The organism is Halapricum salinum (assembly GCF_004799665.1).
GTDB lineage: Archaea > Halobacteriota > Halobacteria > Halobacteriales > Haloarculaceae > Halapricum > Halapricum salinum.
On record NZ_CP031310.1, the window covers coordinates 113553 to 567348 of the forward strand.

Consider the following 453796-nt stretch of genomic DNA (forward strand, 5'->3'; position numbering starts at 1 on the left):
GATGCACCGCCTGCGCCGCTGGCAGGAACGTATCCGAACCAAGGACGCGGGCGAGCGCAACCTCCAGTTCGCCCTCAGCGAGATCGATCGCATGGCCTCCGCACTGGGCGTCCCCCGCTCGGTCCGGGAGGTCGCGTCGGTCATCTACCGTCGCGCTCTGGACGACGACCTCATCCGTGGCCGCTCAATCGAAGGTGTCGCCACCGCCGCGCTCTACGCCGCCTGCCGACAGGAAGACATCCCCCGCAGTCTCGAAGAAGTCTCTGACGTCTCCCGCGTCGAACAGAAAGAGATCGGCCGTACGTACCGCTACATCTCCCAGGAACTCGGCCTCAAGATGGAGCCGGTCGACCCCAAGAAGTACGTCCCTCGCTTTTGCTCGTCGCTGGAACTCTCCGAAGAGGTGCAAACGAAGGCCAACGAGATTATCGACGTGACCGCCGAACAGGGCCTGCTCTCGGGCAAATCGCCGACGGGCTACGCTGCCGCCGCCATCTACGCCGCCTCGCTGCTCTGTAACGAGAAGAAGACCCAGCGGGAAGTCGCCGACGTGGCGCAGGTGACCGAGGTGACGATCCGGAATCGGTATCAGGAGCAGATCGAAGCGATGGGGATCTGACTGCGGCGACCGCAGGCCGCCCACCAGTACCGACTGCAACCCTCGCCTCACAGTTCTCGTTTTCATTCGTTGAAAATGGGACGGTACAGCTATTGCTCTGACTGCGACTACGTCGTGTATGAGACTATTCGAGCGGTACACCGACATTCTCTGGTGGACGATGGACCGGGTCGGTGTGACGGAGTCGGTCGAACGGAAGGTGCTCGCTGCGGTCGTGATCCAGTTCGGCATCTCCGTTCTGCTGGCGACAGTTCCGCTGTTCGTCGATGGGATAGCACAGCTTCTGGTTGCGGTAGGCCTGTTGACTGTCGCTCTGGTCGCGTTCGTCAACACGGTCATCATCACCCGCAGGGACATGATCGGACCGATCGAGACCCTCGAACGTCACGCCCGCGCTATCGCCGGGGGCGACTTCTCGACCGACGTTCAGCGAATCGATCAGGCCGACGAACTCGGCCAGCTGACCGACGAATTCGCCGACATGCAGGCGTATCTGGCTCTGGTCGCCAGACAGGCCGACGCCCTCGCCCGGAAGGACTTCGACGCGACCGTCCTCGACGAGGAGGTCCCAGGTGAGTTCGGTGACTCCCTCCGGACCATGAACGAGAGCCTCACCGAGTACACTCGTGAACTCCAGACGATGACCGAACGCCTGGAGCGTCGTTCGGAACGGCTGGACGAACTCGTCGCGGCTTTCGGAAACGCGGCCGAGCGTGCCCGAGCAGGCGATCTGACGGCGACGATCGAGGACGAGACCGTCGAACTCGACGACGACTCGTATCGAGCAGTCGCCGAGAACTACAACGCGCTGGTCACGACGCTCGCGGAGACGATCGCCGACGTCGCCGACTTCGCTGCAGATGTCGACGCTGCGAGTGACGACGTCGACGCGAGTATGCGCGAGGTCGCAGACGCGAGCGAAGAAGTGGCGACCTCGGTACAGGCGATCAGCGACGGCGCGGCCGACCAGACCCAGCAGCTCCGGACCGTCTCCGAAGCGATGAACGATCTCTCGGCGACGGTCGAAGAGATCGCCGCCGCTGCCGACGAGGTAGCCGAAACCGCCAGCACGGCGGCAGAACGCGGCCGATCGGGTCAGACAGCTGCGACCGGCGCGATCGACGAACTCCACGCGCTGGAGTCCCGGATCGACGAGACCGCACGGGCAGTCGACTCGCTCGTCGACCAGATCGGCGAGATCGACGAGATCGTCACGTTCATCGACGACATCGCCGCCGAGACGAACATGCTCGCACTGAACGCCTCGATCGAAGCCGCTCGGGCCGGCGAAGCCGGCGAGGGATTCGCCGTCGTCGCCGAGGAGATCAAGAGTCTGGCCGAGGAGACTGCCGACGCGGCGGGGGACGTCTCCGACCGTATCGAGACGGTTCAGGACGCTTCCGAATCGGCTGCCGGGGACGTCGAAGCGATGACCGCACAGGTCGACGAGACGGTCGTCTCAGTCGAGGGGGCGCTCGGCGATCTGAAAGAGATCGTAACGCTCGTCGAGGACTTCGATAGCGGCGTCCGCGAGATCAGCACCGCGACCGACGACCAGGCGGCGACCGCGACCGAAGTGGTCGACCTCGTCGACGACGTGGCGACGATCAGCGAGCGGACCGCCGGCGAGGCCGAGGACGTCGCCGCGGCCGCCGAAGAGCAGACGGCCGCGATCAGCACCGTCACCGACTCCGTCGAGCAACTGTCGGCTGACGCGACGGACCTGCACGACCGGCTCGATTCGTTCGTGCTCGATTCGGAGTCGCCCGCCGGAACGAGCTCGCTGTCGGCACCGGCGAGTACAGACGACTGACGCGGTTGGGGCGGCTACAGCTCTTTGCTCACGTACGGGCCGTCTTGCTCGTAACCCAACTTCTCGCGATAATATTCGCGCGCGCCGATCCCGCTGATGACACTGAGCTTCTCGAACCCGGCGTCGCGGGCGCGTCGTTCGGCCTCCCCGAGTAACTTCTTGCCGTACCCCTTGTGCTGCCAGTCGGGGACGTCACCCGTGGCTCCACGGTCGCCGACACCGACGGTGTTGCCGTAGACGTGCAGTTCCCGGACGAGTGCGGCGTCGTCCAGTTCTCCCCGCACAGGATCGTTCGGAAATCGGAGCCGGCAGAACCCTACCAGCAGGTCCTTCTGGCGGTCCTCGTAACTGATGAAGTGTTCCGTGCCGCCGCCGGCCTCGTAGGTGAGCGTGTCGAGCGTGATCTCCTCGGGATCCTCGTCGTTCATCCCCACTTCGCGACAGCGGATACAGTCACAGGTCCAGCCGTGTTCGGCCATCCGCTGGCGCGCGAGTTGCCGGAGATTGGACTTCTGGACGCCGGCCTCGATGAAGTCTGCCGGAATGTCGCGCTGGACGCGCTGGAGACGGGTGTACGGCGGGATCATGTCCTTGATCTCGGCGACCAGTTCGGCGGCCTCCTCGCTCGAAAGGGGGTCGTAGTCGTCGCGGTGCCACATGTCGTAGGTCGCCGTCCCCTCGACGATCAGCGTCGGATAGATCTTGAGGTAGTCCGGCCGCCAGTCGCTGTGCTCGAAGATGCGACGGAAGTCCTCGAGACACATCTCTGTCGACATGCCGGGCTGGCCGGGCATCATGTGATAGCCGACCTTGAACCCGGCGTCGCGGAGGCGGCGCGTCGCGTCGATGCTGGCCTGGATGCCGTGACCGCGGTGCATCTCGCGGTTGATCCGCTCGTAGGTGGTCTGGACGCCAACCTCGACTTTCGTGCCCCCCAGTCGTAACATCCGGTCGATCTGCTCGGGGTCACACCAGTCGGGCTTGGTCTCGAATGTCGTCCCGATATTTCTGATACTGTTGGTCTCGTTCTCGGCGATGACGTCCTCCAGATACGAAAATTCGTATTCCTCGGGATCCTGGGCGAACGAGACGCCTTCGGCTGGCTCCGGGTCGGCGTCGGGGTCGAAGTCGTTCATCGCTTCGAGCGCGCGCTTGACGAACCACTCCTGGTAGTCGTGGCTGCGGGCGGTCATCGTCCCGCCCATCAGGATCAACTCCACTTTGTCGACGGTGTGGCCGATCTCACGGAGCTGGTTCAATCGGAGCGTGACCTGTCCGTAGGGGTCGTAGTCGTTCTGCTTGCCCCGGGCTGCAGCGGGCTCGTTGCCGGTGTAGCTCTGGGCGCTCGAGAACTCCGAATCAGGGCCGCCCGGACAGTAGAGACACTTCCCGTGGGGGCAGCGCTCGGGCGAGGTCATGATCGCCACGGGCGCGACGCCCGAGGCCGTCCGGACGGGCTTGCGACGCAGCACCGATTCCAGTTCCTCCCGGCGGCCCTCTGGGGCGCGGTCGAGCAACTCGGAGTTCTTTGGAACCTTCGGTGCGGCGTGTTTCGAGCAGACCTCGCGTTTGGCCTGCTCGACATCGTCGCGCTCGATCTCGCCGTCGAGAATTCGCTCGATCAGCTCCTCGCAGACGCGTTCGAAGGTCTCGTCGGTCCCGGCAGTGTCAGTACTCATAGCCGCGTAACTGTCTCCTAGTGGTCGAGTAAGGCGAATAAGGGTGTCGCTCCGCGCTTAGACGTGGTCGGCGACGGTCTCGACGACCGAATCGAGCACTTCGGTCCGGCGGCCCGCGAGGAAGGTCAGCTGCTGGGAACGGGTGCTCCCTGCTTCGACGCCCGCGTCGGGGAGAGCCTCGGCGACGGCGTCGGCGACGGCGCGCACGTCCAGTTCGTGCTCACTGCGGAGGTGGAGTTCGTCCTCGGCGACACCGACGATGGCGTCGACGTCCGCACGCTGGCGGCGGAGCAGTTCGTCCAGCAGCAGCGTCGTCGGCGGGAAGTCGAAGCGGTGCGTGAACGCGTCCGTGTCGAGGACGGCGACGTCGGCGCCGTCGACCGTCTGGACGTCGAAGTTGGCTTCCGCGGTCTCGACGGCGATGTCGAGTTTCGTGCGGAACTGCTCGCTGACGTGAGCGGCGAGTCCGCGGGCGTCCTCGTCGTCGACGTCGCTCGCCCGGCCCTCGAACAGGAGGTCGGCGATCAGCTGGCGCTTGTCCTCGTAGGACTGGTAGTACGCCTCCAGCGCGACCGCGTCGCGAATGTCAGCGATCGTCTCGGCGTCGTAGCCCGCCTCGCTGGCTGCCTCGGCGTAGGCCTCGGGAGCGTCTTCCCAGAAGCTCACGGCGGGTAGATGGCGAATGTCCTCACGGACACCCTCGTCGACGTGGACCGCGACGTTCGCGGCGACCGTCGCCGCCGTCGGGCCGTCGAGCTGGCCGTCGACCGTCGTCAGCGCCGCGGGATCGGTGTTCGGGCTGACGACCGTCTCGACTTCCTCGGCGATCTCGGGTTCGGCGACTGTGTCGACGACCACGCGGTCTGCGTCATAGACGTTCAGGAATTCCAGCCCGTCGAGGGACTCGCGGGTCCCGCCGACGGCGGCGAAGACGTACAGGGGGAGCTGCTCGTCGTGGCGCTCGCGGTTGCCGAGCATCGTCGTGACGTCCTTGGTCGCGTCGTCCATCTCGTAGACGTCGCCCTCCAGCGGTCGGCGATCGAAGTAGTGATACTCGGCGTCGGATCGCGAATGCTGCTCACGAATGAGCGGCAGGGTCGCCCGCTCGATGGCCGCGCCGGCGACGTAGCCGTCGGCGGTCGCGCTGTGGCGGACGATCACCGGGCGATCCTCGAAGACGGCGCGTCGGATCGCACCCGCAGCGTCACGGAACGCCTCGGAGAGATCTGCCAGCGTCTCGTCGTCCGCCAGCAGATCGACCGCGTCGGGGCGAGCCTTCTCGGTGAGCGAGGCTTCCATCCGCTCGACGGTCTCCTCGCGCTCGTCACCTTCGAGTTCGACCAGTTCCTCGGTCTCGACTTGCAGTTCGCCACGGCGACGCCGGACCTCGCCGGTCAGTCGCACGACGTCGTCCTCGCCGATGTCGGGATAGGCGCGGACGCCGGCCTCTTCGAAGGCCGCACAGTCGACGGTCCCGGTGCCGTCGGCGAGTTCGAACACAGTCGGGCCGCTGGTCTGGCGCGCCGTCTCGATGACGCCTTCCAGGTCGACGACCTCACCGACGTGATCGTCGAGACTGTCGACCGTCACGAGTTCCGCCTCGACCTCCTCGGCGGGCTTCTGGACGGCCGTAGCACCGGCTCCACCTGACTCACTGACGGTCTCGGCCTGCGAGTCGGCCTGTCGGGACCGAACCGCACCGGCTTCCGGTTGGTCCGCTTCCGGCTCGGCGTCGGCCTGTGTCTGGTCGTCCCAGTCGTCGCTCTGTTGTGCCTCGTCCTGGGCCTCGGTCTCCTGCTGGTCGTCCCGATCGTCGGTCTCCTGTCGATCGTCTCGCTGCTCCTGTTCGGCTGACTGGTCGTCCGATTCCTCGTCCTCGACGTCTTCGGGCAGTTTCGGCCCGTCGAACTCGGGGTCGTCGATCAGTTTCCCGCGGAACTCGCGGTCGGACTGGCGGATCGACCAGCCGAGATCGATGTTGCCGTTGTCTCTGACGTTTTTCACCTGGACGTAGACCGTCTCGCCCGGCTCCCAGTCGAGGTTGTCGAGCCGTCGGTCGAGCTCGCTCTCGTGGAGCAGGCCGGTGACGCTGTCACCGATGTCGACGAAGACGCCGAACTCGGCGAAGCCGTCGACCGAACCCTTGTAGTATCGGCCGGGCGTGAGCTGGCCGGGACGTGTGCCCCGGAACTCGAACGCTACGTCTTCCTGGTGAATGTCGCAGATCTTGCCATCGACAGAGGTACCGCAAATGATGCACGAACCCATTGGTCTGTCCAAATACATCCGGATTAAAACGGTTGTCGAATCGGCCGCGCCCACCTCAGTCACTCGAAGACTGGGCTATCGTCGCGGAGTCGGTCGATTTCCTCGGTCAGCGTCGCGATTTGCTCGGGAAACATCGCTATCTCGATCTCGTTGCCCTCGTCGTCGGCCACGGAAAGTTTCACGCGCTTGTCGCCGTACTCGCGAACCCCCACGGATTCGGTGTCGTAGAGTTTGACCGTCGCCGATCGGGTCGACGGACCGACGTGCTTGATCGCGCCGTCTTGCAGCTCGAACATGAAGTCGTCGAGGTCGATCGTCAGCATGCCAGATCCGGCGGTGGCCAGCGGCTTAAATTGAGAGGACTCCGACGACGTCGCCGACGTTCTGGACGGTCCAGTCGACGAGCCGGCGGGCCGCCCCGAACCCGCGGAAGCCGTAGCCGAAGCCGATCGCCGCGGGGATGGCGATGGCAGGAACGACCCGTCGATACGGCGCGTCGTGGACCACGGCGATTCCGACAGCGAGCAGTATCGTCCCGTAAGCCGCGCAGGCGACACGGACCGCGGGGATCGGCAGGCCGGCGAACACACAGGGTGCCGTCGCGTAGGCCATCACCTGAACCGTCTCGCTGATCCCCGCCCGGTCTGGAACCAAGGCCATGAGCAGGACCGTCTGGAGCGCCACCAGCAAGTGTAGTGCCAGCGGCGCGATGAGAATCGCCGTCACCGCCAGCCACAACAGCGCCCCGGCCGGCCCGCCGCCGATCCACTCGATGGACGACGGGACGAGAGCGTAGCGACTCCCCTCTGCGATCACCACCACGGCGATCAGGAAGAACAACCCTGGGGCCTGATCCGCGGGCGCGACGGCCGCCCGGAAGAACCGTCGCGGCGCGATCAGGACCTCGACCCACGCACGAGCGACCGCCCGCGGCCCCCTGTCACGCCCGCCCTCGGGGTTCTCGATCCACTGTGTCACGGTCCCGTCTCGGGGCCGGGGTGATTTGTCCGTTTGGAAATCCGACGCGTCCAGCCCGGTGGGACAGAACACGAGTCCGGACTCTACGGACGGTACATTGAGGCGGGCCGGGATCCAGGCCGGGATATGAACCGACGTGCGTTACTCGGGTCCGCCGCTGTGGTGGTCGGTGGCGGACTCGCGGGCTGTGGTGGGACCGGATTTTCGGGGACAGTCGGGACCAACGAGACGCCGTTCTCAGTCGAGCACAGCCACGACTACGACGCCACGCCCTCGGGGACGCGCTACGTGATCTCGGTCACGGCGACGAACGACGGCAACGACCCAGTTCCGGAGGATAATCGCCGCCCCAAATTCGCGTGTGTCTTTCGGGACGAATCGGGTGATACGATCCACGAGACGTCCCGGGAACTCCTCGAATCGATCCCTCCCGGCGGATCGGTCGATCTGGAGTTTATCCTCGCGGTCGATGTCGACCAGGCGAAACGGTACGTCCTCTCGGTGGGGTGGGCACCGGACCAGGAATCAGGCGAGTAGTCAGCGCCTTCGACGCCGACGATCGAATTCTCGTGGCCCGAGGCCACTCGGTCAATCGTCGACACCTTCGACGCCAACTATCGAATTCTCGTGGCACGAGGCCACTCGGTCAATCGTCGGCGCCGACGTTCTCCAGGCTCTCCATGCACGCCGGATCGGGTTCGATATTCGCGTACCTGACGGCCTCCTCGCCGAGTGTCGCGACGCGCTCGTCGATGTCGCTATCGGTAATCTCGCCCTCCGCGACGACCGTCCGCGCACGCGGCAACGCCGCCTGGTGGGGGATCACCCAGCAGTCCAGCGCGCGACAGACCGACCGAAGGTGCTCCAGGGCCGTGATCGGGAAGGATCCGCCGGCGACTCCGAGCAGACCGACAGTCTTCTTCTCGAACTCGTCGAACCCACAGTAATCGAGGGCGTTCTTCAGCGCCGAGGAGTACGAGCCGTGATAGACGGGCGTCCCCAGGAGGATCGAGTCGGCCTCGTCGATTCGCTGCTGGAGTTGCGCTGCGTCGCCGACCTCGCGTGCGTCCGCATCGAACACTGGAAGGTCGAGGTTTCGAAGGTCGATCAGATCCGTACTCGCACCCGCCTCAGACGCGGCTTCGAGCGCACGCTCCAGTGCGACGCGTGTGTAGCTGGCGTCTCTGAGACTGCCGGCGACGGCGACGACGTGTGGTGCTGTCATGGCCCGGAATTCGACCGCGCTGATAAAATAGCCGTGGTGTTTCGGCTCTTCTCACGATAGCCCGGTTATCGCCTGAGTCGGGCGACGGTGTTCCCACCGTCGTCGACGAGTTCGACCAGCCCGTCGTCTTCGAGATCTTCGAGAAGCCCCAGCAGCCACTCGCGACTCCCTTCGCCGTCGCTGTCGGGGACGTAATCGACACGCACGCGTGGCCCGAGATCGTCGATTTCGAGTTCCGCGGCGTCTTTGAGGATCGAAATTACGCGTCCGCGCATCTGCCGGCGGCTCCCCTCGAATTCGGGCTGGGTAGGGACGTCCGGCGCGGTGAAGTCGCCCGTCTCGTAGGCGTGACACCACTGTCGCCAGGGACAGCCCGCCGCGTCACACGACGGTGTCTTCTCGCAGGCGACCCCGCCGAGTTCCATGATCGCGTTGTTCCACACCCGCGATTCCCCCTCGGGCATGAGGTCGCGGGCGACGCGCTCGAACGCCGAATCATCGTCAGGGACGTCGAACGCGCGGTAGAGCACGCGCTTGACGTTCGTGTCGACGACGGCGTCGCCGTTGTCGAACGCGAAGGAGGCGACGGCATTGGCGGTGTAGGGACCGACGCCCATCAGCTCCTGCAGCCCCTCGGGATCACGCGGGAACTCGCCGTCGTACTCCTCGACGACTTGCCGCGCGGCCTCGTGGAGGTACTTCGCGCGGTTGTTGTACCCGAGGCTGTGATCGGTCCAGAAGCCCACGACGTCCGCCCGATCGGCCGCCGCCAGATCCTCGGGTGTGGGCCAGGTATCCAGAAAGTCCTCCCAGGCCGAGACGACCCGATCGAGTTGGGTCTGCTGGCTCATCACCTCCGAGACGAGGATCTCGTAGGCGTCGTCGGTCCGCCGCCACGGGAAGTCGCGATGATCGTCCTCGTACCACTCGATCAGCGCCTGCTGAACCGCTCCGGAGTCTGCGGGGAGATACTCGGCCGACTCGCTCATCACCCGGAGGTTCGGCCCCGCGACCTTGAGTGTGCCGGACCCCGAAGGCCCCACGCGGAGGCGCAGGCCCCTAGTCGTCCTGTCTGGCGTGCTCCCAGGTGAACGCCGATTCCTCGAAGATGCGTTCTTCACTGGCGAACACGTCCGAGAAGACGAACCGTGCACCCATCCCGGAAGTACCGTCGACCCACAGCGACCAGCCGTGGGCTTCCGCGATGGTCTTGACGATAGACAGCCCCAGTCCGGTGCCGCTCTCGCTGGTCGTGTGGCCGTACTCGAAGATGTTGTCCATCTCCTCGTCGGGGATACCTGGCCCGTCGTCTTCGACGTAAAAGCCGTCCTCTGTCAGACCGACTGTCACTGTGACCTCCGGGCCGACGTGATCGATCGCGTTCCGAAAGAGGTTCTCGAACGCCCGCAGCAGGCGATTGCGCTCGCCCTCGATGACGATGCTGTCTTCGACACGGAGGGTCGCGTCCTTGTTGTCGATGTTGTTCCAGGCCTCCTCGGCGACCGACCCGAGGTCGAACCGTTCGGTCTCCTCGACGGATTCGCCCTTGCGGGTCAGCGTCAGGACGTCGTCGATGATCGAGTCGATACGGTCGTGCGCGCCGTCGATCTTCTCGACGTGTTCCCGGAGGTCGTCCTGTGTCTCGTCCAGTTTCGTCCGCAGGAGTTCGACGTGACCGCGCGCGACCGCGAGTGGATTTCGGAGGTCGTGGCTCAGCGTCGAGGCGAACTGATCGAGCCGGCGGTTCTGGCGTTCCATCTCCTGACGGGAACTCTCGGCTTCGTGTCTGGCTTGCTGGGCCTGCCGGACCTGGGAGGCGAGGGCGTCGCGCATACTGTCGAACGCCCGGTAGAGGCGGCCGATCTCGTCCTCCCGAGACGTCGAGAGGTCGACGTCGAGCGATCCGGACTCGATCTCGTTGGTCCGCTGGCGGAGGCGTGCCAGCGGAACGACCGTCGAGCGGCCGAGGACGAGTCCGACGACACACAGCGAGATCAATGCGGCGAGCACGAGGACGATCACGTTCCGGCCGACCGTCCCGCTGACGGCGTACAGCGTGCCCGTATCCGCAGTCGAGACCGCGACCCAGTCGGTCCCGTCGATCGCGGCGTAGGTTCGAACTTCGTTCCTTGATTCGACCGTGGCCATTCCATTCCTGGAGATGGCCCGCGAGAAGGCCCGGGCCGAGGAGAGCGTTGCGGCTCGGCTGTCGCCGATCCCGACGACACCCTCCCCCTGCTCGTTGAGGAGATACGTCTGGACGTCGCCGCCGACCGAGCTAGTGCCGGCGTGTTCGCCGAGGCGACTCACGACGACGAGTCGGCGGTCCGAAGAGACGCGACTCACGAACGCGACTGCCGGCTCTCCGTCGACGGTGTAGGAGTGGTCCGAGACTGCCACGCCGTCCGCAGTCGCGAAGTCGGAGCCCATCGGCCCGTCCCACGGCTGGTCGACCTCGGTCAGTGACTCGCCGGTGTACGACGAGTCCGTACTGGCGAGGACGGTCTCGCTCGCTACGTCGACGTAGTGGAGACTGTGGATCGTCTCCGAACCGTTCGCTCTCGCGCCCTGAAGGTACTCCCCAAGCACGGCGCTGTCACCCCCGTCCGGGAGGCGGACCGTGATCAGTCTGGTCTGTGAGCGCATTCCCTCGACCCACTCGCCGACCGACTGGGCGCGGAGGTCGGCCGTCGTCTCGAGTTTTGTCGTCGCGTCGTCCTGAATGGTCCCCTGGATCTGGACGTACGTCACCACGCCGATCACGCCGATCAGGACGACGACCAGCGACAGCGCGACCAGGAATTTCAGTGCCAGTCGCTGGCGGACGAATCGCGGAGTCAATCGTTCGTACACCCGGTGGCGGATCGAGTCGGACGGTTCCCCACCCCCAGCGTTTTGACTCCCCGTGGCGGACGAGCGGCTCGAATCTGTATCACGGCCGGGTGTCATAGTTTGGCGGGAACGTGTCGCTCCCGGACCCCTTCGATACGTGCATAGTCGGCCAACATCTCATAAAAGGATTGGGATACGCTCACGTGGGGCAGCGACCTGTCGAAAGGCGTTTTGGTCGGCGACGGCTATCGCAGCTATGAGCCTCGACGACCTAGACGCCGACGTGACTGGCGTCGCTGGTGACCTGGGCGACAGTCTCGCGGTCGACCTCGATCGAGAGACACGGACAGAACTCGCGATGCTGGTCGCCGCGATGGATCCGGACGACCCCGACGAACTGATCCGCCGGGCCGTCCACGCCTTCTTCCAGCAGCAAGTCGATACTGGGCGGCTGGACTTCCAGCTTCGGGCGGCCTACGACGTGACCTACGACGAGTATCTCTCCGGAATGACCTTCGACGAGATGACCGGCGGGATGGGGGGACTAGGTGGGGCTGGCGGCGGACCACAGGGTGATCCTGACGACCGTCGTTATCAGTTTTAAGCCGACGGCCACTCGACCCTACGGAGAGACGATTTCGACGCCGGTGATCTCGAAGCGAGCACCGCCATCACGACTCTCGGTCACGCTGATGTCCCAACCGTGAGCGAGGGCGACTTCCTTGACGATACTCAGCCCGAAGCCAGTGCCGTCTTCGGCGGTAGAATACCCGGCGTCGAACACGTCGTCCCGTTCGTCCACGGGGATCCCGGGACCGTCGTCGGAGACGTAAAAACCGTGGCCACCCCTATCGGAACCGCGAGTGGTCGTCGGCAGCGGTTCGATCAGCCCGACCGTCACAGTTGCGTCCGGGCCCGCATGGTCCGCAGCGTTCGCCAACAGGTTCTCGAACAACTGCCGGAGCCTGTTCGGATCGGCTTCGATTCGGAACGTCTCGACGGTTTCGACGGCCACAGTCGATCGATCGATGCTTTCGCTAGCGGCCCGGACGATCTCGTCGACCTCGACCGGCTCGGTCGCTCCGATCCCCAGCCCCTGTTTGGCCAGCGTCAGGACGTTTTCGATCAGTGTCTCGATCTGCTGGTGGGCCTGGCGTATCCGCTCGAACGCTTCTGGGTCGCCTGTTCGTTCTGCCTCGTCCAGAAGGCCACTGGCGAGCTGCAGCGGCGTTCGGATGTCGTGAGAGACGACGTGTGCAAACTCCTCGAAGCGCTCTTTCTGCTGTTCGAGTTTTCTCTCTCTCCGCTTCAGATCCGTGATATCGTGCATCGTCCCCAAGACACGGACGGTGTCCCCGTCTTCGACCTCGGGCTGGCCTCTCGTCCGCACCCAACGCAAATCGTCGTCAGCGGTTCGGAAACGCAGTTCCAGGTCGTACGATTCGCCGGACTCGATGGCTTGCTGAAAGGCCTCTCTGATGGTCTGTCTATCGTCGGGGTGGTAGTGTTCGATCGATCGTTCAGGCGTCATCACTTCGTCCGGGTCGAGGCCGTGGATACGACGGACGCCGTCTGTGATGAATGCTCGATCCGTCTCTACGCCGTACTCCCAGGCACCGATGTCGGCAATCCGTTGGGCCTTCTCGAAGATATTCGCCCGTTGTTTGTGTCGTTGACTGGCCCGGTGCTCTGAGAGCACCGTCTCGATGCGGGCCGCCAATCGTTCGACGGTCTCAGGATCGGCACTCCCAGGGCCACTGTCGCCGTCTCCGGTGAAGATTGCGCCACTGGCAACACCCTCGCCAGTATCGACCGTAGAGAGGACGAACGGCAAGTCTTCGGCCGCTTCCGAGACCGCACTGAGCAACCCCACACCAGTGCGGCCGTCCAACTCGCCCGGCGAGACGAGACAATCGAATGCTTCGTTCGTGAGGCGGTCGACGCCAGCAGTGACGCTACCTGCAACCTCGACAGTAAAGCGGCTGTCGGCGTCTTCGAGTTCTCGCGCTCTCCGATCCGCAGACTCGTGCCCGTCGAGATACAGTATGCGAATCGAGTCGCGCTCCCGCTTCATTGACACACCTGAAATAAAAACCCCGATCAAATAACATTCCGCCCCTCGTTATCAAATCTGTAATCCAGACGACTGGACGTGTCCCGTCCAAACGGCTAAGGCATCGGCGGGAGAGGTCGACATATGGTGCCTGCATCACGCGAGCAGTTCGACCATCCGGCCTGGCGAGCGCTCGCGGGTACGATCGTCGGCTACGCCGTCGTCCTCACGATCATCCTGCTCGGGCTGTTCGTCGTCCCGTACCTGTTGTACGGCGCATTCTGATCAATCGAGCACTTCGCCGATCCGCTGGGGTTCGCCCGAAAGACTCGGGCTCTCCTCGACGATCTTGAGTACTTCGTGATCGGTCACGTCGGGATAGGGCTTCTCAATTGCGTCTTCGATGAGCGACTTCTCCAGGCGGAACTCGTGACCCTCGTAGATCACGTCCACGCCCTGTTCGTCGAACGAGAGAACCGTCATATGCCGACTACTCGGTGTATCCTCAAAACGAACTCGGTCTGGAATGACAGCCCTTCGAAACGCGTCAGACGTACGGCTGACGAGTGGCAGACGCGGGCTATGGCTTTAATACGGTTCACGGAGGTAACACGAACGTGCTGTTCCGCTCGGACCCGCTGGACGAACTGACAATTCCAGACGGCACGACCGTCGAGGAACACGATCTCGTGACCGACGGGGACGTGCTGGTCGGCGGCCAGTCCACCGTCGAGTTCGGGGTCCGCGGGCGGAACGTGATCGCCGGCGAGCGCGTCCGCTTCGGCGGCCACATCGAGGCCGAGGGCGACTGCCGGCTGGACATGTGGTGTGACGTCGCCGACAACGTGCTCGTGGGTGAAGACGCCTACCTCGGCGAGCGCGTCCACGTCGGCGGCCAGTTGAAGGTCGCGGGCGACATCGACATCGGCGACGACGTCGATATCGAGGAAGGGTTCGAGGCAAACGGCTGGATCGTCATTCGGAATCCGATGCCGACGATCGTCTTCCTGTTCGTCTACCTCGGCCAGCTCCTTCGGATCGGCGAGGAAGAAGCCGCCGAGAACGCCCTCTCGACGTTGCTCGACGAAGACAGCGAGGACGAGCCTGTCGTCATCCCGCGCGGGGCGACCGTCAGCGACGACGCCTGGCGCGTCTCCACGCCGGCCCGGATGGGCGACGACTGCCGAATCCACGGCAACATCCGCGCCGAGGACGTGACCGTCGGCCGCGACAACGTGATCTTCGGCAGTCTCCGGGCAAAGGGCGACATCGTCGTCGGCCGCGGGAGCGACGTCAAAGGCAATGTCACGACCCGAAACGGCGACGTCGAGATCGGCCCCGGTGTCAAGATCTGGGGCGACGTCCGCGCCGAGAACGTCCGGCTCCACGAGAACGCGACCGTCGACGGGACGATCCGCGCCAGCGGCGAGATCCAACTCCACACCGACGACGTGCTCGACGACCCCGACGAGGACGCCGAGGCGATGGCCGAGATGGCCGCCGAGATGGAAGGCGAGAGCGCTGAGAGCGAGGGTTCCGAACACGACGAGGCTGGCGAGGCGAACGAGGACGAGACAACCGACACAGAGCCACCCGAGAGCGACGCCGTCGAGAAGGGCGACTCCGAAGAGCCAGACGAGAGCGACGAGCAGAGGGAGCGACCTGTGACGGCCGTCGAAGACGACGGCGAGCAGCCCGACCCGGCGTCCTGACAGACACCTGAGCGTGTGATCGAAAACGGCTTTGACCCCGATACCGCACAGTGACACATGCTCTCGATCGCACTTGCCGGCAAGCCAAACGCCGGTAAGTCCACCTTCTATCAGGCGGCGACGATGGCCGAGGTCGACGTGGGCAACTATCCCTTTACGACGATCGACGCCAATCGGGGGGTCACGCACGTCCGCACGGAGTGTCCGTGTCTCGACCGCGAGGAACGCTGTGGTGACGAACACTGCCACGACGGGAAACGGTACGTCCCCGTCGAACTGCTGGACGTCGCCGGACTCGTCCCCGGTGCCCACGAAGGCAAAGGGCTGGGTAATCAGTTTCTGGACGAACTGTCGAACGCCGACGTCGTCCTGCACGTCGTCGACGCGGCGGGCGCGACCAACGCGGAGGGCGAACCCGTCGAGATCGGCGAGCACGACCCCGTCGATGACCTGGACTTCATCGAGCGGGAGATGGACCTCTGGCTGGCGAGCATCGTCGAGCGCAACTGGGAGTCTGTCGAACGCGCGTCCCGCTCACCCGATTTCGACCTCGACGAGACGCTCGTCGACCTCCTGAGTGGCGTCGGCGCGAGCGAACTCGACGTCTCTCGCGCGCTTCGCGAGATCGACTATCCCGACGATCCGATTCAGTGGACCGACGAGGATCGCGAGGCGCTGGCGCGGGACATCCGTGAGCGAACCAAACCGATCGTCGTGGTGGCCAACAAGGCCGACATCGCGCCCGAAGAGAACCTCCGGCGGCTTCGCGAGGCCGCAGACACCGTGATCCCGGCCACCGCCGACGGCGAACTCGCCCTCCGGAAGGCCGCCGAGGCGGGCGTCATCGAGTACGATCCCGGCGACGCGGACTTCGAGATCGTCGGCGACCTCAGCGACCAGCAACAACAGGGGTTAGAGAAGATCCGCGACGTGATGGCCGAGTGGGGCGGCACCGGGATCCAGGACGCACTCGACTACGCGGTCTACGACCTGCTGGAGCACATCACCGTCTATCCCGTCCAGAACGAGACCCACTGGACCGACGGCCAGGGCAACGTCCTCCCAGACGCGTTTCTCCTCCCCGAGAGTTCGACGCCGACTGATCTGGCCTACGCCGTCCACTCCGACATCGGCGACGGCTATCTTCACGCCGTCGACGCCCGCAAGGAGATGCGGATCAGCGACGAGACCGAGTTAGAAGAGGGTGACGTGATCAAGATCGTCTCGACGGCGAACTGAGGGCAGAACGCGGTGCGCGCGGGTCACGTAGGCTCACGCGTACGCGTCGAACTCTTTTCCGAAAACGAGGAAGTAGCCCGTCCCGACGAGCCCGACGACGGCGGCGAGCGTGAACGCGGCTTCCGGGCTGACGAAGTCCCAGAGATACCCACCGAGGGCCGCACTCGGAATCACGACTGTGTTTCGCAAGAGGTAGTACGTCCCCGTGACGCGGCCGCCGGCGCCCTGTTCGGCCGGCCCGACGATCAGCGCCTTGTGCGAGGGCAAGCCCGCGAATCGGAGCCCCGAGAACGCGAAGATGACCACCATCGCCCACTGGAGCGGCACGACTGACGAGAGTGCGTCCGGGCCAGCGATGAGGACGACAGGGAAGATTCCGTAGACGGCGAACCCGAGCGCGACCACGGGCTTGAGGCCGACGCGCTCGGCGATTCGGGCTGCCGGGACCATCGTGAGCAGGGCGACCAGCATCTCGACGCCGAGCAGGTAGCCGAAGAAGGCCGCCGGCGAGAGCGAGACATCGTAGCCGAAACCGGCGAGTGATCCCGAGGCGTCGAAGCCGACCGCATAGAACTGGGTGACGACCAGGACGAAAAAGACGTAGACCATCCCGTTGGCGAACCGGACCAGCGTATCGGCGACGAGCAGCGGCCGCAACTCGGTCGGCATCTCCCGGAGGTCACGACGGATCTGGTCGATCCCATCGAAGGAGTCCCCGAACGAATCCTCGCTGGCGTCGTAGAGGACGTGCTGGACGACCGTTCCGAGCAGCCCCACCGCCAAGCCGACCGCGAGCACATACTGAAAACTCACCGTGAAATCGGAGTGCAAACCGATGAGGACAGCCGCCAGGACGGGACCGACAAGAAAGGCGATCCGACGGAAGGTCTCGGTACTTGCGAATCCCGAGGCGAGGCGAGACGGATCGGTGGCCTGTTTGACGACCGCGAACGTCGCGCCGAGGCCGAACGATTTCCACGCCTGGGCGAACACCAACCCGACGAATATCCAGAGCCACGGTTCGACGACGACGCCGCCGAGAGTGATCGTGCCGATGTTCGGCGCGACGAGCCAGATCGCGAACCCGAGCGTCGAGACGAGACCGAACACCGTCAGCGCGTATCGCGAGCCCAGTCGATCCGAGATCGCGCCGCCGGGGTAAGGGTAAAGCGCCGAGATGACGTTCCCGACGGTGCCGAACAGGCCGATCACGAATCCCGACGCCCCGAGCGCAGTCATGTACTCCGGGAGGTAACGGCCGGTCATCTGGAAGCCAAGACTGAACGCGAACATCGCTAGCGAGAGAACGAGTACGTCCCGTTCGAGCGCGAAGAACTGCCGAAACTGGTCGCGGACTGTCGGGGACTCGCTATCGGCACCCATCGGGCGGGGGTTCGGAGAGACGAGCCAAAGAGGTTGCCGTCTCTCCCGAACTTCTCGCAGCGTGTCCTCCCCTCTCACACCATAGACGCTTCGAAAGCGCTTTTAGGTACGGCAAGTTCAATACAGGATACAGCCTGCGCGGGGTTGATGATGCTCCTAGCCTCTAGGATTACAGTGGCGCCGGACTCGGCGTCGCCGGGGACCGGCTCCGAAACGGCGGGGGAGCGCGAGCCCACGTGCAGGAGGAGACCAATACCATGCCAGTATACGTCGATTTCGACGTCCCTGCCGATCTCGAAGACGACGCCCTCGAGGCGCTCGAGGTCGCGCGGGACACAGGATCCGTCAAGAAAGGTACCAACGAGACGACCAAAGCCGTCGAGCGCGGCTCCGCCCAGCTGATCTTCATCGCCGAGGACGTCCAGCCCGAGGAGATCGTCATGCACCTCCCCGAGCTGGCCGACGAGAAGGACGTTCCGTTCGTCTTCGTCGCCCAGCAGGACGACCTCGGTGAGGCAGCGGGCCTCGAAGTCGGCAGCGCTGCTGCCGCCATCGTCGATTCGGGCGACGCCAGCGACGACGTCGAGGACATCGCCGACAAGCTCGAGGAGCTTCGGTGAGGTGACCGCTGATGAGTGCTGAGGAATCCGAAGACAGCGGATCCACCGCCGCCGAGGTCATCGAGGTCGTCGGCCGGACGGGGATGCACGGCGAGGCCATGCAGGTCAAGTGCCGCATCCGCGAAGGCGGGAACCAGGGCCGCATCATCACGCGGAACGTCCTGGGCCCGGTCCGGGAAGGTGACGTGCTCCAGCTCCGCGAGACCGCCCGCGAAGCCGACGCAATCGGAGGCCAGTAAGATGCCACAGACACGCGAGTGTGACTACTGCGGAAGCGACATCGAAGCCGGCACGGGCACGATGCTCGTCCGAACCAACGGCTCGACGATCCACTACTGCTCGGCCAAGTGCGAGAAGAACGCCGAGCTGGGTCGTGAAGCCCGCGACCTCAACTGGACCGACGCCGGCCGCGAGAGCGACCGCCAGGAGACGGCCGCCGCCGAGCGCGAGGCCGAAGAAGCAGCCGCCGAAGCGGACGACGAAGAAGCCGAAGACGACTCCGAGGCCGCACCCGATCTCGAAGCTGCCGAATCCGAGGCTGCGGACGCCGACGACGAGGACGAACCCGTCGACGGCGACACGGAGGCCGACTCCGAGGCTGCCGACGAGGACGCAGCGGACGAGGCCGAATCCAGCGAGGACGCAGACGAAGACACCGAGGCCGAAGAGGCCGAGGCCTGAGCGACACCCCTACTTTCATCCATGAGTCACCACGACGAGCGCACGTTCGTAATGGCGAAACCGGACGCCGTCCAGCGCGGGCTGATCGGCGAAATTATCCAGCGGCTCGAAGAGCGCGGCCTGAAGCTGGTCGGCGCGAAGTTCATGCAGATCGACGAGGAACTCGCCCACGAGCACTACGGCGAGCACGAGGGCAAGCCCTTCTTCGAGGGCCTGGTCGAGTTCATCACTTCCGGCCCCGTGATGGCGATGGTCTGGGAAGGCGCAGACGCCACCCGCCAGGTCCGCCAGATGATGGGCGAGACCGACCCGGCCGACGCCCAGCCCGGCACCATCCGCGGTGACCTCGGACTGGATCTGGGCCACAACGTGATCCACGGGTCCGACCACGAGGACGAGGGCGCAAACGAGCGCGAGATCGACCTGTTCTTCGACGACGAGGAACTCGTCGACTACGAGCGCGCCGACGCCGTCTGGGTCTACGAAGACGAATAACCACTTTTTCCGCCTCGGGTTTCCTCGCGAGCGCCACGACGCTCGCTGCGGGAACCCTGCGGCGGAAAAACTTGGGGAAAAAGGCCGGAATCGCCTTATTGGGCGATTCCGGGGAAACGGCGACGGAGTCGCCGTATGCTAGTGATTCGGCCTGCCCTTCCCCGAGTCGGTTCGGCCGCGGCGATCGCCGCGGCACTCACTCCCGGCCACAGCGGTGCGGTCAGGAAGCCAGCGCGCGGGTTTCATCCCGCGTGCCGGGGAGGAAAGAGGGATAGTCGCGCGCACTCCGCGCGCGACTACAGAAAGCGCTGGCGTTGCCTCTATACCCCGTCGGCAATCGCCGACGGTGGTCGTCCGGGCCTGGTGGACATGAAAAGGGCGAGCAGCCGACGCCAGTCGGCTGCGAGGGCTTTCAGGGCTATCAGAGGACGCGCTTGCCGAGCGCGCTCGCGGCCATCTCGACGGCCAGTTCCGCGGTGCGGTTGTGCTCGTCCAGAATAGGATTGACCTCGACGAGTTCCATGCTGGTCAGCGGGACCTCCGGGGCGGCGACCCGTTCCATCGCGGCGTGAGCCTCGCGATAGGAGACGCCGCCGCGGACGGGTGTACCGACGCCGGGGGCCTCGGAGGGATCGAGCCAGTCCAGGTCGAGACTGACGTGGAGGTGGTCGACGCCGTCGGTCGCGACCGCGATGGCGGATTCGACGACGTCGGTGATCCCGCGGTGGTCGATGTCAGTCATGGTGAACGTGGTCACGTCGCTGTCGACGATGGCGGGCCGTTCGGTGGGATCGACGTCACGCAGACCGACGAGGACGACGTTCTCTTCGGGGACAGTCGGTGCGGTCGCCCACTCGCTGGCGGCGAACGGGCCCGTGCCGAGGATCGCGGCCAGTGGCATCCCGTGAACGTTGCCGCTCGGGGAAGTCTCGGGCGTGTTGAAGTCGCCGTGGGCGTCGAACCAGATCAGCCCCGTCTCGCGGGTTCGAGCGACACCGCCGACGGTCCCGATCGCGATGGAGTGGTCGCCGCCGAGCACCAGCGGGAACGATCCCCGTCCCAGAACGTCGCCGACGCGTGTCGCCAGGCGCGTGCAGACGTCGCGTGTCTCCCCGAGGTACTTCGCCCGACCGCCGGCCGGTTCCTCGGCGTCGGGGTCACGTTCTTCGGGACGGGGGACCCGCAGGTCGCCGCCGTCGACACAGTCGAATCCGAGGCTCTCGAGTTCGTCGGCCAATCCGGCATAGCGGATCGCCGAGGGGCCCATGTCGACACCGCGGCGGTCGGCTCCGAGGTCCATCGGCACGCCGAGGACGGTGATCGGTCGGTCCATATGCGGCGTTGCACGGGTCGGGATAAATAGGCTGTCACGATCGGCGGTGGTCGAGACGCCAACAGTTAATGGGATCGGCCGTGAGTTGCAACACGATTCATGTCGGGGGGCGACGACCGAACGCTACTGCTCGTCGCGGACACTGACGAGCGCGCACGTCGACTCGGAACGACGCTCGAAGATGCGCGAACATCATTCACCGTCGAGCGGTATGGAGACACCGTCGAAGCCAGCGATCGACTGGCCTGGCCCGACATCGACTGTCTGATCGTCGTACTCGACGGCGACTCCGCGGCGTTCGTCGAGAACGTCCGGGAGTCCCATCCCGTTCTGCCGATCGTCTACTACGGGTCCGACGAACCAGAGATGAGCGAGAGGTGGACCGCCGTTACGGGATCCGGCACGAAGGATATCGCTGCGCTGGCCGAGCACGTCGAGGGACGGCTGATCGAACGCGACCGCCGCCGCGACGCTTTCGACTTCGACGAGAGCGATAGCGCGATTCAGTATCCCAACGTCACCGAACAGCGCCTGGACGATCTCCTCGACGGCAGTGTCGATCGCAACCAACTCCGGGAACTCTACCACAAGAGCCAGTTGTTCGACGAGATTCTCGACGCGCTGCCGGCACACCTCTACGTCAAAGACCGCAACGGTCGCCACCGGTACATCAGTACGGCGTACTTCGGCGATGAGATGGACGAATTTCTCGACAAAGCCGACACGGAGATCGGACTCGTCGCGTCGGATCACGCATGGCGCGCGTTCGAGGAGGACATGTGGGTCATCGACGAGGACGAAGCCATCGTCGACAAAGAGGAGTACCTGGCACGACTGGACCAGTGGAACCTCACCTCCAAAGTCCCCTGGCACGACGCGGACGGTGACATCGTCGGCTTAATCGGCGTGACCCGGGACATCACCCGCTGGAAACGACGTGAACAGGAACTCCGGCGACAGAACGAACGTCTGGAGGCGTTTTCGGAGTTAGTGAGTCACGACCTCCGCAATCCCCTGCAGGTCGCTCGATCTGCACTCACGCTCGCCCAGGAAGTCTGTGACTGCGACCATCTCGACCGCGTCGAGAACGCACACGCCCGGATGGACGAGATGATCGACGACGTGCTCACGCTCGCAAAATACGGCCAGACGGTCGCCGAAGCCGAGACGGTATCGCTGTCGAAGGTCGTCACCCAGGCCTGGGGGACCGTCGGTGACGAGCGGGGAACGCTCGACGTCGACGACGACCTGGGGACGATCACCTGCGATCCAAACCAGCTCCAGCGACTCCTGGAGAACCTCTTTCGAAACGCACTCGAACACGCGAGCGACGACGGGCCCGTAACGATTCGAGTCGAGCCGATCAGTCGCCCCTGGCCCCAACATCCAGAGGAAGATCCCAGACGTGGCTTCGCAGTCACGGACGACGGTCCGGGGATCCCGGAGGAAGAACGCGACCGTGTCCTCGACGCGGGATACACGAGAGCTGCAGATGGGACCGGCTTCGGGCTCGCGATCGTCAACGAGATCGTCGACGCTCACGGCTGGACGCTCGACGTCGGAGAGAGTGCCGACGGTGGCGCTCGCTTCGATATTCTCGACGTGGGCCGGAGTGACGTCGGCGAGGACGGACAGATCGTTACGGCTGGAGCGATCGATCCGGACGACGTAGATTAGTACTGTGCACAGACGCGTTCGATCCCCGCCTCGAAGTCGATCTCGGGTTCCCAGCCGGTCGCCTCGGTGAGCTTCGAGGCGTCGGCACAGGTGTCGTGGACGTACACCGACTCGGGGATGGGGTTCTCGACGTACTCTGGGGCGACGTCTGTCCCGAGTTCGTCGTTGAGCATCTCGACGACCGTATTGAAGGAGTAGCGCTCGCCAGTACCGACGTTGTAGATACCGTCGAGTTCGTGTTCGGCCGCCAGGACCGTCCCGCGGACGATGTCGTCGACGTGGGTGAAGTCACGGGTCTGCGCGCCGTCGCCGTACAGTTTCGGCGAGTCGCCGTTGGCGATGTCGTCGGCGAACTGCGCGATCACGTTGGCGTAGTTGCCCTTGTGCTCCTCTGCACCGCCGTATCCCTGATAGACCGAGAAGTACCGCAGGCCGGCCACCGACATGTCGTAGTGGTTCGAGAAGTACTCCGCGTAGCGCTCGCGTGCGAGCTTCGAGGCCTCGTAGCCGGTGTTGACCGCGACGGGCATGTCCTCGGGAGAGGGTTCGGTCCGGCTGCCGTAGATCGACGAGGTCGTGGCGTAGACGACCGTGTCACAGCCGTCCTCGCGGGCCTGTTCGACGGTGTTGACGAACCCCTCGACGTTGACCCGTGCGCCCTGCTGGGGGTCGTCCTCGTGCATGGCGTAGGATGAGAGCGCCGCGAGGTGAAAGACGACGTCCACGTCGGTCGGCAGGTCCGTCCCGACGACCGTCTGTTCTCGAAAGTCGACCTCGTCGACGAGATTCTCGGGCGTGCCGAGATAGCAGTTGTCGACGACGATCACGTCGTTGTCCGCCGCGAGGTGGTTCGCGAGGTTCGACCCGATGAATCCCGCGCCACCCGTGACGAGTACGCGCTTGCCGTGCATATCAGCACTCCCACGGCCGATCCGGTTAGTCATTTCGTCTTCGGCCGCCGACTCACATTCCCCACGAAGGAAGGCTCTTCCTGTCAATTTAATATCTTGCCACCGGGAGCTTTATGGAACATTATCACGAAAAACCACTAATGTCATCGATCGAACTGACGCCGAGTCAGCAAAACATCCTGCAGGAATTGGTCAATCTCTACCGCGAGAGCGAGAGTGCAGTCAAAGGCGAAGATATCGCCGATAAAGTCGACCGCAATCCGGGGACGATTCGCAACCAGATGCAGAGTCTGAAGGCGCTCCAGCTCGTCGAGGGCGTACCGGGACCGAAAGGTGGGTACAAGCCGACCGCCAACGCCTACGACGCCCTCCAGATCCAGGAGATGGAGCACGCCGCCGAGGTACCACTGTTTCACAACGGCGAGCGCGTCGAAGAGGCCAACGTCGAGGAGATCGACCTCACGAGCGTCCATCACCCCGAAAACTGCCGTGCGGAGATCAAACTCCAGGGCTCGATCTCGGGATTCAAAGAGGGCGATACGATCACTGTCGGGCCGACGCCGCTGTCGAAACTCCAGATTGTCGGCACGCTCAGCGGCAAAGACGACACTGCCAACAGCCTCATTCTGACCATCGACGACATGGTCGCGCCTGCCGAAGAGCCCGAACACTAGCGGTTCGACTCTTCTTCTCGCCGTCACGCCTGCGCATACAGTCCTCGATTTCGCGATCGGTCGGCAGACCTATCAGCAATATTTAGCACTATTTATTATTCAGTACGGCAATTATTCACACATGTTGGCGACGTACGTCTGGCAGTTCGTTCTCGCGGTCGCGGCAGTCAGCGCCCTCAGACACGTCGAAAACAGATTCAGCGGTCGCCCCGAGAGCCAGTCACTCCCGGGAGACGGACGCACCGAGTCCGACTAGGACGTCGAAGAAATCCGGGAACGAGACGTCGACGTGTTCGATCCCCTCGACGGTAGTCGCTCCCTCGGCGACCAGCCCCGCAACGGATAGTGACATGACGATCCGGTGGTCTGCACGGCCATCGACAGTCGCCCCCGAGAGCGTGCTCTCGCCACCGTGAATCGTGAGCGTGTCGTGTTCTTCCTCGACGCTCGCACCCATGGCAGTGAGTTCCTCGGCCATCGCGCTGACCCGATCGGTCTCCTTGTAGCGGACGTGTTCGGCGTCGGTGATCGTCGTCGTCCCGTCGGCGACCGCCCCGAGGACGGTGATCGTCGGCAACAGGTCAGGCGTGTCGGCCACGCTAACCTCGATCCCCGTGAGGCCCGATCTGGAGACGTGAATCTCGCCGGCGTCGCGATCCCACGTGAGGTCCGCGCCCATCTCTTGCAGGACGTCGACGATAGCCGAGTCGCCCTGCGCGCTGGGGTACGCGCCCGTGACGGTCAGTCCATCAGGTGCGGCCAGCGCACCCATCGCCAGCAGGTAGGAGATCGACGAGAAGTCTCCGGGGACGGTGTACTCGCCGCCCTCGGGATCGTAGGACTGGCCGCCCGCGACCGAAAAGCCCGACTCCGTCGTGTGGGCGTCGACGCCGAACGCCTCCAGTACCTCGATCGTGATGTCCACATAGGGCGCGGATTTGAGTTCGGTTTCGAGATCGATCTCGATCCCGTCGTCGGTGATTGCGCCTGCCATCAGTAGTGCGGTGATGTACTGCGAGGAGACGTCGCCGGGGATCGAGACGCTGCCGCCGTCGATTGGGCCACCGACGACCAGCGGGGCCTGGCCGTTGGCGCGGGTGCTCTCGGCACGGCCGTCGAGCTGCGAAAGTGCGTCCAGCAGTGGCCCCTGTGGTCGGGAGCGAAGGGAGTTGTCGCCAGTGAGAACGGTGAGTCCGTCACCGAGGCCAGCGGTCGCAGTGACGAGTCGCATCGTCGTCCCGCTGTTGGCACAGTCGATGACGTCCTCGGGGATGTCGGGTCGTCCGTCGAATCCCTCGACGTCGAGAGAGTCCTCGTGTCGCTCGACCGCGCCGCCGTAGGCCGCGACGGCGCGCATCGTCGCTTTCGTGTCGGCGCTCACGAGCGGGTCGGTGACGGTCGCACCGTCCGCGTAGCCGGCGGCGAGGATCGCACGATGCGTGTAGCTCTTCGACGGCGGAGCCTGGACCGACCCGCCGACCGTCGACTGAGAGACGTCTGCGTCCATGTGCGATCCCTCGGGGGCCGGGGTCAAACCACTTGCTACCTCGTCGTTCGGCATCCAGTTTGAAAATCAGCAGTGCGAAATCGGAGCCTTACAGTTCGCCCAGTTTCCGGAGGAGCTGGCCCTGGTACTCCTCGTCGCTCTCGACGCCTTTCCGTTCGAGGACGTTCCGCTGGAGCTTATCGAGTGCGACGTTGAACGCCGTCTCCGCGCCGTAGCCTTCGCCGGACCCGGCCATCTGGCCCTTGTTGGTGCGCAGGCGGATCTGACACTGGATCAGGGGCGTCCCGCGAAGCTTCTCTTTGTGCTCGTGGAAGCGGACGTGGGCGTGCTGGACCTGCATCTCACGGTACTTGTCGGCGACCTCCTCGATGTCGATCCGGATGTCCTGCCGGGAGATCGTATCCAGCAGGTTGATGTTCGTGATCTGGACGTCCATGTGCTCCTCTTCCGTGAAGGTAAGCGCACGCAAGACGTCCGTCTTGGTGATGATTCCGGCGACCAGCGAGTCGTCTTCGGAGGGCGTGACGACCAGCCCGGCGTAGTCGTGTTCGAGCATCGTCCGGACGGCGTCTTCGACGGAGGCCGAGAACGTGGTGGTCTCGACCGGGCTGTTCATGATGTCGTAGATCGGCAGATCGAGGATCCGGTCGATGTCACCCGCGCGTTCGCCGCGAGTGGACTTGTCCATGTCCCGGACGACCACGTCGACGATGTCGTGACGAGTGACCATCCCCGAGAGATGCCCGTCCTCGTCGATCACGGGGAGACGGGAGATGCCGTTCTCCCGGAGTTTGTTGATCGCCTGGCCCACCTGGGCATCCTGGGCGATCGAGATGACGTCCTCGGTGTAGATTTGCTCCACAGTGAGGGCGTCGAGGTTGTCCAGCACTGCTTCGAGGATGTCGTCGTCGGTGATGACACCCCAGAGGTCGCCGGCCTCGAAGACGGGCGCCACCTTGATTCCACTCTCGACGAGGACGCGGGCGGTCTCACGGACGTCCGCGGTTCGTTCGATCCTGGGCGCGTTCTGAGCCATTCCGCCGACCTTGGTCTTGTCTTCGACGTGCGACTGTACCAGCTGTTTCTGGGTGACGACCCCAGTGTACTCGCCGTCTTCGGTGACGATGATCCCCTTCGGATTCTCCCGCTCGAAGATCGATCGAACTTTCCCGAGACGTTCGTCGACGTCGACTTCGACGTACTCGCTGGTAGCAATATCGGCAATATCCATCGTATCACCGAAAGTTCGTCGCCTGGGATAATCAAACTTCGTCCTATTTCCCGTTCGTTCGTGGGAGAACCCACCACCGTTTATTGTGCCATCGGCCTAACTGCGGTCGTGCTCCCCGACATCACCGTCTTCGGCCAGTACACGTACCTCGTCACGGAACTGCTCTGGGGGACGGTCGCGCTCGCGCTGATCGCCTACGCAGGCGTCTACCGCGAGGCCGCCCGGACGATCCTCGTGCTCTACCCCTTCGCGCTCGTCTGGGACTGGTACACCCTCGAAGTCGGCGTCTTCGAGATTCCTCTCCGAACGGGCGTCGAGCTGCTCGGGGTTCCGATCGAGGAACACATCTTCATGATCGTCGTCCCCGCGATGGTCGTCGGGACCTACGAAACGCTCGCGATTCTGTTGGACGAGTAAGTCGACTCAGTTGGAAGAAGTCTCGAGAACTACGTTCCACGGGGGAGACGTCCATCCTATAGAGTCTGACAACTGACCCGAACTTACATGTCACTGGACCGTGCGCCTTCCGACAAGCTGGCTCTCGGGGCCAGCGGTGAAACTCATGGCAAACCAACCACCGAACCAACCACAAGGATCGTCCCAACAGACACAGGGACAAGGCCAGCAACAGCCGCCACAGCAACCCCCACAACAACCACCCCAACAGCAACCGCCACAACAGCAGCCACCGCAGGGGCCGCCCGGCGGAGGGCCGAGAGGTGGACGCCGACCGTCACGCGGTGGCGGGAGCGACGCGTTGGTAAACGCCGGGAAAGTGGCCGTCGCTATCGCGGTCGTCGGCGTCGCGATCGGACTGGTACCGCTGTTGTTCGGCTTCGTCGGTGACACCCACGCACTCTACGGGAGCGAGGAGGCGATCGACCGGTACGACAATCGATTCGAGGACGTCCCGTCTGAGCAGCGCGATCAGGCCGAGCAACGAGAGGCTGCACAGCAACAGCAGAGCCTCGTACGGTTCGTCGTAGGAGGGGCGGGCGCCACATTCTCGTCGTCGTACTGGCCGGGCTATCTGCAACTACTCGCAATCGTAGTGTCTGGACTCGTGGGCGCTCTCGTCGCCGTCCGCGTCTCCGGTGAGACGAGTGAGGTGCTCCTCACAGCTGGCGGCGGTGCCCTGGTCGGTGCGTTCCTGTTCGTCTTCCTGTCGGCGTTCCTGGCGATACAGGGCTGGGAGACCGTCCCGGAAGCAGCCAGGCAAAGCGAAACGGTGAGCGAGGCGTCGCTACGGTACGGCGCACTCCTGATCAACTCGATCGTGATCGGCGTCCTCGGCGCGGTCGCGAGTGTCGGGAGTGCCTTCTTCACCCACCAGCTCGGCGAGTAACTCACTCGCCCTGGAAATCCGGCTCGCCCTTCTCGAAAAAGGCCGTCACGCCGCGCGTGAAGTCATCGGTCTCGACCGCGCGGGCCATCGCCTCCTCTTCTGCCGAGAGCTGCTCGGGCAAGCTGTTGTGAAAACTCTGCAGCAACAGTCGTCGCGTGTCGGCGAACGCGGCGGTTGGCCCCGAAGCGAGTCTGTGAGCCATCTCGTCGAGTCGCGTCTCCAGGTCGTCGGCAGGGACGACCTCACTGGCGAGGCCGAGGTCGACGGCTTCCTCGGGACCGATCGGCTCGTCGAGCAGGACGATCTCCATTGCCTTCCGGAGGCCGACCAGCCGCGGGAGTATCCACGTGGTCCCGCCGTCGGCCGCGAGACCGAGTCGTTGATAGGCGAATTCGAGGCGGGCGTCCTCGGAGACGAGGACGATGTCCCCGTGGATCGCGATCCCGAAGCCGGCCCCGGCGGCGACGGCGTTGACACCAGTGACGATCGGCACGCCGGCCGCGTGGAGTTCGCGGATCGCCTCGTGGAGAACGCCCGCAACGCGGCGGAGTTGTGTCGGGTCGTCGCCCTGGAACGTTCGGACGTCCGCGCCGGCACAGAAGCCGTTCTCCGATCCGGTGAGCGCGATCGCGCGGACGGGCCACTCGTCGTTACAGCGGATCGCCACCTCCAGTAACTCCTCGACCATCTTCGGCGTGAACGCGTTGAACGGGGCGTCGGTGTCCATCTGGACGTGACAGACCGCGTCCGTAACGGTCACATCGAGTTCCTCGTACTCGGGTGTCGGCATGGCACAGACATCGACAGGAGCGGTGAAAGACGTTTGGCCTATCGTGACAATTGAAACGATTCCACACCGATCGCGCTGTTGTCGTGCGATCGTGTGTGCAGTGATTTTTAATGGCTACTATCGCCCTCGTGGATCGATTCACCCTCGAACAGTCGGCGGGCGATCGAGAACGTCTGTTCGCGCTCGCGCCGGGTCGGGAAGTGCGCGGCCATGTAGCGTGCGGTCGCCAGCAACGGGAGTCGCTGTTCTTCCCGTGCGTCGGCCCGCTCGGCGCGCTCGATGGCGACTTCCAGACTCTGGAGCGTGTGAAAGCCCGCGTCTTCCCGGAGCAGTCCCTCGCCGAGCGTCTGGATCAGCGCGTCGACGTCCCCGCCCGAAGCGAAGTGGTCGGCGACGAGCGACCCGGCCTCGTTCACGCGACCCTGTTGGTCGAACGTCTCCAGGAGCGCCTCACGGACGGCTTCGGGGTCGCTGTCTGGACCACCATCGGGAATCGGTGCGGCTGGCTGGTTCAGGAAACGATCGAGATAGACCGACACCGCGCCGTCGAACGCGGGTCGGTAGGCCTCGACGGCGTCGGTCCGCAGCGCGAACTTTTGGGCTGCGTTGGCGTACGTGTAGGTGTGGTGGACGGTGTTCCAGTCGCCGAACTCGTTGCTGGTCGCGAACTGTGCGACTCGCCGGGTCGCGGCGTCGGCAACCGCGTCGGTGAGTTGGGGAGCGGTCGCGCCCGCTTTGATCGCGTCAGTCAACGCGTCGACGATCGCGTGCGGGTCGTCCCCGAGGAGGACGTCGACAAAGTCGTCCGGCCGCGTCCACTCGGTGCCCTCGCCAGCCGCGACGAGGCCGTCCAGTCGCTCGTGGGCGTCGAAGACCAGCTGAGCGACGTCGATCGGCTGTCTCCAGGAGGAGGTCTCCTCGGCGCGTGAGCCATCGGTGAGTTGCGGGACGACCGACGCGAGGACGTCGGGCGCTTCCGACCAGCCGACGTGTTCCAGCGTCTCGAAGGCCTTGTTCCAGAAATCCAGGGTATGGCTCGAATTCATGTAGAGGTGGTCGGTCGCGGCGGCGACGACGATCTCGGCGACCGCTTCGGGAGGGAGCGTCGCAGCGGCCGTCCGGAGACAGCGCTCGGCACCATCTTCGTCCCGGACCTCGCAGGTCTCGCGGAACCACGACTTGAGGCGGTCTTTCGAGAGGTCCTGGTTGCCGAGCGCGTACTGATCGAACCGCGGCGGTTCACCGGAACAGTTGTCGGCGACTTCGCCGATTCCGACGTACATCGCGCGCTGGCGGTCGACGCGGTCGAGGTGGTCGTAGAGGTTCGCCATCGCGCCCAGCGTCGTGAGCCCGCGGCCCCACCCCGCGTCGCGGTAGGTCGTCCCGAACGAGACGGCCGTGTCGAGCGGCGTCTGGAATCCCTCACCGAGGTCGTCGAGGTGGATGACAGCCTTGGCGGTCACCAGCGAGAGGTTCTCCTGCATGCCGTCGACCAGTCGGTTGCGCCAGTGTGTCTCCGGGGGGACGTCGGGTTCGGGATCGGGGTCGACGTACACCTGGCCGTCCTCGATGGCAGTCGGAAAGGTCTGGACGTCGTCGGCCCAGATGTCGAAGGTGTCCCCGCAGGCCAGTTCGAACCGCGCGTGGTGCCAGTGACACGTGAGAATGCCGTCTTCGACTGTGCCCTCCGTGAGTGGAAAGCCCATGTGCGGACAGCGGTTGTCGACGGCGTAGACCTCGTCCCCGTGGTGAAACAGCGCAACGTGGCGATTCTGGGGGCTGGCGAGCAGTCGGCCCTCCTCGCGGAGGTCGGCCAGATCGGCGACTGGGACGTAGCTATCGTCGACGGACATGTATGTGGAGTGGTGCCACGCCACTAAATGCGTTCCCTGAAGCGCGTTTTTGTGATTCGACTGACAACCGAAAACAGATGGATTTATCAACCAGCTTCGAAAACGAACGCGACGAGTACGAATGGGAATGGATCGACGTGACGCGCTCCGCGTCGTGGGTGGAGTATCGATTGCAGGACTGGCCGGGTGTTCGATGCTCGGCGGCGGTTCGGACGACGGGTCCAGTGGTGGGGCGTTGTTCAGCGAGTCCTTCGAGGCCAACGGGGTGCCCGGGACAATGAACGACGACAGTCAGCAGAACGCGAGCGTCTCGATCACCTCCGACCTCGCCAGCGACGGTTCGCAGTCGCTCGGGATGGCGTCGACACCTGGAACGAGTACCAGCGCAAAAGTCACGACCACGGAGTCGTTCGCTGGGGCGGGGAAGCACGCTGTCGACCTCTACAAGGTCGCCGACGACGTCGACGAGGGCGGCTGTCGACTCCGCCTGCTCGACGCGAACACCGACGCCGAAGTCAGCCTGTTCGACATCGACTACTACGGCGGCGTCAGTTTCGAGGAGAAAGACGAGAACGGCGATCGGATCGCTCAGTCGTCGTTCGGCGCTCGACTGTCGAACGAGGAGTGGCACGAACTCTCGATCACCGTCAGTGAAGAGGGCCTCACCTTCGCAGTCGACGAGCAGAAAACGAGCTATCAACCGAGCCTGTCGTGGGCCGACCGCGATGTCGTCGTCCAGCTCAACGCCAACGTCTGGGGTGGCGCGTGGGGGTCGAAACTCGACGTCCGCTTCGACAATCTGCGCATCTCCGACCTGTAGTGCCAGCGGCGCGGTTCGAAGTCGGACCCGGGCTTTTCAAGTGTCTCAATCGAGTACCGCCCAATAACCAATGAGCGAGGACTTCTACGACATTCTGGGGGTCTCCCGTGACGCCGACGCCGACGAGATCCAGGAGGCCTACCGGGAGAAGGCCAGAGAGTATCACCCAGACGTCAGTGACGATCCGAACGCCGAGGAGAAATTCAAGAAAGCAAAGAAGGCAAAGGAGGTCCTGACGGACGAGGAGAAACGCCAGGCCTACGACCAGATGGGGCACGAGCGCTTCGAGCAGGCCGAGAAACACGGCGGCTTCGACGGCCAGGGCGGCGCTGGCGGTCGCGGCGGTATGGGCGGCGACCCCTTCGGCGGTGGCGGCGGGTTCAACATGCAAGACATCTTCGACCAGTTCTTCGGCGGGGGCGGCCGCGGCGGCCGCGACGGTAATCGCCCACAACAGGGTCAGGACCTGAAAACCCGTCTGGAGGTCGATCTCGAAGACGCCTACGAGGGCGTCGAGAAGCAGCTGACCATCAGGCGGCCCGAACGCTGTGGGGACTGCGACGGCAGCGGTCACCCGCCGGGCTCGGACAGCCAGACGTGCCCGGAGTGTGACGGGCGCGGGCAGGTCACACAGGTCCAGCAAACCCCCATGGGGCGCGTCCAGCAGACGACGACCTGCCGCCGCTGTGGCGGTGAGGGGACCCTCTACGAGGAGACGTGTTCGACCTGCCGCGGCGAGGGAATCGTCCGTAACGAGGCGACGCTGACCGTGGAAGTACCTGCGGGGATCCGAGACGGACAGACCCTCCGAATGGACGGCGAGGGCGCGCCTGGTGAGAACGGCGGTCCCAACGGCGACCTGCTGGTGGATATCGCGATCCGCGAGCACGACACCTTCGAGCGCGAGGGCGACGATCTTCGCCTGCGTGAGGCGGTCTCGTTCCCCCAGGCGGTCTTCGGCGACACGATCGAAGTGGAGACGCTGGACGGCGACGTCGAGTTCGAGGTCCCGGCCGGAACCCAGAGCGGCGAGACCTTCCGGCTGGAGGGCAAGGGCATGCCCCGACTCCGTCGGCGCGGCCACGGCGACCTCTTCGTGACGGTCCAGATCTACACGCCCGATAGCCTCAACAGCGAACAGCGCGAGGCGCTGGAGGCGTTCGCGGAGGCCGGCGGCGAGGAGATCGACGTCGAACAGGGCTTCTTCGAGAAGCTGAAGAACAGTTTCTGAGAGTAATCACTATGAGTTCGGGCTAGGTGGCTCGCGCTCTCGCGACGAACTGCCGGGCGACGTTCTGCTGGTCGGCTTCATCAGCCCCGACAGTCAGATCCACGGAGACAGTGACCGGCGCGCTGTGGCGCTGGATCGTCACCGAGACGGTGTAGTTGCTGTCGTCGAGAGTGACCGGGAACGAGCGGTTGTAGTTCCCGTTCGTGACGTTCAGCGTCGTCGCGTTGACGGGACCCGACGTGTTAGTGACCGACACCGCCATCCTGTTGGTCTGGGGGAGGCTGAAGTTCTCGGCGTCGTTGGTCAGGTTGAGGCGTAACTCGCCTGCCGACTCGTCGTACGTCGGCCCGTAGCTGACGTTCAACGAGACGTTTCGCTTGACGAACGGCTTCTCCTCCGAGTAGTGCTTGCCGTTGGCCTCGATCGTAACGTTGGCGGTGTAGGTTCCGTTGTCTTCGTCGAAGGCGATCGAGCGGTTGTAGGCTCCATCGGTGACGTTCACCACCGTGGAGTCACCGGTGGGGAAGTCGTCCTCTAACCACTCGACCACCATCGTCGTCTCCTCGGGGAGGTCGAACCCGGCGGCTGCGTTCGTCATGTTGAACGCCACTTCACCGCTCGTCGCGTTGTACTCGGGACCCTCGCTGAATTTCAGCGAGACATTTCGATAGACGAACGACTGTTCCACCGAATAGCCTTGGCCGTCGCCATCGATCACCACAGACAGGTTATACGTCCCTTTTTCGAGGTCGACCTCGTCGATCGAGGCGGTGTAATTGCCATCGGTGACCGGGATGTCCTCAGACACTTTCTGACTGTCATCGTCGCTGACTAGGACATTCATCGTCGTCTCCTCGGGGAGATCGAACCCGTCGGCAGCGTTCGTCATGTTGAACGTCACCTGCTTGGCCGTCGCGTTGTAGTCGGGCCCATCGGCGAACGCCAGGTCGGTCTTCCGGTTGACGAACGAGCCGTTGACGGTGTATGTCTGGTCGCCGTGGATGAGCGTTACCATGAGGTCGTAGTGGCCATCGGTGATCTCGGGATCAATCCGTTTCGGGTACTTCCCGTTCGTGACGTCGGAGGAATCGCGGAACACCTCCACCCCGGATTCGTTCAGGACCGAGACGTTCATCGTGGCTTCTTCAGGTAGCGGCTTCCTGTTGTGCATCTCGTTTGTCAGACCGAACGTCACCTTGCCGGTCGTCTCGTTGTGCGAAGGTTCGTCGCTAAACCCGAGGTAGACGTCCGAGACGTTGAACGGGACTGTCGTCTCGTTCTCGGCGTCGAACGTCGGATCTTCGACCAGCACTTCGAGACCGTATTGACCGGCTTCGAGAATACCGGGATCGAGTTGCTGTGATTCACCCTCGATCGCGCCGAACGAATAGGTCCGGCTAACTCTCACCGAATCTCCCTCCATAACATCCACCGTGACGTTCGCGTCGGCCGGAACCGACCCGCCGATCGACTGGAGAGTGAAACTGACGTTTCTGGTCGGCGGGTCATACGTCGGTGGCGACGGGGATTCGACCGAGAGCGGTCTGGTAGTCACGGCGAACGTCTCGTTGATCGACTCTTCTGTCGCAGACGCCAACGTCACGTCGAGCGTGTAGTTCCCCGGATCGAGGCCGTCCCCGATGGTGACGTTCATCGCCGATCCGATACGGCTCGAATCGTGATTCGTCAGTGGGACGTCAGTGATATTCGACGTCAGCGTCGCGTTCTCTGGGATCGTACTCTCGTTTCCCAGAGTGAACGTCACCTGCCGCGTCGCCGGGTCGTAGGACGGCGCCTGTCGGAACTGAAGCCCGACCGAGAGGGCCGCTTCGGGGACATTGAAGGACTTGGTTATCGTTCGACTCTCCCCGTCGTGTGTGAGGGCGACCCGCAGCGTGTGCTCCCCCGCTTCTGAGATCGTGTCGGGGAAGGACTCCGTCACGTTACCCCCGATCGAGACATCTGACCGCACATCTACCGAACTCCCAGACGGTGTGGTCCGCGTGACGTTCATGCTCGTGTTTCCGGCGAGCGAAGCGTCCACGTTTCGAAGATCGAAGGTGATGTCGTTGTTGTCGGAGTCGTAGCCAGCGTTTTCGATGGTCACCTGATCGAGCGACGAGGGTGTGGGCGTGGACGTGGACTGGTTTCCGGGAGTCACCGCCGTCTCAGTCGACAGCGTTCGGTTGTCGTAGGAGACGTTCACGCTGAGTCTGTACGTGGAGTTGGCGTCGAGCGTCGCGTTGTCGAACGTGAGTGTGTAGCTACCGTCTGTGACGGTCCACTCATTGCTCCAGTGTCTGGTCTGGTTGGAAAGTCTCGCCCCGACGATTGCTCGCTGGGGTAGCGAATCGTTCGCCGAAAGACTGAAGCTGAGTCGATTGTTCTGATACAACGAATTATCGACCTGAAGCTCGACTTCAGGGGCCGAAGCGTCGTCACCGCCGTCGTCACCACCGCCCATGAGTGGCAACCCATCGACGATCGGCATCCCGGCCAGCGCAGAGCCGTACAGGGCGAGCACTGTGAGCGCCAGTATGCCGAATACGCCGGCGATACCGTACACCTTCGTTCCGTGTCGGTCCAGCAACCCGGGATCCGACGCGACTGCCCCCGCGGGCTGGCGACGTTGCCGCCGGCGCTCCCGGAGGTTCTGGACTGCTTGCTCGGTCTCTCCGAGCAGCGTGACGCCGTTGTACGGCCCCTCCTCGATCACGATGGTGAAGTCCGAGAGCCGCGAACTGTCGGCGTTCTCGGCGATCACGACCGACCCGGCGTCGGCGGTCACTTCGAGTAACACGCCGAATGCGAGCCGATACGATCCAACGCCGACCTTCAGCGGTTGGGGCGCTTGCACGCCCGTCGTGGTCGCTTCGTCTTTGATCCCGAGCGTGCTCTCAGATGAGCCCCCAAGGGAACTCGACTGACTGTCCCGGAGGAGAGTCTTCAGGTCGTCGAGGTCGCGGGTGTTCGTCGGCGTTCGGCCCTGTTCGTTCTCGACCAGCAACTGAAAGATCGTCGTGTCGTCGGTCGAAGTCACCAGCTCCATCCCGTATTTCCCTTCGACCAGGTCGACCAGGTCGGCGTGGAACCCGCGTCCGATATCCCGGATCGAGTTCGCCCGGTAGACGGCGTAATACTGTTCCGAGCGGCTGGCTTCCGATTCTCGCGCCCGGAAGAAGACCGTGGCCTCGACCTCCGTGCCGCGGTCCTGGATCGCCAGTCGGACGCCGTCGAAGAAGAAGTCCTTGATGCGCTGATCGGGCGAGTCCGTCTCGCTGTCGAGGGGCTGACCCTGGGAGCCGTAGATTCTGATGTCCGACATCGTCACCCTCTCCCGAACTTGTTGAGGAGTTCGGTGAACCCGACTGTCGTGACCGAACCCGTCTCGTCGCGCATCGGGACCCGGTTCCCGTTCTCGTCGATCGTCGTCTGATAGTAGACCGGATGGACCTCTGCGCCGGCCGTCTCGGTGATGAGACTGTTGACGTTCTCGCTCTCTCTGAGTCTGTTGTTGACGTACTGCTTGAAGTCCTCGAAGTATCGGTGGGGTTCGAGGCCGCGCTCGGTCCGGAAGTCCTCGGCGAGGTAGTCCGCCTTCGTCGCGACGATCATGACGTCCTTGTTCTTGGCCGACTGGAGGATCGAGAAGTACGACGAGATCTCCATCTGCTCGTTGTTGACGAACCGTTCGATGTCGATCACCAGCAGGAGCGTGTCGGCCCCGCGGACGCCCTCGGCGAGTCGTCGAAGGGTCATGTCCATGTCCTCCTCGGCGATCATCCCCGTGAGCGCGTCCGGGAGTCGCTGGAGGTACTCACCGGCGTAGTCGATCCCGGACAGTTTGACGTTCTTGGGGAAGACCGAGCCGTGGACGTACTGGAAGCGCAGGTCCTTGACCTCGCCGCGACCGGTCGCTTCGACGATCCACTTCGTCTCCTGTCTGTCCAGCGCCTCGACCATCGACATCAGATCCTGACTCGGGTTCAGCGGCGTGTTACTCTTGACCGAATCGGTCCGGTCGAGCGCTTCGAGGTACGCGCCGATCAGGAAGAGACTCTTGCCCGAGGCACGCGGCCCGAGGATGAAAAAGTCCGTCTCGGCGTCGTACTTGACGAACTGTTTCATGGTCACGACGAACAGCACCGTCGCGGCCGCGTGCAGCTCGATGTTCGAGGCGTTGATCTCGGTCGCCGAGAGACTGACCGACTGCATCGCGACCGAGTTGTCGGCAACGTCGATGAGAGCCGGATAGTTGATGTGCAGTTCCAGAAAGCCGACCACACAGAACGAGGCAACCATGTAGAAGATGAGCTTCGAGGCCCGCCTGAACTCCAGTGCCTGGGCGGTCTGCATCCGGAACAGTTTGCGTCCGCCACCGACGACCACGCCGGAGACGAGACCGAAGAGTAACCAGCCGGCACTGCCGACCAGGTCGACGTTCGGCAGGAACAGGTCCATCGTCTGGAGGCCGACGAGCCCCAGCAGGAGGCCGAACCAGAGGAGAAACGCTTGCCATCGTTTCTTCGGGTCGATCGTCATCAACGCCAACAACCCGAGGAAGAACCCGAAGATCGTGACGCTACTGGCCTCCAGTGAGACGCCGTACATGATCAACACGTCGAAGAGCGATCGAACGATGTTCGACGCCTCCCACGCCGAACCGAGCATCTGTGCGATCGGCCACGCCAGCGCCAGGATGACGGCGAAGTAGCCGATCAGCTTGAGCTTCTCCAGATTTTCCTGGAGATACGTGATCACGTTCGACATTGGTCAGTCGTCGTCTGCCGCTGCGGTCTGTTTGTGCTCAACGCGTTCGTAGTAGCCCGAGAGGAGGTCGTCGACGATCTCGTCCTCGTCTCGGAGATAGAACTCGACGTCGTCGTCGTACTCCATGTTGAGGTGGCCGGTCCGGCGCACGTAGTAGCCGTCTTCGAGACCGTAGCTGTGATGGACGAGGATGTCGTCGCCGAGCTCCGAGAGTCGGTTCTCGTACCCGTTGTGGTAGCCGTCGGCCTGGACGAACTTCCGGAGGTTGTCGAGGAACACCCCGTTGATGAAGACGCCGAGCCCGATGTCCCACGGCCCCCCGACCTCGGAGGCCCAGCTCGTGTAGGGATTTTTCGACCGTTTCCCGCTGCCACCGAGATCGAACGCGCCGTTGAACATGTTCTCGAAGTCGATCGACTCCGAATCCATCTGTGAGATTGCCGGACTCATCACCGACAGCCGGATGCGGAGGTTGTCGTAGCGTTTGCGGTCTTTCGAGAGTTGCCTGCGTCGCAAGCCCGTGTACTCCTGATTGCGAGCGTTTCGCGACAGTTCTTCGAGGTTCTCCCGGACGCGCTGGTGCTCTTCGCGGCTGCTGAAGAAGTCACTCTGTGCGATGTTGTCGTTGCCGGTCGCTCTGAACACGTCGTCCGGCCGGATGTTCTTGATGTAGACGTAGTCCTCTTCTTCGGTCGCGACCCGCTGTCGGGAGTCGTCGTCGTACTCGCTCCAGTTCGTACGGAACGACGAACTGTGCTCGGACCAGCTGTCACGGCGGTTGTTCAGATCTTCGAACAGTTCGATGGTCGGCTGATAGAGGTCGAGCTGCTCCTGGACGTCGTCCAGTTCGCTCTCGATCTCGCGAACGCGTTCCTCGACGTCTCCCATCTCGACGACGTCGTCTTCGATCGCTTTCTTCGCGATGCGCTCGACTTCGTCGACGTCGACCGGATCGGCACTGAGCGCCGATTCCAGCGACCGGACGCGTTCGCCGTCCAGTCCGTCGAGCTGGTCCCGCAGGCTGTCGATCATCTGCTGGACCAGTTGCTGTCGGTTCTGGTGAGCCGTCTCGATGATCGTCTGGGGGTCGAACTGGACCGACGCGCTGAACTGCCCGCCGGGCGGCCCGATCGCGAAGATGCCGTTGTCGCTCAGCTTGTTCTTTTGCATCTGGTAGTCCTTGTTGGCCTCCTGGCGATCCTGCTCGGTCGAACTCTCCCACGGCGTGAGCTTTTCGAGCGTCCCCTCCGGTTGCATCAAATTCATGAACGCGATCCGGGCGTTCTTGAGCTGGGTGAGCGACGCCTCGATGGCTTGCCTGTCGCGCTGGAAGTTGTAGTTCGTCCCCTCGAAAGCGCTCTGGACACGATCGAGCGACTGCGTGACCCCTGCCCGGTTGACCTGTTCGACCTCCCCGGGCGATGCCGCGTTCGTGACGGCGTTGAGAAAGCGGTTGAGCTGACCGGACAGTTCCGAGAGTGCGTCCTCGATCGCGCTCTCGTCGTGTTGCTGGAGCGCCTGGAGGTCGTCGTTGGTCGCGCGCTGCCACTCCGTCAGCCGTTGCTGGACTTCCTCGGATTGCTCGTCCCGGAGTGCTTCCAGTTCGGCGTTGGCGTCCTCGAGGTCGGACTGGAGGCGACTCCGTTTTTCGTCTTTGTCCTCGACTTCTGCTTCGAGTCGCTGCAGTTTGACGCCCGGCGCTGAGTTGGTGTTCCCCGACCGGATCAGGTACTCGATGGCGTTTCGAATCCGGCTGTCGTCGATTATCTTTCGCCGTTCGAGGATCTCTTTTCGCTGGCCGAGAGCCCGCAGATCCTGTTCGAGAATCTCCGCGAGGTGCTCGTCGATGTTGTCGACGAAGCTGCCCGCGTCCTGATTGGTCGCGTCGACAGCGCGCAGCGACGCCGCGATGTACTCGATCTGTTCGACGACGTCGTCACTTTCGGCCTTGGCGTCCTCGATGATCCCTCTGAAGATCGACAGCGATTGGTAATCCAATTCGTTGAAGAGATCGAATTCGAGCAGCGACTCGACGTTCTCCAGTCGCTCGGAGAGGTCGGCGACGTCGAGGTCACGAAGGCCGGATTCGACGTTCTGATCGTCGTAGTGTCTCGCGAGGAATCTGTCGATCTGAGCGTAGATCTCCTCTTCCAGTCGGAGCGCCTGCTCCTTGTCGTCGAGAATCTCGCGAATCGCTTCCCTCGCGTCGTTGATAGCCTCGACGTTGTACCGTAGTACCTGTGGAATCCCGATAGTGAACGGCGCGTAACTCGGTGTGTCGGCGAACGGGTCTTCGAGACCTTCGGTGTTGTAGTAGGCAGCGAGCAGGTAGATCGCCGCCTCGTCGAACTCGTTGAGGTACTTGTCCGTCTGGATGCGGTTGCCGGTCTTCCCGTCGAAGTCAGTCGGATCGATGGGCAGCAGGACCACGTCCTTGAAGATCTCCTCGCGCTGGAGGTGGAGATACTCCAGTTCGGTCAGCGCGGCGAAGGCGTTGGCGTTCTCCTTGGGGCCTTCCGTGTGGTTCGGAAGGACGCCGAACAGCGTGATCTCGGCGGTACGGTGTTGCTGCTGGAGGTGCCTGGCCAGATCGACGAGGATGCCCGATCCGGTCCCACCACCGAGTCCACAGAGCACCGCGACCTTCCCCTTGGTCGGGAGATCGATGTACGTCGAGATGCTGTCGTCCTCGGCGTAGGCCTTGTAGTAGATCGCCTTCCCGAGCCCGCGCTTGCGGACGACGCCCTTGGCGAAATCCAGGTTCTCGTTGATGTGGGGCTCTTCGATCCACCACTTGTCCTCGTCCATACCGTTGCCCGCAGCGATACGGGGTACGGCGTCGTCCCCCAGTAGGTCGATTGTCCCGCTCAGCTGGATGCTCTCGGTGATCAGCTTGTACTCGAGTTCCAGATTCCCCGTCCGTCCCTGATCCGGATCTCTGAGTTCGTTCTCTAGTTCGGTCACCCGTTCACGGATATCCCTGATTCGCTGTCGATCCGTGTTCTGCTCTCCTTCCGCCGTGTCGATGATGGTCACGCTCACCGACTGTGGACTCGGCCGTGGCTCCAGAATATCCCGCAACACCCAATCCGACTCCAGCAGCGTGAACGCGAGCTCTTTTCCTGCGCCGCCGATCGAAAAGATCTGTGAGGGGAAGTTCATTTATTGACAGTCGGACTGACTGACCGGCCATACTTATTAATTTTGTATAGTTTTCACATCTGATATTCACACTCGTTTTTATATGACGGTTAATATTTTGTGCCCCTTAGGCAATTCATGATCTCAGATGAACGTAAAATGAGAATACTATATCGACCTGAAAATTTCGGTATAGGGCGTGCGGTGGGTAGCTGTCGCAGATCGTGCAGGATAAGTCCGTTTCACTGTGTGGGCCTGCAGAATCGGAATCCGAGTAGACACCTTTTAAGGGGACCGCAAGCGTCGAGACGACGTGATGGAACGTCGCACGGTGCTCCGGTCGGCTGGGGTGGCGGCCTGTCTGGTCGCCGGATGTGCTGGGTCGCCAGCGACCCGGCTAGCACACCACGTGAGCGTCCGAAACTGGACAGAGTCGAGTCGGGCGCTCGGGGTCATCGTCGAGGGCGAGTCGGAGACACTGTTCAATCACCGGTACGACCTCGAATCCGGGACCCACAGGGGCGGCTACGGGTTCTACGGCGAAGCGAACACGATCGCGGTGATCGTCGACGGATATGCCGTCCAGGAGTTCGAGTTCGACGACGCCAGTTGTACCGGGCGGGACCTCGTCGGCCTGGTCTTGACGCTCACCGAGTCCGGCACGGTCGACCTCGCGTACGAATGTGCAATCGCGGAAGATCCGACACCGACAAACGGCAACGCATCGCGACCGTGAGGAGCAAGGCCACAGCGCGCGGTCGGTGATCGTCACGCGCCGCGCGTCCACCAGACCGTCACGTCCTTTGGCTGTGGCCACCGAGCAGGCGTATGGACCACGCGGCCGCACTTCGCGCCGAGGCCCAGCTGTGCGACGAGCGCCGTGTCCTCGTCCTCTCCGGCGAACCTGCGGCGACCCGTGAGCGAGTCGGTGACGCCCTCCACGCGACCTCGATCTCCGGGGAATCGACCACGCTGATCGGTCCCGAGCCGATTCTCGACTGTGAGCGTCTCGATCCGGCCCACGCGAGCGACCTCCTCGGACAGACGCGCGAAGCGGTCGTCTACGACGCCCACGAGTCACTCCGCCCGAACGCACTGGGACAGGTCGTCGGTGCGGTCGACGGCGGCGGGCTGTTCGTGCTTCTCGCGCCACCGCTGAATCGCTGGCCGGACCGACGCGACGCGTTCGACGAGACGCTCGCGGTCCCACCGTTCACTCGCGAGGACGTGACCGGCCACTTTCGAACGCGGCTAGTCGAGACGCTGCGCGCCCATCGAGGCGTTTCGATCGTCGACGCCGAGACGGGGGCAGTCGAGTCCTCGGGACTGACCGACCCGCCGCCGCGTCGCCCCAGACCCGAGCCGACGGCGCCAGACGATCACGTCTTCCCAGCCGCCGCATACGCGGCCTGTCTGACCCAGAACCAGGTCGATACCCTCCACGCGCTCGAAGCGCTCGCCGACCCCGGCGGGAGGGTCGTCGTCGAGGCCGACCGGGGTCGGGGGAAGTCCAGTGCCGCCGGGCTGGCCGCGGGGAGTCTCGCTGCGGCCGGGGCGGACGTCCTCGTGACCGCGCCGCAGTACCGACGAGCCAGCGAAGTGTTCGCTCGTGGGCGCGAACTTCTCGCAGAACTCGACGCGCTCGCTGGCGACGACACGGACCGCGGCACGCTCGCCGACGATCCGGACGCGTCCCGGCCGATCGAATCTGACGAGGGACGCGTCAGATTCGCACCGCCAGCCGAAGCCGCGGCGTTGCCGGACGATCCGGACGTCGTACTCGTCGACGAGGCGGCGGCACTCCCGGTCAGACTGCTCGAGCGCTTTCTGGACGCACCGAGCGTCGCGTTCACGACGACCATCCACGGCTACGAGGGCGCAGGGCGGGGCTTTTCGGTTCGCTTCCGGGACCGACTCGCCGACGCCGAGCGCGAGATTCGGGAGGTGACGATGACCGAGCCGATCCGCTACGCGGCCGGCGATCCCGTCGAGGTGTGGGCGACGCGAGCGCTGTTGCTCGACGCGCGGCCGCCCGTCGACCCGCTCGTCGCAGACGCCCGGCCCGGGAGTAGCTCGTATGAGCGTCTCGGGGCCGACCGGCTGCTGACAGACGAACAGCTGCTCAGAGAGGCGTTCGGCCTGCTGGTACTGGCACACTACCGGACCGAGCCGGACGATCTGGCGCGCCTGCTGGACGCACCGAACGTCTCTGTTCACGCACTGCTGGCAGACGGACACGTCGTGTCGGTCGCGTTGCTGGCACGCGAGGGCGGGCTGTCAGCCGAGCGCCGAGCGGAGATGTACGCGGGGTGTCGGATCCGGGGGAACATGCTTCCGGACGTTCTCACCACGCAGCTTCGCGACGAGGACGCAGCGATCCCGGTCGGCTGGCGAGTCATGCGGATCGCGACCCACCACGCCGCCCGCGGACGGGGACTGGGCTCACACCTGCTCGATCGGATCGCCGCCGACGCCGAGGACGAGTACGACTACCTGGGTGTCGGCTACGGCGCGACCCCCGAATTGCTCGATTTCTGGGCTTCGAACGGCTTTTCGACCGTGCACCTGTCGACGACGCGCAACGAGCGCAGCGGCGAACACTCGGCAATCATGCTGCGGCCCCTCTCCGGTCTCGGGGAATCGCTTCAGGAGCGACACACCGACTGGTTCCTCGGCCGGGTTTCGGGAATGCTCTCGGACTCGCTCGCGAACCTCGATCCCGACGTGGTGCGCGCGGCGCTGGCGTCGGTCGAGGGGACGCCCGGGCTGGACCTGTCGGCATGGGAGTGGCGGCTGCTCGCAGGATCGCCGTTCGGGGCCGGGATGTTCGACACCGCGCCCGACCCCTTCCGAGCGCTCGCACTGGCGGCACTGACTGATCCCGAGGGTCCCGACCTGGACGACCGTGAGGCCCGATTGCTCGTTCGGAAGGTGTTCCAGACCCACGCCTGGGAGCGAGTCACCGACGACCTCGACTTCGTCTCACGTCGAGAGTGTATGCGTACGCTCGGGACCGTGACCGAGCGGCTGGTCGAGGCGTATGGAACCGAAAACGCTCACGCGGAACTGGAGCGATTCCGATGAGCGTGCGCGCGACGGTTCCGACTGTCGTCGACCCGCCGTCAGTCCTGACGATCGTTCACCCGCTGTCAGTCCTCGATTCAGTGCTGGCCGAGCCGCTCGTGCTGGTAGCGTTCGCGTTGCTGGCGCTGGGCGTCGTCTTCAGTGTCGTCCCAGTGCTTCCCGGACCCCCGTTGTCGGTCGTGGGCTCCCTCACCTACTGGTGGGCCACTGGCGAGCCGGGGTTGTTCGTGCTCGTGGCGCTGCTGACGGTTGGGGTGGTCGCCGTCCTCGTGGACTGGCTCGGCGGGGCCGTCGCCGCCAGGGCCAGCGGCGTTTCGACGGGTGTGAGCCTGCTCGCAGCACTGGTCGGACTCGCTGGCACGGTCGTTCTGGGCCCGGTCGGCCTGCTCGCCGGGGTCGCGGGAACGGTGTTTCTCGCGAGGTATCGGACCGAACGGGATGCGAGCGCGAGTCTGCGGGCGGCAGCCTACGCGACGGTCGGTGTCCTCGCTTCGGCCGTCGTCCAGACCCTGTTGACGGCGTCGATGCTACTCGTCGTGGTTCTGACGCACTTCTGGTGGTGAGCGACGCTCACGCCTTCCGAACCCTGACAAAATTTTTTTGCTGGTATCGGGTCGTTCTTGGTCTATGTTCGTTCGACTATCGCCAGTCCGCCCTCGCGCCGGGATCCAGCATCGCGCTGACTGGGCCAGGCAGGCGGGAGGAGACCGACCGTGAGTGACTACGTGCTGTCGCCCTCTTCTCGACGCCGTACCTGTTCGAGAACGTGCACTCGCTGATCGCTCAACCCGGGCGGCAGTTCGGCGTGGACGTGTTCGAACAGCGTCTCGGGATCGGGGTCCGGCGTCGACTCGGCAGTCTCGACCGCGTCAGCGAGTTCGTCTTCGACCTCGGCTGCGATGGTCGCTGCGAGCGCGTCGTCCAGCACTCCCTGCTCGCGAAGGTAGTCCTCGTAGCGTTCGATCGGATCGGCCGTGCGCCACTCGGGAAACTCGGCCTCGCTGTCTCGATATCGCGAAGGGTCGTCGCTCGTCGTGTGAGCGCCCTGGCGATAGGTGAGACTCTCGACCAGCACGGGGTCGCCGTCGCGGGCGCCTGAGAGGGCGTCGGTCATCGTCTCGGCGACGGCCAGTGGGTCGTTGCCGTCGACCCGGACACCGTCGAAGCCGTAGGCGTCGGCTTTCGCCGCGATGGTCTCGCTCGCGGTCTGGCGTTCTCGGGGCATCGAGATGGCCCAGCCGTTGTTCTCACAGAAGAAGACGACCGGCGCGTCGGAGACGCCGGCGAAGTTCAGCCCCTCGTGGAAGTCGCCCTCCGACGTTGCGCCGTCGCCGAAGTAGCAGACGACGGCGTGGTCCGCTCCACGATAATCGGCGGCCATGCCGATCCCGGCGGCGTGGGGAATCTGGGAAGCGATCGAGATGGCCTGTGGGAAGACCGGTCTGTCGTGCCCAGAGTGGTACTCGCCCATCCCGCGGCGAAAGAGCAGGATGTCGCTGGCTGGCACACCCAGCGTCAGTTGCATGGCGTTTGAGCGGTAGGTCGGGACCAGCCAGTCGTCCTCGGCCATGGCGTGGGCCGCCCCGACCTGAGAGGCTTCCTGGCCTTTGAACGGCGGATAACTGCTCATCCAGCCGCGGCGCTGGAGCGCAAGCGCGCGCTCGTCGAACCGCCGCGCCCGGACCATCCCGCGGTAGATCTCGATGGCTTCCTCGACTGTGAGTTCCGTCTCCGCGAGGTCGCGCTCGCCGATCACCCGGTGCATAGTCGTGTCTCGGCCGCGAGCATGAAAAACGTCACCGGCACTGTCGGTCGCGAGCGGCACAGCCCGCTCGGCAGGCGTCTCACTCGAATTGGAGATGATCTTCGTAGCACGCCCGACAGACGTAGTGGTCGATCACGCCCGCGTCGCTTTTGGTGTGAACGAGGACGTGGACCGTGTTCGCGAACGGGACCTGCTCCTCACAGATTCCGCACGTCTCCATACGTGATAGTTCGACAACCAGTGACAAAGTAGTTCGCGTCAGTCGGCGGCCGACCCCGAGTCGATCACAGCGGCTTTGGGCGGCCCACCCCAAATCGAATACAATGAGTACCGAGGTCACCCGACGGAAAGCCTGGCTGATGGCCGCGCGGCCACAGACGCTGCCGGCGGGCGCGTCGCCGGTCATCGTGGGCGTCGGACTGGCCGTCCACGCCGGCGTCGCCGCACCGCTCCCGGCGCTCGCGGCACTGATCGGCGCGCTGTTGCTCCAGGTCGGGACCAACTTCGCCAACGACTACTACGACGCCGTCAAGGGCGCTGACACCGACGAACGCGAGGGATTTACCCGTGTCACGGCTGGCGGGCTGATCGAACCCGCGCGAGTCAAGCGAGCGATGCTCGTCACCTACGGCCTCGCGGTCGTCGTCGGACTCTACCTCGTCGCGATCGGCGGCCTACCGATCCTCGTGGTCGGGCTCTCTTCGATCGTCGCCGGGATCCTCTACACGGGCGGGCCATACCCCTACGGCTATCGCGGGCTTGGCGATCTGTTCGTGTTCGTCTACTTCGGTGTCGTCGCCGTGACAGGGACCTACTACGTGCAGGCGGTCGCGACGATGGACGTCGGGCTCTTGCCGGTCGGGATTCCAGCGGGCAGCGTCCCGGTCGACGCTGTCGTGGCGAGTCTGCCCGCGGCCGGACTCTCGACGTGCATCCTCGTCGTGAACAACATCCGGGACATCGAAACCGACCGGACCGCCGGCAAGCGGACGCTCGCGGTGGTGCTGGGGTACACTGGCGCGCGGATCGAGTTCCTCCTGCTGGCGGGCATGGCCTACGTCGTGCCCGTCGCATTCGCGCTCGACCCCGACTACGGGCTGGCCGCACTGGCCCCGCTGCTGACGCTCCCGCTGGCCGCGATGGTCGCGAAGACGGTGCTCACGGAGCGTGATGGCGAGGCGCTCAATCCCGCCCTCGAACGCACCGGACAGACGATGTTCACGCACGCGCTGCTGTTCGCAGCGGGGCTGACACTATGAGGATCGACTCCTTCTCGCTGCGGCTGTCCGACCCGCTCGCGACGTCTGCGGGGACGATCGAGGCCCGTGACGGATTCACCGTCAGCTATCGCCACCGCGGCCACTCGGGCGTCGGCGAAGCGACGCCGCTGGCCGGCTGGACGGAGTCGCTGGAGGAGTGTCGCGGGGCACTCGACCGCGCGGCCGCGGCGGCCGACGAAGACGCCAGCGCAGAATCCGGGACCGGCCACGGCGCGGCACTGCTGGAACTCGACGCCGCCGAGACGCCCGCGGCCCGTCACGGCTTCGCGAGCGCGCTTCTCGACGCCGACGCTCGGGCAGACGGGGTCCCCCTCTACGAGTGGTTCGCGCCCGACGCCGACACCGTGCGGTCTGTGCCGGTCAACGCGACACTCGGGGACGCGCCCGTCGACGAGACGGTCGCAGCCGCCGAGGACGCCGTCGAATCTGGCTTCGGCTGTCTGAAGATCAAGGTCGGGGCGCGCCCGGTCGAAGAGGATATCGAGCGGGTCCGGGGGGTCCGGGAGTCGGTCGGTGAGGGCGTCGAGCTCAGGGTCGACGCCAACGCCGCCTACGATCGGGAGACGGCCCGCGCGGCCATCGACGGCTTCGCGAACGCGGCCGTCGCATACGTCGAACAGCCACTTCCGGCCGAGGACCTCGAGGGGCACCGCGACCTCCGGGGGAACGGAGTCGGGATTGCGCTCGACGAGAGTCTCACTGACTGCATCGCCCAGGAGATCATCGACGCCGACGCGGCGGACGTGCTCGTGCTCAAGCCGATGGTCGTCGGCGGCCCGGGCAACGCCCACACCCTCGCGATGCGAGCGCGGGATCACGGAATCGAACCAGTCGTCTCGACGACCATCGACGGCGTCCTCGCCCGGACTACTGCGGTCCACGTCGCAGCCGCGATCGACGACATTCGGCCCTGCGGGCTGGCGACCGCCGACCGACTGGCCGAGGACCTCGGCCCCGACCCGTGCGCTGTCGAGGATGGCCGAATCGCCGTCCCACAGGAACCCGGCCTCGGGGCGGAGGTGGCCGATGTCTGAGGGAGGGAGCCGATGACCGACCGCTGGCCACGCTACGACGTGCTCACCCACCGTGCGCGAACCACCCCCGAGCGCACCGCGCTGATCGACGCCGACTCGGGCGAGCGCTGGCGCTATCGTGCCCTCGACGGCGCCGTGGATTCGCTCGCGGCGAGTCTGGACGACCTCGGCGTCTCGTTGGGCACGCGAGTCGGCATCCTGCTCTCGACCGGGCCGACGTACGTCCGGTTGCTGCACGCGATCTGGCGACTCGGTGGGGTGGCCGTCCCGCTGAACGTCCAGAAAACCGACGCGCAACTGGCCGCACAGGCCCAGCGCGCAGCTGTGGACCTGCTGGTCTGTAGCGGTGAGACGGCGGCAAGCGCGACCGAACTCGGCGTCGATCCGGCCGTCTCGATCGACGACGCTGCCGATGTCGAAACCGCGACCGGCGTCGCCCCGCTCCCGGACGCCGCTGCCGAAACCCTCGTCCCGATCGCTCGTGATGTCGATAGTCTCGCACTGCTCCTGTTCACTTCGGGGACGACCGGCCAGCCAAAGGGTGTGCGACTGACCCGTGAGAACCTGCTCGCGAGCGCCGAGGCGTCGGCCTACAGACTGGGCGTCAAGCCGGGCGATCGCTGGCTGTGCTGTCTCCCGATGTATCACATGGGCGGGCTGGCTCCGGCCGTCCGCACGGCGCTCTACGGCACGACGCTGGTCGTCCAGCGAGAGTTCGACGCCAGCGAGACGGCTGCCGTGATCGACGAATACGAGATCTCGGGCGTCTCCCTCGTCCCGACGATGGTGAAACGAATGCTCGATGCTGGCTGGACGCCCCCGAAGAATCTCGACACGGTGCTGCTCGGTGGCGCGCCGGCCAGCGAGTCGCTGCTCGAACGCGCGCTCGACCGCGAGGTTCCCGTCTATGCGACCTACGGCACGACCGAGACGGCCTCTCAGATCGCGACCGCGAGCCCGCAGCAGACCGCCGACTGTCCCGGCACGGTCGGCCAGCCACTCGTCACCACCACGATCAGAATTCTCGACGGCGACGAGCCGGCCGACGTGGGTGAGACGGGTGAGATTGTCGTCTCCGGACCGACGGTGACGCCGGGCTACCTCGACGAGGATCGGACGACCGAGGCGGTCGACGACTACGGATTCCACACCGGCGACGTGGGCTATCGCGACGCGGACGGCCGGCTGTGGATCGTCGGCCGACTCGACGACCGGATCGTCTCCGGTGGCGAGAACGTCGATCCCGAAGTGGTCGCCGGGGCGATCCGCGAGCACCCAGCAGTCGACGAGGTCGCCGTCGTCGGCCTCCCGGACGAGGAGTGGGGCGAGCGCGTCGCGGCGCTGGTCGTCGGCGCAGTGGATACGGACGAAATCCGCGAGCACTGCCGCGAGCGACTGGCGGAGTTCGAGGTTCCCAAGACGGTAGTCGTCACCGACCGGATTCCGAGAACACCCTCGGGGACGGTCGACCGCGAGGCCGTCCGGGAGCGACTTCGCGGTGCGGACTGACGGAGGGAAGCGGCCAACACATAAGGCCCGTCTCTCCCACTCTCGGGCATGGACTGGATCTCCGAAACCTTCAGGAGTGACGTGGGCTGGTCACACCTCGAATCGCTGGTCGACGTCGGCAGCCGAATGGCCGGCAGCGACGGCGAGCGGCGTGGCCTCGAACTGACACGTGACGCGCTCGAGTCGGCGGGCGCTCGCGAGGCTCGAATCGAAGAGTTCGACATCCAGGGGTGGGCGCGCGGGACGAGCCAGATCGTCGCCGGCGACACGATCCGGGACTGTATCGCGCTCCCGCGGAGCCCCAGTGGGACTGCCCGAGGCCGATTCGTCGATGTCGGCCACGGACTCCCCGAGGATTTCGAGGACGCCGATCTGGAGGGATCGGTCGTCATGGCCGACAGCACCGTCCCAGGATGGTACGACCGCTCTCTCCACCGCCGGGAGAAGTACTACCACGCCGTCGAGCGCGGAGCGGCGGCGTTCGTCTTCCGCAATCACGTCGAGGGGTGTCTCCCACCGACGGGCAGCGTCGGCCGCGACGACGCACCGATCGGCGAGATTCCTGCCGTCGGCGTCAGCAAGGAAGTGGGGAGTCGACTCGCCCGGCGGTTCGACGGCGAGGAGGTCACCGTCGAAGTCGAGGCCGACGTCCACGACGCGACCAGCGGAATCGTCCGGGCCAGCGTCGGTCCGGAGACCGACGAGCGCTTGCTGCTGACGAGTCACGTCGACGCCCACGACATCAGCGAGGGCGCGATGGACAACGGGGCCGGCACCGCGACAGTCGTCGAGATCGTGAACGCGCTCACCGCCCGCGAGGCCGAGCTCGACACGCGGGTCGCGATCGCCTGTTTCGGCGCCGAAGAGGTCGGCCTGAAAGGCTCCGAACACCTCGCGGAGACGACCGACCGGGAGTCGATCCGCGCGGTCGTCAACCTCGATGGAGTCTGTCGCTCCCGAACGCTGTCGGTGACGACTCACCACGTCGACGCGCTCGCGGCGGCGACCAGGCGGGTGCGCGACCGGTTCGACCATCCGATATCCATCGATCCGACGATGGTCCCCCACAGCGACCACTGGCCGTTCGTCGCCCGCGGCGTGCCGGGGCTGATGGTCGCCAGCGAGAGCGGTGCCGACCGCGGGTGGGGCCACACCGCCGCGGACACGCTGGAGAAACTCGAAAAGCGTGACCTCCGCGAGAGCGCCATCCTCCTGACCGAACTCGTCGTCGAACTCGCCGATTCTGACGAGTCGATCCCGCATATCGATGGTGAGGACGTCGCGGAGTATCTTCGTGCGGAGGGTTACGCCGAGGGGATGCGCCGGACCGGCGACTGGCCGTTCTAGGTCGACGGCGTCGGTGCGGAGGGTTTTTGCCTGCCCTCACCGACCCCCGAAGTATGAGTAACGGGCGGACGGACGGCCGGAAGATCTGGGTCGTCGGCGACGACGCACTCACACTGCCGTCCGGCGTCGAGCGCGCCGCCGGGATCGACGAGGCCGACGTCGCTGTCGCCGTCGGTGAGTCGGCACTCCTGAATCTCGCCCGTGAAGGGTGTTCGACACCGATCTTGCCCGTCGATGCAGGTGCTGGTGTTCGCGCAATCGACGCTGCCGCCGTCGGGTCGGCTCTCGACAGCGTCCGCGCAGGAGAGGCAACCCAGACCGATATTCCGATCCTCGCGGTCGACGTCGATGGCGAGCGCCGCGGCAGAGCGCTCATGGACGTGATGCTCGTCACGACCGAGGCCGCCCACATCTCGGAATTCGCGGTCGAGACACCCAGAGAAGAGGTGGCCGAGTTCCGCGCCGACGGCGTCGTCGTCGCGACCGCAGCGGGGACGAGCGGCTACGCCAGTCGCCTCGGTGCGCCGGTGTTCGCACCGGAGGTCGAGGCCGCCGCAGTCGTCCCAGTGGCCGCGTTCGCGACGTCACTGGACCACTGGGCCGTCCCGTTGTACGATGGCGATTCACTGGCCCGGATACAGGTGACCCGGGAAGAAGCAGGCGTCTCGCTGCTACTGGACGACCAGATCGATGGGACCATCCCGCCGTTCACGGACGTGACGGTCACCGTCGACGGGTCGCTATCGATTCTCGGCGTCCCGGAGAGTCCGTCCTGTTTCCAGTGCGAGGATCGACCGCCGCGCGGCGACGACGAGGCGTGAGGACGGTAGCTAATTTGGAGAAAACTACCACAGGCACGCACCCGGCGCGCCCTTGTGCGCGCCGGGACGGGCGAGAGACGAGCGCTCGAACGAAGTGAGAGCGTGAGTCGGTTGGAGAGCGAGCGGCGCGAGGGAACGAAGCGCCGCTGTTCGGACGAGCGGGGAGGTACGACCCGCGAGGAGGGTGTGGCGCTGTGCTACGGTGCGGTCCTGCTGCGCTGATCCGCCTAGCGCGAGCAGTGCAAGTCGTTCGCACCATCCCACTCGTGCTTTTTCGGCCCCTTCCCAACCATCCCACTCGTGCTTCTCCTGGTCTTTCCTGACCACCCAACACTCACACCCACCTCTCGAAAGCACGGAAACCGGAAGTGGAAACATCTTAATGGACCTGGCTCACAGATAGCGATATGGCAGGTCCAGCGTACCAACTCCCCGGGCCACTCGGGATCCTCGACTCGGTCATCGGCGCGACAGCGGTGATCGAGTACATCCTGCTCGGGTTGTTGCTCCTGAACATCGTCACGCGGATCGTCGCACACCGCCGCCACCTCGCGGAAGCCGACGAGGGCGTCGAATCGCTGTCGAGACACCCACTGCACGTCGCCTCGAACGTTCTGCTGTTGCTGGCGTCGTTCTACTACACGACGCTGCACCAGCACGCCGGCATCGTCGCGACCTCGCTCGTCGTCGGGATCTTCATCACCGACTTCTTCGAGTTCGAAGCTCGCAACGTCGAACTCCGTCGTGAGGTCCCACTCGACCGCCCCAAAGGCGCGATCGCCGCCTCGCTACTGGCGTTCCTCTACATCGGCTATCTCAGCGCTTTCCAGTACGTCGCCCCGATCTGGAACGCGGTCGTATAGCACCACTTTTTCCTGCACGGGGTTTCCTCGGTCGCCTCCGGCGACCTGCGGGAACAGCGTGGCGGCTTCGCCGCCACGTCATACGGTTGCGGGCCGCTGGCCCGCAACCCGCGCAAAAACGTGGGGAAAAACACGCTTCACGCTCGACGCTCCGCGTCTCGCGTGAAGTGAAACGGCGCTCGCTTCACTCGCGCCGTATGCTACACTGGCCCGCAACGAGAGAGACAAACTACGGTACACCCTGGGTTCCAAAGGTGAGATAGGTGATCCACCCAGCCAGGAGCGCAATGAAGGTCACGAACACACCAAACAACAAAGGAATATATCTGAGACCGGCGAGTGGACCGCCGCCCGCGTCGGCCGTGAGTTTGTACCACGCCGAGTCGTAGCGAACGAACGCGTAGCCCGGCCCGCCAACGTCAGTGGGACTCTCGTCCTGAAACTCGGCGGGACTGGTTCGGGTCGTATATGCCCCGGCGCTCTCCAACGTCGAGAGAAACACCCTCTGTGCGTCGGGAGACAACTCGTCGAACTCGTAAGGACCACCCATCTCTGTTCCGGGGATCGACGTCGTCAGTCGCTCGGGTGTGTCAGGCGGCGTTTCCTGATCGGCAGACGACCGCTCCGACGGCGGTTGTTCGGCCTGAGCGGTGTATTCGACTCCGTTGAGCTCACGGTCAGCCAGTTCGTACCCGACAACGGTCCCGAATCCTGCGGTCAGCCCGAGGCCCAACAGGATGATGGCGGGGACATGAGATGTAGTCAATTCCTGCTCTCGGAATCGCCGGATGATAAACACGGCCAGCCCACCGAGCCAGATCAGCCCGACGATCGTGATGAGAGACAAACCAAAGAGGATCATCAATTCGTACCAGCAACACCTACTCCTGTAGAAAAATATTTTGTGGAGATATCGCCTGCACTGAAAGCGCTTGACATCCGAGTGTAGAAGAGGATTCCTCCGCGGGTCGCATCCGTTCCCCGCTCCGGTACGAGGTTCTTCGCTTCGCTCAGAACCTCGCTACTCCACGTAGGTGTACTTCCGCTCGCCCATCCGCCCCCAGCCGTCGAAGACGAACTCGCCTTCCGGCGTCGTGCAGGCGTCGATATCTGTGGATTCGTCGTGGTTGTGCACGTCGTGGATCTGCTGCGACCACTTTTTCCTTCGTCGGGTTTCCTCGCGAGCCTTCGGCTCGCTGCGGGAACCTCTCCTCGGAAAAACATGGGGAAAAACGACCTGCTGGCTCCCGATAGTCGCCAGCAGTGAAACGCCTCGCAACGCTCGGCGTACGCCAGCTACTCCACGTACGTGTACTTCCGCTCGCCCATTCGGCCCCAGCCGTCGAAGACGAACTCGCCTTCCGGCGTCGTGTAGGCGTCGATATCTGTGGATTCGTCGTGGTTGTGCACGTCGTGGATCTGTTCGTACTGCTCCCAGGAGATGTCGTAGCGCTCGACCAGCTGGTCGTCGATGTTCAGCGCCGCGATCTCATCTTCCCAGCCGGGCTGGACGGTCTCGGCGTGGATCTCCGCCTGAGCACCCGACCCGTACGAACACACGAGGAGCTGCTCGTTATCGAGGTCGATCCCGTTCTCCCGAGCGTGTTTCAGCCCGCCGATCCGGGCGACGTGGACCGAGCCGGTGTACCAGTTGCCCACCTGCGCGGAGACCTCGAGAGTCGGCTCGATCGTCCGCGAGTACCACTCACTGTAAAGGTCGGTTTCGGTCAGCTTGTCCGTGTACTCCTTCAGGGCGTCACGATACGCCTCCTCGTCGTCGAACGCCTCGGGGCGGGGCTGGCGGCCGATCTCCTCGGCCAGTTCCTCCTCGACGTCGGTGTCGCGAGCGACGTGGCGATACCCCAGGGCGGCGGCCTTCCGAACCATCCCCGGGAACGGCGTGTGGAACGGGACGAGTGCGAAGTCGTCCGGGTGGGTCGGCGTCTGCATCTCGAAGTCCTCCAACGCTTCGCGCATCCGCATGAGATAGACCTGCATCGAGCGCTTGCCGTCGACGCTCGGGAACTGCTGATTGGGTTTGAGGAAATCCGTCTCGTCGGCGCTGCCGAAGCCCTGCTCCGGCTCGATCACGGTCAGGTCGGGATCTTCGTCGATGAGCATGGCGACTGCACCCGCGCCCTGCGTGGCCTCGCCGGGGTCGCCACGCTCGTAGAGTGCGGTGTCGGTCGCGATCACCAGCGCCGCGCGGCCGCGATTCTTGCCCGCGGCGATCCAGTTGACGGCGTCGTCGATGCTCTGGGTGCCCGCGATACAGGCGAACTTCCGCTCGCCCTTGTTCGCGTGGTGGAAGTCGCCGTCGTAGACCTGCTCCAGACAGCCGGCGACGTACGTCGAGACCGGCTTGGAGTGGTCGAACGCGCTCTCGGTGGCCACGTCGATCCGGCCGATGTCCTCCGGCGCGAGGCCCTTGCGGTCCATCAGGCGCTTGGCCGCGTTGGCGGCCATCGTCACGATGTCCTCGTAGGCGTCCGGGAACGAGGAAGCGTGCAGTCCGAGCCCCTTCGTGTACTTGGCGGGGTCGTCGTCTTTCTCGTCGGCGAACGTCTCCGCGAGATCGAGCTTGAGTTTGCCGCTCCGGAACTCGGCTGCGTCGATGCCTACGTCTGTCATGTTCACCTCATTCTCCGCGGAACTGGGTTAAGTGTTTGTCGACTACTGTTACGACGATCGTCGAAATTCAGTGGGGTTTTTGTCCGACGGGCGTCCCACACCAGTATGGCACAGCGAGTGATTCACGTCGGCTGCGGCGGCTGGGGCGCGATGTGGGTCGGTGAGTTCCTCCCGGCGAACGTCGAAGACGACACGATCGAGGTCGTCGCGGCCGTCGATCAGGACCCCGAGGCGCTCGAAAACGCGAACCGCGATCTCGATCTTCCCGACGAGCGCTGTTACACCGACGCCGAGACAGCCTTCGAGAGCCACGACGCCGAGTTCGCGACGCTCGTCGTCCCGCCTGAGGTGCGCAAACCGCTGGTCGAGGCCGCGCTGGCGCACGATCTCGATCTCCTGACGGAGAAACCGATCGCGCCGACGCTCGCCGAGGCTGTCGAGATTGCGGACATTGTCGAGCAAGCGGGTGCGAGGATGGCGGTCACGATGAGCCACCGCTTCGACCGGGACAAGACGACGCTGCGGCGACGCATCCAGCGTGGTGAGTACGGCCCGCTGGACTACCTCGTCTTCCGGTTCACCCAGCGCTATCGCCAGCGCGACGAGTGGGTCGCGGGCCGACCGTACGAGATGGACCACCCACTCCTGGTCGAGGGCGGCGTCCACCATCTCGATCTGCTGGCATCGCTGGCGGGCGCGAAGTGCGAACGCCTCTACGCGCGCACCTGGAATCCCGAATGGAGTGACTTTTCGGGCGATTCCCAGGCGCTCGTGACGATGGAGTTCGAAAACGGCGTTCACGCGACCTACGAAGGCGCGACGACGAACGCCGTCTCGATGAACGGCTGGAACAACGAGTACGTCCGCGCGGAGTGCCGTGACGCCACGTTGGAACTCGACGCCCGGGAGTTGACGGCCTATCCCTACGATCCCGACGCCGAACCACGGCATACCGCCTCCGGGCCGCCCGAGGGCGAGACGATTCCACTGGACGACCGCGAGAAGTGGATGAATTCGTGGTTGATCGAGCAATTTTGCCAGTGGCGAGCGGGTGGCGAACCGATGCCGACGCGGGTCTCGGAGAACCTGCAATCCGTCGCGTTGATCGAGGCCGCGATGCGCTCGAGCGAGCGCGACGAACCCGTGGCGGTTCAGGAGTTACTCGAACACGTCCGGCGGGAGTGAGGACAGTAGATTTATCGGGACGTGTCCAATTGGGTTTCGTGTGCCTTCCGAACACCCCCCACATATCGACCGCCGCGACTTTCTCGGCGGGCTGTCGCTGACGGCAGCAGCCGCGTTCTCGCTGACTGTTCCGGCCCAGGTCGCAGCGCGCGTGACCGACGGCCAGGACGACCCCGTCCAGACTATCTCCTCACCGGACGGATCGATCGAGGTCACGGTCGACGTCGGCGACGGTTCGCTCACCTACAGCGTCACCCACGACGGGACGACCGTCGTCGGCGACTCGGCGCTCGGGTTCGCGTTCCAGAACCAGCCGGCGTTCGGCGACGGCCTGGCCGTCACCGGGAGCGAACGCGCGACGACTGACCAGACCTGGACGCCGGTCTGGGACCAGTACGACGAGATTCGAAATCACCACGAGGAACTGCGGATCGGTCTCGAAGAGTCGAGCGATCCGGGTCGGTCGCTGACCCTCGCGGTCAGGGCCTTCGACGACGGCGCCGCCTTCCGGTACGTCTTCCCCGAAGACAGTGGGTTCGGCGACTTCGTCATCACGGGCGAACGGACGCAGTTCGCCTTCGAGGGCGACCACACGAGCTGGTGGATCCAGAACGACTACAACAGCTACGAGTACTCCTATCGAGAGACGCCGCTGAGCGAACTCGGCTCGGGAACGTCCTACGAGGGCGCGCACACGCCGCTGACGATGCGGACCGAAAACGACCGCTACGTCAGCGTCCACGAGGCCGACCTGCTGGACTACGCGGCGATGGGACTCGAACCGACCGAGACGGCGACCACTCTTGAGTCGGATCTCGCGCCGCTGCCCGACGGGACGAAAGTGACCGCCAGCGCCCCCCACCGCACGCCCTGGCGGACGATTCAGATCGCCGACCGACCGGGCGCGCTGATCGAGTCGAATCTGATCGTCAACTGTAACGAGCCGCTCGATCCCGAGCACTTCCCGCAGGGGACCGACTGGATCGAACCGGCGAAGTTCATCGGTATCTGGTGGCTGATGATCACCGGGCGCGCGAGCTGGCAGTACCGGGGGCCGACCCAGGGCAACCACGCCGCCCAGACCGAACGGATGAAACAGTACATGGACTTCGCCAGCGAGCACGGGATCCGATCGGTGCTGGTCGAGGGCTGGAACCAGGGGTGGGACTCCTACCCCGGCAGCGGCGACACGATGGACTTCGACCAGTCCTACGAGGACTTCGACCTGGAGGGAGTCACGGACTACGGTCAGTCGCTGGATCCGCCGGTCGAGATGACCGCCCACAACGAGACGTCGGGCAACATCTCGCGATACGAGTCGCAACTGGCCGAAGACCCCAACCACTTCGCCGACTACGACGACCTGGGAATCCACTCGATCAAGACCGGCTACGTCGCCGACAACGGGGTCCGAATCGACGGCGAGATTCACAGCCACCACTGCCAGCCCCTGGTCAACCACCACCACCTCGTCTACCGCGAGGCCGCGAAAAACCGACAGATGCTCGAAGTTCACGAGCCGGTCAAGCCGACTGGCGAGCGCCGGCGCTTCCCGAACGTCATGACCAAAGAGGGCGTTCTCGGCCAGGAGTACGACTCCTTCGGGACGAACAGCCCGAGCCACCACGTGACCTTCCCGTTTACCCGGATGCTCGCCGGACCCGTCGAGTACACGCCCGGCATATTCGACATGGACTCGGGCTCGGGCGGCATCGAGACGACGCGAGCCAAACAGCTCGCGATGTACCCGACGTACCTCAGCGGCCTGCACATGGTCGCGGACCTCCCGAGTTCGTACCTCGCCGACCAGCCCGCGACGCTGTCGGTCGGCGGCGTCAGCCAGGCCGAGTTCGCTGAACTCGGTCCCTTCAGTGCCGAGGCCGCCTGGGGTCACGCACAGGGCGAACGCTACGTCCCCGTCGATCGCTCTAGCGGCTCGACCGGCTCGCGACTCACCTGGACGGTCGAGGACGTGCCCGAAGCCGGCGAGTACGACGTTCACGTCCGGTACGCCAACGGGACCGGCAGCGAGGGGACGCTCTCGGTCGTCGCGGGCGACAGCGAGACCCAGGTGACGTTCCCCAAGACCGACCACTGGGACGTCTGGAACAGCGTCTCGACGACGATGGCGCTCGATGCGGGAGACAACACCGTCGGGCTGAAACTCGCTGCCGGCGATTCGGGACGGATCAACGTCGACGCGATCGCAATCAGTCAGCCGGGCGAGTCGATGCCCGAACCGGAGACGGCCCCGATACGGGGCCCGACCGTCGAGGAGTTCCAGTTCGTCGAAGACGTACCGGCGGCGGGCTGGGACGACACACGCGTCCTCGATTCGGTAATCGGGGAGTACACCGTCACTGCCCGCCGGAAGGACGAGGAGTGGTTCGTCGGCGTCATGACCGGCGACGACGCCCGCGTGCTCGACGTCCCCCTGGAGTTCCTCGACGACGCCCAGTACGTCGCTGAACTCTACGGCGACGGCCCCGACGCGGCCTTCGACACGAACCTCGACGACGTCAGCGTCGAGGCGGCCCTCGTCGACAGGCAAACGACGCTGCTGGCCTCGCTGGTCGGCAGCGGTGGCATGGCCGTCAGACTCCGGCCGGCAGACGCGGACGACCAGGAGACGCTGTCGAGTTACGAGCGACCGACCCAGAACGTGAGCGCGTCGATCGACAGCGAGACGCTCACTAGCCAGCCGTTCGCGACGGTGACCGTCGCAAACGAGGGGACACACGTCGGCGGAACGGAGATCGAACTCCTCGTCGATGGGGAGGTCGTCGAAGCGCTGAACGCACGGGCTGGGCCCGACGAGTCCCGGACGATCTCGCTCGGCCATCGATTCACCGAAGGCGGAACCTACGAGGTCGAGATTCGGACGGGAGAGACGACGATCGCCACCGAGTCCGTGACCGCGATCCGACCCCAGTCGGTCGCCGCGTTCCTCGACGGCTTCGGCGACGACGGCGGCCCCGGCGAGTTCACCTATCCCAGCGGGTCGGCCTACAGGAGCGGAGCGTTCGACCTGCAGTCGTTCGTCGTCACGTCCACGCCCGACCGGGCACGGTTCGCATTCGAGGTCGCGACCCTCTACGACGCCCGCGAGGCATCTCGTGGCTTCTCGCCACACATGTTCGTGCTGTGGGTCCACGACCCGAGTGCCGACGGCGGGCGGACCAGCGCTCGCGACGACCTCGGCGCGAACGTCGACTTCCAGCGGTCGTGGCACTACCGGGTCGCCGTCAGCGGCTCGACGGCGAGCGTGATCCGGGCGGACGGTTCGACGCTCGTCGAAACTGCCGAGATCGATACGCTCGTCGATATAGAGGGGAACACGGTGACCGTCGCTGTCCCGCGATCGGCCTTCGATGGCGAGGTGTCGACGTTCTCGGTCGCAGCGGGCGTCCACGCTGGGGCCGACGGCACGCTCATGGCGGTCGCCGCCGAGGCCAGCGAGTCGGCGTTCGGCGGGGCCGACCCGGTGGAGAACGCACCTCGTCTCAGCGACATCGTCACTCCCTCCGATGTCGAGCAATCCGAGGCACTGAGTTACGGTTCCGACGACCGCGCGTCGCTGCCGTTCGTCCCGCTCGGCGAGGGGGCCGACGACGGCGGTGAGACGACACCGTCCGGGTCGGGCGACGGGCCCGGATTCGGCGTCGTCTCGGGCGCGCTCGGGACGGCCGGCGGACTCGCCTACGGGATCCGGTCGCTGACGAACCAGGATGGCGGACCCGAGGACAGGTCAGACCACTAGGCCCCGGGAAGATCTGACTGTCGCACATCGCGAATCGGGATCGAATTTTGATTCACGGCTTTTGCTGTCGAATCTGTCGGGAAAACCGTGACCTTTTTAAAATCCAACTGTGTGGGCTGTAACCATGAAACGGCGACAGTACCTTGGTAGTATGGCTGGACTCAGTGCGGCTTCGGCACTCGGAATCCAGTCAGTGACGGCAGATTCGTCCTCGACAACGGCCAATCACGTCGGGACGATCCACGACGCGACAGGCGACGACGTCGGTCCGGGTACGTACACCTATCCGAACAACCTCTCGAAGGGTCAGCTCGACGTCGAGCAACTCGACATCGAGGACACCGAAGACAGCTGGGAGTTCACGGCTCACATGGGTCTGGTGAACAACCAGTTCGACAACGAGGCTGGATTCAGCACCCAGGTCATCCAGCTGTACTTCCAGGATCCGAACGCGCCCGAGGACGCCCCCTCCTCGTCGACACCGCGGCCGGGCGTCGTCTCGTCGTTCCAGGAAGGCTATCACTACCGCGCACACATCATGTCCGGCGGCTCGGTTCTGGAGACCCCCAACCAGGACCCGACCGCCGAGGAATACTCGCCGCTTGCGGAGCTGTCGGCGTCGGGAAGCGCCGAGAACGACACGATCAGCTTCTCCATTCCCAAAGAGCACTTCGACTCGGACCTGCGCGAGATGAAGGGCGCGATCATGACGTTCAGCCAGGACGGCTTCGGGACAGCCGGCATCCGTCAGGGATTCGCCCAGGAAGCGGCTGACTGGAGCTTCGGTGGTGCGAAGGCCGACTCGACGGATACCGCCCCCCGAATCCTCGATCTGGTCGGTCCGGACACGGTCGTCAACCAGTCGGGCGCGCTGGAGTACAGCGCCGACGAGGCGGCGAGCATCCCGTTGTACGAGTACGACGATCTGATCGACGGTGGGACGATCGCCGACCCCGAGGGTGACGACACTGGCCCCGGAACGTACACCTACCCGAACAACCTCTCGAAGGGGCAACTCGACGTCACCGGCGTCGACATCAACACGACGGCCGACGCCTGGGAGTTCACGGCTCACATGGGCCTAGTGAACAACCAGTTCGACAACGAGGCTGGATTCAGCGCCCAGGTCATCCAGCTCTACCTGCAGGATCCGAACGCGCCTGACGACGCGCCGACCTCGGCGACGCCGCGGCCGGGCGTGGTCTCGACGCTGCAGGAAGGCTATCACTACCGCGTGCACATCATGGCCGGCGGCTCCGTCCTGGAAACCCCCGATCAGGACCCGACCGCCGACGAGTACTCGCCCGTTGCGGAACTGTCGGCGTCCGGCGATACCGAGAACGACACGATCAGCTTCACGCTGCCAAAAGAACACATCGCGTCGGACTCGCTCAGCGAGCTGAAAGGCGTCATGATGACGTTCAGCCAGGACGGCTTCGGGACAGCCGGCATTCGCCAGGGCTTCGCCCAGGAAGCGGCCGACTGGAGCTTCGGCGGAGCAAAGGCCGACTCCACCGAGACCGCACCGCGGATCCTCGACCTCGTCGGTCCCGAGGACATCGTCGCACAGTCCGAGTCGCTGTCCTACAGCGCCGACGAGCCAGCGAGCATCCCGCTGTTCCCGATCACGTCGCTCGTGACCGGCGAGCAGTCGGTCTCGCTGACGGCGCTCGCGCCCCCGGCCGGTGAAGTGTGGGCCGGCCTGGAAGGTCAACTCGACGCGTCGAACTCCTCAGACCCGGACGGACAGACGTTGAGTTTCAGCTGGACACAGACCGGTGGTCCGGACGCGCCACTCTCGGATGCTGACACGGCCCAGCCGACGTTCACCGCACCGGAAGTCGACGAGCGGACGACGCTCACCTTCGAGGTCACAGTCACAGATCCGGACGGCAACAGCGCGACGGCGACGACGACGGCGACGGCCGTCCCCCAGTCCGAAAACGACGCGCCGGTCGCCGAAGTGGTGAACGGCAATCGCACAGTCTCACCCGGCGACATCGTCCTGCTGGACGGCACGCCGTCGAGCGACCCCAACGGCGGCACGCTGACGTTCCAGTGGGAACAGACCGGTGGCAGCCCGTCGGTCGAACTCTCCAACGCTGAGACGTCCGGTGCAGGGTTCACTGCGCCCGACGTCGACAGCGAAACGGAGCTGACGTTCACGCTCACCGTCAGCGACGGCCAGGGCAAGAGCGCCTCCACCGAGGTCACGATTACGGTCAGTGGCAGCGGCGGTGGCACGACCGATAGCGGCGACGGCGACGGCGACGGCGACACCGGTTCCGGGTTCGGCCCCGGCTTCGGTGCCATCGGGAGCCTCGTCGGCATCGCAGGCGGTGCGGCCTACGCCGGCAAGCGCCGACTGACCGGCGAGAGCGACGACGAGTAACGCACTCCGACCCCGTCCGACTTCGACGACGATTTTTTGTGGCGACTCGATAGCGAGCCCCAGCCGTGTGTACCGTCGCCCAGTGTCAACCCGCACCGTTTTTAACGGCTGGCGTGTAAGTGGTTCATAACCGAGCAGACGGCCGCCCGGCGTTCGGCGGCCGAGGGATGCGTCGACTTCGACGGTACGCGACGATCCGGTTCGACGGCGACGGCCGCGGTGGCCCGCCTATCCGAACCACGCCGGTCACCAGCGCCCGCGAACATCCGGAAGTCCGGACTGTTGGCGTCGCTGGAACCGGCACAGTCCCCCGGTCGCCGAGCCGCGTCGGCTGTTCTCGGAGGTAAACTATGGAAATCGAAATCGCTACGATCGGCGGCTACGAGGAAGTCGGCCGCCAGATGACCGCAGTTCGCGCCGGTGACGACGTCGTCGTCTTCGACATGGGGCTGAACCTCTCGAAGGTTCTCATCCACGACAACGTCGAGACCGAGCGCATGCACAGCCTCGACCTGATCGACATGGGCGCTATCCCGGACGACCGCGTGATGAGCGACCTCGAAGGTGACGTGAAGGCCATCGTGCCGACCCACGGCCACCTCGACCACATCGGTGCCATCTCGAAACTGGCCCACCGCTACGACGCGCCGGTCGTCGGCACACCATTCACGATCGAGCTGGTCAAACAGCAGATCAAGGGCGAGGAGAAGTTCGGCGTCCAGAACGACCTCGTGAAGATGAGCGCGGGCGAGACGATGGCCATCGGCGACGAGAACGAACTCGAGTTCGTCAACGTCACCCACTCCATCATCGACGCGATCAACCCGGTCTTGCACACGCCCGAAGGCGCGATCGTCTACGGCCTGGACAAGCGCATGGACCACACGCCCGTCCTTGGCGACCCGATCGACATGGACCGCTTCCGCGAGATCGGTCGCGAGGGCGTGCTGTGTTACATCGAGGACTGTACCAACGCCGGCAAGAAGGGCCGCACGCCCTCCGAGTCGGTCGCGCGACGCCACCTCAAGGACGTCATGTACAGTCTGGAGGACTACGACGGCGGTATCGTCGCCACGACCTTCTCCAGCCACATTGCCCGCGTGAAATCGCTGGTCGAGTTCGCCGACGACATCGGCCGCCAGCCCGTGCTGCTGGGCCGCTCGATGGAGAAGTATTCGGGCACCGCAGAGCGCCTGGACTTCGTGGACTTCCCGGACGACCTGGGGATGTACGGCCACCGCAAGTCCGTCGACCGCACGTTCAAGCGGATCATGAACGAGGGCAAGGAGAACTTCCTGCCGATCGTCACGGGCCACCAGGGCGAGCCGCGCGCGATGCTCACCAGGATGGGGCGCGGCGAGACGCCCTACGAGCTAGACGACGGCGACAAGGTCATCTTCTCGGCACGGGTCATCCCGGAGCCGACCAACGAGGGTCAGCGCTACCAGAGCGAGAAGCTGCTGGGCATGCAGGGTGCTCGTATTTACGACGACATCCACGTCTCGGGCCACCTCAACCGCGAGGGCCACTACGAGATGCTCGACGCCCTCCAGCCGGAGAACGTCATCCCGGCCCACCAGGATATGAAAGGCTTCGCCCCGTACGTCGACCTGGCCGAGAGCATGGGGTACTCGATGGGTGACGATCTGCACGTCACTCGCAACGGCAACCTGATTCAGCTGGTCGAGTGAGACCATGACCGAAGGTGCCGACGTCGACGCCGTGACGCGCGCGATCGCCGAGCGCCGTCAGCTCGTCAACGAAGCGATTCCCCAGCAGTTACCGATCAAACGGCCCGAGCGTCTCTACGAGGCCTCGCGATACCTGCTGGACGCTGGCGGGAAGCGACTGCGCCCGACGGTGTTGCTGTTGACTTCGGAAGCGCTGATGGACGTGCCGCCGCTGGAGGAGGACTACCGCGAATTCCCCGCCCCCAACGGGACGATCGACATGATGGTCGCCGCCGTCAGCGTCGAGATCATCCAGTCGTTCACGTTGATCCACGACGACATCATGGACGACGATGACATGCGTCGCGGCGTCCCGGCCGTCCACAACGAGTTCGATCTCTCGACGGCGATTCTCGCGGGCGACACCCTCTACGCGAAGGCCTTCGAGAACATGCTCGAAACGGGCGCGACCGCCGAGCGCTCCGTTCGGGCGCTCTCGGAACTGTCGACCACCTGTACGAAGATCTGTGAGGGCCAGAGTTTCGACATCGACTTCGAGACGCGCGAGGAGGTCACGACCGACGAGTATCTGGAGATGGTCGAACTCAAGACCGCAGTCCTGTACGCGGCAGCGGCCTCAATTCCAGCGATCTTGCTGGGGAAAGACGACGCGGTCGACGCGCTCTATCAGTACGGCCTGAACGTCGGCCGAGCCTTCCAGATCCAGGACGACCTGCTCGATCTGACGACGCCCTCGGAGAAACTGGGCAAGCAGCGCGGGTCGGATCTGGTCGAGAACAAGCAGACGATCATCACACTCCACGCGCGCCAGCAGGGCGTCGACGTCGACAGTCTCGTCCCCGAAGACGACGTCGAGGCCGTCGAGGAGGAGACGATCGAGCAGGCAGTCGCGACCCTCGAAGAAGCCGGGAGCATCGACTTCGCTCGCGACCTCGCCCACGACCTGATCGAAGAGGGCAAAGAGCACCTCCAGGTCCTCCCGGACAACGGGGCTCGTGATCGACTGGCCGACATCGCGGACTTCCTGGTCGAACGCGAGTACTGAGCTGCCGGCCGAAAGCGCCTCTAGCGGGTTTCTCGGAGGGTGGTGGGTTTCTCACTCCCTCGATACGACCCGAAGGTCTAGTCCGCCGGCCGGCCGGAGCGTGATCGCTGGGGAGAGATCGAGCGCCGTCTCCGGGACTGTCTCGAAGCGGGCCGACTGGAGCAAGCGAGCGAGGACGAGTCGTGCTTCGAGCAGGGCAAACCGATCGCCGACACAGCGACGCGGGCCGCCACCGAACGGGAAATACGCGAAGGGGCGACGGTCGTCCCGGCCGGTGCGCGCCCAGCGTTCAGGATCGAACGCCAGCGGATTGTCGTAGAACCTGGGATCGCGGTGGATCACCCACTGTGACATCGTGACCGTCGTACCCTCGGGAACGCGATAGCCACCGATCTCGTCGTCTGTGGTCGGCTCTCTGACGATTCCGGGGACCGGCGGGTACAGCCGCATGCTCTCGCGGACGACCCGCTCCAGATACGGCAGGTCGGCGAGATCTGTGACCGTAGGGGGCTGGCCCGCGAGGACGTCTTCGAGTTCGGCCTGGACGCGTCGCTCGACCTCGGGGTGGGTGGCGAGCAGGTAGCTCGTGAACGTCAGCGACTGGGCGGTGGTCTCGTGGCCGGCCAGCAGTAGTGTCAGGACCTGGTCGCGGATCGTCTCGGCGTCCATCTCGGTCCTGAGAAGCATCGAGACGACGTCGCCGGCGTCCTCACCGTCCCGGCGTTCGGCGATGATATCCGCGACGACCCGATCGAGGGTCTCGCGGGCGCTGCGGTACTGTCTGTTGTCGCTGATGGGAAGCCACTCGGGGATGTCGACGGGGCGGCCGGTCTGCCGACGGAAGTGCTCCATGACGGTTCCGAGCGCGTCACCGACGTCGGTTTCGGCGTCGCGGATGTCGACCCCGAACAGCGCGTCGGCGACGATCTCCAGGGTGAGCGCCATCATGTCTTCGTGGACGTTCCGTACTTCGGGGGTGTCCCAGCGGTCGAGCAGGCGGTCGCTGAAATCGACCATCGTCTCGCCGTAACCGGCGATCCGATCGGGGTGGAAGGCTGGCTCGATCTGGTGGCGCTGCTCGCGCCAGGTCTCGCCCTCGGCTTTCAGGAGTCCCGTCCCGAGCAGCTCCAGTCGATTCTGGAAGAACTCGCCTTTGACGTACTGTTCGTTGTTTTCGACGAGGACGTGCCGCACGTGATCCGGATGGAAGAGCGCGTAGAAGTCCTGGCCGCGTGCGAAATCGATCTTCACGACGTCGCCGTACTCCCTCGCGGACTCGGTCATGAACGAGAGTCGGTTGCTCGCGAGTTGGCGGGTGTTGCCGATCAACGGGAGACCCGACGGCCCCGGGGGGACCTGCTCGGACACTGGAGGGTCGTCGTTCATAGTGCTGGATCGATGGCTCACTCCTTGAACGTTGGCCCCCCGATTGGAGGGCGCTGCTCGATCACTACTTCACCCGGCAGGGGTCGTTCGAACGGGGAGCGTCTGCTCTCGAAGCGCCGCGTTTCTCGACGGCGAGACTCCCGTCGAGCGTGGTGGGATCGACGCCGGTGTCCAGGTCGATCTCGCCGCTGGTCGCCAAGCTGGCTGGAGCGCACGAGGTCCGTCTTCGCGCTCTTCCGGGACGGTGGCCCGCAGTGGCCGTCAGCTACAACACGTTCGCGACCGTCCTCGGAGCACGATGACTGTCCGTAGGGTCGCCCGCGTCCGAGCGGCCCTGAGCGACTGGCTCCCGACCAGGCGGAGCGACTGGCGACTCATGGGCCGGACGATCCGGCTCGTGCTCTCGCGTGTGAGTTATGCGCTCTTCGCAGTCGTGGCCGCTACAGTCGCGCTGATGGTGTTCTCGCTCACGCAGAATTTCTGGTTTCTCGTGGACGTGCTGGGATTCGAGTTTCTCTCTCTGGAAGACAAGCTCTACATCGTCCTCGATCAGTACCCGCTCGTGGGGACGCAGTTCGATCTGTTCCAGAGTCTCCTGTTGTACACCGTAGCGATCCTGACGGGCGCGAACCTGACGCTGGCGGTGTATCACGTCCGCGAGCACGGCCTGAATCTGAAGACTGGCGGCGCGGGGACGCTCGGAACGATCTTCGCGATTCTCGGGGTCGGGTGTGCGGCCTGTGGCTCGGCGGTGCTCGTCGGCCTGCTGTCGCTCTTTGGAGCCTCCTCGACGCTGTTGTTGTTGCCCATGGAGGGCCTGGAGTTGCTGGTGGTCGCGCTGGTGTTGCTCGTGCTCTCGATCTACTGGCTCGCCGAGGGGATGCGCGGCGACCAGATTCACGGCTGCCCCGTCTAGCAATTCGTGGGTGTGTTGTCGCTCTTTGCTCGGCAGAACTCACTGCCACAGGATTCGACGACCCAAGAACGCTCGCATCACGCTCGCTAGGAAACGACAGAACCGCTGTGGTCAACAACTCAGGAAAGCCCTCACCACGTCTTCGCGCGGCCGGCGGCCGCGCGAATGGTCCGAGAGAGCTTCCTCTCTCGCTACTCGCGGTCGCTGAGCAAGATATCTTCGCTCACTTCGTTCGCTCAGATAGAGCTTGCTCAGGCGACTCACTTTCAGCGCGACCGCGGGTTCGCCCTTTCAGTCCTCCAGGGCCGCGACCGCAACCGCAGTATCGTAGCCCCACTCCTCCCCGGCCGCGCGCAGTCCTGCGCGCGGCACGCTTCCTGACCGCTCCGCGGTGGCCGGGAGCGAGTGCCACGACAATAGTCGTGGTCGAAGCGACCCGGGGAAGGGCAGGCCTGCTGTGCGGTACCTGGTGGATCGAAAGGGCGAGTCGAGGGCGTTCCCTGCCTGTTGTTTGCGGTGCAGCCACTATTTCCTGGCCAGCGAGTCGATGGCAGTCCTGCGTCGAGCGCAGCACCAATATCAGAATCACAATCGCCTAGCCCCCAGAGCCAAGAGCGTCCCGCCAGAAGTCACGAGTAATGCCAACGCCGTCAGACACGTTCATCGAGAACAGAGACCGCATTCAGCCCAACCAGACCAACAACTACGACACGGCTCACGGGGGGATCGTGATGAAGTTCATGGACGAGGTCGGCGCGATGTCGGCGATGCGCTTCTCGGGCGAGCAGTGCGTCACCGCGGCCGTCGACGCGCTGGATTTCAAGCGGCCGATCCCCCGCGGTGACATCGCAGTCGTCACAGCCTGGGTGTTCGACGAGGGCGAGACGAGCGTCAAAGTGCGGCTGACGGCCGAACGCGAGAACCCACTGACCGGCGAGTGCGAGCGCACCAGCGAGTCGGTGTTCACTTTCGTCGCGATCGACGAGGACGGCCGCCCGGTCACGGTTCCCGATCTCGAAATCGAGAGCGAGCGAGACGAACAACTCCGCGACCGCGGACTGGACGCTCAGAACTAATTCAGCCGCCAGGACATGTCACGCCGGGGGCGTCGTAGGTCGTCTCGGTGGCCGTGCTGGTGTCTTCGATCACGACGGTATCGCCGAGGAGGACACTGTTGTCGTAGGACGCTTGCACGTCGACGAGTTTGAGCGTGCTCTGGTCACAGCCCGGTGAGAACACGAGATAGATGTCGTTGGTCGGCTCGCTCCCGCCGGCGGTGGGGACGACCTGATCCCCCTGGATCTCGTAGGCATCCGCGCCAGCGTCCGGCGGGGCCTCGGCGTCGTAGTCGGCGTTGTCCGCGAGGACGATCACCCACGTCGGGCCATCGAGCCCTTCCAGCGAGCGGTCGTAGCGCTGGACGTAGTGCCAGCCGTTCGTCACCGAGATCGGGCCCTCGCCGTCGGCCGTGCCCTCGCCCTGCGGGTCGATGTACAGCGAGAACTCGTAGCTCGGGTCGAACAGCGACACTTCGCGGTCTTCGACGATCACCGAGGCGAACGGGACGCTCGCCCCCGGCAGCGAGCAGGCCGTGGCCGTCTCGACCTCGTGGCTGGCGATCAGATACGACCGGCCGCTCTGCTCACGCGAGCGGATCGTGAGTTCGTTGCCGGGGAACAGACATCGGAGCCGGCGCTGTTCGGACAGTCCATCGCCGCGCCAGGAGTAGACGCGCTGGCCATCGACCAGCAGATCGAATCGGGTGTCGTCTTCCATGTACGTCGGTGTCACCGCGAGCACACCGCTGGCGCTCCGGTCGAACTGGAACGATGCCTCCGGACGCGGTGTCGGCTCCTCGTCGGGGAGGAAGGTCAACGCGCCGACAGTGAGAACCGTCGCGATCACGACGACCACGGCCACCATGAGGATCGTTCCGATGACTGGCGTCGCTGCGTTGTCGTCCATCCCGTCGAGGGGACCAACCCACATACAGCCGGATGTTAGGGGTACGACAGTATATAGCCCCGGAAGCGGTTTCAGCGTCAGAACGAACCGCTCGCTGTCCGCCGCGGCCTCACGCGAGCGCCGTGAGTCGTGATACCGTGATCCTCAGATCACTTATCCGTCTTCGACTCTTCCATAGCTGCATGAGCAACGATTCACAGCGGAAGAATCTTCGGATGCCGTCGAGTGACGAAGTGTTTGCAGTCGTGACACAACACAACGGCGGCAACCACGTGCGACTCCAGTGCCAGGACGGGGAGACCCGGATGGGCCGGATCCCGGGCCGGATGAAGTACCGCACCTGGATCAACGAGGGCGACGTCGTGCTCGCCGAACCGTGGGACTGGCAGGACGAGAAGGCCAACGTCGAGTGGCGCTACTCCGAGCAGGACGCCGAGCAGCTCCGCCGCGAAGGCCACATCGAATAATCGACCCCTCTTTTTGGCGAGCAGTCTTTTGCTGCCCACCCCTGATCAGTCGTGGCCGAAGACCGCGACCGGCTGGTAGGGGGCTTCGAGGTACTCGACGTCCGAGGACGAGAGGTCGACCTCCAGGGCCTCGACGGCCGCTTCGAGGTGTTCGATACTGGAGGTGCCCACGATCGGCGCGTCGACGTTGTCGTTCTGGAAGTGCCAGGCCAGCGCGATCTGGGCCATCGTCACACCCTTCTCGTCGGCGAGTTCCCCGACGCGGGTGTTGATCTCCTCGCTGGCAGGTCCCTCGTGATAGGGCGTCCCGAGATCGGTCTCGTGCTCGCCGCGGGCCGTCTCGGTGAACTGCTCGTGGGGCCGCGTGAGATAGCCGGCTCCCAGCGGCGACCACGGCAGCACGCCGATGTCTTCCCGGTTGCAGATCGGGTACATCTCCCGTTCCTCTTCGCGGTAGGCCAGGTGATAGAGGTTCTGCATCGTCTCGAAGCGCGCCATCCCGGGACGCTCGCCGAGATGGAGTGCGCGCTGGAACTGGTGGGCCCACATCGAGGAGGCCCCGACGTGGCGAACCTTGCCACGGCGGACCACGTCGTCGAGCGCCCGCAGCGTCGTCTCGATGGGCGTGTCGTCGTCCCAGCGGTGGATCTGGTAGAGGTCGACGGTGTCCATCCCCAGCCGGTCCAGGGAGTTATCCAGCTCCTGTTCGATCGTCTTCCGGGAGAGGCCGGTAGCGTTGGGATGGTCGCTCGCAGCCTCGAACCGGACCTTGGTCGCGACCACCTGTTCGTCCCGGTCGTAGTCGGCGAGGACGTCACCGAGGATCGCCTCGCTCTCGCCGGCCGAATAGGCGTTTGCGGTGTCGAAGAAGTTGATCCCGAGGTCGATCGCGCGCTCGACGAGTTCGCGACCCTCATCGGCGTCGAGCATCCAGTCGTCCTGGCTGCCGAAGCTCATACAGCCCAGGCAGATTTTCGAGACCTTCATCCCGGTCGAACCGAGTGTCGTGTACTCCATGATGGTCTCTCACTCTCACGGCTCGGGGATACGTCTGGCGGCTGCCCCGCCCACGACACTCACAGGCGATACGCCAGCTTCTCTCCGGTTTCCAGCCCGTTTCGTAGCGCCGCGTGAACCCGGCCTTCGCCGGGGATCCAGTCGCCCACACAGTACAGACCGAACTCCTCGGCGGCCGACTCGACCGGCCCCTTCTGCACAGCACCGTCAGGGATGGCGTAGCGCCAGCCCTGGTGGTCGGTCCAGTCGGGCTCTCGCAGCCGGTCGTCGTCCAGCAACTCGGCCGTCAGATCGATCAGTTCCGCGACGTTGTCCTCGGCGTCGCGTTCGTAGTACTCCTCGGACCAGTCCTGGCCGGCCTGCACTATCAGGAGAGACTCGCCGTCGGGGACGTGGCCGGGCTTGCACTCCTCGCGAGAGAGCCAGCCGATCTCGTGGTCCTTGTCGGTGTTTATGACTGCGTAGTAGGGCCGATCCAGTTCGAACGGATAGTGCAGAACGGCGGTCCAGACACTCCGGTAGGGGACCGCGTCGACGGCCGCCACCAGATCCTCCCGCAGGTCGGCGTCCCACTCGGCGTCCCGGAGCAACTGTGCGGTCTGCGGTGCCGGCGGATTCAACAGGAGCACGTCGAAGGGACCCCAGGTCTCGCCGTCGGTGTCTGTCAGTCGCCACTGCTCGCCCTCCCGGTGGACCGTCTCGACGCGCGTCCGCCGGTGGACGGTCGCGTCGGTCTCGCCCAGCAGCCGTTTGGCTATTTGCGTGAGGCCCGCCTCGTAACTCCACTTGTGGTCGTCACTGTCTCGGCCCTCGTGGATCTCGCCGTCGGCCTCGTAGGCGTAGATCGGTCCCGCAGTGTCGACGAGTCCGTCGCTATCGAGGGTTTCGGTCAGCAACTCGGTGACTCGTGGATCGTCGTCCTTGACGTAGTTCGCGCCGTAGTCGTAGGTCACGGGCCCGCGTCGGCGCGTGGCCGCGCGGCCGCACAGCCCGCCCGACTTCTCGAGCACCGTCACCTCGGCGTCACCGACTGTCTGCTCGATCACGAACGTCGCGGCCGCCGCGGCCGCACCCGCACCGACGACTCCGATCGATGGCATACTCGACTTTCGACCTTCGCCTACAAAATCGCCCGCTTTCGTCACCCCCGTAGTCGCCCACCTCGAGACCGCCGGTAGGGTTATCGGGACCGGAGCCATCAGTATCAGATATGCACGCTAGCAATTCACAATCCAGGAGGGGACGATGCCACCGACAGTCCTGATGCTCGGCTGGGGCTACCCACCGAACGTGACCGGCGGGCTCGACACGGCTATCTACGAATTGATCGAGGCGTTCAAACTGCGAGACGACTTCGAGATCGAACTCGTCCTGCCCGCGGAGTTCGCCCCCGAGGACGAGCCGAACATCTACGGCGTCGAGACCGACGACGGTGACTTCATCACGCGGGTCAACGCGATGGTCGACACCTTCCGCGAGCGCGCTGGCGACGCCGACATCGTCCACACGAACGACTGGTTCGGGTACAAACCCGGCTCGGAAGCCAAAGAGGCCCACGACGTCCCGTGGGTGACGTGTTTCCACTCGCTGTCCGCCGAGCGCAACCGCGACCCGCCACCGGTCGAACTCGAAGCCGAGCGCAACATCGTCGAGGAGGCCGACCACCTGCTGACGGTCAGCGAGATTACGCGCGATCGAATCCGCGAGCAGTTCGGCGGCGACCCCCAGGTCATCTACAACGGCTTCCCGACGCTGGAGCCGACCGGGCGCGACCTGAAGGTCGAACTCGGGATCGACGACACCATGGTGTTGTTCGTCGGCCGCCACACCCACCAGAAGGGGATCGACCACTTGCTCGCGGCCATCGAGCGGCTGAGCCGGGAGGACCTGACGCTCGTCGTCGGTGGCTCGGGCCATCTCACCGATCAGCTCGAACGCTTCGCCGAGTTACTCGATATCGAGGAACAGGTCCGATTCGTCGGCTACGTCCCCGAGGAGGAACTGGCCGACTACTACGCCAGCGCCGATCTGTTCGTCTCGCCCGCGGTCGCCGAACCGTTCGGGCTGGCCGTCGTCGAAGCACTCTCAGTCGATACGCGGGTCGTCACGACCGAGTGCGGTGCCGCCGAGATCCTGCCCGACAACTGCCTGGTAGCGGTCGACCCCGCGTCGCGATCTATCGCCCGTGGAATCAACCGGGCGCTGGCGATGGACGACCCCATTGAGTACGAGATGCGCGGCTGGGATCAGGTCGCTGCCGAACACGCCGCCTTCTACAGCGAGATCCTCGACTAGCGAAGCAGGCGGACGTCGGTCGCTGGCTCGTGGTGGACGATCCGGCTGCCCGACAGCCGACCCGACCGCCCCATCCCGAGACCGCCCGAGCGATCGTACGGCGTCTCTGTCCGCCCGGACGTACTGTCGACTTCCTCGTCGTCGCTGTCCTGACCCGACAGCCCTGGTTGGTACGGACCGTTGGAGAGGTCGCTTTTGTCCTGACCGACGACGTCCTCCGGAGGGAGATAGATCCGCTCGCCACTCCGTGACTGGACGATTACCGCGACGTTGCGCTCGCCGGTGATCGTCAGGATCGTCCGGCCGTTCCTGATCCGTGCCTCGAATCCGGCCTCGGTTTCGGTCGACATACCACACACTGGGGCGAGCAGCCTCTTAACGGTACGTGCGAAAAATCGGATGCAGTTGGGATACCGCGTCGCCGGTGTTACAGCGCGTCGACGACGTTCAGGTAGCCACTCCCGTAGTAGGCCTTCTCGTAGCCTGACGGGACGTCGGCGGCCCGTTTCAGCGCCGACTCGACCTGGTTGGCGTTGTATCTCGGGTTTGCGCTCTTGACGAGTGCGGCCGCGCCGGCGACGTTGGGCGCTGCCATCGAAGTCCCGGCCTTCCAGCCGTAGCCGGGGACCTGCGTGTCCGGTTCGCCGTCGCCGTCGGTATCGACGTAGTCGAAGACGGCGTTGAACACGAGGTCGTTGAACCACGGGACGCCCGTTCCGATCGCGTCGGTATCGGCGTCACCACCGGGCGCACCCAGCGTGATCGCGTTGGTTCCGTAGTTGGTGTAGAACGCTGGACTCTCCGGTGGCGCTGCCAGATCGGAGAGTTCGCCGTCACCGTCCGCGTCCCAGCCGTAGCCGATCGGACCGGTGGCCGCGACCGACAGCGCCTGTGCGCCCTCGTTCGGGAGGCTGATTACGTTGCCGTCGTGCTGGAGGTCGGCGCTATCGTTTCCGGCCGCGATGACCAGCAACGTCCCCTCCTTGTTCGCGTAGGTCATCGTGCTGTTGAGCACCTTGCCGTAGAACTGCCCGAACTGGCCGTCGTTTCTGGGCACCGGATAGGCGCCCAGCGAGAGGTTGGCCACGTCGGCCCCGACGTTCGCGCTGTAGACGACCGCCGCGAGGATGTCGGCAAACGAGGCTCCGCCTTCAGCAGAGAACACCCGACAGTCCACGAGGTCGGTCTTCGGTGCGGTCCCGTTGACGCCGATTCCTCCGCCGTTGTCAGCGGCGATGATTCCCGCGACGTGCGTCCCGTGATCGTCTCCCCCGACGGGGTTGTGGTCGCCGCCGTCGCCGGTGAAGTTCCGCGAGAGGTCGAGGTTCAGCGGTCCCGCGAGGTCGGGATGGCTCTCCAGCACGCCCGAATCGATGACGGAGACTCGTGTCCCTTCGCCTTCAGTTACTTCGTGGGCTTGGGGGACGTCCAGGTCGGCCTTGTCCCACTGCAGGAAGTCGCCGGGCTGCCCCTCGTAGTCTGCCGCGTCGAGCGTCGGCGTCTCGGTGTTCACCTCGGGCTCGTTCAACTGAATCTCGAGGTCGGGCGCGAATCTCTTGACCGCTTTCGACTTTCGGACTGCCCTCTCGGACCCCTCGACGACGGTGAACCTGACACCGGGCATCTCGTGGACCACGTCGAGTCCGCGCGGCGTCCGCTTGCCACGCGTCTGGACGATGAATCGATCGGAGCGTGTCGCGGCTGTCACTGTCGTTCCCGCTGCGATTCCACCCAGTACCCCACCGCTGAGGGTGAGGAATTGTCGCCGTGAATACCCCGGCATAGTATGTCATGCGTACCCATGGGTAATAAAATCCACCCACGCCAGCGTAAAGACAATATCCCATACATAGGATTAGACATACCTCTGTATGAATAACATTTGACGTCGTTTCTGGCTCGAAACCATCAAGCGGCCGTCGGCCCAATCACCGATAATGGAACTGGAAGGGACGATTCTCCGCGGCCGCGAGTTCGAGCCAGTCGAGGGGCGCGTCGTCGTCGAGGACGGCCGGATCGACGCGATAGAAGAAACCGAAACAGACAGCGACGCCATCGTCGTGCCGGCGTTCGTCAACGCCCACACGCACATCGGCGACTCCATCGCCAAGGAGGCCGGGGCAGGCCTCAGCCTGGACGAACTGGTCGCCCCGCCCGACGGGCTGAAACACAGACTGTTGCGCCAGGCGTCTCGCGAGGAGAAAGTCCAGGCGATGCGCCGATCTCTCCGGTTCATGGAACAGAGCGGGACGGGCGCGTTCGTCGAGTTCCGCGAGGGCGGCGTCGAGGGCGTCGAGTTACTCGAAGACGCCCTGGAGGGGCTGGCCATCGAGGGCGTCACGCTCGGTCGGGAGACGACCGACGCCATGGAAGCCAGTGACGGCTTCGGGGCCAGCGGCGCGCGCGACGGCGACTTCGAGAGTGAGCGCAACGCGACCCGCAGTGCCGGCAAGCTGTTCGGGATCCACACTGGCGAGCGCGACAGCGCCGACATCAACCCCGCGATGGATCTCAGTCCCGACTTCCTCGTGCACATGGTCCACCCCGAACCGCTCCACCTCGAACGCCTGGACGACGAGGCCACGCCAGTGGTGGTCTGCCCGCGCTCGAACCTCGTGACCGGCGTGGGCGTCCCGCCGATTCGGGAACTCCTGAATCGGACGACCGTCGCGCTCGGAACCGACAACGTCTTTCTCAACAGTCCCTCGATGTTCCGCGAGATGGAGTTCGCCAACAAACTCGCCGACGTCAGCGCTCGCGAAGTGCTGGGGATGGCGACCTGGGCCGGCGCGGATATCGCCGGTCTGGACTGTGGCGTCCTCGAAGAGGGCAAGCGGGCACGACTGCTCGCGCTCGACGGCGACACCGACAACCTCGCGGGCGCACAGGACGTCGTCCGGGCTGTCGTCCGACGTGCTGGCGTCGACGACGTGCGCGAGGTCGTGCTTCCGGAGTGAGATCGGCCGTCGCCACAGGCCGCACCTATTTGTGAATCCTCCGAGAACGGCTGGCAATGGCGACGGTGACGACCGGCATGCTGCTGGTGTTCGGATTGATCGGGGTAGCGCTGGTGCTGTTCGTCACCGAGTGGCTGCCCCCGGACATCACGGCGATCGGCGTCCTGGTTTCGCTGGTCGTCTTCGAACCCTATACGAGCGTCCCGCCAGCGGACGCCATCGCCGGGTTCGCCAGTTCGGCGACGGTCACGATCATCGCGATGTATATCCTCAGCGCGGGGATTCAGGAGACCGGAATCGTCGACCGACTCGGCGTCCATCTCGCTCGACTCACGAAAGGCAGCGAGCGCAAGCTACTGGGAGCCACAGTCGGAACGACCGGCGTCGCAGCGGGGATCATCAACAACACGCCTGTCGTGGCCGTGTTCATTCCGATGATCACCGGTATCGCCGATCGGACGCACGTCTCGCCGTCGAAACTCCTGTTGCCGCTTTCGTACGCGGCGATGCTCGGCGGCACGCTGACGCTGATCGGAACCTCGACGAACATTCTCGCCAGCGACCTCGCTGCAGAACTGGCCGCACAGAGCCCCCAGCAGTACCCCAGTCTGCACGCCTTTTCGATGTTCGAGTTCACGCCCGTCGGGGTCGTCGTCCTGCTGGTCGGCTCCGCGTATCTGCTGACGATCGGGCGCAGACTGACACCCGCCCGGATCGAGCCGACCGCCGACCTCACCGCGGAGTTCGACCTGGACGACCATCTCTCGCGAGTCAGCGTCCGCGAGGAATCGCCGCTGATCGGACACGTCATCGACGAGGCCGACGAGATGATCGAGACCGAACTCGACATCGAGTTCGACCTCCTGCAGGTCGAACGCGACGCCGAGACGTACTTCGCCGACAGCGATCACCGACTCGAAGCCGGGGACGTGCTCGTCGCCCGCTCGACGCTCCAGGACCTCAACCGCGTCACCGAGGCGTTCGACCTCCGCCAGCGCCCCCGTGATTCGGTCGAGGCCGTCGACCTCGCTGGGGCGGACGAACCGGGGACGCTGGTCGAGGCGATCACCCTGCCGGAGTCACGACTGGTCGGGCGCACCGTCGCGGAAGCGAAACTCGAAGAGCGATTCGATACCACTGTGCTCGCGATCAGACGCGGCGAGACGCTCCTGCAGTCGGACCTGGGAGACGTGGCGATCCAGGCCGGCGACACCCTGCTGTTGCGGTCGACTCCCGAGGCGATCGAGTATCTCGACGAGAGCGGCGCTGTCGTCGTCACCCAGCGGGCCAGGTCGGATCGCCCACATCCCGACACCCCTCCGGAGAACGTCGCACCGCTCAGCGCGAAGACGCCACTCGCCCTCGGGATCATGGCCGCCGTGATCGGGGCGGCAGCGCTCGATCTCTTGCCGATCGTGATCGCCGCGCTAGGTGGCGTCTTCGCGATGGTCGCCACTGGTTGTCTTCGGGCCAACGAAGCCTACGACGCCGTCAGCTGGAACGTCATCTTCCTGCTGGCGGGCGTCCTCCCGCTCGGCGTCGCGATGCAGCGAACGGGCGGGGCCGAACTGATCGCCGATCTGCTGGTTCAGAGTGCGGCCGTCCTCCCCGTGTTCGGCGTGCTCGTCCTCTTCTACGTGCTGACGGGCCTGCTCGCGAACGTCATCACGCCCGTCGCCAGCGTCGTGTTGCTGGTGCCCATCGCCGCCGAGACCGCCAGTTCGATCGGCGCGACGGCGTTCACGTTCGTCATGGTCGTGATGTTCGCGGCCAGTTCGGCGTTCATGACTCCCATCGGCTACCAGACGAATCTCATGGTCTACGGCCCCGGTGGGTACAGATTCACCGACTACGTCCGGGTCGGCGCGCCGTTGCAGGCGCTGCTGTCGGTCGTCGCGACGGCGACGATCGTCCTCTACTTCGGTGTGTGACGGTCGCGATGGCAAGCTGTCCGGCCCCCATCGCCACTGGATTTATCCGGGAGTGGTGAGTTGCTCCCGTCGATGACTGACGGATCGGACGAGAGCGTCCCGATCGGGATCGACGACATCGAGGACGCCCTCGAACGGCTGTTTCGTGACGGCCGGACGAACGCCATCGTCGCGTGGGTCATGGTGGGCGTGCTGGCGCTGGTCTTCGGCGAGAGCGTCTTCGAGATCGACTACCAGTGGATCGCGCTCGTGGCCGTCGTCGGCGTCGTCGTACTCATCCCGCCGGCGGCCTACCGCGACTGGCGCGTGATGTTGCCCTGGGAACTGCTGGTGATCGCGCTCTTTCCGATCCTCGTCCGTGGACTGTTCGGCGGCACAGTCGGGACGTTCGCGACCTACTTCGCGCTCGCGGGCCTGGCGCTGCTCGTCATCGTCGAGTTGCACATGTTCACGTCGCTCAGCGTCACTCACTGGTTCGCGGTCGTGCTGGTCGTCCTGACGACGCTGGCCGCCGTCGCAGCCTGGACAGTGTTTCGCTGGAACGCGGATCGCTACCTCGGGACCGCGTTTCTGAGTGACAACGAGTCGCTCATGATCGAGTGGCTGTGGGTGACGCTCGCGGGCTTCTCCGCGGGGATCCTCTTCGACGGCTACTTCAGACGGCGCGATCGTCGGCTCTGGCGTGCGATCAGGCGGGTGATCCGGCGATGAGGCTGTTACCGCGGCCCACTCCGACGAACCAGCAGCGGCTCACGCGACTGATGCAACTGTCGCTGGTGGCGATGGTCGCCTACGGACTCGTGGCCGACCAGCCCAAGGCGATCACCAACGGGGTCATCGCGCTGTTCGTGACCTTCCTACCGGCGGTGCTCGAACGCAACTACGAACTGCCGATCGACCCCTGGCTCGGCCTCTGGATCACGGCCGCAGTGTTCCTCCACACTCTCGGTTCGTCGGGGCTGTACACCCAGATCGGCTGGTGGGATCACGTCACTCACGCCGTCTCAGCCTCGCTGGTCGCGGGCGTCGGCTACACGGCCGCTCGGGCGATCGACCTTCACGACGACCGGATCGCGATTCCGACCCGGTTCGCGTTCGTCTACATCTTCGTCATCGTGCTGGCCTTTGGGGTGATCTGGGAGCTGTTCGAGTTCGCGCTGGACGTCATCGCCGACGCCACCGGCGCGACGATGCCGCTGGCCCAGCGCGGGCTGGACGATACGGTTCGGGACCTGATGTTCAACTCGCTGGGCGCGCTGCTGGTCGCGCTGTTCGGACAGGCCCACCTCACCGGCTTCGCCGACGTCGTCAGAGAACAGTTGCTCGAAGGTGAGTGAGCGTCGGACAACGTGCCGTCGAATCCGTCTCGGCAGTCTCAGGAATCGATCTCGACTTCGACGGGACTCTCGGTCTCCTCGAATCCGTCGTCACCCGCACCGAACAGTCGCCGGACGATCACCGTCACAGCGACCGAGACAAACAGGCTCGCGAAGACGAGCTTCGCGACGCTGGGGCCGTCGGACTGGGTGTCGGCCACTGTGTCCTCGCTTTCCTCGACGGTCTCGTTGGTTCCGAAACGGGCGTCGTCCAGGTGGATCTCGAACAGCGTGATCTTGCGGACCATACCGTATATACACTCGTCTCGGTGAAGACAGTTCCGTCGTCCGCACGCCTGCGGGCTTCGGTGCAGAACGTGCAGGTGGCCCATCGTGCTCGACGTGCAGCAGTGTACACGGATAGAAATCCACTTACAAGAGGGAGCGCAACACCGTTTTCAATGAGTGAACTGGAGGGAGCCTCGTGCGCGTCGTGATCGTCGGGGCTGGCGAAGTCGGTTCGAACGTCGCCGCCAGCCTGGCCGACAGCCACGAGGTCGTGGTGATCGACCTCGACAGCGACCGCGTCGAGGCACTGACCTACTCACTGGACGTGCTCCCGGTCGAAGGCGACGGCTCCGCGCTGGCGACCCTGCAGGAAGCAGGCGTCGAGGACGCCGACATGGTGATCGCCTGCACGGACGACGACGAGACGAACATCGTCACCTGTGGGACGGTCCAGACGATCTCGGACGCGTTCACGATCGCGCGCGTCCGGACGACAAAGTTCCTCGACACCTGGGAGCAGTCCGAAGGTGCACTCGGCGTCGACCTCATGGTCGGCACGAACCTGCTGGCCGCCCAGAGTATCGTCCGCGTGATCGGCCTGCCGGCCGCCGAAGACGTCGACCGCTTCGCCGACGGCCTCGTCCAGATGGCCGAGTTCCCGATCGACGACGAGAGTCCCGTCACTGGCAAATCGGTCGCCGAAGCGGACACCTTCGACTCACTGACGTTCGCTGCCATCATCCGCGACGACGAGGTCGTCATCCCCGACGGGGAGACCTGCCTCCTCGACGGAGACGATCTCGTCGTGATCGGCTCGCCCGAGAGCGTCAGCGGCTTCGCGACGACGATCGCACCGGGAGTCGACGGCGTCTCGGACGTCATGGTCTTCGGCGGCAGCGACATCGGCTACGAGACCGCACAGCTGTTGGGCCAGAAGGGGCTGCACTCCCGTATCGTCGAACCCGATCCCGAACACGCCCGATTCCTTGCCGAGAAGCTCCCGGACGTGACGGTCCTGCAGAACGATCCGACCGACAGGGAGTTCCTCCAGCGCGAGCACATCGCCGACGTCGACGTCGCGATCGCGAGCCTAGACAGCGACGAACAGAACCTCCTGACGGCGTTGCTCGCCAAGCGACTCGGAGCGGACCGCGCCATCGCAATCGTCGAAGACGGTGACTACGCCGACCTGTTCGAGGCCGTCGGTGTCGACGTGGCGGTCAATCCCCGAGAAGCGATCGCCGAGGAGATCACCAGATTCACCCGCGAAAAGCACGCCGAGAACGTCGCGCTGATCGAGGACGACCGCGCCGAGGTGCTGGAAGTCGAGGTCGATGCAGAGAGCGTCCTCGTGGGCCGACCGATCCGAGAATCGATCACCGACCTCCCCGACGGCGTCGTGATCGGTGCGATCACGCGCGACGGAGCGTTCGTCGTCCCGCGGGGGGATACCATCATCCGTGAAGACGATCACATCGTGGTCTTCGCGAGCACGGCGATCGTCGAAGAAGCCATGCAACTGATCTAACATGGCCGGACTCGCTCTCGATATCGATCCGCGCTTGCGCGTGAACTGGCGAGCGTCGCTCAGTCTCGTCGGCACCGTGATAAAGTACCTGAGCGTGCCGCTGTTACTGCCGCTGTTGACTGGCGTGTACTACGGTGAGGGTATCGTTCCGTTCGTCGCCACCATCGCAGCGGTTCTGGTCGTCGGCTTCGGGCTGGAACGGCTCGATCCCGACCCAGACCTGGGTGCGCGAGAAGGACTCCTGATGGTCGCGCTCACGTGGCTGGCGGTCGGCATGGCCGGAACGCTCCCGTATCTGATCGCGGGGACGGGGACCGTCGCCTCGCCGGTCAACGCGCTGTTCGAGTCGATGTCCGGGTTTACGACGACCGGCGCGACCGTTCTCGCGGACATCGGAACCGAGCACCACGACCACTCGATCCTGCTGTGGCGACAGCTCACCCAGTGGCTCGGCGGCATGGGGATCGTCGTCCTCGCGGTGGCGATCCTGCCCGAGCTTTCGGTCGGTGGCGCACAACTGATGGACGCCGAGGCCCCGGGACCGGGAATAGAGAAACTCACGCCGCGGATCAGGACCACGGCACGAGTCCTGTGGCTAGCGTACCTCGGGTTCACGGTACTGGAGTTTGTGTTGCTGTACGGCCTCTATCACGCCGGTTTCGCCGACAATATGCACTTCTACAACGCGATCAGCCACGCGCTCACGACACTGCCGACCGGCGGATTCTCGCCGGAAGCGCGCTCGATCGAGGCGTTCTCCGCGGCCGCACAGTGGGTCATCATTCCGTTCATGGTCGTCGCGGGGACGAACTTTGCGCTGTTCTGGAAGGCGCTGCGCGGCGACTGGACGGTGTTCGGCCGTGATTCGGAGTTCCGATTCTACGCCGGTGTCCTCGCCGTGTTGACGGCACTCGTCGCCGGATTGCTGTACTCGGGGCAGGGGATCGCACAGACGCCGGGTATCGCGCCGATCGTCGGTGAAGTCGAAGATTCGGTCCGGCAAGCGCTGTTCCAGGTCGTCGCGATCGTCACCACCACCGGCTACGCGAGCATGGATTTCAACACCTGGAGTGTCCCCGCGAAATACGCCCTGTTGTTCGCGATGTTCATCGGCGGGTCGGCAGGGTCGACCGGTGGGGGGATCAAGATCATCCGCTGGCTCGTGATCATCAAGTCGATCAAGCGGGAGTTGTTCTCGACAGTCCACCCGGAAGCTGTCAAACCAGTTCGCCTGGGCGGACGTGCACTGGACGAGGATGCGCTTCGGGGGATCCACGCGTTCACGCTACTGTACATCTTCCTGTTCTTCTTCGGGACACTTCTGGTGTTGACGACGTCCTGGCTGGGCGGCTACGAGATCGCACTGCTCGACGGACTCAGTGCGACGGCGTCCTCGATCGGGAACGTCGGGCCCGGATTCGGCGCGGTCGGCCCGATGGGGAACTATCTCGACTTCCCGGTGATCCCGAAACTGTTGCTGATCTTTCTGATGTGGGTCGGCCGGCTGGAGATCCTGCCGGTGTTCGTCTTGTTGACGAGCGCGTATTGGAGATCGTAGCGGCATTTCAGCCGCGTACGTACTGGCGGTCCTGACCGAGCAGGGCGAGGGGGACCTCGGGAGGCCTCCCGGCGGTCCCGGCATGAGCTGTCGTAGTTCACTGGGAACACTCCAAGAGACTATTTACGACCGGCCGTAAGGGGCGGCTATGACAACCGGCGTAGTGCTGTTGAACTTCGGTGAACCGTCGACGGCCGATCGGGACGTCGTCGAGGACTACCTCCAGCGAATCTTCTACTCGAACATGGACATCGAGGAGGACCCCGACCTGACGCCGGGGGCGGCCCAAAAACGCGCGAAGAAACTGGCCGAACGGCGCGCACCGGGGCTGATCGAGGAGTACGAAGAGATCGGCGGGGGCTCCCCCCTCAACGAGCAGGCCGCGGCCCAGGCCGACGCGCTTGAGGCCGAACTTCGAAATCGCGGCTACGACGTCCGAACGTATTCAGGAATGCTCTACACCGAACCGTTCACGCACGAGGCCGCCGAGGCCGCCGTCGCGGACGGCGTCGACGAAGTCCTGGGCCTGCCGATCTATCCCCTGTGTGGCCCCTCGACGACGAACCTCTCGCTCGATAAACTCGCGGATGGACTCGACGAGGCTGGCTTCGACGGCGACCTCCACGAGGTCAGCGGCTGGCATCGCCATCCCACCTACAACCGCCTGCGCGCCGACAACATCCGGACGTACGCCGACGCCGAGGGTGTCGATTTGCACGACGAGGACACTGAGCTGTTCTTCTCCGCGCACGGGACCCCGAAATACTACCTGAACGAGGGGAGTCGGTACGACCGCTACGTCGAGGAGTGGTGTGCCGGCGTGGCGGGCATGCTCGGGCTCGACAGCTACACGCTCGGCTTCCAGAACCACGACAACCGCAGCGAGGTCGCCTGGACCGAACCCGACGTCGAGGAGGCCATCGAGGACGTCGACGCCGAGCGGGTCGTCGTCGAGCCCGTCTCGTTCATGCACGAACAGAGCGAGACGCTCTCGGAACTCGACATCGAACTCCGCGAAGAGGCCGAAGCGGAGGGGCTGGACTTCTACCGCGTCCCCATCCCCCACGACGACGACCGCTTCCCGTCGGTGCTTGCCGACCTCTCCGAACCAGTCCTCGCGGACTTCGATCCGGAATACTTCCAGTTCCGTCAGTGCCAGTGTCGGGACAAGCCGGGGACGATGTGTCTGAACGCGCCGGCTCCGGACTGGGACTGACTCGAAAATAGCGTCTCCGAGGTCGCACTCTCGTGAACTGACAACTGCAGCCTGCGGCCCCTCACTCTCGAATTCTTTACGATCGACACATTTCAATTCTTTTTGAAACCGTCAGCTATATCTCGGCCAGCGTTTTAGATATATTTGAAATGGTGGTCGCACAGTGACTCCGGTCGACGTTCTCGTACCGGTCGTTCGAGCAGGTATCGACGAGACGCTGTCGTACCTGACGCTGCACGTCATCACGTGTCTGGTGCCGGCGTTTTTCATCGCGGGCGGGATCTCCGCGGTGTTGTCCGACCGTTTCGTCGCCAAATACCTCAGCGCCGACGCACCGAAACTCCAGGCGTACTCGCTGGCCTCGGTGTCGGGAGTCGCACTGGCGGTCTGTAGCTGCACTATCCTGCCGATGTTCGCGGGTCTGTACAAGAAGGGCGCGGGAATCGGTCCCGCGACGGCCTTTCTGTTCTCGGGCCCGGCGATCAACGTCCTGGCGATCGTCTTCACCGCCCGCGTGCTCGGACTCCCGCTCGGGGGCGCACGGGCGTTCTTCGCGGTGGCGATGGCCGCCGGGATCGGCCTGACGATGGCACTCGTGTTCGGCAGCAGCGACGACAGCGAGTCTCCCGAGGGCCAGACTGTAGCTACTGATGGAGGGCAGGTCGTCGCCGAGCGCGACCGTCCTCTCTGGGTGACTGGCGGCTTCTTCGGCAGTCAGGTCGCAATCTTGCTGATCGCCGCGACCGGCCTGCTCACTTGGGCGGTCAAGGCGCCGCTGCTCGCACCGTGGTTCGCGCTGCTGGGCTACCTGCTCTACACGCAGTTCGACCGCGACGTGATCGAGGAGTGGCTCCAGGAGACGTGGTTCTTCACGAAGACTATCTTCCCGCTGCTCGTCGTCGGGACGTTCGTCATCGGGATCATCGGCGCGATCGCCGCGCTCGCCCAGGGGATGGGACCGCTGGAGACAGTCACGACCGACGCCGGCGAAACGTTCGCCGCCCACCAGGTCGCGCCCGGGCTGTTGACCCAGGGGATCTTCGGTGAGACGACGGTGCTGTCGGCCGGCCTGGCGTCAGTCATCGGCGCGGTGCTGTACATGCCGACGCTGCTGGAAGTGCCCATCATCGGCTCGCTGTTCGGCTACACCAACGGCCTGATGGCCGACGGGCCCGCGCTGGCGCTGCTGCTGGCCGGCCCGTCGCTGTCGCTGCCGAACATGCTCGTCATCTGGAAGACGATCGGCGCCAAGCGGACGGCCCTCTACGTCGGTCTCGTGGCGGTCTCCGCGACCGTCGCGGGCCTGATCTGGGGCCTGCTAGTGCTGTGAGGAAGCAACTCGAAACTACCAACAACTACCACAAATCATGAAAATCGAAGTTATCGGTCCTGGCTGTGCCAGGTGCAAAACGACGGAGAAGCGCGTCCAGAAAGCACTCGAAACCCTCGGGGACAGCGTCGACGCAGAGGTCGAGAAAATCGAAAAGCAGATGGAGATCATCGACCGCGGTGTGATGCACACGCCCGCGGTGGCTGTCGACGGCGATATCGTGACCGAAGGTGACATTCCCGACGTCGAATCCCTCGTCGAACAGTTCGAGACGGCGTAGCTCCAGATTCACGTTTTTCGATCGGTCGGATGCACACACTGATTTGTGTGTACACCCAATCTATACCCACCAACGTATGTCGTCACAATCGAACGACTACCGGGTTTCGCCCGACACGATGACCGATCTCGAGCGGATGGTCTCGACCTGTGAGGTGGAGACTGCCCACAGTATCTTTCAAGCGCTCGCCGACGACCGGCGGATCCTCATCATGCGCTTGCTCGGTGAATCAGAGCTCTGTGTCTGTGATCTCGTCGCGTTGTTCGACATCGAGTACTCGAAACTGTCCTATCATCTCAAGAAGCTCAAAGAGGCCGGCCTCGTGACGGCTGATCGAGACGGGAACTACGTGACCTACAGCCCCACCGAGCGCGGCGAGGACGTGATCGAAATCGTCCGTAGCATCTGCTGACCTGCGAGCGGACTGGAGCGCCCAGCTGCCGTCTCTTCGATTCGCACGAGTTGCTATCGATCTACAAGTGGTCGATCACGGCCGCGGTGAACTCCTCGGTACTGGCGTCGCCGCCCAGATCTGCGGTATGGGGCCCCTCCGCGAGCACTGTCTCGACGGCTTCCGTGACCCGCGTCGCTTCCCCGTCGTAGTCGAGATGGTCGAGCAGCATGGCCGCCGAGAGGATCATCGCGCTCGGGTTGGCGACGCCCTGACCGGCGATGTCCGGCGCGGAGCCGTGGACCGGCTCGAACAGCGCGTTGTCGTCGCCGACGTTCGCGCTCGGCAGCAGTCCGAGGCCGCCGACCAGCCCCGCAGCGAGGTCCGAGAGCACGTCGCCCGCGAGATTGGGACAGATGATCACGTCGTAGTCCTCAGGGTTCATCACGAGCTTCATCGCCAGCGCGTCCATCAGTTCGGTCTCGTAGTCGACGCCGCGTTCCTGGGCGACCTGCTCGGCCGTCTCGAGGAAGAGGCCGTCGGTCTTGCGCATGACGTTGGCCTTGTGGGCGATCGTGACGTTCTCGTAACCGTGCTCTTCGGCGTAGTCGAACCCGTACTCGGCGATCTTCCGGGAGGCGTCTCGCGTGACGACGCGGGTCAGCGTCGCGACGCCGTCGGCGATCTCTTCTTCGATGCCCGAGTAGACGCCCTGGGTGTTCTCGCGGATGAACACGATGTCTGTCTCGGGTTTGACGGCTTCGAGGCCGGGATAGGCCTTCGCGGGGCGGACGTTGGCGTAGGAGCCGACGATCTCACGGAGCGGGAGGATGACGTCGGCGGCCGTCTCGCCGGCCGCGCCGAACAGCGTGGCGTCGGACTCTCGGGCGAGGTCGGCCGTCTCCTCGGGGAGGGGTGTGCCGGCCTCTTCGAGCACGTAGTCGCCGGCCTCGCCCTCGACGAACTCGAAGCCGAGGTCGAGTTCCTTCAGGACGTCGACCGCTGCAGGCGTCACTTCCTGTCCGATCCCGTCGCCGGGGATGACCGCAATCTGCGCTGTCATGCCTGACCGTCTCGCGGGCGTCGAAAAGAGGGTGTCGATATGATGGATCGAACGAGAAGAGTGCGAACTACAACGTCTGTTTGATCTTCTGGACGTAGCTATTGTCTGACCAGCTACGGTGAGGTTCGATCGTTTCGATCAGCTTGCGTGCCTCTGTAGTGGTCAGTGGGCCCTCGCTGGCGTATTCACGGAGCAGTCGTGGGGTTGGAACGACTGTTACGTCGTCGACGACTGCATGGATACGAGCCAGGCTGTTAAACTCGTCAGTCAGAAGGCCATCGCTATCGAGTGCGTTCGCGAGTACGATCGCCGCTGTTTCTCCTTCGTCGAGCCCGTACGCCGGCAACGAATCTGGCGTGTCATCGAGCGTCAGCGGTTCACTCACTGCGAAATGTTTGCTTGCCGCGAGAACGTTCGTCGCTGCCGCTGCGTGAATATCGTCGTAGCCAGCCATCTCTTGAAGTTCATTTTTGACCTGAATCGGGACGGTCACCTCACAATCCGTCAGTAAGAACTGCAGGGGATCTGGATTGCTGGTGGTGTCGTACGTCGCGTCCGCTTTCGGAATCGCGAGACTCACCAGTGCGCACGTGTCCGCGACGACTGTCTCCATCGATCAGTCCTCGGGCTCGACGGTCGCTGTCTCTTCGTCGTAGATATCCACGTCTTCGTCTGGCTCCCCGATCCCCAGCGGTTCGTCTTCGAGATCCTGCTTGAGCAATGCGAACGTCCGTGCTTGCTCTGTCCCGACCAACGCTTCTACGAGATCGAGGTCGATCCGATCGTCGTAGTACGCCTCCGCTATCCGCTGGCGGAAGCGTTCGCTATCGGTTTCCTCTTCGATATACTTCTGTAGAGCCTCGATGATGACGTCAGTCCGATCCTTGCCTTCGATGTCCGCCAGCGCGTCAGCCTGCTCGACCAACTCCTCGGGCGAGAGGAAGTGGACGCGCTTGCGCTCGGAATCTGCAGCCATATGTGCATGCTATGTGCGTTGGGAAGGTAAATGTGTGCATAGCGTGTGTGTATCTCCCCTCAGAAGTTCCACTCAGCCAACTAATCCAGCACTTTCCAACTTATCTATTGAGTATGCCAAGCCCTGTGACGTTCAGATACCGATTGTAGTCGAGGGTTTCAGACGGACCCTCGTGGGGTTGAAGCGAGCGAGAGGTCGCGTTTGACGCTGGCTCCGTCGGTCTCAGACGGATCTTCCTGAGACAACGACCGTGGACTAAGCCCCTGCAGACCCACCGGAGCCGCAGGTCGTCTCTGTCGACTGATTGTCCACGAGAATCGCAGTCTGGAGGCTACAGCGGTAGCCGGGCCCGTCCCGTGGAATCGTGATCCCGACGTCAGTGTCGGGGATCTCGAACTCCAACTGGGGTTTGATGACGAAGTCGGTCTGCTCGTCGTTTCGGACGTGACTGACGAACCACTCGTCGATGTTCTCGTTGTCCATCGAGACGGTGTAATTGACCGTCTCGGTCTCGCCCGGCGCCAGCGTGGCGTCTCGGGGGACGTTCTGCGGCGTCAGCGCGTCACCGCTGGCTGTGAACAGCGGGACGCCGTTGCCGGTCGCGTTGAGCCGGAAGCCGTCCGGGACGAGCGGGACCGGCACGTCGCCGGGATTGTGGATCTCGAAGGTCAGGGTCATGTTCGAGGTGGGTTCGGTGACCTCACCCCACTCGGCGCTGGCGTCGCGGATCTCGTAGCCCGCCGAGACCAGCCCGGCGTCGGCAGTGTAGGCCCCTTCCATGTCCGAGACGGCCGCGTCGAACGAATCGACGACAGGGCGCTGGTCTTCGAGAAGCGTCTGCTCGAACGCGGGGAAGGAGATGGTCTTGCTGAGGACGGCGCTCACGTCGGCGCTGCCGGTCGCGCGCATCTCGATCGTCTCGTCGTTCCGGACGAACGCGACCCACCAGGAGTCGAGTTTGTCGTTGTCCAGTGCCGATCTGAGCTGGATCGTACTCTTTCCTTTCGGGATCGAAATGGCGTCGCGGCTTCCCGTGACCAGCTCGACGTCGTTCATCGCGACCTGATACTCCGCAGAGAAGCCGCTGGAGAGGGTAACGCCGATCGGATTCGGATTGTCGACGTTCAATGTCGTGACGATTCCGGTGCTGTTCTCCGTCGTGTTCCCCCAGTCACCGGGGTCGTCGACAGTGACGCTGGGGAGACCGATGATCCCGGTGAGATACGCGATCACGAGGATGGCGATCAAGCCGACGATCAGGCCGACTGCGCCGACAGCGAGTCGTTTAATAGAGAGATCCATGGTACCCGGTTTTTCGGACACCAATAAAGGCCTGATGGCTAAGCATGCGCATTGTCAGCACACATGGCCCTTTCGAGCGAAAACCCGCGGCTAGAGAATGTGAAGAAACGAGAATGTGTGTGCTCGCGTCCGCAGTCAGAGCCTACTCTTCGAGTCGGGTGACGTTGGTCGCGCGCGGGCCCTTGGGGGCCTGTTCGATGTCGAATTCGAGTTCCTGTCCTTCCTCAAGGTCCGGGCCGCCAACGTCTTCCATGTGGAAGAAAACGTCCTCGTCCGCGTCCTCAGTCTCGATAAAGCCGTAACCGCCGGTGTCGTTGAAAAAATCAACCTTACCTTTCGCCATTGCATCTACAGAATGACGGCGAGGACGCTTAAACGTTGCGTGTAGGTTCGTCTCCAACAGAGAACACCTAAACGTCACGCCAGCGAATCTCGCCCAGAACCATGGCAGGCACATCGCAGGACGGCCACGTCGCATACGTCAGTATGGAGTATGGGTTGGAAAACGGGATGAACACCTACAACGGGGGACTGGGGATCCTCGCGGGCGACGTCGTCCGCGGATTCGCCGATTTGGACGTCGACGCCGTCGGCGTCACCCTGCTCAACGAGTACGGCCTCGGCGAGCAACAGCTCGACGAGGACGGAACCCAGCACGTCGAGCCCGCTCCCTGGCCGGTCGAAGAGTACTGTGAACCCCTCGACGCGACCGTCTCGATGACGATTGGCGGGCACGACGTGACCATCGGCGCCTGGCGCTACGACGTCGAGTCCGAGCACGGCGGCACAGTTCCAGTCATCATGCTCGACACCGACCGAGAGGACAACGACAACTGGATCCGGGAGCTGACCCAGCGTGTCTACGCCCCCGGGAAGGACGAGGGCTTCAAACTCGCAGTGTACCTCGTCTTGGGTATCGGTGGCGTCCGAATGCTCGACGAACTGGGCTACGACGTCTCGACGTACCACATGAACGAGGGCCATGCCAGCTTCCTCACGCTCGAACTCCTCCGACGGAACGATCTCGACGCCGAGGCCGTCCGCGAGCAGTGTGTCTTCACGACTCACACGCCCGTGGCGGCCGCCCACGACGAGTATCACTACGACCTGCTGGCTGATCTGATGGGCGACCTCGTCCCCATCGAGACGGTCAAAGAGCACAGCCCACAGGGGATGGTCCACACCACGCGGCTCGCGCTGAACCTCTCGCGGTACGTCAACGGCGTCGCCAAGCGCCACCAGGAGGTCAGCCAGGAGATGTTCCCCGAACACGCCGAACACATCGACGCGATCACCAACGGCGCACACGTCCCGACCTGGGTCGGTGACGACATCGCTGATCTGCTCGACGAGAACATCCGTGACTGGCGGGTCTACCCGACCAAACTGCAGCACGCGACGCTCATCGAGGACGAACCGCTGTGGGAGGCCCACCAGGCACAGAAGCGCGACCTGATCGAGTACGTCCGCGAGCGCACGGGCGTCGAACTCGATGAAGACGTCCTGACGCTCGGGTTCGCTCGTCGGGCGGTCCCCTACAAGCGCGCACCGCTGCTCTTTCAGGACAAAGAGCGCCTGCGTGAGGTCGTCGCCCGCGCCGGTGACGTCCAGATCGTCTACGCCGGCAAGGCCTTCCCCGGCGACGAACAGGGCAAAGACATCATCCGGGAGATCTACAGCCACGCCGAGGATCTGGCCGGCGAGATCACGATCACCTACCTCGAAGACTACGACATGGAGATGGGGCTGAAGCTCACCTCCGGCGTCGACGTCTGGCTCAACAACCCCCGACGGCCCCGCGAGGCCTCGGGAACGTCGGGGATGAAAGCCGCGTTCAACGGCGTCCCGCAGTTCTCGACCATCGACGGCTGGTGGGTCGAAGGCCACATCGAGGGCGAGACCGGCTGGTCGATCGGCCCCGAGCCACACAGCCCGCGTGAACAGCGGATGAACGACGCCCAGGAGGACCTCGTGGACGCCACCGCGCTGTACGACACGCTCGAACAGGAGGTCCTGCCGACGTACTACGACGACCGCGAGGAATGGATCGGCATCATGCGCAACGCCATCGCGTTCAACGGCTCGCGATACCACGCGCGCCGGATGATGGAAGAGTACCTCGCCACGGCCTACGCACCCGAGAACTGACCGCGCGCCGCGATGTCGTGACCGCGGATCGACTGGAGACCCTTTTTTGTTGGGCACAAGTCGTTTATCAACGGCCCGTCGAACAGAGAGTATGAACCAGGAGGCCGTCTACGAGACCGGGCCGCTGCTCGTAGCCGTCGTCGGTCTGGGGCTGTTCGCGGTCGCCGCGAGCCACCACCTGACCGAGGTCGGGCGGGTCGAGCAGGTTCGCGGGCCGCTGGTCGCGTTCGCACTCGACGGTCTCCCAGCGCTGGCGCTCGTGGGGGGTGGGCTGCACCTCCGAAATCAGGCGTTCGACCCGGTGAATCGATGGCGCGTGCTGCTGGCGTCAGTCGCGGGCGGGGCGATCGTCACGGGTGTCATCGGACTCGGAATACTGGTCCGTGCCCAGGAGGGGCGGCCGATCTCCGAGCCGACGTTCCAGTTGCTCATCGGTGCGACTGCGGGCTCGATTGCCGGGTTCGTCGCCGGCTACTTCTACGCCGCCTCGCTGGAACGAACCACCAGAGCGACCAAGGCGATGAGCACGCTCTCGTTCACCAACAGCGTCCTCAGACACGACATCAAAAACGACATGACTGTCATTCGGGGCCGGGCGCGAGTCATTACCGACGCACAGCCGGACGACGAGATCGTCGCGGAGTCGGCACAGACGATCGACACCCAGGTCGGGGAGGTGCTGGACGTCATCGACACCACGAGTGCGATCGCGGAGACGCTATCGGACGATCCGGAGTACGAGCCCGTCGACATCGCCGAGATGGCACGGACAGTCGCCCGGAGCAAGGGGGAAGCGTTCGCCGCGACGATCACCGTCGACGCACCCGACCGGGCCGAGGTTCGCGCCAACGACGCCGTTCGAACGGTCCTCTCGAACCTCGTCGAAAACAGCGTCGAACACAACGACGCGTCCGACCCGTGCGCTCACGTCGAGGTCACGATCCATCCGGGTCACGTCTGCGTGCGCGTCCTCGACAACGGCCCCGGTGTTCCCGACGAGATGAAACCCAGATTGTTCGATCCCCGCCCCGATGACACGGGGGGCGGCGGCCTGCACGTCGTCGCCACGCTCGTGGAGAACTTCGGTGGGGAGATTCGCGTCGAGGACAACGAGCCTCGTGGCTCGGTGTTCGTCGTCGAGTTGCCCCGCGTTTGAGCGGACACGAACGCGTTTGTAAGCGGACTGGGCCGTTGGCGAACAGATGTCGGTCACGGTCGAATCGTATCGCGACGGCGCGAGCCCCAACGTCGCTATCGTCTCCGAACCGTTCGGCGGCCGCGAGGCGCTCGTCGAGGACGTCACCGACGCCAGGAGTGCACGTTCGAGTCATAGTGATTCCTGTAGCGATTTACCGCTACAGGAATCACTATCAGCCCTCGAATTCGCGGTGGACCGCCAGCCCCTCGGATTCGAGCACGTCGCCGACCACGGGAATCTGGACTCCGAAACTGTCGAAGATAGCTTCGCAGGGCAGGCCCGTCTCGCCACCGACGGTGGCCTCGACGGCCGCTCCCGAGACGCTGTAGACGACTCCACCCAGGTCGGCGTAGACGATCCCGCTCGCGCACATCGGACACGGCTCGGTGCTGGTGTACATCACTGTCCGGGCACGCTCGGCCGCAGTCATCTCGCGTGCGGCCTCTCGCGCGAGCGTCAACTCCGGGTGGAGCGCGAGGTCGTCGTCGGTGTGTTCACGATTCTGGGCCTCGGCCACGATTTCGCCGTCTCGGACCAGGATCGTGCCGTAGGGTCCGTCACCACGTGCGCCAGCCTCGCGGGCCAGTTCGATGGCACGCTCGACAAACGGTTCGTGATCGAAAGTAGCGAGATCCATATCGGTTCGTGGGTCCCACAGCCCAAATATCTCGTGACAGGAGAACTTAAGATAGTGGCGCCATCGAGCACACGTATGGACACACTCGACGATTGCTCGTTGCCTCAGCGGGTCGTCCTGCTGGGGCTTGCGACACTGGAACAGGACGACGAATCGCCGGCTCAGGTCAACGTGATCACACGCCGGGCCCAGACCGAATCCGAATCCGTCGACGACATCGGACGGCTGACCGAAGCGGAGGTCGATCGTGCGCTGAACGTTCTGGAAGCCGAAAGTATCGTCACTGTGCCCTCGATAGACGACAGTTCGCCGGTCGGGAAGGGCCGCCCCGCCTACGAACTCGACACCGACGTCGACGTGTTACTGGACGAACTGGACGACGACGACCGACTCACAGCCGCAGTCGACCAGGCGCGCCGATCCTGAGCGGTGGCCTGGGCGAATAGTGAGTGTCTGCGAGAGTCTCAAGAGGCCAGAAGCGCAAGGGAGAGTATGCCGCCGGAACACGTGCTGGTCCCGCTGGACGGGTCGCCGCTGGCCGAGGACGCACTCGAAGAAGCGCTCACGGCCTTCGAGTCGCGGATCACAGTTCTGAACGTCATCACGCCGCTCGACAGTCACATGAGCGAGGGCGGCGTCGTCGAACCGGGCGAAGACCGGCTGGAAAGTGCACGCGAGCGAGCGGAGCGCCTGGCCGACCACGCCACCGATCAGGCAGCAGCGATGGATCGAACGGTCGAGACGGTCGTGGAGACGGGCGATCCGGCGGAGACGATTCTCGATTACGTCGACGCTCACGACGTCGACCATGTCGTGATGGGGAGTCACGGCCAGGATCGCCGCGCCGTCGTCCGCCGCCTACTGGGAACGGTCGCGACGAAAGTCGTCGGCGAGGCGCCGGTGACAGTGACAGTCGTGCGGTAGCGACGACACCCCCGACGGAGGGGGCGCAGGTCCTCAACGCTGGAGTGCAGCCCCGCAGTTGTTACAGTAGTTCGCCAGGCGGTCGTTGGTCGCGCCACACTGTGGACAGCCGACGTTCTGCTCCCACGACTCGGTTTGATTTCTGTTCCCCTGTGGCTGATCGGTGTTCCAGCTACCGCCCGTCTGTCCGCCACCGCCAGCAGTCCCACGACTTCCGGCCTGGCCGTGCGCTCCGCCCCCAGCCTGGCCACGGGTTCCGCCGCCAGCCTGTCCGTACGTCCCGCCACGCGCTCCGCCCGAGTCAGCCAGGATGAAATACAGCAAGATCCCGACCAACCCACCGACTAGGACGACCGCAGCCCAGAGGCCGGCGTCACGGCCGCGATTCTTCGCGTGGACGTAGACAAGATACGCGGGGGCGAGCCAGAATAGCAGGGCGAAGATCAGGAACGTGGCGAAGACACTCATACAGCCTCGGCTTCACGACACCCCGGTAACAAATTTGTGGTCGAGATCAGCGTTCATCTCACGCCCAGTACCGTCGAGAACGCGGCGTAGACGCTGTATCCAATGAGAACCGAGGTGGCGAGCGTCAGCAGCCAGAACGTTACCGTGATACCGATCTTCCGTCTGGAGACGCCGGCCGACCCCGCCGCGAGTCCGCCGCCGATCACCCCCGAGATGATGATGTTGTTGAACGAGATGGGGATCCCCAGCGCGATGGCCGCCTGCGCGATGATGAACCCGGGAACGAGCGCGGCGATGGATCGGCGGACGCCGAGTTGTGCGTACTCCCGAGAGGTCGCCTGCAGGAGCCTGGGCGCGCCCATCCACGCGCCGGCGAGGATCCCGAGCGCCCCGATCGACAGCAACAACAGAACGTCGAGCTGGAGCTCCTCGACGAAGAGGTTCTGCAGCGGTCCCGTGGCGAGCCCGACCTGACTCCCACCACTGGAGAAGGCGACGATCGCGCCCAGCACCACGAGGAACGTCCGAATCCCTTTGTCGACGGAGGCCTGAGTCCGCCGACGGATCGCGACGAACCCCCCGAGCGCGAAGGCGAGGGTTACGACGATGCGGACGAGGTCGATCCCCACGACTGCAGGGAGATCGACGAGCATCGAGACGAACCCTGCCGCGGAGTTCTGCGCGACTCCTGGGGGTGCGGGAATGATACCCAACTGGATGTTGGCGACGATTCCGGCGACGACGGCCGCGAGCACCGGCACGCCGACGGTCTCGGGGATGTCGTCCCGCCGGAGGAGTGTCGCCGTCCCGTAGGCCAGACCACCGGAGACCGGCGGGACGAGGATCCAGAACGTCCCGAGGCGGCGGTAGGTGTCCATCGCGGGATCGCCACCGAGCGAGAGGCCAACCCCGACCATCGCGCCGGTCGTCGCAAAGGCCGCCGGGACGGGATAGCCCGAGTAGACCCCGAAGCCCATGAACGCCGCGGCGGTGAGCAGTCCAGCCGTGGCCGCCAGCGGCGTGATCGAGACGCCGTTGATCAGGTCCGCGCCGACCGTCTCGGAGATGGCGCCGCCCTGCGTGACAGCACCGAGAGCGGCGAGGATGCCGATGACGAACGCCGCCCGCATGGTCGAGATGGCGTTTGCCCCGATCGCGGGGGCGAAGGGTGGTGAATTGCTGTTGGCGCCGAGCGCCCAGGCCATCCCCAGACACGTGACAGTCGCGAGAACGACCAGCGCCCAGAAGGTCGCGGCCACGTCAGGGCCACCTCTGCGGGCTGGACCACGGCCGGACCGGACGAACCTGCATACCCGCCACTACCGCGGCCGACAGGAAAAGCGTGCGGGGCGACCCCGACGGTTTTGAGGCTCGCCCTCCACCCCCCGACTATGCTCCGCCGTCTCCGTGAGACTGGCCCCGTCGGTCTCGTGCCGCTGGCGTGGACGTTCGCGATCGCCGCGCACAACGAGGTACTCGGTCTCCAGCCAGTCCGTATCGGTCACGTCGTGATGAGCGTGCTCCTGCTCCTGTTCGCCATCCTCTCCTGGCAGGACATGACCGACGGTGCACTCTTGACGTGGCGACGGGTCATCGTGGTCGGATTCCTCATCACCGCGACCGGGACCGCGGCGCTGTTCGTCGAGCCGCCAGTCGAACCCGTCCTCGCCGGCGTCGTCTGCGGCTGGCTCGTCCTCCCGGGCCTGGGGTTGCTCGACACGGGACGACGCGTCGCGGCCTACCCGCGTGTCTACTTCGCTGGTGGGACACTCAGCCTGCTCGGAGCGCTGGTATACGCAGGGGGCGTCGTCGTGGGCGAGCCGGCCGTCGTGACTGCCGGCCTGGGTGTCGGCGGCGTGGGACAGACCGCCGGCATCGTCGCCGCAGCCGTGGGATCCTGATCGCTGGCCGCCCCGGCACGCGGCGCCTGTCGCCACAAGGCACATGACGCTGGCTCCAGAATCGCCCCGTGCATGCTCGACGCAGAACTCGAAGTCTGTCCCGACTGTGGAACCCTGCACATGGAAGGCGGTCCCGGTCCCCGGGACGTCGAGGAGTGCGCCAACTGCGGCGGCCACCTCTCCGAGGTCGAACTCGACGACCTGATCGGGCTCTAGGCCCCGTAGCGACGCCGTCTCGAACACTCGAATGGAGTGTTCGGCTCGGACCTGACACGTTTATATCTCCCCAGCCAGGAATCGAGGGTAATGAGCGATCTCGCTGCCTACCTTGGGTTTCTGGCGATCGCGCTGGCGACTCACGCGCTGATCGGCTACACGCTCGGGCAGTTCCTGTTCGACCGGCCCTGGGCAGGTCTCGTCGGTGGGCTGGCTGCCGATATCGATCTGCTCTTTCTGGGCATGTTCGAGTGGCCGTTCATCCATCGCGGGATCACGCACACGCTGTTGATCGGTGGGCTGGCGACGGCCGTGGTTCTCGCCCGTGAGCGACGACTTGGGCTGGCCTTCGGCGTCGGCTACGCTTCGCAGTTACTGATCGACACGACGACTCCCAAGGGCGTCCCGCACCTCTATCCGCTCGTGGAGACGTCGTTCTACGTCGACCTCGGGACGACCGGCCACTCGCCCGGCCCGACCGTCGCGTTCTGGGTGCTCTGTCTGGGACTGCTGTGGTACTACGATCATCTCTCGATTCCTGATCGGCTCTCCCGGTCGGTGTGAGCACAGCACGGAGCCTATTCGTCACGTGCGGCCGTGCTTTGTGGTCGATTTGTGTACCACAGCGCCCACGCGACGAGGACGGCCTGCAATGGCAGGCGCGCCCACAGCGCTGCGTCGGAGACGTTCCCGACGGGGCCAGGAAGGTCGAGCTCGTCGCTCGTCGCCATGTAGACGTTGGCCGGAAAGACCGCCACCAGCAGCGCGACGATCCCCCACGCCGAGACGTTCCGCGTCCGCTCGAAGAGGACGCCGACGCCGAGGACGATCTCCGCTATCCCGGAGAGATAGACGAGCGCCCGTGGTCGCGGGAGTTGTGGCGGGACGATCCGTGCGAACATCGACGGGGAGAGAAAGTGCGCCACGCCCGCGAGGACGTACGCGAACCCCATCACGTACCGAAGCGGCCGTTTCGATCGGGAAACGAGGCTGGATGACACGGTCGAAAGGTTGGGATGGGAGTGGGGTAAGCATTCGCCTCGTTAGAAGCGTCACAGACAGCCTCCCCGATCTGAGCCTCGCCGAGACATTCCGGGTGCTCGCTTCGCTGCGCTCCCGGGCTGTGACTCGTCTGCTCAAATCGGCTCGGATGGATTTCTGCTGCTCGCGGATTGCTCGCAGCAGAAATGCCGCCTCCCGGATATATACCAAGAGTTCAAATGCCTACCCGTTCTAAATTAGAGTATGCCAAGGTTGCCACCCGCGATCGAAACACTCCACACGCGGATTGAGAATTCGGAGACCCTCGCACCAGAAGATAAGGATGTCCTCCTGAAGTTCTCTTCAGAGCTCGGGGTGCATAACTACTCTGTGGGGCGATGGTCAAAGCTCCTCCAGCACTGCACGATGATGGCTGGGGATTCGTCCAAATACTCCCCAGATGAACTACCCAAGCCAGATTTAGCAGAAATCATCGGAGAGTCAAAGAAAGAGAAAGATGCCGCGAAGAAATACGTCAGGTGGATCAACGCGAACTATGATAACGAAGAGTCGAAACGTGACCATCGAGTCGCGCTACGAATGCTTGGTGGGCACCTAACAGAAGGTGATTACGAGGAAGAGAAACCATCAAGTGTTGAGTGGATCTCGGCTGATCTCCCGAAGGACTATGATCCAAAGCCCGACCCGACGAAGATGTGGTGGTGGGACGATCACATTGTTCCTGTCCTGAATAACGCTAAATACGCACGCAACAAGGCAGCGGTCGCTGTAGACTGGGATGCTGGTCCACGCTCCGGGGAGTTTCGTGAACTCACTGTTGGTGACGTTAGTGACCACAAGTACGGGATGGAGATCACCGTTGATGGGAAGAAAGGTCGCCGCTCAATGGTGCTCATCTCATCAGTCCCATACCTCAAACGCTGGTTAGAGGTTCACCCTCGGGGTAACGAGCCTGATGCACCGCTTTGGTCGGACTTAGACACCGGGCGGGATGTGAGCTACAACATGAAGTTGAAGATGCTTCGAGCACCCGTCAAGCGAGCGGTTGATAACGGCGATCTCAGAAAGCCATCGAAGATGGAATTCACGCGGATGCGGAAGTCTTCCGCGAGTTACCTCGCGCGAAAGAACGTGTCACAGAATCATATAGAGAACCATCATGGCTGGGTGAAAAACAGCGATGAAGCTCGACGATATATCGATGTGTTCCGGGAGGATACTGCTCGTGAAGTGGCCCGTGCCCATGGAGTAGACGTTTCGGAGGATGAGATCGAGGATATCGGGCCGGTGCAGTGTCCACGTTGTCAACGCGATACGCCCAGGGGAGAAGCCCAATGTATGTGGTGTGGGCAGGCTCTGGGTCCGAAGGGTGTCGAGCGGCTCGAAGAACGGGAAGAACGACTCTTCGACTCCGCGTTGGAAGCTGATGGCGACATGAAAGAGCGAGTCAAGAGCATCCAAAGCGAGATCGAGGAACTCCGCTCATTGGGGCTTGAAATATAGAACATACACTTCCGGTAAAGCCCCAAGATAGAGTTAGATTCGGTCTTGTTGTCTCATCTCATTTTTCAGTTATAACTAGCCCCCTGTTCGTTTTCGATTTGTATCCTCTCACTGATCGAACGGAATCAATGGTGTTCCCTTTCCTCCCATCGATCCTGAGTACTATTGGCGTAGTATTCCAGAGACTGAATGGTCTCTTCATCGTCGGTGGGCCATCTCCCGGTGTTGCGGACACCAAACCCTGCTCTCTGAGAAATTCGAGGAGGGTTTGTCCGTACAATTCTTTGGACCTGTTGTTCAGTCCTTCCGCAGAGTACCGGGTATTCGCGGTGATGTATTCCCAGGATGGTTCGTGGTCGCGCGGCAGTCCATCCAGTTGAAATTGCTCGTGGAGAATCGCTGGTAACTGTTCTTCGAGTGTTTTCTGGTCGGCACGTCACCTCACTCTGAGTCGTCACCTCGTGTTCGATCTAATTCTTCTAAGATGCGTTCGGCGTCGTAGGCGAACGGGAGATCGCTCGCTGCGATTGCCTCCAAATCATCTCGTAGGTCCTCTGCCGTGTCGATAGCCGACTGGTATGAGTCAGAAGCTTCAGAACTCATGTTGACTCTGTTCACCTCTGTTCGGTCGATTGTTGCTCAAATACATAGTAATTCTAATTTTGAGTAAGTAGTGGTTTGATTCACTGTAAGTTAAAACCTTGGAGCCCGAAGAGGAGGATAACAACATGCCGAACGACACCTCAAACACCTCTGATGACGAAACAGAGACTGTCGGGAATTTAGAGAAAACCAGCAACTCGGGCTCTGAATACCCTGATAAGAACAGTAAATCCGTAGACGCTACTGAAGATACAAAACCGGATGATGAACCGGAAACCGAGATTGATCATCAGAAGGTCAGAGACTTCTTCCAGAAGAAAGGCGCAGTAGAAATCCTCGCTCAGCTCGCTGATGGGCCCAAGCGATTCAGCGAAATCGATGATGCACTCGCGGTGAGCCACGGCACGGTTGCAAGTCGGCTCACCGAAGGTGCCAAAACTGGACTCTGGAAAGAGTATTTCCAATATCCAGATGATGGCGGGAAAATCAAGCTATACCAACTCAACCCTGAAGCTGAAGACCTCGCTGAGATCGCTCAACACAACAATATCGCTGAGACAACGGAACGCAAACGACAGGCCACCGAACAACACGCCGATGCTGTCTCGAACTTCCAAGACGAGATCAAAACAGACGACTCTGAAACGTGAGCACCACAATCAACACTCAAGTGGCTGTATATTTTGCTCTTGATGGATTCTGTATACTTTAGAGATGATTCCGACGTGGAGGACACTACGTTCGGTTGTTTTTACCCAATATTGAAAAATAAGACACATTATAATTTGTCGCCGACGTGAATTCTTCTCGGTCTGTGGGGGATATCGACAGACAGCGACACTCATTCTATGGGGCCATATTATAGAACCCAAGAGGCGACTTATTTTGCTCTTAGCAACTGTTGCGGCATCTGAATACGGGGGCAATCACTTATCACGCACCACAAGTTATGATAATCTATATTTGGTGTACGACGGCCCTCCAATCAAGCATACTGATGACTCAGCTCCTGTGCAGGCACCAGACGATGGCACCTACACAGCGCCGACTGCCTATGCACCGTTTCCAGAGAAGGATGGCGTTGATTCGGATAGACGGAAGTATGGACCGATAGAACGCCGTGGGATTGACATCCAAGTCTCTTCGCCCGTTGATGACGTTGAGACGTTATTCCGTCGGACACACCTCACTGCGCAGTTTCATGCCGAGAATCGTGATTTCTGGAAGGATATATCAGAGTATGAGAACGATGGTGGGAAGCTCTATGATGAGGTTGTTCTGAATCTCTGTGACGAGAAACTGGCACTTGAGGGGATTAATACGGCGGAACTTGATATCCCCGAGCGCCGGCTGAAAGCGCTCTTTCTGCGATTGGCGCGCGGGCAAAATGGGACGGAACTGCATGCGTACTTATCTGGTCCCGATCCTGTCGATTCTGTCGTTCATACACTGCTCGGGTACGAAGGGCCGGATGATATCCCCTCGTACAACGTCTTACAGCGTGAGTTCCGCGAGCTTAGCGAAGGCAACGATATAGATCTGGATGCCTTCAAAGATGCGGTTACCAGGACTGTGTATGCTGTCTTTCGAGCGGGAGTCGTTCCACCGGACGCAATCAAGGAATCGTACAGTTTTGATGCTGTTGCGCCGCCACTAAATGAGAAGTCAGTCTCACGTGAGACGAAAAAAGAAGAACTACGAAATTGGGTGCGTCTCTTGCTGGATCACACCACCGACCCGCTAACGTTCGGCCGCACTACCGAGAAGGTTAATCACGATATGCGGGCGTTTATCGGTGCCCTCGCTACATCGGCACTATTTGACTGTGGCTTAGAAGAAATGAAAGATGTCTGTGATTGGGACTATCCCCGAGAGAATATCCCATCGGGCGGCTGGCTACACAACTACGTCCCTGAACGAGTACCGGCCGAGTATGACTTACGCGACTTTACTCCTGACGCAGATCCCGCTTCGATACCATCCATCGATGCACAATTCGATGCGGTACATACCCGGACGCTGGCCCTAGCGAAGGAGTTTGGATTTTGGTCACGGTCAGATCCGCTCAATATTGGCGCTGATATGTTCCGCATCGATTGGACAGGAGACTCTCTTGAAGCCACAATCGGTCGTCCACCGAAAGCTGACAACGACGCCGTTACTGAGCAGTGGACCTTTCTCGTCGCCGGTGGCATTGACACAGAGAGCCGATTTGTCCTCGGCGGTCGTTTGGTGGCGACACTATATGACTATCCGACGGCTCTTGCTGAGATTCTATCGAATACCTTCGACACCGTCGATATCGACTCTATTTTCATCGACAGCGAAATCATCGGGGGCGAACTGATCGAGACAGTCCGACGCTTCGCGGGCGACGATTGGGTCATCAGTGCGCCGGACCACACGATTATCAAAGGTTTGAGACGGTTGACGCCAAGCAACTGCATCGGATTCGCTCAGGACGTGAAGTGGAACGTAGAGCCCAAGCCAAATGTGGTCACATATCCATACAACAGTGATGATCCGGACCTCGTCGAGATCGACCCTGAGAAGGTATTAACAGAAGAGATACAACATGAAGAAGACGGCGAAAAGGTTCGCGTTCCACTTGCGACCGGAGATGAGGGGGATACCAGGGTTCAGGGTCCACTAGTTCCTGACGATGCAATACCGATGCTTACTGAAGCGTTTTCGGACCTAGCTGCACAGGACGGGGTTGGCATCAATAAACACGCCACGCATGCGACGTATCTTACGGACCGCTCCCTACGGTATCGCTCAGGGGCTGGCGTTCGAGATGAGTATATCCAGCGGTGGGCCATCGAACCGACTATCGGCCAGATTGTCCATAATTTTATGCCACACATCAAGGGCAAAGATCCCAAACAGCGTCTGTACGGCATGCACATCGCTATTCTGTTTTACAATTGGCACACGATGATCAATCGGTGCCTCTCACCACGCGGGCTTCGGCTTGATGTCACCGATACCCAACTCCTTCAAGCAATTCGGGACGTAGCGTTTGATCCAGTGGACTACGATGCCTTCTGGTCAGAATAGGATGCGACAAGCCGAGAGTGGCGTACCAGAATAAGCCACTAACCTCATCTTACACGTCGAATCAACCATGAGACTCCGATACTACGCTGATTCCGACATTCGTGAACACCACGAGCACGTTCTCCAACTGTTACGGACGCTCCACGACAACCACGGTATCGTGGTGGAGATTGACCGTATCGACGAACAGCATGGGCCGATCACGGAGTTCCCCGGTGAGATGCGGGCTTCGACGCCAGAAGACATCTACGAACGCGATCTCAAACGGAACCGTGCCCTAAACCAGTCCATCGAACCGACCCCCTCGGAAGGGTTCAAACGGTACGGCAAGTTCGATATTGCCGGCAACATCGCACTCGTTGATGACGAAGGGACTGTCCAGTGGGCTTCGACGCTGCCGGGCTATGCTGACGGCTACGGACCAGGTGTCGAGGACCGAACAGCCATGGACTTCCTCGAAGATATCGCCACGCCGCCAAGCAACCGTGTCTGTGTCGAGTGTCTCCACCTGCTGGACGGCGACGAACGCTTCTGTCCGAACTGTGGCGCAGAACTCCGGTAACGAACAGTAGTAGTCCCGCGATTCCACAGCTTCCATTGTTCCTGCGCAACTAAGGGCCTGCTTGTACGCGCCGACTGATGGGCAGCACACGCTTTGGAAACAGAATCGAAGATGTCGATCACTATTCTCTCGACATCGGTCGATCCCACAGTTCTCGACGCACCTACTGCGACGCGCTCGGGTCAACGATTTGCTCAAGATCGAACAACTGCAGGTCGTCACGATCGGCTGCCGAATCATGAACAGACTGCGTGAATCCGTTCCGGGCGAACAACGCATACTCGTGCTCAACGCCTGTACCATCGGGCGACCATCGAATTTCCTCCGTGTGGGATTCAAGTGAGGCGAGCGCGCTGTAATCGAACGGTGCAGACGTGAACTTGCACTCACCCGTCACCATCGTCCCGTTTGCGGTGAGCCCGACGACATCCACTTCGTGTTCGTTGTACCACCAGCGTCCGATGTCGGTGAACATCGTATCGGGATAGAGGTCAGGCAAGATATCCTGACACCGAGTTTCGAATGCCGGGCTCACGAAATCCGCTAGTTCCGGTTCGATAACCGTCTCGTACGCATCGGCCCCCAATCGCTCGTACCGGTCTTCGTTCCCGTAGACGAACCGGAACCAAAACCGGAACAACGGGTCGAGAATCCGGTACCGCCCGCGCCGTGACTTCGCCTTATCTTCCGTCACCGGCACCTCCCGTTCGACTAGCCGTAGCCGCTCCAGTTTCTGCGTATACGTCGAAATCTGCTTACTCTCGATCCCGACCGTTTGCGCGATTTCATTCGACGTCGTGTTCCCGGCCGCGATCGCCTTCAGAATAGCAAAGTACCGGTTCGGTTCAGTCAACTCAGTCCGAAGGACGTACTCCGGTTCGTCATGCAGGAATCCCTGCCGTGACAGCAGCGACTGCTGGATGACTGTTCCGAGGTCACCATCTAGGTCGATGCCGTCCAAATAGTACGGTGTCCCGCCAAACACGCCCCACGCGAACAGCAACTGTTCGGGGGTATAGCTCTCGGGAAAGAACGTCCGCACGGCAGCAAAGTCGAGCTGGCGGAGATCGATTTTCTCAGTGAATCGACCATACAGAGGACTGTTCCCGAGGAGTGTCGCCTCCTCCATCATACTAATCGAGGATCCCACGAGCACGAGCGTCACGCCCGTGTCACGCAACTCCTGATCCCAGAGTCGCTGGATAACCGACGGAAGACTCTCGTCGGCGTCAATCAGGTACGGAAACTCGTCCAGCACGATGACTGCATCCTGGTCAGCGAGATACCCAAGCAGCGATTCCCACTCGTTCTCGATTCGGTCGATACCCGGAAACGACTCAGCCGCTACGTCCACGAACGCGTCCAGTTGGATTTGCCGGGTTGTTTCAGTCGCTTGGTACAGAACGGCGTCATCGCGGTTTGTTAGTGACTCTCGGACGAGTTCGGTTTTCCCGAGACGGCGACGTCCGAAAATCACGACCATATCAGCGTCGTCCGACTCATAGCAGTCTCGAAGCCGACTGAGTTCATCCTCCCGATCCACGAATCGCTCCATATCCTTTGACTGCCGCCCAGTCAGATAAAACTCTCGAATAGACTAACGCAGAATAGGCTAACTGAGAATTGGCTAACTGGTGATTGTCTCCATATATAATTCAGTGACAGCAGAAACAGCCCTCTATTGCCGAGGCGACTTCGAGGACGGCTGATGTCTCGAATCCAACTGGCCGCTACCGTGTGTCGCTTATCCGTCGTCTCGCTCGATAGTCCAGTACTTCGCTGGCATACCCGGCATCATCTCGATCACTCTCTGCAACGGTTTCGAACGCCTGGCGCGAAATTTGCTTTGTCAGTAACTCACTGTCCTCAATCTTCCAGGCAAACGGCTCAGTAGGATCTATCCCCCGCTCTTGCAACATCTCCTCGTCCACGCGTAAAGACATCACAAGCTCGTCGCCATAGGCACGTGCCTGATTACGGCTCAACACCAAGTTATCCAGATACCCGTCACCACCTGGCGTAGGTGTCGCCCACTCGACTGTCCAGTCAGACCCGACGTGATCTGAATGCATGCCTCATCGTAGGTCGTGGGAGAAGAAAACCTTCGATGACGTGGTTCTCGATTGATCGCCAACTGTGCTTTTGCCACTCGAAATAGAACGTGTCGCCATGTCCACAGACGAGACGTATTGTGTGCGGGAGAATACGGGAAACTCGGCCCATCCCTCCGTCGATGACGTCATTGAGCTCGCCTTAGAACGAGCGGCCGATCACCGACCGGAACAGGACCCAGACGCCCACTTCGACCGATACGTCAGCACCGCTCTCGAAGCGCATAGCAAATCTGCAGTTACCGAGTGTATCCGTCTCGTCCTCATTGAGGGATTCACCCAACGCTCAGCTGGCGTCAAAGCCTTTGGCGAAGACGACTACGTTCGCGGGATTGAGGTCGGCGTTGCCAGTCGTTCCTATCTCCGGGAACTCCTTGATGAGCAAGCGACCGAGTCGTGAGTAGCAAGGAGGGAAACAGTCGAGAAGGTCGGTCTCTCAACTTTGGAGTCTCTTTGTAGACTCCAAAGTTAAGGGCGTCCAGGCCAATAGCAGTATATAAAGAGGGTATCCCGAAATGAGCAGTCCTGCAAACTCCAAAGTTCGCGCGAAGGTATGGATGACACCGGACCAAGTCGAAGCACTCCGATCAGCATGCTACACCACCGGTGTAGAATACCTCCAACAGCGCAACGAAGCGATCATCGTGTTCACGTACGATACTGGACTCCGCGTTGGAGAGCTCGTCCAGATTGACAAGACGTTGCTCCGAAACGGAAACTCGGAACTCTATCTCCCGACAGACATCCAGAAGGATTACCCGAACGAGAATTCCCCACCGCCCGTGACCCTCACACTATCGAAGGACACGGCGCGATTGCTCTCAGCATATCTTAACTCCCGCTGGAAAGACCCGCAAGCACTCTTCCCGTCTCGATCCTCTGATCGGATTTCTGAACAAGGCGTTCGGAATATGCTTCACAAGATCGCTGAGGAAGCAGGGGTTCATCCATACAAGATTGATGGCACCCAGGGTAACGCCAGTGACGTGACACCGCACACACTCCGACATAGCGTCGCCTACAGAATGATGAACGAAGAAGACGAAAATACGCTCTACGATGTCCGGAATCGATTACGACATCGCAGTATCCAGACCACTGAACGAATCTACGATCATATGCTGAAGGTCTAATCCCGCTTGAGGACAACAATCGGCTTTCCGACGCGACTTCGAAGCGAATCTGTCTAACGAGAGGGCCACGAAGGACATCGCGGCACAGAATTCTCTCCAGCGTCCCGGATTAATCGACGTACCCACGATCACGGAGAAATGCATAACGGTTCTTGTGATTGCCGAGAATCCCTTCGTGAGGAGACTCTTCAGCATACCGGCGTAGGATTTCGGGATCATCAATGGCGACGCCGTAGTAGTGATCAAACGCTGCTGTCGTCGTATCAACGAGATGCTCCCCATCAAGCAGACACCAAGCGTGCTCTATCCCGCCAACGTCGGAATCAGTCATGACTGCGAACCCTTCGACGTAGCTAAATCTCTCGTTGAACTCCCACATCCCGAGCGAATTATTGAAACACGACTTTTCGGCCGGGTCAGTCACTCGAATCCCGTCCGCAATGAGATCCTGGTCGTCACTATTCACGTCGTTCGAAAGGGTTACCGACCGACCAGCAACCGTCGCATGTTCGAGTTCGCTTTGCGACACGCCTTGCCCATGATCTGAAACATATTCGTGCAATGGCGACACGTTCTCCGACGCCTCCACGTATTTTGTAGCAGCGTTCATCTTCCCGCACCAACGACTACAGTCGCACCACTGGGTTGACCCTGTCCTTGTTTCTGAACTTGCTCTCTTTCGAATAGCATGGTGAACAGGCGAAACCAGCATGCAGGGATAAACCCTCGTGCTCTCAGCAACACGGTCGAGAAGTCGTCCACACACTCCGTCTCCCGCTGGATTTCGACTCGCCCATTCGACGCAACACTTCCAATACTTTGCCGCAACATGCAACGAATTCTTCGTAATCCAGAGACGGTCCCATCCGCCGCGCAAACCCGACTGCTTACAAGCCGTTGCGGGCGCACTCGCAGCAACACTCAACGCGTCCAACGACGCGGATGGGTTGCAGCTAAGGGACGCCCATCGATCCCAACCGAAACGCAGGGAGGACCGAAAAAGACACGCCAATTGAGAGCAGTTGGGAGCGACTCACAGTGCGAACATATCGCCGGGGTCGTGCCAACGGCTAAAAGTCTTCGTAGACCACTGTGCCCGAAAATGGGGTGAAGAAACGGACGGGACGTCCCATTGCAATTGAAATTTCTTGCCTGTGAAATCGTGATTTCTGAATCCACGATATCGTCTTGGCGCGCCTAGAGCGTCGAATACTGAATAGAGTGGTCTGTTTTTCACGCTGGTGGGTGACTGTGGAATATCGCTTTTCCCCCGAGGTATAACTTGCTCCCAGAATTCGATTGGAGCATATGCGCCTCATGGACTGCCGGGAGTTCCTCTCCCGGTACGCAGCTGGCGAGAGTTACAAACCATATGGCGGCCCTCTCCAAGACGGCACCAGCCCTCCATCGGCATTCAATGACCATCAGACAACCATCGGCTGGCCAGCGGACGGCCACGTTATCCCACGAGACAAGTATGAACATCGCCTTCGGGATACCACCCCCAATAACGACGAGGTGCGTGCTACGGAGATCTTACATTTCCTTGAAGCAGAGTGGGATACCGCAGTCGGCGCATACGGGCTCGATGGTGTTACCGAATACATCCCGTTTCATACCGATGAGCAATCATACGGTATTTACGTTCCACAGCGCTGTATCCGCAGTCTAGGACATTTACTATACGGTTGGGCACGAAAACTGACCGCGGAACCGGACACCGCGCCTGAAGCAATCCATCTCGACGCCACTGCGAATGCTCACTCCCAGTCACCGTTCGAGTCTCTAACCCAAGCATTCGACCTCGCAGCGGAATTGCTCGTCCGGTACCGCTGGGCTGACCACCAACTAGAGTTACTCGCTACACATCTAGCTGACTTCACTGGTATTGACGCGTACGACATCTACTACGACCAGAATCGGCGGCTTGACGCAGACGAAATCGCTACGCGGTACCGGTTACTCAGACAACTCGACCGTAGCACCGCGTGTCGCCGTCTCGCTCCCTCAGGCCTGTATGGCTCGTTGCTCCGCCGGATGACTGCAGCTTTCACGAACAACAACAGGAACGCTCTCTCACAGTTCAGCAGTGAGTCGCCACAGACGCTTCACAGGCAACAGGTTAGCGTGCTCTCGTCAGCGTTCGATATCAACACCACAAGTTCCGAAGGCTTCCTTGCTGATGAACTTCCCAGCCGCCGCCTCGACCGGAGTGTTCCCACCCGAATCCAGGTGTACATCACGCGACGAGAACCTGATTCGGACTATGGCACGATCACGAATCGACCAGGAACTCGCTCGCTTGAGCTAGAACCACGCCCAATCTCTCGGACGGACGAATTTGAGCGGAGCTACCAGAAGGCCGATGGGACGCTGCAACGCGATGTTGACGATCTTGTCGAAGATATCAGAAACCGGTTCGGGCATCTGACTTGGAAGGGAATGAGCTTCGGTCCAAAAGACAAACGATACATCGATGTCACAGGGAGCAAGCGGCTTGTTGTACAAATCGACGACCAGACTAAGGAAGTAACGCTGCTAGATTTCGGGTCTCACGATTTGCCGCGCCAATACGGATTCAACAAAGTCTAACACTTGACTCATTCCCCGTCATTCGCACTTCCCCGGTTTGACAATCCATGCTGATCAGCACACAAAGTAACACACGCAGCCGGGTAGCTAGATGAATTCCCAGTCCTGAAACAGCCACCTGAGCCGACGTCTGAGAGACTCACCAAACGCTACAAGACCGACTCTGAACTGTCCAACTGCGCCTGAAAACCCGCGTGCCGCTAGCTGCAGACTCTCTTCTTCAAACTGTTCCACACCGGAGAGGGGAGCGGTTTCTATCGAGACACTGCCTACTCCGCAGCGTCTCGCCGTCGAACGGGTCCGAGTCGCGTGACCTGCTCGTCTTCGACAAGGCGTTCAAGCCCGTCTTCCGTGGGAAATCCGAACGTTGCCGTGTCGAACGCTTGCCCAGGTGCAACGGCGCGGAAGTACTTCCCCTGCGGGTAGTCGGTGAAAATCCGGCGTTGACACCCAGCTAAGTCAAACATGCCAAGGTCATACGAATATTCTTGCCGGGCGATATGTGCCGCACCGTGCCGATACCCGAGCAGCGACCGCGGCTCGAACTCCCGCATTGACTCCACCGGAAACTCATAATTCTTGAACGTTACCGGATCACCTACCGTTAACAGACCGTTTAACGGGTCGTACTCACCGAACCGGATCGGCCCCTCCAATTCAGGTTCGAGTGCCTCCCGAACGTCGTGCATCTGCTCACGATGATCGGTGTGGAACACCCAGTGTACCACGAACCCCAGCCGTAACGCTTCCCGCGTCTTCGCTCGATACGGCTGATCAGACCCAGCAACGAACTCAATCCACCGATTCAGCCCCTCACCGCGTACGAAACAATCCGGCACCCGGTCAGCAACCTTCTTTTCAAACCGGTATTCACCTTCGAACCACGGCTTCCGTTTATCTTTTCGTCGCCGGTCTAACTCTACTTTGCCCCACAGGTGCTCGTCCGACTCCTCACCTGCAGACCGGTACCGGTCAACATCTCCCCAGATCTCGAATCCACTCATACGTGTCTCACCTGCTGGACGGTAGTCATCCACACACCCCTCCGTTTCCACTCCAGGTTCTTCGAAAACGTAGTGCCACCACGCACACGGTGACAACCACTACACTCACGACACCACTGTACCCCCACACACCCCGTTTCAAGTGTTCTCCACAATCGCCACTCAGCACCGGATCGAACGCGCACCCGCCGCAGCGGCCACGCAGATTCACTCGCCCCGACGCACTGAGCGGTCGGGGAACGACGTCGAGACACCACCACGCATCCCGACGGCTGTCTCCGCCCATCAAACCCATGGTCACTCTCACTACTACTCGCAGCGCCAGGCCCACCACAGCCTGCCACACGAGCAGCCACAGCCCGACGTGACCGGTGCTCCACCACGAGCACCGCCGCTCTGCCACGACGGCTACGCCCCCCACCACGGCACCCCCAGCCAACCGGCATCACCTCCCACCCCCGAAACCGCCACCACTCTCCTCATCCGACGCACCCGCATCACCGTCATCACCCGCAGCATCGAGATCGGATGGGATTTGCGCCGTCCGAACCGCCGACGACACTGGAGCTAATTCATCCAACCCCGGGCCATCACCACCCGACCCCTTCGACTCCGCCTGGCCATCTCCAGCCTCCACTACTCGATCCGCCCCACCCTCCTGCTCTTGAGCCGTCCGCAGCGACGACGTCACCGGGTGAAGCTCATCAAGATCCTCATGCGCATCCACATCGTCATCGACACCACCATGGCGACCACCATCAGCCGCGTGTTGGGCAGTCCTTTCAGTCACGTCATCACTCGTCGAACCAGCGTCCGACTCGGACGCACCATCATGGGTCGAACCGTCCGCCCGCACCACCGGCCGCTGCCACGGCTTACGCGCCGATTCACGATCCGCAGCGGCGAATACGTCGCTCCGCGCAATCGGACAGCGGAACCACGCCGCACCCGGTAACGGCTGTACCGTCGTCACATCCGCCGGACTCACCGCACGCGGCTGCGGGGCCAGAAAGACAGGCCACCACGACTGCGTCACAGGATCAGTACACGTCCCGATCCGGCCATCCAACACGAGCTCGCGCACACCGAGCGTAAAGAACTCCGTCGGCTCGTGCCGACACTCCGTGCATTTCACGTGCCCGATCTCGAAAGCCGGTTGCTCAACCGGCCGGAAGGCAAACACAACGACCGGTGCGCCTTCCCGCAGTTTTTCGCCGCAGACTTCACAAACCGCGGCCCCTTCCCCGAGCGCAATTTTATTCAGTTGTTTTATATCTTCAATTAATACCCGGTCGATAGCTTCTTGAGCAGGTAGCTTTGATTCTCTCATGGGTTCGCTCACGTCTGTGGGGAACCCGGCCCGGGTGTCTCAGCACCCAGGCATTCCTGATGATCTTAATGCCCCGAGGGGCCGGTGTCCACATCCATTATGAGTTATCCTATTGGTAAATACCTTTCGGAGATCTCATAATGGTCTCTGATTAGACCGTTAGGACTAATCAGAATGGAACTGAACGATTGAGTAATGCCCGACCGTGACGAAGATTCTGGCCGGTATACCGGCGAGTACTCTACTGAAGATTTTCTTAATGCCATCAGTGACAAAGAAGAGATGGCAGGGACGGGCGATATTGCCGATCATGTAGGTTGTGCCCACGACACAGCGTATAAGCGACTCCAGCAGATGGAAAAAGATGGATTAGTTTTGTCACGAAAAGTAGGGAACACTCTCCTGTGGACACGTCCCGAAGATAATTGATCGCTTATCTTTTTCAAAATATGTCCTCTATCTATTCGATAATGCCTCCATCATCGCATCGTATACTCGAAGGGGTCATGCGACTCATTCACCGTTCCCAGCCCTCATTTCTGTAAAGTCCACACTTTATTATTTAAAGTACAGGCTTTGCTGTGTTCTATGGCTCCCTGAACACGATAGTTACACTTTGTCTGCTAATTCGAGAACAGGGATCGTTTTCTTATTCTCATCCCCATACGTCACCTCGTTATTGCTGAAATCGAAGCGGATGGGTTTGCCGAGATAGGAGGACCGCTCGATCTTGGTCAAAGCGTCCAAGTCGCCGAGCTTCCAGCATATGAACCGGTCGATATGAGTCAGTGGAGTCTCATTTTCGAAGAAATCACTAAGCTTGACCTGTAGTGCTGCGTTCTTGTATCCCTCATCGGTGTCAACGATAGCATTAACCTCTTCGTCCAATCGGAAGTCCGCTATCTCAAGGGTCTCTGGTGATCCATTAGCGCTGTACCGTTCTAATGCTGCGATGACCTCTGCCGGATTCGACGGGGAGAGTCCACCTTGGTCTTTGGTATGCTGGAGGCGTTCTTCGAGTGAGCTTCCCTGCGACTGGATGCTGCGTTGCTTGTTCTCCAGCTTGCGACGTTCGATATAGTTCCTGTACCAAGAATCTTGACACACTTTTGTCATATACCGATTCAGTTCATCAGTGATGGACTGGTAGACGTCGCCAGACTTGTTCCGAATCTTCTCCCGGTTAGCAGAGAGTTCGAGGTCTTGGCAGTTTGCGATGAAGAAGAAGTGGAAGAACTCGTTGTCTGCTCCGATCGCATCGTTGTAGCGTTCGACCTTGATGTGATCTTTCGCCAGCCAGATACCGAACTGTGCTGAGTGCTTACCATAGGTCGGCAGCTTATTCCGTGCTTCCTTTCCACCGACCATCCCCACGACTTCGATCGTTAATTCGCGGCTATCGTCAAGGGTGACGGTCAGCTCACGGGGCGGGTAATGCTTGCACATTTCTTCCGCAACGAACTCGCCCTCTGGATCCCGGTTTTCGGGCGGGAACTGTAGGCGGTTGTCGGTCTCAATCTGATCCTGGGTATCGTCGATTGTCGGCGACAACTCAACGTTGATGTCCATCTCGTGGAAGTCGTCGCCGAAGTGCCACGCGGTGGAGCCGCCGATCGTCTTCCATTTGATGTAGTGCTCAATCTTGTTGTAGGTAAGCTTTCGTGGGTCGAAACCCTGACCAGCACGGAACCCATGTACTTCGATTCGGGTTCGGGACGGTTCGTCGCTCTCCGTCTCTTCGATGGAGTACGTGGGTAGTTCACGGTCGTTCAGTTTCGCCCACGGCTGGTCCATCACCGACTCAATCCGCGTCCCATCTGTGACTGTCTCAACCCGAATCTTGTCGCTTTTGTAGTAGATCTTGGTACCGTGGCCCTTGTATCCGATTGCGTCGTCCTTGTTGGAGTTCCCGAGATCGAAGAACGACGACAGGTCGTCTTCATCCATTCCATGGCCATCATCCTTGATGATGAGAGTGTTCCGTCCCTCGGCATCCTGCTCGATCTTGATATCGACCTGCGTCGCGCCTGCGTCGTAGGAATTGGATAGTGCTTCTCTGATAACTTCCAACGGGTCCTCGAAGTCGCTCGCTATCTCGATGAACTCGTTGACTTCGTTGACTTGTGGTGTCTTATGCATAGGTTGTATCTGTTTCCTCGAAGTATGGATTAATCCGTTCGTTGATCAGCTGGTAGGCGAACTTGCGGAAGCCTTTCTGGTCCTTCACGGCCTCCTCTAAATACTCAGCTACCCGTTCTTTGTCTGCCTCAGCGATCAGTTGACGGAACTTGCGAAGTTCCCTTTGCTGAACCGCGAGATTGTGGGCTGCCACCGAGCCGAGGATGTCCTTCTGATACAGGTCGTCCATCTCGTTCCGCATCCGTGCTCGGTGGAAGTCGTCGTTACAGATCCGGCATTCACAGTCGTCGAAGTTCGCTTCATCTATCGGAACTGTCTCGAACAGGTTGACGCAATACTTCCCGTTGATCGCTTGGTGTAGGTAGGAGGCAGAATCAAAGGTATCAGCCCCGACAGCAACGAGTAGCGGCATTGCGTTCCCCGAAATTCCTAATACGTGTAGAGGGAGGTCGTCATACCCTCGCTGTTGCATCTCCCGCTTACAGTCGGATACTGCTTCGACGAGAACCTCAACGTTGTCTTTTCGCGGTACGAGGCTACCTAACGCAATCCCATCGAACGCTTCAGGGATTGGTTCTGCAAGTTCGTCTTCAATGAGGTCGAAGGATCGTTCGAGCATCGCTTCATAATAGCCATGCACTGTGAGGTAACAGGCCCCGTTAACCTCGTCACGACGCTCTGCGAACCGGGCAGCGTTGGCGGCTGTTTGCTCCATCTTTTCGATCCGCTCCTCGAACTCGTCATCTGGATGGATGGGGTGGTCCAAATTGACCACGATGTCTGGTCCTAAGTCTAGCTGTATGTCTAGCGCCTTATCCTGGTCAATATCCTTCTCGAAGTCCTCACCTTCTAGGCCACCCTGCTTTAGGATTTTGTAGCCGCCGGAGTCTGCGAAGATCATCCCGTCATAGTCGCTGAAACAGTCCCACTCGCGGATCTCGTTGTCGAGATACCATTCCAGCTTCTTCTCCCGAATCCCGTAGTCGGCCAGGGAGGAAATCGAAGTCATCACACCGTTGAAAAGGTCACTGTAGTCTTCACCACCGGTGACTTCGTTGTCGTGAGCAAGGAACTCCTTGATCGTACGGTGGACCCCGCCACCAAATAGCGCGCCCTCGTTACCGCCGCCGTAGAAGTTGATCACCGGGAACAGGTGTGGGGTTTCCAGGGTACGGTCATTAATCTGGAGCTGGCCACGTCGTGCCTCGCCTGCCTCCGCAACGACATCGAATGAGGCCATACTATCAGTCACCGTGCACTGGAATGGAACGGCCGCTGGAAACCAAGTGCTTCAGCCGCTTTCCCTTCATTCCGATACCGGTGCCTTCGATATAGTCAACGGGTACATCAACGGCAGATTCAACCCCATCGACAGCTGGAAGATAGTCCTTTCCCAGATTGATCCATACGTTGTCATACCCGTTAGTAGTGACTTTGCTGGCAATAGCGCTGACGACTTGGTCGTTCAGTTCGTCAGCACGTTCTGTGTCCATCCGACGGTCATAATATCCAATTTCCTGATCAGGTTCCACTACTCCGTGCTCCGCGGATATAATCATAATGTCAATTCCAGACTGAAATCGACCCGTGCGCAATGCCTTCTTTATAATCCTGAAGAAGTATCCATCGTACAAATCGAGAGCAGGAACCGGTGTATCCACCTGTTCCTTCGTTGCAGAACACGATTGGACTAATAACGACGCCATATACTCTGCTGATCGTATGAGGAGACCTTAGTTCTTGGGGATAACCACTAGATGTCTGGAGGCTGGTTGGTTACGCGTTACCGTCAACTGGTAAACCGACCAACGAGCTCGTCGATATTTTCACTGCGGAAATGCTCGGTCAACTGAAGAGCTCGCGGATCAGATGGGTATATTTCACCGCGGCCATACCGGTTGAACGCCGTATCGATAGCACGTCGGTAGGCTTTGTTCGTGGTGTAGGCTATAATTTGGTCAAATTTCTCACCGTACCGGGTCAGGTAACGAGCAAGTCGGTTCGCAACAAGTTCAACTTGGTCGTCATCGGCAGTCGTCAATACATACTCGTAGCTCATCACCGGGTCAGCCTCTTCGAAGTCCTCAGGTACCGGCCCGTATAGCCCTGAGATGGACACCTTATGATATCGCTCACGGTAGTCCTCAAGCCGGGAGAGGACAGCCTGATGTGTCCGTGACTTCGAATACGGCTTCTCCTGACTACAGGGTAGAATCAGTAGTACATCTGCCTCGCTCGGCGGCTGATACTCGTCGTGCTGGAGGATATCGAAGTCATTTGGCCCGTGTTTCAGCGAGATGGTCCGTTTCTTCCGTGTCGTGTCCTCGACTCCTTCGAGGAAGCTAGATAGCTTGGTCTGGAACGTCTCGTCATCCGGTCCGGCAACTAACCCTTCGTAACCGATGTCTGCAAGTTGTTCGCGGAGCTCTGGGTTGTGTAGCTGAGCCCGCTTCAACGCTTTCTCAACGATATTCTTTCCCTGTGCGAAGTTAGCAACACGTTCGAGCAAACTCCCATCATCAATGGCGTCACGAACTTGTTGCATCTGGCGGCTGTACAGCTCAAAGTTATGATGAGCTATCTGTGCGTAGTATTCACTCTTGAAGTGAGTCCCGTGTTCACCCTCAATAGGCTTGTTACTGATATCGGATTCCAGAAGGGCGTGCCGCATATCACCGAAGTGGATGTTCTGGCAGGCTTGACAGTTACAGGGCCATTCCTCCCAATCATCAATTTGGTCCAAACTGACTCGTTGCCAGCTATCGGGGTGGATGAATTTCTTATTGCGGGCCGCATACTGATAGCTTCTCGAATCAAACGTATCGACGCCGAGGAGAGACAGTAGAGGACAGAGCCTTCCGCTTATGCCGAAGACGTGGAATGCGATTTCGTCGTAACGGTCCTCGGGTATCGCGTCTCTTGCCCCTTGAACGATATCGACCAAGGTATCTGGAGAGCTGCTGAGGGGAACAAGTGAACCCAGGGCGAACCCCTCGAAGGCCTCAGCAAGTTCATCGGCGCGGTCCAGAAATTGACTGACATACCAGTTGACATCCTCGTAGTTGTGGCCGTGTATGGCCACATACATAGACGGCGTCTCCTCCAGCTCGCGCTCGTCGAGCAACTGGAGAGTTTCAACCGCGTTATCGATACTCTTCTCCATCCGTTCAGTGGTTTCTTGCTTATTCAGGTTCTGTGGAATCGGAAAGTCCAAGGTGGCAATGATATCCGCGCCGTAGTCAATCTGCAAGTCCAAGATGCTCTCTGGATTCGTGTAGATATCCCAGTCGTTCGCACTACCGCCTTCGTCAGGCGTCTGTCCGAACTTCGTCGAGTTCATCAACTTAAATCCGCCCGAGTCGATGAATAGCGGTTGATCAAACCCGGGCTCAACGTCACTCTCCTCGAAATGCTGTTTGAGCGGCTTCTCTCGCCACTCTTCCAGATTGTCAGGGGTGAGATTGTAGTCGAGAAACGACATCGCTTGGAACATAATCCCCTGGACGCTGTCGCTCTCAAAGAGGTGCCGACGGGTATACCGCCAGATACCACCGGATTCTGTTGTCGTCCCTCCAATCAAATTTACAACAGGTAGAAGCTCGGGCGTCTGGATACAGCCGGCGGGCGTGTCTATTTCTCCTCGGCGGCCGTATGAAGCCTTTTCAAGAGTCTTGAATGCCGACATCAAATGACCTGTGTAGTAACTCTATCGTTGCCCTCAATTAACTTCTCGTTCTCTAAATTGTCATATCTCCAATCCATCTCCGGAGTCACTATAACTTTCAGCGAGTGGTTCAAAGTTAAGTATGCCACAGATAATACCACAGTATGGCTCAAAACCTATCTGGAGAACACTCCCTCACATCAGAGGATATCTCCGAGGCTGAGCGAACCTTACACGTCGGACGTGACCGGCCGATTCGTCTAAGTACAGGTCACCGGATTCTACACCATGACGGCAAGTGCAGCCGTCCCCATGGGCATAACTACAAAATCAGCGTCTCGATAACTGGCACCCTAACCAGCGAAGGGTGGGTCATCGATAAGGGAGACGTCACTTCTGTATTATCCGAGTGGGATCACCGATTTCTCGTGGAGAAGGGCGATCCACTGATCGAGGCTTTTGAGGACAGCGGCGAAGGCGATGCCCTAATCGTGCTCGACCAGCCCCCGACAGCCGAGGTGATGGGGATCGTTCTTGAACGACGGCTGGAGGAAACATTACCGGAGACGGTCAGTAATGTCGCAGTTGAGGTTCGAGAAACCGGTGAGCTCGCTGCCGGAGGAGCTCTATAGAGCAATGCCGGTGAATTCGGATGTTCCAACGGTTGAGGAGGGTTCTACTGGTACAGAAACGAAGGACGGGCTGCCAGTGAATGAATTGTTCTACTCGTTACAAGGCGAGGGGAAAATCGCCGGGATGCCGAGCGTGTTCGTTCGGACGAGTGGTTGCAATCTCCGGTGCTGGTTCTGTGACTCGTTCCATACCAGCTGGGATCCGACCCACGCCTGGCTCGATGTCGATGCTGTCATCAATCGTGTCACCGATTATAAGAAAGCAAACCACGTCGTCGTGACCGGCGGTGAACCATTGCTACACGACGAGACGACCAATCTGTTAGACCGCCTCAGCGATGCTGGCTACCATACTACCGTCGAAACCAACGGTACGATCTATCACGATACTTCCATCGATCTAGTGAGTATCAGTCCCAAACTGGCGAGCAGCACCCCGACTGCGGCAAAGGACCCACAGGGCGATGGGGAATGGGCAGATCGGCACGCTGATCGACGGATCGACATAGACACTCTCTGCCAGCTGGTGGAGGCCTATGATTTCCAGCTGAAATTTGTAGTTACAGATAGAGATGATATGGCCGAGATCAACCGGTTAGTTGATCGGCTTCGGGACGCTGCAGATGCGGTGATTCGGGATTCAGACGTTTTGTTGATGCCGGAGGGTTCGACCCGTGAACGATTATCGGAAACCCGTGAACTGACTGCGGAGGTAGCGATGGAGTACGGATATCAATACACGCCTCGACTTCACGTTGAGCTCTGGAACGACGCACCCGAAACATAGTGTCAAATTATACAGCCATGACGACTACTCAAGGAGATAGCACGGATAGCGCGGTTGTCCTTGTATCGGGCGGGATGGATAGTGCGACTGCAGCTTTTGAGGCGAAGCACAGGGGATATGACTTGTACTTCCTCCACACAACCTACGGCCAACAAACAGCGGACAAAGAGTCAGAGTGTGCCCGAGAATTGGCCGACTATATGGATGTCACGGACTTCCTTCACATCGAAACAGACCACTTAGCTCGGATCGGTGCTTCCAGCCTTACTGACGAGAACATCGATGTGGAAGAAGTCGATCTCGATAGCGATGAGATACCGTCAAGCTACGTTCCGTTCCGGAACTCGAACCTGCTATCAATGGCCACGTCGTACGCTGAAGCAAACGACTGTGGGGCCATCTTTATTGGTGCACACAGCGAGGATTACTCCGGTTACCCGGATTGCCGCCCGGAATTCTTTGATGCGTTCCAGCAGATTATAGATATCGGGACGAAACCAGAGACGTCAATCGATTTGGTGGCACCGTTCGTGGATTGGACGAAAACAGAGATTGCGGAGCGTGGTCTAAATCTCGGTGTTCCGTACGAGCTTACGTGGAGCTGTTACCGCAATGAGGAACCAGCCTGTGGTACTTGCGATGCATGTGCCTACCGACTCAAAGCATTCCAAGACGTAGGAATGAAGGATCCGATTAGATATCGAGAGCGCCCTAGCTACAGTGACTGATAAGACGTGAAGCTGTTTAAGAGGCAAACAATTCTTATTGGTGCGTCTTAGTGCTCATATCATGGGCGAATTTGCGGACGAGGTCGTTAAGCGGTTGAAAGATCATTTAGCACAGTTCTGCACATCTTATAAGTGGGACACTGAATACCTTATTGCAGAAACACCAGTTGACATCGCAGGAATCGATGGTGATCGGTACGTGTTAATCGAACTCGAATGGCGTCGGGCGGACCCAGCTGACAATGCCGCGAAGATTTTTCGCCATCTCAGTACGAGGGAGATTCCTGCTGACCAAGTTATAATTTTGCAGTTATTTACCAACCATTACAATCTCATTTCGGACGGCGTCTCGTCCAAGCGAAAGAACGCGGAATTCGTGGGCAAAACTGCCGCTGGTACTATTGACTATCTCACCTACCAACCCCTTGATTTTGACATCGATCCACCAAGATCGGGTGAGGAACGCCCCAACAAGTGGGAAGAGATAACTGATGATGTATCTGCAACAATCTCGTCAATAGTTAGTTGCTCCTGACGATGTATTGATTAACTCCTGTGTGAGTCTCCCTGAGGAACAGTGCTATACTGGTCAATCGGATTGATCACCAGTAAATTGGGCTTCGTTCTTAACTCTCCCAATTGCACCGTTCAGTCCATAAATAAGTGTAGCTGCGACATCGAAAGCTTCCCTCCGCTGGAGCTTTGAGATGGGCCTTGTTACAAACTCTTCCCCGTCGGTATTGATACCGGTGATAGGAATCACTGAATAATCGTCGTCACCCATCGTTCCATCGAGCCGAACTAAGATCGTATCATCTTCGTCATAAACCCATTCGATATAATAGTCGTCATGGATGTGCTCAGTCCATCCTGAAGGGTAATAATCGATATGCTCGGTTTCACTTTCAGGCATCTTAGTATGTAAAACAGTGATTCCAAAGTATGTAAAACCGGTCGTCTGTCCTTCTGGTGTCGGGCTTCCAAGGATCAAATGTTAGAGTGAGAAATTTATTGACGACGAACCGGGCAACATATCTACTGAAGATCACTCATATACTTCCTTCAAAGCCCTAATTCGACGTCTAAATACGTAGCTACGCTTCCGTACTCATTCTCCATAATTTCACAGAGCTCACGGTTGACCGTCAGACCGCTGTGAGTGATATTTGCAGATCCTACGTACACCAATTCGGGGCCCACGACGGCTTTCGCATGTAGATCATCTACGGTAGTCATCGAGGTGTTTCCCATACGGGAGACAAGTGAGCGCATGTAGTCGTTGTGTTGTTCGCCAGTGCGAACGTAGAAATCGACATCCGTGTTCAATTCTCTAATCGCCGCGGACAGGGAAAGTCGGCGGCTCGACAATTTATCGGTGAGTGGAAAGCGCAGTTCCACATCGCTGAGCCAGGGCGAACAGATCGCCATACGTTGGGCGTGAACGAGAGAGTACCCGATAAAGTACGATAGCCCACTAGAGGGTAAAGAAAATGCTCGTACCATCGATCTCACCTCCTGGAAGCATCTCTCGCTCGATCATTTGAGACGCGGCATCTTCGGAGGGAACTCTTTCGATCAGCATCTCTCGGAGACTTTCAAGCAAGACGTAGCTCAAGCTTTCCGACTGGTCGTGTGCCGATATGCACTCCGCTAAGTGTAGATTCTCGACACAACCGTCGATATCCGGAGAGAAAAACAGGGATTTCACCCGATCAAGGTCTCCAACATCGTGTGGCATTTTTCTGACCGCATCAGCAGGGAATTCATTGTTGCCCGCTACCTGCTCTTTTGAGACGGTCTGTTTGATTCGGTATGCCGTTTCGGTTGAGATGCCTTCCTCACTCGAAAGCTGCCTAGCTCGATCAATCGAGGAGAGCACTTCATCCACGATCAGATCGGCGACATCGGGGAAGATCGGAGTTTCATCCATATCACGGACGACTTCTCGAACGGTGTGTTCGTCTGGGTCTTCCGGTATTCGTTCCACGAAACCCTCCGACGCCCAGAGTCTCTCGTTGATGACCTGTGGATTATAGCAGATATGGGTCAGCGCGTTTAGTGCCGTACCCGGATCGGTCTGGAGGTCTTCGTAAACCAGATCAACGATGCCTTGGCCACCCTGAGACCGCTCAAACACATACACCTCGTCGGCTTCGTGATCAATCCCGTAGAAGAGCATACTTGGATTGACTCCGCCAATATCGGCGACCAACTGGGTGAAACAGTGCGCCGCTGTATGCCGAGCCACTTCATTGAGTGATAACTCATTCAGCGACTTGTAGCGACGTACTCGTTTCTTAGTCTCTTCGTCAATGTCGGACACGAAGTCGCTCAGGTCGAAAATCAACCCTCGGGTATCGAGCGAGAAACCCAAGGGCCGATTCCCGGTCGTGATTTCCTGAGAAATCCGATCCTCGCCGGTGAATATGAACTCATTTTCATCACCAACGGGTCGTGCCGGTGTGATTTCAAGGGATACTCCCGTGAGAGTTACTTTCCCAGTAATGTCAGCGAGGGTTGCTCTCCCCCGTGTCGCTTCCTCTTGACGCCCTTCAAGTCTAGTCTCTACTTCCGGGTTAGAATGGATTTTTCCGAACGCTCTATCGTTATGACGTAAGCACCGATCCTCTTTAAGAATCTGGAAACACTCGGGACAGTACCTGACGATATTCAGAGCGCGACCGCCGCTGAGATCTTCTATATCGTCAAGAGTGATAGAGTCCGGAGTAATCATGCCGTCGCGCCGGTCACCGGGGACGTCCTCAAAGGAGAATCTGACCCCGTCATCATCAGCAATGGTTTCGGGTAGGTAGGCTTGCAAATGACCTGCTTCTTGTTGATACTCGCTACGGTACGGAGCATAGGTCTGAACGAGTTTGTCGATAGACTGTTCGTCGCCACTCTCATCGTCCTCCCCATAGAACACCGTGAAGTACTTCCCAGCGTCTTGGAAGTAGTTCGGGGGAACGTACCAGACGGTGCCTTCAAGCGAACGGTGGTCAACTTTCAGGAACCGGTCATAATAATACGCCCCTCGAAGGAGATGCTTGACGTAGTACAGGCTCTTATCGTTCTGTTCAATAGAGTTGTATTCGCCGAGCTGAGTCAGCGTCTGTCTGAGATAGTAGATCTGTTTACGCTTCGTTGCCGTCTTATCGAGCTCCTCGCTTTCAATCGCGCGGCTGGCTGTATCAACGCGGTCAACCACCTGATCAACGGACGTCGGCAGTTCTGGAAGGTTAACAGACACGTATTCTCGGTCAACGACACGCCGGAGTCTCTCGACGTCACTCGTTATCCCGTAGAGATCAGGGATCAGATCGTCTAATGCTTCGACTTGTTCAGTAGGCGGAGTTTCAGCGAGGTTTGTGACGGAGGTTCGAAGCTCTTCTAGAGTTGATTCCAAGGCATCGAGCTGTGATTTGACCTTCTCTTCGGTACTGACATCGGAATCTTCGATTTCGTCGATTAGCACTTGTCGCTGGCTACAGAATTCCAAGAAATCAGTTCTTATCTCTGAGACTAGAGACCGAGCCAAGTCTTCTCTTTGCATAGACTGCCCAACCTGATCCTCGATGAGATCTGAAATCTCAGGCTGTGTCACGTCCTCCCTAAGCTCGGACAGAACCTGATCTACAGTCTCAACCGGCTCCTCTCCATGTAATGCAGGGAGCTGACTCTCACTCACGTCAATTCCGAACTCTCGGCGCAATACAGCTGCAGGTTCCGTGATGAACTCGTAGTACTGTTTGTAGCCCAGTTCTGAACAAAGGAACTGTTCGAGGAACTCTTCCTTCCGGTCAATTGACCCAGAGAACCACTCTTTCGAGACAGCTGTTGATGTTTCGTAGAACTTCTCGAACTGGTCGTGGATCCAGGCAATCACGTGATTATCCGTCTTCAATGGCGTTCGGATTTCAGACCCGAGGAAACGGTCGGCACGATAGAACATATTCGCGTCCTGAGTGAGATCCGAGAGGAATACGACAATGTGTGAGTCGGTGTCTTCCTTCCGCGCTGCTCGTCCCGCACGCTGAATGAATGACGACAGATCCCACGGCGTCCGATACTGCGTGACGATAGTGATCTCACCGACGTCAATCCCGACCTCAAGGAAGCTCGTCGAGAGCAGCAGGTCGCTCTCGGCTGTTGCAGCAGCGTCGAACCCAGCGTCTGAGTAGACAGATTCGAAGCGAAGTGAAGATTCAATGAAGTCGCAGTCCATCTCCTTAGCTACCCGATCCCAGTTAGAGTAATCGCTTCCAGTTCTGTGATACCGCCAGAGTTCGTTTGCTCGATCAGCGTCCTCCAGTTGCGCCCTCTTTTGGTTCACTTGGCTTATACTGTCGATGAATGAGAGGATTTTCCCGCGCTCACCGGTCTCGCTGTTCAAGAGGCTATGTCCAAGCAACATCAACTGCTGGATGGCCATCGATGAGACCCCAGGACCTTCCTCCGACGTTTTGAGGAAGTAGTAGTGCTCCTTGTCCTCGTGGTCCGTTCGGAAATCGGAGTCAGGCGGCGCGACTGATTCAACTCGTCCACTTGGAACGGGAAAGAGATCAGTAGCAAATCGCTGTGGATCATCGACCGTCGCGCTTGAGCCTAGCCAGAGCAGCGAATGGTCCGTTATCGCCTCGATATTTTGTGCTATATTTGCAGTATGTGCTCCTCTGAGCCCGGTGTACAGGTGGACTTCGTCGAATACAATCGTATCGGCCCGGTCAATGATGTTGTAGTTCGGTTTGAGTGAGAATAGCTCCAGAGATTCTAACGTCGTCAGAAGAATGTCCGGTCCAGGCTGATTTTTGATATCAGTCCGATTAAGCAGGACCTCCCGATCAGAGAAGGAGTGTGCATCATTGTTCTCGCAAACCAGGCGGTAAGTCGAACTTCCTCCTTGGTAGGTGAATGAGTGAGTTTCGTCGTCTCCACACCAGCAATCGGCGAGCTTGAATCGACGCGTGCCATGCTGATTAGCAAAAAATGCGTCTTTCCTTTCAACCTCTGATGACGTATACGGTGTGTTGCTGGTCCATACCCCAACAGAAAGGCTAGTGTCGTGCTCTGTTCTAAGGTTGTACAAGTGTTCTAGAATCCGTCCGAGTTGGTCCTGTAGGAGAGCCCGACTCGGATAGACGACGATTGCCAAGTCCTGTTGATCTTCTGCTAACAGCTGATAGAGTGGGCCGAGAAACGCTTCTGTCTTTCCAAAGCCTGTGGGTGCCGAGAAAATCGCGCCACGCGAGTTGTTGGATGACCGTCGATCCGCATCGAGGTCGCGGATCAGTTGCCAGCTTTCGACCTGAAAGTCGAGTGGCTTGAAATCGAAGAGTTCGATGATGTCAGCAACGAACTGATCGTCACCAGTGTATTTACTCGTGGCTCGTCGATCCTGTGGCCTCTGTGTGTACTTGACACCATCCGTGATGTAAGGAGGATTGTCTTGGTCAGCATCGAATATCTGGGTGTTTGAGAGAAAACCGCGAATCAGCGGTCGGATATCATCAGGGATTCGTGAGGCATTCGAGTTCCGATCAAAGTACTTCATGCAGTCGATTTGTTGGAGATGGACACGATGCCGCAATCAATCTTTCCACGAGAGACGATCATGAGAGGGTCACTTCGAGATAGTCTGCGAGATCGGACTCATGGAGGCGATTGAGTTCCTCTTCTGAGAGCGCTGCCAACGTTAGCCGTTCGTCGTCTAATAACCGATCAACGAGCTCATCAAGCGGTGTATCCCGGTATGGGCCAAACAGAGCGTCCTTTGCCTCCTCTAGTGATTGACGCATAAAGTGACCGTACTCTCTGGCCTCCTCTTTCCGCTGGTCGATTTGATCCGCTTCAATCTGTGCCTCCCAGTTCCAGTTATCGAGGAGGGTATCGAGCGCATCTAACTTGTCTTGATCTACCCGCTCAACTCGCTGGTTCAACCGAATCATGCCTCGGACAGTGTTGTGGATGTCGATTCTCGCTTGGTGAACGAAGTTGTTAACCTCCCTCCGTTGAGCTTCGACAGCTTCGCGGGTTTCGGGAAGTCGTTCTGCGAGAGCATTGTAATCGTCCTGCTCTAACAGAGATCTAGCCTCTTCGACCGCGTGTTTCGCCTCAGAGTCTATCTCAACTTCAGTCCGGAAGAAGGCTTCAGCAAGAACTCGTTCGAGAATCGTTTCCTCCATCGTTTTTGCGAGCTCGTCTAGTTCTGATTCCAGGCCTTGTCGCCGGTGCTGTTCGTAAATCGTCTCTAGCTGTTCCTGAAACGTACTGGAATTAGCTGACATAGTGATCGCTCACCTCCTTGAACCGCTCACCGAGACCTCCCCTGTGTCCACCGTTACTGCTCGCACCATCGATTGGAACAGAACGGAACCGTTTCACGACTGGTGTGGCTGCCAACTTCAGAGAGATCAGTGCTGCCTGAATCTGATCTTGGGTGTTTTCCATACGGAGAGTATCGGCAGTATCAGCGGCCTCAACAGCCTTATCGACATCTGCTTGAGAGAAGTCAACGAACTTCGTTAGCTCCTGTTGGAGATCTGGATTCACGTTATCATAGGTTCTGAGATTAGACACGAGTTCGGAAACTCGGGTCATATTGAGCGTGGAGAATTCCGAGTTGATCTCCTCTATCAGTTCACGGTCGTAGCCGTGGTCCGCTACCTCTTCGAGAGCTTGGCGTACGTCGTACATCGTATCCGCAATCGACCGGACATAAGCCTCCTGTCCGAATCGAACGCGGCTATCTATCTCTGCGATGTATTGCCGACCGAGCATGTCGAGAACCTCGTACGGCGGGTTCCGACCCAGCCGTCTCCGGATCTTCGGAACGTCTAGACTGCCCCCGGAGACGCCCAGTAGTTTTCCCACCATAGCTTCGATGTGATCGGCGGAGTCCATCGCTGTCTTGATGTGGTCGTACTCTTCCTGCGAGAGGATCTCAGTAATCTGTTCTTCGAGATGCGGATCAACCGAGAAAGCGTCGTCCTCACTGAAGCGTTCATTAATCGCGGTCGCATCGATGTTGCGCCACGGAGAGTCAAGCATCACCAGATGAACGTATGTAGCTAAGACGAAGTCCGTGAAGTCATAATCTGCACTCCCTTTGTAGAACACCTTCTCCCCGTTAAGATATTCCTCAATCAGCATTTGACGCCACTGTAGGGCGTAGTACATCAACTGAGTCCCACACTCTGTGAGAAGCGAATCAACGTCAGCACTCCGCGGTTCCTCTACCCGGCGGATTCCGTATTTGAGTATCTTCCGGAGGTCAGATCTTCTGAAGTCACGTCTGTCAAGCAGAATCTGATCTATTTCCGGTGAGTCATCACTCTCAACGTAGACGAATGGATCCTTCTGACTGCTAAGCCGATATTCAAGTTTGGTTCCTTCGTAAAGTTTGAACCCGTCCGTGAGATGTTCGATAGCATCCCTGAGCCCCTGTCGGATGAAGCGGTTTGTCTTAGCGTATTCTTCTGGATTTTCGAGCCAAGAATCCACTAAGCCGTTGTGTTTCTCGATTAGCTTCTCGACACGACTCTTCTCCGGTGTCGTTGTTTGGTCGGTACTCGACGACTCCTCGTCGTCTTCTTCCGTCTGTTCGCTCTGTATTTCCGGCTCAGAGGGGGAAACCCCCGCACTGGGAATGATGATACCGTCATCGGTTACATCGACAACGGCAGGGGCCCCGTCTTCTAGAAGGTGGAACGCTTCCGCAAAGCGCCGATCAACCGTGATTTGATCATCTTCAACGCGACCATACCATTTCGCTAAGTCCGCAAACTCTTCGGCCTCTTCGTACACTTCGTCTGCCGCGGATACGGTATTCCGAAGCCGTCGGAGGGAGCTTGCGCTTGAGGGTGCTTTGGCATGACCTTCATACCACTCTTCCAGAACTTCGAAGATCTCCATAATATACTCTCGCGGTGACTGCTGACTTTCGTCTAAGCCCGTGTAGATTCGGCGAAGGAAGGCTTGGTTAAACGGGAACAGGTCACGGAACGCTTCGTCGCAGAAGCCACACTCTGCACAGAGTGATCCGTCCGGTGCGGGCAGCAGTTCGAAGTCGCCATTCTCTCTATCGTATCGAACGCTATCGTCGTGGGCTTTGATATAGCCGAGATATGGACGGGCGAAGTCAACAGCAGACGGCTCGTCGAGGAATAGAACGTTCTTCGAGTGCCGTTTGTTCGTTTGGAAGAACTCGAATCGATCCTCGGCCGTCCGCGTATGGAGCACTTCCGTGGAGTCTCGCGTTCCCGCGACGATGAAATCCCAGTTGTCATCCGGTTTATCTCGCTCCATGTAGTTACGGAGCCGCTCGGCCTCCATCGAGGCTATTGCGAAGTCCTCGAAAACGATGACTGGCCGGGTGTCCTCGAACTGACTGCCGACGTATTCGAGCACGTCGTCTAACGACGCGGTGTCGTACCTGTCGCGGATTTCGCGCCACAACTCCTTATTAAAGGATTCGACCGCCTCATCAGCAGAGACCTGATCGGGGAAGACGCGGAGTTCTTCTTGTTGTTTGTACTCGCCCTCTGTGATGAATTTGATCTCACGAGCGTACTCCCCGCGTTCAACGAGGAGCTGTAGCTTTTCCTGGATGAAATCCCGAATGGCTTCCTCGTCTTCTCTTGTGTGGGTAGTCTCGTAGCCCTGTCTACCCAGGTTCAGTAGTGCACCTGAAGTAGCGTTGTTAGCGACAGTCTGGGGGTTGTTCGTGATATCGTCCCTGAGCTGTTTGAATTCAGACGCTCCTGGGAGACGCTCCTCAAAGTGCTCCTGATAGAACTCCGGAATACGTTCCGAGAGAATAGACATGAGGTCGTCATCTTTGTCGATATGGAGGATGGGACGACCGTCGTCGTTCAGTTGATGGGAGAGATACGCGCATAGTTCGGATTTACCCGTCCCTACTTCACCTTCGATGACAACAACGAAGTTCCCGAGTTCATCCTCGGAAAAGAGCTGATAGACCCTCTCTTCACCCCACTTTTCAGTGTCTTCTGTGCTCGTCCCACGGAAAACTTCGATTCTACGGTGAGTGAAATCGAAGAGCTCTCGATTTTCGGATCGTACTGCTGCGACCTTACTGAAGAGTTGTCTCAGGGTTCGTTCATCGATCTTCTGGAAATGTGGACACCAGAGCGGCCCTCCCGGTATCTCTTCAGAAGAACTCATGCTATCACCTCGATTGAATTCGCGTCTTTCTCCATACCGGACCGTCGTGGGGAGCGATCTAAACGGACTACGCCAGCATCACCATATTCGACCAGCTTGATTTTCTCCTCCCGGATCAAGTTGTAGAGTGTACGAGCGAAGGGTGCGGGGACATCCCGCTCACCAGTAAGATTGATCAGTAGAAGATTCTCCTGAAGCCAGTTTATGTACTCTTGGATGGCGATCCGTTTTTCGTCACCAGTGGCGATTCGGAGGGATTCTAAGATCATCTCAGGGTCGGGATATACGACGTATTCGCGGCCGGTGGCTTTCTCGATTAATCCGAGGAAACTAGCTAGTCGGGTCCAGTTGACGAACTTGGGCTCGTTGAGTGTGATTGGGCCCTGTTGGGACCGAGGTCGGTATTCGCGCTGTTCGTGTTCCCATTTGTCTATAGCCTCATACAGAACTTGGTCACTCGCATGGAGGTGTTGGATGTCCTCCTGTAAGAGGTACTGATAGTTGAGCAGAACGACCGATTGCTTCCCCCACTCACCCGGTGTCGCTTCTATCGCCAAGTTGTGGAGTGCACTCATTCGGAAGTCAAGATCTCGATTACCCGTTTCCCAGGCAAACCCAGCCGTATAATAGTCGGGTTCCTGCCTCCCGATCATACCTAACTCCTGAAGACCCCGCATTCCCTGGCTGCGCAGGTCCTCTGGAAGATCAGTGTCGTCAGCGATCTCTTCTTCAGTCGTATTACCCCGGTCTATTGAGTCATAGACTGTCCGTAAGGGGCCTGGGGTCTGAACCGTGTTGAGAATGTATCCTTCTGTCATAGTGCCTCCGTCATGAGAAAGTCCTGGTATCTGGCGTCGATAGGATTGTCTTGGGGGTCGAGTTTGCTCGTGCTATCTCTCGCGTTCTGCATCGCAGGGCTCCGCCGGGCATATGATGGGTCAAACACACTGCCGTCCCGTGAGACGGCCCGGTTCAACTCACGAGCGATTGAGGTACCCGTCTGCCGATCCCACTCGATACGCCGCCGAAGCCATCGTCCCAATCCAGGAACCTCGTCTTCCGTATTCAGTGGTACGCTTCCGTATTCATCCGGCCGTGCAAAGATGTCGCTGAAAACACTATATAAGGGCAGGTAAGGAGCATCGGGAAGGACGTCAAACAACTGTTCTGCGCGGCTAAGAGACTCTCCTGCCACAAGCTCGTAGAGGTTTGCGTTGTCCTGAATGAACACGTTCTTGGTATCTATCAGAGGCATGTCCCAATCATACCTCCGATACTGTTGTTTGAATGCCTCGTAGAACGATTCGACGCTACCAATTCGTTCCGTAAACTGCTCCTGGTACAGTGGACGTTGTCCGCCGATGGGCGTGAATTGTGGAGAATCTGCGATCACTACGAGTGTGCCCTCTCTTGAGGTGAACCTATTGACTAAATGTTCGATGGAGTACGATGTCTCAGTTTCGTAGTGTTCGTTTGTGATGACACAGAGGTCTGCGCCGTCCGGCAATTCCATGTTACCGGTGACGTGGTATTCGTAATCGAGGTAGTCGTACTGCGACCCTCCCTGTGCGAGCTGACGCCACGATGTGGGGAATGTGAAGTGATCGATCCCGAGATACTGTAATGCAGGGAGAGTTCGGAGCATCCACCAGCGTGAGTTGCTGACGGGCTCGTGAGCGAACGCGACCTGATTACGAGTCAATTTGTCCAAGAGCGATTCCGGTTTCATATGCTCTCCACCTCTGCTTCGTCTTTCCCGACGGTGGCTGCGAGCATCCGGCGATCCAAGAGATCTTTTTCGAGGTAGTACGCAGGAGTGCGAGCCAGTAGGAGACACTCATCGCAGTAATCCACGCAACGGTCACAATCGGCGACCTCAACGACCCTGGCTTCCAAATCAGACAGGCTCTGAAGAACCTGCCACGTGACCCCGTTTCCTCCTTGGCGGCTGTCCACGATATGGACGTCAACCGTGTTCGCCGTGCGCATTGCCTTGACCCGGAAGTCCGAGCGGTCACACTCTGCGACTATCGCAATCGCTTTTTCCAGTGCTTGTTGAAGACTGACGAGCGCCTGTGGCCAAGATTTCGTTTCGTGGGTCGTCCGTTCGTAGCGCTCTTCGAACGCGTCCCGCTCAAAGCTGACCGTTACACCCTGTGTGTGATATTGCTGACCAACGGGTCGATAGACTTCCTCTTCGACGTCTTCCAGCATCTCTTCCCAGCTCTGGTCCTCCGTAGAAGAACTCGACTCACGTTCGATTAGAGCCTCAGAGCGAAGGATCGTTTTGTCAGGACTGTTCGTGTGGCGGCGCTCGAAGGCATATACGAAGTCCGTGACCTCCTGCTGACCATAGTTAACTTCTGCTGGCAGGCCGAATAGTTCGACGTCCTCAGTCTTCTGAGAAGCGTCGGTCTCCGAGACGTATGTTGACATAAGAGCACGAGTGCTATAGCCTCGCTGCCCGCCCATTGCCGTTTTGCACTCTACACTACTGATTCCGTGGACCTTCGTTTCCTCAAGTTCGGTTCCGCAGTGAGGGCATTCAGTCTCGCCCGGTGGAAAACTCTGGAAGGGACGGTCACATTCCTCGTTGTTGCATACCGATATCTCGGTGAGGGGTGTCGAAGATCCACGAACGTCGTTGACGAGATATTTCGTTCCATGGAGTGTGGTCACTGCACCGTGATCGTTCTCCTCACCCGGGAACAGATCGTATAACCTTCCGGATGCCTCGAACTCGATACTCTCACGCCGGCCAGTGAATTTGACGGGGAAGTCTTGACCGAAGTTCCGGTAGTTCGCTAGATAGCCCAATCGATCCAGCCAGCGATCAAGCCGTCCGTTCTGTTCCGTGATGTTCTTGTTCGTATCTGACGACCCTGACGCAGCAGTTAGCCGCGAGAACGTTTGTTCCGTCCGACGATCCATTGAGAGCGGTCCATCGGAATTAAACACCTCATCGAGAATCTCGACGCCCCGTTGTCCGAAGATTTCTCGGATATAGGAACTCAACGTATCCCACATCTCGTCACGGATGAATCTCTGGAGAATGTCGAGGTTCTTTTCGACAGCACTGACGAAGCTTCCCATATTCTCGTGTTTCGGCTCCGAGAGCGCGTACATCCGCTCGAAGACACCGGACTCGTGCGGATTCCTGGCTAAATAGGCAAAGACCTCAGTCACGACATGCCCGGCAAGTAGTTCGTCGAAGTCCTCCGGATCAGGCACCCGTACGGGTTCGAAATCGTTGAGGAAGCTATCGAGGTTTGCGTAGTAGTGGCCATCAACGGGATGATTCCCCCGGATAACGGTCATAACAAGTGAGGAGCTACCCCGCGATCTCCCTGTCCGTCCGCTTCGTTGCACGTAGTTCGTCAAAGTTGGAGGGACTCCGACCTGGGCGACAGTGTCGAGCGTCCCGATATCGACCCCTAGCTCCATTGTGGGCGTCGCACTCACGATGTTGACATCCGGATCGTCTTTACGGAACCCTTCCTCGATAGCGCCGCGGAGGGTGTGGGGGATGTTACTTTTGTGAATCCCGACAGTGATGAACTCCGGTTCGCCTCCGTTCGTAAGCGGGCGCGTCACGTCGTGGGCCCAGTGGTCAATAGCGTAGTCCCAGCCAGACTCGACCTGTGCGTAGCCGGGATCGGCAGTTAGTTCACCATCGGAACCTCGGGTGAACCGTCTATAGGTTTCCAGGCTCGCACCGCAGTTGTGACATATCTCGACGCCTCTCCCATCACTCGTGGCTGGATACGCACTATAGCAGTCAGCACAGAACGCTGCAGTCTCGACAAGTTCCAGCGAAGAACTGTCTATACGCGGGATGCGGGTGAACACACCGCTTTCTGGCGGTTCAGACATAATACCCGCCGATTCGATTTGCTCACGCGCGCTTTCGATGTACTCCTTTACCTGTTTGCGCGGACCGTCATCGAGGTTCGCGTTCCGGACAGCGGTTTTCACTTCATCAAGTGGCTGCTCGGTTATGATATCGTCTTCCAAGAAGCTGCTTAGTAGACGATTCAACCGTTCGTCGATCCAGTCCTCGGTGAATCGGGTCCGAGATTCCAGCCTGTCGATTAGCTTCTCTCGTGTCAGGCCATCGATTGAGACCTTCTTGTAGGTGAAGCTGGCTCCTTGGCCGAGTGTGAATAGCTTGTATATCTCGTGTGCGAGAACTAACTCCTCCGGATCGTCGAGGTCAGCGACGACATCGGCTGTGACCAGACCCCCATCCAACAAGCTCTCACAGTTGTACAGCATCGCGTGGGACTCGATGTCGTCGAGCAACGAGCGGAGGAAGTTATACGCCGTTCCGTCCTCGTCGATCTCGTTCTGAATGAGGGGCTCCCAGTATTCCTCTCGAAGCCGAGTCGAGACAGTCTTGAAGAGCTCGTAATTGTCTTTCTTCCCACCGGCTTCGATTAACTCCTGCAAATACAGCGTTTCAGCCATCAATCCGTACTCCGTATCGATTATCCGATCACCGACACTCTCAGCAGAGCTATGTGAGTCGGAGAACACGAGAGTCTTTTTTGATGGCGTGTGCCGGCAGACCTCCGTTAGCATATATGAAAGCAGAGATGATGTCGGAACACCCGCATCTGTAAGATTCACCCATTTTTCGCAGCCAGGACAAGAATCAACAGGAGATCCTACACTAATGGGTGCGAACTCCTCGTCACCGTTTCCGGGATCAATCTCAACATATGGTTCATGACAACGACGGCAAAACTGCACTTCAGGGAGACGGCGGTTACATTCGGGGCAACGGCTGTCGCGGAACACTTTCTCGCACTCTCGGCACCAGTACACCTTGTAAGGAGGTTTAAGGAAGACGTGATATTTCTCGGTCACGACGCCCGCGAGACGCCCGAATGCCATAACCGTCTCAATGACCCCTTCAGGGTCTTCGACGCCTTGGTTCCGAGCGCGAGTCAGCAACTGGTCGTAGGATTTGAAGCCAACGACGCCAGTGGTGTCCGTCTCGAACCACGTAGCAAACGCAGCGACTTCAGGGACGTTTGTCAGTACATATTCGTACCAGCCACTGTTGGTTCCGCTCTCGTCGATAACGGCCTCGACGAGTTCGTTCCGGCCCTTGACGGAGTTGAGTACTGACTCGACGTCATCAAACTCTGTTCTAGCCAGTGACAGGAGTCTCGTTTCGATAGCGTCAGTTGCCCACTCCCCGAGACTGGTCTCGATTTCAATTTTCTCGTCTGCTACAAGGCCGACTTCACGCGCCGTTGAGAGCGCATCTTCGAGGTCGTATTCTCTAAGATGGCTCGTCGGATCATCGATGTCCCCGACTGCGAGTGCCAGTACGTGAACAAGATCAGCGATGCCACAGGGAGAAAACCGTCCAAAATCAGGTTCGCCAAGAGTCGGAAAGTCTCTTCCAGTGAACCCGATTGTGTTAATTTCGTCTTCGTCCGTCCCAGTCAACGAACTCGCCAACTCTCGCGGGTTATCCACCGTGGCGGAGACCATCGATATCTGGGGGCCCCGGTCGTCGTAGAAGTGCTTGAGACGCCGGGAGAGAAGGGAAACTGCCGCACCTTGGATCCCGCTCCAAACGTGGGCCTCGTCGAAGACGATGTGCTCAACGGGATGTTCACCGGGCGTATTTCCGAGTACATCTCGGGTTTCATCATTGTCACTGATGAACATATAGTCGAGTGCCTCCGGGACGGTCAGCAGAATATCAACCCCGCGCCGGATGCTATCGCGGGTAACCCGTATCCAGGGGTACTGGTTATCGTCCGTCCCCACGTTCGTTTCGCCCAGCACACGGAGTTTGTCATCCGGGTTCCGTGGATCCTCAAGCCCACGGATGTAGGACCCCGGTTCGACTTCGTGGTCTCGTGTACCGACGCGGGTAGGCGTGTCGCCGTCCCAGATCCCGATTGTGATCCGTTCGTCGGAGTTTCGATAGCGATTGATTTGGTCGAGATAGGCGATGAATCGATTTAACTGATCCACGCCCAGGGTCTTCATCGGATAGAGAATGATCGACTTCAGCCCGTCCTCCTGGGTCGAGAGGCAGTGATTTAGAATAGGAAAAAAGAAGGCTTCTGTTTTCCCGGTAGCCGTCGGTACGGCGAGGACGTTGTCGCGGTCCGTCGTCTCGATCTGCTCGATCATTTCGGCCTGATGCTGATACAGTGACCCCTCTTTGCCACCGAAGAGTTCCTCGTTGACAGCATCGATTATCTCGTCACGGTAGCCGAGGGCCTTAAGAAACTCCGAGGCCGGCTGATCGTGGAACTCCGGAGCATCGACGAACTCGACGTATGGGCCCTTCTGTTCGATCAGGTCGTTCTCGACGAACGACTGGGCATTCGTGATTCCGTTCACCTGGTTTAATTTCGTCATCCGGCGGTTCCACCAGGTAATTTCTGCGGCCCGATCTTTCGCACTTGTAAGCGTATCTTGAGGTGTTTGCATTTGTGAGGCGTAGGTTGGTTGTCTGGTTGGTTTATGCGCGGGACATAAAACTGCTATCCGGTGACGGACGCAGTCGAATCTTTAGTCGCTGAAGCCCGTGTACACCTCCAGATTCACCTCTCGTCCGTTCGCCAGTTCCGGCACCTCGGACTGCGTGAGCGTGGCCTCGCCGTCCGGTTGACGGTCAGCCACACCCAGAAGTTGATACAGTTTCTTCCAGGCCTTCTGACGCTCGTAGTCCTTGACGTCGGGACTGATTGCGCGGAATATCGACTTCGAGGCGATGATGAACACTTTCCGCTTCATCCGTGAGATGCCGACGTTGAATCGGTTCTCGTCGAGCAGGAAATCGGCGCGGGAGTTGACGTAGCCCTGGTTACCTGCCGTCATTGATAGCACCATCACGTCCTTCTCGTCACCCTGGAAGCGCTCTACCGTGTCTGCCGTAACCCCCTGAGGGATACTGTCCTGCATCCTCCGGCGCTGAAGTCGGAAGGGTACGACAACTCCAGCAGTCACATCATTTGATCCGGTGCTCTGGCCCGAGGCGATGGGAAGTGCTTCTAATAGCGTGTTCGTTATCGCTTCTTCGACGGGGCTGTCTTTGGTGAACTGGTCGTCGTCGTGGAGGAGCAGCGTCACCCGCGGTTCGGGATCAAGTGCAGCCCGGGCCCAGTTGGGGAGACCTGAAGTACCGGTCACATCCGGAATCAAGGGCCTATCGACCCCAGACGAGAGTGACAGGCTGTCCTTATGATAGAACAGTTCTGTCTCCAGATCAGCCATCGGGGTCGTGAACCGATACGTCGTGTCGAACTGCACGAGAGGAAGGACGCTATCGGGGTTCGACCACTGAGGGGGCTCACGCTCTAAGTACTCCAGCGTCTCGTCGTCGTCGGTCTGCCCTCGGAGGAAACGCATCAGGTTCAGCACTGAGAGCGATGGCGTGTGTTCCTCTATCGTCTTTCGGTCTTCCGACTCCCAGTCGTGGCTCTGAATGGGACGCATCTGCCGATGATCGCCGATCAACATCAACTGACGACTCTCTCGCAGGAATGCACCGAGCAAGAACAGTAGCGGCAAATCCATCATACTCGCCTCATCGATCAGCGCATAGTCGAACACCCGGGCATCGCCGGATCGAATTAGTGCGTCAACGTTGTCCTCGTTGTCGAGCGTGATGTCGTCCACGTCCTCGTCAATGATCGAAGCAACTGCATCAGTCAGATTTCGGAGCGTCACAGGCGTCGTGAAAAATATGACCTGTTCGGCCTCGTCACTTGCCATCGTCTCTTCCCAGAGTTCCCGCAGCCTCGACCGGTCTTCGTAGTACTGTAAGTCCTCGAAATTAGGATTCGAGTGACTGAGCCGCTCACCGGCTGAACGGACGCGAATCAACCGGAGACCGGTCAGCATACCCTTCTGATCCATTAGCCGTTCGTGGGCATCAGCGACCGCCTCAGCGGCTTCATCGACAGCTGTGTTCGAGTGCGCCGAAACTACGCCTCCGAACGACTCCTCATTCTGTTCGAACGTGTAGGCTCGACCGAGGGCCGCCGGTGCTTGGCCGTATGATGTCTTACCAGTCCCAGGAGGCCCCTGTGCCACGACCACAGAGTGATTCACGTGCTTCACGAACTTTTTCTGCTTCTTGTTCGTTGACTCGTCCATGACGTCGTCGAACTCGGTCAGGAACGCCTGCAGGGCAGTCTGAGAACAGAACGGCGTCGAGTACTGTAGCGCAGTCTGTTGGTTGTGGTCATAGAGATCTAGGAGGCGGTTGTGAATGTCGTTCTGACGCGCGTATCGGATGGCTTGACGAGCGCGAGAGCCGGAGAAGTCATCCACGGCCGGATCGAGTACCCACGCCGTACCGTCCTGAACGAGTTCGACATTGTCTTCCAACTCGTCAGAATCGTTCGTCCATCCCTTGTGCCACACCATACAGGGTTCACCACGTCGGCGATACCGCCACGGTGCACTGATGCTGACTGTTCCCGCAGTGGTGTTCACGTGATTAACGAACCCGAGTACGGAATTTGCATACTTCTTAGGCTTCTCGACCGTTTCCTCGTAGGATCCATCAGACTGCTCTCGAAGCGGGGTCATCACGACCATATCACCCGCTTCGATTGCGAGCGGTGTCTCCGCCTGTAGCCCGCTATCAGGCCCGTCACCGATATCTCGGATAATCTGGCCGTTGATCTGACGGTCGTCGTCTTCAGGCGTCCGAGTGCATTCGAAGGGAATAGCACGACCGGCAGCGACACGTTCCGCTAGGGATTTCCGGTAGTGGTTTTCCCGGTCTCGCTGCCGGGTCCCGAATTCGAGATTCTGGTACTCAACGACGGTGGATTGGAGACTGCTGTTACCCAGCGAGAGATTGGCGAGATTCCCGATGTCGATTGCCTCCTTGGGAGTGAACGCGTCTTTACCGCCGATAGACCGCTCAATGTGCTGGTATGCACCACAGACGGCTTCGACCATCTCCTCTATGTCGTCGAGAGTGATCCGCTTCGACTGCTCGTCAGTGTGGTGACGGAACCGGATGATCCGGTCGCGGGTCTCCTGGTCGTCTGCCCAGTCGGGCTTCATCCGGTCTAATTCGTCGCAACCCCAGATGTACTCCAACGGAAGCCCGTCTTGATGGCGGCCTAGTATCGGATAATGATTTTTGAAGTAATCCTTGCCGTTCGCGTCCGGAACCTGATACCCTTGGTCGAATCGCGGGACGATACGGTCTCCTTGCTTCTCGAAAGGAACGCCGACTTCAAAGAACCCCTCAGCGAAGGTAGTCTTCAGAGGAGTTCCGCCACTACGCGTGTCCTCCCACGAGAAGTCGGTCCCGCCGAAGAACTGAGTCGCCGTCTGGACGATCCCGAGGCCCGGATAACGTAGCGCGTGGCGCTGGCGGAAGTCATCCTGAAGGATGCTAACGGCCTCCTGATCGATGTCCGCACGGAATCCGAGCATCGTCTGGATGGCCTCGGAGCCGTACAGCTTGTCGTGCCGTTTGACCGCATCCATCAGCGCGTCACGCTGGCTGTTGGAATACGGGTAAAGGTGGATGTAGCCGTCATTAGAGCCGTGGCCCGTATTACCTCCAAGATCAGGTGCTACCTGATCTACGGCGTTGGCCAGCTTCTTGAAGAAGTCTTCGAGGAGACGCTTTTCTTCGTCAGCGGCGTCGTCATGGTCGTCAGGAAGGCCCGACGGACGAGCGATGACGAACACGCCGTCGTCTCCCGTTTTTTCTTCATACCGAGTGGATGTTACCTTGGCTGCGAGGAGAACAACCCTGTCACGAACATGGTCTACCTGGACATAGGGGTATATCCGGATCAGCGACTTCCGGGGATACTCGTCCCAGCCCTTCATATTCGGGTCGTCATCGGGAAGGTTGCTTCCGGTTCCTATCAGATATTCGCTCCAGGGACCTACGCCCCCCGCTGTTCGCTCCCATTGTGAGTTGAACTCGGGATCGATCTCGCGGAGGAACCGATGGGCGACCTGTGCCAGGTCTGCGAGGTTTGAGATTTCCGTCTCTCGCTGGATGTCACGAACCTTATCGGGGTCTTTCGGTTCGATGTGGTCGTACCGATACGGTTTTCGTTCCCGTCCGTCTGTAGGGAGCTCGTAGAGATCGACGATGTCGTCGATTTCCGTGATTCCGAACTCACGGAGGGATTCCTGAACACCCTCGGAAAGACCGAATGTACCTAGAAGTTCCAGTCCGTGGTTCGTTACGCCCCGAGCGAAACACTTCGCCTGCTTCGAACAACCCTCACATCGCGCGTCGATCCGGTTATTCGGGGGGTCGTTCGGGTCCGCATTGTATAGGAGCTCGTCGAAGGTTCCGTTCTCTTCGAGCAGCAGACCGATGTCGTTTTTCCGGGTGTCCAGTTCGAACGTCCCTAGACGGTCGAGTCGGAGACCGGACGGAGTCACGACTGCTGAGAGTGGAGAGTCCTGTGCGACGATACTCGCAGCTATCTCTACCTCGATGTCCAACAGGTTCTCGAACTGCAGAACGTACACCGCGGCCTGCATTTGATGATGCGTCTTGGCAGTCGTCGCGGATTTGACCTCGATGACGCGGATACCTACCCCTGATTCAGTCGGATAGAGGATGACGACATCGACTTCGCTCCGGACAGGCCAAACACCGACGTCCACCTTTAGAGGAGTCTGATAGAGAACGACCGGTCGGTTGACCGTCCCGTCTTCGACGTGCTCTACCAGCTCTTGGATCCGCTGCATATCCCTTTTCGCGTCCCCGTGCCAGGTTTCGTCGAAATTCAGCGAACCAGATGATTGGTCTGTCCCTACACTATAGACGTCTTTTTCCAGCAGCGCCTCTAACTGCGACTGCTCGAACTGCATCCCAGTCTCCGCGTACAGCGGACTGAGAGGCACATCGTCAACGTCGGCGTTGTCGAAGAACCCGTCCACATACTCGTGGAACAGGTACATCGAACACTGCCCTAATTTGCAGAACTGGGCGATACGCGACGGATGAAGTGTCTGGCGTTTCGAGCGCGTCTTACTCATCGAAAACCACCTCCAGAGCGGCGCTCCACGACGCGCGGTTATCCCGACACCACTGACACTCCCTGTCGTCCGGTAGCCGGTCGTAACGGTAGCCACACCGGTCACATACGCAGAGGTGGTCGTCGTTGAGCCGTTCGTCGCCCGTATAGACGACGGTAACGATAACTCCATCACGGGCGATAAGAACGGTCCCGCTCGGCTCGTGTAGGCGTCCCTTGGTTCCTACGTAATCCGGAACGCCGACACTCGGTGATCGATACCACGCCTCTCGGATATCGAACTCCGTCACGCCTGCACGTTGGAACCACCGCATACGTGCATGGTTAGACGGGTGCGGGACGTTGCCCCGAGAGTCACTTGTTGCTCGTTTCCCCACTTGAGACTGAGCCTCGGTACTCATTCTGTGCGCACCCCCTTGGTGCGTGTACGCCCACGCGTGTGAGCTAGTCCGCTAAGTGCGACCACACGAACCCCGGTCGCAAACTGCTGATCAGTCGTCTGTACGTCCATCGTGTTGTTGAATTTTCTAATGATCAAAGTGTTGAGGTAACGTCAGCATTGCTCACGGCCTGCAGCCGAGTCGAAGTGCTGACAGCCTTCGAGTAATTGGAAAACGATACTCTGGCGAGTGGCCAAACTCGCCGTCCCAGACGGATTACCACCATGAATGGAGGGTCCACCGGCTGGGGCCCGGCCAACAGCTTTGTCTTTGTGCGGCCGTCCTTACGGTCAGTACCAAAACGAGGCTTGTTCACCCCGCGGACGGGACAGACCACGATTTTGTGGCTGCTGCGGGTCGCCACCAAGCAATAGTAGGTCACCAGAAGTTCCCTACCAGAACTGATGGCGGTTCGTGACGGTGAATCTCGCTGAGCTACTGGACTCGCAGAGGTACCCCTCTTCGATTGCGCAGAGGTGTCCCTCTCGATCCCGAGCCTGCCGAGCAGATGTCAGCTGCTCGTAGCGAGCTATCGCCACGGGAAGGGGCGTACCAGAGTCCTGTGGGTTGGGACAAGCGAGCGTGTTCATTCACGCGGCACACGGTTCGAGCGAGAACCGATTCAACACGCGATGCGGTGCGAACGCAGGCCCCCTAACACAGGACCGAAATTTTTGGTCATGCCACCGCAGTCACATTTATTCCAAGAAGCAGCGGATGGCGAAGGCTATTTACCAGTAGAACGCCTTGCGTAAACCACAGCAAGGCACTACGGTGGTGCCATCGTGCTGTCTTGTCAGCCCGTCCATCCTTCCTGCCAGGGCCGGTATGGGCGGGCGGGTCATAACTTTCCGAGTAGTGTCACCTCCGTTGTACCTCAACCGTAGAGGCGAGGGCATAAAAAAGTTCGCCCCGCAATTATTGCTTTAGAAGCTATGAGGTGCCCGATTTCAGGGGAATTAGTCTGTAGTGGTACGTATATAATCGAGTGGTTTTGTCGGAGTGATTATCCGATAATGACAAAATTAAATTATATATTGTATTCTGCCAATAGTTGCTGAGCCTACCGCATCTGAACTTTGGAAATGACACTTATACTACCATTTGAAAATTGTCGGTAGTTAGTACGGGCTAAAAAGATACGAAATTATATCTGGTCCCTGGCTAATAGTGGTGCCAATATCAATTACTATTTCAAATCAGATTTGATCTGAGTGTGAATTTAGAGTTAGTAGAGAGTCCACGAGGCATTTTTGCGGTTGGTTCGATTAGGGGGGAACCTTAGAAACTCGCTGGGAAATTTTTCTCTCCATTCGTCCTCGGTAGCACATAGCAAGGCTACTGCCAATTATGGCAGATATTATATGTTTATCCTGAGCTGTCAACCCCATCTATCCAATATAACTATGAGAAAACAGGTATTACTCTGTTATCTTGTCCAGTGGTGGATGGTTCTCTATAAAAAGGCAGCTGTATTTACCCTCTCAACCGATGAACTCGAAACACACGATTACCAGCCGCTGGTTCACGTGCCTGGATCGCATCAAGGTGTCTTGGATCGGTGCGAGACCCATCAGATCACGATTGGTGGGCGGTATCCGGATGTGCTCGGGTTCACGCATGCTGATCGCGTGTTTGCCGTCGAGGTGAAGGGGTCGAGCGGCCTCCTCCGCGGGATCGGGCAGGCGCTTACGTACCAGCAGGGCGCGCACGTCTCGTACCTCGCGGCGGCTGCTGATACTGTCGGGCAACATACTGATTTGCTCCGGTCGAAGGGTGTTGGTGTGATTGGTGCGACGGATGATGGCGTGACGCGGTGGTCGGGCCCGCCGACGTCGGAGTCGCACGAGCAGGTCGTTGATATCGAGGGGCAGTTGTCGGTTCGACTGCGTCGCAGTGACATTTCCGGTGATATTGCGAGTCTCTCGCTTGCCCAACCACTGAATTATCTCGCACCGGTCGTCGCGGTTGATCAGCACGGCACGCTGGCTGGCGATGAGTTGGTGGATGTGATCGAAGCCGAGTACGGGTTCGGCGCGGGCACCCAGGCCCGGCGGAGTGCGCTGTCGCTCGGACTGTTGGAGGGTACTGGTCGATTCACGCTGACTGACCAGGGAGAACTCGCGGCGACGGTGCTCCGCGGGTCCGGGATTTCGACGCTCGAAGAGCTTGATGCGATCAAGAGTGATGTCGGCCGATCAACGGTCGTCGCGGAACATCAGCCGCTCGCCATTCTGCTGCGGAACTGCTACGAGCGACACCCCGAATTCCGGCTGTTACTTGATGCGCTGCGGAAAGAAGGCCCGCGGATTCACTTTCCCGACTTGATTCGCCGGTTGGTTCACGAGTATCCGAACGTCTTCCTGAACACGTTCTGCACGCGAGCGGGGCGTACACGGGCGCGGGAACTGATCGAGGCTGGCCAGGTATCTCGAATCTACGAGGAGGAAGCCGTCTGGAAGGACATCATCCGCACCAACGTGTTATTCAATTTCGTGCAGCAGCTCAAGCATATCGGTGTGCTTGCCGCGGAGACACGCAGTCACAGCGGGAAGATCAGCGAGTACGATCCGAATGCGAAGCCGTGGGTGTTGCGAGACGACCGGTGAGGTAGTGAGGGAACTTAGAAATAGTCCGCACTTCGCTCCACGCGTGTCCTGCTGAGTGAGAAGTCGTGACCGCTGCGGGACGAGGGTTTATACCTGACAGGTTCATTTGAGCAGTTAAGCGACGCCCGAGAATCCCCCCGCATCTACAAGCTGACGATGCATAGACCCTCTCTGGTACACTAATTCGATACCGCAATCCCTGGTATCATAGACCCTTGCCGACGCGAGGCCAGCGCGTCGTCGGACGTCGCGTGTTAGCAGTACGATCAGCGGACAGCACGCGACACCAATGACACGAAAAACCGCATCTGAAGTCGGTGAAAGCACAGATCAGGGCAACGAGAAGAACGTGGCCCTTGAAACGGTAGAAGACAAAGCCAGGGAAGCTCTCAAACACGATCACCCAGGGAAGGCCTGTGACGTCACCGTTCGCGCTCATAACCGTGACCACGACTCCACTCACAGCGTGACTGACCACCTTATCAGAACCGGCGAGGAGTGGATCGGGGTTCAAACGTGGGCGGAGGCCGGCGGCGGAAGCGGCGTTGCAGTCAAAGATCACGGCGAAACTCTCCAAGTTGAAGCGCTGGAACTTGACCACGACCTCATCGCTGATCGTATCCGCAGCGAAGCGCTTGACGCAATCGACACTCACGAAGAGGTTGGGCGGCCGGTCAAACCGTTCACCGCTCTCGTCCGAAACGTCACGGAGGTCGCGGACGACCTCGTAACCAGATGGCAGACTGGGTCGGAACAGGTCGTCAAGGAGAGGCTCTACGAAGGGCTCGCTGGATGGACCGGGCGCACTGCGTGGACCGCGCACGAAGATGAAGCCATCTACATTGAAGCAGACAGGGCGGCAACGTGGTTCATTGACGAGCACGTCACCGGTGATGTGAGTGACGACGTCGAAGCGACCATTCAGGACATCTACGTGGAGGCGTTATACGACGCTGTCGGCGATCACCGCAGCCGACAAACACCGCATCTGGAATACGGAGTGGAGGTGACGCTCGTAGACTGAGATCCCTCAAGCAATCCTGGTACATGGTATCAGTCGGCGGCCGATTCTTCCGCAGAGGATCGTTTGTAGTGGTATCGGAGGCTTCCTGCAACTGCCATACCGAATAGGATGCCGACACCGTGCGCCACAATATTTGTCAATCCGCCGCCGGACGTAATATCTGACGGGAGCGAGGCAGTGAATCCGAGGACGCTCACGAGGATCGAAACTAAGAGTACCAAGCTCAGCCGACCGTTTTTATTCCCCCATTCAGATAGTTCGGCGGCCGATGCCACGTATGTGGTTCGCGTACCGGCAAACATACCAAAGAGGATGAGTACGCCCACACTGATGACCACGCTCCGATTAGTCAGTATACCGAACCCCAGCATCAGATACCCGAAGTAGAGTCCCATCGATAGCACGGCAACCGTTTCCTCCTGTTTCTGAGCGAACGTGTGAAGGATAGACATGAGCAGGAATCCGGCTAGAGCACCGACAACTCCGGAGAATCCTCGGTCGTTCTGGATCTCAAAGCTTAGGATTTCATAGAACGCAAGGTAGCTGCTGGCGCTGATGATGAATGGACCGATCGCTAGGATAATACCCAATCCGGCCCAGAATCGACGTTCCTGCTCACAGTAAATCTGAAGGACCCAACAAGGGAAGACCAAGAGTAAGTAGCCACCGAGGTTGCCGATTAGGTGGCCGTCACCTGGTCGATGCTCGTGGACGAGTGCGTTCGTCCAGAAGTTGTAGAGACGGGGATTAGTATGATCAAGAGATAGGGTCTGTTGGAACCGGAGGGAGGTGCCGTAGTAGATGACTGCCAGCATGGTGGGGATTGCCAGGAGAACGGCCATTTTGAGGACGTCCTGATAGGTGACCTGAGGTGTCTCTGGCAGTTCCATTATCCGTCAACAGGATGTCTGTTCGCATAATAGTTGTTGGAAGGTTACAGGTTAGTACCAGGGAGCGCTTGCGCACAATAGTCTAAATTATATTCACAGATGCAAGTTCCAGCAGATCCGTCTATTCTAACCGCGGTTGGTTCTCTTGCAGGTACGATTCGAGTTCATCAAGTGAGTCCGCCACCCCCTGGAAGGTATACCGATAGAGTTCTAGGATATCCGTATTTTCTTCTACATCCAGTTCGTCTAGAGCCTCTGTCCAGCCCGATTGGACTCTATCATGGCTTTCTTCGTTCCGGAAGTAATGGACTGCGTTGATCGGTGCCATCAGTTCTGCAGCACGGTCGGTATCTGCGAGAAACTCATACAAATCAAATATAGCGTTTTTCGTCCCACCAGCATTCTGTCCTGTAATGGCTTCGATCGCACTCTGATTTACCCGTTCAACCAGGACATTATCCAGATCTTGCATGATCTGCAGTAATTCGTTCCGGTCGTTCCGTACCGGGGTAAGCAGGTCCTCGGCGTGATGATCTGACGGAATATCCCGAAAGAGTGGGTCACCGCGGAGCGACTGGAATATGGAATCAGCCTCTCGCATCCCGTTGAGAACGGCTTGAGCGGGAGCGAAGGTATCTACCGGTTCTGCGTACACATAATTCTGCACCATCTCCTCCGGCACCTCTCCTCCAGGAGTCACATTATGTTGATGCCAGTACGAGAGTTCCGTATCTCCGATACTAGTAAGATCATCGACCAGCAACACAAGTTGTTCATTGTCACTACGATAGAGCCGCACCATCCACCGATCTAACCAATCTACTGTCAACCCTTGCTCCGACCACTCCTCCACACTTCCTCTCGGGTCGTTGCGGTATCGTTCCAGTACTGCCGGGTCGAAGTGTATGTAGTCGTGGTCCTCAGGACCGGCGGGCGGACGGCTAATCCCCGTCTCTCGAAAGGCAGACCCATCATCGACGGCTTGTTTTGTGACGGCGTGACCGTTCTGTGTCCGAAAAGAGAGGTGATCCCGGTGTTCGGCCATTTCGGACTCTCTTGACTGAGGAATATCGTCCGGAAGGATTGGGCACGTCCAATAGAACCAGCATGAATGACCTAACCCAGGCATTCGTTCGGGGTGGAATTCGCGTTTAGAGGTGCCATTTGAGACCGGCACTGACACCGACTCATCGATAGAAACGGCGTCGCTCGGCTCAACTGTCCGGCGCTGCATATACGAGAGTACGATCGCCTTCCCGCGTTCTTCCAGATACTCTTTCAAGAATGATGCGCGGACACGTTGTTCCCGGACTGAATGACCGGTCGATTCAGCTGTCAATCCATATTTTGCTCGCCAGATATCCGCGTTAAAACGGACCGCAACATCGTCGGACTCCAACTCCTTGAATTGGCGTTTGTCGGTTTCGACCAAGTTGTGGTACTCAATAAAACCGGTATCGATGAGTGGTGCCTCATATTCGAAATTCATAATGAATCTTGACACTGGAATTCCGTTGATCTCACGCGTCAGGTCTTCTTCCCAGTAGGGCTCCATTGGATCATCTAACGACTCTCGTCGTCGGCCATACCGCATTGGGCGGAATTCGATATCACCCATATCCGTGTCTGGATCGGCATCAAGGATAGGATCTAATTCGTCAACATTGACGAGAAACGCCTGTGTGTCGAAGGCCTGTGTCAATTCACACTCCTGAATCTGTATAGAGGCCCGTCCCCGCTGATAAGGGTGGATCCAGCCGGCGTCAACGGGTGTTTGGTCGAGGTCTCCGAAGGCCAACCACGTCGTTGGATCTGTTCGCGGAGGGTCTTCTGAGATGATCTGGTACATGTTGTGAAAGTAAACTAAAGCAGACTAGTTGATAGTTCCGCTAGCCGCCCATCATATGTCTTAGCCAGAGGAACCCGTCACCAGACTACCCTCGTATGCGGTCTGTACAACGATTCCGTAATTTCCATTGTTGGCCACGCTGCTCTTTGGAGCTTCCCACGCAAATACGGGTGCTGTAACCCTAGTTCAAAAATATCCCTGTATCAGGCGCTATAACGAGCGTATTCGATATTTCACGTATCGTCTCTTCTATCGTTGGGACTGGTTGGCCCCCTCTGTTCGCGTTCTATATAGGGTCTGGATCGGCTATGAGCCAGAGTTTTAAAAGTGGGTAGATTCTCAACCTGTTCGGGTCGAACCAATGCAAGAAACAAACGCAAGCGTCCGAGTACAGAAACTCGACGAAGCAAAAGACATCATCGTAGAGTTAGAAGAACAGAAAGGAATGGAATTAGGCGGACCGCGAGGTGCGTTGTTCCGTGCTGGTAGCACTGTGGATTCCGGGCAGGCCTACATAGGGCATATGGAGAAGGCGATGGGACAAACAGCGGGGCTGGCTATCGAAGGCGGGTACGACTATGTCGCGTCAGAAGCTGCTCAGATCATCCGAGATCTCCAAGCAAGCCAGGCGAACGACGACTAAGCGGTCGGTTCATTTACAGGCGATTGGCTGGGGTCGAATAAATCTTCGACACGCGTGATAATCCATCACATCGATTACAGGCACAAGGAAAACTCGGACTGCGAGGTTTAGACGGCTCGCAGAAACCGAACGTTAGGTAGGAACTTCCACGGTAAGCGCCTCGTCGGTGGGCGACCAGGTATGCTTGTTCTGCTCAGCGAGACCAACGTTTTGGAGGCGACTCAGAATCGAACCTACCTCGTTTCGCTCTGTACCGTTCGAATTTGGTTCTTTGAACGGTGAATCGGGAAGTTCGCACACATCCCCGTGGATGACACGACGAACCGCGCCGCCGGTGTTCTGTCGGAGTGCCTTGAGGACGAACTGTTCCTCCGCCGTCAGCTGGTCAATGGCGTCTGCAGGCTCTTCAACGCCGCCAAGACGTGTCTCAGGGGTCTCCCATTCTTCGAGAACGAACTCGATTATCGCCTCCTCACGGTCCTCGATATTTTCGACGGACCACTCGTCGTAGTTGTCCTGGATGTCCCACTGAACCCAGAGCTTCGACTTTACGTACCCTTCGTCGCGCTTTGTCTCGAACGCAGCGTTCCCCCATTTCGAGTTCCACGATCTGCTTGCCAACGTGAGGTTCCCGAGGCGGTGAATATATGCGTCGTACCGAGCTTCGGGACTTGGATAGTCGTCGGCATCCTGGATCGGGAGTTCGTCAGGGCTCTGTGGCCAGATGTGTTCGACTGTGTATTCGTTGCTCATTGCTTCCGAGAGCGTTGGTCCCCCACGTTCACCCTTCTCGTCAGCTCGGTGTGCGTTGTAGAAGTAGAAGAGGTACCGGAGATCCTGTGAGCTTGCTTTCGAGTAGAGGTCTGCAGCGGACAAGGACCGTCGGAACTGGGAGTCGTCCTCGTATCGATTCATCAGGGAGACGACTTTGCTTACCCAGACATCGGCAGGGCTGTCCTTGCTGAGGTTCCGAGTGCGGACGTAGAGGCTGGATTCACCAGTGTGGCTTCGATGGTTGCCAATGGAGTAGACGCGGAAGATGTACGTCTCAATGGCGTTCAGGAGCTCCTGTCTTCCGTCCTCATCGAGGGTCGGCCAGGCTTTGAGGAGCAATGGGTAGAACTTCGTCGCATGACGCAGGCGATGTATCCGCTGGACAAGCGTCGAGATGTCGTCGTCGCCAGTACGGTCGAGTACTTTCGCTAACGCGTTGAACCCGCGCTCCAAGCTGTTGGTGTAGTCGCGGATGTATTCCAAGCACGCTTGAGGGTCTTCCCTTCGAAGCGTGCGGACGTGTTCTTTCAGTTCGGTGAGGAATGCGGGATCGCTGTACTCGTCGGAGTTCGACCAGTCGAAGTATGAGATGAAGTGGTACCGCTGGACCGCATCGTCGCTGATGTCGGTGACGTACGGTGACTCCAGCATTGTCTGGTGATCGTTGTACATCTCTCCGAAGGACTGCCGGATGCGGCGAATGGTGGCTTGGGCCTCACCTTCGTTGTCAGCAGCGAGGTAGGCCATCCGCATCAGGAAGGACTTCGTCTTGTCGAACGTTGAGAGTGACCGGCCGCGGTCGTTGACGCTGTCGAAGATGAGTGTCGCCTTCTCCGGGTTGGCTGCGTCAACGACGTACACCATCAGTTCGAGTTCGAGGATGGTCTCCCAGAGCTGTTTGAGTTCGGTGGCGACGTCTACTGGATTAACATCAGGGGACGCAGTGAGAGCATCGAGTTGCTCGTCGAAGTATTCCTTCGCCTCGATCATCTTCCGCTGGGACGGGCGCTCCGGTTCGTGAACGTCGTGCCCGGTAAGCAGCCATTCGAGATACTTGTTGTCCTCCTCGTCAAGTAATTGGAGCTGGTAGATGTTGTCCTCAATGAGAAGCGTCTCGCGCATCTCTTCGACGTCACCGAGTATCTCGGCCTCGTGATCCGTCTCCGGTGCGATCTCTTCTAGACACTCCGTCATTGAGCGCACCAGCAGTGCAAGTGAGGTGAGGCGCTGTTGGCCATCGATAAGGAGGTTGATCGGTTTCTCTCTGGACGAGCCGTATCCACCAGTACTCCCGCCGCTTTCCGTTTCGTCCGTCTTCTGGATGATGATCGTCCCGAAGTAGTGCTGTTTGTCCGGCGGTAGCGTGTAGAGGTCAGTCCACAGGTCGTCCCACTCCGGCTCGGTCCACGAGTAGTACCGCTGATATTCCGGAACGTGGAACACCCCTGCTGTCGTCAGTTCTTCTAACGATTTCTTTCCCGATTCCATACACCTGATTGCTCAGAGAAGGCAGAAAGTTCCTGTGGGAATCACGCTACTGGAGTTGAAACATCCTCAACAGAGTTTTCGGCAGTGCATATGACGGATACATATGGCTCAGGTCGAATGGACGTTCTCGGACGAGGAGATAGGCAACGTTCTTGAGATAATCGCCAACCAAGAAGACGATCCATTTGTGCAGAAACGACGGGAACAGAACGTGTCCAAAGCCGATATCGAAATCACTCCGGATCAGTTCTGGGATGCGCATCTCGCAGCACTACTCACCTCCCAGCAGCGCTCGGGACCGGACAGTCACGTCTCCAAATTTCTGAAGAACAAAATTCAGACGGTGAGTCTCGATCAGTGTCGGGATGTCGATGACGTCAGCGGATTCGTTTCTGAGACGCTCGAAGAACACGGAGGGATTCGGTACTACAACAACATCGGTGACGCCTGTGAGACGAATCTCGAACGTCTGGACTCTGGCGGGTGGGACGAACTGTGGAGTGAACTGGAGCTGTTACGGGAGGCACGAACGCGAGAGCCGAAAGCCGGTGATCCGGGGACGGAGCGTGAAGCAGCGACTTACCTGTCCGAACGACTCGCTGGTGATGGACTCCACAGAGTGGGATCGAAGCAAGCGCGGAACGTCCTCCAGATTCTCGGTCTAACGAGGTTCGAGATTCCACTCGACTCTCGTATCACGAAATGGCTGAACAAGAACTTCGATCTTCCCTACCACATTTCCGGGTCAGGACTCAGCACGCCGGAGTATTACCACTTCATCATGGACATCGTTCAAGACGGCTGTGCAACAGCCGATGTGCTCCCCTGTGTCTTCGACGCCGCAGTGTTCTCAAGCTACGATACGAACTGGACAGAGAGTGATGCCGATGCGATCTTCTAAGAGGCATTATACGACACCGTTGCCGATCACCGCGGCTGCAGAACTCCGCACCTAGATTACGCAGCGGAGGTGACGCTCACAGACGAACAAGCCGGACGACATGCTGTGGTGGGATTTTGCTCACAGACTGGATCGACAATAGCACGAAGTATTACGGCTGACGAGACAACCTATGCTTCTCTCTCAGTTCTGGCTACAGTATTCATGAATATGTTCCATAATATCGACAATCTTGGATGGGTGTTCCACGTCATCTAATCTCCCCATCTTAAGCCCTATGTTCGGTTTAGTCACACTGGGACAGTCTTGGAGATTCCGCGCGCAACCAGTTTGAATGGTGTCAACGATTTTTCCACTCGGTTTTTCCGCCTCGTCTACTGACTGGAAATGGACTTCATCCCAGTCATTGCCATCCGCACGTGGCCAATGTTCTTCAGCGAGTCGGGCTAAGTCGTCCTTCTCCCACGTGTCTTCAAGTTCCTTGTCACCGATCCAGACGAGTTCTGGCTCCGAACCTCCGACTTCATACATATCTTCAAGATGGTCTTCAAGAGTATCCTCAGAATAGGTCCGCTCTTTCGCGTCGGAATCCAGGATAACGAACGTTCGTGCTCGCCCACTGTCCTGAAGGCGCTCAAGGGTTTTTACGATATGGCCACACCCCTGACTATCCCAGACTTGAACGCCATCCTCTACGAGGGTGCTACCGGTGACTTGGTGGTATAATTCTTCGATATATTTGTGTTCAGTTGCTCCCTCTACGACAATCATCGCCCGTTCAAGATAGACCCAGCTAGCAGAAAGACCCAGGCCTGCCATGATGTTGCCCATGAAATCCTCAGCCTCTGCTTCGTCCTTTGAAACTAGCGGCGCTCGCTCGTCGTTGGTATCCACTTCTTCAGGGAGATATACTACTTCGTGTAAGGGAGTCCCATCGACCATAATCAAACTATGAGTCGAGACGATACACTGGGAGAGATAACTATCTTCATCTGAGATGTCGCTCCGGAGAAGATTGATCAGCCTCCGTTGGACGTCAAAATGGAGGCGATGGTCCGGTTCGTCCATCGTCCGGATGACGGATTCTTTTCCTTCGTTGGCCTCTGCGCTCCATTCAAGCATCGAGAGGGCCGAACGGGCATTAGTTCCGCCACCCAGTTCTTGAAGCGGAATCTGTTCACCATCTCGGCGAAGCACGATATTGGAGAGATCTGCCCCGTTGACAAAACTCCAATCAGGATCTACTGTGATCTGGTCCAGACCGGGGAGGTATCGCTCCATCCTGTCGGAAAGGCTTTCGAGTCGTTCGTTAAGCGCATCCGTCGCCTGTTCTTCAATTTCGACAAGCTCGTCAACTCCCGTTTTTTCACCATCCTCATCCTCGGCATAGAGGAACGATTTGGTTTCTTGACGGAGTAGTTTTGAGAGTAACTTGATTGGACTGTCTACATCCTCGGTATCGATTTGCTCACTGGCTGGAGCTAAACGACCGAATTCTCTGGTTCCGCAAGAGATCCAATCAAGACAGGTGTCTTCGGGATTTTCGAGGATCTCAGCCTTCAATTCTTCAAACTGTTCTTCCCGCTCATCAGCGTTGCTTCCTGGCTCAATATCGTAATCCTCCAAAATCTCCTTTTCGCCATCCGCATAATAATCCCATTCGTGGAGCCGTTCATCTTCCGGAACCCGCTCTCGGAGATAGTGGTCTGGAGACTCCAGATAAACATCCTCTTCTGAATCCCCAGTCACTTCCCATTCGATCTTCAGCCCTGCAGCATCGCCCTCCTCAAGATTGGCACGATCTGCCAGATCGTCCGGCGGGTTTTCAATGATCGCCTCGATTGAGGCGTCGGGTGCTCTTCCGGTGTCTCGTGTCACATCACGCCGGATCTGCTTAATGTCTAGACTCGAATGATCGCATACAGTCTGTAATGCCTCCAAGAGAGTGGTTTTTCCGGCGTCGTTAGGGCCCACTAAGAGTGTGAACGGGGTTAGCTGGAGTGTTAAGTCCTCAAATTTCCCGATGTTCTCAACCGAGAGTCGTGAAACGTGAGTCCGTCCATCACTCACAGCTCCGCCCTCTCGATTCGAAAATCTTGGCTACGGACTAAATTGACACGCATTATTTGACCTGATCGTATCGGTATTTATCTTCGATATTCCGATGGAAGTATTTCCCGTGCGAACCGGCGTTCATGAGTTCCTGGTGAATGCGCTGGGGGACATCAAAATACTGGTAGACTCTTCCACCGTGGAACTCAATCTCTAGAACCTGATTCGACTCGTCGTACCCTACACTGCTGAGGTTACTTGAGGAGACGGGGACCCGATTCATACTGCATTATGTGGCAGAATAGTCATTTAGTTCTATCCATTAAATGACGATTCGTCTAGCCTCAGTTGCTGTGTTGGGTGAGGCAGTAGGGGAGTCCTTTGACTTCGACGGCTTCGACGTCTGGGGCTTTGATGACGGCTTGGCCTTTGCCGTATTTTTGGAGGTCTTGTTCGTAGCCGCGGGGGATAGAGGGGACTTTGGTGATGACTTCTTCGCGGAGACCGAGGAAGATGTTGGTGTTGGTTTGTTTGAGGATGTCACCGTCGATGTCTTCGGGGTTTTGGGTGATCATGAAGAGGCCGAGTTTGTCTTTGCGGCCTTGTTTGACGGCGTCACGAGCGCGGTTGACGATGTATTGTTCCCGGAGAGTGTTGGGGTCGGAGACGTAGTTGTGGGCTTCGTCAACGGCGACGAGGAGTGGAGTGTCTTTGACGTTGGGATCGACGTTGTAGTCGTCGATTTTGTTGTCGATGATGTAGGAAAGGATGGAGAGGACGGTGAGTTCTTCTTTTGCCCCGTGGAGGTGACTGGTTGGGATGACAGTGACTTGGCCTTCGCGGAACACGGCGTTTGACACGTCGGGGAGGGGGTTTGTGCCGTGGTCGAAGACGTCGCGGTAGGCGGCGTCGGTGACGCGACGCATGATTGCGCTCCACGTACCGTCCTCGATATTGTACCGCTGACGAAGAGGACTCTCTGAATCCTCGTTAGTGCGGAGGTACTGGAGGAAGTTGTCGTACGTCGGCGCATCAGTATCGTCAAAGTAGGCTTGGATACAGTTTTCGAGGGCTCCGCGTGTGACTTCCGTCGGTGTGTACGGCATGAGGAGTTGCGGGCGGTGTTCAACGAGGGAGAACGGGATCGTCAGGTTCCGGCTTTCTCCGGTTGTCGGTGCGTTGGTGTTCCCGATGTCCGGGATGAATGTCTCGAAGTTATCGATACCGCCAACCTCGATACCTTGCCGTTCGAGTCGCTGAACGAGTTCGTCCTCGTCACGAAGTTCGGGGTTGCCGTTCCGCATTTCGGAGTACTCGTTTTCGGGATCGAGGATGACGAGGTTGAGGCGGCTGTGTTCGGTGTCGCCGGTCTGGTGGTTCTCTATCGGGTACCGCTTGTCCGTGGCGAACTGTCGGAGTAGGTTCTTCGTGAAGTGTGTCTTGCCCTTCCCGGTGGAGCCGGCAACGAGAGTGTGCCGGAAGATCGCGGGTTCGCCAGATTCTATTTCCTCAGTAACGGGGTCGATGCCGGGGTTGTTGATGAAGTAGGGGAGCGGGTCGCCGTCAACGGTCATGCGGTCACCGCCAACGGAGAGGTAGCCGGCGAACACACCGTCTTGTGGGATGTTGAGGCCGGTGCGGAGATACTCCTCGTCAAGGGAGAACGCGACAGGCGTGTTGGGTTTCGGGATTTTGTTGACGATGCTGCGTTCGAGTCCGTCATCGGTTGAGGAGATGATGGCGATGGGTTCGAGTTCGGCGACGAGGACGAACTCTGTCTCGTCGAGGGCGTGGACTGACGCGATCCGGTTGTGGGTGTCCGATTTGTCGTCGAGTTCCGTGTAGGGTTCGTATCGGAGCCCATCGACGACGGCGAACAGTTCGTCAGCTTGCTCGGTTGGGTCTGACCCAGGGTATGGGATTTGGACGTAATCGCCGACGCGGACGTCATCACGGCAGTCGGTTTTCACGAACGCGTTGACGGTATACTCGCTACGCGTGACGTGGATTTCTTCACTGGCAACGACGTGTCCGAGTTCGTCCTCGTCGGCGTCAGTCAGCGAGTTCGGAACCGTCGTTTCTGGGACGGTGGTCTGATCGTCCGTCTCCCTGTCTGTAGTGTCCGTCTCGTTATCGGTGGGTTCGTCGGTGCCGGTGTCGGCACTCGTTGATTCGTCGTTACTGACGGGATCGCGGTCGAGGATGTCGTCTGTGTTGTCGCTCATTATTGGAGTTGGGTGTCGGGTGCTTGTTCGATGTCGTTCCAGCGGCCGTCCCAGTTGTAGTCGTGGGCGTAGTCGGCGGTCGTGAGGAAGTCCCGGATTGTGTCCCGGTTGTCACGGCTGATCCGGGCGATCCGGTCGGCGCGCCCGACGGCCTGTGGGACGTCCTGGGTCTGCGCAATCTCTTTCAGGACTTTGTACTGGATCTGGTTGCGGGTCTGTTCGTCGTTGATCATGAGCCGCGGTGTTTCCACGCGGAGTACGTCACCGGTTTTCGGGAGTCGGACGTAGAAGAACGCTCGTCGGTAGTCTTCGGGGTCTCCGTGTGATAGGTTGTCGCTGTACGGTTCTAGGAGTTCGAACGATTGGCCGTCAACAGGGGCTTGCTTGTGGACAAACCATGACGTGTACGTGAGGTGTTCGAGGCTGTCGTCGCGTAACACTTCGGCGACGAACTGATGGTCGCGTGTCCACGGGACATCGAGCTGCCCACCGTGGTCGTTCGTCACGTGATTCGCGGCGAGTTTCGCGTCCAGGGCATCGAGGAGTTGACTGATCGTGGAGGTCTTCACGACGCCGATGACTGGATACCCGTGTTCGTACTGGGTGTCGATGACGTCGATATAGTTCCGAATGATCTCGTCGGGCTTGTTCCATGCGCCGGCGGGTGTAGTGCGGCCGACTTGGTCAAGAAGAACCCAGTAGAGGATGCCAAGCGGGTAGACTGCACCGTCGATGAACAGTAAGCCATCAAGATCGTCAACGTGAGTCGCGGCGTGAGTACTCTCTGCAAGGCCTTGCGCGGCGCTGGCAACTGACTTTGAGAGAGTCGCAGAGCGATCTGTCGGTGGGAACTGCACGACTTCGCCGGTGACGCGATCGGCTTCGAACTGTTCGGCGTGGAGCGTGCTTTCGCTGTCTGCGAGGTACACGACCGTTTCGACAGTGCCGGTCTCCTCGATTCGCTTATCGGTGTCAGCGCCGGCGACGCCGAGCTTGGCGTACGCGGTGTCCACGATGAGTCCGTTGTTGAACTCCAACGGGCGAGTGGTGCTGGCATCGAGCCCATAGGTCGGTGTCCCCCACGGGTCGCCGGTCCACGTGCCGAGTTCGTCGATCCGCGTCTTCTGGTAGGTCGGGTCACCGAGTGTGGTGACGCGTCCACCGTCCTGTGAGAGGTGCTCGAAGAGCCGGCGGGCGTAGTTGGCTTGTGGGGTGACATCGCGCGGAATGTTCGTGTCGATGTGGTCGAAGATGTCTTCGACGATGCTGAGTGCGTTCGTGTCCATCAATCAGCCCCCGCGGTACGCATCGTGATCTGACTCGTGTTGTCCGACTCGTCGATGGTCACGTGGCATTCGTGATCGGCCCCGTGGATGAGGGCTTCATCGTGGGAGACAACGATGATCTGCGGGACATCCCACTCCTTGATGGTCGTCAGCATTTGTTCGAGTTGCCCGACGTGTCCTTCGTCCAGAAACGTCGTCGGCTCGTCAAGAATGAACGGTGGGAGTTGCCCGCGGTTCCCACCGTGCAGTTCGGCGATGAGTTTGTAGATCCCGGCGCGTAGCGCGAGGTTCACGATTGCGCGCTCGCCGCCGCTCGCGTTGCTCGGGTCTTCGGTTGTCCCGTCGTCACGGAGCAGCCGAATGTCGTACTCGTAGCTGTCTCGCCGGTCGTCGTACGTCTCCTCGATGATGACCTGCTGGTAGCTACTGTTCTTGTATATCTCTTTGAAGATGTCGTTCGTGTACTCGTTGATGTAGGCGAGGTACTGCTCGCGGAGATCGGATTTCGTGCTTTCGTAGACCGAGATGACCGCATCAAGTTCGTCGTAAACCTCCTTTGCCCACTGCTCTTTGTCCTCATACAGTTCGATCTGCGCCTTCGTCTCACGCAATGATTCAAGCTCCGCTTCGAGCCGTGTGCGCTCGTCACGTGTCTCCTGTAGGTCCTGTTGGTACTCGTCACGCGTCTCCTGGCGCTGCTCAATCCGAGTGTTGACGCGCTCCAGGTCCTCACGCAGGTCTTCGACGTCTTCGTCGCCGAGTTGCTCCTCGATGTCTTCCTTTTCGTCTTGGAGGCGAGCGATCTGACCGTTCAGGTCGTCAATCCGATCACGAGCGTGCTGGATGGCTTGCTGTTCTTGCTCAATCGTCGTCCGTAACTCCCTGATCGTATCGTACTTCCCAACCGCGTCTTCAACGGTTTCCTGAACAGCTTCGACGTCTTCGACGCGCTCCTCGGCAGCTTCAAGCGCGGCCTCACAGTCGCCAACGACAGTCTCCTGTTCTTCAATATCGTCTTCCAGTCCCTCGATTTCCTCTTCAACGTCCGCGAGATCGTCGTTGATGTCCTCGATGTCTCTCTCGATATCGCTAATCTCGTCTTCGAGATTGGCCACCGTTTCTTGCTGGTCAGCCACCTGCTCGAACGCGTCTAAGACATCTTCCCCAGTCTCGATGGCGTCGTTGACCTCAGAGAGTTCCGCATCGAGCCTTCCTTCCTGCTCTTCGAGGTCATCGATGTTTGCCTCTAAGTCTGCGATAGTGGATTCGTGGTCCTGGATAGTGTCCTCCAACTCCTCAATACGGGACTGCAGCTCGTCCGCGTCGTCACGAAGGGATTCCACCTCGTCTCGTACCGTTGCCAGCGTCTCGTCACGATAGGTGATCGTGTCCAGCAAGCCCTCACGGAACGCCTGCAACTCATCTTTCCGTGACTGCAGGCCCGCCTCAGTCTTTTGGGAGTCTTCCACAGCCTCCTGTACAGCGGCAATCGAAGCTTCCAACTCCTCAACCTCACTCTCGATGTGTGCGTCCTCAACAGTCTTCCCACACTTCGGGCACTTATCCTGCTCACCGAGTTCCTTGATCTCCGCGAGGTCCTCTTCGTAACGCTGCTTGTCGTTTCGATGTTCAGCGATGGCGTTCCCGATGTCGTTCAGGTCCGCATTGGTGTCCTCAATGAGTTCCGGGACCACCGTGTCACGAAGCTCGTCTAAGTTCTCAGCTGTGACCTCCACATCGAACTCGGAGGCTTGGTCCGCGAGCGTCTCGACACGTCCTTCGAACTCCGCTTCGGCAGCCGTAAGATCATCTTCAGCAGTTGCCAGTTCGGACTGCACCGTTCCGAGGTCGGACTCTGCTTCCTCGAAGTCATCAGTTGCCGTCTCCAGTTCCGCACGCGCTGTTTCGAGGTCCTCTTCGGCACGGTTGCGCTTCGTCGTGACTTCCCGCTTGGTCGCGGTTACGTCTTCTCGCTCGTCGCGGAGCTCTGCAAGCCGCGCCTCGACCGCCTCCTCGTGGTCATCTGTGACCTCGTCCCCATCAGCAACCGCGGGGAGGAACGCAGCCACGCTCTCGTTCCGCTCAGCCGTGAGCGATTCGCGTTCTGCTTCCGCGTCGGTGAGACGGTCAGTAGCGTCGTCGAAATCCGACTGCAGGTCGTCACGCTTCTCTATGAGATCCTCACGCTCGGTCTTGGCCTCAGAGAGGTCGTCTTCGAGGCGGTCCAGTTCTTGCTGGGCGTTCTGAAGGTCGTTCTCGCAATCGTTGCGTTCCGTTGTCGCCTCTAAGAAGGATTCCTGCACGGCCTCGTTCGCGTCCGCTGCGCTCTCTTCAGAATTCAGGTCGTACTCGACCTCTGTATCGAGGGCTTCGATGTCACTTTCGAGCGTGCCGATCTCGTCCTGTGCCTCCTCGATGGTGGTCTCACTCTTGTCGATGTTGGACTGTTGATCAGCCCGCTTCGATCTTGTCTCCTTGATCCGTTCTTGCTTCTCGTCCTTGCGTTCCCGCAGGTCTTCGTGGTCCTCGATGTCGCTCTTGATGCTGGTTCGGTGGTTTTTCAGCTCGTCAATGAACTCCTCGATTTCCTCGATGTCTGCTTCCAGGTTGGCGATGTCGTCGGTGAGCGAGTGGATCTCGTCTTCGTACTCAGATTCCGTTTTTCCGATGTTATCGAGGTCCTCTTGGTAGTTCTCCCGACTCGTTTTGTTCTGGTCTTGGACGCGACCGGCACCGCGGCGTGCCGCCTTCATCCGTTCGATGTGCTCGTCAAGTTCATCTAATCCGAGGAGGCTGTCGATCATCTCCGCGCGATCACCTGCTTCGATGAGACGGTCGATTTCGCCTTGCTTGACGTAGACAGAGCTGGAGAAGTCGTCTTCATCCATCCCAAGTAACCCAATCACCTCTTCCCGGACGTCTTCGATACCGGTTACTGGATCCGAGAACGACTCGGAGTCCAACGTCGCACTGTTCTGGGTACTCGTCGTGTACAACTCCCAGGTCACCGTGAACTCTGTCCCGTCAATCTCGAAGACCAGTTCTACGACACCCTTGTCTTCACCGCGCCGGACTAAATCATCGAGATTGAAATCGTTCGTTCCGACGTTCCGAATCTTCGAGAGGAACAGCCCGCCGAAGATCCCCATCAAGAGGGAGGTTTTCCCGGCACCGTTGTCGCCTCGAATGAGGATAGTTCCATCGGGGAATTCGACTGTTTGATCCTCGTAACTCCGGATATTCTGCAGCGTAAGTGCCTTGATCTTCATTCTTCGCTCACCTCCGTGTCCGCCTCATCGAGATCGGGCTTAGTGTCACGCTCGTCGAAGGCGTCCGCTTGGGCGTCCTTGATCAGTGCTTCCATGGTGTCGTCGATAGCTGTCTGTGCGAGATCGTCGTCTGTCCGAACTCGTGCTTCGACATCAGTAGCGATGTCACTCAGATTCTGGTCGGCAAGCTTCTCCTCGATGAGTTTATCGGCGCTCTGGATGTCTCCTTGCGGCCCACCATCCAGATCGAGTTGTCTGCGGCCGCGACTGTCATCCACCTTGCAGACCGCCGCACCCTTGTCTATCGCTATGTCGTACACGTCGCTTGATGTGACGGGTGTCCGCTCACCAGTGAGCGTCACAATGGCGACTTTGCCATCAAGCTGATGCCGGTCAAGTTCATCGCGGGCGTACCCGTGACTATCATTGTCATCGAATTCGATACGGATCGACTCGAACTCCCGGGTGTCGATTTCGAGTTCCCGTCGTTCAAGATCTCCGTCTTCAATTTCGAGGAGGGAGACGGTTCGGGGTTCGATTTCGTCTGTCGCACAGCGCTCGGTTGACCCGGCATACCACGCTGGAACGTCATCGACGATGCGGCTCTCAGTCTTGTGGTAGTCCCCGAGCGCGAGCGCGTCAATGTCGATACCCACCCGTTCAAGAACCTCGGTCAGGTCGTGGTCTGCGTAGAACTCGGGCACAAGTGGCTCGAAGAGTTGGTGCATGCCCAGCAATCGGAATGCGTCAGGGTTCGGTGGCTCTTCGAGTGTGAAGTCTGCTGCGTGCCAGGCGGGTTTGGTGACGGCGTCGATCCCGTAGAGGGCGACGTCATCGTTCACCATCGTCGGTGTCTGGTCAAGACGCTGTGCAGTTCCTGTCTCGCGGATGAGATCGAGCCACTGTTGATCCATTTTCCGGTCGTGGTTCCCGACAATCCCGTAGAACGGGATATCCTCATCAGCGAGTTCTCTGAGGATCTCGATACAGTCTGTGACGATAGGGAGTGACGGCGTTCGGCGATGGAACAGATCGCCTGTATGAATGACTGCATCGACGTTCTCTTCGAGTGCTTGGTCAATGGCGGCCTCGAAAGCGCGTGTGAAGTCGTCCCTGCGAGTGTCGCTTCCGTATTGTCGATTTCCGAGATGCGTATCACTTAGATGGAGGATCTTGGTCATTGGTATCCGAATTACTGTAACCTGACAGCGGAGGGTACAATAACGTATGGCAACCAAGGTGAAAGTAAAGAGTTGCTGAATCTGACATAGAACGGACGGTACCGGTGCCGCTTCTCTTTCTGATCTGAGGGACGAGAATTGTTCCAGTACGTCTTTGTCCGGGGGTTGAAACAGAATCGAATATGTATGTCACGACGTATTTTGAAGAGGGAGAGCACCACCACAATCGGAAACCGCATCTGGTATTCGTACTCGCTAATGCAGAATCGCATGGACTCAGACGTATTGAGCCTGAGCCGTATACGTGCGAGTGTGGCGCGGAATTGACCCCAGAGGCGCTTGATGCCGGTGACGAGGGGAAAGCTTCGTGGCCGAACTGTAAATCGTGGCGCAACGGTGGACAGAAGCGTTGTCCAGAGTGCGGTGAATACCCGTCTATCGGTCGGGAACAACATATTCGAGCGCGTGGGTATTGTCCCACACCCAAGGATGAAATCAAGCAGGTGACGGCCAAACAGCGTGAGGATGCGATGGAGAAGACGGAAGGTCGATGCTTGACCTGCGGTGAGGAGGCGTCGTATGTTGTCCGAATGGTTTCACCTCGATACGGTGGCTCCAGAGAGCTGGAGAATCTCGCGCCGCTATGTGATCATCACTATGAGGACTACGGACACATGTTCGCCGACATCCTCGTCCCGCCAGAATGGAACAAAATCCACGGTGCGGAGTGGCGAACGCTCGCCACGGAGCTCAGAGATCAGTTCGATGAGATGGATGTGGACGGGATGGTAGAAACGCTGAACCAAGTACTGGCCGCAGACCAGGAGGAAGAATGGGACGACCCGTTCCTATACCTTGACCATCAGTGATCCAGTATTACGGAACTTCATTTACGACATCGCGTAGGTCATCTGGACTTGACCAGGCGAAGCACTGGTCGTGAAGTTCGAAAAGACGGAACTCGTTGAGGTGAACCCAGCTGTATGAGACAGGTGCCAGTTCGCTGTCCTCTCGATTCTCTAATCGGTCAATGACATCGGGCGTTGTGAGGCTAATATCGTTCTTGTTCGCTGTGGCGATGAGCGAGTCCAGCTCTTCTTTGGTAGCCGCTTCGTCAAGATCGTCGCTGAAGTAGATCGTCGCGGCAGCCGCGATGACATCTGCTTCCGTGTCGAGGTTCTGTTCGGTCATCCACGCGTAGTCCCGCGGCAGCACGTATGATTTATCGAAGTATGGTGTCGTACTGATTTTCCCGAGTTCGGTGACTTCGCCCCCAGCATCCTGTTCATACACAGCGACGATGGTATCAGCATGCGCGGCGAGGAGAGTGAATCGGATACGGAAGATGGGGAGCCGGTCGATATCCAACTCGGAAAGATCGGCCATCAGGAACGGGTACGTACCAAGGCGCTTGTCCAGTTCGTTCTGGACGATGCGGAGCCGTCGAAGATATGGGTCGCGGTAGCTGCCGAGGATAAAATACGAGTCTTCAGGAGTGTGGAGGTGCGGAAGTTCTCGGTTGGCGAACCCCAGTATGTCCGATGTTTCGTGCGGTTCTAATTCGAGACCCTGGAGCGCATCGTTCACGCTCTCCATGATCTCCGCTGCATCCGGAGGCGGGCCGGGGTCAGCCATGCTGTGTGCTCCTTGGGGAGTGAATAAATAGGTTGCTAACTAGTATGGCTAATACGCTGATTAACCACATCAGTTGACCCAAAGTATTATTCGCGTCGCCGAGGTACTCTCAGGTGAGACTATGAGTGATGCGCCTGCCGCGGAGGGTGGCGGCCCGTTTGAAGAACAGCGGCAAATCTACGACCTTCTCTCCCAGGAGACGCGACACTTGATTCTGCAGTTCATCCTTGGCCACCCAGAGCATCTCCCCTCACTCGATGAGTTGGCGTACATGATGCCGAAGAACAAGGCCGCAATCCGGGATCAGTTGGAAGTTCTCAGTGACGACGATATCATCGACTGTTATCGGTACCCGCCGAATGAGGACGCGCGCGATCTCCCCAGTCAGTTCTACGGCCTGACTGAATACGGTGTGGAGATTCTCTACGAGTACAATTATCTCCGTGGGCTCCCCGTCGCGCGTGCGCTCTACGATAACACCCGCCTGTCGGAGAAAGCCCAGCGGCACCGTGATGCGCCGCGTCCAGAACTTCCAGACACAGTCAGAGGTGCGCTCACGATTGACGAGGAAGACGACGCTGATTTCGACCGTTTGGAGCAGTATATCCGGGAACGAAAGGGGAACACGCACAGCGTCGCCGATCAGGTAACCGTCGCAAAAGCGTTCTACAACGCGGGGATCGGTCCCGAAAAAGGTGGGATCAAGCGAACGGAACTGCTTGACTCGCTTGATATCGATATTGAGTACCAGCCGCGAACAGTGCTGAATCACCTTGTCGATGCTGGAGTGCTTGCCCAGACCGCACCCCCTGGACCGGATGTCTTTGCGATTAGCGAGCGGCTTGATGATATCGTGAACGGGCAGGTGACTGAGGAAGCGGAAGCGAATCTGGACGCGCTGGTCGCGCATATTGACGACGAACTCCAGGTTACGGCGCTTTCTGAAGACGCTGCAGAGCGGGACGGCCCGCAGGCCCGGGTGTCAGCACCGTCTGTCGCCGTCGCTGACGGTGCTGGGCGGACAATCCGAAGTATCCTCGCAGCGGAGTTCGGTATCGAACCCGAGCAAGTCATCAACTTTCTCCGGTCCGGTGACCCATTGGACCGACTCAATACGGCTGTCGAAGCGATTGAGTCCTCTGAAGAGGTCACGAAATCGGAAGACTACGGGCAGATCGTGTTTGTCAACCCAGCGTATCGCTATCGCTTGACCGAGCAGGCGATAGAGTTCGTGTAGTCTCCGACGAAAGCCGGGCAGATAATTGAGGGAGCTAGTCCCCGAACAACCGGGATAGGAATCCTCCGGAGTCGTCCGTATCCGACTCGTTTTCCGTGGTGGCTGACTGCTCGGTGTCCGTGCCGGTTTCGGCTGCCCCGTTCAACAGGTCGGGGACAGAGTATCCGATCCACTCTGCGAATTCTTCAGGTGCGCCGATGTAGACGCTCGTGGAGGATTTCTCGGACATGAATCGTTTGGGGAGACGTTTCTCGTAGTCGTACACCTCGTATTCTTCGCGGTCGAAGTCAGCTGTGATGGCATTCGGCTCCGATTCGAACGTGACACGGCCGCCCTGAATGTCGCGCTGCCACTTCAACCGCCCTGTGTCGTACGTCTTCTCGGCTGGCTCATCGGCGGGGAAGTACTCGGGCTGCTCTCGACCGGCTTCGTTGTAGAATTCGCGGACAATCCGGCGGACGTCTTCGATCGTGCCGTTCCCGTCTGTCCACGGTTGTTCGGTGAGCATGCGGCGGGCCACGTAACTGAAGATCGGGTTTTGCCGTTCCAGCACGCCCGACAGGTCTTCTTGTGCTATGCGGAACCCTGGATCTTCCGGGTTGGAGGGGAAGGAGACGTCCATGCTCAGGATTTTCATTCGGTTTCGGAACTCGGATTTTGGGAGTGCGTCGTTGGTCGTGAAGATAAGGCACGGCTGATCGACGCTGGTGGGCGTCCAGTCCCCCCAGTAGTTTCGGATCGGGCTCCATCGCTGGATCTTCTCTTTCTCCGCGTCGATGATGGCGTAGGGGAAGCACGTGTCCCACTCGCGGACGCCGCGGACTTCCTTGACGCCGACGTCGTCTGCGTCTACCCCGGAGATGACCGTGTTGTCGGAGACGAGTCGCAGGATGTACTCGGTGAGTTTGTCCTTCCCCGCGTCGCTCTTCCCTTCGATATAGAGGTGCTGCAGGACGTTGTCCAGCGTCCGTGACGGTGACGACAGTGCCTCGGCGTACTGGTTGGCGAACGGGGCCCAGAACCCGTAGAGGAACGCCTCGTACATCTGCGCCATCACTGCGGTCTCGGATTGCGTGTGACCGTGGTTCTGGACGGTCTCGATGTAGTCTTCGATGGTTTTGAGGCAATGATCCAGGACTTCGGGGGTCGGCTCGTCGGTGGCGACGAGAATCATCTCGTCGTCCTCACCGATCACGACTTGCTCTGCCTCTGGGAGGACGGACATCGTCGGGATGGACGTCGATTCCTTGACCTGGTTGTTGTACGCGCTCAGCGGCGCGGTGATGCTGTGGTCCTCAACGGTCGCGCCACGGTCGCGGAGCCCGGCCCCGAACTCGTCGGCAGTGTCTTTGTCCACCTTGCTGGTTCCCATCCGTATCTTCTCGTCGGGCGCACGAACCCGCGGCCGGTCGAGTCCATCCGTCAACCCCGTCTCGTGATCTGACTCAACGAGTCCGACATCCGGAGACTCGTCCTCGTCCGGAGCATTGGGTGAGTCGTCCTCGTCCGAGGAGTCCTCTGGTTCGATGACGTTGCGGTCGGCGTTCTCAGGGTCTTCGACAAACGCGACTGTCTCCTCGGCCTCCTCAGGGTCGTCAACGACGGCGGTAACCTGATCAGCGACGTCTTTCAGGTCCTCGACGGCGTCCTGATTCAGGGCAGCATTGTCGCTCACGTCAAGGTCACCCGCACCAACCCAGTACTCGATACGGTTCTCCCGCTCTTCCGCTGAATCGGCCTCCTCCAGTGCTTCAACAAGCCCTTCGAGGAGTGTCTGGTCGCTGTACCCGTCACGGTACTCGTCGATGAACCGCTCGAACTCCTCGTCCAGTTCGGTCCCGACATCGGTCGTAATGACGGAGATCTGGTTCGTGTGGTACTCCCAAGAGTTCCGTGAGAGGTTCGCTGACCCTTGGACGAGCTTCACCGTGTCGTCCGGCATCACGATTCGGTAAATCTTCGAGTGGACTGTCTTCCGGTTCTTCAATCGAATCGTGAGTCGGTCGTCCTGTCGCAGTCGCACGAGCGACCTCGCTGTCGATACTTCGCTCACCTGGTCAGCGTAGTCTTCGGCGTTCCCGATGAGTACGTCCAGTGAACCAATGTCGTACTCGGTCAGCATCTTCACCATCAGATCGGGCGTTTCCGCGTACGTCACGGCATCCACGTGACGAGCGCCTGCGAACAGATCAAGAAAGTCAGCGCGCTCTTTCACCATCGCCAGACGGTATTCTGCAGCACCGGAGCCGTAGAATTCCGGCATATCTGCGAATCGGTCGAACGAGATATTCGCTGTCAGTTCGTCCATACACACGGCAGCAGTCTGAAACGAATAAAACCGTGCCGCAGGGCGGTAGTAGAATATACGTAGCCGACACTTGGTGACACTTCGACAGCGATGAACGAGACGGACATATTCCCCCGTCCGGAGACGAGGAAATCCCACGGCACTACACCGCTGGATTGGATTGTTAATACGTAGGTTGGTTCTGGTCGCGTTCCGTCCATGATCGCTATCAGTACCTCGATATCGGATCTCCGCTGGGAGTACTAACGTTCGGCAGAATGTACGTACACACGTACTTGTGGACGTACACATGGATGTACACAAGTACGTACCCAGAGACGTACTGCCGAACGCTTGCCATCCTCATCCCAGTGCCGTCGTTGAGGGATTCGAAAGCACCGAGTTAGTTGGACGAGGGGTGAACAGTATCCCCTTCTCGGTCAAGAATTTCCTTTTCGACGAGACGATCGATCCCAGCAGACACCGCCTCCTCGTCGCCAACGGAGAGCTCTCGGACGTTCGAAAGAACACGTTCGCTGATCGCGCGTGGACTCCGGAGCCCCTCATCGACCGCTTCCAAGATACCATACTCGACCTCGAATTCGGTTGCGAACTCCGACACGCGATCCGTAAACGAGGATGGCAGCCCGGAAAGCGACTGTACAGCCACCTCGATAGTAAACAACGGGTGAGATTGATTACGGATATGCGTCGCTTCAATTGACCCCGTATTGAACGGGCGCTGTTCCTCAATCTCGTTGAGGATCACTTCGTAGGCAAGTCCACGCTGCGCGTACGTCCGCATATCCTCAATGTCGCGCCGTCTGCCAGCCCCTAAGTCACCGCCGGACACTGCCTTCAACAAGAACAAATCCTCATCAGCGAGCACGTACGCCGTTGCATACTCCCCTGTCCAGAACTCGTCCGCCCGGTCGTGCATGCTCTCTGTGATCCAGACTTTCCCGACAACCTGTTGTTCGAACAAGTCAACCCGAAACCCGCGGTCGGGATGGTGGAGCTCAACCGTTTTTCCAACCCCTTCGAATGAAGCGGTCGGCTCACCCGTCACCTGAAACCCTTGTTCTCGAAGGGCGTGGTAGACGTGTTCGAATTCGGTTGGCACGCCGAGGGCCAAGTCGATATCTTCGGTTTGGTCTTTCAGCCCGCGAACTGTCATTGCAGACCCGCCAAGGAGGTACACGTCCACCGATTCTGAGAGCCACTCGTCAAATTCGGCAAGAAACGTCTTGATGGCCTCTTCGCCACTAAAGACGGTCATTTATGCGACTCCATACTGGTCTTTCAGCGCCGCGTATTCTTGAGCCCCCGGCAAGGGACTTCCCGCCTCCATCTCATCGGCGGCGTCGGTGCCTTCGTCTATAAGACGATACATCCGGGGTATCATTGAGTCCAGACCGTACCAGGTCGCAGTCTCGGTGAGTGTTTCCTGTTCGATTCGTTCCTGTTCGATGAGCAGCATCGCGTAGCTCACGCGTCGGGAGTCAGTGTTGAGGACGAGCGTATGGCAAACGATGTCTGCAAGAGTGAGATCGTCGTCTGGCGCGTACCAGAAAGCGGGTTCCCCTGCAAGGAAGAACTGCAGGCCGTACGCCTGGAATTCCGCTAACCCAGTCACATCCCAGTCGTCGGCGTTCTGGAGTTTCTCCGTGTCTTCGGAGGTTTGTACTTGGACGAGCGCGCGTTTCGGGTCATACCACGCAATTGTGGCACTGGGCGCGAGTCGCCGAACACGGTTGCGGTGGCCATGCCTGACGACGGTGTTGGCGAATTCGAGTAAGGGGTGAAGGTCGTCGGCGAGTGCGTACTCTGGGCCGGCGGGAGCGAGCATCGCTCGGTTCTTCAACGGGGATAACGCCTTGTGGACAGCCTGTCGCGTAATTCCTAATCGGTCAGCGATCGTGGTGATGCGGCGTGGTTCATCAAGGTACCAGCAGACCTGTATCGTGGCCGGTGAGAGGAGGTCCGCCCAGTCCACGTGCCCGAGGTTCGATGTCAGGTCCCGGTACGCTTCGACAATCGGATCATCAGAGGCGCGCAGGACACGCTGATTGTGCTGCGCTCTGGACTCGTCCAGTACCCCTTTGTCGAGTAAGTCGTCAACGACGCGGTAGACCTGCTTGCGACTATACCCGGTTTCTGCGGCCAGCTCTTGTGCGGTTGCGTCCGCCCCGGAACTTAGCACGTCTAGAATAGCGAGCCCGGCCTTCGTAAGCATCCTTGTAAACTATATTGTCTTAACAGTTAAAAGAGTTTCCGCATTTTAGTTTACAACCAGCCTCTATACCGTCGGAATCCCCCGGGTGAAGGATTGTGACTTCCATCCTCTTCTCAGTTGGAACACAGACGAGAATCCGCGCGGGACGCGAAGAGTACCGAGTCGAGTTTAACGAATTGGTCGTGAGGAAATCTGAGGGGGTCGCCCACGCACCGCTCCGTGGGCATTTGAACCGTGAGTATGATGCCGCCTCCCCGATTTGAACGGGGGACAGCTCGATCTTCAGTCGAGTGCTCTCCCAGTCTGAGCTAAGGCGGCGCGCACTCCAACGTGAGGGGGACCCAGAAAAAAGGATTTCGAATGACGGCCGCCGATTTTCACAGTGGATGGAAATTCATTTATATCGTTATCCGAGAAGCAACGCAGGCAGATGCGGACACACACGACGCGACTCACAGGAGTCGTCGCTGCATTGGTCGTCCTCTCCGCATTCGCGGGCTGCTCCGCTCTGGGTGGGGGCAGTGGGTCCGGCTGTGGACCTGGGGACTCGAAAATAGAGAATCTCGAACCGGGAACCACCGGCGTCTCGGTCGAAGGTGAAGTCGTCGAAACGAGCCAAGTGTCGTTCGCGATCGACGACGGGACTGGCAAGGCATTCATCATGCCAGCGTCAGGCTCACACGCTGTCGAAGAGGGTGACTGCGTCACTATCGACGGCCGAGCCCAATCGGGTGGCATGGGCGGACCCGCCGATATCAGTATCATCGGTCAGAACGTCACGAGCGCCTAACTGGGCGCATCCCGATACCGGTTTTTCACTGCAGTTCGACGCCGTCCTCCAGCGCGACGCCCGTCAGCAGATACTCCGCCGACTTTCTGGTCGTCGCCATCGGCGTGTCGTGGACGTCACAGATCCGCAACAACGCCGAGATGTCCGGCTCGTGTGGCTGTGCCGTGAGGGGATCTCGCAGGAAGATGATCCCATCGAGTTTATCGTCGGCGACTTCCGCCCCGATCTGGAGGTCCCCACCCAGCGGGCCGGACTGCTTGCGGTCGACGTCGATCCCCACCTCGTCCTCGATTCGCTTGCCGGTGGTCCCGGTCGTCACGATCTCGATGTCCTGCAGGTAGGACTGGTGCTCGCTCGCGAAGTCGATCATCTCTGGTTTCTCGTCGTCGTGGGCGATCAACGCGATCCGAGTCATACTCCGTACCTCTCGCCCCAACGAAAAAGCGTTTTCGCGGCTCAGGGCGAGACAGTCACGGATCCGTCGGCAGAAACTGTCACCTCGATTTCTTCGACAGTAAACGTGAGCGTGTCCGCCTCGGAATCGCCAGCGAGGAGTTCGTGCAATCGCTCGAAATCGACGTGCTCGCCCAGCGGTTCGACGTCCTCACGCGAGAGATCGGTCGAATCGAGAACCTCGGCGACAATCACTTCGTCCGCTGGCTCGGGCGCAAGCCACCCCTCTGTCTCGCTTTCGGCCGCGTCCTCGCGTATCAGATAGAAAGAACGCTCCCGTGGATTTCGACGTCTGGGCTTTCCCGAGGGTAAATTTCCTTTCGAGATGGAAACAACGCAACTGCCGGCCCATCGGTTGAGACGGATGTGACTCGTGTCACTATTCGACCCCGGAAGGTGCACTACTGACGAGATGATCGTCACTGTACGTGTAGAGTCCTCAAGAACGGGGTATGGAATCCCCGAATCCACATCGGTGTTGAGGGTGGCCGGTGAGAGTCATGTCAGAGGCACGTCATCCGGTTTCTCCCAACACCATTTCAACTGTACTCAAGATGTCCATAAAGTGATGTGACCTGTATATTCAAGCGTTTATATGTGGGCAAGGCGACCGAATGGATCGACGGACGGCAAATGTCTTCAGACTCGATTCACTCCGGTTCTCGATGGATGTTCTCGCCCTGATACGAACCAGTGTACGTACTATCGTGGCTCGCACGCGCGAGCACCAGTTGCGCGATTCGAGCCCCTCTTTCGATTTCGATGTCGTGATGCACTTCGAGCAATCCCTCACCGCGGCCCTCGTAGCCGGCGTCCCAGACGGCCGTATCGAGCATGCACGAATTTCGCAGCAACGACGACCGAGGATACAGGAACCCCACGTGATCTTCGGGAATCCTGATCTGGTCAGCGTAGCGGACGACGTATCCACCCGGTTCGAGCGCGAAGACGTCGTTCGCTGCGTCGACTTCCTTCCGGTCACCGATGGTCTTCCCGTCGGTACTGATTCGCCCCGGCGAGACTTGCTCGAACACTGCATCGAGCGTCAGGTCGACGCCGTTGGGCTGGACTTGCGCTGGCTGGACGTCTTCGAGGTGCTCGGCCACGAATCGGCCACTCCGGAACATGCTCCTACAGGGCACAGGCGACGACAAAACCCTGCTGATCGCAGAGCCAACGTTCATCGTCAATACCTATCAACTAACAAAACCGCAAGACGTGGGCGGGGCATTATTCGTGGCAACACGCGGGATTTATATCCGTCGGCGGACGATTACAGCACGTTATGGGACAGACACTCACGGAAAAGATCCTCTCCGATCATCTCGTCGAAGGTGAACTCGAACCCGGCGAGGAGATCGGGATCGAGATCGATCAGGTCCTCACGCAGGACACGACAGGAACTCTCGTATGGCTGCAGTTCGAGGCGCTCGGCCTCGAAGAGGTCCAGACGGAACTCGCAGCGCAGTACTGTGACCACCAGACCTATCAGTTCGACTTCAAGAACACGGACGACCACCGCTTCCTCCGCTCTGCGGCGGGCACGTTCGGCGCGCACTTCTCGCGACCCGGCAACGGTATCTGTCACAACGTCCACAAGGAGAACTTCGCCGCCCCCGGCAAGACGATGCTCGGCAGCGACTCGCACACACCGACTCCCGGTGGTCTGGGCGAACTCGCCATCGGTTCGGGCGGACTGGACGTCGCCGTCGCGATGGGTGGCGGCGCGTACTACATCGATATGCCCGAGGTCGTCAACGTCCGACTCGAAGGCGAACTCCCCGAGTGGGCGACCGCCAAGGACGTCATCCTCGAGATGCTGCGCCGCCTCTCCGTGAAGGGGGGCGTCGGCAAGGTGCTCGAATACACCGGCCCCGGCGTCGAGACCCTCTCGGTGCCCGAGCGAACGACGATCACCAACATGGGGACCGAACTCGGCGCGACCTCCTCGATCTTCCCGACCGACGAGAAGACCAAGGACTACCTCGCCCGACAGGGTCGCGAGGATGCCTTCGAAGAGGTCGGCCCCGACGAAGATGCAGAATACCACGACGAGATCGTCGTCGACCTCTCGGAGCTCGAGCCGCTCATCGCCGAGCCGTCGATGCCCGACAACGTCGTCCCCGTCCGCGAGGCCGCGGGCCAGGACGTCGAGCAGGTCATGATCGGCTCCTGTACCAACGGTGGCTACGAGGACATCCTCCCGGCCGCGAAGATGCTCGAAGGCCGCGAGATCGACAAGAAGACCGAGATGATCGTCGCGCCCGGCTCCAAGCAGGCGAGCGAGATGCTCGCACGTGACGGCTGGGCCGCCGAACTGATGGCCGCCGGGGTCAACTTCTCCGAATCCACCTGCGGTGCCTGTATCGGGATCGGCCACGTGCCCGCAAGCGACTCGGTGTCACTGCGGACCTTCAACCGCAACTTCGAGGGCCGCTCGGGTCTGGAAGACGACAACGTCTACCTCTGCTCGCCCGAGGTCGCAGCCGCCGCGGCGCTCGCCGGCGAGATCGTCGACCCGCGCGACCTGGCCGACGAACTCGGCGACCTCGACGCACCCGGCTTCGAACTGCCCGACGCCTACGACGGCTCGAAGGCCGACCTCATCGCGCCCGACGAGGCCGTCGACGACGGGCTCGTCAAGGGGCCGAACATCGGTGACGTGCCGCTGAAGGACCCGCTCGACTCCAAGCTCGAAGGGCCGACCCTCCTGAAGATGGAGGACAACATCACGACCGACCACATCATCCCGGCGACACAGGACATCCTGATGTACCGGTCGAACATCCCGAAACTCTCGGAGTTTACCCTCTCGCGGGTCGACGAGAGCTTCGCCGACCGCGCACTGGAGAGCGACGGCGGCTTCCTCGTCGCCGGTGAGAACTACGGCCAGGGCTCCTCGCGTGAACACGCGGCCCTCTGTCCGATGTTCCTCGGTGTCGAAGGCGTGCTCGCCCAGAGCTTCGCCCGGATCCACAAGGCGAACCTGTTCAACTTCGGCCTCCTGCCCCTGGAGATCGACGAGGACACCTACGCGAAGATCGAGCAGGGCGACGACATCGAAATCGTCGACGACGTCGCCGAGGCCGTCCGCTCCGGTCAGGAAGAGTTCACCATCCGCGTCAACGACGACTGGGAAGCGACCGGCCACCTCGACGCCTCCGCTCGCGAGCGCGAAATCCTCGCAGACGGTGGCAAACTGTCGCACACGAAAAAGCAGTACGAGCAGGAAGACGGCGCGACGCCCGCTGACGACTGACCTGTCGTCAGCCGGCAGCGCCCTCCGACGACTGAATTGTCGTCAGCCGGCAGCGCCCTCCGACGACTGATCTGAGACGAAAGGTACTGACCTCGCAGGTCCTGTAATTAGATACCGACGCCGTTTTTTCACAGACGAGAACACGTTAGCCGCTGCCGATTTTCGTGTCGTGACTCACGTGCTGGACGTGGCAGTGGCTGGACGATCAGTACACAGAAAACGGGTAGAGAGGGGGTGGGGGGTGTTGGGGTGGCACCCAAAACTGGGTGCAACTCAGTCTTGGCCGCCGATATTTAAGAACTTTGCGGCCAACGTGGCGGAGTCCGTGACTTTCAGGGACAATAGCCATATATTTCGAGAGGTTCAACTCCCTCCTGTGACGACGACCGCACCGGGAGCCGAGTCGCCGAGCCCGACCATCCGCCAGGCGGTGCGTGCCGACCTCCTGGCAGTGTTCCAGATCGAGCAGGCGTCGTTTCCCCAGCCGTGGCCGTTCTCGGCGTTCGAGCAGTTCCTGGAGACGCCAGGATTTCTCGTGGCCGAAACGGGCGCATCCGACAGCGGTCACGACCACGTCGACCGCTCGGGGATCGTCGGCTACGTCGTGGCCGACGCCATCCCGAACCACGGGACGCCGCTCGGGCACGTCAAGGACCTGGCGGTGCACCCGGAGTTCCGTAGTGAGGGGATCGGCAAACGGCTGCTGAGTGAGGCGTTGACGATCCTCGATTCCCAGGGCGTCGACTCGGTGAAACTCGAAGTGCGAGCGACCAACGACCGGGCACGCAGTCTGTATCGCTCCTTTGGATTCGAGCACTGCCGGACGATCCCGAACTACTACGACAACGGCGAGGACGCGCTCGTTCTGTTGCGGTGATCGGCTGCGGGCCGTCGACCGGTGCCGAAAGTTCGATCGTCGCGGGACCGTTCGTTAGTCTTTAGCCCACCGCTCACGAACCGAGGATAATGACTGCCCAAGCCGCCGAATCCCGCGAACTGGCGGTCGTCATCGGCCTGGAGGTCCACGTTCAGGTCGAGACGGCGACGAAGATCTTCTGTAGCTGCTCGACCGACGTCGGCGACGACGAGCCCAACACCCACACCTGTCCGGTGTGTCTGGGCCTTCCGGGATCACTCCCGGTGCTCAACGAGGGAGCCGTCGAGGCTGCCGTCAAGATCGGGAAGGCCATCGACGCCGACATCCCCGAGGAGACCACCTTCCACCGCAAGAACTACTACTATCCCGACCTGCCGAAGAACTTTCAGATCACGCAGTACGACGCCCCGATCTGTCAGGACGGCGAACTGGAGTTCAGCCACGAGGGCAGCCGCCGTTCCGTGGGGATCCGGCGAGCACACCTCGAAGAAGATCCCGGCTCGATCAAACACGTCCGCGAGGGGACCGAGAGCCTGGAAGCCCGGACGTGCTCGATCGATCGGGCGGACTACACGCTGATCGACTACAACCGTGCGGGCACGCCGCTGATGGAGATCGTGACTCGGCCGGACTTCCGCGACCCCGCCGAAGTGCGGGCCTTCCTCGAAAAGCTCGAAGAGGTCCTCGAATACCTGGGCGTGTTCGACCCCACCCGCGACGGCTCACTGCGGATCGACGCCAACCTCTCGGTCGTCGACGCCGCAGAGGTCGGGGAGGATGGCGAAATTAGCGAGGACGTACTGGAGGAAGCCAACCGCACGGAGGTCAAGAACATCTCCAGTCACAAGGGTGCCGAGCAAGCGCTCTCGTTCGAAGCCTCCCGCCAGAAGAAACTCATCGAGTCGGGCCGGGCGGTCGAACAGGAGACGCGGCACTTCAACGAGACCCACGGCAACACCGTCGGGATGCGCTCGAAAGAAGAGGAGAAGGACTACCGGTACTTCCGGGAAGCCGACCTCCCGCCGTTGCAGGTCAGCGACTGGAAGGAGACGATTCCGATTCCGGAACTCCCGGACGCCCGACGCAAGCGCTTCCAGAGCGAGTACGGCCTGAGCGAAGAAGCGGCCTCGAAACTCACCTCGACGAAACAGGTCGCGGATTTCTACGAGGAACTCGCCAGCGAGTACGACGCCGACCTGGTGGCGACGTGGGTCGCGGACAACCTCCTCGGAGAGCTGAACTACCGCGACATGGCGATCACGGACATCGAAGATCGACTGAACGAGGTCGCAACGCTCGTCGAACTCGTGGCGGACGAGGAGATTACCGCCAAGAACGCCCGTGAGATCGTCCTCCGGGATATGCTCGACGAGGGCGACGACCCCGAGACGGTCGTCGAGCGCGAGGGTCTAGGCAAGTCCTCGGGAGACGAAGTCCAGCAAGCCGTCGAGGAAGCCATCGAAGAGAACCCCGACGCCGTCGAGGACTATCACAGCGGCGAGGGCGGCGCGATCAACTTCCTGGTCGGCCAGGTCATGCAAAAGACGGGAGGGAGTGCGGATCCGAGTGACGTAAACGGCCGCCTCCGCGAGGAACTCGACGAATGAACCGGGCGTTCGAAACGTTCGAGGTGATCCCGGCAGTCGACATGCAGGACGGGCAAGTGGTCCAGCTGGTCGGCGGCGAGCGCGGCACGGGAAAGACCTACGGCGACCCCGTCGAAGCCGCCCGGCGATGGGTCGACGCCGGCGCGGAGACGCTCCATCTGGTCGATCTCGACGGCGCGTTCGAAGGCGAACGGGAGAACGCCCCCGCGATCGAGGCGATCCTCGACGCAGTCGACGTCGACGTCCAGCTGGGTGGTGGAATCCGCACTGCCGAGGGCGCGATCGACCTCCTGGATTCTGGCGTCGATCGCGTGATTCTCGGGACGGCCGCCGTCGAGAACCCCGAGATCGTCGCCGAGATCAGCGAGGAACATCCCGAAAGTGTGCTCGTCAGCCTCGACGCCAAAGACGGCGAGGTCGTCGTTTCGGGCTGGACCGAAGGCACAGGGTTAGATCCCGCCGACGCGGCCGGCCGCTACGAGGAGCTGGGCGCTGGCGGGATCCTCTTCACTGACGTCGACGTCGAGGGGCAACTGGAAGGCGTCCGCACGGAACCAGTCCGGCGCGTCGTCGATGCCGTCGGCATCCCCGTAATCGCCAGCGGCGGGGTCGCAACGATCGAGGACGTCCGGGCCCTGCAAGACGCGGGCGCGGCCGCAGTCGTGGTCGGTAGTGCGCTCTACGAGGGTGCATTCACGCTCGAAGACGCGATGGCCGCCGTCGCTGAGTGATTCCCAATCGGTTCGAAGGCAACGAAGAGCGGACGAACAGACTTTTCTCACCCACGGGGTGAATCTGAGTATGGACGAGTCGAGTACCGACGAGCGGGCGGTTCGATCCCGGCGATTGTGGACGGCTGCGATCGTCCTGTTCGTGGCGCTCGAAGGACTCGGCCTGCAGATGCGCGGTCCGCTGCTCCCGATTCTCGAAACCGAGTGGGGAATTTCCAAGAGCTTGCAGGGACTGGTCAGCCCCGCCGGGACGCTCGGCTTTGCACTGACAGTCTTGGGCATCGGAGCCGTCGCCGGGCGAGTCGACACCCGTCGGTACTTCTTCGCGGGCGTCGCACTGACGATGGTGGGAGTCGTCGGGATGGCGCTGGCCCCGATTTTCGTCGCGTATCTCGGCTTTCTCGTCGTCCGCGGCCTCGGAACCGGCGTCTCGCGAGGGCTCGATAGGCCGTTGCTGGGCCACCTCTATCCGAATGCTCGAGGGCGCGTGTTCAATCTCTACGATATGGCCTGGGCGGTCGGCGCGGCCGCCGGACCGGCGGTGTTGAGCCTGGCAGTCGCACAGGGGGACTGGCGCTACGCATACGGTGGGCTGGCGGTGGCGTTCGGCCTCGTCGCACTCCTGGTCTGGCGGCTGCGGCCGCCGGAGGTCGATGCGGAGGCTCAGCTCGACATCGGGGCAGCGAAAGCCCTCCTGCAGATGCCCGCGGTCGCAGCGACGACCATCGCGCTGGTCTTTCACACAGGTCTGGAAGGCGCGATGTTCATCTGGTTGTCGACCTTCGGCAGAGAGATTGCGGGGTTCAGCCAGGAGACAGCGAGCCTCCTCTTGAGTGTGTTCCTCGTCGCGTACGTCCCGGGTCGGTTGGTCTATACGATCATCGCCGAACGGGTCGGCTACGGCCCGCTGGTCGTCATCCTGGAAGTGCTGATCGTCCCGACGTTCCTCTGGACCTTTTTCGTCGCCGACGGGCTAGCGACGTTCGCCGGGGTCGCGGTCCTCGGCGCACTCGTCTCGGGGATCTTCCCGACGCTGCTGGCGTTCGGGACCCAGGTCGCGCCCGAGTACAGCGGGCCGATCAACGGTCTCACGACCGCCACGGCGTCGGTGAGCATCGCGATCGTTCCGGTCGCGATGGGCGTGCTGGCCGACGCCAGTTCCATCAGATCCGCGATGTGGATCCCGCTCGCGCTCACCCTTCTCGTCGCGCCCACAGTCGTGATCGCCCGACGGATCGATCCCAATATCTGACGTGGGTGGGAGTGACGAAGACCAGTCACATTCTTCACTGGGGCCGGCGTGAATCGAGATATGACCGACCGAACCGCAGCCGTCACGCGCGAGACTGCCGAGACCGACATCGAGGTCGTCCTCGACGTCGACGGCGACGGTGACTCGACCGTCGAGACGGGGATCGGCTTCTTCGATCACATGCTGGATTCGTTTGCCACGCACGGCCTGTTCGACCTCACGGTCCAGTGTGACGGCGACCTGGAGATCGACGACCACCACACCGTCGAGGACGTCGCGATCACGCTCGGCGACGCCTTCGCGGAGGCGCTGGGCGAGAAGCGAGGTATCGTCCGCTACGCCGACCGGAAGGTCCCGCTGGACGAAGCGGTCGCAGGGATCGTCCTCGACATCTCGGGCCGGCCGTACTTCGAATTCGACGGCGAGTTCTCCCAGGACTCCGTGGGAGACTTTACGAGCCACATGGCCGAGCACTTCGCGATGTCACTGGCGATGAACGCCGGACTCACCCTCCACGCCCAAATCGAGGGCGACAACGCCCACCACGAAATCGAGGCGCTGTTCAAGTGTCTCGCCCGCAGTCTCGACGACGCGACCCGGATCGACGAGCGCCGCAGCGACGTGGCCTCGACGAAGGGCGAACTCTGAGAGTACCTAACTATTTGCCCACGATAGTTATTCAAGAATATACTAGAATTGTTTGGCATGGCAGATTCCGGCATCGACTCAGATATCGACCAAGAGGTCGACGAACTGGAAGAGAACATCGACCGAGACGCGGGCTACGACCACGAGGCGGCCAGCGAGATCCAGACGTCGATCGCCAAACTGGAGAACTCCTCGGTCGAGATCGCCGAGCGAGCCGACTACATCAAAGACCTGACCGCCGAACAGTACACGGGGATGGACAAGGTCGCGAACGAGGTCTCGAACCTCAGTGCGGCCATCGAGGAGGTTGCCTCCTCGACCGAGGAGGTTTCGGCGTCGAGCCAGGAAGCCGAACGACTGGCCGAGCGTGGGCAGGCGGCCGCCGACGAGACGATCGACGTGATGGAGTCGATCAATGACGCCTCCGACAGCGTCAGCCAGGACGTCAGGACGATCCAGCGCAGCGTCGAAGAGATCGACGAGGTCGTCGAGATCATCAACGACATCGCCGACCAGACGAACATGCTCGCGCTCAACGCCTCGATCGAGGCCGCCCGTGCCGGGGAAGCCGGCGAGGGCTTCGCCGTCGTCGCAGATGAAGTCAAGTCCCTGGCCGAGCAGGCCCAGCAAGAGGCATCGCGGATCGAAGGGATGGTCGCCGACATCCAGGACGACACTGACAACGCCGTGCGCAGTTTGGAAAAAAGCAACGAGCAGATCGACCGCGGGATCGACACGGTTGGAGAAGCCATGGAGATCCTCGAATCGCTCGGCGAGGCCGTCCAAGAGATCAACGCCGGAATCCAGGAAGTCGCGAGCGCCACCGACCAGCAGGCCGCTTCCGCTGAGGAAGTGGCGAGTATGGTCGACCAATCGACGATGAACGCCGAGGAGATAGCGGACGAAGTCGAGGACGTCGTCGAGGAGATCGACGATCAAACCGGACAGATCGTCGACGTCAACCAGGCTGTCGACGAACTGGTCGACGATCTGCAACGCAATGCAGTAACTGCTGACGACTGAGTTGTCGACGGCCGGCTCGCGAGCAGTCTCGTCTGCGAGCAGTCCAGCCGGGAGACCTGAATTATCGACGGCCGACACGACTGCGCGTTCATGCGCAGTCAGTCCAGCCGGGAGAAGCATTGTCGACGGCCGGCTCACGAGCGCTCCCGTGCGCGAGTAGTCCAGCGGAGAGCAGCAGTGTCGACGGCCGACTCGTGAGCCGATTCTCTCAAGTGACTCTCACGCCCGTAGAGCTATATCGACTGCTGGGAGTCGGTCTGGTATCGATGTCTCGAACGATACATACTCCATGTCGCCGCGGTGAGCGCCGATGACGAACCTCGCGATCGCCGGCTTTTTCGCCGTGTTCGCGGCCCTGACAGGCTACGGGTTCGTCAGCCAGCGGCGTCGCACCCGTCGGATGGCCGAGACCGAGACCACTCGCTCCGATCAGGTGCTGGAGGGACTGGTCGAACTGAAAGGCACGGTTCGGGCCCGCGAGACCGTCCGTGATCCGCTCTCGAACGACGAGGCGGTGCTGGTCGACTGGGAACTCACGAAGCAGGAGCTGGACGCCGACGGCGATATCCAGGACCGGACGATCGCGAGTGGTCGCCGCGAGGCCGTCTTCGACCTCGAAGACGAGGGCGGCACGATCCGCGTCGATCCCGAGGGCGCGACGCTCAAGATGTCTGGGTCGAACCGGCACAAAGAGACGCTACGAGGCCACGACGATCGGCTGACGAGCCTCAGAGAGGGAACCGAGAGCGATCAGGGCGGCACCGAGCGGGCCGGCGTCTCGATCCGGGCCGACGGCGTCAGCACCCTGATCGACTTCGACACGGACGACCGGCGGACCTATCGCGCGGAGACGCTCACACCCGGCGACGGCGTCTACGTCCTCGGGACGGCGACGCGAGACGGGGAGGAGACAATCGTCGGCAGGGGCGACACCCGCGGCAAGTACTTCCTCTCGGATATGAGCGAGGCGGAGCTGTCGGACACCTTCGCGAGCAACCAGTTGCTGCTCGGCGTGATCGCGCTCGGCTCTGCCGCCGCGATGGTCTGGTTCCTGCTGCCGTAGCTTCGAGCGCGCCTCGACAGCTATCCACAGTGACCACAAGAACAAGGCACTCCCCGGTCGACACCCCGGTATGGACGTCGCTATCGTCGCCGCGTCGATGACAGATTTCGGCGAGCACGACAGCTGGATACGGGATCTACTGGCCGAGGCTGGCCAGTCGTGCCTCGACGCCGCGCCACTCGATCGGGAGGCGGTCGAACACTGCTACGTCTCGAACATGGCCAGCGGCGAGTTCGAGGGGCAGACCGGCGTGATGAACGCGCTGGCACACGATCTCGGACTCATCGGGACCTACACCCAGCGCGTCGACCAGACGAGTGCTTCGGGCGGCGCGGGGGTCTACGCGGCCTGGCAGTCGATCGCCAGCGGCGCGAGCGACTGCACCCTCCTCGTCGGCGGCGAGAAGATGACCCACCGCTCGACCGGCGAGGCCACGGACGTCATCGCCTCGCTCACCCATCCTGTCGAGTACAAACACGGCGTGACGCTGCCGAGCTTTGCGGGACTGACCGCCCGCCGGTACATGGACCGCTTCGACGCACCGCGGGAGAGTCTCGCCGAAGTAGCGGTGAAGAACCACGCCCACGGCGCGATGAACCCCCACGCCCAGTTCCAGAGAGAGATCGACGTCCAGACGGTACTCGAGAGTCCGATCGTCGCCGACCCCCTGCGGCTGTACGACTTCTGCCCCATCACCGACGGCGCGGCGGGGTTGCTCTTCTGCCCAGTCGAGGTGGCCGCAGAACACACGGACGACTACGTCGTCGTCTCGGGAATCGCAGGGGCGACCGACACCCACGTCGTCCACGAGCGCGCCGAGCCGACGTGGATGGCAGGCGTCGCCGAAAGCGGTGACGAGGCACTGGCGATGGCCGACCGCGAAATCGACGCGGTCGACGTCGCGGAACTGCACGACATGTTCACCATCCTCGAAGTGCTACAACTGGAAGCCCTGGGGATCGCCGAGCGGGGGGAGGGCTGGCAACTGGCTCGGGAGGGTGTGACGACGCTCGACGGCGACCTGCCGGTCAATCCCTCGGGCGGACTCAAGTCCAAGGGCCATCCCCTCGGAGCAAGTGGCGTCGCACAGGTGGTCGAATTGTACGAGCAGCTGCTCGGCGGCGCGGGCGAGCGGCAGGTCGACGCCGACGTCGCCCTGGCGTGTAACGTCGGGGGGTTCGGAAACTGCGTGACGACGACGGTGCTGGAGGGGGCACGATGAGCGACAATGCGGCGAGTGGGGACGAGAACGACCGGCCCGGCCTACTCGCTCACCGCTGTCCGAACGGCCACCTCACGTATCCCGGCCACCCGTGCTGTCCGGAGTGTGGCGAGACCCAGACCGAGACGGTCGATCTGTCCGATCGAGTTGGTGAGGTCGTCACCTGGACCGAGAGTACGGCCACGCCGCCCGGCGTTCGCGAGCCGAACACGCTCGCGATTGTCGTCTTCGAGGTCGACGACCAACAGGTGCGTGCGATCGGTCAAGTAGCGGGGACAGTCGAGATCGGTGACACGGTCGAAGCGGTCTACGTCGAACAGTTGCGCGACCCCGAGGCGGGGATCCGCGAGCCGGACAGTCAACGCTGGGACGGCTATCGGTTCCGCCGCGTCGATTAGGGCGTCAGTTCTGACCGGGTACGTTCACGGCCGGTCATGGCAGTCTCGTCGGCCCGGATCCGGTCGATCGCGTCGGCGATCGTCCGCACGCCGTCGTCGTCACGGTGGGGATAGACCACTTCGAGATCGTCGTCTCGGGTGATCGCCAGACACGCGACCGGCAAGACGAGGGCGTCACAGGGGTCGCCACTCGTCCAGCTATAACAGCGCCGCGTTTCGAAACACGGGTCGAGCGAAACGTCGACCTGTCTCGCCCAGGCCGAAAACGCCGAATAGACGTGCTCGACGACCGAGTCGGTCGCTTCGTCGTCGGTCAGTTCGACCTTGGCCGGCCAGCGGGTCACGCCGACGGTCCAGCCGCGGGCGTCTACCAGAGCCTCCAGTTCCGACTGGAGGGCGTCGAGTCTGGCGCGAGTGGGGTCGGGGAGGTGTGTTCGGACGTACAGTTCGAGGTGGACATCGGTGGATGGTGTCATGCGTGCTGGTGGTGTGGGACGTTCGAAACGCGCGAGTTGAGTGCGGTCAGTCGGCCGTTCCCGACTCCGGGGTCGAGGGAAGCGAGTCGTGAACGGGCCCCGAGAGTGCAGCGAGACCGTCCGCGACCGTCCGTGGTTCGGCCCCGACGTGCGGGTAGACTGCCTCGATCTCGTCGCCGTCGTAGACGGCCAGGCAGACGACTGGGACCACCAGCGATTGCTCGCACTCGCCAGTCACCATCGAGTAACACGCCCGGCTGTCGAATCCGGGCGAAAGTTGGACGCCAGCGTCTCGGGCCCACTCACGAAACGAGACATAGCGCGACTCCGCGGCGTCGAACGACTGGTGTTTCGACCAGCGATAGCGTGCGTAGGAGTCGATCTCCGAGGCCGCTACCAGCTGGTCGAGTCGTGCCGAGAGCCGCTCCAGACGGCTCTCGACCGGTTCCGGGAGGTCGTCTCTGACGACCAGTTCGACACGCCGCTGCCCGCCGCGAGTGGTCTCGGGCATGGGTACGTCTAGCCAGCACGTCTACAATAATAAATCATTATTGTCTATATTTGACTATTCGTCGTCGCTGTCGACCTGGTCCTTGATCGACCGGAGTTCGGCTTCGACGTCGACACTGGGGCCAGTTTCGAGGGTGTCGAGTTCCTCGTCAGTGAGTCGATCCTGGATCTCCTGCTGGAGAGTACGGGCGTCGTCGAGGAGTTCGCGCGCTTCGCTGTCCGGCGGCTCGGCCGCGAGCGCCGACTGTGCCTCGGCGAGCGCGTCGTCCAATCGTGCGAGCGCAGCCGCGCCGAGTTCGCTCGCGCGGTCGGCCGCCGCAGTACCCCGCGACTCGCTCGCCTCGGCCGTTCGCAGCGTCCGCTGGAGGAGTCTGAGTGCGCGGACGTTCGTCTCCAGCAGCAAGATGATCCCCGGAATCGCCACGTCGGTGGTGAACTGCCGCAGTTCGTCGGCCCGGGGCGGCCGCGGGACCAGTGGCGGTCGCCGCGACCGCTCCAGTTCACGCTGGAGTCGGTCGAGACGGTCGGTGAGTGCAGCCAGTTGCTGGTCGACTGATGGCGGGGACTCCTCGTCGCTCATACTGGATCGTTCGGGAGACGACCGCTAAAATACCGGTGGTCGATCCGTCCTGCGAGCCCCGCAGCGACACTAGCTGATGAATTCGTTGTCGCGCCAGTCGACGCCGTTCTTGCCCTGATCCTCTTTCGGGTCTTCGGTGACGGTGATCGTCGCCGGACGCTCTTCACCGTCGACGATCCGAACGGCTTCGAGTTCGTCGTCTTCGTTGGCGACGATAGCCGTCAGCGTCCCCTTCTCGGCGATCCGGGCGATCTGACAGAGAACGGTGAACATCGGGTACTGGACGGCCGTGTTCTGGAGGACAGTCTCGCGGTCGCCTTTGAAGCAGGCGTACTCGACGAGTTCGGATTCGATCTCCTCTTCTTCCTCTTCGAGCGCACCCCACTGCGGGCCGCCGCCCATCGAGGACCCCGGTCCTTCCATCTCTTCGGGGTCTTCCTCGTAGACGCGGTTCTCGGTGACGCTGGCCTTGAGCTGAGCCGTCGGGGTGTACTTGCTCATCTCCTGGTCGGCGGCGACGGCACTCAGGATGAGCGTGTTGTTCCGACGGGTGATGTCGACGTCTGTGATCTCTTCGGGGAGGTCTGGATCCTCGAAGTGATCGTAGACATCTTCGAGTGGCAGTTCGAGTGTCGAATGGAGTCGGTATACGCGGCTGGACATAGTTGGTGATGGGGGATGTGCGGTCACGCCGGGCCGCTGGCGCTGGTAGTCGTCTCTGTATAGGATACCATCGCTTATATGGCCTGCTCTTTTTGATGTGGCGTGCCAACACGGAACAGATATCGATCCGACGCGGGGCAGTATGACCCACGTCACCGGGTGAGCGACGGCTTACCTGATAATTATGTGTGCCCGCCGGATAGGATAGGCCGATGAGCGAGCACTATCAGGTCACGGTCGTCGGCGGCGGTCCCGCCGGCCTGACGACCGCGCTGTACACGACCCGCCTCGGACACGACACGGCCATGATCAACCGCGGTGGCGGTCGCGCGGCGATGATGAAAGACACCCACAACGTCATCGGCGTTACCGAGGACGTCTCGGGCAACGAGTTCCTCCAGACTGCGATCGAGCAGATTCAAGAATACGGTGCGGACTACTACCGCGATTTCGTCCAGTCCGCAGAGCGCCTCGACGACGGCCGCTTCCGGCTGGAGGCCGGTGACGTCACCGTCGAGACCGACGCGGTCGTCCTGGCGACGGGCTTCAGCGACAAACGCCCCGATCCACCTCTTCCGCGCACTGGCGCAGGGCTGCACTACTGTCTGCACTGCGACGCTTACATGTTTGTCGACGAACCGGTCTACGTGATGGGCCACAGCGACTCGGTCGCCTACGTCGCGATGATCATGCTCAACTTCACCGACGAGGTCGACATCCTCCTGCGCGGCGACGAGCCGACGTGGTCGGCCGAGACCCAGGCGATGGTCGAGGCCCACCCGATCGACGTCATCGACACCGAGATCGAAAGTGTCGAGAACGGCGCGGACGGCTGGCTCGAAGCCATCGAGTTCGAAGATGGGACCCGGCGAGAGTACCGCGGCGGCTTCGCGATGTACGGCTCGGAGTTCAATACCGAACTGGCCGAACAGCTCGGCTGTGATCTCACCGACAGCGGCGAGATCGAGGTCGGCGACCACGGGAAGACCAGCGTCGAGAACGTCTGGGCCGTCGGCGACGTCACCCCGGGACACAACCAGATCCCGGTCGCGATGGGCCAGGGCGCGAAAGCCGGAATCGACATCCACTACGATCTCCGAACCTTCCCGATGTCAGTCGAGGAGATCGAGGCGCGCGGTGGACTCTCGAAAGACGACGTGCCGGCGATTTCGGATCGGCTCCGCGAGCGCGCGGCGGCCCACGAGGGCGGGCCCGGCGAAGAAGAGCAGGCCGCAGCCGACGACTGACGTCACGTCTCCTCGGCGTCGCTTTCACTGTCGTCATCTGCGCCCGCAGCGTCGGCATCGCTGTCGTCTTCGCCTGCCCGGCCGACGTCTTTTTCGTGACTGTGCGTCTCGTCAACATCGCTTTGGCCGCTGTTCGACTCGACAGTCTCGTTGTCGTTCGCGGATTCGTCACTCGTTGACGCACCGTCACTACCGAGGTCGGCGCGGTGGCGGAGCCGCTCGAAGACTGACTGGGCGTCGCCGTCAGCGTCGGCTTCCTGCGTGGCCTCGTCGTCTCGCGCCTGTTCGGACGCCCGTTCTGCGTCCGTCTCCGAGTCGGTCAGGCTGGCGACTGCGTCGCTCGGCTCGAGCAGGTCGTCGGCCGCCGACAGCGTCGGTGCGTCGTAGTAGTAGACGACGTCGCCGTCCAGCACGAGATAGGACTCGTCGTCTGCCACCTCGATCACGCGGCGGTCGGTGTCGATCGCGAGATCGACCAGCCCGGAGAGACTCGTCGTCTCGATACTGGTATCGGCGTCCTCGACACGACCAGCCGGGAATCGAGCTTCAGAGATCCACTCGTCGAACTCCGCGCGATCGGCGCGATAGTCGAGGTACGCGTGTTCGCGTTCGGTGACCAGTAGCAGTCCGCTGTAGCGGCCGTATCCCAGGCCGATCAGCCCGACCACCCCGACGAATAGCGCCAGCGGTCCGCCGTATCGCCACAGGGGACCCGGCGGGACCATAACCTCCTCTCGGTCCCGGACAGTTCGCTCACCCCGTTCCACGACCGGACCGCTGTCGTTCACGCGATAGAGGTCGTTCTCTATCGTCAGTGGCAACCGATAGGTCCGGTTGGTCTCGACTGGCTGTCCGCTGCGAGTGCCGTCGAGTTGGACTCTCGTGACGAACGTCGTCTCGATGGTGCCGGCCGATGTCCCGAGTTCGGTCTGGATCTGCTCGATCTCTCTCTCGAGCCGGGAGACGTTCTGCGCGAACGACTGCCGGAGCGTCTCGCCCGGCGCGAGCGTCGCCGTAGTCTTCTCGAGTGGGCGCTCGATCCGCCAGTAGTCTCGCTGTGTCACCTGGCCCCCGTCCGCGACTGACCGGACCACCAGCGTCGTCGATGCCTCTGCAGTGAGTTCGCCGCTGTCGGAAGTGTAGTTGTAGACGAACGATCCGTTCAGTCTGGGCGCGATCTTCCGGAAGTACGCCGAGCGGTTCTCCAGCGTCTCCCCGACGTCGAAGACTCGCGTGTCGTTGATGACGGTCGCCTGGTGGGCGAACTGCCCGGTCGACGTCCAGGTCACCTCCGTGTCGACCGTCGTCTCCGTCCGTTCGTTCGTCTGCCCGTACGCCCCGTACGTCATAAAAACGCCCAGTCCGACCAGCGCGACGAGTACGACGACCACGACTGCGACGTTCTCATCAGCGACTGCACGGACGCGAAGTCCCCCGTCGTCCATCGTGTCACTCGTTCTTGTCATCCCCACTAATCGATTCCGTATTCTTTCTCGAATCTACCTGTGAGGAGAACTATTCGCATCTATCTGAATCGTGCGAGCAAGCGGTCGGTCGCAGTGGGTCCGTCTCTGGATCGCCTGCGGACGCGTCCAGTCCCGACCAGCGTGACGCCGACGACGTAGAAGGGGACGCCGATTAGCGCGTCGATGACGACGATAGGTACCCACGGATGGATAGCGTACAACGATTCGACGTGTGACTGCGGGAGCAAGGCCAGATATCGATGTTCGGTGAGAAACAGCCGGTAGGAGCCTGTCTCGGGCGGTGCAGTGAGCGTGAGAGTCCCGTTTCGGTAGTCGGTGCCGCCGACCCGGAACCGCTCTGGTTCGATGTCGACGTTCTCGCTTCCCTCCTCGAAGAACACGTAGACGGGGACCTGTCCCCCGTTGCCGACAGTGAACTGCAGTGTTTCGCTGGTCCCCTGCTGGATGATGTCAGAGCGCTCGGACGCGAACTCCGAACTGATGACCTGATAGGACTGCGGGCCGGCGGGCGCGACCATCGTCGCCGTCGCCGCCAGGACGAGCGCTGCGGCCATCACTCCGATCAGTAGACGGGCACTGAGCCCGCTGTCACGTTCGCGGCCCCTGTCGCGACGCCTGTCGTTGCTGAGGTAGACGTCGAGGGCGTACAGGACGACAGTCAGCCCGAAGATGAGATAGGCGATGCCCTGCGTACCGAGCAACGCCCGAGAGCCGAACAGCTGTGCGAGCCGGAGCTGCAGCGTCTCCAGAACCCCCTGGACGCCCTCGACGACGGTGCCCAGATACGGGATGACAATCGGGTCAGATCCGGGTTGCCAGGCGACTGCGACTATCTGCTCGCGCTTGACCGGCGGCTCCCCGCTGTCCTGGTCGGTAAAGGGGTTGTTGTCCCCGCGCGTGATGAACCCCTGGTCGGTCTCACCGACGATCCGGTGGGTCGTCAGCCCGCCGCCCTCGATCTGCTCGGCGTCGAAGACGACCACGTCACCCTCTTCGACTGGTCCGGCGACTGCGGCGGGGACGGCGACGAACCCGTCGCCGGTCTGGATGGTCGGCGCCATGCTCTCGCTGGTGACGTAGCTCAACAGCACTGGCTGGCCGAGTACCTGCCCTACCAGTAACCCGAGAACGACGACCACGAGTATCGCTCCCACGCTCTTCTTGAGCACACCCCGCCAGTCCATCGTGCAGTCGTTATGTCCCAGTTGATAAATAATTGAGGGGATTCGCGTCGGTGAGCCGTTTACAGCGTGTGATAGACGTACGTCGAGATGAACCCGAGTGCGTACCCGACGAAGTGGACGTAGAGGTTGAACACCCGCTGTCCGGCGATCGGGTCGACCGGGAACGTCACGAACGGCATCGCGACGAGTACCAGCAGAGCGACGATGGTCAGATCAGCTCGGCTGCCGCGCTCGAACGCCCGTCTGGCGCTAGCTCTGAGTCGCTCATACGAGCCGGAACCCGACAGCGAGTAGAACACGATGACGAGCAGCAACAGCACGACTACTTCCGCTAGCGTCGCGACGAGGACCCACGTGACGGAGGCAGGAGCACCGTCGACGGCGACAGTGACGGGATTCGCGACGACGGCCCTGAGCAACTGAACTGTCGCAAGCAGAAGTCCGAGAAAGAACAGCAGGGGTGCGGCAGTGCGCGTATCTCCGAGTTGCAGCCGAGTCGTAGCGTGTTTTGCCACGACCAGTGGCAGGTAGCCGTAGTAGGCCATCAGGACACCCGAGAATCCGAAGGTGACGCCGCTGCGGAGGATTGTGAGATTGAGATACGACAGCAAAATGGGGCTGCTCGCCAGCAGGGCGACGAATACGACGCGAAACTCCCAGTCGTCGCCGGCGTCGAGACTCAGCGCGTACAGGATCGGAACGACCAGCGTGTATCCGACGAGATTGAACAGTAGATGGCCGCTATCGAAGTGGACGAACGGGGCGGTAAACGCCGTTGGAATCGACGGGGTCGTGTACTGGAACACGAGCGTCCCTCGAGTCGCCGGGGAAAGTGCAAAGACGCCGAGTATCGCGACCGGAACGCTCGCGAGCAGCAGGACGTCGACCGGATGGAATCCGCGCCGCAACGCCTGCCACAGCGATTCGTCGGTCTCGAGCGTGTCCTCAGCCATCCGATTCAGGTTGGCCATCGGCCCCCGCTCCTGTATCCTTGGCGGTCGCGTCGCCACCGATTCGAGCAGCCCGGCACGCGTCCGTCACCGGGCCCGATACCGGCGATAGGCTGTCAGTGACGCCAGAGCGACCAACAGCAATATGAGCAGTCCCACGGCCCGCGTCGCATCGAGACTGCCGATCTCTGCGGGGAACCCACCGGAGTCGTCGTCGGTCGTCTGTGACTCGACCGGGTCCGTCGTGGAGTCGGTCGGCCCGACCGTGGTCGTCACGCTACTCGGCGGCCCCGTGGGTCCGTTTCCGGCCGTGGTGGTGACAGTCGGCTCTGGCGTCGGTTCCGGGGTCGGTTCCGGCGTCGGCTCTGGTGTTGGTTCCAGCGTCGGTTCCGGCGTGGGCGTGGGCGTCGGCTCTGGTGTTGGTTCCGGCGTCGGCTCTGGTGTTGGTTCCAGCGTCGGAGTCGGCGTTTCCTGTTCGACGTGAACAGTGAACCCGGAAACGCTCTCGACGTCGTGTTCGCCACGGGTGTCGACGAGGAGGCCGACGGCCACAGACTCCGCCGGCGACAACTCGATCATGTTCGTCGGCCCTTCGAGACTGTCGGCCGGATCGTCGTCGTGATAGAATCGGACGTCTTCCGCGTCGTCGGAGATCCAGATCCGCGCCGTCCCGGTTCCAGTATTCGTGATCGTGAACACGCGATGGAGCGGCGTCCGCGAGCCGTCGGCGATACCGCCGCCGTCGAGATCCGGATTCGCACTGGAGAGCATGAGCTCGATCTCGCCCGCGTCGTTGATCACCGCATACCTGCCGTTTTGTCCGTCGGCCGGCGACATCTCGATGTCGACCTGATCGACGTCGTCGGTCCCCATCGACAGCGGGACCGCTCCCGTCGAGACGAGCATGGCTGTCGAGGCGACGAGCGCGGCGACGAGGAGGACAGTTCGGGTCACGGATATCCAACGCTCCGGCAGGGAAGCTCTGTTCCGTACGAGGGGGCCGACGACCCTTGTATTGATGTGCTTGAACGCTTCTGACTACCGTAGACATCCGCGGTATGGCAGTGACTGAGTGCATGTGATGGCCATCCAACAGCGTTCACGCACACCAATACAAGGTAGGATCCGTCCGAGTCTTCGGACGGGAGGATGTCACTGCAAGAACCAACCGAGCGGGTGAATCTGTCGTCGCTTCAGGAACACCTCACCGAAGCACTCGAACAGACGGACAACGAGCCAGCGAGGTATCACCTCAGAGAAGCGTATCAGAAAGTCATTATCATAGACGAAGAACGATCGTGAAGATCACGAACAGTAGATTTTGTGAAAGAAAGTCGACAGGATTCTGATCGCTAAATACTACTGCTCGACCACGGATCGAAGCGGAACGAGCCGCCTTCGACCTGCACTGAGACCGCACTACCTGCGCCGTTCGCGACCGCACCTGTGCTCGCATCTTCGACGGGATTGCCGACTAGCGTCCCGGGACCCGTGTCGTCTCCCCACCAGTTCTGCGTGACGTCGAGCGTATGGTCCGGGTCCTTGGTTACGGCACCGATGGGGACCTGGACGAAGTTGTTGTTCGTGACCGACACCAGATCGGCGTCTGCGTTCCCGTCGACGCCGAACGCGCTCCCTGGATAGGGCGCACTCGTCGGGTCAGTCGTGGGACTGAACTGCGATCCAGCCGTGTTCAGCCGGCGGATCGAATTGCCCTCTACAGCGACACTCTTTGGTGACACGCTACCGTAGCCGTCAGTAGTGGTGTGGGTCGATACGATCCCCCAGGTCCATCCAGCAGAGTAGACGTCCTCGACAGTGTTTCCGAAGATATCGACACCGTCGACGGTTCCTTGCACCTTGATCGCCGATGCGCCACCGTAGTGTGGCCATTCTTTCGAGACGTCACCGTCGTTGACGATGTCACGGACGGTGTTATCCTGGACGACGACGCCACCGACGGGAGACTCACTGGCGTCGAACACGTGGATCGCGTTGATCGTGGCCGGAGTGTCTATCCCGTCCGGAACTGTCGTGTTGTCCGCCCGGATCCCCTCAAGGAGGTTCGCCTCGACTGTGACGTCGTCTCCGGTGACCAGCAGCACGCTCGGATCGATGCCACCGGGCTGGAACACAGTTGAGGGCGCAAACCGGACCTTCCGAACAGTCGCGCCGTCAGCCTGGACCGACACTGTCCCGTCTACAGTAGCTGGATCACCGTCAGTCGGATCGGTCACTCCTTCGAGCGTCACGCGTTCGTCGACAGTGAGCGTCTCTTCGTAGGACCCGGGCGCGACGAGGACCGTATCATCGGTCGCTGCCCGGTCGAGCTGTTCACTGATTTGCGTGCCGATCTCTCTGGTCGGATAGGTGACGGTCTCTGCCGATTCGTCACCATCGTAGTCGTACTCGAACTCGGAGGTGGTTGCACGAGCGTCACTGCCAGTCCACGCGAGCACGCCACCGTTTTCGAAGCTATTCGCCTCGATCCACGTCGCCCAGGGCCACGGTGCGTCGTGAAGTGTTCCGATCCCCCACACGGGAGGAGTGTCGTCTGCAGTGAACTCGTTGTCTTCGAGCGTGGCTCCTCCGGCTGCCTTGTTCAACCACTCGATGTGATCGATCGCGCCCTGGAACCCGACCTCCGAAAGGGTATTGTTCTGCAGGACACGGTTGGAGGCGGACGAGTCGTTACCGGCCCCGTTGTTGACGGTCACACCACCCTCGATCAGATTGTTCTCTAAGGAGAACGACTGGACTCCCGAGTCGTTGAAGTAGACGCCACCGCCGCCATCGTTCGGGACGACCACAGAGTGTCTGAGGGTGAAGTTGTCCCCCGAGACCTCGACGTTCTTGTTCGGAGATGCTTCGGGATTCGCCCGGAGCTCTACGCCGTGGATCGTCACACCGTCTGCCGCGACGAAGGGGCCGTTCGTCCCGAACGGCGAGCTGGTCTGTGAGACGATCGTTGCCTGCACGTCGTCGGAGTCGGTAATCGGATCACCGCTCTCGTCGACACCGAGGATGGTGAGTCCATCGACATCGACGAAGAGACCGAACGAATAGGGGCTGTTGGTCGTCCCATAGGCGTCTCTGTTCTCTGCGATCTCTTCGTAGGTTCCCGGTTCGACGTGGATCGTACTCCCGGAGACATTGTCGATCGCCGACTGGAGTGAGCCGTATTCGTTGCTTTCAGTCGGGTTCGTCGTCACGATCGCGAAGTCCCCACCGACGGGATCGACCGCGCCAGACGATTCCGGTTTGTCAACAGTCGCGTTGATAGTCACCGATAGCGTCCCGCCGTCGGTCACCGCTGTCGAGTCGACGTAGACCCCGATACTCGCGGCCTGACCGACACCGAGGCCGAGAACCTCGTCGGTATCGTTGCGCAGTTTCTTGTCCTCGTTCCCGTCCGGGTAGAAGTAGACATCTCCGGGCTCGAATCCAACATCCGAAAAGTCCACCGACGCCCAGACGTAGATGGTCTGCGTTCCGTTATTGGTGATTTGAAAGACGTCGTCGAACTGGTAGACTGAATCCGATCCAACGCCTGAAGCGTCGAACTCAGAGTTCGAAAAGTCGATTCCGAGTGTTCCACCCTCGAGGGAGGCGTACGCGCCGTTTGGCCCACTCGACGGTTGCATCCCCAGCAACGCACTCGAGTCGCCAGCGACTTCCACAGAAATCGATCGGTTCGCGCTCACACTCGTGAACGCACCACTACCCATTGCGGCTGCCCCACCGGCAGCGAGCGATCCCACACCGAGCAAGAACTTCCGTCTGTGTGTCACAGTTCGGTCACCAGTCGCAAACCCACCGGCGGAGTCGAACCGCCGTCCGTGCGTCCCGGATGGGGCGCACAGTGTCCGAGTGGGCGAACAGTTCGATGGCGATGCGTCTCGTGAGTCACGGCGTTTCGGCTGTGATCGTCAGTTGTCCCGAGAGATCGTCGCTGGTCGACCCACCGTGGGTGTCGATCTCGATCGAGCTGAAGATCCGCTTGCCCAGGACGAACGAATCGCCACTCTGGCCCGTCGGGACGGTGACCGACCCGCCACCGGTCAGGCTACCGTAGTACGTCGGATTGCCGGGACCGAACGCCGGAGACGCGCCGTCGTAGACGTGAAAGCGAATCTCGGAGTTCCCTGGATCGCCGGCGTACGCGTACTCGAAGGTGAGTTCGTACTCCTGAGTGCCACGGTTCTCGATACCGAAGGCCGCACGCGGCGTGTACGTGTGGTTCGAGACCCAGTCGATGTTGTCGTCTCCGACCGGAACCCAGCCGCTCTCCTGATCCCAGTTCGGCGTGCCGATCCACGTCGTCGCATCGACGTTGACGCCGCTGGCACCACCCTGTGACACGTCGACGTCCAGCGTCCCGTCGCCGTTCTGGTGGACGAGCGCCGGATCCGACCCCTCGATCTTGTGGACGACGGGCGTCATCCTGAGGAGTGCCGTGTTGTCGCCGGCCACTTCGACCGAGACCTGGCGGTTGGCGCTCACGCTCGTGAACGCCCCTGACCCTATCGTGAGGGCTCCGCCGGCACTCAGTGAGCCCAGCGCAGCCAGTACGTTGCGTCGTTTCATGTGTAACCCCACCTACGGGGAAAACCCACCGGCGGAATCGAACCGCCGTACGCCAGCGTGGGAGGCCGTGTGCACAACGCCCGACTGTTCGTGTTGGGCGCTCGACTCTCGCGATCAGTCGTGATTGCCACCGACTCGCTCGGCGACGACCGTCAGCGTCTCGTCATATTTGCCCGTGTCTGTTCCGTGCGTGTCGATGTACAGGCCGACGTTGATGTTCTCTCCGACTTCGAGCGTCGGCGGACTCTCGGAGAGGCGGCCCGCATCGGTGACGAGTGCCAGCTCCTTGAAGTCACCACCGTCGTACGCACTCCAGACGGTGATCGGCTGCGTTCCGTGGTTGCTGATCTTAAGAAGATCGTGAAATTCATAGACGGAGTTCGGAGCAACGCCGTCTGCATCCGGGTTTTCACCATCGTCGTCACCTGGGATATCGAACTTCACGACCCTCCCGCCTGTGGAGGACCGTCCAGTCCGAACATCGCTGATTCCCTCGTCGACGTTGGGTTCGAGACGAAGAAATGCACGGTAATCTCTCGCGACGGCAACGGAAACGCTTCGCTCGGCGCTGACGCTGGTGAACGCACCGGTGCCAAAGGTGAATGTGCCGGCCCCGGCTAGCGCACCCACGCCCGCGAGGAGACTACGCCGTTTCATCGGTCTGGGTCGTTAGTCCTGGTTCCCGCCGGTCTTTTCGGCGACGAACGTGAGGGTCCCTCCGCTGACCTGATCGAAGTCGACACCCTTCGGGATGTAGATCCCGATATTCGAGGCTGACTCGCCCGGAGTGAGCGTCGTGGTCTGGCTCGTATCGGCACTGGACAGTCCTGTGTTGTCGCTGCTGTCTCCCTGGGAGTTCTCCGCGTAGATTCCGAGGTACCCACCCTGGGACGCGATCAGGTCTGAGTCGACCGAGAGGACGACGTCCTGGGTCCCGTTGTTGGTGATATCGAGCAGGTTGTCGAATATCGTCTTCGCGTTTCGGTTGATACCGGACGCCGAGGAGCCCGCGGTATCATCGGCCTGCGTGAAGTCGAGACTGACAACCCCGTTTTCGTCAACGTCGACGTATTCTTGCGCGTTCGGGTACACGTTCCCGGCGTCGTCTTCGGCTTTACTGATACTGAGGAACGCACTCGCGTCACCAGCGACGTCGATCGAGAGCTCTCGGTCAGCTTCGACACTCGTGAACGCGCCACTACCCATTGCAGCTGCCCCACCGGCAGCGAGCGATCCCATTCCGAGCAGGAACTTGCGTCGTTTTGTCATAGTTAGTCTACCTCTGTTTGTCCGCACGCCCCCGAACCCCACCTACCGGGTCGCTCCCATTCGGGGTCGTCTCCGGGACGTGCTTGTCTACTAACTATTCTGCTACCCACCTTGTATTGAGGTACCTGAGCGAGTGAGTGTCACCGTTTGAAATCAGGGATAGCACTCTTTGAAACCGGTCGTGCGGGTGCAAAGGCACCCTGAAATCAATGCGTACGACGCTGGAATTAGTCACTCGGACTTTCTTTCGTACGAGTTGAGAAATATCAACAGCAATAATAGATAAACGCCCGCATGCACCGGGTTTAGGAAGAACCTACTCTCGAAATACATCACTATCCAACAGCTTTTTGTAGCATAGGTCACACTTGTCAGACACCAAGGTGGGACTCGATGGCAAGCTCGACTGGGGGTCTCCAGACCTCCGCAGGAGGAGTGGGAATCGAATCGGATCAATCGGCGGACGAGGGGCAAGAGGAAGTCGACGATCCGCTCACGCGTGACGATACGTTCGAGATCCTGAGCAACCACCGGCGACGGTTCGCGCTGCATCACCTCCAGCAGAACGGCGACCGAGCGGATCTCGGCGATCTCTCAGAGCACGTCGCCGCCTGGGAGAACGACATTGGCGTGGCGGAAGTCTCTTCGAGCGAGCGCAAGCGCGTCTACACCTCTCTTCAGCAGTTCCATCTCCCGAAAATGGACGAGAAGGGCGTCGTGGAGTTCGACGATCGCGAGGGCGTCGTCGAGCTCACGGCCGCCGCAGGGGACGTCGACATCTATCTGGAGGTCGTCGACGGCAACGACGTCCCGTGGAGCCAGTACTATCTCGGTCTGGCCGCAGTAAACCTGGGCATCCTCGGGGCCGCGCTGGCGGGGCTCTACCCGTTCACACTCGTCCCATCTGCCGGTCTCGCGCTGCTCGTCGTCACGACGTTCCTCGTCTCCGCGCTCGTCCACACGTACTTCAACCGCACAGAGATGCGACTGGGCGACAGCGACACGCCACCGGAAGTGGAGGGGTGAGATGACACGACGATGGGTGTACGGCGGACTGGTCGTACTCGCCATCTCACTACTCGTGAGTACCGGGAGCTTCAGTACAGCGTCAGCCGATCGAGACCTCGACGTCACCGTGGCCGACGATGCCTCCGCGTTCGTTGGATACGACGCCACCTGTACGAACGGAACGCTCTCGGTCACGATCGCGAACCGGTTCGACAGTCCGATATCGGGATCGGTCACGGTCGACGACTCGACGTCTGCCTTCGATTTGGTCTCACCCGGTGACGAAACAGTCGTCACTGTCAATTCGACGGCGGAAGAACCAGTCACAGTCACCGTCGACGGTCCCGAGACGAGTGTCGAACTCGACCGCACAGCGCCTGCAACGTGTTGAGGAGCTGCACTGGAGAACGGATTCGGATTCCACGAATTCGCGGGAGTGTGGGACCGCCGAACACAGTCTGCTTCTCGAACCGAGTCGTCCCTCTGGTCGGTCAGTTGGTAGCGGCGGCCGACCAGTCACTGTCGATCAGTCGTCGGCGGCCGCACCGTCGTCGGCCTGTTCGCGACGGACGACGTCACTCTCGATACTCGGCGGGTACTTCCCGCGATCCAGCTTGAGGTCCGACTGCGGGCGCGCCATACACGTGAGCGCGTACTGCTCACGTTCCTCGTCAGTGAGCCCGCGCGCGGCCGGCTGAGTCACCTCGCCGTCGACGATCTCCGCAGAGCAAGCCAGACACATCCCGACCCGGCAGGAGTACTCCTGGGCGATCCCTTCGTCGATACACCGGCTCAGGATGGTCTCCTTGTCGGAGACGGTGATCTCCTCGTCCGTGCCCACGAACTCGACGGTGTACTCTGTCATGCACTGTCTTTCGAGGAACCACTACTAAACGCTTTATTCCGACCTCGGTCGAGCGTGCCGGGAATAAAGAGTTTTGCTCGTGGGGTGTTCAACACAGTGCATGACCACGCACGAGTACGACGTCGTCGTCGCCGGGGCCGGGACCGCGGGCTGTTACGCCGCGGCGACGATCGCCAACGAGGGACTGGACGTCGTCATCGTCGAGCGCAAAGACGAGGAGGAAGCCGGACACATCGCCTGCGGCGACGCGCTGAAGGGGGCCAGCGAATTCCCCGAAGCGATCCCCAAATCCCAGATCGAGCCGGCGTTTACGAACACGGATGTCGATCACGGCCGCTTCGAGATCCCCTCCGAAGACGCCGTGCTGGACATCCCCGTCCCGGGTGAACTCGCCGTCATCGACCGCTGGGAGTACGGCCGCCGGATTATCGACGGGGCCGACCGCGCGGGCGCCGACTTTCACTACGACACCGTGATCCAGAACGTCCGCCAGGACGCGTCGGGTCGCGTGACGGGCCTGGACGCCAAGCGCAAGGGCAGCGACGTCACCTACGAAGCCGAGGTCGTGATCGACGGTGCAGGCGCGCTCTCGCTACTCCAAGACAAGGCCGACTTCTCGGCGGCGACCTTCGACACGAACGTCAACTACTCGCAGTTCTGTTCGGCCTACCGGGAGATCGTCCACGTCGACGAACCCGTCGAGTGGGACGACGCGCTGGTGTTCAAGCCGACCGAGCGCTCGGCCGGCTACCTCTGGTACTTCCCGCGGACGCCCACCGAAATCAACGTCGGGCTCGGGTTCCAGATGAACGAGGAACCGATGGAACTGGTCGAAGCGCTCAAACGGGATCTACGCGAGCGACCGGAGTTCGAGAACGCGACCGTCGAGGACAAACTCGGCGCGGCACTGCCGACACGTCGGCCCTACGACTCGGCAGTCGCACCCGGCTACGTCGCGATCGGTGACGCCGCTGGTCACGTCAATCCCACCACTGGGGGCGGAATCGCTGGTGCAGCCTACGCCGGGAAATACGCCGGCGAACAAGCGATCAAAGCCATCGGCGAGGACGACCTCTCCGAGGCGGCGCTGTGGGAGTACAACGAGCGCGTGATGGATCACTTCGGCGCGCGCTACGCCGCACTGGATGTCTACAACATCTTCACGACGGCCTACGACCTCGACGACCTGATGGCGCTGCTGGCGACGCTCCCCGTCGAGAACCTCTCGGAAGCGATCTACTCCGGTTCGACCAATATCGGGCTGTGGCTCAAACTCAAGACGGCGATCAAGAGCTTCGGCCACTGGGGAACGATCCGGGACCTCTACCAGACCAAGCGGTTGGCAGACGACGTTCTCGACCACTACGAGGCCTATCCATCGAGTCCCGGAGCGTTCGACGACTGGCAAACACAGCGCGACACGCTGCTGGATCGCGTCTACGAGGCGACCGGCGCGGAACCGAAGTACTGAGCGGTCTTCGATATTGTTCCGGTCGAAGGTGGTCGTCAACTTTTAAGTAGTTGATACGCAACGTTCTAGACGAGCACGCACCAGGTGGGGCCTCGCGATCGCCGCCGTCGGGCTGTGGGGAGTCCGGCGGCGGACGATCGACGAGCATCCGGGTTCGTGCACAGGGGGAAACCAATGCACACGCTACAAGACGACGACCAGGCAGTCTCACCGGTCATCGGTGTCATCCTGATGGTCGCGATCACAGTATTGCTCGCAGCAACAGCCGCGGTGTTCTTCTTCAATTTGGGAGAAACCCAGGACGAGATGGCTCCGACCGTAGCCTTCGATGTCGACTACGAACCGGGGAGTTCGGACGTCCTGACGATCACGCACAACACCGGAGACGACCTGACCGTCGGCGATCTGACAGTCGTCGTCTCCGGTGCCGATCCGAGTGGCGTCAACGAAAGACACGCCGTCGAGTCGATCTCGGCGTACGACGCAGAAAGCACGCTGAACGCCGGTGATTCGATCACGATCTCCGAAGGGTCGCTGACCGGGAGCGACCTCGACCTCAGTGATGCGACAGTCAAGATTGTCTGGAATGGCCAGGGAACCTCCCAGAGCCGAACGCTCCGGGAGTGGCCGAGCGGCTAACGTTTCCGGGCAGTCACTGTACACCCAGTATCGCTCTCTGGCGGTCGCTATTCGACCGGCGGGAGCCGTAGGATCGCCCGCGAGAGTACGTCGACACCGATCGACAGCGACGGTTCGTCGACGTCGAACGTGGCAGTGTGGTGACCGCCAGGGTGGTCGGTCCCGATTCCGACGTAGGTAGCCAAGCCGCCGCGTTCCTGGACACGCTGCATGAGGAAGGTCGCGTCCTCGCTGCCGCCCAGCGGCGCACGTTCGAGCAGTGACGTTACCGATTCGACATCGTCGGCGGCCTCGGCGACGATATCGACGAGCGCCTCGTCACTCTCGGCGCTCGGGGCCTCCGCATGGGTAGCGATCGAGACCTCGCAGTCGTGCATCGCGGCGGCGTGTTCGAGCACGCGATCAGCCTTCTCGGACATGTACTCCATGAGAGCGTCGGTCTCGCCGCGGACTTCCCCCTCGATGTAGGCGTCTTCGGGGACGATGTTGGTCGCCGACCCGCCACCGACGTCACCGGCGTTGATCCGGGTCGCCCCGTCTTCGTGGCGCGGGATTGCATAGAGGTTCTGGACGGCGGTCGCCATGGCCTGGACGGCGTTGCGGCCGGCCTGCGGGTTCGCGCCGGCGTGGGCCGACTCGCCCCTGAAGTCCGCACGGAAGTGCCGGACGGCCAGGAAGTCACCGATCCCGGCGACCACCTCGCCGGTGGGATGATCGAGTCCGATATGCAGGGCAAAGAGGTAGTCGACGTCGTCGAGGTGACCGCTCTTGGCGATCGCTCTCCCGCCGCCGACGACCTCCTCCGCGGGCTGGAAGACGACTTTGAACGTGCCCCGAAAGTCACTGTTGGCGATCGCTTCGAGGACACCCAGGCCGATCGTCGCGTGGGCGTCGTGGCCGCAGGCGTGCATCGCGGGCGTCTCAGCGCGGAACCCCTCGGCCGCGGGCAAGTGCTCGTCGTCGGTCGACTCCTCGCGAGGGAGGGCGTCGATGTCGACTCTGAGTGCGACGGTCGGTCCTTCGCCCCGTTCGAGGACGGCCATCGCGCCCGTCTGGCCATCCCGAAGTCGGTCGAGCAACGCGAGGTCGACGTCTCGCTGGCGCGCCCGTTCGAGCCACGCCTCCAGGTCGGCGTCGTCGGGCACGGCGGTTCGGCTCTCGGTGACCAGCAGGTCGGGACCGACGACGAGTCGGTCGACCCCGATTCGACGACACTCCTCGACGATGCGCACAGTCGTATAGAACTCCCGCCAGGCAGGTTCAGGGTGGCGGTGGAACTCACGTCGGAGCCCGACGAGTCGGTCGTGGTCGATCGTCTCGGACATGCGTGGACAGAGACGGGGCTGGTGTTTATATGATCCGGCGATCCGGGTTCGAGGGAGGGCGATTGGGAGTCCAATGTCGGTGGCGTTAAACCGCTGAGAAGAGTACGGATCTGTGAAATGGTCCGTGACCCGTTCGCGGACGAGGACGCTCCTGAGTTGCAGGACGTACTCGATGCACTCGACGACCCGGAATGTCGGTCGATCGTCTCGGTGCTGGACGAACCGATGACCGCCAGCGAGATCTCCGAGGCGAGCGACGTTCCGCTGTCGACGACCTACCGAAAGCTCGAACTACTGACCGAGGCGTCCCTGCTCAGCGAGGGCGTCGACATCAGACCTGACGGCCAGCACGCGAGCACCTACGAGATCGACTTCGAGGAGGTCGTCATCGCGGTGACCGACGACCGGGAGTTCGACGTCTCGATCGCTCGCCGTGCCCGGACGGCCGACGAACGCCTGGAGAACCTCTGGTCGGAGGTGCGCAAAGAAACATGAGCCCGCATTTCGACATCGGCCTCCCGAGCGCCGTCGTCGCGTTCAAGACGATGACGCTGTTGCTCGGTGGCCTCATCACGTACTTCTCGTATCGAGCGTACAAGCGAACCGGCTCCCCGGCACTCCGGGCGCTGGCGATCGGCTTCGGCTTCGTGACGATCGGCGCCTTACTGGCGGGCGTGACCGACGTCTTCGTCGATGTCCCCATCAACCTCACCCTGGCGATCGAGAGTGGACTGACCACGCTCGGATTCGCCGTCATCGTCTACTCGCTGTACGCCCAGGAGTGAGACGGTCCCTCGTCTCTCGGCTGGACTACTCGCACATAAACGTGCTCGCGAGTCGGCCGTCGACAACTCACGTCTCCCGGCTGGACTGTTCGCGCATAAAAGCGCTCACGAGCCGGCCGTCGACAACTCACGTCTCCCGGCTGGACTGACTGCGCATCAACGCGCAGTCGTGCCGGCCGTCGACAGGTCAGGTCTCTCGGCTGGACTGTTCGCGCATAAAAGCGCTCACGTGCCGGCCGTCGACAACTCACTCCTCGTCGCCCATCCGTTCGGTCGTCTCGACCAGCGGATGGCGGGCGTAGTCGACGATCGTGATGTCGTCGATCGACTCCAGTTGTTCGTCCTCGGAGGTCTTCGCCATCTCCAGGTCGACCGGCGTGTCGACAGCGATGACGTACGCCTCCATCTCCTCGATTCCGAGCTGGTTCGCGGCGGTCGTCCGGTGGTGGCCGTCGACCAGCAGGAGTTCCCCAGCGTTGTCGACGACGACCAGTGGCTCGGCGAGCCCGCGTTCGAGTTCGTAGCTGCGACCTTCGAGTTCGTCGGCGTACACCCGGGTCTGTGTCGGACGGAGGTCCGCGAGTTCGACCTGCCGGCGCTCCTGGGTCGTCTCGACTCCGTGCACGTCTTCGATAGTCTCCTGGAGCTCCTCGACTTTGTCGGGCGTCGCGCGCTCGATCTGACTGCGGATCACGTCGGTGTTGGAGATGATCCCCACGAGATCACCGTCGCCGTCGACGACGGGCAACCGCTGGATGCCCGATCGGAGGATCACCCGCGCAGCGTCGTCAAGATCCATCTCGGGGTGGGCGACCAGCAGGTCGGCACTCATCACGTCACGAATCGGGGTGTCGTCCTCGGCCAGCAAGAGATCGCTCGCGCTGACGAACCCCTCGACGTGGCCGTCGTCTGTGACGGGGAGGCCGCTGTGGTCGTCGCTGTCGGCGATGCGTGCGGCGACTTCACCCACCGTCGTCGTCGGCGCGACCGTCGAGACCTCCCGAGTCATGTACTCCTCGACTGTCGGCGACCCATCGGAACTGGCCATCATACCGACTGACGGAGCGCCGACTGAAAAACCCACCGTCAGACGCTATCGTCGGTCAGGCTTTCGAGCGACTCGCCTTCTGGCGGGGAGACGACGACGCTCGTGTCGACGTCCTCGCTCTCGACGAGGTACTGCTCGCCCGTGGTCACGCCGAGCGGTCGGTTCCAGCGCGCTTCGAGCACGTCGAGGAACCGATCGGTGACGATACCCTCGGCGACCTCCTCGATCGGTGTCTCCTCGTCTTCCATGACGCCGAGTTCGATCTGTGCACCGGCCATGTCGGCGTGGCCGCCGGCGCTGCCGATCTGGCCGAACGCGTCGCGCAGCGCTTCGCCGAGGTCCAGATCCGCGCCCCTGGTGCGCGCGGAAACGTAGATCGTCCGGTCGTCGAGGCCGTAGACCAACGTCGTCGTCACGCCCTCGATGTTCAACAGGCGATCAGCCGCCTGGGCCAGGGCGTCGCGGTTGCGGAGCTGTCCGACACCGCTCAGTACGGCCGGGCCGTGTCGGGTTCGATTGGTGATCGCCCTGGCCAGCGTCTCCAGGGTCTCCGGCGCAATGGACGGGCTCTCGATCCGCTGGAGTGTTCCCAGATCCGCAGCGTCGAGCAAGGTCGCCGCCGCCTCGAAGTCGGGGGGGCTGACCTCCCGTCGGAACTCGTTGGTGTCGATCCGAATCCCGAACAGCAACGCCGTCGCGACGGTCTCGTCGATCCCGATGGTCGACTGCTGGAGGTACTCGACCAGCAGCGTACTCGTCGCGCCGACGTCGTGACGGAGATCGGCGTAGGTGGCGTCGACCGGCCCCCGTGGTGGGTGGTGGTCGATCACGATGTCGATCGGCGTGTCGTCGGGCAGCTGGTCGTTGACCCCCGGTCGGGAATGGTCGACCAGTGCGAACCCGTCGTACGCCTCGAGCGAGGCGTCGGGGTCGAGTTGTCGGAGATCGATGTCCAGAACGTTGACGAACGCCCGGTTCTCCTGGTGGCTGATCGTCCCGAAGTAACAGGCTTCGGCCGGGCAGCCGACGTGTTCGGCCAGCCGCGTGAGCGCGACTGCGCTGGCGATGGCGTCTGGGTCGGGATTGTCGTGCATGACGACCGCTAACTGCCCGTCGACGGCGTCGAGCGCTCGGCGCAGGTGTCGCATCCGGGCGCTCGCCTCCGTCACGCGCTCGGCAATCGAAGTCCCGAGCGCGGCCGTGGCATCGACGACACGGTCGGCGAGCCGTTCGATCGCGTCTAGCTCGACGCCGTTGGCCTGCGCTGGAACGTATCCCAGCGTGAACGCCTCCGGGAACGTGGCGGCTGCCGTCTCCAGGGCCGAGACTGTCACTGCCGGATCGTCGTCGAGTGCGAGGACGCTTCCGATCTCGGTCTCGATACCCGACAGCGTCGCTGGATCGGACGGCTCACCGTAGACGATCGTCCCCTGGAAGTCGTCGGCCTCCAGGTCGTCGAGAAATCGTCGATCGGTGTTGCAGACGACCAGCGGCTGGTGGTCGTTTCGAAGCCGACCGACGAACGTCCGTGCGAGTGAGCTACTGCCCACCACCAGCCGCGCACACATACTCCGAGAGTGGGACCCACAGCGCAAAAAGACCGTCGCTACTTCAGTCGTTCCTGCAAGAAGGAGGGATGGGCGGCCGTGACTCCCTCGATCGAGAGGATCGACTCCTCGATGATGTCACCGAGCTCTTCGCCATCTCGGCCCCGGACCTCGGCCATCAGCATGTGATCGCCACTGGAGGTATAGAGGGCCTCGATCTCTTCGACCTCGCGAAGCGCCCGCGTCGCCTCGACGTAGCGTTCGCTCTCGACGTCGACCCCGACCATCGCGATGGACTGACTGGCGAGTTTCTTCGGGTCGACATCCGCCGAATACCCGACGATGACGCCCTCGTCTTCGAGTTTATTGATGTACTTCCTGACAGTAGGCTTGGAGACCTCTGCCCGGTCGGCGATCTCTGCGTAGGACGCCTGGGCGTCTTCTTCCAAGACGGCGAGGATACGATCCGCCGTCGACTCCGCGCTCATAGACGTTTCTTTTCGGTCGACGAAAAAATACCTTGCGAACGTGAAAGCACCCTTCGGCGTCGATCGTGACCCCGAAAAAGGCGTCCGAACTGGGACGCTTACTTGTGTTTGTCGATGAGTTCGTAGGATCGCTCCCACTCGGCGTCAGCGTCGAAGTACCGCTCTGCGAGCGGCTCATCGGGCATCTCGCCGATCATCCGTTTCTCCTCGCCGTAGGACGGCCGGTCGTCCTCGACGTAGTACCGGCCGGTCAGCACTTCGCCCTCGTAGAGCTTGTCCTCGGTCTGGTACATCATCTCCGCGGCCTCGCGACGGTCGGTGACGTCGTGTTCGTACTCGTCGGACTGCTGGATGTCTGTGTAGGGAACGTACTGCTTTGCGTCCTTGTTCCAGGTCGGGCACTGCGTCAGGAAGTCGATGTGCGCGAAGCCGTCGTGTTCGATGGCTTCGGCGATGATCTCCTTGGCCTGGTTGGGGTTGACCGCGGCAGTCCGTGCGACGTAGGATGCCCCTGCGGTCAACGCCAGCGAGAGTGGCCGCAGCGGCATCTTCGCGGAGCCGCTGGGCTGGGTCTTGGACTTGTGCCCCTTCGGCGACGTGGGCGAGGTCTGGCCCTTGGTGAGGCCGAAGATCTCGTTGTTGAACACGATGTAGGTCATGTCGTGGTTCTCACGGGCGGTGTGGAGGAAGTGGTTCCCACCGATCCCGTAGCCGTCACCGTCTCCGCCGGCGGCGACGACCTCGACGCCGGGGTTTGCGAGCTTCGCCGCACGAGCGACGGGCAGCGAGCGCCCGTGGATCGTGTGGAAGCCGTAGGATTCGAAGTAGCTGTTGAGCTTGCCCGAACAGCCGATCCCCGTGAAGAGGGCGACCTCGTCGGGGTTGCGCCCGACTTCGGTCATCGCGCCCTTCAGGGCTTTCAGGACACCGAAGTCACCACAGCCAGGACACCACGTCGGCTGGGGCTCGATGCCGGGTGTGAACTCGTTCTGGTCGATCTCGCGTTCCTCTCCGATTGCTGAGAATGCACTCATGGTTAGTCACCTGCCGCGGGTACGTACTTCATTCGGGTGTGTGGCAGTTCCCCGCCGTCGACGCTGGTCTCGAAGCCCTCGACGATTTCTCGGGGTTCGAAGGGGTTGCCGTTGTACTTGAGGAGACTGGACATCTTCTCGCCGTAGCGGCCCAGTTCCTTCTGGATGAGTCCACGGAGCTGACCCGTGGCGTTCATCTCGACGACGACAGCTTCCTCGACCGATTCGAGGAAGTCGACGAGTTCGTTCTCGGCCAGCGGCATCAGGTCGGAGACGCCGATGGCTTTCACGGACTGGCCGTTGTCGTTCATCCGGGTGACGGCCTCGAAGACCGTGTCCTGGTGGCTGCCCCACGCGATGATTCCGTAGTCAGCATCCTCGGGACCGTGGTAGGTCTGGTGGGACGTCTCGGCGTCGTCCAGTTCCGCACGGATGTCGTCGAGCTTGTTGACGCGGCGGTCCATCTGGATGACCCGGTTCTCCGGGTCCTCGCTGATGTGACCGACCTCGTTGTGCTCGTTGCCGGTCGCGAGGAAGCGTCCGTCCTTCTGGCCGGGTACCGAGCGCGGGCTCACGTTCGAGCCGTCCTCGGGGTCGTGCTGGAAGCGCTTGAACTTCCCGGAAGCGTGGTGGGCAGCCTCGGCGATCTCGTCTTCGGTCAGCACCGAGCCGGGGTCGCTGTTGGGTTCCTCGTCGAAGAAGCTCTCGGGGACGTTCCGGAGTTCGCCCTGGAGCTTCTGGTCGTAGGCGACGATCGCCGGAATCTGGTAGTTGTAGGCGATCTCGAAGGCCTTGCGGGTCTGGGTGTAACACTCCTCGACGTTGGCCGGAGCGAAGACGACGCGCGCGGAGTCGCCCTGGCTGGTGTAGAGGATGTGTTCGAGGTCGCCCTGTTCGGGCTTGGTCGGCAGGCCGGTCGAGGGGCCGGCGCGCATCGCTTCGACCAGAACCACGGGAGTCTCGGTCATCTCGGCGAGGCCGAGCGGTTCGGACATCAGCGCGAAGCCACCGCCCGAGGAGCCGGACATGGCTTTGACGCCCATGTGGCTGGCACCGAGCGCCAGCGCCGCCGCGGCGATCTCGTCCTCGACCTGCTCGCTGATTCCGCCGAACTTCGGCAGGTTCTGGCTCATGATCGTGAACACGTCGGTCCACGGGGTCATGGGGTAGCCCGAGATGAACCGACAGCCCTCGTCGAGCGCGCCGTAGGAGATGGCGTCCGAACCCGACAGGAGGACCTGCTCCTCGTCGTGGCCGTCGCCGACCGGAGCCGACCAGTCGTGCGTGTGGTCGATCTCCTCCTGGGCGAGTTCGTAGGCGTCGGAGAGAACGTCGAGGTTGGCCTCCTTCATGTCGGCCTTCATGTTCTCGCTGATCAGCTCCTCGAAGTACGAGACGTCGATGTCCATCAGCGCCGCCGTCACGCCGACACCGGCGGTGTTGCGCATGACGTCCCGACCGTGCTCGCGGGCGATACCGCGAAGGTCGACTGGGTAGACGTGCCAGTCGTTCTCCTCGGCGCGCGCTTCGAGTTCGATCTCCTCGATGTCCTCCTGATCGAGCAGGCCTTCGTCGTAGACGAGGACGCCGCCCTCGTTCAGCTCGTCGAGGTTCTCTGTCAGTGGTTTCGTCTCCTCGTTGCCGTAGAAGGCGTCCTCGCCCGGGTTCCGGGCGAACGAATCGCCGAGTGTGAGGAGGAAGTTGTACCCGTCTCCGCGGGAGTTTGTGGGTCCGTTGCCGGCACGTACTTCCACGTACGTGTGGCCACCGCGGATCCGCGACGGGTAGTGGCGATGCGTGAAAACGTTAAGTCCCGATCGCATCAGGGCCTTCGCGAAGTTCTGGCTCGTCGAGTCGATTCCGTCTCCGGAACCGCCTGCGATTCGCCAGATCAGGTCTTTCTCTGGCATGGGTAAATCATCGGCCCCCTGCGGGTGCCGTAGTCTGAACCACGACTGGACCAGACAAAAGCGTTTTCACTGGCTGAGTCTCCAATAATGATTATAATTCCTTTGAAGGTCGAAGTCGAAATCAGCCCCGATCAGTCACCGGAATAAACAATTCTTGTTTGACATGAGAGTATATGACCCTGAGGCTCATAGATTCTGCTAGGGGATAACACACATGGTCGAGACGATCCTGTTAGCGACGGACGGAAGCGAACACGCCAAGCGAGCGACGGGGCACGCGATCGCGCTAGCGAAGCGTGAGGACGCGACGTTGCAGGCGGTATTTGTCGTCGACACGCGTGAGATGGGCGAGCCGGCGTTGAGCAGCGTCGAGATACTCATCAGCGAGTACGAAGACCGGGGGCGAGACGTACTGGCAGAGACCGAGGCGGTCGCGGCCGAACACGGCGTCGAGGTCGAGACGCGGTGCTGTCACGGGACCCCAGTCGAGGAGATCCAGGCGATGGCCGACGCAGTAGGTGCCGACATCATCGTCGTCGGCGAGCGCGGTGATATCCACGAGATCAGAGACGGCGAGGTCACCAGAGCGTTGCGTGAGCGCGACCACCGCGTCGTCGTCGCCGACGGCGGGGAGCAGCCCGAATTCGAGTGAGAACACCGACCAGACGTCGCTACCGCGGCTGCTGGCGGTAGATAAGGTTGCGCTGGATGTCGTTGGCACCCTCGTAGATGACGGGGATCCGGACGTCCCGATAGACCCGCGCGATTCGACGATCCGTGAGCACCGAGCGCCCACCGTGGAGTTTCATGCCCTGTTCGGCACACGACGTCGCTACCTCGGTCGACTTGGTTTTGGCCATCGCCGCCCAGAAGCCGGCGTCGTCCTGATTCTGGACTTTCTCGGCTGCCCGCCAGTTCAGTGCGCGAGCCGACTCGAACTCCAGACGCATGTCCGCGAGCGTGTGCTGGACGGCCTGGAAGTCGTTGACGGTCTTGCCGAAGGCCTCGCGGTCGTGGACGAAGTCGTTCGCTTCCTCGATTGCAGCGGCGGCCAGCCCCAGGCCGTGCCCGCCGACGATGATCCGGCCGTGGTTGAAGAACTCCGCGAGCATGAAGAAGCCAGCGCCTTCTGCGCCGACGAGATTCTCCTCGGGGATTCGACAGTCGTCCAGTTCGATGTGGGCCTGCTTGCTCGCACGGAAACCCATCTTCTCGGGGATGTGCTCGGCGTCGTAGCCCTCGGTATCGGTCGGGACGATAAAGAGTGAGTAGTTGCCGTACCGGTTGTTCGGGTCGTCGCCGGTTTTGGCGTAGAGTGTCACCCAGTCGGCCTCGACGCCGTTGCCGATCCAGTACTTCTCGCCGTTGATGACGTACTCGTCACCGTCTTTCTCGGCCGTCGTGGACATCCCCGCCAGGTCGCTTCCAGTTTCGGGTTCCGAAACCGCGAGACCGGTGATCTGCTCGTTGTTCGCGACGGGGCGGATGTACTCGTCGATCTGCTCGTCGCTGCCGTGATGGTAGACGATCTCCGCACCGAAACTCGCCAGCTGGAGCGTGAGGGCGATCCCGGCGTCCGCGCGGTAGAACTCCTCGGCGATCGCGAGGACCTGCTGGAGGTCCAGTCCACGGCCGCCGTACTCCTCGGGGATGTCCTGGGCGACCAGTCCGGCGTCCATCCCGGCCTCGAGGATCTCCCAGGGATACTCGCCGCGACGGTAGTACTCCTCGGCGTTCGGTTCGATGTGCTCTGCGGCGAATTCGCGAGCTTCTCGCTTGATCTCGCGTGCGTGTTCCGGGACGATAGTGTCCTCGAGTAAGTCCATGATAGTCCCTGTTAGAACGGGGGCGGGAAATACGCAGTGGAACCAGGTACAACAGACAATTAGTTTTTTATTTAATCCTTCCGACCGGATGAACTCGGTAAACGGGATGATCGCTCCTCAGTATATACTCGGCCACTGCTTACCGTGACAGTCGCTTCCTGGGTGAAATGATCGTCATCGAGGTCTGCGAGGCGGTCGCGAACTGCCGACTCGAACGCCCCCTTGTCGTCGCCAAACCGCTCGATCGACCCGAACGACAGCGAGAACACGTACCCGACGATGCGTTCAGCATCCCACTCACGGTGGTGTTCGAACTCCGCCACCTCGACGTCTGAGAAGCCACACGCTCCGATCAATTCGTTCCAGGGGGTTTCGTATTCGATCGTCGCAGGATCGGTGCGGTCGGGGAGGTCGTCGAGGAACTCCTCGGCAACGTCGTACACCGTTTTTGCCACGGCTGTTGCCCCTGGGTGAGCCACTCTGGATCGTCGATGATCGCCACGCCGCCGTTGTCCTCGGTCAGCCCGTGGAGACGTTCGAGCGTTTCTTTCTGATCCATCCAGTGAAACGACCGCCCCATCGTCGTCAATCGAAGCGGTTCGAGTTCGGTATCGAGGTCAGCGTCCGACCCGACGACCTACTCGATATTCGTCACGCCGGCGTCTTCGCCACATTGGCGACCCGCTTCGATCATTGACTCGTTTGGGTCCATCGCGATGACGGACCCGGCATATTCCGATAGAGGGATCGCAATTTGGCCTGTCACACAGCCGAGATCCAGTAAACGAGCGTCGTCGGCGTGGTCGAACCGATCGACGACGTACGTGATCGTCTCCTCGCCGTATCCAGGACGACTCCCGGCGTAATACTCCGCTGTACGCTTGAATGGGTCTGCATCGGATGCGTGGGACATAGGAGACAAGAATCGAGTTTTGAGGATCAGATGATAAGTGTTCTTCACTTACCGAAATGGAGCGGAACATCACGACGAGCATACGGCGAGCGAAGCGAGCCGTTTCACTTCTCGCGAGACGCGTAGCGTCGAGCGAGAAGAGTGTTTTTCCCCAAGTTTTTACGACGAGAGGTGCCCACAGCGAGCGCCGGCGGCGCTCGCGAGGACACCCGAGGAAGTAAAAAGTGGTTCTTAATTCACATCGATCTCCTGCATGAGGCCGACGAGTTCGTCGAGTTGGGGAAAGGTGTAGACGGTGACGTCGATATCGGAGTCAAGTGCGTGGATTCGGGAGTCGAACATCAGGGCCATGTTGGAGTCGCGGTCGCCGACGAGCTGGTCGACCATACCGCTGCCGGGGCCGTAGGTGAAGGTCGGTGTCCCCATGTCGATGGTCGTTTCGAGAACGTTGGCCCAGCCGTCGATGAACCCGGACGTCATGATGTTACCGATCTCCTGGATGGCCGAGCGTTCCATGTCGGTAAATCCGTCCGAATCGGGGTCGGCCCCGCCCATGTCACCGAGCATGCCCTGTGCGAGGGTCTTGGCGTTGGCGTAGTTCAGCAGGAAGAGGATGTGGCCGTGCGGTGGTTCCTGTAGCTGGATGGAGATCCCGATCAGTTTCTCGTCGCCGACGTGCGTCTTGATGTCGGGGATGTCGATGAAGTTGATCTTCGTGATCTCCATCTGGGTGTCCATCCCTGTCATCTGGCTGAGGTGGTCCGCGACCGTGTTACCGCCCTCTTTGGCCATCTTGTTGAACAACGCTAGTTTCCGGATATCTATCATCAAACTCATAGGTGCGACTGGGGCTTATCGCTCCCTTTCCGCGCCTCCCTCTTAAGTTATGAAGCCCTGATTTTCGTTGGCGAGAATCGGTTCGGACCGATCCAGCCTACGAGGGTCTGCCGACGACGTCTTGATCAGTCGGTCCCTGCCCGTCGAACTCGTCGACGAACGCGTCGAGCTGTGCCGGGTCGTCGCGTCCGGGCAACGGGCGGTCGGCAGTCTCACACGTGGCGCCGACGTCGAGGCGATCACAGACCAGGTCGGCCGTCGACTCGGCCATCTGCCGGTAGGTCGTCAGTTTCCCGCCGACGACGCTGACCATGTTTTCGACGCCATCGTCGGCGTGGTCCAGGCGGAAGAAGCCCCGTGAGATGCCGCGGCCGCCGCGTTCGTCCTCGTCGGGCGCGTAGAGCGGGCGGACACCCCACCAGGTTCGAACGACTGGCGCGTCCGCGACCGGTGGCAACATCTCCGCGCACTCCTCGACGGAGCGTTCGACTTCCCACTCCTCTTTCGGGTAGTCGTCCGGGTCTTCGACGGCGACGCTGGTCGTCCCGAGGACGGCTTCGGACTCGTGAGGCACGACGATGTCGCCGTCGTCGGGGTCCCGACAGCGGTTGAGCACCGGTCCGAGGCCGTCGTACTCGACCGAGACCATCACGCCCCGGGTCGGTCGCATCGAGACGTCGAGACCCGCCATGGCAGCGAGTTCCCCGGCCCAGGCACCGGCCGCGTTGACGACGTACTCGGCGTCGATTCGGTCGTCGACCGTCCCGCCGACCTCAACCCCGGTGACGCGGCCGTCCGAGACGACGACGTCTTCGACGGGTGCGTGCGGATGGATCGACGCGCCGTGGTCGCGAGCGTCGGCCGCGTTGGCCGCCACCAGCCGCGAGGGGTAGATGACGGCGTCGGGCACCTCGAACGCTCGCTCGACGGCCGCCGAAATCTCGTCGACGCGCTCGCGAACTGCGTCCGCGTCGAGAGAGGTCGTCGGGATGCCGATCTCCTCGCAGGCCGATCGCTTGGCCTCGAAGTAGTCGGGGTCGTCACCCTCGAGCTGGACGAACAGCCCGCCCGTATCGCGGATACATGCACCCGCGATCTCACGGAGAATCTCGTTCTCCCGGATACACTCTTCGGCACCGACGGCGTCGGCTTCAGCGTACCGTGCGCCACTGTGCAGGAGGCCGTGTGACCGGCCGGACGTGCCGCTCGCGAGACCGTCGCGTTCCACGAGCGTGACGTCGATACCCCGGAGGGATAGATCGCGTGCGACGCCGACGCCGGTCGCACCGCCGCCGACGACGAGAACTGTCGTTTCCATACGTGTCATTCGACTGCAGAGCTAAATGCGCTCCGACGGATTCGACTGCCGAGCGGTCCCGAATCCGACCCTCACTCGGTTCGGAAACTGACAGCGACGCCCTCGCCCACGGGGAGCAGAGTGGTCTGGAAGTCCGGAGCAGCACGCACAGCCTCCAGATAGTCGGCGATACCCGCGCTCATCTCGTCGGTGTCGACGGCCTCGCCTTCGAGCAGCGCCTGCACGTCCTCGGAGTCGATCGTCCCCCCGGCGACAGCGTTGTCCGCCAGCACGACGCCGCCGGGCGCGACCTTCTCACGGACCGTCTCGAATGCCTCTCGATACCGCGTCTTTTCGTTGTCGATCAACACCACGTCGAAGGGGCCGTCGTACCCCTCGACTGTGTCGATTGCGTCACCCAGTTCGAAGTGTGCGGTCGAGTCGAAGTCACCGCGAGCGAGATACTCCTCGGCGAGGTCGAGTTCGTCTTCGTCGACCTCGGTCAGGACGATCTCCCCGTCCCCATCGAGCGCACGGGAGAACCAGTACGCGGAGTAGCCGTAGCCGGAGCCGAATTCGAAGATCCGCTCGGCATCGACCATCCGCGCGAGCAGTTCGAGCCAGCCACCGACCGCGGGACCCACGGTCGGAAAGCCCTCGCGCTCGGCGTAGTCGTCCATCTCCGCGATGATCTCGTCGCCGTCGGGACCGACGACTTCGGCGAACGATTCGACGGTGTCGGGGATCGGGTTGGCCATGGCCAGGCGAACGGTCGGCAGCGGGAAAACGTTGGCTTCCACCTCCCGGCGAGCCACAAAATACTTTCCAGAAACCCCTGAACGAATGTCCATGGATACGGGAGACGGTGGGCTCTCTCGGCGGTCGGTACTGGGTGGTGTCGCCGCGACCCTCACCGCTGGCGCAGGGTGTCTGGGTAGTGGACTGTCGCCCGCGTCGAAGCCGGGCGATTGGCCACAGCGCGGCTACGACGCCGGCCACACGAACTACAAGACGGCGGGTTCGCCACCGCTGGACGACGCCAGCCTCGCCTGGCAGGTCGGGGAGACCGCCGCGACTGTCGACACGCGGAACATCTCGGAAGACATCTGGCACGCAGGCCTCGTCGTCGGGGACGGGACTGTGCTCACCCAGCGAGGAACGACGATCGCGCTCGACGACGGCCGAGTGAAGCGTCGGACGGAGTGTCTGGACGAAGGAGGTCGGCCAGCACTCGTCGGCGTCGCACGAACAGAATCGTACGCCGACGGTGTCCTCCTGTCGACGGCCCTGGATCGCGGGCCGGCAGCCGATCACGACGGACCAGAGTTGTACGGTCTCCGGCCGTCGATCCCCCAGAGTCCGGGCGGTCGCTGTGCGGCGAGTCGCCGGTGGACCGCGGGGTCGCCGCGCGACGTTCGGGTCACGCGGGCCGGCGCGATCACCGACGGAACGGTACTGGCGGCCAGCGAGGGACTCGCTGCGATCGACGCCGACGACGGGAGCGTCTCCTGGCGAGCAGCAGGACGAGAGGTCGAGGCGTTCTGTGCGACCGGCGAGCACGTGTTCGTCCAGCGCCAGCCACTCGACGCTGCGGACGCGCTTTCGATCCTCGACCGCGACGGCGGAGAGAGACAGACGACACTCGGGACCGCCGTCGACGATCGACTCGTCGCAGCCCGGGACGGGATGGCGTATCTCCGCACGGCCACCGCCGCGATCGCGCGCGACCTCGACCGGGATCGTGAGCCGACGGCGCGGCTGGTCGCCGTCGACGGCGCGGCCGGCGAGATCGAGTGGCGGACCGACTTGACCGAGGCCAGCGGCTTCGGGGCAGCGATCCGTGAGATCGGTGGCGTCGCAGTCGGCCCCGACTCGATATTCCTCACGGTCCAGGGCGACGGCGGCACGACGGTCTGTCTCGCACTCGACGTTCGGGATGGGAGCGTCCAGTGGTCCCGACGGACATCGGCCAGCCCGTGGGTCGTCGCCACGGACGAGGCCGTCTATCTGAGCGGCGGAGACGTGGCCTGTCTCGACAGGTCGACTGGCGAGGTCCGGTGGCGTTGGTCACCGGCGTCCGCGAACGCTCGCGGCCCTCTCGTGATCGCCGACAGACGGTTGCTCGTCCCTGGAGAGTACACGCTCTACGCACTGGAGGAAGCATGACTGTCGACGAAGCCGCGACGACGAATCGACAGAGCGACGACGCGACCAGTGGCCTGTGGCTGCTGCGGCGAGGGTGGTTCGTGCTCGCTGGCCTCCTCGCGACAGCCGCGCTCGTCGGAGTTCGCTCCCTCTCGATTCCCCTGGCGGAGACGACCTATCAGCTGGAATTTCCCTACCTCTCGTTTGCGGTCTCACTGGTCCCCGCCTGGGTCGCACCCGTCACGCTCCGGCCGGAGGCGCTCTGGGGGCTGAAGCCCGCGTATCTCGCAGTGACGGTCGGACTCTGGACTCTGGCCGTGCTCGCGGTCGTGATAGCGGCCGGCCTGTTCTGGTGGGGGCTCGATCGCGACTCCGGCGTGCTCGCGCCGCTGTCCCGGCTGGGCTGGCTCGTCGCCTACGGCCTCGCGGCGGTCGTGCTGACCGTCTTCGGCAGCGACCTGCTCGTCGGCTCGCTTCCGGCCGACTGGGCGGGCCTCGAATGGGGCTGGACGCTCCTGCTGGCGCTGGTCGCAGGACGCTTGTTCGTGGCCCCCGTCGCGATCGTCCGGGACGGTCGGCGACCACTGGACGCGGTCCGCTGGAGCATTCGATCGCTCGCAGGAGTTCGGTGGACGGTCAGATGTACGGGCCTCGTACTCCTGCTGGCGTTCGCGAGCCGGGTCGTGACCGCTCCCTTCGGCGCGCTCGGTGGCGGACTGGTCGGACTCGCGCTCACCGTCGCCGTCGGGACTGCGCTCGTCGGCTCGGCTCACGCCTACGCGATGGCGTTCGTCTACGATCTGGTAGCGGGCAACCAGACCGAGGGGCGAGAGTCTTGATGTCCACCCAGCGTTCACAGTGTGCGAAGAGACGTCCCCGACAGAGATCGTTCCACAGATCTCTCTCGTTAGTTGTGACGATCGAGTGAAAAGATAGAAGTGCCGCGGCCGAAACGAATGCGTCATGGATTCGGTTGGGATCTCGCGCCGCTCGGTTCTGGGCGGCGTCGCAGCCGCGATGGCAGGGAGTGGCTGTCTCGCGACTGGGAAAACAACGCAACCGCGGGCGAGCGACTGGCCGCAACGAGGCTACGACGCTGGCGGGACCTTCTACAAGGACGCTGGATCACCACCTGTCGAAGACGCCGAGGTCGCCTGGGCTGCAGTGGTGGACAACAGCCTGTACGAAGCCATCGATCACCGATGGCACGACGACTGGCGATGGAACCACTATCGTGATCTCACGTACCAGCGCCACATCGGGAGCCTCGCGTACAAGTACGACCGGACGCCTCTGGTCACCGTCGGCGAGCGAGCACACCTCAGCGGGTTAGAAGATTCGATCGTCGATCTGACCGACGGCACGAAAACCGAGCGCGACGACTGCGAGGATCGCGCACTGGTCGGTGCTGCCCGGACAGACACGTACCGGGACGGAATGCTCGTCGGAACGGGAGTCAGCGACGGTGCTGACTGCCGCGGTCGCTGTCACGTCCTCCAGGGGTTTCGACCCCCAACTGAAGATCGGGCGTGGTGTGAAGGGTCCAAGCGCTGGACGGCCGGTGCACCCCAGGACCTCCCGGCGACCGCGGTGGCGGGCCGAATCGAGGACGGGACGGTCGTGACGGTCGTTCCCGAATCCGAACCCCCCTACCGGGTCGTCGGGATCGACGCCGATGACGGGCGTATCGAGTGGGAGAACACGGTCTCCCACGGCGTCCACCGACTTCGCGTCGAGGACGGAGTGGCCTACGCGTCCGTCGTCGGCGAGGACAGTGGGGAGATGACGATATTGGATGACTCTTCGATCCGCCAGCGCGTCGAGATCGAACCGACGGACCTCCTCGAAGCAGTCCGGGACGGCGTGGCCTATCTCCGGGATTTCAGAACCGACGAGGCGCCTCCGTCGATCAAAGCGGTCGACGCCGCGTCCGGCGAGACGAGACGACTCCTGGATGGATCGACGGTTTCGCAACGAATCGGCGGCACGCCGACCGGCGTCGGCGACCTCGTCGTGGGACCGGATCGGCTGTTCGCCAGCGTGAACACCGAAAACGGAGACGAGGGGGCAGTGCTCGCACTGGACCATTCGGACGGAGCGATCGAGTGGGTGCGCCAGTTCCCGGGGTGGCTTCGACTCTGCGGGACTGACGACGCCCTGTACGTAGCAGGGTATCCACACACGTACGCGCTGGATCCGGCGTCGGGCGGTCGCCTGTGGTCGGTCAGATTGCCCCCCAGTCCCAGTTTCGGCCCCGGCGTGTATCGTCCGGTCGTGGCAGATTCGAAGGTTCTCGTTCCACTCGAAAGGCGTCTCGTCGCCCTGGAGGAACCATGACGGTCGCCGAACGCGCGAACCGAGACCGTCGGACGTGGCGACAGCGTGCCCGCGCAATAGCGATGTATGTCGCGATATTCTCCGTCGCCGGAACAGTCGCGTTCGCGGCGATACTGCTCTATCGGCAGCTATCGATCCCGCTGGCCGACCAGATCACGACCCATCCAGTCTTCTCGAGCAGACCGACCGCGGTCCCGGTCTGGGTCGACCCGGTCGGCCTTGAGGTAGAGGCGCTGTTCGGCCTGCGGCTGGTCCCGCTGGTGGCGGCCGTCGGCCTGTGGGCGGGCTCGATCGGCGCCGTTGCGCTCGCCGCCGGACTCGCCTGGTGGTGGTGGTCCGACAAGAGTACGTCCGCCCGCCTGCCCCCGCTCTCTCGGCTGGGATACCTCGTTGTCTACGCCCTCGTCACCACCGGGCCCTTGTACGTGCTCGTGCCCTGGCTCCGCGACCTCGGGTCTGCGATCTCCGAACCGGAACTCGGACTGCTGATCGGTCTCGCTATCGTCGCGACCGCGCTGTGGGCCGGTGCGATCCTGGTTGTCACCGCACTCGATTCGACCCTGTTCGGACGTAGCACGTCGCTCTGGTCGATGCCGCCCTCCCGCCTCCAACACGTCGTGATCTACGCCGGGGCTGTCGTCGCCGCCCTGCTCGTCTTCGCGCTCGGATTCCTGTCGACACCACGATTCGACCAGATCTCCTGGGTCGGACTCGCCGGCGCGCTCGGGATCGTCGCGATCGTCGTGGTTTCCGGGCAACTGTTCGTCGCACCCGTAACGATCGTCAGGGACGGACGCGGGCCGATCGAGGCGATTCGCTGGAGCAACGCGTCGATCGCTGACAGCGGGGCGATGGGTGAAGCAATCCTAAGCGTCTTTTCGCTGAGCGTCTTCGTCCGTGGGGCAGCCCATCTGACGACCGTGCCGGCCGATCCGATCGTCGGACTGGCACTCGCGACGATCGCGGGAACGGCAGTCGTCGGTTCGATCCACGCGCTGCAGATGGCCTCGGTCTACCGGACGATCACCGAGGATTCGAACGCCGCAGAATCGATCACCGATTCCGCCCGACCGGGAACTGCACCTGCTCGGGATGCTCGTTGAAGTCGGCGAGCACGCGCTCGTAAAGGGCGTTTTTCGTCCGCTGACCCCGGCGCGGATGGACGAGATAGCGCAGCCGCAGGGTGACCCAGGACTGTTCCTGAACGACGTTCACGGTCGGGCGATCCTGCACGTCGAGTTCCACGGGCGTCTCCGCAAGCTGACTGCGATAGCGTTCGACCCGGCGAGCCATCTCGTCGCCGAGGAAGTCGTCGGCCACCTCGGCCATCGTCTGTCGGGCGAACTCCAGGTCAGTCTCGTAGGCGACCTGGATCTCGATCTCGTTCCAGATGAACGGGACGATCGCGAACACACCGACGTGTCTGGCCACACTCGGGGCTGAGGGCCTGAAAACCGTTTGGCTCGCTCTCTTTCCTCAGCAGTCTACGACCGCCTCGACTTCGACCTCGACACACAGGTCGGGATCGATCAACGACGCAACTTCGACCATCGTCGCAGCCGGCCGCACGTCGTCGAAGAATTCGCTGTGGGCGCGGCCGATCTCGGGCCAGTCGTCGGCATCGGTGACGTACATGCGCGTCCGGACCACGTCCTCGATAGTCGCTCCGGCCTCCGCGAGCGCGTCCGCGACGGTTTCGAGCGCGACCCGGGTCTGTTCGGAGGGCGTCCCGGACAGCGGTTGGCCATCCTCGTCGGTCGCCGTCGTGCCCGAAACACAGACGCGGTCGCCGGCCGGGACTGCTCGCGAGTAGCCGACGTTCTCTTCCCACTCGGTGCCGCTTGAAACACGTTGTCGTTCCATGTCGGGTGCGTCCAGAGCTGCGAGGAAAAAGACGCCGCTAGACGTTCCAGTAGTCCGGTTCGTTCCCCGCTTTCCACTTGATCGAACAGCCACGCGAGGGCTTGTCCTCGGCCTCGACCGACTCGCCGGCGAGCACCGTCTCGACGTACTCGCGCATCTCGTACTCGCTCGGGTCGTCGTCGGGGTTGAGCGCGTCGTCGATCCGCCCGTGATAGGCCAGCCGGAAGGTCCCCGCGTCGTTGGCGAAGAGGAACGGGTCGGGCGTACAGACCGCGCCGTAGGCCGCCGCCACGTCCTGGGACTCGTCGTAGAGGTAGGCGTCGTAGTCGATCGTCCCCTCCTCGACCAGTTCCTGCATGCGCTCGAAGGAGTCGTCCGGGTACTCCTCGGCGTCGTTGGAGCTGATCCCGACGACTGCGAGGTCGTCGTGCTCGCCCGCGAGGTAGTTCAGTTCCGCGAACTTCGCTTTGGCGTACGGGCAGTGGTTGCAGGTGAATACCACGAGCAGCGCGTCGTAGTCGTCGAAGTCCTCCAGCGTGTAGGTCGTGCCGTCCGTCCCGGGGAGTTCGAAGTCCGGTGCGGCGTCGCCACGCGAGAGTCGGTGATCGGCAGTGTCGAGCGAAACCATGTCGGGCGACCCTTCGGGCGGGACGCTCAAAGACCTTCGTCCTCGCGTCGATCAGCCGTCCGTCGCATCGCTTGCGTGTGCCACGGACGCGTCACCGATAGCGAGCACGACGAACGTGAACGCGAAGGCGACGACGCCGATGGCGGCCATCGCCCAGAACACCGTCCGGATCGACGTCGCTTCCGAGAGCGCGCCGAAGACGGGTGGCGCGACCGCGCCGCCGCCGGAGATGCCGATAGTGAGCAGGCCGAAGTTCTTCCCGAGGTCGTCCCGCGTCGAGAGGGCGTCACCGAGCGTCGACAGCGCCGGGCGGGCGGCCTTGATCGTCGCGGCAAACACGAGCGTCACCGCCAGCGCGAGGACGATCGGCAGGACCGCGCTCGCCAGCACCACGGCGACGACGGTCACGCCCGCGAGTCCACCCAGAACCGTGTTTCGCGGGCCGTAGCGGTCGGTCAGCCACCCGCCACCGAGGATCGCCACCGCGCCGACGACGAGCATCGCCGAGACGAGCAGGTTCGCCGTCGACGCGTCGACGCCGTAGCCGTCGGTCAGCAAGGGTGCGGTATAGGCCTGGATCCCCCAGACGACCATCGAGACCAGAAACCACAGGAGCGTGAGGAGGACGATCGCCGTCGCCGAGAGCGTCGACCGAACACCGGCGAGTGCCCTGCGCGGGAGCGTCCGAAGCGGCCGTCGTTTCTCGCGAGGTGCACCTGATCGACTCCCCGGTGCGTGCGTGACCGACCGCGGGAGGCGCGTGACGACCAGCCACAGACAGCCGATGGCGTAGAGGCCACCGAGTACCGCGAGCAGCGCGATGGCGGCGCGCCAGTCGCCGGGGACCGCCGCCGAGGAGACGACGCCGACGACCGCCGGGGGCGCGGCGAATCCGAGCGCACCAGTAAATCCATGAATCGAGTAGGCGCGACCGCGCGCACTCGGCTCGGTCGCCGCAGAGAGCATCGGATAGTGGGCGGGATGGTGGCCAGCGATTCCCACGCCAGTCACGGTCGCCGCGGCCAGCAGCCAGGGATAACTCTGGGCCGTCGCCGTCAGCGCCGCGCCGACGGCACCGACGGTCAGCGAGATTGCGAGAACGGCCCGCCGACTGTAGGCGTCCGAGAGATAGCCGAAGGGCAACTGTAGCGCGACGACGACGAATCCGACCAGCCCGAGCGCCAGCCCCGACTGAGCCGTCGAGATCCCCAGTTCGGACTGGAGTGGGCCGAAGACCGGCGGCAACAACATGAAGTAGGCGTGATTGACGAAGTGCGAGCCGCCGATCAGCGAGACGACGAGCGTGCTCGTCGGGTTCGTCGATGACACTGACGGGCGTTCGGTCGGGTCGCGTTTAGACCTCTCGACTCACGGGTCGCTGGAGCGTCACTCCCGACGACCGACCCCGATCACGCGCTCTGCCTCTCCGGGTCCACCTGTTCACGGACGGCGTCCTCGAACGCCGCCGCCCGCTCGTAGACTGTCGAGTCGCCGACGATCTCGTAGGTCGCCTCCTCGGCATCCTGGACCGATTCGAGCAGCCCGATCGCAGCGAGTTCGTCCAGCGCGTCCGAAAGATACAGGTCCTTCAGCGGGACGCCAGCCGCGTCGGCCAACTCCGAGCGCGTGTAGGAGTGGTCCGGATCCAGTTCGAGGACTGCACCGATGAGTGCGGCCGCACCGTCGTTGTCCGCGACGAGCGCCCACCCGCCTGTCGCTGTCTGATCCATCGCCAGCCACTACGGATATGAGTCTGTTAAACGTTCCTTACTCCACGGAAATATCGACGTATCATACCGCAGGAATCGCCCCAAAAGAACACGAAAAATATTAACGATTGACGTAAAGCTTTTTCCTCAGTACCGACGAATGGAGTATTAATGGCAATCGATGACACAGACGGGGGGGAGAGTGAGGAGACTCGCTCTAGCAGTGACCGGCTCTTACAGAACGTCAACGAAGAGGCCGGTGCCGGGTACAGCTGGTCGGACTTCCGGCGTGAGCACCACGACGGTGGTCGGTTCGACCGCAGCAAGTATCTGGGTTTCGACCCACAGCGAACCGACGACTACCTCGAAGACGGTGCCAGTGCCGGGAAGACCCTCGATCAATACTGGCAATCGTTTCTGGATCTGGAGACGACGCCGGTGGTAAAGGGCAGCTACCGGCTCGAACACTTCAAGCGAGAGTACTACTACGAAGAGGGCGACCGGGCACCGCGTGACGGCGACGGGAACAAGATCCCGTTCGAACTGGAAGAGTACCTCGGCTTCGGCGAGGACGAAGTCGAAGGGGAACTCAGTCTCGCCGAGGACCGCGCGAGCACGCTCAAACATCTCGTCGACGAGCGGACCGTCGACGTCAACGAGGAATTAGACGAGGACGCCTTCTTCTCGACGGTCGAGGGGCACACGACCGTCGTCAATCGCTACGACCTGGAGAAGACCGTCCCCCTGGAGAAGAAAAAGCACTTCTACGAGGTCGAACGCTACTGGGTGAACAAGCCATACGCGTGTGTCATCATCTTCCACTCGCGCAAGGAGAACGAACGCAAGTACTACGTCGTCGAGCCGTATCTCAACGAGATAGAGGTCAATCTACAGGACTTTCTGGCGCGCAAGCTTCGAACGGCGATCAAGTACTCCGACGACGACATCGTCGTCGACGGCTCCGAGGCCGATCGCGCTGACGTCATCCAGCGCGAGACCGAACAACTCCTCCAGCGCTACGACCTCTACAGCGAGCCAGTCAAAAACGGCAGCGGCACCGTCGGGACGATCAAGGGACTGCTCGGGATGGGCAGCGACGTCGAGGAGGTATCGGGTGAACTCGAAGGAATTCTGACTCGGCCCGAGCCGGCGGTTTTGGCCGAAGACTCCAAGACGCTCACCGAGTACCAGGTCGAGAAACTGCTGTACAAACTCAAGCGAAACTTCATCGGCTATCAGAAGATCGACCCGATCAAACACGACATCAACGTGGAGGACGTCTCCTGTGACGGGTACAACTCCCGGGTGTTCGTCTATCACACCGAGTACGAGAACATCATCTCGAACGTCGAACACGGCAAGTCCACGCTGGACGACTTCGTTGTCAAACTCGCCCAGCGCTCGGGCAAAGGGATCTCCAAACGGCAACCGCAGGTGGACGCGACCTTACCGGACGGGTCGCGCGCCCAGCTTACCCTGGGTGACGAAGTCTCGGACCACGGGACCAACTACACGATCCGTCAGTTCAAGGACGTCCCGTTCACGCCGATCGACCTCATCAACTGGAACACGTTCAGCCTGGACCAGATGGCGTTCCTCTGGCTCTGTATCGAGAACCACAAGAGCCTGATCTTCGCCGGCGGGACGGCCTCGGGGAAGACCACCAGCCTGAACGCGGTCTCGCTGTTCATTCCCTCGAATTCGAAGATTGTCTCCATCGAGGACACCCGCGAGGTCGAACTACCCCAGCGAAACTGGGTCGCCAGCGTCACCCGTCCCTCCTTCGGTGAGGACGACAAGGGTGACGTCGACGAGTTCGATCTGCTGGAGGCCGCACTGCGACAACGCCCCGACTACATCGTGATGGGTGAGATTCGTGGTGAAGAGGGTCGAACCCTGTTCCAGGTCATGTCGACGGGTCACACCACGTACACGACGTTCCACGCCGACTCCGTGGGCGAGGTCATCAAGCGGTTCACGACCGACCCGATCAACGTCTCGAAGACGCTGTTCACGGCGCTGGACCTGGTGAGCATTCAGACACAGACCCGGACCGACGGCAAGAAGGTCCGCCGGAGCAAGTCACTGACCGAGATCAACGAGTACACGCCCGAGAACGACGAGATCAACGTCCGGGACGTCTACCAGTGGCAAGCCGACACCGACCAGTTCATCCAGATGGGCAATTCCAACACCCTCGAAGAGATCAAGTTCGACCGCGGGTGGGGTCAGGACCGCCTGGACGAGGAGTTGTTCAAACGCAAGGTCGTCCTCGCGTATCTCATCGAGAACGGACTCAACACCTACACCCAGGTCGCCGCGACGATCCAGGCGTTCATCAACGATCCCGATACGATCATGACGCTGATCGCCAACGACCAGCTCGAACGCAGTCTCGAGGACCTCCGGGAGATGGAGTCCGTCGAAATCGAAGTCGACCAGGAGAAAGAGGAACTCGTCCCGCGGCCCGATCCGGGCGAGGACATGCGCGAGGAGGCCCAGGAGATCCTGGACAACGCCGACCCGCTGTTCAGGCAGTTGCGGGCGTCCGAGACGTCGGACATCGTCAGTGCCCTCACAGGTATCGAGTCCGAGGAAGACATCACACCCGTGCCCGCAGACGAAGAGGAAGACAGCCAGGAAGAGACCGTCGAGTTCGGTCAGTTCGTGCCGAAAGCCGGTGCGGAGGCGACTGACGACGGATGAGCCTCGACACACGGTCGCCGGAGGCCAGCCTCGGTGGCACTGGCACGCTCGGGGACACGTTCTATCCACTCTTCCAGTGGCTGTTCGACGACGAGGGCGACTTCGTCAGTAGCGTCGAGACGAAACTCGCCGAAGCGCGGATGGCCGACAACGTCGAGATGTTCCTCTCGCGTGCGCTCGCGGTCGGGACCATCGCAGGCGTCGCGCTGTGGCTGGTCGGGACGCTGGTCGGGTACATGCTCGTCACCGTGTTCCTCCCCGACGATTTCCTCATCCTCGGGATCGATTTCGGCCAGTACAACGCGCTGGTCAACGCCATCAAACTCCCGGTGATGATACTGGTCTCGGGGCTGTTCTTCGGCTCGATCGGCTTCGCGATCGGGTTCGGCTCGCTCGTGTCGATCCCGTACTTTCGATCGTCGGCACGCAAGCGCGAGATCAACGTCCTGCTGTCGGACTCGATCTCCTTTATGTACGCGCTGTCGGTCGGAGGTCTGAATCAGCTGGAGATCCTCCACGCGATGGGCAAAGCCGAGGACACCTACGGCGAGGTCGCAAAGGAGTTCCAGTCGATCGTCCTCGAAACGGAATACTTCGACACGGACTACCGGACTGCGGTCCGCAACCAGGCGTTGCAGACCCCCAGCGACGAGCTGAGCCAGTTCCTGACGGACATGCTGTCGATCATCAACTCCGGCGGGGACATGACGAGTTTCCTCGAAGACCAGAAGAACAAGCACATGCGGACGGCCAAACAGGAACAGCAGAAACTGCTGGAGACCCTGGAGCTGTTCGGCGAGATGTACATGACGCTGTCGCTGTTCCCACTCCTGCTCATCATCATCCTCGTGATCATGAACATGATGGGCAACGCCAGTTCGACGCTGATGTACGGGACGGTCTACGGGCTGATCCCACTGGTCAGCGTCGGCTTCCTGGTGCTGGTCTCGACGGTCACGCAGGACACGATCGGTGACGGTTACCTCCAGCCCGATCGGGACGAAGACGACCGCGTCGAGAGCAGCGGCGGCATCTTCCAGCTTGGGCTGATCGAGAGTTTCACCGGCGAGTACAGCGTCTTCGATCGGATCAAGAACAAGGAGGGGTCCTATCAGGTGATGGAGATCGTCCGTGAGCCACACATCTTCTTCCGCGACAACCCGACGTACGTACTCGCGGTGACCGTCCCGCTCTCGTTGCTGGCGCTGGGGATCTCGCTGTTCGCAGGCTGGGCGCCGATGCCGTTGCCGTTCGATAGCTTCATCTGGGGAGAGAAAGGCTTCGCGAAAAACCCCGTCCAGGCGACGTTCTTCTGGGTGTACGTCCCGATGTACATCAACTTCATTCCGCTGGCGATCTTCTACGAGTGGAACCAGCGCTACCGCAAGTCCGTCATCGGCAACCTCTCTGAGAACCTTCGGAAGTTGGCCAGCGCCAACGACACCGGGATGACGCTGCTGGAGTCGATCCAGGTCGTCGCCGACACTTCCTCGGGCCGACTCGCAGAGGAGCTGGAGACGATCCACGCCAAGACCAACTACGGGACGAGTCTCAAACACAGCTTGCGGGAGTTCAACAACAAGTTCCACGTCCCGCGGATGGCCCGGACTGTGAAGCTCATCAGTGAGGCCCAGGAAGCCTCCAGTCAGATCCAGGACGTGCTCTCGACGGCCGCCCAGTCGAGCGAGAACCAGGACGACATCGATCGGGAGCGCAAGTCCCGCACGCGGATGCAGGTCGTGATCATCATCATGACCTACCTGACGCTACTGGGGGTCATCGCATTGCTGAAATTGCAGTTCCTCGATACGATGCAGGGACTCGGAGAAGCGACCCAGGGCGCCTCCGGTGATGCACCGTCTGGAGCGAGCTTCAGCGGCGATCTGGGGCCGCTGTCGATGCTGTTCTTCCACGCGGTGACCCTGCAGGCGATCCTGTCGTCGTTCATCGCCGGATACATCCGGGACGTCAATCTCATCTCGGGCGTGAAGTTCGCAGTGATCCTCTCGACAATCGCGCTCGTGGTCTGGATCGCCGTCGGTGGCGGAAACACCGGCGGCGGCGGCAACGAAACCGAGGCAGCGCTGCTGTTGCTGCTGGTCGGCCCAACCGCCGGAACGCGAGCGCGGATCAGAGAACGTCTGGTCCAGTGGAGGAATCGGGTCTAGCTATGCGATGGGTGGGTGATACCCGGGGACAGACACTGCAGGATTTCGCCGTCGGGGTCGGGATCTTCCTGATCGCGTTCATCTTCGTGCTGTCGCTGTTCCCGGGGCTGTTGACGCCGTTTCAATCCTCGGCCAGCGGGGCAGAACGGGCCCAGGCCGAGCAGGTGTCGACGCAGATGTTGAACACGCTCTCGGATGGGTCGGCACCGAACCACCTCAATACGGCAGAATTGACGACCGTGCTCGGCGGATCGGAGGCCGACTTGCTGGATCGCTACGGCTTACCGATCGCGGCCAACATCAACGTCACCGTCGAGACGCTCGACGGGACCAGAAACATCTATACCACGAACAACGAGGTCGGCGACCGTGAAGTAGCGACGTCTGCTCGCATCGTGACGCTGGACGGCGACAACCCAGATTGTGAGCCGGCGTGCCGACTCGTGGTACGGGTGTGGTAACATGCGCGGCCAATTACACTCCGAAGACCGTGGGCAAGCGTTCACGCTGGAGGGGATCATCAGCGCAGTCATCGTGCTGACGGCGCTTTTGTACGCCCTCCAGGCGGTCGTCATCACGCCGACGACTGGGGGCACTGTCGATCAGGGCGTCCGGACGGAACTCCAGCAGCAGGCCGACGACATCCTCGCCATCGCGGGCGGGGACGACGACGGGCAGTTGTCGGAGCTGACCCGCAACTGGTCACAGAGCCGACGGACGTTCTACGGCGCTGTCAACCCGAACATCGGATTCGGCAATCAGCGCCTTCCCGGGGAGTTGGGAACGCTCCTGAACGAGACGTTCGACTCTCGGGATCGCCAGTACAACGTCGAGATGCGCTACCTCCCGAAAGATCCCACCGATGGGATTCAACGGACGGTCATCGCCTCACGCGGAACGCCGTCGGATAGCTCTGTGATGGCCTCCTACCGGATCACGCTGTACGACAACATGACGCTGACCTCGCCGACAGCTGGATCGGCCGAGTTGTGGCAGTACGACACGTCTCCGACGACGAACCCGATCGACGGGAAGAGCGGCTACTATCCCGTCCCGAACGCCGTCTCGGGACCGGTGTATAACGTCGTCGAAATCAGGGTGATCGTCTGGTGATCGAACGACTCGAACCCGATGACGGAGCGGCGCTATCCGACCGGCGGGGACAGTTGTTGCTCGTCGGGGCCGTCGCACTGGCGATCATCATCCTCGGGCTGTCCATCGTCGTCAACACCGTCCTGTTCACCGAGAACGTCGGGACCGGTGAGGCCCGGGTCGAAGCACCCGCGATCGAGGAGTTCTCCTTCGAGGCCCAAAAGAGCGCTCGCTCGCTGATGCTTCGGGTGAACGGTGCCGATCGAACGGATGCGATTGCGGACGTGAACGCGAGTATCGGCGCGCAACTCGCCAATTATAGCGACGCTGTTGCGCGATCGTATGCCGCCAGCGGGACTGTCTTCGTCGACGTCTCGTACAACGACACGCTCAGAAACGGGACGCGGATCGTCCAGGGGAGTGACCGAAAGTTCACCTACCCGGCCGCACACGACAGCGGCCTGAGTTCGAACCGCAGTGACTGGTCGCCTGTGGCAGATCCAACGGAGGTCGGCTGGATGGTCTTCAACGTCGACCTGCGGAACACGAGTGGCCAGCAGACGACCGTCGAACTGACCAACGACACCGGCGCGACGCTCACGTATCGGTTCAACCGATCGAACGGTGGAAACGGAGCAGACCTTCGGATCGAAGCCACGAACTCGGCCACGGGTGGGACCGAATCGGCCTCCTGTGAGTCGACGGGTGGTCGCGTCCTCCTCGACATGCGCCGCGGGGAGGCGTTCCTGAGCGAGTGTACCTTCCCCGAGATCGGATGGATCGAACCGCCATATTCAGTCACGATTACCAAGGGTCACCGTCTGGCCGGTCAGTACGACATCATCGTCAACGAGAGCTGGCACACCGCGGAATCCAGCACGATCGACGCCGAAGACGGCGGGACTGACCGTCCGTATCCACACTGTCCCGACGGCGTCGAAGAGCCCTGTCTCTCACCGGTCGTCTGGCAGGGGCAGGTCGATCTGACCTACCGATCTGCAGACGTGAATTTCGCCACCGTGCGGAACATCACCGTCTACGACCCCTGAAACAGCCTAACGAGGGGATCTCGAGGAGCGATCGATGACCGTGGAGACAGGGCGACGCCGGCCAACTCGAGCGAATCGCTGTTTTCACGCTCGCTAGTCACTCCACTATCTCTATATGGGAGGATCGTTTACGTTAACGAACAACCGGGGAGTACCGGCGGTCGAACGGGTCCGACGGACGCCCCGATCCGGATGACGGTGGAAAGTATGGGTTCCCCCGTCATCGACGGCAACAGAGGGAAATCAGGATGATCGAGGGAGACGTAGAACAGCGTGGGGATCGAACAGCATTCGGGGACGACGAGCGGGCGCTCTCGACGCCGGTGACGCACGCGTTGACGATCGCGATCACCGGCCTGTTGATGATCACGCTCGTCAGCACGGCGAGTGGCTTTCTGACCGACCAACAGGAGTTCGCCGCCCGTGACGAAGTCGAGACGATCGGCAATCGACTGGCCGACGACGTCCAGGAAGTCATCGGGCTGAGCAACGAGAGCGGCTCGGCGACCGTCTACGTCAACCAACCCGATTCCATCATCGGGAGCCAGTACCACGTCACCTACGAGGAAGACGACGACTGTGACACGAGAGCACACACGTCGGATCAGTGTCTCGTCGTCTCGGTCGTCGACATGGACGTCTCACAGACGGTCCCGGTCACCGTCCCGGGCGACGTCGAGGTGGACGTCAGCCGGGCGAACCCGTCGACGTTCAAGTTGACCGCCGAAAACAGCGGTGCAGGGAGCGGAAACGACGCCGTCGTTCCGATGTCCCGAACGATGCGGGTCGGTGTCGGGCGGAACGTCGACAGCAACGCCTACAGCGAAGTCGTCGATCCGAATCCCCAACCGCCGGCCATCAACAATATCGAATACGCACCCGGGTATCCCGTGGTCGACACCCCGATCACGTTCACCGCAGATGCCGAAGATCCCGACGGGACCATCATCGACTACGAGTGGTCGATCAACGACTCGGTCGTCGATTCGGGAAGCGATCTATCCTCGTACACGACGACACTCCCACCCGGCCGCCACAGCGTGACGGTGCGCGTCGAAGACGACGAAGGGCTGACAGCGAATCAAACCACGACCTTCAGAGTCTCCGGCGTCTCGTACAACAACGACCTCGAGAAAGTAGCGGGTGGCTCGGAAGGTCGCTGTTCCGGTGTCAACGCAGAGTTGAGCCTGACGAACCAGCTGAGCGAGGAAGTCAAGCTGACGGACATCTACGTCGATCCACCGGAGAGCGTCAACTTCCTCGAATACGGTGACGAAGACGACCACGAAGTCGCGTTCGACCTCGACGACGACGGGTCTTACGACGAATTCTACGAGTTCGGGCGGATCGACCTCAGGGACAAACCCGACGGGACGTTCCTCAGCCTCCCCGGAGACTCGCCGCTGGAGATCGACCCGGGACAGGACGTGGGCGTCAGTATCTGTCGGTTCAAAGGCGGTGGCAACGTCGAAGAAACGAACTTCAGCTTCCGGTACTGGCACGACGGCGTGACGAATCGGACGAGCATCACGCCGAGTAACCAACTGATATCCGACTACTCGGTCGACGCCGCCAGTGGCGACGTGGTCGTCACCATCGACTCGAACCGACAGCTCGGATCGCTCGACGCCGAAATATCGAACGCCTCGAAGAGCGCTGACCTCTCGCTCTCGGACTTCACCGAAACCAGTTCCGGTGGCACCTACCAGTACGAGGCGGCGCTCACCGTCTCCTCGGGGACCCACACCGTCGAACTGACGGGCGCCGAAGACACCGACGGGAGGCCAGCCGTGACGCTGCCGCGGTCCGGGACGGCCACCATCCTCGGCGGCGGAGCCTACGCCTGGCAGACCGAGAGCGACTGGGACGCGCATCAGTCGTCGGTTGGCGTCGTCCACGACGACTACGGCGACTACACAGCCGACAGTGTCGCGCTCGGACGACCGCCGGGCAGTGTCGACTCGTCGCTGGTGAGTTACTGGCCGTTCGACGGCGGCTCCGTCGCGGACGTCGTCGGAGACAACGACGGTATCATCCACGGCTCGCCGACGGTCACCAGTGAGGGGATCAGTGGGACCAGCGCGCTGCGGTTCGACGGAGAGGGGGACTACGTCGAGGTGCCAGCCGACAGTTCACTCGAGATGTCCGACGACGATCAGGTGACGGTCTCGATGTGGGTGAACAAACACCGGAAAGGCGGATGGACGACCCGAACACTCTTCGAAAAGGACTCTTCGTACCGGATGGCGCTAGACAGTGGCGACGACTTCATGTTCAGCATTTACGAAAGGTACAGTTGGTGGGGTGACTGGGAAGACTCACCCAAGATGGACATATACGAGTCGACGAACAAATACTATCACGTCGTCGGTGTGTTCGACGGCGCAGACGTCAAAGCGTTCGTCGACGGTACATCACTCGGGGCAAACGGGGCTCCCGACGAGATCGCAGACGCGAGCGGAAGCGGGATTGGTATCGGGGGGAGTCTCGACGAACCCGATCAAGATACGAACGCGAACATCGACGACGTCCGGATCTACGACACCGCGCTGAACGCGAATCAGGTGAAGCGACTGGCGAACGTGACCAGAGGATCGATCGTGACCGACAAACGGACGGGGTCGACGATCAGCAAACACAGCGACGTCAAAGTCAACTACGAGGCCGACATCGACGCCGGTGAGACGATCACGCTGACGGTCTACGCCGAACCGGATAGCGGCTCGGTGAAGTCGGACTCGGTCACGCTCGAATCCAGCGACAGCGGCTCCGGAACTGTCTCGCTCACCGGGATCAACAAGGACGCGGACACGTTCTGGGTCCGTGCGGAGCTGAACTCGCCGTCGAGCAAGCGCAGCCCCGAACTGCACGGCGTCGTCCTCCAGGAGGGATCGTAAGTGTCCGAACGGAGACGAGGCCGAGCGGTTAGCGACGTCGTCGCGTTCACGCTGATGTTCGGGATCATCCTGACGTCCGTCGGGCTGGTCGCGACGTTCGGGCTGGCCGAATTGAACTCGTTCAACGAGCACCAGAAAATCGAGAACGCGGATCGAACGTTCGAGTTGATCGCGCGGTCGTTCGACGAACTCGAGGAGAGTCAGGCGACCGTCCGAACCGAGGCGATCGAACTCGGTGGCAGTTCGATCACCGTCGAAGAGTCGTCGTCGCTGACGGTGACGGTCAGAGACACAGACACGGGAACGACACACACCGAGTCGTTCCCACTCAACACCCTGCAGTACGAAGTCGATAACCGACTGATCGGCTACGAGAATGGCGCGACCTACCGCGTCCGGACGAACGCCGACGGCGGCATCATCAACCGCGATCCGGGACTCGTCTGTTCCGACGGGCAAGCCGTCCTCTCGCTGGTGACAATCAGGGCCGAAGAAGATCGGTATATCAGCGGTAGCGGGACGCTGCGAATCACCGGCCGTCTGAACGACAGTTCGTTGTTGTATCCGGTGTCGGACACCGACGTCGGCAATGCATCGGCGGCCGATCAGGTCGATCTGCAGTTCACGTTCAGTGGCGAGAGTCGCGCTCGCGAATGGGCCAATCACTTCGACCGTGCGCCGGGCGACTGGTCTGTCACGAGTCAGACCGACACGTCGGTGACGGTCCGGTGTGGCGCCAGCGAGGATCTGGACCACGTCTACGTCCGCCGATCGATCATCGAAGTCAGCTACTCATGACCCGGAACCCAACCGTCATCGGCAGTCGTCAGCCAGCTTCGAGAGAGCGGACGCACACCTGTTTAGGAGTAGATCTATGAGAGCAACGCGTGGAGACAACGAAATGACAGAACGGGGGCAGTGGCGCATCGACGAACGAGGGGCCTCAGAGGTGATCGGGGCGGTGTTGATCATCGGGATGGTCATCACGGGGTCGTTGATCGTCGTCTATTTCGGTGCGGACACGATCGAGCGGACCGAACAGGGCCAGAGCGACGAGTCGGCCCAGATCGGTATCCAGGAGATCGACTCCCGGCTGAGCACGCTCGCGTCGTCGAGTGCAGCGAAGACGGTCAACTTCGAGATCGGCTCGAACATCGAACGGAACGCGTACCTGACCGAGGACGAAGGGTATCTGAGCATCACAGTAGACGAGCGAAGCGCGTGTTCGGTTCGAGAGCCACTCGATTCGATCCGGTTCGAACGTGACGACGGAGAGATCATCGCCTACGAGGCCGGTGGGACGTGGGTCAAATCCCGGAACAACGGGACCGTTCTCAGGACGGCCCCGGACGTCTCCTATCGCAACGGGACGATCGACGTCTCGCTGTTGAACATGACCGGACAGGTCCAAGGCGGGGTCAACCAGGCCGTCGCGGACGTGAACACCTCGCGCATCGATACGAAAAACGCCGTAGACACGCTCATGCAGGGTGAGTGTGTCCGGCCGGACAACGTGACGATGCGGATCCAGAGCGACTTCTACCGGGCGTGGACGGACTACCTCGAAGAGGAAACCGGCCTGCAGAATGGGACGCCCGCCGACCCGGGCGACAGTTATCTCACCGTCGACGAGTCAGAACAGATGGTCGAAGTCTATCTCAATCAGAGTGCGCTCCCCCGACGGACCGACGACGCGCGGAACAACGTCGTCAACGTCACGGGCTCGGACTACATGAAGGACGTCTCGATCACTGACGACGGCATTATGATCACCAAAGGTGTCGACAACACCTATACGGTCTACAGCGAGCCGCTCTCCGAGCGGCCCGAACTCGGAACTGTCAGACAGATTTCAGAGGCAGTAAACGTGACCCGGCCGCCGCTCGACGTTGTGTTCGTCGTCGACGAGTCGGGGTCGATGGCACAGTCCGCTGGTAGTCGATTCAAGTACGAAGCCGTTCGCGAGTCCATGCAGAACTTCACGACGTATCTCGATAGCGACATGGACCGCGTGGCTCTTGCAGGGTACAACCAATACCACGAGGAAGGGTCGGGAGGGACATACGAGCTCCACGGAGAAGAACGTGAAATCAACGAAGGGACCAACAGAGGTGTGATCTACAGAACGAACGGCCGGATGTTGACGAGTGACTTCGCGGAATTCAACAGTTCGACGGTCTACGAGACCGAAGCGATCGGTGGGACGTACTCTGCCGGAGGGATGACGAAAGCGGCGACGATGCTCGATCTCCGGAGTAACGAGAGTCGGAACACGATTGTCGTGATGCTGACTGACGGCAAAAATACCGGCGACGACTACTGGTACATCGGCGACGACGAGTATGATGGAAGTGACGGCGCGTCGATCGAAATCGCTGACCGCATGAATCGGACAGGGACGGTCACGTACACGATCGGCTTTTCTGACAACGAAGACGACGTCGACGACGGCTTCCTCAAGAACACCGCTACCGAAGGCGGCGGCGAGTACTACTTCGCGGAGGACTCCGAAGAACTCCAAGAAGTATTCTCCGCCATCGCTGAGGACGTCTCCAGCACCAACCAGGTCGGCCACTACGGCCTGACGACGAACCTCTCGCACAACGGGACGGTGAATCCTCCCCAGATCACCGGTGACACGAGCCGAATCGCGACCGTGACCGAGGACGGCGAGGAGTGGATGAATATCAACGATCCGACGTCCCCGTCGACGTTCAGTCACGCGTTCGCAGTCACCGGTGGCGACATGGTGAACTTCACGGCGAATAGATTCGATTGTGACAGATGGGTCGGGACCGGACAGTCGAAAGTCATCAACGGCTCCTCAGTTCCGGTCACCCGCTGTGCGGAGATGAATACGACCGATCCGACGGTCGTCGAGGGCGACAACGTCACCGTCTTCACCAAAGGCGACTCCGCGACGTTCAACGACTTCCTCGACAACACGACCGCCGCGGAGTGGCAAACGAACCTCACCGAGGCGCTGGACAACTACGGCGGCCTCTACAACGAAACCTCCGAGAAGCTAACCCTCCAGAGCAATCAGGTGCTGGTCCTCTATGACTTCCCCGACGGCAAGAACACCGACAACCGGATGTTGATGCTCTACAGCATCGGCCTCTCCGAAGAAGAGGCCCGACCGACTGGAATCATCGACTTCGACGTCGACAACGTCGAAATATCGAGCTGAGTGCCGTTCGGCAGTTCGTGCCCTCGTCCGAACGTGCGCTGACTGCGATCGAATCAGCGTACCGCTGTCGCTGACTCCCTGGGTACGGCAGAGGAATCGGAATGGACTCGCCGGGATTTGAACCCGGGGCCTCTCCCATGCCAAGGGAGTGATCTACCACTGATCTACGAGCCCGCGACGCACCCAGAGATACCCGAGGGGTTTTCTTAAACCCATCGAACCAGACCGCCGTCCGTCGGGGGGTAGTTTCTTCAGGATTGATAATTCGGCCACAATAGCTAAGCCAGTTCGCCGCGGACGGTTTTGGCAAGCGAATCGAGCGATCCAACCGAGACACCTGGGGAAATCGTGTACGTATCTGATCCGTCGGGACGGCCGCTGGCGACCAGAGCCAGCAAACGCGAGCTGACCACTCGAGCGACAGTGCCACAGCGCGCACTCGCATGGAGGGGAGGCGGGGATGCGTAGAGACGACCGTGGACAAACGACACTCGATTTCACGATCGGCGTGACGATCTTCGTGGTCGTCCTCGCCGGTGTGTTTCTGTTCGTCCCGGGAACGCTCCAGCCCTTCGAAGAAGGTGGCCAGGAGAACATCGTCACCGCCAATCGAGTTGCCGATCAGCTGAGCGAGCACGTGCTCGCAGAGCCGACAGAGCCCTACGTGCTGGAGAACGGCTGTGTCGTCCCCTTCTTCGACGAATCGGAACCAGTCCCCGCAGAGTGTAACTACGAGGGCGGAACCCTTCAGGAGCGGGTTGGATACGGCGATTTCCAGTTTGCGAACGTCTCGATCCGGGGATCGGTTGCCGGGAGTTCCGAGGTCGAACAGTTGTGTTACGAAAGTGCGAATCCCGCCGGGTCGCGGCTCGAATCCGGGAGCGACTGTGGTGAGTCAGACGACACCCGGTTGGCCGTGGGTTCGGACCTCGAGGGTGTCGAGTCGTCGGTGACCGCCCGCCGAGTAGTCGAACTCGACGACCAGACGGTCTTTCTGGTGGTGCAACTATGGTGAACCGAGGACAGGCCCACACGCTCGAGGCCGTCGTCGCAGCCCTGTTGTTGCTGTCGAGCCTCGTCTTCGCACTCCAGATCACGGCCGTGACACCGTTGTCTGCCAGTACGTCGAACCAGCACATCGAGAATCAGCAGCAGGCCAGCGCTGCGGGGATCCTGTCGATCGCCAGTCAGAACGGAGACCTGAAACGGTCGGTGTTGTACTGGAACGCGACCGGCCAGCGGTTCCACAACGGGACGATCAACGGCTACTACACGGAGACGATGCCGACCGAGTTCGGCCGGTCGCTGGAGGAGGCGTTCGGGGATCGCGGGATCGCCTACAACGTCTACGTCACCTACACCGAGCCGGACGGCGGCGTGGTCCGTGACGAGATGATATATCGGGGCGAGCCCAGCGACAACGCCGTGATGGCGAGTCGAACGCTCGTATTGACCAACGAGAGCCGGCTCCGGACCGAAGAGCTGGGACTCGGGCCGCAGATCGACTCGGATAACTTCTACGCGCCAGACATCGAGGACGGCGGGTACCACAACACGATCCGCGTGGAGGTGGTCGTGTGGCGGATCTGAACGGCCGTCGGACCAGCCGCGGCGGCGAGCGAGCCCAGATCATGCTCGTCGCGGCGTTCGTGCTGGCGGTGACGTTCATCGCGCTCGCCGTGATGTTGAACTCGGTGATCTACACCGAGAATCTGGCGACACGTGGCGAGGACGCCCACGGCTCGGAAGCGATCGCCTACCGAGCAGACATGGCCGCCGGAACCGAACGGCTCATCGAACACGTCAACGAGAACCAGACCGGAGAGTCCTACGACGACCACGTCGCGAATCTCACCACGTCGATCGCCGCGATGGACAATGGCACAGCACCGATCGTCGCGACCGGCGGCACCCGGACCAAGGTTTCGGTGATGAGCGTAACGCGTGGAACGCGTATCGGACAGTTCAACACCGCACGGAACTTCACGGACGTCGGTGCAACCACCGACTGGGAACTGGCGAACTCCATCGAGGGGACGCGCGCGTTCAGAATCAACATCACAGATTCGAGTCAACTGGTCGAGGAGGACCTCATCTCGTTCCTGGGTGGGGGTATCGATCCATTCACCGTCCGTGTCGACGACGGCACCGACGACTGGGCAGTCCGGATCTACGAAGACGACACGACGGACAACGTCATCGTCGACGTCGAGGGGGCCGGAGAGTGTGAAGTCGGTGAGAACCCGGAGATCGACCTCACTGCCGGGACCATCAACGGCGAGCCCTGTGGGCCGCTATCGTTCGGAGACGGTGTCTCGACGCCGTACTCGCTGCGCTACGAGCAGGCCGATCAGATCCAGGGCAACTTCTCGCTGGTCGTCGATTCGACCAGTTTCACCAGTAGCCACTACAGTGCTGACGAGGACACGCCCTTTGCGGACGATCAGGCCATCTACGCGGCGACGATCCGCGTCCTGCACGAGTCGGCAGATCACGTCTACGCGACCGACGCAGAGGCGATCCCGGGTGAGAACGATGCGTAAGAAAGGACAGTTCGACGGCGACGACCGCGGCGTCTCGATGACGGTCAGCTACATCCTCGGGCTGTCGATCGCCTTCCTGCTGGTGATCGGGCTGTTCCTCACGGCCGGCGATTTCGTCACCGAGCAGCGCGAGACGAGCATCCGCACGGAGATGGAAGTCCTGGGCGAACAGATCGCCACCGACATCACGCTGGCCGACCGAATGGCACAAACGACGACCGACAACGAAACCGTCGTCGTCAGGCGGTCACTCCCCTCCAGGGTCAGCGGGACGGGATATACGATCAGCGTGACTGGCGGCGACGATCCCTATCTCGTGTTGACCTCACAGGACCCGGAGATAACGGTCGAGGCCGAGTTCTCCAACCAGACCGACGTCGAGATGAGCCGACTCAACGGCGGGTCGATACTGGTGAACTACACCGACAGCGACACGCTGGAAGTCCAGCGGAGTGATCGATAGGATGGACCAGCGACCCGGGAGCGGACGCCTGGATGACCGAGGCTTGAGCGAAGTCCTCGGGTTCGCGCTGGTGTTCGCGCTGGTCGTCTCGACGGTGATTCTGGTCGCGTTGATCGGGTTCGGATCGCTCGAAGAGACGCGCGACGCCGAGGAACTCAACAACGCCGAGCGCGCGTTCGACGTGCTCGCGGACAACATGGCCGACATCTACGAGGAAGGTGCGCCGAGTCGAGCGACCGAGATTAGCCTCCAGAGCGCCCAGCTACAGGTCGGCGATCCGATCATGATGAACGTCTCGGCTATCAACGCGTCGGGCGGGACAGAGGTCAACCAGTTCCCGATCGACCCCATCGTCTTCGAGAGCGGTGATTCGAAGGTCCTCTACGCCGGTGGGGCGACGTTTCGCACACAGGGAGACAACGGCGTGATGGTGGCGGGCCCGCCGCTGGTCAACGCCTCCGAGAATCTCCTGCTCCCGATCGTCCAGACGCGCCACCGCGGAGACGTCACGAGTACGAGCGGCCAGACGGTCCGCGTGCGGGCCGTGAATCGTCAGCGCCGGTCCGTGCCCGGATTCAACGAGGATCCGACCAGCCACCAGAAGATCATCCTCAATATAACGTCGCCGCGAGCCGGCCTGTGGAAGTCCTATCTCACGGAGCAACAGCAACTGTCGTGTGTCACACCTCGCGAGGACAACGTCCGCTGTACGGTCGACGATCCCGAGTCGGTGTTCCTGACGCGGACGTTGATCATCTACGAGTTCGAGACCTGATCCAGTCGGAAGCGTGACCCACAGCCACTTTCAGGCGTCCAGGCTGACCTCGATTTCGTTTTTGGTGATGTGCAGGAACGTCACGAACCGACCGGCCGTCGACTCCTGATAGAGCAGCGTCCCCTGCGAGGGATCTTGCTGGATCGGCGTGCTCCCGCCCGGCCCGGTCTTGGCGTGTAGTCTGATGTTCGGTCCAGCCTCGCTCAGGTAGTGGTCGACGATGTCCCCGAGCATACAGCCCGTACTGGTATCACCCTGCGTGTAAGTCCCGGGCTCGCAACTGCTGATCGAACCGTGGCCGTCGAGCGTGACCTCGTTTTTCATCGACCAGTCGTTGATGTTCGAGCCGAAACACCACTGGTTGCCGTCACAGACACTGCCGCCACTACCGCCGCCCGTGCTGACGCCGCTGTCACTGTAGGCCATCTCGGTGGCGCTGTCGGTACTGGTGAGGTCGAGAGTGAGCTGCGGCTCGCCGTCGTTACAGCCCCACGTGACCGCGCTGGAACTGGCCGGAATCGTCGTCTCCCAGAGCTCGTACTCCTCGTGGCTGCTGCCGTTGTAGTAATACTGGGCGACGTAGACGTCGGTTGTGTCGCCGCAGTCGAAATTCCCGGAGATATCCGGCGAGATGTGTAATTCCCACTGGGCTCCGGACTCGTTTTCGTGCCAGTAGGAGAACTCGTTCGTCCCGCCACCGTTGCCGTAGACGAGCGAAGTGTCGAACTGATCAAGCGGGTGATCCTCGCCGATTCCCGAGGCTTCGACGTAGTCTTCGGTCCCGAACGTCGGCAGTTCGAACTCGCCGGGCGGCCCCGAGATGGTCGAGAGCGTCAGCGTCACTTTCTCACCGTCTCTGGTGACCTCACCCGTCGTCCGCTGTCTGAAGTACGATTCCCACCCGTCGGCGTACTCGCTCTTGACAGTGACGTTGACGGTCCCGGTGCGAATGGGGTTGGTGTAGTTGCGGTAGTCAGTCGAGGCTGTCTCGTCGTACGGTGCACCGACGCCGTCGTCCTCGTCGGTCGTCCGATTCGGATAGACGAGCCGTGCCTGCTGGAGCGGGCGCACGTTCATATCGACGCTCCCGCTCGCCGAACCCTCCCCGTTGACCCGGATCGCCGGCAGCGTCAACGTCGCTCCGCGGTAGTGAAACTCGGGTGGGGAGACCATCCGCGCGTCGCCGTTGCCCTCGACCTGCCAGACGCCACCGCCCTGATAGGCGATGATCCCCGAGTCACTCTCGTAGACGACCTTTCCGAGCGACTCGTTGAATATCACTTCGCTGTGTGGTGGATTCTCCGCCGTGTAGTTGTGATGTGTCACGCGCAGCCAGCCGTCGCCCTCGTGGACGGAGACTGCCCCACCGCCTTGCCCGAGCGAGACGGTCTGTCCGCCCGAGTCGCCGAGGGCGACCATCGCTGCACGAGAGTCGAACAGCGTCATCGAGTTCTCCGCGCGCTGGTACTCGATACTCGACTGAGTGTCGAGGATCCCGCTCCCGCCGATAGCGACGGTCAATCCCGCACCCGCGATGACGAGTGCGAAGATGAGGACGAACCCGATCGTCTCCGACTGGGCCCGCGAGAACGTGTCGGTCATTATATTTGGTTCGTCTCTGGATATGCAAAGCTCTATTGGCCGTTTCTCAGCGATGAGTCTCGGCCCGGATAGAAACCGTCAAGTGGCCCAGCGAGAAGAGGACAGTGGGAACACACGACCGCAAATCTGACTCGCCGTCCGATTGGGCGGCTCCGGGATTGCGGACGTGTCCGGCGTCACGCGCCGACCGCAGCCCTGCTGCAGACGCGCGAATGATAGTGCCCCGTTGTAAGTTTGTTCCGGCTCGACCGCACGCCTTCGTGCGGTCTACCGGGAAATCGTTACAACGGACACTATGACGCCACACGCACCAGCGGTCAGTGTCGTTCCAATCAGAACTATGGCACGAATGCACACACGCCGCCGCGGCTCGTCCAGTTCGGACAAGCCCGTGGCAGACGAACCGCCGGAGTGGAGTGACGTAGACGAAGACGCGATCGAACAGCGCGTCGTCGAGCTGGCCGAAGACGGCCACAGCCCCAGCCAGATCGGGCTGAAGCTGCGCGACGAGGGCGTTCAGGGCACGCCGATCCCTGACGTCAAGCTCGCGACGGGCAAGAAAGTCACCGAGATTCTCGAAGAGAACGACGCCGAGGGCGACCTGCCCGAGGACCTCTACAACCTCTTCGAGCGCGCCGTTCGCCTGCGCGAGCACATGAACGAGAACCCTGGTGACCACCAGAACAAGCGCGCCCTGCAGAACACCCAGTCGAAGATCCGCCGCCTGGTCGATTACTACCGCGGCGACGAACTCGACGAGGACTTCAAATACACCTACGACGTCGCCAAAGAGTACCTCGAGTAGATGTCTACCGCCGGTCGATCCCACGAGGACGCCCCCGCCGCCAGCGACGTTGCTGGCCGGCTCCAGACTGCCGGATTCGTCCGGCTGGTCGCGGCCGCCGACGCCGACTCGCTGGCAGCCGCTGGTGTCCTCGCGCGCAGCCTCGACGCCGTCGACACGCCCTTCCAGATCAGTGTCGCACGGCCCTGGGCCAGCGCCGATCGGACGACCGACGCGGACCTGACCGTCGCGCTCGGTCCTGCGGGCGTCGCGGCAGATGTCGCGCTGCCCGGGATCACCGAATCCGCGAGCGCGACCGCGTTCGAGGCGGCTCGCGAACTCGACGCAGACAGCGCCGAGCCGGTGCTCGCACTCGCCGGGTCGCTGACCGCGGACGCACCGACCACGTCCTCGCTCGCCGAGGTCGCAGGTCTCGATCGACGGCCCGGTGTCGCGATTCCGACGGCGGACGTCGCCGATGGACTCGCCCACACGACGCTGACGCACGCGCCGTTCTCGGGCGACCCCGAGGCCGCCCGCGAGGCGCTCTCGGGACTCGACACAGACGCAGACGACTACGGTCGGCAGGTCGCCTCGGTACTCGCACTCGCAGTCCTCTCGACCGAGACGGCAAGCGAGCGCGCGGCCGAGACGATCGGCCGGGCACTCCATCCCTACGGCGGTGGGCCCTTCGAGACAGTCGGCGGCTACGCCGACGTTCTGGAGGCCACAGTCAGAGAGGATTCCGGGACGGCCGTCGCGCTGGCGCTGGGCCACGACGTCCACGACGCCGCGCTCGACGCCTGGCGACGCCACGCCCGCAGCGCCCACGCGGCGATCGACGCCGCGACCACGGGTCGCTACGACGGGCTGTTCGTCGCTCGCGACGACGGCGACGTCCCGGTCGAGACGGTCGCCCGGCTCTTCCGGGACGTCCGCTCGCCCGAGCCGGTCGTGCTCGCGCTGACGGACGGCCGGGCCGCCGCGGCCGCCACGCCTGAGGCCGACATCGATCTCCAGGCAGTCTTCGAGACCGCGATCGAGTCCCTGGGATCGGGGACCGCGTTCGGGACGCCCCGGCGCGCGGTCGCCAGCGTCGACGCCGAGACCGCGGACGTCATCATGGCCGTCCGGGAGGCGATGCAGGTATGACCCGGAGACTGGTCGTCCGGACCGAACACGACGATCCGGAGACTGCAGCGGCAGTCGCGGCCGCGATCGAGCCGGACAACACCGACGAGATGACGACCCGGGTCGACGGCGAGACGATCGAGACGACCATCGACCGGGAGACGACCGGCGGACTTCACTCGACGGCAGACGACTACGTCGTCAACCTCGACGTCGCAGTACAGTGTACGACTACCAACGACAACCACGATAACACATGAGCGAACGATCCGTATCCAAGCAGAAGCAACAGAAGCGGTGGTACACCGTCCTCGCCCCCGAGCAGTTCGGGCGGGAGGAACTCGGTCAGACACCGGCAGATGAACCCGAACAGCTCTACGACCGCACCATCGAAACCACGCTGGGCGATCTGAAGAACGACGCCAGCGAGAACAACACGAAGCTGACGTTCCGGATCAACGACGTCGGCAGCGACACGGCCTACACCGAGTTCGTCAAGCACGAACTCACCCGTGACTACGTCCGCAGTCTCGTCCGCCGTGGCTCCTCGAAAGTCGAGGCGTTCATCACGGTGCTGACGACGGACGACTACCGCGTCCAGATCCAGCCCGTCGCGCTCACCACGAAAGACGCCGACGAGAGCCAGGAGAAGGCCATCCGCCGGACGATGATTGACATGGTCAAGGAGACCGCCGTCGATCACACCTTCGAGGACCTCATCGACAGCGTCGTCGAGGGTCGACTCTCCTCGGCGATCTACAACGAGGCCAAGACGATCTACCCGCTGCGACGGGTCGAGATCCAGAAGGCCACCCTCGAAGCTCACCCCGAGGAAGTCGCCGCCGAAGAAGAGACCAGCGTCGACGTCGACGAAGACGACGTCACTGTCGACGAGTAACGACTGTTTTCGCCTTCGGATTCGTTTTCGTTCCGCGTCCCCTATTCAGTCACTTCGATCCGACCGACCATCCCGCCGCTCTCGTGTGGGATGCAGAAGTAGTCGTAGGTGCCCGGAACTTCGACGGTGTAGCTGAAGGTTTCGCCGCCGTAGATGTTGCCGCTGCCGTCGTCTCGCCAGGCCTCGCGGGCGGCGTCCTCGCTCTCGAAGCCGCCGGTCGCGAAGAAGTCGGCTCCCTCGGGAAGCGCGCTCTCGTAGGCGGTGACGGTGTGGGCGCGGGAGTTGGTGTTGCGCCAGACGACTTCCGTGCCGACCGGGACTTCGATGGTCTCGGGTTCGAAGGCCATCGAGGACATGCCGATGTCGTAGTCGTCGTCGCCCGCGAGCACGCCGAGACAGCCGCTGGCGAGGGTGGCCGCGCTGGTCGCCAGAAACGCCCGTCGATGCATACTCGACCGTCGGGACCGGATCGTGAAAGGGGCCTCGGTTCGGCCGCCGTGTATCGAACGGACTAAGAGTGCCCTCGGCGAGAGAGCAGGTATGCAGCTCCGGCCTCGCTTCGTCGGTCGCCTCGGCGTCGCCGACGCCGTGACCGTCGCCAATGCGATGCTGGGCTTTCTGGCGGCCGTGGTCGCGACGATCGATCCCGCCCTGGCCGCCCGCCTCATCCTGCTCGCGGGGATCGCCGACGGTCTCGACGGCGTGCTCGCACGCCGCTACGGGAGCACGCAAGTCGGCGAGTACGTCGACTCGCTGGCAGACGTGGCGTCGTTCGGGGTCGCCCCCGCAGTCCTGGTGTTCGCCATCGCCCGCCAGGAGTGGGGACTCACGCTGTCGGAGGTGGCACTAGCCGACGCCGTGGTCCTGATCGTCCCCGCCCTATTCGTCGCCGCTGCGGTCGTCCGACTGGCGATGTACACGGCCTACGATCTGGCCGAGCGGACGACCTGCGGCGTCCAGACGACGCTGGCCGCGACGGTGCTGGCGGCGGCGTACCTCTCTGGAATCGCCGATCCGGCGATCCTCCTCGGCGCGACAGGAGTGTTCGTCTACCTGATGATCACCTCCATCGAGTATCCCGAACTCACGGATAGAGACGCGCTGGCGATGGGTGCCGTCCAGTTCGGGGCCGTTCTCGCGCCGACGCTCGGCCCACGCGTCCTCCCGCGGGCGCTGCTGGCGGCCGCGCTGGCGTATCTGTTGCTCGCGCCACTGTTCTACGCGCCGGATGGTCGAGCCGACTGAATCGAAGGGGCACGGCCGACCCGGGCGGCGAGTCGAAGGGAAACGCTCTTGGCCGGGACAGCCACACTCACGAGCATGAGCAACGGGGACGACGAAGACGCGCCGGCCGAGGAGACAGCGGCCGAAGAGACGGCCAGCGGGGACGAGGTCGCGCTGACCGACGTCGAGGACTTCCAGTCGCGACTCGACGACGTCGACGCGACACTCGACGACGCCGAGACGGAAGCCGACCTCGACGACGTCGAGGCCACCCTCGACGCCACCGCCGAAGCCCTCGAAGCGGCCGACCTGCCCGAACCGGACGACGACGACGAGCAACCGCCCGCCGAGGCCATCGAAGAGCGGATCGACGGCCTCCGGAGCGACCTCGAAGACGCCCGCGGCCCCTATCTCGAAGACGTCATCGAGATCGTCGAGAGCGTCGCCGGGACCATCCGCGAGACGCGCTGGACCGACGACGGCGCTGGCGAAGTCGAGGCGGCCGTGACGGCCTTCCTCGAAGACGTCGACGAGGCGATCGACGCCGACGTCGGGGCGAGCGGCGACGCCGCCGAACTGCTCGATGCGGTCGGCGACACTCTCGGCGGGATCTCGCTCGATCCCGACGGCGACAGCGAGACGATCGCGGCACTCCTTTCGGCCGCTACCGAACTCGACGACGCCGTCGAGGCCGCCGAGGCCTGGGACGACCTCACAGTGCGGGAACAACTCACCGAGGAGGGCTTCTACGACGTCCTCACCTCCGAGCGACGCAAGGACTACCCGCCGGAGTGGAGCGCGGTCAAACTCTACGAGAAGCAGTATCAGAAGACCGGCGACCCCGAAGCCGTCGAGATGATCCTGCTCGCGCTGGAGAAACTGACCTCGGACTTCATGGAGGAGAACTGCCTCGACTCGCTGAAGCGGATCGGTCCCGAGGAGGCTGTCGATCCGGTGCTCCAGCGCGCGAGCAAGCGCGACAAACTCGCCATCGACGTGCTGGGCAAGATCGGCTCCGAGGAGGCACTCGACACGCTGGTGGACTTCATCGACGGCGACGGCGACCCGGCGCTCCAGCAGGCGACACTCCGCTCGCTCGGCGCGATCGGGAGCGAGGAAGCCACCCAGGCCGTCGCGAACCGGCTCGACGCCGACAACCCGGACGTTCGCAGTGCCGCAGCGCGCTCACTCGGCCGGGTCGGTGACACGCGCGCTATCGAGCCGCTCGCCGACATTCTGGCAGACGATCCCGAAGAGAGCGTCCGCGCCAGCGCGGCCTGGGCGCTCGTTCAGATCGGCACCGAGTCCGCGCTCGAAACGGTCTCCTCGCACTCCGACGACTCCTATCTCGTCGAAGCCGAAGCCGAGAAAGTGACGCGCTCGGCCTGAGGTTTATCCCGGAAGTCGACGCTACCGCGTGGTGTGCGTCGGCTCGTCGCCGTGTTCGTCCTCGTCACGCTCGCGTTGACAGCTGCAGCTGGGCCGTCAGTCGGCCAGCAGCCCGACACCGAACGGAACGTTACTGGTTCGCCGGTACCGACCATCACGGCCGTCTACCCGAACCCGGTCGCCGACGGCGACTCGGGCGAGTTCGTCGTCCTCTCGGTCCCGAACGGAACAGACCTCGAATCCTACCGGTTCGGCGACGACGAGGGCACAGTCGAATTACCGAATCGGACGGCGAGCGGCCGGGTCGTCCTCGCGACCGAACCCGAGGCAGTCCCGGAGTCGGTCGCCGGCCCGATCCTCGAGTGTTCGGGCTGCCCTGAACTCGCAAACAGTGGGGAACCGCTCACCCTGCGCGGTCCGAACGGGACACTCGACACGGCCGAGTACGCAGACGCACCAGAAGGAGAACTCTTCTATCCGGGGACCGAGCGACGATGGCGACCGCTCGGTGCGACCGACTTCGAGCCGGTCGTCGCTGGGCCGGGACAGGTCCAGGCGTTCACGCTGCCGGATTCGCCCGACGTGCCGCGCGAGACGCTTGCAGACGCCGACGAGCGAATCCTGCTGGCGGGGTACACCCTCACCGACGACCGAGTGGTCGACGCGCTCGTCGCGGCCCGCGAGCGCGGGGTCGAGACGAGGGTCCTGCTCGATGGCTCGCCGGTCGGCGGGTTGACGAAACCGAGTGCGGACGCGCTCGATCGACTGGTCGCGGCGAACGTCTCCGTCCGGCTGATCGACGGCCCCGCTGCTCGCTACAGATTTCACCATCCGAAATACGCTGTCGTCGACGACGAGGCAGTGGTCCTGACCGAGAACTGGAAGCCCGCGGGTGTCGGCGGAACGTCCAGCCGCGGCTGGGGTGTCGTCGTCGACTCACCGCGCGTCGTCGACGGACTCGTCCGAACCTTTCGTGCCGATTCGGGCTGGAAGGACGCGATCGAGTGGGCGCAACTGCGCGAAAACGAGTCGTTCGAACCTGCGTCCCCGACTGTCGGTCGCTATCCCTCGCGGGTCGACCCCGAATCGGTTCGGGTCGACCGGGTCGAACTGCTGGTCGCACCCGACAACGCCGCGGGTCGCGTCCGAGAGATTCTCGCCAACGCCAGCGACTCCATCAGGATCGTCCAGGTGTCGATCGGCGGCCGCGACGACGTGCTCTTAGTCGAGTCGATCGAAGCCGCCCGTCGAGGCGTCGAGGTAGAGATTTTGCTGTCGAATACGTGGTACACCCGCGAGGAGAATCGACGACTGGCCGACGAGCTTCGAACGCTGGCAGACCGCGAGGATATCCCCCTGTCGGTTCGCCTCGCGGAGCCGGGCGGGCGCTACGAGAAGATCCACGCCAAGGGCGTCCTCGTCGACGGCAACACGACGATTGTCGGCAGCCTCAACTGGAACGCCAACGCCTACCGGGAGAATCGCGAAGTAGCACTCGTCCTCCACGGCGAGGAAGCCGGCGCGTACTTCGGGGGCGTCTTCGAGCGCGATTGGGAGGGTGGGATCACGCTGGTTCCGCTCGGCCTGCTCGCAGTTGTCGTGCTGGCGCTGTCGCTGGCGGGGATGGTCGCACGGAGAATCAGCTTCGATCCCGGCTAGCCCGTCGCCGTTAGTCCTCGTTCGGCAGGGACACCGAACTGTGGAGGTCTTCGTCGAGTTCGGCCTCGGCCATCTTCTCGACGAGGGCGTCGAGGATCTCCTCGCGCTTGCCGCGGACGAACTTGATCGAGCCGACGACGAGGTGGCCGCCGCCGCTGACGCCCGCGCCGGGGTGTTCCTCGCGTAGCTCCTCGACCATCTCGGGGATGTCCAGCCGGACGCCGTCACTTCGCAAGACGGCGAAGTCGGGGCCGTAGCCGATGGTGATGACCGGTTCGCCGGTCTCGGCGACTTTCTCGTCGTGGACCGCGCCGGTGGTCTTGCCCGGCGCGGGGTAAGTGAACCGCCGAGCGTGGTTCTCGACGTCGAGCTTGTAGAGGTGGGCGTCGTTGTCGAGTCGCTCGTGGTCGAGGTGGGGCATGGCGTTGTCGAGCTGGCGCTGGATGTCGCGCTCGGAGCGCTCGGCCAGGAACTCGACTAACTCCTCGTGACGGTCGCGGTCGTCACAGTCGACGTTCAACACGTCCGTGATGAGCGGCCCGCCGTCGTCGTATCGGAGGTAGTTCGTCGCGTAATCCAGCGCCTCGCCGATCTCGCGGAGTTCGGCGCGGTCGTAGCCTTCCTCGCCCGCGAGGTCGAGGTAGTCCGCCATCGCGTTAGCTTCCGAGCGATCCGACAGCCCTGCCACGGCGGGGACGTGCCGGAGGTCGTCGGTCAGGTCGGGCGCGATCATTCGCGCGAGTTCGACGCACATCATGCCCGTGGTGATCCGGTAGTCCTCGCCGTGGATGTAGGGGTTGACGTGCTCCTCCAGCAGGGAGTCGACTGCCTCCGGGTCGGGGTGGTGGTGGTCGACGACGACGATCGGGATGTCGTAGTGCGCGAGGTTCTCGTAGGCGGGGACGTCCTCCTCGGTCGAGCCGTTGTCCAGCATCAACAGGAGCGGGAGCTTCTGGCCGTGGCGAGAGCGGTTTTCCAGCGCGAAGTTCAGATCCCGGGTGACGTCTTCCATCTCGTAGAAGGGGGCCTTGCTCGGGAGTCGCTTGAGGAGGTGGCGGGCGGCGTCGGCGTCCTCGTAAGTCTCCGCGACGAAGCGTTCGAGTGCGAGTTCGACCGGAACGCTCGCACAGATCCCGTCGCCGTCGGCGTGGTGGCGCATCCGGATCGGCCGGCCTTCCAGCACCGTTTTGCGAAGCAGTCGAGCGACGTCTTCGAGGTCCTCACGGAGCGGTTCGAAAGCCTCCCACTCGACGAGCGGCTCGACGTCGTGGGGCTCGGCCGCCGTTTCGAGGGCGTCGTCGAGACGCTCGCGGAACTGCTCGGCCGTCGTGCCTTCGACGCGGTCGATCGATTCGACCTCGATCTGGACGCCCCCGTTTCGGGACTCGACGTGGCCGCTAAGCCGGACCACGTCGTCGAGTTCGATCTCGGGGTAGGCGCGGACGCCGGCGTCTTCAAAGGCGGCACAGGGGACGACGCCGGTCTCGTCGCGGACCTGGAAGATGGTCGGGCCGCCAGTCTGGTTGATCTGGACGACCGTGCCGTCGAGGTGGACGGTCGAACCGACCTGCTCGTCGAGGTCGTCGACGGTCGTCTGGTCGCCGTAGTCGACGGCTTCGGTCGTGTACGATTCGGGCGCGCGTTCCACGAAACTCAGATCACCGTTCTCGCGTTCGTCGTCGAGTTCGACGATCAGTTTGTCGCCGACGTCGTAGCTGGCGAACAGGTTCGATTCGTGGACCAGGCCCGAGACCTGATCGGAGACGTCGACGAAGACGCCGTAGTCGACGACGCCGTTGACGGTCGCGTGATAGAGCGCACCCGATTCGACGGCCTCTCGACCGCACCGCGGGTCGAGGTCGTAGACCGTCGGCTCGGACTCCGCAGGAGATGCGTCGGTTGCCGATGGTGTCATGTTGGATAGGACTCGGCTCTGTCGGGGTTTCAAGCTTTGGAAACGGTCGCCACTCACGCGAGCCTCGAAGGGTCTAAAAGGTGGCCGAACCGAGGGAGAGACATGCGGCTGTTCCGCAACTCGGAGGTCGTCGGTATCGCCGAGTCGGCACTCACGTTCGCGCTGGAAGCCTCACGGGACAGCCACCCCAACGAGTACATGGGGCTGTTGCGGGGCGAGGACGCCCGCAAAGTCGGCCTCGACCGCCGCGGGACCGTCCTCACGGACGTCCTCGTGATCCCCGGCACGGAGTCGAACTCGGTCTCGGCGACAGTCAAGACAAGCATGATCCCCAACGACGTCCGCGCTGCGGGCTCGATCCACTCCCATCCGAACGGTGTGCTCCGCCCCTCCGACGCCGATCTGGCGACGTTCACGAAAGGCGAGGTCCACATCATCGTCGGCGCGCCGTACGAGCGCGGCGACTGGCAGGCCTTCGATCAGGAGGGGAGGCCGATCGACCTGGACGTGCTCGACATCGAGTTACCCGAGGAGTCGTTTTTCGACTTCACACAGGAAGACATCGACCGCGAGATGGCGCCAAGCGAAGAGGACGACCGCGGCGGGTGGTTCTTTTGACGCGCGTGGTCGCCCAGGGGACGTTCGACATCCTCCATCCCGGCCATCTGCACTACCTCGAAGACGCCGCCGCCATGGGCGAGCGACTCCACGTCATCGTCGCCCGCAGCGAGAACGTCACGCACAAGGAACCGCCCGTACTGGCGGATCGCCAGCGCGTCGAGATGGTCAGTGCCCTCGACCCTGTGGACGAGGCCCAGCTCGGCCACCCCGAAGACATCTTCGTCCCGATCGAGGAGATCGATCCCGACGTGATCGTGCTGGGCCACGACCAGCACCACGACGAGGAGGCCATCACCGACGCGCTCGCGACCCGCGGGATCGACTGTGAGGTCCGGCGCGCGAGCGCGCGAGAACCGCGATACGACAGTGAGTTACTCTCGACGGGCCGGATCATCGATCGGATCGTCGACCGCCGGTGCTGATTGCCTCGGACCGTCGCATGAGTTCCACCCGGATCCAGATCACGCGACGCTGAGGCCGGAGTCCGTCCGTTCGATCTCGACGCTCCGAGGGACTTCTTCCCGCACGACCGGCGTCAGTTCGAGCAACTCCTGGTCGTCCGTCTCGACCCACTCGGTTCCGCGCTCCGGATCCCATGCGAACGGGGTCCAACTGTTGGACTCGAACCGTTCCCAGATGTCGACTCCCCCGTAGTACTCCCCGTCGTTACCTCGATACAGCATCAGTCTGAACCCCCTCCTCTCCCACCCTGTTCCGACCTCGATGCACCCGGCTGTTCCACATACTGTCCTGACGTGGTGCCCGTCCACTTGATACGCTGTCCCGACATGGTGACCGTCCCCTTGGATCTCTTTGTCGGATGCGCTCTCTCGCACCCGAGTATAATTATTAATAGCTCGGATTAGATCGGCGTGGGTGCTTATGCAGAAGTGTTTTTAAATATCGTCTGTGATGGCGTCTTCGACGAGTTTCTCGACGCCGTCGCGAATGTGTCTGGAGAGCGTCTGTGGCGTCACGCCGAAGTCTTCGGAGAGGTCTTCCAGCGTCGTCCTGCTGGGCGTCTCGAAGTAGCCGTGTTCGTGTGCCAGCGCCAGTGCCTCCCGCTGTCGGTCCGTGAGTGTTTGCCGTCCGGTTTCGAGACCCCGTTCGACGTACAGTCGCTCGACGTCGACGTAATCGCAGATGTCTCGCGCGCTCCGGCGAAATGCGGAGAGCGAGTCTCGGCCGGGACATCGGGCTCGTAGGTGCAACCCGTCCGCGTCACGGCTGGCCTTGATCGTGGTGACGTCGAGCTCGCGAAACAGGGGAAACACGAGCGGTTGCTCGGGCGGGAACGACCGGGTCCTGACGTGATAGAGTGCCTTCTCACCGATTTCAGCTACGACGTACCGCTCGGCCACGCTATCGTCGGCGCCGAGCGCCGCGTCGAACGCGTCGAGATCGTCACCCGAGCACCACCAGAAGAAGACGTACCGGGTGTTCCCCTCTCGATCGCTCACGTAGTGGAAATCCTCGAAGGTGGCTTCGACGCCGTGGTCCACGTCGAACGCCTCCTCGAAGAGGATGAGGTTCCCGTGGAGTCGCAACACAGCGACGATGCTCATACGCCAAATCGTTCACAAAAATACGTAATAGTGATGGGCGACTGCCGAACGACGCCTGTTCTACAACAGATCAGCGTCAGCGAGCCGCTCGACGGCTTCTTCCAGCCGTTCTTTGCTCGCGGCGTAGCTCAGCCGGACGTAGCCGGGCGTGCCGAACGGACTCCCCGGGACGGTGGCGACCTGCGCTTTCTCGACGGCTTCCTCGGCCCAGGCCTGGTCGTCCTCGCGGACGGGCAGCATCAGGTAGAACGCGCCTTCCGGGACGGGGACGTCCTTGCCGTGCTCGGCGAAGAGATCGATCAGCATGTCGCGGCGTTCCTCGAATGCGTCGCGCATCTCGACGATCTCCTCGTCGACCTCCTCCAGTGCGGTGACGCCGGCGTGCTGGACGAAGTTCACGGCACAGGTCACGGAGTGGCTGTGGAGTTTGCCGGCCTGCTCGACGATGGACTCGGGGGCGGCGAAGTAGCCCAGCCGCCAGCCCGTCATTGCGTAGGCCTTCGAGAAGCCGTTCAGCGTGATCGTCCGGCCTTCCATCCCGTCGAGGGTACCGAGACTGATCGCTTCGGCGTCGCCGTAGGTGATCTCCTTGTAGATCTCGTCCGAAATGACGGCGAAGTCGTGCTCGACCGCGAGGTCGCGCACGCCTTCGAGGGCCTCACGGGAGTAGACCGCACCGTGGGGGTTGCCCGGACTGTTGACGACGAGCAGTTCAGTGTCGTCGCTCACAGTCGCTGCGAGTTCGTCCAGCGCGGGTTCGAGATCGAAGTCGTACTGGGAGGTGTCGACCCGCGAGAGCGAGCCGCCGGCGAGTTTGACCATCGCCTCGTAGGAGACCCACGCGGGATCGAGCAGGCACACTTCATCTCCGTCGTCGATCACGGTCTGGAAGATCTCGTAGAGGGCCTGCTTGCCGCCGGGGGTGACGATGATGTTCTCCTCGCCGTACTGGGTGAGGCCGTCGGCGTGGAGTTTGTCGACGATGGCGTCTTTGAGTTCGGGGATCCCGTTCGAGGAGGTGTAGCCGACGTCGCCGGCGTCGAGCGAGTCTTTGGCGGCCTGTTTGATCGACTCGGGAGTGTCGAAGTCCGGCTCTCCGACAGAGAGGTCGACGACGTCCTCGCCCTGGGCTTCCAGTTCGGCGGCGAGGTTCGAGATGGCGATGGTCGCGGACGGTTCGACTCGCTGGACACGGTCTGAAAAGTCTGGTTCGTACGTCATGATTGGAGTGCTGAAACGATGTCGAGCGCGCTCGTTACGGCCTCGCCGCCCTTCTGGGTGCGGGCCGCGGCTTCGTCCTGGCTCATGCCCGGACCGATAATTCCCAGTGTGACCGGTGTGTCCCGATCGAGACTCACGTCGGTGAGCGCCTGGGCGGCCGCGTGGCCGATGATCTGGTCGTGGTCGGTGTCGCCGGCGATGATGACCCCGAGGACCACGACGGCGTCGATGTCCTCCCGGCGGGCCAGTCGGTCGGCCGCCAGCGGCGTATCGTAGGCCCCGGGAACTTCCAGCGTTTCGACAATTTCGGTGTCTGCGTCGGCGGCGGCCTCGCGGGCCGACTGCTCCATCTCCGAGAGGACGTCGCCGTGTTTGTCGTACTGGCCGATCACCAGCCCGAGACTGACCATACCTGCGAGGTCGGTGCCGTGGGTGAAAGATGTACCGTTCCCGGCCTGACCGGGACCCACACCGAGCCGAGACCGGAAAACTTCTATCGTCCCGCCCTGGCATTGGTGACGATGGCTGACTCCCCGTCGGATCAGCGTCCTGACCCCCGCGAGGCGTTCGCCGACGCGCTCCCGTTCTGGCTTCAGGGGCCGAACGGTGTCGTCGCCGCGGTGGTCTGTGTCGCCGTCCTCGCACTGGTCGCCCGGCTGACCCTGCTGGGAGCGCGTCCGGCCCACTTCGACGAGGCTCGCGTCGCCTACTGGGCGCTGTACGCGCTCGAAGACGGTCACTTCGCCTATCGATCGATCATCCACGGGCCGTTCATCCAGCACGTCGACCGCTGGCTGTTCGGACTCGTCGGAGCCAGCGACTTCACGATGCGGCTGCCGGTCGCGCTCGTCGGCGGCCTCTTTCCGTTGTCGGCGCTACTCTTTCGTGATCGCCTCCGCAGCGAGGAGACTGTCGCACTGGCACTGTTTCTGGCGTTCAATCCCGTCCTGCTGTACTACTCGCGGTTCATGCGCAGCGACGTGCTGGTGGCGGCGTTCATGTTCACGGCACTGGGGATGCTCGTCCGATTGGTCGACCGTCGCAAACCCAGGTATCTCTACGGCGCGGCGTTGTTCCTGATGCTGGGGGTCGCCTCCAAGGAGAACTCGGTGCTGTACCCCCTCACGTGGGCCGGCGCGCTCACACTCGTCGCCGGACTCAGGTGGCTCGGCATCGGGACGCTCGTCCACGATCGACTGTTGAATCGCCCCGAATTCGAGTGGACGGGGATCGACTGGCCGTTCGGGTGGGTATCGACGCTCCGGACACGAGTTCGGACCCTCCGAAACGATCCCGACGAGAGACGACACGCGCTCCGCTTCGTCGGCCACGGAGTCGCGGCGGTCGCGCTGTTCGGGTTTCTCTGGCTGTTCATGTTCGCACCCCGCGGCGACGGCCTCGATGGAATGCGGACGAACCCCCTGGGGTCGCCCTCGGTGGGGCTGTGGGAGGCAGTCGGTGATCCCGGGAAGTGGCCGGCGCTGTTCGACGCCACGTACTCGCAGTTCGCCAGCGAGTATCCGGCGTGGGGCGACAGGGCGGACGGACTCGCGTTCGAGGCGTATCGAGATCGCCTCGAATCGGCCGTGTTCGACGGCCTGATCGAGACGTCTGCGGCGCTGATCTTGCTGGCGGTTGCGGGCGTCGTCCGTGAGTGGTACAGTGCCGAGGGGAGACGGCCACTCGTGTTCTTCCTCTGCTTCGCGGGGGCCGCGTCAGTGGTCGGATACCCAGCGGCACTGTCGATCGGCGGCGGCTGGAAGTGGAACAACATCCACATCCTCGTCCCGCTTGCAATCCCGGCCGCGGTCGGCCTGGGCGTGTTCTATCGCTGGGGGCGCGACGCCCTCGCCGAGAACGACCCGATCGACGTGGGACTGACCTCGCTGATCCTGCTGTTGATCGTCGCGTCGGTGGCCTGGAGCGGGGCCACCCACGTCTACACTAACCCCCAGCACGAGAGTAACGAACTCGTGCAGTTCGCCCAGCCACACGACGACCTCGATCCGATGCTGGAGACGCTCGAGGAGGCGTCCGACTCCGAGGGCTTGGACGCGATCGTCTACAGCGAATCCGGCGAGTGGGAGGAGATCGGCCACGCCTCTCTGCTCAACAACCAGGGGATCGACAACTACTGGAACGTCAGGCCGACGTGCACGGACCTCGGCGTGTTCCTACCCGCACACTGGCACTTCCAGCAAGCGGGCGTCAACGCGACGTGTGACTATCAGCCCGAGGCCTTCAAACAGCGAGTGACCGAGAAGAACGTCCCGGTCGTCGTGACGAAAGTCCGTGACGACACGGTCCCGCGGGAGTGGCTCCGCGAGCGATTCACCCACGTCGGCAACTTCAGTATGCGCTACACCGACCGGGCGGACCCGACCCTGGAAGTGTGGTCGCGCGTCGACGAAAACTGACTGGGCGTCGCGAGTTGGGACCACGGGCGGCCTCTCGTCGCCGTTCGGGACCACAAGTATTCTATCTGTGGCCCCATCCAGTTGAGATATGGAATCGGCCCCCGACGAATCGTCGCCCCTCCAGCGGCGCCTCAGTCGCCTCGCAGCGCGGATTCCAGCGCCGCTCCGCCAGCGCGATCCCGTCGTCGGCGCGGTCGTCGCGATCGTCTTGTTCGCGCTGGCGGTACGGCTGGTCTGGCTCGGCCACCGGGCCGCCCACTGGGACGAGGCGCGGGTCGCCTACTGGATCCTCCGGTATCAGGAGACCGGCGCACTGGCCTATCGCCCGATCATCCACGGGCCGTTCGTCCACCACGTCACACAGCCGCTGTTCGCGCTGTTCGGGCCGAGTGACTTCCTCGCGAGACTTCCGGTCGCGATCGTCGGAGGTCTCTTCCCCCTCTCGGCGCTGCTCTTTCGCGAGCACCTGCGCGATCACGAGACGGTTATCTTCGCGTTCCTCCTCGGGACGAACTCGATCCTGCTGTATTACTCGCGATTCCTCCGTAGCGACGTCCTCGTCGCGGCCTTCATGATCACTGCGCTCGGCTTTTTCGTCCGGACCTACGACACCCGGAATCCACGATATCTCTACCCGGCGGCGCTCTTTCTGGGATTCGGGATCGCCTCGAAGGAGAACGCGCTGATCTACATCGTGACGTGGCTCGGTGCGACGGGCCTCCTGCTGGTGACGGCACTCCTCAGGCCGCGACAGTCCACGAGCCGACGGGCGCTCGTTCGGAACACCCTCTCGGCAGGTGTCGGGCGGCTCCGCGCTCGCGACCGCGGTGTCAAACGCTTCGTGGGCCACACCATCGGCGCTGGTATCTTTTTGTACGCAGTCTGGCTGTTCCTGTTCGCACCTCGAGGTGCGGCCATGGTGTATTACCCACTCTCTCCGGCCCAGGAGGAGATGATCGGCACGATATCGCTGGGTGACGCACTGGCTCGGCCCTGGAAGCTTCCCGAACTGGCGTGGAACACGGGGAATTACTGGATCAATCAGTATCCAATGTGGACGGACAAGGCGATCTCGACCGGCGAAGACACCACCATCCTCGAACGCTACGAGAAGTTCGCACCCGACTACTTCGAGGTCCTCGGCGAGTACGCGCTCCCGACACTCCTGTTCGCAGGACTCGGAACGGCACGCGCGATGTTGGGCGGCCTGGCTGCCGTATTCGGCCCGCTCCGGGAGCGATTCCCCCTCGATCCGCCCCGGAATCTCGTGCTATTTGGCGGCTACGCCGGGTTCGCTTCGGTGATCGGCTACCCGGCTGGGCTGGACATCTTCGGGCCCTGGAACGCCAGCCATCCCGTCGTGATCCTGGCGATTCCGGCCGCCGCGGGGCTAGGAACGGTCTATCGCTGGGGTCGCGAGAGCGTCCGCGAGCACGACGACCTCCAGGCGATCGCGGCTGGGCTGGTTCTGGTCGTCGTGTTGGGCCACGTCCTCGCGACGGCCGCCGGCGCGGCCTACGTCGCCGACACCGACTGGAACGACAACGGCCTCATCCAGTACGGCCAGCCCGCCGACGACTTCCGCGAAGAGGTCGACCGACTCGACCGGGTCGCTGCCCAAAACGAGGGCGTCGACGTGCTCGTCTACGGTTCGTATTTCTCCGGAAGTAGCAGTTCGGACTTCCTCCCCTCGTGTATCGGGTGGTTCGATAGCCTGCCGATGTCGTGGTATCTCCACAAATCGGGCGCGAACGTGACTTGCATCGAATCGAGCGCTGAACTGGGCACCATCGAGGACGACATGCCGCCGGTCGTGCTCACCCGGGCGGACGACGTGGCGGGGCTTCAGGAATCCGTCTCGGGCTCGGAGTACACGGTCTTCAGGATCCGGACGTACAACAGCGAGACGGTACTACTGTTCGACGAGAGCGCGATCGACCGCGGCGGCTGAGCCAGCACGCAAAGCAACGCTTTTCCTGCCCCGCTTGAAATCCGCGGGTACATGATCACCGCACCAGGCCCGACGCTGGGCGTCGTCGGCGCCGGCCAGCTCGGACGGATGCTCGCCGAAGCTGCCGCACCGCTCGGCGTCGACGTCGTCGTCTCCGACCCGACCGAGGACGCACCGGCCGCCCCCGTCGCCCGTGACCAGTTGGTCGGCGGCTTCGAGGACCCCGAGACCTTCCGCGAACTCGCCGAGCGCGTCGACTACCTCACCTTCGAGATCGAACTGGTCGATCCCGACGTCCTCTGGGAGATCAGCGAGGAGACGGACACGCCGGTTCACCCCCATCCCGACACGCTCGCGCTCATCGAGGACAAACTCGTCCAGAAACGGCGGATGGCCGAGGCCGGCATTCCCGTGCCTGCGTTCTTCGAAGTCAACGGGATTCAGGACGTCCTCGACGCCGCCGAGGAGTTCGGCTATCCGCTCATGCTCAAAGCCCGCAAGGGTGGGTACGACGGTCGCGGGAACGCGGCGATCTACGACCGCCACGGTGTCGAGGCGGCGCTGGAAGTGATCGACGGCCCCGCGATGGTCGAGGCCTACGTCGAGTACGAACGCGAACTCGCGATCATGGGCGTCACAGGCGAGGACGAAATCGACACCTTCCCCATCACCGAGACGATCCACGAGGAGGAGATCCTCCGGGAGACGGTCTCGCCCGCCCGGAGCGACGACGAGACGCTGGAGCGTGCCCGCGAGGTCGCTCGGGATGTCCTCGAACAGATGGAAGGCCGCGGCGTCTACGGGATCGAACTCTTCGAGACGCCCGACGGAGAGATCCTGCTCAACGAGATCGCGCCCCGACCGCACAACTCCGGCCACTGGACGATCGAGGGCTGTGTGACCTCCCAGTTCGAACAGCACGTCCGCGCCGTGCTGGGCTGGCCGCTTGGCTCGACCGAGCGCCGCAGTCCGACCGTGAGCGCGAACATTCTCGGCGACGTCGAGGAGCGCCAGGAAGCCACGCTGTACAATCTCGACCGCGTGCTCGAAACCGACGGCTGCAATCTCCACTACTACGGCAAAGACGAGGTCTATCCGCTGCGCAAGATGGGTCATATCACGCAGCTCGGCGACGACAGCGGCGACCCGACCCAACTGCTCGAAGCGACCCGCGAGGTCCGGGATGAACTGACGTTCCGGGACGGGTAGCCACGGGGCGAAGCGATACGGTTTTTTGACAGGACAGCACAGAAACGCACATGCGACGATTGCGCGCGACCGTCCGGGAGTTCACGCGGGCGTCGGCGTTGCTCGTCATCGGCTGGTATCTGCTGGCGGTGAGTGTCCTCCTCGGCGCGCCCGCGGCGGAACTATCAGCGAGTCTCCCGTTCGCGGTCGGTGGCGCCGCGCTCGGGACGTATCTCGGCGGGACGATCCGGCCGTCGCGACTCCGACTCTGGGCGCAGCTGCTCGGTGGGGTCGGAAGCGTCGGCGTTGGCGTGTGGGTCGCCTGGACATACCCCCTCTCGGCACTCTGGGTCGGTGTCGGAACGGTGCTGGTCGGTGGCTGGCTGGCGCTGGACGCGGTGGCAGTCTTCCGTCTCGATCCGTTCTTCGACGGGGCAGTCGCCGTCGAGTACGGCGATCTCCACGAAACGATCGGTGCCGCCGACGCACCGCGGTCCCTTCAGGAGATCGGCGACCGTCTCGGCGCCACGGACACCTACGTCCGATCTGTCGTGGCGGTGCTGCAGAGTCGCGGCGACCTCGAACGGCAGGCCAAGGGCTACGTCGCGAACAACCTCTATCTCGGGCCTGGATTCAGTATCCACGGGCTGTGTCGACGGCTGATCAGACCCCTCCGCGTGCTGACGTGACTACGGCCGCCCCTCAGACTCGCGCTCGCGGCCGGACTCCATCCCCGAGCGCATGAACGCCGCCAAAATTCGCCCGATACTGGAGTCGCCGGTCCAGAGCGCCTCTTCCTCGATCGGCCCGTCTTCGGTCTCGGCGGCCAGCAACACCGTTCGATCGTCCACCATCAGTGCCCGTCCAGCGAAGTCGGCGGGGTTGTCTTCTGACATCACGAACACCGTCACGCCGGTGTCGCCGAATCTCGATTTCAGGGCCGACTCGGCGGTGACGACGGTCACGTCGGCCCCTGAGTTGGCAGCACCGCACAGCGCGTCGGCGATCTCGTCGGTCAGTGACTCGCCAGCGGGAGCGACGAAGACGACGGTCCGGGCTGCCGACTCGACCAGCGTCGCGATCCGGTCGTCGATCGGTCGCCGACCCCGCAGCGTCGAGACGTCCTGGTCGCCGGTTGGGTCGGCGTCGGTTGTTCGAATCGACTCCAGGTTCTCGAAGGCGCGCGACTTCTCGCGTTCGAGTCGCTCCGCGAGTAGCTCGCGGGCGGTCGAGAGCGCGACCGGCCGGTAGGTCTTGGGCGAGGACTCCACGACCTCCACGAGGCCGCGCTCGGCCAGGTCGTCGGCCGCGCCGTAGACCTGCGACCGCGGGACCTCGGAGCGCTCACTGACCGCCTGGGCCGTTGCGCTGCCGAGCCCCTGTAGCGCGACGAACACCTGAGCCTCGTAGTTCGACAGCCCCAGCGTCCGCAGCGACTCGACCGCTTCGCGCTCGCTCATGGTGTTGTAGGTGACGCCTCCGTATTATGTGGGTTTCTGTCTCCCTCGGACACGCCCTGCATAGATATTGTAGTAATCTACAAACAGTTAAGTACTTCGTAGCTAGAGGTAGGCACAACGATGACTCGAACGAGCGCTTCGGGAGGCGGTCCCGAACGATGACCGGCCGCATCTCCGAACGGTACGCGGAGTGGATCGCGGCGCACAGCAAGCTCACGCTCCTGGCAGTCGTGGTACTGACGGTACTCGTCGGGGCTGGGACGACGATGGGCGGTGCAGGGAGCGAAGATATCGGCCAGTTCTCTGTCGATTCCGAAGAGACCGACGCGCTCGACTTCGTCCAGCAGAACTACGGCGAAGACGAGGGGGTTGCGGCCCAGCTGGTCGTCCGCGACGAGAACGGGAACGTGCTCTCGCGGGAGGCGCTGCTGGCGGGCTTGCGATACCAGCAGACAATCAGTGAGGACGAGACGCTCTCGGCGACGCTGAGCGAGCGTGGATTCGTCGGCATCGAGAACGTCGTCGCGACGGCCGCGGTGGCCCAGGAGTCCGGCGAGAGCGCGCCCACGGAAGCGCCGTCGCTGGACGCACAGATCGAAGCGCTCGAGTCGATGGACGACGCCGAGTTCGAGTCACTGCTCGCGGAGGTCCTCGACCCGGATCGTGAGGTTGCGAGTGGGGTCGACCCCTACGCGTTCCTCCCGCGGGACTACACGCCCGGAGAAACGCAAGCCGATTCGCGACTGACGCTCATCTCGCAGGTCGACGACAGCGGTGAGGACGGCGATCCACAGGCTGCCTACGACGCACAGGTGCGCATGGACGAACTGGCCGAGCAGCGGTTCGGGGACGCGTTCGTCTTCGGCCAGGGCGTCAGCGACGACGCCTCCTCACGGGCGACCGGTGACAGTTTCGCGATCATCACGCCGTTCGCGCTCGTGTTGATCGTCCTCGTCCTGGGGATCACCTACCGCGACCTGCTGGACATCATCCTGGCGTTCGTCGGGATCGCCGTCGTGATGATCTGGCTCGCGGGGCTGATGGGCTGGCTCGCGATCCCGATGAACGTCATCCTGATCGCCGTCCCGTTCCTGCTGATCGGGCTGAGCATCGACTACGCGCTGCACGTCGTGATGCGCTACCGCGAAGCTCGATCGGGCCAACTCGAAGCCCAGTCCGACGACTCCCGTCCGTCGATCCGGGCTGGGATGGCACTGGGGCTCGGGAGTGTCGCGCTCGCGCTCGCTGCCGCGACTGTCTCGACGGGCGTGGGCTTTCTCTCGAACGTCGTCAGTCCGCTCCCGGCGATCCAGGACTTCGCGATCCTCAGCGGCGGCGGCATCCTCGCGACGTTCGTCGCCTTCGGTATCTTGCTGCCCGCGCTGAAGATCGAGGTCGACGGGGTCGTCGAGAACCGACTCGGGCGGAGTCGCGCCAAACCGGCCTTCGGCGTCGAGAGCGGGCTCGCCAACGCGGCGCTCGAATCGGTCGGGCGACTCACCACGAAAGCACCGATCGCCGTCGTCGTGGTCGCGATCTTGCTCGCGACGGTCGGCGGCTACGGCGCGACCGGCATCGACACGGAGTTCAATCAGGCCGACTTCCTCCCCCAGGACGCGCCCGACTGGGCGAAGTCTCTCCCGGGAGGTCTCGCACCAGGAACGTACACCATCGCCGAGGACTTCGAGTACCTCAGCGACAACTTCCAGCTCAGGGGTGACAGCGGGCAGTCCCAGATCCTGTTACGCGGGTCAGTCACCGACGCGTCGGTACTGTCGGCGATCGACAACGCGAGCCAGAACGTGCCGGCCGAGAGTTCGATCCAGTTGCGACCCGACGGACGGGCCGCGGTCGAGGGGCCCAACACCGTCGTCCGTGATATCGCCAGCGGAAACGATACCGTCCGAACCCTCGTCGACGCCAACGACGCGGACGGCGACGGTCTCCCCGAGACGAACGTCAGCGCGGTATACGCGGCGGTGTTCGCGGCCGATCCCGCGGCGGCGTCGGAGGTCATGAGTCGCAACGACGACGGCGAGATCACGTCCGCGAGACTGCTACTTTCGGTCCGAAGCGCCGAGTCGGCCCAGACGATCGCCGAGGACACTCGGTCTTTTGCCAGCGGTATCGAAGGAAGTGCGACGGGTGTGAGCGCAGTGGCGACCGGCCAGGCGGTCTCGACAGCAGTCATTCAGGACGCCCTGCTCTCGACGCTCGTCGAGGCGTTCGCCGTGACGCTGGTCGTGATCCTGGTGTTCCTGATGGCCCTGTTCAGAGCCCGATACGGTTCGTGGTCGCTCGGGGTGATCACCCTCGTCCCGGTCGTGACCTCGCTGGCGTGGCTGCTCGGGGCGATGTCGGCACTCGGAATCGCCTTCAACAGCGAGACTGCGGTGATCACGAGTCTCGCGATCGGGCTCGGCGTCGACTACAGCATCCACGCCGCCGAGCGCTACATGAACGAACGCGAGAAGCGCGACACCCTCCGCGAGGCGCTCCGGCGGACGATCACCGGCACCGGCGGGACGCTGCTGGCCAGTGCTGCGACGACCGCCGCGGCGTTCGGGGTCCTGGCGTTTTCGCTCTCGCCACCGCTGCAGCGCTTTGGCATCGTGACCGGGCTGGCGATCGTCTTCGCGTTCGTCGCCGTCGTCACGATGTTGCCCGGCTTGCTGGTCGTCCGCGAGCGCCTGTTCAGCGAGGAATCGTTCGGGTCCTAGCCCGCCGCTCGATCCCGTCACGCTTAGGACCGTCCCGCGAGCACACTCGCCTATGACTACTGCAGACAGCGTCCAGTCGCTGATCGACCAGTTACACGAACAGGCCGAGATGGACGTCCCCGACGAAGCGACCCCCGACGTGGGCATCGTCATGGGATCGGATTCTGACCTGGCGACGATGGCCGGCGGGAAGGGCAAGCGCCCGGGGGCATACGCCGCGCTCGCCGACGAACTCGGCTTCGAAGAACAGACCGACTACACCGACGCGCCCGAGGCTCGGTTCACCTTCGAGACGTTCGTCGTCTCCGCGCATCGGACGCCCGAACTCATGTACGCCTACGCCGAGACTGCCGAGGATCGCGGGCTGGACGTCATCATCGCCGGAGCGGGTGGGAAGTCAGCCGATCTGCCGAACATGACCGCCTCGATCGCCTACCCCCTTCCTGTGATCGGCGTGCCCGTCCAGGAGAAGTCCGTCGATTCGGTGATCGGGATGCCCCAGGGCGCGCCCATCACCGCCGTCGACGCCGGCAAGTCGTTCAACGCGGCCCTCACCGCAGCACAGATCCTCTCGCGACAACACGAGGAGATCCGCGAGCGACTGGTCGACTATCACGACGGACTGCAGGAAGGGGTCGGCGATGTCTCGCGAGACCTCCACGAACTCGGGACACCCGGATTCAAAGCCGAGTACTGGGATCGATGACTTACGTCGGCGTCGACTGGGCCGGTGGGCTGTGGGTCGTCGTCGAACTCGGCGACGAAGTCAGGGTTTCGACCGAACCGTCGATCCTGAACGTCTGGGCCGCATACGGCGAACGGGCGGACGCCACCCTGGTCGACATTCCGATCGGGCTGCCCGAGACGGACGGTCGGGCCTGTGATCGAGCCGCCCAGGAATTGCTCAGCGAGCGGTCGAGTACCGTCTTCTCCGTACCGTCGCGCGAGGTCGTCCACGCCGAGGACTACGAGAGCGCAGTCGGGGCCAGCGAGGGATCGCTCGGCAGTCAGAGCTGGTGGCTCTTCCCCCGAATCAAAGAGGTCGACGTCTTCCTGCGGGAGATCGACGACGCCGTCGACATCGTCTACGAGAGTCACCCGGAGGTCTGTTTTGCCACACTCGACGACGGACCACTGTCGTCGAAGAACACGGACGAAGGCCTCCAGAAGCGGGTCGAACTACTCGGGAATCTGGATAGCCGTCTGCGGGACGCGGTCGCGACGATCGCTTCGGAGCGAGCGGACGGGGCGGCCTGGCACGACCGACTCTCGAAGGGGCGGCGCGACGACGTCGTCGACGCGGCCGTGCTGGCCGGAACGGCTGCCCAGATTGGGGTGGGACGGCGAGATGAGGCAGATGGCTATCCCGCGCTGCCGGGGTCGATGGACGAATACGACGCCACAGAGCGTGACCCCGAGTTGGATATTCCGATGGAGATCGTCCATCCGTAGGAGGATCGGATTCATCCAGGCCGTGGCTATACGACGAACCGAACGGCGTCACGTCACCAGACACGGAGCGCCAATACGAGGAGGCCGGCAGCTCCAACGACGAGTGCGAGAGTCGGCAGCCCGTTATCTTCGGTCCCGTCGTTCGAATCCGGAGGGCCACTCGTTTCTGTGGCAGAGTGCACAGTGATCGACACCGTTGCGTTTCTCGTTCCGTCGTCCTCATCGACTGCTTCGTACACAAAGCTGTCTTGACCGCTGAAACCGGGATCGGGAACGTACACGAACGAGCCGTCTGCCTGGAACTGGAGGCGGCCGTTATCGGGCGTTCGAACGACTTCGGCTGATAGCAGTTCTCCATCTGGATCGGCATCGTTGTCCAACACTCCCGGTGCCGGGACCTTCAGTACCGAGCCCTCCTCAGTCGTGTACGTCTCGTCTCGGGTGATTGGCAACGTATTGATTACGACCGTGCTACTGCTCATCGATCTTTGCCCCTCCGCGTCCTTCGCGAGGGCCTCGAGAGTGTATGAGTCAGTAGCATTCTCCGGAACGGCCACCGTCATCGACGCGGTGACGACCGAGTCGGGCTGGACAGTCATCCATGCCCACTTTTGATCTTCCTCGTTCCAGAATGCACCGTCGCTGCTCTGGTTCACGACGACCCACGAGTCGGGGACTGAGGCGTTCAGCACGTATCCGCGGGGAGTGTCGTCGGTATTCTCGAGGCGAAACTCGATCACGATCTCCTCACCGGGCGCTGCCTGTCCAGAAACGGACACGTTCGTTTCGGGACCGTCTGCGATCGCTCCACCAGAGAAAACGACTCCGACAGTGGCACAGATCACGAGCGTCAGGAAGACAGCATAGAAACGAAGCATTACGACTCACTCCCCTCAGCGACACGCCATTCTTCGATGAGAGAGAGAAGCGTTCGGTCGTCAATTGTTTCCCCACCAGTTTCGGGAACCTGGCGGTTCTGGGACCAATATTCCAGTGCCGCTCGAACGTCGAGTACACTCGGAGTCGCGTCTTGACCGCCTGCGATAACCTCCCGAACCGAACGATCAGTCTCCAAAACGGTGAACGTCGCGACAGTCGACTCGACGGTCTCGCCGTCGGCGGTGATTTCAACCGTGGTAGCGTGTTCTCCGGGTGATCGCCCAGTGATTCCGATCTCGATCGACAGTTGCTCCCTGGCAGCAAGTCGACCCAGCCCGACACCCTCACGGTCGGCAACGAGTCCGCTGTCCGTGGAGATATGGAGATCCAGCGGCAGAGTCGCTTCGTCGCCGATGTTTTCGACCGTGGCCGTGATGGTGACCGTCTCTGATTGGGCGAGCGACTCCGGGGAATCGACCGTCACGATCGACGGTGTCGATGGGACGGTCGCGTCCGAAACGACCGACGCTGTCGACTGTCTCGTGCTGTCGAGAGATCCCTCTATCTCTCGCGTCTCGGTCGCTCTATCTGCGAGACGGCCGGTATCGATCGGGCCATCGGACTCGAACGCGGAGACAGCTTCGAGAAGGAACCCTGTTCGCTGTGCGTTGGCCTGCGACATCGTCCTGGAAAACTCGAGTAACGATTCCCGGTCATCAGCCTCGTACGCGTTCGCGTCGAGTCCTGTCACGACGCGCCGGAGGAATGCTTGTTCGGCTCCTTCAACCTCTTCGTACCTATTTGCCAACGTATCAAGTAGCGCCCGCGCAAGCGCCAGGTCGTCCGCCTCGAGCGCCGTCACGAAGTCAACATACAACCCTTCGATCGGCGCCTCGCTGTCTCCGACCGTGACAGCTGCCTCGGTGGCTGCTTGCACGCGCCCAGACTCGAGCGATCGCCTGTACCGGACAAATGCCGAAGCCGTGTCAGTCCTGTAGTCCGTCACAACGGGTCACCTGCCTGTATCCCCCAGAGACCAAGATGATGTGTGACGCTGATCTTCACCAGAGCCCCGTATCCACCACCAGTCGAAAATGCATCGACGACACCACCAGCGAGAAACAGGACTGCCGAAACTAACGTCTGGACAATGTCATCGCTATCGGGAGTTTCAAACAGATCGTAGATGGCAGTAGAGAGGCTGTATTCTTCGTTAAACTCTTTCGCGTCCGCGATCAGCGCCTGTGTATCTTCGGCCTCGCTCTGGATGCTCGCGGAGGCGTCCGACGCCGCGGTCGACGCCCCGGCCATCGTCCCGTCGAGTCCGGCATTGGCGACTGGATCGGCCGATAGCCTGGCGTAGAACACTGCCAGTCCGTCTGTCAGGGAAACACCGGTCCCGTCTGGATACACTTCCGACACCACTGGAGAGAATAGCAACGATTGTTCCATGGCGTACTGGAGGCTCGCTGAGACAGACTCGACAAGTTCGTCCAGGAGTTGTTCTTTGAACTCGAGCATCTGATCGACAGTCTCGTACACCCCCTCTTGGAGCTTCGAGACGATCGTGTCGCCCTTCGTCTTGACCTCTGAGGCCACGTCGACGGTATTTCCGAAAGCAGCCGACAGAAGCGAGGTCATCGCGTCAAATGCCTTCGACTTAGCGACCTTCAGGACGTTTTTTGTCCCCAACCCGGCTCCTTTCGCCAATTTCTTTCCGATCGATATCGCCGTCATGGCAAGCTCCAGCGTCGTGTCGAGCACCGGCCTTGCCATCTCTCCGATGAGGTCGAACTCGTTGGTGGATAGTTCCGGAGCGTCGGTAGTATACTCGAAGACGTCTTCCGTGATTCCAAGCCCCCTGTCGAGACGCTGGACTGCCTCGGTTGCGTCGGTACGACTGAGTCGTCCGTCGTCGACAGCGGTTGTGTAAGCTTCGTTAGCTGCACTGGCTCGCTCGGCGGCTCCGAAGTTAGACACGGCCAGCTCGTCGAGACGGGTCGCCGTCTCGAGATGGGCCTCTTTCCACCTCCCGAAGGGTGTCTGTTCGACGGTGACGGTTTTCGTGACTGACGCCGTCGCCCCCTCGCCGTCCGTGACGGTCAGGGTCACTGCGTAGTCCCCGGGACTGTCGAACGTCCGAGTCGTGGTGACACCGTCCGCATCGGCGGAGCCGTCGTCGAACTCCCAACTGTACTGCACGATAGTCCCGTCCGGGTCCGAGGCCGCCGCCGCGTCGAAGGTCACTTCTTCTCCGACCACCGGTTCGGACGGCTCGTACGAGAACGCCGCCTCTGGAGTCTCGTTTGCCGGCTCGACGGTGACCGTGCAACGCGCAGTCGCGCTCGATCCAGATTCGCTCTCGACAGTCCCGTCGAACGTGTACTCCCCACGGGCGTCTGTCGGCACGGCAAGCGTGACACTGGCCGTCGCCGTCTCGCCCGCCCCGAGCGTCGTGAACGCTCCCGCCTCCTCGATCGTCCAATCGCTCGAAGGACGGTAAACGTATCCTTGCAGGCCAGTCGCCTCGGCACTGCCTCGATTCGTCAGGATGTAGTCGATCGTCGCCTCCCCGCCCGCCTCGGCCGTGTCACCTGTCATCTCCAGAACGAGGTTCGCTTCTCCGCCTCCCGTTCCAGTCACCCGATGGATGTGTCGCTGTCCGGTGTAGAGCGCGTCGTCGCCCACAGCGATCGTCTCCCCCGAGGACATCTCAAAACGAGTGAGGACCGTGCCGTCTCGGGCATCGAGTGCGACGATCCCAGGGTCTCGGGGGACGTAGACAACGTCGTCGACTACCACCGGTGTTGGATACGACGAATACTGTCCTTCGACGTTCGTCTCCCAGCGGACCGAGCCGTCGCTCGCGTCGAGTGCGATCACCGTATCGTACGACGCGAACACCGTGTCGTCTTTGACGGCCACAGACGCGAGGAACTCGTATCCCAACTCTTTCGACGTCCACAATTCTGTCCCGTCTGCGGGATCGTAGGCGGCGACGCGTCGACCGTCTTTCGGGGCGTATACGGCGTCTGCCGTTGCAGTGGGAGACCCCCACCAGCTTGCTTCATACTGCCACAACAGCTCGCCGTCGGCCGACGAGATTGCTGTCAAATATTGTTGGTTACTGTCGGGTTTACTTTCCTCGTAGTAGATGGCACCACTTCCCGCCGCGAACGCAGCACTGCGTACGGGAAAATGGTCAGTGTGCCAGCGTGTCTCTCCCGTCTTCGCGTCTAAACCGTATCCGGAACAGAAGATCACGTCGTTCAGTGGTTCGTGAACGATGGATCGACGTCCGACTTCGGCTGCCCACGCGTGCTCTCCCGTGTCCTGATCGAGGGCTCTGAGGTGACCGATGCCTTCTTCGATCATATACACGAGTCCGTCGTGGGCCAATATCGGCGAAACCGGGAGTGAGTAAGTTTCCTCCAACGCCCCTTCATACGTCCAGACGACAGACCCGTCGGCGAGATCGAACGCGTAGAATTTTGGGGGAACGTTGGATTCACTGCGCTCGCTCGTAGTAACGAACAGTTTCCCGTCGGCGATGACCGGCGATCCTTGCGACTGGTTGGCTACTTCGTAGGTTCGCTCCACGGAGAGCCCACTCGTCGGCGTCGGTCCGTTCGCGACGTAGCCCGTATTAGCCGAATCGTACTGGAACCCGGGCCAGGTTGCGTCACTAGCCGCTGTCGCCCCAGACGACGTACTCGCCGCCCCGGCAAACCCGCCGGTCGCAAGTGCACTTAACTTGAGAACTGAACGGCGGTTTAAGCTGACCATGGCTTGGCTTTGGAGAATATGTCAATAAATGTTACGTGTAAGATCACAGAGGAAGTGGGTTGTGATTCCGGAGTGGTTAATGCAACGGCACTATCGGTTTTCCGGCACGTGCCCAGAGCCGTATTCTATTATGACGAGATCAATTTCGAAATGGGTGGACGCCCTAACACAATCCTATGAGGAATAATCAACCACGCACCGCTCTTCGTGTTGCGTCAAAAGTGGGCCGGCGCAGATCGGTCGAACCAGCGCAAGACGGTCGCTCACTGTGCGGGCTGCCTCTGGTCGACTTCGAATTCGCTCGGGTGAACGACTTCCCGCATTCAGGGATCCTTGCACACGCTACGCGGTGCTCGAAGAAGTGGAATGCGGGAAAGGTAGTGGGCCGGCGCGAATGTCGAACACGGGAAGACGGTCGCTCACTCCGTTCGCGCTGCGACTTCCCTGCTCGAATTCCCGCGGGTGAACGACTTCCCGCACTCGTCACACCTCGCTGTCGCTCGGTGTTCGTTGAGTGCGGGAAAGGTAGTGGGCCGGCGCGAATTCGAATCGCGGTTACGGCCACCCGAAGGCCGAAGGATACCAAGCTACCCCACCGGCCCGCACGTGAACGAAGGCGGGTCGACCCTTTAACGATTGCGAAAGCCCCACCACTGTGGCGCGATTGCACACGATATGGCACTCGATCTCGGTTTCGTCACACAGACCACGATGCACTATAGCGACGCCCTCCCGGCCGCGGCGGCCATGGAACTGGACTACGTCGAACTCATGCTCGACGGCCACCACGAACGCTCGGATCTCGATACCGACGCTGTCCGCGCGGCCGCGGACGACACAGATCTCGATCTCGCGGTCCACCTCCCTTTTTGCCTCGACATCGGCTCGCCCTCCGAGCACGTCCGCGAGGGGGCGATTCGCGAACTCTCGGCGGCCATCGAAACCGCAGCCGACCTCGACGCCGAGAAGGCGGTCGTCCACGCCAGCAGCGACGCCTGGCGACCGGCCTGGGACGAGGAGACGATCAAGTCCCACATTCTCGATTCACTGTCGGAACTCCAGGTCGTCGCCGCGGAGTTCGGCGTCGAACTCTGCGTCGAAAACGTCCCCGGGGAGTGGTTCGGCCTCGACGATTTCGAGCGCCTGTTCGAAGAAACCGACTGCTCGATGACCTTCGACACCGGCCACGCCTACATCGAGGGTTTCGACTCAGCAGCCCAGGCCGAATTCGTCGCGTCGAACGCCGACCGGATCTCACACATCCACGTCAACGACACCCGGAAACAGGCCGACGAACACGTCCCGGTCGGCTCGGGCTTTCTGGACTTCGGGCGGATTCTGGACCCACTCGAGGACGCCACGCTCTCCATCGAGGTGTTCACCCCGAGCTACGAGTACGTCGGGCTGAGCGCAAACACCCTCCGCCGGGAAGTCGACGGGCTCGAATCGCCCTGAAACGACGGCCTGCGGTTCGAAAACGCCAGTCTGACACCTGATGACACTGCTCTAACAATACCTATATCGGCGTGACGAATAGTTACGTGTGTGACAAGATGTGTGCACTGTGGGAAAACCTCTACAGGGCAGTATTCGCTCGCGTTTGAACGCGAACAGGAGATTCGAGAGTTAGAATTAGCGCTTTGTGAGTCCTGCCTCGACAGGCTTCGATCGGCGTCGGACGTCTGGCGACTGGACTGATAGTGGTTGCTGTAGCGATTTACCGGTCCGATCGCACCGCTCCAACCGATCGATCCGGAACAGACCTACAGCAACCACTATGAGTTCAGTAACTCGCGTAGCCGTCGGTATCGAGCCAGTTGTGCGTGACGGAGATCGCGTGGTCGGCGTGCAAGGCCCGTGGCCCGAGCCGAAGGCGATACTCGGTGCGGTCTTCGAGCGACGCGGCCTCCGAGTCCGTGAAGTCCCGGTGATCCGAGAGCACGAAGATCGGGTTCTCGGGCGGTTCGATCTCGGCAACTGGATCGCCGTCCTCGTGGAGTTGGACGATCGACCCCTCCGCAGCCAGCCTCTCGAGGGACGCCTCGAAGCCCATGCGGTAGAGTTCGACCCCGGGAGCGGGTTCGGCCGGCATGTGCCCGATAGCGTCCGCTCGGGCCTCCAGGGCGGTGCGGATCAGGGCAGCGATCGATCGTTCGTCAGGGTGGAGGTTTCGCACTGTCGCGCCGTCGATGCTGACGGTGACGTCGTCGAGGACGAGATGGATCCGGGCGTCCTCGCGGATGCCGTGGCTTTCGAGCAGCGCGGCGTTGACCGTGCGGGCGAGGAGGTCTAGCCGCCCGGCCTCGCTGGCGAGGGCGTCCAGCGGGACCTCGGGCGTCGAGGGGGCCTCGTGACCGATGACGAGGAACTGGCGCATATCTGCTTCTATCGCCAGGCGGATTTCCCGGTGTCGATTCGCAATCGAAAAGAGCGAGCCGGGAGAGCGAGCGGTATGGACCTGTGGGTACGCCTCGGAGTCGGCGCGCTGTTGGCCGTCAGCCTGTTCGGGGTAGGCGTCCACTACGAGGCAGTCGAGGACGATCACGACCCCTACCCGGACGAAGAGCAACTCCGCGAGGCGTACGAAGAGTACGTCGGTGAACGGGCGCTACTGTTCGGGACCGTCGAATCCATCGGCGACAGCCAGTTCGTGATGACCGTCCAGTCCGACGCTGGCTCGTTCGAGATGACGGTTCCCGAGAACGACATCGCGGTCGATCCCGGCGGTGTCGTACAGGTCTACGGGATCCTCGACCCCGACCGAACGGTCGACCCCGTCCGAATCGTCGTCGTCACCGAAAGTGGCGACGCGGGCCTGTACAAGTACGGCGTCTCCGCGGTCGGCGCACTGGTGGTCGCGCTCCTCTTCGTCCGACACTGGCGGCTCGATACCGACGCCTGGACCCTGGAGGTGAGAGGGGATGGCTGATCTCCTGAGCACAATCCTCGTCACCTACAGTCTGCTGACGGTGATACGCTGGTGGATCGACTGGCTCGACGAGCGCTGGATCGTCCTCGCACTCGCGGGGACCGTGATCCCGGACTTGACGAGGATCGATCTCTTGCTCGACGCCCGGACGGTCGAGCAGGCCGTTGGCGTGCCATTCACGTACGCCCCACTGGGCTCTCTTGGTGGGGTTGTCCTCGTCTCGGCGATCGTCACGCTAGCGTTTGCGCGACGGCACTGGCGACGCGTGTACCCACTCGTGCTCACTGGTGGATTCGTCGGCCTGTTCGTCGACGGGCTGCGCATCTTCGCCGATGGTCGGGCGGGGTTCTATCTCTATCCCGTCTGGTGGCGACCACCGACGCCAGGATTGTTCGTCTCAGCCGATCCGCGCGTACTGGTCGTGACGGCGGCGCTCGCAGCGGGTATCTTCGCCGTCGATCGATTCGTCATCGAGGAATCGCCCGGATCGTCGTCGCCTTGAGGGAGGCAACGACCTCGACGCCCGGTGCAAGCCCGAGCAGATCGACGCTCCGCCGCGTCACCAGACACGTCAGGCCAGTCTCGGCGCCGACGTCGATATCGACCGTGGCGACCGACTCGCCCATCTCGACCGTGCTGACGACCCCGACGAGTCGATTCCGGGCGCTGGTCGCGTCTGCGAGCGGCGTCGAGTCCGGGGCCTGCAGCGTCACGGCGTCCGCTCGGATCGACACCTGGACGTCGTCCACACCTGCAGGAACGAGTGCCCGGAGTTCGCCAGCTGCCGTCTCGACGACGCCGAGTTCACCGTCCCGCTCCAGCACTGTGCCATCGAGGACCGTCGTCTCCGTCTCGGCGACGCCCGAGAACTCTGCGCGCAATCGCTCGAACTGCCCGAGCAACGACTCGGCCAGCGGTGTGAGTCGGCTTCCACCACCGCCGCTGCCGCCGCGCTGGCGCTCGACCAGCGAGCCGAAGGCGCCTTCGAGCGCGCTCAGACGCTTGTGTGCGCGAGAATACGATCGATCCAGTGACGCCGCGGCGGCGTTGAGCGATCCTGCATCCGCGATCGCTTCCAGCAACGCCGCGTCATCGGCGTCGAACGCGACGCCCTCGGCGTACAGTCGCGCCTCGAAATCAGCGTCAGCCTCGCCCGCGCTCCCGTGACTGCCCATACGTCTCACTCGGTGGGATTCGGGATAACGGTTATGTCTGTACCGACACAACGTCGTTATGTCTATGTCGAAACAACGGTCGCGACGAGCGTTCCTGGCCGCCGGCGGGGCTGTGGCGCTGGGCGGCTGTGTCGTCGCCGGGACGGCTCCTGGTCTCTTCGGTGGCCGGCCGGCCGTCGACGTACTCGCAGCCGGCAGTCTGGTGGGGGCGTTCGACGGGAAAATCGGGCCGGCCTTCGCCGAGGCTTCGGCGTACGACTATCGCGGAGAGTACCGCGGATCGAACGCGATCGTCCGCTTGGTCGAAGCCGACCAGAAGACTCCTGACGTGCTCGTCGTGGCCGATCCGGGCCTGCTCAGAGAGCCGTCGATCTCGGAGCGCGTCTCGTGGGACGTCACGTTCGCGGCCAACGAACTCGGGATCGCCTACGCGCCCGAGACGAGCGTCGGACGGCGACTGGAGGCCGGCCAGCCGTGGTATCGTGTCCTGTCCGACAGCGAAGTCGAAATCGGCCGAACCGACCCGGACCTCGATCCGCTGGGCTACCGCACGATCATGCTGTTCGACCTCGCGTCACGGTACTACGACCAGCCCGAACTTGCGGCAGTCCTCCGGGACAACAGCGTCGTCGCCGCCAGGGAGTCACACCTGCTCGCGGGAATCGAGAGCGGGAGTCGACCGGCAGCGTTCTGCTACCGCAATATGGCCATCGACCACGGGCTGCCGTTCGTCGACCTCCCCCCGGAACTGAACTTCGCCGATCCCGGTTACGCGGACCACTACGCGAGCGCGACGTACACGACCGACCAGGGGAAGACAATCGAGGGCCGGTCGATCAACTACGCCGCGGCCGTCCCAGGGACCGCGGACCGACCCGAAGCCGGCCGAGCGTTCGTCGAGTTTCTGCTGTCCAATCCCGACTTGCTTCGAGAGATGGGGCTGGTCGTCCCCGAGACGCTGCCCCGACAGCACGGACGGCCGCCGACGGAGATTCGACGCGTCCTCGACGGAGGAGAGTGACCCGTGTCGACATCCGAGTCGCGGAACCGAGTCGTCGCCAACCGTGGTGGCTGGCTGTCCGGTCGGACGCCGTTCGTGATCCTCGGTGCCGTGCTGTTCGTCTACGTCTGCTATCCGTTCGTGGCGTTCCTCTGGCGACTCGACGGCTTCGATTCGGCGGCGGCGACCGACCCTGCGACGCTGTCTGCGGTGCGGTACTCGCTGACGACCGCGCCCGTCGCGACGGTACTCGCGACCGTGTTCGGCGTCCCGCTGGCGTACGTTCTCGCTCGCTCGTCGTTCCGCGGCAAGTCAGTCGTCGAGGCGCTGGTGATCGTCCCGCTGGTACTCCCACCGGTCGTCGCCGGCTTGCTGTTGCTGACTGGCTTCGGATCGCTCACGCCCGTTGGGTCGTTCGCCCGCTCGGTCGGGATCAGACTCACCGACAGTTACGTCGGGATCGTCCTCGCCCAGACGTTCGTCGCCTCGCCGTTCGTCGTGATCACGTCCCGCGCCGGCTTTGCGGGCATCGACGACCAGCTCGAAGAGGCCGCCCGGAGTCTCGGCAGTAGCCCGGTCGGGACCTTCTGGAACGTCTCGGTGCCGCTGGCGCGGAACAGTATCCTCGCCGGGATCGTCCTGACGTTTGCCCGCGCCGTGGGCGAGTTCGGAGCGACGATGCTGGTCGCCTACCACCCCCACACCATGCCGGTCCAGATCTGGGTCGCGTTCGGCTCGCAGGGACTCGACGCGACCGTTCCGCTGGTCGTCCTCCTGGCGCTAATCGGGTTTTCGGTCGTGTTCGCGCTGCAGGCGCTCGGCCGGACGCCGACGCTGACCCGATGAGCGAATCTCGAATCACCGTGACCGCTGGAGGGCGTGGAGAATGATCGCTGTGAAACACGAGAGAATCCCGGCCAGGAAAATCGCCATCGCGACGAACGCGTACAGAATCGTGCCACCCGGCGCGGTCGCCTGGAGCGCCCACAGTCCGACGCCGATGCCCAGCGCGACGCTCACCACGCCCGGGACACCGAGCGACAGGACCGGATGGCGTTGCTCGACCGTCGTGAGAACGCTGTGGACGAGCGTCAGCCCGTGTCTGAGCGGGTGTCGGCTGTTGGCGTCGTCGACGTCGTAGGTGACGGTGGTGTCGACTTCCTCGACGGTGTAGCCGCGATCGCTGGCGTGATAGAGGATGTCGGTGCTCGCGTCCATCCCGTCGCTCAGATCGGCCGCCGCGAGTGATGCGATCGCACAGCGGTCGTAGGCTCGAAATCCGCTCTGCGTGTCCGAAAGTCGTTCGCGAGCCGTGATCGCCCCCAGACTCAGGTTCGTCATGGCGTTGATCGTCGCGATTCCGACCCTGCGATACAGCGGGATCTCCCCGCGTGCGCCGTCGTGAAATCGGTTGCCGACGACAACCTCGGCGTCCGTCTCGCGCTGGGTCTCGACCAGCGACGGAATCTCCGCGGCCGCGTGCTGGCCGTCCCCGTCGAGGACGACGAGGTGGTCCGCACCGCGATCGGCAGCGGCCGCGAACAGCGTCTGCAACGCCGCCCCGTAGCCGCGGTTGCGGTCGTGTTCGAGTACCGTTGCGCCGGCCTGTCGGGCTCGTCTGGCCGTCCCGTCGCTGCTCCCGTCGGAGACGACGAGCACCCCGTCGGCGTACTCACAGGCCGACTCGACGACCGACCCGATCGTCGCCGCCTCGTCGTAGGCAGGGATCCCGACAAGAACGGCTGGTTCCGCCGCCGATTCGGGGACTGCCTCGACGACGCCTTCGGCACGCCTGTCGACCATCGCTTCGTAATCGATTCGCGGACACGCGGGCGTCTGGAGAACGACCGTCGTGTATCCCAACGCTCGGGCCGCCGCCGAGAGCTCGCGATGGAGGGCATCGACATCGTGACCACGAGTGTCCGAGTCCACGATCCGGACGTCCAGCTGCCGGGCGAACGCGACGCTCTCCAACTCCCCGGCGCCGGCGTGAGTGACCAGGACGTCGAAGCCGTGTCGACGGGCCCGGAGGATCGATCTGACGAGTGCCTCCGCGTTGTCCGCCGTCGCGACGAGTCCGACCACGCCGTCACTGGCCTGGGCCCCCATGCCAACCGTCGCACCACCGTGGCCGAGTCTCCGACCCCGGTCCCGACCGTCACCGCGCTCGGTTCCCTGCCAACCCATGACACCCCCTTCGACGGGCCCCGGTAGAAAAGTTTCGGATCGAAAACCATTCTCGGCGAACATGGAATCCCGATGGTTTAATGACAACATCCGCGAAAGGTGGCGTATGGACGATCTGCGGGGGGTTACGGAGTCCCTACTCGCCGAGCGACCGGAACTGGAGCCAGAATTCCGGGCATTGCTCGCCGTGGACGCAGACGGTCCCTGGACGTTCGACGACGTCCCGCTGGACTCCGGCACCTTCGGCGAAGTCGTCTCTCGCGGTCTCGTCGAGGAGGCGGCCGAGGGCTATCGGCTCGCAGATCGCGCGGCGATCCAGGCAGCCATCGAGGACGAGGCAGCCGACGCAGATCCAGACCGTTCGGCCGACCCCGAGAATCGGGTCGCGAAGGTCACCGATCGCCTCCGAGCGGTTCGCCCCTCGATCGATCGGCGTGCCGGCCTGGCGCTGGTCGTTGCGCTCGCGTGTCTGGTGGCAATCAGGGCCGGATTCGGCTTCGGGTCGGTCTTTCGAAACGGCGACGTCGTTCTCACGAGTAACGACCCCTACGCCTACTGGCGCCACGTCGAGGTGTTGCGGCTGGAGTCGGTGGGGTTGTTCGACCTCGGATCGTTACCACCCGCGATCGCCGAGAGCGACGTCCTCTTCGTGGTCGTGCTCTGGTGGAGCGCGAGCCTGCTCGGAGTCGAAACCGCGACGGTGCTGGCGTGGTACCCGGTCGTCGCCGCCGTCGTCGGCGGCATCCTCCTCTATCTCCTCGCTGTCGAACTCACGGCCGACCGACGAGTCGGTATCGCGTCCGTCCTCTTTCTCGCGATCACGCCGACACACGCCGTCCGTACGTCGCTAGGTTTCGGCGATCACGACGGCTTCGACCTGCTCTGGCTGCTATCGATCACGCTCGCGCTGGTCGTCCTCGCGCAACAGCGACGCGACGGCCGGACGAACTGGGGGGCTGCGACCGCACTTGGCGTCTCTATCGCGGCCCAGACGATGGCCTGGCGAGGCGCACCGATCTTACTCGCCCCGCTCGGCCTGTCCGCCGCCGCCATCGTCGTCGACGACGTTCGCGCCGGTCGGTCCCCACTGCGAGCCAGCACCGGGCTGCTCGCGGGATTCGGTCTGGGTGGCCTCCTGACCGTCGCCGCCCACGTCCTGCTGGGATGGCTCCCGCTGTTTCGAGCGGTCGCGCCAGCGCTGCTCTGTCTGGGTGCCGCCATGCTCGTCGGCCTCGCAGACGTCGCGAGTCGATTCGGCTGGTCGACGCGCCGGTTCGTCCTCGCCGAAGGAGTCCTCGGCGGTGTCGGTCTCGCCGCCGTGCTCGTCGTGCCACCGCTGGCCGGCCCGCTCTCGGGATTCGTCAGGTACTTCGAGACGACAGGAACTCGAAACATCGCCGAGACCGCCTCGATGTTCAGCGCCGAACACGGATCGATCGCCGCGCCGATCTTCCTGTTCGGACTGCTGTTTTTCCTCGCGATTCCGGTACTGGGCTGGCTCACGTTCCGCACGTACCGCGACAGCGAGCCGGGCTGGCTCGTGATCGTCGTGTACGGCTGGTACTTCCTGGGGTTCGCTGTGGTTCAGCTCCGGTTTACCGTCGTTCTGGCCCCGTTCGTCGCACTGCTTTCGGGGCTGTCGTTCGTCCACGCGACCGCCTGGCTCGATCTCGCTCGACCGATCCCGCTGTTCGAACCGCCGGGCACGCACCCACGCCGAGGGATCGAAATTCCCGAGCCCCGGACGGCCGCCCTGGTCGTCGTCCTGTTCGTGCTCGTCGGCGGTCTCTGTTTCGTGCAAGCTCCCCTCAGCGTTCAGGAACTCCGGATCGAGGATTCGACCTACGAGACGGGCACGTGGCTCGAGGAGTACACCGCGGCAGAGAACCTGACCTATCCCGAGGACACCGTCCTCGCAGTGTGGGATCGGGTCCGGGTCTACAACTACTTCTCGACGTCGCGGTGGGAACCGGGGCGGTACTCCCGGGACTACAGCCGGATGCTTGCCAGCCAGGATCCGACGGGCTGGTATCAACGGTTGCACACCAACACTGGCTTGATCGTCCTGTCCGCACCCAACGTGAACGCGCCGTCCGGAACGGTCGAAGCCGCGCTGGCCCGACCACTCGACGCGACGCCCTCGCTGACGACATCTCACTACCGGCTCGTCACCCTCCGGCCCGGCGACCGGATCGCTATCTATCGACTCGTCGAGGGCTACCGGATCACGGGCACGGGGCCGGCGGAGTCGACGCTGCCGATCCGGGCGTCCGTCACCGTCGGGGATCGATCGTTCCCGTATCGACACACGGCGACGACGAACGAGAGCGGCCACTACGCGCTCACCGTCCCCTACGAGGGCCAGTACCGCGTCGGCAATCGGACGATTCGCTGCAGTGAGTCCGGTTGCGTCGCGGCCGGGTGAGACGACTGCACTCTCGGTGATCTGTTCTCGCCGGCTATCGATAGCCGAGCGACTCCAGCCGGGACTTGATCTCGGACCCGACTTCCACCCGAGGCGTCTCCCCGTCGAGTTGGCCCAATCGGTCGGCGACGAACTCGTCGAGCACCGTCCTGAGCGAATCGTAATCGTCGTCAGATCCGTCCTGCGTCTCGGCCAGCAGTTCGCCCGTCTCGGTCGCACGCTCTTGACGGAGTGAAGACTCGGCCGTGCGCACGGCGAATCGACGGACGCCCTGATCGCGTTCGACCGCGACGCTCGCGAACACGCACCGGTCCGGATCGACGCGCCTGGGTACGCCGTCGTCCAGCAGCGACGTTCCGGCCATCGCGTTCCGCGACAGGCCGACGCTCTCGGCCAGCGTCGGCGCGACGTCGAGCGTGCTCACTGGCGACTCGAAGGTCGCGGTCGCACCCTCGGGCGTCGAGACGAACAGCGGGACGTGCAGCAGTTCCTCGCGGAGACGCCGCGGATGCGAGAAGAGCCCGTCTTCGCCGAGGAGTTCACCGTGGTCGGCCGTGAGGACGACCAGTGACTCCGAGAGCAGATCCCTGTCGTCGAGGGCGTCCAGAAACACCCCGATTTCGGCGTCGAGACATCTGAGTTCGTCGTCGTAGGCGTCCGCCAGAAGCGTCCGCTGCTCGTCGGTGAGCGTCTCGGGGGCGTTCCAGCTCCGCCTGAACAGCGATTCGGATTCGCTGGCCGACAGCGATCGATCCGCAAACCGCTCTGCCGGCGGGTGGTAGGGACCGTGGACGTCCATGTAGTGATTCCAGCAGAAGAACGGTTCGTCGTCTCCCGAGTCGATCCAGGAGAGGGCGCGCTCGTTGACCTCCGGGGCGCGGGCGTAGTACTCCCCGCGATCGAAGACGTACTTTTCGAGCGCCTTCTGGGCGAGCGCCAGCAGGCGGTTGCTACCGAGATACAGGTCGTCGAAGAACGCTTCGAACCCCTGGTCGTACCCGTACGCCCGGGAGAGAAACGGATTCGAGTGGAACGCGCCCGTTCGATAGCCCGCCTCCCGGAGGCGAGACGGAAGGGGATCGTCGAGTTGGCGATAGCCGTTGGCCGCGAACGCTTCCGGCCAGCGCCCGGTGACGATCGGCGGTGCAGCCTCCCGCGTCTGCGTGCTCACGGCGTAGGCCTGTGTGTAGTCGAGGTTCGCCTCGGCGAATCGATCGATTTCGGGTGTTGTCGGTCGGTCGTATCCTCTCGCGGAGAGGTGATCCGCCCGGAGGGCGTCGACGGTCAGGAGGACGAGGTTCGGCCGGGTCACGCTCGCTCACCCCGGTCGCGCTGTGGGATCGGCCGCTGTCCTTGTCCGACATCGTTCGTGCCGGGGACGTTGGCCGAGGACGGCCGTGCGCGGTCGTCCGCCAGGAGGGCGCGCTCACCCCAGCGTTTCAGCGCGACTACCACGCCGAACGCACCCGGGACGAACGTGCTGGCGTAGACGAGCAAGCGGCCAGCGGTCGGCTCGCGCTCGAAGGACTGGCGAACGTGGCGCCGCCCGGTACGCCGTGATCCCTCGAATAGAGCGGCGAGGCCGACCGTCCAGTGGTGGCTGGCCATCGAGGCGTTCCAGCAGCCGCGATCCCGAATCGTCGACTCGTGTTTCTCTCTGACGGCCGTGAGGTCGCGCGCCGCAGTCGCGGGATCGCGAGAGAGGGCGTCGTCGTGGATCGTCCGGTAACAGAGTACCTCCTGGAGCGTCTCGAAGCGCCAATTCTCGGCAATTCGAAGGTACAGATCCCAGTCCTGTTTGGCCGCCAGGGACTCGTCGAACCCGCCGACATCCTCCAGGCAGGCCCGCCGGACGACGATCCGCGACGGTGAGCCGACGACGTTTCGCCGACACAGCGCCTCGCGGAGGTCGCCCGTCGGCTTCGAACGCTCGGCCCGGAGGAGGTCACCCGTCGGCGAGACCGACGAGAGCAAGGAACTGACGACGCCGACGTCGTCGTCACAGCGGTCGAACGCCGCCAGTTGGTGGTGGAGTTTCCGCTCGTGCCAGCGGTCGTCGTCGTCCAGGAACGCGACGAAATCGCCGGATGAGGCTTCGATTCCGGTGTTCCGGGCCGCAGACAGACCCCGGTTTTCCTCGTGACGCTGGAGTGAGACTCGCGTCGACCGATCGGCGTACTTGTCGACGATGTCCGCGGCCGCGTCGGTCTCCGAGCCGTCGTCGACGACGACGACTTCGACGGGATCGTACGTCTGCCCGAGGGCCGTCTCGATCGCGCCCGGCAAGTACGAGGGCCGGTCGTAGGTCGGGATCACGACACTCACCAGCGGTTGCTCCGAGTCCTCGTTCACCCCAGTCGGGCTTTCCACAGCATTCTCACCCCGTCGTCCATCCATTGGATTGTCACTCGTCGGCGACGGTCTTGTAAATGTCGAGTATCGAACGGGCCACGTCGTCCCAGTGGAACCGCTGTTCGATCCGCTCGCGGTTCCGCCGGGCGACGGCCGCGCGCTCGTCCGGACGGTCCAGGTAGTGTTCGATCGACTCGGCAACGCGCCGTGGCTCGGGCGATTCGGGCAGGAGTCGTCCGTTCGTCCCCTGTTCGACTGCGTCGGGAATCGCCCCGACCTCGGTCGCCACGACGGGGGTACCGGCGGCCATCGCCTCCAGAACGACGGTCGGAAGCCCTTCCCACGTCCCGAGGAACGCGAAGACCGTGGCGGCCTGGTAGGCCGCTTGCAACTCCTCGAACGGGAGGTTCGACAGGAACTGGGTCCGATCGTCGGCCCGATTTCGGAGGTCGTCGAGGACCGACTGTTTGCCCGTTCCAACCACCAGCGCCTGCAGCTCTCGATCCGGCAGGTGATCGACGATTGCGTCGACGAAGCGCCGAGGGTTCTTCTCGGGAGTCAGGCGACTCACGTACAGGAGCGTCGGGACATCCGGGTCGAGTCGGTATCGCTCGCGAAACTGCGCCAGTGTCGCGTCCGAGACGGCGAACGTCTCGGGATAGATTCCGTTCGGAACGACGGAGACGGCCGACGGCTGGAGGTCGAAGCGGTCGAGGAGGTATTGTCGCTCGGGCACGCCCAGTGCGATCGTGTGATCAACGCGTTCGAAGACGTACCCGGCAAGCGGCCGATATGCGAGGTCGAGCCCACGGACGAGCGGTCCCGTGGCCTTGATGTTCGCCCCGTGGACGGTCATCACGACCGGGGCGTCTTCTGGGATGGCGTGTGCGGCCGACAGTGTCGACAGAAACCACGGGCTGTGGAGGTGATAGAGATCGTGGTCGCTGGATCGCACTCGCCTGTGTAGTTCGAGCGACAGTGGATTCCGCAGTAGCGACGCCGTCGTCTCGCAGTAGTAGACGTCCGACGCTGTCGTCAGCGGGCTGTCGTCGTTTCTCGTGCTCAGGTCGGTCGTGTACGTCGTCACAGTGTGACCGTTCGCTCGCGCGGACTCGGTTAGTCGGTGAACGTAGTTCTCGATACCGCCGATCGACGGCCGATAGCAGTGGGTCACCTGGGCTACGTCCACGACTCGTCCCTCCCTGCGTGGACGTCGAGATACTGTCCAGCGACGGTCTCCCACGACGGAATCGCCGGCGACACCGTTCGATCTGCCTGCCGGCGGATTGCACTCGCGAGGTCGGCCGTATCGCTCAAGAGTTCGCCACAGCCGTCGTACGCCGCCAGGACGTGCCGGTGGGCGGAGATATCCGAGAGAATTACCGGCGTCCCGCTCGCGAGTGCCTCCAGTGTCGCCATGGGCAGCCCCTCGTAGACCGAGAGACTGAGGAAGGCGTCAGCCGCGGAGTACCACGCCCACTTCTCGCGCTCGTCGACGTGTCCGCGAACGTGGACCCGGGGGTGGGTCGCTGCCCGTCGAACCTCGCCGTGCAGCGGCCCGTCACCGGCGATCACCGCATGCAGGTCCGGAATCGCCGCACAGGCGTCGCTCAGTCGCTCCGCACACACGACCGGTCGTTTCTGTGGCGTCTGACTGCCGAGTGCGAACACGAGGGTCGCGTCCGCCGGGGCGCCAACGTCCGCGCGGATCGAGTCGGCCGCACTTTCCAGATCCTCGTCGATGCTGGGTTCGGGACGGCCGTTGGTCACGTGGGCCGCCCTCCCCACGCCGAGGGTATCCAGTTCCTCCCGCAGGTGCGGCGCGACGACCGTGTAGGTCGGCCCGGCGTGATTTATCGAGTCGAGCCGTCGGTGAAACCAGCGTTCGAGACGGCTCGTCGCCCAGAGATACGGGAGTCTCCTGCGAGGGTAGACGCCCGCTCGCGCCAGTCGGTACTCCGCCGTCTCCGTGGTGTGAACGGTCACGAGCGTCCGTTTCCAGAAGGAGGCGTCGGGAACAGACGGCGAGAGTGGCTGGTGCATCCAGACGAGATCGTAGTCCTCACCGCCGCGCGCGAGGTCGCGAAGCTGTGTGTACCACCATCGAGCGATCCCCGGTACACCCACGGTCACTCCGGCGATCTGGGCCGGCTCCCCGTCACCGAGACGATACTCGACGTCGTGACCACTGGCTTCCCACTGACTGGCGACGGCGGTCGCCACCGCCCTGATGCCGTATCGATGCGGAGTGAGTACCAGACAGTTCATCGTCAGTTTCGATAGCGTCCACCGCAGGGCCACGTGTATCGACCGCGGAGACGGGGCCGGGTTTCGACGCGGTCCTGTTGGAATAGTTCACAGTCTGAGCGGACGGACATAGCAGTGACGTTTCCGAAGAGTGAGAACACGAAGCGTCACACTGCCGGCAGCCTCAAGCGTGTTCCTCGCCGTCCCACACGAAGATCACGTTCGACTGCTCGGGCCCTTTCGTCCAGACGACTCTGACGATCGCATTCGAGAGATCGAGCTCTTCGTTGGGTCCGAATGTTCCGCTTGTCTTCGTGAACTTGGATTTGCTCAGCAGGATCTCGTCGCCCGCAGAGAGGTCAGTCCCGACTGCCGCGAGCGAATTTCCAGTGTATTCGACATCCGTGCTGGTCCCGTCAGGGGCGACAGCTTGCGCACCGGTGACTTCGAGTGAGAGTTTCGAGGCCTCGATAGTATCGCCGGAGGCGTGAGAGATCGTAACCGAGGTGATGTGACCGCGCTCAGAGAGTTCGTAGTCAGTGTCGGACCCGAACGACGGCGCGTTCTGCACGTCCTCGTCGGCGAATCCGGTGAGAAAGACGGCAGCGACCGCTGCCAGTATCACGACGATCGCGACCATCAGAATCACCCCGATGACCGGGCTGACACCCCGTTCGTCCCCGTTCCGTAGCTGCTGCATGTACTCCATTCGTTCCTCTGTCTGCGGTCCACCAACAAATACCCACCCGAGTTTTTTCGCAGCCTGTAAACTGTGTCAGCAGGTGAAAATAGGAACAGCAGTCACTATCACGCCAGCGCCAGGAGCGCTTCGGGCGGCCCGCCAGGCAGTTCCGCCCGATCGTGCTCGGCTTCGAAGTCCGGATCGGGGCCTTTCGGGACGATCCGTTTGGGGCTGACGTCGGGATGAGTCGTGTAGTAGTGCTCCTTGATGTGGTCCATGTCGACCGTCTCGGCGACGCCGGGAGTTTGGTAGAGATCGCGCAGATACGGCCAGAGGTTGTCGTACTCTCGAACGAGGTTGTGATTGCACATGAAGTGCGTGTGATAGACCTCGTCGAAGCGCACGAGCGTCGTGAACATGCAGATGTCCGCCTCAGTCAGCCGATCGCCCGCGAGATACCGCTGGTCTTCGAGGACGGAGTCCCAGTGATCTAGCGCGTCGAACAACTCCTCGACGGCCTCGTCGTAGGCCTCCTGCGTGTCGGCAAAGCCCGCGCGGTAGACACCGTTGTTGATCGGCTCGTAGATCGCCTCGATGATCGCGTCGACGTCATCCTGGTAGCCCTCGGGATAGAGGTCGACGTCGCGCTCTGCGACGTCACCGAACTCGGTCGAAAGCATCCGCAGGATCTCTTTCGATTCGTTGTTGACGATCGTCTCTTCTTTGGTGTCCCACAGGACTGGAACGGTCACGCGACAGGTCGCGTCGGGATCGGCCTCGACGTACAGTTCCCGGAGATAGTCGCTGCCGTACAGCGAGTCCTCGGTGCAGCCCTCCTTCTCGGAGCTGAACTGCCAGCCATCCTCGTCGCGGAAGGGGTCGACCACGTCGACGCTGATCGCGTCTTCCAGTCCCAGCAGCGACCGGGCCAGCAGCGTCCGGTGGGCCCACGGACACGCGTAGGAGACGTACAGATGATAGCGCCCAGCTTCGGGCTGGAATCGCGCGTCGGGATCGTCCTCGATTTGGTCGCGGAAGGTGGTCTCCTGGCGCTGGAACGCCCCTCCCTCGTCGGTCGTCTCGAAGGCGTCTGTTCGCCACTCGCCGTCGACGAGCATGTTCATATCCCTCTCTTGGGCTGCCACCCCCAAAAGGACGCCAGTGACCCGGATGTAACCGTGTGAATCCGACCCACTCGACCGCCCGGGTTCGAAGCCCTTATTGGGGCGCTCGGCTACGTATCCGCCAAGAGTAACCTATGTCGGACAAACCAGCCTCGATGTACCGGGACATCGACAAGCCGTCGTACACCCGGCGCGAGTACATCACCGGAATCCCCGGTTCGAAGATCGCACAGCACCAGATGGGCGACAAGAACAAAGATCCGGACGACTACCCCGTCCAGATCAGCCTCATCGTCGAAGAAGAGGTCCAGTTGCGCCACGGCTCGATGGAAGCCTCGCGCCTGTCGGCCAACCGTCACCTGATCAAGGAACTCGGCGAGGGCAACTACAAGATGGTCCTCCGGAAGTTCCCTCACCAGGTCATCCGCGAGAACAAGCAGGCGACCGGTGCCGGGGCCGACCGTGTATCCGACGGGATGCGACAGGCCTTCGGGAAGATCGTCGGTACCGCCGCCCGCATCCAGAAGGGCGAGCGCGTCTTTACCGCCTACTGTGACGTCGACCAGGCTGACGCCGTCAAGGAAGCCTTCCGCCGTGCCTACAACAAGATCACTCCCTCGTGCCGGATCAAGGTCGAGCGGGGAGAGCAGCTTCTGATTGCGTAGGCAATCAGAAATCTGCTGTCACCGGTCGAAGAGCGCGGCGAAGAGCTACTGATCGCCTAAGCCCTCCTGGCGCGCTGGCGCGCGCCACTCGCCCTTAGTATTCCACCAGGTCCGCCAGCGCACGCGCCACGGCTGTGGCGCGGCGCATCTGGGCAACGCCTGCGCTTTTCGTAGCCGCTCGCGAGTTCGCGAGCGGCAGGCCTGCCCTTCCCCGGTTCGTGCGGTCGCGGCGATACCGCGACACGCACTTACGGCCACCGTAATCGTGGGAGGCCTGAGAAACGGCAACGTTGTCGTCTGTGGAGGACGATCAGTCCTGTGGCATCGCCTCGCCCGTCGGCGCTTCCGTCACTGCCTCAGGACTGTAGCGATCCCACAGCACCAGCAGACTCGGGAGGACGAGCAGACTCACCAGGAACGACGAGAGCAGCGCGATCACGACGATCGAGCTGAAACTCACGATCTGAGCCTGTGGGACGAGCGCCAGCGTCGCGAACGCGCCCGCGGAGGTCAGCGTGCTCCCCAGTAGCGCGCCGCCGGTCCCGGTGACCGCGGCGTCCAGGGCCTCGAAGGTCGTCTTGCCCTCGCGGAGTTCGTCGGCGAAGCGATCGCCGATGTGGATGTTGTAGTCGACGCCCAGCCCGATGACGAGACTCATCAGCAAGGCCGTCAGCAGCGTCAGCGGGATCCCCAGGAGGTACATCCCTCCGATGACTGTCCCCAGCACGAGTGCGATGGGGACCGCGACGACGAGTCCGAGCGTGGCACTACCGTGCATGACTCGGAAGACCACGGCCATCGTGAACGCGATCGCCGCCAGCGCGAGCGCCATCGTGAGGAGGATGCCACCGACGATCTCGTCCAGAACGGCCGCGTTGATCGCGAGACTCCCGGCCGGCGTCGCAGTCCGGTCACTGGAGCCTTCCATCTGTGCCGCCCCGTCCTCGAAGTTCGCGACAACGCTGTCAGGGTCGGTAAAGTCCGCGTCGACCGCGAACCGCACCAGCAGCGAGCGATAGTCGCCGTCCGTGCGCTCGATCACTCGACTGGCGAGATCGCTGTCGGCGGCGTAGAAGGCGTCGTAGACCTCTCGGAGGTTCCTGTCAGGGACGCCATCGCCGTCGGTGTCGGCGTCGTCGAACACCGTCTCGAACTCCGAGTTGCGCTGGGCGAGCGCGGCCATCGCCGTCACGGGTGACTCGACGGCCCGGACGCCCGGCTGGTCGACGAGGACGCCCCGATCTCGTATCGTCTCGACACCTGCCTGGAGATCGGTGAGTGTCCCGTCACTGGTGACGTCCCCTTCGATCAGGATTCGTTCCTGGATCGCGGCGTCGGCGGTCGCCGGTTGATAGGTTTCCTGGACGTGGTTCAGCTGCTCGGCGACGGGGTGTTTCTCCCAGCCGACCGGATCGGGCAACTGCTGTTTCCACTCGGCGACTTCGCCGTCGGGCTGTTGATAGCTCTCCTGGGCCAGACCGGTCCAGGCGAAGCCACCGATCGCACCGGCGACGAGCGCGACGACAAGCACCGCGGGTGCGCCGCGCCGAGCGAGCGTGACCGTCTTCGAGAGTGCAGGTCGCAGGAACCGACCGTGGCCGAGTGCCTGCTTGCGTCGACTCCAGCCGAGCCGTTCGAACAGCCCGTCGATACTGATCTTCAGCGCCGGAACGATCGTGACGAAGATCAACAGTGCTGCGGCCACACCGAGCGTGATCGCGATCCCGAGGTCGCGAATCTGATTCAGCGGGTTGACGACGTTCGACATGAATCCGATCGCCGCAGTTGCCGTGACGAGAATCAGCGCCGTCGCGACGAGTTTCACGCTTCGGTTCATCGGCTCGCGGATGTCCTCGTCCTCGCCGCGCTGTTCACGGTATCTGTTGAACACGTGGAAGCCGAAGTCGATACTCAGCCCCGTCACGAGGACGACCGGGACGATGCTGATCACGCCCGCAGCGACGCCGAGCCACCCGAGCAGGCCGAACATCCACATGATCGAGAGCAAGACACCGACCATCCCGACGACGATGTCGACCAGATCACGATAGGTGAACGCCAGCACTCCCAGGATCAACACGAGCGCGAACGGCAGGACGAGAAACGCCATCTCGGTGAAGAAGTGGCTGTTGTACGCGTTGTAGGCTGGCTGATTTAACACGAAGAACCCGGCCCCAGAGCGATCCTGTGCGGCCTCGTACAGCGCAGTCTCGACGCTCTCGTCGACGGCAGTCCCGTCGAGTGACACCAGCATGCGGCGGTCGGTCGCAGTCGTACTCGAGGAGTCGTGACCGGACGGCAACAGTCGGAGCGCCTGTGGATTCTCCAGCGTCTCCCCCACTACCTGTTCGACGTCGGCCGCGCTCGCGGTTTCGAGCGCCTCGATTTGCTCGTCGAGCGTCGGGTTCTGTTCGTCGGCCGCGCGAACGGCGACCATGTTCGCGATGTCGACGATTCCCTCGGGTCGGAGTGCCGCGGCGACCGACTCGTTGGCCAGGATGTCCTGCTGATAGCGGAGGCTCTCCAGCAGTGAGGCCTTCGAGAGGACGTTGCCGTCCGAATCTCGGACGTAGACTGTCGCGAGCGTCTGGTTCGTCTCGTTCTCGGAGCGCTCGTAGTTGTCCGCGATGTAGTTCGCCTTATCGATCGGTTCGAGATCCTGGAACGCCTCGGCGTCGGCACCGGCCTGGCTCTCGGTGTCCAACTGGGGAAGCCCACCGATCACGACGATCCCCGTGAGCACCAGCATCAACGCCAGCGTCAGGCGGTTGTGCTCCGTGACGAAGTCGACTGTTCTGGATAACGACTCGCGTATCATTGGTTGGTCTAGCAGCCACTTCACACACGAACCCCGTATAAACCCCCACCGAGTTACCACCCCAGAATTCGGGGAAAAGGTATATATAGGCTCGTCGGTCGAGAACGCGCTTCCGCGGCGTTTCAGGCCAGAAAGACGTGCCGCGGCGTGTCCGCCAGCACTTCCCGGCCCCACTGGACAGTGTCGCGAAAGTCTTCGGAGCGGAAGAAGGCCATCGCGTCCTCCTTTCCGTCCCAGCGCGAGGCGATGAACATGTCGTTGTCGTCTTCCTCGTTGACCAGCAGCGCGGTCTCGCGGTGGCCGTCCATCTCCGCGAGTTTTCCGCCCACGACGTCGAAGGTCTCGACGAACTCCTCGCGATAGTCTGGCTTGACGGTGTAGAACATGCCCATCGTGCCGAAGCCATCGCCCTCGCCGGCTTTGCGGACGATTTGGGGCAGGTCTTCGAGGAAGTCACTGGCCGTCTCGGCGGCGTCGCGGGTATCCCAGATGCTGACGACGGCGGCCGTCTCGCTGTTGGGGTCGTCGTAGACGGCGGTCTTGACGTGGGTATCGTAGTGTTCGAAGTTCGAGCGCAGGCCGTCGACCTCGCTGAACAGTTTCCGGACGTCCTCGGTCGAGTACAGCACGAGCGCGTAGACGTCCTCGCCGTGGGGCTGACCGGCGTAGATCCCTCGATCTGCGAGTTCCGCGCGAATGCTCTCTGCACCCGCATCTGTGACGTCGCCCTCCCCCTCGGGAGCCGCACCGAGCCACCCGCGCGCACCGGTGTCGATCCCGTCGAGGTCGGTCAGGAATCCGGAAGCAGTCTGGGCGGCGTCGTCGTTCGCCCAGACGCTGATCAGGACGGTCTGGCCCTGGCTGGCCCGGACGGTCGTCGTGACGTGGGTGTCGTAGTGATCGAAGTTCGAACGCAGACCGTCGACTTCGTCGACGAGGTCGGCGGCGTCGCGCTGTGTCTCGAAGATAAGGCCGTAGGACTCTGGCTCGTACTCCTCGCCCTCGTGGAGTCCCGCCCGACCCAGCCGAGTTTCGATGTCGTCGACTTCGGCGATGGCTTCACTCCAAGAGTCGGTCGTCGGCGGGCGACCGCCGCCGCTGCCCGGGTGGTCGCTGTCGTCATCGCCGTCTCCCTGTGAATCGTCAGCTTCGCCGTCTCCGTGCGGATGGTCGGCTTTCGACTCACCGTGTGGGTGGCCACCTTCGCCGTGCGAGTGCCCGTCCTCGGCAGTGTCGTGATCCCCTTCGACGGCGTCTTCGGGCGTCGCTGGCGGGTGATCCTCTGTTCCGTGGGCAGCGCTCTCCTCGCCCCAGGGCGTCGACAGTCGCTCACCTTCGAGGAACGAATCGAGGTCGGCGGGGTCGAAGCGGCGGCCGACCCAGAAGGGGCCGAACTCGGCGAACTTCGAAGAGGAGGGATCGAAGCGCATCTCGTACAGCAGGTCCTTCACATCGGTCATGTCGTCAGCGTAGAGGGTCACGCCCCACTCCCAGTCGTCCAGGCCGATCGATCCTGTGATCATCTGGGTGACCTTGCCCGCATATTCGCGGCCCACCTCGCCGTGGGCGTCCATGTGTTCCGCGCGCTCCTCGAAGGGGAGGTCGTACCAGTTGTACTCGGGGTCCCGGCGCTTGTCCATCGGATAGAAGCAGACGTGCTCCATCTCCGGGATCTCGGGATAGAGGCGCGAGCGCATGTACTTCGCCAGTCCCGAGTCGTCGTCCAGGTCGCCCTCGATGAACTCCCGGCCGCGGTCGGAGTAGCCCGACGCCTCCGTCACCGAGACGAACGAGCGGTCCTGTTCGGTGAACTGCGCCAGCGCGGTCTGTTCGAAGCGCCGTTCGAGCGCGTCGAGATCGGCCATCGTCGGGCGCAGATGGAGGATCATGAGGTCGCCCTTGTGGCCGAGCATCGAGAAGACGGCCGAGCGGCCCTCACTGGCGTCCTCGACGGTCGTCGCAGCCTGCAGGAACTCGATTCCCTCGTCGATGGCGCGGTCACGGGTGCGCTGGGGGGCCTCGGCCCAGGCGTCCCAGTCGATCGTTCGAACGTCGTGGAGTGCGTACCAGCCTTCTTCGGTTGGGGGTGCTTCGCGTCGCTCTCCGGTCATGGGCGTCGCTTGGGGCGAGACGGTAAGGAACCTTGCCTTTCGTGGCTCTCGGCCTCTCGCCTTTCGTCACTCCTCTGCGACCGGAATCGCCGTCGCTCGCTGATAGCCATCTGCGTCCTCGACACGCTAGCCGCCGTCGGGAAGGACCTTCTTGGCTGGACACCCCGGGAGAAACGAGCCGGCGACGTATCCTGTCGCACCGCCGAATCCCGCGCCGATCCCGGCCCCGAGCGGGCCGGCTTTGCTGCCGAGTTTCGCGCCGATCGCTGCGCCCGTCTGGGCTGCCTCTTCGCGCTTCGAGGAAGGCCACACCATACGGCTGGGTTGTGCCCGATCCGACAAGATGATTGGCGCTCAGGCCAGCAACTGCGGCCCGAACAGCATCAGGATCAGGCTGATCCCCATGATCAGTCCGATCGAAATAGTCACGGTCTGAACGTGCTCGCGGCGGTTCAGCGGCGTCCGCGAGAGGATCGCCTCGGTGCTCGCCCGCAGGAGGTGGCCCCCGTCCAGCGGGAACGCCGGAATGCAGTTGAACAGCCCGAGGTTGAAGTTGACCCAGCCCGTCCAGAACAGCAGGTTCGCGGCCAGGAAGACGCCACCCCCGAGCGGTTCGAGCGGCCCCTGGATCGTGTAGAACTCCGTGACGGGGCCGATGAAGCCGGCGAAGTTGAATCCGAGCGTCGGATCGGCCACCGCCGCGAACGGCAAGACGAGAATCGTGAACATAACGATCGCGAGCGAGCCGTCCGCGAGGCCACCCAGCAGGCCCTCACCCGAGACGACACCGAGGAACGGCTCCGCCGGGTAGACCCGGATTCCGAAATCGTTGACGACGACGCCGCTATAGCCCGGCTGTAGGAGCGAGACGCCGAGCAGCGCACCGTCGGTCCGGGAGTTCTCACCCAGTTCGACCTCTCGGGTCTGGCGCTCGTCGTCGACGAATAACTCGACGTCGACGACTGTTCCGGGTTCGATGTCTTCCAGCACGTCCTGCATCGACTCGTCGTCGACGATCCGTTCGCCGTCGATCCGCGTCACGACGACCGACTCGCCTGCCGGCGCGCCGGCGTCGGCGAGTGGCCCGCCGTCACTGATCGAACTCGCGTATGCTCCCACTGGTCCGGTGACCGTCGAGTTATCGGCCAGTTCCAGCGTCGCGACCGAACGATTCGCGAGTGCGTTTCCGAATGCGTTTTCAGTCCCGACCTCGGTGCCGTTGACGGCGACGATCGTGTCTCCGGCCGCGACGTCGAGGGGGCCGTCCGCGAGCGCCTGCGTGACAAGTACCGCGCGGTCGACCTGTCTCGTCTCGCCGTCGCTGGTCGTCACCGCGACCCGTTCGTCACTCGTGTTCGCGAGCAGCGCATCGAGGTCCTCGGCGTCCTCGACGGTCGTCCCCTCCACCGCGGTGACGACGTCGCCGTTACCCAGCCCGGCCTCGCGAGCCGGGGAGTCGGGCAGCGTCCCACCGACGGGGACGCCACTGGCGACGGCGATCGAGCCCGTCACCGGCCCGAACAGGAGCGCGAACGCGATCACAGTGATCGCGAAATTGTTGGTGACTCCGGCGGCGAACATCCGCGCCTGCGCCCCGCGGCCCGACGCTTTACGGTCCTCCTCGTCGGGTTCGACGAACGCGCCGATCGGAATCAGTGCAAAGAGCGCGATGCCCATCGAATCGATCTCGATATCTTCGACCCGGCAGAGCAGGCCGTGGCCGCCCTCGTGGACGACCAGCCCGACGAGCAACCCGAAGATGATGTCGGGCGCGGCCGACAGCGGCAGGAAGTCGTTGACGCCCGGGATGACCAGCGCGTTCTTCGGCTCCTGGATCGGGTTGGCCGTCGGCTGGAGGACGTTCTGGTAGGCCGAGAGCAGGACGATCAGGAACAGGCCGATCAGGAACACGAGGGCGATCCCGAGCCCGAGATTACCCCACGCCCGCCAGAACCGCTCGCGTTTGGCGAGCCGATCGAGAAACTTCTTTCCCCGCTGGGTGTGGATCGTCGTCAGCGGTCCCGAGACGTGGATAAACTCCGGCAACACGCCGCGCTGTCGCAGCGTCATCGCGACGACTGTGTACAGAAGCACGCCGGCCAGCACCAGCGTCAGCGTCGACACCATTACCGGGAACCTCGGGACACGTCGTCAAGAGGGTTGTGTTGGCCGGACGCGGGCAGCCCCACACCCCGCCGCCGGCGTCGAGACTCGTCAGACTCGCTCGTCGGGATCGTGACGCGCGGCCATCCGCTCGGCTTCGGCAGCATAGCGTTCGCGCTCCTCGGAATCAGCGACGGGTTCGAGTCGGTCGACGTCGACGTCTTTCGCGGCAGTGGGCGGTTTCTTGGCCAGCAGGGCCGAAGAGAGCTGCTGGGTGACGTGGCGTTGTCCGTCGGGCGTCGCGTAGACCAGCGTGATCAGATCCTCGTCGAAGTAATCTCGGGCGACGAGCCAGCACTGGACGGTGTCGGTCATGCCCAGTCGTTGCAGGCCGGGGAGATTGTATCCTCCGACTCCTGTCGGGTGGGTTGATCGCAGCGAGGCCCCCACCGTTTTGAACCAGTACGTCCTACTGGCACGCGATGAGTCGCTGGAGCGAGCGCGTCGACGACCTGCTGTACGACGGTGAAACGGTCGACGAGCAGGTCGAGATCGGCACGTCGAGTGTGGTCGTCACCAGCCACCGCGTGCTCGCGTTCACGCCCGAGGGCGACGGCGCGAACTTCCAGCAGGTCGACCGGCCGAACGTCACCGGCGTCAGCCTGCAATCGGGCGGCGAATCGAAGTTCCTCAGACAGGCTGCTCGCGCGGCGATGTACGGCCTCGTGCTCATCGTCGCCGGCCTACTGCTGCCGATCGACGACGTCCTCTCGGGCGTCGGGCTGCCCTCATCGACCGGGCAACTCGGGATCGGCGGGGTCATGGGCATGTTCCAGCAGATGCTCTCGCTACTGCGCAATCTCGACGACTTCATGCGCCTGGTCGGCGCGCTGCTGTTGCTCTTCGCGATCGTTCCGATGGGCGTCTACCTCTGGACGCGCGGGCAGACTCTCGAAATCGGCGTCGCCGGCGACGAGCCGATCCGAATCCAGGCCCCCGAAACCGAGGGCGAAGCGATCGCCGAGCGGCTGGAGTCGGTGATTCTCCCGGCGGGCGTCTCGGGCGAACCCGACAGCCGGCTCGGGTCGCTGCTGGGGTGAGTAACGGGGGACGCGACCACGGTCCCGCACGACCGTGTCGTTGAAGCCGTCGCTCGCGCTAGAGCCTGGCGATGAATGCGGACGCGGTCCGCGACCTCGCCACCGACCTCCCACGAGAGCCCGGCGTCTACCAGTTTCTCGACGGTGCGGGCGACGACGCCACAGTGCTCTACGTCGGCAAGGCCGTCGACATCCGCGACCGCGTCCGGTCCTACGCCGACCCGCGCGGCGAGCGTATCCGCCAGATGGTCGCCCGGGCCGCGACGATCGACACCGTCGTCACCGACACCGAGACCCAGGCCCTGCTGCTGGAAGCAAACCTCATCAAGCGCCACCAGCCCCGCTACAACGTCCGGCTGAAAGACGACAAATCCTATCCACTCGTCCAGCTCACTGACCACGCCGTCCCGCGGATCGAGATCACCCGCGATCCCGGCGAGGGCGCGACGGTCTACGGACCATTCACGAACAAGGGTCGGCTCGAAACCGTCGTCAAAGCCGTTCGGGAAACCTACGGCCTCCGGGGCTGTTCGGATCACAAATACGCGAATCGGGATCGGCCCTGCCTGGATTACGACATCGGACTCTGTACTGCCCCCTGCACCGGCGAGATCAGCGAGAGTGACTACCAGGCCGACTGCGAGGCGGTCCGGCGCTTCTTCGAGGGCGAGACCGGTGTGGTCGCCGACCCGCTCCGGCGGGAGATGCAGGAGGCCGCCCAGAACGAGGAGTTCGAACGCGCCGCGAACCTCCGCGATCGGCTGGAGGCCGTCGAATCACTCCACGGCGGTGGTGGCGACGCCGTCACGGACGAACGCGAGCGCGAACGCGCGGTCGACGTCCTCGGCGTCGCCGTCGAGGGCGAGTCCGCGACGGTCGCCCGCCTCCACAGCGCCGACGGCTCGCTCGTCGATCGCGAGCGCCACCGACTCGACGCTCCTGAAGGCGAGCACGCCGGCGCAGTCGTGGGCGCGTTCGTCGCTCAGTACTACGCCGAGCGTGAACTCCCGGATGTGCTGCTGCTGTCGGATCGGCCCGACGACACGGACCTCCTGAACTGGCTCGACAGCGAGGGCGTCGAGGTCCGCGTTCCGGGTGCGGGCCGGGAGGCAACGCTCGTGGATCTGGCCCTGAAGAACGCCCGTCGGCAGGGCGGCGAGCGCGACGAGAGCGCCGCACTCGCGGACGCGCTCGGCCTCGACCGCGCGCGTCGAATCGAGGGCTTCGACGTGAGTCACGCCCAGGGCAAAGCCGTCGTGGGAAGCGACGTCACGTTCGTCGACGGCAGCCCCGAGAAGGCCGACTACCGGCGGAAGAAACTCGACGAGCGCAACGACGACTACGCCAACATGCGCGCGCTGGTCCGCTGGCGCGCCGAGCGCGCGGTGGAGGACCGTGACGACCGCCCGGACCCCGACCTGCTGCTGATCGACGGCGGCGAAGGGCAACTCGGAGCCGCACAGGACGCGCTCGCGGAGACGGGCTGGAACGTCCCCCTGATCGCACTCGCCAAAGCCGAAGAACTCGTGGTGACCCCCGATGGCGTCGAACGCTGGCCCGATGACGCACCCCACCTGCACCTCCTCCAGCGCGTCCGCGACGAGGCCCATCGCTTCGCCGTCCAGTACCACCAGACCCTGCGAGACGAAGTGTCGACGGCGCTGGACGAAGTTCCGGGCGTCGGGCCCGAGACCCGCAAGCAATTGCTCGGCCACTTCGGGAGCGTCGCGGCGATCAGGGAGGCTTCGGCGGAAGAGCTGCAGGCAGTCGACGGTGTCGGAGCGGCGACCGCAGAGACGATCGAGCGTCATCTGTAAGTGAATCAGTAGCTATATATTCCTCGCCAGGTCGTGTTGAAACAGCTATGATACGGTCGAAATTGGTTCCTCTGACGCTTGCGCTCGTCCTCGTTGCGGCGAGTGGGTGTCTCGGGGCAGGAACGGACGATCCGACGAACAGTAATTCCGCGATCTCCAGCGGGATGGACGATTCCGAGGTCAGGTCGACGCTCGTCGCCGCGACAGAGGACGTCGACAGCTACACGGCGACGTTGGAGACGACGAGTTCCACCGGCGGTGACGAGTACGAGTCGACCTATCGGATTGCGATCGACCGCGAGACAGAGCGGGCGCGATGGAACTCGACCACGGAGGCGAACGGCGAGACGTACAACACGACGGCCCTCATCGACGGGTCGACAATCTATAGCACCAACGAGACGAGCGAGATCTGGACGAGACTCGACCACGTCGGCAGCGCCGAGTGGGAGGATGTCGACCGACTATCGACGTTCGTCACGCTGGCCGACCAGGCCAACGCGACCGTCGTCGGATCGACGACCGTCGACGGGGTGGGGGCGACCGTCCTCGAAGCCGACGTCGATCCAGAGACGTACGCGAGCGTCGTCGCCGACGAGAACGTATCGACGAACGCTATCGATCGATCGAACGTGACGGCGTCCATCCGCCTGGTTGTCGACAACCAGACGGGCCTTCCTCGGACGATAGAGATGCAACGGACAGAGACCTCGGAGTATTTCACCCACGAGTTGCATTCGACGATGACGATCGACGACTACGGCCCCGCCACGCAGATCGGGACGCCCCAGGAGACGGTCACCGCCACCGTCAGAACGGGCTCGGATAGCGGAACTGTGACCGTCGTCACCGCGAGCGCATCCCCGACCAAGGAAGAGTGAGGGAATCCCAGCAGCGTGAACCGCTCGATCAGAGTCGAGTGACCGTCGACATCCCGCCTGAAGCAACCGGTGCAACTGCGTCCTGACAGAAACACCGGAAACTCGCTTCGCCCGGTTTCGAGCCGCAGACACTCCAGTTAGTCGTGTCTGAAACACCGCGTCCCGGTCATGACCATCGCCATATCGTGTTCGTCGGCGGCCTCGATGACGCTGTCGTCGTTCTTCGAGCCTCCGGGCTGGATGACGGCCTCGATGCCGGCCTCGGCGGCGACCTCGATGTTGTCCGGGAACGGGAAGAAGGCGTCTGAGGCCATCACCGCGCCCTCGGGACCTTTCCCCTCGGCGTCCTTCTCGGCTTTCATCTCGGCGATCCTGACCGCGTCGACGCGGGAGACCTGCCCGGCTCCGACGCCCACGGTCTCGGTGCCCTTCGCGAAGAGGATGGCGTTCGATTTGACGTGCTTGATTGTCTGCCAGGCGAAGAGCATCGACTCGATCTGCTCGTCGGTGGGCTCGCGCTCGGTGACGACTTCGAGGTCCTCGGCCGTGAGGGCCTGTTGGTCCCGCTCCTGGACGAGTCGCCCGCCGACGAGGTCCTTCTCGGTCAGCGTCTCCGTCACGTCGAACTGGTCGCTCACGTCCAGCACGCGGAGCGAGTCTTTCTCGGCGAGGACGTCCAGGGCCGCGTCGGTGTAGCCCGGCGCGACGACGACCTCCTTGTAGGACTCGATGATCTGCTCGGCGGTCGCGGCGTCGCACTCGCGATTCAGGGCGACGATCCCTCCGAACGCGCTCTTTGGGTCCGTCGAGAGCGCGTCGGCGTACGCCTGCGAGATGGAGTCGGCTGTCGCGGCCCCGGCGGGGTTGGTGTGCTTGATGACCGCGCAGGCGGGCTCGTCGAACTCCTTGACGATGTTGAGGGCGGCGTCGGCGTCGTTGTAGTTGTTGTAGCCCATGCCCTTCGCGGCGTCGTTGAGTTCGGGCGCGTGGACGACGCTGGCCTCTTCACAGGTCGAGTCAGCGTAGAGCGCGGCGTCCTGATGTGGATTCTCCCCGTAGCGCAGGTCCGCGGCGCGGTCCTCGGACGTGACGCGGCGAGCCGGGAAGTCGCCGCCCTCGTCGCCTTCGACCGAGACGGTGCCGGCCTCGCGGTCGACAGTGACGCGGTCTTCGGCGAACCACTCGACTGCGCGCGGATAGGCCTTGAACTCGCCCTCGTAGAGGACGCGCTCTTTCAGGTCGTCGGCGTCGTCGCCCTCGAAGACCGGGATCGGTTCCTGGGTGACGATCGGTCCATCGTCGACGGTCTCGTCGACGACGTGGACGGTACAGCCGGTCTGTTTGACGCCCGCCTCCAGCACCTGCTCGTGGGCGTCCATGCCCGGGAACGCCGGCAGGAGCGAAGGGTGGACGTTCAGAATGGTCGGCTGGTTCGCGACGAAGTCCTCGGTGAGGATGCGCATGTAGCCGTCCATCGCGACGAGGTCGAAGTCGTACTCGGCGAGAGCGGCTTCGACGCGCTGTTCGTGCTCCCGGCGCGATTCGTCCTCAGCTTTCGGGACGACTTCCGTAGGAATGCCGCGCTCGGCAGCGGCGTCGAGAATCGGTGCGTCTTCGTCGTTCGAGAGAACGACGGCGAACTCCGCGCCACCGGGTGCTCGGTCGGCGATGTTTCGAAGGTTGCGGCCACGGTTGGAGGCCATACCGGCGAGTTTCATGTCTGATGGGGGGCGGGGGGCGCGCAAAGTAGTTGCGAAATCGGTGGGGTGAGACTGGTCGCCGAACAGTCGTCTCAATCGCGGACCGTGATATCACCGAACACCGGAACACCCGAGACGACCAGATCTGGGACATCCTTGTCGGGCTGGCTGGATCGCCTGTCCGTGACATCGCCGAGCACCGCCGTCGTATCGAAGCGAACGTCCCACGACTCGGGCACGAGAATCTCGACGTCGCCGAAGACGACGACGGCGTCGACGTCGGCGGTCCCGTGGACGGTCGCGTCCCGGAGGTCGAGTCGGCCATCGCCGAAGATGACCGTGAGGTCGGCGTGGGTGAATCGATCGCTGGAGACGCGGCGCTCGCCGTCCCCGAAGATCGCCAGGATCTCGACGTCGCTGTCGTCGCCGCTGGTCTGGACGTGGGATCGCCGCGTTGCGTCGCGACGCCGCTGGACCAGCAGCGACAGCCCGAAGAGGATGATCAACACGGGCCAGTACGTGCCGAAAAGCTCTCCGAAGGAGTAGTAGTCCAGCGCGACCAGCTGCCAGGCGATCCCGAACAGCAGGACGACGCCCGGGCCGAACAGATGCCGGAACCGATGGCGGATCAGCATGTAGAGCCCGAGAGCGATCACGACCGACGGGACGAACAGGAACACCTGGCTCGTCTCGAGGACGTCGGTGGTATCCAGCAGGAAGAACACCCCGATCAGGACGATGACACTCCCGGTGAGCCAGCGGCCACGGTCTGCCATGGCCGGGTGTGCGCCCGCCACCTACCTAATATTTCGGTCGCATGGCCGCTCGGTGTCGAATCTGCTTCGGCAGTCTTTTGCGGACTTGCCGCGGAGCCACAGCCATGACCGACCGCTCCGCACTGCAGGCCGTCTCGCCGCTCGACGGCCGCTACGCCCGCTACACGGAATCGCTCGTCCCCTACGCCAGCGAGCAGGCGCTCATGCGTGCTCGCGTGGAGGTCGAAGTCGAGTACCTGATCGCGCTGAGTGACCTCGACGTGACGCCCTTCGAGATCGACGCCGGCCAGCGTGCCGAGCTTCGCACACTCTACGAAGACTTCGACGAATCGGACGCCGAGATCGTCAAGCAACTCGAAACGTCGGGGTACAAGGACTATTCGGCCACGAATCACGACGTCAAGGCAGTCGAGTACTTCATCCGCGAGGGTCTGCCGGAGGGGCTCGACATCGCGAACTGGATACACTTCGGGCTTACCAGCGAGGACGCCAACAACCTCGCCCACCGACTACTGGTCAAGCCCGCCGTCGAGAACGTCCTCGTCCCCGAACTGCGTGCTGTCCGGGACGATCTGGTCGCGTTGGCCCAGGAAAATAAGGAGGTGCCGATGCTCGCCCGGACCCACGGCCAGCCCGCCACGCCGACGACGTTCGGCAAGGAGATGGCCGTCTACGCCGCCCGTCTCGGCAAAGCCATCGCCCGAGTCGAACGCGCCGCCGACGCCCTCTCCGGAAAGCTCGCCGGGGCCTCCGGGACCTACGCCGCCCATCACGCCGCCTACCCCGAGGTCGACTGGCCCGCCTTCGCCGCGGAGTTCGTCGGCTCGCTCGGCCTGGAGCACGAACCCCTGACGACGCAGGTCAACCCCTGTGACGACCTCCAGACTGTGTTCGACGCCCTGCGTGGGGCGAACAACGTCCTGCTCGATCTGGATCTGGACATGTGGCTCTACATCTCCGATCGCTACCTCGGCCAGGAGGCCGTCGAAGGCGAGACTGGATCGTCGACGATGCCCCACAAAGTCAATCCGATCGACTTCGAGAACAGCGAAGGTAATCTCACGAAGGCTAACTCCGATCTCGTCTTTCTGGGCGACTACGTCACCAAGTCCCGGCTGCAGCGCGACCTCTCAGATTCGACTGTCAAGCGCAACATCGGCGCGAGCTTCGCCCACTGTCTGATCGGCTACGACAAACTTCAGACCGGTCTCGGGAAGGTCTCGCCCAACGAGACGGTCATGCGTGAGGAGCTCGACGCCAATCCCGAGATCATCGGCGAGGCCGTCCAGACCATCCTCCGCCGAGAGGGCCACGGCGACGCCTACGAGCGTGTGAAGGCGCTGACGCGGGGCCAGCGTGCGTCGCTCGACGATTTCAGAGCGATGTTCGACGAACTCGACGTGCCCGAGAGTGTGCGCGAAGAGCTGCGAGCAGTGACGCCTGCGACGTACACTGGCGTGGCGGACGAGCTGGTCGAGAAACTGGAGTGACACCGATCGAGGGATTCAAACGGCCCACGTCGCCGGGTCTTCGAGCAGTCCGGTGTCGGGATCACCCTCACACCGTTCTTTCAACATTGTTGCGAGCGTTCGCGAGAGGCGTCGTCGGACCTCCGCTTCCGAGAGATCGAACTCCTCGCCAAGTTCCCGGACACTCACTCGGGGTGGCGTCTCGAAGTAGCCACGATCGAGTGCCGAGTCGAGAAGTTCGCGGTCGACGCTGTCGGTACCCATCTGTACTACCTGCTCTAGCGAGGCGTCCAGAGACGGGTAATTGTATGCTGCGAACGCTGACAGAACCCGAAAAGTGGGTTCTTCCCAGGAGAGAGCGCTCCAGACCGCGATACGGTCGAGAAACACACGTGCACGGTTCGCACATCGTGATTTTGGCCGAACACTTTAAACGGCCCGAGGTATTTCGACAACATCGATGGACACGCAGAGAGAGCTGGCGGCAGATCTGGTTCGCTCGCCGGCTCGAATCGGAATTCTACGGCACTTGCGGGACGGTCCAGCGACGAGATACGACCTTCGTGATGCGCTTGACTGCTCGCGGACGACCGTCGATCGAAATATCGAGACCCTCCGTGAGAAGGGCTGGATCGCCGACTCGGTCGACGGCTACGAGCTGACGACGAGTGGTGAGATCGTGTTGGAGGAGATGTCGGGCTATCTGGAGACGGTCGGGGCCGCCGCCCGCCTGCAGCCCATCCTGCGGTGGATGCCACCAGAGGCGTTCGATCTGGACGTCCGTCACCTCAGAGAGGCCGAGGTTGTCGTCGCGACCGAGAGCCGGCCGATGGCGATGGTCGACAGACACGCCCAGGCGGTCGAGTCTTCCCCGGAAATCCGGATGGTGACACCGGTCTTCAGCCCGCAGCCACTGGAGGCACAGTACCGGAACTTCGACCTCCCGGAACTCGACATCGAGGTCGTCGTCCCGCCGACGGTGGCGTCGACGTTCGTCTCGGATTCGCCAGCCGCGGACCGCCTCGCGGAGATGCGCGAGGCCGGCGCGGCCGAGATCTTCGTGACCGACGAGCCGATCCCGTACTTCGTCGGCCTGCTCGGCGACCTCGTCCAGATCGGTGTCGACGAGGACGGCCAGCCCCGCGGCCTGCTCGAATCGGAAGCCGACCCGGTCTGTGAGTGGGCTGTCGAGAAGTTCGAATCCTACAAGCGAACGGCCGAACCACTCGAGCGCTGGGCCGATACCGAGATGTGATATTTCGGTGTCAACATTTATATGAAGCGGCTTACCAGTGATAGCTGAAACGTGGACCGCCAGTGGAGGAGACGCGACGTACTCGGGAGCATCGGGAGTGCAACGGTCGGTGTTGCGGTCGCAGGGACGCCGGCCAGTGCCGATTCGTTGTCGAACCACAGGAACGTAGAGGTGTACGACGAAAACGGGACGAAACTCCCAGTCGCCGGGGATACCGGAAACCCGATCCTGGCGAACGACGTCACCCAGACGATCAGGATCGAGGCGTTCCCGCCGGATCCGGACGACGAGCCACTGAGCCAACAGGAGTTCCAGATCAACGCCGACGAGGATCCAGTCAGCGAAACGACCATCGACACCTACAGCGTACTCCAGGAGGCGAGCAGATTGGTGACGGACAACGAGAACTACTTGAATATCCCGTATAGAGAAGGCCAGATCGGCTATCTCACTGTAACTCCGATCGGAACGGGAGAAGAAGTGATCGTCCTCCGGGACAGCGGCGGGAATCGCGTGCAGAATCACGCCGGAGAGGACATCGTCTTCGACGTCCTGCGCTCGAATCTGGAGGTGGCTCTCGACCTCGGCCGCGACTCGGTCACGCCCGGCGAGTCGCTGACAGCAACGGTGACCGTGGTGGCGACCGGCGAACCGCTCCTCCGCGCCGACATCGCTCTGATTGATTCAAACGGTAACTGGATCGACAGCGCCCTCACCGACGAGTCCGGGCGGGCGACGATCGAGATACCGGAGAGCGCGCGACTTGGCGAGTACAGTCTGGAGACGCGACCGGCTGGCTACCAGCCGACCGCGGTGAGTTTTCAGGTCCGCTCACCGCCCGAATTCGACGAGAATCTAACTCTCTATCCACAGAGCGACCAGGCGATCTCCGGGACATCCTCGGCTGAGCAAGGGACGACATATACAATCGAAGTGGCTGGCCCCGGGTTCATAGAAGACGCAGAGACCGAAGTACAGGCCGACGGCACCTTCTCGGCTGCGTTCGACCTGCGTTCGCTGAGTGCTGGTGACGAAGTGACTGCGAGAATCGATGGCCTCGACGAAGTCATCTATACGCTGGAGTCACCGCCGGCGGCGACGGTCACGATGAATCCGCAGATCAGCCAGAACGGGGACATCGTCACCGTCAGCGAGGCCTTCCTGCCCGAGGGCGGTTACGTGGTCATGCACGACGCGAACTCCGGCGACGTCATCGGCCACACGGCCTACTTCGAACCCGGAACCTACGGAGACGTCGACGTCCTCCTCGACGAGCGCCTCCCTGGCGGTGAAAACGACGTCATGGCGATGCCACACCTGGACAGCGACGGTGACGAGGTCTACGACTTCCCGGATTCCGACGGCCCGTACGTGGCCGATGGTGAACCAGTGACCGATACTGCGGTCGTGTCCGTCAGTCGGACGCCGGCTAGCTTCGAGGTCACGAGCTTCGACGCGCCGGACACTGTCACATGGGGTGACTACGTAACCGTCACGGCGAGAATCGAGAACACTGGCAACGTGGAAGCGACCCAGCCGGTCGAATGCCGGATCGACAGTGGAGTGGTCACCACGCGGACCGTCACGCTCGGCGGTGGCGCGAGCCAGGCGGTCGAGTTTACTTTCCAGGCCGTCGACGCTGGCAGGTTCACGCTCGGCGTGTACACCGACGACGACAGCCAGACCGGCCAGCTGACCGTCGAAACCCCGCAGACCACGACGACTACGACGACCGATACACCGGTCAGGGACCCACCGACGACCCCAGCGGCCCCTTCTGGTTCCCAATTCAGCGACAACGGGAGTCCCGAAGACGAGTCCGGACTTCCGTGGCTACCACTCGGGGCCGGCGTGGCCGTCAGTGTTGCTGGCTTGGTCGGCTGGCTCAGTTTCACCAACACGGACGACAGACCCACCGGCAACGCAGGTGAGGCCCCCCCGCAAAACGGTGGGGGATCTTCCCCATCGGACGGAGGTGATGCTTCTCCGTCGGACCCGGAGAGTGCTCCGCAGTCGACTGCAGACAGACCGGGACCGGACGCGGGTCAATCGCCGACGAACACCTCGGATCGAGGGCCGACCGAACAGGCCTCGAACGACACCCGGCAACGAGGGGCCGCAGTCGACTCGGAGGGTACCAGATCGGCCGAACCAGAGTCACCACTCGCGACCGGTGTTCGAGACCTCTCGAACGTGAATCGATTGGGTCGGCGCGGCCCGCTCGACGTGTACACGGCAGTCCACGCGGACGTGGCTGACCCCGTTCGGGTGCTGACGGTTGCAGACGGAGTGGACGTCGACGACGATCTCGAAGCAGGATTCCGTGACGCAGTCCACGGCTGGCGCAACCTGAGTTCGCACCCGAACGTCGTAACGCTGCAGGACTGGGGGACCGACCCGGTCCCGTGGGTGGCGACGGAGATGGTAGCAGACGCGACCCCCTTCGGTGCGTACGAGGCCGACCCCGACGTTCTCCTAGACGTGCTCTCGGACGTCGTCGAGCCAGTCAACACCGCAAGTCTCTACAGTGCGACCCACGGCAACCTCACCGACGAAACCGTCCTGATCGCCGACACCGAACAGGGTCCGACGGGGCTGGTCGACGACTGGGGTGTGAACCGAGTAGTCGAACGTGCGCAGGACGAGACGTGGCTGACGCCGTACACCGCGCCGGAGCAACTCGAAGCCGGCACTGGCGGTCGGTCGACGGAGGTGTTCGCGCTCGGTGCGCTGGCATACGAGGCCCTGGCTGGTGAGCCACCGTTCCCGGAAACCGACGACGAGACGCGGTATCTCGACGCGGTGCGGCGAGGGCCGACTCCACCGAGCGAACGGGACGGGAGCGATCCGGCCCTCGACGGGCCGATCCTGCGGGCGCTGGCCGCCGACCCCGAGCAGCGCCACTCGTCGGTCACCGCGTTCGACGCCGCGCTTCGGAACGAACGGTAGGTGGTCGGGGTACTGCGAGAGTGGCTCGGAGACCGAAGGCTCACAATCCCCTCGTCCATAGAGCAGTCAGATGGGATCCGAGACGGACACGCGCGTCCTGACGCTGGCGTTCGCGCGGATGGCCGACGCCATCGGCAACTCCTTTCTGATCATCGTCCTCCCGCTGTACATCGCAAGCGGCGAGATCTCGCTGGCGGGTATCGCCGGCACCGAGATCTCGGTGCCAGCCATTGCCGGCACCGATCCTCCCGGATTCGTCTTGCAAGAGGAGACGCTGATCGGGATCGTCCTCTCGCTCTTTGGGCTGCTCAACAGCTTCGGCCAGCCGTTCACGGGTCGGTGGTCCGATCGGACCGGCCGACGACGGGCGTTCGTCCTCGGTGGGCTCGTGTTGTTCGGGATCGGCAGCGCGGCCTATCCGCTCACGTCGACGTACTGGTCAGTCCTCGGCGCGCGGGCGCTCCAGGGCGTCGGCGCTGCCTTCACCGTGCCGGCGACGGTCGCACTCATCAACGATTACGCCGCGAGCGACGCCGAACGCGGGGGTAACTTCGGCGTCTACAACACCTTCCGGCTGATCGGCTTCGGCTTCGGGCCGATCATCGCGGGGATCGTCGTCACCGGCGGACTCGCAGCCGAGGGCGTGGTCTCCTACGATCTGCTCGGCCAGGCAGTCTCGGGGTTCGACGCCGCCTTCGGGGTCGCCGTTCTCGGCGCGATCATCAGTTTCGCGCTCGTGCTGCTGTTCATCGAGGATCCGCCCGCCGCCGGAGAGGCCGCGAGCAAGGACCTCTCGATCGCGATTCGCGGCCCGGACGGCCGCGGACTCGACTCGGTGTTCGTCCTCGGGATCGGGACCTTTCTCATGGCGACGACGATCGCGCTCTTTGCGACGCTTGAGGGACCTATCCGCGCCCGACTCGACGAGACGACGTTCATGTTCAGCGTCCAGTTCGCCGCGGTCACGCTCGCGAACGTCGCTCTCCAGGTGCCGGTCGGCCGCGCCAGCGATCGCTACGGCCGCCGCCCGTTCGTCGTCGCCGGCTTCGCGCTGTTGATCCCCTCGGTGTTCGTCCAGGGCGTCGTCGTCGATCCCTGGTCGATGCTCGCGGCTCGATTTGTGCAGGGCATCGCGGTCGCGCTCGTGTTCGCGCCGTCGCTGGCGCTCGCCGGCGACATGGCGAGCGAACGCGGGTCGGGCACGACCCTGTCGGTGCTGACGATGGCGTTCGGGCTCGGCGTCGCCGCGGGACCACTGGCCTCGGGCATCCTCTACAATCTCGGGAGTTTCGAGACCCCGTTCTTCTTCGGGGCCGCGCTGAGCGCGCTCGCGTTCGTGCTCGTCTACTCCCAGGTCGAGGAGACGCTCGGTCAAGGAGCGACGACAGTCGAGTGAGTGTTCAGACGCCCGAGAGCTGGATTCCCCTGGCGACGACGTAGATCAGGACGACGCCAGTGCCGACTGCGAGGATCAATTGCCCGATGACGACGAACAGCAGTCCAAAGACGGTGCTTGAGGCGACGCCGAGCACGATCGGAACCAGTCCCACGACCGCGAACAGGAGGATCAGTCCCAGCAGTGGGTACGCTTCCGTCCAGATCTGCTCGAAGTCGAACGTGCGCGTCTCGAGATCGACGAACGGTGGGGAGGGCGACATCGAGACACGTCTTCGAACACTCGCGACAAGTGTCTTTTCACTGGTGTCCGAGCAGCACTCGCAGCGTCTCTCTGAGGGCGTCGGCCGCCGCGTGCACGTCGGGCAAGCGGACGTACTCCCGGTCGCTGTGGGCGACTGCACCCTCCTCGTCGGCGAGTACCCCGGGGCCGAAGACGACGGTCGGCGCGTCCTGGGCGAAATATGAGGCTTCAGTCGCTGCTCCGAACGGGCGAACCTCGCCGCCGCTGGCGTCGGCGAGCGTGCGTACGAGCTCGGCGTCCGGGTCCGTATCGAAGGCCTCGAAGAAGGGCGTCTCGCGCTCGCTGAACGCGACCCGGAGATTCATCCCCTTCGGGAGCCACTGGTAGCAGTGCTCTTCCAGCCCCGCCCGGAATCCGTCGGCCGTCTCCGGCGGGACGCTTCGACGGTCGAAGGTGATCGTACACTCCGCGGGGACCTGATTCTTGACTTCGCCACCCTCGATCATGGTGGGGGTGAGCGTCGGCCATCCTAACTGTGAGTGCTCGCCCGGCCCCGCCTTCTCGTCGTAGGTCTCCATGGCCTGCATGATCGGGCCGGCGGCGCGGACGGCGTTCTGCCCACTCGACGGCTCGGCGGCGTGAGCGCTCGTTCCAGTGACCGTCACAGTCCCGTCGAAACGGCCTTTGGCCGCGGTGCAAACATCCAAGCCAGTGGGCTCGCCCACGATGTACCCGTCCGCGGAAAGCGTCTTGCGGAGGTGAGCCGCGCCAGTGGAGTCGGTCTCTTCGTCGGGCGTGATCGCGAGCGTGAGCGTTCCACGCTCGGGTTCGACCTCGAAGAAGGCCGCCAGGAGCGCCGCCAGCGGGCCCTTCGCGTCACACGACCCCCTCCCGCTGACGACCTCGCCGTCGCGGTCGTAGGGGACGTGCGGCGGGACGGTATCGATGTGCGTATTGAGGACGAGATGCGGTCCCTCCCGCCCACTCTCGCGGATCGCGAGAACGTTGCCCGCCCCGTCCACAGTCGGCTCGAAATGCTCTCCTTCGAGGGTCTCGACCAGCAGCGACCGCATCTCCGCGACAGAGTCGTGCGAGGGGGTGCTGACGGCTCGCTCGTGGAAGGATTCGATGTCGAAGGGCATGGTCACTCAGCGAGGATTCCGTCTGCGGGGACAGTTGTCTCGAACTCGCGTTCGACCGGACCTTGCAGTGTCGCACCGTCGGCAGTGCGAGTGACGACGAGGCGGCCGCCCGGCGGATGGACGGCGACGGCCTGGTCGGTCCTGACACGGTCGAGTTCGTGGGCGGCGGCGACGATAGCGACAGCGCCAGTCCCGCAGGAGCGGGTCTCGCCCTCGACCCCGCGCTCGAAGGTGCGCTGGTCGTATCCCGTGACGGGGCCGGCCTCGCGTTCGGAAGCTAGGGTGACGTTGGCACCCTCGGGGAAGACGTCGGCGTGGCGAACCGCGGGGGCGACGGCGTCGAGGTCGAGGGCGGCGACGTTCTCGACGAACGCGACGGCGTGGGGGACGCCAGTGTTCACGGCCGTCACAGTGAGGCCCTCGATCTCGGTCTCGATCAGCGGTTCGTCTAGCGTCGTCGGCACCTGTTCAGGATCGAGCGTGGGTTTGCTCATCTCGACGGTGACGCCTTCCTGGCCGACGTGAGCCGGGTACTCCCCAGCAGGCGTCTCGATCACGAACTCGCGAGAGCCGGTCCGGGCGGCCGCCCAGGTCGCGACGACCCGGGCGCCGTTGCCACACATGTCCGCGATCGAGCCGTCGGGCTGGACGAGCGTCATCTCGACTCGCGGTGGGGTGGCCTCGGTGTCGAGAGAGAGAAAGAGCACGCCGTCGGCACCGACACGCTCGCCGCCTGGGTGATCGAGCCCGGTCTCACGATCGCAGAGCCGGCTCGCAAACGCCACCCGGTCTTCGACGGATGCGTCGGCCTCGACCACGACGAAGTCGTTCCCGGTGCCGTGGTACTTCTCGATGGAGATCATTGCTGTCCCTCTAGTCGGGTCAGGTCCGAAAGGGTTTCGCGTTCGACCGCGACGCTCGTCTCACCTGTGCCATCGAGGGAAACGACTGCCGGACGGGGTCGGGAGTTGTACGTGCTCGCCATCTCGTAGCCGTACGCGCCGGCGTTTCCGATCGCGAACACGTCCCTGCATTCGGGGCGGGGAAGCCGGCGGTCCCGGCCGAGGACGTCTGCCGTCTCACAGATCGGGCCGGCGACCATCGCCGTGACCTCGTCGCGGTCGTCCGCGTCGTCGGCGAGCGAGCGAATCTCGTGGTAGGCGTCGTACATCGCCGGGCGCAACAGGGTCGTCATCCCGGCGTCGACGCCGACGACAGTGGTCTCGGGCGTGGGCTTGACCGTATTGACCGTCGTCAGGAGGACGCCCGCGTCAGCGACGACGTAGCGGCCGGGTTCGATTCCCAACTGAGCGTCGAGATCGCCCGCCGCGTCGCGTGTCGCTTCGGCGACCGCGTCGAGGTCGAGCGGGTCTTGTTCGGGGTGGTAGGGCACACCGAGACCACCGCCGACGTTCAGAAAGTCCAGGTCGTGATCGAGGTCCCGGGCGAGGTCGCCCATCCGCGCGACGAGTTCGCGGTGAGCCGCGAGGTCGTCCTCGCCGTGGATACCGCTGCCGGCGTGGGCATGCAACCCCACGAGGTCGTAGCCGCGCTCGACGATCTCGTCGGCGAGGTCCGGGACGCGGTCGTAGGGGACGCCGAACTTCGGCGCGTCGCCGGTCGTGACCTTCGCGTGGTGGCCTGCACCGACGCCCGGGTTCACGCGGATCGCGAGCGGGCCGGCGTAGTCGCGCTCGACCAGGGCGTCGAGCGTGTCGACCGCGCCGATGGTGACCACGAGGTCGATTTCGGGATGGGCCTCGTGAAGCGCGACGACGTGATCGAGGTCCTCGCTCGGGGGATTGACGGCGGTGTAGCGCACAGTCGAGAATCCGGCGTCGACCGCTCGCTGGACCTCGCCGGCGGAAGCGCACTCGGCGTCGAGGCCCGCGTCTTCGACGGTTTCGAGGGTCCGTCGGACGGTGTTGGCCTTGACGGCGTAGCTGACGTGTTCGTCGTGGAAGGCGGTCTGGAGATTGGCGACGTTCTCCCGGACGCGCCCCTGGTCGAGGACGTACAGGGGGGTGTCGTATTCGGCGGCGAGGTCGCGTAACTGAGCTGGGTCCCAGTCTGCGAGGCGGCGGATCGGCGGCGGGTCCTCGGTTGTCATTGCTACTGTGTGGGTGCTACGCTGGTTCAATGTTTTTGGTTGCTAGGAACTGTGACTACTGGACATGATTTCTCTCTCTTCGAAGGCCCGCACCACGCTCGCTAGCAACTGAAACTGCCGGAGAAACCTCATCCTCGAAAGCCCTCACCGCGCTCGCGGTCGCTACGCGGCATATCCTCGGTCGCTACGCTCCCTCGGATAGGGGCCGACGTAGCGACTACATAAACGCGAGCGCGGTTCGCCCTTTCAGTCCACCAGGAGAGCAAGCTCTCCTGAGCCCTCGTTCGCTCCGCTCACGAGGACGCCAGGTACCGCAACCGCAATGTCGTAGCCCCATACCTCCCCGGTCGCGACTATCGTCGCGAGAGCTTGCTCTCGCGAGCCCTGCGTCGCTTCGCTCCGCAGGACGCCGCGACACGCTTCCTGACCGCCCAACCGTGGCCGGGAGCGAGTGTCGCGGCGACAGCGAGACGCGACCGAAGGGAGCGTCTCGATTGCGAACGGCGAAGCCGTGAGCGAGGGGAGTCGCTCTGTCGGCTCTATCCGAACGAGCGGTGCGAGGGCGACCACCGGGAGCCCTCGCTGTGGAACGGCGAACGGAGTGAGCCGTGGAACGAAGTGAGTGAGGATATCCGACAGAGCGGCCGCCAGCGAGGGGAGGGCTTTCGAGAAGATGGTGCCAGCGATAGCAACAGCTCTTAGCCAGCGAGGGGAGGGCTTTCGAGAAGATGGTGCCAGCGATAGCAACAGCTCTTAGCCAGCGAGGGGAGGGCTTTCGAGAAGATGGTGCCAGCGATAGCAACAAATCATAGCCAGCGAGACAAGGGCTCTCCCTGCGTGTCCTCTCCAGCAGTCAGAAGTGCTAGCCAGTCCGATTAATTATCTCGCAGAATATCCTCTTTCTCCGAGGCCTCCAGCGTCTCCTCTTCGACGTGAGTCGCCACGACGGCAGGCTTGAACGCGCCACCATCAAAGAGGTCGTGCTCGCCCACCGAGGACTCGACGAAACGAGTGAAGGCACGCCGGTCAGCAGGCAGCTCGCCGAAGATGACTTCCTCCTCGACCAGATCGTAGACCGGAATTCGCGGCGTCAGCAGCGTGTTCTCACCCACGATCGAATTCTCTCCCACGCGGAACCCACTGGTCACGCGACAGCCGGCGCCCAGCGAGACGTTGTCCTCGACGATGACGGGGTCGTCCTCGACGGGTTCGAGGACGCCGCCGATCAGCGTGTTTGCGCCGAGTTTGACGTTTGCGCCGATCTGGGCACACGAACCGACAGTGTCACACGAATCCACAAGCGTCCCGTCGCCGACGTGCGCACCGATGTTGACGAAGGAAGGACTCATCATGATGGCGTCGCTGCCCACGTAGGCACCGCGACGAATGACGGTCCCATCAGGTGTATTTCGGGTCCCGCGATGGCCCAAATCCCCGGTCGCGCGCAACGGGAGCACGTCGTGGTAGGTGACGCCGCCGTACTCGCGGGCCTCGGTCTCGCGCAGGCCGAAATTGAGGAGGATTCCCTGCTTGACCCACTCGTTGACGACCCAGTCCTCGCCGTCGGGTTCGGCCGCGCGGATCTCGCCGGCCTCCAGGGCTTCGAGGAAGCGTTCGAGGACTGCGCGGTCGTCCTGGTCGGTGTCGGCGGCGGTCAGACCGTCGTCGTAGCGCTGCCACAGGTCCGCAACGTCGGATTCGAGACTCATTACTGCGTGCTGGAACCTCGGACGCTATTACGCTTCGGAAATAGCCTCGGCAGGATCGACTCAGCTGTCGATCACGTCGGCGAACTCGTACCACCCAGGGTCCTGATCAGAGAGCCAGACTGCAGCGTCGATCGCTCCCGCCGCGAAGACGCCCCGGTCCTCCGCGCGGTGGGTGAGCGTCACGGCTTCGTCGTTGCCGGCGAGCATGATCTCGTGCTCGCCGCGGATATCACCCGCCCGCCGGACGTGGACGCCCACCTCGCCGGCCTCGCGGGGCTGGAGCCCCTCGCGACCGTACACTTCCTCGAAGTCCTCGCCGCGGGCGTCTTCGATCTCCTCGAGAATCGTGTTGGCGGTCCCGCTCGGGGCGTCACGCTTCCCGTTGTGATGGGTCTCGGTCACTTCGATGTCGTAGCCCGGCAACGCTTCGACGGCCGCAGAGACCGTCCGGAGGAGCGCCTGGATCCCGCGGGCGAAGTTCGTCGCCTTCAGCACGGGGATCTGCTCGCTGGCCGCGGCGACGGTCTCGAACTGGAGGTCGTCGTGACCAGTAGTCCCGGTCACCAGCGGGACGCCAGCGTCCGCACAATCGGTCGCGAACTCGATGGCTGCGTCGGGAACAGTAAAATCGATCACGGCGTCGGGTTCGTGACTATCGAGCAGGTCCGCGAACGCGGCCGGCTTGTACACCGGGACGCCCTGCACGTCCTCGACGTCCGCGGCGTCGATGCCGAACGCAACCTCGACGTCCTCGCGCCCTGCCGCGGTCTCGATGACGGCCTCGCCCATCCGGCCGGCCGCGCCAGTCACACCGAGGCGGATCATCGCTCGACCTCCGCGTACTCGTCTTCCAGATCTTCCTCGGCCAGGCGAGCCAGTTCGGCCTGCAGGGCGTCCCGATGCTCCTCGGAGAGTCGGGTCAGCGGCGAGCGCACGGAGGGTCGGCCGTGACCGCGGACGGCCATGGCTTCCTTGATGGGGATGGGATTGGTCTCCACGAAGAGGAGGCGGGTCAGTGGCCCGAGTTCGTGGTGAAGCCGGCGCGCGAACTGGTAATCGCCAGATAGCGCTGCCCCGACCATCGCACAGGTCCGTTCGGGTTCGACGTTGGCGACCACGGAGATACAGCCGTCCGCACCGATCGAAAGTAAGGGGAGAGTCATCCCGTCGTCGCCCGACAGCACCGCAAAGGCCTCGTCCTGCGTTCGCTCGATGATCTCGCTGATCTGGCCGACGTCGCCGCTGGCAGCCTTGAAGCCCGCGATGTTGGGATGGCTCGCGAGTTCGACGGCGGTGTCCGGATCGATGTTCCGGCCCGTACGCGAGGGGACGTTGTAGACGATCTGCGGGCAGTCGACCTCGTCGGCGATCGTCCGGTAGTGCTCGAGGAGGCCCTGCTGTTCGGGCTTGTTGTAGTACGGCGAGATCAGCAGGAGCGCGTCAGCGCCCGCGTCCGCGGCGCGCTGGGAGAGTTCCAGGGCTTCGCGGGTGTTGTTCGAGCCAGTCCCAGCGATCACGGGCACGTCGTCGACGGCGTCGATGACCGCTTCGACGACCTCGACGTGTTCGTCGTGGGTGAGCGTCGCCGACTCACCGGTCGAGCCGACGGGGACGAGCCCGTCGACGCCAGCGGATTCGAGGCGCTGGGCGTCCGTTCGGAGTTGTTCGAAGTCGATGCTGCCGTCGGTCTCGAAGGGCGTCACCATCGCGGGGTAGACGCCCTCGAAGAGATGTGTCGTCATGGTTGTCGTGAGTTATCGGGGTTGTTCGCACGCGAGCTATTAAAACAGAACCGACCCGGGACGGGACGCCACCCCGCCGCGAGTCACGACTCGCGTTTGCGTTTCGAGACCGCCGTCTCACCGGCCACTGGATTCCAGGTACTCGCGGCGAGACGGCTCATACCTGTGTGAGCGGCGCTGAGAAACTTAGCAATTGTGTGTCGCGCGTGGACAGGGGACATGGTTTTGTCGATCCGGCCCAGAGATACTGCGCATGGGACACGAGTGGGCCTGTCACTGGGCCGGCAAACGCAGCGACGAGGAAGACACCGACACGCGATTCACGCTCAAGACCCGTGCCGAGCGCCGCGAGAGACGACGTGCGTCAGACGACTGCGAGTGACTGCTGTACCGAATTACCGACCGACCGCACGAAGGCGGTCAATTCGGAACAGACGTACAGCAGTCACTCGACCACAACGGCTTTTTCACTGGGGACGAACCGCTTAGCCATGCGTTTCGGCGTCGACGAGGCCGGCAAGGGACCCGTGCTTGGGTCGATGTTCGCAGCGGCGGTGCTAGCCGACCCCGACGACCTGCCCGAGGACGTGGGCGACTCGAAAGGAATCGCCCCCGATCGCCGCCAGCTCATGGCCGACGAGATCCGCGCGGTCGCCGAACGGGTCGCCGTCGCCGAGATCCCGGTGTGGGAGATCGACGACGAGAAGACCGACATGAACACCCTCACCGTCGAAGCTCACGCTCGCGCGCTCTCGCGGATCTGTGTGGACGGGCGAACTGTCCGAAAAAACGGTAGCGACGAGCTCTCTGGGTTCGTCGACGCCGGCGACACGAACGCCGTCCGCTTCGGCCAGCGCCTCCGCGATCGGATCGACGCCGACCTCGACCTCCGGGCGGAACACGAGGCCGACGAGAACCACCGGATCGTCGGTGCGGCAAGCGTCATCGCCAAAGTGGCCCGCGACGCCCACGTCGACGCTCTCAGCGCGAAGTACGGCCCAGTCGGCAGCGGCTACCCCTCCGATCCAACGACGCGCGAATTCTTACAGGCGTACGTGGAGACGTACGACGAACTTCCGGATTGCGCCCGAGAGTCCTGGCAGACCAGCAAAGACGCACTGGCTGCGGCGGCTCAGGCCAGTCTGGACGCGTTCGAGTAGCGGGATTGTGAGTACAGTGGGTCGTGAGCGGCTCGCTACTCGTCGCCGACGAACACTGTTTTCAGTCGATTCCCGCAGGTGGGACAGCAGAGCATCTGCCACGCGTGGGGATCGAGGTTCCCCATCGGTTCGGATCGGGTTGTGTCCGAACGAGCGACCCACTGCTCGCAGGTGTCACAATAGAGGTCGTCGGTCATACCCAACAAAAAGGGCGCTAACTGGAAAGTCCTTACCGCTGGTCCTTGCTCAACACGAGGTTGCGCAGGATGTCACCGTAGGCCGGGCGGGTGATGAGCACCCCGACCAACACACCGACGATGGTGATGACGGCGAACCCGAAGAGGTCGCCGACAGAGAGGATCGTCAGCGGGCTCATCGCGATGATCGTCGTCGCGGCGGCCGCACCGATCACCCAGAACGCCTTGCGGAAGCGACTCTGGAAGACCCGGCCGGTGGCGACGTCACCCTCCTGGAGGATCTCGTCGGCCATGATGACCAGGTCGTCCACCCCCGTCCCGATCACGGCGATCAACCCGGCGATGTGCGAGAGGTCGAGCGCCAGCCCGGAGATGGCGGCGAACCCGAGCAGGATGTAGACCTCCGCGATCGCGGTGAACAACATCGGGAGGGCGACGCGGATCTCCCTGTACCGCCAGAAGATCATCCCGGCGACGGCGAACCACGCGAGCAGCCCCGTCGCGAGCGACAGCGGCTTGAAGTTCTGGGCGTAGCTCGGCTCGATGTACGAGAGGTCGTACTGCGCGCCTTGGCTGAGGTTCAGCGTCGTCGGCAGCGACCCGACGTCCAGGCTGAGCTTGATGTCCTGGGCTTGCTCGCTGGTCTGGGACGTCATAAAGAAGTCCCGCGTGCCCTCGGCCCACGTGCCGTCGTTCAGCGAGGTGCCGAATTCAGGGGCGAGCGAGTTCGAACTCACGATCTCCCCGTTGAGCGTCGTGAGGAGGCAGTAACTGCCTGGTCGGGACGAACCCTGGCCGCCGCTCCTGTCACAGTTCGCCGGGCCGTTTCCGGTCGTGAACCCGACCCCGTTCATTCGGTTCTGGAACTTCTCTGCGCCGCTTTCGGTGAGCGTGACGGGCGTCCGCCATTCACTCCCCTCTTGGCTGATCGGGTCCGTACCCGCAATATCTTCACCGGTAATGACCGTCGTGTTCGTCGTCGTATTGGCGCCACCCTCCCGGACCTCGGCGACGATCCGAACGACGCCGCGGTCGGTGACGATCTCGCGGACCTGCTCGGGCCGCGTGTTCGGGACCTCGACGACGACGAGCCCGTCGCCGGCCGTCGTCACCGACCCGCCGGAGAGTCCGGTCTGGTCGATCCGGCCCTGCAGGGTGTTCACGACTGTTTCGCGCGTCTGGCCCGTCACGCCAGCCTGGACGTCGCTGGCCTGGACGTCTACTCCGGCCGACTGGAGCGCGCTCGCAAACTCGGACTTGCCGACGTCGCCGTCGTAGACCTCGACGACGCCATCGCGGGGCCGTACCTGCACGTCGATCTCGTCGACGCCCAGATCGTCGGACAGATTACTGGCGAGTTGGGGCTGGTCGCCGATATCGAGATCCGTGACGTGCAGCCCCGTGATGGGAGCACGGATGCGCGTCCCGCCGGAGAGATCCAGTCCGTACTGGAGGTTCGTCAGTCCGCCATCCTGCTGGCGCTCGACCGAGAGTTCGACGCTCGAATTGTCGGTGCGAAGCGTCGCCTCCCCGGAGACGGCGATCGAGTTGTTCGTGGCGGTGATCGCCGAGGTGTTCTTCGGGCTGACGACCGAACCGCCGGTGACGTCGATCGTCCCGTTCGTGACGACCGCCGAGGTGTCGGTCACGTTCGACACGTCACCGTCGATCTCGATCTCGGCGTCACTGGCGACGATCTCGTTCGTCGACTCGTTGGTCGTCTCCAGCGTGGTGTTCTCGAGGAAGAACGTGCTCTCGCTGACGGAAACCGTGTTCTCGTCCTCGGAGAGGGTGACGAGTTCCGTCTGAACCGTCGTCCCGGTGCCGATCGGACCGAACAGCGCGAACGTACTCGCCAGGACGATGACGACCAGCGCGGCGATCCGCCAGTTCTCGCGGATGGCTCCCATTATCGAGCCACCCCCTCGAACTTGTACCAGCGAAGCAGACTCAAGTTGAGCATGTAGGTGTTCATCAGGTCAGCGGCCAGCCCGAGCACCAGGATCAATCCGATGTCGGGCAGCAGGTCGATCGCGAAAAAGAGCGCGACGAGCGTCATCGTGATCATCGCGACGATCGACGTGAGCGTCATCGTCACACCGGTCTGCATCGCCCGGTAGGTCGACTCGTAGAAACTCCCTCGGCGTCGCAGGATGTGGTTGTTGAGCAGGATGTCCGAGTCGACGGAGTACCCGATCAACATCAGCAGCGCTGCGACCGTCCCGAGGGTCATCTTGATCTCGATCAGCCCAGTCAGCGCCAGGAGATTGACGACCCCGATCGGGATCATGATGTCCGAGAACGCCGAGATGACGACCGCGATCGACGGCACGAACGATCGGAAGAGCACGAAGATGAGCGCGCTCATCCCGACGAACGCGACCGCGAGGCCGAACAGCGCGTTCTGGGTGTTCGTACTGCCGAACGCGGGCGAGCGCGTCGTCTCGGACTGAATGTCGAACCCGGCCGACCCGGCGGCGTCCCGGATCGCCTGGAGCTCCCCGGAGTTCTGCGTCAGGAACGTGACGATGTAATCGCCAGTCCCGGTCTGTCGAATTGATTCGATCTCCACGTCGACTCCCTGACCGAACGCCTCCTGGACGGCTGTCCGGCTGGAGGCGTCCGCGAGTCGTATTTCGGTGCCGCCGGTGAAATCGAACCCGAGCGGCGCGGGCGTCCCGTTGAGGAATAGGTAAACACTGATCAGCAGCAACGAAACCCCCAGGACTATCAGGGGGGGTATCGCGAGCTGACGATTTGAGTACCGGTCGTAATCGATCTCCGGTACCTCGAACTCGACCATGGGCGTGGGTGTGAGACGCCCGTGAATAAGTTTTCCTAAGTCAGTCTCCCGACCGCACGCCCCGAGAGCCCGGCGTGAGCGCTTTCACCGTCGAGGACCTACGATCGGTATGACCCGGCCAGCGACCCGGCTCGTCTGCTCGTATCCCGCGGATCTGAGTGACTGGGGCCGTCACCACGTCGAGTCGTCGTCGTTCCGAGCCTACCTGCGGAAGGCCCACGATACCGCGACCGAGGGCGATATCTGGCCGGAGTTCGTCGGCGTCGGTTGCTGTGGCGACTCTCTGGACGTCCCGATCACGGTCGAGCGCGTCGAGGGTGGCGACCGGCTCGGCCCCGAGACGGCCATCGAGTTCACAGTCAGGGAGGCCTGCGGTCTGGACGGTGGCTGGCGCGTCCAGAGTGCGGGCGGGCCGCGGGCCTGATCGCTAGTTCGGCAGGTAGCGAACGCTCAACACGCTGCCTTCGGCACGGATCTCGACGCGGTCGACGCCGAGCCGGGCGGCCCGGGCCACGGTCTGGGGATCGTCCAGCACGTCCCCGACGGCCTGGTCGGTCCGGTCGTCCGGGATGGTCAGGACGTGGATCTCGCCCTCGCCAGCGCGGGGCTCGCGGGTCAACTCCCCCACCGATTGGTCGGCCGCGATCTCTCGCTCCTGTTTGGTCGGTGACTCCGAACTCCGCTCGACGGGGATCGTCCGCCGGTCGTCGAGTTCCTCGATCGTGTAGGCGACGGTCATCGGCGGTTCTGCGACGAGTGTCCCGACGACGACCTCGCCCTGTTCGAGCGGCGGGTCGGGCTGTTCTGCGAGCGTGTGGACCTGGCCGTCGGCGACGTCGGTGAGGATCGCCGAGTCGGCGTCGGCCTCGGTGACGAAAAAAGTCCCATCGGTGCGTTCCATACTCCCGGATTGTCGAGTCTCGTTGTTGGCCCTTTCGGGTGCGATCCCACCATGAGACGCCGTCGCAGGATCAGCCCAGCCAGCGGTGGACGAGATAGATGAGCGTCGCCGCTAGCAGTGGCAGAATCAGTCCGGAGGTTGCCGGCAGGTCATAGAGAAATTCGATCGCTGGTGCGGCCACGTCGTAATTACTCGCCGACCTCCGCGAGCCCGGCGGCATCGAAATCACGGCCATGGCGTACAGCGACAGGAAGAAAACGTAGCCACTGGCAGCCATCGCGCGGTCGTACCGCAGATCGGCCGTTCCGTAGCGGTGGTGGCGCGCGACGAAGAGAACGGGCGCCATGAGCGGTGCGATCACGAACAGTGCGACGACGATGTAGAAGCTGCGGGAGAAAGTGAACACCCCTGCCTGGGCACCGAAGGAGCCGCCGATCAAGTATATCAGTGCAAGTAGGAACAGGAGCGCGAGGACCACCGTCGCCAGTCCGCCGAGAACGACGTACGAGCGGAGCAGGCGGGACTCGCTCTCGCGATAGGCGTATGGAAAGGTGCCGAGGACGCCGCCGTAGGTACGCTCGTCGGTACTATCGCCCGAATCCGACTCACTCGTTCCATCGGCGAGGCCGGCGTCTGTCATCGCTTGTCCTTCGGCCGACACCGAATTAAACGGCGTGGTTGCGCGACGAAACGTAGCTCATAACAACGATTCGAACCCGAGAGGAGATATGGACGCGGCCACGGTGGACGACGGGGCAGATCCGATCGAGCGCCTCCGGGTGTTCAGTGAACTACTACTCGTGGCGTTGTCCGGGCTCCTCCTGGGATCGCTCCTGTACAGTTTGCTCGTCTCGATCGCCGCCGATCTCGGTCTCGTCGGACTGACAGCCGAGGGCCAGGTCGACACCACGCTCACCCTCCAGTTCACGGCCGTCATCGTGTTCTCCGGGATCGGGCTCCTGCTCACGACGCTCGGATACCTGCACTTCTCGGGGAAAGACGGCACGTTCATCGACCTCGACACGCCCGAGCTCCGTGACATCGGCTACATTCTCGCGGGGACGGTCGGGCTGTTCGTCCTGCTGACGACGATCAGTGTCGTCTACCAGCAACTGGGCATCCCATCCGCACCCAGCGGGATCGAACAGCGCGTCAGAGACGCCGGCGAGACGGACGCGCTGCTCACGCTCGCACCGCTGTCGATACTCATCATCGGTCCGGGTGAAGAACTCGTCTACCGAAACATCATCCAGAAACGACTCTACGACCTGTTTCCGCGACTGCAGTCGATCCTTCTCGCGAGCGTCATCTTCGCCGCCGTTCACCTGCTGCAGTATCAGAGCGCCGACCCGCTACAGACTGCGAGTTCGCTGTTCGTCGTGTTCGTCCTCGCGCTCGTGCTGGGGGGCCTCTACGAACGGACTGGCAAACTGATCGTCCCCGCCGTCGTCCACGGGTTGTTCAACGCGATCCAGTTTCTCCTGTTGTACGCGGAGATCGCCTACAATCTCTAGACGCCCGATGTCTGACGGGGTTTTATGCTGTGGTATTGACTACCAACCACTATGCCAACCCGGTACACGGTCGTCTGTGACGACGATCTGTCGCGGGAGATCCAGCGCCTGGCACACGAGAACGGCCTGACCGAGGAGGAAGTCCTCCATCAGTTGCTCGACCTCGGGCTGGACGCGCTGGAAGCCGAACGTGCGGAGTCGCCCTAGGCTGGATTCTTCCGGGAGAGGGCGCTCCCGCAGATCGGACAGCGGTCGTGATTCTCGTCGAACTCCCGGCCGCAGCCCTGACACTGAAAACGCCACTCGCGCTGTTCGTCGATGCCCTCCTGGGCGATCACGTCGACGTCGACGTCCAGTTTCTCGGCGACGTTCTGCATCGCGTAGTCGTCGGTGACGAGCGTCCCGTCGAGTTCGAACGTCGCGGCGATCAGGCGGATGTCCGTCCGGGACAGTTCCGCGAGGTCGCCGGTCTCGCGAGCGGCGCGTTCGATTTGCTCGACGGTCTCGGTGTCAGGGATGTGCAGATGCATACCCGAGCCTTCGAGCGCGTCGAAGCGATAAGCGCTCTCGTCTTCGAGTTCCTCGCGGACGAGCGGGATACTTGCTATCTTGGCGTCTGTGTGATACTCGTTGATGAACGCCGAGGAATCGAGAACGTACATTTAGCGGTCGATGATCATGTGGTCTTTGACGGCCTGGACGCGATTGACCGGGACCAGAATGCGGCCCTGGTCGTCGTAATCGAACTCGACGTCCGTGACGTGTTCGTCCGGTTCGACGACGAGGTTGACGAGTCGCCCCGAGTCGATGTCCATCGTGATGTTGTACAGCATTCCGAGTTCGGCTCCGTCCGTCCCCATGACGGCCTTGCCGGAGAGGTTCTCGGCGAGTATCTCGGCCATGTGGAGGTTTACCGAGCGCCGTTATTTAAATGACACGGGGTACGTCAGACGCGTGTCGGCTGGGCCAGCACTCCCGAGACAGACGAATTAGCCCGGGCGGACGGCATACGATACCCTTAACTGCCGCACTCGATTTCCTTGAAATACGAATTTTCGAGGGTGGAACCCATGTCTGACTCACAACCCGACCCCGACGCACAATCCCAGCCGACCGGACAGTTACGCACACCGATCGTCGCCGTACTCGGCCACGTCGACCACGGCAAGACCACACTTCTAGACACGATTCGCGGCTCCGCCGTCACCGAGGGCGAAGCCGGCGCGATCACCCAGCACATCGGCTCGACGGCCGTGCCGCTCTCGGTAATCTCAGACATCGCGGGCAAGCTCGTCGATCCCGACGACTTCGACCTCCCGGGTCTGCTCTTCATCGACACGCCCGGCCACCACAGCTTCTCGACGTTGCGCTCGCGTGGCGGGGCGCTGGCGGACATCGCCATCCTCGTCGTGGACGTCAACGACGGCTTCCAGCCCCAGACCCTGGAAGCGCTTGACATCCTCAAACGGACCCAGACGCCCTTCGTCGTCGCCGCGAACAAAGCCGACACCGTTCCCGGCTGGAACCCCGGTGACACCGAGCCGATCCAGCAGGCCATCGAGCGCCAGAACGACCGCGTCGAGTCCGATTTGAACGAGAAGCTCTACGAGATCATCGGCAAGCTCAGCGACAACGGATTCTCAGCTGATATGTACTGGCGCGTCCAGAACTTCCAGAACAACATCGGCGTCGTCCCCCTCTCGGCGATGACCGGCGAGGGAATCCCGGACCTTCTGACCGTGTTGATGGGGCTCTCCCAGCGCTTCCTCAAAGCGGAGATGTCGATCGACGTCGGTGGTCCCGGCGCTGGCACAGTGCTGGAGGTCACCGAAGAGCGCGGATTCGGCACGACGCTCGACGCCATCATCTACGACGGGACGATCCGCGAGGACGACCAGATCGTCGTCGGTGGCGTCAACGAGCCGATCGTCACCGAGGTTCGCGCCCTCCTGAAACCCAAGCCGCTCTCGGAAATTCGCACCGAGAAGGAGTTCGAGACGGTCGAGGAGATCGCCGCGGCGGACGGCGTGAAGATCGCCGCGCCGGATCTGGACGACGCGATGGCCGGCGCGCCCATCCGCGTGGTCCGTGACCAGGATCTAGACGACGTCATCGCAGACGTCCGAAAAGAACTCGCCGAGATCGAAGTCCAGACTGAAGAGGAAGGCGTCACCGTGAAAGCCGACACGCTGGGCTCGCTCGAAGCGATCTCGGGCACGCTCGAAGACGAAGAGATCCCGATCATGCACGCCGAGGTCGGCGACGTCGCGCCGCGAGACGTTCGGATGGCCGCGACCGCCGACGACCCCAAACATCAGGCGATCCTGGCCTTCGGCGTGGACATCCTCGACGACGCGCGCCGCCTGGCCGAGCAGGAGGACGTCGACATCTTCGAGGACGACGTCATCTACCAGCTCGTCGAAGACTACGACGAACACGTTACCGCCATCGAGACGGCCCAGCAGGACCAGATCCTCGAAAACATCACTCGCCCGGCGCGCTTCGAAATCCTGCCCGACCACACCTTCCGCCAGTCCGACCCAGCGGTCGTCGGCGTCGAAGTGCTCGGCGGGAAACTCCGCCGGAACGTCAACGTCGGCCGCTTCGAGAACGGCGAGTTCGAGCGCGTCGGCCACCTCAAGACGATCCAGGACGAGGGCGAGGACGTCGACGAGTCGACCCGGGGCGACCGCGTCGCCGTCTCGATCGAGGGCCCCACCGTGGGCCGCCAGATCAAGGAAGGCGAGACGCTGTGGGTCGAGATTCCCGAAAAGCACGCCAAGATCCTCGAACAGGAGTTGAAAGAGGATATTACTGGTGGCGAGCGCGAGGTCCTCAAGCAGTACCTCGACACGCACCGCAAGCGCGACCCCTTCTGGGGCAAGTAGGCGATCGCGGTCCGCAACTCCTTCCTCACAACCGCTGAACGCCGACGGAGTACGCCGGATTCGAACTCCAGCGGCGTTCGAACGCCGTCGCAAAGGAGAAGTCGACCGCGTTGAGTGGCCCGTACATCTAAGGTAATACAGGAGGTATTACAGGTATGAACAAGTCCACGCGCGTTACCGAAAAAGGGCAAGCGACGATTCCGAAAGAGCTCCGCGAGAAGTACGACTTAGAGCCCGGTGACGAGGTTATCTGGATGGACACTGACGAGGGAATCGTCGTCAAGAAGCGTACTCGTACCAGGGGGCGCGGAATGTTAGTTCCAGACGATACGTCCGAGGAGAAACGCGAGGAGATCGCCGAAGAGTTGGAGCAGCGCATTCGCGACCGCCGCGACCGCAACTACGAGGAACGCTGAGATGGCGACGTACACTGCTGATGCCGTCTCACTGTTGGTCTATCTCGTCGATTCGCTCCCGGAGCGGGCGGACCGAGTGTTCGCCGAAGCCGAAGCCGGGGAAACAGTCATCCAGGTACCCAGCACAGCCCTCGCTGAGGTTCTGTATTCGGTTTCTCGCGACAAGGATGTCCGTGGTGTCACTCTCACCGGAACGCCAGAGAACACTCGCCAGGCACTGGTCGGAAACGGCCCTGTTTCGGTCGCGCCAGTCGATGACGCCGACCTCGCCGAGTACGCACAGGTGGTCGATGACTTCAGTATCCACGACGGCCTGATCGTTGCCAGCCACCGAGCGCGAGACACGGACGCAATCATTACGACTGACAGCACTATCACCGACGCCGGCTACGAAACACTCTGGAAGTGAAGTGGTCGGTCCCACATCGTGGCCGCTATCGGTCTGTTTCTGATCGATCGCAACACCTGCAGCCACGTTCTCACACCCGCCGGACGCCGACGAAGTACGCCGGATTCGAACTCCAGCGGCGCTCGAAGCTCGTCTCGAAGGCGAACTCGACCTCCCAGCCGTCGACCTCGCGGAACCGCCGACGAATCTCCCCAGGGGTGATCCCGTAGACGTCAGACTCGCTGCGCCGGGCGTCACCGAGGACACAGTACAGTCCGCCCTGCGGAACGACCGCACCGAGTCCATCGACGAAGCGGTCGCGCTCGCGCTCGCCGAGAATGTGCAACATCGCCGAGTCGACGACGGTGCGAAAGGAGAGGCCCGCCGCGGCGAGTCGGTCGAGCGCGAGCGCGTCCCAGACGAGGAACTCCGCGTCGATCCGCCGCCAGCGCGCTTTCTCCCTGGCCTGCGTGATCGCCAGTTCCGAGAGATCGATTCCCAGCACGCGGTGGTCGTACCGGGCCAGAAACATCGCGAGTTCGCCCGTGCCACAGCCGACGTCGAGCACGGGACTCTCGACCAGTCCCGCGTCGAGCAGCTGGACGAACGCTCGCTGTGGCCGACCGATGTCCCAGTTCGGGACGCCCGCATAGGCCGCGTCGTAGACGTGTCGCATGGGTCGTTCCCGGAACGACACTCCACTCATCGATCGCTCGGTCCCATGGACTGCTCTTCCGGCCGTGTCCACGTAGGCATTCCCCACACAGTTGACCGAGTAATAATATTTAATTATCGGGCGACACACGCTCCATCCATGCCCGAGGTGTCCCCGTCGTTGGCCGACTGGTTGCTCGCACTGATTCCAGTGCCGCTGGTACTGGGCACTGTCGCAGGCGTCCTCTCGCCGCTGTCGCTGGCGGTCGCGGTCGGCGCGGGCTCAGTGCCGGCGTCGGGACTGGTCGGCTACGCGATGTTGCAGGTCGAGAACTAGTTACTGTGCGGCGGGCGACTCGTCGTCCGGGAAGGACTGTTTGACCTGAAGCGCGGCGCTCGCGGCCAGCCCCATCGCGAGGTCTTCACGCTCGTCGTCTGCGATCGAGACGTCCTCGTCTTCACCCGTGGGAGCGTAGCCTGCGCTGACGATCGAGCCGACCGGCGGCTGGACCGCGATAGTCGCTTCGAGACCGCTGGTCCCCGACCGGAGTTCAGAACCGACGACGAAGTCCCCAGGGAGGAGTTCGCGGGTCCGCGCGGCGACGCTCGCGAGGTCGCGGCGGAGTTCCCGACGCTGGTCGGGCGTCAGTGCCGGTTCGTCCGACGTGACGCCGTTACCACCCGACAGATTACCGTACATGAACTGGTCCCTCTGTAGGCGAGGCATGGTTAAAAAAGCGCTGGTACGCGCGAACCGTTCACAACCATTGCTCACGGTCACGGACCGTACACGCGGTCGCAGTCGTTGCTCGCAATCGACCCTCGATCAGACGAGCGGCTCGCTCTCGCCGTAGGCCGCGACGACGACCGCAGTTGCGTACTCGTCGGGTTCGGAATCGGCTGTTTCGATCTGAACGGTGGGTTCGTCCTCGAACGCCCAGTCGCGGAGCTCGCGGCCGGCAGCCAGTCCATCGCGGATCGCCGTCTCGACGTCCGCGCGGTTGGTCCCGGAGACCTCGTAGAAGATACCGCGGCCCGACTCGCTGCGTAGCCAGCCCAGACCTGCAACGGCCGGATTCTCACTACCCGGCTCGACAGTCTCGTGACTCTGGACGACGGTCAATCCCTGGCCGGCGGGCCCGAGATCCGGCGCGGTCCCGACGCGTTCGACCGGCGGCTCGGCAGGGATAACCGACGACAGCGTGATCAGATTGTAGTTGTGGACGTTTGCTTCCGCGAGTGCTGCGTCGAACGAAGACAGGGCTGTCGGTGCCGTGGCGTGGCCCCACGCAACCCGGATGACGCTCATACCCCCATTTCGACGACTCGGACAAGAAGGCGTTTCGTTTTCGGGGCAGCCGTGTGCCAGTCGGCGGCGTGTCGTACTGCCGGATCGTGCCGCAAATATATGAACTGGTTGCGCAAATTTATTCAGCATGCAAGACAAACCGTGTCGTATGAGTGAGGACTCCGACCCGCCGGCGTCGAATCCGATGGCAGGGCTCGCCGATTCCTGGCGAGAATCGCGAGAGGGACGATCGAAACTCGATCGCCTCATCGAGGTCGGGACCACGTTGGAAGAGCCGACGCGAATCAGCACGGTCGCCGACCGAGTCGGGTGTTCGCGAAACTTCGCAAGTGACAAACTAGAACTGTTGGCGACCCTGGGAGTGCTAGAGAGGGTGTCGACGAATCCGAAAACCTATCGTCGCGATGAGGCGCATTTCCGTCGTCTTCGGAGCAAGGCACTTCGAGAGGAACACGGCGGTGATCTGGAAGCGATCGTCGAACAGTACCAGGAACGCGACCGGGAGCTGAAAGCGCACTTCGGCGTCGAGTCGCCGGCTGCAGTCACGTACGAGCACTTCGAGGCGATCGACGACCCGGACGCGCTTGCCGACGAGCGTGACGCGCTGTCGACGTGGCAGACGGTTCGGGATCGGCTCCTCGACCTGCAGCGGGCGCAGGCACTCGACGAAGTGACTCGACAGGACCACTCGTCGGGCGACCGTTTCGACGACGGTGAACTGCTTTCGGAATTGTGACTATGGGTGGAGAACGCCAGATCAACGAGGCGCTACTGCGTTCGATCGCGTCACAGTGGGGAACACACCAGTCGCAGTATTTCGATCGGATCGACGTCTTTCCGGCCGGAAAAGAGGACCGGGTGATCGGGTACTTTGCCGAGGACCACTATCCGGACCTCGTCACGACGACGCGGATCGAACTGCGGATCCGCGTCAACGGCGATCTGAATCTCGAATACGTCGAACGCTGGGACGGAGCGGACTGGCGGTGTCGGTGGGATCGACACGAGAATCCACACAACACATACGAGCACTTCCACGTTCCACCGTCGATCAGGACCGACGACGCAGTCGACGTCGAGTATCACGACCCGCCGTTCGGCGTGATCGAAGTCGCGTTCGAATTCGTCGAGGACCGCGTCGGTGCGCTGTGGGACGAGCCGAGATACCCGGACGAAGATGACTTTTCGTGGGAGTACGGCCCCGACATCCGACAGGGCTGACACCGACGCGCTAGCGACCGTGTTTGGTCACACAGGTCGACAGCCCGATCAACTCGACCGGCTCGGAGTTGTCCGGCGAGTAGACGACCATCTGGCCTTTCTCCATGTACGGCACTTTGGATTCGAGATTACTGGGGATGTTCACTGCAGAGATGGCGTCTTCGTCACCGAGATTGAGCACCACAGTGGTATTGATCTGCTTGAACACCGGGTCGGCGATATCCTGGGGGTCCTGGGTGATGAGGAAGAGCCCCAGTCGCTCCTTGCGGCCCTGTTTTGCGGCGTCGGTGAACTTGCCGATGACCTTCTGGGCCTGGACGGTGTCGGCGTCGGTCAGGAAGTTGTGGGCCTCGTCCATCCCAAGAATCAGGGGCGTCTCCTCGATCCGATCGAACTGGGGATCGTTCGAGAGCTTCTCGTCGACGATGAGCGAGGCCAGCGCGAGCACGACCGTCTCGGTCGCCCGCGAGTCGTTGATGTGGTAGGTCGGGACCACAGTGATCCCGCCGGGGCGGACGAACTCGTGGACGATCTCGGTGATCGGGCGGGCGTCCTGATCGAAGACGCCACCGAAGCCGAGCGCGCGACGCCGGACGGCGTCGAAGGTCGCCTCGTGAACTTTCCCAGACTCGTCGAGTTCCTCGCGCAGCGCGGGGTCGTCGAGGAACGTGGTGAACTGGTCGTAGGTTCCGCTGCGGCCGTACTCCTGTTTGAATCGTTTGAGCAGGACGTTCACCAGCGCACTGTACTGGTTGTCGTTGAGGCCGCTGCCGGCGATCAGCCAGGGATTGTCGTAGACCATCGAGAAGGGGATGGTGAAGGGGACCTGCTCGGCGCGGTGGTGGTCCGCAGCGTAGGAGGCGCCCGCCACGTCGGGGACGAACGCGACCGTATCGTCGACGCCCCCGCAGGCGATTCCCTCGCGCTCGCAGCGACGCTGGAACTCCTGGGGGAGGTCGCCGTCGTCGTGCATCTGCGAATATTCGTCCTGCGGGTCGAAGACGACCAAGGCGGGCGAGATGTCGCGGTCGCTGCCGGACTCGACGGGATACGTTCGTTGCTCGTCGAGATACTGACGGAGCATGTTCTTCGCGCCGTGGGTCTTCCCCGAGCCAGTGCCGCCGGCGACGAGCGTGTGCCGGAAGACGAGCGGGTCGCCGTCGGTATAGTCGTCTTTCAGCCGGTAGTCGATCGTCGGCGGTTGGGCAGCGGTGCGGACCTTCTCGCCGCCGACAGAGAGGTGGCCCAGGAAGACGCCGTCTTCGGGAATTTTCAATCCTGTTTTGATCTCGCTGGGATCGTCGGCCTGCCGGACCACGGTCTCTGGTTTGGGGACGCGGTCGGTCATCCGGCGTTTGAGGTCGCCGTCCTCTTGGTAGAGCACCGCGACGGGTTCGAGCGTCGCCATGAACTTGAAGTCCTCTTCGTCGATCTCACGGGAGTTCATCGCGCGCTGGGCGTGAATCTCGGTGGCGTCGTCGGCCCGGAATTCGGGAGCGTACTCCAGGGCGGTGATCCGGCAGAACAGCCGCTCGCCGTCGGGGTAGGGTATCAGGAGATACTTCCCGATTCGAACGGCCGAGCGGTTGCGTACGGTGACGTACGCCCGGAGATGGGTGTCATCAGCGTCCTCGCTGATGGTCAACCCCTCCGCGGCCGAGAGGACGCCCAGGCCCTCGTCGGTGCTGACGGGGTCGACCGCCACTTCTTCGAAGCGGTCGTCGGTCTGGTCGCTGCTGGCGTCCGTCGCCGAGTCGTCGAGCACCTCGGCGTCGTCGGTCGTCTCTGTGGGCGGGTCGTCGTCATCGTCGCCGTCGAATTCGGTGAAATCCCCGAGGTCGGACATACACGGGCCAACGGCGGGTGAGAACTAAGTATTTCGGCCGCTGTCTCGACCCGACCGGGTCGCGTCTGAAGGCAGGGGAAAGGTCGTCGTGAATCGACGCGGCAGTCCCAGGAGATATCGATCCAGTTCGCTCGTGTCGAAGGCTGTCGTCGCCGTCACTTCTCGGTCGTCCGTCTCGACAGAAACACTGTCGACACGATAGTCTTCGAGTGCACGACGAACCGTCGTGACCGTCTCGTCGCCGGGGACGCTGTCGAGTCGGGCGACGAGCGTGAACGAGGTCCGGTCGCCCTCGACTGCGAGCGACTCCCCGATGGCATGCGTCTCGTTCGGGAGTGGAGCCGAGAGGTCCCTCGGACTGTCGAAACTCTGGACGCGGATCGAAGTCCCGTTACCGAGCGTATCTAGCATCGCACTGAAGTCGTCGTCTGTCGAGACAGCGCGGTCGGTCTCGCCACGAAACGTGTCGATCACGGTCTCGGCATTCGCACGGTCAGGCACGCCCCGGACGATGGCGTTCGAGCCGAGAGCCCAGATGCGAGCAGATCTGGTGACCAGCTCGTACTCCTGGTAGGTGCCTGCCCGTTCGTAAAACTGTGTGTCGGCCATCTCCTCGGCCATGGCCGAAGGATCGAACGAGCCGTGGACGACAGTTGCCGGCAACACGTACGTGACGCCTGACGCGTCCGAGAGCGACGCACTATCCAGTTGATCGATCACTGGAACGATTCTCGTGGCGTACTGCTCGTACTCGAACGAGAGTTCGGATTCGTTGGTGCGTGCGTCATCGAGGCCCAGATACTTCGCGTTGATCGACCCCTCGTGCGGGAACGCTCCCCGACGCGGAATCCACGATCCCGAGGGGTGCGACCCGTCCGACGAGGCGCCATTCCCACCGCTACTCACACACCCACTCAACCCGCCCATTGCCGCCATCCCACCGACCCCAGCGGCTCCGAGGAATCGCCGCCGGGACCACGACTGTCGTGACATACAGACGGAATATCGGAGCCCCTATTTGGGTATTTCCCTTCGAACGGGCCAGGCCGCTTCCCAAACAGACACCAAGGAGGGCCCCGAAGGGGGAGACGATGACCGCGTGGTTCCGCGTCATGACGTACAACGTCCGGTATGACAACCCGGACGACGGCGAACACCGCTGGGAGTACCGCCGCGAGGCGGTCGCGAACACGATCCGGTTTCGCGAACCGGCGCTACTGGGCCTGCAGGAGCCGCTTGGCCACCAACTCGACTACCTCAAGCGCCACCTCCCCGACTACGAGTGGGTCGGTCGCCCTCGCGTCGACGGGGATGAAGAAGGCGAATACTCGCCGATCGGCTTCGACGAGAAACGGTTCGCTCTCGAAGAGACCGACACCTTCTGGCTCTCCGAAACCCCGGAGGAGCCCGGCAGCATCGGCTGGGACGCCCGCCACCCCCGGATCGTCACCTGGGCGCGCCTGCGCGACCGCCGCAGCGACGACACCTTCGTCCACGCCAACACCCACTTCTCCCACGACGGTCCCGAAGCGCGGCGCGAAAGCGCGCGCCTCCTTCGCCAGCGGTTGGACGAGATCACCGACGACGACCCGGCGCTCGTCACGGGCGACTTCAACTGCGTCGCCGGTGAACCACCACACGACACGATCGTTGACCCCGACGCGGGCGAACGGACATTCCAGAACGCCCGCGAGGTCTCCGAACATGGCCACTACGGCCCGCCCACGTCGGTCACTGACTTCGAGCACCTCGTCCCCAATCGCAAAATCGACCACGTCTTCGTCGCCGAAGACCTCGAGGTTCGCCAGCACGGCGTCTGTACCGATCTCTACGCGGAGGATCGCTATCCATCCGACCACTTCCCCGTTCTCGGGCAAGTCAGAATCGAGTGATCGACCGACGATCCGCAAGCGCTCCGGCGGCTTTTTGCCACTTGCCACCGTATCGTGTGATATGTTACTCATCCGCGGGACCGCCGGTGGGACGGCCCTGACGGGCACGCTATACGAGCCCGGCGACGAGCCGCCGAACTACCGAGGGGCCCCCGACGAGGGGGCGCCGTACGTGTGGGTCTGTGACTCGTTCTACGAAGTCGAGAGCGGCGGCCAACTCCAGAAAGTCGGCGATCGTGAGATCAACGTCGCCTTCGAGTCACCGAGTCCGCGCGGCTTCGAGACGCGAGAGCGAGCGATGGAGGCCGCGAAAGAACACGTCCGCACGCAGTTTCAGCGCGTCAGCGTCGACGCCTCGACCGTCGCGATCGAAGTCGTCGAAGACGCCGAGTAGCGATCCGTTCGGTCGACTCGGTGAGTCAGGTGATACGTCGTCACTCGATCAGGAGGTACATCGCGACGAGCACGCCCGCAAGGACGGCTAGCGACCCCAGCAGGACCACCGTGTTGTCGATGACCACCGCACCGATGACGGCCAGCAGGAGCGCCGCCGCGCCGAGCGCGAGCACGAGCACGTCCGGACCGAGCGGGAGGTCATTCGAACGCCCCATCTGCGTCGTCTGGGTCGGGCGCTCGCGCGGCTGTGGTTTCGAGAGTGACTCGTCGACGGCGACGGGGTTGGCTTCCTCCGGTGGTTCTTCGAGGACGACGTCGACGTAGCGGGTCGTCGCGCCGTAAGCGGTGACGACTTTGAGTTTGCCCCGGGCTGGCGGCGAACCGACGACGTCGACGGTGACGCTGCGGGTCGAGTTGGCCTCGACGTGGTGGTTGTTCGCGTCGAGCCGTGCCACCTCAGAGAGCGCGTCGTCGAGGTGGAGGTGCACGTGGACGGACTCGCCGTGGTTCTGGAGACGGATCTCGAAAGAGTCGGTCGTCTCGAACTCGTTGGGAACCTCCAGCCCGTGAAGCTCCTCGCGATTGACGTGCACCGGCAGCGTGTCTGGCACGACTGGCTGTGCGCAGGCACAGTAGAAAAAGGTTCAGGCCCGAATGGCGGCGCCCATCTCACGCCGGCGACTCTTCGCGCATGTCCGGCGGCAGGAGGTTCGGGATGCCGTCCTCGATGGGATAGACCTCGCCACACTCGGTGCAGGTGAGTGTCCCGGCGATGATCTCGTCGTCCTCGTCGCGCTCTTCGATGTCGAGTTCGAGGTCGTGTTTGTCCAGCGGGCAGCAGATGATGTCCAGCAGGTCCTCGTTCATACACCCTCCTCCGGCCCGGGTCGTCAAAAAGCCCCCGGGACGGGTCGCCGATCGGCCTCACACGAGGTCCCATAGCAGCGTTCGCGAATCCCGAACACGACTATATCCCTACCCGACGTAGATACGCACATGTCCAAGACAGTGAAACTGAACGAACTACGGGACGAGATCGGCGATATCGACTACCCGGTTTCCAGAGACGCGGCGAGCAAGGAGACGAGTGGAGTGACCCTTCGGTACGCCGACGGCGAAGAACCGCTGGCTGACGTGATCAGACGTTCGAACGAGACGGAGTTCGGATCGGTCGACGACCTCGAGGCAGAGGTCTACTCCAACCTGCCGACGGAAGCGGTCGGTGAACCCGGCCAGTCGGAAGGCGAAGAGTAGTTCGACGACGGTCGATGGGCGTCTCGACAGTAACCACTATCAGAATTCCGGCTCTTCGAGGACGAGTGACTGGTCGCGGCCCGGACCGATACCGACGGCGTAGATCGGTGCGCCGAGTTCGTCGCTGATGTATTCGAGGTACGCGCGGGCGTTCTCGTGCAGCGCCTCGTAGCCCTCCTCGGCCACTTCGTCCCAGTCCTGTTCGGGCCAGCCCTCGAACGTCCGGAAGTTGGCCTCGCAGCGAGCCCACTCTTCGGTCGTCGCGGGAATCGTCTCCAGTTCCTCGCCGTCGAGCGTGTAGCTGTGGCCGACCTGTAGTTCGTCGAGACCCGCGAGCGTGTCGACGTGGTTGACCGCGAGTCCCGTGAAGCCGGAGACACGCGCGGCGTGGCGGAGCATCGGCATATCGAGCCAGGCGACCCGGCGCGGCCGACCCGTGACGGTGCCGTACTCGTCGCCCTCCTCCCGGATGTACGTCGCCAGTTCCTCGTTGTCGCCTTCGCCCTGTTCTTCGTAGCCCGGTGTGTCGCCGACGACGCCGCCTAATTCGGTGGGCATGGGTCCGCTACCCACACGGGTCAAGTAGGCCTTGACAATCCCGATTACGTCGCCGGAGCCGACGACACCCGGTGCGAGACCGGTGCCGGTACAGGCCCCGCCGGCGGTCGGGTTCGATGAGGTGACGTAGGGGTAGTTACCGTGATCGATGTCGATGAGCGTCCCCTGTGCGCCTTCGAGCATGACGTTCTTGCCGTCGGCCATCGCCTCGGCGAGGAACGCGCTGGCGTTGACGGTCCGGTCCCCGTCGGCGAGGCGCTGTCCGTACTCGCGGTACTCCTCGAACAGCGCGTCGACGTCGAAGGCGTCGGGATCGTCGAGGTCCTCGACGGAGAGTCCGTAGACGTCCTCGACGACCGCGCGCTTCTGCGGGACGACGTACTCCAGTTTTTCGCGGAGCACGTCGGGATCGAGCAGGTCGCCGATCCGGACCCCGCGGCGGCCGGCCTTGTCCTCGTAGGTCGGGCCGATTCCCCGGCCAGTGGTGCCGACCTCCTGGTCGTCTTCGCTCTTGACGTCCTCTTCGATCCCGTCCAGCACGCGATGGTAGGGGAGGATCGCGTGTGCACGGCGCGCGACGCGAACGTCCGGATCGAGGTCGCGCTCGCGCAGCGTGTCGATCTCTTCGAACAGCGTGCGCGGGTTGACGACGCAGCCGTTGCCGAGCACGCCGATCTTGCCCCGGACCGCACCGCTGGGGACGAGCGATAGCTTGTACGTCTCGCCGCCCTCGACGACGGTGTGGCCGGCGTTGTCTCCGCCCTGGTAGCGAACGACGAGGTCAGCGTCCTCGCCGTAGAGGTCGACGACACCGCCTTTCCCCTCGTCTCCGAGCTGGGAGCCGACGATCGTGACAGTCATCACGGCCGAATTCCGCCCACCCGGGTAAACAGATTACGGTCCGTCCTCCGCTTCAACTGTCATCATATACCATGCCGGATTGCGAGTGAATGTATCACAACGTGTAAATAGGCCGACGCTGTAGTTCGCTACAGCGGTTTCTGGCCGGAAATACAACAACATTTAAACCCTGGGCTCACAAGTTAACAAATGCCATGATAGACCGGCTTGAGAAGGAAGTCGACATGCTGGAGCGCCATCTGCAGGTGTTGCGGATGGTCATCGAGAACGAGCCGATCGGCATCGTCAAGATGTCTAACGAGACCGGCTACCCACATCACAAGGTTCGCTACTCGCTTCGCGTTCTCGAAGAGGAGAACCTGATCGAGCCCTCGAGCCAGGGTGCGATCACGACCGAGCAGACCGCCGAGTTCGTCGACGACCTCGACGAGAAGATCGATCACATCATCGAGAAGCTCGAGGGCATGAAGATCGACGGTGCGGCCGAGATCGAGAACTGAGCGATTCCCCGAGTGCCGCCTGTCCTACAGTTCCGGGACCGCGAGGTGAAAGCCGCCGTCTCGTGACTCGACCAGACAGAGGTGGAAGCCGTCTTTTCGCGACAGTCGCACGAAACTCTCGCGTTTGTCACGACTCAAGATTCCGCCGCCGGACGCCTCTGCTGCAGTCTCCAGGGCGTCAGGGTCGAAGAAACTCGACGTGACGAAAAAGGCTCCCGCGAGGTGGTCGCTAGACTCGCCGACTCGCGTTGCCGCCGTCACGAGATTGGTCATCATCTCGTCGGTCGCGGCCTCACGTGAGTCGTTGAGGTTCGTCACGACCAGCGGGTTGCCCATCCGATCGCGTAACACGACGTCGAAGTGTTCCTGTGTTCGTTGCTCTTCGCCTTCCTCGGTGACCGAGACGGTGACGGAACCGTTCAGTTCGGCGCGGTCGATCCGGGGAAGCGCGTCGTAGAGGTCCGCGAGCGCGTTCTGGTGGCCAGTGTCCCGAATCTCGTACAACAGCGTGCTGACGACCCAGTCGACGAATCGATAGTGGAGCGTCTCGAAGAGAAACTCCTCGAAAGGGCGGCCGTCAACGGCCGCCTCGTCGGCCTCGAAGCCAGTATGATACTCCAGGTTGAGGTTCGCGTCGACCGCTTCGGCGTCCACCGAGCCGTCGTGGGCACTCTTCAGCGTCGCGTCGCCCTTCGATTCGTACCTGACGAAGAGATTCGTCCCGTCGATGGCCTGTGCCGGACTGAGCGACGTTTCTGCGGCTGGAGCGGTCTCCGAGGGACTCTCGCGCTCGTCGAGTTCCTGGCGGAGTTGCTCGATTTCGGCCTGGAGTTCGTCTCGCTCGGTGCGCACGCGATCGAGTTCCGCCTGTAACTGGTCGCGTTCTTCGGTGAGTGCGTCACGTTCAGACGCCAGTTCGTCCCGGGTGGCTTCCAGATCCGCGCGTTCGGTCTCCAGTTCGTCGAGTCGACGCTGGAGATCTTCGATCTCCGCCTGTGCCTCTTCGAGTTCGGCGTTCGTATCCGGCTCTCGACTACCCGGCGCCGAACGGCGAGTACCCCTCTCGCGTGCCTGCTGGCCCGTCGACTGCGACGGGGGCGCCTGGCTTTGCTCGCTGTCGCTGCCGTCGGGCGTCCACGTTCGCTCGGGGTCGACCGACGGGATCGTCCGATGTTCGAGTTCAGCCGTCTCCCCCGACGGCGTCTCCTCGGAGATCGCTCGCTCGGCGACCTCGGTCGCTCTGTCGGTTGCCTCCGATCGCTCGGATCGCCGGTCTCGCCCGCGCTGGTCTCGCTCGGGTTCCCTGCTCTCTGTCACCGGCTCCTGGGACCTCCGTGAGCGATTCGCCCCCGATCGGGGACTCTCGTCGACAGGCTGCTGGCGGCGACGGTCCGATGGCTGACCCGTCTCCGATCGTGTTTCGTGGCCCTCGCGGTCGTCGCGACGGCGCTGGGGTGACTCGCCGTGCGAGGACTGGCGTGGCTCGGTTTCGCGCCGGGGCCGCTCTGATCCGCTGTCCGCCGGCCGCCTCGGCTCGTCCTCCGGGGAGCGACTGGATTCGCTGCCCGGTCGCTGACTCGACTCGCGATCCGACGAGTTACGCGTCCGCCCAGCAGTCGATTCACCCGACGAGTCCGCTCCGCGTGAGGGGTCCCGATTGCTCCGCCGAGCGGGTCCGTCCGGGTCCGTGCTGGTGCTCGCCGACTGCTGCTGGGATGTCCGCTCGGGATCGCCCGAACGTTCACTCCGGCCGGCCCGCTTCTCACTCGGAGCGCCCTCCCGCGTCGAAGGCTCTCCCGCGTCCCTGTCCGCGGTTTCAGCTCCCTCCGTGGTATCCCTCGTCGCGGCCCCCGAACCAGACTCCGGCGCCGTCCCGGAGGACGCCGACCCGGAGTCGGGCTGTCCGTCAGGTTCCGAGGCGGGTTCGTCAGCCGACTCGTTCGTGGGCACGGCCGACGCACTACCGTCGTCGTCTGGCGGTTCCGGTTCTGGAATCTCGATCGGGTCGACTGCTGCTGGGCGGACTTCGTAGATGCCGACTTCCTCGTCAGCCTGTTCGAAGGCTTCCTCGTCGGTGATGAGTCGCTCTGACTCGCCGACGAACGCGACACTCATCGACTTGCCGCCGTGGTAAACCACGTAGTAGTCGCCGCTGAGGACGTTTTCGGACAGTTCGACGTATCCAGTGAATCCGCCCTCGGAGAGTTGCTGGTCAGCCTCGGCGAGTGCCGTCTCTTCGCTGTAATATTTCGCGCGTACCTCGTCGCTTCGCTCTTGCATCACAGCAAGCAACGGCAGCGCGGCCGTCGGCGCCTCGTAGACTGTTCCCGTAGCGTCTTCGAAGTCCTCGATCGATCCGCCGAGGACGCCGACGACTGTGCCGTTGAGCATGTAGAGCGTCGCTCGTCCCGCCGTGATCGCTCCGGAGAACGAACGGTCGGCCAGTGTGTGCAACTCCTCGTAGCCGTCGGAGAAGGGGCGCGAGTCCCACTCGTCGACACGGTCGGCCGTGCGCGTCGTCATTGTCATGGACAAGTCGTATGTGGGCCAAATACTTTGCGCCGCGTCAGACACAATCGGTGCGCCTTTTTCCGTGGACGCCCAAACGGGGATATGAACGAGAAACCGGGAGTCAGCGATCGCTACCGGATGGCCAGTCCGTGGCCGCTGTTTGTCGCACTCGGATTCGCACTATCTGAAGTCGGGATCGTACTCGGCGTCTTCCCGATCGCCGTCGGGGGCGTGCTCCTGTTCGGTGGCAGCGTCGCCGGAATTCTCACCGAGTCGGGGTACGCATCACATCTCTGGAAGACGGCGATGGCGGTCGGTGGTGGACTCCTGGTCGTCGCACTGGTGCTGGCCATCATCCAGGGACAGTTCGAGGCCGCTGCGGTGTCTGGTGCGATCGAGACACCGAACGAACCCGGCTATCGACTCCTCAGCCGTGGCGTCGCCATCGCGGTCGCAGGCGTTCTTCTCGGGGCCTTGGGCCTCTCGCAGATGGGGCGCTACGCCGGTCGGTAGGGACCACCACGGACGCGAACCAACAGCCTATTTACTCGCCTCTGCTATGGCTGGCATATGGACAGGTCAATCTTCGATCGGGACACGTTGCTCGACCTGACGGTCAACGTCATCCCCCTCGGTATCCTGGCGTTCTTCCTCGTCGTATTCCTGGTGTACGCACCTGGACCGTTCGCGTTCGATTCGGTGTTCACGACTGTCCAGCTGGCGATCGTCTTCACCACGTTCGTCTTGCTGGCTGTGCTGACCTACTACGCCGGGAAGGCAATCGCTGGCGCGGAGAAGGAACTGGGGACCCACGCCGAGACCACGACGATCGAACCCGACGGCGCAGCCTCCGACGACGAACCATAAAGTGCCCCCGTTATCACGGGTCGAACTGAAACCATTGCCGATCGATCCAATCCTTTCTTTACCCCCCGGTCCTGAGAGGCCCATATGGCAAGCGGACAGCTCGCGATAACTGTGCTGATGGGGCTACTCCTCATCGTCGTCGCCGCCGTTCTCACCCGGATCGAGAACTGGCGGTCGTACACGCCACTGGCGGGCGGCGGCGGGGGCCTCATCGGCGAGGACAGCGGGTATGGACACGCAGAGAAACCAGCGGGGATCACACGCTGGCTCACGACGGTCGACCACAAGGACATCGGCCTCCTCTACGGCCTCTACGCGCTGATCGCGTTCGCCGTCGGCGGGATCATGGTCATGCTGATGCGGGTCGAGCTCCTGTGGCCGGGCGTCGACATCCTCGAGACGCAGACGTACAACGCCTTCCTGACTAGCCACGGGATCACTATGCTGTTCCTGTTCGGGACGCCGATCATCGCCGCGTTCGGGAACTACTTCATCCCGCTTCTGATCGGGGCGGACGACATGGCGTTCCCGCGGATCAACGCCATCGCCTTCTGGCTACTCCCGCCCGGGGCACTCCTGATCTGGGGCGGCTTCCTCATCCCGGGTATCGCACCCGCGCAGACGTCCTGGACGATGTACGCGCCGTTGTCGGCAGGAGCCGGGACGGAGTCGGTCGGCGGCGTCGGCGCGGACATGATGTTGCTTGGACTGCACCTCACCGGCGTCTCGGCGACGATGGGGGCGATCAACTTCATCGCGACCATCTTCACCGAGCGTGACGACGACGTGACCTGGGCGAATCTGGACATCTTCTCCTGGACGATGCTCACCCAGTCGGGGCTAATTCTGTTCGCATTCCCGCTGCTGGGCAGCGCGCTGGTCATGCTGCTGATGGACCGTAATCTCGGGACGACCTTCTTCGCTGTCGAGGGCGGTGGGGCACTGCTGTGGCAACACCTGTTCTGGTTCTTCGGCCACCCCGAAGTGTACATACTGGTGTTACCCCCGATGGGGCTGGTCAGTTACATAATCCCGCGCTTTTCGGGGCGGAAGCTGTTCGGGTTCAAGTTCGTCGTCTACTCGACGCTGGCGATCGGTGTGCTCAGCTTCGGCGTCTGGGCACACCACATGTTCTCGACGGGAATGGACCCGCGCCTGCAGGCCTCGTTCATGGCTGTCTCGTTGGCGATCGCGATACCATCCGCAGTCAAGACGTTCAACTGGATCACGACGATGTGGAACGGGAAGATCAAGCTGACGACGCCGATGCTGTTCTGTATCGGCTTCGTCGCGAACTTCATCATCGGCGGTGTGACCGGCGTGTTCCTCGCCGCAGTGCCCGTCGACTCGATGCTGCTGCACGACACCTACTACGTCGTGGGCCACTTCCACTACGTGATCATGGGTGCGATCGCCTTTGCGATCTTCGCGGGCGTCTACTACTGGTTCCCGATCTACACGGGTCGGATGTACCAGAAGACCCTGGGCAAGTGGCACTTCTGGCTGACGATGGTCGGGACGAACATCACGTTCTTCGGGATGCTCATCCTGGGCTACCTGGGAATGCCGCGCCGGTACGCGACGTACAACTTCGCGATCGGTCCGACCGACGTCTTCAGCATCCTCCATCAGTCGGCCACGGTCGGCGCGTTCCTGCTGCTGATCGGCCAGCTGATCTTCGTCTGGAACGTCGTCTCCTCCTGGAAGGAGGGCCAGCGGATCACCGACGGCGATCCGTGGAACCTCAAGGAGGACGACCTCTACAGTCGCGAGTTCCGCTGGTTCGAACGCCGCCGTGAGGACGATATCGCCCTGGCGGACGGGGGCGAGGAATCCGCGGATGCGGATTCCGAGCAACGGTAGATCTACGATCTACCGGCAGTCCAAAATTGCGGGTTGATTTTGGAGCGACCGACTATTCTTCGACCACGATCGACGACTCTGCAGTGACGACGACAGTGAACCCCCACGTGAACGACGTGTCGCCGTCGAACGTCGTTTCGTCGTCGGGATCGAGGGCGTACTCCTGCGAAAATTCGTACGAGTCGTTGGGCCAGCAGGCAGTGTTAGAGTCGTGATTTAGCACGGCATACTCTTTCGAGACCGTCTCACGAGGCTCGAATCGATGGCCCGCTATCGCCGGCAAGACAGTCGGGATCGTGCGCCAGCAGTCGTCTTCTCGCCTCGGCGGGGGCGTGGAGTCGAGCACCAGCGCCGAACCGTCGGCCCTCGCCTGTGGGGTCGGGAACGGAAAGTCGTCGTTCGGGGTCGTGAGGACGTGCGTCGTGTCGTCGGTGTTCGTTACCGCGAGGTCGATCACTGGAGGCCGAGAGACAGTCGGTTCGGCGGCCACGACGCTCGCTTGGAACTGGAACGGGTGCTGGCCCGACGCTGTCTGTGTCGTCGTGGTCGACTGCCCCTCCGGGCGAGAGACACAGCCAGCGAGGGCGAGTCCCCCGACCAGCGACGTCTCAGCGAGGAAGCGACGGCGGTCCATACAGGCGGCTTCTGGAAAGAGCAGTAAATGCTTTGGGCGCGTGACAATGGCGAGTGGCTACGAGTCAGTGGGGCTGTCCGCACGCGTCACGTACAGCAATGCTGCGAAGACGAGGATAGCAGCCACCTCGACGACGATCGCGCCAAGTTCTGCCGGCCCGGCCAGAAGATGGTCCAGGAACCACTGGACAGAGACCGTCTCGTTCGCTGCTCGTTGCTCGCCAAAGAGGATGAACTCCCGATGGCCGAGCAAGTGCCAGAGGTAGTAGCCGACAACGTACCCAGCCATCAGGAGGGTGCCGGCGGCGTAGAACGGGCGACGATTCTCGCGTGTGTGAGCGTAGGCGATGCCGCCGAGCAGTACGATCCCAGAGACGATGAGTAGCGGATAGCGAGCGCCCGCCCGGAGGGGGATTCCGGCCTCGAACCAACTCGACCAGCCCAGCACGCCGACGACGACGTGGATCATCGCCGCGACGACGACGAGCTGGACGGCGAGGAACTCCAGCACGAAGATTCGATCGTCGGTCATTGCTCGAACTCAGGCACGGGTGGATTTAATCTCCCCGTCTCGGGACGCTCGGGCGCCGCCGGCACACGATCACCCCGCGATGAGCGCGACCCCGGCGACGAACATCATGAACGCGATCAGCGCGAGGACGATGAACAGCAGATCCTTGTCGGACATATCTCTCCCTTTGGACTCGAAGTGAAAAGACTAATCGCTCTCGGCCCGAACGACCGATGTGACAGAATCTACCGCCTCGCGGTGGCAGGGCCGGCGCGTCCTCTACGTCGTCTACGCCACGGTCGTCACCATCGCCGCGCTCATGGGGTTCATCATTGGAACGATCAACCCCGACGGGCTGAATCCCGTGCTCTTCGGCGTTATCGAGCTTCCGCCGACACCTGTCGGGATGGTCGTCTTCGGCGTCATCTACGTGAGTATCGGCCTCGGTGCGCTCATGCTCACCGTCGAGTTCGTCGCCGAGCGCTTCGACGACAAGCGCGTGGAGTGACAGACACGCGCTGGCGGAAGCCTTTTGCTCGTGGCTGGGCCAGCCCGGAGCACGATGATCATCGTCGGACCGACCCTACCGGAACCCTATCACAGCGATGTCGAATCCGTCTGGAACGAAATCGCAGAGGAGTTCGGCACGAACGGTATCTCGAACCCTATTCCGCATTTCACGCTCTACGGACTCGACGGCGACAGCGATATCGACGCGCTCGAGAGGGCGCTCGAAACCGCCCTCGGGGACTGGGACCCCTTCGAGGTTCGAACTGACGGGTTCGGGATCTTTCCGGGTGATCACGTCTGGATCCCGGTCGCGAAGTCGCCCCGGCTCACGAGTCTGCATCAAGACGTGGTCGAAGTTGCACGAGAGTGTGGGACTGCGCCCACCCCCTATTACGAACCACATCGGTGGTTCCCGCACGTCGCGCTCGCGCTCGGCTTCGATAGCGAGCGAGTCGGCGACATCGTCCGGTTCCTGCGCACCTCAGACTACGATTTCGAGCGAGAGCTTACCGTCGGCAACGTCGAGATAACGTATCGACCAGAGGGCGCAGAAGAGTTCGAGCGCGTCGCTTCGATTCCGTTGTGAGAGCCTAGTCCTGCAGCTGATCCCGAATTCGTTCGGGAACGCTCGGGTCCCGAAGCGTCGTCGTGTCACCGAGGTCGTCGTCGTTGGAGATGTTCTCCAGGAGGCGGCGCATGATCTTGCCCGAGCGGGTCTTGGGCAAGTCGTCGACGATCACGATGGCGTTCGGCCGGGCGAACTTTCCGATGTCGCGCTCGACCGCCGCGACGATCTTGTCCTCGATTCCCCCGGGATCAACACCCTCTCGAAGCGTGACGTAGACGTCCGGCACTTCGCCCTTCTCGGGGTCGTTCCGGGAGACGACGGCGGCCTCGGCGACCTCTTCGACCTCCGACACTGCGGATTCCAGTTCCATGGTTCCCAGACGGTGGCCGGCGACGTTCATCACGTCGTCCAGCCGGCCGAGGATGCGGAAGTAACCGTCCTGGGCGTGGACTGCACCGTCGCCGGTCTTGTACACCCAGTCTTCGGGATCGTCGGAGTCGGTCTCGGAGAAGTCACGCCAGTACTCGTCGATAAAGCGGTCGTCGTCGCCGTACACGGTCTGGAGCATCCCGGGCCAGGGGCGCTCGATGACGAGGTTGCCCGCCCGTCCGGACGCGGGTTCGATCTCGTCGCCGCGGTCGTCGTAGATCGCCGGCTGGATACCGGGCGCGGGTTTGCCGGCGCTGCCGGGCTTCATGTCGTCCAGCGCGGGCAGGTTCGTGATGAGGTGGCCGCCGGTCTCGGTCTGCCACCAGGTGTCGACGATCACGGCGTCGCTGTCGCCGATGTGCTCGTAGTACCAGTTCCAGGCTTCCGGCTGGATCGGCTCGCCCACCGTGGTCATGTGCCGGAAGTCGAAATCGTAGCCCTCCAGGTACTCCTCGCCCCACTTCATGAACTGCCTGACGGCGGTGGGTGAGGTGTGGAAGATATCGACGTCGTACTTCTCGGCGATCTCCCAGATGCGGCTCTTGTGGGGATGGTCGGGCGCACCCTCGAACATGACGCTCGTCGTCCCGAGCGAGAGCGGCCCGTAGACGATGTAGGTGTGGCCGGTGATCCAGCCGATGTCCGCCGCACACCAGTAGGTGTCCTCGGGCTTGATGTCCAGCACGTACTTCGAGGTTCCCGTGGCGTAGGCGAGATACCCGCCCGTGCGGTGCTGGCAGCCCTTGGGCTTGCCCGTCGTCCCCGAGGTGTACATCAGGAACAGGGGGTCTTCGGCGTCTCGCGTGACGGGGTCGACGCGGGTGCGTTCGTTGTTGGCCAGTAGTTCAGAGACCAGAACGTCCCGTCCCTCTTCCAGTTCGGCGTCTGGGTGGAGTTCGCCCTCGTGGCGCTCCCAGACCAGCACTTTGTCGACGTCTTTCTCGGCGAGTTCGCAGGCCTCGTCGGCCTTCTCCTTGTGGTTGAGGAGGTCACCGCGGCGGTAGTACCCGTCAGCGGTGACGACCACGTCGCTGCCCGCGTCGTCGATTCGGTCGGCCAGCGCCTGCGCGGAGAAGCCCGCGAACACCTCGCTGTGGGGCGCGCCGATCCGGGCACATGCGAGCATCGTGATCGGGAGCGCGGGCAACATCGGGAGGTGCAGCGTCACGACGTCGTCCTCTTCGACACCGGCGTCTTCGAGCGCGGCGGCCATCTTGTTGACCTCGCGGTAGAGGTCCTGATACGTGATGTTGCGTTGCTCGCCGTCTTCGCCCTCCCACAGCAGCGCTGTCTGGTTCTTGCGCTCGTCGAGGTGACGGTCGATACAGTTGTACGAGGCGTTCAACTCGCCGTCGACGAACCACTCGTAGAAGGGTGGGTTCGAGTCGTCCAGCACCTCGTCCCAGCGCGATTCCCACTCGAGCAGCTCGGCGTACTCCTCGAAGCCCTCGGGGAAATCCTCGAAGCGGTCGTATATCGCCGGGTCGGAGACGTTCGCCTGCCCGACGAACTCCGGTGGCGGCCGGTAGTAGTCCTGGTCGGGGAGTCGTGCTTCCAGTTCGGAATTATCATCGTCGACCATCGTAGTTCGGAGTTCACGCGAGGGTACAAAGAAAGTATCCCCTGCTGCAATCGCGTGCCGAGAGCGGTGTTTGCCGATGAGTGGCGTCTGCTGGTGTGCAGTCCTCAATCTGCGACGCCCGTGCCCTCGCGATACGTCCCGTAGTGCCCCTCGAAGACGCGCATGACCTCGCCCATCGTCGCCTGGGCTTTCACTGCGTCGACGATCGCGGGCATCGTGTTGTCCGCCCGCTCGATCGCGGCCTCGATCTCCGCCAGTGCGTCACGGACAGCATCATCGTCGCGCTCGTCTTTGACCCGCGAGAGGCGTTCACGTTGGCGCTCCTGCACCGACTCGTCGACTGTGAGAATCTCGGTGTCTTCGTCGCCATCCGTGGTGTAGGCGTTGACGCCGACGACGGTCTCCGCTCCCTCCTCGACGCGCTGCTGGTACTCGTAGGAGGCGTCCTGGATCTCCCGCTGGAAAAAGCCCTGCTCGATTCCCCGAAGGACGCCCTCGCGCATCGAGCCATCTCCTTTCTCGCGGATCTCCTCGATGTAGTCCATCGCCTCTCGTTCGACCTCGTCGGTCAGTTTCTCGACGGCGAAACTCCCGCCCAGCGGGTCGACGATGTCGGCCGCGCCCGACTCCTCGGCGATGATCTGCTGAGTGCGAAGCGCGACGCGGACGGCGTCCTCGCTCGGCAGTGCCAGCGCCTCGTCGTAGCTGTTGGTGTGAAGACTCTGGGTCCCGCCCAGCACGCCAGCCAGTGCCTGTAACGTGACGCGGACGACATTGTTTAGCGGCTGCTGTGCGGTCAGGCTCTGCCCCGCAGTCTGGGTGTGGAACTTGAGCTTGCGGCTCTGCTCGCGGTCGGCGTCGTACCACTCGTCCATGACCCGGGCGTAGATCCGCCGTGCGGCCCGGAACTTGGCTACCTCTTCGAAGATCGAGTTGTGGCTGTTGAAGAAAAACGAGAGTTGCGGGGCGAACTCGTCGACGTCCAGCCCGCGGTCGATACAGTCCTCGACGTAGGCGAAGCCGTCTGCCAGAGTAAAGGCCAGTTCCTGGATCGCAGTCGACCCGGCTTCCCGGATGTGATAGCCCGAGATCGAGACGGGCTTGAACTTCGGTGTCTCCCCTACCGAAAATTCGATCACGTCGGTAACGAGCTTCAGCGACGGCTCTGGCGGGATGACCCACTCTTTCTGCGCGATGAACTCCTTGAACATGTCGTTCTGGAGGGTCCCTCGAAGCTGTTCGCGGGGGACACCGCGCTGGTCGGCCAACGCGACGTACATCGCGTAGATCACCGGTGCAGAGGGATTGATCGTGAAGGAGGTCGAGACGTCCGCGAGGTCGATCCCGTCGAAGAGGATCTCCATGTCCGCGAGCGTGTCGACGGCGACGCCCTCGCGTCCGACTTCCCCCTCTGCCATGACGTCGTCCGAATCGATCCCCATCAGCGTCGGCATGTCGAACGCCGTCGAGAGGCCGGTCTGACCCTCCTCGATCAGGTAGTGAAAGCGCTCGTTGGTCTCCTCGACCGTGCCGAAGCCAGCGAACTGGCGCATCGTCCAGGTTCGCCCGCGATACATCGTCGGATAGACGCCCCGGGTGTACGGTGGCTCGCCTGGGAAGCCGAGGTGGTCGTCGTAGTCGAGATCCGCGATGTCTGCCGGGGTGTACAGACGGTCGACCTCGTGGTTGGAGACGGTCGCGAAGCGGTCTGCCCGCTCGCCGTAGGAGTCGAGCACGGGATCGAGCGTCTCCTCGTCCCACTCGCGCTTTGCCTCGCGAATCCGCGACAACTCCGCCTCGTCGAACATAGCCCGAGTTTATCGTGAAAAGCCATTAAGGATTGGGTGTGTCCCGACGTAGCTGCTGTGTCGAGCTGTCCGAAACGAAGAGAGGGGGCACAGGGGGGCCCGATCACCATGTCAGAAGCAATCGTTCTCGGGCACAGTGCGAGCCGACGTTTGCTCGCATTGTTTACTCAATACCGAGTAATACTTGAATGGTTCTATTTCGGCCACGTTCGCCTATATAGATATACAATTAATATATACTTCTGCCCCCGAGGGGAGGTTTTTTGATCGTAAAGAAACAACATGGTAGATCATGAGCGTCAATCGAGCGACAGGCGCGTGTATGTTCTGTGGGGGGAGCGGGGCCGAGAAGACGTGCGGACACTGCGATGGGGGCTATCACATCGCCTGCGCTCGGAAACGGGGGAATCTGCGCGTCGAGAAACACGGCAATGGGATCGTGAGTTCGGCACGACTCAACTACGACTGGGAGTGCCCAAACTGCGGGGAGACGGCCCGCGGCGAGATGTAGTTTACAGGCGCTGTCGGAGCTCTTCGACGATCGCCTGCTGGACGTCTTCCTGTGGTTGTTCGGCGTCGATTCGGACGAAACGGTCGGGTTCAGCTGCGATGAGGCGTTCGTAGTTGTCGGCCACGCGCTGGAGGTACGCGGCCTGTTCGAACTTGTTGGTCGTGCCGGCGCGCTTCGCGCCCACCTCTGGGTCGACGTCGAGGTAGAGGGTCAGGTCCGGGGGGCGTGTCCACGGTTCGTGAATTCGCTGGACGAACGAGAGGGCGTCCTCGATCCGTGGATGGTCGGCCAGCGTCGCCCCCTGGTAGGCGTACCGGGAGTCCGAATACCGATCGGAGACGACCAGTTCACCCTGCTGCAGTGCGGGTCGGATCACCGAAGAGAGGTGGTGGGCGTGATCTGCGGTATATAGGAATAGTTCGGCCAGCGAGTCCGCGCCGTCGTCGCTGATCGAGCGCGCGACGGCCTCACCGTACCACGAGTCGGTCGGCTCGCGTGTGAACGTCGTCTCCGCGTCGAGAGAGACATCGCCTAACGCCTCCCAGGCGCTTGTCTTGCCGCTGCCGTCGATCCCCTCCAGTGTGACGAGCATACGCCGACGTCGGGCGGCAACGTTGTAAGACCGTCGTGATCGGTCCGCGACCCGCTCTCGCTCGCCCAAACTGTTTGCGCGCTATTTTTATACCGTATCCGGCCGTCGAACGGAGTATGCAGGTACTCGTGACCGGTGGCGACGGCTTCGTGGGACGGAACCTCTGTGCGGAACTGGCTGAACGCGGCCACGACGTGACCAGCCTCTCCCGAGAGCCGGATCCGTCGGTTCTCCCCGGGGCCGTCGACACGGCCGCCGGTGACGTCACCAACTACGACTCGATCGAGAACGCGTTCGAAGGCCAGGACGCCGTCGTCAATCTCGTCGCGCTCTCGCCGCTGTTCACGCCCGACGGCGGCAACGAGATGCACGAGAGAGTCCACCTCGGCGGGACGAAAAACGTCGTCACGGCCGCCGAGGCTCACGACGTCGATCGGATCGTCCAGATGAGCGGCGTCGACGCCGACCCGAACGGCCCGACTCACTACCTCCGTGCGAAAGGCCGGGCGGAGGAAGTCGTCAAAGAGTCCGGGCTAGAGTGGGTCATCTTCCGGCCGTCGATCGTCTTCGGCGACGGTGACGAGATCGTCCCCTTCACCAAGCGCCTGAAGAAGCTGTTCGCGCCGGGCCTCCCGCTGTATCCTCTGCCCGGTGGCGGCAAGAAGACGGTCTTCCAGCCGATCTGGGTCGGCGATCTCGCCGAGATCATGACCGACGCGATCGAGGACGAGAGTGGCGCGGGGCAGATCTACGAGATCGGCGGCCCGGAGACACTCACGCTCCGGGACGTGACCGAGATGGTCTACGAGAGCGAGGGCAAATCAGTGAAGATCGTCCCCCTACCCATGGCGCTTGCAGGTATCGGGCTGACGACGCTCGGGGTCCTCCCCGGATTCCCGATGGACCGCGACCAGTACCACGGCCTGAAAGTCAGCAACATCTCCGAAAACGACGTCGATCACTTCGACATCGACGAATCGGAGCTGCGGACCTTCGGTGACTACCTGGAGCTGTCCTGACAAGATCTGCCACCCGTTCCGAATTCTTGTCGTTTTACCATTATTTACAGGCAGTATCTGTTCTTAGAAATGATAGACGGGCACAAGGCTTTTAATGATTATACGTTTCTTTCTACCACGAGAACCACCTATGAAGCTCGCGATGATCGGCTTCGGGCAGGCCGGCGGGAAAATCGTCGATAAGTTCCTCGAATACGACGAACGGACAGGCAGTGGAATCGTCCGCTCCGCCGTCGCCGTCAACACCGCCAAGGCAGACCTGCTCGGACTCGAACGTGTTCCGGACGAGAATCGCGTACTCATCGGCCAGGCCCGCGTGAAGGGCCACGGGGTCGGTGCAGACAACGAACTCGGCGCGGAGATCGCCGAGGAGGACATCGACGAGATCCAGAGCGTCATCGACAACATCCCGGTCCACGAAGTCGACGCGTTCCTGATCATCGCGGGCCTGGGCGGCGGGACCGGCTCCGGCGGCTCGCCCGTCCTCGCCAAGCATCTCAAGCGGATCTACACCGAACCCGTCTACGGCCTCGGTATCCTCCCCTCCAGTGACGAGGGCGGCATCTACACGCTCAACGCCGCCCGATCCTTCCAGACGTTCGTCCGGGAGGTCGACAACCTCCTGGTGTTCGACAACGACGCCTGGCGCAAGACCGGCGAGTCCATGGAGTCGGGCTACGCCGAGATCAACGACGAGATCGTCAAGCGCTTCGGCATCCTCTTCGGCGCGGGCGAGGTCACCGGCGACGGCGAGGTCGCCGAGAGCGTCGTCGACTCCTCAGAGATCGTCAACACGCTCGCCTCCGGCGGCGTCTCCACAGTGGGATACGCAGCCGAGGAAGTAGAGAACAGCTCCGACGGCGGACTGCTCTCGCGCTTCAAGAGCGACTCAACCAACGACAGCATGGAGGCCGCGAACACGACCAACCGGATCACCTCGCTGGTCCGGAAGGCCGCGCTCGGCCGCCTGACGCTGCCCTGTGAGATCGACGGGGCCGAGCGCGCGCTGCTGGTGTTGTCGGGACCACCCAACGAACTCAACCGGAAGGGGATCGAGCGCGGCCGGAAGTGGCTCGAAGAGCAGACCGGGAGCATGGAGGTTCGCGGTGGCGACTACCCCGTCTCCGAATCGGCGTACGTCGCCTCGGTGATCTTGCTCTCGGGCGTGCACAACGTCCCCCGGATCAAGGAACTCCAGCAAGTGGCGATCGAGGCACAGGAGAATATCGACGAGATCCGCCAGGAAAGCGAAGAAAACTTAGAGCAGTTGGTCGAAGACGATGAAGATGAGCTTGATCCCCTCTTCTAAAGGCACGACGGCACTGGTAGCGCTCGTGATCGCGATGGCGGCAGTCGGTACTGCCGCGGCGGTGACAGCTTCGGACACCTCGGCTCCCGACGAGGCGCAGGTCGGCGAGGAGGTCTCCGTCTCGGTGACGCTCTCGAATCTCTACTCGGACAACGACGAGTGGACCCTCCGCGGAACGACCCAGCTGACCAACGTGACTGGCTGGGAAGTGACGAAGGTCCGGCCGGCCGGAAACACGACCGAGGAGTACACCGGCCAGGACTCCTTCGAGACGGGCATCAGTAACGCTGACAACGTGACCGACGTGGTTGTGACGATCACCGGTGACGCTCCGCCAGTCGAGGAGTTCCAGTACGACCCGCCCCAGCGATTCGAAGCCGCGAAACTGTCCCAGGCCGTCGGCCAGGGTGAGAGCACCATCGAGACGGTGCAAATCCACCACTACACCAACGAGAGCCAACAGGCGTTGAACGCGATCCAGAGCGCCGACGAAGCGGTCAGCGGGACCGACAACGCAGACGCACAGTCCTACTTGCAGAACGCCATCGACTTCTACGAGACTGGGAACTTCGATCAGGCAATCTCGAACGCCGAACAAGCAGAAGAGACAGCGAACGAGGCCAAAAGCTCCCAGGACACGATGACGCTGATCCTCTACGGCGTGGGCGCGCTCGTCGTGCTGGCGCTGATCGGTGGCGGCGTCTACTACTACCGTAACCAGCAGGACAGCTACGACAAACTCCGGTAGATGCACGTCGTCGTCCCGTTCGACGCCCGCGATCCGAAAACCCGCCTTGCTCCCGTTCTCGATCCCGACGAGCGACGTGACTTCGCTCGGGCCATGCTCGATGACGTCTGTCGCGCCGTCGAGGAGACCGGGCACGAACCAACCGTACTCGCGACGGCCGGGATAGACGTCGAGTGGCCGGTCGAGGTGGACGACCGTTCGCTCTCAGAGGCGATCAACGCGGTGCTGGCGAGGCGCGACGGACCCGTGACCGTCGTCATGGCCGATCTCGCGCTCACGACGCCCGAGGCGCTCGACCGAGTCTTCGAGGCCGAGGGCGAAGTCGTCCTCGTCCCTGGCCGGAGCGGTGGGACGAACGTCGTCCTCGCACGCCACCCCGATTTCCGGGTCGACTACCACGGCGTCTCGATCCGCGATCACCGCGAGCGTGCGGCAGTTGCGGGGCGAGAGACGACCAGCGTCGACTCGTTTCGACTCTCGACGGATGTCGACGACCCGTCCGACCTCGTGGAGGTACTGCTCCATTCAGAAGGTGCGGCGGCTGCCTGGCTGGTCGACCACGGCTTCGATGTCCACGCTGAAGACGACGGAGTGACAACTGTCAGACGTGACTGACCTGACGTTTTCGGCCTATTTGACCGGATTTTCACTAGCTCCCAACAAGTCCTGTCACAGGATAGGAAGATATTTCCGTTCGGGCAAGGTACTAGCTTGACGAGCGAGCCTATGGAGACGTACGTGCTCCGCGACCGGCTGCGCAGCCTGGTCGCCACGGATCGACTCCTGCAGTTCATGGCCGTCGGCACTGTCGGGACGACCGTGGACATGTCGCTGTTGCTGGTGTTTCACGGACTGGCCGGCTGGGCGCTGATCCCCTCGAAACTGCTCGGCGCGGAGATCTCGTATCTGGTGATGTTCGCGATCAACGAGCGCTGGACCTTTTCGACGTTCGGGAAGACGTCGCTGCGTGCTCGCCTCCGCCGGCTCGTGACGTCGAACGGCGTGCGGATCGGTGGCCTGCTCACCGCGACGACCGTCCTCGTGATCGTCACCGAGACGACGGACGTCTGGTATCCGCTGGCCAATCTCGTCGGGATCGGCGTCGGCTTCTTCGTCAACTACACGCTGGAGTCCTGGCTCACCTGGCGCGTCCACCAGAAGTGATCCCGGACGGATTTCCGACGGAATAGAGACGAATTTGAGTCGGAGTTTGGACAACGCATTTTATACACGAGCGTCTTCGTTCAGACGCACGGATCCGTGCACACCGCTGGCAGTGGCCCCTGCTCCCGGGGCCCGACCGGAGATGACCGTTCGGGCGTCTCAACGAGTCCGTCTGGACGCCCCGAAACGGTCACGCCGACTCCCGCAGGGGGATCGTGTCCCCGCCCGACGCGGCCGACCAAGCCGAGGCAAGAGGAGGGGTATCCTTTTACCCCCGAATCCGCAACTTTCGAGCGTGTTTCCGGGCAGCGAGGCGTACGACATCGAGATCGAAATCGACGAGCGCGACGTCGAGCGGCTGCTGTCGATCACGCCGGATAGCGTCGAGGCCGCCGCCGAACTCACCTTCGCCCGCAACGTCTTCGTCCCCCTGACCACGGCCTGCCGATACACCTGTACGTACTGTACCTACTACGACCCGCCCGGACAGGCCAGCCTCCTGTCACCCGAGGCAGTCCGGGAGATCTGCCGTGACGGCGCGGCGGTCGGCTGTACGGAAGCGCTGTTCACCTTCGGGGACGACCCCGACGACCGCTACACCGAGATCCACGACCAGCTGGAGGAGTGGGGCCACGACTCGATCCACGAGTACCTCCGGGAGGCCTGCGAGATCGCCCTCGACGAGGGGTTGCTCCCCCATGCCAATCCGGGCGACCAGACCCGCGAGCAGATGGCGACGGTCGCCGACGTCAACGCCTCGATGGGCGTGATGCTCGAAACGACTGCCGACGTACAGGCTCACGGTGGCCCGCGGGCGAAATCCCCGGGCCAGCGGCTCAATACCCTTCGAGTCGCGGGCGAACTTGGTATCCCGTTCACGACGGGGATCCTCGTGGGGATCGGCGAGGACTGGCACCACAGAGCAGAGAGCCTGCTGGCCATCCGCGAGCTACACGAGCGATACGGCCACATCCAGGAAGTGATCGTCCAGCCCGTCGTCGAGAACGAGCGCTGGAGCGGTGGCTCTCCCAGTCTGGAGACGATGCGCCGCGTGACGGCGATGGCCCGCGCAGCCCTCCCCCCCGAGGTGAGCGTCCAGTCGCCGCCGAACCTCGCTCCTGTGAGGGAGTTGCTCGACTGCGGAATCGACGACCTCGGCGGCGTCTCGCCGGTGACAGACGACCACATCAATCCCGAGTACGCCTGGCCGGCCATCCAGGAACTCGAGGACATCGCCGACGAAGCCGGCGTCCCGCTGCGCGAGCGGCTGCCGGTCTACGAGCACCACTATCGCGACGGCTGGTGTTCCGACCGGATCGAAGCCGCCGTCGAAGCGGAGGACGCGGCTGGCGAGCGTCTGCGAGCGGTGCTGGAACGTGGTGAGAATCCTCTGCAGACGGAACACACCGACTAGCCGGTCACGGGCCAATCGACTCCAGATCAGTCGCGAGTTCGCGGGCGTCTTCGACAGTCTGACCACGAACGACGACGACGCTCTGCCGTCCGTCCAGCGAAGTGAGACCCAGGAGCGCGGCAAACGAGTGCGTCGGACTCGATCCACCGGCCAGGGTCACCGTTTCTGAGCCGACAGTCGCCTCGACGGTCTCATCGGTCCCGATAGTCCAGATTCCACGCAGTACCGCGAGGACCACCGCAGGTTCCCCGTTGGTCTGGTCGATCCGGAGCAAGTCGCCATCTGCCGCTGGCTCTGCGACGACACGGTTGAAGTACGGATCGTCGACGGTGACGTCGATCGGTTCGTAGTCGAAAGCTACGGGTGCGTAAGGAGTCGTCTGATCAGGGGCGACGTCCGCGACAGCAGCGCGCATTTCCGCCGGGGAATCGATACTCGTCGATTCTTGTGAGGAACTATCGAATACACCCGTACTGTATGCTGCTCCGGCACCGACAGCACCCAGGCCGAGCACCTTCAGAACCGTTCGTCGATCGCTCATGCCGTCTCACGTCCAGTATTGAGTGAATTTTCGAGCCGATTCTCGGCCCGATTCAGACCGTATCCCATCATTCGCCACGTCCAGTAGGTCGTCTGCCTGCTCGAGTCGGCCATCTCGCGCGCCTGTCTGGCGTTGGTCTCAGCATTTGCGACTGCGTTCCAGATTACCCCAGACCAGAGGTCAGACATAGCATCATAGTGTTTGGCGACGATCTCGCCCAGCAGCGCCGTCATCTGATATCGAGCAGCCTTGAGTCGGGTCAGCGTGACCGCCTCAGCAGGCGTGATAGCGGCGTCTTCCCGCTTCAGTTCGAGTCCGATGATTCGTTCTATCAGTGTCATCTGTGCAACCTCGTGTGCGTGAGCGGCGGCGGTGATTTTGGCGTTGGCGTCGAGTGCGCCTTCGATTAACTGCGTGACAGTCGTGTCGACGGCGACCCCAACGAAGATCGATGCTGCGGCCTGTTGTAAACCGTAAGACGTCAGCGAAGCAGTTACCTTTCCCGTGTTCGAAGTCGCCTGGCTCCAAGCAGCGGCGATATTGTCTGCATTGCTAGCGATGTCGTCAAGCGCGACCGCGAATTCTGCCGTCGCATTCAACCCCTCGTTGAATTCCGACCAAGAAGTTACGTCCTCGGCTAACGCATCGATATTCCGACACTCAGCGAGTGTTCGAGTCATCTTCCCGAACCCTTCTTCGTACGGGTCGTTGACCTCCGTGTTGACCCAGTTGATCGACTCGAAATAAAGATCGACGGCAGATCCGAGTGCGAGTGACGGGTTGACCTGTGCGAGTGCGTACGTCTCGAGTGACTCGACGCCGAGATCGACAGCCTTCGAAAGTAACTCGAGTGCTCTAAATTCGCCCGCCCTCCGTCTGGTCGCTGCGAGTTGCTTTTGCCAGTCGATCAACGAGGGGCCGAACGACTTCCAGGATTCGGTGATGAACGCGTCGTGAGCGACCTCCGGAGCGACGAGCGAGAAGTCAGTCGTCGTCACCGCCGGTCGTCCGTTCGCGTCCGGAATATCAGTCACGACGTAGTAGTTTCCGTAGCCGACGTCGACTTCTACCGTCGATCCCGCACGGAAGTCGAGGTCGTCAGGATCGACCGGCGTCTGCGTCGACGGTGGCGTCGAGCCACCACCTCCAACTGGTGTCGCCGTCTCCGGTGGTGTCGGGGGTTCGACCGTCGTCTGGGGCCAGGGCGCACCGAGGTTCGCCAGGCCGCCAACGGGAACTGGGCCGATCTCGACGCCGACACCGGTTTCGAGATCCAGCTTTCGTAGCGTCGTCGTCTCCGGCTCGTCGCCACGCAAGGCGTAGAGGTTTCCGTTCCCAGGAACGAACTCGACGCCGACAGAATCGAGATCGACCCCTGTCGTCCCGACCGGAGTGACCGACCCGTCGGTCTTGTCGACGTGGTACAGTCGGTCGGGATCACCGTCGCCTCGGCCACCGACCGCGTAGAGTTCCTTCGTCTCGAAGTCGACCCCGAGTCCGACGTGGTCGAGATCTCGGCCGAAGCCCCCGACCGTCGTCAACGCACCAGATTCGGGATCGACTCGCACCAATCGGTCGTTATCGTTGTCGAGTCCGTAGACGGTATCGCTGTCGACGAATGCCATCCCGGGGAGTGAGGGACCGATCGAGCGTAAGCGCTCGACTGCGCCGGTTTCCGGATCGATTTCGAAGATGTAATTCCCCGAGCCACTGTTGCCGAGTATGCGCCCGCCTGGACCGAACGCAAGTGCGTTTGGCCCGAAACGAGATGGGGCGTCGAGGTCGACGACCGGTGTCACCTCCGCCGTCTCGGGACTCAACTTCAAAATTCGTTCGTGGCCTGCGGACGTCTGGATCGTGAACAGGCCGTCTAACGTCGCCATTCGTCCACGTGATGTCACTACATCTACTTTATTGCTCCGGACAGAACTCTCGTGTCGTCCCCTCAGACCAGCGGCGTCCCGTCGGCGTTCGGTCCCAGAACAGGCCCATAGGGCGGCCCCTCGATCCGACGACGCTGTCGGTAGTCGGTCGAGCGCTCGACCGGGATGCGGCCGATCGACTCGATCATCTCGACGTACTCCGAGAAGGAGCGATATTCACCGAAGTCCCCGCCGGCGCGCTTGGTGATCTCCTCGCTCAGGATCGTCCCCATGAAGTCGTCCGCGCCACAGGTCAGCATCTTCAGTCCCTGGGCGTCGCCGTATTTCACCCACGACGACTGGATGTGCTCGACGTTGTCGAGGAAGAGCCGCGAGACGGCGATCAGCAGTTCGTCCTCGTCGGTGCTCGCGCCACGGTCGACCATCCCGCGCTCGTGCAGCGGGGTGTTCCGGTGGACGAACGAGAGGGGGACGAATTCAGTGATCGCTCCCGTCCGATCCTGCAACTCGCGGACGCGCTGCAGGTGCAGGGCGCGGTGGGCCTCGTTCTCGACGTGGCCGTACATCATCGTCGCCGTCGTATCCAGCCCGACCGCGGCGGCCGCTTCGATGGCGTCGAGCCACCCCTGGGTGTCGATCTTGCCCGGACAAATCACGCCCCGGACTTCGTCGACCAGGATCTCGGCGGCCGTTCCCGGAACCGAATCGAGGCCGGCCTCGGCCAGTCGCTGGTAGACTTCCTCGTAGTCCCAGTCGGTGCCGCGGCGAGCGTGGGCGGCCTCCTCGGGCGTCATCGAGTGGACGTGCACGCCGCCGACGTCCATCGCGTCGATCTGCTGGCAGTAGGTTCCGGGATCGGTCTCGTACCGGGACGGAGATTTGTAGTTCAGATCCCCGCGATCGCTCGATTCGAGTATCTCGCGGTGCTCGCCATCGAGCGCGAACGCCGGGTGGAGTCCCGAGACAGACGTCACCTCGTAGATCCCGCGTTCCAGCGCACTCGCGACGATCTCGCGGCTCTGTTCGGGCGTCTTGGTGAATCCGCCGTGGTCGCTGTCGCTCTCTATCAGGAACTGCTCGGAGCGGTCCTTGAAGTTACAGAACAGACAGCCGGTGTTGCAGGCCGTGGTGACGTTGTTGTTGAGGTTGGCGACGACGGTGACTTCCTCGCCGACAACCTCGGCGCGGCGGCGGTCGGCGGCTTCCAGCACCTGCTCTTTGCGCTCTCGGTCGATCCCCGCGCGCTCGGTCCCGGTCGTGAGGAGTGCGATGGCGTCAGCGACAGACAGTCGAGTGCCGTCGCGAGCCTTCGAAAGCGCGTTCTCGAACGACTGGTCGGTTTCGGGACGGTGGGCAAACTCGAAGCGATTCCGGGGCACGTTCGTCCCGGTCGAAGCCCGGTCGGCCATTGCACGGGACTTGCTCGGGAGCCGTAAAAACGTCGCGGGTCGGCGGCCGTTTCAGCCGCTAGTTGGGTAGGTAGTCGACGACATCACTCACGGTTTCGAGGACGACCCAGGCGACGAAGGCGATATACGACCCGAGCAGCGCGTAGGACTCGACGGTCGAGAGCGCGAGTCCGGTCCGCAGCACGGTAAACAGGAGGATCGTCGCCAGCGTCAACACGCCGAACATCGGGACGGCCATCGAGAAGTTGATCGGCGTCGGCCCGACGATGAGCACGCCAACCGGGATCGCCACGAGCAAGTCGAAAGTGTTCGAACCGAGAACGTTCGCCAGCGAGGCGACCCCGCGGCCGTCCCGAGCAGCCCGAAGGCTGACCAGCGCGTCCGGGAGACTAGTCGCCCCGGCCGCGATCGTCACGCCCATCACGAACTCCGGGACGCCCAGTTCGGTCCCGATGACGTCGATCGAGTGAACCAGCCGCTCGACCGCGAGCAGGATGACGACCAACCCCGCCAGGAGCAGTCCCCACTGACGCAAGACGTCTACGCCCGCGCCGGCCTCGGGATCGGCCTCGTGTTCGGCGGTGTCCTGATACTGGATGAACAGATACAGCCCGTAGAGGGCGATCGGGATCATCGCCAGCGGCCGCGTGATCTCTCCGGAGAGGTGCTCGACCGTCGGAACGCGATAGTAGATCACGGCCATCGCGAAGGTGATCACGAGTACCGACACCGCGAGCATGTAGAACTGGGCTTCCTTGTAGACGAGCGTCCGATTCGACTCGATGTCGTCTTCGGTCGCGATCCCGGCCAGCGCGGGGATCACGAGGATGTTGAAGATCGCCGAGCCGACGATCGCACCGACGCCGAGTTCCAGCGAACCCACCGTAACGGCTGCGACGACGACTGTCGCGAGTTCCGGAAAGCTCGATCCGATCGCCGTGACGATCGATCCCTGGACGACCTCGGGGAGTCCGTAATAGGCCGAGAGCTTCTCACTCGCACCTTCGAGCCACCCACTCCCGAGCCAGATAAAGCCAGTCGTGAGGACGATGATCGTCACGTCGAGCGGGAGATTCGCCATCGCCTGGAGGCTCGATTGGGCCTCACTAAGACGTTCCGGATCCGGCGATCACAGGGACTCAGAACGCACCACTCACTCGGCTTCGTCTGGACCGTGAACAGTGATCACCGGGACGGGGGCCGAACGGACTGTCTTCTCGGCGACGCTCCCCAGCAGGATGCGCGTGATCCCGCGGCGGCCGGTCGTCCCCATCACGACCGCGTCGATGTCCTCGCTTTCGATCACGTCGAGGATCGTCTCCGCTGGCGCGCCGTCCTCGACGTGCCGGACGATATCGTCGATCCCCCGCCGCTGGGCCGCGTTCGCGATTGTGTCGACGGCCTCCTCGGCGGCATCCCGGCCGGCGTTCGTGACGTCCTCGACGTCAGGACCCATCACGGCCGTCTCGACGGCCGAGAGCGCGTGGACGGTGGCGTCGAGCGCCGCCGCGAGATCGAGCCCGTGCATGGCCGCGTGCTCTGCTGACTGGCTCCCGTCGGTCGCCAGCAGGAGTTGCTCGTATGGGAACTCGAACGCGTCGTCGGGGTTCATCCGCGAAGTGAGCACTGGGATCGACGAGAGCCGGACCACTTTCTCGGTGACACTGCCCAGCAGATACCGCGAGAGGCCCTGGCGGCCCTGGGTCGGCATGACGATCACGTCGTAGTCGTATTTCTCGGCGTACTCGACGATCGTCTCGGCGGGCGCACCCTGGACGACGTCCGTCGAGTAGTCGGCCGCCAGCGAGTCGAGGGTCTCGGCTGCGGTCTCCAGGACGTCTTCGCCGTGTTCGACCTGTCCGTCGACGACCGTCGACTGGACGCGCGTGGTGCTGTACTCGGTCGTATCGGCGACGTACAGCAGCTGGATCTCGCCGTCGGTCCAGTTGGCAATCTCCGCGGCGTGATGGAGAGTCTCGGCCGCCCCTTCGCTGCCGTCGAACGGGAAGAGGATGTCCTCGTACATACATGAATACTGACCGCGCCGTCTGATAGGTCTTCGGTAGCCACAGAGTCGATCCGTCTGTGGTGGCCGCCACGATGTGCAAACCCTTTGGTTGCCGGGGTGGAAGGGTCTGCCAATGACGAGCGTCAAGGACTTTCGAATTCAAGAGGAACCAACCGCCGAGTCGTTCGGCCGCGGGTCGTTCGTGTTCACCGACGACTACTCGGTGTTCGACTGGGGGAAGATGCCCGACCAGATCCCCGAGAAAGGCGCGTCGCTGTGTGTGATGGGCGCGTTCAACTTCGAGTTGCTCGGCCAGAACCACATCCCGACCCACTACGAGGGCGTCGTCGAGGGGGAGGCCCAGCGGACCGCCGGGAACGCGAGCGGCGACCAGCCGCGAGCGAAGGGCGAGCCAATCGATCTCCACGAGGCGCTCGACGCCGGTCACCGCCCCCGTGAGATGGCCATCTCGCTCACGCAGGTCCCGGACCTCCCGAACGTGGGAACCGACTACGACTACGACGCCTATCACGACGCGGCGGGCGCGAACTACCTGATCCCGCTGGAGATCGTCTTCCGAAACACCGTCCCCGTCGGCTCCTCGCTGCGCACGCGAACCGAGCCGAGCGATCACGGCCTCGATGTCGAGACGTGGCCCGAGGAAGTCGTCGAATTACCCGAACCGGTCGTCGAGTTCTCCACGAAGTACGAGGAGCAGGATCGCTACCTCGACCGCGAGGAAGCCGACCGGATCGCGGGCAAAGCCGACATCGAGCGCCTGGAGGAACTGGCGCTGTCGGTCAATCACATCCTCAACGAGCGCGCCGCCGATACCGGGTTCGTCCACGAGGACGGAAAGATCGAGTGTCTGTATTACAACGGCGAGATTCGCGTCGCCGACGTCGTCGGGACCTTCGACGAGAACCGCTTCGCCTACGACGGCCAGGAGGTTTCCAAGGAGGTCATCCGCCAGTACCACAAGCGCACCCAGCCAGAGTGGGTCGAGGCCGTCTCCGAAGCGAAAGTCGCTGCCGACGAACAGGATGTCGCCGACTGGAAGTCGCTGTGTGAGCGCCAGCCAGCGCCACTGGCGGACGATGTGATCCAGGCCGCCCGTGACCTGTACTGTGCCGGCACGAACGCCTACGTGGGACGGGCAGTCTTCGACGCCCCGTCCATCGAGGAAGCCGTCGAAACCGTCCGTAATCTATAATTCTTCCGACGCGAAGCGTCAGGTACTCAAGATTCCCCCAGGTAGGACAGCGCAATGAAACGACGTGCGTTTCTGGCGAGTGGGGGCGTCGCGGCGGTGGCCGGCTGTCTCGGGGGCGACGACAAAAATCAGTCGTCGTTCGTCGACGACTTCGAGACGACGACTACCAACGGCTACGAGGTCCCGCTCGCACCAGTCGAGACGACCTACGAGTGGTTCCAGAACGACGAGGTGCGGTTCGCCGACGCCCGCGGCCGAACCTCGTACGAAGCGTCCCACGTCGAGGGGGCGGTGTTGAGTACCGCCAGAAGCGATTTCGAAGGCGGTCCAGTCTCCGAATGGCCGAAAGATACCACGATCGTCGCCTACTGTGGCTGTCCGCACCACCTCTCGTCGATTCGGGCGTCCACGCTGATCGAGAACGGTTTCGAGAACGTCGCCGTCATCGACGAGGGGTTCTGGACCTGGTACGACCGGGGCTATCCCGTCGCCGGCAACGACGTGGAAAATCGACCCGCGAGCTACGAGATCCGCGGGCAGACGGCACGGGAGTACGCCGGCGAGAGCGCCTGGGCCTTCCACGACCCGACGGGTCAGCGCGAGGCCACGCCGATCGAGGGCGACGGTAGCTACACGATGGAGCTCAAATTTGCAGATATCTCCGAAGACGCTCCCATTCGCGTCACGACACCCGAATACGAGATCGAGCGCACGCTCGACGATCTCACCGACAGCGTCGTGACTGGACAGTGAACCACTGTCATCGATAGACGAAAAATGCAGGAACTGGTGTTCTACAGATCCCTGAACCGTACTCTCGTGCTCAGTCGTCCGCCTCGACTTCCTCGTCGTCTTCCTGGCCTGCGACGAACTCCCCGAGGCCGTCGATCGGCCGATCGGGGTTGATCTGATCCAGCTTCTCGGGCGCGCCGAGCTGGGCGTCGGTGTCCTCGGGGTCGCGCAGTTTCGTCCGGCCGCGGTGGACCGACACCTCGTCAGTGAGGTGGAGTTTGATCGCTTCGATGAGCGCCTCGGCTTCGAGGGGCTGGCCGATCTGCTGTAGCTCCTCTTCGGTCGCGTCGTCGGGGACGTTGAACGCCCGCTGAGTGATGATCGGCCCCTGATCGAGGTCGGTCGTCACGTAGTGGGCGGTGACGCCTGCGATACGGACGCCTTCCTCGATGGCCTGCATATATGCCGACGCGCCCGGGAACGCCGGCAGGAGACTCGGGTGGACGTTGATGATCTGGCTCTCGTAGCGAAAGACCACGTCCGGCGAGAGTATGCGCATGTACCGCGCGAGCACGACCAGATCGGAGTCGTACTCCTCCAGCAAGTCGAGCAGTTCCTCCTCGTCGGGCGTGCCCTTCTCGTCACCGATGTCGTGGAACGGGACATCGTACTTCTGGGCGAGCGGCTGCAGATCGGAGTGGTTGCCGATCACGACGTCGATGTCCGCACCGAGGTCGCCGGAGGCCCAGGCTTCGAAGATGGCCTCCAGGCAATGGGATTCCTTGGTGACCATGACGGCGATCGACTGGGTCTCCCGGTCTTTCGGGAAGCGAACCTTGATGTCGACCCCGAGGTCGTCGCCGAGGTCGTTCAGGTCGTCGCGGAGCTTCGCCTCCGTACAGACCATCTCGGCAGTGTCGACGAGCATGGTCATCCGGAAGACGCCCTCGCGAACGGCTTGATCGAGGTCTTCGATGTTGACGCCGCGCTCGAACAACAGCGAGGTAACGTTCGCGATCAACCCGGTGTCGTCCTCGCCGACGACCGTGATCTCGGTGTACTTCTCACGCGTCACGAGCATCACCCCGCGGGCGGCTGTGGAGAGTCATTGCCTGAAATGACTTCGTCACCACGCAAAAACGCTTCGCGTTTCCGGTTCGGGACAGCAGAGCTATACGGCTGGGAACGTCAATGAGACCTATGCCGGACGCAGACCCCGTGTCCGTCCTCTACGTCGATCCCGACGACGACGCCCGGCTGGAGACGGCCACGGACCTCGAAGTCTCGCCGCTCGTCGACGCATCAGTCGAGACGTGTGCGACGATCGACGAGGCCGTGGACATCCTGGAATCGACTGCCATCGACTGTCTCGTCACCGAGCACGACCTGCCCGACGGGGCCGGCCTCGAACTGGTCGAGTGGATCCGGGACAACCAGCCCGACCTCTCGTGTATTCTCTATACGAACGCGACGCCGGACGCGATCCGAACCGCAGCGTTCGGCAGCGTCGTCGTCGAGTACCTCCCCAAGGAGATCCCCGACTCCGTGACGGCCCTGGCACGGTTGATCAGCAACGTCGTCAGCCAGCGCAGCCAACTCGCCTATCCGATCCCCGAGACCGAAGACGAGCGACTGGCCGCCATCGAGCGCTACGACGTCACCGACCTCGAAGCCGCAGAGACCGTCGATCGACTCAGCGACCTCGTCGCCAGTCACTTCGATGTCGCCGTCGCGTTCGCGGGGATCGTCGACGCCCACGAAGAGCGCTTTCTGGCCTGCAAGGGCGCCGACTGGGAGCAGTTAGACCGCGAAGATACGATCTGTACCTACACGTTGCTCGAAGACGACCACATGATCGTCGAGAACGTCCAGTCCGACGGTCGATTCGCCGACGTCGACGTCCTCGAAGAACTGGACATCCGCTCGTACGCCGGCGTCCCGCTGAAGACTCCCGACGGACTGCCGATCGGCGCGCTCTGTCTCATCCACGACGAGCCGCGATCGTACACCGACAGCGAAATCGAGGATCTCCGGAAGTTCGCCGACGAGCTGATGGAGCAACTCGAGCTCCGGCGACGGCTCAGAGAGACCGAACGCGCGGTTCCCAAACCGGACCACCAGGGGGCGCGATGACGACGAAACTGACCGAAGCGTACGTCTTCGAGCGACTCCCGCTCGAGCCGATCCCGGCCGGGACGAACCTACTCGTGACGGGGCCGCCACACGGCCGAACACAGGACTTGCTGTACGAACTGTTGGCCGGCGGCGAGGGGGAGGGCATGCTGTTTGTCACTACCGACGACGACGGGATCACCGTAGCCGAGACCTACGAAGGACTGGGCCACACGTTCGACCCCGGACGGATGTGTCTTATCGACGCGAGCCAGCACGGTCAGGACGCCGAGGACGCCCCGATCCGACACGTCGGCAGTCCGAGCGACCTCACGGGAATCGGGATGGAGTTCTCTTCGCTGTACGAGTCGCTGCGCGGCAGTGGGCTGGCCCAGATCCGGGTCGGTCTCAGTTCGATCTCGACGCTGCTGGTCTACGCCGAGGACTTCCGGGCAGTCTACCGATTCTTGCATACGATCACCAGCCGGATCCGCACGGCGGAGGGACTCGGCGTCTTCAGCGTCGACCCCGACGCCGTCGAGGACGAGGCCTTCGCGACGATCGCCCAGACGTTCGACGCCCGCCTGGACGTCCGCGAGGACGAGACCGGGGCGGAGGTCCGGATCCGTGGGCTAGACGACCAGCCGACGGGCTGGCAGTCGCTGTAGGAATTGTCGCTCCCGACGCGCTGCCGGCAGTATCACAAGCGTTTTGATCGGTCGTCACGGCCGCTTCAGTAATGACGCAGTTCACCGCGACGGTGACGGTTCGCCTGAAAACAGGGGTCCTTGACCCCGAAGCCGAGACGACCCAGCGCGCGCTCGAACGCCTCGGGTTCGAACTCGAAGACCTGCGGTCGGCCGACCACTTCGAGATCGATCTGGAAGCCGATTCCGTCGACGACGCTGCCGAGCGCGTCGAATCGATGGCCGAACGCCTGCTCGCGAACCCGACCATCCACGACTACGAGGTCGAGATCGACCACCGATGACTATCGCAGTAATTCGGTTCGGCGGCAGCAACTGTGACCGCGACGCCGTCCAGGCGCTGGAGTCGATCGGCGTCGACGCCGAACTCGTCTGGCACGAGGACGGCCTCCCCGCCGAGGTCGAGGGCATCGTCCTCCCCGGCGGGTTCTCCTACGGCGACTATCTGCGAGCCGGCGCGATGGCCGCTCGCTCGCCGATCATGGACGAGGTTCGGGCGGCCGCGGATGACGGCACGCCCGTGCTGGGTATCTGTAACGGCGCACAGATCGGCTCGGAGTCCTCGCTCACCCCTGGGGCGTTCACGACCAACGAGAGCGCGCGCTTCCAGTGTGAGCACGTCCACCTCCGCGTCGAGAACGCCGACACGCCCTGGACGGCTGCCTACGAAGAAGGCGACGTCATCGAGCTCCCGATCGCTCACGGCGAGGGCCGTTTCGAGGTCGACGACGACCGACTCGAACAACTGGAAGCCGACGACCGGATCGTCTTCCGATACTGTGACGCCGAGGGTAACGTCACCCCCGAGGCCAATCCCAACGGCTCGAAACACAGCGTCGCGGGCGTCACGGGCGACCGCGGCGACCACGTCGCGGTCCTGATGCCCCACCCCGAGCGCGCCACGCTCGAAGATCTGGGTAACACCGACGGCGCGGGCGTTCTCGAAGGCTTCAGGGCCTGATCGGGACGGAGTTTCTGACTCTGAAGTGCGGTGTTCCTTTTTAAGCCCTCTGCAGCGGTACCGCCGGATAGCAATGAGCGACACTGCAGTACGGGTCGAGGGGTTAGCAAAGCGATTCGGCGACGTCCAGGCGCTGGGCGATCTTTCGTTTCAGGTTGCGCCGAACGAGATCTTCGGGCTCGTGGGGCCCAACGGTGCTGGTAAGTCGACGACGCTACGGATCATGTCGACGCTGCTGTCGGCCGACGACGGCGAGGTTTCGGTGTTCGGAGCCGACGTGACGAGCGCCCCAAATGCGGTTCGGGAGGCGATCCGCTACCTACCCGAGGAGGCCGGAGCCTACGAGAACCTGACCGGGCGCAGGTTCCTGCAATTCGTCGCCGGGTTCTACGCCGACGACCCAGGTGAGTTACTCGAGCGCGGCGTCGAACTCGCGGACCTGGGCGAGCGGATCACCGACAAGACCAGCGAGTACAGCAAAGGGATGACTCGCCGACTCCTGTTAGCGAGCTCGCTGATGACCGAGCCACAGCTCGCGATTCTGGACGAGCCGACCTCGGGACTGGACGTTCGCAACGCCCGGGAGGTCCGCGAGGTGATCAAAGACTACCCCAGCCCCGAGCGCAGTGTGATCCTCTCCTCGCACAACATGCTGGAAGTGGAGTACCTCTGTGACCGCGTGGGGTTGATCAACGAGGGCGAGATCGTCGCCGTCGGATCGCCGACCGAACTGGTCGCGGAATACGACGTCGAGAATCTCGAGGACGTCTTCATGGAGGTGACGGCATGAGCGACTTCCTCCGACTGGTGCGCAAGGAGGCCCGCGAACTGCTGCGGCCGCGATACGTCCTGCCGATCCTGTTCATCCCCGTTCTGTTCGTCGGGATGGGGGCCGGCTTCGGCGGCATCCAGGACCAGGCCGACCAGCAGGCGTCGGTCGGCCTCGTCGTCAACGACAGCGGCCAGTACGCCGACATGCTGGTCGAGACTTACGAGCAACAGACGAACGTCACCTACCGCGAGACCGACGTCTCGACCGACCGGGCCGTCCGGGACACCCGAAAGGCGGGCGGCTCGGCAGTGGTCGTGATCCCCGGGAACTTCTCCGAACGGGTCGCGAACGCGTCCGTTCCCGGACGCCTCGAAATCTACAGTCTCGTCGACGACGTCGGTCTCGGCGGGATCATCGAAGCGGGCAAGGGAAGCGCGCCGCTCTCGACGGCCAATCAGGCGATCGCTGCCAACGTCACCGGTGCGACGCCCGCGCAACTGGAGCCGGTCACCAGCGTCGAACGCACCTACGTCAAGGGAGTTCGGATGGATCGCTCGCCAGCGGTGCTCTCGAACACGATCTCCTCGCAGTTTATCTTCATCCCGATCGCGATCGTGATGGTGATCATCTTCTCCGGGCAGATGGTGATGAACTCGATGGGAATCGAAAACGAGAACAAGACCCTCGAAACGCTGCTGACGATGCCCGTCGCACGCCGGACGATCGTCGCAGCCAAGCTCGTGGGCAGTGCGTCTGTCGGGCTGTTCGGCGCGGGCGTCCTCAGCGTCTCGCTGTGGTACTACCAGTCGTCGCTGTCGCTCGGAGACGGTGGCGCCGGACTCCCCGAGACGTTCGCGCTGGGGCCGATCGACTACGTCCTGATCGGGGCGGCAGTCTTTTTCGCCATCATCGCGGCGCTGGCGATCGCGCTCTGTCTCGGCATCTTCGCCGGCGACCAGCAAGGCGCGCAGGTGCTCGTCTTCCCACTCGCGGTGCTGGCCGGCGCACCTGCGATGGTGTCGATGTTCTTCGACGTCACGACGCTGTCGCTGCCGCTGCGTGCGATCGTCTACGCGATCCCGTTCAGCTACCCCGCGATGGCACCCAAACAGCTCATGTTCGGTGACTCGACGCTCATCGTCCTCGGCGTCGCCTACGAAGCCGTCTTCGCGATCGCCATGGTCGCACTCGCGGTCAAACTCTTCAACTCCGACCGCGTCGTCACCGGCGACGCCGGCCGGCTGAGCGACATCTTCTCGTCGCTCCAGCGATAGGCTGACTCTACTCGCGCGGAGAATTGCCCCGCGAGCCCCTCTACTCTCGCGGCGAATTGCCCCGCGAGCCCCTCTACTCTCGCGATGTCAGTATCGCGCGAGCCCCTCTACTCGCGCGGCGAATTGCCCCGCGAGCCACTCACGCCGACGCTTCGACCAATTCACCCGCTTTCGCCCGTGACTGCTCGACGATAGCGGGTCGGCCCTCGAACTCGATGACGACCTGCTCGCCGTAGTCGACGTTTTCAACGGAGGCGTGGTCGTGGATCCACGAGACGAGGCTCATCGTCTCGTCAGTCATCGGGAGCACGAGCCGCTCACGCTGTAGCGCCGGCAACGCCTCGTCGATCCGCTCGCGCAGCCGATCGATGTTGAGCCCCTCTTTCGCACTGACTGCGACCGGATTGGGCGCGAGCGCGGCCAACGCCTCGCGCTTTTCCTGTAGTTCCTCGTCGTCAACCGTGTCGATCTTGTTCAGAACAGTGAGGATGGGCGCTTCGTTGCGCTCGTAGAGGGTGTCGTGAGAGGTGACGAGCTTCTCGCGAATCTCCTCGACAGACTCGCCGACGTCGACGACCAGCAGGACGAGATCGGCCCGGTAGACCGAGTCCAGCGTGGACTTGAACGACTCGACCAGCCAGTGTGGGAGATCGGAGATGAACCCGACGGTGTCGGTCACGAGCGCCTCCCGGCGGTCGAGGTCGGCCCGGCGGGTAGTGGTTCCAAGCGTCGTGAACAGGCGATCCTGACTCTCGGCCGTCGAGTCCAGGTCGGGGTGGAGACCCTCGTTCGCGTCGACGTCCAGATCCGCGGCGAGTCGCCGCAACAGCGTCGACTTCCCGGCGTTGGTGTAGCCCGCCAGCGCGACCAGATCGAAGCCCGACTCGCGGCGCTGCTCACGCCTGTGTTGTTCTGTCTCTTCGATCGAGCGCAGCTCCTCGCGGATGTTTGCGATCTGATTTTTGATGTCCTGCTCGCGCGACTCGTCGTACTCCCCCAGCCCCATGAAGCCCGGGCGCTCGTCGCGCTTTGCGAGGCTGGCCTTGGCCTCCGCTCGCGGGAGTTCGTACCGAAGTTCCGCGAGTTCGACCTGCAACTGGGCCTTGCGGGTCTGGGCGCGCTGGCCGAAAATTTCGAGGATCAGCCGGAATCGATCGAGGATTCGGACGCCCTGGGGGAGCTTGTTCCCGAGGTTGTACGTCTGGTAGGGTCCGAGCTGATTGTCGAAGATGACGACCGTCGCCTCGGTTCGGGCGACGACCGCGGCCAGTTCGTCGGCTTTCCCTTCCCCCAGGTGATAGGCGGGGTCTTCGGTCCGGGTCTGGGTCACCTCGCCGGCGACCTCGTAGCCCGCTGCACGGGCCAGATCCCGTACTTCGGTCGTGTCTGCGCTGCCGGAGTCGACTCGCTTGACGATCACGGCCGACTCGGCGTGAGTGTCTGTGTCCGTCACTTACCCCGACGTAGTAGACGACGCTATATAATTTTGTTTCAGGTCTGCCAGATGGGCCTCACTCCTGATCGCGGCGCAGGATCGATTCGTCGAGGTCCCCGACCACGGACTGGCCCGCCAGCCCCAGCGTCAGGTCGAGGTCGGCCAGGACGTTCGACACCACTGCGTCGACCCCGTCGGCCCCATCGAGTGCGAGCCCGTAGACGTAGGGGCGGCCCAGCAGCACCAGCTCCGCGCCGAGTGCGAGTGCGATCACGACGTCGGCACCCCGCCGAATCCCGCTGTCGTACAGCACTGCTGCGTCCTCGCCGATGGCCGCGACGACGTCGGGCAGTGCTTCGAGGGCCGGAATCGCGCGCCCCACCTGCCGGCCGCCGTGGTTCGAGACGACGACGCCGTCTGCGCCCGCGTCGACTGCTGATCGCGCGTCATCGGGATGGAGGATCCCCTTGACGATCACGGGCAGGTCGGTCTGCTCGACGAGCCATTCGAGGTCGTCCCAGGTCAGCGACGGATCGCCGAAGATGTCGACGAACTCTCGGATGGCGGCGAGTTCGTTCGCCTCGGGGTCGACATCGAGGCGGTCGCGAAACGCCGGGTCGTCGAGGTAGTTCGCCAGTCCCTCGCCATCGAGGAAGGGGAGGTACGCGTCTTCGATGTCGCGCTCGCGCCAGGCGAGCATCGGCGTGTCGACGGTGACCACCAGCGCCTCGTAGCCCGCGTCCTCGGCGCGCTCAAGCAGGCTCTTCGAGACCTCGCGGTCGGCGCTGGGATAGAGCTGAAACCACCCGGGCGCGTCGAGGTCGGCGGCGACGTCTTCGAGCGCGACCGAGGAGACGGTACTCAGGAGCATGGGGACGTCGTGTTCTGAGGCTGCTGCCGCGACTGCCGATTCGGCGTCTTCGTGGACGATCGAGAGCACCCCCACGGGTGCGAGCGCGACCGGCGTCTCGTAGGTCCGGCCGAACAGTTCGACCGAGAGGTCGCGCTCGGCGACGTCCTGTAACATCCGCGGAACGATCCGATACCGGTCGAAGGCTTCGCGGTTGCTCGCCATCGTCTCGCCGCCGCCCGCACCGCCAGCGACGTAGCCCGCTGCCTCGTGGTCGAGTGCTTCCAGGGCTGCGGCTTCGAGCTCCTCGTAGGCGACCGGAACGTCGGGCGTCACGTCGGCCATCCCCTGCATGTAGACGTCGCGCTGGCGACTCGGGCCCGGTCCCTCCCCTGTGCTATCATCAGTCATGCGACTGCGTGGTAGCGCCGCACGTATAGAAGTTGACGCCACAGCCAAAGGGAAACGGCGGGAGATGGGTTCCCGCGCGTGTGACACTACGGAGCCGATATGGCTCCAGGCTAGACTATGAGAGCCAGCCAAATAAGCGCCTAGCGTCGTTTCAGCGCTGATAGCGCGTCGAGCCGTGACTGCTGTGGCGGCGTTCGGGATTGCCGGGGGGGCGACGCTACTCGTCGAGCAGCGAGTCGACGTCGGCGTGATCGCCGAGCAGTTCCTGCATCCGCTCGACGGTCTTGGGATCGCGCGTCGGGCCGCTGCGCAGGACGTCCTCGGCGCGGTCGATCACCATCCGGGTATCGGACTGCAACAGCAACACGGGGACGCCCCGTTTCTCTGCCTTGCCCAGCACGGCGCCGGTCGGCCGGAAGCCGCCGCCGAGGATGATACACTTGATCCCCGAGGCTTCCAGCGCGGCCGTGACGATCTCCGCGCGGTCGCCCCCGGTGATCATCGCGGCGTTTTGCATCCGGCGGAACTGTGTCAGCGCACCCTCGGCGGACATCGCACCGACAGTAAAGCGCTCGATGAACACGTCCGTCGAGACGTCGCTGGTCAGCACTTCCGCACCGAGTCGCTCGGCAAGTTCGCCGACGGACATACCTGCGAGTTCCTTGACCCGCGGGATCACGCCCAGCACCGGAACGCCGCGGTTTTCGAGGAACGGCGCGACGTCCTGGGTGAGCTGGTCGAGGGCGCTGTCCGGCACGGCGTTGAACAGCACACCTGCGAGGTTGTCACCGATCTGGTCGGCAGCGGCGAGAATCTCGTCGACGTCGCCAGGCTCGTCGTAGCGCGAGATGAGGACGACCTTCGCGTCGATCAACTCGGCGATCTCCGGGTCCGTGAGATCGACGATCCCGCCGGTGGTGAGTTCGTCCGTGCCTTCCAGAACCATCAGATCGCGGCCCTCCGACAGCAGATCGTAGTTTTCGAGGACTCGTTCACGGAGTTCGTCGGACTGTTCGCGTCCGCGGATGGCCTCCTCGATGAACGTCGGCGTGTAGACGATCGGTTCGAGTTCGTGCATCTCCGCATCGAGGTCGAGCAACTCCCGCGCGAGCATAGGGTCCTCGTCGCGGGTCTTGCCAGTCGCACTTTGCAGGCGCGTGCCCTTCGGTTTCATGTAGCCGACGCTGTGGCCGGCCGCGTCGGCCAGTTTGGCCATCGCGAGGCTGACTGCTGTCTTGCCGGTCGCTTCTTCGGTCGAGGTGACGAGTAGTGGGTCCATAGTGGGTATTGCTCCTGAATGGTGTTATAGTTCTTCGTGGTCGATCGTCGCGCGAATGTCCACCGCCGAGACGCCGTCGGGCGCCGCGACGAGGGGGTTGATGTCCAGTTCGAGTATCGCCGGGAAGTCCGTCACGAGCTGTGAGAGGCGCTGGATCGTCTCGACGATCGCGGCCTCGTCGACAGGATCGCGGCCGCGCGCACCCCTGAGCAGCGGGGCGGAGTCGATCTCGTCGAGCATCTCGGTGGCTTCGGACTCGCTGACGGGCGCGACCCGGAAGGTGGCGTCTTCGAGCACTTCGACGAAGATACCACCGAGCCCGAACATCACGAGCGGGCCGAACTGCGGGTCGCGGTTCATCCCGACGATCGTCTCGGTTCCCGAATCGAGGTCGAGCATCTCCTGGACCTGCACGCCGAGGATGGTCGCGTCGGGCTGGTAGTTGCGCGCCCGGCTGATGAGGTCCTCGTAGGTCGAGGCCACTTCCTCGACGGGGACGTTCACCTCGACCCCGCCGATGTCAGATTTGTGCAGAATGTCCGGGCTGACGATCTTCATCACGACGTTGCCCTCGATGGTCTCGGCGGCCTCGACAGCAGCCTGTTTGTCCGAGACGATCTCACCTGTGGGCGTCGGAATGCCGTAGGCGTCGAGCAGATCCATCGCTTCGACGCCGAGTTTGTTCGTCTCACGCTCTTTGGTGCGTTCGAGGATCTCGCGAGCGCGCTCTCGGTCGACGTCGAACGCTGTGGGTTGGCTGTACTCTGCCTGTTTGACCTCGCTGTACTCCCGGAGCGCGTCGAGGCTCTTGACCCCGCGTGCGGGATCGAAATAGGAGGGGACGCCGACGTCGTCGAGGATTTCCTCGGCGTCGCGCGCGGAGTCTCCACCCATCAGACTCGCGGCGATCGGCGTCTCGTACTCCTGCTGTTTCTCGACGATGACCTCCGCCAGGTCCTCGAAGTCCATGACCGCGGTGGGACAGGCGACGACGATCACCGAGCCGACGTTCGGGTCTTCGAGGACGACGTCGAGCGCGTCGCTGTAGCGCTCGGTCGGGGCGTCCCCGAGGACGTCGACGGGATTGAAGATGTTCGCGGCCTCGGGCATCGTCTCCTCGAGACGTCCGAGGGTGTCGTCGGCGAACGTCGCCATCGAGAGCCCGGAGTCGCCGACGGCGTCGGTCGACATCACGCCTGGACCCCCGGCGTTGGTGACGATCGCGATCTCGTCACCGTCTGGCAGGGGCTGGTCTTCGAGGATCGCGGCGTAGTCGAACAGTTCCTGGACGGACTCGGCGCGGATGACGCCCGCCTGTTCGAGGCCGGCCTCGTAGGCGCGCTCGCTGCCGGCGATCGCCCCGGTGTGAGACGCCGCGGCGGACGCGCCCGCTTCCGTGCGGCCAGATTTGACGACGACGATCGGCGTGTCGTTCGTGACCTCGCGCGCGGCGTCGATGAACGCCCGGCCATCGTCGATGTCTTCGAGGTACCCGAGGATGACGTCGGTGTCGGGGTCGTCGCCCCAGTGGCGGATGAAGTCGCCCTCGTCGAGGACGGCCTTGTTGCCCACCGAGACGACGTTCTCGAAGCCAAGATTGCGGTCGCTGGCCCAGTCCAGCACGGCGGTGATGAACGCCCCGGACTGGCTCATAAACGAGATCGAGCCTTCCAGGGCGGACTGCGGGCTGAACGTGGCGTTCATCCCCACTGGCGTGGAGATGATACCCAGGCAGTTCGGCCCGACGAGGTTCATGTCGTACTCTTCGGCGATCGTCTTGAGTTGCTGTTCTCGGGACGCGCCTTCGCTGCCGGACTCACCGAAGCCGGCAGTGATGACGACGACGTCCGTGATGCCGGCCTCGCCGGCCTCTTCGATCGCGTCGATCACGATCGAGGGCGGGACGACCACGACGGCCAGGTCGACGTCGGGCGCGTCCAGGACGCTGTCGTAGGCAGACAGCCCGAATACCTCCTCGGTGTTGGGGTTCACGGGCAGAATCTCGCCTGTGAACCCAGACTGGAGGTTCTCCATGATGGCGCGCCCGACCGATCCTTCGCTCTCGGTCGCTCCGATCACGGCTACCCGGTCGGGGGAAAACAACGTATTGAGGTTACCCATCGTCTCCTCTATGGCTTGCCGGCGAACGCGGAAATACGTGTCTCTCCGTTCCGAGCGCCTGGGAATATACGGGATCGATCGTGAACGTCGCTCCGCTGGTCCGGGTACGAAGGTGACAGTCGGCAGACGGCTGTCAGACGCCGCCGGAACGCTTTTTTCGGTCCGCAGAGAGTTTCGGACAATGAGCGGTTTCGAGGACTTTCTGGACCAGTTCGCCGCCGACGTCGACGGAGCGTGTCTGTTCTCTCCAAGTTCGTCGGTCTACGAGTCGTTCGACGATCTCGACCGCCCGGTGGTCGTCGTCGGGCCGGAGAATACTGTCAGCGCCGACGATTTCGTCGAGTTACCGCTGGAGTTCAGCAACCCCACCGAACGCGTGCGCTTCGGGATCGAAGGCGCGGTCCAGCAGGGACTGGTCGACGAGGAGATGACCCTGCTATGTGCGCTCAAGAGCTTCGGCGACGACATCGACACCGTGATGCGCGTCCGCGCCGGCGAGTTCTCCCGGTCGGGCGTCTACGACCTGTTCGTCAACTCCCGGGCCGAATCGTCGGTCGTCCGGAACGTCCTGGAAGTCGCCGTCGAACTCGGCAAGAAAGGGCAGAAGGGCAAGCCCGTCGGCGCACTCTTCGTCGTCGGTGACGCCGGCAAGGTGATGAACAAGTCCCGGCCGCTGAGCTACAACCCGTTCGAAAAATCGCACGTCCACGTCGGCGACCCCATCGTGAACGTCATGCTCAAGGAGTTCTCGCGGCTGGACGGCGCGTTCGTCATCTCCGATTCGGGCAAGATCGTCTCGGCGTATCGCTACCTCGAACCCTCCGCCCAGGGCGTCGACATCCCGAAGGGGCTGGGGACCCGCCACATGGCCGCCGCGGGCGTTACGCGGGATACCAACGCCATCGCGATCGTCCTCAGCGAGAGTGACGGCCTCGTCCGGGCGTTCAAGGGCGGTGAACTGATTTTGGAGCTGGATCCGGAGGACTACTGATGTCGTCTGGGCATCGGTCGACGTATCCCGCACAGATCGACGCGCCGGGGCTGATCCGGGACCTGTTCTCGGAGAAGGGGGCGGTCGCCATCGCCGTCGTCGTTCTAGTCATCGGCGCGATCGCGGGCTATCTCGCCTGGCGCGGGACGCGGCGCTTTCTCGTCAGTCAGGGCGTCGACGACGCCGTCGAGGGGACGCTGTTCGAGCGGACCGTCAACAACGTCGGGCTCTCGACGGTCGGCATCCTCTCACAGCTGATGGCCCTGGCCGTCTACATCGTGAGTGTCATCGTCGCAGTCAACGTCGCCCAGATCGGCGACCCGCAGCTCTTCTGGACGCGCTTCGTCGACCTCCTCCCGCGGCTGTTCATCGCCGCACTCGCGATCATCCTCGGACTCATCGTCGGCGACAAAGCCGAACTCGTCGTCAACGAACGCCTCAAGAGCGTCAAATTACCGGAGGCGAGTCTCCTCGCCGAAGTCGTCAAGTACAGCATCTACTACATCGCAGCGCTCGTCGCACTCGGCCAACTGGGCGTCGCGACCGCCGCGCTGTTGATCCTGCTCGCCGTCTACGCCTTCGGGCTCGTGTTCCTGAGTGGGCTGGCCCTGAAGGACCTGCTCGCTGCCGGTGCTGCGGGGATGTACCTGCTGTTGACCCAGCCCTACAGCATCGGCGACGAGGTCAAGATCGACGGCACGCGCGGGATCGTCCAGGAGATCAACGTCTTCGTCACCCACGTCGAGAGCGACGGCGAGGAGTATATCATCCCCAACCAGCGCGTGTTCAAAAGCGGGATCGTTCGGATTCGGGGCTAGGTTTCTCTGGTTCTCTCTCGACTCGCTGGCTAGAAACCAATGACTGCCACCCTAACAACTCAGGAAAGCCCTCGACTCGCTGGCGGTCGCTGAGCGGGATATCTTCACTCACTGCGTTCGTTCAGATAGAGCCCCCTCAGCGACGCTCTTCACTCCGTTCAGCGCCAGACGAGTCTCACGGGTCGTACCTCCCCGTTCGACCTTCGTGGCCCTCCCTTCGGTCGCGCCACGCGAGTCTCGCCCTTTCGATCCACCAGGCACCGCACCACAGCACAGCGCCACACCCTCCCCAACCGATTCGCTCGCCAAAGGCTCGCTCATCCCTCGCACGACGCCGTTCTGCGGGCGACCCATGAGTCGCCCGCAGGGCCAGCGAGACCTCCGGTCTCGCCCCGACTCGCGATGAAACGCGAGCCGGCGCGCGCCTGACCGGATCTCACTCTTCTTCGGAGTCCTCGCCGTCGTTTGGTCGATCCACCACTTCCGCGGGCACACCCGCGACGGTCGCACCCTCGGGGACGTCTTGATCCACGAGCGAGTTGGCGGCGACCTGGGCGTCCGCGCCGACGTGGACGCCGGGGAGGATGATCGCACCCGCGCCGATCATCGCGCGCTCGCCGATGACGACCTCGCCGGTGCGGAACTCGTTCTGGAGGTACTCGTGACAGAGGATCGTCGCGTCGTAGCCGACGATGGCGTCGTCCTCGACAGTGATGAGGTCGGGCCAGAACACGTCAGGGGTGGCCGTCAGCGCCCACGCGACCCCGACTCCGACGTTCGCGCCGAGTCGTCGGAGGAGCCAGTTCTTGAGTTTCAGACTGGGGGAGTAGCGGGCGATCCAGACGACGATGAAGTTCAGCGTCACCCGAAGCGGGTGGCGCGTCTCGGGCCAGTGCATCAGGGAGTTACGCGGCCCCGGCGTGGCCTGTCTGGAGAGCCGATCGTAACGGGACGGTTCCTCGTCGGACACGCTCGGCGATTGGAGGTCCCCGAATAAGAAGCCGCCGGCTCTGTCCGACCGAAGTCGAGCGTCTATCGCAGTTCCTGCATGTGGTCGATCCGCTTTTGCACCAGATCGGGTTTGCCGATGTCGTGGCGCATCCGCAGGCCCTCCTCGCCCGCCTCAGAGAGCACCGCTTCGGCGATCTCCTCGGCCTCGGTGATCGTGTCGGCGACGCCGACGACGGCGAAGGATCGCGACGTGGTGGTGTAGATCCCGTCCTCGCGGTCGTCGACGCTTGCGTAGAAGAGGATGGCCTCGCCGTCGTACTCGCTGGCGATCTCGCGAGCGCCTTCCTCGTCGACGGTGACTTTCGCGCCGGCTTCAGGGTCGGTCGGGTAGCCATCGGGGACGGCGTACTTACAGACTGTGGCTTTCGGGGCGAAGGAGAGTTGCGGGAGCGTCTCGCCGTCGCGCGCCGCGGTCAGTACGTCGAGGAAGTCCGTGTTGAGCACGGGGAGAGTGTTCATCGCCTCGGGGTCGCCGAAGCGGGCGTTGAACTCGACGACCTTCGGACCCTCGGTCGTGAGCATGAACTGCCCGTAGAGGACGCCCTTGTACCCATCGAGGGCGTCGACGGTCGCCTCGATGACCTCGACGGCGGCCATGTAATCGTCGCGATCCATGAACGGGAGTTCGAGCGTCGCGTCGCTGTAACTTCCCATTCCGCCCGTGTTGGGACCTTCGTCGCCCTCGTAGGCGCGTTTGTGATCCTGCACGGCGGGCGTGACGCGAACCTCGCCGTTGGCGACGAGTGCCTGCACGGTGAACTCCTCGCCGACGAGTCGCTCTTCGAGAACGACCCGGTCGTAGTCGGATTTGCGGAGGTATGCTTTGGCCTCCTCGGCGTCGATCTGGTCGCCCATGACCCGAACGCCCTTGCCGCCAGTGAGGCCGGCGGGTTTGATCGCGAGGTCGCCGTCGTAGGAGTCGATGTACTCGCAGGCGGCCTCCATGTCCTCGAACGTCTCGAAGTCCGGGCAGCCGGGGATGTCGTGCTGGTTCATGAAGCGGCGCTGGAAGGCCTTGTCCGTCTCGATGCGGGCCTCGGCTTCCTGGGGGCCGAACGCGTAGATACCCGCCTCGTCGAGCGCGTCAGCCACGCCCGCGGCGAGTGGCGCTTCCGGGCCGATCACGGCGAGGTCGGCGTCGACGCTCTCGGCGTAGGTCGTCACGGCCTTGGGGTGGGTGGTATCGAGCGTCTCGAAGCCCGCGGCGATCTGGGTGATACCGGGGTTCTTGTTGCCGGCACAGGCGTACAGTTCACAGTCCGAATCGGCGAGCGCGCGAGCGACGGCGTGTTCGCGACCCCCGCCGCCGATGAGCAGCACGGTCTCTGTCATACCTGAGAGGCCGCAGCACTGTCAGTAAAGGGTTGCTGTTCGTCCCAGCCTACCCAGTGAAGACGATCGGAACGGGCGTGAAACAGAGCGCACCGAGCACCAGCGTCAGCAGGCCCACGGCTTTGCGCTGCCAGCCGACGTCGGAGCGATCGATGGGTGTCGCGCTCCCGACGCGGCTGAACACGAGCGCCAGGACCGCCCAGACGAGCCAGATTCCGACTGCGCGGCTGTCCCCGAAGAGGAAGACGCCGATCGCGAGTGCGAACAGCCCGGCGGGAACGACGAACTGGAATCGCTCGAAGCGCTCGCCGACCAGTGCACGCGTGACGTGCGCGCCGTCGAGTTGCCCGACCGGCAGGAGGTTCAGGAACGTGACGAACGCGCCGACCCATCCGCCGATCACGACCGGATTGACCATCAGCGAAGGGTCGGCGTAGGTCAGCGGCTCACCCAGGAACGAGGCGATCAGATGGATCAGTGGGGGATACCCCAGTTCGACCTCCCGCACGATCGCGTCCGGTCCGACCGTGACCGGCGGCAGCGAGACGCCGATTGCGGTGACGAGAACTGTGACGACCAGACCCGCTAGCGGCCCGGCGACGCCGATGTCGAACAGCGCCTTGCGACTCGGGAGGTGGTCTTTCATCCGGATCACCGCCCCGAAAGTCCCCAGCAGGTTCGGAATGGGGATGAAGTAGGGTAGACTCGCCTGTACGTCGTGATAGCGACTCGTGAGGTAGTGGCCGAACTCGTGGACGGCCAGCACGCCCAGGACGGCGGCGGTGAACGGCCAGGCCTGGAGTATCGACGCCGGGTCCGACTCGATCGAGAGGTCGTACCACTGCGAACCGGCGTATAGCGTCGTCGCGACGGTCGCGAGGAACAGGCCGATGTTCGTCCACGGGACGCCGTCGACGCCCGGGGATCGCTCCTCGGCGACGAGCACGTGTTCGCCTGTCTCGTACCGGATCGAGACGTGGTAACCCGCCTCGCGAAACAGCGGCGCGATCCGGTCGACGAGCCCGTCTTTCTGGACCAGCGGCTCGCCGTAGTACCGGACGGTGTCTCCGTCCGGTTCGACCTCGTAGACGTGGAACGCGTCGGCCAGGGCGTCCGGCTCTGGATAGTCCACTGGCGGCGTCGAAGTACCCACTGCCTCCCGCTATGGACTGGGATCCCATATACCTGTTCGCGGCTGTGTCGGCGGGCGAAAGAACCCGGAACCACGTTGCCGGGGCCGCCGCTGTTTACCGTCCGAGGACCGAACGTCGGGACATGAGCGACGACGCCGACCCCCTCGCCAGGAATCGTCTCGACGAGGAGGCCAGTCCCTACCTCCAGCAGCACGCGGACAACCCCGTCGACTGGCAGCCCTGGGACGAAACTGCCCTCGAGGCCGCTCGCGAGCGAGACAAACCCATCTTCCTCTCGATCGGCTACTCCTCGTGTCACTGGTGTCACGTCATGGAAGAGGAGAGCTTCGAGGACGAGACGACCGCCCGGAAACTGAACGATCACTTCGTCCCGATCAAGGTGGATCGGGAGGAGCGCCCGGACGTCGACTCGATCTACCAGACGCTCGCCCAGCTGGTCTCGGGCCGCGGCGGCTGGCCGCTCTCCGTGTGGCTCACGCCCGACCAGAAACCCTTCTACGTGGGGACGTACTTTCCGCCGGAATCGCGCCGCGGAACGCCCGGCTTCGGCGACCTGCTGGAGAAGCTCAGGAGTTCCTGGCAGAACGATCGCGACGAGATCGAAGAGCGGGCGACCCAGTGGACCCAGGCGATCGAGAACGAAGTGGCGTCGACGCCCGACCAACCGGGCGAACTGGGCGACGATCTGCTGAATTCGGCCGCCAACGCCGCGATGCGGACCGCCGACCGCGAACACGGCGGCTTCGGCTCCTCTGGGCCGAAGTTCCCCCAGACCGGACGGCTGCACGTCCTCCTCCGGGCGCACGAACGCACAGGTCGAGACGTCCTGCTGGACGTCGTCGAGGAGACGCTCGACGGGATGGCCGACGGCGGCATCTACGACCACCTCGGGGGTGGGTTCCACCGCTATTCCACGGATCGGGAGTGGGTCGTGCCCCACTTCGAGAAGATGGGCTACGACAACGCCGAGATCCCGCGGGCGTATCTCGCAGGGTATCAGGCCACCGGGAACGAGCGGTATGCGGAAGTGGTCGAAGAGACCTTCGCGTTCCTGCAACGGGAACTCCAACATCCCGAAGGCGGGTTCTACAGCACGCTCGACGCCCGGAGCGCACCGCCGGACGATCCATCCGCCGGGGACGAGGAAGGGGCGTTCTACACCTGGACGCCCGCGGAAGTTCGAGAAGCGATCGACGACGAGACCACGGCGGAGCTGTTCTGTGATCGCTACGGCGTCACCGAGGCCGGGAACTTCGAGCGGACGACCGTGCTGACTCGCAGCGCGTCGATCGCGGAGCTGGCCGAGAGTTACGACCTTCCCGAGAGTGAGGTCGAAGAACGGCTCGAAGACGCTCGCGAGCAAGCCTTCGAGGCTCGGGAAGAGCGGCCGCGCCCGAACCGAGACGAGAAGGTGCTGGCGAGCTGGAACGGCCTGCTCATCTCGGCACTCGCGGAGGGGGCGATCGTGCTGGAGGAGGACTATGTGGACGTGGCGGTCGCGGCGCTGGAGTTCTGTCGTGAGCAGTTGTGGGACGCCGAGGAGGAACGGCTCTCGCGGCGATTCAAGGATAGCGAGGTGAAGATCGACGGCTATCTCGAAGACTACGCCTTCCTCGCGCGTGGCGCGTTCGACACCTATCAGGCGAGTGGCGACGCGGCGCATCTCGGGTTCGCACTCGACCTGGCCGACGCGCTGGTCGAGCGCTTCTGGGACCCACAGGAGGGAACGCTGTACTTCACCCAGACCGGCGGCGAGAGCCTGATCGCCCGCCCGCAGGAGCTGAACGACCAGTCGACGCCCTCCAGTGCTGGCGTGGCCGCCGAGACGCTGCTCGCGCTGTCGCACTTCCGCCTCGATTCGGACTTCGAGGACGTGGCTTCGGGAGTGCTGTCGACTCACGCCGAGTCGATCGAGGGTAATCCCATTCAGCACGCCTCGCTAACGCTGGCAGCCGATCGCTACCGGAACGGATCGGTCGAGTTGACGGTGGCTGCGGATGACATGCCTGCCGAGTGGCGCGAGGTGCTGGCGAAGACGTACCTGCCGGCGCGGATTCTGGCCCGTCGGCCGGGAGACGATGGCGGGCTGGACGAGTGGCTGGTGGGGCTTGAGCTGGATGACGCACCGCCGATCTGGGCCGAGCGAGACGCGCGAGATAGCGAGCCAACCGTGTACGCCTGTCGGGACTTCGCGTGTTCGCCGCCGCAGCACGATCTCGATGCAGCGATCGAGTGGCTTCGAGAGTGAGTGTCCTAACGAGTTAGGAACTATCGATAGGTCCGCACGCGAGAAGGTGTTGGTATGTCGAGCACGACAGACATTCCGAATCCGAGCGAGTACGAGTGGTCATTCGAGAAGCGCGGCAGCGTCGGCATCTGGTTCATGGAGGGCTGGCAGGGTTTTGCCGACGAGGACCTGGAAGCCGCGAGCGATCACTACCGAGAGCGGGGCACGCGTAGCGACATCGAGGGGACGCTGGCAGTTTTCGGCGACAGTACGAATCTCGCTCGCGAGACCCAGGAGTACATGGGCGAAGCGTGGTCAGAGAACGGTGAGTACACTGGTGTCGACCGGATCGGATTCGTCTCGGAGGGGACGACCGCGATGGCCGTGAAGGCCGCTGTGGACGTCCCCGGAGCGGAAGTGGCGAGTTTCAGTGACGTGAACGACGCGCTCGAGTGGGCTCAGGAATAGCGTTCCCGGCAGTTTTTCGGTTGGCGATTCAGTATGCCGTCCGTGACTGTGCCACGATCCCTGTACACGGCCAGCGGCTTCCGACACGGACGGCTCTCTGACGGGAACGCAGACACGACCAACGCAGTGAAAGCCCCCGACGCGGACGGCTCGTGCGGCTCGCTGCGGTCCGTCGGTCCTTGCTTCGCCGGACGTCGCCCTCCGCGTCGCCCCTTTCATTCCACCCGAAGCACAGCAACCGTGCCACACCCTCCCCAGCCGACTGCGCTGCTCGCTCACTTCGTTCGCTGTGCTGCTCATCCCTCGCACGGAGACAAGGCGCGCACGAGAGCGCGCCCGGCGCGCGCCAACCAGTCCTGTTCGGACAGCCGTCCACACGTCAGTGGCAGGTCTACAGAATCGAGAGCCGATATCAATAGGTTTCTACGGACACGTCGTCGAGCAGCTCGAAGTCGTCGGTGTTCTCCGTCACGACCGTTGCGCCCGTCTCCTTGGCGACGGCTGCAATCAATATATCTCCAGCGAGGGAGTTTATCCTGTCCTGGTTGATGCTATCATCGCGGTGTAATGTCGCTTCTAACTGTCCGGCGATGACTGCGTGGTCGGTCCGGAAGGGGACGACATCCAGCCACCCAAACGTCGACAGGATCTCGTGTCGGTCGAGTTTGTTCTGGAGGTCCCGCCCGACAGCAATCTCCTTGGTGTTGAGCGTCGTCGTGATGAACTCGGACTCCTCGTTCCGTTCGAGGAACGCTCTCACGTTGTCTCGTCCGGCCCAGTAGCGGATGAGAAAGGTTGTGTCAAGCAGTTTCATCCATATCCTCGGTCTCGGAGAGTTCCTCGAGAACCTCTCGCTGGCGGTGCGCGAGGCCCGCGCTCGTCTGCCTGCGAGACCTCTCGGCTGCCCGTTCCAGTTGCGCGGCCGCGTCTGCGTCGAGCGTCCCGAACCCCTCCCGCCAATCGGTTTGTGCCTCCGCGAGGAGACGATCTACGAGGTCTGTGAAACTTTCGCCCTCCCGCTTGCGGGCTTTCAGGCGTTCATAGACGTCCTCTCTGATGCCGATAGTTTTCGTCCCCATAGTTTGTGTTTACATACACAAACACAAAATAGTTACTCGGGAACACGGCGTGTCGACTGGCGTGCCCCGAGGAAATGCGAGTAGATCAGTTCTCGTCGAAATATGCGCGAATCTCGTCGGCCAGATAGACGGCGATCGGCACCGGTTCCTCCTCGACGAAGCGGGCGACCTCCTCGCCGTCCTGCAGAACGACGACCGTCGGGATGTACTCGATCCCGTACTTTTCGACTTTCGGGCCTTCCTTCGAGCCATCGTCGAGTTTCTCGACGGGGATCTCCTCGATTCGATCGTCGGAAATGCCTGCGGCGTCGAGTGCAGCGCCGAATTCGGGGAGTTGCTTGCGGCAGTCGCCACACCAGTCGCCGCCCCAGACGATGTACGTCAGATCGTCGAATTGGGCGAGCGTCTCGACAGTATCGCCGTAGGACTCGGCGTCGAAGACGGGATCGGGTCGCATCGTTTCGAGAGTCATGACTCCCCGTTCGAGAGCGGCGAATAAAACGGTCGCGGGTCGGAGTCGGGGATTACTGCTCGAAGGCGCTGACGACTTCCTGGGTCGCGGCGTCGATGTCCCACTCGGCGACGAACGAGGACATCGCGGTCTTGAGTTCGATGAGTTGGTCCGGCCGCACGCCCAGCCCGTGGGTGATCGACAGCGGCTGTGAGCGCGAGGACTGGAAGGCCTTGTGCTGGCCCTGGAGGAACGCATTGAACTCCCCCATCGAGACGTCCGTCCGCGGCGGGATCGACCCCTTCTTCTGGTTGAATCGGCGCTGGCCGTCCGCCGAGCCGGCGTACTGCAGGAAGGTGCCGACGGCGTCCTCGTTGTCGGTCATCGACGAGGCGATCACGGCGTCCATGTTCATCGCGTATTCGCCCTCGGTCCCGGGGAAGGGGACGTGTTCCCAGTCGCTACCGTAGGTGAAGCCGTCGGTCTCGGTGTAGGCCCCGGCGGCCCAGTCGCCCTGGTGGAAGAACGTCGACTCGCCCTCGATGAAGCGTTCGTTGGCGTCGGTCAGCGACATGTACAGCGCGTCGTCGGTCGCGAGATCGGCGTAGGTCCCGACGATGTCCAGCGCGTCGGCGATCGCCTGCCGGTTGGCCGACGCTCGCCCGTCGCTCACGGCCTTGTAGACATCGTGGCCGTGCTCGCCCAGCAGCACTGTCTCCCACAGCTGCAGGACCGTCCAGGGGTTCTTCATCGGAAAGAGCATGCCGACCTGCCCGGTCTCGGCTTCGGCCTGCCGGAGCATCTCCACGAACTCGCGAGGGCTCGACGCGCTGGAGGGATCGATCCCGGCCTCGACGGCCAGATCGACGTTGTAGAAGAGGTTGTTGATCCGGTGGATGTTCAGCGGGACGGCGTGATAGACGCCGTCGAACTCCGAGGCCCCGCGCGGACCGTCGAGATACTGCTGCTCCATGTCCGACTGGTTCCAGACGTCGGAGATGTCCGCCAGGACGTTGGCCTCGACGTACGGAAAGAGGTTCTTGCCCGGCCACTCGACCCACAGGTCCGGCGGCGTCTCCTTGAGGATGCGACTCTTGACGGCCAGACTGAGGTTCTCGTTGGTGACGTCCCCCAGCGAGACGTCAGGATGGCGACTCTGAAACCCCGACAACAGGGCCTCCATCGCCGCCTCACCATCGCCGCCCACCATCCGGTGAAGCAACTCCGTGTCGGTCCGGCCCCGGGAACTGAATTGCTCGCCAGAACGTGACATGATCGTCTATACTGGCGTTTCTGCTACCCTGTATTGAACCTACCGCCGACGTTCTCACGTCTGGTAATACTTCCGGAGGCGTCCGCCGCTCTCCTCTCAGGTCGAGGAGATCCGACGAGAGAAGGCGATTTCGAGCGGGTCTGAGAACAAAATCTGATATTGGGTGGAAGGATATATATGGTCGATTGGGTAACGTAGACACATGCGATTGTTCGCCGAACGAGCTACAACTGCGGCACTCGGATTCCAGCTGGTGCACGCGTTCTATCAGGCGCTTCTGCCGTCTCTCGTCTCCGGGCCGGCGTACGTGCTACTCGCGGCGAGCGGACTACTCGCAGCGGTCGGCACGCTCGGGTACGCCGTCTGGCGACTTGACGAGCGGTTCGCGAACGTCCACGCCGAGCGGGAGGATCTCCGAGAGGAACGGGACGCACTCGAAGACGAGCGCGAGGCGCTCCGTGCGGAGCGGGACACGCTCGAAGTCCGTCTCGAAGCGGCACGGGATGCACTCACGGATCTGCAGGATCAACGCGTCCAGACTCCGGCGACGCCGATGACGACCGACGGTGGTGTCCAGACGGCCGGCAATCTCTCGACGGAGGAACTGGACGACTACATCGCCGTCTGCTGTGACACCATCGAGCAGACCGGCGACGGCGACCTCCGCCAGCGCCTCGACGTCGACACGCCTTCGGAAGCGCTCAATCGTCTCTCCCGGGAGTTCAACGAGATGGCGACGGCCTTCGAGCAAACGATCGACACGGCAAACGAGTTCAGCGAGGACGTCGCCGGCTCCTCAGAACAGGTCACGACCGCGACCCAGGCCGTGATGGAGGCTAGCGAGAGCGTCGCCGAGACGATTCAGGAGATCGCCGACGTCTTCCACGAGCAGCACACCCAGATCAGCCAGATCTCCGAGGAGATGGGCGACATGTCCGCGACGATTCAAGAGATCGCCGCCTCCAGCAACGAGGTCGCCGAGAAGGCAGACAAGACCGAGCGCGAGACGGTCCAGGGGATCGAAGCCGCTCGCGGGGTCGCCGACGCGATGGACGAAGCCAGCGACCAGACCGACACCGTCGTCGAGGCCGTCGAGACGCTCGACGACCAGATGAAAGAGGTCGGACAGATCGTCGACATGATCGACCGGATCGCAGAACAGACGAACATCCTCGCGCTGAACGCCTCGATCGAAGCCGCTCACGCCTCGACTGGCGAGGAGACCGGTTTCGGCGTCGTCGCAGACGAGGTCAAGAGCCTCGCCGAGGAGACCAAAGACGCAACCAAGCAGATCGAGGCGCTCATCGAGGACATCCAGGACCAGACGAGCGAGACCGTCGAGGAGATCAACGAGATGCAGTCGACTGTCGAAGACGGCCAGGAGGATGTCCAGGAAGGGCTAGAAGCGCTCGAATCGATCATGGACCACGTCCAGCAGACGACCAGCGGCGTCAAGGAGATCTCCAACGCGACCGACGATCAGGCCGCTTCCAGCGAGGAGGTCGCCTCGATCGCCGACGAGGCCGCAGAGACTTCCCGAGCGAACATGGAAGAGGCCGAGCACGTCGCCGCCGTCGCCGAAGAGCAGACCCTCGCGCTCGGCGAGATGTACGTCAACGCGAAGATGCTCACGATGCGTGCCCGACAGCTCTCGACGCTGTTCGACCGCTACGAAACCGAGTGATTTCCCGCGAGTCGACGCCAGTAGAGGCCCACTTTTACTACCTGGTCGGTCCTGCACTCGACTATGGACGTAGGCGTACTGACCGTTCCGCTCGGCGACCAGTCCCGTGAATCAGCGTTCGGATATCTTGCGGACCTCGGCGTCGGCGCGGTCGAGCTCGGCTGTGGTGGCTATCCCGGCCAGGGCCATCTCGACCGCGAGACACTGCTTACGGATCCGGACGCACGGGCCGACTTGCGTACGGATCTCGACGAGTACGATCTCCGCGTGAGCGCACTCGCGACGCACAACAACCCCTTGCACCCCGACGACGAGCGGGCCAGCGAGGCCGACACCGAACTCCGGGAAGCCATCGAACTAGCAGACGTGCTCGATATCGGCACTGTCACCTGCTTCTCGGGACTGCCGGCCGGCGGCCCGAACGACGAGGTGCCAAACTGGGTGACCGCACCCTGGCCCGGCGAGCACGCCGACGCCCACGAGTACCAGTGGGAGGTCGCCACCGACTACTGGCGCGACCTGGCTGAACACGCCGCCGAACACGAGGTCGACGTCGCCATCGAGATGCACCCGAACATGCTGGTCTACGAGCCCTCGGGGATGCTCGAACTCCGCGACCGGACCAACGACCGGATCGGCGCGAACTTCGATCCCTCCCACCTGTACTGGCAGGGAATCGAGATTACCGACGCGATCCGGCTGCTGGGCGCACACGACGCCATCCACCACTTCCACGCCAAGGACACCAGAGTCTACGACGCCCAGGCCCGGACGAACGGTGTCCTCGACATGACGCCCTACGACGAGGTCGCGGATCGCTCGTGGATCTTCCGCTCGGTGGGCTACGGCCACGGCGAGGATCACTGGCGGGACATCGTCTCGACGCTGCGAATGGTCGGCTACGGCGGCGCGCTCTCGATTGAACACGAGGACGCGCTGACCTCGGCCAGTGAGGGGCTCGAAAAGGGAATCGAGCTGCTTCAGCGCGTGGTATTCGAGGAGCAGCCCGGGGACGCGTTCTGGGCGTAGCAGCCGCTCTGGGTGTCACGCGATCGGAAAACTGGGTGTCCCGCTAGGCCGGGACCTGTCTGTCGAGAACGACCGCTGTCAGGACCGCAGTGACAGTTGCGCCGATCAGTGAAACGAGCACTCCCGCAATTTCGTCACCGATACTGAAGTCGATGGCGTCTGGCGCGGTGACCGTCATGAGGAGTAGCGAGACGACGAGAACGACCGCCGTTCCAGCGGCGGCAGCGATCGCCGCGGGCTGGTAGGACGATATCTGGGCGTCCGTACTCGTGTGGTAGTACACACCGATACCGAAGGCGAACAGCAACCCGAATACGGGGCCGTCAGTGTACCCGAAGACAGCGTCCACTGCCCTGTAGAACATATCATCCTCGATAGCGCTGTATAGTCTCGAGTCCTCGGACGCGAGTGAATACTCCAGCAGATGATAGACGAACGATCCGATCGCGAATACCCCATACACTGCGATTCCGAATAGTGCATGACGAACGCCGTCTGATTGGCTTGACTGTTGTCGTGGCCGCCCACCCTGTTGTGAAGACATATCGACTTTTGATCCTCGACAGAGACATATAAATCCTATTAGATAGGTTCCCCGATACAGGGGGCAGTTCGCTCAGTCAGCCTCCGCGAGACCTGATCGCCGCTACTTTTCGGTCTCGTCGTCCTTCTTGACCTTCTCCTCGACGGCCTCTTCGACTTTCTCCTCGACGGCCTCTTCGGCCTTCTCTGAGACTGTCTCCTCGGCTTTCTCTTCGACAGTCTTCTCGGCCTTCTCCTCGACGGCTTCTTCGGCTTTCTCTTCGATCGTCTCTTCTGCCTTTTCGGCGACCGTCTCCTCGGCTTTCTCTTCGACAGTCTTCTCGGCCTTCTCCGCAACGGCTTCTTCGGCTTTCTCTTCGACAGTCTCTTCGGCTTTTTCGGCGACGGCTTCTTCGGCTTTCTCCGTGACTGTCTCTTCTGCCTTCTCCTCGACGGCTTCTTCGGCTTTCTCCGTGACTGTCTCTTCTGCCTTCTCCTCGACGGCCTCCTGGGCCTTCTCTTCGACAGTCTTCTCGACCGTTTCAGCCACCGTCTTGTCGACCGTATCTTCGACCGTCTTCTCGACCGTCTCGGACACGGTCTTGTCGACCGTATCTTCGACAGTCTTGTCGACCGTATCTTCGACTGTCTTCTCGACGGTCTCTGCGACAGTCTTGTCGACCGTATCTTCGACCGTCTCGGCGACCGTCTTGTCTACTGTCTCACCGACAGTCTCTTCGACGGCTTCGCCGACCGTCTCGTCGACTTTCGCCTCGACGGTGTCGTCCATGGTCTCCTCGACGGTCTCTTTGACCGTCGACGTCATCCAGTCGGGGTCGAAGCGGGCCATCTTCCAGGCGACGTGGACGATGTAGGCGACGAGCACACCGAACCCGAAGGCCAGCCCGATGTCGTTGCCGGCCAGCAAGATCAGTCCGACCGACAGCGCGATGAGGAGTCCGTATGTCAGATCGACCAGCGAGTCGACGCGACTCGGATTCATCCGTCGATCACCGTCTGCCAAATTGCGCAACCTGTCGCTCCTGCCGCTCGCGTAGAAGTCATATCACAAGCCAATAGCCCCGTCGGCAAGTAGCTTGCCGAACGCGATCACCAGCCGGATTCCGGGCTACTCCTCTGCGTACTCCCGCTGGCGCTCGCGGTAGGACTCGGTCCCGAGGACGTCCTCGAACTGCGCGAAAGTGACTGTCTCGACTGCGTCGGTCGTCCCGTGCGTCGCCAGTGCTTCGTAAGCCTCCCTGACCGCCCGAGTCATCGCGAACAGCGCGGTCAGCGGATAGACCACGATGTCGAACCCGAGATCGTCCAGTTCGTCGGCCGATAGCACCGGCGTCTTGCCGCCTTCGATCATGTTCGCGAACGTCGGCGCGTCGAAGGCAGTGGCGATCCGTTCGAGTTCCTCGCGAGACTGTGGGGCCTCGACGAAGACGACATCAGCACCCGCGCGCTCGTAGGCTCGGCCGCGTTCGATCGCCTCGTCCAGCCCGTGCGGTTCGCGGGCGTCGGTGCGCCCGATCAACAGGAAGTCGCTGTCGCGCTCCTCGCGGACGTCCGCTGCCGCACGGATGCGCCGGACGTGTTCGTCGGTCGGAACGACTCGCTTCTCGTCCATGTGGCCACAGCGCTTTGGCCACTGCTGGTCTTCGAGGATCGCGCCCGCGACGCCCGCGTCGATGCACTCGCCGATCGTCCGCCGGACGTTCAGCGCGTTGCCGTAGCCGGTGTCCATGTCGGCCACCAGCGGGATGGAGATGGATTCGGTGATCCGACGGATACGATCGACGTTCTCCGAGGCGGTCATCAGTCCCAGGTCGGGCAGCCCCAGCTGGGTCGCGGCGATCGAGAACCCGGAGGTGAACACGGTCTCGAAGCCGGCCTGTTCGGCCAGTTTCGCCGACATGGTGTCGTACGCGCCGGGGAAGACGGTGATCTCGGGCTGGTCGAGGAGTCGCCGGAGTTCGGTCGCAGGCTCGTCGGCCATGTCTCCGGAGACGGATACTGGCCGCTAAAAACTACCGCGCTATCTGAACGTGGTCGAGCGACCACGCTATCTGAACGTGGTCCAGCGACCACGCTATCTGACGCGATAGGGGTCGTCTCCGGGGAGGAACCGACCGAGGTCGACCTCCTGGCGGTAGTCGCGTTGCTGGAGCGTGGTGAGGGCGTCGACGAGTTTCTGTTCGTCGGCGTCGGTCCACGTTCCGGGATCTTTGATCGGATAGATGAGCCAGCCAGCTCCCTGGCGTTCGGTGGCGTGGAGTGCGTCCATGTCGAGGTGGCCGTTGCGCGCGGCGTAGTTCGCCAACACGTGCTTGGTGGCGCGTTCGCCGACCGGCAGCAAGACGTGGGCGGTGATCGCCCGCAACTCGGAGTCGAAAAAGCGTTCGAGATCGTCGTAATCGGCCTGCGTGGGCGGGCCAGGAGTCACGCACATACACAGATACGAGAAGTAGGTCTGTGCGACCGTCGGTGGTGTCCCTGCGGATTCGAGGAGGCCGGCTTCGACCAGCGCCGACTGGAGGCGTTCGCTTCCGGGCGTCTCGGTGAAGGGGATACCCGAGTCGATCCCGCCGTGGACGCCCGGGTGGTCACCGATGACGTGGAAGTGGGCGTTGGCGTCGCCGTACCCCGGGACGAAGTTCTGACAGTCCGGCTGATGACCGAACGGGTTGGACTGTCGATGCGTGACGTTCTTCACGTCCGACCAGACGTGGCGGGCCGAAAAAACTCCGACGGTTCGCCGCAAACCTGGCGAACAATCGTTCGGAACCAATATTTTTGGCGACGCCAGTCAGACGCACTTCCAATGCGTGAAGCGACGCTCTGTCACCCCCTGCGCGACGACGACCTGCTGTTCATCCGCAAACAACGCGGCCCCGGAGCCGGGAATCTCGTCGCGCCCGGCGGCAAGATCGAGGACGGCGAGACGCCCCGGGAGTGTGCCGTCCGCGAGACGCGCGAGGAGGTCGGCCTCGAAGTTCGGGGCCTCGACAAGCGCGGGGAGTTGCGCTTCGTCTTCGGCGAAGAGCCGTTCATGTTCGTCCACGTCTTTCTCACTCGCGATTTCGTAGGCCGTCCTCAGGAAACTGACGAGGGCGTCCCGCGCTGGATCGACACCGACGACCTGCCATACGAAGAGATGTGGGACGACGACCGCTACTGGCTGCCACTCCTGCTCGACGGCCAGCAGTTCCGGGGCGAGTTCTTCTTCGACAGCGACGGCGAGGACGTGCTGGAGTACGACCTGGTGACCGGTCTCGATTTTTGAGGAGATAGGGGCTTATTTGTCACCCCGCGTCGAACTCCCAGACATGGAACTGTTCGGAACGGCCGGGATCCGCGGTCCCGTCGCCGACACCGTCACGCCGGAACTGGCACTCGACGTGGGCCGGGCCGTCGGTGTCGAGGCCGAGACGGTCGTCCTCGGACGGGACGGCAGACAGAGCGGGACCGCTCTCGTGGGGGCCGTCGAAGCGGGACTGACCAGTGCGGGTGCGAGCGTCGTGCGTCTGGGGCAGGTCCCGACGCCCGCGCTCGCGGCAGCCAGCCGCGGCCGCTACGGCGTCATGTTGACGGCCAGTCACAACCCCCCGGCTGACAACGGGATCAAGCTGTTCGCAGACGGCGTCGAGTTCGACAGCGACGCCGAATCACGGATCGAATCCCGCGTCGAAGACGGTGTCCGCTCGGCTGAGTGGGCCGACTGGGGCGAGTCCAGAGGCGCCGACATCCTACGGGGGTATCGCGAGGAAGTCGCGGACTTCGCTCGCGGGCACGGCGACGACCTCGACGGCCTCACGGTCGCGGTCGACTGCGGCAACGGGATGGCCTCACTCGCCACGCCGCAGGTCATCCGGGCACTCGGTGGGGCGGTGCGAGCGCTCAACGCCAACGTCGACAGTCACTTCGACGCCCGCGGGAGCAAACCCACGCCCGAAACGCTGACTGGCCTGTGCGATTTCGTCGCGGGCCACGAGACCGTCGAACTCGGGATCGGCCACGACGGCGACGCCGATCGGATCGTGATCGTCGACGGCGAGGGCGAGATCGTCCACGAGGACACCGTGCTGGCGATCCTCGCCGAACACTACGTCCGCGCCAGCGAGGCCGTCGATCCCGTGGTGCTGACGACGCCGAACGCCTCGGGCCGGATCGACGAGCGAGTCCAGGCTGCCGGCGGCCGCGTCGAGCGGATCGCACTCGGCGCACTTCACGAGGGCATCGCGGAGATCCGTGCTCGGACCGATCCGGGAGCAGCGGTCGTCTTCGCGGCCGAGCCATGGAAACACATCCATCCAGCACTCGGGGGCTGGATCGACGGCGTCGCCAGCGCGGCCGTCGTCGCCCGACTCGTCGCCGCCCAGGGACTCGACACGCTACGTGAGCCCGTGACCGAACGACCCTATCTCAAATCTGAGGTCACGTGCCCCGACGGACTGAAGCGCGCGGCGATGGCCGACCTCGAAACCCGGCTTCCCGACACGTATCCCGAGGCCGACGTTTCGACGGACTACGGCGTCCGGCTCTCCTTCGAAGACGGGTCGTGGACGCTCGTCCGGCCGAGCGGCACGGAACCCTACGTTCGGGTCTACGTCGAGAGCGACGACGCCCAGGCGATGCTCGCGGACGTGAAATCTGTGATCGGCGACGCAGTCGAAACCGTCGACTAATTCCGGGGCGCGTGCTCGGACAGCGCGTCGACGACTGCCTCGACGTCTTCGATGTCCTCGCGGGCGAACGTCGCGTCCGAGTGATACCACGTCGGACGGAAGATGGTGAGCGCCTCGTCGGTGAGTTCGTAGCTCTCGACTGTGCCCCAGTCGTGGATCGTCCTGTCGACGCGCAGTCCCTCTTCGGCGACGGCCACCTCGTGGGTGGTGCGGTTCGTGAGGAGCATGATCCAGACCGGGACCATTGCCGGGAGCCAGACGTACGAGGAAAGCGAGACGTCGTCACCGAGGAACAACGCCGACGCGACGACGACAGTGCCAGTGAGTACGAGCAGCGCGCCCACCGCGAGTTGGAGCTGGCGGTGCGTCTCCCGGGGCGGGCCTGCCTCGAACGTCACGTGCTCGGTCAGCGCTTCGATCCGCGCTCGCTGGCGATTGTCGTAGGCGACGAGCACGACGAGAAGCCAGACGCCGGCCGCGCACGCCCCCGCGAAGCACGGACTCAGGTAGAGATCGACCAGCGACTCGGCGGTCGTCACCATCGGGATCAGCCATACTAGCGGCAGTGCGAGACCGGCGACGGCCCGCAACGGGGACAGCACCGATTCAGCGTCGATCCGTCTGCTCGCGATCGCGCCGCCGACCGCCCCTACGGCCAGCCCGCCGGCGAACAGCGGCCACTCGGGGCCCGGCAGGAAGGCGGCGGCCGGACCGACCAGCAGCGCGACGTAGGCGGTCAGCGACGCCCGGAAGACGGTTCCTCTCATCACTCGACGGTTTCGACTCCGATATAAAAAGCCAGGGCGGAGAGTTTCCGAGGCTGAAGCTCACTGTCGTCGCTCAGGTTTCAGGGAGCCGCTTCGACAGCGCGTCGACGACTGCCTCGACGTCCTCGATGTCGTCGCGGTCGTAGCGAAGCGTCGAGTGATACCACGTCGGCCGCGATAGCGAGAGTTCCTCCTCGTCGAGGCTGTACGACGCGATGGTGTCCCACTCGTGGATCGTCGAGTGGACGACGATCCCGATGTCGGTAATCTGGACTTCACGGGAGTCCTGCTGGTCGTGAAGCAGGAGTAGAACGACGGACATCCCGGGCAGCCACGTCAGAAACAGGCCGTCGTCGAACCCGCCAGTGAGAGCGAGAACGACGACCGCGACGACGGTGACGAGACCGAGTACAATCGCCGCGACGTTGGCGACTCGCTCGTCGACTGCCGAGGCGGGTCGGGCCTCGAAGGACAGCTCGACCGTCGCGTCCTCGATCCGTTCCATCTGCTCGCAGTAGACCGCGGTCAGGATCGCCACCGGCCAGGCCACGATCCCGAACCCGCCGACGAACAGCGGCCCGCTGGCCACTCCATCGGGAACCGGGCCGATGCCCAGCCCGAGGACGAGCCAGACGACTGGGAGTGCGAATCCGGCGATCACGCGCGACCACGTGTCGAGCCATTTCTGTGGGTCGATCCGGGCGGTGGCGACGGTTCCCACGAGAGCGCCGAGCAGTGCACAGCCGGCGATCAAGGGCGGTGTCGGTCCCGGAGCGAGCGAGGCGAGCGGCACGGCGACGAGGGCGACGTAGGATATCAGCGTCGCGCGAAGGACGGCGTTTCTCATCACTCGCTGGTTCACGCTCCGGTATAAAAACAGGGTGCGGACAGTTTCCGGGGCTGAAATCGTGTACCAGTGATCGCCCCAGCGTATTTGCCGACCGGCGTCGAGAGACGAGATATGGACGACCTCATCGAGCAGGCGCGCGCGGCGATGGACGCCTCCTACGCCCCCTACTCGGAGTATCGCGTCGGTGCAGCACTGCAGACGGGCGACGGCACCGTGTTCACGGGCTGTAACATCGAGAACGCCAACTACTCAAACAGCGTCCACGCCGAGGAACTAGCGATCAGCAAGGCAGTCGAGGCCGGCCACCGCGAGTTCGACGCGGTCGCCGTCGTCTCCAGCGAGTACGACGGCGTGACGCCCTGTGGAATGTGCCGCCAGACGCTCGCGGAGTTCTGCGGCGAGGACTTCGCAATCTACTGCGACGAGGGCGACGGCGAGGTCAGCGAGTACACGCTGGGCGAACTGCTCCCGAACACGATCACGCGCCGCCATCTGGACGTATGACTGACGACACTGCGGACTCGACTGTCCCGGGCGACTCCGAAGACCCGAACGACGACCAACAGTATCACCTCGAAGTCGGGCCGGGCGACGTCGCCGAGAGCGTTCTCCTACCTGGGAACCCCGAGCGCGTCGCGAAGATCACCGACGTCTGGGACGAGAGCGAGGTCGTGGCCGACCATCGAGAGTACCGAACCGCGACCGGCACCGTCGAGGAAACGCCGATCTCGGTGACGTCGACGGGGATCGGCAGTCCCGGCGCGGCCATCGCGGTCGAGGAACTGGCCCGCGTCGGCGCGGAGACGCTCATTCGAGTGGGTTCGTGTGGCGCGATCCAGCCCGAGGCCAGCGTCGGCGACCTGGTGATCACGACCGGCGCGGTCCGCCAGGAAGGCACGAGCAAGGAGTACGTCCGCGAGGAGTATCCGGCAGTTGCGGACCACACTGTCGTCGGGGCGCTGATCGCCGCCGCCGAGCAACTGGGCTACGACTACCACGTCGGGCTGACGTGTTCGACGGATTCGTTCTACGCCGGGCAGGGCCGCCCCGGCTTCGAGGGGTTCGAGGCCCGCGGCAGTGAGGGGCTGGTCGAGGAACTCAAGCAGGCGAACGTGCTCAACTTCGAGATGGAGGCCAGCTCGATCCTGACGCTAGCGTCGCTCTATGGACTTCGGGCTGGCGCGGTCTGCACCGTCTACGCCAACCGCGAGACCGGCGAGTTCCGAACGGAGGGCGAGCGCAAGGCGGCCAAGACAGCTTCGAAGGCGGTCGCGATCCTCGATTCGATGGACGAGACAGCCGCCGAAGCCGGGGCCGACCGGTGGCATCCCGGACTCGACATCGATCGGTGACACAGGCGTACGACAACCCATATTAGTGGCCCACTCCGAAAGCTGGGATATGGTCGAAGTGCTTCTCGTCGTCGGTGTGCTCGTCGCGATGTTCGTCGCGTTCAACATCGGTGGGTCGACGACCGGGCCGGCGTTCGGGCCAGCCGTCGGCGCGAAAGCCATCTCGAAGCCGATGGCCGCGCTCCTGATGACGGTGTTTTTCTTCGTCGGTGCCTGGACGATCGGTCGCGAGGTCGTGGATACGCTCGGCAATTCACTCATCACGAACCCGGGCGTCTTCACGCTGGAGACGAGCATCGGCGTCCTGTTTTTCATCGGCCTCGCGCTGTTCGTCGGCAACGTCTTCGGTGTCCCGGCCTCGACCTCGATGACAGCCGTGGGCGCGATTGCCGGGCTGGGCGTCGCGACGGGATCGCTCTCCTGGAGCGTCATGGGAGAAATCGCGACCTGGTGGATCGTCGCTCCAGTGATCGGCTTCTGGGTCTCGTTGATCATCGGGCGGTACTTCTACGCTCGGATCAACAGATTGGTCGCCATGGACCGTTCTGAGGGGCCGCTGCTCGACGTCGACCGCTCGGGGGTCATTCCGTCGTTCTCGGTCCACGAGACGACGACTCGCCGCGAGTTCGCCGGCGTCGTGACCGTCGTCGTGATCGGCTGTCTGATGGCCTTCAGTTCGGGCACGTCGAACATCGCCAACGCCATCGCGCCGCTGGTCGGCAGCGAGTCGATCGATATGAACCCCGCCATCCTGCTGGGTTGTCTCGCCGTCGGGATCGGGACGTTTACGATCGCCCGCCGGACGCTGGAGACGATGGGCAGCGACATCACCGAACTCCCGCTGACGGCGGCGATCGTCGTCGCGACCGTCAGTTCGGGGCTGGTGATCTTCCTCTCGGCGATCGGCATCCCCGCGAGTTTCGTCGTCATCGCGACGATGTCGATCATCGGCCTGGGATGGGGCCGTGCCACGCGTCCTGTCACGGTTCCCGAGGCCGTCAAAGGCGACGACGTCCCGCCGGTGAGCGTCGACGCGCTCGCGGACGACGAACCCGGCGAGGAGATCCCACCGATCGGCGAGGAGGACCCGCACACGGTCCCCAGCGCGACCGATCTGTTCGATCCGGCGACGACCGCACGCGTGGTTCTGATGCAGAACGTCGTCCCCGTCATCGCGACGCTGGGTGCGTTTCTCACCTTCCGGTTCGTCCCGATCTTCGGGCTGTAGCCGGGTGGGAGCTTTTACCCGCTGGCCCGCCGTAGTTCGAGTATGATCGACCGCATTCTGGTCCCGATGGACGGCTCGGAGATGTCCGAACACGCCCTCGAATACGCCCTGGAGAACAACCCGAACGCGTCGGTGACGGTCCTCTATGTCGCTGGCGAGCCGTCGCCGATGATGGGCAAGGCCATGCGGATCGCGATGGAGACCGACGTCGACGAAGCCGCACAGGAGGTCGCCGAAGCGGTCTTCGGGCCTGCACGGGAGATTGCCAGCGAGTACGACGCCGAGATCGATACCGCGGTCGCGCTCGGCTCACCGGCCAGACAGATTCTCGACCGCGCTGGCGACTACGACGCCGTGATCATGGGCAGCCACGGAGGGGGCCTCCAGTCGACGCTCCTGATGGGCAACGTCGCGAGCAAAGTGTCCGCCCGCGCGCCAGTCCCGGTGACGCTGGTCCGATAGAACCGGTCGTCAGGCCTCGCCGTAGACCGGGACAGCCGCGCCACTGGTGACGCCCGCGGCGTCGCTGCAGAGAAAGAGGACGACCTCGGCGATCTCGGACGGCTTCACCCACTGCTCGTGGTCGGCGTCGGGCATCATCTCGCGGTTCATCGGCGTGTCGATCACGCTCGGCATGACCGCGTTCGCCCGCACCTCACCGGGATTCTCCTCGGCGATCGTCTCCGTGAGGATTCGCACACCGGCTTTCGAAGCGCGGTAAATCCCGTCGCCCTCGCCGCCTTCCAGCGAGGAGCGAGCCGAGACGCTGACGATCGCCCCGTCGCGCTCGCGAAGATGTGGAATCGCGTGTTTCGAGGCGAGGAACATCGTCTTGAGATTGACGTTCATCAGGAACTCGAAGGTCGCTGCCTCGGTCTCGTCGATGGGCGTCCCGCCGCGCCAGGTCCCGGCGACGTTCGCCAGGTGGTCGATCCCGCCGTGGTCTTCGACGATATCCCCAAAGACGCGTTCGACCTCACGCTCGTCGGTGAAATCACCCTGGTAGACCTCGACCGCCTCGCGGTCGGGATCGAGCAGGAAGTCCTCGCTATCTGGCTCGACGATGTCGACGGTGGCGACGGTCGCGCCCGCGTCGGCGAAGGCCGCGGCGACGGCGCTTCCGAGTGCTCCGCCGGCCCCCGTCACGACCGCCACGTCGTCGCTGAAATCGAAGGTCACACTCATGGTACTCGTCTGGAAGGACCCCGCCGGAATAAAACTAGTCGGTGCGGGGATGGCGAGAGCGCGATCCTGCAGTATCTCACCCACCGATCGGGAATCGGCGCTTGATCGTCGAGACGACGAGCAGATACGCGGGGAGAGCGACGAGAAGCACCGCAGCGAGGATCCCCCAGTCCCCGAGTCCGAGTGCGACCGTCCCGAAGTACTGATTCAGCGGCGTGTACAGGACCGCGAGTTGCAACGCGATCGACAGCCCGACCGCCAGGGCAAGCCACGGGTTCGAGAGTGTCGGCGTCTCGCGCAGCCAGCGAATGACGTACAGCTTCTCGAATTCGAGGAAGACGAATCCCGTGAACACCATCGTCATCGCGTACGGCGTGACCGCGGCCGCACCACCGAGTGTGTACACCATCAGCCCGAGCATGAGCGCCGTCGAGATCGCGCCGGTTCCCCCGATGAGCACCAGCATCGGGCGTTCGATGATCCCCCGGTCGGGGTCGCGCGGAGGCCGCTCCATCACGTCGCCGCTCTGGGGATCCGCCCCCAGCGCCAGCGCCGGCAGACCGTCGGTGAGGAGGTTAATCCAGAGCAACTGGACCGCCGGGAGCACGAGATAGCCCCAGAGCGACGCCAGAAAGACCAGCGCGACTTCGGCCACGTTCGCGCTGAGCAGGAAGGCGACGAACTTCCAGATGTTGTCGAAGATCGCCCGACCCCGTTCGACGGCCCGTTCGATCGTCGCGTAGTTGTCGTCCAGCAAGATCACGTCGCTCGCCTGCTTGGCGACATCGGTCCCGCGAACGCCCATCGCGACACCGATGTCGGCGTTCTTCAGCGCCGGCGCGTCGTTGACGCCGTCGCCCGTCATCGCGACGACGTGGCCGTTGTTTTGGAGTGCCCGCAGAATCCGAACCTTGTGTTCGGGCGAGGCCCGCGCGAACACGTCGACCTCCTCGACCCGCTCCGAGATCGCAGCGTCGTCGAGTCGGTCGAGTTCGCGGCCCTCGGTAACGGCTTGACCCATGCCGAGCGAGCCGGCGATCGCAGCGGCCGTACGGACGTTGTCGCCGGTGATCATCTTCACGTCGATCCCGGCCCGATCGGTGGCGGCCAGCGCGTCGGCGACCTCCGCCCGCGGCGGGTCGATCATCCCGACCAGCCCGAGGAACACCAGCCCCTCGTCCAGACCCGCATCCTCGGTGTCCGCGACCGCGAGGACCCGGAGCGCGTCGTCGGCGAACGACCGAACCTGCTCGCGGATCCGATCGGCCCGCTCGGGTGTGAGTTCGACCGGGCCGTCCGCCGTGAGCACGTGCGAGGACTTCGAGAGCACGACCTCGGGCGCACCCTTGACGCATCCCCGGTCGCCGTGGACGGTTCCCATCCACTTCTGTTCTGAGGAGAACGGAACCTCGTCGGTCCGGGGTTCGTCCTCGCGGAGTGTCGTGACGTCGATCCCCTGATCTTCGGCCGCCAGGACAAGCGCCTGCTCGGTCGGATCGCCCGTCTCCGCGGTGGCGTCGTTGCACAGGGCTCCGGCTCGGAGGAGACGGTCGACGCGCTCCGTCGGCGGTTCCTCACCAGTCCCGTCGAGGTCGACGACGTCGTCACTGACCCAGATCCGGCTGACGGTCATCTGCCCCTTCGTGAGCGTCCCGGTCTTGTCGGTGCAGATCACGTCCACCGAGCCGAGCGCCTCGACAGCCGGGAGGCGGCGGACCAGCGCGTTCTCCTCGGCCATCGTCCGCACGCCCAGCGCGAGCGTCAGCGTCACCACGGCCGGCAACCCCTCCGGAATGGCGGCGACGGCCAGCGACACCGCGGTCAGCCCCGATTCGACCAGCGGCGTGTCCCGCAACAGCAACAGCGGAACCACGAGCGCCGCCAGCGCGAACACGCCGAGCCCGAGCCGGCGGCCGAGCGTATCCAGTTCCGCCTGCAGCGGCGTCTCCGTCTCCTCGGTGGCCGCCAGCTCCCGGGCGATGGCCCCCACTTCGGTGTCCATCCCCGTCGCGGTGACGACGACCGCCCCCCGGCCGCGCGTGACGTTGGTGCTGTTGTACACCATGTTCTCGCGCTCTGCCAGCGGCGTGTCGGAATCGACCGGGTCGGGAGATTTCGAGACCGGCGCGCTCTCGCCTGTCAGCGCCGCCTCGTCGACTTCCAGGCCCGCTTCTTCGAGGAGCCGGCCATCCGCGGGGACGACGTCGCCGCTCTCCAGTTCGATCACGTCACCGGGGACGAGTTCGGTCGCGGCGACGTCGACAGTCGTTCCGTCGCGCCGGACCGTGGCGGTCGGCGCGGCCAGTTCCCGGAGGGCGTCGAGACTCTGCTCGGCGCGGTAGTCCTGGACGAACCCGAAGACGCCGTTGAGGACGACGATGACGGTGATGAGAACGGCATCGACGATGTGGCCCGCCCAGGCCGACAGCCCCGCCGCCACCAGCAGCACCCAGATGAGCACGCTGTCGAACTGCGCGAGAAATATCGTCAGCGGTCCCCGGCTGCTGGTCTGTGCGACCTCGTTCGTGCCGTACTCGTCGAGACGCTGCCGGGCCTCTGTGGCCGTAAGCCCCTCCGCAGCGGTGTCGTGGGCCTGGAGGACGGTATCGGCCGGCCGACTGTGCGGCGGGTCGGTCATCACTGACTGTTCACTTCGGTCACACTTGGGTGTTGGCGTGGTTTTGCCAGCAGCTCAGAACGAAGGTCAGCCGAAGGACGTGACTAGCGAGCGGGAGAATATGACTGGCCGGGTGCTGATACGCATTACGGCAAAGAGTCGCACGACGAGAAAGCAGAGCCGAGGCGAGGTAATATTAGAGATATTAATTAGGGCTATCAGAGCGAGGGAACAGTTCCCGGATTAATATCTCCAATCGGTCTCTGACGTTTCTCACGTCAGTCTCAGCAAGCTCTCCAGATTTATGATGTGCCATCCACCGGCGCTCAACGCTATTCATCTCGTCTAATTTCTCAAATGTCTTCTGCGACACGTACTCATCATCTTTGAGTTCCCTTACTAACTCCCTGTAGTACTCACCACCTTCTTCCTTTTCTTCCTCAATAACGTCTCTCCGTCCCTCACGTTTCAGATGAGTAATTATCAGCCATTCAATGCAGAGGATATAGCAGTTTAGAGCGGCGTTGAGCAACCCGCGTTGCAGACAAGCGTCACCTTCATTTAAATACTGGAGTGCCGTATCACCATATTCTAACTGATTTAGTGCGTTTCTATGCTCTTGGTTGATTTCTGACTCAAGAACCTCAGCTTCCGTATAGGGTTTTTGCAGAGGGGTTGCTCCTATTTTTGAGAAGATACGTTCGATTTCTCTTTTTGTATATTTCACTGTTGTCTTCACATCAAAGTCTGAATCCGTAGTTAGGATTCGCTGTCTGTATTGTTGTAGGAGGGTTGGAACCACAATTATTGTTGTTCTGAATCCGCTTGATTCATTCTCAATAGATCTGAAACGAATTTCAATCTCAAACGGGAGATCTTCAACTCGCTCTTCTATCCGCTTAAAAATGTATTCGCGTTGGTACGATGGGATTTCAGTATTGGAGGTGAATCCGAAGAAATCCTTTATTCGCCACTTGAGAGGTGGATCTGATTTATCGAGATTCGGTTTAAATGTCATTGATTGGTGGATTGGGCCCACCATATCCATCCCAGCGTCAACCTGAATATACTCTTTCTGCCGAAGGATAGCTCTAAATTCGTCCTTGATTTTACGGAGATTTCCGTCATCTGGTTCAACGGGGAGAAAATACTCTGCCTTCACAATGAGTTCATCAGGGTCAAGATTGGGACGAGATATAGACGACATTTCAAGTTACTTTCGATTGTTTGTCTATTAGTGTTTTTCCCAATGTGGTAGGTTGTTACAGAGAGCATACAAATCAATTTCAGTCGATTACGGCTACAGGAATGCAGGACCAGAGCCCCCTCAGAGCAATAATTAGTACTGAAACGAAACGGCAAAATCGTCCATATAGCGGGCGCTAATTGCTTCTTTCATAACAGGAAAACTAAGTAAGCGGCCCGCTGTCTGTCCATTTAGGCTATTCCCAAGGAAAGAGCCGGTGAAGTGGATTGTGAACTACGCCGAGACTGCTCGCTTCGCTGCGCGTCTCGTCTAGTTCAAATCCCTCGACCGCTTTCGCTGCTCACGAATTGTTCGCAGCAGAAAGCCGGTGAAGGGATTTGAACCCTTGACCTATTCCTTACGAAGGAATCGCTCTACCAGTCTGAGCTACACCGGCACCCTTGCAGGCAATAAATTCTTGGAGCGATTACCACAATAAGGGTTGCGAATCGAACGCCCTTAGCGAGTCAATCGCACGTCCAAACAGACGTTCACCTCGTGTGGCGCGTACGAACGCACCGTGTGGCGCGTCTCCACCTCGACGGCGTAGCCCGCCGGCTCGGCCACCGCCCGGATCGCGCTCTCGCCCGGCCCGTAGGGATCGTCCTCGTGCTGGATGTCGTAGAAGTGGAGCACGCAGTCGTCGCCGGCCAGTTCGACCGCCGTCTCCAGGAACTCGTCGGCGCTGTGGGGCAGATTCATCACCAGTCGGTCGGCCCAGCCCTGGTACTCCGCTGCCACCTCTCTGACATCCCCACAGATCCCGGTCACGCGGTCTTCGACGTCGTTCCGTCTCGCGTTCTCCCGGAGGTACTCGATGGCGGCGGCGTTGATGTCGACGCCCACCGCCGTCGCACCCCGCTTTGCTGCGGGGATCACGAACGGCCCGACGCCCGCGAACATGTCGAAACAGTGCTCGCCCGAGTCGACCTGCTCGATCACGCGGTGGCGCTCGGTCGCCAGTCTGGGCGAGAAGTACACCGCCGCGACGTCGACCAGAAATTCACAGCCGTACTCGCGGTGGACGGTCTCGGTCCCGTCGCCAGCAAGGACGTCCCACTCGCGGACACGCTGCTCGCCTTTGACCTTCGAGGCGCGGTTGATTACGGTTTCGACCGGCAACGAGGAGTCCATGATCGCGTCGGCGACCTCCTGAGCGCGGTCGGGGTCGTCCTCGTCGATAATCACGATCTCACCCAGGCGCTCGTAGGACGGTTCGAACCCGAGGATGTCCTCGGGAAGGGTCTGGGTCTCGCGTGCGGGGACGTCCCGGGTCACGACATCGAGGTCGTCGGGGACGGCGTCGGAATCGCTGACTGGGATGAAGAGGTCGCCGTCGTCGTGGACGATCTCGTAGTCGTGGGCCAGCAGCTCGGCTTCGTCGAGGCGCTGTCGCGTGGCCTCGCCGTTCTCGCGGGCGACGCGAACGCAGGGGACGTCCATCACTTCGACTGTGGCCGGGGGCGGGCGAAAACGTTGGCGTTTGTGCGACGAGCCGGTTAGCCCCTGCCTTCGACGATCCCCTTCAGGCTCTCGGCTCGAAGTCGATAGATGCCGAACTCGATCTCGTCTGTCGGGCGGTCGAAAACTCTGAAGTACGGAATTTCGAGTCGCTGGACGGCTTCGAGGACGGGGTCGTCGAGTCGTTGTTCGGTCTCGACTATTTCGAGGCGACCACTCGCGACGACGCTCTTCCATCGCCCGTCCGCTCTGCCGTGGACGACGAACGAAGCGAGGTCGGTCCGCTCGAGGAACTTCTGTTTCTGGCTCCCGGGCGCGAACCCGAGTCGAAAGTACAACTGCTGGTCGTCGGGCTGGAAGTAAAACGACACCGGCACGGCGTAGGCGTCGTTTCCGTCCGCGAGTGACAGCACACCCGTCTCCTGTGCGGCCAGAAAGTCGGTGATATCGAGCGCGTCCATATCCTCGGCGTTCTGTGGATCCATGTGTGTTAGTTTATGCCAAAGGTAGTTAATCTCGACTCTCCGAGCGACGGGGGAAGATTCGAACGGTTCCGGACCGCTTATTCGATCCCGCGACCCACAACTGGTATGCTCACTTTCGTCGGTCTCGGGCTCTACGACGAGAGCTCGATCACGTTGCAGGGCCGGGAAGCCCTCCAAGAGGCTGATCGCGTCTTCGCCGAACGCTACACCAGTCGACTCGTCGGCGCGTCCTTCGAGGACGTCGAAGCCGCCCACGACGTCGAGATCGAACTCCGGTCGCGCGAGGGCGTCGAGCAACACCCCGAACCGATCCTCGACGCCGCGAGCGAGGGCGACGCCGTCTTCTGCACCGCCGGCGACACCATGATCTCGACGACCCACGTCGACCTTCGACTCCGGGCGCACGAACGGGGGATCGATACCCGGATCGTCCACGGGACGACCGCCGCCGCCGCGGCGAGTTCGCTCACGGGCCTGCAGAACTACCGCTTCGGCAAAGCGACGACGCTGCCCTTCGAAACCTCGCACGGCGGCGAGGGTGTTCCGGGGAGCGTGATCGAGACGATCGAGGCCAACCGCGACCGCGGCCTCCACACGCTCGTCTTTTTGGACATCAAGGTCGACGACGACCGCGAGGACTACATGACCGGTAGCGAGGCCGCCGACCTGCTCGCGAGTGACTGGGACGACGAGGCCCTGGGTGTGGTCGTCGCGCGTGCGGGGAGCCCGGATCCAGTTGTCGCGGCCGACACGCTCGACGCGCTCGCCGAGATGGACTTCGGCGAGCCGTTGCACATGCTCGTGATCCCCGGAGAACTACACTACATCGAGCGGGACGCACTGGTCGAACTGGCCGGCGCGCCCGAGTCCGTGGCGGATTCGCGACTCGTCTGAAACGGTTTGGAACTACTCTTCGACCCCGCCGTCGGCCCGGACGCCGACCCCGAGCGCTTTCTGCAAGTCGTACTCCTTGCGGGTGATTACGTACAGCCCCTCCTCGACGATCGCGAGCACTTCGGGTAACTGCATCACGACGATGTAGGTGATGCCCACGAGGGCAGCCACAGAGAGGAACTGGGCGATAATCCGGTCGGCGACGATATACGAGACTTCCAGGTGTGTCTGGAGGCCGAACGCCGACATCACGGCGTCGGGGAAGACCTGGAGGCGCTGGTAGCCGAAGGTGTAGGCGATGAAGACGTTGCGCGCGATGTTGAGCACCCAGATGATCCCGACGGCTGCGGCCAGCGCCTTCAGTTTCCGTTTCAGTGGGGCACGGACGGCGGCGATGAGCCCGCCGAAGATCGCCATGCTGCCGACGCCGGTGCACGCCATCTTGATCGTGTAGACGATGTTGTAGCCGCCGTTTCGCTCGGGGAACTGGAAGAAGAAAGACTGGTGGTACGACTGTGGCGGTTCGGCCAGCGAGATATCGGCGGGGAAGTTGTTGCCCGCCACGACGCTGAAGTCCGCGCCGATCAGCGAGAGGACGACCGCGGTCTGATCGGTGACGACCGCGATCAGCGGATCGCGCAGGAACGGGACCGTCGACAGCGGGAGATAGATGAGCCACGCGACCGCGACGCCCCGTGAGATCATCAGGAGTCGATCTCGGCCCGTCGCCAGCAGATAGCCCACGTACAGCGACAGCGGAATAGCAGCGACGACGGCGATTCCCTCGGTGATCGACTTCTGATCGAAGACGAACTGGTAGATCGAGGACACCCAGAACAGCGCCAGCACGACCCAGCCGCCGACCAGCAGGTATCGACCCCACTCACGGTCGTACATCTCCACGACCGCGCCCGCGAGGAAGACGAACATGACGAGCCAGGAGAGGACTGCCCACCACTGGTGGGCCCACTCGAAGACGCCTGCGACTCCAGAGAGCATAGCCTGTGCCGTACTTACCCGACGGCAAGTATATGCTTTGCCGTCCGTCCGTGCAGCCACTGCACACGACCGCACTGGGCGCTGAGCGTCTCGTATGTGTGGTACGTCGTCACTCACAAGGTTTATTCGTCCCACCTGCCTCGTTTCGCGTACGATGTACGTCGGTGATCGATTTACACCGCGGTCCGTGTGATCACCGACCGTCAGGTCCGCGATTTTCCGCCTCCTCGGGCGGTGTGATTCATCATGTCTAAATCAGAACAAGAGCGATCCGTGTCGATAGAACTGCCAGACGGCTCCCAACTCGACTTCGACGGTCCCGTCACCGTCGAGGACGTCGCCTACGAGATCGGCCCCGGTCTCGGCGAGGACTGCCGGGCCGGTCGCGTCGACGGCGACCTCGTTCCCCCGGAGTACGAGATCACCGAGGACGCCCGTCTCGAGATCGTCACGCCCGGCAGCGACGACTACATCCACCTGATCCGCCACTCTGCAGCCCACGTCTTCGCCCAGGCCCTCCAGCGCGTCTATCCCGAGGCCGAACTCGCCATCGGCCCCTGGACGGACGACGGTTTCTACTACGACATCTCCGGGGTAGACATCGACGAGGACGATTTCCCGGACATCAAGGCGGAGATGGAGTCGATCATCGATGCAGACTACGACATCGAGCGCGTCCTCCGGGACCGCGAGGAGGCCGCGGAGATCTACGCGGACAACGAGTACAAACAGGATATCCTGGAGACCGAGGCTGCCGGCGAGGACCCCATCTCCTTCTACGTTCAAGACAACTGGCAGGACCTCTGTAAGGGCCCGCACGTCCAGTCGACGGGACAGATCGGCGCGATCGAGCTCTTGCAGATCGCCTCGGCGCACTGGCGCGGCGAGGAGGACAACGAAATGCTCACGCGGGTGTACGGGACGGCCTTCGAGAGCGAGAGCGACCTCGAGGAGTTCCTCGAACAGCGGCGCAAGGCCGAGGAACGCGACCACCGCAAGATCGGCCAGGAACTGAACCTCTTCTCGATCGACGGGACGACGGGACCGGGCCTCCCGCTCTATCATCCCAACGGCAAGACGGTCCTGAACGAACTCTCCGACTACGTCGCGAACCTCAACCGTGACGCGGACTATCGCGAGGTCGAGACGCCCCACGTCTTCCGCACCGAGCTGTGGAAGAAGTCGGGCCACTACGAGAACTACCGCGACGACATGTTCCTGCTGGACGTCAACGACGAGGAGTACGGCCTCAAGCCGATGAACTGCCCCGGCCACGCGACCATCTTCGACCAGCAGCAGTGGTCCTACCGCGATTTGCCTGTGCGCTATTTCGAGGACGGCAAAGTGTATCGCAAGGAACAGCGAGGGGAACTCTCCGGGCTCTCGCGAACGTGGGCGTTCACCATCGACGACGGCCACCTGTTCGTCCGCCCCGATCAGATCGAGGACGAGGTCGAGGCGATCATGGACATCATCCTCGACATCCTCGGGACGTTCAACCTCGACTACAACGTCCAGTTCGCCACCCGGCCCGAGAAATCAGTCGGGAGCGACGAGATCTGGGAGCGCGCCGAGAACCAGCTCGAAGCGGTGCTCGAAGACGCCGACGTCGACTACGACGTCGAGCCCGGCGACGGGGCCTTCTACGGCCCGAAGATCGACTTCGCCTTCGAGGACGCGCTGGGCCGTTCCTGGGACGGCCCGACCGTCCAACTCGACTTCAACATGCCCGAGCGCTTCGATCTCTCCTACGTGGGCGAAGACAACGAGGAACACCGCCCGGTGATGATCCACCGAGCGCTGTACGGCAGCTACGAGCGGTTCTTCATGGTGTTGATGGAGCACTACAACGGCAAGTTCCCGCCGTGGCTCGCCCCAGAGCAGGTGCGGATCCTGCCGATCAGCGACGACCAGATCCCCTACGCCAAGCAGATCCAGAACCGGTATCTTGGCGACTACCGCGTCGAGATCGAGGACCGCTCGTGGACGGTCAAGCGCAAGATCCGGGAAGCCCACGAGGACCGCGTCCCGTACATGCTGATCCTCGGCTCCAACGAGGAGGAAGACGGGACGATCTCCGTGCGCGACCGCAAGGAGCAGGAAGTCAAAGACGTCGATCCCGAGGCTTTCGCTGAACACCTCGACACCGAGGTCGACCAGCGCCGGACGGACGTCACCTTCGTCCAGACCTACGGGAACTGATCGGGTTCGTATCAGCCCGTCGAAACACTTATTTCACGAGTTGTCGAACCCGTATTTGTGAAACGACGCGACCTTCTCGTCGCGACTGGATGCGCCTTCTCGGGAGCCGTCGCAGGCTGCCAGTCCACGACCGCGTCGGATGCCGAAATAACGGCCATCGAACTCGAGAATCACCGCACCGAGGCTGCTCACGAGTTTTCGGTGCGGATCGACCGCGACGAAGAGACGGTATACGAGACCACCCGGCGACTGCGTGCGTCCGGTTCGGACAATTCGACCGCCGTGCTGGATCGTCCCGTCGAGGGTGCAGGCGACTACGAGGTGTTCGTTTCAGCCGGAGCTTTCACTGAGAGTGTACACACCCGCAAGTTGCTCTACGGCGAGCAGACGTGCCTCCACCTCGAGTTCTATCTGGGTGATGGGACGCTCCACTGGGAACGCACGAACCACAACGAGTGCTGACAGGCGATCAATCGTCGGTCGCTGCCGCCTTCTCGGCGTCCAGATCGTCCAGTGCCCACTGGACGACCCGCGCCTGCACGAGCCGTTGCTCGCCGACGGTCTCGTCTCGCTCGTAGGCCGCGATCGCCTCGCGGGCGTCCTCGCGCATTTCGGATTCGAGCGGGCGCTGATCGGGCTCGTCGCGGACGTCGTTGAGCAGCGCCTCGAAGTCCTCCCGGAGGTCGAAACTCGCCCGGGCGGCGTTACACCGCGAGAGCGGACTCACGCCCACGTCGAGGACGAGTTCGGCGACCAGCTCGAAGTCGTCGCCACAGAAGTACAGTGAGACCTCGCCGACGATGTCCTGCCAGGCGATCGGGTCAGCGTGTTTGCACAGCTGGAGGGCACGTGGCGGCAGATCCAGCCGTGCGCTCGTCTCCGGCGACCCGCACAGACAGCAGGGCTTCTCGGTCTTGCCGGTGTACATACCCGCCCTGTGGACCAGATCGACTTGTAGTTGTTCCCGGGCCAAGGTGGCACGTCGAGTGACGAATAGATCCGCGTGGCTACGTGGCTCGGCGTATCTGTGTCGAAAGACGACAGGGACAGACCCACCATAATAGTACCAAATTATGATTAACTATTTGCTATCGTAGCGTAATCTGTGGTGCATGCGAGCTCGACACTGGCAGGATTCGGGTGAGAGTCCGAACGAAACACGGCCGGAGACCGCTGTACTGCACTCACGTTTCGATACAGGTGCCGAACTGGGGAGGGGGAGGGAAGGTGAAACATGGCTTCGATAGTGGAGCTCCTGCTGGCGTTTGCACCGCTGTTCGTCGCGGGGGTACTGCTCGTCGGCTTCCTCTGGCCGGCGACGCGGGCGATGCCGCTGGCCTGGCTGACGGCTGTTCTCGTGGGATATACTGTCTGGGAGATGCCGGTCGACTGGATCGCGGCCGCGTCGATCGGCGGTGCGATCACGGCGCTGACGATCCTCTGGATCGTCTTCGGTGCCCTGTTCCTGCTGTACGTGCTCCAGCAGGTGGGCGCGTTCGACCGCATCAATCGGGGCTTTGCCGCTGTCTCGGACGACCGGCGCGTCCAGATCGTCTTGCTGGCGTTCTTCCTGTCGACGTTCATCGAGGGTGCCGCCGGGTTTGGGACGCCCGCGGCAGTCGTCGCACCGCTGTTGCTCGGGCTCGGGTTCCCCGGGCTGGCAGCCGTCGTCGTCGCCATCATCGGTCACATCATCGCGGTGACCTACGGCGCCGTCGGGACACCGATCATCATCGGCATCAGGAACCCGCTACAGGCCTTCGAGGCGCCGATCAACGGCGGTGGATTCACCGTCGTCGAGTTCGCCGATCAAGTTGCAGCGTGGGCCGCGACGTATCACGCACTGGTGGGCTTCCTGATGCCGCTCATCGCCGTGATGATGGCCGTGTACTTCTTCGGCGAAGAGCGCACGGTTCGTCCGGCGTTCGAAGTCGCGCCGCTGTGCCTGTTCGCAGGCATCGCCTTCGTCGTCCCCTACTGGATCTCTGCGTGGTTTCTCACCGCCGAGTTCCCGTCCCTGATCGGCTCGATGGTCGGCGGTGGGATCACCATCGCCGTCCTCAGAGCGGGCTACCTGCTCCCCGACAGCCACTGGGAGTTCCCCGCTCAGGAGAGCTGGCCCGACCACTGGGTCGGCTCCGTCAAACCCGGCGGCTCGAACGCCCCTACCGACGGTGGCGTCGACCTGGCGGCGGACATGTCGCTGCTGAAAGCGTGGGCTCCCTACGTCCTGCTGGTGGTCCTGCTGGTCGTCACGCGGGCCAGCGACCAGATCAGCGAGGCGATCGGCGACGCGAGCATCGGGGCCACTGTCTCGGACGTGTCGCTGCTGGGGACCGACGTCGGAAACTTCACCCTCGGCATCGTTCTCGGGTGGAGTCAGATCCTCGGGACGGATATCGGAAACAGTATCGCCTGGATGAGCGTACCCGGCTTCTGGCTGGTCGTGAGCGCACTCGCAGCGATCCCGCTGTACCGGATGTCCGGGACGCAGGTCCGGGACGCGCTGGATGAAACGCTGGAGAAACTCGTCTCACCGCTGATCGCGCTCGTGTTCGTCATCGCGATGGTGCAGGTGATGCTGCAGTCGGGCAACCCACCGGGTGCCGAACTCGACGGGATGATCGTCGTCCTCGCTCGCGCGACGGCCGACGTGCTCGGGCCGGCCTACCCATTCGTCGCGGCGTTGATCGGCGCGCTCGGCGCGGCGATGGCGGGATCGAACACCGTCTCGAACATCACCTTCAGCGGGTTCCAGTTCGAGGCGGCGGGCGAAGTCGGTGCGCCGCGACAACTGGTCGTCGGCGCCCAGGCCGTCGGCGGGGCCATCGGGAACCTCGTCGCCATCCACAACCTCGTGGCGGCGCTGGCGACCGTCGGCCTCGTCGGTCAGGAGGGGCGGGTGATGCGACTGAACTTCATCGTCCTGCTGTACTACTCGCTGGCCGTGGGCGTCCTGGCGATGCTGTTCAGCTACGTCCTCTTTCCCACCCTGTTCTAATCGTAACCACTGTTTATATTTCAGCAGACCAACCAGACTACAATGTCAAGACATAACACGCCACAATCGAGCACCGATCCGGCGAGTGACCCACACGCCGACTACGACTACCGCAACGACGACACCAACCGGCCCGAGGTCGTCGCCGCGCTCGAACCACGAATCGACGGGGACGTCCGGTTCGACACCTACACACGGGAACTGTACGCGACCGACGCCAGCGCGTACGAGCAACTCCCGATCGGCGTCGTGTCCCCAGTTTCGACGGCCGACGTCGCGACAGTCGTGCGGTACTGTGCCGACAAGGAGATCCCAGTCTTGCCCCGCGGTGGCGGCACCAGCCTCGCGGGACAGGCCGTCAACGAGGCTGTCGTGCTGGATTTCAAGCGCCACATGGACGAGTTCGTCTCGTTCGACCCCGACGAGGAGACCGCGCGTGCCCAACCGGGGATCACCATCGCGCGTCTCAACGACCGCCTGTCGGGACACGGACTGAAGTTCGCACCGGATCCCGCCTGGGGCGACAAGTCCGTCCTCGGCGGTGCGATCGGGAACAACACCACGGGCGCACACTCGCTGAAATACGGCAAGACAGACGCCTACGTCGAGGAGTGTGAGGCCGTCCTCGCGGACGGAACGGTCACCACCTTCGGCTGGGTCGACGTCGCGGACCTCCACGACCGGGCCGACCGCGTCGCCGAGATGGCCGATCCCGGCCTGGAGGACCGCGTCTACGCGGAAGTCTCGCGGATCCTCCGCGAGGAGACCGACGAGATCGAGGCCCGCTATCCCGACCTCAAGCGCAACGTCTCGGGATACAACCTCGATCACCTCCTCGAGAACGCTCGCGAACACGACGCGGTCAACCTCGGACGGTTGCTGGCCGGCAGCGAGGGGACCCTGGCCATCGTCACGGAGGCCGAGGTCTCCCTGGAGCCCATTCCCGACTCGAAGGCCGTGGTCCTGCTGACCTACGACGGCGTCATCCCGGCGATGCGGGACGTCGCGCCGATCCTCGAACACGACCCCTCGGCGGTCGAGGTCATGGACGACGTCATGCTGGACCTGGCCCGGAACACCGGGGAGTTCGCCGACCTCGTGGCGACGCTCCCCGAGGGGACCGACTCGACGCTCCTGGTCGAGTTCTACGCCGACTCGATGGACGAGGCGCGCCGGAAGATCGCGGACCTGCTGGCCGACCGGCTCCCCGGCTACGAAGCCGCCGTCGAACCGAGCGAGAGCCACCTCGAAACGAGCGCGGACACCCACGCGATCGACGCCCTCGAAGCGTACGACCCCGACCGCCAGGCGAAGTTCTGGAAGATGCGCAAGTCCGGACTCCCGATCTTGCTCTCCCGGACCGGTGACGACAAACACTGGCCGTTCGTCGAGGACACGGCCGTCCCGCCCGAGCACCTCCCGGAGTACGTCGCCGACCTGCAGGACCTGTTCGACTCCCACGACACGTTCGCGGCCTACTACGCCCACGCGGGGCCCGGCGTCCTTCACATCCGGCCACTGCTGAACCTCAAAGCCGCCGACGGCATCGAGACGATGGAGGCCATCTCCGAGGCGGTGACCGACCGCGTGATCGAGTACGGCGGCTCGGTCTCGGGGGAACACGGCGACGGCCGCGCCCGCACGAAGTACAACCGGAAACTGTACGGCGAGGACCTCTGGCAGACCTTCCGGGAGCTGAAGACGGCCTTCGATCCCGACTGGCTGCTCAATCCCGGCAACGTCTGTGGCGACCACGACCCGAGCCAGCGGCTCCGGTACGACGCAGGCTACGAGTTCGAATCGGATTTCGACCCCGTGCTGAACTGGGACAACGACAACGGCTTCCAGGGCATGGTCGAACTGTGTCACGGCTGTGCCGGATGCACGGGCCATCAGGACACGACCGGCGGCGTGATGTGCCCGACCTACCGGGCCGCAGACGAGGAGATCACCAGCACGCGGGGGCGGGCGAACATGCTCCGACAGGCCATGAGCGGCGACCTCCCCGCGGACGTCTTCGACGAGGAGTTCGTCTCGGAAGTGATGGACCTCTGTATCGGCTGCAAGGGCTGTCGCAACGACTGTCCCAGCGGCGTCGACATGGCCAAACTCAAAGCGGAGGTCGGCCACGAGTACCACCAGCGCGAGGGTCTCTCCCTACGCGACCGCCTGTTCGCCAACGTCGAGACCGTCCTCAAACTCGGCAGTACCTTCGCGCCGCTGTCGAACTGGGCGATGGCCCTCCCCGGATCGGGCTGGATCGCCGAGAAGACCGTCGGTATCGCCCGCGACCGGACGCTCCCGTCGTTCCACCGCCGGACCTTCCGTGACCGGGTCGACGCCCGCGACGGACCGGCAGTCACCGAGGCGGCTGCCGAACGGAAGGCGTTGCTGCTGGCCGACCCCTACACCGACTACAGCCACCCCGACGTCGGCGAGGCTGCGCTGGACGTCCTCGAAGCCGCCGGCGTCCACGTCCAGGTCTCCGACGACGTCACCGACAGCGGGCGCCCGGCCTTCTCGAAGAGTATGCTCGATCACGCCCGCGAGACCGCCGAGGCAAACGTCGCAGCGCTGGCTCCGCGAGTACGCGACGGCTGGGACGTCGTGGCTGTCGAGCCCAGCGACGCCGTGATGTACCAGCTCGACTACCTGGATCTGTTGTCGGGTACGGAGGTCGAAGCCGTCGCCGAGAACGTCTACGGGCTCTGTGAGTACCTCGACGTTCACGGCCTCGACGACGACATCGCGTTCGACGCGCCCCCAGAATCGATCGCCTATCACGGCCACTGCCAGCAGAAAGCGACCCGGAAGGACCACCACGCCGTCGGCGTCCTCCGGCGGGCGGGCTACGAGGTCGACGCCATCGACTCGGGATGCTGTGGGATGGCCGGGAGTTTCGGCTACGAGGTCGAACACCGCTCGATGAGCGCGGCCATCGGCTCGATCCTCTTCGAGCAACTGGACGACTCTTCGGCGACCCAACCGGTCGCGCCGGGAGCGTCCTGCCGGTCGCAACTCGAAGACTACGAGGAGACGCAGGGCGAACCCCCACATCCGGTCGAGATGCTCGCCGCCGCGCTGTAGTGGCTCGTGAGGTCGCCTCTCCCGTCGCCCCTCAGTGGCGACAAACGAGCGGCCCCAAAGAGATAACAGCGCACGCACCTCATGCTAGGACGTTTCAGAACAGGGGGACAGGTCGGCGAGGGTCCGCGTCGGCCTGCCGGAAAACAGGGCCCAGATACAGATGACGACACGATCCGACACCTACGATCGGTTCGCCGACAAGGCGGCCGCATACGACGTCGAACTGACGCGCACGGAAGTCGAATCGCTCCCGGAGACGATCTCGGACATGCTCGAAACGCCCGCGGTCGGAGCGCCGTTGCCGTGGGACGGGTGCTCGCTTCCAGAGAGCGTCACGACCGACCCGACGCCAGCACAGTTGAACGCGGCCGTCTCCGGCGTCACGGCCGCCTCGCTGGCCGTCGCCGACTACGGGAGTCTCGTCCTGGAGGCGACACCGGGCGGTGCCGAACCGGCGAGTCTCTTCGTCGACGAGCACGTGGCCGTGCTCCGCGAGCAGGACATCGTCCCCGACATGGCAGCAGCCTTCAAGTGGTTCGGTGATCGATTCCGCGAGACGCGCGGCTCGGCGATCATCGCCACCGGCCCGTCGGCGACGGCCGACATGGGCGCCCTCGTGAAGGGCGCACACGGCCCGAAGACGGTCCACGTGGTGGTAATTCCATGAGCACCGACTCACGGGCAGCCAAGGCCGCTCGGATCAGGGAATTGCTCGACACCGAGGGCGAAGCCGTCGCAACGAACACCCGCGGATTCAATCAGGGCCGCTACGACTCGGTCGCCCGCCTGGAGGATTACGAGGGACTCAAAGACGAGGCGCGGGCGATCAAAGAGGACGCCATCGAACGCCTTCCCGAACTCCTCGACGAACTCACCGAGACTATCGAGGAGAACGGTGGCACAGTATACGTCGCCGAGGACGCGGCCGACGCGAACGAGTACATCGCCGACGTCTGTGCCGACGCCGAAGCCGACCGCGTGGTCAAGAGCAAGTCGATGACGAGCGAGGAGATCGAGGTCAACGACCACCTGCATTCGCGAGACGTCGACGTCGTCGAGACCGACCTCGGCGAGTGGGTCCTCCAGCTCGCCGACGAGGCACCGAGCCACATCGTCGCGCCGGCGATCCACAAGTCCCGACAGGGCATCGCCGAGTTGTTCGAAGAGCGTTTCGATCCCGACGAGCCACTGGAGACCGCCGAGGAACTGACGATGTTCGCCCGCGAGAAACTGGGCGAGCGCATCGAGGGGGCCGACGTGGGGATGACGGGCGCGAACTTCCTGACTGCTGACACGGGGACGATGGCACTCGTGACGAGCGAGGGCAACGCCCGCAAGAGCGTTACCGTCCCGGACACGCACGTCGCGGTCGCCGGCGTCGAGAAGATCGTCCCGAGCGTCGAGGACCTCCGGCCGTTCGTCGAGTTGATCGGCCGCTCGGGGACCGGCCAGGACATCACCAGCTACGTCTCGCTGTTCACGCCGCCGATCGACTCGCCCACAGTGGACTTCGACGATCCCGACACGCCCATCACCGACGGGGAGATCGATCGGGAGTTCCACCTCGTGTTGATCGACAACGGCCGGCTGGCGATGCGCGAGGACCCCGACCTGAAGGAGACGCTGTACTGCATTCGGTGTTCGGCCTGCTCGAACACCTGCGCGAACTTCCAGTCGGTCGGTGGCCACGCCTTCGGTGGGGAGACCTACTCCGGCGGCATCGCGACGGGCTGGGAAGCAGGGATCGAGGGGCTGGACACCGCCGCCGAGTTCAACGACCTCTGTACCGGCTGCTCGCGGTGTGTAGAGGCCTGCCCAGTGAAGATCGACATCCCGTGGATCAACACCGTCGTCCGCAATCGGATCAACGAGGGTGGCAACGGCGGTCGCTTCGACTTCCTCGTCAATGGCCTGTCGCCGGACGCCGAGGACGACGCCAGCCCCACGCTCCAGAAGCGGGTGTTCGGCAACTTCGAGACGCTGGCGAAACTCGGGAGCGCGACCGCACCGCTGTCGAACTGGATGGCCCACTCCCGGCCCGTGGGCTGGCTGCTCGAACGGACGCTGGGCGTCGACCACCGTCGCGAGTTCCCGGCGTTCCGTCGCCAGACCCTCGTGAAGTGGGCACGCGACCGTGACGGAACTGCCCCCACCGACCCGGAGCGCCGCGTCGTCCTCTACCCGGACGTCTACACCAACTACATGCTCGTCGAGCGCGGGAAAGCCGCAGTCAGAGCCCTCGAAGCGCTCGGTGTCGCCGTCGAGGTCCCGTCGGTCCCCGGATCGGGACGGCCACCGCTCTCCCAGGGGATGATCGACACTGCCCGCGCCAAGGCCGAGGGCGTCGCGGAGGCACTTGACCCCTACCTCGAAGACGGAGACGATATCGTCGTGATCGAGCCGAGCGACCTCGCGATGTTCACGGGCGACTACGAGCGCCTGCTACCGGCCGAGGACTACGAGCCACTCGCGGCCAACAGCTACGAACTCATCGAGTACGTCTACGGCCTGCTGGAGAACGGCGCGAGCCCGGAGACGCTCTCGGTGGCAGACAGCTCCGAAACTGTGGCCTACCACAGCCACTGCCAGCAGCGAACGATGTCCCTGGAGGCCCACACGGTCGCGGTGCTGACCGAGTGTGGCTACGACGTGACCACCAGCGACGTCGAGTGTTGCGGGATGGCCGGCAGCTTCGGCTACAAGAGCCAGTACTACGATCTCTCGATGGACGTCGGCGAGAACCTTGCGGGCCAGCTGCGCGAGGCGGACGCCGATCACGTGTTGGCCAGCGGGACCTCCTGTACCGACCAGATCGGCGACCTGCTGGCGAGCGAGCCTCGGCACCCAATCGAGTTGCTCGATCCCGCGCGCTGAGCCGCCTCGCTTTCAGGACCGGTGAAACGCGCCTACGGCGCGTATGCTCGTGTCTCGCGGGTCGCTTCGCTCCCCGCTCGAACCTGGAGATTCATCGCTTCGCTCAGAATCTCCCTACCGCCGCACGACCTCGATCTCGTGGCCGTCAGGGTCCTTGGTGAACGCGTAGTTGTAGTCACAGGACTCGGGGTCGCGGTAGTCCTCGGCGTGGCGGTCCATCAGCATCTCCCAGTACTCCTCCAGATCCGACTCGTCGGCGCGAACTGCGACGTGGCCCCACGCGTCGCCCATATCGTACTCCCGCCCGTCGTAATTGTAGGTCAGTTCGAGGCTCATCGCTTCCTCGGGAGCGTCTTCGGGCTTCATGAAGTACAGCGCAAAACTGCTGTGCTCGGAGCGGCGGAACATCTCGTAGTCCAGCTTGCGGGTGTACCAGCCGATCGATTCGTCGACGTCTTCGACGCGGATCATCGTGTGGTCGATGCTGTACTTCGCGCCGTGGTCACGTTCGACGAGTTCGATCTCGTGGCCGCTCGGGCTCTTGACGAAGGCGTAGGAGCCGCCACAGGAGTCGGGATCGCGGTAGTCCTCGACGCCCTGGTCCATCAGGTCCTCGTAGGCCTCGTAGACGTCCTCACAGCGCACGGCGATGTGACCCCACGAGTCGCCGAAGTCGTACGAACGGCCGTCGTGGTTGTAGGTCAGTTCGAGCACTGCGCCGTCCTCGTGCATGTCCTCGGGGCCGAGGAAGGCGAGGGTGAACGAGGAGTGTTCGCTCTTGCGCTTGAGTTCCCAGTCCAGATGCTCGGTGTACCAGTCGATCGACTCTTCCAGATCTTCGACGCGGACCATCGTGTGGTCGAGAATGCCGTCCATACCTGAGTGGAGGGTCGGCGCGTCGAAAAACGTTCGGAAACCAGCTATCGAGTATCGAAGAACGCACCCTTGAGATGGGGCCAGTAGACCCACCACACCAGCGTCAGCGTCGTGATCGTCGCGACCGGGATCGCGGTTCGTCTCGGAAGGGATCCCCACCCCAGCGCGAACTGCAACTGCGTCAGCCCGACCAGCGCGAGTAGTCCAGCGGTGACGCGGCGGTCCTCGCGGTCGACCAGGCCGAGCGCGGCCGACCCCAGCGCGAGCAGCCAGAGTCCCACGCCGAGGGGCCACGCGTAGACGTACTGAGGAAGGCCCTGCGTGTAGATGAACAGGTAGTCGTAGATCGTCACGACGCGAGTCGGTGTCTCGACGTTGAGAAATCCGAACGGAAAGTACAGCGTCGTCACAGTTGAGGTCTGGATCAGCGACCACGGCAGTATCCCCACCATCAGGACCAGCAGCAGTCGCTGGCGAGCCGAAGCCATCACCGACTCACGACGATCCGGAGCACGTCCTCGTCGGCTAGTTCGTGGTCGCGTCCGACCTGCTGGTCGTCGTGTTTGGCGCTGTCGCCGGAGACGCGTGCGAACCTGAATCGCTCGTCGAAGCTGCCGCCGAGTTTCTTGCAGGCGTCGCCGACGGTGTCGCCCTCGAACAGCATCAGCGGTTCCTCGTAGTCGACGCCGCGGCCGGGCTTGTCCATGTAGATCCGCATCAGCCCGAGTTCGTCGTAGATTCGCTCTTTGAGCACGTCCAGGCCCTTCTCCTTCACGGCGCTGATGAAGATGGCGTCGTCGGGATCGATCCCGTGCTCGCGGAGGTCCTCGTCGACGGTGGGCTTGTAGTCGGGCTCGATGAGGTCGGCCTTGTTGACGGTGACGATCGAGGGGAGGTACTCGCGGTTGTCCATGAACCCGTCGATGAGGCGGTCGAGATCGACCTGCTCGCCGACGGTCACGTCGGCGTTGACGTAGCCGTGCTCGCGAAGCACGCTCTTGACTGTCTCCTCGTCGAGATCGAGATCGACCGAGGAATTGACGCTGATGCCGTCTTTGTGCTTCTTCCGGATAGAGACGTTCGGGGGCTTCGTATCGAGGCGGACCTTGTTCTTGTAGAGTTCCTCGCGCAGGCGGGCGTACTGCTCGATCTCGAACACCGAGAGGACGAACACGACGAGGTCTGCGGTGCGGACGACCGAGAGGACTTCTTTCCCGCCGCCGCGGCCACCCGCGGCGCCCTCGATCAGGCCGGGGACGTCCAGCATCTGGATGTTCGCGCCCTTGTACTTGAGCATCCCCGGATTGACGTTCAGGGTGGTGAACTCGTACTCGCCGGTCTCGCTGTCGGCGTTGGTCATCGCGTTGATCAGCGTGGACTTGCCGACGCTGGGAAAGCCCACCAGCGCGACGGTCGCGTCACCGTGTTTCTCGACGGCGTAGCCGGGGCCGCCGCCGGAGCCGGACTGGCGCTTCTCGAACTCGTCTTTCTTCTCGGCGAGTTTGGCCTTGAGTCGGCCGATATGGGCCTCTGTCGACTTGTTGTAGGGCGTCTCGGCTATCTCCTCCTCGATCGCCTCGATCTCCTCTTTGAGCCCCATTAGGGGGTACTCCGCTATCGTCGGTCAAAAGGGCTTTCGTCCACGGTCGTCACCCGAATCTGGGGGACTTCGACACACATATACGCAACGGCAAGGAGATTCGAAATAATGGATGCGGCCTCGCTTCGGGACAGTACGCAGATCCTCCTGCCAGCCGAGGCACTGGAGGGGATTCGCGGCGATCTCGACGAGCAGTTCACGCTGACGATCCGTCAGGAGGACGAGCAAGTCCGCATCATCGGCAGCCCAGTTGAGATCAAAGACGCCAGCGACTTTCTCACCCGCAACGGGATCGCCGTCGCGTAGACGCCTGCGAGCGGTCGCTGTGACCTGTTCTCACACACGTGGCCCTGAAAAGCAATTCTTAAACCCGCGCCGACGGACTCACGCATATGGCAGGCACAATCGAAGTTCTCGTTCCCGGTGGCCAGGCCAACCCTGGCCCGCCGCTCGGTCCCGAGCTGGGGCCGACCCCGGTAGACGTCCAAGCAGTCGTCCAGGAGATCAACGACCAGACCGAAGCCTTCGACGGCACCGAAGTCCCCGTCACCATCGAGTACGAGGACGACGGTTCGTTCTCGATCGAAGTCGGTGTCCCGCCGACGGCCGAGCTCGTCAAGGACGAGGCCGGCTTCGAGACGGGCAGCGGCGAGCCTCACGAGGAGTTCGTCGCCGACCTCAGCGTCGACCAGGTCAAACAGATCGCCGAGCAGAAACTGCCGGACCTCCTCGCGTACGACCTGAAAGGTGCCGCGAAGGAAGTCGTCGGGACTTGCACCTCCCTGGGTGTCACCATCGAGGGCGAGAACCCCCGAGAGTTCAAGGCGAAGATCGACGCTGGCGAGTACGACGACGTTTTCGCTGAGGAAGCGGCGGCGTAAGCCGGCGCTGACGAAGCGAAAGCTAGAAAACGAACAGAGTGAGTTTTTCGGTGTTTCACAGTCTGAGCGGCAGCGAAGACTGTGAAGCAGAAGAGGTCGCGACGTACGCCGCGTCCGACGACGCAAACACTCAAAAGCGAGCATCACCACCGGGCTCTCACGGGCGTTCAAACACCACGTCGAACTCCGTGACGGCGACGCTGGCCCCGAAGTCCGTGTCGACGAGGGTCCCTGGAAGCAAGTCGCGCTGTGACCCCCGACTCTCGAGTCGCACCTCGTTCGCCCAAACGGAGACGTTCGCGACGGCACACGTCTCCCGGCTCGCGGTTCCTATCGTCACCGCTCGCACGAACCGAGATGTGCCTTTCAGTCACGTCTCCCGTTCGACGGGTTTAAATAGCGCATCGGCGTGTTCCCTGGTGAGACAGGCGTCCGCCTGTTTCACTGACCCGTAGAAGCCATCTGGCGTACTACGGAGGTGAACAATGGCAGATCAGGAAATAGAGAACGCAGTCTCTCGCGCACTCGAGGACTCACCGGACCGGAACTTCCGTGAGACGGTGGACCTCGCAGTCAATTTGCGCGATCTTGACCTCAACGATCCGTCGAATCGTGTAGACGAAAGTGTCGTCCTGCCGGCCGGAACCGGCCAGGAGACGAAAATCGTGGTCTTCGCCGAAGGTGAAACAGCCCTTCGTGCCGAGGATGTCGCAGACGACGTCCTCAGCGGCGACGACCTCGAGGACCTTGGCGACAACGACGACGAAGCCAAGGACCTCGCCGAGGACACCGACTTCTTCATCGCCGAAGCCGACATGATGCAGGACATCGGTCGCTACCTCGGGACCATCCTCGGGCCACGCGGAAAGATGCCCGAACCGCTCCAGCCGGACGACGACGTCGTCGAGACCGTCCAGCGAATGAAGAACACGGTCCAGCTTCGCAGCGGTGACCGCCGGACCTTCCACACCCGCGTTGGTGCGGAAGACATGTCCGCCGAAGACATCGCCGACAACATCGACGTCATCCTGCGCCGACTCCACGCCGACCTCGAAAAGGGGCCGCTGAACGTGGACTCGGTGTTCGTGAAGACGACGATGGGGCCGTCCGTGGAGGTGGCCTAAATGAGCGCCGAATCCGAGCGCAAGACCGAGACGATTCCCGAGTGGAAACGTGAAGAGATCGACGCGCTGGTCGAGACCCTCGGTCAGTACGAGAGCGTCGGTATCGTCGACCTGACTGGCATCCCGAGCCAGCAGCTGCAGGACATGCGTCGTGACCTCTACGGCACGGCCGAACTGCGCGTCAGCCGCAACACGCTGCTGGCCCGCGCCCTAGAAGAGGTCGACGACGGCTTCGAGCAGCTCACCGAGTACATCTCGGGCCACGTCGGCATCATCGGCACGAACGACAACCCCTTCGGGCTCTACCAGCAGCTGGAAGCCTCGAAGACGTCCGCTCCGATCAACGCGGGCGAGGTCGCGCCCAACGACATCGTCATCCCCGAGGGTGACACGGGCGTCGACCCGGGGCCGTTCGTCGGCGAACTCCAGTCCGTCGGTGCGAACGCGCGCATCCAGGAAGGGTCCATCCAGGTGCTCGAGGACAGTCACGTCCTCGACGCCGGTGAGGTCGTCTCCGCCGATCTGGCGAACGTCCTCTCGGAACTCGGCATCGAGCCCAAGGAAGTCGGCCTCGACCTGCGCGCCGTCTTCTCGGAGGGCGTGCTCTTCGAGCCCGAGGACCTCGCGCTGGACATCGAGGAGTACACCCGCGACGTCGAGACCGCGGCCGCTCGCGCACGGAACCTGGCGCTCAACGCCTCGTTCCCGACCGCACAGACCCTGCCGGCACAGCTGGGCAAAGCCAGCGGCGAAGCCAAGAACCTCGCGATCTACGCGGCCATCGAGGACGAGGCAGTCATGCCAGACCTCGTGAGCAAGGCAGACGGCCAGGTCCGCGCGCTCGCTGCACAGATCGACGATCAAGAGGCGCTGCCAGAGGAACTCCGTGACCTCGAGGCGCCCGAGACCGAATCGAGCGACGAAACAACCGAAGACGAAACCGAGGACGTCGACGAGGCCGACGAGGCCGAGGAAGCGGACGCCGCCGACGAAGACGAGGACGAAGACGACGACGGCGACGCAGGCGCAGCACTCGGTGACATGTTCTAACACAAGGTGACAACAATGGAATACGTTTACGCAGCACTCATCCTGAACGAATCGGGCGAAGAGATCAACGAAGCGAACCTGACGGACGTGCTCGACGCAGCAGGCGTCGACGTCGAGGAGTCTCGCGTCAAAGCGCTCATCGCAGCGCTCGAAGACGTCGACATCGACGAAGCCGTCGACCAGGCCGCCGCCGTCCCCGCGACGGGCGGTGCCGCGACGACCGACGACGTCGAGTCCGCCGACGAGGGCGGCGACGAGGACGCCGCAGAAGAGGAAGAGGCCGCCGACGAGGAAGACGCAGGCGACGACGACGAGGACGACGAGGCCAGCGGCGAGGGCCTCGGCGAACTCTTCGGTTAAGCCTCTCGAAACCAGCTTCAGTTCTTTCGACGCGACGCTCTAGCGGTGGGTCCGTCACTACCGGCGTAGCAGCAGTACCGCCCGAACTCCCGGTCCGCGATTTTATAAGACAACCCGTCAGAAGAACGGTTCAATGGAAGCCGCGGGCGTTCGGATCGTCGTCGACCCCGGTGTGACGGCACTGGTGCTCGCCTACGTCGGGAGTGGCATCTGTCTCGGGACGCTCAGTGGGCTCACGCCGGGGCTGCACGCCAACACCTTTGCACTACTGCTGGCGGCGTTCTCGACGGCAATTCCCGGGCCGCCGCAGTACGTCGCGGCCGCGATGTTGGCGGCGGGCGTCGTCCACACCTTTCTCGATGTCGTGCCGGCGCTGGCGCTCGGCGTGCCGGATCCCGCGATGGCCGCCAGCGCGCTGCCGGGTCACGAACTCGTCATCGCGGGTCAGGGGCGGGAAGCACTGCGGCTGTCGGCGCTTGGCAGTGGGTTGGCCGTCGTGGCGGCGGTCCCGCTGGCGATTCCACTGACCGAGGGCATGCGGATCGGAATGCCGTGGCTGAACGAGCACTTGCCAGTCGTGCTGACGGCAGTCGTCGCCGTGCTGATCCTGACCGAACCCACCAGAGCAGCGCGGATCGGCGCAGCCATCTGTTTCACCGCGAGTGCCACTCTGGGCTGGTTCACGCTCGATATGTCGGTCGGTGGGATCGTACCGGTCGGGAGTACGCTCGCCCCGCTGTTCGCGGGCCTGTTCGGTGCGCCCGTGTTACTGGACGCGATCGGTGGCTCGGGCGTCCCCCACAGAACGACCCGGACGTGTTGACCACCCGATCGACCGTGCTCGTGCTGGCCGGGTTGGGCACACTCGCCGGAGCGATCGTCGGGTTTCTGCCAGGTGTCTCGAGTGCCGTCGCGGCGACGATGGTCCTGCTCGCGGTCCCCCAATCCCGGGGTTCGCGGGGGTTCGTGGTGGCGACCAGCGGCGTGAATACGGCGACGGCGATCTTCGCGCTCGTGGCGTTCGTCACGTTCGGGTCGACCCGGACGGGCGTGCTGGTGGCCGTCGAATCGGTTCGTGCGCCGCAGTCGCTGGCGCTGTGGATCGCGTCGATTGCCATCGCCGCGATGGTCGGATTCGTCCTCGTGCTCGTCGTCGGGGATCGCTATCTACGGCTCGTCGGGCGGCTGGACAACACGCACGTCTCCGTGTTCGTGCTGGGGCTGCTGGTCGTCCTGATCGGGCTGTTGAGTGGCGTGGTTGGGGTGGGGATCTTCGCTCTGTCGACCGTAGTCGGGCTGTTGCCGCCGCGACTCGGCGCACGCCGCGTCTCGCTGATGGGGGTGTTACTCGGCCCGTTGATTCTCTAGATATACTCTCGCTGGCGGAAGAACCAGATCATCCCGATACCGATAGCGAGCATTACCATCCAGACCGCAAAGTAGCCGTATCGCCACCCAAGCTCGGGCATGGTCTCGAAGTTCATCCCGTAGATCCCGGCGATAAAGGTCAGCGGAATGAAAATCGTCGCCACCACCGTCAGCACCTTCATCACCTCGTTGGTCGACTGGGAGAGGCTGTTGAGGTAGATGTCCCGCGCCCCACTCACCAGATCGCGATACGTCTCGGTCAGATCGACGAGCTGGACGACGTGATCGTAGACGTCCCGGAAGTACTTCTCCGAGGACTCCTGCACGAGTTTCAGATCCCCGCGAGCCAAGACGCCCAGCGCCTCTCGGGCGGGCCACAGCAACTTCCGAAAGGAGAGCAACTCCCGACGAACGCTGTTGATCTCGTCGAGGACGTCGATCTCCGTCGACTCGATAACGTCTTCTTCGATACTCTCGATCTGGTCTTCCAGGGTATCGAGCAGGTCGAAGTAGCTGTCGACGATCACGTCGACGATCCGGTAGGCCGTGAAGTCTGGCCCGCGTTCGAGGAGTCGCTCGTCGCCGGCCTGGACAGCGTTTTTCACGCGGCCGACCATCGACGCCGTCCCGGGCGACATCGAGACCACCCAGTCGCTCCCGAAGAACACGCCGACGGGATCGTCGACGATTTCCTCCTCGAACGTCGTGTCCCCGCGGGTCAGCCGCGCAGTCTTGAGCAAGGCGAACACGAACTCGGGGAACTCCTCAGTCTTGGCGCGGACGTTGCTGTTCACGTCCTCGATCGCCAGCGGGTGCAGATCGAAGGTCTCGGCGATGTGGCTACGCTCGTCGGCGGTGACCTCCGTCGCGTGGACCCAGGTCGTCCCCTGGGCGGCTTTAGCTTCCCCGAGGTCGTCGTAGGATTCGACGGAGCCACTTCGGTAGACGAGCGATTCGATCATATCCACCCGGTCGCTTGCGAGTGAAAAAAGTCTATGGCCGGCCTCCGCCTACTCCAGCCGCGCTACAGGCCCCTCGTCGGTATCCTGCACCTCGACGCCCAGCGCTTCGAGTTCGTCCCGCAGTTCGTCGGCGCGCTCGTAGTTGCCGGCCTCGCGCTCTCGCTCGCGAATGTCGAGGACCAGATCCACGACGTCCTGAGCCAGTTCGACGTTCCCGCCGTCTGCCCCACCGAGCGAGAGCCCGAAGATTCCACCCGCGAACTCCTCGATAGTCTCGATGGCCTCACGCAGCCCCCGGTAGTCATACTCCGCGTGTGAATCGGCGTGGGTGTTGACCGCACCCACGAGATCCAGCAGGGCCGCCATCGCCGCCCGGGTGTTGAAGTCGTCGTTCATGGCCGCTTCGAACTCCTCGCGGGCGCTTTCGACTGCGTCACGGAGGTCCGAATCCTCGACCTTGGTCCGGGCGTCGACGCTATCACAGGCCTCGACGGCGCGCTCGTAGCCCCGTTCCAGTCTGTCGAAGCGCTCGATAGCCTCCTGAATGGTGTCCTCGCCGTAGACCGCGCTGTTGTGGTAGGCTGTCGACAGCAAGAACGTGCGGACCACGTCGGTCCCGTAGTTTTCGATGGCCTCCTGGACGGTCTCGAAGTTGCCCAGCGAGGAGGACATCTTCTCACCCTTGGTTTCGAGCAGGCGGACGTGCAGCCAGTAGTTGGCGAACCGCTGGCCCGTGGCGGCCTCGCTCTGGGCGATCTCGTTCTCGTGGTGGGGAAAGACCAGATCCTGGCCGCCGACGTGGATGTCCAGCGTCTCGTCCAGATGGGTCATGCTCATCGCCGAGCACTCGATGTGCCAGCCCGGCCGCCCCTCGCCCCACGGTGAGTCCCAGGTCTCGGCGGTCTCGCAGGCCTCTTCGGCGGGTGCGGCCTCGGGATGCTGATGGTCCTCGATCTCCTCAGGACCGACACCGCCGGCCTTCCAGAGCGCGAAGTCCGCGGGATTGCGCTTTTCGGACTGTTCGGACTCGTCGCCCTGTGCCTCCAGTTCCTCGACGTCCTGATTGGAGAGCTTGCCGTACTCCTCGAAGGAAGTCACGTCGAAGTAGACCGACCCGTTCGATTCGTAGGCGTGTCCCGTCTCGATCAGCGTCTCGACGAGGTCGATGATCTCGGGGACGTGCTCCGAAACTCGGGGGTAAACCTCTGCGCGCTGAAGATTGAGGCCCCGCATGGCCTGGATGACCTCCTGGATATAGGATTCAGCGACGTCGGCCTCGCTGTCGCCGTCCTCGCCGACGCGGGCGACGATCTTCTCGTTGATGTCAGTGAAGTTCTCGACGTGGTGGACGCTAAAGCCGAGCCAGCGCAGCCAGCGGGCCATAACGTCGACGTGGACCCATCCCCGGGCGTGGCCCAGGTGGGGCGGGTCCGAGACCGTGAGCCCGCAGTAGTAGAGCCGAACCGTGTCGGGGTCTTCGGGTTCGAAGGGCTCGCGCGCGCCGGTCAGCGTGTTACTCACGCGGAGTGTCATTGCCCGTCACTACGCGAGCCAGCGTTTCAATCCGTCGGAGTCGGGTTTGGCCACAGGCCTTTTTCGGTCGGGACTGCAGACCCGAGTATGACTACTCCCGACGTCACCGAGCACGCGGATACCGCAAAGGAAGCTGGCAAGTCCGCCTACAGGTCGATCCTCGACGTGATCCTGACGGGAATCGTCGTCATCGTCCCGCTGGTCATCACAATCTACGTCCTCAAGATGGCCTTCGACTTCGTCGCGAGCGCGCTCAAACCGTTCATCCAGCTCCTCCGATACGGCGGGCTGATCGAGAGCGTCAAAGAGTGGGGCTTCGTGGACTTCCTGCTGACGGTCGGCATCTACACGAACGTCGTCGACTTCGTCACCGAGGTCACGGCGCTGTTCATCCTGATCTGTATCGTCGTCGGCGTCGGTCTGCTAGCTCGCAATCGCTACGGTGAGCAACTCATCGACTACTTCGACGCCATCATCGGCGCGATTCCCGCCGTCGGCTCGATCTACGGGAGTTTCCGCCGGATGGGCGACGCCATGCTCGAGAGTAGCGTCGACAACTTTCAGGAAGTCGTTCTGGTCGAATTTCCCTACGACGACGTCTACGTCATGGGGTTCAAGACCAGCGAAGCAGCCGTCCCGATCGCCGCGGCCGCGGGCGAGCGCGACGTCGAGACGCTGTTTCTCCCGCTGGCCCCGAATCCCGTGATGGGCGGGTTTCTGGCACACATCCCCGCCGAACGCGTCAGCACAGTCGACATGACCGTCGACGAGGCCGTGAGTACGATCATCACCAGCGGGATCGCGACCGAATCACCGGACGGCCAGAAGTACCGCGACCTCTCCGACGAGGAACTGGCCGAGATGCGCGAAGTAACTGTTCCAACTGACGACGACTCCACCCCGCAGAGCGACAGCGACGACGAGTGAGCAGGCCGCCTAACCGGCGTTCGATTCGATGAGGCGAACCGCGTTCGGACCGTCACGACGCCCGACGACGAGCACAATGGTGTCTTCCCCGACGGCCGCAGCCTCGACACTGACGTCGCCGGCCGAACACTGTCCGAGGACTGTCCCCAGAAGATTGGGGTCGACGTCACCTGTCGCGACGACGGCAGTCGAGTCCCCACCCTCGGCCGCAAGTGCGGTGTCACCGACCACGAGCAGTGCCTCGTCAGTGGTCTCGGCGGGACCGACGCCGCTGTGCATGGTCACGCGCAGGTCTCGATCGGTCTCCGTCGGTTCGGGGAGTTCATCCGCGTACCGTCTGAGCGCGGCGACGACAGTGTCGGTGTCGCCGACGTCGAGGTAACGAGCGGCAGCGGAGTAGTTCACAACCCCTGCACGTAACCCCTCGTAGACGAACGGGTGGGAGCGAACGGCCTCGCGGGTCTCCGCAGCGAGTGACATACCCGCTGCTGAGAGTGGAATCGAAAAATACCCCCCGGTTCTGGCTGCAAGGTTTCGGGGAGACAGAGACACTATAGTTCGCCAGCCCCACCTCTCGGCCATGCCTGCGCTCGTCATCGCCGCCCACGGCTCGCATCTCAACCCCGATTCGAGCACGCCGACGTTCGAGCACGCCGACACCATCCGCGAGACGGGTGCGTTCGACGCAGTTCGGGAAGCCTTCTGGAAAGAAGAGCCCCACTTCCGGGAGGTACTGCGGACGCTCGACAGCGACGAGGTCTTCGTCGTCCCGCTATTCGTCAGCGAGGGCTACTTCACCGAGGAGGTCATCCCGCGGGAACTCCGCCTGGAAGAGTGGGGCCCGGAGCTGTGGGACTCCGACGGAACGAGCGCAACCCACGCCACCTGTACCGCGAGCGACACCGGTCAGACCGTCCACTACTGCGGACCCGTCGGCACCCATCGGGCGATGAGCGACGTGATCGTTCGTCGGGCCGAGTCGGTCACCGACGACCCCGACGTGGGCGCCGGATTCGGACTCGCAGTGGTCGGCCACGGGACCGAGCGCAACGAAAACTCCGCGAAGGCCATCGAGTACCACGCCGATCGGATCCGCGAACGCGACCGTTTCGACGAAGTGCGGGCGCTGTTCATGGACGAAGACCCCGAGGTCGACGACGTGACCGACTTCTTCGAGAGCGACGATATCGTGGTGGTCCCGCTGTTCATCGCCGACGGCTATCACACCCAGGAGGACATCCCCGAGGACATGGGCCTCACAGAGGACTACCGGACGGGCTGGGAGACGCCCGCCGAGGTCGACGGCAAGCGCATCTGGTACTCGGGGGCCGTCGGGACCGAGCCGCTGCTGGCCGACGTGATCCTCGAACGGGCGGCTGACGCCGGCGCAGATGTCGAAGATGCGCTGGAGATGGTGCGCAAGCGGACAGGCGGCGCGGCGCTGATCGAGCAGTAACTGTCGAAAGGGTCGCCCTTTAGCCACTCGCGCCCGTGCTCCCGCACATGGACACGTCGCCGTACGAGGCGCTGGCGGAGGCGGCCGCCGACGGAGTCGAGTTCGACGGGCTGGTCGCCACGCGAGAAGGAGGGCAGCTGTTGGTCGAGACGCCCGAGGAGACCCTGACCGCGCCGGTCGAGACGCCACGGTCGGCGCTTGCGGAAGTCGGCGAGTACGTCGAAAACTGGTTCTTCTGGCATCAGGTCGCGCCCCAGGCCGAATCCCGGTGGGCGTTTCTCCGCTGGCTCGAACGGGCCGGCGGTCACGCGGTCCCGGAGCGCTACGACGCACTCGAAGACGGGCTCTCGCGATCGTGGGGTCAGCTCCGCGTCACCGCGACGCTGGACGACGACCAGCGCCGGTACGACCTCCGCCACGAGGCCGACGCCGACCGCGCGGCCGCCGATCTACAGCGCTCCGACGACCCACGAGACGCCCGCGATATCACGAAGCTCGACGCCGACGGGGAGTACCGACCGCTCAAGACCGCGCCGACGCTCCGTTCGGGCTGGGTCTTCCCCGACCTCGACGCCACCGACCTCGTCGCTGCTGTCGATTTCTTCTACCCGGCGACGATCGAGAACTGGCATCGCGAGCGCGAGGGCGACCTCGATATCTCGCACTGGCACGAGACGATGGCCCGCCAGACCGGGATCTACGGCGTGGTCGAAACCTGGGATCGCCAGGAGGGTCACGACCACGTCGAGTGGGTCGCCGAGGCCTGCTGTGACGACTCCCAGTGTCTCAAGCGCCGCGAGTGGGACTACGACGCCGAGACGCCGCTGGAGACGGACGGCGGCTCGGGCGTCTTCCCCTGCCGAGAGCCCTGTTCGATCGTCGTCTCGGCGGCCCGGCAGTGGACCAAACAGGAGGGCAAGCAGGCCCTGACCTACGAGTTCGAACTCACCCCGACCGAGAAGGAGCAGCTCGAAGCGGTCGTCGACGCCGTCGCAGAGGGTCGAATCGACGACATCCGCCCGGCGGACGTCCGCAACGAGGCCAATCAGCTCCGGATTCGGTTCCTCCGGGCGAAACTGTTCGACGACGACGGGAATTTGGGTGGCGTGCAGACCAGCGACGAGTGACCTCGGGAGGAGGCTTCTGTGGAGGGCGCGACCGAGAGAAACTGCGGTGGCCGGGAGGGCGTTTCATCGCCCGACCCGGGGAAGGGCAGGCTTGTGCTCGCGATGCGGTCCCTGGTGGATCGAAAGGGCGAGACTCGCTGGCGCTGAGCGCAGCGAAGAGCGTCGCTGAGGTGGCTCTATTCGACCAAAGGGAGAATATCCACCACAGCGACCGCCAGCGAGTCGAGGGCTTTCCTGCGTTATTCGCGTTGCTGCCTCCGGTTCCTAGCCATCGAGTCGAGGGTGTTCCTGCGTTGATCCCGCTAGAGACGCTGTTTCCTCGCCGTCAGTTCCACCAAAATCCACGAACACAGAGGCTTTACACGCCCGCCAACTACCAGAGAGCAATATGAGCAAGCCGAGCCCCGAAGTCTACGAGCAGGGCAAGGGGATGGACGCCCACAATCAGGTGATGCGGGAGATCCGCGGGCGCAAGGACAAGACCTACGATCCGACCGAGCCCACGCGGGTCTGGATCGACGAAGACAACACGCCCGACGGAGTCTACCAGAGCCTGACGATCATCCTCAACACCGGGGGCTGTCGCTGGGCCCGCGCCGGTGGCTGCACGATGTGTGGCTACGTCGCCGAGAGCGTCGAAGGCGGCACCGTCGCCCACGAGGACCTGATGACCCAGGTCCAGGCCTGCCTCGACCACGAACAGGAGAACGCCGACGAGCAGTCCGGCCTCATCAAGATCTACACCTCCGGTTCCTTCTTGGACGAACGGGAAGTCCCCGCAGAGACGCGCCAGGCCATCGCCGAGACGTTCGGGGATCGAGAGCGGATCGTCGTCGAGTCACTCCCGGATTTCGTCGATCGCGAGAAGATCGGCGACTTCACCGCACAGGGCCTGAACACCGACGTCGCGGTCGGCCTCGAAACCGCCACCGACCGCGTGCGCCACGACTGCGTAAACAAGTACTTCGACTTCGCGGACTTCGAGGACGCCTGCGCGCAAGCCCGTGCAGCCGACGCAGCCGCCGAGGCCGTCGACGTCGGGATCAAAGCGTATCTCCTGATGAAGCCGCCGTTCCTGAGCGAGAGCGAGGCGATCGAAGACATGAAATCCTCGATCCGCCGCTGCGCCGCCGTCGAGGGCTGTCACACCGTCTCGATGAACCCCACGAACGTCCAGAAGTTCACCGAGGTCGAACAGTTGTACTTCGACGACGGCTACCGACCGCCCTGGCTCTGGAGCGTCGCCGAGGTGCTCGAATCGACTGCCGACGAGGAGGTCATCGTCGTCTCCGACCCCGTTGGCCACGGCTCCGACCGCGGCGCGCACAACTGCGGGGAGTGCGACGACCGCGTCCAGAAGGCCATCAAGGACTTCGACCTCCGGCAGGACGAAAGCGTCTTCGAGCAAGTCACCTGTGACTGCGAGCACACGTGGGAGGTCGTCGTCGAACGCGAGACGAGCTACAATCTTCCGCTCGCGCGGTAGGCCTGCCACCGACTCACACCATCTTCTCACGTCCCGCACTTTCACTTTCACTCCGGTAGGCCGGCCTTCATGGGGGTGGCGCCAGTACGAGTAGATACGGGGCCCGGATCACTGTCACACGCTCCATGGCCCCGCTCCCCTTTGCTTCTACTCGAGTAGCGACAGGACGACCATTCCCAAGAGAGACGAGGTCGCTACTCGACGCTCCGCTTGCGCTTTTCCAGCACGTGGACGTCCTCGATTCGCGTCTCGGGATACTCCCCATCAGCGTCCTTTTCGGCGGATTTCACCATGTCCCAGACGACGTTCAGCCCCGTCGTCACGCCCTCCAGTGCCTCCATCTCACAGCCAGTCTTCCCCGTCGTCTCGACAGCCACCGTGAGCGTCACCGACGACTCGCCCACTTCGAAATCGGTCTCGACGTTCGTGATCGGGATCTGATGGCACATCGGGATCGTCTCCCAGGTGTGTTTCACGGCCTGGATCGCGCCGATCCGAGCAGTCCCGAGGACGTCGCCTTTCCCGATCTCGCTTGCCTGAATCGCGTCGACGGTCGACGCCTGCAGGTGGATCGTCCCGCGAGCCACGGCCCGGCGCTTCGAGTCGGGCTTGTCGCCGACGTCGACCATCTGAGCCTCGCCCGAGTCGTCGGTGTGGGTCAGATCCGACGTGTCCGCCCCGTCCGTCCCGCTTTCTTCACTCATCGCTATCCCTCCACATGACCGGGGGAATCGCCTTCAGGAGGTCCGTCGCGACCAGCCCGTAGCCCTGTGCGTCGACGACTCGATCGCCGGCCGCGCCGTTGACGTACGCGCCGAGCGCGGCCGCGTCGATCGATTCTTGCGTGGCCGCCAGCGCTGCCGTCACGCCAGCGAGCACGTCGCCAGTCCCGCCGACGGTCATCCCCGGATTGCCAGTGCGATTGACGCGGGTCCGCTCGCCGTCCGAAATGACGTCGTATTTCCCCTTGACGAGGAGTGTGTGGCCGATTTCGGCCGCGAACGCCTCGACCAGATCGGCGCGCTCGCGCCACTCCTCGGCGGTCTTCCCCCCCATCTTCCGAAGTTCCCCCTGATGAGGCGTACAGACCAGTGTCGCCTCGGTGTCGACCCCCGGGACGACCTGCAGCGCGTCGGCGTCGACCACCGCGGTACCGTCGAAGCCATGGAGGAACTCCTGGACCGCGACGAGGGTATTGTCGTCGGCACCGAGACCGGGACCGAGGACGACGGTGTCGTGCTCGGCCGCCAGTTCCGCCACCGTCTCGACGGCGTGCGGACTGAACACCTCGCCCTCGAACGGCCGGACGATCAGGTTCTCGCTGTAGCCCTGCAACTCGCGGGCGACACCCTCGGGACAGGCCACCCGAACCAGATCCGCGCCCGCCCGCAAGGCCGCCTGCGCCGAGAGCGCGGGTGCGCCGGTGTATGGACCACCACCGACCACCAATACCTCGCCGAAGTCGCCCTTGTGAGTGTCGGCCGGCCGGGAGAGTCGCAGAAGGTCGCCGCGCTCGACGTAGCGCTCGGCCGCCGATGGAATGCCGATATCTGCGACAGTCACCGAGACGTCCAGTGCGTCGAGGCCGGGCTTCGGTTTGTGGAAAGTGACGACGTGATCGGCAGCGACGGCGTTTTTCGCGAGTGCGCCCGTCTCGGCGTCCAGCCCCGAGGGAACGTCGACAGCGATCACAGGAGTGTCACTGGCGTTCATCTGTGCGGCCGCGGCAGCCAGCGGTTCGCGGAGGTCGCCGCTGATCCCCGTCCCGAGCATCGCGTCGACGAACAGATCGGGCTTGCCGAGATCCAGTGCAGTCGAATCGCGCACGCTCTCGGTGGGGATCTCGGCCCGTTCGAGCGCGTGCCAGTTCTCGCGCGCGATGTCAGTCGTGATCGTCTCCGGACGGCCCAGCAGGAAGACCCTCACTTGAAAGTCGTCCAGAAACCGGGCCGCGACGAGGGCGTCGCCGCCGTTGTTGCCGCGGCCGGCGACGATCGCGATCTCGTCGCCGGGATCGGCCTCCGCCCGGACCGCGCGGGCGAGGGCGTGGCCCGAGGACTCCATCAGTTGCTTGCGCGGCACGCCAAGCGCAGCCGCGTTCGCGTCGATCACCGCCATCTCCCTGCCCGTGATGACCTGGCCGAAACTCATACCTCCGGGTTCGACTGGCCCGGGCAAAAACTCGTGGGCTATCGGCGAATCTCGAAGCCGTCGTGTCCCTCGGAGTCGCCGTACTCGACATCGACATCGTCGACCCGGGCCTGGGGACTCCCCTCGTGACAGAACTCGACCATCGCTTCGACCGCTTCCTCAGGCCCCTCGAAGACTGCCTCGACGCGACCGTCAGCGAGGTTTTTGACCCATCCGTCGACGCCGTGTTCGCGTGCGGTATCGCGGGTCGTTGCCCTGAAGAACACACCCTGGACGCGCCCGGAGACGTACACGTGTGCGCGGGTTCGATCAGTCATACGAAACTGTGGGGCGTCCGCCCACAAAAACGCTAGTCGTCGCCGCCGTTTCGCAGGTGGTGGAAGACGTACGTCTGGGCGTAGCCGGCGTACTCGCCGCCGAGTCGCTCACGGATCGCCCGGGAGGTGTCGGCGTAGTTGCCGCGGTCGCAGTCTGGATAGTACTCGGCGATTGTCTTGCGAATCCAGGTATCCAGCGGGACGGCTTCCAGAAAGTCGAGCGAAAAGAGGAGGACGCAGTCAGCGACTTTCTCGCCGACGCCGACGAACTGCGTCAGATACTCGCGGGCGTCCTCGTAGCTCAAGTCGCGTGCCTCGGCAGGGTGGGCCTCCCCGGAAGCGACCATCTCGGCGCTCCGCTGAACGTATGGCGCGCGATATCCGAGACCGAGATCGCGCAGTTCGGCCTCGCTGGCCGCCGCGAGCTGGACGGGCGTCGGGAACGCATGATAGCTCCGACCGTCGAAGTCGACAGTGTCACCGAAGGCCTCCGCGAGCGCGACCTGCATGTCGTGGATGCGCGAGACGCGCATCTGGGCCGAGCAGATGAACGAGATCAGTGCGCCGAAGGGCGGATCCCGAACGAGGCGCATCCCCCAGTAGCGTTCGTAGGCGGCGTCGATCAGGGAGTCGGGGGGTGTCGCCGCACGGATCGCCGGCAGGTCGTCGTCCAGCCGTAAGAGCGAGCGGACCACTGCCTCGGCGTCGACTGTCGACTCCCACTCGAGTAGCCCACCACGCTGGCGGACCCGGACCACGGCCGGCTCGCCCGCGTCGAGACGCGCCTCGCCGCTCTCGTCGGGCCGCACAACCGTCACGTACCAGGCTTCTCCACCCGTTTGTTCGCCGTCTTCGTACATCCGTCCGTCTTCTCGTCGCCAGAGGTACGACTGCCCACTCTCGAGCGTCGCCTGCAAGTCGAGGCTACCGGCGAGCGACGAGACGTCGATCGTTCCAGAGTGCATCTGGCTGGCTTCGGACCTGGAGCGGCTTTTCGGTTACGAGAACACGGCAAAACGCTGGCTAACCTTCATATCGGTGGGAGAGCAATGGTAACATATGGACTGTCGCGTTGTCGTCGAAGCCGCTGTCCCCGTGTACGACGTCGAGACGGCCGACGAAGCGGTTCGGATAGCCATCTCCAAGACCGGCGAGATGCTCAATCCGGACCTCAACTACGTCGAGATCAACATGGGTGGACGCTCCTGCCCGCATTGCGGCGAGGAACTCGAACCGGCGTTCATCGCCGCCGACGAGAGTCTCGTCGCGCTCGAACTGGAGATGACCGTCTTCAACGTCGAGCGCGACGAACACGCCGCACGTATCGCCCGCAAAGAGATCGGCCAACGGCTGACGAACATCCCCCTCGATGTCCTCGAAATCGAAGTCACCGACGAAGACGACGAAGACGACGAAGACGAGACAGCCGAAGAGAGTGAAAGCACCGAAGACAGAGACGAACGCGAGACGAACGCCGACGAATCCCGGTCGAGCGACGGCGACGTTCTCCCCGAGTTCGAGGAACTGATCGACGAGTAGTATCTGTTTTCACCGCCGGGAGCGACGACAGCAGCCGCTCACTGACGAGACGTGTATCGAGACAGAGAACCCACCCGGTTCCCAGTCCGTATCAGTCCGCAGCCGCAGAAACTGGCTCTTTGACTTCCGATTCGAGTTCGCCACACAGCCCGTCCGCCAGCGCGAAGACCGCCGCTTTGTGGTCTGTTTTCGACTTGTGAATCGATGTAGGCCGCACGCTCTGCTCGAGATACTCGTCGTGGTCGACGGTATTTCCGGTGCGCTCTTCGTAGTGATCTTGTACCTGTGCGAGCAGGCCGTGAAGGTGAATGAGCTCCTGCTTCTTCATGGTCACTCCCTTCTACCGACTCAAGGATTATAGTAGTATCCTGAGTATCGTTAGCATGCACCTCCCATTTTCAGGGGTTTTATCACGGTCTATCAGTCGATATGAGGGTGGACGAAATACTACCTCACACACTTGGCGGTTCGAGGGTGGCTGGACGACTCTGAAAGGCTTTTGATGTGGCCCCAGCTAGAACGGGTATGGATTACGACGACATGCTCGATCGGGCACTCGACGAGACGCCCGACATCGACGGCGACAGCGAACGGTTCGACGTCCCCGACCCCAACGTTCGACAGGAAGGCAACGTCACTGTCTACGAGAACTTCCAGGCGACGGTCGACCGTCTCGGCCGTGAGGAAGACCACGTGATGAAGTTCCTCCAGAACGAGGTCGGGACCAGCGGCCACATCGACGAGAGCGGGCGCGCCCGCCTGACTGGCAGCTTTAGCAAGCGCCGGATCTCCGAGGCCCTCGACGCCTACGTCGAGGAGTTCGTCCTCTGTTCGGAGTGTGGCCTGCCGGACACCAAGCTCGTACGCGAGCAGGGAGCGATCCTGCTGCAGTGTGAGGCGTGCGGCGCGCGCTCGGCGACCAGTAGCTAGGGGCTACTGCCAGCCTCACCAGGAGATTACTGGAGGCGCTTGAGCGTCTGGAGGTCGTGATCGGTCCGCATGAACTCCGAGAGGTGTCGCGATGCGTGACAGTTCGGGCAGTGGAACACGCGATTCGGTTCGGGGAGATCCCTGGGCGTCGACTCCCAGTCTTTGGCACACTCAGGACAGAGCAATCGAACGTACGCTTCCTCCATGTGGGTACGTCACACACGGTAGATAGAAAAAGGTTGGCGCCGGGGCCGGAAGCAGACAGGCGTCTGACAGCGTCGAAAAGCTATATATGTCTCTGCCGCCGTCCTCTATGCTAACAGTGGGGAACCATGGGCACGCAGGTAGCACATAGACTACAGGTCAGTGACAATAAGGGCAGCGGGGAGGGGCAAGATGCCGAGTCATAGTGACGTCCAGTCGACACAGAGTCGTCGGCTGCGGCTGGACGCCGGCACACAGGCGCTGGTCGCGACTGACTCACTGCGACCGTCGCTCTCGCTGTTGCCCGCAGCGGCCTACCAGCAGTTGTTGATCGTCTCGCCGCGAACGCCGGCAACTATCGAGCGGCTCGTCCGGGAAGCCGGCGGCGACGTTTCGACGGTGGGCCACCTCCCGCTGTCGGCGACAGAACACGACTACGAGGGGCCGATGTGGACGACCGAGAGTATCGACCCGAGCGATCTCACCGGGTTGAGTATGCAGTACAATCGCGCCCTGCGGGCGCTCGAAGACGGCCACGGCTGGGTCCTGTTCGACGACTTCAACACCCTCCTGCTGTACACCGACGCCGAGCGCGTCGTGCGGTTCCTCGGCCACGTCACCCAGCGGACCCGTGAAGCCGGTGTCAGGAGCGCGATCACCGTCGTCCGCGACGCGATGGACGACCAGACCTACGCGTCGCTCCAGCGTGCGGTCGACACGGAGATCGACCTGCGGTAGCCGATCCAGCTACGCGCTGTAGCGCTCGATCAGCGACACGTAGTGGCTCTTCTCACGGACGCCCGTCAGCTGTTCGGCCGTCTCGCCGTCGACCGCCAACACGACGGTCGGAACGCCGCGGACACCGTACTGGGCGGCCAGCTGCTGGTGGGCGTCGACGTCAACTTTCGCGACCGCGGCGTCGGTCTCGGCGGCGATCTCTTCGACGACGGGTTCGAGCATCTGACACGGCCCACACCAGTCCGCGTAGAAGTCCACGAGCACGACGTCGTACTCACCGAGCACCTCCTCGAAGTGCTCACCGCTCTCGACGTGGATCGGCTCGCCCGGCGCGGGCGTCCGCTGGGTCTGTTGCTGTAACTCCTCACGTTTCTGTTCGCGGATCTCTTCCAACTCGTCGGTGTCGGTCATACCACGACATTGGGAGTCAGCAGCCTTAATGATTTTGCTAAGTGCGTGCAATACCACCGGCTCCGGGCGAGCAGAATCGGAGTTGCGAAGTCGGTTCCTTCCCCACTGGATAGGCGATCGTTCCCCTTTGTCGCAATATCGAGGGGTAGAATACCTGCGTGCGAAGTGATCGTGTAATCTGGTTAACTCGAAGATCGTGGCGACTCGAGAGGGGTTTCGCGGTTATGCACATTACTCACAAGGCTTTTGAGTCGACTCCGCGTATATGAGCGTAATGCCAGAATCGATGACCGAGTATCTCTCACAGGACATGGAGTGTGAGGGGCTACTGGAGTGTATCCACGGACTGAAAGAACTCGACAAGGAAGTGTTTCGGACGCTGACGCGCGCGGAGGAGCCGCTGACGGTCGACGAGATCGCAGAGGCGGTCCAGCGCGAGCGCTCGACTGCCTACCGGTCGGTCCAGCGACTGCTCTCGTCGGGGTTCATCCAGAAAGAGCAGGTCAACTACGAGCAGGGCGGGTACTACCACGTCTACCGGCCGACCGACCCAGATCAGATCGCCGACGACATGCAGCGCGTGCTCAACGACTGGTACGCGAAGATGGGGCAGTTGATCGGCGAGTTCCGCGAGGAGTACAAACAGTCCGTTCCTGCCGAGTGATCACGCCAGTGCCAGCGGGATTCCGAAGACGACTGCCAGTCCGATCGCGAGTACGACGACGCCCGTCAGCACCTGGCGCATCGTGAAGTCGCTCTGGGGAGCAGTGCTTCGAAGTGGGGGTTCTCGGGACGGCAACTCGACGTTCTCGGGATCGTAGTCCGGGCGATCCGCGCCGTGGTCGTGTTCGTCGTGGTGATCGTGGGTCGTGTCGTGTTCCTGCTCGCCGTCAGTAGTCTCGTGCTCGTCGGCCATACCCGCCGATTCGTCCGGGCCCGTCTTTTAGCTATTGAACTCTATCCCACCGGCTTATTTATATGATGATCGTGGAGAACGTCACATGGGAGTGCGGCAACAGCAGCAAACGGGTGGATCGTTATCGAACGTCTCGATCGGGAAGGGGATCGGTGTGGGGATCCTGGCGTGGATCGTCACGTTCGTCCTCGCGAATCTCCTGTTCGTCCTCGAAATCGGCAACAGCGACCAGGGGTTCGAGTACTACGGCCAAACTGGCTGGCGGGATCTGGTCGGCTACAAGTTCGGTGAGAACTACTTTTCGGCCTATCCGGGCGCGTTCGACAGCCCAGAGCGGCTGAACGAGCTCCTCGTGAGCTACGACACTGTCCCCGACATCGTCTACATCCTGCTCGTCGTCGGAATCCTGGCGTTGCTGGGGTATCGGATGGTTTCGAACGCAGTTGCTGACTTCGACGAGGTCGGAGCCGCTGCGCAGGGTGCGACCATGGCGATTCCCTACGCCGTGTTGATGGGGCTCACCGTCCTGGCTGTCGGTGCGTTCATGGAAGACAACCTCCTGGTCCTCTCCTCGGACATCTTCTCCGACGAGCTGACCAACATCGTGATCGTCGGCGGGATCATCTACCCCGCAGTCTTCGGCGGTCTCGGCGGCGTCGCCGCCGTCTTCAGAGAAAAGCAGTCCGCGGGTCAACAGCCAGCCGGACGACCACCAGCGCAGGGACAGCCACCCGCGGGCGGCCAGGCGCGCGCGCCACAACACCAGCCAGGCCAGCCACAGGGACAGCGACCCGGCGGCCAGCAGGCCGGTCAGCCACAGGGTGGACAACAAACTCGACAGCCCCAGGGTGGCCAGCCACAGGGTGGACAGCCCCAGGGCGGTCAGCCACAGGGCAGTCACCAATCAGGCCAGCCACAGGGCGGCCAGCCCCGAGACGCTCAACAGCCCGGACGACCGCAGAGCGGCCAGCAGCCGCCGACTGAAGAGCCAGCGACCGATGACGCGGACGCGTCCGAGGAGTCATCCGAGGACGATGGCGACGACTCGGTAGATTCAGCGGGTGCTGACGACGCCAGCGGAACTGGCTCCGGGAACCCTAGCGGCGACATCTGAGCGCTGGCGTCAGGTTCGCGCCGAACGAAACCGTCAACACCGCGCGCGGCCAACGTCGCAGTAGTAGATGCTCACCAAACGGATCATCCCCTGTATCGACGTCGACCTGGACGACGAGGGGAACGCAGCGGTGTACACGGGGGTCAACTTCGAAGACCTCGAATACACGGGCGACCCCGTCGAGATGGCCAAACGCTACAATCGCGCGGGGGCCGACGAGTTCGTCTTCCTGGACATTACCGCCTCCGCGGAGGGGCGAGAGACCATGCTCGATACCGTCGAGTCCGTCGCCGACGAGGTCTTCATCCCCCTGACTGTCGGGGGCGGCATTCGAACTCGCGAAGACATCAAAGAAACCCTCCGGGCGGGCGCGGACAAGGTGTCGATCAACTCCGGGGCTATCGCCGAACCCGACCTCATCGACGAGGGTGCGCGAGCGTTCGGCAGCCAGTGTATCGTCATCAGCGTCGACGCCAAGCGCCGCTTCGACGAACAGGGCGAGTACTACGCCGAGGTCGACGGCGAGTCCTGCTGGTTCGAGTGCACGGTCAAAGGCGGACGCGAAGGCACCGGCCTCGACGTCGTCGAGTGGGTCCAGGAAGCCGAAGATCGGGGTGCGGGCGAGCTGTTCGTCAACTCAATCGACGCCGACGGGACCAAAGACGGCTACGACATCCCGCTGACCAAAGCTGTCTGTGACACCGTCTCGACGCCCGTGATCGCCTCCTCGGGCTGTGGCGGCCCCGAAGACATGTACGAGGTCTTCACTGAAGCTGGCGCGGACGCCGGCCTCGCGGCCTCGATCTTCCACTTCGAGGAGTACTCGATCTCGCGCGTCAAGGAGTATCTCGACGAGCGCGGCGTGCCGGTGCGGCTCTAAACGAAGAACTACGATTCAGCGGTGGCGCGCGCCAGCGAGCGTGCCAGTGGCCGCGAGGTGGCGTCGCGCGAGGGATGAGTAAGGGAGTGAAACGACCGAACGAATCGGCTGGGGAGGTCTGTGGCCGTTGCGGTGCTGTGCGGGGACGCCGTTGCCGACGAATTCACTGTGCAAGATCACAGCGAAGACATTCCCGATAGCCTGCACGTCCCCAACCAGGACACGCCGATAGCAACCAATAGCACACGCGATTCGCATTCGAGCGAGAAGATGTCGGCCCGCTTATTACAGCCCAGCCCCGAACCTGAGTCGTGAAGTGGCGCTGTCCGCAGTGTGGCAAACCCCACGAGAAAAACGACCCGCCGTGTGACAACTGCGGCCATCACAAGTTCGAGCGAGCAGTCGTCCCCACCGCCAGCGCCGACGAAGACCACGAACAGTTCGTCTGGGCCTGCACCGAGTGCGGTCGCCACCACCAGCGCAACAACCCGCCCTGTAGTCGGTGTGGCAACGCGAAATTCGAGAAGGAACCCCTCGATTACGACGAGTTTGATCCCGGCAGTACAGCGAGCTACTTCGATCTCGTCGGCCGGCTCGAAGTCAGCGCGGCCCTGGTCATCGTCGCGCTCGTCACGGTGGGCGTCCTCGGCTTCCTCGGCGTGATCAACGTCCCGGGGCTCACCCCACAGGGGCCGCCGACCGTCGAGAACGTGCCGGGCAACGAAACGGCAGTCGGCGACGTCTCGCTGGCCGACGTCGAGACGTCGGTCTTCGGTGAACTGAACGTCGACCGGACACCGCGAATCGGGCGGGCCGGCGGACTCGACGCGATAGCGACGTACGTCAACCAGCGGACCGTCAAGAGCGCCTACACTGACACCGATGGCAGAATCAGCGACGATCAACTCCGTCAGTTCGACGTCAGTTGTTCTGGACGACTGGGATACCTACCACTGCAGACGCGCGAACCCGTCAACGATGGAGACACTGCCGACGCAGTTGCGCGTGAGTTTACACCAACACTCGAATCGATTCGAACGGCCGAGACTGGAGAACAGACCTACCGACTCGAAAACGTCGGCATCGACGCCCACGCTGGCCCAGACGGGCGCGTGTTCGTGACCGTGGCGTTCTGTCAGACCGCGGCCTCGTAGGCCTCGCTCAGCGCGTCGGTCTTCTCGATGACGCGATCCGTGCCGTCTTCCAGCGCGTCCAGTGCGTCCGTCCCCTCCTCGGTCTTGATCGTCAGCACGGGGTCGGTCTGGCCCCCGGACTGTTCGGGGTTCATGTCGTAGGTCGCGGCGGCGACGCCGTCGGTCTCCAGCAGCGCGCCTTTGAGTACGTTCATGAACGTGTGATCCTCACCAGCAATCTCGATAGAGAGCGCGTTCTCGTCTTTCTCGATGACCCGCAGGTCCATACCTACGGGTACGCGTGAGGCGGAATAAGTCTCACGACCTGAATTGATGTCGACGGTCGGCTCGTGAGCGTTTTTATACGCGAACAGTCCAGCCGGGAGACGTAAGGTGTCGACGGCCGACACGGCCACGCGTTTATGCGTGGCCAGTCCAGCCGGGAGACGTAAGGTGTCGACGGTCGGCTGCAAGTGCCGACCGCCCAACTGTCGACGGCCGACTCGTGAGCGCTCTCGTGCGCGAACAGTCCAGCCGGGAGAAGCAGTGTCGACGGCCGACTCGCGAGCGTTTTTATACGCGAACAGTCCAGCCGGGAGGCGCCTACATATCGGGCCAGGCTCGCAGCGCCCGGCGGATCGAGGAGACGTCGGCGATCCAGCGCGCGGCGATGGCCTTCTTCAAGAGTTTGGCGGGCAGGCCACCGAACGTCGAGATGGGCAGCAGCATGACGTCGTGGGCGACAGCCTCCTCACCGATGGAGATGGCCGTCCCTTTGTCTTTGAATTTCCAGGGCTTCAACGGCTGGCCGCGCATCTGTCGGGCGATGTTCTCACCGACGAGTTCGGCGGCCTGCCAGGCGGCCTGGGCGGTCGGCGGCGCTGGTTCGCCGTTCTGGTCGACCAGCGCGGCGTCGCCGATGGCGAACACGCGCTCGTCGTCGGTCTGGAAGGTCGTCTCCGCGCGGACGCGATTGGACCGCTCGTCCTTGTCGAGGGCGACGTGTTGCATGGCCTCGCGACCGGTGATCCCGCCGGTCCAGACGAGGACGTCGTAGGACATCTCCGCGTCGTCGCCGACGTAGATTTTCTCGGCGTCGACCTCGCCGATGAACTCGCCAGTCTCGATCTGGACGTCCCGGGCTTCCAGACGGCTCCTGAGTGCGCCCTGCAGTTCGGGATCGCTCTCGGGAAGGATGTTGTCCAGCCCTTCGACGAGCGTGATGTCGATGGGGGCACGCGCCTTCTCGCGGTACTCCGCGACCTCGCCGGCGACCTGGATCCCCGAGAGCCCGGCCCCGCCGACGACGACTTCGGCGGGATCGGATTTCGTCGCCTCGCGGCCGGCCTCGGTGACGGCGTCGTGGATGGCCAGTGCGTCGTCGAGACTCTTGAGGGTGTGGGCGTGCTCGCGGAGACCCTCGATCCCGAAGAAGGCCGTCCGAGAGCCGATCCCGATCAGCAGGTAGTCGTAGTCGACAGTCCGATCGTCTTCGAGGACGACCGTGCGTGTGTCGGTGTCGACGTCCGTGACGGTCCCCTGGAGGAAGCGTGTGTCCGCGGATTTGATCGCGTCGACGGGGACGGTAATCTGCTCCTGCACGCTTGGGTCTTTGATACAGCGGTGAACTTCGTGAAGGACGAGATGGTAGTCGACGTCCGAGATCCACGTAATATCGGCCTCGTCGCCCAGCTCGGCTTCCAGGCTGTTGATGGCTCCTGCACCCGCGTACCCGGAGCCGAGGACGACGACCTGCGCTGTCATACCCGTCGTTCAGGTTCGGCCCGATACAAAGGTGTTGGAATGGCTCCGGCAGTCGGTTAGTCCTCCACCGACGAGGATGACAAATCCACGGGGGCGAAGAGGCTACCGCCGCCCCTCCTGTGAAATATTCTCGCCGCAGAAACATACGCAACATTTGACTACCCGTCAATAGACAGGTGGGGGAACAATAATTACAGAGGGGCGGGAAAGTCAGTTTAATGAGCGACGACGACAGCCCGGAGGGCGAGGACCTTCCGGACAACGTGCTGTTCGACCTGTATCGACAGTACATCGGGGAGCCAGACGACCGAATCGACGTCTACCTGGGGTTCGGCCTGTTCTTCGGCGGAATCGCGCTCGCCGGGCTGGCGCTGGTCCTGTTCATCGGCGCCTCGCTGTTCGCCTTCGAGAGCGATCCGTTCTGGCTGTTCCGCGAAATTTCGTTCGGGATGGGGATGATGGCCGTCCCGACGCTGCTGCTGGGGATTCTGGTGTTGTTGCCAGTCGACAACCGGGCGATCTACGCCGGCGCGGCAGGGACGGCGATCACCTTCGTCGCCGTCATCGGGTTTGCGATCCTCTATCCCTACAACTTCAACGTTGAGGGTGCCCAATACACCGCCCACGTCGTCGTCTCCTACGCCGTCGGGATGGCGCTCGTGCTCGTCTCGACCGGGGTGGCGCTGGTCGCTCACCAGATCGAGCGCGCCAAACCCGGGCCGGCGGACATCGAGCCGATGGAAGAGCCCGAGCCCACCGAATCCTACAGCGACGAGGAGATCCGGCGGGACATCGAGGACGCGATGAACGACGTCGACATCACCTGGGGTGGCGTCGAGAAACACGAGGGGACCTCGCTGACCTTCGATCTCGAAGAAGAAGGCTACGACTTCTCAGGCATGCAAGTCGAAGCGAAGAAGGTCACCAGCTCCTCAACGACCGACGACCAGGTCCAGGGCCTGAAAGCGATGAAAGGTGGCGAGAACAAGACTGCGACGTCCACCTCGACGGTCGACGACCAGACGACCAAACTCAACGAGCTCCGGCAGAAGCGAAAAGAAGACCAGGAAAAAGCCAAGACGGCAACCGCTACGAAATCAGTTGGAGGGGGCGGCATTATCGAGCGTCTGAAACGTCTATTGCGCATCTCGTAGATTGGCCGTTTCCGGCACTGAAAGGGGCGAAATCAGCCACGATAAATTTACAGTAATTATCTATTTATCCCCTTTCAAATAGATTTATTACACCACCCTTAGATGCAGAGAACATGGCGAAAGGACTAGACGTCGGCACCATGAACATCATTTCGGCACAGCAGGAAGGCAACGAGACCGTCTTCGTTCAGCAGCGGAACTCGTTCGTCGAGATCGAATATTCGGACATGGCCGAGCAGATGCTTAGCCGTTCGGACGTACTCCACATCCGTAAGGACGACAAGGTCTACGTCGTCGGGGACGACGCCCTGAACTTCGCGAATATTTTCAACAAGGAGACACGACGTCCGATGAAACACGGGATCCTCTCCTCGGACGAGAAGTCCGCGATCCCGATGATGAAACTCATCATCGAGCAGGTCGTCGGCTCGCCGAGCCACCCCAACGAGAAGATCTACTTCTCGACGCCGGCCGACCCGATCGACTCGGACCTCTCGACGCTGTATCACCAGAAAACCATCGAGAGCTTCCTCGACGACATGGGCTACGACGCCGAACCCATCAACGAGGGGATGTCCGTCATCTATTCCGAACTTGCAGACAACGACTTCACCGGGCTCGGGATCAGCTTCGGTGCCGGGATGACCAACGTCTGTCTGGCCTACTACGCCGTGCCAGTCATGAAGTTCTCGGTCGCCCGTGGTGGCGACTGGGTCGACGAGCAGGCCGCCCAGGCCACGGGCACGCCCGTCGACAAGGTCACCTCGATCAAAGAGGAGGACTTCGAGCTGGACTTCACCACCGACGTCGGCGGCGTCGAGGGTGCCCTGTCGATCTACTACGAGAACCTGCTGGACTACGTCATCGAGAACATCCAGCGTGAGGTCGACGAGGAGGACGTTGAAGAAGGACTGGACGTTCCGGTCGTCGTCACCGGCGGGACCTCCTCGCCGAAAGGCTTCACCAAGCTGTTCGAGCGACACCTCGAAGAGGCCAACATTCCGTTCTCGATCAGCGGCGTCTCCCACGCCGACGAGCCGATGTACTCCGTCGCACGCGGTGGCCTCGTGGCCGCTCGCTCGGACGAAGAGCAGCCCCAGCAAGAGGCAGACGAAGAGGAAGCCGAAGCCGTCGAAGCCGAGGACTAGCGGCACTCGCCGTTTTCACTCCGAAACCCAGACCGTTTTTTCCGTGCGCCACGCTCAGCAGTGACGCGTCTGTATGGAGTAACGATCGCAGAGATCAGGCTGGCTTCTCGCGCTCTTCGCCGACGTCCTCCGAGGCGTCATCGACGTCGTCATCTTGCACTGCCTCGTCTGGCCTTCCGTTCTCGTCGGCCGCGACGTCTTTCTCGTCAGACTCCCCTGCTACGGCCTTCTCGTCCACGTCGTCTGTTGGTGGTACCGCTTCGTCCGCGGATTGATCGCGATCGATCTCGACGAGCGCGGCAGTCTCGCCCGAGCCGACGATGGCGGCGTCACCTTCGACGAACTTCTCGTGGAAGCGCTTCAACGCGGCTGCCCAGGGTTCCGGCTCCGGCCGTTTTGTCGCCTCGTGCTCGACCGGTGTGTCGGCGAATCCGCAGTCGGTGCACACGTAGGCCTCCTTCTCACCCAGCGAGTACGTTTCCAGCTCGCCCCCGCACCGGGAACAGTCCATACGAGCAGGTACAATAGTGAGGAACATAATTCTCCCGCTCCGTTTCCGGGCGCTTATTCGCTCGCGCCGCGAAGAGAGTGGCATGGCACTCGGGCTCGACCAGACCCAGCTCGATCGGTACTCCCGACACATCATCCTCGACGACGTCGGCCCCGATGGACAGGCGGCACTGCTAGACGCCAGCGTCCTCGTCGTCGGTGCCGGCGGCCTGGGGTCGCCAGTGATTCAGTACCTCGCTGCCGCGGGCGTCGGCCGACTGGGTATCGCCGACGACGACGTCGTCGAGCGCTCGAATCTCCAGCGCCAGGTGATCCACGGCGAGCGCGACATCGATCGCCCGAAAGTCGCCAGCGCTGCCGAGTTCGTCGCCGACCTGAATCCAGACGTCGACGTCGAGACCCACGAAATTCGCATCGGTCCGGAGACGGTCATGGACCTCGTCGACGGCTACGACGTCGTCGTCGACGCCACCGACAACTTCCAGGCGCGCTATCTCATCAACGACGCCTGCGCCCTCGCCGATATCCCGGTCTCTCACGGCGCAGTCTATCGCTTCGAGGGACAGGTCTCGACGTTCGAGCGCGGTCCCGATTCGCCCTGTTACCGCTGTCTGTTTCCCGAAGCCCCACCGGAGGGTGCGATCCCGGACTGCGCGACCGCCGGCGTCCTCGGCGTCGTCCCCGGAATGATCGGAACGGTCCAGGCCACCGAGACGATCAAGCTCCTGCTCGACCACGGCGACTCTCTTTCCGGCCGGCTCTGGTGTGTCGACGCCAGCCGGATGGACGTCGAGTCGGTCCCGATCCGAGCAAATCCCAATTGCCCGGTCTGCAGTGAGAATCCCGACATCGAGTCGGTCCACGACGTGACCTACGCCGATCGCTGTGGAATCCCTGCGGAGTAGTCAGTTATCGATTCTGGGAATCGGGCCACGAAGCTTATATGAAATCTTTCGCTTTTTTGTAGCATATCACCGATGTCCGTCCGCCAGTTCTCGGCTCCGAAACCCACACTCAGACTCCCCAGCTATGCAGCACTCGTGGCAGCGCTGGTCGTCGTCTGGGGCGTCGGCGACGCCCTCTCGACGCTGTGGGCTATCGAGGCGACAGGGTCGATCCAGGGCGAAGCGAATCCGTGGATCAAAGCCCTGCTGGCACACGACCCAGCGCTATTGCTCGTCCTGAAGGCGGGCGTCGTTGCCGTGGCGGGCGGCCTCCTGCTCACCTGCCAGGAGTTCGTCGAGAGCGTGCCCGGCTGGCGCGCGTGGTTCCTCAGCATCCTTGGGCTAGGGTCGCTGATCGTGGTGAACAACGTCTACGTCGGCGTGGCTGCGCTGACGTAACTCACCGGATTACTCTCTCGCGGCCGTTTTCGTGAGCGGGACAGTGACGTCTTCGGGCGGCCTCTCGAACTCGTCGGGATAGAGGAGTCCGGCGAGGTGTTCGGCTGTCTCGACGAGCCGTGGCCCGGGCCGATTCACGAAGTGATGGCCGTCGAGCAGATAGACGCAGTCGTTCTGGACGGCCGTCAAATCTTGCCAGCCCGGCCGGTCGGTGAGGTCGGCGAGATTCTCGCGGGTCTGGTCTAGGTCGAACCCACAAGGGGAAACGACGATCACGTCCGGGTCCGCCTCGCGAATCTCGTCCCACTCCCAGGGCCGGGAGTGTTCGCCCGTCTCCATCAGAGGATAGCGGCCGCCCGCCGCCGCGACGAGTTCGGGGACCCAGTGGCCGGCGACCATCACGGGGTCCATCCAGTCGAAGACCGCGACGCTGGGTTGCTCCTCGATCGCCGCGACGCGGTTTCGAAGTGCCTCGATTCGCGATTGTAGGTCGGCTACCACTTCGGCGGCGCGGTCCTCGCGGCCGGTCGCCGCGCCGATCTGCCGGACGTCCTCATACAGGTCGGCCAGCGAGTGGGTGTCGGTCGTGACGATCTCGGCGTCGATCCCCCGGGCGTCGAGCACGTCGGCGACGAGGATCTGGTCGACGGCACAGACGTCACACAGCCCCTGTGTGATCACGACGTCGGGGTCGATATCGTCGAGGAGATCGGCGTCGATCTCGTAGATTCCCTCGCCCTGTTCGACGGCCGCGACCTGTTCGTTGATCGCGGCGCTGTCGGTGTCGGGATCGATCCGAACGTCGTTGACGGCCGGCCTGGATCGGGCTGCCGGCGGGTAGTCACACTCGTGGGAGACGCCGACGGGTTCGACTCCAAGGGCGTAACAGATCTCGGTCGCGGAGGGCAGCAGTGAAACGACGCGCATACCTCGACTATCGCTGCCTCCTACTAAAATTAGCACACCGTCTTCGGATCCAGACCCATGTCGGCCAGCGTCTCGACGTAGTCCTCGTAGGCGACGGCGATCAGATCGAGCGCCGCGTCGGCGGCAGCCTCGCCTTCGCTCTCGGAGACGGCGTCTTCGCCCGCCGCGAGCAGGTCGTCGAGACCGGCCCGGATCTCACGGCAGTCGTCGGCTGCGGTCTCGTCGGCCTCGTTGACGAAGAAGCTCACACCCTGGAGCGCCCAGCCGTCGACCACGAGCGGCACGCCGATCAATCCGGCTCCGACACGCGCTGGCCGCCCCTCGACGTCTCCGAGCGTGCTGACGAGCGGGTGGTCGGTTGCAGGCTCGACGTCGTCGCCAGCGGCTGCGGTCGCGGCCAGCTCGTGAGCCGACTCGGCCGCCGTCGCGAAGGTCTCGTCTTCGCTGGCCCACCCCTCGTAGACGGTCCCGACACCAGCGAGGGCGCCCGCGAGTCGTGAGCGGATCGTCTCTGCCGAGAGGTCGGCGTCGGTCAGTGCGATCAGTCCGCGATCGGAGCCGAGCCGTTCGAGTTCGGTCGCTGCCTGCGCGCGGACGCGGTCCTCGATCGAGTCCATATCCCTACGCGGGACGCCAGCGGCTTGAACGTACTCCCGACCCCATCACGTTCCGCCACCGCCGACGCCTCACCGTTTATTCGGGTTGGCGTGCTACAATCCCATATGACCGACCAGACGCCCGCGATCACTCCGCGGGAACTCTACGACCGTATCGAGGCCGGCGAGCCGGTCCGAATTCTGGACATCCGCGACCGTACCGCGGTCGAACAGTGGCAGATCACCGGCGACTCGGTCACGTTCACGTTCCTGCCGCGATCGAAGGTCCTGCAAGCCAAAGCCATCGGGACGGTCGACGGCCTCGTGGGCGAAATCGATGGCGAAGGACCGATCACCGTCGTCTGCGCGGAGGGGCGCGCCAGCGCGGAAGTCGCCGACTTCCTGACCGAGGCGGGCCACGACGCACAGAACCTCGCCGAGGGCATGGAGGGGTGGGCCGACCTCTACGTCGGGACGGAACTGGAAACCCAGGGCGTGCGGATCGTCCAGTACCGCCGGCCCTCCAGCGGCTGTCTCGCCTATCTCATCGTCAGCGACGGCGAGGCCGCAGTCGTCGACCCGCTCGCGGCGTTCACGGATCGCTACGTCGCCGACGCCACCGGATTCGACGCCGAAATCGAGTGCGTGATCGACACGCACGTCCACGCCGACCACGTCAGCGGCCTCCGGGAACTGGCCGCAGAGACTGGTGCGAACCCACTGATGTCACCCGAGGCCCGCGAGCGTGGTGTCGCGTTCGAGACCGAGACGATCACCGACGGCGAGACACTCACAGTGGGCGATGCGACGGTCGAAGCCATGGCCGCACCCGGACATACGACGGGGATGACGGCACTGGTTGTCGACGGCGTCTTGCTGTCGGGCGACAGTCTCTTCGTCGAGAGCGTCGCCCGGCCGGACCTCGAACGCGAGGACGCGGGCGCGGCCGACCTGGCCCACGAACTCTACGTCACACTGACCGAGCAATTCGGACTCCTCCCCGACGATGTGCTCGTCGCGCCGGGCCACTACAGCGAGGCGGCCGAGCAGGCCACAGACGGGACCTACAGCGCGACCCTGGGCGAATTACGGGGGGAGTTGTGGACGTTCGAGACGACCGAAGCGGCGTTCGTCGAGCGGATCCTCGCGGATCTGCCGCCGCGGCCGGCCAACTACGAGCGACTGATTGCGATCAACCTCGGCCAGCAGACGCAGACCGAGGACGCGCTCGAACTGGAACTCGGGCCGAACAACTGCGCGGCGACGGCCTGAGAAGCGAGCTAAAACGGGAACTTTCGGCGGAGCTGGTCGAAGAGGGAGTCGTCGTCGGGCTGGTCGGGGCCGATGACGTCCTCGTCGGGGATGATGACGGTGCGTTCGTCGGCATCGTCGACGGTGATGAGGTCGTCCGATTTGAGTTCCGCGAGCGCCGATTCGAGGCTATCGATATCCTGATCGACGTGCGAGCGAAGCTCGAAGATCGTCATTCCTTCGTCACCCCTGTCGGCGAGGGCGTCGAGCACCGCCACCTCCGCGTCGTCGCGGTCGCGGTACTCCGGCTTGGCTTGCATACTCGCTCGTTTGGACGCAGATGTCTTGTGCTTGTCCCCCACCCCAAACAGTAGGCTTATGGTCCGAAGGCAGCCACCATACCACAATGGGTATCAAGTGTTCGCTCTTCGGGCACGCGTTCGGCGAGACGGAAGTCGAGCGCGAGCGTGAAGAACAGGGGAGCGAGGTGGTCAGCACGATCCGTGAACTCCAGACGTGTACCCGCTGTGGCGAGCGACGCGTCGTCTCGGAGAACAAGGAAGTGACCACGCTCGAGACACCGGACGACGTCGACGCCGACGACGAATCCGCCGAGCCAGCCGACCACGCCAGCGCGGCGCCGACGATCGCCGAGGCCGAGGCCACCGCGGAGGCAGACGCCGAGGCAGTCGAAACAGCGGAGCCACCAGCTGCGGAGTCGGCAACCGAGAAAGTCGACGATCCGGCGACAGACGACGAACTGGTCGAGGAGGAGCCGCCGGTGACCGACGACGCCGAGATTCTGGACGACGAAGACGAGGAAGACGAGCCGGAGCGCGAACCCGGCCAGTGGCCCCAGGAGGCCGACGAGGGTGGCGAACCGACCGACGAGGATTTCAACCAGTTCGGGTACGACGACACCGAGGAGACGGTCGACGAGGAGAAGACCGACGCGGAGTTCATCGACAGCGAGGACGAAGCGGAAGAGTCGACGCCACAGCCCCAGACCAACGAGTGGCCCTCCGAGGAGGAGATCGACGCCGCGGGCGAGCCTGATTCTGCGGGTCCCGGCGCGGTCACGGTCCCCGAAGGGTCGTTCGTCTGTGAGGGGTGTGGGTTCTCGACGCCGGTCGAGTCATCGTCGCTGCGAGAGGGGGATTTCTGTCCCGAGTGTCACAAGGAGACGTTGGTGCAAGTTCGAGAGTAGCGAGACTCCGAGCAGAGCGAGGAGTCTCGAAAATCGAGCGAAGAACGCAGTGACTCGCGAGTAGCGAGGACGACCGCAGGGAGTCCTCGAAGAAGCGAGCGGGGAGGAACGACCCGCGAGACGCCGAGCAGAGCGAGGAGTCTCGAAAATCGAGCGGTGACGGAGGGCGACGAGCAACACCAATGAGTGGCGTGTGCGGCGCGAACGCGAAAAGGGTATACCGTCGCCCGAACAACGCCATCTTATGCGAGAGTACAAGATGCGGAGGGGCGAGCATCTCTCCGACCGCATCCCGGACATGGAAGCCACAGTGGAGGACTACTTCGGCCCGATCACCGGGACTGAAGAGTACAAAAGCAGCGACCTCTACGTGATCGAGGACCCGGATAACGCCGTCTTCAAGCGCGTCACTGTCGGGACAGTCGAATATAGCGGCAAGAAGGACAAACTCGCGCTCGACATCGAAGAACGACCCGCCGAGGAAGTCATCGCCTCGGGCGACGTCGAGGCCGCCGAAGAGGCCGTCTCGATCAAGAACGACTTCCTGCTCGAAGCGACCGGACGTGACGCCAAAGCCCGTCGTGACTCGATGAAACGGTCCGTCGAAGACGAGCCGGACGAAGTCGACGACGTCTGATCACGATGCGTCTGACGGCGGCTATCGCCCGAGCCGTTCGCGGCTGATCGCGACGCCCGACGGCGTGATAATGAGCTGATCGTCGTCTTTCTGGACGATGTCGCCACCGACCTCGCGAGCGACCTGTTTGAGTTCGTCCGTGATGTGTTCCATCGTCTGATCTTTCGTCGTGTGTCGCGTGATATCCGCGATGACGATATCGCCGTCGTAGACGGCGTCTTTGATCTCGATGACGTCTGCCTGATCGCCGATGCGTGCGATCCGCACGGTAGTGTCGGCTTCCGGTGCGGTCGCGTCGAAGTCCTCGGCCGTGAGTTCGACGTAGTCCTCGGTCCGTCGGGAGGAACCTGATTCCCCCAGGATTTTGCTCATGAGACCCATATGCATGGAAGCGTGGCCTGCCCCAATAGGCTTTACGTCAGACGCACCCGCGCGTGCCGGTCGCAAGCAGACTCCCATACGCTCAAATGGACCGGCCACGTAGCCGCCGACGAGATGGACGGCCCCTCCGAACCCAGTTCGCGTCGACGGATCGACCGCCGGTCGGTCCTCGCGGGCGTCGCGACCGGCGTCGTCGGCGCGACAGGCTGTATCACCCTCCCCGGTGGCCGCGGCCACTACGATCTCTCTCAGAACGGGTTCTATCCCGAGCAGTTGCCCTACGACGAGACCTATCCCCACGACGTCGACATCTCGATGTTCCGCCACGGGTTGCGGCGGTTGGGCTACTATCCCGAGGCAACGGTCCCCGGAGCCGTCAGCAAACAGTGGTCGCTGCCGGTCAACTACATCGGCCACACGGCCGCCAAATCCAGTCCCCGGCCCGCACCGGGCGAGGACACAGTGGTGGTCGCGGCCGACACCGGCGAGGTCCACGGCGTCTCGACGATGGGCCGACACGGCTGGACGACCCAGACCGACGCGACCCACCTGGGCATCCACAGCACACCCACCATCGTCGACGGAACGGCCTACGTCGGCGGCTACGACGGCGACCTCTACGCGCTCGACGTCGCGACCGGCAGCCGCGAGTGGGTGCTCCACAACTCGTCGATGGGCTGGCCGACCGCGATCGGCTCCAGTCCCGCCTACTGGGACGGCTACCTCTACTTCATGGCGGAGTATCTCGACCCGAACAGGGGTGCGCTGTGGATCGCCAACGCCCACACGGGCAAGCCAGTCTGGAGCGACGACCTCGATATCGGAGGCATGCCGCACCCTTCGCCAGCGATCTCACCCGTGGACGAACGCCTCGTCGCAGGCTCGAACGACGGCGTCGTCTACGCCTGGGAGTTCCCCTCGATGGACTTCCAGTGGCGCTTCGAGACCGGCGGCGAGGTCAAGGGTACCCCACCGGTCTACGAGGGGAGTACCTTCGTCGGTTCGTGGGACAACCACGTCTACAGCCTCGCGCTCGAAGACGGCCGCGAGGAGTGGACCTTCGAGACGGGCGGCATCGTCATGTCCAACCCGGGGATCGACCCCGACAGTGGGACGGTGTACGTCGGCAGCGGGGACGGCTACGTCTATGCACTGGACACCGACACCGGCGAGGAAGTCTGGTCACGCTACGTCGGCGGCACAGTCCTGGGATCGCTCACCGTCACGAGCGACTGCGTGCTGGTGGGTTCGTACGACACCCACCTCTACGCCCTGGAGAAAGCGACCGGCGAGACGCGCTGGCGCGTCCAGAATCGTGGGCACGTCACCAGCGAGCCCGTCCCCCACGACGGGAAGATCTACTACGCCGAACGCGCCGATATCTCCGGATACTGGAACGACGACACCGAGACGGTCCTCGAACAGCCCGGTCACGCCTACTGTCTGGTCCCCGAGCAGCGGTAGAGTAAGGTGACCGACGGGCGAAGGCTCGCGCATGACGTTCAGCATCTGCGTCCGCGAACGTTATCTGGACGAGGAGGGTGACGAACAGATCCGCTTCGGTGTCGCCGTGACGACCCGACTCCCCGGGGTCGGGACGCTCTGTCCGTTCGCCAGCGAGAACGGCGCCGTCGCCACCCAGAGTCTGGTCAACGTGGAGTTGGGGCGCAAAGGAGTCGAGTACCTCGACGACGGGCTCGCCGTCGCGGACGCACTCGACGCACTGCTGAACGCCGACGACGGCAGCGCTCAACGCCAGCTCCACGGCGTCGATCGGAATGGAGAATTCGCCTTCTCGGGCGAGGAATGCAAACCCTGGTTCGGCGACATCATGGGTGAGAACTACACCGTCGCCGGGAACCTCCTCACCGGCGAGTCGGTGATCGAAGCGACCGCCGCGGCCTACGAGGAGGCTTCCCCGCCAGCCGACCCAGCCGAGGACGTCGAGCGCCCGCTCGCTGATCGACTGATCGAGGCGCTGGCTGCGGGTAACGCCGAGGGAGGGGACAAACGCGAGGAGTTGCCCGTCCAGAGCGCGGCGCTGTTGGTCTGCTCGACAGAAGACCGGGCGATCGATCCCTACTACGACGACCTGCGAGTGGACGCGACCGAGACGCCGATCGAAGACTTGCGGGAGACCTACCAGCAGGCAAAGCGCGGCTTCGAGATGGCGCTGGAACGCTACGAAGACGCCTACGACGAGGACGAACTGGACACAGAGTGAGCGAGTGCTGGAGGTTCGTTACTCGACTTCGAGACGCTCGACGACGATGTCTTCGAACGTCGCCGTGCTCGTCTCACCCGGGACGGTCGAACAGGCCGCCAGCCCGACGTAGACGGTGTCTTCGAGATCGATCCGACGCTGATCGATCGGTTGCCACTCGCCATCGGGGCCGCTGAGGAAGCGTGTCACCAGGTCGCCCTCGCGGTCGAGTCGGACAGTGCGTTGGGTGTCGTCGCTGACCGTGAGCTGATGTCCTGTCGTCATGTCCGTGGCCGTCGGCTGGTGGAGGAGTTCGATCACGTGGTCGGCGTTGCGCCCGATATAGGCGTGGCCGCTCTCGGCATCGAGTTCGTCACGGACCATGAGTCCGGCTTTGCTGAACGGTTCGGAGGCGTCGATCGTCGGAATTTGGGCCTGGATACGAACCGGCCCTTCGACGGCGGCACAGTGAAACGTGAAATCGTTGTGGTCCTGCCAGATGTCGCGCCCCTCGGCAGTGACGGTGACGCGACTGGCGTCAGTACTGACAGACCCCAGGACGGTCACCGTGCCGACGTCGACGGTCTGGTCGAGCGTGAGCGACGCGGCTGCCGGAAGTGTGCGGTCAGGCTCGGGCACGAGCAGACAGTTCGTGATCTCGAACTGCGCGCCGTCGCCGTCGCTGTCAGTGATCGATATCCCCCAGTCGTTGGCGTCGACGATATCCTGCACGATCGTCAGTCCGTCCCCCGTTCGTCCGTCTTCGGAACTGTATCCCTCTGTGAACACCTGTTGGCGCTCCGAGTCCGGGATTCCCGGGCCGTCGTCAGCGACGTAGAAGCCGCCGTCGAGAAGGCCGACCGTCACCGTGAGCGGTGTCTGCTCGTCGGCTCGTCCGTGGACGAGCGCGTTCTTGAACAGATTTTCCAGAAGTGGTCGGAGCGACGCAGCACGTGCGTCGACGAGCGTTCCCTCGGGAACCGCGAGTTCGAGCTCGACAGCGGTCTCCTCACGGGCCAGCGGCTCCCACGTCCTGGCCACGACCGCCGAGAGGTCTGCCTGCGGGACGGTCGCGTCGATCTCGCTCCGGTTCTGCGCCATGAGCGAGAGGTCGTCGATCAACTCACTCATGCGACCGAGGGCGTCCTCGACGCGCTCGAGAGCCGCCTCGTCGCCCTCGGATTTCGCGAGATCGAGATAGCCATCCGCGACGATCAGCGGATTCTTCAGGTCGTGAGACAGATACCGCGACAGTTGTTCGAGCCGTTCGCGCTCGCGCTCGAGTCGCTCCTCCTGGGCACGCACGTCGCTGATCTCCGTTCGCGAACCGACGACACCGAGCGGCGGCCCAGTCGCGCCGGTCCAGGGGACGAGCGTCGACTCGTACCGGCGATCAGTGCTATCGGGCTCGACGATAGTTCGACACTCCGGTTCACCGGAATCCAGCACCTGCCGATCCAGTTCCAACCAGTGCTCACCGAACCCGTCGTGGTCGCGGAGATCGGTATCTGTCTGCCCCACGACATCGGACAGATCGGCTCGTTCCTCGCCAGGTGCGTACTGCAGATACGTCCCCGTACGATCTTTCAGAAACATCGTCTGATCGGTCCCCTGGAAGAACGATTCGAGAGCCGCGCGTTTCAGCGCGTCAGCCTGGCAGTCGAGATAGCGCTCGACAGCCGTCTCGACGACTGACTCCAGGGCTTGCTCGGCTAGCGCGAGGAAGACAGGCCCGCAATCCGCGTCGACGTGTGTCGCCTCGACCGCCGCTCGGTCGGGTTCGTCGACGACGAGGACGACCGACGGCGGGTCCGACACGGCGATCAGCCGGTCGATCAGTCCGTCCCAGTCTTCGGTCTCGGCCCGGTCGATCACGACACACGCGACACCCAGCTCGTTGGCTCGCTCGACGACCGCCGCCGAGTCCACCCCCTGAACGACAGACTCACCGAGGGCCGTGCCGAGGTACTGCACCCGGTCCACCTCGCCTGGCCCGACGACGAGCACGATCGGGCGTGAATCGAGAAGTCGCCGAACAAGTGTCACACAACGTGATTCTCGTCGTGAAATATAAATCTACTGCCACACCCAGGGGTAGTATTCAAGTATCGATTTCGCTCGAAGGTAAATTTACCTTCAAAAGTCAGAGACGAAATATTCGAGGTATTCTGCCTGCAGGGTACCAGCCAATCAGACCGCGAACTCGTACAGTTCGTCCCCCACGTGGTGGATCGAATCGACGACTTTCCCTTCGTCGCCGAGCATCGCCGAGCCCTCGACGCGGGCGCGGCCGATCGCCAGCACTTTGCCGTGGTTCTCCTCGGCGATGGTGACCAGGTCGCCGGCTTCGATGGAGTCGTCGGCCTCGACGATCCCGGGTCGCATCACGTCCGCACCGTCGGAGACGAACGAGATTGCACCCGCGTCGACGGTGACGACGTTACGCTCGGGCGGATACTCGTTCGCGCCCTTGACCGTGAGGAATGGTTCGTCCTCTACGTACAGCACAGCGGGCTCGCCGTCGACGAGGACGACCTCCCAGTTGCTGTCCTCGAACTCGACTTTCTCGAAAGTGTCGGCGTCGATTTCGACGCCCAGCGTTTCGGCGACGCTGTCGGTGATCTCGTCGATCGCGTCCGCACGGAGGTGATGACGGGACTTGACGTTCATACCTGCACGCTCGCTCGCGGCGTGGATAAATCGACCGTTTGGCCTGCTTGGCCTGGCCGGCCATACTTAAACAGGCTAGTCGGGTGCCGGAAACACCTATGTAGATCCGCTCGATAGGAACGTCCATGTTCGGCTCCCGTCGTGGCGAGGATTCGTCGGCGACCTGTCCGGCCTGTGGCGAGGCGGTCGACCGGACGGACGCCCGCGAGTACGACAAGTACGGAAACCGGTGGGAACGGGCCGAAAAGGAGTTCGAATACCTCTGTAAACCCTGCCATCGAGACCTCTGTCACCAGCCACGCCAGGGGCTGGAAGCGGCGCTGGTCGAGTGTGAGGCCGGCGATGCCGACCGCGAAACGTTCCTGACGCAGTTTCTGGAGACGGCGACGGCCGACGAGGCCGAGCGATGACTCTATCGAACTTCCGGGTGAGCCGGTAGGCCTGTCGAAACGCCTACCTACGGGGTGGGCGTACGCCTCTGCATGACCGACGACGCGAGCGCGCAAGCCGAGGCCGGGACCGCCGAAGGCCAGGGACCCGTCGAGATCGACGAGGAGCTGGAGCGACATCTCGAAAACAAACGCGAAGAGCTGTTCGAGAAGTT

At 62.8% G+C, this 453796-nt stretch carries 429 protein-coding genes, 4 tRNA genes and 4 pseudogenes (2 of these 437 only partly in view); 219 read left to right on the plus strand and 218 right to left on the minus strand.

Going from position 1 to position 453796, the window contains the following annotated elements:
• Window positions 1–619, plus strand: partial view of a transcription initiation factor IIB gene (locus DV733_RS00635; RefSeq protein WP_049993266.1) — the 3' portion only. Its footprint begins 350 nt before the window's first position; only the last 619 of its 969 coding nucleotides appear in the window; its start codon lies off the left edge, out of view; it ends in the stop codon at window positions 617–619.
• A gap of 118 nt (window positions 620–737) precedes the next feature.
• On the plus strand, window positions 738–2432 hold the full coding sequence (locus DV733_RS00640; RefSeq protein WP_136342252.1) for a methyl-accepting chemotaxis protein: 1695 nt from the start codon (window positions 738–740) through the stop codon (window positions 2430–2432).
• Between the two features lie 14 nt (window positions 2433–2446).
• Here DV733_RS00640 and DV733_RS00645 read toward each other — a convergent pair whose 3' ends face one another.
• From DV733_RS00645 to DV733_RS00660, 4 genes are read right to left on the minus strand one after another with little or no spacing between them, the layout of a single operon-like run.
• On the minus strand, window positions 2447–4111 hold the full coding sequence (locus tag DV733_RS00645) for a tRNA uridine(34) 5-carboxymethylaminomethyl modification radical SAM/GNAT enzyme Elp3 (protein WP_049993267.1): 1665 nt from the start codon (window positions 4109–4111) through the stop codon (window positions 2447–2449).
• Between the two features lie 57 nt (window positions 4112–4168).
• A complete protein-coding gene (locus DV733_RS00650; RefSeq protein WP_049993268.1) occupies window positions 4169–6379 on the minus strand; it encodes an OB-fold nucleic acid binding domain-containing protein in 2211 nt (736 codons plus the stop codon).
• 59 nt (window positions 6380–6438) lie between these two features.
• Complete coding sequence (locus DV733_RS00655) at window positions 6439–6702, minus strand: hypothetical protein (protein WP_049993269.1); 264 nt, start codon at window positions 6700–6702, stop codon at window positions 6439–6441.
• A gap of 25 nt (window positions 6703–6727) precedes the next feature.
• Entirely contained in the window at window positions 6728–7357 is a 630-nt protein-coding gene (locus DV733_RS00660) for a YIP1 family protein (protein ID WP_049994295.1), read from the minus strand.
• A 126-nt stretch (window positions 7358–7483) separates the two neighbouring features.
• Between DV733_RS00660 and DV733_RS00665 the strand changes: the two genes are divergently transcribed.
• Window positions 7484–7894: a hypothetical protein gene (locus tag DV733_RS00665; protein WP_136342253.1), complete on the plus strand. Its 411-nt coding sequence runs from the start codon at window positions 7484–7486 to the stop codon at window positions 7892–7894.
• Window positions 7895–8003: 109 nt separating this feature from the next.
• Here DV733_RS00665 and DV733_RS00670 read toward each other — a convergent pair whose 3' ends face one another.
• The 3 genes from DV733_RS00670 to DV733_RS00680 form a co-directional block, all read right to left on the minus strand.
• Complete coding sequence (locus DV733_RS00670) at window positions 8004–8582, minus strand: NADPH-dependent FMN reductase (RefSeq protein ID WP_049993271.1); 579 nt, start codon at window positions 8580–8582, stop codon at window positions 8004–8006.
• Window positions 8583–8647: 65 nt separating this feature from the next.
• On the minus strand, window positions 8648–9571 hold the full coding sequence (locus DV733_RS00675; RefSeq protein ID WP_049993272.1) for an HhH-GPD family protein: 924 nt from the start codon (window positions 9569–9571) through the stop codon (window positions 8648–8650).
• A 70-nt stretch (window positions 9572–9641) separates the two neighbouring features.
• Window positions 9642–11423 (minus strand): sensor histidine kinase, encoded by a 1782-nt coding sequence (locus DV733_RS00680; protein ID WP_161569330.1) that lies wholly within the window; start codon window positions 11421–11423, stop codon window positions 9642–9644.
• A 247-nt stretch (window positions 11424–11670) separates the two neighbouring features.
• Between DV733_RS00680 and DV733_RS00685 the strand changes: the two genes are divergently transcribed.
• The gene (locus DV733_RS00685) at window positions 11671–12018 is read left to right on the plus strand and encodes a hypothetical protein (RefSeq protein WP_049993274.1); all 348 of its coding nucleotides are present in this window, start codon (window positions 11671–11673) and stop codon (window positions 12016–12018) included.
• 18 nt (window positions 12019–12036) lie between these two features.
• Here the strand turns inward: DV733_RS00685 and DV733_RS00690 are convergent, their stop codons facing one another.
• Window positions 12037–13488 carry a receiver/sensor box histidine kinase gene (locus tag DV733_RS00690; RefSeq protein ID WP_049993275.1) on the minus strand — a complete coding sequence of 484 codons (1452 nt, stop codon included), beginning with the start codon at window positions 13486–13488 and terminating at the stop codon, window positions 12037–12039.
• Between the two features lie 123 nt (window positions 13489–13611).
• Between DV733_RS00690 and DV733_RS17210 the strand changes: the two genes are divergently transcribed.
• Complete coding sequence (locus DV733_RS17210) at window positions 13612–13752, plus strand: hypothetical protein (protein ID WP_170178678.1); 141 nt, start codon at window positions 13612–13614, stop codon at window positions 13750–13752.
• On the opposite strand, the gene DV733_RS00695 is transcribed toward DV733_RS17210, so the two are convergent.
• Window positions 13753–13950: a DUF5800 family protein gene (locus DV733_RS00695; RefSeq protein WP_049993276.1), complete on the minus strand. Its 198-nt coding sequence runs from the start codon at window positions 13948–13950 to the stop codon at window positions 13753–13755.
• A 134-nt stretch (window positions 13951–14084) separates the two neighbouring features.
• Here DV733_RS00695 and DV733_RS00700 point away from each other — a divergent pair, with 134 nt between their 5' ends.
• Window positions 14085–15179, plus strand: coding sequence for a polymer-forming cytoskeletal protein (locus DV733_RS00700; protein WP_136342254.1), 1095 nt, complete (start codon window positions 14085–14087; stop codon window positions 15177–15179).
• Window positions 15180–15236: 57 nt separating this feature from the next.
• Window positions 15237–16418, plus strand: coding sequence for a redox-regulated ATPase YchF (locus DV733_RS00705; protein WP_049993277.1), 1182 nt, complete (start codon window positions 15237–15239; stop codon window positions 16416–16418).
• Window positions 16419–16451: 33 nt separating this feature from the next.
• Here the strand turns inward: DV733_RS00705 and DV733_RS00710 are convergent, their stop codons facing one another.
• Window positions 16452–17801: an MFS transporter gene (locus tag DV733_RS00710; protein ID WP_049993278.1), complete on the minus strand. Its 1350-nt coding sequence runs from the start codon at window positions 17799–17801 to the stop codon at window positions 16452–16454.
• Between the two features lie 257 nt (window positions 17802–18058).
• Between DV733_RS00710 and rpl7ae the strand changes: the two genes are divergently transcribed.
• Genes rpl7ae through ndk form a run of 4 tightly spaced genes read left to right on the plus strand, consistent with a single transcriptional unit; the run spans window position 18059 to window position 19597 of the window.
• Window positions 18059–18421: a 50S ribosomal protein L7Ae gene (gene rpl7ae / locus DV733_RS00715; RefSeq protein ID WP_049994297.1), complete on the plus strand. Its 363-nt coding sequence runs from the start codon at window positions 18059–18061 to the stop codon at window positions 18419–18421.
• A gap of 11 nt (window positions 18422–18432) precedes the next feature.
• A complete protein-coding gene (locus tag DV733_RS00720) occupies window positions 18433–18660 on the plus strand; it encodes a 30S ribosomal protein S28e (protein ID WP_049993279.1) in 228 nt (75 codons plus the stop codon).
• Window position 18661: 1 nt separating this feature from the next.
• Window positions 18662–19102, plus strand: a complete 441-nt coding sequence (locus DV733_RS00725; protein ID WP_049993280.1) for a 50S ribosomal protein L24e — start codon at window positions 18662–18664, stop codon at window positions 19100–19102.
• 21 nt (window positions 19103–19123) lie between these two features.
• The gene (gene ndk / locus DV733_RS00730; protein WP_049993281.1) at window positions 19124–19597 is read left to right on the plus strand and encodes a nucleoside-diphosphate kinase; all 474 of its coding nucleotides are present in this window, start codon (window positions 19124–19126) and stop codon (window positions 19595–19597) included.
• 421 nt (window positions 19598–20018) lie between these two features.
• Here the strand turns inward: ndk and rocF are convergent, their stop codons facing one another.
• Window positions 20019–20930 (minus strand): arginase, encoded by a 912-nt coding sequence (gene rocF, locus DV733_RS00735; protein ID WP_049993282.1) that lies wholly within the window; start codon window positions 20928–20930, stop codon window positions 20019–20021.
• A 99-nt stretch (window positions 20931–21029) separates the two neighbouring features.
• On the opposite strand from rocF, the gene DV733_RS00740 reads away from it, so the two are divergent.
• Complete coding sequence (locus DV733_RS00740) at window positions 21030–22607, plus strand: receiver/sensor box histidine kinase (protein ID WP_049993283.1); 1578 nt, start codon at window positions 21030–21032, stop codon at window positions 22605–22607.
• Here DV733_RS00740 and DV733_RS00745 read toward each other — a convergent pair.
• Entirely contained in the window at window positions 22604–23518 is a 915-nt protein-coding gene (locus DV733_RS00745; RefSeq protein WP_049993284.1) for an NAD-dependent epimerase/dehydratase family protein, read from the minus strand. The genes DV733_RS00740 and DV733_RS00745 overlap by 4 nt on opposite strands.
• A 140-nt stretch (window positions 23519–23658) precedes the next feature.
• Here DV733_RS00745 and DV733_RS00750 point away from each other — a divergent pair, with 140 nt between their 5' ends.
• Window positions 23659–24192 (plus strand): HTH domain-containing protein, encoded by a 534-nt coding sequence (locus DV733_RS00750; RefSeq protein WP_049993285.1) that lies wholly within the window; start codon window positions 23659–23661, stop codon window positions 24190–24192.
• A 220-nt stretch (window positions 24193–24412) separates the two neighbouring features.
• On the opposite strand, the gene aroA is transcribed toward DV733_RS00750, so the two are convergent.
• Together aroA and DV733_RS00760 are read right to left on the minus strand one after the other, a co-directional pair.
• Window positions 24413–25699: a 3-phosphoshikimate 1-carboxyvinyltransferase gene (aroA, locus tag DV733_RS00755; RefSeq protein ID WP_049993286.1), complete on the minus strand. Its 1287-nt coding sequence runs from the start codon at window positions 25697–25699 to the stop codon at window positions 24413–24415.
• A gap of 88 nt (window positions 25700–25787) precedes the next feature.
• Window positions 25788–26930: a CBS domain-containing protein gene (locus DV733_RS00760; RefSeq protein ID WP_049993287.1), complete on the minus strand. Its 1143-nt coding sequence runs from the start codon at window positions 26928–26930 to the stop codon at window positions 25788–25790.
• Between the two features lie 108 nt (window positions 26931–27038).
• Here DV733_RS00760 and DV733_RS00765 point away from each other — a divergent pair, with 108 nt between their 5' ends.
• Both DV733_RS00765 and DV733_RS16995 read left to right on the plus strand, forming a co-directional pair.
• Window positions 27039–27347 carry a lycopene cyclase domain-containing protein gene (locus DV733_RS00765; protein ID WP_049993288.1) on the plus strand — a complete coding sequence of 103 codons (309 nt, stop codon included), beginning with the start codon at window positions 27039–27041 and terminating at the stop codon, window positions 27345–27347.
• A 340-nt stretch (window positions 27348–27687) separates the two neighbouring features.
• A complete protein-coding gene (locus tag DV733_RS16995) occupies window positions 27688–28275 on the plus strand; it encodes a hypothetical protein (RefSeq protein WP_154019517.1) in 588 nt (195 codons plus the stop codon).
• A 1-nt stretch (window position 28276) separates the two neighbouring features.
• Here DV733_RS16995 and DV733_RS00775 read toward each other — a convergent pair whose 3' ends face one another.
• On the minus strand, window positions 28277–29065 hold the full coding sequence (locus tag DV733_RS00775) for an enoyl-CoA hydratase/isomerase family protein (protein ID WP_049993290.1): 789 nt from the start codon (window positions 29063–29065) through the stop codon (window positions 28277–28279).
• Window positions 29066–29172: 107 nt separating this feature from the next.
• Window positions 29173–30918 (minus strand): Rieske (2Fe-2S) protein, encoded by a 1746-nt coding sequence (locus tag DV733_RS00780; protein WP_049993291.1) that lies wholly within the window; start codon window positions 30916–30918, stop codon window positions 29173–29175.
• Between the two features lie 127 nt (window positions 30919–31045).
• On the opposite strand from DV733_RS00780, the gene DV733_RS00785 reads away from it, so the two are divergent.
• Together DV733_RS00785 and dnaJ are read left to right on the plus strand one after the other, a co-directional pair.
• The gene (locus tag DV733_RS00785) at window positions 31046–31738 is read left to right on the plus strand and encodes a hypothetical protein (protein ID WP_170178674.1); all 693 of its coding nucleotides are present in this window, start codon (window positions 31046–31048) and stop codon (window positions 31736–31738) included.
• A 70-nt stretch (window positions 31739–31808) separates the two neighbouring features.
• Window positions 31809–32969: a molecular chaperone DnaJ gene (gene dnaJ / locus DV733_RS00790; protein ID WP_049993293.1), complete on the plus strand. Its 1161-nt coding sequence runs from the start codon at window positions 31809–31811 to the stop codon at window positions 32967–32969.
• A gap of 22 nt (window positions 32970–32991) precedes the next feature.
• On the opposite strand, the gene DV733_RS00795 is transcribed toward dnaJ, so the two are convergent.
• From DV733_RS00795 to DV733_RS00805, 3 genes are read right to left on the minus strand one after another with little or no spacing between them, the layout of a single operon-like run.
• Window positions 32992–36294 carry a hypothetical protein gene (locus tag DV733_RS00795; protein ID WP_049993294.1) on the minus strand — a complete coding sequence of 1101 codons (3303 nt, stop codon included), beginning with the start codon at window positions 36292–36294 and terminating at the stop codon, window positions 32992–32994.
• Window positions 36295–36296: 2 nt separating this feature from the next.
• Complete coding sequence (locus DV733_RS00800; RefSeq protein WP_049993295.1) at window positions 36297–37739, minus strand: P-loop NTPase family protein; 1443 nt, start codon at window positions 37737–37739, stop codon at window positions 36297–36299.
• Between the two features lie 3 nt (window positions 37740–37742).
• Window positions 37743–40901 (minus strand): tubulin-like doman-containing protein, encoded by a 3159-nt coding sequence (locus tag DV733_RS00805; protein WP_049993296.1) that lies wholly within the window; start codon window positions 40899–40901, stop codon window positions 37743–37745.
• A gap of 295 nt (window positions 40902–41196) precedes the next feature.
• Here DV733_RS00805 and DV733_RS00810 point away from each other — a divergent pair, with 295 nt between their 5' ends.
• From DV733_RS00810 to DV733_RS00820, 3 genes are all read left to right on the plus strand, one after another.
• Window positions 41197–41616 (plus strand): hypothetical protein, encoded by a 420-nt coding sequence (locus DV733_RS00810; protein WP_049993297.1) that lies wholly within the window; start codon window positions 41197–41199, stop codon window positions 41614–41616.
• 92 nt (window positions 41617–41708) lie between these two features.
• Window positions 41709–43964 carry a tRNA(Met) cytidine acetyltransferase TmcA gene (tmcA, locus tag DV733_RS00815; RefSeq protein ID WP_049993298.1) on the plus strand — a complete coding sequence of 752 codons (2256 nt, stop codon included), beginning with the start codon at window positions 41709–41711 and terminating at the stop codon, window positions 43962–43964.
• On the plus strand, window positions 43961–44527 hold the full coding sequence (locus DV733_RS00820) for a DUF456 domain-containing protein (RefSeq protein WP_079979391.1): 567 nt from the start codon (window positions 43961–43963) through the stop codon (window positions 44525–44527). Before tmcA ends, DV733_RS00820 begins: the two co-directional genes overlap by 4 nt.
• Window positions 44528–44685: 158 nt before the next feature.
• Here DV733_RS00820 and DV733_RS00825 read toward each other — a convergent pair whose 3' ends face one another.
• Both DV733_RS00825 and DV733_RS17215 read right to left on the minus strand, forming a co-directional pair.
• A complete protein-coding gene (locus tag DV733_RS00825; RefSeq protein ID WP_049993299.1) occupies window positions 44686–45729 on the minus strand; it encodes a thiamine pyrophosphate-dependent dehydrogenase E1 component subunit alpha in 1044 nt (347 codons plus the stop codon).
• A 79-nt stretch (window positions 45730–45808) separates the two neighbouring features.
• The gene (locus tag DV733_RS17215) at window positions 45809–45949 is read right to left on the minus strand and encodes a hypothetical protein (RefSeq protein WP_170178679.1); all 141 of its coding nucleotides are present in this window, start codon (window positions 45947–45949) and stop codon (window positions 45809–45811) included.
• Window positions 45950–46052: 103 nt separating this feature from the next.
• On the opposite strand from DV733_RS17215, the gene DV733_RS00830 reads away from it, so the two are divergent.
• The 6 genes from DV733_RS00830 (at window position 46053) to DV733_RS00855 (ending at window position 52583) form a co-directional block, all read left to right on the plus strand.
• Window positions 46053–46988, plus strand: coding sequence for a 1,4-dihydroxy-2-naphthoate polyprenyltransferase (locus DV733_RS00830; protein WP_049993300.1), 936 nt, complete (start codon window positions 46053–46055; stop codon window positions 46986–46988).
• The gene (locus DV733_RS00835; RefSeq protein WP_049993301.1) at window positions 46985–48043 is read left to right on the plus strand and encodes a mandelate racemase/muconate lactonizing enzyme family protein; all 1059 of its coding nucleotides are present in this window, start codon (window positions 46985–46987) and stop codon (window positions 48041–48043) included. Before DV733_RS00830 ends, DV733_RS00835 begins: the two co-directional genes overlap by 4 nt.
• Window positions 48044–48055: 12 nt before the next feature.
• On the plus strand, window positions 48056–49552 hold the full coding sequence (gene menE / locus DV733_RS00840) for an o-succinylbenzoate--CoA ligase (RefSeq protein ID WP_049993302.1): 1497 nt from the start codon (window positions 48056–48058) through the stop codon (window positions 49550–49552).
• 48 nt (window positions 49553–49600) lie between these two features.
• Entirely contained in the window at window positions 49601–50899 is a 1299-nt protein-coding gene (locus tag DV733_RS00845; protein WP_049993303.1) for a M28 family peptidase, read from the plus strand.
• A 53-nt stretch (window positions 50900–50952) separates the two neighbouring features.
• A complete protein-coding gene (locus tag DV733_RS00850) occupies window positions 50953–51720 on the plus strand; it encodes a diacylglycerol kinase catalytic domain-containing protein (protein ID WP_049993304.1) in 768 nt (255 codons plus the stop codon).
• Window positions 51721–52127: 407 nt separating this feature from the next.
• A complete protein-coding gene (locus DV733_RS00855; RefSeq protein WP_049993305.1) occupies window positions 52128–52583 on the plus strand; it encodes a DUF7313 family protein in 456 nt (151 codons plus the stop codon).
• Window positions 52584–52812: 229 nt separating this feature from the next.
• Here the strand turns inward: DV733_RS00855 and DV733_RS00860 are convergent, their stop codons facing one another.
• The 3 genes and pseudogenes from DV733_RS00860 to hmgB form a co-directional block, all read right to left on the minus strand.
• Window positions 52813–53445 (minus strand): hypothetical protein, encoded by a 633-nt coding sequence (locus tag DV733_RS00860; RefSeq protein WP_049993306.1) that lies wholly within the window; start codon window positions 53443–53445, stop codon window positions 52813–52815.
• A gap of 159 nt (window positions 53446–53604) precedes the next feature.
• Window positions 53605–53760: pseudogene (locus tag DV733_RS17905) on the minus strand (hydroxymethylglutaryl-CoA synthase); the annotation flags it as partial.
• A 119-nt stretch (window positions 53761–53879) separates the two neighbouring features.
• Entirely contained in the window at window positions 53880–55214 is a 1335-nt protein-coding gene (gene hmgB, locus DV733_RS00870; RefSeq protein WP_049993307.1) for a hydroxymethylglutaryl-CoA synthase, read from the minus strand.
• 105 nt (window positions 55215–55319) lie between these two features.
• Here hmgB and DV733_RS00875 point away from each other — a divergent pair, with 105 nt between their 5' ends.
• From DV733_RS00875 to idsA3, 5 genes are all read left to right on the plus strand, one after another.
• A complete protein-coding gene (locus tag DV733_RS00875) occupies window positions 55320–56399 on the plus strand; it encodes a Gfo/Idh/MocA family protein (RefSeq protein WP_049993308.1) in 1080 nt (359 codons plus the stop codon).
• A gap of 40 nt (window positions 56400–56439) precedes the next feature.
• Window positions 56440–60159: a glycoside hydrolase family 97 catalytic domain-containing protein gene (locus DV733_RS00880; protein WP_202594269.1), complete on the plus strand. Its 3720-nt coding sequence runs from the start codon at window positions 56440–56442 to the stop codon at window positions 60157–60159.
• A gap of 124 nt (window positions 60160–60283) precedes the next feature.
• Complete coding sequence (locus tag DV733_RS00885; protein WP_049993309.1) at window positions 60284–62551, plus strand: glucodextranase DOMON-like domain-containing protein; 2268 nt, start codon at window positions 60284–60286, stop codon at window positions 62549–62551.
• 350 nt (window positions 62552–62901) lie between these two features.
• On the plus strand, window positions 62902–64242 hold the full coding sequence (locus tag DV733_RS00890; RefSeq protein ID WP_049993310.1) for a ribonuclease J: 1341 nt from the start codon (window positions 62902–62904) through the stop codon (window positions 64240–64242).
• 4 nt (window positions 64243–64246) lie between these two features.
• Window positions 64247–65287 (plus strand): geranylfarnesyl diphosphate synthase, encoded by a 1041-nt coding sequence (idsA3, locus tag DV733_RS00895; RefSeq protein WP_049993311.1) that lies wholly within the window; start codon window positions 64247–64249, stop codon window positions 65285–65287.
• Between the two features lie 51 nt (window positions 65288–65338).
• On the opposite strand, the gene DV733_RS00900 is transcribed toward idsA3, so the two are convergent.
• Window positions 65339–66673 carry a cytochrome P450 gene (locus DV733_RS00900; protein WP_049993312.1) on the minus strand — a complete coding sequence of 445 codons (1335 nt, stop codon included), beginning with the start codon at window positions 66671–66673 and terminating at the stop codon, window positions 65339–65341.
• Between the two features lie 298 nt (window positions 66674–66971).
• Here DV733_RS00900 and DV733_RS00905 point away from each other — a divergent pair, with 298 nt between their 5' ends.
• A complete protein-coding gene (locus DV733_RS00905) occupies window positions 66972–67589 on the plus strand; it encodes a hypothetical protein (protein WP_049993313.1) in 618 nt (205 codons plus the stop codon).
• A 638-nt stretch (window positions 67590–68227) separates the two neighbouring features.
• Window positions 68228–68665, plus strand: a complete 438-nt coding sequence (locus tag DV733_RS00910; protein ID WP_049993315.1) for an acyl-CoA thioesterase — start codon at window positions 68228–68230, stop codon at window positions 68663–68665.
• A gap of 1 nt (window position 68666) precedes the next feature.
• Here the strand turns inward: DV733_RS00910 and DV733_RS00915 are convergent, their stop codons facing one another.
• The gene (locus DV733_RS00915; RefSeq protein WP_049993316.1) at window positions 68667–69578 is read right to left on the minus strand and encodes a type IV pilin; all 912 of its coding nucleotides are present in this window, start codon (window positions 69576–69578) and stop codon (window positions 68667–68669) included.
• A 158-nt stretch (window positions 69579–69736) separates the two neighbouring features.
• Between DV733_RS00915 and DV733_RS00920 the strand changes: the two genes are divergently transcribed.
• Entirely contained in the window at window positions 69737–70021 is a 285-nt protein-coding gene (locus tag DV733_RS00920) for a translation initiation factor eIF-1A (RefSeq protein WP_049993317.1), read from the plus strand.
• A 45-nt stretch (window positions 70022–70066) separates the two neighbouring features.
• Here the strand turns inward: DV733_RS00920 and DV733_RS00925 are convergent, their stop codons facing one another.
• Window positions 70067–71038, minus strand: a complete 972-nt coding sequence (locus DV733_RS00925; RefSeq protein WP_049993318.1) for an aldo/keto reductase — start codon at window positions 71036–71038, stop codon at window positions 70067–70069.
• Between the two features lie 59 nt (window positions 71039–71097).
• Window positions 71098–72138, minus strand: coding sequence for an NAD(P)/FAD-dependent oxidoreductase (locus DV733_RS00930; protein ID WP_049993319.1), 1041 nt, complete (start codon window positions 72136–72138; stop codon window positions 71098–71100).
• Window positions 72139–72283: 145 nt separating this feature from the next.
• On the opposite strand from DV733_RS00930, the gene DV733_RS00935 reads away from it, so the two are divergent.
• Complete coding sequence (locus DV733_RS00935; RefSeq protein WP_049993320.1) at window positions 72284–73333, plus strand: glycosyltransferase family 4 protein; 1050 nt, start codon at window positions 72284–72286, stop codon at window positions 73331–73333.
• Here the strand turns inward: DV733_RS00935 and DV733_RS00940 are convergent.
• The gene (locus DV733_RS00940) at window positions 73330–73683 is read right to left on the minus strand and encodes a DUF7510 family protein (RefSeq protein ID WP_049993321.1); all 354 of its coding nucleotides are present in this window, start codon (window positions 73681–73683) and stop codon (window positions 73330–73332) included. The genes DV733_RS00935 and DV733_RS00940 overlap by 4 nt on opposite strands.
• Before the next feature lie 77 nt (window positions 73684–73760).
• The gene (locus DV733_RS00945; protein WP_049993322.1) at window positions 73761–75116 is read right to left on the minus strand and encodes a S8 family serine peptidase; all 1356 of its coding nucleotides are present in this window, start codon (window positions 75114–75116) and stop codon (window positions 73761–73763) included.
• Between the two features lie 154 nt (window positions 75117–75270).
• On the opposite strand from DV733_RS00945, the gene DV733_RS00950 reads away from it, so the two are divergent.
• The 4 genes from DV733_RS00950 (at window position 75271) to DV733_RS00965 (ending at window position 79558) form a co-directional block, all read left to right on the plus strand.
• Complete coding sequence (locus tag DV733_RS00950; RefSeq protein WP_049993323.1) at window positions 75271–76290, plus strand: amidohydrolase family protein; 1020 nt, start codon at window positions 75271–75273, stop codon at window positions 76288–76290.
• Between the two features lie 56 nt (window positions 76291–76346).
• Entirely contained in the window at window positions 76347–78221 is a 1875-nt protein-coding gene (locus tag DV733_RS00955; RefSeq protein ID WP_049993324.1) for an SLC13 family permease, read from the plus strand.
• 72 nt (window positions 78222–78293) lie between these two features.
• The gene (locus DV733_RS00960; RefSeq protein ID WP_049993325.1) at window positions 78294–78932 is read left to right on the plus strand and encodes a hypothetical protein; all 639 of its coding nucleotides are present in this window, start codon (window positions 78294–78296) and stop codon (window positions 78930–78932) included.
• A complete protein-coding gene (locus DV733_RS00965) occupies window positions 78929–79558 on the plus strand; it encodes a hypothetical protein (protein ID WP_049993326.1) in 630 nt (209 codons plus the stop codon). Before DV733_RS00960 ends, DV733_RS00965 begins: the two co-directional genes overlap by 4 nt.
• A gap of 38 nt (window positions 79559–79596) precedes the next feature.
• On the opposite strand, the gene DV733_RS00970 is transcribed toward DV733_RS00965, so the two are convergent.
• The gene (locus tag DV733_RS00970; RefSeq protein WP_049993327.1) at window positions 79597–79845 is read right to left on the minus strand and encodes a hypothetical protein; all 249 of its coding nucleotides are present in this window, start codon (window positions 79843–79845) and stop codon (window positions 79597–79599) included.
• Window positions 79846–80021: 176 nt separating this feature from the next.
• Here DV733_RS00970 and trkA point away from each other — a divergent pair, with 176 nt between their 5' ends.
• The 6 genes from trkA (at window position 80022) to DV733_RS01000 (ending at window position 86149) form a co-directional block, all read left to right on the plus strand.
• Complete coding sequence (trkA, locus tag DV733_RS00975) at window positions 80022–81353, plus strand: Trk system potassium transporter TrkA (protein ID WP_049993328.1); 1332 nt, start codon at window positions 80022–80024, stop codon at window positions 81351–81353.
• Between the two features lies 1 nt (window position 81354).
• Window positions 81355–82911 carry a TrkH family potassium uptake protein gene (locus DV733_RS00980; protein ID WP_049993329.1) on the plus strand — a complete coding sequence of 519 codons (1557 nt, stop codon included), beginning with the start codon at window positions 81355–81357 and terminating at the stop codon, window positions 82909–82911.
• 148 nt (window positions 82912–83059) lie between these two features.
• On the plus strand, window positions 83060–84127 hold the full coding sequence (gene hemH, locus DV733_RS00985; RefSeq protein ID WP_049993330.1) for a ferrochelatase: 1068 nt from the start codon (window positions 83060–83062) through the stop codon (window positions 84125–84127).
• A 163-nt stretch (window positions 84128–84290) separates the two neighbouring features.
• Complete coding sequence (locus DV733_RS00990; RefSeq protein WP_049993331.1) at window positions 84291–85457, plus strand: permease; 1167 nt, start codon at window positions 84291–84293, stop codon at window positions 85455–85457.
• A gap of 37 nt (window positions 85458–85494) precedes the next feature.
• A complete protein-coding gene (locus DV733_RS00995) occupies window positions 85495–85737 on the plus strand; it encodes a thioredoxin family protein (RefSeq protein WP_049993332.1) in 243 nt (80 codons plus the stop codon).
• 76 nt (window positions 85738–85813) lie between these two features.
• Window positions 85814–86149 (plus strand): ArsR/SmtB family transcription factor, encoded by a 336-nt coding sequence (locus tag DV733_RS01000; protein WP_079979392.1) that lies wholly within the window; start codon window positions 85814–85816, stop codon window positions 86147–86149.
• 61 nt (window positions 86150–86210) lie between these two features.
• On the opposite strand, the gene DV733_RS01005 is transcribed toward DV733_RS01000, so the two are convergent.
• The 5 genes from DV733_RS01005 to DV733_RS01025 all read right to left on the minus strand — a co-directional run bounded on the left by DV733_RS01005 (window position 86211) and on the right by DV733_RS01025 (window position 89812).
• Window positions 86211–87191 (minus strand): isocitrate/isopropylmalate dehydrogenase family protein, encoded by a 981-nt coding sequence (locus DV733_RS01005; RefSeq protein ID WP_049993333.1) that lies wholly within the window; start codon window positions 87189–87191, stop codon window positions 86211–86213.
• 67 nt (window positions 87192–87258) lie between these two features.
• Window positions 87259–87804: a hypothetical protein gene (locus tag DV733_RS01010; protein WP_049993334.1), complete on the minus strand. Its 546-nt coding sequence runs from the start codon at window positions 87802–87804 to the stop codon at window positions 87259–87261.
• A 3-nt stretch (window positions 87805–87807) separates the two neighbouring features.
• Window positions 87808–88167 (minus strand): hypothetical protein, encoded by a 360-nt coding sequence (locus DV733_RS01015; RefSeq protein ID WP_049993335.1) that lies wholly within the window; start codon window positions 88165–88167, stop codon window positions 87808–87810.
• A gap of 255 nt (window positions 88168–88422) precedes the next feature.
• Window positions 88423–89469 carry an LEA type 2 family protein gene (locus tag DV733_RS01020; RefSeq protein WP_049993336.1) on the minus strand — a complete coding sequence of 349 codons (1047 nt, stop codon included), beginning with the start codon at window positions 89467–89469 and terminating at the stop codon, window positions 88423–88425.
• 142 nt (window positions 89470–89611) lie between these two features.
• On the minus strand, window positions 89612–89812 hold the full coding sequence (locus tag DV733_RS01025; RefSeq protein WP_049993337.1) for a cold-shock protein: 201 nt from the start codon (window positions 89810–89812) through the stop codon (window positions 89612–89614).
• A gap of 101 nt (window positions 89813–89913) precedes the next feature.
• On the opposite strand from DV733_RS01025, the gene glgP reads away from it, so the two are divergent.
• Both glgP and DV733_RS01035 read left to right on the plus strand, forming a co-directional pair.
• Window positions 89914–91617 (plus strand): alpha-glucan family phosphorylase, encoded by a 1704-nt coding sequence (gene glgP, locus DV733_RS01030; protein ID WP_049993338.1) that lies wholly within the window; start codon window positions 89914–89916, stop codon window positions 91615–91617.
• A gap of 91 nt (window positions 91618–91708) precedes the next feature.
• On the plus strand, window positions 91709–92773 hold the full coding sequence (locus DV733_RS01035) for an ATP-binding protein (RefSeq protein ID WP_049993339.1): 1065 nt from the start codon (window positions 91709–91711) through the stop codon (window positions 92771–92773).
• A 214-nt stretch (window positions 92774–92987) separates the two neighbouring features.
• Here the strand turns inward: DV733_RS01035 and DV733_RS01040 are convergent, their stop codons facing one another.
• Window positions 92988–93452, minus strand: a complete 465-nt coding sequence (locus DV733_RS01040; protein WP_049993340.1) for a nucleoside deaminase — start codon at window positions 93450–93452, stop codon at window positions 92988–92990.
• A 75-nt stretch (window positions 93453–93527) separates the two neighbouring features.
• Between DV733_RS01040 and DV733_RS01045 the strand changes: the two genes are divergently transcribed.
• Window positions 93528–93878 carry a hypothetical protein gene (locus DV733_RS01045; protein WP_049993341.1) on the plus strand — a complete coding sequence of 117 codons (351 nt, stop codon included), beginning with the start codon at window positions 93528–93530 and terminating at the stop codon, window positions 93876–93878.
• A gap of 66 nt (window positions 93879–93944) precedes the next feature.
• Window positions 93945–94376, plus strand: coding sequence for a universal stress protein (locus DV733_RS01050; RefSeq protein ID WP_049993342.1), 432 nt, complete (start codon window positions 93945–93947; stop codon window positions 94374–94376).
• 33 nt (window positions 94377–94409) lie between these two features.
• Here DV733_RS01050 and DV733_RS01055 read toward each other — a convergent pair whose 3' ends face one another.
• Both DV733_RS01055 and DV733_RS01060 read right to left on the minus strand, forming a co-directional pair.
• Window positions 94410–94844, minus strand: coding sequence for a zinc ribbon domain-containing protein (locus tag DV733_RS01055; RefSeq protein ID WP_049993343.1), 435 nt, complete (start codon window positions 94842–94844; stop codon window positions 94410–94412).
• 53 nt (window positions 94845–94897) lie between these two features.
• The gene (locus DV733_RS01060) at window positions 94898–96049 is read right to left on the minus strand and encodes an inorganic phosphate transporter (RefSeq protein ID WP_049994300.1); all 1152 of its coding nucleotides are present in this window, start codon (window positions 96047–96049) and stop codon (window positions 94898–94900) included.
• A 186-nt stretch (window positions 96050–96235) separates the two neighbouring features.
• Between DV733_RS01060 and DV733_RS01065 the strand changes: the two genes are divergently transcribed.
• From DV733_RS01065 to DV733_RS01070, 3 genes are all read left to right on the plus strand, one after another.
• Window positions 96236–96745, plus strand: coding sequence for a hypothetical protein (locus DV733_RS01065; protein WP_049993344.1), 510 nt, complete (start codon window positions 96236–96238; stop codon window positions 96743–96745).
• Between the two features lie 72 nt (window positions 96746–96817).
• Complete coding sequence (locus DV733_RS17220) at window positions 96818–96961, plus strand: hypothetical protein (RefSeq protein WP_170178680.1); 144 nt, start codon at window positions 96818–96820, stop codon at window positions 96959–96961.
• A gap of 90 nt (window positions 96962–97051) precedes the next feature.
• Window positions 97052–97525, plus strand: coding sequence for a metal-dependent hydrolase (locus tag DV733_RS01070; protein WP_049993345.1), 474 nt, complete (start codon window positions 97052–97054; stop codon window positions 97523–97525).
• 14 nt (window positions 97526–97539) lie between these two features.
• Here the strand turns inward: DV733_RS01070 and DV733_RS01075 are convergent, their stop codons facing one another.
• Window positions 97540–97914 carry a DoxX family protein gene (locus tag DV733_RS01075; protein ID WP_049993346.1) on the minus strand — a complete coding sequence of 125 codons (375 nt, stop codon included), beginning with the start codon at window positions 97912–97914 and terminating at the stop codon, window positions 97540–97542.
• A gap of 292 nt (window positions 97915–98206) precedes the next feature.
• Between DV733_RS01075 and DV733_RS01080 the strand changes: the two genes are divergently transcribed.
• Window positions 98207–99466, plus strand: coding sequence for a site-specific integrase (locus tag DV733_RS01080; RefSeq protein ID WP_079979393.1), 1260 nt, complete (start codon window positions 98207–98209; stop codon window positions 99464–99466).
• Between the two features lie 441 nt (window positions 99467–99907).
• Here the strand turns inward: DV733_RS01080 and DV733_RS17000 are convergent, their stop codons facing one another.
• Window positions 99908–100069 (minus strand): hypothetical protein, encoded by a 162-nt coding sequence (locus DV733_RS17000; protein WP_154019518.1) that lies wholly within the window; start codon window positions 100067–100069, stop codon window positions 99908–99910.
• A 125-nt stretch (window positions 100070–100194) separates the two neighbouring features.
• Between DV733_RS17000 and DV733_RS01090 the strand changes: the two genes are divergently transcribed.
• The 3 genes from DV733_RS01090 to DV733_RS01100 all read left to right on the plus strand — a co-directional run bounded on the left by DV733_RS01090 (window position 100195) and on the right by DV733_RS01100 (window position 103691).
• A complete protein-coding gene (locus DV733_RS01090) occupies window positions 100195–100719 on the plus strand; it encodes a winged helix-turn-helix transcriptional regulator (RefSeq protein ID WP_049993347.1) in 525 nt (174 codons plus the stop codon).
• 316 nt (window positions 100720–101035) lie between these two features.
• Entirely contained in the window at window positions 101036–103129 is a 2094-nt protein-coding gene (locus DV733_RS01095; protein WP_135829494.1) for a hypothetical protein, read from the plus strand.
• A 67-nt stretch (window positions 103130–103196) separates the two neighbouring features.
• Window positions 103197–103691 (plus strand): zinc ribbon domain-containing protein, encoded by a 495-nt coding sequence (locus tag DV733_RS01100; RefSeq protein ID WP_049993349.1) that lies wholly within the window; start codon window positions 103197–103199, stop codon window positions 103689–103691.
• A gap of 163 nt (window positions 103692–103854) precedes the next feature.
• Here the strand turns inward: DV733_RS01100 and DV733_RS01105 are convergent, their stop codons facing one another.
• Together DV733_RS01105 and DV733_RS01110 are read right to left on the minus strand one after the other, a co-directional pair.
• Window positions 103855–105246 carry an ATP-binding protein gene (locus DV733_RS01105; RefSeq protein WP_049993350.1) on the minus strand — a complete coding sequence of 464 codons (1392 nt, stop codon included), beginning with the start codon at window positions 105244–105246 and terminating at the stop codon, window positions 103855–103857.
• A gap of 175 nt (window positions 105247–105421) precedes the next feature.
• A complete protein-coding gene (locus DV733_RS01110; RefSeq protein WP_049993351.1) occupies window positions 105422–105763 on the minus strand; it encodes a hypothetical protein in 342 nt (113 codons plus the stop codon).
• A gap of 97 nt (window positions 105764–105860) precedes the next feature.
• Here DV733_RS01110 and DV733_RS01115 point away from each other — a divergent pair, with 97 nt between their 5' ends.
• The gene (locus DV733_RS01115) at window positions 105861–106202 is read left to right on the plus strand and encodes a hypothetical protein (RefSeq protein ID WP_049993352.1); all 342 of its coding nucleotides are present in this window, start codon (window positions 105861–105863) and stop codon (window positions 106200–106202) included.
• 115 nt (window positions 106203–106317) lie between these two features.
• Window positions 106318–106935, plus strand: coding sequence for a tyrosine-type recombinase/integrase (locus DV733_RS01120; protein ID WP_049993353.1), 618 nt, complete (start codon window positions 106318–106320; stop codon window positions 106933–106935).
• Window positions 106936–107044: 109 nt separating this feature from the next.
• Here the strand turns inward: DV733_RS01120 and DV733_RS17435 are convergent, their stop codons facing one another.
• On the minus strand, window positions 107045–107545 hold the full coding sequence (locus tag DV733_RS17435) for a hypothetical protein (RefSeq protein ID WP_174876510.1): 501 nt from the start codon (window positions 107543–107545) through the stop codon (window positions 107045–107047).
• Between the two features lie 698 nt (window positions 107546–108243).
• Between DV733_RS17435 and DV733_RS01130 the strand changes: the two genes are divergently transcribed.
• A complete protein-coding gene (locus DV733_RS01130) occupies window positions 108244–109527 on the plus strand; it encodes a hypothetical protein (protein WP_049993354.1) in 1284 nt (427 codons plus the stop codon).
• Between the two features lie 269 nt (window positions 109528–109796).
• On the opposite strand, the gene DV733_RS01135 is transcribed toward DV733_RS01130, so the two are convergent.
• Window positions 109797–110531 (minus strand): hypothetical protein, encoded by a 735-nt coding sequence (locus DV733_RS01135; protein ID WP_049993355.1) that lies wholly within the window; start codon window positions 110529–110531, stop codon window positions 109797–109799.
• A 445-nt stretch (window positions 110532–110976) separates the two neighbouring features.
• A complete protein-coding gene (locus tag DV733_RS01140; RefSeq protein ID WP_202594270.1) occupies window positions 110977–111861 on the minus strand; it encodes a hypothetical protein in 885 nt (294 codons plus the stop codon).
• Window positions 111862–112056: 195 nt separating this feature from the next.
• On the opposite strand from DV733_RS01140, the gene DV733_RS01145 reads away from it, so the two are divergent.
• Window positions 112057–112290 (plus strand): helix-turn-helix domain-containing protein, encoded by a 234-nt coding sequence (locus DV733_RS01145; protein ID WP_079979394.1) that lies wholly within the window; start codon window positions 112057–112059, stop codon window positions 112288–112290.
• Between the two features lie 180 nt (window positions 112291–112470).
• On the opposite strand, the gene DV733_RS01150 is transcribed toward DV733_RS01145, so the two are convergent.
• The 4 genes from DV733_RS01150 to DV733_RS01165 form a co-directional block, all read right to left on the minus strand.
• Window positions 112471–114000 carry an ATP-binding protein gene (locus DV733_RS01150; RefSeq protein ID WP_049993356.1) on the minus strand — a complete coding sequence of 510 codons (1530 nt, stop codon included), beginning with the start codon at window positions 113998–114000 and terminating at the stop codon, window positions 112471–112473.
• Complete coding sequence (locus DV733_RS01155) at window positions 113993–115240, minus strand: tRNA-guanine transglycosylase (protein WP_049993357.1); 1248 nt, start codon at window positions 115238–115240, stop codon at window positions 113993–113995. Before DV733_RS01155 ends, DV733_RS01150 begins: the two co-directional genes overlap by 8 nt.
• A 4-nt stretch (window positions 115241–115244) precedes the next feature.
• Complete coding sequence (locus DV733_RS17795) at window positions 115245–115706, minus strand: DUF6884 domain-containing protein (RefSeq protein ID WP_049993358.1); 462 nt, start codon at window positions 115704–115706, stop codon at window positions 115245–115247.
• Between the two features lie 83 nt (window positions 115707–115789).
• The gene (locus DV733_RS01165; protein ID WP_161569331.1) at window positions 115790–117685 is read right to left on the minus strand and encodes a tRNA-guanine transglycosylase; all 1896 of its coding nucleotides are present in this window, start codon (window positions 117683–117685) and stop codon (window positions 115790–115792) included.
• Between the two features lie 143 nt (window positions 117686–117828).
• Between DV733_RS01165 and DV733_RS01170 the strand changes: the two genes are divergently transcribed.
• The 4 genes from DV733_RS01170 (at window position 117829) to DV733_RS01185 (ending at window position 120346) form a co-directional block, all read left to right on the plus strand.
• The gene (locus DV733_RS01170; RefSeq protein WP_079979395.1) at window positions 117829–118296 is read left to right on the plus strand and encodes a 6-pyruvoyl trahydropterin synthase family protein; all 468 of its coding nucleotides are present in this window, start codon (window positions 117829–117831) and stop codon (window positions 118294–118296) included.
• 4 nt (window positions 118297–118300) lie between these two features.
• A complete protein-coding gene (locus DV733_RS01175; protein ID WP_049994301.1) occupies window positions 118301–119083 on the plus strand; it encodes a 7-carboxy-7-deazaguanine synthase QueE in 783 nt (260 codons plus the stop codon).
• Between the two features lie 17 nt (window positions 119084–119100).
• Window positions 119101–119811 carry a 7-cyano-7-deazaguanine synthase QueC gene (queC, locus tag DV733_RS01180; protein ID WP_049993360.1) on the plus strand — a complete coding sequence of 237 codons (711 nt, stop codon included), beginning with the start codon at window positions 119101–119103 and terminating at the stop codon, window positions 119809–119811.
• Window positions 119812–119872: 61 nt separating this feature from the next.
• Complete coding sequence (locus DV733_RS01185) at window positions 119873–120346, plus strand: hypothetical protein (protein WP_049993361.1); 474 nt, start codon at window positions 119873–119875, stop codon at window positions 120344–120346.
• 54 nt (window positions 120347–120400) lie between these two features.
• On the opposite strand, the gene DV733_RS01190 is transcribed toward DV733_RS01185, so the two are convergent.
• From DV733_RS01190 to DV733_RS17005, 9 genes are all read right to left on the minus strand, one after another.
• Complete coding sequence (locus tag DV733_RS01190) at window positions 120401–120724, minus strand: hypothetical protein (RefSeq protein ID WP_049993362.1); 324 nt, start codon at window positions 120722–120724, stop codon at window positions 120401–120403.
• A 561-nt stretch (window positions 120725–121285) separates the two neighbouring features.
• Window positions 121286–125362 (minus strand): DEAD/DEAH box helicase, encoded by a 4077-nt coding sequence (locus tag DV733_RS01200; protein WP_049993363.1) that lies wholly within the window; start codon window positions 125360–125362, stop codon window positions 121286–121288.
• A 58-nt stretch (window positions 125363–125420) separates the two neighbouring features.
• Window positions 125421–126095, minus strand: coding sequence for a hypothetical protein (locus DV733_RS01205; RefSeq protein ID WP_049993364.1), 675 nt, complete (start codon window positions 126093–126095; stop codon window positions 125421–125423).
• Window positions 126085–128994: an ATP-binding protein gene (locus DV733_RS01210; RefSeq protein WP_174876511.1), complete on the minus strand. Its 2910-nt coding sequence runs from the start codon at window positions 128992–128994 to the stop codon at window positions 126085–126087. The genes DV733_RS01205 and DV733_RS01210 overlap by 11 nt, the downstream gene beginning before the upstream one ends.
• A complete protein-coding gene (locus DV733_RS01215) occupies window positions 128991–129812 on the minus strand; it encodes a hypothetical protein (protein WP_049993365.1) in 822 nt (273 codons plus the stop codon). The genes DV733_RS01210 and DV733_RS01215 overlap by 4 nt, the downstream gene beginning before the upstream one ends.
• Window positions 129809–130723, minus strand: a complete 915-nt coding sequence (locus tag DV733_RS01220; protein ID WP_049993366.1) for a hypothetical protein — start codon at window positions 130721–130723, stop codon at window positions 129809–129811. Before DV733_RS01220 ends, DV733_RS01215 begins: the two co-directional genes overlap by 4 nt.
• On the minus strand, window positions 130720–135384 hold the full coding sequence (locus tag DV733_RS01225; RefSeq protein WP_049993367.1) for a DEAD/DEAH box helicase: 4665 nt from the start codon (window positions 135382–135384) through the stop codon (window positions 130720–130722). The genes DV733_RS01220 and DV733_RS01225 overlap by 4 nt, the downstream gene beginning before the upstream one ends.
• 153 nt (window positions 135385–135537) lie before the next feature.
• Window positions 135538–140007, minus strand: a complete 4470-nt coding sequence (locus DV733_RS01230; protein ID WP_161569332.1) for a DEAD/DEAH box helicase — start codon at window positions 140005–140007, stop codon at window positions 135538–135540.
• Entirely contained in the window at window positions 140000–140296 is a 297-nt protein-coding gene (locus tag DV733_RS17005; RefSeq protein WP_156586216.1) for a hypothetical protein, read from the minus strand. The genes DV733_RS01230 and DV733_RS17005 overlap by 8 nt, the downstream gene beginning before the upstream one ends.
• 1598 nt (window positions 140297–141894) lie before the next feature.
• On the opposite strand from DV733_RS17005, the gene DV733_RS01235 reads away from it, so the two are divergent.
• Together DV733_RS01235 and DV733_RS01240 are read left to right on the plus strand one after the other, a co-directional pair.
• A complete protein-coding gene (locus tag DV733_RS01235) occupies window positions 141895–143055 on the plus strand; it encodes a hypothetical protein (protein WP_049994304.1) in 1161 nt (386 codons plus the stop codon).
• A gap of 289 nt (window positions 143056–143344) precedes the next feature.
• Window positions 143345–144079, plus strand: a complete 735-nt coding sequence (locus DV733_RS01240) for a hypothetical protein (RefSeq protein WP_049993370.1) — start codon at window positions 143345–143347, stop codon at window positions 144077–144079.
• A 29-nt stretch (window positions 144080–144108) separates the two neighbouring features.
• On the opposite strand, the gene DV733_RS01245 is transcribed toward DV733_RS01240, so the two are convergent.
• Together DV733_RS01245 and DV733_RS01250 are read right to left on the minus strand one after the other, a co-directional pair.
• Window positions 144109–144969, minus strand: a complete 861-nt coding sequence (locus DV733_RS01245) for a hypothetical protein (RefSeq protein ID WP_049993371.1) — start codon at window positions 144967–144969, stop codon at window positions 144109–144111.
• Between the two features lie 121 nt (window positions 144970–145090).
• Entirely contained in the window at window positions 145091–146818 is a 1728-nt protein-coding gene (locus DV733_RS01250; RefSeq protein ID WP_049993372.1) for a hypothetical protein, read from the minus strand.
• Window positions 146819–147179: 361 nt separating this feature from the next.
• Here DV733_RS01250 and DV733_RS01255 point away from each other — a divergent pair, with 361 nt between their 5' ends.
• On the plus strand, window positions 147180–147461 hold the full coding sequence (locus DV733_RS01255; RefSeq protein WP_049993373.1) for a hypothetical protein: 282 nt from the start codon (window positions 147180–147182) through the stop codon (window positions 147459–147461).
• A gap of 132 nt (window positions 147462–147593) precedes the next feature.
• On the opposite strand, the gene DV733_RS01260 is transcribed toward DV733_RS01255, so the two are convergent.
• Window positions 147594–149723 carry a DUF262 domain-containing protein gene (locus DV733_RS01260; RefSeq protein ID WP_049993374.1) on the minus strand — a complete coding sequence of 710 codons (2130 nt, stop codon included), beginning with the start codon at window positions 149721–149723 and terminating at the stop codon, window positions 147594–147596.
• A gap of 103 nt (window positions 149724–149826) precedes the next feature.
• Here DV733_RS01260 and DV733_RS01265 point away from each other — a divergent pair, with 103 nt between their 5' ends.
• Window positions 149827–150624: a hypothetical protein gene (locus DV733_RS01265; RefSeq protein ID WP_049993375.1), complete on the plus strand. Its 798-nt coding sequence runs from the start codon at window positions 149827–149829 to the stop codon at window positions 150622–150624.
• A gap of 183 nt (window positions 150625–150807) precedes the next feature.
• Here DV733_RS01265 and DV733_RS01270 read toward each other — a convergent pair whose 3' ends face one another.
• The 6 genes from DV733_RS01270 to DV733_RS01295 all read right to left on the minus strand — a co-directional run bounded on the left by DV733_RS01270 (window position 150808) and on the right by DV733_RS01295 (window position 160637).
• Window positions 150808–152694, minus strand: coding sequence for an ATP-dependent nuclease (locus tag DV733_RS01270; RefSeq protein WP_079979396.1), 1887 nt, complete (start codon window positions 152692–152694; stop codon window positions 150808–150810).
• 52 nt (window positions 152695–152746) lie between these two features.
• Window positions 152747–152959 carry a KTSC domain-containing protein gene (locus tag DV733_RS17840; protein WP_049993378.1) on the minus strand — a complete coding sequence of 71 codons (213 nt, stop codon included), beginning with the start codon at window positions 152957–152959 and terminating at the stop codon, window positions 152747–152749.
• A gap of 61 nt (window positions 152960–153020) precedes the next feature.
• Window positions 153021–154901, minus strand: coding sequence for an ATP-binding protein (locus DV733_RS01280; protein ID WP_049993379.1), 1881 nt, complete (start codon window positions 154899–154901; stop codon window positions 153021–153023).
• Window positions 154901–156187, minus strand: coding sequence for a DNA double-strand break repair nuclease NurA (locus DV733_RS01285; protein WP_049993380.1), 1287 nt, complete (start codon window positions 156185–156187; stop codon window positions 154901–154903). The genes DV733_RS01280 and DV733_RS01285 overlap by 1 nt, the downstream gene beginning before the upstream one ends.
• Window positions 156187–159456, minus strand: coding sequence for an AAA family ATPase (locus DV733_RS01290; RefSeq protein WP_049993381.1), 3270 nt, complete (start codon window positions 159454–159456; stop codon window positions 156187–156189). The genes DV733_RS01285 and DV733_RS01290 overlap by 1 nt, the downstream gene beginning before the upstream one ends.
• The gene (locus tag DV733_RS01295; protein ID WP_049993382.1) at window positions 159453–160637 is read right to left on the minus strand and encodes a DNA repair exonuclease; all 1185 of its coding nucleotides are present in this window, start codon (window positions 160635–160637) and stop codon (window positions 159453–159455) included. Before DV733_RS01295 ends, DV733_RS01290 begins: the two co-directional genes overlap by 4 nt.
• A gap of 182 nt (window positions 160638–160819) precedes the next feature.
• Here DV733_RS01295 and DV733_RS01300 point away from each other — a divergent pair, with 182 nt between their 5' ends.
• A complete protein-coding gene (locus DV733_RS01300) occupies window positions 160820–161506 on the plus strand; it encodes a hypothetical protein (RefSeq protein WP_136342258.1) in 687 nt (228 codons plus the stop codon).
• Window positions 161507–161513: 7 nt separating this feature from the next.
• Here DV733_RS01300 and DV733_RS01305 read toward each other — a convergent pair whose 3' ends face one another.
• Window positions 161514–162272 carry a hypothetical protein gene (locus tag DV733_RS01305; RefSeq protein ID WP_079979397.1) on the minus strand — a complete coding sequence of 253 codons (759 nt, stop codon included), beginning with the start codon at window positions 162270–162272 and terminating at the stop codon, window positions 161514–161516.
• 121 nt (window positions 162273–162393) lie between these two features.
• On the opposite strand from DV733_RS01305, the gene DV733_RS01310 reads away from it, so the two are divergent.
• Window positions 162394–163509, plus strand: coding sequence for a hypothetical protein (locus DV733_RS01310; protein ID WP_049993384.1), 1116 nt, complete (start codon window positions 162394–162396; stop codon window positions 163507–163509).
• A 34-nt stretch (window positions 163510–163543) separates the two neighbouring features.
• Here the strand turns inward: DV733_RS01310 and DV733_RS01315 are convergent, their stop codons facing one another.
• The 4 genes from DV733_RS01315 to DV733_RS01330 form a co-directional block, all read right to left on the minus strand.
• Window positions 163544–165817 (minus strand): phospholipase D-like domain-containing protein, encoded by a 2274-nt coding sequence (locus DV733_RS01315; protein ID WP_049993385.1) that lies wholly within the window; start codon window positions 165815–165817, stop codon window positions 163544–163546.
• A gap of 382 nt (window positions 165818–166199) precedes the next feature.
• On the minus strand, window positions 166200–167075 hold the full coding sequence (locus tag DV733_RS01320; protein WP_049993386.1) for a hypothetical protein: 876 nt from the start codon (window positions 167073–167075) through the stop codon (window positions 166200–166202).
• Window positions 167076–168032: a winged helix-turn-helix transcriptional regulator gene (locus DV733_RS01325; protein WP_049993387.1), complete on the minus strand. Its 957-nt coding sequence runs from the start codon at window positions 168030–168032 to the stop codon at window positions 167076–167078.
• Window positions 168033–168276: 244 nt separating this feature from the next.
• Window positions 168277–168350 (minus strand) — tRNA-Phe (locus DV733_RS01330).
• 112 nt (window positions 168351–168462) lie between these two features.
• Between DV733_RS01330 and DV733_RS01335 the strand changes: the two genes are divergently transcribed.
• On the plus strand, window positions 168463–168822 hold the full coding sequence (locus tag DV733_RS01335; protein WP_049993388.1) for a single stranded DNA-binding domain-containing protein: 360 nt from the start codon (window positions 168463–168465) through the stop codon (window positions 168820–168822).
• 25 nt (window positions 168823–168847) lie between these two features.
• On the opposite strand, the gene DV733_RS01340 is transcribed toward DV733_RS01335, so the two are convergent.
• The 3 genes from DV733_RS01340 to DV733_RS01350 all read right to left on the minus strand — a co-directional run bounded on the left by DV733_RS01340 (window position 168848) and on the right by DV733_RS01350 (window position 170402).
• Complete coding sequence (locus tag DV733_RS01340) at window positions 168848–169237, minus strand: methylglyoxal synthase (protein WP_049993389.1); 390 nt, start codon at window positions 169235–169237, stop codon at window positions 168848–168850.
• A 41-nt stretch (window positions 169238–169278) separates the two neighbouring features.
• Window positions 169279–169470, minus strand: coding sequence for a HalOD1 output domain-containing protein (locus DV733_RS01345; RefSeq protein ID WP_049993390.1), 192 nt, complete (start codon window positions 169468–169470; stop codon window positions 169279–169281).
• 455 nt (window positions 169471–169925) lie between these two features.
• Window positions 169926–170402, minus strand: coding sequence for a deoxyuridine 5'-triphosphate nucleotidohydrolase (locus DV733_RS01350; protein WP_049993391.1), 477 nt, complete (start codon window positions 170400–170402; stop codon window positions 169926–169928).
• A 158-nt stretch (window positions 170403–170560) separates the two neighbouring features.
• Between DV733_RS01350 and DV733_RS01355 the strand changes: the two genes are divergently transcribed.
• The 10 genes from DV733_RS01355 (at window position 170561) to DV733_RS01400 (ending at window position 181355) form a co-directional block, all read left to right on the plus strand.
• Window positions 170561–172534, plus strand: a complete 1974-nt coding sequence (locus DV733_RS01355; protein ID WP_049993392.1) for an aconitate hydratase — start codon at window positions 170561–170563, stop codon at window positions 172532–172534.
• Window positions 172535–172910: 376 nt separating this feature from the next.
• Window positions 172911–173411, plus strand: a complete 501-nt coding sequence (gene rimI / locus DV733_RS01360) for a ribosomal protein S18-alanine N-acetyltransferase (protein ID WP_049993393.1) — start codon at window positions 172911–172913, stop codon at window positions 173409–173411.
• A gap of 89 nt (window positions 173412–173500) precedes the next feature.
• A complete protein-coding gene (gene gatB / locus DV733_RS01365; RefSeq protein ID WP_049993394.1) occupies window positions 173501–175018 on the plus strand; it encodes an Asp-tRNA(Asn)/Glu-tRNA(Gln) amidotransferase subunit GatB in 1518 nt (505 codons plus the stop codon).
• Window positions 175015–175749 carry a 1-(5-phosphoribosyl)-5-[(5-phosphoribosylamino)methylideneamino]imidazole-4-carboxamide isomerase gene (gene hisA / locus DV733_RS01370; RefSeq protein ID WP_049993395.1) on the plus strand — a complete coding sequence of 245 codons (735 nt, stop codon included), beginning with the start codon at window positions 175015–175017 and terminating at the stop codon, window positions 175747–175749. Before gatB ends, hisA begins: the two co-directional genes overlap by 4 nt.
• Before the next feature lie 70 nt (window positions 175750–175819).
• A complete protein-coding gene (locus tag DV733_RS01375) occupies window positions 175820–177001 on the plus strand; it encodes an MFS transporter (RefSeq protein ID WP_049993396.1) in 1182 nt (393 codons plus the stop codon).
• 60 nt (window positions 177002–177061) lie between these two features.
• Complete coding sequence (gene hisB, locus DV733_RS01380; protein WP_049993397.1) at window positions 177062–177649, plus strand: imidazoleglycerol-phosphate dehydratase HisB; 588 nt, start codon at window positions 177062–177064, stop codon at window positions 177647–177649.
• Window positions 177650–177706: 57 nt separating this feature from the next.
• A complete protein-coding gene (locus tag DV733_RS01385; protein ID WP_049993398.1) occupies window positions 177707–178672 on the plus strand; it encodes a methyl-accepting chemotaxis protein in 966 nt (321 codons plus the stop codon).
• A gap of 310 nt (window positions 178673–178982) precedes the next feature.
• Window positions 178983–179735 (plus strand): GIDE domain-containing protein, encoded by a 753-nt coding sequence (locus DV733_RS01390; RefSeq protein ID WP_049993399.1) that lies wholly within the window; start codon window positions 178983–178985, stop codon window positions 179733–179735.
• Window positions 179736–179805: 70 nt separating this feature from the next.
• A complete protein-coding gene (locus tag DV733_RS01395; protein WP_049993400.1) occupies window positions 179806–180957 on the plus strand; it encodes a thiolase family protein in 1152 nt (383 codons plus the stop codon).
• A complete protein-coding gene (locus tag DV733_RS01400; protein ID WP_049993401.1) occupies window positions 180954–181355 on the plus strand; it encodes a Zn-ribbon domain-containing OB-fold protein in 402 nt (133 codons plus the stop codon). The genes DV733_RS01395 and DV733_RS01400 overlap by 4 nt, the downstream gene beginning before the upstream one ends.
• On the opposite strand, the gene DV733_RS01405 is transcribed toward DV733_RS01400, so the two are convergent.
• The 4 genes from DV733_RS01405 to DV733_RS01420 form a co-directional block, all read right to left on the minus strand.
• A complete protein-coding gene (locus DV733_RS01405) occupies window positions 181352–181831 on the minus strand; it encodes an HTH domain-containing protein (RefSeq protein WP_049993402.1) in 480 nt (159 codons plus the stop codon). The two genes, DV733_RS01400 and DV733_RS01405, sit on opposite strands and share 4 nt — an antisense overlap.
• Before the next feature lie 46 nt (window positions 181832–181877).
• Window positions 181878–182342, minus strand: coding sequence for an HTH domain-containing protein (locus tag DV733_RS01410; protein WP_049993403.1), 465 nt, complete (start codon window positions 182340–182342; stop codon window positions 181878–181880).
• Window positions 182343–182396: 54 nt separating this feature from the next.
• Window positions 182397–182921 (minus strand): DUF7547 family protein, encoded by a 525-nt coding sequence (locus DV733_RS01415; protein ID WP_049993404.1) that lies wholly within the window; start codon window positions 182919–182921, stop codon window positions 182397–182399.
• Between the two features lie 69 nt (window positions 182922–182990).
• Window positions 182991–183584, minus strand: a complete 594-nt coding sequence (locus DV733_RS01420; RefSeq protein ID WP_049993405.1) for a DUF7110 family protein — start codon at window positions 183582–183584, stop codon at window positions 182991–182993.
• Window positions 183585–183796: 212 nt separating this feature from the next.
• Here DV733_RS01420 and DV733_RS01425 point away from each other — a divergent pair, with 212 nt between their 5' ends.
• Window positions 183797–184831 carry an NAD(P)/FAD-dependent oxidoreductase gene (locus tag DV733_RS01425; RefSeq protein WP_049993406.1) on the plus strand — a complete coding sequence of 345 codons (1035 nt, stop codon included), beginning with the start codon at window positions 183797–183799 and terminating at the stop codon, window positions 184829–184831.
• A gap of 2 nt (window positions 184832–184833) precedes the next feature.
• Here DV733_RS01425 and DV733_RS01430 read toward each other — a convergent pair whose 3' ends face one another.
• The 8 genes from DV733_RS01430 to DV733_RS01465 form a co-directional block, all read right to left on the minus strand.
• Entirely contained in the window at window positions 184834–186276 is a 1443-nt protein-coding gene (locus DV733_RS01430; protein WP_049993407.1) for a DUF5305 domain-containing protein, read from the minus strand.
• 80 nt (window positions 186277–186356) lie between these two features.
• Window positions 186357–187502, minus strand: a complete 1146-nt coding sequence (locus tag DV733_RS01435) for a signal peptidase I (RefSeq protein WP_049993408.1) — start codon at window positions 187500–187502, stop codon at window positions 186357–186359.
• A 59-nt stretch (window positions 187503–187561) separates the two neighbouring features.
• Window positions 187562–188473, minus strand: coding sequence for a rhomboid family intramembrane serine protease (locus tag DV733_RS01440; protein WP_049993409.1), 912 nt, complete (start codon window positions 188471–188473; stop codon window positions 187562–187564).
• Window positions 188474–188539: 66 nt separating this feature from the next.
• Entirely contained in the window at window positions 188540–189406 is an 867-nt protein-coding gene (locus tag DV733_RS01445) for a DUF1102 domain-containing protein (RefSeq protein WP_049993410.1), read from the minus strand.
• A 398-nt stretch (window positions 189407–189804) separates the two neighbouring features.
• The gene (locus DV733_RS01450) at window positions 189805–192243 is read right to left on the minus strand and encodes a DUF1102 domain-containing protein (protein ID WP_136342259.1); all 2439 of its coding nucleotides are present in this window, start codon (window positions 192241–192243) and stop codon (window positions 189805–189807) included.
• Between the two features lie 115 nt (window positions 192244–192358).
• A complete protein-coding gene (locus DV733_RS01455) occupies window positions 192359–193039 on the minus strand; it encodes a hypothetical protein (protein WP_049993412.1) in 681 nt (226 codons plus the stop codon).
• A gap of 114 nt (window positions 193040–193153) precedes the next feature.
• Entirely contained in the window at window positions 193154–193696 is a 543-nt protein-coding gene (locus DV733_RS01460) for a DUF1102 domain-containing protein (protein WP_136342260.1), read from the minus strand.
• 12 nt (window positions 193697–193708) lie between these two features.
• Window positions 193709–194308, minus strand: a complete 600-nt coding sequence (locus DV733_RS01465) for a hypothetical protein (RefSeq protein ID WP_136342261.1) — start codon at window positions 194306–194308, stop codon at window positions 193709–193711.
• Window positions 194309–194701: 393 nt separating this feature from the next.
• Between DV733_RS01465 and DV733_RS01470 the strand changes: the two genes are divergently transcribed.
• Window positions 194702–195334 carry a DUF7344 domain-containing protein gene (locus DV733_RS01470; RefSeq protein ID WP_237560481.1) on the plus strand — a complete coding sequence of 211 codons (633 nt, stop codon included), beginning with the start codon at window positions 194702–194704 and terminating at the stop codon, window positions 195332–195334.
• A gap of 1 nt (window position 195335) precedes the next feature.
• On the plus strand, window positions 195336–195707 hold the full coding sequence (locus DV733_RS01475) for a hypothetical protein (RefSeq protein ID WP_049993415.1): 372 nt from the start codon (window positions 195336–195338) through the stop codon (window positions 195705–195707).
• Window positions 195708–195842: 135 nt separating this feature from the next.
• Here DV733_RS01475 and DV733_RS01480 read toward each other — a convergent pair whose 3' ends face one another.
• A complete protein-coding gene (locus tag DV733_RS01480; protein ID WP_049993416.1) occupies window positions 195843–196181 on the minus strand; it encodes a 2Fe-2S iron-sulfur cluster-binding protein in 339 nt (112 codons plus the stop codon).
• Window positions 196182–196281: 100 nt separating this feature from the next.
• On the opposite strand from DV733_RS01480, the gene DV733_RS01485 reads away from it, so the two are divergent.
• Together DV733_RS01485 and DV733_RS01490 are read left to right on the plus strand one after the other, a co-directional pair.
• On the plus strand, window positions 196282–197652 hold the full coding sequence (locus DV733_RS01485; protein WP_049993417.1) for a geranylgeranyl reductase family protein: 1371 nt from the start codon (window positions 196282–196284) through the stop codon (window positions 197650–197652).
• Between the two features lie 174 nt (window positions 197653–197826).
• Entirely contained in the window at window positions 197827–198291 is a 465-nt protein-coding gene (locus DV733_RS01490; protein ID WP_049993418.1) for a type IV pilin, read from the plus strand.
• Between the two features lie 47 nt (window positions 198292–198338).
• On the opposite strand, the gene DV733_RS01495 is transcribed toward DV733_RS01490, so the two are convergent.
• Complete coding sequence (locus tag DV733_RS01495; protein WP_049993419.1) at window positions 198339–199616, minus strand: amidohydrolase; 1278 nt, start codon at window positions 199614–199616, stop codon at window positions 198339–198341.
• A gap of 117 nt (window positions 199617–199733) precedes the next feature.
• On the opposite strand from DV733_RS01495, the gene DV733_RS01500 reads away from it, so the two are divergent.
• Window positions 199734–200111: a transcriptional regulator gene (locus DV733_RS01500; RefSeq protein ID WP_049993420.1), complete on the plus strand. Its 378-nt coding sequence runs from the start codon at window positions 199734–199736 to the stop codon at window positions 200109–200111.
• Window positions 200108–200401: a DUF7521 family protein gene (locus tag DV733_RS01505; RefSeq protein WP_049993421.1), complete on the plus strand. Its 294-nt coding sequence runs from the start codon at window positions 200108–200110 to the stop codon at window positions 200399–200401. The genes DV733_RS01500 and DV733_RS01505 overlap by 4 nt, the downstream gene beginning before the upstream one ends.
• Before the next feature lie 247 nt (window positions 200402–200648).
• Here the strand turns inward: DV733_RS01505 and DV733_RS01510 are convergent, their stop codons facing one another.
• The 5 genes from DV733_RS01510 to DV733_RS01530 all read right to left on the minus strand — a co-directional run bounded on the left by DV733_RS01510 (window position 200649) and on the right by DV733_RS01530 (window position 206428).
• The gene (locus tag DV733_RS01510; protein ID WP_049993422.1) at window positions 200649–201452 is read right to left on the minus strand and encodes a CBS domain-containing ParB/RepB/Spo0J family partition protein; all 804 of its coding nucleotides are present in this window, start codon (window positions 201450–201452) and stop codon (window positions 200649–200651) included.
• Between the two features lie 35 nt (window positions 201453–201487).
• The gene (locus DV733_RS01515; protein WP_079979399.1) at window positions 201488–203017 is read right to left on the minus strand and encodes a DHH family phosphoesterase; all 1530 of its coding nucleotides are present in this window, start codon (window positions 203015–203017) and stop codon (window positions 201488–201490) included.
• Between the two features lie 38 nt (window positions 203018–203055).
• Window positions 203056–203484 carry an HTH-type transcriptional regulator LrpA1 gene (lrpA1, locus tag DV733_RS01520; protein ID WP_049993423.1) on the minus strand — a complete coding sequence of 143 codons (429 nt, stop codon included), beginning with the start codon at window positions 203482–203484 and terminating at the stop codon, window positions 203056–203058.
• Between the two features lie 98 nt (window positions 203485–203582).
• Window positions 203583–204518 carry a thiamine pyrophosphate-dependent enzyme gene (locus tag DV733_RS01525; protein ID WP_049993424.1) on the minus strand — a complete coding sequence of 312 codons (936 nt, stop codon included), beginning with the start codon at window positions 204516–204518 and terminating at the stop codon, window positions 203583–203585.
• A gap of 2 nt (window positions 204519–204520) precedes the next feature.
• The gene (locus DV733_RS01530) at window positions 204521–206428 is read right to left on the minus strand and encodes a 2-oxoacid:acceptor oxidoreductase subunit alpha (RefSeq protein ID WP_049993425.1); all 1908 of its coding nucleotides are present in this window, start codon (window positions 206426–206428) and stop codon (window positions 204521–204523) included.
• Between the two features lie 214 nt (window positions 206429–206642).
• Between DV733_RS01530 and DV733_RS01535 the strand changes: the two genes are divergently transcribed.
• Complete coding sequence (locus tag DV733_RS01535) at window positions 206643–207080, plus strand: universal stress protein (protein WP_049993426.1); 438 nt, start codon at window positions 206643–206645, stop codon at window positions 207078–207080.
• A gap of 19 nt (window positions 207081–207099) precedes the next feature.
• Here the strand turns inward: DV733_RS01535 and DV733_RS01540 are convergent, their stop codons facing one another.
• Complete coding sequence (locus DV733_RS01540) at window positions 207100–208254, minus strand: acyl-CoA dehydrogenase family protein (protein ID WP_049993427.1); 1155 nt, start codon at window positions 208252–208254, stop codon at window positions 207100–207102.
• Between the two features lie 167 nt (window positions 208255–208421).
• Between DV733_RS01540 and DV733_RS17475 the strand changes: the two genes are divergently transcribed.
• Window positions 208422–208589: a hypothetical protein gene (locus DV733_RS17475; RefSeq protein WP_202594272.1), complete on the plus strand. Its 168-nt coding sequence runs from the start codon at window positions 208422–208424 to the stop codon at window positions 208587–208589.
• A 17-nt stretch (window positions 208590–208606) separates the two neighbouring features.
• Here the strand turns inward: DV733_RS17475 and DV733_RS17480 are convergent, their stop codons facing one another.
• The 5 genes from DV733_RS17480 to DV733_RS01560 form a co-directional block, all read right to left on the minus strand.
• A complete protein-coding gene (locus DV733_RS17480) occupies window positions 208607–208813 on the minus strand; it encodes a hypothetical protein (RefSeq protein ID WP_049993428.1) in 207 nt (68 codons plus the stop codon).
• 78 nt (window positions 208814–208891) lie between these two features.
• On the minus strand, window positions 208892–209167 hold the full coding sequence (locus DV733_RS17485; RefSeq protein WP_049993429.1) for a class I SAM-dependent methyltransferase: 276 nt from the start codon (window positions 209165–209167) through the stop codon (window positions 208892–208894).
• Window positions 209168–209398: 231 nt separating this feature from the next.
• Complete coding sequence (locus DV733_RS01550; RefSeq protein ID WP_049993430.1) at window positions 209399–210004, minus strand: chemotaxis protein CheC; 606 nt, start codon at window positions 210002–210004, stop codon at window positions 209399–209401.
• A gap of 97 nt (window positions 210005–210101) precedes the next feature.
• The gene (locus DV733_RS01555) at window positions 210102–211331 is read right to left on the minus strand and encodes an FAD-dependent oxidoreductase (protein ID WP_049993431.1); all 1230 of its coding nucleotides are present in this window, start codon (window positions 211329–211331) and stop codon (window positions 210102–210104) included.
• Between the two features lie 62 nt (window positions 211332–211393).
• The gene (locus DV733_RS01560; protein ID WP_049993432.1) at window positions 211394–212059 is read right to left on the minus strand and encodes an O-methyltransferase; all 666 of its coding nucleotides are present in this window, start codon (window positions 212057–212059) and stop codon (window positions 211394–211396) included.
• A 91-nt stretch (window positions 212060–212150) separates the two neighbouring features.
• Between DV733_RS01560 and DV733_RS01565 the strand changes: the two genes are divergently transcribed.
• The 4 genes from DV733_RS01565 (at window position 212151) to DV733_RS01580 (ending at window position 216886) form a co-directional block, all read left to right on the plus strand.
• Window positions 212151–213467, plus strand: a complete 1317-nt coding sequence (locus DV733_RS01565; RefSeq protein ID WP_049993433.1) for an outer membrane protein assembly factor BamB family protein — start codon at window positions 212151–212153, stop codon at window positions 213465–213467.
• Complete coding sequence (locus DV733_RS01570; protein WP_049993434.1) at window positions 213464–214285, plus strand: hypothetical protein; 822 nt, start codon at window positions 213464–213466, stop codon at window positions 214283–214285. The genes DV733_RS01565 and DV733_RS01570 overlap by 4 nt, the downstream gene beginning before the upstream one ends.
• A 124-nt stretch (window positions 214286–214409) precedes the next feature.
• Entirely contained in the window at window positions 214410–215783 is a 1374-nt protein-coding gene (locus DV733_RS01575; RefSeq protein ID WP_049993435.1) for a PQQ-binding-like beta-propeller repeat protein, read from the plus strand.
• The gene (locus DV733_RS01580; protein WP_049993436.1) at window positions 215780–216886 is read left to right on the plus strand and encodes a hypothetical protein; all 1107 of its coding nucleotides are present in this window, start codon (window positions 215780–215782) and stop codon (window positions 216884–216886) included. Before DV733_RS01575 ends, DV733_RS01580 begins: the two co-directional genes overlap by 4 nt.
• Here the strand turns inward: DV733_RS01580 and DV733_RS01585 are convergent.
• From DV733_RS01585 to DV733_RS01605, 5 genes and pseudogenes are all read right to left on the minus strand, one after another.
• A pseudogene (locus DV733_RS01585) lies at window positions 216837–217181 on the minus strand (mechanosensitive ion channel family protein); the annotation flags it as partial. The gene DV733_RS01580 and the pseudogene DV733_RS01585 sit on opposite strands and share 50 nt — an antisense overlap.
• Before the next feature lie 78 nt (window positions 217182–217259).
• Window positions 217260–217646, minus strand: a complete 387-nt coding sequence (locus DV733_RS01590) for a RidA family protein (RefSeq protein WP_049993438.1) — start codon at window positions 217644–217646, stop codon at window positions 217260–217262.
• Window positions 217647–217683: 37 nt separating this feature from the next.
• Complete coding sequence (locus DV733_RS01595) at window positions 217684–218274, minus strand: thioredoxin family protein (protein WP_049993439.1); 591 nt, start codon at window positions 218272–218274, stop codon at window positions 217684–217686.
• A gap of 51 nt (window positions 218275–218325) precedes the next feature.
• Window positions 218326–219603 carry an MFS transporter gene (locus tag DV733_RS01600; RefSeq protein ID WP_049993440.1) on the minus strand — a complete coding sequence of 426 codons (1278 nt, stop codon included), beginning with the start codon at window positions 219601–219603 and terminating at the stop codon, window positions 218326–218328.
• A gap of 80 nt (window positions 219604–219683) precedes the next feature.
• Window positions 219684–220004 carry a hypothetical protein gene (locus tag DV733_RS01605; protein ID WP_049993441.1) on the minus strand — a complete coding sequence of 107 codons (321 nt, stop codon included), beginning with the start codon at window positions 220002–220004 and terminating at the stop codon, window positions 219684–219686.
• Between the two features lie 150 nt (window positions 220005–220154).
• On the opposite strand from DV733_RS01605, the gene DV733_RS01610 reads away from it, so the two are divergent.
• The 8 genes and pseudogenes from DV733_RS01610 (at window position 220155) to DV733_RS01645 (ending at window position 233085) form a co-directional block, all read left to right on the plus strand.
• Window positions 220155–222689, plus strand: a complete 2535-nt coding sequence (locus tag DV733_RS01610) for a type II/IV secretion system ATPase subunit (RefSeq protein ID WP_049993442.1) — start codon at window positions 220155–220157, stop codon at window positions 222687–222689.
• Window positions 222686–224731 (plus strand): annotated as a pseudogene (locus DV733_RS01615) (type II secretion system F family protein); the annotation flags it as partial. The gene DV733_RS01610 and the pseudogene DV733_RS01615, both read left to right, overlap by 4 nt.
• A 128-nt stretch (window positions 224732–224859) precedes the next feature.
• Entirely contained in the window at window positions 224860–225318 is a 459-nt protein-coding gene (locus DV733_RS01620; protein ID WP_049993443.1) for a DUF7287 family protein, read from the plus strand.
• 1 nt (window position 225319) lies between these two features.
• The gene (locus DV733_RS01625) at window positions 225320–225970 is read left to right on the plus strand and encodes a DUF7288 family protein (RefSeq protein ID WP_049993444.1); all 651 of its coding nucleotides are present in this window, start codon (window positions 225320–225322) and stop codon (window positions 225968–225970) included.
• Complete coding sequence (locus DV733_RS01630; protein WP_049993445.1) at window positions 225967–226998, plus strand: DUF7261 family protein; 1032 nt, start codon at window positions 225967–225969, stop codon at window positions 226996–226998. Before DV733_RS01625 ends, DV733_RS01630 begins: the two co-directional genes overlap by 4 nt.
• A gap of 248 nt (window positions 226999–227246) precedes the next feature.
• The gene (locus tag DV733_RS01635; RefSeq protein WP_049993446.1) at window positions 227247–229895 is read left to right on the plus strand and encodes a DUF7266 family protein; all 2649 of its coding nucleotides are present in this window, start codon (window positions 227247–227249) and stop codon (window positions 229893–229895) included.
• Entirely contained in the window at window positions 229896–230693 is a 798-nt protein-coding gene (locus tag DV733_RS01640; RefSeq protein ID WP_049993447.1) for a DUF7289 family protein, read from the plus strand.
• Window positions 230694–230796: 103 nt separating this feature from the next.
• Window positions 230797–233085 (plus strand): vWA domain-containing protein, encoded by a 2289-nt coding sequence (locus tag DV733_RS01645; protein ID WP_049993448.1) that lies wholly within the window; start codon window positions 230797–230799, stop codon window positions 233083–233085.
• Between the two features lie 102 nt (window positions 233086–233187).
• Here DV733_RS01645 and DV733_RS01650 read toward each other — a convergent pair.
• Window positions 233188–233259: transfer RNA gene (locus DV733_RS01650), tRNA-Ala, on the minus strand.
• 286 nt (window positions 233260–233545) lie between these two features.
• Between DV733_RS01650 and DV733_RS01655 the strand changes: the two genes are divergently transcribed.
• Genes DV733_RS01655 through DV733_RS01675 form a run of 5 tightly spaced genes read left to right on the plus strand, consistent with a single transcriptional unit; the run spans window position 233546 to window position 236866 of the window.
• Window positions 233546–234100 (plus strand): DUF7287 family protein, encoded by a 555-nt coding sequence (locus tag DV733_RS01655; protein ID WP_049993449.1) that lies wholly within the window; start codon window positions 233546–233548, stop codon window positions 234098–234100.
• Window positions 234094–234675, plus strand: coding sequence for a DUF7288 family protein (locus DV733_RS01660; protein ID WP_049993450.1), 582 nt, complete (start codon window positions 234094–234096; stop codon window positions 234673–234675). Before DV733_RS01655 ends, DV733_RS01660 begins: the two co-directional genes overlap by 7 nt.
• Window positions 234663–235628, plus strand: coding sequence for a DUF7261 family protein (locus DV733_RS01665; protein ID WP_049993451.1), 966 nt, complete (start codon window positions 234663–234665; stop codon window positions 235626–235628). The genes DV733_RS01660 and DV733_RS01665 overlap by 13 nt, the downstream gene beginning before the upstream one ends.
• Window positions 235621–236091 carry a DUF7266 family protein gene (locus DV733_RS01670; protein WP_049993452.1) on the plus strand — a complete coding sequence of 157 codons (471 nt, stop codon included), beginning with the start codon at window positions 235621–235623 and terminating at the stop codon, window positions 236089–236091. The genes DV733_RS01665 and DV733_RS01670 overlap by 8 nt, the downstream gene beginning before the upstream one ends.
• 43 nt (window positions 236092–236134) lie before the next feature.
• Window positions 236135–236866 (plus strand): DUF7289 family protein, encoded by a 732-nt coding sequence (locus DV733_RS01675; RefSeq protein WP_154019521.1) that lies wholly within the window; start codon window positions 236135–236137, stop codon window positions 236864–236866.
• A 30-nt stretch (window positions 236867–236896) separates the two neighbouring features.
• On the opposite strand, the gene DV733_RS01680 is transcribed toward DV733_RS01675, so the two are convergent.
• Entirely contained in the window at window positions 236897–238468 is a 1572-nt protein-coding gene (locus tag DV733_RS01680; RefSeq protein WP_049993454.1) for a DUF7289 family protein, read from the minus strand.
• 340 nt (window positions 238469–238808) lie between these two features.
• On the opposite strand from DV733_RS01680, the gene DV733_RS01685 reads away from it, so the two are divergent.
• Genes DV733_RS01685 through DV733_RS01700 form a run of 4 tightly spaced genes read left to right on the plus strand, consistent with a single transcriptional unit; the run spans window position 238809 to window position 241281 of the window.
• On the plus strand, window positions 238809–239273 hold the full coding sequence (locus DV733_RS01685; protein ID WP_049993455.1) for a 30S ribosomal protein S15: 465 nt from the start codon (window positions 238809–238811) through the stop codon (window positions 239271–239273).
• Window positions 239274–240404, plus strand: coding sequence for a hypothetical protein (locus tag DV733_RS01690; RefSeq protein ID WP_049993456.1), 1131 nt, complete (start codon window positions 239274–239276; stop codon window positions 240402–240404).
• Complete coding sequence (locus DV733_RS01695; RefSeq protein WP_049993457.1) at window positions 240401–240643, plus strand: KEOPS complex subunit Pcc1; 243 nt, start codon at window positions 240401–240403, stop codon at window positions 240641–240643. The genes DV733_RS01690 and DV733_RS01695 overlap by 4 nt, the downstream gene beginning before the upstream one ends.
• A complete protein-coding gene (locus DV733_RS01700) occupies window positions 240640–241281 on the plus strand; it encodes a 30S ribosomal protein S3ae (RefSeq protein ID WP_049993458.1) in 642 nt (213 codons plus the stop codon). Before DV733_RS01695 ends, DV733_RS01700 begins: the two co-directional genes overlap by 4 nt.
• A 41-nt stretch (window positions 241282–241322) precedes the next feature.
• On the opposite strand, the gene DV733_RS01705 is transcribed toward DV733_RS01700, so the two are convergent.
• Window positions 241323–241730 carry a cupredoxin domain-containing protein gene (locus DV733_RS01705; protein ID WP_049993459.1) on the minus strand — a complete coding sequence of 136 codons (408 nt, stop codon included), beginning with the start codon at window positions 241728–241730 and terminating at the stop codon, window positions 241323–241325.
• Between the two features lie 91 nt (window positions 241731–241821).
• Here DV733_RS01705 and DV733_RS01710 point away from each other — a divergent pair, with 91 nt between their 5' ends.
• The 3 genes from DV733_RS01710 (at window position 241822) to DV733_RS01720 (ending at window position 245553) form a co-directional block, all read left to right on the plus strand.
• The gene (locus tag DV733_RS01710; RefSeq protein WP_049993460.1) at window positions 241822–242526 is read left to right on the plus strand and encodes a protein sorting system archaetidylserine synthase; all 705 of its coding nucleotides are present in this window, start codon (window positions 241822–241824) and stop codon (window positions 242524–242526) included.
• Between the two features lie 75 nt (window positions 242527–242601).
• The gene (locus DV733_RS01715; RefSeq protein ID WP_049993461.1) at window positions 242602–243894 is read left to right on the plus strand and encodes a HEAT repeat domain-containing protein; all 1293 of its coding nucleotides are present in this window, start codon (window positions 242602–242604) and stop codon (window positions 243892–243894) included.
• 33 nt (window positions 243895–243927) lie between these two features.
• A complete protein-coding gene (locus DV733_RS01720) occupies window positions 243928–245553 on the plus strand; it encodes a phospholipase D-like domain-containing protein (protein WP_049993462.1) in 1626 nt (541 codons plus the stop codon).
• Between the two features lie 10 nt (window positions 245554–245563).
• Here the strand turns inward: DV733_RS01720 and DV733_RS01725 are convergent, their stop codons facing one another.
• The gene (locus DV733_RS01725; RefSeq protein WP_049993463.1) at window positions 245564–247468 is read right to left on the minus strand and encodes a DHH family phosphoesterase; all 1905 of its coding nucleotides are present in this window, start codon (window positions 247466–247468) and stop codon (window positions 245564–245566) included.
• 102 nt (window positions 247469–247570) lie between these two features.
• Between DV733_RS01725 and DV733_RS01730 the strand changes: the two genes are divergently transcribed.
• A complete protein-coding gene (locus DV733_RS01730; RefSeq protein ID WP_049993464.1) occupies window positions 247571–248086 on the plus strand; it encodes a Mov34/MPN/PAD-1 family protein in 516 nt (171 codons plus the stop codon).
• Window positions 248083–248511: an adenylyltransferase/cytidyltransferase family protein gene (locus DV733_RS01735; RefSeq protein WP_049993465.1), complete on the plus strand. Its 429-nt coding sequence runs from the start codon at window positions 248083–248085 to the stop codon at window positions 248509–248511. The genes DV733_RS01730 and DV733_RS01735 overlap by 4 nt, the downstream gene beginning before the upstream one ends.
• A 39-nt stretch (window positions 248512–248550) precedes the next feature.
• Here the strand turns inward: DV733_RS01735 and DV733_RS01740 are convergent, their stop codons facing one another.
• From DV733_RS01740 to ribH, 4 genes are all read right to left on the minus strand, one after another.
• Complete coding sequence (locus DV733_RS01740) at window positions 248551–248772, minus strand: hypothetical protein (RefSeq protein WP_049993466.1); 222 nt, start codon at window positions 248770–248772, stop codon at window positions 248551–248553.
• Window positions 248773–248985: 213 nt separating this feature from the next.
• The gene (locus DV733_RS01745) at window positions 248986–249654 is read right to left on the minus strand and encodes a helix-turn-helix domain-containing protein (protein WP_049993467.1); all 669 of its coding nucleotides are present in this window, start codon (window positions 249652–249654) and stop codon (window positions 248986–248988) included.
• Between the two features lie 60 nt (window positions 249655–249714).
• Complete coding sequence (locus DV733_RS01750; protein ID WP_049993468.1) at window positions 249715–250875, minus strand: pyridoxal phosphate-dependent aminotransferase; 1161 nt, start codon at window positions 250873–250875, stop codon at window positions 249715–249717.
• Window positions 250872–251285 (minus strand): 6,7-dimethyl-8-ribityllumazine synthase, encoded by a 414-nt coding sequence (gene ribH, locus DV733_RS01755; protein ID WP_049993469.1) that lies wholly within the window; start codon window positions 251283–251285, stop codon window positions 250872–250874. The genes DV733_RS01750 and ribH overlap by 4 nt, the downstream gene beginning before the upstream one ends.
• Before the next feature lie 111 nt (window positions 251286–251396).
• On the opposite strand from ribH, the gene DV733_RS01760 reads away from it, so the two are divergent.
• From DV733_RS01760 to DV733_RS01775, 4 genes are all read left to right on the plus strand, one after another.
• Entirely contained in the window at window positions 251397–253292 is a 1896-nt protein-coding gene (locus tag DV733_RS01760; protein WP_049993470.1) for a flippase activity-associated protein Agl23, read from the plus strand.
• 88 nt (window positions 253293–253380) lie between these two features.
• Window positions 253381–255243 carry a flippase activity-associated protein Agl23 gene (locus DV733_RS01765; RefSeq protein WP_049993471.1) on the plus strand — a complete coding sequence of 621 codons (1863 nt, stop codon included), beginning with the start codon at window positions 253381–253383 and terminating at the stop codon, window positions 255241–255243.
• Window positions 255244–255294: 51 nt separating this feature from the next.
• The gene (locus DV733_RS01770) at window positions 255295–256452 is read left to right on the plus strand and encodes a 5-(carboxyamino)imidazole ribonucleotide synthase (protein WP_049993472.1); all 1158 of its coding nucleotides are present in this window, start codon (window positions 255295–255297) and stop codon (window positions 256450–256452) included.
• A 50-nt stretch (window positions 256453–256502) separates the two neighbouring features.
• Complete coding sequence (locus tag DV733_RS01775) at window positions 256503–257120, plus strand: hypothetical protein (protein WP_049993473.1); 618 nt, start codon at window positions 256503–256505, stop codon at window positions 257118–257120.
• Here the strand turns inward: DV733_RS01775 and DV733_RS01780 are convergent, their stop codons facing one another.
• Entirely contained in the window at window positions 257121–257891 is a 771-nt protein-coding gene (locus tag DV733_RS01780; protein ID WP_049993474.1) for a TrmB family transcriptional regulator, read from the minus strand. It lies immediately after the preceding gene.
• A gap of 158 nt (window positions 257892–258049) precedes the next feature.
• Here DV733_RS01780 and DV733_RS01785 point away from each other — a divergent pair, with 158 nt between their 5' ends.
• From DV733_RS01785 to DV733_RS01795, 3 genes are read left to right on the plus strand one after another with little or no spacing between them, the layout of a single operon-like run.
• Window positions 258050–260611 carry an efflux RND transporter permease subunit gene (locus DV733_RS01785; protein WP_049993475.1) on the plus strand — a complete coding sequence of 854 codons (2562 nt, stop codon included), beginning with the start codon at window positions 258050–258052 and terminating at the stop codon, window positions 260609–260611.
• Window positions 260612–260663: 52 nt separating this feature from the next.
• Window positions 260664–261317, plus strand: coding sequence for a 5-(carboxyamino)imidazole ribonucleotide mutase (purE, locus tag DV733_RS01790; protein WP_049993476.1), 654 nt, complete (start codon window positions 260664–260666; stop codon window positions 261315–261317).
• On the plus strand, window positions 261314–262063 hold the full coding sequence (locus DV733_RS01795; RefSeq protein ID WP_049993477.1) for a DUF429 domain-containing protein: 750 nt from the start codon (window positions 261314–261316) through the stop codon (window positions 262061–262063). The genes purE and DV733_RS01795 overlap by 4 nt, the downstream gene beginning before the upstream one ends.
• Window positions 262064–262116: 53 nt before the next feature.
• Here DV733_RS01795 and DV733_RS17010 read toward each other — a convergent pair whose 3' ends face one another.
• The 4 genes from DV733_RS17010 to DV733_RS01815 all read right to left on the minus strand — a co-directional run bounded on the left by DV733_RS17010 (window position 262117) and on the right by DV733_RS01815 (window position 267330).
• Window positions 262117–262941, minus strand: coding sequence for a cadherin-like domain-containing protein (locus DV733_RS17010; RefSeq protein ID WP_049993478.1), 825 nt, complete (start codon window positions 262939–262941; stop codon window positions 262117–262119).
• On the minus strand, window positions 262941–263879 hold the full coding sequence (locus DV733_RS01805) for a CARDB domain-containing protein (protein WP_049993479.1): 939 nt from the start codon (window positions 263877–263879) through the stop codon (window positions 262941–262943). The genes DV733_RS17010 and DV733_RS01805 overlap by 1 nt, the downstream gene beginning before the upstream one ends.
• Window positions 263880–263944: 65 nt before the next feature.
• Entirely contained in the window at window positions 263945–266728 is a 2784-nt protein-coding gene (locus DV733_RS01810; protein ID WP_049993480.1) for an outer membrane protein assembly factor BamB family protein, read from the minus strand.
• 529 nt (window positions 266729–267257) lie between these two features.
• Window positions 267258–267330, minus strand: a tRNA-Pro gene (locus DV733_RS01815).
• A gap of 73 nt (window positions 267331–267403) precedes the next feature.
• Here DV733_RS01815 and DV733_RS01820 point away from each other — a divergent pair.
• Window positions 267404–268183, plus strand: coding sequence for a sugar phosphate isomerase/epimerase family protein (locus tag DV733_RS01820; protein WP_049993481.1), 780 nt, complete (start codon window positions 267404–267406; stop codon window positions 268181–268183).
• Between the two features lie 328 nt (window positions 268184–268511).
• Here the strand turns inward: DV733_RS01820 and trmY are convergent, their stop codons facing one another.
• Window positions 268512–269105, minus strand: a complete 594-nt coding sequence (gene trmY / locus DV733_RS01825) for a tRNA (pseudouridine(54)-N(1))-methyltransferase TrmY (protein ID WP_049993482.1) — start codon at window positions 269103–269105, stop codon at window positions 268512–268514.
• Window positions 269106–269180: 75 nt separating this feature from the next.
• Here trmY and DV733_RS01830 point away from each other — a divergent pair, with 75 nt between their 5' ends.
• Together DV733_RS01830 and DV733_RS01835 are read left to right on the plus strand one after the other, a co-directional pair.
• The gene (locus DV733_RS01830; RefSeq protein WP_049993483.1) at window positions 269181–269657 is read left to right on the plus strand and encodes a hypothetical protein; all 477 of its coding nucleotides are present in this window, start codon (window positions 269181–269183) and stop codon (window positions 269655–269657) included.
• Window positions 269650–270159 (plus strand): hypothetical protein, encoded by a 510-nt coding sequence (locus DV733_RS01835; protein ID WP_049993484.1) that lies wholly within the window; start codon window positions 269650–269652, stop codon window positions 270157–270159. The genes DV733_RS01830 and DV733_RS01835 overlap by 8 nt, the downstream gene beginning before the upstream one ends.
• On the opposite strand, the gene DV733_RS01840 is transcribed toward DV733_RS01835, so the two are convergent.
• On the minus strand, window positions 270125–270832 hold the full coding sequence (locus DV733_RS01840) for a TOBE domain-containing protein (RefSeq protein WP_049993485.1): 708 nt from the start codon (window positions 270830–270832) through the stop codon (window positions 270125–270127). The genes DV733_RS01835 and DV733_RS01840 overlap by 35 nt on opposite strands.
• A 64-nt stretch (window positions 270833–270896) precedes the next feature.
• On the opposite strand from DV733_RS01840, the gene DV733_RS01845 reads away from it, so the two are divergent.
• Window positions 270897–271853, plus strand: a complete 957-nt coding sequence (locus DV733_RS01845; protein ID WP_049993486.1) for an extracellular solute-binding protein — start codon at window positions 270897–270899, stop codon at window positions 271851–271853.
• Between the two features lie 3 nt (window positions 271854–271856).
• The gene (locus DV733_RS01850; RefSeq protein WP_079979403.1) at window positions 271857–272678 is read left to right on the plus strand and encodes an ABC transporter permease; all 822 of its coding nucleotides are present in this window, start codon (window positions 271857–271859) and stop codon (window positions 272676–272678) included.
• 12 nt (window positions 272679–272690) lie between these two features.
• Here DV733_RS01850 and DV733_RS01855 read toward each other — a convergent pair whose 3' ends face one another.
• On the minus strand, window positions 272691–274019 hold the full coding sequence (locus DV733_RS01855; protein WP_161569334.1) for a glycosyltransferase family 2 protein: 1329 nt from the start codon (window positions 274017–274019) through the stop codon (window positions 272691–272693).
• Window positions 274020–274125: 106 nt separating this feature from the next.
• Between DV733_RS01855 and DV733_RS01860 the strand changes: the two genes are divergently transcribed.
• The gene (locus DV733_RS01860) at window positions 274126–276444 is read left to right on the plus strand and encodes an STT3 domain-containing protein (RefSeq protein ID WP_049993487.1); all 2319 of its coding nucleotides are present in this window, start codon (window positions 274126–274128) and stop codon (window positions 276442–276444) included.
• Window positions 276445–276478: 34 nt separating this feature from the next.
• On the opposite strand, the gene DV733_RS01865 is transcribed toward DV733_RS01860, so the two are convergent.
• From DV733_RS01865 to DV733_RS01890, 6 genes are all read right to left on the minus strand, one after another.
• Complete coding sequence (locus tag DV733_RS01865; protein WP_049993488.1) at window positions 276479–277756, minus strand: sulfatase; 1278 nt, start codon at window positions 277754–277756, stop codon at window positions 276479–276481.
• Window positions 277753–278841: a glycosyltransferase family 2 protein gene (locus tag DV733_RS01870; protein WP_049993489.1), complete on the minus strand. Its 1089-nt coding sequence runs from the start codon at window positions 278839–278841 to the stop codon at window positions 277753–277755. The genes DV733_RS01865 and DV733_RS01870 overlap by 4 nt, the downstream gene beginning before the upstream one ends.
• Window positions 278842–278848: 7 nt before the next feature.
• The gene (locus DV733_RS01875) at window positions 278849–279985 is read right to left on the minus strand and encodes a glycosyltransferase family 4 protein (protein WP_049993490.1); all 1137 of its coding nucleotides are present in this window, start codon (window positions 279983–279985) and stop codon (window positions 278849–278851) included.
• Entirely contained in the window at window positions 279976–281097 is a 1122-nt protein-coding gene (locus DV733_RS01880) for a glycosyltransferase family 4 protein (protein ID WP_049993491.1), read from the minus strand. The genes DV733_RS01875 and DV733_RS01880 overlap by 10 nt, the downstream gene beginning before the upstream one ends.
• A 130-nt stretch (window positions 281098–281227) precedes the next feature.
• On the minus strand, window positions 281228–281752 hold the full coding sequence (locus tag DV733_RS01885; protein ID WP_049993492.1) for a type IV pilin: 525 nt from the start codon (window positions 281750–281752) through the stop codon (window positions 281228–281230).
• Window positions 281753–281850: 98 nt separating this feature from the next.
• Window positions 281851–282849 (minus strand): glutathione S-transferase family protein, encoded by a 999-nt coding sequence (locus tag DV733_RS01890; RefSeq protein WP_049993493.1) that lies wholly within the window; start codon window positions 282847–282849, stop codon window positions 281851–281853.
• A gap of 134 nt (window positions 282850–282983) precedes the next feature.
• Between DV733_RS01890 and DV733_RS01895 the strand changes: the two genes are divergently transcribed.
• Window positions 282984–283514 carry a 50S ribosomal protein L16 gene (locus tag DV733_RS01895; protein ID WP_049993494.1) on the plus strand — a complete coding sequence of 177 codons (531 nt, stop codon included), beginning with the start codon at window positions 282984–282986 and terminating at the stop codon, window positions 283512–283514.
• A 310-nt stretch (window positions 283515–283824) separates the two neighbouring features.
• Here the strand turns inward: DV733_RS01895 and DV733_RS01900 are convergent, their stop codons facing one another.
• The 5 genes from DV733_RS01900 to DV733_RS01920 all read right to left on the minus strand — a co-directional run bounded on the left by DV733_RS01900 (window position 283825) and on the right by DV733_RS01920 (window position 290921).
• Entirely contained in the window at window positions 283825–286332 is a 2508-nt protein-coding gene (locus tag DV733_RS01900; RefSeq protein WP_049993495.1) for an efflux RND transporter permease subunit, read from the minus strand.
• 122 nt (window positions 286333–286454) lie between these two features.
• Window positions 286455–288443, minus strand: coding sequence for a heme-binding protein (locus tag DV733_RS01905; protein ID WP_049993496.1), 1989 nt, complete (start codon window positions 288441–288443; stop codon window positions 286455–286457).
• A 126-nt stretch (window positions 288444–288569) separates the two neighbouring features.
• Window positions 288570–288758, minus strand: a complete 189-nt coding sequence (locus tag DV733_RS01910; RefSeq protein WP_049993497.1) for a hypothetical protein — start codon at window positions 288756–288758, stop codon at window positions 288570–288572.
• A gap of 39 nt (window positions 288759–288797) precedes the next feature.
• Complete coding sequence (locus DV733_RS01915) at window positions 288798–290570, minus strand: site-2 protease family protein (protein ID WP_049993498.1); 1773 nt, start codon at window positions 290568–290570, stop codon at window positions 288798–288800.
• A gap of 87 nt (window positions 290571–290657) precedes the next feature.
• Window positions 290658–290921: a hypothetical protein gene (locus DV733_RS01920; RefSeq protein WP_049993499.1), complete on the minus strand. Its 264-nt coding sequence runs from the start codon at window positions 290919–290921 to the stop codon at window positions 290658–290660.
• Window positions 290922–291028: 107 nt separating this feature from the next.
• Here DV733_RS01920 and DV733_RS01925 point away from each other — a divergent pair, with 107 nt between their 5' ends.
• The 3 genes from DV733_RS01925 to DV733_RS01935 all read left to right on the plus strand — a co-directional run bounded on the left by DV733_RS01925 (window position 291029) and on the right by DV733_RS01935 (window position 294344).
• On the plus strand, window positions 291029–291646 hold the full coding sequence (locus DV733_RS01925; protein ID WP_049993500.1) for a hypothetical protein: 618 nt from the start codon (window positions 291029–291031) through the stop codon (window positions 291644–291646).
• 71 nt (window positions 291647–291717) lie between these two features.
• Window positions 291718–293463, plus strand: a complete 1746-nt coding sequence (locus DV733_RS01930) for an excinuclease ABC subunit C (RefSeq protein WP_049993501.1) — start codon at window positions 291718–291720, stop codon at window positions 293461–293463.
• Window positions 293464–293510: 47 nt separating this feature from the next.
• Window positions 293511–294344, plus strand: a complete 834-nt coding sequence (locus tag DV733_RS01935) for a hypothetical protein (RefSeq protein WP_049993502.1) — start codon at window positions 293511–293513, stop codon at window positions 294342–294344.
• Between the two features lie 137 nt (window positions 294345–294481).
• Here DV733_RS01935 and purH read toward each other — a convergent pair whose 3' ends face one another.
• Together purH and DV733_RS01945 are read right to left on the minus strand one after the other, a co-directional pair.
• Window positions 294482–296062 (minus strand): bifunctional phosphoribosylaminoimidazolecarboxamide formyltransferase/IMP cyclohydrolase, encoded by a 1581-nt coding sequence (purH, locus tag DV733_RS01940; RefSeq protein ID WP_049993503.1) that lies wholly within the window; start codon window positions 296060–296062, stop codon window positions 294482–294484.
• 74 nt (window positions 296063–296136) lie between these two features.
• Complete coding sequence (locus tag DV733_RS01945) at window positions 296137–296820, minus strand: LiaF transmembrane domain-containing protein (protein ID WP_049993504.1); 684 nt, start codon at window positions 296818–296820, stop codon at window positions 296137–296139.
• A gap of 104 nt (window positions 296821–296924) precedes the next feature.
• Between DV733_RS01945 and purB the strand changes: the two genes are divergently transcribed.
• Window positions 296925–298310, plus strand: coding sequence for an adenylosuccinate lyase (gene purB, locus DV733_RS01950; protein ID WP_049993505.1), 1386 nt, complete (start codon window positions 296925–296927; stop codon window positions 298308–298310).
• 15 nt (window positions 298311–298325) lie between these two features.
• Here the strand turns inward: purB and DV733_RS01955 are convergent, their stop codons facing one another.
• Window positions 298326–298553: a helix-turn-helix domain-containing protein gene (locus DV733_RS01955; RefSeq protein ID WP_049993506.1), complete on the minus strand. Its 228-nt coding sequence runs from the start codon at window positions 298551–298553 to the stop codon at window positions 298326–298328.
• A 196-nt stretch (window positions 298554–298749) separates the two neighbouring features.
• On the opposite strand from DV733_RS01955, the gene DV733_RS01960 reads away from it, so the two are divergent.
• The 3 genes from DV733_RS01960 (at window position 298750) to DV733_RS01970 (ending at window position 303889) form a co-directional block, all read left to right on the plus strand.
• On the plus strand, window positions 298750–299544 hold the full coding sequence (locus DV733_RS01960) for a helix-turn-helix transcriptional regulator (RefSeq protein ID WP_049993507.1): 795 nt from the start codon (window positions 298750–298752) through the stop codon (window positions 299542–299544).
• Between the two features lie 51 nt (window positions 299545–299595).
• Window positions 299596–302493, plus strand: a complete 2898-nt coding sequence (locus DV733_RS01965) for a DUF7282 domain-containing protein (protein ID WP_049993508.1) — start codon at window positions 299596–299598, stop codon at window positions 302491–302493.
• A 70-nt stretch (window positions 302494–302563) separates the two neighbouring features.
• A complete protein-coding gene (locus DV733_RS01970) occupies window positions 302564–303889 on the plus strand; it encodes an MFS transporter (protein ID WP_049993509.1) in 1326 nt (441 codons plus the stop codon).
• A 4-nt stretch (window positions 303890–303893) separates the two neighbouring features.
• Here DV733_RS01970 and DV733_RS01975 read toward each other — a convergent pair whose 3' ends face one another.
• From DV733_RS01975 to dapA, 7 genes are all read right to left on the minus strand, one after another.
• The gene (locus tag DV733_RS01975; RefSeq protein ID WP_049993510.1) at window positions 303894–304151 is read right to left on the minus strand and encodes a hypothetical protein; all 258 of its coding nucleotides are present in this window, start codon (window positions 304149–304151) and stop codon (window positions 303894–303896) included.
• Between the two features lie 37 nt (window positions 304152–304188).
• Window positions 304189–305274, minus strand: a complete 1086-nt coding sequence (locus DV733_RS01980) for a M20 family metallopeptidase (protein WP_049993511.1) — start codon at window positions 305272–305274, stop codon at window positions 304189–304191.
• Window positions 305275–305276: 2 nt separating this feature from the next.
• On the minus strand, window positions 305277–306137 hold the full coding sequence (gene dapF, locus DV733_RS01985) for a diaminopimelate epimerase (protein ID WP_049993512.1): 861 nt from the start codon (window positions 306135–306137) through the stop codon (window positions 305277–305279).
• A complete protein-coding gene (gene lysA / locus DV733_RS01990) occupies window positions 306134–307384 on the minus strand; it encodes a diaminopimelate decarboxylase (RefSeq protein ID WP_049993513.1) in 1251 nt (416 codons plus the stop codon). Before lysA ends, dapF begins: the two co-directional genes overlap by 4 nt.
• 875 nt (window positions 307385–308259) lie before the next feature.
• On the minus strand, window positions 308260–309093 hold the full coding sequence (locus DV733_RS01995) for a 2,3,4,5-tetrahydropyridine-2,6-dicarboxylate N-succinyltransferase (protein ID WP_049993515.1): 834 nt from the start codon (window positions 309091–309093) through the stop codon (window positions 308260–308262).
• 60 nt (window positions 309094–309153) lie between these two features.
• Window positions 309154–309918 carry a 4-hydroxy-tetrahydrodipicolinate reductase gene (dapB, locus tag DV733_RS02000; protein WP_049993516.1) on the minus strand — a complete coding sequence of 255 codons (765 nt, stop codon included), beginning with the start codon at window positions 309916–309918 and terminating at the stop codon, window positions 309154–309156.
• The gene (gene dapA / locus DV733_RS02005; RefSeq protein ID WP_049993517.1) at window positions 309915–310835 is read right to left on the minus strand and encodes a 4-hydroxy-tetrahydrodipicolinate synthase; all 921 of its coding nucleotides are present in this window, start codon (window positions 310833–310835) and stop codon (window positions 309915–309917) included. Before dapA ends, dapB begins: the two co-directional genes overlap by 4 nt.
• A gap of 253 nt (window positions 310836–311088) precedes the next feature.
• Here dapA and DV733_RS17585 point away from each other — a divergent pair, with 253 nt between their 5' ends.
• Together DV733_RS17585 and rnhB are read left to right on the plus strand one after the other, a co-directional pair.
• Complete coding sequence (locus tag DV733_RS17585; RefSeq protein ID WP_257217571.1) at window positions 311089–311217, plus strand: hypothetical protein; 129 nt, start codon at window positions 311089–311091, stop codon at window positions 311215–311217.
• Between the two features lie 109 nt (window positions 311218–311326).
• A complete protein-coding gene (rnhB, locus tag DV733_RS02010) occupies window positions 311327–311995 on the plus strand; it encodes a ribonuclease HII (RefSeq protein ID WP_049993518.1) in 669 nt (222 codons plus the stop codon).
• 35 nt (window positions 311996–312030) lie between these two features.
• Here the strand turns inward: rnhB and DV733_RS17225 are convergent, their stop codons facing one another.
• From DV733_RS17225 to secF, 3 genes are read right to left on the minus strand one after another with little or no spacing between them, the layout of a single operon-like run.
• Complete coding sequence (locus DV733_RS17225; RefSeq protein ID WP_170178681.1) at window positions 312031–312192, minus strand: hypothetical protein; 162 nt, start codon at window positions 312190–312192, stop codon at window positions 312031–312033.
• A gap of 32 nt (window positions 312193–312224) precedes the next feature.
• A complete protein-coding gene (locus DV733_RS02015; protein WP_049993519.1) occupies window positions 312225–314102 on the minus strand; it encodes a preprotein translocase subunit SecD family protein in 1878 nt (625 codons plus the stop codon).
• A complete protein-coding gene (gene secF / locus DV733_RS02020; RefSeq protein ID WP_049993520.1) occupies window positions 314102–314995 on the minus strand; it encodes a protein translocase subunit SecF in 894 nt (297 codons plus the stop codon). The genes DV733_RS02015 and secF overlap by 1 nt, the downstream gene beginning before the upstream one ends.
• A gap of 109 nt (window positions 314996–315104) precedes the next feature.
• On the opposite strand from secF, the gene DV733_RS02025 reads away from it, so the two are divergent.
• Entirely contained in the window at window positions 315105–315419 is a 315-nt protein-coding gene (locus DV733_RS02025) for a hypothetical protein (protein WP_049993521.1), read from the plus strand.
• A 3-nt stretch (window positions 315420–315422) separates the two neighbouring features.
• Here DV733_RS02025 and DV733_RS02030 read toward each other — a convergent pair whose 3' ends face one another.
• Both DV733_RS02030 and DV733_RS02035 read right to left on the minus strand, forming a co-directional pair.
• Window positions 315423–315896, minus strand: coding sequence for a DUF5812 family protein (locus DV733_RS02030; RefSeq protein ID WP_049993522.1), 474 nt, complete (start codon window positions 315894–315896; stop codon window positions 315423–315425).
• Between the two features lie 70 nt (window positions 315897–315966).
• Window positions 315967–316536, minus strand: a complete 570-nt coding sequence (locus tag DV733_RS02035) for a hypothetical protein (protein WP_049993523.1) — start codon at window positions 316534–316536, stop codon at window positions 315967–315969.
• Between the two features lie 88 nt (window positions 316537–316624).
• Between DV733_RS02035 and DV733_RS02040 the strand changes: the two genes are divergently transcribed.
• Together DV733_RS02040 and DV733_RS02045 are read left to right on the plus strand one after the other, a co-directional pair.
• Window positions 316625–317410, plus strand: a complete 786-nt coding sequence (locus DV733_RS02040) for a CPBP family intramembrane glutamic endopeptidase (RefSeq protein WP_049993524.1) — start codon at window positions 316625–316627, stop codon at window positions 317408–317410.
• 51 nt (window positions 317411–317461) lie between these two features.
• A complete protein-coding gene (locus DV733_RS02045; protein WP_049993525.1) occupies window positions 317462–317617 on the plus strand; it encodes a hypothetical protein in 156 nt (51 codons plus the stop codon).
• Here the strand turns inward: DV733_RS02045 and DV733_RS02050 are convergent.
• Window positions 317614–318072: an NOB1 family endonuclease gene (locus tag DV733_RS02050; protein ID WP_049993526.1), complete on the minus strand. Its 459-nt coding sequence runs from the start codon at window positions 318070–318072 to the stop codon at window positions 317614–317616. The two genes, DV733_RS02045 and DV733_RS02050, sit on opposite strands and share 4 nt — an antisense overlap.
• Window positions 318073–318312, minus strand: a complete 240-nt coding sequence (locus tag DV733_RS02055; RefSeq protein WP_049993527.1) for a PRC-barrel domain-containing protein — start codon at window positions 318310–318312, stop codon at window positions 318073–318075.
• A 168-nt stretch (window positions 318313–318480) separates the two neighbouring features.
• On the opposite strand from DV733_RS02055, the gene infB reads away from it, so the two are divergent.
• The 3 genes from infB to DV733_RS02070 all read left to right on the plus strand — a co-directional run bounded on the left by infB (window position 318481) and on the right by DV733_RS02070 (window position 321123).
• Window positions 318481–320298, plus strand: coding sequence for a translation initiation factor IF-2 (gene infB / locus DV733_RS02060; RefSeq protein WP_049993528.1), 1818 nt, complete (start codon window positions 318481–318483; stop codon window positions 320296–320298).
• A 155-nt stretch (window positions 320299–320453) separates the two neighbouring features.
• Window positions 320454–320714: an AbrB/MazE/SpoVT family DNA-binding domain-containing protein gene (locus DV733_RS02065; RefSeq protein WP_049993529.1), complete on the plus strand. Its 261-nt coding sequence runs from the start codon at window positions 320454–320456 to the stop codon at window positions 320712–320714.
• 1 nt (window position 320715) lies between these two features.
• Window positions 320716–321123, plus strand: coding sequence for a PIN domain-containing protein (locus DV733_RS02070; protein WP_049993530.1), 408 nt, complete (start codon window positions 320716–320718; stop codon window positions 321121–321123).
• 70 nt (window positions 321124–321193) lie between these two features.
• On the opposite strand, the gene DV733_RS02075 is transcribed toward DV733_RS02070, so the two are convergent.
• The gene (locus DV733_RS02075; RefSeq protein ID WP_049993531.1) at window positions 321194–321808 is read right to left on the minus strand and encodes a class I SAM-dependent methyltransferase; all 615 of its coding nucleotides are present in this window, start codon (window positions 321806–321808) and stop codon (window positions 321194–321196) included.
• Between the two features lie 108 nt (window positions 321809–321916).
• On the opposite strand from DV733_RS02075, the gene DV733_RS17015 reads away from it, so the two are divergent.
• Complete coding sequence (locus DV733_RS17015) at window positions 321917–322093, plus strand: hypothetical protein (protein WP_154019522.1); 177 nt, start codon at window positions 321917–321919, stop codon at window positions 322091–322093.
• Here DV733_RS17015 and DV733_RS02080 read toward each other — a convergent pair whose 3' ends face one another.
• Both DV733_RS02080 and DV733_RS02085 read right to left on the minus strand, forming a co-directional pair.
• A complete protein-coding gene (locus tag DV733_RS02080) occupies window positions 322094–322456 on the minus strand; it encodes a DUF5811 family protein (protein ID WP_049993532.1) in 363 nt (120 codons plus the stop codon).
• 126 nt (window positions 322457–322582) lie between these two features.
• The gene (locus tag DV733_RS02085; protein WP_049993533.1) at window positions 322583–323065 is read right to left on the minus strand and encodes a pyruvoyl-dependent arginine decarboxylase; all 483 of its coding nucleotides are present in this window, start codon (window positions 323063–323065) and stop codon (window positions 322583–322585) included.
• Window positions 323066–323213: 148 nt separating this feature from the next.
• Here DV733_RS02085 and DV733_RS02090 point away from each other — a divergent pair, with 148 nt between their 5' ends.
• Together DV733_RS02090 and DV733_RS02095 are read left to right on the plus strand one after the other, a co-directional pair.
• Window positions 323214–323801 carry a DUF7342 family protein gene (locus DV733_RS02090; protein ID WP_049993534.1) on the plus strand — a complete coding sequence of 196 codons (588 nt, stop codon included), beginning with the start codon at window positions 323214–323216 and terminating at the stop codon, window positions 323799–323801.
• 2 nt (window positions 323802–323803) lie between these two features.
• On the plus strand, window positions 323804–324286 hold the full coding sequence (locus DV733_RS02095; RefSeq protein WP_049993535.1) for a hypothetical protein: 483 nt from the start codon (window positions 323804–323806) through the stop codon (window positions 324284–324286).
• Between the two features lie 10 nt (window positions 324287–324296).
• Here DV733_RS02095 and DV733_RS02100 read toward each other — a convergent pair whose 3' ends face one another.
• Together DV733_RS02100 and DV733_RS02105 are read right to left on the minus strand one after the other, a co-directional pair.
• The gene (locus tag DV733_RS02100) at window positions 324297–326132 is read right to left on the minus strand and encodes an ATP-binding protein (protein WP_049993536.1); all 1836 of its coding nucleotides are present in this window, start codon (window positions 326130–326132) and stop codon (window positions 324297–324299) included.
• A gap of 24 nt (window positions 326133–326156) precedes the next feature.
• Complete coding sequence (locus DV733_RS02105) at window positions 326157–327125, minus strand: twin-arginine translocation signal domain-containing protein (protein WP_136342265.1); 969 nt, start codon at window positions 327123–327125, stop codon at window positions 326157–326159.
• Window positions 327126–327223: 98 nt separating this feature from the next.
• Between DV733_RS02105 and DV733_RS02110 the strand changes: the two genes are divergently transcribed.
• Together DV733_RS02110 and DV733_RS02115 are read left to right on the plus strand one after the other, a co-directional pair.
• Window positions 327224–328024: an endonuclease/exonuclease/phosphatase family protein gene (locus DV733_RS02110; protein ID WP_049993538.1), complete on the plus strand. Its 801-nt coding sequence runs from the start codon at window positions 327224–327226 to the stop codon at window positions 328022–328024.
• Window positions 328025–328085: 61 nt separating this feature from the next.
• Window positions 328086–328418, plus strand: coding sequence for a DUF7113 family protein (locus DV733_RS02115; RefSeq protein ID WP_049993539.1), 333 nt, complete (start codon window positions 328086–328088; stop codon window positions 328416–328418).
• A 40-nt stretch (window positions 328419–328458) separates the two neighbouring features.
• Here DV733_RS02115 and DV733_RS02120 read toward each other — a convergent pair whose 3' ends face one another.
• Both DV733_RS02120 and DV733_RS02125 read right to left on the minus strand, forming a co-directional pair.
• Window positions 328459–329031: a DUF7524 family protein gene (locus DV733_RS02120; RefSeq protein WP_049993540.1), complete on the minus strand. Its 573-nt coding sequence runs from the start codon at window positions 329029–329031 to the stop codon at window positions 328459–328461.
• Window positions 329032–329089: 58 nt separating this feature from the next.
• Complete coding sequence (locus DV733_RS02125) at window positions 329090–329287, minus strand: methytransferase partner Trm112 (protein ID WP_049993541.1); 198 nt, start codon at window positions 329285–329287, stop codon at window positions 329090–329092.
• Between the two features lie 129 nt (window positions 329288–329416).
• Here DV733_RS02125 and DV733_RS02130 point away from each other — a divergent pair, with 129 nt between their 5' ends.
• Entirely contained in the window at window positions 329417–329674 is a 258-nt protein-coding gene (locus DV733_RS02130; RefSeq protein ID WP_049993542.1) for a DUF5789 family protein, read from the plus strand.
• 39 nt (window positions 329675–329713) lie between these two features.
• Here DV733_RS02130 and DV733_RS02135 read toward each other — a convergent pair whose 3' ends face one another.
• Window positions 329714–331093 (minus strand): adenylosuccinate synthase, encoded by a 1380-nt coding sequence (locus DV733_RS02135; protein WP_049993543.1) that lies wholly within the window; start codon window positions 331091–331093, stop codon window positions 329714–329716.
• A 194-nt stretch (window positions 331094–331287) separates the two neighbouring features.
• Between DV733_RS02135 and DV733_RS02140 the strand changes: the two genes are divergently transcribed.
• On the plus strand, window positions 331288–331593 hold the full coding sequence (locus DV733_RS02140; RefSeq protein ID WP_049993544.1) for a hypothetical protein: 306 nt from the start codon (window positions 331288–331290) through the stop codon (window positions 331591–331593).
• A 24-nt stretch (window positions 331594–331617) separates the two neighbouring features.
• On the opposite strand, the gene DV733_RS02145 is transcribed toward DV733_RS02140, so the two are convergent.
• A complete protein-coding gene (locus DV733_RS02145; RefSeq protein ID WP_049993545.1) occupies window positions 331618–334116 on the minus strand; it encodes a DUF7527 domain-containing protein in 2499 nt (832 codons plus the stop codon).
• A gap of 90 nt (window positions 334117–334206) precedes the next feature.
• Between DV733_RS02145 and DV733_RS02150 the strand changes: the two genes are divergently transcribed.
• From DV733_RS02150 to ctaD, 3 genes are all read left to right on the plus strand, one after another.
• Entirely contained in the window at window positions 334207–334617 is a 411-nt protein-coding gene (locus tag DV733_RS02150) for a DUF7541 family protein (RefSeq protein ID WP_049993546.1), read from the plus strand.
• 57 nt (window positions 334618–334674) lie between these two features.
• The gene (locus DV733_RS02155) at window positions 334675–334971 is read left to right on the plus strand and encodes a DUF6684 family protein (protein WP_049993547.1); all 297 of its coding nucleotides are present in this window, start codon (window positions 334675–334677) and stop codon (window positions 334969–334971) included.
• Window positions 334972–335055: 84 nt separating this feature from the next.
• Window positions 335056–336834, plus strand: a complete 1779-nt coding sequence (ctaD, locus tag DV733_RS02160) for a cytochrome c oxidase subunit I (RefSeq protein ID WP_049993548.1) — start codon at window positions 335056–335058, stop codon at window positions 336832–336834.
• Between the two features lie 52 nt (window positions 336835–336886).
• On the opposite strand, the gene DV733_RS02165 is transcribed toward ctaD, so the two are convergent.
• Window positions 336887–337468 (minus strand): hypothetical protein, encoded by a 582-nt coding sequence (locus DV733_RS02165; RefSeq protein ID WP_049993549.1) that lies wholly within the window; start codon window positions 337466–337468, stop codon window positions 336887–336889.
• Between the two features lie 57 nt (window positions 337469–337525).
• Window positions 337526–337999 (minus strand): hypothetical protein, encoded by a 474-nt coding sequence (locus DV733_RS02170; protein ID WP_049993550.1) that lies wholly within the window; start codon window positions 337997–337999, stop codon window positions 337526–337528.
• Between the two features lie 214 nt (window positions 338000–338213).
• Here DV733_RS02170 and DV733_RS02175 point away from each other — a divergent pair, with 214 nt between their 5' ends.
• Both DV733_RS02175 and DV733_RS02180 read left to right on the plus strand, forming a co-directional pair.
• Complete coding sequence (locus tag DV733_RS02175; RefSeq protein ID WP_049993551.1) at window positions 338214–338486, plus strand: DUF7520 family protein; 273 nt, start codon at window positions 338214–338216, stop codon at window positions 338484–338486.
• A gap of 54 nt (window positions 338487–338540) precedes the next feature.
• Window positions 338541–339074: a 2'-5' RNA ligase family protein gene (locus tag DV733_RS02180; protein WP_049993552.1), complete on the plus strand. Its 534-nt coding sequence runs from the start codon at window positions 338541–338543 to the stop codon at window positions 339072–339074.
• A gap of 4 nt (window positions 339075–339078) precedes the next feature.
• On the opposite strand, the gene acs (DV733_RS02185) is transcribed toward DV733_RS02180, so the two are convergent.
• Both acs (DV733_RS02185) and DV733_RS02190 read right to left on the minus strand, forming a co-directional pair.
• Window positions 339079–341067, minus strand: a complete 1989-nt coding sequence (acs, locus tag DV733_RS02185; RefSeq protein ID WP_049993553.1) for an acetate--CoA ligase — start codon at window positions 341065–341067, stop codon at window positions 339079–339081.
• Window positions 341068–341171: 104 nt separating this feature from the next.
• A complete protein-coding gene (locus DV733_RS02190) occupies window positions 341172–342875 on the minus strand; it encodes an acyl-CoA mutase large subunit family protein (protein WP_049993554.1) in 1704 nt (567 codons plus the stop codon).
• 292 nt (window positions 342876–343167) lie between these two features.
• Between DV733_RS02190 and DV733_RS02195 the strand changes: the two genes are divergently transcribed.
• Window positions 343168–343386 carry a hypothetical protein gene (locus DV733_RS02195; protein ID WP_049993555.1) on the plus strand — a complete coding sequence of 73 codons (219 nt, stop codon included), beginning with the start codon at window positions 343168–343170 and terminating at the stop codon, window positions 343384–343386.
• A gap of 1 nt (window position 343387) precedes the next feature.
• On the opposite strand, the gene tmk is transcribed toward DV733_RS02195, so the two are convergent.
• Complete coding sequence (gene tmk, locus DV733_RS02200) at window positions 343388–343978, minus strand: dTMP kinase (RefSeq protein ID WP_049993556.1); 591 nt, start codon at window positions 343976–343978, stop codon at window positions 343388–343390.
• A gap of 116 nt (window positions 343979–344094) precedes the next feature.
• Here tmk and DV733_RS02205 point away from each other — a divergent pair, with 116 nt between their 5' ends.
• The 6 genes from DV733_RS02205 (at window position 344095) to cofG (ending at window position 349632) form a co-directional block, all read left to right on the plus strand.
• Entirely contained in the window at window positions 344095–344997 is a 903-nt protein-coding gene (locus tag DV733_RS02205) for a complex I NDUFA9 subunit family protein (RefSeq protein WP_049993557.1), read from the plus strand.
• Window positions 344998–345127: 130 nt separating this feature from the next.
• Entirely contained in the window at window positions 345128–346306 is a 1179-nt protein-coding gene (locus DV733_RS02210) for a tubulin/FtsZ family protein (RefSeq protein ID WP_049993558.1), read from the plus strand.
• The gene (locus tag DV733_RS02215) at window positions 346284–347054 is read left to right on the plus strand and encodes a PTS lactose/cellobiose transporter subunit IIA (protein ID WP_049993559.1); all 771 of its coding nucleotides are present in this window, start codon (window positions 346284–346286) and stop codon (window positions 347052–347054) included. The genes DV733_RS02210 and DV733_RS02215 overlap by 23 nt, the downstream gene beginning before the upstream one ends.
• Window positions 347055–347669 carry a 2-phospho-L-lactate guanylyltransferase gene (gene cofC, locus DV733_RS02220; protein ID WP_049993560.1) on the plus strand — a complete coding sequence of 205 codons (615 nt, stop codon included), beginning with the start codon at window positions 347055–347057 and terminating at the stop codon, window positions 347667–347669.
• Between the two features lie 111 nt (window positions 347670–347780).
• Window positions 347781–348218 (plus strand): GtrA family protein, encoded by a 438-nt coding sequence (locus DV733_RS02225; RefSeq protein WP_049993561.1) that lies wholly within the window; start codon window positions 347781–347783, stop codon window positions 348216–348218.
• 295 nt (window positions 348219–348513) lie between these two features.
• Window positions 348514–349632 carry a 7,8-didemethyl-8-hydroxy-5-deazariboflavin synthase subunit CofG gene (gene cofG, locus DV733_RS02230; protein WP_049993562.1) on the plus strand — a complete coding sequence of 373 codons (1119 nt, stop codon included), beginning with the start codon at window positions 348514–348516 and terminating at the stop codon, window positions 349630–349632.
• 4 nt (window positions 349633–349636) lie between these two features.
• On the opposite strand, the gene DV733_RS02235 is transcribed toward cofG, so the two are convergent.
• The 5 genes from DV733_RS02235 to DV733_RS02255 all read right to left on the minus strand — a co-directional run bounded on the left by DV733_RS02235 (window position 349637) and on the right by DV733_RS02255 (window position 355491).
• Window positions 349637–350173, minus strand: coding sequence for a hypothetical protein (locus DV733_RS02235; RefSeq protein WP_049993563.1), 537 nt, complete (start codon window positions 350171–350173; stop codon window positions 349637–349639).
• Window positions 350170–352056, minus strand: a complete 1887-nt coding sequence (locus DV733_RS02240) for an NHL repeat-containing protein (RefSeq protein WP_049993564.1) — start codon at window positions 352054–352056, stop codon at window positions 350170–350172. The genes DV733_RS02235 and DV733_RS02240 overlap by 4 nt, the downstream gene beginning before the upstream one ends.
• 62 nt (window positions 352057–352118) lie before the next feature.
• Window positions 352119–353465: a 7,8-didemethyl-8-hydroxy-5-deazariboflavin synthase subunit CofH gene (gene cofH / locus DV733_RS02245; RefSeq protein ID WP_049993565.1), complete on the minus strand. Its 1347-nt coding sequence runs from the start codon at window positions 353463–353465 to the stop codon at window positions 352119–352121.
• Window positions 353466–353523: 58 nt separating this feature from the next.
• Window positions 353524–354546 carry a sodium:calcium antiporter gene (locus tag DV733_RS02250; protein ID WP_049993566.1) on the minus strand — a complete coding sequence of 341 codons (1023 nt, stop codon included), beginning with the start codon at window positions 354544–354546 and terminating at the stop codon, window positions 353524–353526.
• Window positions 354547–354618: 72 nt separating this feature from the next.
• Window positions 354619–355491 (minus strand): universal stress protein, encoded by an 873-nt coding sequence (locus tag DV733_RS02255; protein ID WP_049993567.1) that lies wholly within the window; start codon window positions 355489–355491, stop codon window positions 354619–354621.
• Between the two features lie 115 nt (window positions 355492–355606).
• Here DV733_RS02255 and DV733_RS02260 point away from each other — a divergent pair, with 115 nt between their 5' ends.
• Both DV733_RS02260 and DV733_RS02265 read left to right on the plus strand, forming a co-directional pair.
• Window positions 355607–356686 carry a phosphoribosylaminoimidazolesuccinocarboxamide synthase gene (locus DV733_RS02260; protein ID WP_049993568.1) on the plus strand — a complete coding sequence of 360 codons (1080 nt, stop codon included), beginning with the start codon at window positions 355607–355609 and terminating at the stop codon, window positions 356684–356686.
• Window positions 356687–356740: 54 nt separating this feature from the next.
• Window positions 356741–357439, plus strand: a complete 699-nt coding sequence (locus DV733_RS02265; RefSeq protein WP_049993569.1) for a rhodanese-like domain-containing protein — start codon at window positions 356741–356743, stop codon at window positions 357437–357439.
• A 70-nt stretch (window positions 357440–357509) separates the two neighbouring features.
• Here DV733_RS02265 and DV733_RS02270 read toward each other — a convergent pair whose 3' ends face one another.
• Window positions 357510–358502 (minus strand): formyltetrahydrofolate deformylase, encoded by a 993-nt coding sequence (locus DV733_RS02270; RefSeq protein ID WP_079979405.1) that lies wholly within the window; start codon window positions 358500–358502, stop codon window positions 357510–357512.
• 116 nt (window positions 358503–358618) lie between these two features.
• Here DV733_RS02270 and DV733_RS02275 point away from each other — a divergent pair, with 116 nt between their 5' ends.
• From DV733_RS02275 to DV733_RS02300, 6 genes are all read left to right on the plus strand, one after another.
• Window positions 358619–359551 (plus strand): GAF domain-containing protein, encoded by a 933-nt coding sequence (locus tag DV733_RS02275; protein ID WP_049993571.1) that lies wholly within the window; start codon window positions 358619–358621, stop codon window positions 359549–359551.
• Window positions 359548–360198, plus strand: a complete 651-nt coding sequence (locus tag DV733_RS02280) for a DUF7504 family protein (protein ID WP_049993572.1) — start codon at window positions 359548–359550, stop codon at window positions 360196–360198. Before DV733_RS02275 ends, DV733_RS02280 begins: the two co-directional genes overlap by 4 nt.
• 71 nt (window positions 360199–360269) lie before the next feature.
• Window positions 360270–360521 carry a phosphoribosylformylglycinamidine synthase subunit PurS gene (gene purS / locus DV733_RS02285; protein ID WP_049993573.1) on the plus strand — a complete coding sequence of 84 codons (252 nt, stop codon included), beginning with the start codon at window positions 360270–360272 and terminating at the stop codon, window positions 360519–360521.
• Window positions 360518–361198: a phosphoribosylformylglycinamidine synthase I gene (purQ, locus tag DV733_RS02290; RefSeq protein WP_049993574.1), complete on the plus strand. Its 681-nt coding sequence runs from the start codon at window positions 360518–360520 to the stop codon at window positions 361196–361198. The genes purS and purQ overlap by 4 nt, the downstream gene beginning before the upstream one ends.
• 73 nt (window positions 361199–361271) lie before the next feature.
• Window positions 361272–361988, plus strand: a complete 717-nt coding sequence (locus DV733_RS02295; RefSeq protein ID WP_049993575.1) for an ABC transporter ATP-binding protein — start codon at window positions 361272–361274, stop codon at window positions 361986–361988.
• The gene (locus DV733_RS02300; RefSeq protein WP_049993576.1) at window positions 361985–363244 is read left to right on the plus strand and encodes an ABC transporter permease; all 1260 of its coding nucleotides are present in this window, start codon (window positions 361985–361987) and stop codon (window positions 363242–363244) included. The genes DV733_RS02295 and DV733_RS02300 overlap by 4 nt, the downstream gene beginning before the upstream one ends.
• A gap of 139 nt (window positions 363245–363383) precedes the next feature.
• Here the strand turns inward: DV733_RS02300 and hflX are convergent, their stop codons facing one another.
• From hflX to acs (DV733_RS02320), 4 genes are all read right to left on the minus strand, one after another.
• The gene (gene hflX / locus DV733_RS02305) at window positions 363384–364697 is read right to left on the minus strand and encodes a GTPase HflX (RefSeq protein ID WP_049993577.1); all 1314 of its coding nucleotides are present in this window, start codon (window positions 364695–364697) and stop codon (window positions 363384–363386) included.
• Between the two features lie 58 nt (window positions 364698–364755).
• Window positions 364756–365940, minus strand: a complete 1185-nt coding sequence (locus DV733_RS02310; RefSeq protein ID WP_049993578.1) for an alpha-hydroxy-acid oxidizing protein — start codon at window positions 365938–365940, stop codon at window positions 364756–364758.
• Window positions 365941–366157: 217 nt separating this feature from the next.
• Window positions 366158–367219, minus strand: a complete 1062-nt coding sequence (locus DV733_RS02315) for a phosphotransacetylase family protein (RefSeq protein WP_049993579.1) — start codon at window positions 367217–367219, stop codon at window positions 366158–366160.
• 24 nt (window positions 367220–367243) lie between these two features.
• On the minus strand, window positions 367244–369340 hold the full coding sequence (gene acs, locus DV733_RS02320) for an acetate--CoA ligase alpha subunit (RefSeq protein WP_049993580.1): 2097 nt from the start codon (window positions 369338–369340) through the stop codon (window positions 367244–367246).
• Between the two features lie 181 nt (window positions 369341–369521).
• On the opposite strand from acs (DV733_RS02320), the gene dacZ reads away from it, so the two are divergent.
• Both dacZ and DV733_RS02330 read left to right on the plus strand, forming a co-directional pair.
• On the plus strand, window positions 369522–370331 hold the full coding sequence (gene dacZ / locus DV733_RS02325) for a diadenylate cyclase DacZ (RefSeq protein ID WP_049993581.1): 810 nt from the start codon (window positions 369522–369524) through the stop codon (window positions 370329–370331).
• The gene (locus DV733_RS02330) at window positions 370331–371149 is read left to right on the plus strand and encodes a mechanosensitive ion channel domain-containing protein (protein ID WP_049993582.1); all 819 of its coding nucleotides are present in this window, start codon (window positions 370331–370333) and stop codon (window positions 371147–371149) included. The genes dacZ and DV733_RS02330 overlap by 1 nt, the downstream gene beginning before the upstream one ends.
• A gap of 436 nt (window positions 371150–371585) precedes the next feature.
• Here the strand turns inward: DV733_RS02330 and DV733_RS02335 are convergent, their stop codons facing one another.
• From DV733_RS02335 to DV733_RS02345, 3 genes are all read right to left on the minus strand, one after another.
• A complete protein-coding gene (locus DV733_RS02335; RefSeq protein WP_049993583.1) occupies window positions 371586–372119 on the minus strand; it encodes an acyltransferase in 534 nt (177 codons plus the stop codon).
• A 62-nt stretch (window positions 372120–372181) separates the two neighbouring features.
• Window positions 372182–373492, minus strand: a complete 1311-nt coding sequence (purD, locus tag DV733_RS02340; RefSeq protein WP_049993584.1) for a phosphoribosylamine--glycine ligase — start codon at window positions 373490–373492, stop codon at window positions 372182–372184.
• Between the two features lie 49 nt (window positions 373493–373541).
• A complete protein-coding gene (locus DV733_RS02345; protein WP_049993585.1) occupies window positions 373542–374645 on the minus strand; it encodes a site-2 protease family protein in 1104 nt (367 codons plus the stop codon).
• Between the two features lie 122 nt (window positions 374646–374767).
• On the opposite strand from DV733_RS02345, the gene DV733_RS02350 reads away from it, so the two are divergent.
• Together DV733_RS02350 and DV733_RS02355 are read left to right on the plus strand one after the other, a co-directional pair.
• Window positions 374768–376894: a thioredoxin domain-containing protein gene (locus DV733_RS02350; RefSeq protein WP_049993586.1), complete on the plus strand. Its 2127-nt coding sequence runs from the start codon at window positions 374768–374770 to the stop codon at window positions 376892–376894.
• A 54-nt stretch (window positions 376895–376948) separates the two neighbouring features.
• On the plus strand, window positions 376949–377341 hold the full coding sequence (locus DV733_RS02355; RefSeq protein ID WP_049993587.1) for a hypothetical protein: 393 nt from the start codon (window positions 376949–376951) through the stop codon (window positions 377339–377341).
• A gap of 412 nt (window positions 377342–377753) precedes the next feature.
• Here DV733_RS02355 and DV733_RS02360 read toward each other — a convergent pair whose 3' ends face one another.
• The 4 genes from DV733_RS02360 to DV733_RS02375 form a co-directional block, all read right to left on the minus strand.
• A complete protein-coding gene (locus DV733_RS02360; protein ID WP_049993588.1) occupies window positions 377754–378155 on the minus strand; it encodes a type II toxin-antitoxin system VapC family toxin in 402 nt (133 codons plus the stop codon).
• Window positions 378142–378420 (minus strand): antitoxin VapB family protein, encoded by a 279-nt coding sequence (locus DV733_RS02365; RefSeq protein ID WP_049993589.1) that lies wholly within the window; start codon window positions 378418–378420, stop codon window positions 378142–378144. The genes DV733_RS02360 and DV733_RS02365 overlap by 14 nt, the downstream gene beginning before the upstream one ends.
• 85 nt (window positions 378421–378505) lie before the next feature.
• Entirely contained in the window at window positions 378506–378892 is a 387-nt protein-coding gene (locus tag DV733_RS02370; RefSeq protein WP_049993590.1) for a thioredoxin family protein, read from the minus strand.
• Window positions 378893–378944: 52 nt separating this feature from the next.
• The gene (locus DV733_RS02375) at window positions 378945–380144 is read right to left on the minus strand and encodes an ABC transporter substrate-binding protein (RefSeq protein ID WP_079979407.1); all 1200 of its coding nucleotides are present in this window, start codon (window positions 380142–380144) and stop codon (window positions 378945–378947) included.
• A gap of 202 nt (window positions 380145–380346) precedes the next feature.
• Between DV733_RS02375 and DV733_RS02380 the strand changes: the two genes are divergently transcribed.
• The gene (locus tag DV733_RS02380; protein ID WP_049993592.1) at window positions 380347–381828 is read left to right on the plus strand and encodes a methyl-accepting chemotaxis protein; all 1482 of its coding nucleotides are present in this window, start codon (window positions 380347–380349) and stop codon (window positions 381826–381828) included.
• A 63-nt stretch (window positions 381829–381891) separates the two neighbouring features.
• Window positions 381892–382857 carry a sugar phosphate isomerase/epimerase family protein gene (locus DV733_RS02385; protein ID WP_049993593.1) on the plus strand — a complete coding sequence of 322 codons (966 nt, stop codon included), beginning with the start codon at window positions 381892–381894 and terminating at the stop codon, window positions 382855–382857.
• A gap of 43 nt (window positions 382858–382900) precedes the next feature.
• Here the strand turns inward: DV733_RS02385 and DV733_RS02390 are convergent, their stop codons facing one another.
• The 4 genes from DV733_RS02390 to DV733_RS02405 form a co-directional block, all read right to left on the minus strand.
• Window positions 382901–383221 carry a hypothetical protein gene (locus DV733_RS02390; protein ID WP_136342268.1) on the minus strand — a complete coding sequence of 107 codons (321 nt, stop codon included), beginning with the start codon at window positions 383219–383221 and terminating at the stop codon, window positions 382901–382903.
• A 282-nt stretch (window positions 383222–383503) separates the two neighbouring features.
• Window positions 383504–384382 (minus strand): hypothetical protein, encoded by an 879-nt coding sequence (locus tag DV733_RS02395; protein WP_049993595.1) that lies wholly within the window; start codon window positions 384380–384382, stop codon window positions 383504–383506.
• A gap of 126 nt (window positions 384383–384508) precedes the next feature.
• The gene (locus DV733_RS02400; RefSeq protein WP_049993596.1) at window positions 384509–385381 is read right to left on the minus strand and encodes an isocitrate lyase/PEP mutase family protein; all 873 of its coding nucleotides are present in this window, start codon (window positions 385379–385381) and stop codon (window positions 384509–384511) included.
• Window positions 385382–385474: 93 nt separating this feature from the next.
• A complete protein-coding gene (locus DV733_RS02405; protein ID WP_049993597.1) occupies window positions 385475–386098 on the minus strand; it encodes a uracil-DNA glycosylase family protein in 624 nt (207 codons plus the stop codon).
• A gap of 108 nt (window positions 386099–386206) precedes the next feature.
• Between DV733_RS02405 and DV733_RS02410 the strand changes: the two genes are divergently transcribed.
• Window positions 386207–386668 carry an 8-oxo-dGTP diphosphatase gene (locus tag DV733_RS02410; RefSeq protein WP_049993598.1) on the plus strand — a complete coding sequence of 154 codons (462 nt, stop codon included), beginning with the start codon at window positions 386207–386209 and terminating at the stop codon, window positions 386666–386668.
• Between the two features lie 43 nt (window positions 386669–386711).
• Window positions 386712–388070, plus strand: a complete 1359-nt coding sequence (locus DV733_RS02415; RefSeq protein ID WP_049993599.1) for a phosphohexomutase domain-containing protein — start codon at window positions 386712–386714, stop codon at window positions 388068–388070.
• On the opposite strand, the gene DV733_RS02420 is transcribed toward DV733_RS02415, so the two are convergent.
• Both DV733_RS02420 and DV733_RS02425 read right to left on the minus strand, forming a co-directional pair.
• Window positions 388067–388837, minus strand: a complete 771-nt coding sequence (locus tag DV733_RS02420) for a DUF5673 domain-containing protein (protein WP_049993600.1) — start codon at window positions 388835–388837, stop codon at window positions 388067–388069. The two genes, DV733_RS02415 and DV733_RS02420, sit on opposite strands and share 4 nt — an antisense overlap.
• 73 nt (window positions 388838–388910) lie before the next feature.
• Window positions 388911–389684: a DUF5673 domain-containing protein gene (locus tag DV733_RS02425; RefSeq protein WP_049993601.1), complete on the minus strand. Its 774-nt coding sequence runs from the start codon at window positions 389682–389684 to the stop codon at window positions 388911–388913.
• A gap of 114 nt (window positions 389685–389798) precedes the next feature.
• Here DV733_RS02425 and cdd point away from each other — a divergent pair, with 114 nt between their 5' ends.
• From cdd to DV733_RS02445, 4 genes are read left to right on the plus strand one after another with little or no spacing between them, the layout of a single operon-like run.
• A complete protein-coding gene (gene cdd / locus DV733_RS02430; protein WP_049993602.1) occupies window positions 389799–390191 on the plus strand; it encodes a cytidine deaminase in 393 nt (130 codons plus the stop codon).
• Entirely contained in the window at window positions 390188–391039 is an 852-nt protein-coding gene (locus DV733_RS02435) for a nucleoside phosphorylase (RefSeq protein ID WP_049993603.1), read from the plus strand. The genes cdd and DV733_RS02435 overlap by 4 nt, the downstream gene beginning before the upstream one ends.
• Before the next feature lie 49 nt (window positions 391040–391088).
• Entirely contained in the window at window positions 391089–392267 is a 1179-nt protein-coding gene (locus DV733_RS02440) for an inorganic phosphate transporter (protein WP_049993604.1), read from the plus strand.
• A gap of 42 nt (window positions 392268–392309) precedes the next feature.
• On the plus strand, window positions 392310–392729 hold the full coding sequence (locus DV733_RS02445; protein ID WP_049993605.1) for a universal stress protein: 420 nt from the start codon (window positions 392310–392312) through the stop codon (window positions 392727–392729).
• Window positions 392730–392738: 9 nt separating this feature from the next.
• Here the strand turns inward: DV733_RS02445 and DV733_RS02450 are convergent, their stop codons facing one another.
• The 6 genes from DV733_RS02450 to DV733_RS02475 form a co-directional block, all read right to left on the minus strand.
• The gene (locus DV733_RS02450) at window positions 392739–393452 is read right to left on the minus strand and encodes an SDR family oxidoreductase (protein WP_049993606.1); all 714 of its coding nucleotides are present in this window, start codon (window positions 393450–393452) and stop codon (window positions 392739–392741) included.
• A 76-nt stretch (window positions 393453–393528) separates the two neighbouring features.
• Window positions 393529–396090 (minus strand): cation-translocating P-type ATPase, encoded by a 2562-nt coding sequence (locus DV733_RS02455; protein WP_049993607.1) that lies wholly within the window; start codon window positions 396088–396090, stop codon window positions 393529–393531.
• 184 nt (window positions 396091–396274) lie between these two features.
• On the minus strand, window positions 396275–397276 hold the full coding sequence (locus DV733_RS02460; RefSeq protein ID WP_136342269.1) for a hypothetical protein: 1002 nt from the start codon (window positions 397274–397276) through the stop codon (window positions 396275–396277).
• A gap of 362 nt (window positions 397277–397638) precedes the next feature.
• A tRNA-Thr gene (locus tag DV733_RS02465) sits at window positions 397639–397712 on the minus strand.
• 62 nt (window positions 397713–397774) lie between these two features.
• Window positions 397775–398758 carry a class I SAM-dependent methyltransferase gene (locus tag DV733_RS02470; protein WP_049993610.1) on the minus strand — a complete coding sequence of 328 codons (984 nt, stop codon included), beginning with the start codon at window positions 398756–398758 and terminating at the stop codon, window positions 397775–397777.
• 56 nt (window positions 398759–398814) lie between these two features.
• Window positions 398815–399261, minus strand: a complete 447-nt coding sequence (locus DV733_RS02475; protein WP_049993611.1) for a pyridoxamine 5'-phosphate oxidase family protein — start codon at window positions 399259–399261, stop codon at window positions 398815–398817.
• A gap of 105 nt (window positions 399262–399366) precedes the next feature.
• Between DV733_RS02475 and dph5 the strand changes: the two genes are divergently transcribed.
• Window positions 399367–400155, plus strand: coding sequence for a diphthine synthase (gene dph5, locus DV733_RS02480; protein WP_049993612.1), 789 nt, complete (start codon window positions 399367–399369; stop codon window positions 400153–400155).
• 12 nt (window positions 400156–400167) lie between these two features.
• Here the strand turns inward: dph5 and artA are convergent, their stop codons facing one another.
• On the minus strand, window positions 400168–401154 hold the full coding sequence (artA, locus tag DV733_RS02485) for an archaeosortase A (RefSeq protein ID WP_049993613.1): 987 nt from the start codon (window positions 401152–401154) through the stop codon (window positions 400168–400170).
• Window positions 401155–401400: 246 nt separating this feature from the next.
• Between artA and thrS the strand changes: the two genes are divergently transcribed.
• Both thrS and DV733_RS02495 read left to right on the plus strand, forming a co-directional pair.
• Window positions 401401–403356 (plus strand): threonine--tRNA ligase, encoded by a 1956-nt coding sequence (thrS, locus tag DV733_RS02490; RefSeq protein WP_049993614.1) that lies wholly within the window; start codon window positions 401401–401403, stop codon window positions 403354–403356.
• A gap of 57 nt (window positions 403357–403413) precedes the next feature.
• The gene (locus DV733_RS02495) at window positions 403414–403818 is read left to right on the plus strand and encodes a hypothetical protein (RefSeq protein ID WP_049993615.1); all 405 of its coding nucleotides are present in this window, start codon (window positions 403414–403416) and stop codon (window positions 403816–403818) included.
• Window positions 403819–403825: 7 nt separating this feature from the next.
• Here the strand turns inward: DV733_RS02495 and DV733_RS02500 are convergent, their stop codons facing one another.
• Complete coding sequence (locus tag DV733_RS02500) at window positions 403826–404284, minus strand: hypothetical protein (RefSeq protein WP_049993616.1); 459 nt, start codon at window positions 404282–404284, stop codon at window positions 403826–403828.
• 306 nt (window positions 404285–404590) lie between these two features.
• On the opposite strand from DV733_RS02500, the gene DV733_RS02505 reads away from it, so the two are divergent.
• The 4 genes from DV733_RS02505 to DV733_RS02520 all read left to right on the plus strand — a co-directional run bounded on the left by DV733_RS02505 (window position 404591) and on the right by DV733_RS02520 (window position 412318).
• Window positions 404591–406357, plus strand: a complete 1767-nt coding sequence (locus DV733_RS02505) for an L-lactate permease (protein ID WP_079979409.1) — start codon at window positions 404591–404593, stop codon at window positions 406355–406357.
• Window positions 406358–406399: 42 nt separating this feature from the next.
• Window positions 406400–409444, plus strand: a complete 3045-nt coding sequence (locus DV733_RS02510; RefSeq protein WP_049993617.1) for an FAD-binding and (Fe-S)-binding domain-containing protein — start codon at window positions 406400–406402, stop codon at window positions 409442–409444.
• A gap of 160 nt (window positions 409445–409604) precedes the next feature.
• A complete protein-coding gene (locus tag DV733_RS02515; protein ID WP_049993618.1) occupies window positions 409605–410111 on the plus strand; it encodes an LUD domain-containing protein in 507 nt (168 codons plus the stop codon).
• Window positions 410108–412318 carry an LUD domain-containing protein gene (locus DV733_RS02520; protein ID WP_049993619.1) on the plus strand — a complete coding sequence of 737 codons (2211 nt, stop codon included), beginning with the start codon at window positions 410108–410110 and terminating at the stop codon, window positions 412316–412318. Before DV733_RS02515 ends, DV733_RS02520 begins: the two co-directional genes overlap by 4 nt.
• A gap of 114 nt (window positions 412319–412432) precedes the next feature.
• Here DV733_RS02520 and DV733_RS02525 read toward each other — a convergent pair whose 3' ends face one another.
• The 3 genes from DV733_RS02525 to DV733_RS02535 are packed head-to-tail and all read right to left on the minus strand — an operon-like array spanning window position 412433 to window position 414794.
• Window positions 412433–413194: a VOC family protein gene (locus DV733_RS02525; protein ID WP_049993620.1), complete on the minus strand. Its 762-nt coding sequence runs from the start codon at window positions 413192–413194 to the stop codon at window positions 412433–412435.
• A gap of 44 nt (window positions 413195–413238) precedes the next feature.
• Window positions 413239–413682, minus strand: coding sequence for a TIGR04206 family protein (locus DV733_RS02530; protein ID WP_049993621.1), 444 nt, complete (start codon window positions 413680–413682; stop codon window positions 413239–413241).
• Window positions 413682–414794: an OBG GTPase family GTP-binding protein gene (locus DV733_RS02535; RefSeq protein WP_049993622.1), complete on the minus strand. Its 1113-nt coding sequence runs from the start codon at window positions 414792–414794 to the stop codon at window positions 413682–413684. Before DV733_RS02535 ends, DV733_RS02530 begins: the two co-directional genes overlap by 1 nt.
• Window positions 414795–414902: 108 nt before the next feature.
• Here DV733_RS02535 and DV733_RS02540 point away from each other — a divergent pair, with 108 nt between their 5' ends.
• The 6 genes and pseudogenes from DV733_RS02540 (at window position 414903) to DV733_RS02565 (ending at window position 419577) form a co-directional block, all read left to right on the plus strand.
• Window positions 414903–415100 (plus strand): VNG_1110C family protein, encoded by a 198-nt coding sequence (locus tag DV733_RS02540; protein WP_079979410.1) that lies wholly within the window; start codon window positions 414903–414905, stop codon window positions 415098–415100.
• An 86-nt stretch (window positions 415101–415186) separates the two neighbouring features.
• Window positions 415187–415675, plus strand: coding sequence for a 50S ribosomal protein L11 (locus DV733_RS02545; protein ID WP_049993624.1), 489 nt, complete (start codon window positions 415187–415189; stop codon window positions 415673–415675).
• Window positions 415676–416160: 485 nt separating this feature from the next.
• Complete coding sequence (locus DV733_RS02550; RefSeq protein ID WP_049993626.1) at window positions 416161–416799, plus strand: 50S ribosomal protein L1; 639 nt, start codon at window positions 416161–416163, stop codon at window positions 416797–416799.
• Window positions 416800–417849: a 50S ribosomal protein L10 gene (locus DV733_RS02555; protein ID WP_049993627.1), complete on the plus strand. Its 1050-nt coding sequence runs from the start codon at window positions 416800–416802 to the stop codon at window positions 417847–417849. It abuts the gene before it with no gap.
• Window positions 417850–417864: 15 nt separating this feature from the next.
• On the plus strand, window positions 417865–418209 hold the full coding sequence (gene rpl12p / locus DV733_RS02560; RefSeq protein ID WP_049993628.1) for a 50S ribosomal protein P1: 345 nt from the start codon (window positions 417865–417867) through the stop codon (window positions 418207–418209).
• 133 nt (window positions 418210–418342) lie between these two features.
• Window positions 418343–419577 (plus strand): annotated as a pseudogene (locus tag DV733_RS02565) (tripartite tricarboxylate transporter permease).
• Here DV733_RS02565 and corA read toward each other — a convergent pair.
• Together corA and cysS are read right to left on the minus strand one after the other, a co-directional pair.
• The gene (corA, locus tag DV733_RS02570; RefSeq protein WP_049993630.1) at window positions 419574–420539 is read right to left on the minus strand and encodes a magnesium/cobalt transporter CorA; all 966 of its coding nucleotides are present in this window, start codon (window positions 420537–420539) and stop codon (window positions 419574–419576) included. The pseudogene DV733_RS02565 and the gene corA overlap by 4 nt on opposite strands.
• Before the next feature lie 48 nt (window positions 420540–420587).
• Window positions 420588–422072 carry a cysteine--tRNA ligase gene (gene cysS / locus DV733_RS02575; RefSeq protein WP_049993631.1) on the minus strand — a complete coding sequence of 495 codons (1485 nt, stop codon included), beginning with the start codon at window positions 422070–422072 and terminating at the stop codon, window positions 420588–420590.
• 87 nt (window positions 422073–422159) lie between these two features.
• On the opposite strand from cysS, the gene DV733_RS02580 reads away from it, so the two are divergent.
• Entirely contained in the window at window positions 422160–422999 is an 840-nt protein-coding gene (locus DV733_RS02580) for a DUF502 domain-containing protein (protein WP_049993632.1), read from the plus strand.
• A gap of 9 nt (window positions 423000–423008) precedes the next feature.
• On the opposite strand, the gene DV733_RS02585 is transcribed toward DV733_RS02580, so the two are convergent.
• A complete protein-coding gene (locus tag DV733_RS02585; RefSeq protein ID WP_049993633.1) occupies window positions 423009–423479 on the minus strand; it encodes a DUF7523 family protein in 471 nt (156 codons plus the stop codon).
• Between the two features lie 100 nt (window positions 423480–423579).
• Here DV733_RS02585 and DV733_RS02590 point away from each other — a divergent pair, with 100 nt between their 5' ends.
• The 3 genes from DV733_RS02590 (at window position 423580) to DV733_RS02600 (ending at window position 427068) form a co-directional block, all read left to right on the plus strand.
• Window positions 423580–424455 carry a CbiX/SirB N-terminal domain-containing protein gene (locus DV733_RS02590; protein ID WP_049993634.1) on the plus strand — a complete coding sequence of 292 codons (876 nt, stop codon included), beginning with the start codon at window positions 423580–423582 and terminating at the stop codon, window positions 424453–424455.
• A 47-nt stretch (window positions 424456–424502) separates the two neighbouring features.
• Window positions 424503–425582, plus strand: a complete 1080-nt coding sequence (locus tag DV733_RS02595; protein WP_049993635.1) for a DR2241 family protein — start codon at window positions 424503–424505, stop codon at window positions 425580–425582.
• 388 nt (window positions 425583–425970) lie between these two features.
• Entirely contained in the window at window positions 425971–427068 is a 1098-nt protein-coding gene (locus DV733_RS02600; protein ID WP_049993636.1) for an archaeosine biosynthesis radical SAM protein RaSEA, read from the plus strand.
• Between the two features lie 194 nt (window positions 427069–427262).
• On the opposite strand, the gene moaC is transcribed toward DV733_RS02600, so the two are convergent.
• Genes moaC through DV733_RS02620 form a run of 4 tightly spaced genes read right to left on the minus strand, consistent with a single transcriptional unit; the run spans window position 427263 to window position 430501 of the window.
• A complete protein-coding gene (gene moaC / locus DV733_RS02605) occupies window positions 427263–427772 on the minus strand; it encodes a cyclic pyranopterin monophosphate synthase MoaC (RefSeq protein WP_079979411.1) in 510 nt (169 codons plus the stop codon).
• Window positions 427765–429219: a bifunctional ADP-dependent NAD(P)H-hydrate dehydratase/NAD(P)H-hydrate epimerase gene (locus DV733_RS02610; protein ID WP_049993638.1), complete on the minus strand. Its 1455-nt coding sequence runs from the start codon at window positions 429217–429219 to the stop codon at window positions 427765–427767. Before DV733_RS02610 ends, moaC begins: the two co-directional genes overlap by 8 nt.
• 38 nt (window positions 429220–429257) lie before the next feature.
• Window positions 429258–429536, minus strand: coding sequence for an acylphosphatase (locus DV733_RS02615; protein ID WP_049993639.1), 279 nt, complete (start codon window positions 429534–429536; stop codon window positions 429258–429260).
• 32 nt (window positions 429537–429568) lie between these two features.
• Entirely contained in the window at window positions 429569–430501 is a 933-nt protein-coding gene (locus DV733_RS02620) for a DNA-3-methyladenine glycosylase family protein (protein ID WP_049993640.1), read from the minus strand.
• A gap of 94 nt (window positions 430502–430595) precedes the next feature.
• On the opposite strand from DV733_RS02620, the gene DV733_RS02625 reads away from it, so the two are divergent.
• On the plus strand, window positions 430596–431075 hold the full coding sequence (locus DV733_RS02625) for a DUF555 domain-containing protein (protein WP_049993641.1): 480 nt from the start codon (window positions 430596–430598) through the stop codon (window positions 431073–431075).
• Between the two features lie 91 nt (window positions 431076–431166).
• On the opposite strand, the gene DV733_RS02630 is transcribed toward DV733_RS02625, so the two are convergent.
• The gene (locus DV733_RS02630; protein WP_049993642.1) at window positions 431167–431403 is read right to left on the minus strand and encodes a UPF0058 family protein; all 237 of its coding nucleotides are present in this window, start codon (window positions 431401–431403) and stop codon (window positions 431167–431169) included.
• Window positions 431404–431600: 197 nt separating this feature from the next.
• On the opposite strand from DV733_RS02630, the gene DV733_RS02635 reads away from it, so the two are divergent.
• On the plus strand, window positions 431601–432005 hold the full coding sequence (locus tag DV733_RS02635; RefSeq protein WP_049993643.1) for a translation initiation factor IF-2 subunit beta: 405 nt from the start codon (window positions 431601–431603) through the stop codon (window positions 432003–432005).
• Between the two features lie 26 nt (window positions 432006–432031).
• Here the strand turns inward: DV733_RS02635 and DV733_RS02640 are convergent, their stop codons facing one another.
• Entirely contained in the window at window positions 432032–432211 is a 180-nt protein-coding gene (locus DV733_RS02640; RefSeq protein WP_049993644.1) for a DUF7836 family putative zinc-binding protein, read from the minus strand.
• 190 nt (window positions 432212–432401) lie between these two features.
• Between DV733_RS02640 and DV733_RS02645 the strand changes: the two genes are divergently transcribed.
• Entirely contained in the window at window positions 432402–432947 is a 546-nt protein-coding gene (locus DV733_RS02645; protein WP_049993645.1) for a DUF7504 family protein, read from the plus strand.
• A 9-nt stretch (window positions 432948–432956) separates the two neighbouring features.
• Here the strand turns inward: DV733_RS02645 and trxA are convergent, their stop codons facing one another.
• Window positions 432957–433358 (minus strand): thioredoxin, encoded by a 402-nt coding sequence (gene trxA / locus DV733_RS02650; RefSeq protein ID WP_049993646.1) that lies wholly within the window; start codon window positions 433356–433358, stop codon window positions 432957–432959.
• A gap of 274 nt (window positions 433359–433632) precedes the next feature.
• On the opposite strand from trxA, the gene DV733_RS02655 reads away from it, so the two are divergent.
• Complete coding sequence (locus tag DV733_RS02655; RefSeq protein ID WP_049993647.1) at window positions 433633–434022, plus strand: helix-turn-helix domain-containing protein; 390 nt, start codon at window positions 433633–433635, stop codon at window positions 434020–434022.
• On the opposite strand, the gene DV733_RS02660 is transcribed toward DV733_RS02655, so the two are convergent.
• Window positions 434023–434274, minus strand: a complete 252-nt coding sequence (locus DV733_RS02660; protein WP_049993648.1) for a DUF7550 family protein — start codon at window positions 434272–434274, stop codon at window positions 434023–434025.
• 85 nt (window positions 434275–434359) lie between these two features.
• Here DV733_RS02660 and DV733_RS02665 point away from each other — a divergent pair, with 85 nt between their 5' ends.
• The 3 genes from DV733_RS02665 to DV733_RS02675 all read left to right on the plus strand — a co-directional run bounded on the left by DV733_RS02665 (window position 434360) and on the right by DV733_RS02675 (window position 437422).
• Window positions 434360–435388, plus strand: a complete 1029-nt coding sequence (locus DV733_RS02665; protein WP_049993649.1) for a hypothetical protein — start codon at window positions 434360–434362, stop codon at window positions 435386–435388.
• Between the two features lie 67 nt (window positions 435389–435455).
• A complete protein-coding gene (gene hisF, locus DV733_RS02670) occupies window positions 435456–436268 on the plus strand; it encodes an imidazole glycerol phosphate synthase subunit HisF (RefSeq protein WP_049993650.1) in 813 nt (270 codons plus the stop codon).
• A 311-nt stretch (window positions 436269–436579) separates the two neighbouring features.
• Window positions 436580–437422, plus strand: coding sequence for a zinc ribbon domain-containing protein (locus DV733_RS02675; RefSeq protein ID WP_049993651.1), 843 nt, complete (start codon window positions 436580–436582; stop codon window positions 437420–437422).
• Here DV733_RS02675 and DV733_RS02680 read toward each other — a convergent pair.
• Together DV733_RS02680 and DV733_RS02685 are read right to left on the minus strand one after the other, a co-directional pair.
• A complete protein-coding gene (locus DV733_RS02680; RefSeq protein ID WP_049993652.1) occupies window positions 437404–437688 on the minus strand; it encodes a DNA-directed RNA polymerase subunit L in 285 nt (94 codons plus the stop codon). The genes DV733_RS02675 and DV733_RS02680 overlap by 19 nt on opposite strands.
• A 316-nt stretch (window positions 437689–438004) precedes the next feature.
• The gene (locus DV733_RS02685; protein ID WP_049993653.1) at window positions 438005–439165 is read right to left on the minus strand and encodes an NAD(P)/FAD-dependent oxidoreductase; all 1161 of its coding nucleotides are present in this window, start codon (window positions 439163–439165) and stop codon (window positions 438005–438007) included.
• A 218-nt stretch (window positions 439166–439383) separates the two neighbouring features.
• Here DV733_RS02685 and DV733_RS02690 point away from each other — a divergent pair, with 218 nt between their 5' ends.
• Together DV733_RS02690 and DV733_RS02695 are read left to right on the plus strand one after the other, a co-directional pair.
• Window positions 439384–440319 carry a DUF7139 domain-containing protein gene (locus tag DV733_RS02690; protein WP_049993654.1) on the plus strand — a complete coding sequence of 312 codons (936 nt, stop codon included), beginning with the start codon at window positions 439384–439386 and terminating at the stop codon, window positions 440317–440319.
• A 113-nt stretch (window positions 440320–440432) separates the two neighbouring features.
• Window positions 440433–441467, plus strand: a complete 1035-nt coding sequence (locus DV733_RS02695) for a cell division protein FtsA (RefSeq protein WP_049993655.1) — start codon at window positions 440433–440435, stop codon at window positions 441465–441467.
• Between the two features lie 94 nt (window positions 441468–441561).
• Here DV733_RS02695 and DV733_RS17440 read toward each other — a convergent pair whose 3' ends face one another.
• Entirely contained in the window at window positions 441562–441978 is a 417-nt protein-coding gene (locus DV733_RS17440) for a zf-TFIIB domain-containing protein (protein WP_049993656.1), read from the minus strand.
• Window positions 441979–442060: 82 nt separating this feature from the next.
• Between DV733_RS17440 and ubaA the strand changes: the two genes are divergently transcribed.
• Both ubaA and DV733_RS02710 read left to right on the plus strand, forming a co-directional pair.
• Complete coding sequence (gene ubaA / locus DV733_RS02705) at window positions 442061–442882, plus strand: SAMP-activating enzyme E1 (protein WP_049993657.1); 822 nt, start codon at window positions 442061–442063, stop codon at window positions 442880–442882.
• A 72-nt stretch (window positions 442883–442954) separates the two neighbouring features.
• Complete coding sequence (locus tag DV733_RS02710) at window positions 442955–443320, plus strand: DUF5658 family protein (RefSeq protein WP_049993658.1); 366 nt, start codon at window positions 442955–442957, stop codon at window positions 443318–443320.
• A 9-nt stretch (window positions 443321–443329) separates the two neighbouring features.
• On the opposite strand, the gene DV733_RS02715 is transcribed toward DV733_RS02710, so the two are convergent.
• Together DV733_RS02715 and DV733_RS02720 are read right to left on the minus strand one after the other, a co-directional pair.
• The gene (locus DV733_RS02715) at window positions 443330–444247 is read right to left on the minus strand and encodes a cobalamin-binding protein (protein WP_049993659.1); all 918 of its coding nucleotides are present in this window, start codon (window positions 444245–444247) and stop codon (window positions 443330–443332) included.
• A 29-nt stretch (window positions 444248–444276) separates the two neighbouring features.
• Window positions 444277–444864: a hypothetical protein gene (locus DV733_RS02720; RefSeq protein WP_049993660.1), complete on the minus strand. Its 588-nt coding sequence runs from the start codon at window positions 444862–444864 to the stop codon at window positions 444277–444279.
• Window positions 444865–444969: 105 nt separating this feature from the next.
• Here DV733_RS02720 and DV733_RS02725 point away from each other — a divergent pair, with 105 nt between their 5' ends.
• Entirely contained in the window at window positions 444970–446115 is a 1146-nt protein-coding gene (locus tag DV733_RS02725) for an MBL fold metallo-hydrolase (RefSeq protein WP_049993661.1), read from the plus strand.
• A gap of 8 nt (window positions 446116–446123) precedes the next feature.
• Here the strand turns inward: DV733_RS02725 and DV733_RS02730 are convergent, their stop codons facing one another.
• Window positions 446124–446414, minus strand: coding sequence for a DUF6432 family protein (locus tag DV733_RS02730; protein WP_049993662.1), 291 nt, complete (start codon window positions 446412–446414; stop codon window positions 446124–446126).
• Window positions 446415–446500: 86 nt separating this feature from the next.
• Between DV733_RS02730 and DV733_RS02735 the strand changes: the two genes are divergently transcribed.
• A complete protein-coding gene (locus DV733_RS02735; protein WP_049993663.1) occupies window positions 446501–447301 on the plus strand; it encodes a DUF7093 family protein in 801 nt (266 codons plus the stop codon).
• Between the two features lie 244 nt (window positions 447302–447545).
• Window positions 447546–447938, plus strand: coding sequence for a DUF5611 family protein (locus tag DV733_RS02740; protein ID WP_049993664.1), 393 nt, complete (start codon window positions 447546–447548; stop codon window positions 447936–447938).
• A 21-nt stretch (window positions 447939–447959) separates the two neighbouring features.
• On the opposite strand, the gene DV733_RS02745 is transcribed toward DV733_RS02740, so the two are convergent.
• The gene (locus DV733_RS02745; RefSeq protein WP_049993665.1) at window positions 447960–448319 is read right to left on the minus strand and encodes a cell division protein SepF; all 360 of its coding nucleotides are present in this window, start codon (window positions 448317–448319) and stop codon (window positions 447960–447962) included.
• 114 nt (window positions 448320–448433) lie between these two features.
• Between DV733_RS02745 and DV733_RS02750 the strand changes: the two genes are divergently transcribed.
• Complete coding sequence (locus DV733_RS02750) at window positions 448434–449783, plus strand: outer membrane protein assembly factor BamB family protein (protein ID WP_049993666.1); 1350 nt, start codon at window positions 448434–448436, stop codon at window positions 449781–449783.
• 31 nt (window positions 449784–449814) lie between these two features.
• Window positions 449815–450543 (plus strand): DUF1028 domain-containing protein, encoded by a 729-nt coding sequence (locus DV733_RS02755; RefSeq protein ID WP_049993667.1) that lies wholly within the window; start codon window positions 449815–449817, stop codon window positions 450541–450543.
• Window positions 450544–450561: 18 nt separating this feature from the next.
• On the opposite strand, the gene DV733_RS02760 is transcribed toward DV733_RS02755, so the two are convergent.
• Together DV733_RS02760 and DV733_RS02765 are read right to left on the minus strand one after the other, a co-directional pair.
• Window positions 450562–452568 carry an ATP-binding protein gene (locus DV733_RS02760; protein WP_049993668.1) on the minus strand — a complete coding sequence of 669 codons (2007 nt, stop codon included), beginning with the start codon at window positions 452566–452568 and terminating at the stop codon, window positions 450562–450564.
• Window positions 452569–452712: 144 nt separating this feature from the next.
• Window positions 452713–453192 carry an RNA-binding protein gene (locus DV733_RS02765; protein WP_049993669.1) on the minus strand — a complete coding sequence of 160 codons (480 nt, stop codon included), beginning with the start codon at window positions 453190–453192 and terminating at the stop codon, window positions 452713–452715.
• A gap of 125 nt (window positions 453193–453317) precedes the next feature.
• Here DV733_RS02765 and DV733_RS02770 point away from each other — a divergent pair, with 125 nt between their 5' ends.
• Together DV733_RS02770 and DV733_RS02775 are read left to right on the plus strand one after the other, a co-directional pair.
• Window positions 453318–453602, plus strand: a complete 285-nt coding sequence (locus DV733_RS02770; RefSeq protein WP_049993670.1) for a DUF7562 family protein — start codon at window positions 453318–453320, stop codon at window positions 453600–453602.
• Between the two features lie 72 nt (window positions 453603–453674).
• A protein-coding gene (locus DV733_RS02775) for an RNB domain-containing ribonuclease (RefSeq protein WP_049993671.1) crosses the window boundary here: on the plus strand, window positions 453675–453796 show its start. It continues 1165 nt past the right edge of the window; 122 of the gene's 1287 nt are visible here — the first part of the coding sequence; the start codon lies at window positions 453675–453677; its stop codon lies off the right edge, out of view.

Bases quoted from the DNA above. Each gene is read 5' to 3' on its own strand.
- DV733_RS00640 (WP_136342252.1), top strand. From the start codon at position 738: ATGAGACTATTCGAGCGGTACACCGACATTCTCTGGTGGACGATGGAC.
- DV733_RS00645 (WP_049993267.1), bottom strand. From the start codon at position 4,111: ATGAGTACTGACACTGCCGGGACCGACGAGACCTTCGAACGCGTCTGC.
- DV733_RS00650 (WP_049993268.1), bottom strand. From the start codon at position 6,379: ATGGGTTCGTGCATCATTTGCGGTACCTCTGTCGATGGCAAGATCTGC.
- DV733_RS00655 (WP_049993269.1), bottom strand. From the start codon at position 6,702: ATGCTGACGATCGACCTCGACGACTTCATGTTCGAGCTGCAAGACGGC.
- DV733_RS00665 (WP_136342253.1), top strand. From the start codon at position 7,484: ATGAACCGACGTGCGTTACTCGGGTCCGCCGCTGTGGTGGTCGGTGGC.
- DV733_RS00670 (WP_049993271.1), bottom strand. From the start codon at position 8,582: ATGACAGCACCACACGTCGTCGCCGTCGCCGGCAGTCTCAGAGACGCC.
- DV733_RS00675 (WP_049993272.1), bottom strand. From the start codon at position 9,571: ATGAGCGAGTCGGCCGAGTATCTCCCCGCAGACTCCGGAGCGGTTCAG.
- DV733_RS00685 (WP_049993274.1), top strand. From the start codon at position 11,671: ATGAGCCTCGACGACCTAGACGCCGACGTGACTGGCGTCGCTGGTGAC.
- DV733_RS00690 (WP_049993275.1), bottom strand. From the start codon at position 13,488: ATGAAGCGGGAGCGCGACTCGATTCGCATACTGTATCTCGACGGGCAC.
- DV733_RS17210 (WP_170178678.1), top strand. From the start codon at position 13,612: ATGGTGCCTGCATCACGCGAGCAGTTCGACCATCCGGCCTGGCGAGCG.
- DV733_RS00695 (WP_049993276.1), bottom strand. From the start codon at position 13,950: ATGACGGTTCTCTCGTTCGACGAACAGGGCGTGGACGTGATCTACGAG.
- DV733_RS00705 (WP_049993277.1), top strand. From the start codon at position 15,237: ATGCTCTCGATCGCACTTGCCGGCAAGCCAAACGCCGGTAAGTCCACC.
- DV733_RS00710 (WP_049993278.1), bottom strand. From the start codon at position 17,801: ATGGGTGCCGATAGCGAGTCCCCGACAGTCCGCGACCAGTTTCGGCAG.
- rpl7ae (WP_049994297.1), top strand. From the start codon at position 18,059: ATGCCAGTATACGTCGATTTCGACGTCCCTGCCGATCTCGAAGACGAC.
- DV733_RS00720 (WP_049993279.1), top strand. From the start codon at position 18,433: ATGAGTGCTGAGGAATCCGAAGACAGCGGATCCACCGCCGCCGAGGTC.
- DV733_RS00725 (WP_049993280.1), top strand. From the start codon at position 18,662: ATGCCACAGACACGCGAGTGTGACTACTGCGGAAGCGACATCGAAGCC.
- ndk (WP_049993281.1), top strand. From the start codon at position 19,124: ATGAGTCACCACGACGAGCGCACGTTCGTAATGGCGAAACCGGACGCC.
- rocF (WP_049993282.1), bottom strand. From the start codon at position 20,930: ATGGACCGACCGATCACCGTCCTCGGCGTGCCGATGGACCTCGGAGCC.
- DV733_RS00740 (WP_049993283.1), top strand. From the start codon at position 21,030: ATGTCGGGGGGCGACGACCGAACGCTACTGCTCGTCGCGGACACTGAC.
- DV733_RS00745 (WP_049993284.1), bottom strand. From the start codon at position 23,518: ATGCACGGCAAGCGCGTACTCGTCACGGGTGGCGCGGGATTCATCGGG.
- DV733_RS00750 (WP_049993285.1), top strand. From the start codon at position 23,659: ATGTCATCGATCGAACTGACGCCGAGTCAGCAAAACATCCTGCAGGAA.
- aroA (WP_049993286.1), bottom strand. From the start codon at position 25,699: ATGGACGCAGACGTCTCTCAGTCGACGGTCGGCGGGTCGGTCCAGGCT.
- DV733_RS00760 (WP_049993287.1), bottom strand. From the start codon at position 26,930: ATGGATATTGCCGATATTGCTACCAGCGAGTACGTCGAAGTCGACGTC.
- DV733_RS00775 (WP_049993290.1), bottom strand. From the start codon at position 29,065: ATGCCGACACCCGAGTACGAGGAACTCGATGTGACCGTTACGGACGCG.
- DV733_RS00780 (WP_049993291.1), bottom strand. From the start codon at position 30,918: ATGTCCGTCGACGATAGCTACGTCCCAGTCGCCGATCTGGCCGACCTC.
- DV733_RS00785 (WP_170178674.1), top strand. From the start codon at position 31,046: ATGGATCGACGTGACGCGCTCCGCGTCGTGGGTGGAGTATCGATTGCA.
- dnaJ (WP_049993293.1), top strand. From the start codon at position 31,809: ATGAGCGAGGACTTCTACGACATTCTGGGGGTCTCCCGTGACGCCGAC.
- DV733_RS00795 (WP_049993294.1), bottom strand. From the start codon at position 36,294: ATGTCGGACATCAGAATCTACGGCTCCCAGGGTCAGCCCCTCGACAGC.
- DV733_RS00800 (WP_049993295.1), bottom strand. From the start codon at position 37,739: ATGTCGAACGTGATCACGTATCTCCAGGAAAATCTGGAGAAGCTCAAG.
- DV733_RS00805 (WP_049993296.1), bottom strand. From the start codon at position 40,901: ATGAACTTCCCCTCACAGATCTTTTCGATCGGCGGCGCAGGAAAAGAG.
- DV733_RS00810 (WP_049993297.1), top strand. From the start codon at position 41,197: ATGGAACGTCGCACGGTGCTCCGGTCGGCTGGGGTGGCGGCCTGTCTG.
- tmcA (WP_049993298.1), top strand. From the start codon at position 41,709: ATGGACCACGCGGCCGCACTTCGCGCCGAGGCCCAGCTGTGCGACGAG.
- DV733_RS00820 (WP_079979391.1), top strand. From the start codon at position 43,961: ATGAGCGTGCGCGCGACGGTTCCGACTGTCGTCGACCCGCCGTCAGTC.
- DV733_RS00825 (WP_049993299.1), bottom strand. From the start codon at position 45,729: ATGCACCGGGTGATCGGCGAGCGCGACCTCGCGGAGACGGAACTCACA.
- DV733_RS17215 (WP_170178679.1), bottom strand. From the start codon at position 45,949: ATGGAGACGTGCGGAATCTGTGAGGAGCAGGTCCCGTTCGCGAACACG.
- DV733_RS00830 (WP_049993300.1), top strand. From the start codon at position 46,053: ATGAGTACCGAGGTCACCCGACGGAAAGCCTGGCTGATGGCCGCGCGG.
- DV733_RS00835 (WP_049993301.1), top strand. From the start codon at position 46,985: ATGAGGATCGACTCCTTCTCGCTGCGGCTGTCCGACCCGCTCGCGACG.
- menE (WP_049993302.1), top strand. From the start codon at position 48,056: ATGACCGACCGCTGGCCACGCTACGACGTGCTCACCCACCGTGCGCGA.
- DV733_RS00845 (WP_049993303.1), top strand. From the start codon at position 49,601: ATGGACTGGATCTCCGAAACCTTCAGGAGTGACGTGGGCTGGTCACAC.
- DV733_RS00850 (WP_049993304.1), top strand. From the start codon at position 50,953: ATGAGTAACGGGCGGACGGACGGCCGGAAGATCTGGGTCGTCGGCGAC.
- DV733_RS00855 (WP_049993305.1), top strand. From the start codon at position 52,128: ATGGCAGGTCCAGCGTACCAACTCCCCGGGCCACTCGGGATCCTCGAC.
- DV733_RS00860 (WP_049993306.1), bottom strand. From the start codon at position 53,445: ATGATCCTCTTTGGTTTGTCTCTCATCACGATCGTCGGGCTGATCTGG.
- hmgB (WP_049993307.1), bottom strand. From the start codon at position 55,214: ATGACAGACGTAGGCATCGACGCAGCCGAGTTCCGGAGCGGCAAACTC.
- DV733_RS00875 (WP_049993308.1), top strand. From the start codon at position 55,320: ATGGCACAGCGAGTGATTCACGTCGGCTGCGGCGGCTGGGGCGCGATG.
- DV733_RS00885 (WP_049993309.1), top strand. From the start codon at position 60,284: ATGAAACGGCGACAGTACCTTGGTAGTATGGCTGGACTCAGTGCGGCT.
- DV733_RS00890 (WP_049993310.1), top strand. From the start codon at position 62,902: ATGGAAATCGAAATCGCTACGATCGGCGGCTACGAGGAAGTCGGCCGC.
- idsA3 (WP_049993311.1), top strand. From the start codon at position 64,247: ATGACCGAAGGTGCCGACGTCGACGCCGTGACGCGCGCGATCGCCGAG.
- DV733_RS00900 (WP_049993312.1), bottom strand. From the start codon at position 66,673: ATGAACGACGACCCTCCAGTGTCCGAGCAGGTCCCCCCGGGGCCGTCG.
- DV733_RS00905 (WP_049993313.1), top strand. From the start codon at position 66,972: ATGACTGTCCGTAGGGTCGCCCGCGTCCGAGCGGCCCTGAGCGACTGG.
- DV733_RS00910 (WP_049993315.1), top strand. From the start codon at position 68,228: ATGCCAACGCCGTCAGACACGTTCATCGAGAACAGAGACCGCATTCAG.
- DV733_RS00915 (WP_049993316.1), bottom strand. From the start codon at position 69,578: ATGTGGGTTGGTCCCCTCGACGGGATGGACGACAACGCAGCGACGCCA.
- DV733_RS00920 (WP_049993317.1), top strand. From the start codon at position 69,737: ATGAGCAACGATTCACAGCGGAAGAATCTTCGGATGCCGTCGAGTGAC.
- DV733_RS00925 (WP_049993318.1), bottom strand. From the start codon at position 71,038: ATGGAGTACACGACACTCGGTTCGACCGGGATGAAGGTCTCGAAAATC.
- DV733_RS00930 (WP_049993319.1), bottom strand. From the start codon at position 72,138: ATGCCATCGATCGGAGTCGTCGGTGCGGGTGCGGCCGCGGCGGCCGCG.
- DV733_RS00935 (WP_049993320.1), top strand. From the start codon at position 72,284: ATGCCACCGACAGTCCTGATGCTCGGCTGGGGCTACCCACCGAACGTG.
- DV733_RS00940 (WP_049993321.1), bottom strand. From the start codon at position 73,683: ATGTCGACCGAAACCGAGGCCGGATTCGAGGCACGGATCAGGAACGGC.
- DV733_RS00945 (WP_049993322.1), bottom strand. From the start codon at position 75,116: ATGCCGGGGTATTCACGGCGACAATTCCTCACCCTCAGCGGTGGGGTA.
- DV733_RS00950 (WP_049993323.1), top strand. From the start codon at position 75,271: ATGGAACTGGAAGGGACGATTCTCCGCGGCCGCGAGTTCGAGCCAGTC.
- DV733_RS00955 (WP_049993324.1), top strand. From the start codon at position 76,347: ATGGCGACGGTGACGACCGGCATGCTGCTGGTGTTCGGATTGATCGGG.
- DV733_RS00960 (WP_049993325.1), top strand. From the start codon at position 78,294: ATGACTGACGGATCGGACGAGAGCGTCCCGATCGGGATCGACGACATC.
- DV733_RS00965 (WP_049993326.1), top strand. From the start codon at position 78,929: ATGAGGCTGTTACCGCGGCCCACTCCGACGAACCAGCAGCGGCTCACG.
- DV733_RS00970 (WP_049993327.1), bottom strand. From the start codon at position 79,845: ATGGTCCGCAAGATCACGCTGTTCGAGATCCACCTGGACGACGCCCGT.
- DV733_RS00980 (WP_049993329.1), top strand. From the start codon at position 81,355: ATGGCCGGACTCGCTCTCGATATCGATCCGCGCTTGCGCGTGAACTGG.
- hemH (WP_049993330.1), top strand. From the start codon at position 83,060: ATGACAACCGGCGTAGTGCTGTTGAACTTCGGTGAACCGTCGACGGCC.
- DV733_RS00995 (WP_049993332.1), top strand. From the start codon at position 85,495: ATGAAAATCGAAGTTATCGGTCCTGGCTGTGCCAGGTGCAAAACGACG.
- DV733_RS01000 (WP_079979392.1), top strand. From the start codon at position 85,814: ATGTCGTCACAATCGAACGACTACCGGGTTTCGCCCGACACGATGACC.
- DV733_RS01005 (WP_049993333.1), bottom strand. From the start codon at position 87,191: ATGACAGCGCAGATTGCGGTCATCCCCGGCGACGGGATCGGACAGGAA.
- DV733_RS01010 (WP_049993334.1), bottom strand. From the start codon at position 87,804: ATGGAGACAGTCGTCGCGGACACGTGCGCACTGGTGAGTCTCGCGATT.
- DV733_RS01015 (WP_049993335.1), bottom strand. From the start codon at position 88,167: ATGGCTGCAGATTCCGAGCGCAAGCGCGTCCACTTCCTCTCGCCCGAG.
- DV733_RS01020 (WP_049993336.1), bottom strand. From the start codon at position 89,469: ATGGATCTCTCTATTAAACGACTCGCTGTCGGCGCAGTCGGCCTGATC.
- DV733_RS01025 (WP_049993337.1), bottom strand. From the start codon at position 89,812: ATGGCGAAAGGTAAGGTTGATTTTTTCAACGACACCGGCGGTTACGGC.
- glgP (WP_049993338.1), top strand. From the start codon at position 89,914: ATGGCAGGCACATCGCAGGACGGCCACGTCGCATACGTCAGTATGGAG.
- DV733_RS01035 (WP_049993339.1), top strand. From the start codon at position 91,709: ATGAACCAGGAGGCCGTCTACGAGACCGGGCCGCTGCTCGTAGCCGTC.
- DV733_RS01040 (WP_049993340.1), bottom strand. From the start codon at position 93,452: ATGGATCTCGCTACTTTCGATCACGAACCGTTTGTCGAGCGTGCCATC.
- DV733_RS01045 (WP_049993341.1), top strand. From the start codon at position 93,528: ATGGACACACTCGACGATTGCTCGTTGCCTCAGCGGGTCGTCCTGCTG.
- DV733_RS01050 (WP_049993342.1), top strand. From the start codon at position 93,945: ATGCCGCCGGAACACGTGCTGGTCCCGCTGGACGGGTCGCCGCTGGCC.
- DV733_RS01055 (WP_049993343.1), bottom strand. From the start codon at position 94,844: ATGAGTGTCTTCGCCACGTTCCTGATCTTCGCCCTGCTATTCTGGCTC.
- DV733_RS01060 (WP_049994300.1), bottom strand. From the start codon at position 96,049: ATGGCCTGGGCGCTCGGCGCCAACAGCAATTCACCACCCTTCGCCCCC.
- DV733_RS01065 (WP_049993344.1), top strand. From the start codon at position 96,236: ATGCTCCGCCGTCTCCGTGAGACTGGCCCCGTCGGTCTCGTGCCGCTG.
- DV733_RS17220 (WP_170178680.1), top strand. From the start codon at position 96,818: ATGCTCGACGCAGAACTCGAAGTCTGTCCCGACTGTGGAACCCTGCAC.
- DV733_RS01070 (WP_049993345.1), top strand. From the start codon at position 97,052: ATGAGCGATCTCGCTGCCTACCTTGGGTTTCTGGCGATCGCGCTGGCG.
- DV733_RS01075 (WP_049993346.1), bottom strand. From the start codon at position 97,914: ATGGGGTTCGCGTACGTCCTCGCGGGCGTGGCGCACTTTCTCTCCCCG.
- DV733_RS01080 (WP_079979393.1), top strand. From the start codon at position 98,207: ATGCCAAGGTTGCCACCCGCGATCGAAACACTCCACACGCGGATTGAG.
- DV733_RS17000 (WP_154019518.1), bottom strand. From the start codon at position 100,069: ATGAGTTCTGAAGCTTCTGACTCATACCAGTCGGCTATCGACACGGCA.
- DV733_RS01090 (WP_049993347.1), top strand. From the start codon at position 100,195: ATGCCGAACGACACCTCAAACACCTCTGATGACGAAACAGAGACTGTC.
- DV733_RS01100 (WP_049993349.1), top strand. From the start codon at position 103,197: ATGAGACTCCGATACTACGCTGATTCCGACATTCGTGAACACCACGAG.
- DV733_RS01105 (WP_049993350.1), bottom strand. From the start codon at position 105,246: ATGGAGCGATTCGTGGATCGGGAGGATGAACTCAGTCGGCTTCGAGAC.
- DV733_RS01110 (WP_049993351.1), bottom strand. From the start codon at position 105,763: ATGCATTCAGATCACGTCGGGTCTGACTGGACAGTCGAGTGGGCGACA.
- DV733_RS01115 (WP_049993352.1), top strand. From the start codon at position 105,861: ATGTCCACAGACGAGACGTATTGTGTGCGGGAGAATACGGGAAACTCG.
- DV733_RS01120 (WP_049993353.1), top strand. From the start codon at position 106,318: ATGAGCAGTCCTGCAAACTCCAAAGTTCGCGCGAAGGTATGGATGACA.
- DV733_RS17435 (WP_174876510.1), bottom strand. From the start codon at position 107,545: ATGAACGCTGCTACAAAATACGTGGAGGCGTCGGAGAACGTGTCGCCA.
- DV733_RS01130 (WP_049993354.1), top strand. From the start codon at position 108,244: ATGCGCCTCATGGACTGCCGGGAGTTCCTCTCCCGGTACGCAGCTGGC.
- DV733_RS01135 (WP_049993355.1), bottom strand. From the start codon at position 110,531: ATGAGTGGATTCGAGATCTGGGGAGATGTTGACCGGTACCGGTCTGCA.
- DV733_RS01140 (WP_202594270.1), bottom strand. From the start codon at position 111,861: ATGAGAGAATCAAAGCTACCTGCTCAAGAAGCTATCGACCGGGTATTA.
- DV733_RS01145 (WP_079979394.1), top strand. From the start codon at position 112,057: ATGCCCGACCGTGACGAAGATTCTGGCCGGTATACCGGCGAGTACTCT.
- DV733_RS01150 (WP_049993356.1), bottom strand. From the start codon at position 114,000: ATGCATAAGACACCACAAGTCAACGAAGTCAACGAGTTCATCGAGATA.
- DV733_RS01155 (WP_049993357.1), bottom strand. From the start codon at position 115,240: ATGGCCTCATTCGATGTCGTTGCGGAGGCAGGCGAGGCACGACGTGGC.
- DV733_RS17795 (WP_049993358.1), bottom strand. From the start codon at position 115,706: ATGGCGTCGTTATTAGTCCAATCGTGTTCTGCAACGAAGGAACAGGTG.
- DV733_RS01165 (WP_161569331.1), bottom strand. From the start codon at position 117,685: ATGTCGGCATTCAAGACTCTTGAAAAGGCTTCATACGGCCGCCGAGGA.
- DV733_RS01170 (WP_079979395.1), top strand. From the start codon at position 117,829: ATGGCTCAAAACCTATCTGGAGAACACTCCCTCACATCAGAGGATATC.
- DV733_RS01175 (WP_049994301.1), top strand. From the start codon at position 118,301: ATGCCGGTGAATTCGGATGTTCCAACGGTTGAGGAGGGTTCTACTGGT.
- queC (WP_049993360.1), top strand. From the start codon at position 119,101: ATGACGACTACTCAAGGAGATAGCACGGATAGCGCGGTTGTCCTTGTA.
- DV733_RS01185 (WP_049993361.1), top strand. From the start codon at position 119,873: ATGGGCGAATTTGCGGACGAGGTCGTTAAGCGGTTGAAAGATCATTTA.
- DV733_RS01190 (WP_049993362.1), bottom strand. From the start codon at position 120,724: ATGCCTGAAAGTGAAACCGAGCATATCGATTATTACCCTTCAGGATGG.
- DV733_RS01200 (WP_049993363.1), bottom strand. From the start codon at position 125,362: ATGAAGTACTTTGATCGGAACTCGAATGCCTCACGAATCCCTGATGAT.
- DV733_RS01205 (WP_049993364.1), bottom strand. From the start codon at position 126,095: ATGTCAGCTAATTCCAGTACGTTTCAGGAACAGCTAGAGACGATTTAC.
- DV733_RS01210 (WP_174876511.1), bottom strand. From the start codon at position 128,994: ATGAGTTCTTCTGAAGAGATACCGGGAGGGCCGCTCTGGTGTCCACAT.
- DV733_RS01215 (WP_049993365.1), bottom strand. From the start codon at position 129,812: ATGACAGAAGGATACATTCTCAACACGGTTCAGACCCCAGGCCCCTTA.
- DV733_RS01220 (WP_049993366.1), bottom strand. From the start codon at position 130,723: ATGAAACCGGAATCGCTCTTGGACAAATTGACTCGTAATCAGGTCGCG.
- DV733_RS01225 (WP_049993367.1), bottom strand. From the start codon at position 135,384: ATGACGAAATTAAACCAGGTGAACGGAATCACGAATGCCCAGTCGTTC.
- DV733_RS01230 (WP_161569332.1), bottom strand. From the start codon at position 140,007: ATGAGTAAGACGCGCTCGAAACGCCAGACACTTCATCCGTCGCGTATC.
- DV733_RS01235 (WP_049994304.1), top strand. From the start codon at position 141,895: ATGGTTCTCTATAAAAAGGCAGCTGTATTTACCCTCTCAACCGATGAA.
- DV733_RS01240 (WP_049993370.1), top strand. From the start codon at position 143,345: ATGACACGAAAAACCGCATCTGAAGTCGGTGAAAGCACAGATCAGGGC.
- DV733_RS01245 (WP_049993371.1), bottom strand. From the start codon at position 144,969: ATGGAACTGCCAGAGACACCTCAGGTCACCTATCAGGACGTCCTCAAA.
- DV733_RS01250 (WP_049993372.1), bottom strand. From the start codon at position 146,818: ATGTACCAGATCATCTCAGAAGACCCTCCGCGAACAGATCCAACGACG.
- DV733_RS01255 (WP_049993373.1), top strand. From the start codon at position 147,180: ATGCAAGAAACAAACGCAAGCGTCCGAGTACAGAAACTCGACGAAGCA.
- DV733_RS01260 (WP_049993374.1), bottom strand. From the start codon at position 149,723: ATGGAATCGGGAAAGAAATCGTTAGAAGAACTGACGACAGCAGGGGTG.
- DV733_RS01265 (WP_049993375.1), top strand. From the start codon at position 149,827: ATGGCTCAGGTCGAATGGACGTTCTCGGACGAGGAGATAGGCAACGTT.
- DV733_RS17840 (WP_049993378.1), bottom strand. From the start codon at position 152,959: ATGAATCGGGTCCCCGTCTCCTCAAGTAACCTCAGCAGTGTAGGGTAC.
- DV733_RS01280 (WP_049993379.1), bottom strand. From the start codon at position 154,901: ATGAGCGACAACACAGACGACATCCTCGACCGCGATCCCGTCAGTAAC.
- DV733_RS01285 (WP_049993380.1), bottom strand. From the start codon at position 156,187: ATGGACACGAACGCACTCAGCATCGTCGAAGACATCTTCGACCACATC.
- DV733_RS01290 (WP_049993381.1), bottom strand. From the start codon at position 159,456: ATGAAGATCAAGGCACTTACGCTGCAGAATATCCGGAGTTACGAGGAT.
- DV733_RS01295 (WP_049993382.1), bottom strand. From the start codon at position 160,637: ATGACCAAGATCCTCCATCTAAGTGATACGCATCTCGGAAATCGACAA.
- DV733_RS01300 (WP_136342258.1), top strand. From the start codon at position 160,820: ATGTATGTCACGACGTATTTTGAAGAGGGAGAGCACCACCACAATCGG.
- DV733_RS01305 (WP_079979397.1), bottom strand. From the start codon at position 162,272: ATGGCTGACCCCGGCCCGCCTCCGGATGCAGCGGAGATCATGGAGAGC.
- DV733_RS01310 (WP_049993384.1), top strand. From the start codon at position 162,394: ATGAGTGATGCGCCTGCCGCGGAGGGTGGCGGCCCGTTTGAAGAACAG.
- DV733_RS01315 (WP_049993385.1), bottom strand. From the start codon at position 165,817: ATGGACGAACTGACAGCGAATATCTCGTTCGACCGATTCGCAGATATG.
- DV733_RS01320 (WP_049993386.1), bottom strand. From the start codon at position 167,075: ATGACCGTCTTTAGTGGCGAAGAGGCCATCAAGACGTTTCTTGCCGAA.
- DV733_RS01325 (WP_049993387.1), bottom strand. From the start codon at position 168,032: ATGCTTACGAAGGCCGGGCTCGCTATTCTAGACGTGCTAAGTTCCGGG.
- DV733_RS01335 (WP_049993388.1), top strand. From the start codon at position 168,463: ATGCGGACACACACGACGCGACTCACAGGAGTCGTCGCTGCATTGGTC.
- DV733_RS01340 (WP_049993389.1), bottom strand. From the start codon at position 169,237: ATGACTCGGATCGCGTTGATCGCCCACGACGACGAGAAACCAGAGATG.
- DV733_RS01350 (WP_049993391.1), bottom strand. From the start codon at position 170,402: ATGTTCCGGAGTGGCCGATTCGTGGCCGAGCACCTCGAAGACGTCCAG.
- DV733_RS01355 (WP_049993392.1), top strand. From the start codon at position 170,561: ATGGGACAGACACTCACGGAAAAGATCCTCTCCGATCATCTCGTCGAA.
- gatB (WP_049993394.1), top strand. From the start codon at position 173,501: ATGACTGCCCAAGCCGCCGAATCCCGCGAACTGGCGGTCGTCATCGGC.
- hisA (WP_049993395.1), top strand. From the start codon at position 175,015: ATGAACCGGGCGTTCGAAACGTTCGAGGTGATCCCGGCAGTCGACATG.
- DV733_RS01375 (WP_049993396.1), top strand. From the start codon at position 175,820: ATGGACGAGTCGAGTACCGACGAGCGGGCGGTTCGATCCCGGCGATTG.
- hisB (WP_049993397.1), top strand. From the start codon at position 177,062: ATGACCGACCGAACCGCAGCCGTCACGCGCGAGACTGCCGAGACCGAC.
- DV733_RS01385 (WP_049993398.1), top strand. From the start codon at position 177,707: ATGGCAGATTCCGGCATCGACTCAGATATCGACCAAGAGGTCGACGAA.
- DV733_RS01390 (WP_049993399.1), top strand. From the start codon at position 178,983: ATGACGAACCTCGCGATCGCCGGCTTTTTCGCCGTGTTCGCGGCCCTG.
- DV733_RS01395 (WP_049993400.1), top strand. From the start codon at position 179,806: ATGGACGTCGCTATCGTCGCCGCGTCGATGACAGATTTCGGCGAGCAC.
- DV733_RS01400 (WP_049993401.1), top strand. From the start codon at position 180,954: ATGAGCGACAATGCGGCGAGTGGGGACGAGAACGACCGGCCCGGCCTA.
- DV733_RS01405 (WP_049993402.1), bottom strand. From the start codon at position 181,831: ATGACACCATCCACCGATGTCCACCTCGAACTGTACGTCCGAACACAC.
- DV733_RS01410 (WP_049993403.1), bottom strand. From the start codon at position 182,342: ATGCCCGAGACCACTCGCGGCGGGCAGCGGCGTGTCGAACTGGTCGTC.
- DV733_RS01415 (WP_049993404.1), bottom strand. From the start codon at position 182,921: ATGAGCGACGAGGAGTCCCCGCCATCAGTCGACCAGCAACTGGCTGCA.
- DV733_RS01420 (WP_049993405.1), bottom strand. From the start codon at position 183,584: ATGTCCAGCCGCGTATACCGACTCCATTCGACACTCGAACTGCCACTC.
- DV733_RS01425 (WP_049993406.1), top strand. From the start codon at position 183,797: ATGAGCGAGCACTATCAGGTCACGGTCGTCGGCGGCGGTCCCGCCGGC.
- DV733_RS01430 (WP_049993407.1), bottom strand. From the start codon at position 186,276: ATGGACGACGGGGGACTTCGCGTCCGTGCAGTCGCTGATGAGAACGTC.
- DV733_RS01435 (WP_049993408.1), bottom strand. From the start codon at position 187,502: ATGGACTGGCGGGGTGTGCTCAAGAAGAGCGTGGGAGCGATACTCGTG.
- DV733_RS01440 (WP_049993409.1), bottom strand. From the start codon at position 188,473: ATGGCCAACCTGAATCGGATGGCTGAGGACACGCTCGAGACCGACGAA.
- DV733_RS01455 (WP_049993412.1), bottom strand. From the start codon at position 193,039: ATGAAACGACGCAACGTACTGGCTGCGCTGGGCTCACTGAGTGCCGGC.
- DV733_RS01460 (WP_136342260.1), bottom strand. From the start codon at position 193,696: ATGAAACGGCGTAGTCTCCTCGCGGGCGTGGGTGCGCTAGCCGGGGCC.
- DV733_RS01465 (WP_136342261.1), bottom strand. From the start codon at position 194,308: ATGACAAAACGACGCAAGTTCCTGCTCGGAATGGGATCGCTCGCTGCC.
- DV733_RS01470 (WP_237560481.1), top strand. From the start codon at position 194,702: ATGGCAAGCTCGACTGGGGGTCTCCAGACCTCCGCAGGAGGAGTGGGA.
- DV733_RS01475 (WP_049993415.1), top strand. From the start codon at position 195,336: ATGACACGACGATGGGTGTACGGCGGACTGGTCGTACTCGCCATCTCA.
- DV733_RS01480 (WP_049993416.1), bottom strand. From the start codon at position 196,181: ATGACAGAGTACACCGTCGAGTTCGTGGGCACGGACGAGGAGATCACC.
- DV733_RS01485 (WP_049993417.1), top strand. From the start codon at position 196,282: ATGACCACGCACGAGTACGACGTCGTCGTCGCCGGGGCCGGGACCGCG.
- DV733_RS01490 (WP_049993418.1), top strand. From the start codon at position 197,827: ATGCACACGCTACAAGACGACGACCAGGCAGTCTCACCGGTCATCGGT.
- DV733_RS01495 (WP_049993419.1), bottom strand. From the start codon at position 199,616: ATGTCCGAGACGATCGACCACGACCGACTCGTCGGGCTCCGACGTGAG.
- DV733_RS01500 (WP_049993420.1), top strand. From the start codon at position 199,734: ATGGTCCGTGACCCGTTCGCGGACGAGGACGCTCCTGAGTTGCAGGAC.
- DV733_RS01505 (WP_049993421.1), top strand. From the start codon at position 200,108: ATGAGCCCGCATTTCGACATCGGCCTCCCGAGCGCCGTCGTCGCGTTC.
- DV733_RS01510 (WP_049993422.1), bottom strand. From the start codon at position 201,452: ATGATGGCCAGTTCCGATGGGTCGCCGACAGTCGAGGAGTACATGACT.
- DV733_RS01515 (WP_079979399.1), bottom strand. From the start codon at position 203,017: ATGTGTGCGCGGCTGGTGGTGGGCAGTAGCTCACTCGCACGGACGTTC.
- lrpA1 (WP_049993423.1), bottom strand. From the start codon at position 203,484: ATGAGCGCGGAGTCGACGGCGGATCGTATCCTCGCCGTCTTGGAAGAA.
- DV733_RS01525 (WP_049993424.1), bottom strand. From the start codon at position 204,518: ATGAGTGCATTCTCAGCAATCGGAGAGGAACGCGAGATCGACCAGAAC.
- DV733_RS01530 (WP_049993425.1), bottom strand. From the start codon at position 206,428: ATGCCAGAGAAAGACCTGATCTGGCGAATCGCAGGCGGTTCCGGAGAC.
- DV733_RS01535 (WP_049993426.1), top strand. From the start codon at position 206,643: ATGGTCGAGACGATCCTGTTAGCGACGGACGGAAGCGAACACGCCAAG.
- DV733_RS01540 (WP_049993427.1), bottom strand. From the start codon at position 208,254: ATGGACTTACTCGAGGACACTATCGTCCCGGAACACGCACGCGAGATC.
- DV733_RS17475 (WP_202594272.1), top strand. From the start codon at position 208,422: ATGATCGTCATCGAGGTCTGCGAGGCGGTCGCGAACTGCCGACTCGAA.
- DV733_RS17480 (WP_049993428.1), bottom strand. From the start codon at position 208,813: ATGGATCAGAAAGAAACGCTCGAACGTCTCCACGGGCTGACCGAGGAC.
- DV733_RS17485 (WP_049993429.1), bottom strand. From the start codon at position 209,167: ATGTCCCACGCATCCGATGCAGACCCATTCAAGCGTACAGCGGAGTAT.
- DV733_RS01550 (WP_049993430.1), bottom strand. From the start codon at position 210,004: ATGAGTTTGATGATAGATATCCGGAAACTAGCGTTGTTCAACAAGATG.
- DV733_RS01555 (WP_049993431.1), bottom strand. From the start codon at position 211,331: ATGACACGTATGGAAACGACAGTTCTCGTCGTCGGCGGCGGTGCGACC.
- DV733_RS01560 (WP_049993432.1), bottom strand. From the start codon at position 212,059: ATGGCCAACCCGATCCCCGACACCGTCGAATCGTTCGCCGAAGTCGTC.
- DV733_RS01565 (WP_049993433.1), top strand. From the start codon at position 212,151: ATGGATACGGGAGACGGTGGGCTCTCTCGGCGGTCGGTACTGGGTGGT.
- DV733_RS01570 (WP_049993434.1), top strand. From the start codon at position 213,464: ATGACTGTCGACGAAGCCGCGACGACGAATCGACAGAGCGACGACGCG.
- DV733_RS01575 (WP_049993435.1), top strand. From the start codon at position 214,410: ATGGATTCGGTTGGGATCTCGCGCCGCTCGGTTCTGGGCGGCGTCGCA.
- DV733_RS01580 (WP_049993436.1), top strand. From the start codon at position 215,780: ATGACGGTCGCCGAACGCGCGAACCGAGACCGTCGGACGTGGCGACAG.
- DV733_RS01590 (WP_049993438.1), bottom strand. From the start codon at position 217,646: ATGGAACGACAACGTGTTTCAAGCGGCACCGAGTGGGAAGAGAACGTC.
- DV733_RS01595 (WP_049993439.1), bottom strand. From the start codon at position 218,274: ATGGTTTCGCTCGACACTGCCGATCACCGACTCTCGCGTGGCGACGCC.
- DV733_RS01605 (WP_049993441.1), bottom strand. From the start codon at position 220,004: ATGGATCAGACAGCGACAGGCGGGTGGGCGCTCGTCGCGGACAACGAC.
- DV733_RS01610 (WP_049993442.1), top strand. From the start codon at position 220,155: ATGGCAATCGATGACACAGACGGGGGGGAGAGTGAGGAGACTCGCTCT.
- DV733_RS01620 (WP_049993443.1), top strand. From the start codon at position 224,860: ATGCGATGGGTGGGTGATACCCGGGGACAGACACTGCAGGATTTCGCC.
- DV733_RS01625 (WP_049993444.1), top strand. From the start codon at position 225,320: ATGCGCGGCCAATTACACTCCGAAGACCGTGGGCAAGCGTTCACGCTG.
- DV733_RS01635 (WP_049993446.1), top strand. From the start codon at position 227,247: ATGATCGAGGGAGACGTAGAACAGCGTGGGGATCGAACAGCATTCGGG.
- DV733_RS01645 (WP_049993448.1), top strand. From the start codon at position 230,797: ATGACAGAACGGGGGCAGTGGCGCATCGACGAACGAGGGGCCTCAGAG.
- DV733_RS01655 (WP_049993449.1), top strand. From the start codon at position 233,546: ATGCGTAGAGACGACCGTGGACAAACGACACTCGATTTCACGATCGGC.
- DV733_RS01660 (WP_049993450.1), top strand. From the start codon at position 234,094: ATGGTGAACCGAGGACAGGCCCACACGCTCGAGGCCGTCGTCGCAGCC.
- DV733_RS01670 (WP_049993452.1), top strand. From the start codon at position 235,621: ATGCGTAAGAAAGGACAGTTCGACGGCGACGACCGCGGCGTCTCGATG.
- DV733_RS01680 (WP_049993454.1), bottom strand. From the start codon at position 238,468: ATGACCGACACGTTCTCGCGGGCCCAGTCGGAGACGATCGGGTTCGTC.
- DV733_RS01685 (WP_049993455.1), top strand. From the start codon at position 238,809: ATGGCACGAATGCACACACGCCGCCGCGGCTCGTCCAGTTCGGACAAG.
- DV733_RS01690 (WP_049993456.1), top strand. From the start codon at position 239,274: ATGTCTACCGCCGGTCGATCCCACGAGGACGCCCCCGCCGCCAGCGAC.
- DV733_RS01695 (WP_049993457.1), top strand. From the start codon at position 240,401: ATGACCCGGAGACTGGTCGTCCGGACCGAACACGACGATCCGGAGACT.
- DV733_RS01700 (WP_049993458.1), top strand. From the start codon at position 240,640: ATGAGCGAACGATCCGTATCCAAGCAGAAGCAACAGAAGCGGTGGTAC.
- DV733_RS01705 (WP_049993459.1), bottom strand. From the start codon at position 241,730: ATGCATCGACGGGCGTTTCTGGCGACCAGCGCGGCCACCCTCGCCAGC.
- DV733_RS01710 (WP_049993460.1), top strand. From the start codon at position 241,822: ATGCAGCTCCGGCCTCGCTTCGTCGGTCGCCTCGGCGTCGCCGACGCC.
- DV733_RS01715 (WP_049993461.1), top strand. From the start codon at position 242,602: ATGAGCAACGGGGACGACGAAGACGCGCCGGCCGAGGAGACAGCGGCC.
- DV733_RS01725 (WP_049993463.1), bottom strand. From the start codon at position 247,468: ATGACACCATCGGCAACCGACGCATCTCCTGCGGAGTCCGAGCCGACG.
- DV733_RS01730 (WP_049993464.1), top strand. From the start codon at position 247,571: ATGCGGCTGTTCCGCAACTCGGAGGTCGTCGGTATCGCCGAGTCGGCA.
- DV733_RS01740 (WP_049993466.1), bottom strand. From the start codon at position 248,772: ATGCTGTATCGAGGTAACGACGGGGAGTACTACGGGGGAGTCGACATC.
- DV733_RS01745 (WP_049993467.1), bottom strand. From the start codon at position 249,654: ATGAGCATCGTCGCTGTGTTGCGACTCCACGGGAACCTCATCCTCTTC.
- DV733_RS01750 (WP_049993468.1), bottom strand. From the start codon at position 250,875: ATGACGTACGAACCAGACTTTTCAGACCGTGTCCAGCGAGTCGAACCG.
- ribH (WP_049993469.1), bottom strand. From the start codon at position 251,285: ATGGTCAGTCTCGGGCTGGTGATCGGCCAGTACGACAAACACGGCGAC.
- DV733_RS01760 (WP_049993470.1), top strand. From the start codon at position 251,397: ATGGCTGACTCCCCGTCGGATCAGCGTCCTGACCCCCGCGAGGCGTTC.
- DV733_RS01765 (WP_049993471.1), top strand. From the start codon at position 253,381: ATGGAATCGGCCCCCGACGAATCGTCGCCCCTCCAGCGGCGCCTCAGT.
- DV733_RS01770 (WP_049993472.1), top strand. From the start codon at position 255,295: ATGATCACCGCACCAGGCCCGACGCTGGGCGTCGTCGGCGCCGGCCAG.
- DV733_RS01775 (WP_049993473.1), top strand. From the start codon at position 256,503: ATGCGACGATTGCGCGCGACCGTCCGGGAGTTCACGCGGGCGTCGGCG.
- DV733_RS01780 (WP_049993474.1), bottom strand. From the start codon at position 257,891: ATGAGCGAGCGCGAAGCGGTCGAGTCGCTGCGGACGCTGGGGCTGTCG.
- DV733_RS01785 (WP_049993475.1), top strand. From the start codon at position 258,050: ATGACCGGCCGCATCTCCGAACGGTACGCGGAGTGGATCGCGGCGCAC.
- purE (WP_049993476.1), top strand. From the start codon at position 260,664: ATGACTACTGCAGACAGCGTCCAGTCGCTGATCGACCAGTTACACGAA.
- DV733_RS01795 (WP_049993477.1), top strand. From the start codon at position 261,314: ATGACTTACGTCGGCGTCGACTGGGCCGGTGGGCTGTGGGTCGTCGTC.
- DV733_RS17010 (WP_049993478.1), bottom strand. From the start codon at position 262,941: ATGCTTCGTTTCTATGCTGTCTTCCTGACGCTCGTGATCTGTGCCACT.
- DV733_RS01810 (WP_049993480.1), bottom strand. From the start codon at position 266,728: ATGGTCAGCTTAAACCGCCGTTCAGTTCTCAAGTTAAGTGCACTTGCG.
- DV733_RS01820 (WP_049993481.1), top strand. From the start codon at position 267,404: ATGGCACTCGATCTCGGTTTCGTCACACAGACCACGATGCACTATAGC.
- trmY (WP_049993482.1), bottom strand. From the start codon at position 269,105: ATGCGCCAGTTCCTCGTCATCGGTCACGAGGCCCCCTCGACGCCCGAG.
- DV733_RS01830 (WP_049993483.1), top strand. From the start codon at position 269,181: ATGGACCTGTGGGTACGCCTCGGAGTCGGCGCGCTGTTGGCCGTCAGC.
- DV733_RS01835 (WP_049993484.1), top strand. From the start codon at position 269,650: ATGGCTGATCTCCTGAGCACAATCCTCGTCACCTACAGTCTGCTGACG.
- DV733_RS01840 (WP_049993485.1), bottom strand. From the start codon at position 270,832: ATGGGCAGTCACGGGAGCGCGGGCGAGGCTGACGCTGATTTCGAGGCG.
- DV733_RS01845 (WP_049993486.1), top strand. From the start codon at position 270,897: ATGTCGAAACAACGGTCGCGACGAGCGTTCCTGGCCGCCGGCGGGGCT.
- DV733_RS01855 (WP_161569334.1), bottom strand. From the start codon at position 274,019: ATGGGTTGGCAGGGAACCGAGCGCGGTGACGGTCGGGACCGGGGTCGG.
- DV733_RS01860 (WP_049993487.1), top strand. From the start codon at position 274,126: ATGGACGATCTGCGGGGGGTTACGGAGTCCCTACTCGCCGAGCGACCG.
- DV733_RS01870 (WP_049993489.1), bottom strand. From the start codon at position 278,841: ATGGATGGACGACGGGGTGAGAATGCTGTGGAAAGCCCGACTGGGGTG.
- DV733_RS01885 (WP_049993492.1), bottom strand. From the start codon at position 281,752: ATGGAGTACATGCAGCAGCTACGGAACGGGGACGAACGGGGTGTCAGC.
- DV733_RS01890 (WP_049993493.1), bottom strand. From the start codon at position 282,849: ATGAACATGCTCGTCGACGGCGAGTGGCGAACAGACGCCTTCGAGACG.
- DV733_RS01895 (WP_049993494.1), top strand. From the start codon at position 282,984: ATGTCGGACAAACCAGCCTCGATGTACCGGGACATCGACAAGCCGTCG.
- DV733_RS01900 (WP_049993495.1), bottom strand. From the start codon at position 286,332: ATGATACGCGAGTCGTTATCCAGAACAGTCGACTTCGTCACGGAGCAC.
- DV733_RS01905 (WP_049993496.1), bottom strand. From the start codon at position 288,443: ATGACCGGAGAGCGACGCGAAGCACCCCCAACCGAAGAAGGCTGGTAC.
- DV733_RS01910 (WP_049993497.1), bottom strand. From the start codon at position 288,758: ATGGTGTGGCCTTCCTCGAAGCGCGAAGAGGCAGCCCAGACGGGCGCA.
- DV733_RS01915 (WP_049993498.1), bottom strand. From the start codon at position 290,570: ATGGTGTCGACGCTGACGCTGGTGCTGGCCGGCGTGCTTCTGTACACA.
- DV733_RS01920 (WP_049993499.1), bottom strand. From the start codon at position 290,921: ATGACCGACACCGTCCAGTGCTGGCTCGTCGCCCGAGATTACTTCGAC.
- DV733_RS01925 (WP_049993500.1), top strand. From the start codon at position 291,029: ATGAGTCGCTGGAGCGAGCGCGTCGACGACCTGCTGTACGACGGTGAA.
- DV733_RS01930 (WP_049993501.1), top strand. From the start codon at position 291,718: ATGAATGCGGACGCGGTCCGCGACCTCGCCACCGACCTCCCACGAGAG.
- DV733_RS01935 (WP_049993502.1), top strand. From the start codon at position 293,511: ATGATACGGTCGAAATTGGTTCCTCTGACGCTTGCGCTCGTCCTCGTT.
- purH (WP_049993503.1), bottom strand. From the start codon at position 296,062: ATGAAACTCGCCGGTATGGCCTCCAACCGTGGCCGCAACCTTCGAAAC.
- DV733_RS01945 (WP_049993504.1), bottom strand. From the start codon at position 296,820: ATGGCAGACCGTGGCCGCTGGCTCACCGGGAGTGTCATCGTCCTGATC.
- purB (WP_049993505.1), top strand. From the start codon at position 296,925: ATGACCGACCGCTCCGCACTGCAGGCCGTCTCGCCGCTCGACGGCCGC.
- DV733_RS01955 (WP_049993506.1), bottom strand. From the start codon at position 298,553: ATGGGTACCGACAGCGTCGACCGCGAACTTCTCGACTCGGCACTCGAT.
- DV733_RS01960 (WP_049993507.1), top strand. From the start codon at position 298,750: ATGGACACGCAGAGAGAGCTGGCGGCAGATCTGGTTCGCTCGCCGGCT.
- DV733_RS01970 (WP_049993509.1), top strand. From the start codon at position 302,564: ATGGGATCCGAGACGGACACGCGCGTCCTGACGCTGGCGTTCGCGCGG.
- DV733_RS01975 (WP_049993510.1), bottom strand. From the start codon at position 304,151: ATGTCGCCCTCCCCACCGTTCGTCGATCTCGAGACGCGCACGTTCGAC.
- DV733_RS01980 (WP_049993511.1), bottom strand. From the start codon at position 305,274: ATGCCCTTCGACATCGAATCCTTCCACGAGCGAGCCGTCAGCACCCCC.
- dapF (WP_049993512.1), bottom strand. From the start codon at position 306,137: ATGATCTCCATCGAGAAGTACCACGGCACCGGGAACGACTTCGTCGTG.
- lysA (WP_049993513.1), bottom strand. From the start codon at position 307,384: ATGACAACCGAGGACCCGCCGCCGATCCGCCGCCTCGCAGACTGGGAC.
- DV733_RS01995 (WP_049993515.1), bottom strand. From the start codon at position 309,093: ATGAGTCTCGAATCCGACGTTGCGGACCTGTGGCAGCGCTACGACGAC.
- dapB (WP_049993516.1), bottom strand. From the start codon at position 309,918: ATGATCCGCCTCGGTGTGACTGGCGCGGCCGGCCGGATGGGCGAGGCC.
- dapA (WP_049993517.1), bottom strand. From the start codon at position 310,835: ATGACGACACATCTCTTCGAGGGCGTCTACCCCGCGATGGTGACGCCC.
- DV733_RS17585 (WP_257217571.1), top strand. From the start codon at position 311,089: ATGGGACACGAGTGGGCCTGTCACTGGGCCGGCAAACGCAGCGACGAG.
- rnhB (WP_049993518.1), top strand. From the start codon at position 311,327: ATGCGTTTCGGCGTCGACGAGGCCGGCAAGGGACCCGTGCTTGGGTCG.
- DV733_RS17225 (WP_170178681.1), bottom strand. From the start codon at position 312,192: ATGACCGACGACCTCTATTGTGACACCTGCGAGCAGTGGGTCGCTCGT.
- DV733_RS02015 (WP_049993519.1), bottom strand. From the start codon at position 314,102: ATGGGAGCCATCCGCGAGAACTGGCGGATCGCCGCGCTGGTCGTCATC.
- secF (WP_049993520.1), bottom strand. From the start codon at position 314,995: ATGGTCGAGTTCGAGGTACCGGAGATCGATTACGACCGGTACTCAAAT.
- DV733_RS02025 (WP_049993521.1), top strand. From the start codon at position 315,105: ATGACCCGGCCAGCGACCCGGCTCGTCTGCTCGTATCCCGCGGATCTG.
- DV733_RS02030 (WP_049993522.1), bottom strand. From the start codon at position 315,896: ATGGAACGCACCGATGGGACTTTTTTCGTCACCGAGGCCGACGCCGAC.
- DV733_RS02035 (WP_049993523.1), bottom strand. From the start codon at position 316,536: ATGACAGACGCCGGCCTCGCCGATGGAACGAGTGAGTCGGATTCGGGC.
- DV733_RS02040 (WP_049993524.1), top strand. From the start codon at position 316,625: ATGGACGCGGCCACGGTGGACGACGGGGCAGATCCGATCGAGCGCCTC.
- DV733_RS02045 (WP_049993525.1), top strand. From the start codon at position 317,462: ATGCCAACCCGGTACACGGTCGTCTGTGACGACGATCTGTCGCGGGAG.
- DV733_RS02050 (WP_049993526.1), bottom strand. From the start codon at position 318,072: ATGTACGTTCTCGATTCCTCGGCGTTCATCAACGAGTATCACACAGAC.
- DV733_RS02055 (WP_049993527.1), bottom strand. From the start codon at position 318,312: ATGGCCGAGATACTCGCCGAGAACCTCTCCGGCAAGGCCGTCATGGGG.
- infB (WP_049993528.1), top strand. From the start codon at position 318,481: ATGTCTGACTCACAACCCGACCCCGACGCACAATCCCAGCCGACCGGA.
- DV733_RS02065 (WP_049993529.1), top strand. From the start codon at position 320,454: ATGAACAAGTCCACGCGCGTTACCGAAAAAGGGCAAGCGACGATTCCG.
- DV733_RS02070 (WP_049993530.1), top strand. From the start codon at position 320,716: ATGGCGACGTACACTGCTGATGCCGTCTCACTGTTGGTCTATCTCGTC.
- DV733_RS02075 (WP_049993531.1), bottom strand. From the start codon at position 321,808: ATGAGTGGAGTGTCGTTCCGGGAACGACCCATGCGACACGTCTACGAC.
- DV733_RS17015 (WP_154019522.1), top strand. From the start codon at position 321,917: ATGCCCGAGGTGTCCCCGTCGTTGGCCGACTGGTTGCTCGCACTGATT.
- DV733_RS02080 (WP_049993532.1), bottom strand. From the start codon at position 322,456: ATGTACGGTAATCTGTCGGGTGGTAACGGCGTCACGTCGGACGAACCG.
- DV733_RS02085 (WP_049993533.1), bottom strand. From the start codon at position 323,065: ATGAGCGTCATCCGGGTTGCGTGGGGCCACGCCACGGCACCGACAGCC.
- DV733_RS02090 (WP_049993534.1), top strand. From the start codon at position 323,214: ATGAGTGAGGACTCCGACCCGCCGGCGTCGAATCCGATGGCAGGGCTC.
- DV733_RS02095 (WP_049993535.1), top strand. From the start codon at position 323,804: ATGGGTGGAGAACGCCAGATCAACGAGGCGCTACTGCGTTCGATCGCG.
- DV733_RS02100 (WP_049993536.1), bottom strand. From the start codon at position 326,132: ATGTCCGACCTCGGGGATTTCACCGAATTCGACGGCGACGATGACGAC.
- DV733_RS02105 (WP_136342265.1), bottom strand. From the start codon at position 327,125: ATGTCACGACAGTCGTGGTCCCGGCGGCGATTCCTCGGAGCCGCTGGG.
- DV733_RS02110 (WP_049993538.1), top strand. From the start codon at position 327,224: ATGACCGCGTGGTTCCGCGTCATGACGTACAACGTCCGGTATGACAAC.
- DV733_RS02115 (WP_049993539.1), top strand. From the start codon at position 328,086: ATGTTACTCATCCGCGGGACCGCCGGTGGGACGGCCCTGACGGGCACG.
- DV733_RS02125 (WP_049993541.1), bottom strand. From the start codon at position 329,287: ATGAACGAGGACCTGCTGGACATCATCTGCTGCCCGCTGGACAAACAC.
- DV733_RS02130 (WP_049993542.1), top strand. From the start codon at position 329,417: ATGTCCAAGACAGTGAAACTGAACGAACTACGGGACGAGATCGGCGAT.
- DV733_RS02135 (WP_049993543.1), bottom strand. From the start codon at position 331,093: ATGACTGTCACGATCGTCGGCTCCCAGCTCGGAGACGAGGGGAAAGGC.
- DV733_RS02140 (WP_049993544.1), top strand. From the start codon at position 331,288: ATGATAGACCGGCTTGAGAAGGAAGTCGACATGCTGGAGCGCCATCTG.
- DV733_RS02145 (WP_049993545.1), bottom strand. From the start codon at position 334,116: ATGACGACGCGCACGGCCGACCGTGTCGACGAGTGGGACTCGCGCCCC.
- DV733_RS02150 (WP_049993546.1), top strand. From the start codon at position 334,207: ATGAACGAGAAACCGGGAGTCAGCGATCGCTACCGGATGGCCAGTCCG.
- DV733_RS02155 (WP_049993547.1), top strand. From the start codon at position 334,675: ATGGACAGGTCAATCTTCGATCGGGACACGTTGCTCGACCTGACGGTC.
- ctaD (WP_049993548.1), top strand. From the start codon at position 335,056: ATGGCAAGCGGACAGCTCGCGATAACTGTGCTGATGGGGCTACTCCTC.
- DV733_RS02165 (WP_049993549.1), bottom strand. From the start codon at position 337,468: ATGGACCGCCGTCGCTTCCTCGCTGAGACGTCGCTGGTCGGGGGACTC.
- DV733_RS02170 (WP_049993550.1), bottom strand. From the start codon at position 337,999: ATGACCGACGATCGAATCTTCGTGCTGGAGTTCCTCGCCGTCCAGCTC.
- DV733_RS02180 (WP_049993552.1), top strand. From the start codon at position 338,541: ATGATCATCGTCGGACCGACCCTACCGGAACCCTATCACAGCGATGTC.
- acs (WP_049993553.1), bottom strand. From the start codon at position 341,067: ATGGTCGACGATGATAATTCCGAACTGGAAGCACGACTCCCCGACCAG.
- DV733_RS02190 (WP_049993554.1), bottom strand. From the start codon at position 342,875: ATGTTCGACGAGGCGGAGTTGTCGCGGATTCGCGAGGCAAAGCGCGAG.
- DV733_RS02195 (WP_049993555.1), top strand. From the start codon at position 343,168: ATGAGCGTCAATCGAGCGACAGGCGCGTGTATGTTCTGTGGGGGGAGC.
- tmk (WP_049993556.1), bottom strand. From the start codon at position 343,978: ATGCTCGTCACACTGGAGGGGATCGACGGCAGCGGCAAGACAAGCGCC.
- DV733_RS02205 (WP_049993557.1), top strand. From the start codon at position 344,095: ATGCAGGTACTCGTGACCGGTGGCGACGGCTTCGTGGGACGGAACCTC.
- DV733_RS02210 (WP_049993558.1), top strand. From the start codon at position 345,128: ATGAAGCTCGCGATGATCGGCTTCGGGCAGGCCGGCGGGAAAATCGTC.
- DV733_RS02215 (WP_049993559.1), top strand. From the start codon at position 346,284: ATGAGCTTGATCCCCTCTTCTAAAGGCACGACGGCACTGGTAGCGCTC.
- cofC (WP_049993560.1), top strand. From the start codon at position 347,055: ATGCACGTCGTCGTCCCGTTCGACGCCCGCGATCCGAAAACCCGCCTT.
- DV733_RS02225 (WP_049993561.1), top strand. From the start codon at position 347,781: ATGGAGACGTACGTGCTCCGCGACCGGCTGCGCAGCCTGGTCGCCACG.
- DV733_RS02235 (WP_049993563.1), bottom strand. From the start codon at position 350,173: ATGAGCGATCGACGAACGGTTCTGAAGGTGCTCGGCCTGGGTGCTGTC.
- DV733_RS02240 (WP_049993564.1), bottom strand. From the start codon at position 352,056: ATGGCGACGTTAGACGGCCTGTTCACGATCCAGACGTCCGCAGGCCAC.
- cofH (WP_049993565.1), bottom strand. From the start codon at position 353,465: ATGGCCGACCGGGCTTCGACCGGGACGAACGTGCCCCGGAATCGCTTC.
- DV733_RS02250 (WP_049993566.1), bottom strand. From the start codon at position 354,546: ATGGCGAATCTCCCGCTCGACGTGACGATCATCGTCCTCACGACTGGC.
- DV733_RS02255 (WP_049993567.1), bottom strand. From the start codon at position 355,491: ATGTACGAGGACATCCTCTTCCCGTTCGACGGCAGCGAAGGGGCGGCC.
- DV733_RS02260 (WP_049993568.1), top strand. From the start codon at position 355,607: ATGACGAGCGTCAAGGACTTTCGAATTCAAGAGGAACCAACCGCCGAG.
- DV733_RS02265 (WP_049993569.1), top strand. From the start codon at position 356,741: ATGAAACGACGTGCGTTTCTGGCGAGTGGGGGCGTCGCGGCGGTGGCC.
- DV733_RS02275 (WP_049993571.1), top strand. From the start codon at position 358,619: ATGCCGGACGCAGACCCCGTGTCCGTCCTCTACGTCGATCCCGACGAC.
- DV733_RS02280 (WP_049993572.1), top strand. From the start codon at position 359,548: ATGACGACGAAACTGACCGAAGCGTACGTCTTCGAGCGACTCCCGCTC.
- purS (WP_049993573.1), top strand. From the start codon at position 360,270: ATGACGCAGTTCACCGCGACGGTGACGGTTCGCCTGAAAACAGGGGTC.
- purQ (WP_049993574.1), top strand. From the start codon at position 360,518: ATGACTATCGCAGTAATTCGGTTCGGCGGCAGCAACTGTGACCGCGAC.
- DV733_RS02295 (WP_049993575.1), top strand. From the start codon at position 361,272: ATGAGCGACACTGCAGTACGGGTCGAGGGGTTAGCAAAGCGATTCGGC.
- DV733_RS02300 (WP_049993576.1), top strand. From the start codon at position 361,985: ATGAGCGACTTCCTCCGACTGGTGCGCAAGGAGGCCCGCGAACTGCTG.
- DV733_RS02310 (WP_049993578.1), bottom strand. From the start codon at position 365,940: ATGACTGATGATAGCACAGGGGAGGGACCGGGCCCGAGTCGCCAGCGC.
- DV733_RS02315 (WP_049993579.1), bottom strand. From the start codon at position 367,219: ATGGACCCACTACTCGTCACCTCGACCGAAGAAGCGACCGGCAAGACA.
- acs (WP_049993580.1), bottom strand. From the start codon at position 369,340: ATGGGTAACCTCAATACGTTGTTTTCCCCCGACCGGGTAGCCGTGATC.
- dacZ (WP_049993581.1), top strand. From the start codon at position 369,522: ATGAGCGGTTTCGAGGACTTTCTGGACCAGTTCGCCGCCGACGTCGAC.
- DV733_RS02330 (WP_049993582.1), top strand. From the start codon at position 370,331: ATGTCGTCTGGGCATCGGTCGACGTATCCCGCACAGATCGACGCGCCG.
- purD (WP_049993584.1), bottom strand. From the start codon at position 373,492: ATGACAGAGACCGTGCTGCTCATCGGCGGCGGGGGTCGCGAACACGCC.
- DV733_RS02350 (WP_049993586.1), top strand. From the start codon at position 374,768: ATGAGCGACGACGCCGACCCCCTCGCCAGGAATCGTCTCGACGAGGAG.
- DV733_RS02355 (WP_049993587.1), top strand. From the start codon at position 376,949: ATGTCGAGCACGACAGACATTCCGAATCCGAGCGAGTACGAGTGGTCA.
- DV733_RS02360 (WP_049993588.1), bottom strand. From the start codon at position 378,155: ATGAAACTGCTTGACACAACCTTTCTCATCCGCTACTGGGCCGGACGA.
- DV733_RS02365 (WP_049993589.1), bottom strand. From the start codon at position 378,420: ATGGGGACGAAAACTATCGGCATCAGAGAGGACGTCTATGAACGCCTG.
- DV733_RS02370 (WP_049993590.1), bottom strand. From the start codon at position 378,892: ATGACTCTCGAAACGATGCGACCCGATCCCGTCTTCGACGCCGAGTCC.
- DV733_RS02375 (WP_079979407.1), bottom strand. From the start codon at position 380,144: ATGTCACGTTCTGGCGAGCAATTCAGTTCCCGGGGCCGGACCGACACG.
- DV733_RS02380 (WP_049993592.1), top strand. From the start codon at position 380,347: ATGCGATTGTTCGCCGAACGAGCTACAACTGCGGCACTCGGATTCCAG.
- DV733_RS02385 (WP_049993593.1), top strand. From the start codon at position 381,892: ATGGACGTAGGCGTACTGACCGTTCCGCTCGGCGACCAGTCCCGTGAA.
- DV733_RS02390 (WP_136342268.1), bottom strand. From the start codon at position 383,221: ATGTTCTACAGGGCAGTGGACGCTGTCTTCGGGTACACTGACGGCCCC.
- DV733_RS02395 (WP_049993595.1), bottom strand. From the start codon at position 384,382: ATGAATCCGAGTCGCGTCGACTCGCTGGTCGATCTGACATACGGACTC.
- DV733_RS02400 (WP_049993596.1), bottom strand. From the start codon at position 385,381: ATGGCCGACGAGCCTGCGACCGAACTCCGGCGACTCCTCGACCAGCCC.
- DV733_RS02410 (WP_049993598.1), top strand. From the start codon at position 386,207: ATGCGTGAAGCGACGCTCTGTCACCCCCTGCGCGACGACGACCTGCTG.
- DV733_RS02415 (WP_049993599.1), top strand. From the start codon at position 386,712: ATGGAACTGTTCGGAACGGCCGGGATCCGCGGTCCCGTCGCCGACACC.
- DV733_RS02420 (WP_049993600.1), bottom strand. From the start codon at position 388,837: ATGAGAGGAACCGTCTTCCGGGCGTCGCTGACCGCCTACGTCGCGCTG.
- DV733_RS02425 (WP_049993601.1), bottom strand. From the start codon at position 389,684: ATGAGAAACGCCGTCCTTCGCGCGACGCTGATATCCTACGTCGCCCTC.
- cdd (WP_049993602.1), top strand. From the start codon at position 389,799: ATGGACGACCTCATCGAGCAGGCGCGCGCGGCGATGGACGCCTCCTAC.
- DV733_RS02435 (WP_049993603.1), top strand. From the start codon at position 390,188: ATGACTGACGACACTGCGGACTCGACTGTCCCGGGCGACTCCGAAGAC.
- DV733_RS02440 (WP_049993604.1), top strand. From the start codon at position 391,089: ATGGTCGAAGTGCTTCTCGTCGTCGGTGTGCTCGTCGCGATGTTCGTC.
- DV733_RS02445 (WP_049993605.1), top strand. From the start codon at position 392,310: ATGATCGACCGCATTCTGGTCCCGATGGACGGCTCGGAGATGTCCGAA.
- DV733_RS02450 (WP_049993606.1), bottom strand. From the start codon at position 393,452: ATGAGTGTGACCTTCGATTTCAGCGACGACGTGGCGGTCGTGACGGGG.
- DV733_RS02455 (WP_049993607.1), bottom strand. From the start codon at position 396,090: ATGACCGACCCGCCGCACAGTCGGCCGGCCGATACCGTCCTCCAGGCC.
- DV733_RS02460 (WP_136342269.1), bottom strand. From the start codon at position 397,276: ATGTCGTCTATATCTCGTCCCAATCTTGACCCTGATGAACTCATTGTG.
- DV733_RS02470 (WP_049993610.1), bottom strand. From the start codon at position 398,758: ATGGACGTCCCCTGCGTTCGCGTCGCCCGCGAGAACGGCGAGGCCACG.
- DV733_RS02475 (WP_049993611.1), bottom strand. From the start codon at position 399,261: ATGGATCCACAGAACGCCGAGGATATGGACGCGCTCGATATCACCGAC.
- dph5 (WP_049993612.1), top strand. From the start codon at position 399,367: ATGCTCACTTTCGTCGGTCTCGGGCTCTACGACGAGAGCTCGATCACG.
- artA (WP_049993613.1), bottom strand. From the start codon at position 401,154: ATGCTCTCTGGAGTCGCAGGCGTCTTCGAGTGGGCCCACCAGTGGTGG.
- thrS (WP_049993614.1), top strand. From the start codon at position 401,401: ATGTCTAAATCAGAACAAGAGCGATCCGTGTCGATAGAACTGCCAGAC.
- DV733_RS02500 (WP_049993616.1), bottom strand. From the start codon at position 404,284: ATGTACACCGGCAAGACCGAGAAGCCCTGCTGTCTGTGCGGGTCGCCG.
- DV733_RS02505 (WP_079979409.1), top strand. From the start codon at position 404,591: ATGGCTTCGATAGTGGAGCTCCTGCTGGCGTTTGCACCGCTGTTCGTC.
- DV733_RS02510 (WP_049993617.1), top strand. From the start codon at position 406,400: ATGTCAAGACATAACACGCCACAATCGAGCACCGATCCGGCGAGTGAC.
- DV733_RS02515 (WP_049993618.1), top strand. From the start codon at position 409,605: ATGACGACACGATCCGACACCTACGATCGGTTCGCCGACAAGGCGGCC.
- DV733_RS02520 (WP_049993619.1), top strand. From the start codon at position 410,108: ATGAGCACCGACTCACGGGCAGCCAAGGCCGCTCGGATCAGGGAATTG.
- DV733_RS02525 (WP_049993620.1), bottom strand. From the start codon at position 413,194: ATGGACGGCATTCTCGACCACACGATGGTCCGCGTCGAAGATCTGGAA.
- DV733_RS02530 (WP_049993621.1), bottom strand. From the start codon at position 413,682: ATGGCTTCGGCTCGCCAGCGACTGCTGCTGGTCCTGATGGTGGGGATA.
- DV733_RS02535 (WP_049993622.1), bottom strand. From the start codon at position 414,794: ATGGGGCTCAAAGAGGAGATCGAGGCGATCGAGGAGGAGATAGCCGAG.
- DV733_RS02540 (WP_079979410.1), top strand. From the start codon at position 414,903: ATGGATGCGGCCTCGCTTCGGGACAGTACGCAGATCCTCCTGCCAGCC.
- DV733_RS02545 (WP_049993624.1), top strand. From the start codon at position 415,187: ATGGCAGGCACAATCGAAGTTCTCGTTCCCGGTGGCCAGGCCAACCCT.
- DV733_RS02550 (WP_049993626.1), top strand. From the start codon at position 416,161: ATGGCAGATCAGGAAATAGAGAACGCAGTCTCTCGCGCACTCGAGGAC.
- DV733_RS02555 (WP_049993627.1), top strand. From the start codon at position 416,800: ATGAGCGCCGAATCCGAGCGCAAGACCGAGACGATTCCCGAGTGGAAA.
- rpl12p (WP_049993628.1), top strand. From the start codon at position 417,865: ATGGAATACGTTTACGCAGCACTCATCCTGAACGAATCGGGCGAAGAG.
- corA (WP_049993630.1), bottom strand. From the start codon at position 420,539: ATGATCGAATCGCTCGTCTACCGAAGTGGCTCCGTCGAATCCTACGAC.
- cysS (WP_049993631.1), bottom strand. From the start codon at position 422,072: ATGACACTCCGCGTGAGTAACACGCTGACCGGCGCGCGCGAGCCCTTC.
- DV733_RS02580 (WP_049993632.1), top strand. From the start codon at position 422,160: ATGACTACTCCCGACGTCACCGAGCACGCGGATACCGCAAAGGAAGCT.
- DV733_RS02585 (WP_049993633.1), bottom strand. From the start codon at position 423,479: ATGTCACTCGCTGCGGAGACCCGCGAGGCCGTTCGCTCCCACCCGTTC.
- DV733_RS02590 (WP_049993634.1), top strand. From the start codon at position 423,580: ATGCCTGCGCTCGTCATCGCCGCCCACGGCTCGCATCTCAACCCCGAT.
- DV733_RS02595 (WP_049993635.1), top strand. From the start codon at position 424,503: ATGGACACGTCGCCGTACGAGGCGCTGGCGGAGGCGGCCGCCGACGGA.
- DV733_RS02600 (WP_049993636.1), top strand. From the start codon at position 425,971: ATGAGCAAGCCGAGCCCCGAAGTCTACGAGCAGGGCAAGGGGATGGAC.
- moaC (WP_079979411.1), bottom strand. From the start codon at position 427,772: ATGAGTGAAGAAAGCGGGACGGACGGGGCGGACACGTCGGATCTGACC.
- DV733_RS02610 (WP_049993638.1), bottom strand. From the start codon at position 429,219: ATGAGTTTCGGCCAGGTCATCACGGGCAGGGAGATGGCGGTGATCGAC.
- DV733_RS02615 (WP_049993639.1), bottom strand. From the start codon at position 429,536: ATGACTGATCGAACCCGCGCACACGTGTACGTCTCCGGGCGCGTCCAG.
- DV733_RS02620 (WP_049993640.1), bottom strand. From the start codon at position 430,501: ATGCACTCTGGAACGATCGACGTCTCGTCGCTCGCCGGTAGCCTCGAC.
- DV733_RS02625 (WP_049993641.1), top strand. From the start codon at position 430,596: ATGGACTGTCGCGTTGTCGTCGAAGCCGCTGTCCCCGTGTACGACGTC.
- DV733_RS02630 (WP_049993642.1), bottom strand. From the start codon at position 431,403: ATGAAGAAGCAGGAGCTCATTCACCTTCACGGCCTGCTCGCACAGGTA.
- DV733_RS02635 (WP_049993643.1), top strand. From the start codon at position 431,601: ATGGATTACGACGACATGCTCGATCGGGCACTCGACGAGACGCCCGAC.
- DV733_RS02640 (WP_049993644.1), bottom strand. From the start codon at position 432,211: ATGGAGGAAGCGTACGTTCGATTGCTCTGTCCTGAGTGTGCCAAAGAC.
- DV733_RS02645 (WP_049993645.1), top strand. From the start codon at position 432,402: ATGCCGAGTCATAGTGACGTCCAGTCGACACAGAGTCGTCGGCTGCGG.
- trxA (WP_049993646.1), bottom strand. From the start codon at position 433,358: ATGACCGACACCGACGAGTTGGAAGAGATCCGCGAACAGAAACGTGAG.
- DV733_RS02655 (WP_049993647.1), top strand. From the start codon at position 433,633: ATGCCAGAATCGATGACCGAGTATCTCTCACAGGACATGGAGTGTGAG.
- DV733_RS02660 (WP_049993648.1), bottom strand. From the start codon at position 434,274: ATGGCCGACGAGCACGAGACTACTGACGGCGAGCAGGAACACGACACG.
- DV733_RS02665 (WP_049993649.1), top strand. From the start codon at position 434,360: ATGGGAGTGCGGCAACAGCAGCAAACGGGTGGATCGTTATCGAACGTC.
- hisF (WP_049993650.1), top strand. From the start codon at position 435,456: ATGCTCACCAAACGGATCATCCCCTGTATCGACGTCGACCTGGACGAC.
- DV733_RS02680 (WP_049993652.1), bottom strand. From the start codon at position 437,688: ATGGACCTGCGGGTCATCGAGAAAGACGAGAACGCGCTCTCTATCGAG.
- DV733_RS02685 (WP_049993653.1), bottom strand. From the start codon at position 439,165: ATGACAGCGCAGGTCGTCGTCCTCGGCTCCGGGTACGCGGGTGCAGGA.
- DV733_RS02690 (WP_049993654.1), top strand. From the start codon at position 439,384: ATGAGCGACGACGACAGCCCGGAGGGCGAGGACCTTCCGGACAACGTG.
- DV733_RS02695 (WP_049993655.1), top strand. From the start codon at position 440,433: ATGGCGAAAGGACTAGACGTCGGCACCATGAACATCATTTCGGCACAG.
- DV733_RS17440 (WP_049993656.1), bottom strand. From the start codon at position 441,978: ATGGACTGTTCCCGGTGCGGGGGCGAGCTGGAAACGTACTCGCTGGGT.
- ubaA (WP_049993657.1), top strand. From the start codon at position 442,061: ATGGCACTCGGGCTCGACCAGACCCAGCTCGATCGGTACTCCCGACAC.
- DV733_RS02710 (WP_049993658.1), top strand. From the start codon at position 442,955: ATGTCCGTCCGCCAGTTCTCGGCTCCGAAACCCACACTCAGACTCCCC.
- DV733_RS02715 (WP_049993659.1), bottom strand. From the start codon at position 444,247: ATGCGCGTCGTTTCACTGCTGCCCTCCGCGACCGAGATCTGTTACGCC.
- DV733_RS02720 (WP_049993660.1), bottom strand. From the start codon at position 444,864: ATGGACTCGATCGAGGACCGCGTCCGCGCGCAGGCAGCGACCGAACTC.
- DV733_RS02725 (WP_049993661.1), top strand. From the start codon at position 444,970: ATGACCGACCAGACGCCCGCGATCACTCCGCGGGAACTCTACGACCGT.
- DV733_RS02730 (WP_049993662.1), bottom strand. From the start codon at position 446,414: ATGCAAGCCAAGCCGGAGTACCGCGACCGCGACGACGCGGAGGTGGCG.
- DV733_RS02735 (WP_049993663.1), top strand. From the start codon at position 446,501: ATGGGTATCAAGTGTTCGCTCTTCGGGCACGCGTTCGGCGAGACGGAA.
- DV733_RS02740 (WP_049993664.1), top strand. From the start codon at position 447,546: ATGCGAGAGTACAAGATGCGGAGGGGCGAGCATCTCTCCGACCGCATC.
- DV733_RS02745 (WP_049993665.1), bottom strand. From the start codon at position 448,319: ATGGGTCTCATGAGCAAAATCCTGGGGGAATCAGGTTCCTCCCGACGG.
- DV733_RS02750 (WP_049993666.1), top strand. From the start codon at position 448,434: ATGGACGGCCCCTCCGAACCCAGTTCGCGTCGACGGATCGACCGCCGG.
- DV733_RS02755 (WP_049993667.1), top strand. From the start codon at position 449,815: ATGACGTTCAGCATCTGCGTCCGCGAACGTTATCTGGACGAGGAGGGT.
- DV733_RS02765 (WP_049993669.1), bottom strand. From the start codon at position 453,192: ATGAACGTCAAGTCCCGTCATCACCTCCGTGCGGACGCGATCGACGAG.
- DV733_RS02770 (WP_049993670.1), top strand. From the start codon at position 453,318: ATGTTCGGCTCCCGTCGTGGCGAGGATTCGTCGGCGACCTGTCCGGCC.